Genomic DNA, 461,373 nt, shown 5'->3' on the forward strand with positions numbered 1-461,373 from the left:
CGGGACGGTCACGGCACGGCGGTCGGAGCGGGACGGTCACGGCACGGCGGTCGGAGCGGGACGGTCATGGCACGGCGCCGCCCGGACAGGCGCCCGGCGCCCAGCGCCGGACCTACAGCAGCGAAGGCCATGGTCGAGCGCCGCGCCCGCCTCTCAGCCGATGGACGTCGGCATGTTGTACGGCGTCACGACCTGGATCGCCGACGGCAGGGTGGGTCCGGCGGGCGGCAGCGCGCCGTGGGCCCGCATGACGATGTGGCAGGCCTCGCGCATGTCCTGGCGCAGATCGTGGTGGAGCACGGCGGACAGCCGCTGCTCGCGGAGCAGGCGGGTGTTGTCGTGGTCGAGGTCGTGCGCGACGAACACCGCGCACTCCCGGCCCAGGTCCTCGAAAGCCCGCAGGGTGGCGATGTTTCCGCCGCCGATCGAGTAGACCGCGCGGATCTCCGGGTCGCGTTCGAGTGCGGCCCGCACGAGGTCGTACTGCGTGGCGTCCAGGCCCTGTCCCTCGGCCAGTTCGACCAGGGTGCGCTCGGGATGGCGGGCGCGCATGGCGCTGCGGAAGCCCATCTCGCGCTCCTCCTCGTTGCGGAAGAAGCCGCTGCTGAGGCTGGTGAGGACATGCCCGGGGCGGTCGCCGAGCCACTGGCCCATGAGGTACGCGGCCGTCGCCCCGGCGGCCCGGTTGTCGATGCCGACGTAGGCGAGGCGGGGTGTGGAGGGCAGGTCGGTCACCAGGGTGACCACCGGTATGCCCGCCTCCGCGAGCCCGGTGACGGCGGCGGTGACCTCGGGGACGTCCGGGGCCTTGAGGATCACGCCCTGCGAACCGCGCCGCGCGATCCGCTCCAGCGTCCGCGTCAGTTCCTCCACGGGCCCGGTCTCCCTGAAGTGGAAACGCGAGCGCACGACCGCCGGGTGCAGGGCGGGCAGCTCGGCCTCCAGGGCGGCCCGTACGGCGGTGGAGAACCGCTCCGGCGCCTGCATCACGATGTCGATCATGAAGGTACGGCCCACAAGGCGGACCTGGGTGCGCTGCCGGTCGAGGTCGGCGATGGCCTGGTGGACCTCGCGCGCGGTGCTCTCGCGCACCCCTCCCCTGCCGTTCAGGACCCGGTCCACGGTGGCCTCGCTCAGACCTGCCTGACGTGCGATCTCCCGGATCGGGAAGGGGTGGCCCATGCGGATGCTCCCGGAGCTCGGTCTGAGGGGTTTTTGATGGCCGCCTGCTGGTTGTTCGACGGGTTTGTACTGACAAGAATGACAGCACTGAGTCGCCCCTGTCACCGAGAGGACGCCGATGTCCTTCACCTCCGTACAACGCCGTGCGTGGCTGTCCGAGCAGGACTGCGACCTCGCTGACTTCCGCGAACTGGTCGAGCGGACCACCGACCTCGCCGACTACCCGTACGCCTCCTCGGTGGAGCGCGCTGTCCTGGTCTACGACAGTGACCGCCTGCGCGCGGCCGAGGATCCGCGCGCGGTGCGGGCCGAACTGGTCCGCGCCCTCACCGACGGCCCGGGCATCGTGGTCTTCCGGGGCGCCTTTCCGGACCCGGAGACCGTCGACCGGCTCAGCGCCGTCTTCGACGCCCTGATCGCCGAGCAGCGCGCCTCGGGCGCGCACGCCGGTGACCACTTCGCCAAGCCGGGCGCCAACGACCGGGTCTGGAACGCGCTGGAGAAGGCGGCGCTCTATGACCCCGAGGCGTTCGCCGACTACTACGCCAACGACATCCTGGCGCTCGTCTCGGCCGCCTGGCTCGGGCCCGGCTACCAGGTGACCTCGCAGGTGAACGTGGTCAACCCCGGCGGCACCGCCCAGACCGTGCACCGCGACTACCACCTGGGCTTCCTCTCCAACGAGGCCGCGGCGGCCTACCCCGCCCATGTGCACGTCCTCTCCCCCGTGCTCACCCTCCAGGGCGCCGTAGCGCACTGCGACATGCCGGTGGAGTCCGGGCCGACGATGTACCTGCCGTACTCGCAGAGGTACGAGCCCGGCTATCTGGCCTGGCGACTGCCCGAGTTCCAGGCCTACTTCGAGGAACACCACGTCCAGCTCCCCCTCGCCAAGGGCGACGCGGCCTTCTTCAACCCGGCGCTGTTCCACGCGGCCGGCACCAACCGGTCCGCGGACATCCGGCGCATGGCGAACTTGCTCCAGGTGTCCTCCGCGTTCGGGCGGGCCATGGAGACGGTGGACCGCGAGGCGGTCGCAGGCGCGGTCTTCCCGGTCCTGCTGAAGCGCCGGAGCGAAGGCGTGGACGAGGCCTGGCAGGCGAACGTGATCGCCGCGAGCGCCGAGGGCTACCCCTTCCCGACGAACCTCGACAGCGATCCGCCGGTCGACGGGCTGGCCCCGCCCTCGCAGGCGGACGTGGTACGGCGCGCGCTGCGCGAGGCATGGACTCCCGAGGCTCTGCGGGCAGAGCTGCGGGCCGGCGCCGAGCGGCGCCAGAGCTGAAAGGACCCTCAAAGACATGGGACTTCTCGACGACAAGGTCGTCCTCGTCAACGGCGGCAGCCAGGGCGTCGGCGCCGCCATCGCGCGGGCGGCCGTCCGCGAGGGGGCGGTCGTGGCCGTCACCGGGCGGCGCGCCGAGCCCGGTGAGGCACTCGTGGCCGAGCTCGCCGCCGAGGGCGGCAAGGCCATGTTCGTGCAGGCCGACCTGTCGGACGCCGAGCAGGCCAAGGCGTCGGTGGCCGAGGTCGTCGACGCGTACGGGCGCATCGACTGCCTGGTCAACTCGGCGGGGCTGACGTCCCGGGGCACGCTCCTCGACACCACGCCCGAGCTGTTCGACCAGCACATCGCGATCAACCTCAAGGCGCCGTTCTTCGCGATGCAGGCCGCCGTGCGGGACATGGTCGCGCGCAAGGCGCCCGGCACGATCGTCAACATCATCACGTCCTCGGCGCACGGCGGGCAGCCGTTCCTCGCACCGTACGTCTCCGCCAAGGCCGGTCTCATCGGGCTGACCCGCAACGCCGCGCACGCGCACCGCTGGGACCGGATCCGGATCAACGGCCTGAACATCGGCTGGACGGCGACCGAGGGCGAGGACGCCACACAGAAGGCCTTCCACGGAGCCGGCGACGGCTGGCGCGAGGAGGCCGCCGCCAGGCTGCCGATGGGCAAGCTCGGCCAGCCGGACGAAATCGCCGACTTCGTGGTCTTCCTGCTCTCGGACCGGTCCGGCGTGGTCACCGGGTCGGTGATCGACTGGGACCAGAACGTGCTCGGCGGCCTCGACTAGATATCCCGCAAGCCCCCTCGCAAGACTCGCAAGACCCGTACTCAAGGAAGCGAAACACCCCCATGCGTATCGGAATCCTCGGCCTCGGCCGCATCGGCGCCTTCCACGCCGAGACCCTCTCCGGACTCGACGCGGTCGACTCCCTCGTCGTCACCGATCCGTTCGCGGATGCCGCCAAGGCCGCCGCCGAGCGGTTCGGCGCCGAGGTCGTGGACTCACCTCAGGCGCTGCTCGCCGCCGGCGTGGACGGCATCGTCGTCGCCGCCGCGACCGACGCCCACCCCGCGCTGATCCTGGCCGGGGTCGAGGCCGGCATCCCTGTCTTCTGCGAGAAGCCCGTCGCCAAGACCATGAGCGAGGGCGTCGAGGTGCTGAAGGCCGTCCAGGGCAGGGACGTGCCGATCCAGATCGGCTACAACCGCCGCTTCGACGCCGGGTTCGTCGCCGCCCGGGCCGCCGTGCACTCCGGCGAGCTGGGCAAGCTGCACACCGTACGGTCGACCACGCTGGACCCGGCGCCGCCGCCCGCCGCGTATGTCGCCGCCTCCGGTGGCATCTTCCGCGACTGCTCGGTGCACGACTTCGACATCATCCGCTGGGTGACCGGCCGCGAGGTGACCGAGGTCTACGCCGTCGGCGGCAACAAGGGCGCCGACTACATCAAGGAGGCCGGCGACGCCGACACCACCGGCGCCGTCCTCACCCTGGACGACGGCACGATCGCGGTGGTCTCCAACTCCCGCCACAACGGCCGGGGGCACGACGTCCGCATGGAGATCCACGGCTTCCAGGACTCCATCGCCGTCGGTCTGGAGGACAAGCTGCCGCTGCGCTCGGTCGAACCCGGCGTGACCTTCCCGGCGGGTACCCCGCACGACTTCTTCATGGACCGCTTCACCGAGGCCTACCGCGCCGAACTCACCGCGTTCACCGAGGTCGTCGCCGGCAACCGGCCCTCCCCGTGCACGATCGAGGACGCCCTGGAGGCCGGCTGGATCGCCGAGGCGTGCACACTGTCGCTGCACGAGCACCGCCCGGTGACGATCGAGGAGGTACGGCAGGGATGAACGAGTCGGTCCAGGAACCGCTGCGCGTCGGAGTACTGGGCGCGGCCCGCATCACCGAGCTCTCCCTCGTCGGCCCGGCCCGGACGACCGGCCACCGCCTCGTCGCGGTGGCCGCGCGCGACCGGTCCCGCGCCGAGGCGTTCGCCGAGGAGCACGACGTGGAGCGGGTGGTGGACTCGTACGCCGATCTGCTCGCCGACCCCGAGGTGGAGGTCGTCTACAACCCGCTCGCCAACGGCCTGCACGGGCCGTGGAACCTCGCCGCGCTCGCGGCCGGCAAGCACGTCCTGACGGAGAAGCCGTCGGCGAGCAACGCCGAGGAGGCGGCCGAGGTGCGGGAGGCGGCGGCGAAGGCCGGGACCGTCTTCATGGAGGCCTTCCACTACCTCTTCCACCCGGTCACCCGCCGCCTGCACGAACTCCTGGCAAGCGGTGAACTGGGCGAGCTCCAGCGGGTGGAGACGCTGGTCGCGATTCCCGCGCCCGACGACGCCGACCCGCGCTGGTCGCTGACCCTCGCGGGCGGCGCCGTGATGGACCTCGGCTGCTACAGCCTGCACGCGGTGCGCATGCTCGCGCCCTGGGCGGGCGGCGCCCCGCGCCTGGTCTCCGCGCGGGGCGGGGAGCGGGCGGGCGCGCCGGGCGTCGACGAGTGGCTGGACTCCGACCTGGAGTTCCCCGGCGGGGCGACCGCGTCGGCGCGCTGCCACATGGCGTACGGCGAGCTGGAGATGAGCTGCCGGATCGTCGGCTCGCGGGGCGAGGCGTTCGCGCCGAACTTCGTGCTGCCGCACCGCGACGACCGGGTCGTGGTGCGTACGGCGGACGGCGAGCGGACGGAGCGGCTGGGCACGCGCTCGTCGTACACCTACCAGCTGGAGGCGCTCGCCGCGCACATACGCCGGGACGCGCCGCTCCCGCTGGACGCGGACGACGCGCTGGCGACGATGTCGCTCATCGACGACGCCTACCGGGCGGCCGGGTTCGAGCCACGCCCGCGCACCACGCTCGCGGACTGACCCACGGGCACGAGAAAATGAGGGCCGGGGAGCATCTCCCCGGCCCTCAGCCGTCCGCTCGTGTCAGGGAGCCGACGACACGTCATCCCCCGTACAGCGCGGGCCTGTCGACCAGGTCCACCGCTGCCCTGCCGCCCTCCTGCAGCGACCGTACGCCCGCCTCGCAGACCGCGGCGACCGCGTACCCGTCCCAGGCGCTGGGCCCGGTGACCTCGCCGCGCCGGGTGGCGTCCACCCAGGCCTGGACCTCACGGTCGTAGGCGTCGGCGAACCGCTCGATGTAGTCCTGGGCGATGATGCCGCCCCAGCGGCCGGCCGCGTGCGTGATCATGGCGTGGCCGTCGCCGACGCGGGCGGTGCCGCGTTCGCAGACCACCTCGGCCTGGACCTGGTAGCCGAAGCCGCAGTTGACGTAGATCTCGACGTCGACGATCGCCCCGCCGTCGGTCTCGAAGACGACGAACTGCGGGTCGCGGATGCCGTCCGGCGCGTTCCCCGACGGGGACGGGGCCAGCACGGTGACGGCCGTGATCTCGTGGCCGAGCAGCCAGCGGGTCACGTCCATCTCGTGGGTCACCGAGTCGTTGATGAGCATCTCGCTGGTCCAGCCGGGCGGGCTGGCGACATTGCGGTGCCGGTTGTGCAGCATCAGGGGACGGCCCAACTGGCCCGTCTCCAGCAGGGCCTTGAGCTTCATGTACTCGGCGTCGTAGCGCCGCATGAAGCCCACCTGGACCCGGCGGTGGCCCAGCTCCTGCTCGGCCCGCAGCACCCGCAGCGCGGAGGCCGAGTCGGGGGTGAGCGGCTTCTCGCACAGCACCGGCAGGTCGTGCTCGAAGGCTGTGAGGAGCGCCGCCTCGTGGGCGGGCCCCGGCGAGGCGATCAGCACCGCGTCGACCTCGGCCGACGCCATCGCGGCGGCCGGGTCGGTGTAGGCGGTGCAGTGGTCGACACGGGCCGCGACGGCCTTGGCGCGTTCCGCGTCGACGTCCACGACGGCGGTCACCCGTGCCCCGCTGGTGACCTCCTCGATACGGCGCACATGGTCGGCGCCCATCTTTCCGGTACCGATGACTGCGACTCCGAGCGTTTGTGCGCGCTGAGCCATGGTGATCGGCCGTCCTTTCCGGTCGTCAGGCGCCGCAGGACCTCAGGAACTTACGGGTACGGACCGCGATGGGCAGGGGCTTGTCCGGCTCGCACGGGTACATGTCCTGCTCGACGATGGCGAACAGCTCCACGTTCAGCTTCTGCGCGGCCTCCAGGACCGGGCCCAACTCCGGTACGCCGGAGGGAGGTTCGCACATCACGCCGCGCTGGACCGCGGGCCCGAACGGCACCCCGTTGCGCACCACGTCCGCGAGGATCTCCGGGTCCACCTGCTTGAGGTGCAGATAGCCGATGCGCTCGCCGTAGGTCTCGATCAGCTTGACGCTGTCGCCGCCGCAGTAGGCGTAGTGACCGGTGTCGAGGCAGAGGTTGACCAGGTCGGAGTCGGTCGAGTCGAGGAAGCGCTCGACGTGGGCCTCGGTGTCGATGTGGGTGTCGGCGTGCGGGTGCACGACGATGTCGAGGCCGTACGTCTCCTTCACCTCGTGGCCGAGCCGCTCCATGCCCTTGGTCAGATGGGCCCACTGCTCGCCGGTGAGCTCCGGCGGCTCCAGGATCTCGGCGGTCTTGTCGTCCCGCCAGAAGGAGGGGATCACCACCAGGTGCTTCGCGCCCATCGCCTGGGTGAGGGCGGCGACCTGGCTGACGTGCTCCCAGGTGGATTCCCAGACGGAGGGGCCGCGGTGCAGGCCGGTGAAGACCGTGCCCGCCGAGACCTTGAGGTTCCGCTTGTTCACCTCGTCGGTGAGTCGGGCCGGGTCGGTCGGCAGATAGCCGTACGGGCCCAGCTCGATCCACTCGTATCCGGCCTCGGCGACCTCGTCGAGGAAGCGTTCCCAGTGCACCTGCACGGGGTCGTCGGGGAACCAGACTCCCCAGGAGTCGGGCGCGGAGCCGACCCGGATGCGGTCCAGTACAGGGGGCATGTCAGGACTTCCCTTCCGAGGTCGCCACGGGTGCGGTGAGGTCTTCCTCTTCCGGGAGCTCCTCGACGTCCACGCCGCGGACCTGGGCCAACTCGTGCTTGAGCGCGGCCAGTTCGGTGCCGCCGGCCATGTGGTTGGTGAGCTCTTCGAGGCTGACCTCGTCACGGGAGGCGTTGAGCTCCATGGTGCCGAGGCGCAGGACGCTGAAGTGGTCGCCGACCATGTAGGCGTGGTGGGGGTTGTGGGTGATGAAGATGACGCCGAGGCCGCGGTCGCGGGCGGCGGCGATGTACTTCAGCACCACACCCGACTGCTTGACGCCGAGGGCGGCGGTGGGCTCGTCGAGGATGAGCACGCGGGCACCGAAGTAGACGGCGCGGGCGATCGCCACGCACTGGCGCTGGCCGCCGGAGAGCGTGCCGATGGGCTGTTCCAGGTCATCGAGGACGATGCCCATGTTGCGCAGCTCTTCGTCCGCGGTCTTCTTCATCTTCTCGATGTCGAGACGGCGGATGGGCCAGGGGCCCTTCGTCATCTCCGAGCCGAGGAAGAAGTTGCGCCACACCGGCATCAACGGCACGACCGCGAGGTCCTGGTAGACGGTGGCGATGCCCTTGTCGAGCGCCTCACGCGGAGTGGAGAAACGTACCGGCTCGCCGTCGACGAGGAACTCGCCCTCGGTGTGCTGGTGCAGACCCGAGATGATCTTGATCAGGGTGGACTTGCCGGCGCCGTTGTCGCCCAGGACGCAGGTCACCTGGCTGGGGAACACCTTCAGGTCGACGCCGTGCAGGGCGCGGATGTTGCCGTAGGACTTGCCGGCGCTGCGGAGTTCGACGACGGGGCCGTCCTGCTCGGGGGCCTTGTCGACGATGACGGCGCCGTGGGTGCCGGTTCCGTTGGTGGATGTCATGGGGTCACCTCCGGGTCGCCGTGCGCTGCACGTAGAGATTGATCAGGACGGCGCCGAGGAGCATCACGCCCAGGAAGGCCTTGAACCAGTCGGGGTTCCAGCCGGCGTAGACGATGCCCTGCTGCACCATGCCGAACATGAAGGCACCGAACACCGGGCCGATCGCCGAACCGGCACCACCGGTCAGCAGACAGCCGCCGATGACCGCCGCCGCGATGTAGATCAGCTCCTGCCCGACACCCTCACCGGACTGCACGGTGTTGAACGAGAACAGCTGGTGCATCCCGACGAACCAGGCACCGAAGCCGACCAGCATGAACAGCGAGATCTTGGTGAACGTCACCGGCACACCGACCGCGCGGGCGGACTGCTGGTTGCCGCCGACCGAGAAGACCCAGTTGCCGTACTTGGTGCGCAGCAGCACCCAGGTGGCGATGGCCGCGAAGACCAGCCACCACACGACGGTGATCTTCACGTTGACCCCGCCGACGTCGAACGTCGAGGCGAAGATCGCCTTGGCCTGGTCGAAGCCGTCCATGTCGCTGATGTCGTCGGTGGCGACGTTGCCGGTGATCAGCTTGGTCACCGCCAGGTTGACGCCCTGGAGGATCAGGAAGGTGCCCAGCGTGACCAGGAAGCTCGGCAGCCCGGTCTTCACCAGCAGCCAGCCGTTGAACAGGCCCACCGCGAGCGACACGACGAGCGCGGCGATCACGCCGACCCATACGTTCATCGTCAGCTGGTAGCTGAGCATGCTCGCGGTCAGCGCCGAGGTGATCACCGCGACACCGGCGGAGAGGTCGAACTCGCCGCCGATCATCAGCAGCGCGACCGGCAGCGCCATGATCCCGATCGTCGACGACTGGTACAGGATGTTCGCCATCGAGCTGCCGTCGCGGACCGGCGGTGCCGTGATCAGGAAGAAGACCAGGACCGCGACGGCGCCGAGGAAGACGCCGACCTCGGGGCGGGCCAACAACCGGAGCGCCAGGGGGCGTTCGGCCGTGCGCCCGTCCTTCTCCTTGCCGGGGCCGGGGGCCGGCGGTGTGGTCACCGCCGGCTCAGCCTGTTGGGTCATGCTCATCACCGAGTGCCCTTCGCGGCGTACTTGTCGATCGTCTCGACGTTCGTCTTGTCGACGAAGGCCGGTCCGGTCAGCACCGGCTGCTCGCCGCCGCCCATGTAGTTGCCGTTGTTCTTGTAGAGCCACAGGGAGTCGATCGCCAGGTAGCCCTGCAGGTAGGGCTGCTGGTCGACGGCGAACTCGATGTCGCCCTTGCTGATCGCGCCGGTCAGTTCCTTGTTGAGGTCGAAGGTGGCGACCTTCGCCTTGGCGCCCGCGTCACCGATCGACTGCACCGCGGTCAGCGCGAACGGCGCGCCGAGGGTGACGACGTAGTCGAGGTCGCTGTCCTGCTTGAGCTTGGCGGTGATCGTCGACTTCACGGACGGCATGTCGGTGCCGTTGACGTTGAGGTTCTCGACGTCACCCTCGAAGGTCTTCTTCACACCCGCACAGCGCTGCTCCAGGCCGATGTTGCCCTGCTCCTGGATGACACAGACGGCCTTCTTGGCGCCGGCCTCGTTCAGCCGCTTGCCGAGCGCCTCGCCCGCGACGGTCTCGTCCTGGCCGAAGAACTCCATCAGGCCGAGCTTCTGCCACTCGCTCACACCGGAGTTGAGGCCGACCACCGGTATGCCGGCCTTCTTCGCCTTGCTCACGACGTCCTTCATGGCGTCCGGCTTGGCGAGGGTGATCGCGATGCCGTCGACCTTCTGGTCGATCGCGTTCTGGACCAGGTTGGCCTGGTTGCCCGCGTTGGGGTCGTTGGAGTAGATCAGCTTGATGTTGTCCTTGGCCGCGGCGGCCTCGGCGCCCTTGCGGACGATGTCCCAGAAGGTGTCACCGGCCGACTGGTGCGTGACCAGGGCGACCGTCATCCGGGGGGTGTTCGCCTTGCCGGCGGAGGCGCCCTCTGCGCTCTCCTCAGCCTTCTTGCCACCGGAGCTGCTGGAGCATCCTGCGAGCGTCAGCGCTGCCGCTGCGGCGACGGCCACGACGGGGGCCAGGCTGCGGGAGCGAGAGTAAGAGCGGTCCATCTTTCCAGCACCTCACTGTGCGACGGGGGTGTGCGACGGGGGGAAAGGGAGTGATCAGGATCCATGTCCCGGACCCTTGGGAAGCCCGGGTCATGTGCCGTGGAACACGGCGGTTGCGCTGGGACGGGATCCAATCCCTAGATGCGCTCGCTGTCAATACTTTGTTAAGACATCATTTCACAAGCAGGTCCGAATGTAAGTACAAAGTATTGACAGCGCCGGGCTCCACGCCCTACACCTGGGAGGCGGCAGGCCCCCTGGGGGCCCCACCCCCAGCCCAGCTCTAGGAGCGTTGCGCATGGCCGAGTCAGCCAAGCCCTTCGACTTGATCACGATGGGAAGAATAGGAGTCGATCTCTACCCCCTGCAGTCTGGCCTACCTCTGACGCAGGTGGAGACGTTCGGCAAATTCCTCGGAGGGTCGGCCGCGAACGTCGCCGTGGCCGCCGCCCGGCTCGGCCGCAGCACCGCCGTGATCACCCGCACCGGCGACGACCCGTTCGGCGCCTATCTGCACGAGGCCCTGAAGGACTTCGGCGTCGACGACCGCTGGGTGACGCCCGTCGCGGCGTACCCGACGCCGGTGACGTTCTGCGAGATCTTCCCGCCGGACGACTTCCCGCTGTACTTCTACCGGCAGCCTAAGGCGCCTGACCTGGAGATACATTCCGACGAGCTGGACTACTGGGCCATCCGCTCGGCCCGGATCTTCTGGATCACCGGCACCGGCCTGAGCGAGGAGCCGAGCCGCTCCGCCACGCTCGCCGCCCTCAAGGCGCGCGACAAGGCGGGCACCACGGTCTTCGACCTCGACTGGCGCCCCATGTTCTGGAGGGACCCGGAGGAGGCCCGCCCGTACTACGCGGAGGCGCTTCGGCACACCACGGTCGCCGTCGGCAACCTGGACGAGTGCGAGATCGCCACCGGCGTCCGCGAGCCGCGCGCCTGCGCCGAGGCGCTGCTGGCGGCCGGCGTTGAGCTGGCGGTCGTCAAACAGGGCCCCAAGGGCGTGCTGGCGGTGCACCGCGACGGCACCGAGGCCGAGGTGCCGCCGGTGCCGGTCGAGGTGGCCAACGGCCTGGGCGCGGGCGATGCCTTCGGCGGCTCGCTGGTCCACGGGCTGCTGTCCGGCTGGGAGCTGGCCACCACCATGCGGTACGCCAACGCCGCCGGCGCCCTCGTCGCCTCCCGCCTGGCCTGCTCCTCCGCGATGCCCACCGAGTCCGAGGTCGCGGACCTCCTCACGCGGGCGTCGTAGCCGAGCCCCTCGCGCGGGCGTCGTAGCCGAGCCCTCGGCCGACCGAGCCACCCTGAACGGAGCCTTCCTTGAGCATCAGCATCCCCGACCTCACCGCGATCAGAGCCCGGCACCCCGAGGCGATCGCCGAGGCCGCCGCCCGCAGGACGCGCCGCCCCCTGATCGGCGACAGCGGCCGCCTGATGATCGTGGCCGCGGACCATCCCGCGCGCGGCGCCCTGGGCGTCGGCGACCGCAGGCTGGCCATGGCCAACCGGGCCGATCTGCTGGAACGTCTCTGCATCGCGCTCTCGCGACCCGGCGTCGACGGGGTGCTGGCCACCGCCGACATCCTGGAGGACCTGCTGCTGCTCGGTGTCCTCGACGACAAGGTTGTCATGGGCTCCATGAACCGCGGGGGCCTGGCCGGCGCGTCCTTCGAGATGGACGACCGCTTCACCGGCCACCGCGCCGAGGACATCGCCCGGCTGCGCTTCGACGCGGGCAAGCTGCTGGTCCGTATCGACTACTCCGACCCGGGCTCCCTGACCACCCTGGAGTCCACGGCCCGCGCCATCGACGCCATGGCCGCCCTCCGGCTGCCGTTGTTCGTCGAGCCGTTCATCTCCCGGCGGATCGACGGCCAGGTGCGCAACGACCTGTCCGCCGAGGCCGTCACCAAGTCGATCGCCATCGCCTCGGGGCTGGGCGGCACCTCGGCCTACACCTGGCTGAAACTGCCCGTCACCCATAACCCCGACGACATGGCCGAGGTTCTGGAGACGTCCACGCTGCCCGTCGTCCTGCTCGGCGGCGAGGTCGGGGGCTCCGCCGAGGATCAGGCGGCCGCCTACGAACGCTGGCGCAAGGCGCTCGGACACCCCACCGTCCAGGGCCTGGTGGTCGGCCGTTCGCTGCTCTACCCGGCCGAGGGCAGCGTGGAGACGGCGGTGGACACGGCCGTCGGCCTGTTGTGATCCGGATTGTGAGGCGGAGAACTCGATGACCTATCACCTTCCCGCGGGAAAGGCGCTCGGCGGCCCGTACGTCGTGGACGTCACGCCCGAGAAGGCCGGCTGGGGCTACTCCAGTCTGCGGATCCTGGAGCTGCCGCCCGGCGGCAGCCACAACTTCGACACCGGCGACAGCGAGTGGATCGTGCTGTCGCTGACCGGCGGCTGCACGGTCGAGGCCGCGGACGACTTCGGCCACGACACGTTCCGGCTCACCGGCCGGGACAGCGTGTTCAGCGGCGTGAGCGACTTCGCGTACGTGCCGCGCGACGCCCGTGCGACCGTCTCGTCCACCGGCGGCGGACGGTTCGCGCTGACCGGCGCGCGCTGCTCGCGGTGGCTGCCGGCCCGGTACGGACCGGCGTCGTCGGTGCCGGTGGAGCTGCGCGGCACGGGCAACAGCAGCCGCCAGGTCAACAACTTCGGCGCGGCGGGCGTCTTCGAGTGCGACAAGCTCATCGCGGTCGAGGTCATCACGCCGGGCGGCAACTGGTCGTCCTTCCCGCCGCACAAGCACGACGAGCACAAGCCCGGCGAGGAGTCGGTGCTGGAAGAGATCTACTACTTCGAGTTCGCCGATCACGAGGGCATCCCCGGCCTCGGCTACCAGCGCGTCTCCCCGTCCGGGCACGGCCGGGGCACCGACGTCCTGGCCGAGGTGCGCGGCGGAGACGTCGTGCTGATCCCCGACGGCTGGCACGGGCCCTCCATGGCCGTGCCCGGCCACCACATGTACTACCTCAACGTCATGGCGGGCCCCGAGGACGAGCGCGCCTGGCTGATCTGCGACCACCCCGATCACGCCTGGGTCCGCGACACCTGGCCGGACCAGCCCGTCGACCCCCGTCTGCCCCTCTACACCGCCCCGTCCCAGTGAGGTCCCCGATGAGCCAACCCACGAGCGTCCGCCTGACCGTCGCCCAGGCGCTGGTGCGGTTCCTGTCCGCCCAGTACACCGAGCGCGACGGCGTACGGCGCCGGCTGATCGCCGGTACCTGGGGCATTTTCGGCCACGGCAACGTGGCCGGCATCGGCCAGGCCCTCCTTCAGGCGGGCGAGGACGTGATGCCGTACCACCAGGGCCGCAACGAGCAGTCCATGGTGCACGCGGCCGTCGGCTACGCCCGCCAGCTCAACCGCCTCTCCGCGCAGGCCGTGACGACGTCCATCGGCCCCGGCGCGACGAACCTCGTCACCGGTGCCGCCCTGGCCACCATCAACCGCCTGCCGGTCCTGCTCCTCCCCGGCGACTACTTCGCCTCCCACGCCCCCGACCCGCTGCTCCAGCAGCTGGAGCACCCGACCGAGGCGGACGTGTCGGTCAACGACACCCTGCGCCCGGTGTCGAGGTACTTCGACCGGATCACCCGCCCCGAGGCCCTGATCCCGTCCGCGCTGAACGCCATGCGGGTCCTCGCCGACCCGGCCGAGACCGGCGCGGTGACGCTGGCGCTCCCCCAGGACGTGCAGGCGGAGGCGTACGACTGGCCGGAGGAGTTCTTCGCCGAGCGCGTCTGGTACGTACGGCGCCCCGCGCCCGACCCGGTCGAGCTGACGGCGGCCGTCGAGGCGATCCGGGCCGCCGAGCGCCCCCTGATCGTCGCGGGCGGCGGCGTCCACCACAGCGAGGCAGAGGCCGCGCTGAAGGCCTTCGTCGAGGCCACCGGCATCCCGGTCTCCTCCACCCAGGCGGGCAAGGGCTCCCTGCGCTACGACCACCCCGCCGACCTCGGCGGCATCGGCCACACCGGCACGTCGGTCAGCGACGACATCGCGCGCGCGGCCGACCTGGTGATCGGCGTGGGCACGAGATACACCGACTTCACGACCGCCTCGGGCACGCTCTTCCAGAACCCTGACGTGCGCTTCCTGAACCTCAACATCACCGGGTTCGACGCGCACAAGCTGGCGGCGCGGACGCTGGTCTGCGACGCCAGGGCCGGTCTCGAAGGGCTGGTGGAGGGACTGGCCGGGTACCGCGTGAGCGAGGCGTACGAGGCCGAGTACCGCGCCGGCAAGGAGCGCTGGGACGCCGTCGTGGAGGCCGCCTACCGGGCCGACGACGAGAGCGCCGTACCGACGCAGACGCAGGTGCTGGGCGCGCTGGACGCGGTCGTCGGCGACGACGACGTGGTGATCAACGCGGCCGGTTCGCTCCCGGGCGACCTGCACAAGCTGTGGCGGTCCCGCAGCCCGCGCCAGTACCACCTGGAGTACGGCTACTCCTGCATGGGCTACGAGATCCCGGCCGGGATCGGCATCCAGCAGGCCGCCCCGGACACGGCCGTGTGGTCGCTGGTCGGCGACGGCACCTACCTGATGATGCCGACCGAGATCGTCACCGCCGTCCAGGAGGGCCTGCCGGTCAACATCGTCCTGATCCAGAACCACGGCTACGCCTCCATCGGCGGGCTGTCGGCCGAGACCGGCGGCGAGCGCTTCGGCACCGACTACCGCTACCGGGCCGCCGACGGCACCTTCACCGGCGCCCCGCTCCCCGTCGACCTGGCCGCCAACGCGGCCAGCCTCGGCATGGACGTGCTGCGCGCCAAGACGGTCCGCGAGCTGCGCGAGGCGCTGGCCACGGCCCGCGCCTCCGACCGGCCGACCTGCGTGTACGTCGAGACGGACATCATGAACCCCACCTCCCCCGGCGCCGAGGCCTGGTGGGACGTACCCGTCGCCGAGATCGCCTCACGCGAGGCCGCCGTCGAGGCCCGCGAGCGCTACGACCAGCACGTCGCCGGACGCCGCCACCACCTCTGAACTCCCCCTTACGAAAGGCCCTTTCGCACCATGAAGACCATCACCCACTGGATCGACGGCAAGCCCGTCGAGGGCACGTCCGGCCGCTTCGGCGCCGTCTACAACCCGGCCACCGGCGCCCAGGAGAAGCAGGTCGCCTTCGCGACCGTCGACGAGGTGGACGCCGCCGTCGCCTCCGCCAAGGCCGCTTTCGAGAGCTGGGGCCAGACCTCCCTGGCCAAGCGCACGCAGATCCTCTTCAAGTACCGCGAGCTGCTGGACGCCCACCGCGACGAGATCGCCGAGCTGATCACCGCCGAGCACGGCAAGGTGCACTCCGACGCGCTCGGTGAGGTGGCGCGCGGCATGGAGATCGTGGAGCTGGCCTGCGGGATCAGCGTGCAGCTGAAGGGCGAGCTGTCGACGCAGGTGTCGAGCCGGGTGGACGTCGCCTCGATCCGCCAGCCGCTCGGCGTCGTCGCGGGCATCACGCCGTTCAACTTCCCGGCCATGGTGCCGATGTGGATGTTCCCGCTGGCGATCGCGTGCGGCAACACCTTCGTGCTGAAGCCCAGCGAGAAGGACCCGTCGGCGTCCTACCGCCTCGCCGAACTGGCCGCCGAGGCCGGGCTGCCCGAGGGTGTGCTGAACATCGTCCAGGGCGACAAGGTGGCCGTGGACCGGCTCCTGGAACACCCGGACATCGAGGCGGTCTCCTTCGTCGGCTCCACCCCCATCGCCAAGTACATCCAGCTCAAGGCGGTCGAGCACGGCAAGCGCGTCCAGGCCCTCGGCGGCGCCAAGAACCACATGCTGGTGCTGCCCGACGCCGACCTCGACTTCGCCGCCGACCAGGCGATCAACGCGGCGTACGGCTCGGCGGGCGAGCGCTGCATGGCCGTGTCCGTCGTGGTCGCCGTCGGCGACACCGGTGACGAGCTGGTCGCCAAGATCGCCGAGCGCGCCAAGAACCTGAAGATCGGCCCCGGCAACGACCCTGCCTCCGAGATGGGCCCGCTGATCACCCGCGAGCACCGCGACAAGGTGGCGTCCTACGTGTCGTCGGCCGCCGAGCAGGGCGCGCAGGTCGTCGTCGACGGCACGGGCTACTCGGTCGAGGGCCACGAGGACGGCTTCTTCCTCGGTGTCTCGCTGCTGGACAAGGTGCCGCTGACGGCGGACGCGTACCGGGACGAGATCTTCGGTCCGGTGCTGTGCGTGGTGCGTGCGGAGACGTACGAAGAGGCCATCAAGCTCATCAACGACTCCCGCTGGGGCAACGGCACCGCGATCTTCACCCGCGACGGCGGCGCCGCCCGCCGCTTCCAGCTGGAGGTCAAGGCGGGCATGGTCGGCGTGAACGTGCCGATCCCGGTGCCCGTCGGCTACCACTCCTTCGGCGGCTGGAAGGACTCGCTCTTCGGCGATCTGCACATCTACGGCAACGACGGCATCGCCTTCTACACCCAGGGCAAGGTGATCACCACGCGCTGGCCGGACCCGGCCGACGCGGGCATCAACCTCGGTTTCCCCAGCAACACCTGACACGCCCGCAGAGGGACTGCCACCCGCAGCGGGACTGCCACCCCGTAGCGGGACCATCCAAGGGAGGGACCCATGGCGAAGGCCCGCGGCTCCGCACGAGCCGTGTCCGCCCCCGCGCTGGACTCGCTGGACTTCGCCCTGGACCGGGGCAGTCCCGTGCCGCTGTACTACCAGCTCGCCCAGCAGCTGGAGGCGGCGATCGAGCACGGGAGTCTCGCCCCGGGCAACCTCCTGGGCAACGAGGTCGACCTGTCGGTGCGGCTGGGCCTGTCCCGGCCCACCGTCCGGCAGGCCATCCAGTCCCTCGTCGACAAGGGACTGCTGGTGCGGCGACGCGGCGTGGGCACCCAGGTGGTGCACAGCCAGGTGAAGCGCGGGCTGGAGCTCAGCAGTCTCTACGACGACCTGGAGGCGGCCGGGCAGGGCCCCACCACCGAGGTCGTCCGCAACGAGCGCGTCCCGGCCACCGCCGACGTCGCCGCCGCGCTCGGCATCGGGGAAGGCGCGGAGGTCACGGTCCTGGAGCGGCTGCGCTGCACGCACGGCCAGCCCGTGGCCATCCTGTGCAACTACCTGCCCGCGAGCCTGCTCGAGCTCGACACCGCCCGTCTGGAGTCGACCGGCCTGTACCGGATGATGCGCACCGCCGGCATCACCCTGCACAGCGCCCGCCAGTCGATCGGCGCCCGCTGCGCCACCGCCGAGGAGGCCGAGCGCCTCGACGAGAAGGAGGGCGCGGCGCTGCTGACCATGCAGCGCACGGCGTACGACGACACGGGCCGGCCGGTCGAGTACGGCACGCACATCTACCGTGCGTCCCGGTACGCGTTCGACTTCCAGCTGCTGGTCAGGCCCTGAGTCCGGCGGTGAACGGCGTGACCGGCCGCTGCAGGCGCTCGCCGTCCACGGTGAGGGCCACGGCCTCGTTGTAGAAGGCCAGCAGCCCCTTGACGGGGCCCACCGCGGGCAGCGGCTCGGCATAGCTCCACAGGAGGTTGCGCGGGACCTCGTCCTCGCCGCGCCAGGTCCAGTACTGGGCCCGGCCCTTGTACGGGCACCCGGTGCGGTGGTCCGTGGGCTCGAACAGGTCGAGACGGACGTCCTCGCGGGGGATGTAGTACCGCGTCGGCAGCCCGGTCTCGAACAGCAGCACCGGCCGGTGGGTGTCCGCGACGACCGTGCCGGCGATCTCGACCTGGACGTGACGGCTGCTGGGCATCGCGTCCACCCGTTTGTGCGGGTCGCGGGGGTGGACGAAGATCTCTTCCTCCTCCTCGTACCAGTGGTCGAGGCCGCTGCCCCAGCGGTGGAACCACTCGAACGCGATGTGCCCGGCCAGGTCGGCGGCGGGGAACGTCCAGGCCGCGTTCTCCACCAGGGCTCCGTCGGCCTGAAGGTCGTAGAAGATCTGCGAGCCCGTGTGCGATCCCGTCGGCGGGTTCTTCGCCGGGCGGAGGAGGTCCGTGCGGACCTCCTCGCGCGGGAACGCGTAACACGGCACGGGCAGCTCGGGTTCCCAGACCAGGACGGGGTGCCGGCTGTCGACGACGGTGACGTCACCCTTGCGGCCGCGCACCCAGCGCTCGCTGGGCTCCCAGAGGAGGCCTTCGGGGGTCGTACGGACCGATCGCTCGGTGGGGAACAGAGGCATGGCCCACTCCCTTCGCGCCTCTTCGGAGCCTACTGCGGCGGCGTACGACCGGCGCGGTCAGTGGACGGAGTCCAGCCGGGCCCGCTGCTCCGGGCTCAGCTCCAGGTCCACGGCGGCCAGGTTCTCCTCCAGCTGGGCCACGGAGGACGCCCCGACCAGCGGGATGATCGGCAGCGGGCCGCCCAGCTGCCAGGCCAGCACGACCTGGTTGACGGTGGCACCGGTCTCCTGGGCGACCTCGCGCAGCACCTTCAGGCGGGCCGGGGTGCCCGGGTGGTCGAAGTCCGCGGGCAGCCGGTCCGGGTGCGTGTAGGCGCCCTTCAGCAGCGGCGAGTAGGCGACCAGGGTCAGGGCGGGCTCGGCCCGCAGGTAGCTCAGCAGGTCGGGGCCGGCGTGGCCCAGGCTGCCGTCGGGGAACAGGCCGTCGGGGACGTCGGTGCGGGGCCGCAGGTGGGTGTGGGCGTACTGGAGCACCTCGTAGCCGGGCAGTCCGGCCGCGGCGGCGAGGGCGCGGGCCCGTTCCACCCGCCAGGTCGCGTGGTTGCTGACGCCGAGGAGGCCGACCGTGCCCTCGGCCACCAGCTCGGCGAACCCCTCGACGGTCTCCTGGAGGGGGACCGTCCGGTCCTCGATGTGGGCGTAGAGCAGGTCCAGCTTCGCGACCCCGAGCCGGTCGCGGCTGCGCTCGGCGGACTCTCGGATCACCTTCGCCGACAGTCCCTCCGCGTTGTCGACGTAGCTGGTGCCGGGGGCCAGCGGGCGGGCGCCGAGCTTGGTCGCGAAGACGATCTCGTCGCCGATGCCGCGGCTGCGCCGCCACCGGCCGAGCAGTTCCTCGCTCTGGCCGCCCTGACCGCCGTCGATCCAGAAGGCGTAGTTGTCGGACGTGTCGATGAAGTTCCCGCCGGCCTCGACATAGCGGTCGAGGACGGCGAAGGAGGTCTCCTCGTCGGTGCGCGAGCCGAACAGCATCGCGCCGAGCGCGAGCACGCTCACGTCCCGTCGGTTCTTCGGGTCGGTGCCGATGGTGCGGTACTTCATGGATGAATCCCTCCCGTTCGCGTGCCCGTCTCGGGGCCACGAACGGGAGTCTTCATCTTGAAGCGCACTTCAAGTCAAGAGCGCGGCCGGTCACTTGGCGAACGGGCCCTCCAGCGCCGCCCATTGCAGCAGCATGATGGTCTTGGCGTCGGCGATCTCCCCGGTACGGATCATCTCCAGGGCCCGGCGGAAGGGCAGTTCGATGATCTCGATGTCCTCGCCCTCCTCGTCCAGACCGCCGCCCTCGTGGGTGCGGGTCGAGGGCCCGTACTCGGCGGCGTAGAAGCTGACGCGCTCGGTCACGGATCCCGGGCTCATGTAGACGTCGAAGACGTGCCGGACCTCGCCGATGGTGTGCCCGGTCTCCTCCACCACCTCGCGCCGTACCGCGATCTCGGGGTGCTCGTCATCGTCGTCGAGCAGACCGCCCGGCGTCTCGACGAGCATGCCGTCGGGGTGGCCGTTGACATACGCCGGGAAGCGGAACTGGCGGGTGAGCAGGACGGTTTCGCGTTCGGCGTCGTACAGCAGCATGGTGGCCCCGTTGCCGCGGTCGTGCGTCTCGCGCTGCTGAGTGCTCCAGGTGCCGTCGGCGTGCTGGAAGTCGAAGGTGGTGGCCCGCTCGACGTACCAGTGGCAGGACAGCAGTTCCACGTCCCGCACCTTGACGCGGGGGTTGCCGGTCAGGTCCCGGCCGGCCTGGTCGAGTCCGGTGCGGCCGCGGCGGTCGGGGGTGTCGATGCCGGCGGTCATCGGGCACCGGCCGGATGGATGAGCGAGTTGGTCATGGCCCGCTTCTACCATCCCGGCCCGCGCCGCGTCGCGCGGGCCGGGTGACCGGTGCCGTCGGCCAGGGGCGGGCCGGGTGACCGGTGCGGTCGGTGAGGGGCGGGCCGGACGGGTGGGACCTCCCGTGTTCCAGCCGTCAGGACCGCGGCGGCACGGCGTGCTCGAAGCCGAGGTCGCGCAGGGCGGTACGGAGCTTGTCCGCCGCCTCGTCCAGCGCCGACATGTCCTCCTCCGGCTTGGCGTCGGCGAAGTTCAGGTCGCCCATGCCCCACATGGGCGCCACGTGGATGTGCAGGTGCGGCACCTCGAAACCGGCGATGAGCAGGCCGGCCCGCGGCGCGCGCCACGCCCGCTGCACGCCCTGGCCGACGGCCTGGGCCACCTTCATGCAGTGGGCCAGCAGTTCGCCGTCGGCCTGCGTCCACTGGTCGACCTCGCGCCGGGGCACGACGAGAGTGTGACCGGGCGTCAGCGGCGCGATGGACAGGAACGCCGTGGCCTGCGAGTCCTGCCAGACGAACCGGGCGGGCAGCTCGCCGTCGATGATGCGGGAGAAGACGGTGGTCATGCCGGCTCCTTCGAAGCGGGAGATCTCACGGCGCGAGCCTACGCACCGAGCAGCGCGAAAAGGGCCTCCGCGGGCTGCTGCCCGCGAAGACCCTTCACACCGTCGGGACGACAGGATTTGAACCTGCGACCCCTTGACCCCCAGTCAAGTGCGCTACCAAGCTGCGCCACGTCCCGATGTGTGTCGCGCGACGAACCGCGTGATCACGCGACAGCACTTTACCCCACGCCGGGGCTCACACCGAAGTGGGCGTCCGGCGAGGGGCCGGGGCGATGGACAATCGGTGTATGGGCACCACATCGTCAGGACGGCAGGCAGGGGCACGGGACCGGGACCACGAGGGGCGGGCGCGCAACGCCCGGCCCCGGGACGGCCTCGGACGTCCGCTCCCCTACGGCGCGGAGGGTGTCGCCCGCCAGCCCGAGGGCGTCGTACGCACCCCGGAGCAGAGCGTCGCCGAGGCGCAGCAGTTGCTGGACGCGGGCAAGCCGTTCCATGCGCACGAGGTCTTCGAGGACGCGTGGAAGACGGGCCCGGCGAAGGAGCGGGCCCTGTGGCGAGGGCTGGCTCAGCTGGCGGTGGGGCTCACGCACGCGGCCCGGGGGAACGTGACGGGCGGGGCGAGGCTGCTGCGGCGGGGGGCCGGCGCCGTGGCGGAGTGGGCGTCGGGTGCCGGGGAGCAGCGGCCGTACGGGATGGATCTGGCGGGGCTGGTCGCGTGGGCGCGGGAGCTGGCGGGGGACGTGGAGGAGAGCGGCGAGGCCGTGGACGCGCGGGGGCGGGCGCCGTGGCTGCGGGGACGGGTGTGAGGAGGGCCGGGCGGGGGTGTCAGGGCCTTGCCGCGGCCGGTGTGGACGCGGTGGCGGCGTCGTCGGTGGTGTGCGGCAGACTCGGGCCGTGCGAAAGATCCATGTCATCGGCATCGGCGCGGGCGACCCGGAGCAGCTGACGCTGCAGGCGGTCCGGGCGCTGCGGAGTACGGACGTGTTCTTCGTCCTCGACAAGGGCGAGGCGAAGTCGGACCTCACGCGGCTGCGCCGGGACCTGCTGGACGCTCACCTGCCGGAGGGGACCTACCGGGTCGTCGAGGCGCGGGACCCCGAGCGGGACCGGTCCGCGGGAGGCGCCGCGTACTCCCCCGCCGTCGGGGACTGGCGCAGCGCCCGCGCCGGGATCTATGAGCGGCTGATCGCCGAGGAGCTGGGCGAGGACGAGACCGGCGCGTTCCTGGTGTGGGGTGATCCGGCGCTGTACGACAGCACGCTCGGGATCCTGGAGGAGGTCCTGGACAGGGGCGCGGTGGACTTCGCGTACGACGTGGTGCCCGGCATCAGCAGCGTCTCCGCGCTCGCCGCCCGGCATCGGACGGGGCTGAACCGGGTCGCCCGGCCGGTACAGATCACCACCGGCCGGCGGCTGGCCGAGGGCTTCCCCGAGGGCGTGGACGACGTGGTCGTGATGCTCGACGCCCACCAGGCCTTCCGGCAGTACGCCGACCGGGACATCGACATCTACTGGGGTGCCTACCTGGGCACTGCGGACGAGATCCTCGTCTCGGGACCGATCGCCGAGGCCGCGCCCCGTATCGAGCGGCTGCGCGCGGAGGCCCGGGAGCGCAAGGGCTGGATCATGGACACGTATCTGCTGCGCCGCGATCCGGGGGACCGGTAGCGGGGCGGCGCAGGGCGTACGGGTGGCGGCCGCGAACACTATGAACACAACGATCAGATCGTGGTTCCTCGGCTTCTCGCTCCCTAGCATCGCGGCGCACGGCTCGACGACGCGCCGACGAGGACGAGGAGCAGCGTCTTGGACTGGACGAGAACGCACGCACTGATCCGCAGGTCTGTCCCCTCGGCCGCACGGCGGCGTACGACGCTGTCGGCGGTGCTGGCCGGGGCCCTCGCCGTGGGCATCCTCGTCGGCGCCTCGAACGCCCGCGGGGACAGCGCGGGACCGTCGTCCGCCGCATGCCCGGCCGGACTCGTCGGCGAGGCCGACTGCTACACCGGCCGCGACGCCGACGGCGCCCACTACGCGATCGCCGTCCCGCACGACTGGAACGGCTCCCTCGTCGTGCACGCCCACGGCGGCCCCGACCTCGGTGCGGCCTCCGACCCCGGCCGCGGCGTCGAAGACCTCGGCCGCTGGTCGGTGATGGTGAAGGAGGGGTACGCCTGGGCGGGTTCGTCCTACCGCCGGGGCGGCTACGGGACGCGGATGGCCGCCGCCGACACCGAGAACGTGCGCCGAGTGTTCGTGGCGAGGTTCGGGCAGCCGCGGCGGACGTATGTGCACGGCCAGTCGTGGGGCGGGAACGTGGCCGCGAAGGTGGTGGAGACCTACGGCACCCGCAGCGGCCCGTACGACGGGGCGCTGCTCACCAACGGTGTCCTGGCCGGCGGTTCGCGCGGCTACGACTACCGCGTCGACCTGCGCGTGGTCTACCAGTACTACTGCCGCAACCACCCCCGCCCGGCCGAGCCGCAGTATCCGCTGTGGCAGGGGCTGCGCGCCGACTCGACGATGACGTCCGCCGGGCTCCGTGCCCGCCTGCAGGAATGCACGGGTCCTTCGTCGCCGCCGCAGGAGCGGACCGCGCTGCAGCAGCGCAATCTCGACGACATCCTGGCCGTCACGAAGATCCCGGAGCGCACGCTGGAGTCACATCTGCGGTTCGCGACGTTCACGTTCCGCGACATCGTGCACGGCCGGCTCGGCGGCCGGAACCCGTTCGGCAACCGGGGTGTGCGGTACTCCGGTTCGCACGACGACGTAGCGCTCAACGCCGGTGTCGAACGGTTCGCGCCCGACCCGACGGCCGTCCGGGATCTGTCCTACGACAGTGACCTCACGGGCGAGGTCCCGATCCCGGTGCTGACCCTGCACGCGATCGACGACCCGACCGCGTTCGTGGAGCACGAGGCCGCTTACCGGGCCACCCTCCAAGGGGCCGGAAGGGACGGCGCGCTGGTGCAGACGTTCACGCGGGAGCGCGAGCACAGTGAGCTGAGCGACGCCGAGTACGCCACCTCCATGGCGGCGCTTGAGGCATGGGTGCGGACGGGCGAGCGGCCCACGGCCCGGTCGGTCGCGGCCTCGTGCGCGGCGTTCGACCGTGCGTACGACACCGGCTGCTTCTACGACCCGGCGTTCCGCCCGTCGCCGTACGCCTCCCGCGTCGAGCCGCGGCCGGGCGGGCTGCGCTGGCCGGCCATGACGGGGGCTCAGGAGCGGGCGTGGAGCAGGATCGAGGGTGTCGGGATCGCGCCCTGAGCGCTGTCGGGGAGATCGATGGCTATCGTCCTGGCATGGAATCCGTACGTGACAGGCGATCCGTGCGTGCCGTCCTGATCGACATCGACGGGGTCCTCACCGTCTCGTGGCAGCCGCTGCCGGGTGCGGTCGAGGCGCTGCGGGAGATCCGGTCGGCAGGGCTCGGTGTCGCGCTGGTCACGAACACCACCTCGCGCACGCGGGCGTCGATCGCCGAGGCGCTGGCGGACGCCGGGTTCCCGGTGTCCGCGCGGGACGTCCTGACCGCGCCCGCCGTCACCGCCGCGTATCTCGCGGAGCACTGTCCGGGGGCGCGGTGCGCGCTGCTGAACAGCGGGGACATCGCCGAGGACCTGGGTGAGGTGACGGTCGTGAGCGGCGAGGAGGAGGACGCCGCTGTGGACGTCGTGGTCGTCGGGGGTGCCGGGCCCGAGTTCGGCTACGCGGCGCTCAACCGGGCCTTCGGGCATCTGCTGCGCGGGGCGCGGCTGGTGGCCATGCACCGGAATCTGTACTGGCGTACGGACGAGGGGTTGCAGCTGGACACCGGCGCCTTCCTGGCCGGGCTGGAGAAGGCCGCCCGGGTCGAGGCGGAGATCACGGGGAAGCCGTCGGCGGCGTTCTTCGAGGCGGCGCTGGCGCATGTCGGCGTCGGCGCGCGCGAGGCGGTGATGATCGGCGACGACATCGAGTCCGACGTGCTGGCGGCGCAGCGGGCCGGTGTCACCGGGGTGCTGGTGAAGACCGGGAAGTACCTGCCGGAGACGCACCGAGCCGCGAGCGGCACGCCCGACCATGTGCTCGACTCCTTCGCCGGTCTGCCCGCCCTGCTGGCGGAACTGCAGGAGTCAGCGCAGCAGTAGTTGCAGGCCGCCCACGACCGTCGCCGCGATGACGAGTTGCTCGAACAGCCGCTGGTTGATCCGGTTCACAGCCCATTTGCCGAACAGCGCACCGGGTACGACGAACCCCACGAGCGCGGCGTCGAGCAGCAGCGAGGGGCCGTCGATCAGGCCGAGGCCGACGCTGAACGGCACCTTGGAGACATTGACGATCAGGAAGAAGAAGGCGGACGTTCCCAGGAAGCCGAGTTTCCGGAAGCCCGCGGAGAGGAGGTACATCGACATCACCGGGCCGCCCGCGTTGGCGACCATCGTGGTGAAGCCGCCGAGGACACCGTAGGAACGGGCTTTGACCCGGCCGGCGCGCCTGGTGACCGAGTCCGGCTCGTCCTCCTGCTCCGCCGTGCGCCGGCGCCACACCGTCACGGCCGCCATGAGCAGCAGGATGGCGCCGATGGACGTCCGCACGATGCCGTCGTCCGCCCACATCAGGAACAGCGTGCCGAACACCACGCCCGCCGCGACCGCCGGGAACAGCCGCCACAGCGTCGGCCAGTGGGCGTGGCGCCGGTAGGTGAGGACGGCGAGCACGTCCCCGGCGATCAGGACGGGCAGCAGTACACCGGTGGAGGCGCGGGCGGGCAGCACGGCGGCGAAGATCGCGAGGCTGACCGTGTTGGCGCCGCTCACGGCCGTTTTGGAGAAGCCGACGAGCAGGGCCGCGAAGGCGAGCGCGGCGAACTCCCCACCGGTGATGTGCCAGAGAGTCATCGTGTCCATGCGGGGACCGATGCTATGCGCACGCATCAGGCCGCGTAAGGACCGTCTCGCCAGTTGGCATCGTCAGACGCCGGACGGGCCGGCCGGACTAATGCCTCTCGACCAGTACCGCGCTGCCTTGTCCCACGCCCACGCACATCGTCGCCAGTCCCCGCTCCGCTCCCGTCCGCCGCATCCGGTGCAGCAGCGTCGTGAGGATGCGGGCGCCCGAGCAGCCCAGCGGATGGCCGAGCGCGATCGCGCCCCCGCTCGCGTTGACCAGCCCGGGGTCGATGCCGAGCTCGTCCACGCACGCGAGCGCCTGCGCCGCGAACGCCTCGTTGAACTCGGCCTCCTGGATGTCGCCGATCGTCCAGTCGGCGCGGGCCAGGACCTTGCGGGTGGCGGGGACCGGGCCGATGCCCATCACATCGGGGTGCACCCCGGCCGAGGCGCCGGCGACGTAGCGGCCCAGGGACTCCAGGCCCAGTTCGTTCAGGGCCTCCTCGCTGACCAGGAGGAGTCCGGCCGCGCCGTCGTTCATCGGTGAGGCGTTGCCCGCGGTGACGGTGCCGCCCTGTCGGAAGACCGGCTTCAGCCGGGACAGCTTCTCGTACGAGGTGTCCTCGCGGATGCACTCGTCGCTGTCGACGAGCACCCCGTCCGGGCGCTCGACCGGCAGGATCTCGTCGTCGAAGTGGCCGTTCTTGCGGGCCTCGGCGGCCCGTTGGTGGCTGCGCAGGGCGAACTCGTCCTGCCGCTCGCGCGGGACGCCGTACCGCTCGGCGACCTCCTCGGCCGTCTCGCCCATGGACAGCAGGCCGTGCAGGTCCTTCATCGCCGGGTTGACCAGCCGCCAGCCGAGCCGGGTGTCGGCGGTCTCGATGCGGTGGGGCAGCGCCTCGTCGGGGCGGGGCAGGACGAAGGGGGCGCGGCTCATGGACTCGGAGCCGCCGGCGAGCACGATGTCGGCCTCGCCGGCCGCGATGGTGCGGGCGGCCGTGGTGACGGCTTCGAGGCCGGAGGCGCACAGCCGGTTGACCGTCGCGCCCGGCACCGACTCCGGCAGGCCGGCGAGCAGCGCGGCCATGCGGGCGACGTTGCGGTTGTCCTCGCCGGCCTGGTTGGCGGCGCCCCAGTAGACGTCGTCGACGCGGGCCGGGTCCAGTGCGGGTACGTCGGCGACGAGGCCCCGGATCACGGTCGCCGCGAGGTCGTCGGGCCGTACCGACGACAGCGCTCCGCGCAGTTTGCCGATGGGGGTGCGGCGGGCGGCCGCGAAGTGGACGGGACGCACGACAGGTCTCCTGACCGGACAGTGTGAACGGCACCCTCTTAATTAGCACCGCTAGTTTTCGACTATAGACCGGCCGTCCGCGCCCTGGGAAGATCCCCGGGTACCTTCACCGACCCAGCCGGAGGAGCCATGGCCGACGCCCGCGAGCATGTCGTCGAGGGAAGCCGCGGATCGATCGTCGTACGCGAATGGCCGCACCCCCGGCCCCGCTGTCTGGTGCTCGTGGTCCATGGCTACGGCGAGCACGTCGGCCGGTACGCCGAGGTGGCGGAGGTCCTGGTCGCGCACGGTGCGGCCGTGTTCGGGCCCGACCACGTAGGCCATGGGAGGTCGGCGGGTGAGCGCGTGGTGATCGAGGACTTCGAGGACGTGGTCGCCGATGTGCACGCCGTCGCGGGCCTGGCCCGGGCCGCGCATCCGGAGGTGCCGGTCGTGCTGATCGGGCATTCCATGGGCGGACTGGTCGCCGCCCGCTACGCACAGCTCCACGGCGCCGGGCTCGCCGCACTGGTGCTGTCCGGGCCCGTGATCGGCGACTGGGCACTGCCCCGGCGGCTGCTCGCCCTCGACGAGATCCCCGACACCCCGATCAGCCCGGCCGCGCTCTCCCGCAACCCCGGCGTGGGCGCGGCGTACGCGGCGGATCCGCTGGTCTGGCACGGCCCGATGAAGCGGCCGACGGTGGAGGCGTTCGACCGGATGCTGGACACCGTGTCCAAGGGCGGCCGCATCGGGGCTCTGCCGCTGCTGTGGCTGCACGGCGAGGACGACCGGCTGGTGCCGCTTCCCGGCAGCCGGGCCGGCATCGAGGAGCTCCGCGGCGACACGCTCACCGAGCGCGTGTATCCGCGGGCCCGGCACGAGGTGTTCCACGAGACGAACAAGGCGGACGTCTTCGCCGACCTGCTCCACTTCCTGGACGGCGTGCTCGCACGCTGAGACGCGCCGCGTTTGCACCGGTTCGCCCTGGGCACCCGCGCCCGCATGGAGTGGTTGCGGAGCGCGGCCCGCGCGGGTGAGGACCCCGAGTCGTTCTCCCCGGTCAGCGCGTCGGGACCGGCGCCGCGGGTACGCGACGCACTGCTCCGTACGGCCAGGAGCACACCAGAAGCCACAAGGAGGAGCTCGGTATGACCGTGGTCAAGAGCACGCTCCCCGAACCGGCTCGCCGGGTCGCCGGGGACGCCCTGCAGAGCACTCTCGTCGATCTTCTGGGGCTGTCACTGATCGCGAAGCAGGCGCACTGGAACATCGTGGGCCCGCGCTTCCGCTCGATCCACCTGCAGCTCGACGAGGTGGTGTCGGTGGCCCGCTCGTACGCCGACACGGTCGCCGAACGTTCGGCGGCGCTCGGCCTGCCGCCCGACGGCCGGCCGGAGACCATCGCCGCGGCCTACACGCTGCCCGGCCCCAAGGACGGCTGGCTGCGGGACACCGAGGTCGTCCAGCTGGTCGTGGACGCGCTGACGGCGGCCATCGAGCGGCTGCGTGAACGCATCGCCGCGACCGCCGAGCCGGACCCGGTGACGCAGGACCTGCTGATCTCCCTCACGAGCGAGCTGGAGAAGCAGCGGTGGATGTTCGACGCGGCGAACTGGCCGCGCGACGACTGACGCCACCCGTACTTCCCGTACTGAGAGAAGGGGCACCCCCCCATGACCGACGCCCTCGAACTCGACGCGCTCTGGGACGACTTCCACCGCGTGGTGAACATGACCTCGGCGGAACTGGCGGCATGGCTGCGCGTCCGGTACGCCGACGAGGAGACGGAGCCGCTGCCGGAGCACCCGGGCTCGCCCACCGGACAGCACGTCCTGTCGATCCTGCAGAAGCGCCGGATGGACCTGACCGACGACGACATCCGCGTGATGCGGAAGGTCGTGGACACGGTCACCTCGCAGGTCGACCTGGAGAACGAGCCGGAGGCCGAGGACACCGCACTGCGGCACCGGTTGATGACCATCGGGCACGATCCGCTCAAGGCATAGCCATGACCGACGACAGGCGCCTGCTGCGGGAGCTCGTCGACGCGCACGGGCAGACGTTCGCCGAGGAGGCGGGCATCCCCCTCAAGGACACCCCGCAGCCGCTGTACCGGCTGCTGGTGCTGGCGCATCTGCTCAGTGCCCGGATCCGCGGCTCGATCGCCGTCGACTCCGCCCGCGAGCTGTACGAGGCGGGGCTGCGCGATCCGCGCCGGATGGCCGACGCCGACTGGCAGGAACGGGTGGACGCGCTGGGCCGGGGCGGCTACCGGCGCTACGACGAGCGCACCGCCACCCAGCTCGGTGACGCCGCCGAGTTGTTGACCGGCCGATGGGGCGGCGACCTGCGGCGGCTGCGCAGGGAGGCGGACGGCGACGTCGCCGAACTGCGCCGCCTGCTGCGGGAGTTCCCCGGCATCGGCCCGGCCGGCGCCGACATCTTCCTGCGCGAGGTCCAGCGGGTCTGGCCGGAAGTGGCGCCCTACCTGGACGACAAGGCCCTCTCGGGCGCGCGGCGGCTCGGCCTGCCCGAGGGCCCGGACCGGCTGGCCGACCTGGCCGAAGACATCGAACCGGCCGTGCTGGCCGCCGCGTTGGTGCGGGCCTCGCTGGACAAGGAGGTGGCCGAAGACAGCCTCCGCCGGGCCGCATGATCGTGAAAGACTGCTCGCACCCGCCGTCGTCGAGCAGAGGAGACCCGCGTGACCGGGACCGGGCCGGCCATACCGCGTCTCGACACGAGCAGGCCGCATCCGGCCCGGGTGTACGACTGGTTCCTGGGCGGCAAGGACAACTACCCCGTCGACGAGGAGCTCGGACGGCGGATCACGGCGATGCAGGGGGACGCTCCGCGGCACGCGCGTGCCAACCGCCGGTTCATGGAACGGGCCACGCGGGCGGTCGTCCAAGGCACGGGGATCCGCCAGTTCCTCGACATCGGTTCCGGCATCCCGACCGAGCCCAACCTGCACCAGGTCGCCCAGTCCGTCGTCCCGGACGCGCGGGTGGTCTACGTCGACAACGACCCGATCGTGCTGGCCCACGCGGGTGCCCTGCTGCGCGGCACTCCCGAAGGGGTGACCGAGTATGTGCAGGCCGATGCGCGCGAGCCCGAGCGGATCCTCGAACGGGCCGCGTCCGTCCTCGACTTCGACCGGCCCGTAGCCCTCTCCCTGATCGCGCTCCTGCACTTCATCGCGGACGAGGACGGCGCCCACGAGCTCGTGGACACGCTCGTAGGCGCGCTGGCACCGGGCAGCTGTCTGGTGCTGTCGGCGATGACAGCCGACTTCGACCCGGAGAACGTCAACCGGGGTATCGCGGCCTACACGGCGAGCGGGGTGACGCTCGTGGCCCGGTCGCATGCCGACATGGGCGTGTTCTTCAACGGCCTTGAGCTGATGGAGCCGGGGATCGTCTCCCTGTCGCACTGGCGCCCCGAGCCGGGCGAGGACGGGGAGACGGAAGAGCCGGTGTCGCTGTACGGCGCGGTCGGCTTCAAGCGCTGATTGCGCGCCCGCCCGCACCCTCGCTCAGCCGAGCAACCATCCCCCGTCCACGTTCAGTTCGACGGCGTTGACCGACCCGTTGCGCAGCAGGAAGTCCACGGCGTCGACCACGTCGGCCATGGTGGCCAGCCGCCCAGTGGGAGTCTCGGTGCGCAGGGCGGCCAGCACCTTCTCCGGCTTGGCCTGCCAGTAGGGGCTGTCCCCGACGACTCCCGGATGGACGGCGTTCACCCGGATCGGCGCGAGTTCGACGGCGAGGGTGTTCACCAGGCCGCCGACGCCCGCGTTGACCGTCGCCACCGTCGTCGCCCCCGGGTAGGGCCGCTCCTTGGCCTGCCCGCCGAACAGCACGATCGCGCTGCCGGCGTGGAGCCGGTCCTGCAAGGCGTGCACGACCTCGGTGTAGCCGACGAGTTTGAGGGTGACGAGCCGCAGGGCCGCGTCGATGTCGTATTCGGTGACCTTGTTGTCGTCGCGGGAGACGCCCGCGATCACCAGGTGGTCGAGGCGCCCCACGCCCCGCAGCGCGGCGGCGATGTCATGCGGCCGCGAGAGATCGACGGCAATGCCCCGGAGCGCGCCGATCTCCTTGGCGACCGTGTCGGCGCGAGGGGCGTCCCGGCCGGTCAGGACCACCTCGTCGCCCCGTTCCGCGCGGAAGCGGGCGAACTCGCGGCCGATCCCGGATGTGCCGCCGACGACGAGGACACTGCTCATGAGTCCAGGGCCTCCCTCAGGTACTCCCAGTCCCGTGTGAACCGGTAGGAGTGGCGCGGCGGCGGCTGCGGCGCCTGCGTCTCCAGCCAGCGCACCGGCCCGTCACCGGCGTTGGCGAATCCGTGCACACAGCCGGCGCCCGCCCAGGCGAGATCACCAGGCCCCAACCGGTACCGCTCGCCGTCGAAGGTGGCGTCCGTGACGCCTTCGAGGATCAGGTACGTCTCCTCGAAGGGGTGGTCGTGCGGGCCGGCGACGCCGTCGGGCGCGTACTGCACCATGAACATGGTCGAGGCGACCGCGCCCAGATCGCTGTCGACCATCATCTTCACGGTGATACCGCTGTACACGAGCAGCGCGGTGCGCATGCTCGCCGACACCGCGAGCAGATCCTGTGACTGCTTGCCGGGGTCCATCTGCGCGGGCTCGAAGTGGCCGAAGGACCGGGTGCGCGGGTCGCGGACGTCGATGCGGACGGGATCGCGCTCGGGCAGTGCGGGGACCGCCTGGGTGTCGTGGCCGTAGCGGGCCCGCGGTACCGGGGCGAGCATGTCGGCCCAGCGGCCGACGGTGTCCCCGGCGCCGCGCCAGGCGTGCGGGACGCCGGTCGGCAGGAGGCCGTAGTCGCCCTCCGCGAGGAGGTGGGAGCCCTCGGGCACATCGAGGATCACGGTCCCGTCGAGCACATGGAAGCTCTCCTCGTACGAGTGCACATGCGCGGCCACCCGGCCGTCCGGCCGTATCTCGCAGAGGCCGAAGCCGGTGTGCACACTGCCGTCGTCCTCACCGACCAACGTCCGTCGCCGGTGGCCGAGTTCGTCGTACGGCGGCTCCGGGACGTCGGTGGCCCGGCGCACCAGGTGTCGGGTCATGCCGCGCGCTTCGCCTCCTTCGCCGCGAGGAGCCGGTCACGGGACTCCTCGACCAGGCGCCGGGCCCGGCCGACGTCGGCCAGGAGCCTGCCGTCCCGCTTGCGGATCACGCCGTCGACGATGACCGTCTCGACGTTGGAGACGTCCGCCGACAGCGTCACCGCGGCGGCCGCGTCGTGCACGGGGGCCACGTTCAGCGCGGTGGCGTCGATCGCGACGACGTCGGCGCGCTTGCCGGGGGTCAGGGAGCCGGTGCGGTCCTCGACGCCCGCGACGTGGGCGCCGTTGCGGGTCGCGATCTCCAGCATCTGACGTGCCGTCAACATGGTGTCCGGCACGGGCAGGTTGGCCTTCCAGCAGTCGGCGTTGACGCGGGCGCGCTCGGCGCCGAAGGCCGCGCGGATCTGGGTGAACATGTCGCCGGGCACGGTGGTGACGACGTCGATGCTGAGCGACGGCCGCAGTCCGTACTCGATGGCCTTCATCACGGGCGGCCAGCCGTGCCCCATCTGCACCTCGACCTGCGGCGCGACCGAGACCGTGCCGCCGCTGTCGGCGACCATCTGCCACTCGTCCTCGTGGAGGTAGCAGCAGTGGATGTAGGTGGTGTCGGGGCCGAGCAGACCGAGGTCGTTCAGCTGCTTGACCATGCCGAACCGGCCGGCGAGCCGCCCCATGGCCACGTGCAGGGTGACCGGGATGCCGAGCTCGCGGGCGAGGGCCCATTCGGCGGTGACGACGTCGTTGGTGCAGAAGCCGGGGCCGCGGGTGGCGAGGGCCATGGTCAGCAGGCCGTCGTCGGCGGAGAAGTACTCGGCGCGGATCCGCCGTACGTCGTCCCCGGGGATGGCGATCTTGCTGTCGAACCAGTAGTCGGCGAGCGAGGTGTTGGCGCTGCCGTAGGCGTACTGGGCGCGGATGCCGGTCTCCTTCAGGGCCTGGATCGCCGCGTCCGGATGCGCGGGCGTGTTGTTGATGTGGGACCAGTCGACGAGGGTCGTGATGCCGGCGTTCAGGCACTCCAGCGAGCCCGCGAGGTTGCCCGCGTACACGTCCTCGGGGGTGTACAGCGGGGCGAAGGTGTCGAGGATGTCGACGAAGTAGTCGTCCAGGGTGGCGTCGGGGGCGACGCCCCGGATGGGCGCCTCCCAGGTGTGGCGGTGGGTGTCGACGAAGCCGGGGATGACGATCCGGCCGGCCATGTCGAGCACCTCGGCGTCGGCGCTGATCTCCCGGTCCACGGCCGCGATCGTCCCGTCCTCGATGAGGACGTCCCCCTGGGGCAGGTCCCCGATGTCGGGGTCCATCGACAGCACGTGACCGGCGCGCAGAAGTATTCGATGGGTCATCGCCGTTCCTCCCATGGGGTTTCAGTAGGCGGCGACGTCGCGTACGGCCGCCACGACCTTGTCGACGGTGGGGATCACCCGCTCCTCCAGCGCGTCGGCGAACGGCAGCGGGACGCACTCCCCCGCCACCCGTCTGACCGGCGCGTCCAGCAGGGCGAACCCCTCGTCGGCGACGAGCGAGACGAGCGTGCCGCCCCAGCCGCCCTGGTACGGGTTCTCCTCGACGGTGACGAGCCGCGAGGTCCTGCCGAGCGAGGCCAGCACGGTGCTCACGTCCAGCGGCACCAGGCAGCGCAGGTCGACGACCTCAGCCTCGATGCCCTCGCCGGCCAGGAGATCGGCGGCCTTCAGCGCGAGCGGCACCATCGAGGCGAGGGCGACGAGCGTGACGTCGGTGCCCGGGCGGACGACGGCGGCGCGGCCCAGCTCGACGACATGGTCCGGCGGCGGGGGCGCGCCCTTGGTGGCGAGCAGCGCCTTGTGCTCGAAGAAGACCACCGGGTCGTCGCTGCGGATCGCCGCCGCCATCATGCCGATCACGTCGGCGGGGGTCGCCGGTGCGGCGATCTTCAGACCGGGCACGGTGAACGCCCAGTTCTCGGTGGCCTGGGAGTGCTGGGCGCCGAAGCCGAGCCCGCCGCCGTTGGCGGTGCGCACCACGAGCGGGACGGTGACCTGCCCGCCCGTCATGTACCGCACCTTCGGGATCTCGTTGGCGAGGTAGTCCCAGCAGCAGGCCAGGAAGTCGGAGAACATGATCTCGGCGACCGGCCGCATCCCGGTCATGGCGGCGCCCATCGCCGCGCCCACGATGGCCTGCTCGGAGATGGGCGTGTCCCACACCCGCTCGGGCCCGAACTCCGCTCGCAGCCCGACGGTCGTCTTGAACACCCCGCCCGCCTCACCGATGTCCTCGCCCAGGCACACCACGGCCGGATCGCGCCGCATCTCCCGCGCGATGCCCTCGGCGACCGCCTCCCGGTAGGTGATCACGTCCGCCACGCCGCACCTCCGTCCGCCCATACGTCGGTCAGCGCCTGGTCCGGATCGGGCGGCGGAGCGGCTTTCGCGGCCTCGACCGCCTCCCGTACGACGGCACTCGCGCGCTCGTCGGCCGCGGCGACCGTCTCCGGCGGCACCCCCAGCCCGACGAGCCGGCCGCGCGCCAGGTCCAGCGGGTCGTGCTTCAGCCAGCGTTCGACCTCCTCGGCGGGGCGGTAGGTGGCCGGGTCGGCGCGGCTGTGCCCGAAGTGCCGGTAGGTGTGCGCCTCCAGCAGCGCGGGCCCGTCCCCTGCCCGGGCCCGCCCCGCGAGCCGGGCCACGGCCTCGTGAACGGCGTCGACGTCGTTGCCGTCCACCACCTCGCCGGGGATGCCGTACGCGGGCGCCCGGTCGGCCGCGGGCCGGGCCACGGCCGTCACGTCGGCGATCGGCGTGTACTCCATGTACAGGTTGTTCTCGCAGACGAACAGCGCCGGCAGCTTCCATACGGCGGCCAGGTTGAGCGTCTCGTGGAAGGCGCCGATGTTGGTGGCGCCGTCGCCGAAGAAGGCGACCGCGATCTGCTCGGTGCCCCGCAGCCGGGCCGACCAGGCGGCGCCGGCCGCCATGGGCAGATGGGCGCCGACGATGGCGTAGGAGCCGAGCATGCCGGTGGACGCCTTGGTCAGGTGCATGGAGCCGCCCTTGGCCCGGCACAGCCCGGTCGCCCGGCTCATCAGCTCGGCGAGGCACTCCTCGGGGGTCGCGCCGCGGGCCAGGGCGTGGTGGTGGCCACGGTAGGTGGCGAAGACGTAGTCGTCCGGGCGCAGTGCCGCGCTCGCGCCGACGGCGATCGCCTCGTGTCCGGCGGCGAGGTGGGTGGTGCCCTTGACCAGGCCCTGGAGGAACAGGTCGTGGGCGGCCTTCTCCGTACGGCGGATGAGGGTCATCTGCTCGTAGGCGGCGAGGAGTTCGGCCCGGTCCATCAGCGCGTCCCGTCGCCGTGCGGGGTGTTGAGGTGGGACTGCGACTCGCGGCGGGTGTTCAGCTCGCCGCCGACCGTCCAGTACTTGCGTCCCGCCACCAGCAGTTCCTCCGCCGGGAACTTGGTGATGACCTCGCAGCCGTCGGCGGTGACGACCAGTTCCTCCTCGATACGGGCGGCGGACCAGCCGTCGGCGGCGGGCCAGTAGGTCTCCAGGGCGAACACCATGCCCTCTTCGAGGACCTCGGGATGGTCGAGGGAGACCAGACGGCTGAAGATCGGCTTCTCCCAGATCGACAGGCCGACGCCGTGCCCGTACTGGAGGGCGAAGGCGGCGGTCTCGTCGGGGAAGCCGAACTCCTCGGCACGTGGCCAGACCTGGACGATGTCGGCGGTGGTGGCACCGGGGCGGACGAGGGCGATGGCCTGGTCCATGTACGCGCGGCAGCGCACGTAGGCGTCACGCTGGGCGCGGGAGGCGCTGCCGACGGCGAAGGTGCGGTAGTAGCAGGTGCGGTAGCCCAGGTGGCTGTGCAGGATGTCGAAGAAAGCGGGGTCGCCGGGGCGGATCAGACGGTCGCTGTAGACGTGCGGGTGGGGTGAACAGCGCTCGCCGGAGATCGCGTTGACGCCCTCGACGTACTCGCTGCCGAGGTCGTACAGCACCTTGCTGACGACTCCGACGCACTCGTTCTCGCGCACGCCGGGGCGCAGGTAGCCGTACAGCTCCTCGTACGCCGCGTCGACCATGGAGCAGGCCTGGGCGAGCAGGGCGATCTCGTCGCCGGTCTTGATGCGGCGGGCCTCCAGGAAGACCTGCTGTCCGTCGACGACCTCGATGCCCTCGGCGCGCAGGGCGGCCAGGATCGGCATCTCGGCGACGTCGATGCCGAGGGGTTCGCCGGCCAGACCGTGTTCGCGCAGTTCGGTGGCGATCTTCGAGGCGACGTCCTGGGCGATCCCCGCGTCCGGGTGGAAGGCGCCGCGGAGGGTGGAGATGCCGGCGCGGGCGCCGGTGGGCGGGCCGCCTTCCTTGCCGTCGCTGTAGTCGAGCCACGGGTTGTAGAGCTGGTGGTGACGGGCGGCGGAGCCGAAGTCCCAGACGACCGGCTCGCCGCCGCGCACGAGCAGGGCGAAGCGGATCAGCTTGTCCATCGCCCAGGTGCCGATGTGCGTGGCGGTCATGTAGCGGATGTTGGCGAAGTCGAAGCTGAGGACCGCGCCCAGCGCGGAGCGGTTCAGGGTGTCGTTGAGGCGGGCCAGCCGCTGTCTGCGCAGCCGGTCCAGGTCGACGCGCTCTTCCCAGTCGACGGCGTTGGGTCCGAATGTGCGGATCGCCATGGCGACCACCCCCACTCCGGAGTGAACGACCGCGTGCCGCGAGTGTCAAGTGTCACTGAACACGCACCAGACGCCCACGGCCGGTACGGCACCATCATTGCGGTAGCGGTGCGGGGTCGTCGACTCGAAGCAGACGGCGTCGCCGGGGCGCAGGGTGTACTCGTCGAAGCCGAGGGTGAGGACGAGTTCGCCCGAGGTCAGACAGCCGTACTCGGTGCCGGTGTGCCGCATGAGGCCACCGGTGCTTGAGGAGGCGCCGCCGGGCCGGTAGGTCACCATCAGGAAGTCGACGTCGGTGCCGGGGACATGGCCGAGACGCTCCCATACGACGCCCGAGTCCAGCTCCAGCACCTCCCGCTCGTCCGGCGTGACCACGGGGCCGATGCGGCGGCCGGGATCGGCGGCGAAGGCGGCCAGGGCGTGCAGGACAGTGCCGGAGGCGGCGGCGGTGCCGGGCGCGGTGGCGGTACCGGCGGCGGTGGTGGGCGCGGTGGCGGTGCCGGGCGCGGTACCGGAGGCGGCGGTGGCGGTACGGGGCGCCGTGCCGGCCGTTGTCGCCACCGGGGTCGCGGCAGCGGCCTCGCCCGCGGCGAAGAGCGACTCGACGGAGATGCCGAGGGCGGTCGTGATGGCGTACAGGGTGCTGACCGACGGCTGGCTCCTGCCGTTCTCGATCTGCGAGACGAGGCTCGCCGAGACGCCGATCTCACGGGCGAGCGCCCGCAGGCTCGTCCCGCGCTGGAGGCGGGCATGCCGGATGCGCGCACCGACGGGCGGCACGGCGGCGGGGGGCATGGGCGGCTCCTCTCGGCGGGCCGGGGCAGGGCCCCGGGTGTTCGCTCTCATTGAACAGCGAGGGGACGCTCAGCGGTATCGATGCCGTCAGGATCTCCGCGCCGGAAACACCGCCCGCACCTCCCATCCCACGTCGCCCCGCGGCCCGGCGTGCAGTTCGCCACCCAGCGCGGTCACCCGCTCCTTCAGGCCGACGAGGCCGAAGCCGCCGCCGTGGGCGGCCGCCGGAAGCTGGGTGCCGCCGCGGCCGTCGTCCGCCACCGACACCTCCAGCCGGCCGGCGTCGTCCCGCAGGCCGACCTCGATGTGTGTGGCGTCGGCGGCGTGCCGGCGGATGTTGGTGAGCGCCTCCTGGACGACCCGGAAGGCCGCGGCCTGCACCTCGTGGGGGAGGTCGTCGGAGACGGCGGGGTCGCGGCGCAGGGTGACCTGCTGGGCCGGGCTGGCGAATCCGTCCGTCAGATCGGCGATGGCCGCCAGGTCGCCGACCGGGCGGTGGTCGGCCGCCTCCTCCCCGGTGTCGCGCAGCACACCGACCGTGCGGCGCATCGAGGCGAGGGCTTCGGTGGCCGCCCGCTCGATGCCGGCCAGGACGGGATCGAGCTCCCTCGGCCGGGTCTGCGCCATCATGCGGGCCACCTGCGTCTGCACGAGGATCCCGGTGACATGGTGGGCGACGAAGTCGTGCAGGTCGGCGGCGATGGCGAGGCGTTCGGCGCGCCGGGTCCCGCTGACGGCGAGCGTCCGCCGGTAGTCCAGGGTGCGCAGGTACACGGCGAGCCCGGCGAAGAGGCCGATCAGCACCAGGCCGACCAGCGCGAAGGCCTGCGTGTCACTGCCCACCGACCGCAGATGGCGCACCGGCAGCAGGAACAGGGCGCCCGCGTCGAGGAGCGCGCAGACCACGGCCCACCGCGGCGGGCAGTGCCGTACGGCGACGAACAGCAGGCACAGCGTGATCACGACCTCGCCGGGGCCGAAGGTGATCGCCCTTCCGGTCAGCAGCGAGCCCACCGAGTAGAGGGCCGAGACGAGGGCGGGTACGGCGGTGCGCACCTGCGGCGTGAGCCACTCGGGCCGCCGCTCGGTCGGCCACAGCACGGCGGCCAGACCCACCAGCAGCACGGCCAGGGTCGGAAGGACGGGGTCCGCCGTCGGCACGACGCTCGTCCCGTCGGCACCCGCGTAGAGGACGTCGACGACACAGGCGGCGAGCAGGACACCGACGGCGAGGCCCCGGGCGCAGCCGCGGGGGGAAAGGGACTTCATGCCGATCACCGTAGGTGAGGCCGTGCGCGGCGGGATCGGCCGATCGGCCGAGGGAACAGCCGTGGGCCGCCGCTGACTCCGGCCTTATGGCCGAGGCGCGCGCCCGGGCCCGCGGACGCGGGTGGTGCCGGATCCTCACCACGGACCTCAGGAGTACGCGATGCGGCGCAGCAAGTTCCTCGTCGGTGTCGTCGGCGGCGCGAGCGCCGTGGTCGCGCTGGGCGGCCTCGGCACCTTTCTGCTCTCCGGCACCGAGTCGACGAGCAGACTCGACGAGTACAGCACGGCATCGGTCGACGGCCACCGGGCGCTCGCCGCGAACGTCGTCGCGGGCCGCACCGAGAGCAAGTTCCACCCGCTGCCCTGGGTCGGCGACAAGCTCTCCGGTGTCATCTGCCCGTCCGGTCTCAAGGCCGTGGCCGGAGCCGGCATCACGTGCACCGGCAAGACGAGCGACGGCGGGACCGTCGAGATCCCCGTGCAGGTGACCAAGGCCGACGGCAAGAGCGTCACCTGAAAGTTCACGCGCTGAGGAGGAGGCCGCGCCACGCCACGAGCGCCCTCCTGGGCGGGCCGGCGTCGACGTGGAGGTCCGCGAGCGCGGCTCACTGACGATGACGGGCCCGTCGCCGGGGGCGGCATGGTCGCCGAGGACCACCCACCAGCCGTCGCGGTGCGGCCGACCGCCGGCGGCCGTCCCTCCGTGAACCCCATAAGGCATGATCGAGCCATGACCACCCCACCTCGGTCCGGGGCGCCGATCCGCGTCCTCATCGCCGACGACCAGGAGATGGTCCGCACCGGCTTCCGCTTCTTCCTCGACGCCCAGCCCGACATCACCGTGGTCGCCGAGGCCGCCGACGGCGAGGAGGCGGTGGCGCTGGCCCGGCGGGAGCGGCCGGACGTGTGTCTGCTGGACATCCGGATGCCGAGGCTGGACGGGCTGGAGGCGACCCGGCTGCTGGCGGGGCCCGAGGTGGCCGACCCGATGCGGGTGGTCGTGGTGACCACGTTCGACCTCGACGAGTACGTGTACGGGGCGCTGCGCGGCGGCGCGTGCGGATTCCTGCTGAAGGACTCCGGGCCCACTCTCCTCGCGGAGGCGGTCCGCGCCGCCGCGGCCGGCGACTCGCTGGTGTCGCCGTCGATCACGGTCCGCCTGCTCAAGCACGTGACCGCCCCGCAGGCCGGGCCCGCCGCCGTGGTCCCGGCCGCGAAGCCCGGCTCGCTGACGGAGCCCCTCACCGACCGTGAACTCGACGTCGTCCGCCTGGTCGCGCTCGGCCGTACGAACGCCGAGATCGCCGCCGGGCTGTATGTCTCCCTCTCCACGGTCAAGACGCACCTGTCGAGCGTCCAGCTCAAACTGGCCGCCCGGAACCGGGTGGAGATCGCGGCCTGGGCCTGGCAGCACGGGCACGCGCAGCCCGGCGCCTGAGCGCCCGCGCTTGCGGTGGCCCTCGGTTTGCGGTGGTGCTCAGTTTGCGGTGACCCTCGGCTTGCGGTGGTGCTCAGTTTGCGGTGACCCTCGGCTTGTGGTGGCCCTCACTCGAACGGTCCGGTGCCGCTGGTGGCCCGTGGGGTCCGGTGGTGCGCTGGGGACACGCGTCACGTCCTCAGGAGGCACCTGCGATGACCCGTCGTCCGTCCCGGCTTGCCCGCGTTCTCTCCTCGGCTCTGGCGGCCGGCGCGCTGCTGGCCACCGCCGCCTGCTCGGACGACGGTGACACCGAGGGTTCGCGGGCCGCGGGCGTCTCCGCGTCACCCGTCGCCCAGAAGCGGCAGACCCCCTCCCCCACCGCCACCCTCGGCGAGGCCGGCGCACAACGGGCTCTGATCACCGAGGCGGACATCGAGGACGACTGGACGCAGGTCAAGGACACGGAGGCCGAGAACTGGCACGACAGCCTGCTCATCGGCACGGTCGACGTCTCCGACTTCCTCACCGCCAAGGCCGACACCGCGGACTGCCAGCGGCTCCTCGACTCCCTCTTCGACGACGACCTGCTGGGCAGGCCGTCGGGAGCGTCGGCGCTGCGCGGCTTCACCCAGGACGACTCGCGCCTGCTGTACCAGGTCGCCTCCTACGACCGGACCGATCCGCAGGACTCCCTGAACTGGCTGGCGGCCCTGCCGCGGAAGTGCGACCGGTTCACGGTGACCGACGACGGGGAACAGCGCACCGTCCAGGTCATCGAGACCTCGCTGCCGGAGGTGGGCGACGCCCGTGAGGGGCTGCGGGTGACGGTGCGGGGCACGACCGGGGGCGCGCAGGCCACGCTGACCCTGGACGTCGCCGCCGTACGCGTCGGCAACGACGCGATCACCGTCACGGCGGGCGGCCTCGACGGGGACGAGGACGACTCCGTCGAACAGGCGGTGAAGCAGGGCACCCAGCGTCTGAAGGACGTCCTGGCCGGACGGACGCCCAAGCCCGCTCCGTCCGAAGTCGAGTGACGCCCACGGCACTTCCGTTCCCTCGCGTGCGCCGACCTCACTTCCTTCCCCTCGCGTGCGCCGGCCTCCGTGACCGCTGTGCCGATTCCCGGGACAGCGTGATCAACGGAACGGCACAATGGCGGCGATGGCCGGTTTCGGTCGTACGTGCGAGGAGAGGACGAGTCGTGAGCGATGGCCACACCCCGTCGGGCGGGTCGGCGAAGCTGAACACCGGTGTGGCGCACAACGCGCGCGTGTGGAACTACTGGATCGGCGGCAAGGACAACTACGAGGTCGACCAGCAGGTCGGCGAGCATGTCGCCGGGATGTTCCCGATCATCCGGGACATCGCCCGCGCGGACCGCGAGTTCCTCGGCCGGGCGGTGCGCTTCCTGGCGGAGGAGCGTGGTGTGCGGCAGTTCCTGGACATCGGCACCGGGCTGCCGACGGCGGAGAACACCCATGAGATCGCCCAGCGGGTCGCGCCCGACTCACGGATCGTGTACGTCGACAACGACCCGATCGTCCTCGTGCACGCCCGTACGCTGCTGACCGGCACCCGTCAGGGCGTCACCGACTACATCGACGCCGATGTGCACGACCCGGACGCCATCCTCGAACGCGCCGCGCGGACCCTGGACCTCACCGAGCCCGTCGCGGTGATGATGCTGGGCATCCTGAACTTCGTCCTGGACCACGACAAGGCCCGCGAGATCGTACGGCGTGTCCTGGCCGCGGTCCCCTCCGGCAGCCATCTGGTCCTGACGCACCCGACCTTCGACTCCGAGCTGGGCGGCGAGGGCCAGATCCCGGCGATGAAGTTCTGGAACGAGAACGCCACGCCGCCGATCACGGCCCGCAGCGGCGAGGACATCGCCGCGTTCTTCGAGGGCCTGGAGCTGCTGGAGCCGGGCATGGTGTCCTGCTCGCAGTGGCGTGCCCCCGACTCTGCCACCCCGGTGCCGCAGTACGGCGCGGTCGCCGTGAAACCCTGACGCCCGGCCGTGCTTCGACACCTTCCTGGCGGACGACTCCCTGCATGCATCCCGTCGGCACCGCGACAGAGCGTTCGCAATTCCCGGAAAGTATGATCAAGCAATGTCTGACATGACCGAAACCACGCCCGGCTGGCTGACGACCGACGAGCTGGAGCAGGCACGCGCCCGCATGCCGATCCTGTACGTCGAGGCCGTGCCCGTGCGCGTCGACGACAGCGGCGAGGTCACCAGCATCGGCCTCCTGCTGCGCATCGGACCGGACGGTACGGTCAGCCGGACCCTGGTCTCCGGCCGCGTGCTGCACCACGAGCGCGTCCGCGACGCCCTCCTGCGCCACCTGGAGAAGGACCTCGGCCCGGTGGCACTGCCCCGCGTCCCGACCTCCCTCCAGCCCTTCACCGTCGCGGAGTACTTCCCGACGCATGGCATCACGCCGTACCACGACCCGCGTCAGCACGCGGTGTCCCTCGCCTACGTCGTCCCGGTCACCGGCGACTGCCGCCCCCGCCAGGACGCCCTCGACCTGGTCTGGTTCAGCCCGCAGGAGGCCCTGTCCCCGGCGGTGCAGAGCGAGATGCCGGGCGGGCACGGGGTGCTGCTGAAGCAGGCGCTGGCGCATGTGGGCTGCGTGATCTGACCGGCGAGGGGGCCGCGGGCATGTCCGTCGCCGTGATCGGCGCCGGGCTCGTCGGCGCGTCCGTGGCCTACCACCTGGCGCGGCGTGGCACGCCCGTGACGCTGATCGACCGGGGAACCGCACCGGCGGCCGGGGTGACCGGGGGCTCCTTCGCGTGGATCGGGGGTTGCAGCGGGGACTGGCCCGGTGGCGCCGAGGATCTGCGAGGCTCGGTCCTGGCTGACTACCGGCGTCTGGAGGCCGAACTCCCGGACGTCGCGGTGCGCTGGAGCGGTTCGCTGGCATGGGACGGTGCGTCGGCGGGGCCCGGCCCGGGCGAGGGCCGGTTCCTGGTGGGAGCCGACGAGATCAGGACGCTCGAACCCGGCCTGTGCCTGCCTCCCGACCGGGCCGTGCACACGCCGTCCGACGGTGGGGTGGACGCCGTCGCGGTCACGGGCGCGTTGGTGCGGGCCGCTCACGGGCTGGGCGCGCGGGTGGTGCTCGGTGCGGAGGGGGTGGCCCTGCGGACCACCGGCCGGAGGGTCACCGGGGTGATCTCGTCCGCCGGACTTCATCCGGCGTCGACGGTGGTGCTGGCGGCCGGTACCGGGGTCCCCGCACTGATCGCGCCACTGGGCGTCGAGCTGCCCATCGACGCGTCCCCCGCTCGTCTGGTGCGGCTGGCGGCACCGCCCGGCCTGGTGCGGACCATTGTCGCTGGGCCGGACTTCGAGGTGCGGGAAGAGCGGCCGGGGCACCTGCTGATGACCGTCCCTGTGACGTCCTCCGGCGACACCGCGCTGCGCCGTCTACGAGCGGCCTTCCAAGGTGCGGACGACTGCCGCGTCCTGGACTCCCGCATCGGCGCCCGCCCCGTCCCGGTCGGCGGGCCGCTGCTGGGCCCGCTCACTCCGGACGGATCCGTGTACGTCGCGGTCCTGCACTCGGCGGTCACCCTGGCCCCCACGGCAGGACGACTGGTCGCGAAGGAGATCGTCACGGGCGAACCGGCCGCCGAGCTGCGTCGCTGCCGCCCCTCGGTCTGAGAGCCCTGTCTCAGGATTCAGGTCTGAGCGGGGCGGCCCGGAGGGCCTGGCCGCAGGCCTGGACGCAGGCCTGGACGCAGGCCTGGACGCAGGCCTGGACGCAGGCCTGGACGCACTGCTCGACCGCTTCGCGGAGAACGCCGCGTGAGCCGAGTACGGCAGCCCGGCGGGCCCCGGTGAGGATCGCGGGGAAGACCGCGCCCTGACGGCGCGGCCCTCACCGATGTGTCATCGAGTCGGTCCTGTCATCCGGGCTTGATGCGGCCGCGCCAGGCTCCGGATTCGGAACCCCGGTGCTCGATGAAGTCCTTGAAGCGCCGCATGTCTCCCTTGACGCGCCGGTCGATCGTTCCCAGCATGTCCGCGGCCTTCTCGGCGGCTCCGCTCGGCTCGACGTCCATCACGAGCTCCACCCGGGTGTGGGTGTCGTCCACACGCTGGAAGCGGACCGTGCCCTTCTGCTGGGTGTCGCCGCTCGTGGTCCGCCAGGTGATCCGCTCGTCAGGGAGCTGGTCGACGATCTCGGTGTCGAACTCCCTGCGGACCCCGCCGATCTTGGTGGTCCAGTGATTGTGGCGGTCGTCGACCTGCGTGACCTCCTCGACGCCCTCCATGAAGTTCGGGAACTCCTCGAACTGCGTCCACTGGTTGTAGGCGATACGGACCGGAACCTCGACTTCCACTGCTTCTTTGACCGTGCTCATCTGGGACCTCCTTTCACCCCGCGGCGAGTACCCAGGAGGCGTCCACCTACGAGTGACCCGCCCACATCGGCTGACGCGGGAGGCCGTCACGGGTCCCGAAAACGCATCCAGCGGGTCTGCCATGATCGGCAAACCCGCTGGTCAACACCGTCGGGACGACAGGATTTGAACCTGCGACCCCTTGAACCCCAGGAGTGAGGGCCATGGGAACTACCTCACATATCAGGCAGAAAGAGGGTGCAGAAGGTGCGTCCCCGCGCGTGCTGTTCAGGGTCGCGAGCACCGTGTGGTCCCCAAATGGTCCCCAGGGCAGTGGTAACAGCGTGGGTATCTGCCTGCCCGTAGACCAATAGGTTCCGGACGGATCGAGCCATGCTCGATCCGTGTCTAGGTCCAAACTCGCCCGTGAGCGACCGACGGAGGGCTTGCCGCCCGAGGCTCGTTATCCACGCTGTGGATAACGGGAGGAACGACTGACAGCCCAGGCGCGGCAGAGCACCCAGCCCTGTTAACCAGCCCCCTTGAGAAGATCACCGTACGACGCCGGCGGCTGGCTACGAAGCTCCAAGACGTGTCATCTGCGACCGCAGCGGAGCCTCACCGAACATCGGTACGTGACCAAGGCGACGTCCTGCTGCAGGGCCCCGATGACAGCCTCTGTGGTATCGCGTCGGCGGATCTTACAGTCTGGTCACCGAACGGTGCCCCCCCCCGGCCAACCGGCAGGGCCGGCAGGGCCGGCAGGACCGGCGGCCAACCGTTATGACGCCCGTCCGTACCGGATGCCGTGTTACCTCACCTCGAGTGGCTGACGAGTTCGGCGTAGATGGGCCGTGAAGTCGTGCTCAGTGCGCCCGGCCCGCCCATGCTGTGTTCGGCTCCGGTATCAGTCCTGCTTGCCGCGCCCGGTGAGCGCGTCGCGAAGCCGGTCGACCATTCCGGTTCCGGGGGCGAGGAGTTTGTTGAGCGGCGGAGTGTCCGGGGCTGCGGGGTGCGGGCGGGTCGGGGCGGTCTCTTTGGCCTTGCGTACTTTTTCGCCCAGTTCATCGAGTGTTTCCGGGGGGCAGGCATCGGCCAGCAGGTGGAACAGGCGATCTTCTTCGTCCCTTACGTGTGCGGCGACCGAGGACTTGAGCTGTGCGATGAGGGTGTCGAACTCCGCGTCGCCGGGCTGGCGGTCCTCCAGTTCTTTCAATAGCCGCTCCACTTCGCTGTGGTCGGCGATCTCCTTGTCGGCGAGGTCGTCACCGCCGTCGACGTACCGGCGGACCGCCGGGTACAGGTGCTCTTCCTCGGCCACCGAGTGCCGTACCAGCTCCATGGTCAGATGATCGGCCAGCTCACGGCGCTTGGGGTCAGCTCCGGCGTGGGTTTCCATCTGCGCAAACAGCGCGTCCACTTCCCGGTGGTCCGCTGTGAGTTCCTGGATGACGTTTCCTCCGTGCCCCATGTGCGAGTGCTCCTTTCATTCATCTGAGCCAAACCTGGTGTCCGCTCAGGGCTCGGCTGCTTCGCCGACGACAGTGCCGAGCACTACCTCCCGCCGAGCTACAGGGGCTTGGGCACTGCGGTCGCCGTCCGCCGGCTGACCGAGGCGCCTACGGAAGGCGTCGGTAGGCGCATGCTGCCCTGGCAGGGGCGGGACCCGTTGGCTGCCGGTGACCAGGTGGCGCGGTGCAGCTGCCTCATGGTTCGAGGAATCTCTCCGCAGGGCTGTGCCGACTGGTCAGCTCCTGGCGGCCTGGCGGCGACGGCCTGATGCGGGCCCCGTTTCCAGGAGCGTGTCACATACCAGGGTGGGCCGCCTGGCGACGGCCGCGGCGGCCCGCCAGATGGGGGACGGAGGCGTGTGAGGGCGGCCGTGCAACGTTCAGGCGCCGCCATCAATGGGCGACAGGACAGAGTTCGTGGGCGAAGTCATGGGCAGCGGGATCGGCGCCGCAACCACGGCCGCCTGCGCATCGCCGCGTTCGCCGACCTCGGCCTCGGCCCCACCCGGATCCTCCAATACCTTGAAGTGATCACAATCAAGGCTGGCCATCGCCAGCTGCCTCTGCGCCGCCGCCGACGATCCCCGCTGCGCCGAGTGCCACATCGGCCGGCGCCGATCACCTGCCGGCGTCCTCATGCGCAGCGGCCGACGCGATCAATGTGCTCGAGCTGCCCAGCGGCACCCCGCTCGGCGTCAGCGGTATCTCCTTCGAAGGCTCCGCCCCCAGCGCACCCTCGGGCCGGAGCATCCGTCCCGTCGCTGGGCCCGTGCTTCACCACCTGGCTCGGCCTTCTCCGTGGCGCGCCGGGCGTAGGCGACCGGTGACGGGGCGATGTGGCCGTTTCCGGTAGCGGCCCAGTCTCATGCCAGGGCGTTCACCGCTGCCGCGAAGAGGCGTGGCAGGCGTGTGGCCGTGGGCACGATGCGCGGGGCGAGTGCGGGCTGCTGCCGGGCCGTGACCAGGAGTTCCGTCAGGAGACGGTGGTGGCGGGTCGCTCGTCTCCAGTCGGTCTCGTAGCGGCTCGGTGTGCCGCGGCGCACGTTGCCGACCAGGGCCTCAGCGCCGCTGAGGGCGAGAGAGACGCCCTCACCGGTCAGCGCGTCGATGTATCCGGCGGCGTCGCCGACGAGCAGGACCCTTCCGTACGAGCGGGTACGGGCCCTCTGGCGCAGCGGTCCCGCGCCTCGCACCGCGGTGACGGCCGCTCCCGCAGGAAGGTGGGCCGCCAGGTCGGGGAAGCTCTCGAGTTGGGTGGTGAAGGGGGCTCGCCGGGCCGTCAGCAAGGCGACGCCGACCAGGGCGGGGCCCAGCGGGGTGACGTACGCCTCTGCCTCGGCTCCCCAGTACACCTCGACGTACGGCGACCACGGGGGCACCGCGTAGTGCCGGCGCAGCCCGTATCTGGGTGTCCCCCGGGTCTTCACGCCCAGGCCGAGACAGCGGCGCACGGGTGAGTGCAGGCCGTCGGCGGCGACCAGCCACCGGGCGCGCAGCCCCGTGCCGGGGACGGTCACGCCCACGGCGTCCTGCCGTACGTCCTCGACCCGCAGGGGCAGTACCGGCACTCCCGCGTCCAGGACGGCCCGGTGCAGGGCGCTGTGCAGGCCGGTGCGGCGCGCACCGAGGCCCAGGCCGGACCGGAATGCGGCCTGGACCTGGTGGGGTCCCTGGATGTAGCGGATGCCGGCGATGGGGTGGCCGGGGACCTCCAGGCCGAGGGCGGCGAGGGCGCGGACGGCGCCGGGCATCAGCCCCTCACCGCACGCCTTGTCGACCGGCGCCTGGCGTGGCTCGGCGATGACGGTGTCCAGGCCGGCGCGAACGGCGTACAGGGCGGTCGCGAGGCCGGCGGGTCCGCCTCCGACGATCAGCAGGTCGTGGCAGCCGCTCACGCGGGCACCGCATGGGTGAGGGCCGCGTTCTCGCAGCGGACACGAATCGTGAGCAGCACCGCGTTGGCGACGCTGAACACCGTCGCGGTCAGCCACGCGGAGTGCACCAGGGGCAGGGCGGCGACCTCTACCACGACCGCCAGGTAGTTGGGGTGGCGCAGGAAACGGTAGGGCCCGGCGCCGACCAGGCGCGCTCCGGGAACGACGATGACCCGGGTGTTCCAGTACGGTCCGAGCGTGGTGATGCACCACCAGCGCAGAGCCTGGGCCCCTGCGGCGAGCGCCAGCATGGGCCACCCCAGAGCGGGCACGAACGGTCGGTCGGCGAGCACGGGTTCGAGCAGACAGCACGCGAGCAGTCCTGTGTGCAGGACCACCATGACCGGGTAGTGGCCACGGCCGTGCTCCACACCGGCGCGGGCGAGGGTCCAGGCCGCGTTGCGCCGGGCGACGGCGAGTTCGGTGACGCGTTCGGCGGCGACGGCGAGGACGAGCAGCGTGTACCACGGCATGAGGAACATGAGGACCACTCACTCACCAGCGCAGCAGGACGAGTTCGGAACAGAATCCCGGGCCCATTGCCATGAGGAGCCCCCACGTACCTGGCTCGGGCCGACGGGACTCCCACGTGTTCTGCAAGACGTGCAGTACGGAGACGGAGGACATGTTCCCCGCCGTCGCCAGGGAACACCGCGCGGAGTCAAGAGCGTCGCCGGGCAGGCCGAGGGAGTCGGTCACGGCGGTGAGGACCCTCGGCCCTCCCGGATGGCACAGCCAGGTCCCGATGTCGTCGGTGGTGAGGCCGTGTTCGGCCAGGAAGGCACGCAGGTGCCGCCCGAAGTGTTCCCGCACGATGCCGGGAACACCGGCGTCGATCACGACGCGGAATCCGCTGGCGCGGATGTCCCACCCCAGGAGCTGTTCGGTGTCCGGGTACAGGCGGCTGCGCGTGGCGACCACCGAGGGCCCGGCTGCGCCCGGCCCGACGCTGCCGCTTCCGCGTGCGACGAGCGCTGCCGCACCGTCACCGAACAGGGCGCCGGCGACGAGGTTGGCGCGGGAGTCGTCGCGCTTTTGGAGCGTCAGCGAGCACAGTTCGACGGTGAGCAGCACAGCGGTGTCGTCGGGGTGGCCGCGCAGGTAGTCGTGGATCCGGGCGAGGCCGGCGGCACCCGCGACGCAGCCCAGGCCGAACACCGGAAGCCGTTTGGCGTCGGGCCGCAGTCCGATGCGCCCGGCCAGCCGGGCGTCGAGCGACGGGGCGGCGACGCCGGTGATGCACACCAGGAGGTCGACATCGGCTGGTCCGAGCCCCGCCGCCTGCAGCGCGCCGGTGAGGGCTTCCTCGCCCAGTTCGAGGCCCGCCGCCAGCCACGTGTCATTACTCTGCCCGAAGTCGCCGAGATGGGCGTACCGCTCGATCGGCAGGGCGAGATGACGCGTGCGCACCCCGGCGGACGCATGCAGGCGGCGCAGCACGGCGCGATCCGCCCCCGGGGGCAGGCACAGGTCGCCGATCGGCTCGGTGAGGTCGTCCTGGGCGTATCGGTGCGGCGGCAGCGCGGTGCGGACGGCGGCGATCGTGGTCGCCGCGGGAGGCACGGTCGTCCGGCGCGGCGCAGTGGGAGGGGAAGGGGCAGGATCGACGATCACGGGGACACGCATGTCGTTCATGCCTTCCTCGCCCGGGATGCCCGATTACCGTGCCTACGTGTCTCTCCACCCGTCTGGGGTTCTCTCGCGCACAACGCACCGCCTCCCAGTGTTGCTGCGCTCCTGCCATCCGGAGCCGGCGCTCGCCGTCACGGTGTTCGTGACCGCCCTGGCCGTGGCTGCAGACCGCGGGGCGGCGGGCTCGGCGGCGGTGGCCGCGGCCGTGCTGGCCGGCCAGCTCTCGGTCGGCTGGTGCAACGACGCGCTCGACGCGCAGCGCGACACGGTATGCGGGCGCTCCGACAAGCCGGTGGCCACCGGCGAACTCCCGCCCCGGGTAGCGGCTGTCGCGGCTGGGACGGCCCTTGGACTGTGCGTGCCACTGTCACTGCTGAACGGCGCCGCCGCGGGAACGGCACACCTGGCGGGCGTGGCCGCGGGCTGGATCTACAACCTGCGGCTGAAGCACACGGTGCTCTCACCCCTGCCGTATGCCGTGGGCTTCGGCTCGCTGCCGGCCTTCGTCACCCTCGGTCTGCCATCGCCGTCCTGGCCCGCCTGGTGGGCGGTGACAGCGGGGGCATTGCTGGGCATGGGGGCGCACCTGGTGAACGTCCTTCCCGACATCGAGGACGATCTCGCGACCGGAGTCCGCGGGCTGCCGCAGCGGCTGGGCCGCCCGGCCTGCCGGTGGCTGACCCCGCTCGTCATGCTGGCGGCCGTGAGCGTGGTCGCCGCGGGGCCGCCCGGCGCGGCGGAGACCCCGGACTGGGTACTGGGGGCCGCGGCCGGGATCGTCGCGGTCGCAGGTACGGCTCTGCCGTCGGCGGCCCAGAGCCGGTGGCCGTTCCGGGCGGCCATCGTGGTCGCCGGCATGGCCGTGGCACAACTCCTGCTACGAGGCTCGGACATGACCTGATCCGGCCCCCAGACCTACCCGGGGCACACGGCGACCGTTGGGGCCGATCGGACGGGACGTCCGTTCAGCGAGCTCTGCCATCCGGCCGTCGCGCAGGCGCCCCGGTACACGGCCTCCCGCCGGTCGACGATGTCGGCCGCCGCTGTTCCGGCGATGGAATGTCGTCCGCCCTCAGCTCCGGAACGCAGTGAGCGGTCGACGTCCGTCGTGCGCCCGGTGTACCTCAAGGTCGACCAGGATCAGGCGCCGCTGCTCGACCAGCAGCGGCGGCTGGAAGGGGTGCCAACATCTGGCGCGCCGGCCTCCCCAGATCACAGACGGACGACTGGCTGCAGCAAACGACCGCCGGGCTGCTGGCCACCAGCGGCTGGAGCCTGCTGCGCGCCCCGTCTGGACCGGCCGGCCTGGCCCGGGCACGCCGCACCGGCCTGGGCACAGCCGCGACGCTGCTCGCAATCGACCTGGTCTACGTGCCGCAGGGCCGTATCCGCCCCACCTACCTGGTGGACGCGGCGATGCAAACCGGCTGGCTGGTGGCCTGGTGGCGCTGCGGCCGCCTCCGCGATCACTGTGCGGAGAGCCGATGAGACCGACCTGGGGCAGGACCCTGCTGCGCGCCAGTGCGGTGGCCACCGCACTGGCACCGTGGGCCGCCGACTGGAATCGGGGACACACATTCGGCCCCGGATACGGCCCGCACTCCCGCGCTGCGGACCACGGTCGCGACGTTGCTGCCGCTGTTGCGGTACGGCGCGTTCAATCTCGCCCTGGCCGTGCCGGGGACGCACCGTACGAAGAGGGACGCCCGCCTCTTCGGATTCTTGGTCTGCCGGCCGCGCTCGTCGCACAGGACACCATCGCAGGTCTGGCTCTCACGGTGGCTGGACCGCCGCGCCCGCCGCGGATAGCCGTAGACGGAGAATGCTTCCATCGCCGACGTCCGGCCAGCGGCGTGGCCAAAACTCCGGCCGATGAAAGCAGCAGTGCGGTCACCTGACCTTTTCGGCCGTCGCCCACATGGAGCGGGGACTCATCACCAGGAAGTCCGCCTACTGTCCTTGATCCACAAGACCAGGAAGATCATCCGCGCGGGATACTCGGCGTTTCGCCCGGCGTCCCGCGGCCCTGCCGACTGTAACGGCTGGCGAGTCGCGCTGCTCCGAGCCAGAGGCCGGCAGGCTGCGCAAGTATTGGACGTTTTCGCTGGCCAAGGCAGGGGACTCGACGTCTGTGGTCGCGTATGGAGCTGAGCAGCGAGTGCGCGTTCCGGCCTTGCAGGCGGGCTGGCTGAGGCAGACGTTCGTCCACTGGCCCTACCCTCCGGACGAGGTCCAGGTATTGCTGCCCGAAGAACTGATCGTGGACGAGTACGAGGGTGCGGCGTGGGTGGGGCTCACCCCCTTCGTCATGGCGGACGTGCGCCCTCCCGGGGTGCCCGCCCTGGTGCCGGGGCTCCCGACGTTCGCGGAGACCAACCTGCGCACCTATGTCCGGCACCGGAACGGGCGGGACGGGCTCTGGTTCCTGTCCATCGAGGTGGCCTGGCCACTGATGCTGGCGGCCCGGGCCGTCGGCGCCCCGTACAACCCGGGCACCCTGAGCGTATCCGTGAACGGCGATGCCGTCTCCTACACGGGTTCGAGATGGGGCGGCGAAGTCTCCTACCGACTGGTCGTCCGCCCCGGCGAACCGATCAGCCCGACAGAGCGTGACGTATGGCTGACCTCGCGCTGGCGGGCGTACACACGCCGGCTCGGCATGCTCTGGGAGACGCCGGTCGAGCATGAACCCTGGCCGCTCTCGCGTGCCGCCGTCGACGTGCTCGACGAGACGCTGACCACCGCCGCGGGCCTTCCCGCGCCCACCGCCGAGCCCCTGGTGCACTTCTCTCAAGGGGTTCGGCACGTGCGGCTGGGAGTGTCCAGACCGTGTGTCCCGACGCCAGGTCTTTACGGGGAGTAGGACCATGAGCCGGACGCGCGGCACACCCGGACGGCGCCCGCGGCTGCGCTTCGACGGCTGGATCGCGGGCATGGGCTCCTCCTCCGGGACGCGTATCGTGCTCGGGTACTGGCAGCGGTCGCCGTTCGGGCCGTTCAGCGACGCGATGATCGAGCGGGCCGACGGGGAACGGCTGCTCCTGGCCCCCTCGCGCCGGACGGCGGACTTCGTCAGCAGCACCTACACCTTCGACAGGGTGCACGTCGTGCCGGTCCGCGTGAGCGTCGCGGACGACACCTGGACGGTCATCGCGGGGTCACTCGCCCTGCGCTTCACCATCGGCCCACGAGGGGTCCAGGGGATGTTCCTGCGGGCCGTGCCCGGCGCATTCGCCGCCCGTCCGGTGTGGAGTGCGCTGACGTATTGGCCCGCTCGCCTGATCCCACCCGGCGTGCGGACCCGCGGCAGCGCCGGTGCCGGCCGCCGCGAGTGGTACGGCGTGCGGGATCTGCGGCCGGTCGCCGCGGTGTCGGCGGTCTTGGAGGGCCACGACCTCGGTGCCGGGGCACCCGTCGAGCCCCCCGTGCGCTTCGGGTTCGGTTCGGTCCCCCGGAAACCCACCATCGTGCGGGTCACCACGACGGTGGAGCTTGGCTCGTGACCGCCGTTTCCCGCCGGACCGCCGGGTACCCGGCGGCCTTCCGAGGGAATACGAAGGGACGGCCCAAGGGCAAGGCGAGAATTCCAGTCTTCGTGCGCGACTGCCGGATCTATCGGCCGTAGGCGTCCTTGCCGGGAAGGGGTCCGACGTCGGCGTGGCGGCCGGGGCGGAGGGCGACGTGGCGTTGTCCGGGGCCGGGGCCGCTACGGGCAGCGAGAGCGCCGGTGACGAAGGTGTGGACGGCCTTGTGAAGGTGCGGGTGCGAGCTGACCGTGACCAAAGCGGCCCCGCCGACCTGCACGGGCCAGCACAGCCCGACGTGCTGCTGCGGCAAGTCCATGGTCAAGAAGACCGAGCAGGCATCCGGCAGGGGCGCGCGCCCCTGCCGGATGCCGGGCAGCCCGCCCCGACAGGGTCCCGCGTGCCACCGGGGCCCGGCCGTTCCCGACCGTGGTTGCGTGGCAGCCCCGGGGACCCGTGCACGACGAGATTCTGCTCCCCGTCCAGGGCTATCCGGCTTCATCGTGCAGGGGGGCCGGGTCGAGGACGATGATGCGCCCGCGGGTGAGGCGGAGCAGCGCCCACTGCCGGCCGCCGCCCTGTTCGGCGTCGGCCCGGCCACCGCCCGCACCGTCTCGCGGCCTGGTAGGACGTCTACGGGCCTGGGGGTCTCGACGTCGCCGAGGACGGTGCCGTAGATCCGCCCCTTGTGGAACGCGAACTCGTCGGTGCCCTCGATCCCGCCCATGACGTCTCGTGCTGGATGGTCCGCTCGCGCATCGCGCATGCGTGAACTGCGTGAGTGCCTCCTTGGACGTCCACTTCCGCTGTGGACTGCGACTCGCGTGCGGTTGCAGGCTGACTGTTTCAAGTCGGCGGCGTGGTAGAGAGTTCGGCATCGCGATTGCCCGCCGAGCCCGGAAGCTGCGGTCGTTGCGCGGCCGTAGCGCATAGCGGGGAGGGCAATCTCCGGCAGGTGGTGTTCGTGGCCCTGGCGCAGCCTCACCGCCTGATCGTCGTCCCTGTCCGAGCCGACGGCGTGTCCTGCTACACCGGGGGCGTGCGCGGCTGTTTCCGCGCCGGCAGCGGCCGTCGAGAGCTCTGCAGGGATGGCCTGTGCCGGGGCGGCCCGGCGCTTCTCTCTCCGCCCCGGAACGACAGGACGGTCGAGGGCCTGAGTCCTCGACGCCGGGGCCATGGGGCTGACGGTCTCAGCTGCGGGGACCGCCGACGGCTTGCTGGTAGCGAAACAGGCCGGTGGGGTCGTATCGCCGCTTTACGGCGACCAGGCGGTCGTAGTTGATTCCGTAGTAGGCATGCTGCCAGTCGTGCAGGTCCGGGTCGGGGAAGTTGACATAGGCCGCGCGGGTGGAGAGGCGGCGGCGGAGCATGTGGTGGGCGGAGCGGGTCTGTTGCAGGAGGGCGCGGACCTCGGCCGGCGGGGTGCCGGGCTTCCAGTGGGTGCCGACGTCGATTACGAAGGTTGCACTGCGATGGGGGTAGGCCGTCTCGTCCGGGCGGGGCGTGGCGCTTTCGCCGCCCATGGCGAACAGGGTCACGTAGCCGGTGGCCATGCCGGGCCCCGGCTGCCAGCCCCGGGTCCAGTCGGCCACAGCGGCCACTGTGTCGGGATCGGGCCATCGGTCGGGGACGAGAGACTTGGAGGCGTAGGCGTCCTTCGCTCCGGGGGTTTCCATGAGGTAGTCCTGCGCGGACCAGAATCCGCGTTCCGTGATGAAGGTCCGGGTCGGTCGCAGTTGGAGGAGGGGTGTGAACAGGCGGCGCAGGGTGTCCTCGTCGCCGAGTCGCTGCCCGAGGAGCACCAGCGAGGTGCTGCCGTCGCCGGCGTGCTTGAAGCCGATCCGCACGTCGAAGTCGTCGCCCCGGTCCGCGTCGAGGATCTGCCGCAGTTCTTCCATCACCCGGACGCCCGCGTGCAGGCCGAAAGCCAGATCGAAGACGGTGGCGCGCAGTCGGCCGACAGGCACGGCCTCGAAGACGAAGCCTGTGTTGATGCCGAAGTTGCCGCCGGCCCCGCCCCGACAGGCCCAGAACAGGTCGGCGTTCTCGTCGTCGGTCGCGCGAACCAGCGTCCCGTCCGCGAGTACGACCCGGGTCTCGGTGAGCCGGTCGCAGGTCAGGCCCCACTTACGGTCGTTGAAACCGAGCCCGCCGCCGAGCGTCAGCCCGGCGACGCCCACTCCCGGGCAGCGCCCACCGGGGAAGTACAGGTTCGCCGCACGGGTCGCGTACACGTCCGAGTTGGTGGCGCCACCGCCCAGGCGCAGGCGCCGCCCTTGTGGCGCCACCTCCTTCAGCGCCCGCAGACTGATCACGAGACCGGGGGTGGTGGAGTAGCCCGCGTAGTTGTGTCCGCCGGAGCGAGGGGCGAAGGGCACTCCGTGCTTGGCGCACCACCGGATCGCTGCGGCCACGTCGCCCTCGGTCGCGCAGACAAGGACGCCGGCCGGACGGACGGAGGCGTAACGCTGGTTGTCGGGCGTGGCCTGTGCCGTGTACTCCGGAATCCCGGGGCGGTACAGGGCTGCCGCAGGACTGAGGCACCGCCTCAGTTCGCGCCACGCGGCCGGCTCGACACCCTCACCCGCGACGGGCGGACGGTCGGCGGCTGCATCGGAGCGGGTGCGAGCAGCGGCCGCACCGCCGCCCAGACCGATCAGGCTCCCGGCGGCCGCAAGGGCCGCTCCGCTCCTCAGCACTTCTCGTCGGTCGGTCTCCACAGGTCGTCCCCTTCGCGGTGAGCCCGGACACCGGGCAGCAGGCCCAGGTACGGAGAGCAGCGGCCCTGGTCGGCGGGCCGGATCCACGATGGGCGCGCATCCAGGCAGACACCGACTGTGGCACCCGGACAGGACCGCAATTCACGCGAACGGAGCCCGACGCCCGTTCTGGCCTTGCCAGCGGCGGAGTCGCTGCGGTCGAAAGCGAAACGCCTGGTCGCCCGCAGCTGGCTCGCCAAGCCTGCGCCGGGCCGGTTCACCCTCGCTGCGGGCGTGGCCGGGCCAGGCGGCGGGCCATGAGCAGGATCATGGACCAGTAGATCAGTGCCTCCGCGCTGGTCGTGCGGCGCTCGTGGTCACGCGCCAGGCGGCGAGTGCGCATCAGATGGGCGCAGAACCGCTCCACGATCCACCGCTTGAGGCAGCACCACTAACCCCTTCCGACCATCGCTGCGCTTGACGATCGCCAACACCAGCGCCAACGCAGCCAGGCAGTACTCAACGAGGCTGCCGGTGTATCCGCCGTCGGCCCAGACCAGCTCCAGCAGGTCGCGCGTCGGCCACTGGGTACCGCGGGCTCCCACCAGTCGCGGGCAGTGTTACGCCTGCGATGAGCCCTCGCCTGCCGCGCCGCTCGCGCGGCAGGCGAGGGCTCGCAGAGCCGGCTTCGCTCACTCGGCTCAAGATCGATGCAGTGGCTGGCTGGTTTCACCGGGGCAGGACGGTGCCGGTCAGTGGCACTGGGGTCTGTGCTCCGCGCACCGCGCTCGCTGCCGAGCCCGATCGTCGTGACCCGCTGACCTCGGTCAAGGACGCCGGTCCCCAACTGGTCCCCAAGAATGATCAAGGGCCGGTTTCGGATGCCTCCGAAACCGGCCCTGACCTGCGACTGTCTCCAGTCGGGACGACAGGATTTGAACCTGCGACCCCTTGACCCCCAGTCAAGTGCGCTACCAAGCTGCGCCACGTCCCGGTGCCGTCCTGACCTGGGGTTTCCCCCGGCCGAACGCGCATGGAAACAATACCGCACTCGGGTCGGTGGTCGCGCACCCTTTATGCGGTCGCGCACCCCTTCGTACAGAGCGTGGGGGGATCACTTTCATACGGAGCGGGGTGATCACTCTCCTGCGCTCTCCTGCACGGAGCGGGCGATCACCCTCCGGCCGACAGGCCCAACTCCGGGTACGCCTCCAGCAGGCGGGACGGGGCCGCCTGTCGCCAGGAGTCGGCGAGGATGTCGCGCAGTTCGCCCTCGTCCTCCAGGGCGGCGAGCCGGGCCCGCACCCACGCGAACTGCGCCTCATGGTCGGCGATCCAGAACTTCCCCGGCTCGGCCAGGACCAGCTCGTCGCGCTCCTCCTTGGGGCAGCGCACCGCGATGGAGGTCTCGTCCTCGGGCAGCGTGGCGAACATCTTGCCCGCGACCCGGAACGTGGGCATGCTCCAGGCGATCTTCTCCGTGGTGTCCGGCAGGGACAGAGCGATACGGCGTACGTCTTCGGCATCCGGCATGAGACGCACCGTAGCGGCTGCCACTGACAATCACCTGGTGAGAGCGGCTGCACCCACGTACTTGTAGTAGATCGTCGTCGGCCGCAGCACCCCGGCCGGGCTCGCCGCGTAGTCGGGGATCACCCCCGCCCGGGTCCAGCCGGCCGAGCCGTACAGGCGCTCGGCGAGGCTGTCGGTCTCCGTGTCCAGGTGGAGCAGGGTGACTCCCGCGCGGGCCGCCGCCTCTTCGGCGGTCGTCAGGAGTCTGCGGCCGAGGCCCTTCCCGCGCGCGTCCCGGTGCACCATCAGCTTGACCAGTTCGGCACGGTGGCGGCTGTTGGGCTTGTCGGAGAAGGCCAGGCCGACCGTGCCGACCGTTCGCCCGCCCTCACAGGCCGCCCACACCGCCAACTGCCCGGCGGCAACGGCGCCCGCGCGCTCCTTCCACCAGGCCATGGCCGCCGTACGGTCGAGGGGAGCGAGGAATCCGATGGAGGCGCCGTCCTCCACGGTGTCCACCAGAAGGCCGGTCAAGTCCTCTGCCCGCTCCAGCAGTCGGGCCTCGTCCAGGCGCGTCACCATCACGGCAGCACCACCACCAGCGCATACCGCACCGCCTCGGGCCCGGCACACCGGAAGCGCGTCGCCCCCCACACCCGCATCCGCAGACAGTCACCGGCGACGAGATGGTGCTCGGTCTCCTGAACCGTCACGTCGAGCGCCCCTTCCAGCACCCAGATGTGCTGCTCCAACCCCGGCACGGGCGGCCGGTCGTACGCGATGTCGGCGCCCGAAGACAGCCGCCCCTCGACGAGTTCGGCACGCAGCCCGGCGTGCGGCGGTGACACGGACCGCCGGACGAATCCGGAGGCGCGGTCCTCCCAGACCGGCTGCTCGGCCGCCCGTACCACCAGCGCCGGCTCGGACTCGACCTCGCTGAGCAGCTGGGACATGGTCCGGCCGTAGACATGGCACAGGCGGTTCAGCAACGAGGCGGTGGGACTGATCTCCGCCCGCTCGGCCCGGGACAGGGTCGAGCGGCTCACACCGCTGCGTTCCGCCAACTCCCCCAGGGACCAGCCGCGTTCGGCCCGCAACTCGGCCAGGCGGGCACCGAGGCGGGCGTCGACCGCGTCCGGGGATTCGCCGACATCTGCGCTTTGTTTCATATCCGGGACGTTATCCCATATCTGAAACAGCGGTGTTACGGGAAGCTCACTCCCCCGCCGCCTCCCCGAGCGCCTCCAGCACGGGCCGGATCAGCGGATGTTCCTCGGCGCCCCTGCGTATGGCCGCGAAGACCCGGCGGGTGGGCGCCACCCCGTCCACGGGCCGTACGACGACTCCCGCCAGATCCATGCCGCGCAGGGCCGAGCGCGGCACGAGGGCCACGCCCGCGTCGGCCGAGGCGAGGGCGACGACCGCGCGGAAGTCGTCCGAGGAGTGTTCGAGGCGAGGCTGGAAGCCGGCGTTCTCGCAGGCCAGCACGACCACGTCATGGCAGGGATTGCCGGGGTACGGGCCGATCCAGGCGTCCTTGGCCAGCTCGGCGAGCGGGACCTCGTCGGCGTCGGCGAGCCGGTGGGTGACCGGGACGACCGCGTCGAAGGGCTCGGCGTAGAGCGGTACGTGCGTGAGGCGGGGGTCGTCGGCGGGCGGCGCCCCGCGGTACTCGACGGCGACCGCTATGTCGACCTGCCGGTCGAGCACCATCGGCAGACTGGCATCGCCCTCGGCGTCCTGGACGCGGATACGGATACCGGGGGACGTCGAGGCGAGGCGGGCCACCGCCGGCGCCACGACCAGGGCGATGCCGGTCGCGAAGGAGGCCACCGTGACCGTGCCGGCCGCGCCCGAGCTGTACGCCGCCAGCTCGGCTTCGGCCCGCTCCAGCTGGGCGAGGACGGCGTTGGTGTGACTGAGCAGGATCTCGCCGGCCGGGGTCAGCCGGACGCCCTTGGCGCCGCGCTCCACCAGGCGGTGACCCGTCTCCTGTTCCAGGGCCGTCAGCTGCTGGGAGACCGCCGACGGGGTCAGATACAGCGCGGCGGCAGCCGCCGTCACCGTGCGGTGGTCGGCCACCGCACGGAGGATGTGGAGCCGCCGCGCTTCGATCATGGGATCGATTATCGCAATATGTCGGGGTCGCCCGGAGGTCAGGCTTCCAGTTCCGCCCGGGCCGCCACGAAGGCGTCGACGGCACGGTTGACGTCGTCCGTCGAGTGCGCGGCGGACAGCTGGACACGGATGCGGGCCTGGCCCTGCGGCACGACCGGGTAGGAGAAGCCGATCACGTACACGCCGCGCTCCAGCAGCAGCTCCGCCATGCGGCCCGCCTTCGCCGCGTCGCCGATCATCACGGGCGCGATGGCGTGGTCGCCGGGCAGGATGTCGAAGCCCTCCGCCGTCATCCGGCGACGGAAGAGCGCCGTGTTCTCGGCGAGGCGCACCCGCAGGTCGTCCGCCGACTCCAGCAGGTCGAGCACCTTCAGGGAGGCGGCCGCGATCACCGGGGCCAGCGTGTTCGAGAAGAGGTACGGCCGTGAGCGCTGGCGCAGCAGGGCGACGATCTCGGCGCGGGCGGCCACATAGCCGCCGGAGGCGCCGCCGAGGGCCTTGCCGAGGGTGCCGGTGATGATGTCGACGCGGTCCATGACGCCGTGCAATTCGGGGGTGCCGCGCCCGCCGGGGCCGACGAAGCCGACCGCGTGGGAGTCGTCGACCATGACCATCGCGTCGTAGCGGTCGGCGAGGTCGCAGATCTCGCGGAGGGGGGCGACGTAGCCGTCCATGGAGAAGACGCCGTCGGTGACGACGAGGCGGCGCCGCGCGTCGGACGCCTCCTTCAACTTCGCCTCCAGGTCCGCCAGATCACGGTTGGCGTACCGGAAGCGGCGGGCCTTGGACAGGCGGATGCCGTCGATGATCGACGCGTGGTTCAGCGCGTCGGAGATCACCGCGTCCTGCTCGCCGAGGAGCGTCTCGAAGACACCGCCGTTGGCGTCGAAGCAGGACGAGTACAGGATCGTGTCCTCCTGGCCGAGGAACGCCGAGAGCCTGGCCTCCAGCTCCTTGTGCACCTCCTGCGTGCCGCAGATGAAGCGCACGGAGGCCATGCCGTAGCCCCAGCGGTCGAGGGCCTCGTGGGCGGCGGCGATCACCTCGGGGTGGTCGGCGAGGCCGAGGTAGTTGTTGGCGCAGAAGTTCAGGACCTCGCCGGGTCGGCCGCCCGCGGAGACGTTGACGGTCGCGGACTGCGGGGTGTCGATGACGCGCTCGGGCTTGTGCAGGCCGGCGGCGCGGATCTCGTCGAGGGTGGCGCGCAGGTCGTCGCGCACGGAGTCGAACATCATCAGTCCTTGAATTCAGTTCTTGGGTGTCGTCAGAGGGTCCAGTCGAGGATGACCTTGCCGCCGCGGCCGCTCGCCGCGTCGGCGAACGCCGCCTCGTGGTCGCGGAAGCCGTACCGGCCGGTGATCACTGGGGCGAGGTCGAGTCCGCCCTCCAGCAGCACCGACATCGCGTACCAGGTCTCGAACATCTCGCGGCCGTAGATGCCCTTGATCGTGATCATGGAGGTGACGATCCGGGACCAGTCGACCGCGAACTCCTCGGTGGGCAGGCCGAGCATCGCGATACGGCCGCCGTGCGTCATGTTGGCGATCATGTCGCGCAGCGCCTCGGCGCGGCCGGACATCTCAAGGCCGATGTCGAAGCCCTCCCGCAGGCCCAACTTCCGCTGCCCGTCGGCGATGTCGGCGCCCGAGACGTTCAGCGCGAGGTCGACACCGATCTTGCGCGCGAGGTCCAGGCGCTCCTCGCTGACGTCCGTGACGACGACGTTGCGGGCACCGGCATGGCGGGCGACGGCGGCGGCCATCAGGCCGATCGGGCCCGCGCCCGTGATCAGCACGTCCTCGCCGACCAGCGGGAACGACAGCGCGGTGTGCACCGCGTTGCCGAACGGATCGAAGATCGCCGCCACGTCGAGGTCCACCGTGACGCGGTGCACCCACACGTTGGACGCGGGCAGGGCGACGTACTCGGCGAAGGCACCGTCACGGCCGACACCGAGACCGACCGTGGCCCGGCACAGATGGCGCCGCCCGGCCAGGCAGTTACGGCACTTGCCGCACACCAGATGGCCCTCGCCGCTGACCCGGTCGCCGATGGCGATGTCGGTGACGTCGCGACCCGTCTCGACGACCTCGCCGACGAACTCGTGCCCGACCACGAGCGGGGTGCGGATCGCCTGCCGCGCCCAGCCGTCCCATGACCGGATGTGCAGGTCGGTGCCGCAGATGCCGGTGCGCAGCACCTTGATCAGTACGTCGCCCGGTCCGACGGCCGGTTCCGGAACGTCCGCGAGCCAGAGCCCGGGCTCCGCCTTCTCCTTGACCAGCGCCTTCAACGCTACGGCTCCTGTGGGTGAGTCCCGGCCCACGGACATGCCGAAGGAGCCCGTGGCCAGGGAGAGGGGTGGAATCGCGTAGCAATCTGCCGTACGGCGGCGCCCCGGTCCATCGAGGATTTCTTAAGCGGCGCCACAGCTTTCCTTCACGCCCTTCCCCCGCGCCCCTCCCATGCCACGCGCCCGCGCCCCCTCACGCGACGCGCCCGTGCTCCCTCACGCGATCTGCCCGTCCTCGAAGTACGCGATCAACTCCGGCTCCAGCGGCGGCACTTCACGTACGCCACCTCCCGTGCGAAGCCACTCGGTCGCCCCGAACCCGGCCGCCACCGCCATCCGCGCGGCCACCGGTGAGGTGTCGGTGCGCCCTCCCTGTCGTACGAACCGCACGAACTCGTCGATGATCAGCGGGTCGGCGCCGCCGTGCCCGGCGTCCTCCGCCGCATCCGGCACCGGATACTCCGTGTCGGCCCGCGCGCGGTGGAGTGAGCGCCGGGAGTTCCACACCCGCACCACCGCGCCGGGCCCGTCCCCGAAGTTCTCCAGACGGCCCGCGTCGCCGATGACGGTGTAGTTGCGCCAGTAGTCAGGGGTGAAATGGCACTGCTGGTAGGCGGCCAGCACCCCGTTGTCCAGGCACATGTTGACCAGGGACACATCCTCGACGTCGATCACCGGGTTGAGTGCCCGCTGGCTGTGCGGCGGCCAGTGGCCGTCCTCCGTGTACCAGTCGGCGGTCTTGGGCTCGCCGGGGGCCCGGCGGTGCGGGTTGCCCCGAACGCCTGTACCTGGCGCGTGTACCCGCCCGTGAGCCAGTGCACCACGTCGATGTCGTGGGCGCCCTTCTGCAGCAACAGGCCGGTGGTGTACCGGCGTTCGGAGTGCCAGTCCTTGAAGTACCAGTCGCCGCCGTAGCCGACGAAGTGGCGCACCCAGACGGTCCTGACCTCGCCGATCTCGCCGCGCGCGACGATGTCGCGCATCAGCCGGACCACCGGCATGTGCCGCATGTTGTGCCCGACGTAGAGCCGGGTGCCGGTCTCGCGGGCGGTGCGCAGGATGCGGTCGCAGCGCTCGACGGTGATGTCCAGGGGCTTCTCGACGAAGACGGGCTTGCCGGCGCGCAGGGCCGCGCAGGCGAGGTCGGCGTGGGTGTGGTCGGGGGTGAGGACGAGCACGGCGTCGACGTCCGGGGCGTCGATCACCTTGCGTGGGTCGTCGACCGTGCGCACTCCGGGGATACGGGCCGTGGCGTCGTCCCGTCGTGCCGGGTCGGGGTCGGCGACGACGGTCACACGTGCGCCGTGGCCGGGGCGGTGCGCGGTGCGGGCAAGGGCGCCGCGCAGGCCGAACCCCAGGACGCCGAGACGCAGGTCCGTGGTGTCCCCGTTCCTGGGAGGGCCGCTCACAGCGGCAGCCCGTCGGCCGCCCGCCGCTCCAGCCGCGCGACGAGTTCCGCCGCCGACGCCTTGATCGTCTCCAGCCCGGCCCTTCCCCACGGTCGCGGCTCCACGTCGACGACGCTCACCGTGCCCAGCGCCATCCCCGTGGAGTCGATGAGCGGGGCGCCCAGATAGGAGCGGACACCGAACTCGTCGACGATCGGGTTCCCCGCGAACCGCGGATAGTCGCGGACGTCCTCCAGGACCAGCGCCTTGCGTCGGACGACCACATGGGGGCAGAACCCATGGTCGCGCGCCAGATGGCGGCCCAGCTGCGGCTTGGCGTCGTCGGCCCGCACAAGGGTCATGGCCTGCCGCACATGCAGGCCGGCGAAGAACTGCCGGTTCTCGCCGATGAAGTTGACCATGGCGTAGGGCGCCCCGGTGAGCTCGGCGAGCTGGTCCGCGAAGACGTCCAGAGCCGGGTCCGGGTGCTCTCCCAGGCCCAGTCCGAGCAGCCGCCGGGCGCGGGCGGGGGCCTCCTTGTCCTCGGGGGTGAGCAGCAGGCGAGCGACCGGGCGGGGTGGGCCGTAGCTCATGAGCGGATTCCGTCGCTGTGGGCGTACGTCATATGCGGCTCCGTGCCTTGTGTGCGGATGTCACATGTGGGCGCCGTGGCTCGGCGCGTGCGCCGGCGTGTGGGCGATGAGGTGTCGTACCAGGGTCAGCAGGGTCTGGACACCGGAGCTGGAGATCCGGGCGTCGCAGCGGACGATGGGGATCTGCGGGTCGAGGTCGATGGCGGCGCGCACCTCCTCGGGGTCGTACCGGTAGGAGCCGTCGAACTCGTTGATCGCCACGATGAACCCGAGGCCCCGCTCCTCGAAGAAGTCGACGGCGGCGAAGCAGTCCTCCAGGCGCCGGGTGTCGGCGAGGATGACCGCGCCGAGCGCGCCCTCCGAGAGCTCGTCCCACATGAACCAGAACCGCTCCTGTCCGGGCGTGCCGAACAGGTACAGGACGTGTTCCGGGTCGAGTGTGATACGGCCGAAGTCCATCGCCACTGTCGTCTCGACCTTGTTCTCGATGCCCTCGAGGTTGTCGGTCGCGGCGCTGACGGTGGTGAGCAGTTCCTCGGTGCTGAGCGGCGCGATCTCGCTCACCGCGCCCACGAAGGTCGTCTTGCCTACCCCGAACCCTCCCGCTACCAAGATCTTCAGCGCGGTGGGGAAGGGGTCAGAGCTGTCGTCGTAGTCCATCGAGCACTGCCTCCAGAAGGGCCCGGTCAGTCGGGTTGTGGTGGAACTCGGGGGGCTTGGTGGTGAGCGCCCCGCAGTCGAGGAGGTCCGACAGCAGCACCTTGGTGACCACCGCCGGCAGCTTCAGGTGGGCGGCGACCTCGGCGACCGAGACGGGGGCGCGGCACAGGTCGATCGCCTGCTCGTGCTCGGGGCCGAGGTAGCCGAGGGGGGTCGCCCCGGTGGCTCTCACCTGCGACATGAGGTCGAGCGCGATGGTGGGCCGGGTACGGCCGTTGCTGACCGTGAAAGGGCGCACCAGCCGTCCGGCCGCGTCGTCGAGCCAGGGCCCGTCGCCGGCCGCCGTCACGTTCAAGGCCTCATCGCCGACGGTTCGACGGAGTGCTGCCGGGGGGCGGTGACCAGGTAGGGGCGGACACTCTTGACCAGCATCGCCATCTCGTAGCCCAGCACCGCCGCGTCGGCCTCGCGGCCGGCCAGCACGGCGAGACAGGTCCCGGAGCCGGCTGTGGTCACGAACAGCAGGGTCGAGTCGAGCTCGACGACGACCTGGCGCACGTCGCCGCCGTCGCCGAAGCGGACCCCGGCGCTGCGGCCGAGGGAATAGAGGCCGGAGGCCAGGGCTGCCATGTGGTCGGCGCTGTCCGGATCGAGGCCGTGAACCGACTTCACGAGCCCGTCACAGGAGAGGAGTACCGCGCTGGTGGTGTGCGGTACGCGCTGCACGAGGCCGCTCATCAGCCAGTCGAGATCGGAGACATGGGCCGTCGGCGCGTCGCTCGCCATGATGGATCGACTCCTTGAGGTACGAAGGTCTGCGGGAGCGCTGGGGGTGGGAGTGCTCGTCCAGGTGGACTCGGAGCTGGTCATGGGCGTGGTCATCCGGCTGGTGCGCTCCCGTCGTGCCGGGTGGTGTGGTCCATGGGCGATACGTCCATGGGTGGCCGGGTGGTCATGGAGGTCACGTCTGTGTGGAGTGCGTCCAGGGAGGTTGGGCGCAGGCCTGTGGGCTGCGGGCTCCCCGTGTCGAGGCTCGTCGGCTCCAGGCGGATCGACGCCGGGCGCACGGACTCCAGGCGGGTGGGCTCGGAGGACGTGGGGTCCAGGCGGGTCGGCTCGGACTCGGGCGACATCGGGTCAGGGGTGATGGGCGTCGAGGGGGTGTAGGCGGATGTGCTCGGGCGTGGGGTGAGGGTGTGTGCCGAGCCCATGTGGCCGAAGTCCATGTGCCCCGAGTCCATGTGGCGTCCGTCCACGGGACCTGAGTCCATGTGGCGTGCGTCCAGGGGACCCGACTCCATGTGGCGGGCGTCCGCGTGGCCCGAGTCCATGTAGCACGTGTCCATGTAGCGCGTGTCCATGTGGCCCGACTCCACGTGGCCGGACGTTGTGTGGCCGGACGTTGTGTAGCCGAAGGTCGTGGGGCTCACCGTCGTGTGGCCTGACGCCGTGTGCGGGGCATCCATGTGGTCTGCTGCCCCAGGCCGCGTGTTCATGGACCCGCCGCCGCTGTGACCCGGTTCCCCGCGGTCCGATTCCCGCCGCCCCGACTCCGCGGATCCGCCGACCGTGTGCGCGCCGCCCATGGGCTCGGCACCCATGTGCCCGCCACCCATGTCTTCTGCGCCCGTGTCCTCGGCGCCCATACGCCCGGGCTCCACATGCCAGGCCTCTACATGCCCGGCATCCAGGTGTCCGGCCTCCAGATGCCCGGAATCCCCATGCGCCGACTCCATGTGAGCCGACTCCATGTGCTGCTGCGTCTCGGCGAGTCCGATGCCCCGCTGGAAGGCCGCCATCAACCCGGGGTCATGCCCGGCGAGGTGGTCGGATTCCTGGCGCGGTGCGGGGCCGCCACGGAGCTGGGGCGCGATGTGTTCCTGGGCGCGGCGCCGGGGCAGCTGGGGCTTGCCCATGGTGCCGCGGACGGTACTGGTGCGCGGGGTCGGCGGTGCGACGGTGTTCTCGGCGAGGAGCCGGCGTTCGTCGGGCCTGATGCCGGGCACGGCCTCCGACGGGTTGGGCCGCTCCTCCTTGGCGCCGCGCACGGGCAGCGGTGCCGGCCCGCTGCCGTCCGTCCTCGCGTCCGCGCCCCGTCCGCCGGTCCGCGGCTGCTGCCGACGCGGCGTCCCCGGCGACGCCTCGGCCGCGCCCCGCTGTCCGCCCTCCGATGCGGCCGGGGCGGCCGACGCGGGCTGCCGATGCTGCTGGGGCGGCACCGGGGTCTGCTGCGCAGGTGCCTGCGAGGTGGTGTGCGGAGGCACGGCCGTGCCCGCCGCTCCCTGCGGTTCCTGCGTGCGCGCCGCGCCTCCGCGGGCCCCCGGCTCCCTGCCCAACACCCCTTGCGGCACGACGAGTACGGCCTGGACACCGCCGTAGATGTTGGTCTGCAGGCGCACCTGGATGCCGTGCCGCTTGGCGAGCTGGGACACGACGAACAGCCCGATCCGCCCGTCCGCCAGCAGGCTGGCGACATTGACCTGGTCGGGGTCGGCGAGCAGGGCGTTCATACGGTTCTGCTCGCCGACGGGCATGCCGAGCCCGCGGTCCTCGACCTCGACGGCGAGCCCGGAGGTCACGAGGTTGGCCCGGAGCAGAACCTGGGTGTGCGGGGCGGAGAAGACCGTGGCGTTCTCGACGAGTTCGGCCAGCAGGTGGATGACGTCGGCGACGGCGTGCCCGCGCAGGGTGCCGTCGATGGGCGGCACGAGTTTGACCCGCGAGTACTGTTCGACCTCGGCGATGGCCGAGCGCAGCACCTCGGTCATGGAGACCGGGTTGCTCCACTGCCGGCGGGAGACGGCGCCGCCGAGCACGGCGAGGTTCTCGGCGTGGCGGCGGATGCGGGTGGCGAGGTGGTCGACGTGGAAGAGGCCCTTGAGCAGGTCGGGGTCCTCGATCTCGTTCTCCAGCTCGTCGAGGATCGAGATTTCGCGGTGCACGAGCGACTGAAGGCGCCGGGCGAGGTTGACGAAGACCTCGAGCTTCTGTTCGCTGCCCGCCTGGCTGGAGAGCTGGGAGGCCTGGACGACGGCGGTGACGGCTCCGTCGTGGGCGCGGGCCAGGTCGGCGGCGAGCAGTTCGAAGTCGTCGGCGCCCTCTGGCGGACCGCTGCGCGACTTGCGCTTCGGCGGACCGTCACCGCGCCGAAGCGCCTCGACGAGGGCCCGTAGATCGGCCTCGCCGCGTGCGCTGCTGCGGCGCAGGGCGCCGATGCGGTCGCTCACGGACTTGGCGGTGCGGCGCGCGGCGACCGCGGCGATCAGGATGGCCGCGAACGTCACCGAGACCGCCCCGGCGAGCACGCTCCACAGGGTGAGGCTGGGCCGTGGTCCCGTGGTGCGCACGACGAACAGCACGGCCGCGCAGGCGCTGAGGGCCACCGCGATGGGCGGCAGCACGGCCAGCCGCAGCAGTTGGGGCCGTATGTGGGTCTCGGGCAGCGCGGGCGCGGTGCGGGCGGCCGGGCGCCCGTGCCGCCCGCCCTCACGGCGGTCTGCGCGTGCGGCCGGGGCGCGGAGTTGAGACATCGGGGTCCTCGTACTGGTCCGTCGGTCGGGGCCTTGGGGAGTGCGCGCGGTCTGCGCGGCCCGGGGCATGCGCCATCGTGATGTCGGTCGACGGAGCCGATGAGTTCGGCTGCGTGTCGCCCGACGGACACTCACAGTAGTCGGCTCCGCATCATGTGCGGGGGGCAGTTGACAAAGTCCCGCAGGCAGCGTCCCGCTCTGGTATGAGGGCTCGTACGACAGACCGATAACCCGCTCCACCGTTCGCCCACAGGGAGCAGTCGAACGATCAGACCTGGTCAGAAGTGGTCACGCGGAGAAGTCGAGGCGTCCGGCACTCCCTTCGCCCCGGCCCTCGCCGACCCTCTGTTTCCGCCCCCGTGCCCACCCCGGCCGAGACGATTCAGCACCCAGCACGCCCCACACCCCGACCGTCCGCACTTCACCGGCCGTAGCGGCGCACATCGCACGGCGGGCGCCCCGGACGCGCTCCCACACGCCCCGCACGAACCGTCCCGCAGGGGCGCGCGAACTGTGGTGACCGCCCGCACCGTGCGCACCGCGCAGTCGCCGAGGCGGCGCCAGGCCGCCAGGGCGGGAACCCGGCGCGGCGCCCGAGGGGAGCAGGACCGCAACCGAGGGCACACCACACCGGCCTCGCCCGCTCACCACACCGAGCTCGCCGCTCACCCCTCCCGAGCCGAGCGCAGCCGCTCGTCGCACCACTCGCGGGTCGCCTCCGCGACCTGCTCCAGCGCACCGGGTTCCTCGAAGAGATGCGTGGCGCCCGGCACCACCCGCAGCGCGTGCGGCGCGTTGAGACGCCGGCCGGCCTCCTCGTTGAGGCGGAGCACCTCCGGGTCGTCACCGCCGACGATGAGCAGGACGGGCGCCCGTACGGCGTCCAGGGCATCGTCGGCGAGATCCGGGCGTCCGCCGCGGGACACCACGGTCAGCACCCGATCCGGCCGCTCGGCGGCTGCCACCAGGGCCGCGCCCGCGCCGGTGCTGGCGCCGAAGAGGACGACGGGCAGGTCGCGGGTGTCGGGCTGACCGCCGAGCCAGTCGATCGCCGCCACGAGGCGACGGCCCAGGAGGGGGATGTCGAAGCGATACTCGGCGGTCCAGTCGTCGCGGCGTTCCTCGTCCTCGGTGAGCAGGTCGATCAGCAGGGTGCCCAGCCCCGCCTTGCGCAGCTCGGCGGCCACCCATCGATTGCGCCGGCTGTGCCGGGAGCTCCCGCTGCCGTGCGCGAACAGCACCACGGCCCGCGCCCGGTCGGGCACCACCAGATCGCCCGGGAGTGCCGCGCTGTCGGCGGGGACCCGGACCAGTTCGGAAATCATCGAGATCAGCTTCTTCCGTGCGCCATGGCTGGGGGCACGGCCCGGTGAGCGCCGTGCGGTCAGGTCAGTTCCGCATGGCCGAAGAGTTCGGCGTACCGAGCCGGAAGCCGGCTGATGATCTTGTTCAGCTCGCCTCCCGACACCGTCTCCCCCAGCACGGTGAGCACGGCCTCCGCGTGGGCGCGGGCGGCCTCCTGGTCGTCGCCGGACGCGACGGCCACCTGGCGCACGAACTCCCCCACGCCCCAGGTCCGTCCACGATCGCCCACGTCCGTGAGCGCGGCGCCGATCCCCGTCGGCAGCTGGTCCGCCAGGTGCTCCGCCACGGCCGGTTGCAGCCGTGCGCCGAGGGTGCTCAGCACGGCCTCGGTGACGCGTGCCGCCTCGTCCAGATCGTCGTAGGCGCCCCGCGCGCGTACCGCGGCCAGGAATTCCTTGTACGGCATGGGCCGCTCCTCGACGTCGGCCGGATGGGAGTCGTGGCCGGGCAGAAACGCCCGGGCGCTCCTTCCCGGACGCGCCCGGGTACCCGCCCCCGAGTCGGCTGAACCGCGCCCGGCCGTCGTCTGGGTACCGGTCAGTGTCCGCCCGCGAGGTCGAGGTCGCTCTGGGCGACCGCCGCGCCGTCCGGCACCGACGCGACCGGCGGCCATGCGGGCCACCCCTCGGCGGGCGCCTCGGCCACATCGCGCCACCACGGCGTCACCGGCGGCACCGCGCCCGGCTCGAAGGGCTCACCGCAGCGCGGAGCCGCCATCGTGACCCCGGCCTTGTGGGTGGCCCGCATCGTCCACTCCCCCGGCTCCGCCCAGGGATGCGTCGCCAGATTGAAGGTGCCCCAGTGGATCGGCAGCATGACACCCGCACCCGGGTCGCCGCCCTGCAGGTCGAGGTGGGCCCGGACGCCCTCGTCGGGCGTCATGTGGATGTCGGGCCAGAAGTCCGAGTAGGCGCCGATCTGGATCATCGTGGCGTCGAACGGGCCGTGCTCGGCGCCGATGTCCTTGAAGCCCTCGAAGTAGCCGGTGTCACCGCTGTGGTAGATCCGGTGCTCCGCCGAGGCGACGGCCCAGGACGCCCAGAGGGTGTGCTGGGTGTTGCGCAGTCCGCGGCCGCAGAAGTGGCGGGCCGGGGTGGCGGTCAGGGTGAGTCCGCCGACCTTCGTCGTCTCGTGCCAGTCCAGCTCGCGCAGCCGGTCGGCGGACACGCCCCAGTGTTCGAGGTGGGCGCCGACGCCGAGCGGTACGGCGAAGAGCGTGTCGGTGCCGGCCAGTGCCTTGATCGTGGGCAGGTCGAGGTGGTCGTAGTGGTCGTGCGAGATGACGACGACGTCGACCTGGCCGAGCGCGGCGAGCGGCAGCGGGACGGGGTGCAGCCGCTTGGGCCCGGCGAAGGGGAACGGGGAGCAGCGCTCGCCCCATACGGGGTCGAAGAGCACCCGGTGACCGTCTATGTCGGCGAGGACGCTGGAGTGCCCCAGCCAGGTCAGGCGCAGCCCGGTGGCGGGCGGCTTCGCCAGGTCGGCGTAGGTGGTGGGGTGCACCGGCACGGTCCCCTTCGGGGCGCGGCGGGGCCGGGTGTCCTTGTCGAAGAAGACCTTGGCGAACTCCAGCATCGAGCCGGAGGGGCGGGTCCGGGCGGCGCCCCCGGGGTTCTGGAAGACCCCGTCCCGGAAGTGCGGCGATCTGCGGATGCGCGCCATGCGCTCCCCGCTCGGGTCCACACCGAAGGCCGCGGGCCGCAGGGCGCGAAGCCCGGGGCTCGGGGAACGGAAATCGGCCACGGTACCTCCAGGTGGAGTCGGTGAGGGGTTCCATTATGGTCGGCCCCTCCGACAACGCCGGTTGCCCCGGGAAAGCTTCCTCCCCACCGAACACCTGTGCCGCATTGACATGTCCTCGTCTCGTTTTGATACTGACTCATCGTTCAGTAACCGCGCACCCGCGCGGGCCCGTGGCCCCCGGAGACCCCATGACCACCCCCCTGCTCTCGCTCACCTGGACCGACGACGTCACAGGGCGCCAGGGCTTCCTGGTCGTCGACCGGCTGGTGCGCGGCGTCTCCAGCGGCGGGCTGCGGATGCGGCCGGGCTGCACGCTGGACGAGGTCGCCGGGCTCGCCCGGGGCATGAGCATGAAGGAAGCCCTGCACTACGACCCCGAGGCCCGGTACGTCCCGCTGGGCGGCGCCAAGGGCGGCATCGACTGCGATCCCCGGGACCCGGAGGCGTACGGGCTCCTGGTGCGCTACCTGCGGACCATGCGGCCGTACGTCGAGAGTTTCTGGGCCACGGGCGAGGACCTGGGCCTCACCCAGGCCGTGCTCGACCGGGCGGCGGCCGAGGCGGGGCTCGTCTCGTCCGTCCAGGCCGTGTATCCGCTGCTCGACGACGAGGCCGGCGACCGGCAGCGGCTCGCGGACGCGTTCGCGGTCGAGGTGGACGGATTCGGGCTCGACGAGCTGGTCGGCGGCTGCGGAGTGGCCGAGTCGGTGCTCACGGCCCTGGACCGGGCGGGTGTGCCGTACTGGAGAACGCGGGTCGCCGTGCAGGGACTTGGGACCATGGGCGGGGCCACGGCACGCTTCCTCACGCGCGCGGGGCTCGCGGTCGTGGCCGTCGCCGACATCAAGGGCACGATGGCCAACCCGGCCGGCCTCGACATCGAGCGCCTGCTGGCGGCGCGGGACGCGTACGGCACCGTCGACCGCGCCGCGCTGCGCCCGGGCGATCGCGAACTGCCGGGCGAAGCCTGGCTGTCGGCGGAGGCGGAGGTGCTGGTGCCGGCGGCCGTGTCGTACGCGATCGACGTGGCGAACCAGGGCCGGATCACCGCCCGCTGGATCGCCGAGGCGGCCAACATGCCCGTACGGCCGGAGGCGGAGGTGCTGTTGGCCGCGCGGGGTGTCACGGTGCTGCCGGACGTCGTGGTCAACTCGGCGACGAACGCCTGGTGGTGGTGGACGCTGTTCGGCGACATCGCGGCGGACGCGGACGAGGCGTTCGCCCACACGCGACGTTCGATGCGCGCCCTGACCGACCGCACCCTGGCCCGCGCCGAGACCGACGGGACGACGCCCCGGGCCGCGGCGCACGCCATCGCGGCGGAACGGCTGCCGGTGATCGCCGAGCGTTTCGGCCGGCACAGGTGACTGCCGTGGCGGCAAAGGTCACCAGCAGGTTCACAGCCGGCCGCCGTGAGGCACCCGGCGCGTTCCCCACGGCTGCGAGGCCGCTCGGCCAACCCTTCGCGACGCCCTCGGGAGCACATGCGGATCGGACTAGGGTGACCGCGTGGCGAGAATGCGGTTGAGCGTGGCGGAGCGGCGTGAGGAACTGCTGCGGGCCGCCGTCGAGCAGATAGAGGCGCGGGGTGTGGCGGCGGTCCGGATCGCCGACGTGGCCTCGGCGCTCGGCGTGAGCAACGCGCTTGTGCTGTATCACTTCGCCACCAAGGAGAAGCTCGTCGCCGCCGCGTTCACCCACGCGGCCAAGGGCGATCTGGCCCATCTGCGCAAGCTCCTCGCCCGCCGCACCACGGCGCTGCGACGGCTGCGGGCGGCCGTGCGCTGGTACGCGCCGACCGGTCAGGCCAAGGGCTGGCGGCTGTGGATCGAGGGGTGGGCGGCGGCGCTGCGCGAGCCCACGCTGCAGGATGTCACGCGGGACCTCGACCGGCAGTGGAAGGCGGCCATCGCCGGGGTCATCGAGGAGGGCGTGGCCGCGGAGGAGTTCCACTGCCCGGACCCGACCGGTACGGCCCTGCGCCTCACGGCCCTTCTCGACGGGCTCGCGGTACAGCTGACGTCGTACCCCGGCGCGGTCTCACGCGCGCGTGCCCAGCAGTGGGTGGACGAGGCGCTCGCCAGGGAACTGGGGCTGGAGCGGGAGGCGTTGACGGCACCGCGACGGTGACCGCCAACAGCCGTGCGGGCCGCACCGGTCACACACCGGCACGGCCCGCACGCACGCGGACGCCGACAAGCATCCTCAGGCAGCTCTCAGGCCACCGCCGCGATCCGCATCTTGATGTCGTCCGGCGACAGCTCGCCCTTGGCCGTCACATGGTCCCCCGACGACTCGCCGCGCAGGCGCCGCCCGATCCACGGCACCAGGTACTCACGCGCCCAGTGGACGTCGTCCCGGCGGACCTCAAGGGTGCCGCGGGGCGGGAGCGGCGGCCAGGGCTGCTCCGGGTCGGCCGGGACCTCCAGGCCGAGGACCTGCCCCGCACGGAGCGCCACGCGCGTGTGCCCTTCGGGAGACAGGTGGAGCCGGTCGTCGTCCCAGGCCCGGCGGTCCTGAACGGCCTTCAGGGACCACAGGTCGAGCACCGGACAGCCGTACCGGTCGGCGATCGCCCGGACATGGCCGTTGTACGTGGCGATCTTGCCGCGCAGATGCTTCAGCAGGGGCACGCCACGGGTGTCGAAGCCGGTCGTCACCATGACGGTGCCGGCCGCGTCCGCAAGCCGGGCGATCGCCCGCTCGAAGCGCTCGGCCACCTCGTCGGGGTCGGTGCCGGGCCGGATGATGTCATTGCCGCCCGCACAGAACGAGACCAGGTCCGGGGCCAGTTCGACGGCCTTCGGGAGCTGGTCCTCGACAATCTGGTCGAGGAGTTTGCCGCGCACGGCGAGGTTGATGTAACTGAAGTCGCCCTCGGGCCGCCGGTCTGCGAGCAATACCGCGAACCGGTCGGCCCAACCGACGAACGCCCCGTCGGGGCCGGGATCGCCGACGCCCTCGGTGAAGCTGTCCCCCACCGCGACGTACGACCCGATCACTGATCTGCTGTCACTCTTCGAATCGTCTGCCACACGGGCATGATTCACCTTCGAATGTGACCTACGCGACCGTAAGGAAGGGTTGACGGACGGTGAGATAAGCCACTCCTAAAGTGTTGGCCAAACCTGGAATAAGCCCCTGATCAGGGGTGTTGTGGACTCAACCGCCACACCCGGAAGCCGCTGAACCGGAAGTGGCTCCAGGTGGTCCGGAAGGCGAAGTGCCCACCGGTGTACGGCTGCGGGTCGGTGTAGTCGAAGACGAGCCGCCCGTTGTTCCACCACCGCACCGTCGGACCGTCGGAGACGATCCGCACCCGGTTGGGCTCGTTCGCCACGAGCAGCGGCTCCGGATAGTCGTAGATCAGCGGACGGACCCCGGCCTCACCGACGTACCGGCGCAGCCGCGTTGTGGTGTTCGTGTTGGCGCCGTAGCCGACGTAGTACGTCCGGAGATGGTCGTACTCGGCCAGCACCCCGCCCCGTGGGGTGGCGAAGAGGTCGTCCGGGGAGCGGACGTCGGTGGCGTTCCAGAAGTTGTTCAGGTCGGAGACGCGGTCGTTGACACCGCCTTCCGACACGGGCGTGGCCGTGTACTCGATGACGTACGGCCCTTCCAGCCGCTTCCTGAACCAGACCGTCGCACCGGCGGGTACGTCGACCTCCAAGCTGCCTCGGGAAGCGCTGACGGTGCCGCCCTTCTCCAGTTCGACGGCCCACTGCCCGAGGCCGTGCCGGAAGTCGTCGTGGGCGATGAGCCGACGGTGGCGCGGCGTGGCGGCCGCCGCTCCCGCCGGGGCGAGCGCCGCGAGGGCGGCGCCTGCTGTCAGGGCTCCGAATGCTCTACGCGTGGTCGTCACGGGAGACGACTCCTTCCGGGAGACCGATCGGCGGCACGGAGACCTCCGTGGGCCGGGGCGGGAGCATGGAAAGCGCTTGCTCCGTACGGAGGTCACTCTGCCGTCCATCCGCCCTCGCTGTCGACGCCACGGACACGCCTGCCACATGAAAGCAACACGGCGATCAGGAACGGGCGGACGCGAACACACCGAAGGCCGGACCCGGGGATCGGGGTCCGGCCTTCGGCGGCGTGTCAGGCGAGGGGAAGTCGGCGGGGGTCAGCCGATGGCGATGCCCTTCGCACGGAGGTAGGCGACCGGGTCCACGTCCGAGCCGTAGTCCGGGGAGGTGCGGATCTCGAAGTGCAGGTGCGGGCCGGTCACGTTGCCGGTCGCGCCGGAGAGACCTATCTGCTGACCCGCGCTCACACTCTGGCCGGTCGAGACGGAGAGGGAGGACAGGTGGGCGTACTGGGCGTAGTGGCCGTCGGCGAGGCGGATGACGACCTGGTTGCCGTACGCGCCGCCCCAGCCCGCGGAGACGACCGTGCCCGCGCCCACGGCCTTCAGCGAGGTACCGGTCGGCGCCGCGAAGTCGACGCCGGTGTGGTACCCGCTCGACCACATGCTGCCCGCCACGCGGTAGGCGGTGGCGACGGCGGCGCCGTCGATGGGGCTGCTGAAGCCGGCGGTGCTGGTGGACTCGGCGCTCTTGGCGGCGGTCGACGTCCGGGCCGAGGACGACTTCGACGAGGACGACTCGGAGGAGGACGACTTCGAAGAAGACGACTTCGACGAAGATGAGGAAGAGGACGACGGGGAGGACGACTTGGGAGTGCTCGTCGTGGCCTTCTTGCCGATGCTGAGCTTCAGGCCGGGGTGGATCAGCGACGGGTCGTCGCCGACGGCCTCGCGGTTGTCCGCGTAAAGCTTCTTCCAGCCGCCACTCACGTGCTGCTCTTCGGCGATCTTCGCGAGGTAGTCGCCGGCCTTCACCGAATAGGTCCGCACACCGGTGTCCTTGGCGGCGGCCTTCTTCTCGGCGGCGGCCGGTGCGGACTGAACGGCCTTTTCCGAAACCGACTGGGAAGCGGACTGCGGCGTAGCGGCATGGGCGCCGGTGGCCCCCAGCAGGGGCAGGGCGAGAGCGGCGCCACCGGTTCCGGCGACGGCGATGGAGCGGGTGAAACGGGGGGACTTCGGGCGGCGGTGCTTACCCTTCGCGGGCATGACGAATTCCTCTCCGGCGCCTGCGAGGTGAGCTGTCGGGTGCGGGCTGGAGATGCCCGGTCGCGCCGAGACGCGACTTGACCCCTAGCCGTTCCGGAGACCGGAACAGGCGGTTGTACCTGTGGGTCCCCCGCTCCTGCCGGGCACGGGTGGGTTTGCGCGGGCTCCGGGCGGCGGCAGGATTCGGCGTTCCGTCCGGATTGGTGGCGAACGTAAGCGACGAAGACGCACAGGAACAAGTAAGGGGTTCCCTGTGCCCGCATTTCTGTTGATCCGCTGAGGGAATTCCCTGTCACCCTCCGTGCATTAGGAGGACACCGCCCGAGCCAAAACCCCTAAAAAGCATGTGGATTACGTGAACATGACGGGCAACCCTCGGTCACGAATATGACCCTAATCACGTGACACCGCTCCAGCTTTCCTTAATCCAGAGCGAGTTGGAATGAAAGCCAATGAAGGGCACCTAAGGCCCACTAAGACCCTCTAAGACTCTCCAAGCCCCTCCAAGGCCACTGAAGGCCCGAAGGCACTGAAGGCTAATGAAAGCATCCGAAGTCGCCTATCGGCGCCAATACGGACAGAAGCCCTAGATGCGGCGCAGCCGGATGACTGCCGCGTCGAGGTCGCCCCGCAACCCCGTCCGCAGCCCGTGATGCAGCAGCACGGCACCTCGGTAGACTTCGCCCGTTTCGCGGCATTCGTACGACGCCGTCGGGTCGAGCCCCCGCAACCGCAGCGCCGGTACGGCCTCGCCGTAGCTCTGCGCCTGGAGCCAGGCGAGGACGACGGTCTCGTCGCCGAGCAGGTACTGCACGGCGCTCAGCCCGCCCCGCGGCGGCCGCAGCCGGTAGAGGTCCCCGCGCTGCACCAGGGGCCGGATCTCCTTGTAGAGCTCCACCCACTCCCGCGCCTCGGCAAGCTCCTCCTCGCTCCACCGCGCCAGGTCGCCACCGACGCCGAGCACCCCGGCCATGGCGCTCACGAACCGGAAGCGCAGCGAGCTGACCCGGCCGTTGAGCTGGCTGTTGGGACTGTCGGTGACCCAGGCGGCCATGACCCGGGCCGGATGGATCTGACTGAAGCCGTGCTGGATGGCGAGCCGGTCGAGCGGGTCGGTGTTGTCGGACGTCCACACCTGGTCCGTACGGCTCAGCACCCCCAGGTCGATCCGGCCGCCGCCGCCCGAGCAGGACTCGAAGGCGACGCCCGGGTGGGCGGCGCGCAGCCGGTCCAACAGGGCGTAGAAGGCACGCACATGGTCGACCCAGAGCCGCTGCGGATACGGCTCGCCCGGCCAGCCCGCGTCACTGAAGCAACGGTTGAAGTCCCACTTCACATAGTCGATCGGGGCGCTGGAGAGGAGACCGTCGAGCTGCCGCCAGAGGTAGTCCCGGACGTCTTCGCGTGCGAGGTTCAGTACGAGCTGATTGCGGAATTCCGTCCGCTTTCGCCCGTTCTGATGCTGGACCCAGTCCGGGTGGGCGCGGTAGAGCTCGCTGTCCGGATTGACCATTTCCGGCTCGACCCAGATGCCGAACTGCATGCCGAGCGCGTGCACGTAGTCGGCGAGCGGCTTGAGGCCGCTGGGGAAGCGGTCGGGGTTGGGCGTCCAGTCGCCGAGCCCGGCGCGGTCGCTGGTGCGCGCCCCGAACCAGCCGTCGTCGACGACGAACAGCTCCACGCCGATCGCGGCGGCCCGTCGCGCGAGGGTGGCCTGCTGCTCCTCGGAGATGTCGAACTCCGTCGCCTCCCAGGAGTTGAACAGCACGGGCCGGTCCTGATCGGCGTCAGGGATCACATGGGCGCGCTGATAGGCGTGCCAGGCGCGGCTCGCGCCCCCGAAGCCGCCGTCGCTCCACAACCCGGCGAAGACGGGGGTCACGAACGACTCCCCCGCCGCCAGCCGCAGCAGCCCCGAGTCGTCGTACCCGACCCCGCCGGTGATCTGCACACGCGCGTCCGGCAGTTGGGCCACCGCGATCCGCCAGGAGCCCGACCAGGCAAGGGCACAGCCGTACACCTCGCCGTGCTCCTCGGTGGCGTCGGTGTCGAGCGCGACCCAGGGCAGGAGGGGGTGTCCGGTGTGGCCGCGACGGCTGCCGATGACCTTCTCCCCGTAGGTGAGGGAGGACCGCGTCAGCCGGGACTCCGCGGCCCAGCGCCCGTGCAGCTGCGACAGCCGCCAGTCCTCGCGGTCGGGCAGGGTCCAGGTGGCGGAGTCGGCGCGCAACAGCTCCAGGACGGGCCCCTGGTTGTGCAGGGTCACCCAGCGCTCCACGACGTCGTCGCGCATCCGGTAGTGCAGCGTGATGCCCAGTCCGCCGTCCCGGAACCGCAGCCGCAGCTCCTCGCCCTCCTCACCCTTGGCGCCCTCGGTCTCGTACGTCTCGAAGGTCCACTCGGTGCCGCGCCGCTCGTCGGTGCGTACGGACAGGGCCGGCCGTACGAAGCGGGGGCCGCCCTCGACCGGGTACTCCTCGTGCCCGTCGAGCTGGGACTCGAAGCCGCGGTAGTCCGGGAGCGGGCGGGCGGCCAGCTCCTCGGCATCGGCGAGCGCGATACGCGCGCCCCAGTGGAGGTGCAGCAGTTCGTCGCCGTCCGTGAGATGGAGGGCGTAACTGCTGGTCGGCCCGGAAAGAACCCAGATACGTCCGCCGTCGGAGATCTCCAGCATCAAGCCCTCACACATTCGAACAGGTCCGATCAAGCCCCAACATCATCAAGGCCGACGGCCTCGGATGCAACGCCTGTGGACAACTCATTGCCCCAGACATCCATGTCGTATGGTCGAGAGCGCACCCCGTCGGCCACACCGCCGAGCCTGCCGACGGGGCCGACTGGGAGGAGCCCCCGTGACGCAGCAGATCCCGTCGACCGAGCCCGAGCTGGCCGGAGTCCGCAACTTCCGCGATGTGGGCGGCCTGCCGACGGTGGACGGACGGCGGGTGCGGTACGGGGTGCTGTTCCGCAGCGGCCACCTCGCGCACGCGACCGAGCAGGACGCCGCCTTCCTCGCCTCCCTGGGCCTGCACACGATCTTCGACTTCCGCAACGCGGCCGACCAGAAGCTAGAGGGGCCGGACGTCGAGCTGCCGGGGGTGCGCAATGTGAATCTGCCGCTGAGCGACCCGGCGGACGGCGCCGAGTTCTGGAAGATGGTCCGCGACGGCGACATCGACCAGCTGCGGGAGATCCTCGCGGACGGCAAGGCCGCGAACCGGATGATCGCCTCGTACCGGATGATCGTCCAGGAGCGCACCACCGAGCACTCCCAGGTGCTGCACTCCCTCGCCGAGGACAGCGTCCCGGCCCTGATGCACTGCGCGGCGGGCAAGGACCGCGCCGGTCTGTCCATCGCCGTGACGCTGCTCGCCCTCGGCGTCGAGCGCGAGGCGATCCTCGCCGACTACCTGGAGTCCAACGCCAAGCACCGCCGCTACAAGGTGCACCGCAGCAGCAGCGACGCCTCGGCCTACTCCCCCGAGGTCATGGAGCTGCTCAGCCCCCTGTTCGACGCGCGCGCCGAGTATCTGACGGCCGCCTTCGAGACCATCGAGGAGAAGTGGGGCGACGTCGACACCTACCTGGAGCAGGGGCTGGGTCTCACGCCGGAGGCCCGGGAGCGACTGCGGGAGCGGCTGCTCGACTGACCGGGGCTGCGGCCGGGCTCCACCACCGCGGCTCCTGCCCGGGGTTGCTGCCGGGCTCCACCACCGCGGTTCCTGCCCGGCCCCGCCCCGCACCCGCGCCTGTTTCGCCCTCGCGCCTACTTCGCCCCCGCCTCGAACAGCAGGTAGACGAAGGCGGCGAAGACATGCCCCACCGCGATGTAGATGATGAGCCGCACCCACAGGGCGCGCGGGAACTTCTCCTCCATGTCGGTCATGGCGTCTCTCCATGGGTGGGGCCCAGGCACAGCGTGGCCGTGGGGCTCTGCAGCAGGGTGTGGACGAAGAGGAGCTCGACCCCGCCCTGGTCCTGGGCGGCGATGCGGTGCGGGGTGAGCGAGTCGAAGTGCGCGCTGTCGCCGGGCGCGAGCCGGTGCGTGGTGTCCCCGAGGCGCAGCCGCAGCCGCCCCTTGAGCACGTACAGCCACTCCTCGCCGGGGTGGACGCGCACGATGTCGCCCTGCGCGCCGTACGGCACATGGACGCGCAGGGCCTGCATGCCGCGCCCGGGCGCGCCTGCCTGCCAGTACGTCCAGCCGCCCGCCGCGGTGGGCTCCATGTCGGCGGCGTGCACGACGGCGTCCCGGTCGGCGACCCTCTCGCCGAGCAGCTCGGAGACGGTCGTACCGTAGATGCGCGCGAGCGCGAGCAGCATCGGCAGCGAGGGCTGGCGCTGCCCGGTCTCCAGGCGGGAGAGATGCGCGGGCGACAGGCCGGCGGCGCGGGCCGCGGCCTCCAGGGTGAGGGAGGCGCGGCGGCGCAGGGCGCGAAGCTGGGGCGCGACGACGGGCAGGGCTTCGTCCGGCCCGGTCGTCGGCCCGGCCCCGGCCTCCGGTCCGCGCCCGGTCCCGTCCTCGGGTCGGGGCTCGATCTCGGGAGAGCTCATGCTCCCATTCAGTCGCGGTCTTGCCTGTGCGGCAAATTCCTTGCCTCAGAGGCAAAAGCGCGAGGGCCGCCCGGCCGTCACCGGTTGGCGACCGCCTGCTTGATCAACGTCTTTCCGAAGTCCCACATCAGCCCGCCACCACTGTGCGCGTCGTCCATCACATCCGTGAAGGCGTCGACGAACCGGTCCACCTCCCGCTCACCGATGATCAACGGCGGAATCAGCTTGATCACCTCCAGGTGGTCGCCGGAGACCTGGGTGAGGATCCGGTGCCGCCGCAGCAGCGGTACGACGACCATCTGCGCGAACAGACCCTTGCGCGCGGCCTGGAGCATGGTCCAACGGCTGCGCAGCTTCAGCGAGTCGGGACGGCCGAACTCGATGCCGACCATCAGGCCCCGGCCGCGGACGTCGGCGAGCAGTTCGTACTTGTCGGTAAGCGCCGCGAGCCGGGACTTCAGCTGCTCCCCGGTCGCCCGCGCGTTCGCGACGATCTGCTCGTTCTCCATGACGGACAGCACGGCGAGGCCGGCCGCCATGGCCTGCGCGTTGGACCCGAAGCTCGCCGAGTGGACCAGGACGCGGTCCATGGACGAGTAGACCTTCTTGAAGATCCAGTCCTTGCCGACGGTGGCACCCACCGGCACATAGCCGCCGGACAGCGCCTTGGCCACGCACACCAGGTCCGGCTCGACCCCGTCCTCGTGCTGGTAGGCGTAGAAGCAGCCGGTGCGGCCCAGCCCCGTCTGCACCTCGTCGGCGATGAGCAGCGCCTTGTGCCTGTGCAGCAGCTCCTGTGCGGCCCGCAGATAGCCGGGCGGTGCCTCGTGCACGCCCTTGCCCTGGATCGGTTCGACGATGAGGGCGGCGACATCGCCCTTCTTCAACTCCCGGGTGAGGGCGGCGAGATCACCGAGCGGTACGGCCGTGTCCGGCAGCAGCGGGGCGAAGCCGTCCCGGAAGCCGGATTCGCCGTTGACGGACAGGGAGCCGGTGGTCAGGCCGTGGAAGGCGTGGTCGCAGTACAGGATCCGCGGCCTGCCGGTGACGAACCGCGCGAACTTCAGCGCGGTCTCCACCGCCTCGGTCCCGCTGTTGCCGAAGAACACCCGGTCCAGGTGCGGACTGTGCGCGAGCAGCTTCTCGGCCAGCAGGCCGGGCAGCGGCTGGCAGTCGAAGCGGGTGAGATCGGCGAGGGAGGCGTCGAGGACGTCGTGCAGCGCCTTGCGGACGACGGGGTGGTGGCGCCCCAGGCCCATCACCCCGAACCCGGCGAGCATGTCCAGGTAGTCGTCGCCGTCCGCGTCCCAGAAGTAGGCGCCCTCGGCCCGCTCGTAGACCTTGTCGAAGCCGATGGTGTGCAGCATGCGCGGGAGCTGGTGGTTCAGGTACCTGCTGTGCAGCTCGTAGCGCTCGGCTCCGCGCTCGGCGAGGAGTCTGCCGAGGTCGAACTCGGTGGTCATTCGGCTTTCTCCTTGACTGGCACGACGGCATGACCGTCAGGGCTGCCGTCCGCCTGCTCGGCGCCCGCCAGGCTGTCCTCGGCCTCCTTGACGGCCAGGCTGGCGCTGATCCGGCCGGCGACCTCGACGGGCGTGAGCCCGATGTCGGCGAGCACCTCGCTCCGCTTGGCGTGCGCGAGGAACTGCTCCGGGATGCCGAACCGCCGTACGGGCACGTCCACGTCGGCGTCGCCCAGCGCGAGCGCCACGGCGGCGCCGACCCCGGCGGAACGGCTGTTGTCCTCGACGACGGCCACCAGCCGGTGCTCGGCGGCGAGGCCCGGGATCGCCGGGTCGACGGGCTTGACCCATCGGGGGTCGACGACCGTGCAGTTGATACCGCGGCCCTGAAGCAGCTCGGCGGCCTGGAGGCACACCGGGGCCATCACGCCGACGGCCACGAGGAGGACCTCCGGCTCGCCCGCGTCCCGGTGCAGCACGTCCAGTCCGCCGACCCGGTCGACCGCCGGGATGGACGGCCCGACCGACTCCTTCGGGAACCGCACCAGCGTCGGCGCGTCGTCGACCGCCACCGCCTCCCGCAGCTGTGCCCGCAGCTGGTCGGCGTCGCGTGGGGCGGCGATCCTGAGGCCGGGCACCACCTGGAGGATCGACATGTCCCACATGCCGTTGTGGGAGGGCCCGTCGGCACCCGTGACACCGGCCCGGTCCAGCACGAAGGTCACCCCGCACCGGTGCAGGGCGACGTCCATCAGCAGCTGATCGAAGGCGCGGTTGAGGAAGGTGGCGTAGACGGCGACGACGGGATGCAGCCCCCCGGTCGCCAGCCCGGCCGCCGACACGGCCGCGTGCTGCTCGGCGATCCCGACGTCCCACACCCGGTCCGGGAACCGCTCCGCGAACTTGCCGAGCCCGACGGGGTGCAGCATGGCCGCCGTGATCGCCACGACGTCCTCCCGTTCCTCCCCGATCCGCACGATCTCCTCGCCGAACACCGAGGTCCAGGACGGCCCGCCCGTCGGCACGAGCGGCGCGCAGGTCAGCGGGTCCATCACGCCGACGGTGTGGAAGTGGTCCTCCTCGTGGGCGAGGGCGGGTTCGTAGCCGCGCCCCTTCTCCGTGAGGCAGTGGACCAGCACGGGTCCGTGGAAGCGCTTGGCCCTGCGCAGTGCGGACTCGACGGCGCCGATGTCGTGCCCGTCGATCGGCCCGACGTACTTCAGCCCCAGGTCCTCGAAGAGCCCCTGCGGCGCGAAGGCGTCCTTGAAGCCCTTCTTGGCGCCGTGCAGGGCCTCGTAGACGGTGGTGCCGATGACGGGCGTGCGCTGCAGTACGTCCTTGCCCCAGGCGAGGACCTTCTCGTAGCTGTCGGTCGTGCGCAGGGTCGCGAGGTGGTTCGCGAGGCCCCCGATGGTCGGCGCGTACGACCGCTCGTTGTCGTTGACGACGATGATCAGCGGGCGGTCCTTGGCGGCCGCGATGTTGTTCAGCGCCTCCCAGGCCATGCCGCCGGTCAGCGCCCCGTCGCCGATCACCGCGACGACGTGCCCCTTGTCCCCCTGCACCTGACGGGCCTTGGCGAGCCCGTCGGCCCAGCCGAGGGCGGTGGAGGCGTGGCTGTTCTCGACGATGTCGTGCTCGGACTCCTCGCGCGAGGGATAGCCGGACAGGCCGCCCTTGCCGCGCAGCTTGGAAAAGTCCTGACGTCCCGTCAAAAGCTTGTGTACGTAACTCTGGTGACCGGTGTCCCAGACGATGCGGTCGACCGGTGACTCGAAGACTCGGTGGAGCGCGATGGAGAGTTCCACCACCCCCAGATTGGGCCCCAGATGCCCGCCGGTCCTGGCGACCGCGTGCACCAGGAACTCTCTGATCTCGTCGGACAGTTCACCGAGTTCCGTCTCGGACAGCGCCTTCAGGTCGCGTGGTCCCCGGATGTTCTCCAGAATCGTCACGCTCGGGCCCCCTCTCGGTCCATGCCTTGCTTCAACTCACGGTCACTGCCGGTTTCCCCGTGACGGTGGGGGCGCCCGATGCGGCCCCGTCCTGCTCCAGTTGCTCGGCGATCTTCATCGCCTCCTCGATCAGGGTCTCCACGATCTTCGACTCGGGGACGGTCTTGATGACCTCGCCCTTCACGAAGATCTGGCCCTTGCCGTTGCCGGAGGCCACCCCCAGATCCGCCTCCCGCGCCTCGCCGGGGCCGTTGACCACACAGCCCATGACGGCTACCCGCAACGGCACTTCCATGCCTTCCAGGCCGGCCGTGACCTCGTCGGCCAGCTTGTACACGTCGACCTGGGCACGCCCGCACGACGGGCAGGAGACGATCTCCAGACGCCGCTGCCTGAGGCCGAGCGACTCCAGGATCTGGATGCCGACCTTGACCTCCTCGGCGGGCGGCGCGCTCAGGGACACCCTGATCGTGTCGCCGATCCCCCGCGACAGCAGGGCGCCGAAGGCGACCGCCGACTTGATCGTGCCCTGGAAGGCGGGACCGGCCTCGGTCACCCCGAGGTGCAGCGGGTAGTCGCACTGCTCGGCGAGCAGCCGGTAGGCGTTGACCATCACCACGGGGTCGTTGTGCTTGACCGAGATCTTGATGTCCCGGAAGTCGTGCTCCTCGAAGAGCGACGCCTCCCACAGGGCGCTCTCCACCAGCGCCTCGGGGGTGGCCTTGCCGTACTTCTGGAGCAGCCGCCTGTCGAGCGAGCCCGCGTTGACGCCGATGCGGATCGGGGTGCCGTGGTCCTTGGCGGCCCGCGCGATCTCCTTGACCTTGTCGTCGAACTGCTTGATGTTGCCGGGATTGACGCGTACGGCCGCACAGCCCGCCTCGATCGCCGCGAAGACGTACTTCGGCTGGAAGTGGATGTCCGCGATCACCGGGATCTGCGACTTGCGGGCGATCGTCGCGAGGGCGTCGGCGTCGTCCTGCGTCGGGCAGGCCACGCGCACGATCTGGCAGCCCGACGCCGTGAGCTCGGCGATCTGCTGGAGGGTGGCGCCGATGTCGGACGTACGGGTCGTCGTCATCGACTGCACCGACACCGGGGCGCCGCCCCCGACCGCCACCGGTCCGACCTGGATCTGCCGCGACACTCGGCGCTCGGCGATCGGCCGGATGGGTACCTCGGGGACGCCCAAGGGGATGGCGGTCATGGTGTCACTCCCGGTTTCCGGAGACCGTCTCGCGCATCGCGCGCAGCGACTCCTTCAGCGATCCCATGGTGGCGAGGACGGCGGTGGGCTCGTAGCCGCAGTGCGCCATGCAGTTGGCGCAGCGCGGGTCCTTGCCGCGGCCGTACTTGTCCCAGTCGGTCTCCTCGATCAGCTCCCGGTAGGTGGGGACGTACCCGTCGCTCATCAGGTAGCAGGGGCGCTGCCAGCCGAACAGCGAGTAGTTCGGGATGGCCCACGCGGTGCACGGGAAGTCGACCTTGCCCTCCAGGAAGTCCAGGAAGAGCGGCGAGTGGTTGAGCCGCCAGCGGCGCCGGTTGCCGCCCGCGAAGGCCTTCCTGAACAGCTCGCGGGTCTGCTCGACGCCCAGGAAGTGCTCCTGGTCGGGCGCCTTCTCGTAGGCGTAGGCGGGCGAGATCATCATCTCGTCGACCTTGAGGTCGTCGTTGAGGTAGTTGAGCACCTCGATGACGGTCTGCGGGGTGTCGGTGTTGAAGAAGGTCGAATTGGTGGTGACCCGGAAGCCGCGCCTCTTGGCCTCCTTGATCGCCTCCACGGCCTCGTCGAACACGCCTTCCTTCGCCACCGACTCGTCGTGGCGCTCGCGCAGGCCGTCGATGTGCACGGCGAAGGCGAAGTAGGGAGAGGGCTTGAACTTGTCCATCTTCTTGCGCATCAACAGGGCGTTGGTGCACAGGAAGACGTATTTCCGCTTGGCCACCAACTGCCGCACGATTTCATCGATCTGCGGGTGCATCAGGGGCTCACCGCCGGCGATGGACACCATCGGTGCGCCGGATTCGAGCACCGCTCCCACGGCCTGCGCGACGGGCATGCGCTGCTTGAGCACTCCGGCCGGGTGCTGGATCTTGCCGCAGCCCTCGCACTTCAGATTGCAGGCGAAGAGCGGTTCCAATTCGACGATGAGCGGAAACTTGTCCCGCCTGCGGAGTTTCTGTTCGGCCAAGTAAGTAGCGACCTTGATGGACTGACGCAGCGGCATGGCCATCTGGCTCACCTCCTGGGGAGCAGCAAAGAACGGTGCCATTCATAGAAAGCGGGCAGAACGGAACGAAGAACGCGGAAAGCCGATATTCCACCGCGCAACGTGCCGATCCGGACGAGTTCATGTTCTGGAGCGTCCACGACCACTCGGACGGCCGCAACCGGGCGCTCGCCCGCGCGTACGGCGCTCAGGAGCGTGGCGGCCGACTCCATGTCGACCGCGATTGCGCCGGTCGAGAGCAGGTCGGACCGTTCCTGACCACGAATGACGTGGTCGGAGCCGGTGAGCGGTCCGGTGTGGACGGTGCGGCCGGGAACGGCCCGCGCCAGCTCCTTGACGAGCAGGTCGGTCCCGACACACGCAACGGTCCCGCCCGGATCCCGGGTCTCCTCGGCGACGACCAGATCGCCGGGGTGCATACCGGGAGCGAGCCCCGCGCAGAAGCCCGTGGCGAGCACCGCGGCCCCGCTGAGGGCCGGGTCGGCCAGCACCCGGGTGACGGAGCGCTCGGCAGCCTTGGGCCCCATGCCCGTGCGGAGCACGGTGACCGGCCCGCCGGCGCCGCCGCTGTCGCTGGTGCGCAGGGCGAACTGCTCGATGCCGAGCGCGCAGGCGATCAGCAGCGGCACCGGGGCGGGCGGGGTGCTCATCAGCTGCCCTTGTGCCGGTCGGAGAAAGGCTCTCCGTGGACGTACCGGCCCAGTGCGGTGAGCGGGAACACCTGCCGGTAGAGGTGGTAGTTGATCGAGAAGTCCCACGGGAAGCCCGTGCCCGTGAAGTACGGCTCGTCCCAGGAGCCGTCCTCCCGCTGGGTGGCCGCGAGCCACTCGATGCCGCGCTCGACGGCCTTGGAGTCCTTCTCCCCCGCGGCCAGCAGGGCCATCAGCGCCCACGCCGTCTGCGAGGCGGTCGAGGCGCCCTTGCCGCTCCACTCCTTGACGTACTTGTAGGAGCGCAGGTCCTCGCCCCAGCCGCCGTCGTCGTTCTGGACGGACTCCAGCCAGGCCACCGCGCGGCGGATCGCGGGGTGGGAGGCGGGGATTCCGGCGGCTGTGAGGGCGGGGACGACCGACCCGGTGCCGTAGACGTAGTTGACGCCCCAGCGCCCGAACCACGAGCCGTCCGGCTCCTGTTCGGCGAGCAGCCACTGGATGCCGCGCCGGGTGCGCGGGTCGTGGGCGAGGCCCTCGACCGCCAGCATCTCGACGACGTGCGCGGTGACGTCCGCCGACGGCGGGTCGATCACCTCGCCGAAGTCGCAGAACGGCAGCCGGTTGGGGAACGGGCTGGTGTTGTCGACGTCGAAGGCGCCCCATGCCCCGTTCTTCGACTGCATCCCGAGGTTCCAGCGCACCCCGCGCCCGATCGCCTTCTCCACCCGCTGCGGGTCGTGGTGCTTGACCCGGCGCAGCGCGAGGACCACCTCGGCGGTGTCGTCGATGTCGGGGTAGTTGTCGTTGTGGAACTCGAACGCCCAGCCACCCGGCGGCAGTTGGGGCCGTTTGACCGCCCAGTCGCCGGGCCGGACGATCTCCTCGCCCAACATCCAGTCCGCGGCCTTCACGAGCTGCGGATGGTCGGCGGGCAGGCCCGCGTCCACGAGCGCGATGGTCGCCAGGCAGGTGTCCCAGACCGGTGACTGGCAGGCCTCGATCATCCGGGCGCCGTCCTCGCGCCAGACGGCGAAGCGGTCCAGCGACGCCAATCCCTCGCGCATCACCGGGTGTTGGAGGTCGTAGCCGAGCAGGTGCAGGGCGATGATCGAGTACACCGCCGGTGGCTGGATGCCGCCCCAGCAGCCGTCGTTCTCCTGCCGCTCGATGATCCAGCGGGCCGCGCTGTTCATGGCCGCCTTGCGCAGCCGGCGCGGCGCGACCTTGCGGAGCTGGTGCAGCGCCTTGTCGAGCCGCTGGAAGGCGCCGTCCCAACTCGCCGCGGGGGCGAGGGGCCTGGGCGGACCGGGGTTGGCCGGGTCGGTGTGCAGCTCGTCGAGCGGGAACGGCGCGGGCCGTACCGGCCGCTTCGCGGAGACGATCGTCAGCGGGACGATGGTCTGCCGGGCCCAGCAGCCGAAGTCGTAGATGTTGAGCGGCAGCCACTTGGGGAAGAAGATGAGCTCCGGCGGGAGTTCGGGCAGGTCCTCCCACTTCCACCAGCCGAACAGGGCCAGCCAGATCCGGGTGAAGACCCGGGCGGCGGCGATGCCGCCCTGCTCGCGGATCCAGGCGGAGGCCTTCGCCATGTGCGGGGCGTCCGGGGCGTCGCCGGCCAGGCGGAGGGCGACGTACGCCTCGACGGTGGTGGAGAGTTCGCCGGGGCCGCCGTAGAAAGTGGCCCAGGTGCCGTCCTCGCGCTGCTCTCCCCGGATGAAGAGCGCGGCGGCCTGTGTGGTCTTGTCGTCGCGGATGCCCAGGAACTGACGGAGCAGCAGGTCCTCGGCGTCCATCGTGACGTTGGTCTCGAGGTCGCCCTTCCACCAGCCCTGGGCGTCCTGCTTCGCCAGCAGGAAGTCGGTGGCGCGCCGGACCGCGCGTACGGCGGCTTCGTGCACCCCGGCCGCCACGGGGGTCTCGGTGTCGGTGGCCGCGGCTGCCCGGGGCGGCAGGGCCCCGGTGCTTCCGTCGGTCGTCGCTGTCATGGCTTCCCCTTCGTGCAGTGCTCCAGGTAGTGCGTCTGCTGTGGGTCCGCCGTCGGCCGGTGCGCTTCTTCCAGCGGCACCGGCCGGCGACTACGCGAGGGCTATTCGACCGATACTGATCATCTCTTTTCGCCCGGGAATCATCTCTTTCGTACGACGACGAAGTCGGCGAGCGCCGTGAACTGCGCCCGGACCTGCTCGGGCATGTCGACGGCGTCGAGGGCCTCGACGGCGATGGTGTGCTGACGGCGTGCCTCTTCGGCGGTCCACTCGCGGCCGCCCGCCTCCTCGATGAGGGCGGCGCGGGCGGCGAACTCCTCCTCGGAGAAGTTCTCGAAGTCGCTGCTCTTGGCGTCCGCGGCGAGGATCTCGCCGAGCCGCTCGGAGGCGGACCCGCCCGCGGCGAGCGCGGCCACCACCGGCAGGGACTTCTTGCGCTGGCGCAGGTCGCTCCAGGTCTGCTTGCCGGTGGAGACCGGGTCGCCCCAGATGCCGAGCAGGTCGTCGACGGCCTGGAAGGCCAGGCCCAGGTGGTAGCCGTACTTCTCCAGGGTGTCGGCGGTGCCGTCGTCCGCGCCGCCGAGCACGGCGCCGATGGAGCTGGCGCAGGCGAGCAGGGCGCCGGTCTTGTTGCCCTCCATCTCCAGGCACTCCTCGACGCTGACGCGGTCGCGGTGCTCGTAGGAGATGTCCTGCGCCTGGCCGTCGATGAGGGCGCGGGTCGCAGTGGTCAGGCGGCGGGTGGCGCGGCCGGCCTCGACGGTGCCGAGTTCCAGCAGGACCTCGTTGGCGAGGGCGAACAGGGCGTCGCCGACGAGGATGGCCTGGGCGGGGCCGTGCACCTTCCAGACCGTGTCGCGGTGGCGGCGCTGTTCGTCGCCGTCCATCAGGTCGTCGTGCAACAGCGAGAAGTTGTGGACGAGTTCGACGGCGACGGCGCCCGGAATGCCGACCTCGGGCGCGGCACCGGTGACCTCCGCGGAGAGCACCGCGAGGGCGGGGCGTACGGCCTTGCCGCCGTCACCGGCCGTGGGGTTGCCCTCGGCGTCGATCCAGCCGAAGTGGTAGGCGGAAACGGTGTCCATGGGAGGGGCCAGGCGGTCGATCGCCGCCCGCAGTACCGGTGTGGCCAGGGTCCTCCCGCGCTCCAGGAGCGCGGTCACGTCCACCGCGGTCTCTCGAGCGGCCTTCGAGGCCGGGGGCACAGTGGGCACAGTCTCTCCTCTTGTTGCGGTACCGGGGGTGCGGGGGCCTGCCGCCGTGCGCTCATTCAGCATCACGCCGCCTCCTCGACGTCGAAGAGGTGGCTGGGGCGGGGCCGGCCCAGGGCGCTCAGCGCGGCGCCCGCCGCACTCACGCCACTGCGGACCGCACTCTCCATGGTCGCGGGCCACCCTGTGGCGGTCCACGCTCCGGCCAGACAGAGGCCGGGGGCCTTGGTACGGGCGCCGGGCCGCAGCCGCCCGACGCCGGGGGTGGGAGCGAACGTCGCAGTGCGCTCCCTGGTCACGAAGAAGTCCTTCACTTCCGCGCCGCGCGCCCGGGGCAGCAGCCGCTCCAGCTCGGGCAGATACCGCTCGCGCAGTACGGCGACGGGCTCGTCGATCTCGTCCTGCGCGGCCGACTGGGACAGGGCGAGGTACTGCCCGTCCCGCAGCCCGGACGCCTCGGTCCGGTCGAACACCCACTGCACGGGGGTGCCGAGCGCGGCGAAGAACGGCCGGCTCAGCACCTTGCGGTCGTACACGACATGGACGTTGAGGATGGGCGCCGTGCCGATCTCCAGCAGCTGCCCGGGCGCGTCGAGGGCACCCACGGGCAGCAGCTCGTACGCCTCGCGCTGCGCAACGGCGAGCACGACGGCGTCCGCATGGAGCGTCTCGCCGGGAACCTGGACGCTCCAACGTCCGTTCTCATCAGGGGAGATGGAGGTGACGCGTGTACGGACCTCGATACGGACACCCGCCGAGTCGAGCGCCTTGCGGGCCAGCCGGTCATGCAGTTCGCCCAGCGGGACATGGGCCCAGCCGATGTCGGCCGCGCCCGGGTCGGACAGCAGACCGGTCTTGAACACCATCGCGGCGAGCCCCAGCGAGGCGTCGGAAGCGACCGCGTTGAGGGTGGCGACCCCGACCAGGTCCCACAGGGCCTCGACGGCACGCGCCGACTGGCCGTGCGCGGCCAGCCAGCTGCCGAAGTCCTGCGTGTCCAGGGTCGGATCGGCGAGGTCGAGCGCCTTCAGCGCGAGCGCGGCACGCCCGACCTTGGCGCGATCGGCGAGCGAGAGATGCGGATAGGTCGCGAGGCTCCGGCCCAGGTGCAGGGGTACGGGCAGCGCGTCGCGCCGCAGCCTGCCGAGCCGCCGCCCCTCGGGCCGCGTGACGTCGAGCACGGGCACGTCGAGACGATCCTGCAGCGGAGCCAGCGCCGTCCCCTCGATCCGGTCGAGGAACCAGCGGTAGGCGGTGCAGCAGCGCAGGTACACGTGCTGTCCGTTGTCGACGGTGAGTTCGCCGCGCTGGAAGGAGAAGGCCAGGCCACCGAGTCTCGGCCTGCCCTCCAGCAGGGTGACGCGCACTCCGGCGTCGGCGAGCGCGAGCGCGGCGGTGATGCCGGCGAGCCCGCCGCCGACCACGACGGCGTCCCGCCCGGAGCACCCGGGGATGTCCGCGAGCGGCCCCTCGGACCGCGTGCCGTCGGTCATCGTGCACCCTCCCCTGTTCGACCGCCGTGCCGGTGCTCGAACAGTGCGCGGCCGGTCGTCTCAGTCAGGGACGCCGCCCGGCGGCGGAGGGTTGCCCGCCGCTTTTCTCCGGCGGCATCACCTTGGACCGGAATGTCCATCAGGCACGCCTCCTGACGGCACGACGGGTGATGTGCCGGGTGTCCAGACCGCTCAGACCGCGCACGGCGACATACGCCTTCTCGCGCCCGGGCAGCGAGACCCGGCCGCGCAGCACGGCCTCGGGGTCGCGCTCGATGCGGTCGAGGAGGCGGCGGTAGATGCCGGCCATGGCGGCGACGCAGGCGCCGCTGCGCCGGTCCAGCATGGGGAGCAGCCGGTAGCCCTCGGCGAAAAGGGCGCGGGCCCGACGCACTTCGAAGTGCACGAGGCCCGCGAAGTCGGAGCCCTCCGGTGGTGTCGGCCCGCTGAAGCCGACCGAGCAGCCGAATTTGGCGAGGTCGTCGGAGGGCAGATAGACGCGCCCGCCCACGGCGTCCTCGCGGACGTCCCGCAGGATGTTGGTGAGTTGCAGCGCGAGCCCCAGCGTGTCGGCGTACTCGGGTGCGCGCTCGGCGCCGCGCGCCCCCGGTTCCGTGCCGAAGACGCCGAGCGAGAGGCGCCCGATGGCGCCCGCCACGCACCGGCAGTACACCTTCAGGTCGTCCCAGGTCTCATAGGTCTCGCCGCGCACGTCCATCAGGACGCCGTCGATGAGCTCGTCCAGACCGCCCAGCGGGATCGGGAAGGTTTCCGCGGCGTGGGCGAGAGCGACGGCGACGGGGTCGATGTCGTCCTCGTCGACCGCCCCGTCGCGGATCCGGGTCAGCAGCTCCCGGGTGTCCTCGAGTCGGGCGACCTTGACCTCGTCGGTCAGCGCGCCGTCGCCGATGTCGTCGACGCGGCGCGAGAACGCGTACAGCGCCGACATCGCCCGGCGCTTGGGCGTGGGCAGCAGTCGGATGCCGTAGGCAAAGTTACGGGCCTGCTGCCCGGTGACGGCCTCGCAGTAGCTGTAGGCGGCGAGTACCGGTGCGGACACGTGTGGTGCAGACTCCACGGTCCGGATCACCCCTCTCCTCGCAGAGTCACGCCCACCTCGCGCAGCAACCGGAGCTTGCTGGCCTTGGGCGGGCCGGGAAGTACGTCGTATTCGGCGGCGGCGATCGCCCGGATCGCCGCCCTTCCCCCCGCCACGAAACCCGCGAGCAGCAGCTTGAGCCTGCCGTGGACGCTACCCACCAGGGGGGTGCCTTCATTCAGGAGGTGCTGGGCACGTTCGGCTTCGTATGCAACCAGGGCGCGCACCGATGCGCCCGCTGTTTTCGCCGCGAGATCGGTTTCGTCGACGTGAAAGCGCTTCATGTCCGCGGCGGGCAGATAGATCCGGTCACGGCCGAGGTCCTCGGCGACGTCCTGGAGGTGCTCGACGATCTGCAGCGCCGTGCACACCGCGTCGGAGCGGCGGATCCGCTCGGGCGTCTCGGTGCCGGTGACGGCGAGGACGAGACGGCCGACGGGATTGGCGGACAGTTCGCAGTAGGCAAGGAGATCGTCGTAGGTCTCGTAGCGCCCCACGAGCTGGTCCTGGCGGTTGGCGGCGATCAGCCCGAGGAACGGCTCGGGGGTCAGCGAGCGGCGGCGGACGGTCGGCTGGAGGCGGCGCAGCAGGGGGTGGCGCGGGGTGCCGTCGAAGACCCGGCGCAGGTCGGCCTCGAAGGCGTCGAGGAGGACCAGGCGGTCCTCGGCCTGCTCTGGCGGCACGCCGAGCAGGCGGGCGTCGGCGCCGCCGGGAGCGAGATCGCCGTCGCCGATGTCGTCGACGAGGCGGGCGAAGCCGTAGACGGCCATGAGGTCGGTGCGCCAGGCCCTGGGCAGGAAGAACGGCGCCACGGGGAAGTTCTCCGCAGCGGCCTTGTCGAGCGTGCCGCGCTCTGGATCAGCTGTGCGCGCGCCGGTTCCCGTCACCGCTGACTGCCCGGCGCGGGGACGGCACATGCTGCGTGGAGCTGGGGAGTTTCCGTAGCCATTGCCGTCACATCTCCCGTTCTACACCGCCGACCCAATGCACACTATTTCGGACACGCCGCCCAGCCGTCCGCGCCGCAGCCCCGAGAGAGGGTGTCGCGCCTTATCGCCCCACTTGCCGCGTTTCGGTACCGGTACAGCTTACGTTGTACAACGGGGCGGGGCCTGTGCGGGTGTCCTGCACATCACAACAACGCACCGATTGACGCCAAGATTCCTATGGCCGACCGGAGTTGACGTTTCCTTTGCAGACGCGGGCCCCGCCGAGGCAGTTCCGGCGGGGCCCTGGGAAGCGTCCTGGGCCGCACGGCCCATGTCCGGGGGGACTACTTGCCCGTGAACTTCTCGTACTCCTTGAGGACCTCGTCCGTCGGTCCGTCCATGCGCAGCTCACCGCGTTCCAGCCACAGGACGCGGTTGCAGGTGTCGCGGATCGACTTGTTGTTGTGGCTGACGAGGAACACGGTGCCGGCTTCCTTGCGCAGCTCGCGGATGCGTTCCTCGGAGCGCTTCTGGAACTTGCGGTCACCCGTGGCCAGCGCCTCGTCGATCATGAGGACGTCGTGGTCCTTGGCGGCGGCGATGGAGAAGCGCAGCCGGGCCGCCATGCCGGACGAGTACGTGCGCATCGGCAGGGTGATGAAGTCGCCCTTCTCGTTGATGCCGGAGAAGTCGACGATCTCCTGGTAGCGCGCCTTGATCTCCTCGCGGGACATGCCCATGGCGAGCCCGCCCAATATGACGTTGCGCTCGCCGGTCAGGTCGTTCATCAGCGCCGCGTTCACGCCGAGCAGTGAGGGCTGTCCGTCGGTGTAGACCTTGCCCTGCTCGGCCGGGAGCAGGCCGGCGATGGCGCGCAGCAGGGTGGACTTGCCGGAGCCGTTGGAGCCGATCAGGCCGATGGCCTCGCCGCGGTAGGCGACGAAGGAGACGCCGCGCACGGCGTGCACCTTGCGCACGCCCCGCTCCTCGCCGCGCTTGAGGATCCGGCTGAGGGCAGCGGTGGCACTGCCCTTGCCGCTCTTGGCGCCGTTGACGCGGTAGACGATGTGCAGGTCGTCGGCGATGACGGTGGGGACGCGCGGGCCGTCCTTCTTGAGCTCAGCCACGGCCGTACCTCTCTTCCGCCTTCCAGAAGTAGACGAAGCCGACACCGCCCGCCAGCAGCGCCCAGCCCACCGCGAAGGCCCACACGTGCGCCGGCAGGAAATCGGAACCGTATCCGTCGATCATGGCGAAGCGGACCAGGTCCATGTAGATCGCGGCGGGGTTCCACTGCAGGACGTCGGTGATCCAGCCCGGCCAGTTCTTGTCCGCGAGCATCGCCGGGATGCTGAACATCACGCCGGACGCGTACATCCACGTGCGCAGGATGAACGGCATCAGCTGGGCCAGGTCGGGCGTCTTGCTCCCCATGCGGGCGAAGATCAGCGCGAGGCCCGCGTTGAAGACGAACTGCAGGGTCAGCGCGGGCACGACCAGCAGCCAGGACAGGTCGGGGAAGCTGCCGAAGGCCATCATGATCACGACGAGCACGGCCATGGAGTACAGCAGCTGCTGGAGCTGCTGGAGCGCGAACGACAGCGGCAGCGAGGCCCGGGGGAAGTGCAGGGCGCGCACCAGGCCGAGGTTGCCGGAGATGGCGCGCACGCCCGCGAGCACCGAGCTCTGGGTGAAGGTGAAGACGAACACGCCGGTCACCAGGAACGGCACGTAGATGCCCTTCGGGATGCCCTCCCGGGCGCCCAGCAGCATGCCGAAGATGAAGAAGTACACGGCCGCGTTGAGCAGCGGCGTGGCCACCTGCCACAGCTGGCCGAGCTTCGCCTGGCTGTACTGGGCGGTCAGCTTCGCCCGCGAGAACGCGAGGATGAAGTGCCGCCGGTCCCAGAGCTGGCGGACGTACTCGGACAGCGAGGGGCGGGCGCCGCTCACGGACAGCCCGTACTTGGCGGCGAGCTCTGCCGCCGTGAGGCCCTCGTCGGGCGACGGAGGCGCGCTCACCGCGACTCCGCCGTCGTGCGTTGTCTCACTCACCAGTTGAAACTTTCGTCTTCGAGATGCGCAGCCTGTGCGGGCATGGCATGAACCTGGGGCCCGGTGGGGGCCCGGGGGCTCTCAGGACCGAGCTTGTCAGATGACGGGAGGTCGGCCCAGTCGAGTCAGCCGCCACACCGTACGCCACTTCATGGGCCGGCGGGGACCGCACGGGGTGGTCCAGCCTTCCCGGAATCCGCCGAACCATGCCCTCAGGGCGGGGCGGGAGGGGCGCCGGACGAGGGTGAGCAGCATCCAGACGCCCAGATAGACCGGGACGAGCGGGAGAGGGAGGTTGCGGCGGGCGAGCCAGACACGGTTGCGGGCGACCATGCGGTGGTAGACCGCGTGCCGCGAGGGCGCGGTCGTCGGGTGGTACAGCACCATGTCGGACCGGTAGTCGATCATCCAGCCCGCGTCGAGGGCCCGCCATGCCAGGTCGGTTTCCTCGTGGGCGTAGAAGAATTCGTCCGGGAGCCCGCCGACTTCGGCGAAGACCTGGGTGCGCACGGCGTTGGCGCCGCCCAGGAAGGTGGTGACCCGGGAGGAGCGCATCGGGTCGGAGGCCCGCAGCCGGGGGACGTGCCGGCGCTGGGTGACGCCGGTGTCGGGGTCGGCGATGCGGAAGCTGATGATGCCGAGCTCGGGGTCGGCCTCGAAGGCCTTGCGGCACAGCTCGGCGGTGTCGTGGTGGGCGAGGAGGCCGTCGTCGTCGAGGAAGAGCAATATGTCGACATTCCGGCCGCTGGGGCCGAAGGCCTCGATGCCGACGTTGCGGCCGCCGGGGATGCCCAGGTTCTCGGGCAGCTCGATGGTGCGGACGCCCTCGGGGACGTCCGGGACCGGGGAGCCGTTGCCGACCACGACGACCTCGACCGGGTCGCCGTCCTGCTTGGCGACCGAGTCGAGGAGGGCACGGAGCTCGTCGGGGCGGTTGCCCATGGTGATGATGACCGCGCCGACCTTCAGCGCGGATTCCGGTGAAGTGCCCATGCCGCTCACTTCAGCCTGCTGGAGGCGAGGATGGACACCAGGTGCAGCACGGTCTGCAGCAGCGCGATGCCGGCCAGCACCGCGACGCCGAGCCGCGAGAAGAACAGGTCGCCGCGGACCTGGTCGGCGATCGCCAGGGCCAGGATCAGCAGGGACGCCTCGATGCCGAGGATCAGCCGGTGGAACTTCAGCGCGGCGGCGGCCTTGCGGGCCAGCGCCATGCCGGAGGAGCGCATCTCGGCGGCGGCCTCCTTGACCGGCGGCTTCCCGGCCTGGTGGCGGGCGACGCCGACCAGGTCGGTCTCGGCCTTGATCAGGATGGCGCCGAGGGCAGCCAGCGTGCCGAGGAACGCCCACAGCCAGTCGATACGGCCGCTGCCCCACAGGTCGGCGGCGCGCAGGCCGAAGCCGACCAGGACCGCGGCGTCGGTGAGGTAGGCGCCGACGCGGTCCAGATAGACCCCGTTGAGGGAGTACTGCTTCTTCCAGCGGGCGATCTCGCCGTCGACGCAGTCCAGCAGCAGGTAGAGCTGGACCATGACCACGCCGAGCACCGCCCCCCAGATCCCCGGCACCAGGAGTGCCGGGGCCGCGAGGACACCGCAGACGGTCATCAGGTAAGTGAGCTGGTTGGGCGTGACCCTGGTGTTCACCAGGTAGCGGTCGACCCGCAGGGACACCTCGCGCATGTAGAGGCGTCCCATCCAGTGCTCACCGCTTCGCCGGTCCTTCACCCCCGCGGGGTGAACGACGGGGCGGAGTTCAGCTACCGATGGCCTTGACATAGTCGGCGTAGATGTCCTTGATCTGGTCGGTTGTCAGGTCGAGGTGTTCGAGGATCGTGTAGCGGCCGGGCCGGGTCTGGGGAGCGAACTCCACGACGCGGACGAACTCGTCGTGTGTGAAGCCGATCTCCTGGGGCAGTACCGGCAGCCCGTGCCGACGCAGCACCTCGGCCATGTAGGCCGACTCCTCGTGGGCTCCGCGCAGGTACATGGCGAAGGCCGCGCCCAGTCCGCACTGCTCGCCGTGGGCGGCCGCGCGCTTGGGGAACAGCAGGTCGAAGGCGTGGTTGATCTCGTGGCACGCGCCGGAGGACGGGCGGGAGTCGCCCGACACCGACATGGCGATACCGCTGAGCACCAGCGCCTCGGCCAGCACCTGCAGGAAGTCGGTGTCCCCTATACCGCCGGGGTGCCTGAGCACCGCCTCGCCCGCCTGGCGGGCGATCGCGGCGGCGAGGCCGTCGATCTTCTCGCCGTTGACGCGGTTGGCGAGCTCCCAGTCGGCGATCGCGGAGATGTTGGAGATCGCGTCACCGATGCCGGCGCGCACGAAGCGTGCCGGAGCGTCATGGATGACGTCCAGGTCGATGACGACCGCGATCGGGTTCGGCACGCCGTACGAGCCGCGGCCCGCGTCGTTGTCGAGGGTCGCGACCGGCGAGCACAGACCGTCGTGCGCGAGGTTCGTGGGTACGGCGACCAGGGGCAGGCCGACGCGCGCCGCGGCGAACTTGGCGCAGTCGATGATCTTGCCGCCGCCGAGCCCGACGACCGCGTCGTAGTGGCCGGCCTTTATGGCACCGGCCAGCCGGACCGCGTCGTCTAGGGTGCCGCCGCCGACCTCGTACCAGCTGGCGCCGGGCAGGGCCGGAGCGAGCCGCTCCTTGAGCCGGGCGCCGGAGCCGTTGCTGACCGCGACGGCCAGCTTGCCGGAGTGCGAGATGCGTTCGTCGGCGAGCACACAGGCCAGGTCGTCGAGGGCACCCGGGCGGATGTCCACGACGACCGGCGAGGGAATCAGCCGGGTCAGTACTGGCACGCGATCTCCCGTCCGCGGGCGAGATCGTCGTGGTTGTCGATCTCCACCCACTTGACATCGCCGATCGGCGCCACGTCGATACGGAAGCCGCGGTTGACGAGCTCCTGGTAGCCGTGCTCGTAGAACTGCTGCGGGTCCGTCTCCCACACGGTCTTCAGGGCGTCGGCCAGCTCGGGGGCGGCGTCGCCCTCGATGAGGGTCACGCCGATGTACTCGCCGGTGGCCTCGGCGGGGTCCATCAGCTTGGTGATCTTCGTCATGCCCTTCTCGGGGTCGACGACGACCTTCATCTCCTCGTCGGCCAGGTTCTTGACCGTGTCCAGGGCGAGGATGATCTTCTTGCCCTCGCCGCGGGCGGCGAGCAGCGTCTTCTCGACGGAGACCGGGTGCACGGTGTCGCCGTTGGCGAGGATCACGCCGTCCTTGAGGGCGTCACGGCCGCACCACAGGGAGTAGGCGTTGTTCCACTCCTCGGCCTTGTCGTTGTCGATGAGGGTGAGCCTCAGGCCGTACTTCTGCTCCAGGGCGGCCTTGCGCTCGTACACGGCCTCCTTGCGGTAGCCGACGATGATCGCGACCTCGGTGAGACCGATCTCGGCGAAGTTGCCGAGGGTGAGGTCGAGAACCGTGGGCTCGCCGTCTATGCCCGCGGGCCCCACCGGCACCAGCGCCTTGGGAAGGCTGTCGGTGTAGGGGCGAAGACGCCGTCCGGCGCCGGCCGCCAGCACGAGGCCGATCATGCGGGTTCTCCTTCATCGTGTACGGCGGGCGCCCCTGAGGACACCCAGAAGCGGGTGCTCTCGACGAGCACCACCAGGGCCACGACCACGGCGAGGGCCGTGAGCGCGACCGTGAACTGCGAGGCGGAGAGCACCGCGGCGAGGACGGTGACGAGCAGCGTCCGTCCTTCGTGCCCCCCGATGGCGCGCACCAGCCAGGCCGGGGGCGCTCCGGCGTTGCCGCGGATGCGGTACACCGTGTCGTAGTGATGGTAGGCGACCGCGGCCACCAGGCCGAAAGCCGCAGGAAGGGCTCCGTTCACGTCCGCTTGGGCCGCCAGCACCAGGACGGTGCCGTACTCGGCGGCCCGGAGGAACGGCGGGACGAGCCAGTCGAGGGCGCCCTTGAGGGGGCGGGCGACGGCCAGGCCGCAGGCGAGGGCGTGGAGGAGGGCCGCGACGACGACCCACGGTGTGCCGAAGCCGGTGAAGGCGGCCGTCGCGACCAGTACGGCGCCGCCGAGGAGGGCGACGGCCGGGACGGCGAACCCGGGCAGCCGCCGGGCGGGGTTCTTCAGCGCCTCCGCGAAGCCCTGTGCGAGCGGCCCGGAGTCGGCCAGGTCCGCCAGGGCCTGCGCCGCCCGGTCCGTCCGCCGCGCCCTGCGCGTCAGGGACCGCAGCACCCGCCCGGCCGTCGTGTACGTCGCCGCGAAGGCGCAGCCGATGAGCAGCGCGTAGAAGGTGATGCGCGGAGTGGTGGCCGCCGTCAGCAGCGCGATCATCGCCCAGCGCTCACCGATCGGCAGGACGATCATCCGGCGCACCCACACCGTCCAGCCGACGCTGTCGAGCTTGTCGGAGAGGGCGGCCGTGGGACTGGTGTTGGCGGTGGCGTCGTGGTTGGCCTCGTTGAAGGAGAAGTCGACGACGTGCCGGCAGGTCTGCAGGACCATGGCGCCCAGCGCCAGCGCCCATACGTCGTCGCCGCCGCGGGCCGCGCCGAGGGCGAGGCCGGCGTAGTAGGCGTACTCCTTGGCCCGGTCGAAGGTGGCGTCCAGCCAGGCGCCGAGCGTGGAGTACTGCAGGTCGTAGCGGGCGAGCTGGCCGTCGGTGCAGTCGAGCACGAAGGACGCGAGCAGCAGGACCCCGGCCGCTATGAAGCCGCCACGGGTGCCGGTCGCCGCACAGCCGGCCGCGATCAGCGCGGTCAGCAGCGACGCGGTGGTGACCTGGTTCGGGGTCAGGCCCCGGCGGGCGCACCAGCGGGCGATGTAGCGGGAGTACGGGCTGATGAAGAAAGTGGTGAAGAAGCCGTCGCGGGACTTCACGGCCGACTTCAGGCGTACGGCCTCGTCGTCGACGGCGGCGACGGCCTGCCGTGCCTCGTTGCGGGCCTGGGGGTCGGTCGGTACGGCGGCGACCAGGCTGCCGAGCTCGGGGCGGTGCACGTCGGTGCCGTCGGCGTCGAGGGCGGTGGCGATGCGGTCGGCGAGGCTGTCCACCAGGGTCGTACCGGCGCCTGCCGAGTGCTCCCTGGCCATCGCGCGGGTCAGGGCCTGCCGGCCGGCGGGCTGGGCGGTCACGGCGCCCGGGATCGCGGCGAGCGGGAAGCGGGGGTCGGTCAGGCCCAGACGCAGTGCGTGCAGGTGGCCGACGAAGCGGGCGTCGACGACGGCGACCCGCTGGTCGCCCGGCACCTGGGCGAGGAGGGTCTCGGCCTCGGCCGGATCGGCGGCGACCCGGACGTCGTAGCCGAGGGACCGCAGATCGCCCTCGATCGACGATCCGGGGACCGGCTGACCGGTGAGGATGGCGGTCGACAACCGAACTCACTCCCTGGGTGCCGGCGTGTCCGCGCCGGTCATGTGCGCGTGTGGGGGCGCCCGTTGCCTTCAGCGCCCGGGCGGCATGTCGGCAGAGGCTATCGGATGGTCGGAAGCCAGCGTTCACCACCCGTTTGGCGGAGCGATCAACGTGGTTTGCCCAGAGCTTTGCCGCGATCATCATCGGGGATTGCGGGTCCCGCCCACAAACCCGCGCCCCCAGACCGGGGCATCGGGGACATTGCATACGCCGCCGAGGTCTCGGCATAGGGTGGGCGACCATGACATGGCTGATCACAGGCGGAGCCGGCTACATCGGGGCACATGTGGCGCGGGCCATGACCGACGCCGGGGAGCGCGTTCTCGTGCTGGACGATCTCTCGGCCGGGTTTCCCGCGCGGCTTCCGGCGGACGTACCGCTGGTCGAGGGTTCGTCGCTGGACGGTGAGCTGCTCAAGCGGGTGTTCGCCGAGCACGCGGTGAACGGTGTGGTGCATCTCGCCGCGCGCAAGCAGGTCGGCGAGTCCGTGGCGCAGCCGGCCCGCTACTACCGGGAGAACGTGGGCGGTCTCGCCACACTCCTGGAAGCGGTCGCCGAGGCCGGGATCAGGCGGTTCCTGTTCTCGTCGTCCGCCGCCGTCTACGGCAACCCGGACGTGGACCTCATCACGGAGGACACTCCGTGCGCGCCGGTGAACCCGTACGGCGAGACCAAGCTCGCCGGCGAGTGGCTGGTGCGGGCGGCGGGGCAGGCGCACGGGATCTCCACCGTCTGCCTGCGCTATTTCAACGTCGCCGGGGCCGCCGCGCCCGAGCTGGCCGACACGGGCGTCTTCAACATCGTCCCCATGGTCTTCGACCGGCTCACCCGCGACGAGGCGCCGCGGATCTTCGGCGACGACTACCCGACGCCGGACGGCACCTGCGTCCGCGACTACATCCATGTCGCCGACCTCGCCGAGGCGCACCTGGCGGCCGCCCGCAGGCTCACCGATGCGGACGCGAGCGGCGATCTGACCGTCAACATCGGCAGGGGCGAGGGCGTCTCCGTGCGCGAGCTGATCACCGTCATCGGCGAGGTGACCGGCGACCGGCGCCCCGCCGTCGTCGAGGCCCGGCGGCCCGGGGACGCCCCGCGCGCGGTCGCCTCGGCCGCACTGGCCGCCGAGGAGCTGGGCTGGACGGCGCGGCGCGGGGTGCGCGAGATGGTCGAGTCGGCCTGGCAGGGGTGGCTGCTGCATCACGGCGCCTGATCGGCTCAAGGCCCTGACCTGCGGATCGTTTCCGCAGGTCAGGGCACATGACAACGGTGTTCAGTGCCGCGTTGCCCGATACCCCCCACCCGTAGTTCACTGTGATCGCGGACCGAAGTTCCGATCGTCTGACGACCACAGAAGGGCGGCTTTTCCATGGGGGCTGGGCACGATCACGGGCACGCGCACACGCACGCGCCCACGACCGGCACGGCGGCGGCCGCCTACCGCGGGAGGCTGCGGGTCGCGCTGTCGATCACGCTCGGCGTCATGGTGGTCGAGATCGTCGGCGGCGTGGTCGCGGACTCGCTCGCCCTGATCGCGGACGCGGCGCACATGGCGACGGACGCGCTGGGCCTGGGCATGGCCCTGCTCGCCATCCACTTCGCCAACCGCCCGCCGAGCACGAAGCGCACCTTCGGCTACGCCCGCGCGGAGATCCTCGCCGCCCTCGCCAACTGTCTGCTGCTGCTCGGTGTCGGCGGTTATGTGCTGTACGAGGCGATCCAGCGGTTCTTCACGCCCGCGGACACCGAGGGCGGCCTGATGGTCGTGTTCGGCGCCATCGGTCTGGTCGCGAACATGATCTCGCTGATGCTGCTGATGCGGGGCCAGAAGGAGAGCCTGAACGTGCGCGGCGCGTTCCTGGAGGTGGCCGCGGACGCGCTGGGCTCTCTCGCGGTGCTGATCTCGGCGGCGGTGATCCTCGCGACGGGCTGGCAGGCCGCCGACCCGATCGCCTCCCTGGTCATCGGCCTGATGATCGTGCCGCGCACCTTCAAGCTGCTGCGCGAGACCCTGGACGTGCTGCTGGAGTCGGCCCCCAAGGACGTCGACATGGCGGAGGTGCGGGCGCACATACTCGCCCTGGACGGTGTCGAGGACGTGCACGACCTGCACGCATGGACGATCACATCCGGTATGCCGGTGCTGTCGGCGCACGTGGTGGTGAGTTCCGAGGTCCTGAACGCGATCGGCCACGAGAAGATGCTGCACGAGCTCCAGGGCTGCCTGGGCGACCACTTCGACGTGGAGCACTGCACCTTCCAGCTGGAGCCGGGCGGGCACGCCGAGCACGAGGCCCGGCTCTGCCACTGAAACAACCGTACGGTCCGACAAAACGCCCGTACGGACGGAATGCAGCGATCCGGTGGTCGGTCGCGTCCTCATGCCCACAGCACACCTCCGGACGGTTCCGTGCCCGCCGCGCCGGGCACGATCAACTGCCGGGAGTGCCGGATTCGTACGGCACACTTGGGGCGCGAAGACCGACGTGAAGGATGGCTATGCCGATCACACCTGCGACCGCGACACACAGTCCGTCGAACGGCGCCGCAGACGCGATTTTGCTGGAACTGGTCGACGAGAACGGTGTGACGATCGGCACCGCGGAGAAGCTCGCCGCCCACCAGCCGCCGGGGCAGCTGCACCGCGCCTTCTCCGTGTTCCTCTTCGACGAGTACGGCCGGCTGCTGCTCCAGCAGCGGGCGCTCGGGAAGTACCACTCCCCCGGCGTCTGGTCCAACACCTGCTGCGGTCACCCCTACCCCGGCGAGTCGCCCTTCGCGGCCGCGGCCCGGCGGACCCACGAGGAACTCGGGGTCTCCCCGTCGCTGCTCGCCGAGGCGGGCACCGTCCGCTACAACCACCCGGACCCGGACTCGGGCCTGGTGGAGCAGGAGTACAACCACCTCTTCGTCGGCCTGGTGCAGTCCCCGCTGCAGCCGGACCCGGAGGAGGTGGGCGCGACGGCCTTCGTCACCGCCGACGAGCTGGCGGAGCGCCACGCGAAGGACACCTTCTCGTCCTGGTTCATGACCGTGCTGGACGCGGCCCGTCCCGCGATCAGGGAGCTGACGGGACCGTCGACCGGCTGGTGACGCGCCCTAGGGCACGTGGACGGGTTTGAGCGGCACGGCGGCCCAGATCACCTTGCCGCCGCTCGCCGTGTGCTCGACGTCGCATACGCCGCCCGCCTCCCGGGTGATCTCGCGCACCAGGAGCAGCCCGCGACCGCCGGTCTGGCCGTGGTCGGCCTCCAGGGCGGTCGGGCGGTAGGGGTGGTTGTCCTCGACGGACACCCGCAGCCAGTCGGCGCCGACGGCGACCTCCACGGCGAGCATCGGCGACAGCAGCGCCGCGTGCCGGACGGCGTTCGTGACCAGCTCCGAGACGATCAGCAACAGCCCCTGGACCAGGTCGTCGGAGACCGGCACGCCCTGCCGGTACAGCAGGTCCCGTACGGCGTGCCGCGCCTGCGGGACCGAGGCCTCGACGGCGGGGGCGGTGAACCGCCAGACACCCTCGTACGGCAGTGGATTCGGCAGCTGCTGACCGAGGGTCTCGTCCGCGCCGCCCGCTGGGCGTGGGCCGGACCCGCGCCCGTGGTTCTCCATCGTCCGGTCGCCACCCTCGCGCTCGATTGTCACCACACGTCGAGTGTTGGTAACGGGCAGGTCCGGACCGTAGAACTGAACACAAGTCGGCTGATATCGAGCGTTTCTGATCGTTGGCGTATGACACGGTCAGTTGTGGGACCGCTCCTGTCCCGCTGGTGCCGACTTGGCGAACTATTCGGGTTGTACGGGTTTGGCGTACGGCTTCCATCGGAGCTGCTGGATCGGCCGTTCGGCGCAGCCGGATAGCATCCGGCGCATGGAGCCCCGCCTGCTGCACAGTGTCGTCGACTCGGTCGCCACCGTCGTCATCCACCATCCGGCCAAGCGCAACGCGATGACGGCCGCGATGTGGCGGGCGCTGCCGCCGCTGCTCGGCACGCTGGCCGCCGATCCGGACGTACGGGCGCTGGTGCTGACCGGTGAGGGCGCGACGTTCTGCGCGGGTGCCGACATCTCCACCCTCCAGGGGTCGCCTCAGGAGGCGCAGGGCCTGGCCGTGGCAGCGGAGGAGGCGCTGGCCGCCTTCCCGAAGCCGACGCTGGCGGCGGTCCGGGGGCACTGCGTGGGCGGCGGGTCGCAGCTCGCCGCGGCATGCGATCTGCGGTTCGCCGAGGAGGGCTCGCTGTTCGGGGTGACGCCGGCCAAGCTCGGGATCGTCTATCCGGCCTCGTCCACGCGGCGGTTGGTGTCGCTGGTGGGACCGGCCACCACCAAGTACCTGTTGTTCTCGGGCGAGTTGATCGGCACGGAGCGGGCGCTGCGTACGGGCCTCCTGGACGAGGTGCTGCCCGAGGGCGAACTCGGCAAGCGGGTCGCGGAGTTCACCCGGATCCTGGTGTCGCGCTCCCAGCTGACGCAGGCCGCGGCGAAGGAGTTCGCGGACGGGCGCACCGACCGGGACGACCACTGGGCGGCGCAGGCGCGCGGCAGCGGCGACACCGCGGAGGGGGTCGCCGCCTTCCTGGAGCGCAGGCAGCCGCGCTTCACCTGGACTACGTCAGAGTGAAACGGCTCTTCGTACGGAACTCCTCGACGAGGTGCGCGGGCGCCTTCTGCGGAGAGCCCGCGTCGTAGGGCGGCTGGGGGTCGTACTCGATCATCAGCTGGACGGCCTGGGCGTGTTCGTCGCCGGCGATCCTGCCGACGAGGGCGAGCCCCATGTCGATGCCGGAGGAGACGCCGGCCGCGGTGACGTACTTGCCGTCGGTCACCACCCGCTCGCCGGTGGGCTCGGCGCCGTACTGCCGCAGGAAGTCCGCGGCGAGCCAGTGGCAGGTGGCGCGGCGGCCCCGCAGCAGGCCCGCGGCGGCCAGCAGCAGCGAGCCGGAGCAGACGGACGTCGTCCAGGTGGTGCTCGCGTCGACCGCCCGCAGCCAGTCCAGCAGGGCCTTGTTCTCGGCCTGGGCGAAGGTGCCGGGTCCGCCGGCCACCACGACGGCGTCGGGGTGCGGAACCTCCTCCAGGGACTTGTCCGCGGTGAGGGCGAGGAACCCGTCTCGGTGCGTACGGGACCGGCCTTCTCGGCCACGAAGTCGATGCGCACGTCGGGGAGACGGCTCAGGACCTCGTAGGGCCCTACGACGTCCAGGGCGGTGAAACGGTCGTAGACGACCATCGCGATCTGCATGGGTTCCCCCTTCAGCGGGCTTCGGTGGCCAGGACGGGACGGAACCGGCGGCGGTACTCGACCGGGGCCGTCCCGAGGGTTCTGACGAAGGCGCGCCGCATGGCTTCGGGGGTGCCGTAGCCGCTGGCGCGGGAGATCTCCTCGACGCCGTCGCTGGTGTCCTCCAGGAGGCGGCGGGCGTGTTCGAGGCGGACCCGGTCGACGTACCGGCCGGGCGTCATACCGGTCTCGGTCTGAAAGGCGCGGGCGAAGTGGCGCGGCGAGAGACTCGCGCGGGCGGCGAGCGCCTCCACGGTCAGGTCGGCGTCGGGATGCTCGGTGATCCAGCGCTGGACTTCCCTCAGGGGTTCGCGCTGGGCGGTCTGGGCGGCGAGCTGGGCGCTGAACTGGGCCTGGTTCCCGGGCCGGCGCAGGAAGACGACCAGGTGGCGGGCTATGGCGAGGGCCGCATCCCGGCCCAGGTCGTCCTCGACCAGGGCGAGGGCGAGGTCGATGCCCGAGGTCACGCCGGCGGATGTGGCGACATGTCCGTCGCGTACGTAGATGGGGTCCGGGTCGACCTCGACGGCCGGGTGGTCGCGGGCGAGCTTGTCGCAGTACGCCCAGTGGGTCGTGGCGCGGTGGCCGTCCAGCAGGCCCGCCGCGGCGAGCAGAATCGCGCCGGTGCAGACGGAGACCAGACGCTTCGCACCGGGGCCGTGCTCGCGCAGCCAGTCGGTCAGACCCGGCTGAGGACTGCGCGTGCCCTGGCCGCCCGGGACGACGAGGGTGTGCGCGTCGAGCCGGTCGCCGAGGGCCTGGTCCGGTACGACGGTCAGGCCGCTGGAGGTGCGTACGGGAGCGCCGTCCAGGGAGGCCGTGCGGATGCGATACGTGCCCGGAGTGTGCTTCTCGGCCCCCGTGAAGACCTCCAACGGCCCTGTGACATCGAGGCTCTGCACGTCGTCGAAGAGCACGAAGAGAACGGTTCGCTGCGCCATGCCAACGATTCTTCGGACCCCGCCGTACAGCCGCAATGACGAGCTCCCCACCTTTTCTGCCATGCCGCGCGCACCCCTGATGGCCGTACCAAGCGGTTGGTAACCTCCGACCATGACGACTGCCACCCTTGAGCCGCGTGCCGGCCGCCGCTGCCACAACGTGCTCAACACCCTGCACGCGACGTCCTACTTCGCCCCCGAACTCGGCAAGGAACTGGCCGCCCTGGGGATCACGCACCCCCGGGCCGTGAACTTCGCGGTACGCGCGGCCGCGCTGGGGCCGGTTGGTGCGGGCGCGGTGACGGCGATGTTCTACAACTACAACCACACTCTGGTGGCCCGGCACGTCCCCGCGGTCTGGGCGATCGCCTCGCCCGAGGACGTCCTGGCGGCACGCGCGCGTGCGGTCGACGCGTCGCTGCGGCGGCTGCTCGGCGAGGAGACGGTGACGTCCCCGGAGATGTCGGAGGCCGCACGGCTCGCGCTCCGGGCCACCGAGGCCTGTTCCCGCAGCGCCCGGCCGCTCTACTCGGCCCACGCCGACCTGCCGGTCCCCGAGGAGCCGCACCTGGCCTACGTCCACGCCGCCACGCTGCTGCGCGAACACCGGGGCGACGGGCATCTCGCCGTGCTGATGTCCAACGGGCTCGACGGTCTCGAAGCGGTGGTCACCCACACCGCGACCGGCAAGGGAATGGCACCGAAGTGGGTGTTCACCACGCGTGGCTGGACCCAGGAGGACTGGGACGCGGCGTCCGAACGACTGCGTGGGCGCGGGCTGCTGGACGGTACGGGCGAGCTGACGTCGGAGGGCATCGCCCTGCGCGCCGAGATCGAGTCCGAGACGGACCGCCTGGACCGGGCACCGTACGAGCACCTCGGAGCGCAGGGGGTGGCACGGCTGACGGAACTCGGAACCACCTTCGCCCAGACGGCGGCACTGGCGGGCGCCTTCCCGGCGGACCTGATCGGCAAGGGCTGACTGCGGCTGGGGGGGGTGAGTCGCCCCAGGCGGCACAACTGCGTGCGGCTGGGCGGACATGGCTGGCTGCCGGAGCCACGCGCGGCTGCACGGACCCGCAGTCGCCCACGGCGGCAAGGGGACGTGTCGGGGGGTGTCCGCCCGCAGTGGCCGGCGTCGACACGCGGCACCTCCTGGCCCAAGGGGGCCGCCGGTCCGAGGACGGACACCCCCCCGGCGCGGCCCCGACCCACAACCGCACCCCAGGCGCTACGCGCACCCCCACCCAGCCCCCACAGGCCGCCGCAGGCATCGCACGCGAACCCCCACCCGCATGCACCCACCCTGCATGGCCCGCCCGAGCCGCGGTACCCGGTCCTCGACCGGACGTAGTGAACCGGAGAGGAAAGGTGAACCTAGTGTTCCGTGCAATCGCAGACGTGTTGCGACAGATCGGCGGCGCCATCGCCACCGTGGTGACGCTGCCGTTCCGGGCCCTGGCCCGGCTCTTCGGAGGTGCCTCGGGCAGTACGCGCAGCCGCAGGGCCTGATTCCGTCCCGCCGCGACCGGCCGGGGAGCCGCCCTGATCCCCGGTTGTCGGTGTCACCTGCCACAATTGCCGCGCAACCTCAGTGAGAAGGCGGGACGGGATCGTGACGACACCCCTCGTAGGGTCCATCGAAGGCAGGATCGCCGCGGAGCTCGGCGTACGAGAGCGGCAGGTGAAGGCTGCCGTAGAGCTGCTCGACGGCGGTTCGACGGTGCCCTTCATCGCCCGCTACCGCAAAGAAGCGACCGAGATGCTCGACGACGCGCAGCTGCGCACGATCGAGGAGCGGCTGCGCTATCTGCGGGAGCTGGAGGAGCGGCGGACCGCGATCCTCGACTCGGTGCGCGAGCAGGGCAAGCTGACCGAGGAGCTGGAGGCCCGGATCCGGGGCGCCGAGACCAAGGCGCGTCTGGAGGACATCTATCTGCCGTACAAGCCGAAGCGGCGGACCAAGGCGCAGATCGCCCGCGAGGCGGGACTCGAGCCGCTCGCGGAGGGGCTGCTCAGTGACCCGACGGTCGAGCCGCTCGCCGCTGCCGCCGCGTTCGTCGACGCCGACAAGGGTGTCGCCGACCCGCAGGCCGCCCTCGACGGCGCCCGGGCGATCCTCACCGAGCGTTTCTCGGAGGACGCCGACCTGATCGGTGAGCTGCGCGAGCGCATGTGGGTGCGCGGCCGGCTGGCGGCGAAGGTGCGGGAGGGCAAGGAGGAGGCGGGCGCCAAGTTCGCCGACTACTTCGACTTCGCCGAGCCGTTCACCGAGCTGCCCTCGCACCGCATCCTGGCGATGCTGCGCGGCGAGAAGGAGGAGATCCTCGACCTCGTCCTGGAGCCCGAGGAGCCCACGGACGGTCCGTCGTCGTACGAGGGGATCGTCGCGTCGAAGTTCGGGATCGCCAACCGGGGCCGCCCCGCCGACAAGTGGCTGACGGACACGGTCCGCTGGGCCTGGCGGACCCGGATCCTCGTCCACCTCGGCATCGACCTGCGGCTGCGCCTGCGCACGGCCGCCGAGGACGAGGCGGTCAACGTGTTCGCGGCCAACCTCCGCGACCTCCTGCTCGCCGCCCCCGCCGGCACGCGCGCGACGCTGGGCCTGGACCCGGGCTTCCGTACGGGCGTGAAGGTCGCGGTGGTCGACGCGACCGGCAAGGTCGTCGCCACGGACGTCATCTACCCGCACGTCCCGGCCAACAAGTGGGACGAGGCCATCGCCAAGCTGGCCCGGCTGGCGAAGGAGCACGCGGTCGAGCTGGTGGCGATCGGCAACGGCACGGCGTCCCGCGAGACGGACAAGCTCGCCGGTGAACTGATCAACAGGCACCCGGAGTTGAAGCTCACCAAGGTGATGGTGTCCGAGGCGGGCGCCTCGGTGTACTCGGCGTCGGCGTTCGCCTCACAGGAGCTGCCCGACATGGACGTGTCGCTGCGCGGCGCGGTCTCGATCGCCCGCCGTCTGCAGGACCCGCTGGCCGAGCTGGTGAAGATCGACCCGAAGTCGATCGGCGTCGGCCAGTACCAGCACGACCTGTCCGAGGTGAAGCTGTCGCGCTCGCTGGACGCGGTCGTGGAGGACTGTGTGAACGGCGTCGGCGTCGACGTCAACACCGCCTCCGCGCCCCTGCTCGCGCGCGTCTCCGGCATCACCTCGGGGCTGGCCGAGAACATCGTGGCGCACCGGGACGCCAACGGCCCGTTCACCTCCCGCGCGCAGCTGAAGAACGTGGCGCGGCTCGGCCCGAAGGCCTACGAGCAGTGCGCCGGCTTCCTGCGCATCCGCGGCGGCGTCGACCCGCTGGACGCCTCCAGCGTGCACCCCGAGGCGTACCCGGTCGTCCGGCGGATGGTGAAGACCACGGGCCAGGAGGTGGCCGCGCTCATCGGCAACACGGGCGTGCTGCGCTCGCTGAAGCCGCAGGACTTCGTGGACGAGACGTTCGGTCTGCCGACCGTGACCGACATCCTCAAGGAGCTGGAGAAGCCGGGCCGCGACCCGCGACCCGCCTTCAAGACGGCCACCTTCAAGGAGGGCGTGGAGAAGATCTCCGACCTGGCGTCCGGGATGGTCCTGGAGGGCGTCGTGACGAACGTGGCGGCGTTCGGGGCGTTCGTGGACGTCGGTGTCCACCAGGACGGGCTGGTGCACGTCTCCGCCATGTCGAAGACATTCGTCAAGGACCCGCGGGACGTGGTCAAGCCCGGCGACATCGTCAAGGTGAAGGTCCTCGACGTGGACATTCCACGCAAGCGGATCTCCCTGACGCTGCGGCTCGACGACGAGGCGGCTCCGCAAGGCCCGCAGCAGGGCGGGGGCGGCGGCGAGCGCCGGCAGCGGGGCGGACGGCCGCCGCAGCAGCGGCAGGGACGCGGCGGTGGTGGCGGTGGCGGCGGTTCGCGCCAGGCGCCGCCCCCGGCCAACAGCGCGATGGCTGACGCACTGCGCCGCGCGGGTCTGCTCGACCCGAAGCAGGGCAGGCGCTGAGACGACACGCGGGCCCGGACGCTCCGGTACGACTCGGAGGGTCCGGGCCTGTTCGCCCGTAGGGTGACGCCATGCCGACGTCGCGCGTCATCACCTGGGAAGTGTCGGAGAGCCACGGCATCGAGACCGCCTGGATCGACCTCGGCGGCGGCTCGCTGCGGGCCCGCGGCCGGGCGGTCGGGACGAAGCCGGAGCCGTACTGGATCGCGTACGAACTCGACACGGCCGACGCCTTCGTGACGCGTCGGCTGCACGTCGGCGTCGAGTCCGCGGCCGGAGCTCGCACGCTCGACCTGCGCCATGACGGAGCGGGTCGCTGGACGGCGAACGGTGAGCGTCTGCCCGACATGGAGGGCGCCGTCGACTGCGACCTGGGCCTGTGCCCCCTCACCAACACGATGCCGGTGCTGCGTCACCGGCTCCATCTCGTGCCCGGCACACAGGAGTTGCTGATGGCCTGGGTGTCGGTCCCGGACCTGACCGTGCTGCCGTCGCGGCAGACCTACACACACCTGGGGCACGGGAGGATCCGCTTCGTCTCCGGCGACTTCCGCAGCGACCTCGGCTTCGACGAGGACGGCTTCGTCGTGGACTACCCGGGGCTGGCGACGCGACTCGGCCAGTCCGCAGGGCGCGGCTGTTGAGCCAGGTGCAGTAGCACGGGCGGCTGCGCCCTGGGGGGGCGGGCGAAGCTGGACGCCCAGTCCCCGTTCCCGCCGCCGCTCCGGGAGAGCCCATGCCGAAGCCCGCCCCGTCCAGCCCCTGCCGTCCCCCGCTCGGGCCCCGTCTGGGCGCTGCCCTGGCCGTCGCCGCCTGTCTGACGCTGCTGTCCCCGACCGCCGCCGACGCCGCCGCACCGCCCGGACCGCACCCCCACGCCGCGCTCCAGCAGCAGTTGGAGGAGCTGGTGCGCACGCCGGGCGGCCCGCCCGGTGTCATCGCCGTCCTCCGCGACGGCAGGGGCAGCCGGGTCGTCCGGGCCGGCGTGGCGGACCTGGCCACCGGCCGCAGGCCCGCCCCCGGCGACCACATGCGCATCGCCAGTGCGGCCAAGGCGTTCAGCGGCGCGGTGGCGCTGTCCCTCGTCGACCGCCGCTACCTGAGCCTCGACGACACCCTGGGCGAGCGGCTGCCGCGGCTGCCGCGGGCCTGGGGCGCCGTGACGCTGCGCCAGCTGCTCCACCACACCAGCGGCCTGCCCGACTTCTCGCGGTCTCCGCGGTTCATGCAGACCGTCATCGCCGACCCGCGCCATCGCTTCGACTCCCGCCGGCTGCTCGACTACGTCGCCGACCAGCCGCTGCGCTTCCGGCCCGGCACCCGGTACCAGTACTCCAACTCCGACAACATCGCGGTCGCCCTGATGGCGGAAGCGGCGACCGGCACGCGGTATGAGCGGCTGCTGGAGCAGCTGGTGTACCGGCCGCTGGGCCTGCGCGACACCAGCCTGCCCCAGGGCCACCGGATGCCGCGCCCCTACCTGCACGGCTACGACGTCAGCCCGCCCGCGCCGCCGGAGGACGTCAGCGAGGTGCTGAGCATGTCCGGAGTCTGGGCGTCGGGCGGCATCGTCTCCACCCCCCGCGACATGACCCGGTTCGTCCGTGGCTATGCCGGGGGCCGGCTGTACGGCCGCCACCTCGTGCGCGAGCAGAGGCGCTGGATCCCCGGGGCGGCGTCCGAGCCCGCCGGGCCGGGGCGCAACGCCGCGGGGCTCGCCCTCTTCCGGTACACGACCCGGTGCGGCGTGGTGCTGGGGCACACCGGCAACACCCTCGGCTACACGCAGCTCATCGCGGCCACGCCGGACGGGCGCCGGTCGCTGACCTTCTCCGCCACCACCCAGATCAACCAGGCCATGAAGCCGGCTCTACTGCAAAAACTCCGTGCCGTACAGGAGAACTTCGTCTGTGCGCTGTTGCGCCACAGGCGCTGACCCCGACGCCCTAGCGTTCCGTCACCTTGCCGTCGGCGACCTCCAGACGGCGGGTGACGTGCACCGCGTCGAGCATGCGCCGGTCGTGGGTGACCAGGAGCAGCGTGCCCTGGTACGAGTCCAGGGCCGACTCCAGTTGCTCGATGGCCGGCAGGTCGAGGTGGTTGGTGGGCTCGTCCAGGACCAGGAGGTTGACGCCTCTGCCCTGGAGGAGGGCGAGGGCCGCCCGGGTCCGTTCGCCCGGGGAGAGGCTCGCCGCCGAGCGCAGGACGTGGTCCGTCTTGAGGCCGAACTTGGCCAGGAGCGTGCGCACTTCGACCGGTTCGGTGTCCGGGACCGCGGCGCGGAAGGCGTCCAGCAGGGACTCCTCGCCGTGGAACAGCTTGCGGGCCTGGTCGACCTCGCCGATCAGGACGCCCGAGCCGAGCGTCGACTGTCCCGCGGTCAGCGGGACGCGGCCCAGCAGGGCGCCCAGCAGGGTGGACTTGCCCGCGCCGTTGGCGCCCGTGACCGCCACCCGGTCCGCCCAGTCGATCTGGAGGGAGACCGGGCCGAGGCTGAAGCCGTCGCGTCGTACCTCGGCGTCCCGCAGGGTGGCGACCACCGCGCCCGAGCGCGGGGCCGAAGCGATCTCCATGCGCAGTTCCCACTCCTTGCGCGGCTCCTCGACGACCTCCAGGCGCTCGATCATGCGCTGGGTCTGGCGGGCCTTCGCGGCCTGCTTCTCGCTGGCCTCGCTGCGGAACTTGCGGCCGATCTTGTCGTTGTCGTTGCCCGCCTTGCGCCGGGCGTTCTTGACGCCCTTGTCCATCCAGGAGCGCTGCATCTGCGCCCGGTCCTGGAGGGCGGTCTTCTTGTCGGCGTACTCCTCGAAGTCGTCCCGGGCATGCCGGCGGGCGACCTCGCGCTCCTCCAGGTAGGCCTCGTAGCCGCCGCCGTAGAGGTTGATCTGCCCCTGGGCCAGATCGAGTTCGAGGACCTTGGTGACCGTGCGGGCGAGGAACTCGCGGTCGTGGCTGACGACCACCGTGCCGGCGCGCAGGCCGGTGACGAAGCGTTCGAGGCGTTCCAGGCCGTCGAGGTCCAGGTCGTTCGTCGGCTCGTCGAGCAGGAAGACGTCGTAGCGCGACAGCAGCAGCGAGGCGAGTCCGGCTCGCGCCGCCTGGCCGCCCGACAGGGAGGTCATCGGCTGGTCCAGGTCCACCGCCAGGCCCAGTGCGTCGGCGACCTCCTCCGCCCGCTCGTCGAGGTCGGCGCCGCCCAGCCCCAGCCAGCGCTCCAGGCTCGTGGCGTACGCGTCGTCCGCGCCGGGTGCCCCGTCGACGAGGGCCTGCGTCGCCTCGTCCATCGCCCGCTGGGCCTCGGTGACTCCGGTACGGCGGGCCAGGAACTGCCGTACGGTCTCGCCGGGGCGCCGCTCCGGCTCCTGCGGGAGGTGTCCGACGGTCGCGGTCGGCGGGGAGAGCCGCAACTCGCCCTCGTCCGGTGCGGTCAGCCCGGCGAGCAGGCGGAGCAGCGTGGACTTGCCCGCGCCGTTGGCCCCGACCAGGCCGATCACATCTCCGGGCGCGACGACGAGGTCGAGCCCGCTGAACAGGGAACGGTCGCCGTGACCGGCGGCGAGGTTCTTGGCGACGAGGGTGGCAGTCACAGACCGCGATCCTAGTGGCCGCGCCGGGCCGCGGGCACCTCGGTTTCAGCGTGCCATCGCCTCCACCAGCACGCTCCCCGAGGTCCGCGCCACCAAGAACGCCTCCCCCTTCACCGCCTTCGCGTCCAGCGCGATGCGGTGCCGGCCCGGCTCCAGGACGCCGTCGAAGACCTCGTGGGTGTGGGTGCGGTAGAGGCGGTCGATGCGGTACGCGGTGAGGCGGACCCGGCAGGGCGAGGTGACCTCGACGCCCGCCTCGCCGTCGGCGGCCACCAGGCGGGTCAGCCGGCGCCGCTCCACCGGGCTGCGGTCCAGGGCGTGCTCGATCTGCGCGACCAGCAGCGGCACGATCGGGGCGAGGCCGTCGACGTACGCCACGTCGACTCCGGCGTCCGCGAAGGCACGGCGTACGGCGGCGCGCCGCTCCTCGCGGATCGCGCGGCCGAAGGCGACGGCGCCGTAGGCGCGCAGTTCGTCGGCGGGGACACCGCCCACGTCGTCGGTGATGTCGGCACCGATGCCGATGGTGCGCAGCGCGGCGGCGAGCTTGGCGAGGAGGGCGACGCGGGCCCCGATGAGGAGCACCCGGCGGCGTGGCGCCTCGGAGTCGCGGTCGAGCAGGGAGCCGAGCGCCGCGCGGTAGTCGGCGCCGCGGAAGCGGAAGGGCCCGATGCCGTGGTAGCCGTTGAGCTCCAGGTCGGCGTGCTCGTCGGTCTGCCAGGCGAAGTCCCGCCAGATGTAGTCGTCGCCCTCCTTGTCGATGACCGCGGTGACGGCGCCGCAGGCGAGATCCTCGCACTCGGGGCAGCCGTAGATGACGTACCGGCTGCCCGGCAGCGGGGCCTCCGCCTCCAGGAGCAGGCTGCGGACCTGGGCGGTGAAGATGGCGGGCGGGACGTCGGAGGCGAGCGGGGAAACGGCGTCGAGGTCGGAGAGCTGGAACAGCAGCGGGCGTCCGTCGACGATGAAGTCGACGAAGTCCCGGTGCACCTGGTAGTCACCGTTGGCGAGGACGCCACCGGCACGCATCGCCGGTGCCAGGCCGAAGGTCGCGTACGCGGCAGACATGCTGTGAGTATTCCCGGCATGGGACCGATATGAGCGCGGCATGACATATTCCGCTAACGTCCCGACATGGGAAACGAACAGTCGGGCGACGTCATCGTGGTCGGCGGCGGGGTCATCGGACTCACGACGGCCCTGGTTCTCGCCGAGCGCGGGGCACGCGTGCGGGTATGGACCAGGGACCCCGTGGAGCGGACCACCTCGGCGGTTGCCGGTGCGTTGTGGTGGCCGTACCGGATCGAGCCGGTCGCGCTCGCGCGGACCTGGGCGCTGCGCTCCCTGGACGTGTACGAGGAACTGGCCGCGCAGAGCGAGCTGACGGGCGTACGCCTGGTCGAAGGGGTACTGGGCGAGGCGACCCTGGACGAGGCCGACGGGTGGGCCACCGCCCGGCTGCCCGGCTTGCGTCCCACGACGGCCGAGGAGTACGGCGGTTCGGGGCTGTGGGCCCGGTTGCCGGTGATCGACATGACGGCGTTTCTGCCGTGGCTGAGGGAGCGGCTCCTGAAGGCGGGCGGCGTGATCGAGACACGGACGGTGTCGTCCTTCACGGAGGTCGGGGCGCCGGTCGTGGTCAACTGCACGGGCCTGGGCGCCCGCGAGCTGGTGCCGGACCCGTCCGTGCGTCCGGTGCGCGGGCAGCTGGTCGTCGTCGAGAACCCCGGCATCCGCACCTGGCTGACCTCGACGGACGACGACGGGGAGATGGCGTACTTCTTCCCTCAGCCGGGGCGGCTGCTGCTGGGCGGCACCGCGGTGGTGGACGAGTGGTCGCTGGAGCCGGATCCGGCGGTGGCGGAGGCGATCGTACGGCGGTGTGCGGCGCTGCGGCCGGAAATCGCGGGGGCGCGGGTGCTGGGGCACCGGGTGGGGCTGCGGCCGGTGCGCGACGCGGTCCGGCTGGAACGTGAACTCCTGCCCGGTGGCCGGACGTTGGTGCACAACTACGGCCACGGCGGCGCGGGCATCACCGTGGCCTGGGGCTGCGCGGAGGAGGCGGCCGGGCTGGCCGCCTCCTCCACAGCCTGAACTCTCAGCAGGCGGTGTCGGGTTCGCCCGCCGTGATGTGGTACGGCGCGCGCTCGTCGAGGAGCAACGGGACGAGGGCGCGCAGGGACTGACGCAGTGGCACGTAAGCGCCCGATGCGGTGGCCTTCGACTTCACTCCGTGGAGGGCGAGTTCGTCCTTCACCCCCGTGTACTGGTCGGCGGTGAGCCGGTAGCCGCAGGGCGGGTCCTGGATCACCTCGGCGGGTTCGGGCGGGTCGTTGTCGGCGCCGCCGAGGTAGACGGGCCCGGTGTCGGCATAGCCGGCGAGGCGGGCGGCGCCGGTCGCCGCCTCGACCTGTCCGCGGCGGGCGTCGGTGAAGCCGAACAGGCCCTTCAGCGCGGCGAGTTGGGAGCTCACCCGGCGCCGGTTGTTCAGGGCCTCGTCCGCCTTCTCCGCATCGGTGAGCGGGTCGACGCGGCTCTCGATGAGCAGGCCCACCGAGTGCTTGATGCCGGACATGTTCCGCAGGATGCGCTCCTGGCCGTCGCCGGCGACCTGCCGGATCGGCTCACCGGTCTCGGGGTCGGTCCAGATGCCGTACGTGCCGGTCGAGTAGCCGGCGCCGGTCGCGGCGGGACGTACGTACGACTCGGACAGGGCCTGCGCCTCGTCGTGGACGTGCGCGTCGGTGTTGAGGTTGCGCGGCCACAGGTCGAACAGGTCCTTGTCGTAGTACGGGGGTGTGGCGCCGTACTCGTGCAGGTCGTAGACGACATCGGGGCGTTGGTCGCGGATGACCGCGGCCAGCGCCCGGCCCTCGGCGGTCCGGAGCGCGATGTGGTCGCGGTTGATGTCCACGCCGTCGCTGTTGCCGCGGGTGTCGGCGGCCCGGCCGTCCGGGTTGGCGGTGGGCACGACCAGCAGGGTGGTGCGCTCCAGGAAGCGCCGGGTCTGCCGGTCGTTCGCGTAGGCCAGGTCACGGATGGTGGACAGGCAGGCCTCACGGCCGGAGGGTTCGTCGCCGTGCTGGGTGCAGACGAGCAGCACCTTGTTCGGGGCGGGGAGGGTGCCGATCCGTACGAGCTGGAGCGGGCGGCCCTGCTTCGTCGTCCCGATGCGCGAGACGGAGACCCGCTCGCTCGCCCTGTCGACGGCCGACAGAAGTGCCTGCTCCTCGGGCTGGCTGGTCCAGCGCGCGCCGTCGGACTCCTCGAAGCCGGTGCGGGGCGGGGAGTCGGCGGCGTGGGCGGGGACGGCCACCAGGGACGCGGCGAGGGCCGCCGCGGTCAGGGTGAGGGCTCGGATACGGGTCACTGGCCTCCCTCCGGGATGCGGTGGACGGTGCGCGGCGCCCGCACGCCGTCGAGGGGCGTGGCCTCGGGGGTGGCGGCCGGCGAGCCGGCGGTGGCGCGTGCGAAGGCGTGGGCGCCGCCGACCAGCGGGACGCGGGCCTTGGTGCGGGACAGGTCGAGCGTCAGCGTGGGGGTGGTGGACGGGGGGTCGATGAGGTCCTTGTCGGTGCCCGCGACGATCAGGGCGAGGCGGTGGCCGGCCGGGACCACGTGGTCGGTGGCCGCCAGGTCGAGGGTGATCGTGTGCGGCCTACCCGGGGTGAGGGGTACGCCCTTCAGGTCGGAGGCGTGATTACCCAGGTCGGCCCAGCCGCGGCTGACGATCGTGTAGTCGACGTCGGCGGTCTTGGCCTTCGTCTCCTTGAAGCAGGCGCTGTCGCCGGTGGTGCTCACGCCCCAGCAGGTGCGGTCGGTGAGCGTGGTGATGCCCTCGCCGCTCGTGGCGTAGTCGCGGATGGTGTCGGGGCCGAGGTCCACGAGGACGGCGGAGAGGTGGGCCGTCGAGGTGGTCGGGGTCGCGGTGACGGTGACCTTCGAGGAGCCGGACAGGCGCAGGTCGCGGGTGAGCGGCCCGGTCACGAAGCCCGCCTTGTCCGGGGTGGGCGTGTCGGTGTGGGCGGCCCAGTCGGTCTCGCTGCGCTGCGGGTCGTCGGTGAAGGTCTCGGTGCCCTTGCCCTTGCCCAGGCCGAGGGTGCCGACACCCGCCTGGGTGCCCTTGGCGGGGCGCAGGGTGGTGGTGTCGGTGCCGCGCGGCGGCCAGACCTTGGAGGTGACCCACTGGTCGGGGTGGCGCTCGATATCGGCCATCGGCTCACGGTCGATGCCGTTGTCGTAGCCGAGGAGTTCGTGGTCGAACCAGCGGTGCAGGGTGTCGACCCACTGCGCGCGGCGGAAGTCGAACGGGTCGACGTGGCCGGTCTGGGAGAGCCAGATCTTGCGCTCGACGCCGTTCTTCGCCAGCGCGTCCCACCACTGACCGACGTGCTTCATACGGACGTTGAGGTCCTGCATGCCGTGGATCAGGAAGACGCTGGCCCGGACCTTGCTCGCGTCCTTCACGTAGTCGCGCTCGGTCCACAGGGGCGTCCAGTCGCCGCTGCGCGGGGCCCCGTCGACGAGCATCTGCTGGACGGCGCCGCACTTGGCGCGGGCGTCGGGGCTGTCGACGTAGTCGGACAGCCAGTCGGGGCCGGAGTCGTACAGGGGGGCGCCCTGCTGGAAGTAGTAGTCGTACCAGGAGGAGATGGCGCTGATCGGCACGATGGTCTTCAGGCCCTCGACGCCGGTGGCGGCGACGCCGTTGGCTATGGTGCCGTCCCAGCTCTTGCCGATCATGCCGGTGCGCCCGTTGGTCCACGTGGCCTTGGCCTTGGTGGTGCCGGTGCGGGTCGTGTACGCCTTCGCGCGGCCGTTCAGCCAGTCGACGACGGCCTTCGCGGAGAGGATGTCGGAGCGTCCGCCGACGTCCACGCAGCCGTCGGAGCGGTTGGTGCCGGCGAGGTCGACGCCGACGAAGGCGTAGCCGCGGGGCACGAAGTAGTTGTCGTAGAACAGTGGCATCTGGACGACGTCGCCGTCCGCGTCGTACGTCTTCTTCTGGCTCTCGTTGCCGCGCCCGCAGCAGGAGTAATACGGGCTGGCGTCCATGATGACGGGTATCTTGCGGCCCTGCTGGGCCGTTTCGCGGGGCCGGACGATGTCGACGGCGACTCGGTCGGTCTTTCCGTCGCGGTCGTGGTCGAGTCCGGTGTCCACCCATACGGCCTCGCGGATGGCGTTCTCGTACGAGTGGACGGGGCTGCTCTCCCGCGGGGCGGCGGTGGCCGTCGCGGGTGCCAGGGACGTGGCCATCAGGGCGGCCGTGGCCGCCGTCGCGAGCGGTCTCCAGATCGTGAAACGCGTGCGTATCGGCATGCGCGGACGGTACATCGGGCAACTCCCGCGCAGAAGAGGGCGGCTGATGGCGTATGAGGTCCCGTGTGGCCGATAAACGCCCCTGGGGCGGGTCCGCTCATGTCGGCCGAATGGCGTTCGTGTGACCGGGGTGGTCATGGACACAACGGGGCCACAGATGGTGAATAGGCTCCGGACAGACTTCGGTCCCCTACGACTTGGAGCTTTCGTGCACCGCAGAATCATGGCGCCGGGCGCACTCGCGGCTGCCTCTTTGATGCTGGTGATCCCGGCCTCGGCCGCGAGCCACTCCCCCGGCGCTCCGGGCATCGGCGACCCCTATTACCCGGCCTACGGCAACGGCGGATACGACGTCTCCCACTACGACCTCCGGCTGAAGTACCAGCCGGCCACGGACGAGCTGGAGGGTACGGCGACCCTGCTGGCCAGGACCACACAGGACCTGTCCCGCTTCAATCTGGACTTCCTGCTGGACGTCAGCGAGGTCCGGGTCAACGGCGCGAAGGCGTCGTTCGCGACCTCGGGCGAGCACGAGCTGGAGATCACGCCGAAGAACCCGCTGGCCAAGGGCACGGCCGTCACGGTGGTCGTGCGCTACCGGGGTGTGCCGTCGTCGAAGGAGGCGTACGGGTTCAACGCGTGGCTGCGCACGGCGGACGGCGGGGTCGCCGCGGGTGAGCCCGAGGGAGCCTGGTGGTGGTTCCCGAGCAATGACCACCCGCTCGACAAGGCGACCTTCGACGTGTCGGTGCAGGTGCCGAACGGCACCCAGTTCATCTCCAACGGAACGCTGCAGTCGACGAGTTCGCGGGCCGGCTGGACCCGCTACAACTGGCGCTCCAACAAGCCGCAGACCACCTACCTCGCCACGTTCGCGGCGGGCAGGTTCGACGTCACCACGGGGACGTCCGAGGGTGGTATTCCGGTCATCAACGCCTACAGCAAGGACCTCGGCGACAACTACGGTGCCGCGCGGGCGAGCATCGAGCGGAGCGGGGAGATCGCCGACTGGCTGAGCGAGTACTTCGGCCCCTATCCGTACAACTCGGTCGGCGGGTACGTGCCGAACACCCCGTCCGTCGGGTACGCCCTGGAGACGCAGACCCGGCCGTTCTACAGCCCGCGAGGGTTCTCGAACGGGACGAACACGTCTGTCGTCGTGCATGAGCTGGCCCACCAGTGGTACGGCGACGACGTGTCGGTCGAGCACTGGAAGGACATCTGGATCAACGAGGGCTTCGCCCGCTACGCGCAGTGGCTGTGGTCGGAGCACGAGGGCGAGGGCACGGCGCAGGAGATCGCCGACTACGTGTACGCCTCGCGTGCGGCCGACGATCCGTTCTGGACGGTCCGGCCCGGTAACCCGGGGCCGGAGAACCAGTTCCACATCGCGGTCTACGACCGGGGCGCGCTGGCCCTGCAGGCGTTGCGCAACGAGATCGGGGACAAGGCGTTCTTCGAGATCCTCAAGGGCTGGCCGCAGAAGCACGCGTACGGCAACGCGTCGGTGGCCGACTTCCGGCGGTACGCCGAGGAGGTGTCCGGGCAGCCGCTGGCGGCGCTGTTCGACACCTGGCTGTTCCAGCCGTCGAAGCCGGCCGCTGCCGTGGCGCGCGGCGCGTCCATCGCCAGGTCGGCCACGGCCCCGGCGCAGCCCAGGTCCTGGAAGAAGATCGCGGCGACGAACGGCGTGCACGACCACGGGCGCGAGCACGCGGACGGACACGCCGAGCACGAGCACGAGCGGTGACGTCCTAGGCGGCCTCGAACCAGGCGACGCGATCGAGAAGTTCGTCCCGGCCCATCGCGTCCGTCTGCGTCGACGGCACCACGCAGGCGTGGGCGCCGGCCACCGCGCCGTACAGGGCACATCGGTGCGGTGGCTCGCCGGACAGCATGCCGTGGAGGAAGGCGGCCGCGAAGGCGTCGCCGGCGCCGTTGGAGTCGACCACCGGCGCCGGTGGGGGCACCGCGGGAACGTGCGTGATCTCTCCGGCGGTCAGGAGGTGGGGCCCTCGGCTCCGGCGGTGGCGACGACCACCTCGGCCCTGCCCCGCTCGGCGATACGGCGCATGGTGCGCGCCGGGTCGGTCAGGGCGGCCGCGGAGAGGAACACCACGTCGGCCGCGTACGCGAACGGCTCGTGGTACGGGTTCTCCCCGTCCCAGTTGTGCAGGTCGGTCGAGAGCGTGACGCCGGCCTCGCGGAGGACGGGCAGGGCGTGGGCGCAAGGGTGGGTGATCGACACATGCGCGTGACGGCTCGCCCCGGCGAGGGTGCGCAGAGTGTCCTCGGGGAAGCGGTCGTCCGCGTGTGCCCTGCTGGTGTCGTACAGGGACAGCCGCCGTCCGTCCGGCCCCACCAGGTTGACCGCGCGCTTGGTGCCGGCAGGCTGCGGGATCGCGGTCAGGGCGATGCCGCGCTCGCGGTGCAGGGCGCGGACCAGGTCGCCCTCGGGGTCGTCACCGAGGAAGTCGACATGGTGGACGCGCAGGCCGAGGCTGCACAGACCGACGGCCACGAAGTCCCCTGTCTGACCGGCGCGGGTGCGGACCCCACTGTCGATCATGTAGCTGTCGGCGTACGGGAGCGGCAGCTCGGGGACGTACACGATGGTGTCGACCCCGGCGCCGCCCAGCACGAGCACGTCGATGTCGTAGCTCAATTCCGGCCCTCCCCGCGGTCGTGGACGGTGACGGCGATCTCACCCGGCGGAGCGGCACGCGGGGGAACGGTGGGGCGTGTGCGGGTCGCAGGTGGCCGGTCGCGCAGTTCCCCGCGCCCCTTCGGGGCGCGGCAGACATGGGCGATCATCTTGACGCCCGTCACCGACGGAACGGTGGCGTCACCCCGGATGCAAGTGATCTCCGACATGACGCCACCGTAGAGGCCGCCACTGACAGCGGCCGCTGACTACTTCGTGAGCTCGCTCAGCTCCCGGTCCTCCTGGCGCGCCACCCGGCGCCGGATCGCGAACCAGCCGCCGACCAGCATCGCCGCGATCACCGGGATGAGGAGGAGGGTCTTGCGGCCCACCTCGGGGTCGTTCCACATCAGGCCGAGCACGGCGAGGAGGAAGGCGATCGTCACGATCTCCGTGACCGGGCTGCCGGGGAGGCGGAAGCTCGGCCGGGTGACCAGGCCCGCCTTGGCGCGGCGGACGAAGATGAAGTGGCAGATCATGATGATCACCCAGGTGCTGATGATGCCGAGGGAGGCGACGTTCAGCACGATCTCGAAGGCCTGGCTGGGCATGAGGTAGTTCAGGCCGACACCGAGGACGCAGACCGCGCAGGTGAGCAGGATGCCGCCGTAGGGCACCTGGCTGCGGTTCATGCGGGCGGTGAACTTCGGGGCCGAGCCCGCCATGGCCATGGAGCGCAGGATGCGGCCGGTGGAGTACAGGCCCGAGTTCAGGGACGACATCGCGGCGGTGAGGACCACCAGGTTCATCACATCGCCCGCGCCCTCGACGCCGATCTTCGACAGGACCGTCACGAACGGGCTCTCGTCGGCCGAGTAGACCGAGCCGGGCAGCAGGAGGGCGAGGAGCACGACGGAGCCGACGTAGAAGAGGCCGACGCGCCACATGATCGAGTTCACCGCGCGCGGGACGACCTTCTCCGGCTCGGCGGTCTCGCCCGCGGCCACACCGACCAGCTCCAGGGCGGCGTACGCGAAGATCACGCCCTGCATGACCAGGACGACGGGCATCAGGCCGTGCGGGAAGACGCCGCCGTTGTCGGTGATCACGTCCAGGCCGGGGGTCTGGCCGCCGACCTTGTGCTGGGTGGCGAGCAGGAAGATGCCGACGAACATGAAGGCGACCAGCGTGGCGACCTTGATGATCGCGAACCAGAACTCCATCTCGCCGAAGATCTTCACCGAGATCAGGTTCACCGCCAGGACCACCGCGAGGGCGGCCAGGGCGAGCACCCACTGCGGGATGTCGGTGAACATGCTCCAGTAGTGCGTGTAGAGCGCGATCGCGGTGATGTCGGCGATGCCGGTCGTCGACCAGTTCAGGAAGTACATCCAGCCGGCGACGTAGGCGCCCTTCTCGCCGAGGAACTCGCGCGCGTACGACACGAAGGAGCCGGACGAGGGGCGGTAGAGCACGAGCTCACCGAGGGCCCTCACCACGAAGAAGGCGAAGATGCCGCAGACCAGGTAGGCGATGGCCAGGGCCGGGCCCGCGTTGTGGAGGCGACCGCCGGCGCCGAGGAAGAGGCCGGTGCCGATGGCCCCGCCGATGGCGATCATGTTGACGTGGCGGGCCTTGAGGTCCTTGCTGTAACCGGCGTCGCCCGCGTCCGCGGGCATCTGGGCCGCGTCGGTACGGGGTGCGGCCACTGCCGTGTTCACGGCGTCCTTGCTCACGGGGGTACCACTCTCTGGTGCGCCCGAGCGGGTCTCGCTCGGGTGGGCCGGACGTACGTATGGTCTGCGCCTCTGTAAAGGCACAGACCAGGGGGCCACCTTCCCCCAAGCCGGCCGGATCACGCGGTGGCGGATGTCACAGAGCGTTGCTTCTCACACGGCCTTCGGGTGGGTCGCCGGAGGTGTCACAGCACTGGTGAGACAGCGATACTGCTGCACATGACGACCGACGCCGGGGCACCTGTCCTCACGATCGACGAGCTGGCCGCGCGGGCGGGGGTGACGGTCCGGACGGTGCGGTTCTACGGCACCAAGGGGCTGCTGCCGCCGCCGGTGATCGGTCCGCGCAGGGTGGGGCACTACGGGCGCGAGCACCTGGCGCGGCTGGCGCTGATCGAGGAGCTCCAGCAGCAGGGCATGACGCTGGCGGCCATCGAGCGGTACCTCCAGCAGCTGCCGCCGGACCTGGACGCCCATGACCTCGCCATCCACCGGGCCGTGGTGGCCTCCTGGGCGCCGGACGCGGTGGAGACGGTGCCGAGGACGGAGCTGGAGCGGCGGGCCGGGCGGGCGCTCGGCGACGACGACGTGGAGCGGCTGGCCGCGATGGGTGTCGTCGAGGCCGCCGAGGGCGGCTACCGGGTCGATCTCGGACTGCTGCGGCTGGGGGCCGGGCTGCTGGACGTACCGCTGTCGCAGGAGGCGATCCTCGCGGCGCGCAACGTCCTCATCGAGCACTCGCGGGCCGCCGCGCACGAGCTGTCGCAGCTGTTCCGCGGTGAGGTGTCGGAGCGGGCGGAGCGCGACGTGAAGTCGGTGAAGTCGCTCTCCGCCCATATGCAGCCCTTGGTGGTCCAGGCCCTGTTGACGACCTTCCAGCGATCGCTCAGGGAGGAGCTGCGGGGGTGGCTGGGCGGGGTGCAGAAGGACGGGTAGGGGCGGCGGGGGCGCCGCGTCCGTCAGCGGCTTCGCCGCCGGCCTCCCCCGCCGCTCGCCGTCACGCGTCCTGGAACCGCTCCCCCTTCTCCGCCTTCTCCACGAGCAGCGCCGGCGGCGTGAACCGGTCCCCGTACCGCTCCGCCAGCTCACGCGCGCGTGCCACGAAGCCGGGGAGGCCACCCTCGTATCCGTTGATGTACTGCAGGACGCCGCCCGTCCAGCCGGGGAACCCGATGCCGAAGACGGAACCGATGTTGGCGTCGGCGACCGACGTCAGCACGCCCTCCTCCAGGAGCCTGACCGTGTCCAGGGCCTCGGAGAACAGCATGCGTTCCTGCATGTCCCGGAAGGGGATCTGCGCGCCGTCACGGGTGAAGTGCTCGCGCAGGCCCGGCCAGAGCGCCGCCCGCTTGCCGTCCGCGTCGTAGTCGTAAAAGCCGGCCCCGCCGCTGCGACCGGTCCGGCCGAACTCGTCGACCATGCGGTCGATGACCGCCTCGGCCGGGTGGGGCGTCCAGGTGCCGCCCGCCTCCTCCACGGCCCGCTTGGTCTCGTTGCGGATCTTGCGGGGCAGGGTGAGCGTCAGTTCGTCCATCAGGGAGAGGACCTTGGCGGGGTAGCCCGCCTGGGCCGCCGCCTGTTCGACCGAGGCGGGCTCGATGCCCTCGCCGACCATCGCCACGCCCTCGTTGATGAAGTGGCCGATGACCCGGGAGGTGAAGAAGCCGCGGGAGTCGTTCACGACGATCGGCGTCTTGTTGATCTGCCGGACCAGGTCGAAGGCGCGGGCCAGCGCCTCCTCCCCGGTCCGCTCGCCCTTGATGATCTCGACGAGCGGCATCTTGTCGACCGGGGAGAAGAAGTGCAGGCCGATGAAGTCGACGGGCCGGTCCACGCCCTCCGCCAGCATGGTGATCGGCAGCGTGGAGGTGTTGGAGCACAGCAGCGCGTCCGGTTCGACGATGTGCTGGATCTCCTGGAAGACCTTGTGCTTGAGCTCCGGGTTCTCGAAGACGGCCTCGATCACCGCGTCGCAGCCGGCCAGGTCCTGCGGATCCGCCGTCGGCGTGATGCGGGCCAGCAGCGCGTCGGCCTTCTCCTGCGTCGTACGGCCCCGGGAGACCGCCTTCGTGCACAGCTTCTCCGAGTAGCCCTTGCCCTTGAGCGCGGCTTCCAGGGAGACGTCCTTCAGGACGACCTCGATGCCCGCGCGGGCGCACGAGTAGGCGATGCCCGCACCCATCATCCCGGCACCCAGGACGGCGACCTTGCGGACGGTGCGCGGCTCGATGCCCTTGGGGCGGTTGGCGCCGGAGTTGACGGCCTGGAGGTCGAAGAAGAACGCCTGGATCATGTTCTTGGACGTCTGACCCGCCGCCAGCTCCACGAAGTAGCGGGCCTCGATGACCTGGGCCGTCTCGAAGTCGACCTGGGCGCCCTCGACGGCGGCCGCGAGGATGTTGCGCGGGGCCGGGTAGGGGGCGCCGTTCGTCTGCTTGCGCAGGGTGGCCGGGAATGCGGGCAGGTTCGCCGCGAACTTCGGGTTGGCGGGTGTGCCGCCGGGGATCTTGTAGCCCGGCCGGTCCCAGGGCTGCTGCGATTCGGGGTGGGCCTCGATGAAGGCGCGGGCCTTGGCGAGCAGTTCCTCCTGGGTGGCGGCCACGTCGTCGACGAGGCCGTTCTGCAGGGCGCGCTGCGGGTTGTACTGAGTGCCCTGGAGGAGGACCTTCAGCAGGGCGTCGGCGATGCCCAGGAGGCGGACGGTGCGTACGACGCCGCCTCCGCCCGGCAGCAGGCCGAGGGTGACCTCGGGGCAGCCGATCTTGGAGCCGGGTGCGTCGAGGGCGATGCGGTGGTGGCAGGCGAGCGCGATCTCGTAACCGCCGCCGAGGGCCGCGCCGTTCATCGCGGCGACGACCGGCTTGCCGAGGGTCTCGATGCGCCGCAGGTGGCGCTTGATCTCCATGCCGCCGTCGAACAGCTCCTGGGCGGTCTCGGGGGTGACGCGGATCAGGTCGCGCAGGTCGCCGCCGGCGAAGAAGGTCTTCTTGGCGGAGGTGATGATGACCCCGCGGATGGTGTCCTTCTCGGCCTCCAGACGGTCCGTGACCACGGCGAGCGAGTCGCGGAAGGCCTGGTTCATGGTGTTCGCGGACTGGTTCGGGTCGTCGAGGACGAGGGTGACGACGCCGGTGCGGTCCTGTTCCCAGCGGATGGTGGTGCTCTGTGTCATGACAGGGTCTCCGTAGCAGTCTCTTGGTTCCGCCGGGGTCGGTCAGACGCGCTCGACGATCGTCGCGATGCCCATGCCGCCGCCCACGCACAGCGTGGCGAGGCCGTACCGCTTGTCCTGGCGCTCCAGTTCGTCGACGAGCGAGCCGAGGATCATCGCGCCGGTCGCGCCGAGCGGGTGGCCCAGGGCGATCGCGCCGCCGTTGACGTTGACCTTGTCCAGGGACAGGCCCATGTCCCTGACGAAGCGCAGGACGACCGCCGCGAACGCCTCGTTGATCTCGACGAGGTCGATGTCGTCGATGGTCAGCCCGGCCTTGGCGAGCGCCTTGCGGGTGGCGGGCGCGGGGCCGGTGAGCATGATGGTGGGCTCCGAGCCGGACACGGCGGCGGAGACGATCCGCGCGCGGGGCGTGAGGCCGTAGCGCTCGCCGACCTCCTTGGAGCCGATGGCGACGAGGGAGGCGCCGTCGACGATGCCGGAGGAGTTGCCCGCGTGGTGGACGTGGTCGATCTTCTCGACCCAGTGGTACTTCTGCAGCGCCACCGCGTCGAAGCCGCCCAGGTCGCCGATGTCCGCGAAGGACGGCTTCAGCTTGGCGAGCGAGTCGGCGGTCGTGCCGGGGCGCATGTGCTCGTCGTGGTCCAGGACGACCAGGCCGCTGCGGTCCTTCACCGGGACGACGGAGCGGTCGAAGCGGCCCTCCTTCCAGGCCGTGGCCGCCCGCTCCTGCGAGAGGGCCGCGTACTCGTCGACGTCCCGGCGGGAGAAGCCCTCGATGGTGGCGATCAGGTCGGCGCCGATGCCCTGGGGCACGAAGTTGACGGCGAGGTTGGTCATCGGGTCGTTGAACCAGGCGCCGCCGTCCGAGGCCATCGGCACCCGGGACATCGACTCGACGCCGCCCGCGAGGACCAGGTCCTCCCAGCCGGAGCGCACCTTGGCGGCGGCCAGGTTGACCGCCTCCAGGCCCGAGGCACAGAAGCGGTTCTCCTGCACGCCCGCCACCGTGTCCGGCAGCCCCGCGGCGATGGCGGCGATGCGGGCGATGTCGGAGCCCTGGTCCCCGACCGGGCCGACGACGCCCAGCACGATGTCGTCGACGGCGGCCGGGTCCAGGCCGGGGAAACGGGCGCGGATCTCGTGGATGAGGCCGACGACCAGGTCGATGGGCTTGGTGCCGTGCAGGGCGCCGTTCGCCTTGCCGCGGCCGCGCGGGGTGCGGATCGCGTCGTACACGTACGCTTCGGTGCTCACGGTGAGGCCTTTCGATGAGGGTGGGCCGAGCAAGGGACGTCAGCTCAGCAGGGAACGGCCGATGATCTCCTTCATGATCTCGGTGGTCCCCCCGTAGATGGTCTGGATGCGGCCGTCGGTGAAGGCCCGGGCGACCGGGAATTCGCTCATGTAGCCGTACCCCCCGTGCAGTTGGAGGCAGCGGTCGGCGACCCGCTTCTGCAGTTCGGTCGCCCACCACTTGGCCATGGAGGCGTGCACGGCGTCGAGCTCGCGGCGGTCGTGGTCCGCTATGCAGCGGTCGAGGAAGGTGCGGGTGACGGCGCACTCCGTGGCCATCTCGGCGATCTCGAACCGGATGTGCTGCTTCGTCGCCAGTGGCCGGCCGAAGGCCTCGCGCTCCTTGACGTACTCGGTGGTGATCTCCAGCAGGTGCTCGGCCGCCGCGATCGCGGAGACGGCGATGCTCAGGCGCTCCTGTGCGAGGTTCGTCATCAGATGGACGAAGGCGCCGTCGAGCTCGCCGAGGAGGTTCTCCTTGGGCACCCGGACGTCGTGGAAGAACAGCTCGGCCGTGTCCTGTGCCTTCTGGCCGATCTTGTCGAGGTTGCGGCCGCGTTCGAAGCCGTCCATGCCGCGCTCGACGACGAGCAGCGACAGTCCGTGCGCGCCGCCCTCGGGGGTGGTCTTCGCGACGACGATCACGAGGTCGGCGAGGATGCCGTTGGAGATGAACGTCTTGGAGCCGTTCAGCACCCAGTGGTCGCCGCGGTCCTCGGCGTGGGTGCGGATGCCCTGGAGGTCGGAGCCGGCGCCGGGCTCGGTCATGGCGATGGCCGTGATCAGCGTGCCGTCGCAGAAGCCGGGGAGCCAGCGCCGCTTCTGCTCCTCGGTGGCCAGGCCGGTCAGATAGGGGCCGATGATGTCGTTGTGCAGGCCCAGGGCGAGGCCGGGGGTGCCCGCGCGGGTGAACTCCTCGGCGAGGACCGCGCTGTAGCGGAAGTCGGGGGTGCCGCCGCCTCCGTACTCCTCGGGCACGGCGAACCCGAGCAGGCCCTGCTTTCCGGCCGCGCGCCAGGCGTCACGGGAGACGATGCCGTCCCGCTCCCACTGCTCGTAGTGCGGCAGCACCTCCCTGGCCAGGAAGCTGCGCACGGTCGCGCGGAACGCGTCGTGCTCGGGGGCGAAGATCTGCCGCTTCATTCGAGGCCTTTCATCAGCTCGGGTACGCCCCAGTCCCGGGCCACCTCCGCCGTGTCGGCGCCCGGCTGCGCGGGCCCGGTGCGTACGGCGGTGGGGGTGGCGGAGAAGCGGGGCGCCGGGGCGGGCTGGGTGATGCCGCCGTGGTCGGTGAAGGTGCCGCGGGCGGCGAGGTGCGGGTGGTGCGGGGCCTCGCGCAGGGACAGCACGGGGGCCACACAGGCGTCGGAGCCCTCGAAGACGGCCGTCCACTCCTGCCGCGTACGGGACTTGAAGCGGGCCGCGACCGCCGCGCGCAGCTCGCCCCAGCGCGACCAGTCCTTGCGGGCGGACGCGTGCTCCTCGATGCCGAGCAGCCGCAGGAACTCGGCGTAGAACTGGGGCTCCAGGGCGCCGACCGCCATGTACTTCCCGTCGGCCGTCTCATACGTGCCGTAGTACGGGCAGCCGCCGTCCAGGAGGTTGGCACCGCGCCGGTCCTGCCAGCCGCCGGCGGCGAGCATGCCGTGGATCATCGCGGCCAGGTGGGAGGTGCCGTCCACGATGGCGGCGTCGACGACCTGGCCGGCGCCGGTCGCGCGCGCGTGGTGGAGGGCGGCGAGGACGCCGACGACGAGGTAGAGGGAGCCGCCCGCGTAGTCGCCGACCAGGTTGGCGGGGACGGCCGGTGGCTCGTCGGGGCTGCCGATCATGCCGAGGGTGCCGGTGAGGGCGATGTACGCGATGTCGTGGCCGGCGCGGTGGGCGAGCGGGCCCTCCTGGCCCCAGCCGGTCATGCGGCCGTAGACGAGCCGGGGGTTGCGGGCGTGGCAGGCCTCGGGGCCGACGCCGAGCCGCTCGGCGACGCCGGGGCGGTAGCCCTCGACGAGGATGTCGGCGCGGGCGGCGAGGTCGAGGACGCGGGCGGGGCCGTCGGGCGATTTGAGGTCGACGATCACCGAGCGCTTGTTGCGGTTGGTGATGTCGTACTCGGTGTCGATGGCCAGTCCGGTGCCGCCGGGCCGGTCCACACGGACGACGTCGGCGCCCAGGTCGGCGAGGAGCATGGCGGCGAACGGGCCGGGCCCGATGCCGGCCAGCTCGACCACGCGGACGCCGGTGAGCGGGCCCTGTCCTGGCGTCGTTGCCATCCAGCCCCCAGGGATAGGACACGAGAGATCGCGAACATACGTGTGACACCACTGCTGTAACACCAGTGATGTTAAGAACATGGCCCGGCGGGCACAAGAGCAAGCGCTTAGGAAGTTACCCGGCGGAAGCCCGACTGCGAACCGGCTCCGCCGGTGTCAGCGTCCGTCCAGCTCCGCTATCAGCCGTTTCGGCGCGATCACGCGGTAGCTCTCCTCCACCCAGTCGCACAGCAGCTCCGCCGCCGGAGCGCCCTTCTCCGCCAGCGGAATGCTCACCCAGCCGGACTTGCCCAGGCCGTATCCGGCGGGTTCGGCGCCCGGGCAGGTCAGGGCGTGGGCGTGGGCCGACTCGTCCTTCAGCTTGACCGTGATGCCCAGCGGATAGCTGCCGTCGTCGGTGCCGAGGAAGACGAACACCTTCTTGTTGACCTTCGCGACCGTCTCGCCCCAGGGGAACTCCTCGGCGGCGCCCGGCAGCCCGAGGGCGAACTCGCGCACTTTCTCCCATTTTCTGAGGGCGTTCCTGGGCACGGCCACCGCATACCTCCGGGCTCGTCGTCGGGCTCCGCACCCCTCACGCTAGCCTCGGCCACCGACAACGGCGCGTGCTGCGGAGCAAGGGGTGTCATGAGCAGGCTGGACAGGACGGACCGTCCCTACGACATCGTGCTCTTCGGAGCCACCGGCTTCGTCGGGACACTCACCGCGCAGTACCTCGCGGCACACGCGCCCGAGGGTCTGCGCTGGGCGATCGCCGGCCGCGACGGGAAGAAGCTGGAGCTGCTGCGCGAAGCTCTGCCGGGCGGCGCGGAGGTGGGGCTGCTGGAGGCGGACGTGTCCGATCCGGCCTCGCTGCGGCGGCTCGCCGAGCACGCGCGCGTGGTGGCGACTACGGTCGGACCCTATGTGACGTACGGCGAGGAACTCGTCGCGGCCTGCGCGGACACCGGCGCCGACTGTCTCGACCTCACCGGTGAGCCGGAGTTCGTGGACCGGGTGTACGTCCGCTACGACGCACGCGCGCGTGAGACCGGCTCACGGCTGGTCCACGCCTGTGGTTTCGACTCCGTGCCGCACGATCTGGGCGTGTACTTCACCGTCCAGCAGCTGCCGGCGGGGGTGCCGCTGACGGTGGACGGGTTCGTGACCGTCGACGCGGCCTTCTCGGGCGGTACGTTCGCTTCGGCGCTCACCCAGTTCTCGCGCGGCCGGCAGATGTGGGCCGCCGCCCGGGACCGCGCCCGGCACGAGCCGCGGCTGGTGGGGCGCCGGGCCCAGGCCCCGACGGGTGCGCCCCGGTTCGCCAAGGAGGTCGGCGCCTGGGCGCTGCCGCTGCCGACGATCGACCCGCAGATCGTCCGGCGGTCGGCGAAGGCCCTGGAGCGCTACGGCCCGGACTTCCGTTACCGCCACTACGCCGCCGTACGGCATCTGCCCGTCGCCGTCGGCGGGGTCGCGGCCCTCGGCGCGCTCGCCACGGCCGCCCAACTGCCGCCCGCGCGGCGCTGGTTGTCGGAGCGGCTGAAGCCCGGGGACGGGCCGAGCCCGCAGAAGCGTGCGAAGAGCTGGTTCTCGGTCCGGTTCGTCGGCGAGGGCGGCGGCCGACGGGTGTTCACCGAGGTGGCGGGCGGCGACCCCGGGTACGACGAGACGGCGAAGATGTTCGCCGAGTCGGCGCTGTCCCTGGCCTTCGACGACCTGCCGCCCACGGCCGGGCAGGTCACGACGGCGGTCGCGATGGGGGACGCGCTGATCGAGCGGCTGCGCCGGGCGGGGATCACCTTCCGGGTCGCCGCGACCCGGTGACCCGATGTCGCCGCCACCCGCTGAACCGCTGTCGCGGCGGCCGTTCCACCTGACCGCGGAACGGCCGGGCCCCTAGAGCGGCCACCCCGCGATGGTGTAGATCATCCCGACGATCCAGCCGAGCCCCGCGAGCGTGGCGAGGACCAGCGCGGCCGTCACGGCACGCTCGACGGGGCGGTCGGGGTCGGCGAGGGGCTTCGGGGAGTGGTGCGTCGTCATGGGGCCCAGCCTGCCGATCACCGCAGGGGGCGACATCCGTACAGGTACTCAGGCGACGTACTCAACCGGCGTCGTCGGTCTCCGGCCAGTCCCCCAGCGCTTGCGCGATCCGTTCCCGCACGGACGGATCGGACGCGGCGGTGGCGATCCGGACGGCCAGGGGGCCGATCTGCCGGCCCGCGTGATGGTCGTAGAAGGGCGGGGGCCCCGCCTCGTTGTGGGCGACCTTGCCGACCAGCTCCGCGAGACGGACCAGCAGTCGATGTTGTTCGGTCGGATGCTCCCAGGCTTCCAGCCCTCGCCCGCGGACCAGCCCGAAAGGGCAGCGGCTGACGCTCGAACAGGGACCGCCCTCAGCTCCGAGTGGGGTCCGCAGCCGTCCGGGCGGCGAGTTCCGGACTCCGACCGGTCGCCTCCTTCAGTGCCCGTCGGCACAAGGAGTCCGCTCGGCGCGTCGTCTCCGGAAGGCGGTAGGCGGGGGTCAGCGCGAGGGTGTGGGCGCAGGCGTTGTCGAGGCTCACCCGGTGGCCGACCGAGACGAAGACGGGTTTGACGGAGTCGCGGGTGCGCAGTGCCCGGCCGACCACCTCGTCGCCCGCCGTCAGCGGCGTGCAGGAGCCGCGGGGCGCGTCCGGGTCGTCGTAGGTGAAGGTGAACGGGTTCTTGGCGACGCCGATGGTCGGGAGGCCGGTGAGGACGCCGAGGTGGCTGGCGAGGCCGAAGCGGCGGGGGTGGGCGAGGCCGTAGCCGTCGCAGACGACGAGGCCGGGCGGGCACGGCAGGGCGTCGAGGGCGGCCAGCACCGTGGGGATCTCGCGGAAGGCGAGCAGGCCGGGGACGTAGGGGAAGGAGATCCGCCCGACGGCCGTGGCCTCGGCGACGGCCTCCAGGGTCGCCGCGTCGAGGACGACCGCCGCGGCGGCGACCACGTCCCGCTCGTCGTCGTAGGCCACGTCGACGCCGGTCACGTGCCCGGCTCCGGGCGGCGGCCCCGGCTCGTCGAGCACCACCCGCTCCCGCAACTCGTCCTGAACGGCGCGGGCTTCGTCCTCGGTCGCGGGCCAGCCCGCGGGAATGCGTACGGTCGTCATCGTGGTCACGAGGGTACGGGGCCGCCGCCGGCCGGCGTCGGCCCCGGGGGTAGGCTCGCGATCATGTTCGTACTCGAGCTGACCTACACCGCACCGCTCGACGCCGTCGACGCCGTGCTGGAGGCTCATGTGGCGTGGCTCGACGAGCAGTACGAGAAGGGCCGTTTCCTCGCGTCCGGGCGCAAGAATCCCCGCGACGGCGGGGTGATCCTCGCCGTCGCGGAGGACCGGGCACGGATCGAGGAGATCGCCGCGAGCGACCCGTTCGTGGCCGCCGGGGTCTGCGCGTACCGCATCACCGATTTCACCGCCACGAAGACGGCGCCGGAACTGGAGCGGTACCGCGAGACGCTCGCCTGAGCCTCACTTGCCCAGGGCCTGCTTGAGCTGGCTCTTGTTCATGTCCGAACGGCCGTGGATGTTGCGCTTCTTGGCCTCCTCGTACAGCTGGTCGTAAGTGGGCCCCTGGGAGCCCTGGCCGGACCGCTGGCCGCCGCGCCGGCCGGAGGACTTGTCCTGGGTGGAGGTGCGGCTGGCGGACTTCGACTCGCCGGACCGGGCGCGTTCCTTGTTCACCGTCCGCGCCGCGATCTCCTTGGCGCGCGAGGTGCTCTCGCCCCGGTCCTGGGCGCTCTTCTTGATGTGCTCGTACTGGCGTTCCCGCTTGGAGCTCGAACCGGCTGGCATGTGAGTCACTCCTCTCGCAGTCGGCGTCCGAGTACCCACATTCCGGTTCAGCTCTCCAGCCGTGCGACCCGGCCCTTCTCGCCCGCGGCCCAGCAGCCCAGGTCCGGCGCGCAGTCCACCGTGTCGTACGAGCCGGTGTCGACGGTCCGCCAGGTGCGGCCGCCGTCCGTCGTCAGATCGGTGCCGGTGGGGCCGACCGCGAGGGCGGCGGTGCGGCTGTGCGGGAGCCAGGCGACGCCGGAGCGGTAGGCGATCACCGGCGTCGCGGCGGGCCGCCAGGTGGCGCCCCCGTCGCCGGTCCGGGCGGCAGCCCGCGGGGAGGCCTGGTCGGGGCGGTAGTCGCCGCCGACCGCGAGGCCGTGGGTGCGGTCGCGGAAGGCGAGGGCGAAGACACCGCGGGCCGGATCGCCCGCCGGGACCGGTACGTCGGCGGCCGTCCAGGTCAGTCCGCGGTCGCCGGAATGCAGCACACGCGCGCGTGCGGCCCCGCCGGTGGCCAGCCAGACGTCCTTCGGCCCGGAGCCGACCAGGCACTGCCCGCTCGCCGCGAAGCCGGCCTCGCCCTCCAGCGCGGCGGGCATCCCGTCACTCGGCAGCACCTTCCAGGAGCGTCCGCCGTCGCTGGTGGACAGGATGCGGAACTTTCCGTCCACGGGGTCGCTCATCGCCAGGCCGTGGCGGCGGTCGAAGAAGGTGAGGCAGTCGTAGAAGGCCCGCGCGTCGGTGTTGCGGAAGGACTCGGTCCAGGTGGTGCCGCCGTCGTCCGTGCGGTACACCCGGGACGCCTCGCCCTCACCGATGGCCAGCACCACCGCGCGCCGCGCGTCGAACGCCTCGACGTCCCGGAACTGCAGCTCGCCGGCGCCGGGCGGTGAGACGTTCCGCCAGGTCGTGCCGCCGTCGGTGGTGCGCAGGACGGTGCCCTGGGTTCCGGCCAGCCACGCGGTGTTCCGGCCGACCGCCGACAGCCCCCGGAAGCGCACCTCGGGGGTGCCGCTGTCCTTGAGTTCCCAGTGCGGTGCCCGGCGCTCCGGCTGGTGCGCCTGGGCGGGTACGGCCGTCAGCGCGGCCAGCGCCGCCCCGCACGCCGCCCCCGCGGTAAGTGTCCGAAACGTACGCCCCGACCGTCGCGTGCTCCCCGAACGCCTCATGGCGGGCGAAGCTAGCCGACCGCCCCGGTGCCGTCCAGATGGCCCCGGCGGCCACATGTGACTTTCCAGGCACAGAAGGGCGAACCCCCCACGGCCGTGCATGAAGGCGGTGACAGAGGTCACTCGGCATGGGTGTGCACGGATTGGCCGATTCCGTCGTCTCTACCAGTGCCCGGTCTCGTCCGCCCGGATGTCCGTCCAGTCGTCACAAGGGAGCAAGGCGTTGTCCACCGTCATCGAGCAGCCCGTTGAGGCCCGTCTCGTCGCCGCCGCACCGCGGATGCCGAGCATTCCCGCGACCCTTCACTACGACCGGCGTGACCCGTTCGCCGTCCGGATGACCTTCCCGGCCCCGGCCACCCTGGAGGGTGTGGAGGTCTGCTGGACCTTCAGCCGCGAGCTGCTCGTGGCCGGCCTGGAGGGGCCGGAGGGGCACGGCGACGTCCGGGTGCGGCCGTACGGCTTCGACCGTACGGTCCTGGAGTTCCACGCGCCCGAGGGCACCGCGGTCGTGCACATCCGCACCGGCGAGGTACAGCGCTTCCTGCGGTCCACCAGCGAGCTGGTGCCTTTCGGCCTGGAGCACCTCCAGCTCGACATGGACCGTGACCTGGCGGAACTGATGCGGGACGCCTGCTGACGGCGGAAAGGACGCGGGGCGTGCTGAGCCGCCCCTCCGGGCCCCTTTAAATACGTTGACACCCTCATAGCTCCCTCCTACGGTGTACGACGGTCCTGTTGCCGTCGATTGGAGAAGGACGTTGCTCGTCTGAGGTCCTGAGACACCGCGTCACACACCTGAGGTGTGTGTGCGCCGCGTGCGACCTCGGCGTTCGAGCCGTCCTCCGGAAACAGGGCTTTTCTCATGCCCCCCTGAGGCCTCCCCGGTGGTCGCCGGTGTCTCGATACGCGTTTGCCCTTGATCGCTTCGAGCATCCGCGGAGGCCCGTATGTCTACTTCCATCACCTGTACGTCCCTTGCCTTCACCTGGCCCGACGGCACCCCCGTCTTCGAGGGCCTCGACGTCGCCTTCGGCCCCGGCCGTACCGGGCTCGTCGGCATCAACGGGTCGGGGAAGTCAACCCTGTTGAAGCTCATCGCGGGTGAACTGCCCCCGGCCGACGGCGCGGTGCGCGTCGCGGGCGAGGTCGGCTACCTCCCGCAGAACGTCACGCTGGACACCTGCCTGAAGGTCGACGAGGCCCTCGGTATCGCCGCCAAGCGTGTCGCGCTGCACGGCATCGAGGCCGGTGACGTGGCCGAGGAGCACTTCGAGACCGTCGGCGACGACTGGGACGTGGAGGAGCGTGCCCTCGCCACCCTCGGCGAACTCGGGCTCGCGCACGTCGAGTTGGACCGCACGATCGGCGAGGTGTCGGGCGGCGAGTCGGTACTGTTGCGGCTCGCCGCGCTGCTGCTGCGCCGACCGGACGTCCTGCTGCTCGACGAACCCACCAACAATCTCGACCTGTACGCGCGCCGGCGGCTGTACGCGGCCGTCGCGTCCTGGCCGGGAGTGATGGTGGTGGTCAGCCACGACCGAGAGCTCCTCGAACTCGTCGACCAGATCGCCGATCTGCGCTCCGGGGAGATCACCTGGTACGGCGGCAACTACTCCGCGTACGAGGAGGTGCTCGCCACCGAGCAGGAGGCGGCCGAGCGGATGGTGCGGGTGGCCGAGGCCGACCTGAAGAAGCAGAAGCGCGAACTGGTCGACGCCCAGGTCAAGTTGGCCCGCCGCAAGCGGTACGGCCAGAAGATGTGGGACCAGAAGCGCGAGCCGAAGATCGTCATGGGGGCGCGCAAGCGCGCGGCGCAGGAGTCCGCGGGCAAGCACCGCATCATGCACGAGGAGAAGCTCGCCGAGGCCAAGGAGCGGCTCGACGAGGCGGTGGAGGCCGTACGGGACGACGACGAGATCCGCGTCGACCTGCCGTACACGGCCGTACCGCCGGGCCGGCAGGTGCTCACCCTCCAGGACCTGGAGCTGGCGTACGGCGCGCGCGTGAGCGGCGGCTTCGATCTGCGCGGTCCGGAGCGGATCGCGCTGATCGGGCGCAACGGCGCGGGCAAGACGACGCTGCTGCGGACGATCGCCGGGGAGCTGGAGCCGGTGGCGGGCGAGGTGCGGGCGCATGTCCCGCTCCGCTTCCTGCCGCAGCGGCTGGACGTGCTGGACGGCGAGAGGTCGGTCGCCGAGAACGTGGCCCGGTTCGCGCCGGGCGCCACCAACAACCGGATCCGGGCGCGCCTCGCCCGCTTCCTGTTCCGGGGTGCCCGCGCCGACCAGAAGGCGGCGACGCTGTCCGGCGGCGAACGCTTCCGGGCGGCGCTGGCCGCGCTGATGCTGGCCGAGCCCGCGCCGCAGCTGCTGATGCTGGACGAGCCGACGAACAACCTGGACATGGCGAGCGTACGGCAGCTCACCTCGGCCCTGGAGTCGTACGAGGGGGCGCTGATCGTGGCGAGCCACGACCTGCCGTTCCTGGAGTCGATCGGCATCACGCGCCGGCTGTTGCTGGAGGACGGAGAAATGAAGGAAATCACGTCAGAAGCTGTCGGGTATCCCGCCTAGCTTCGGCTGCATGCCCGATTTCATCACCATCACCGGAGCCAGGGAGAACAACCTCAAGGACGTCACCCTCCGCATCCCGAAAGGCCGGCTGACCGTGTTCACCGGCGTTTCGGGATCGGGGAAGTCGTCGGTCGTCTTCGACACGATCGCGGTGGAGTCGCAGCGCCAGCTCAACGAGACCTTCACGTGGTTCGTGCGCAACCGGCTGCCCAAGTACGAGCGCCCGCACGCGGAGGAGCTCCAGGACCTCTCCCCCGCGATCGTCGTCGACCAGCGGCCGATCGGGGGCCACTCCCGGTCCACGGTCGGCACGATGACAGACATCTACTCGGTGATCCGGGTGCTGTTCTCCCGGCACGGCACCCCGAGCGCCGGCCCGGCGACCGCGTACTCGTTCAACGACCCCTCCGGCATGTGCCCCGAGTGCGACGGCCTGGGGCGGACGGTACGGCCGGACTGGGACCGCATCCTCGACCCGGACCGTTCGCTGGCCGACGGGGCGGTCCGCTTCCCTCCGTTCGCCGCGGGCACCTGGCAGGGGCAGGCGTACACGAACAGCGCCGAGCTCGACCCGCACAAGCCCGTCGGGCGGTTCACGGCCGCCGAGCGGGAGTTCCTGATGCACGGCCGCCCCGGCAGCAAGGTCACCGTGACCGGCTCGGGCGGCACCTGGACCACCGACTACGAGGGGCTGGCCACCCGCTTCGAGCGGCTGTACCTGAAGCGGGACCTGTCGGCGATGAGCCAGAAGACCCGTGACCTGGTGCGGGAGTTCCTGGCGGAGGGCAGCTGCCCGGCCTGCGACGGTGCCCGCCTCAACGCGGCGGCGCTCGCGACCCGGATCAACGGCCGGAACATCGCCGACTGCACGCGTATGCAGGTCACCGACCTCATCGCGGTACTGAAGGAGATCGACGACCCGGTCGCCGGACCGATCGCCCGCGCCGCAGTCACCGCCCTAGAACGCGTCGACGCCATCGGCCTCGGCTATCTCAGCCTCGACCGCGAGACGTCCACGCTCTCCGGCGGCGAGGGGCAGCGCCTGAAGACGGTCCGCCATCTCGGCTCCAGTCTGACCGGGATGACGTACATCTTCGACGAGCCCAGCGTCGGCCTGCACCCGCGCGACGTGGGCCGCCTCGGCGAGCTGCTGCTGCGACTGCGCGACAAGGGCAACACCGTGCTGGTGGTCGAGCACGACCGGGACGTCATCGCGCTCGCCGACCACGTCGTCGACATGGGGCCGGGGGCCGGCGCGGACGGCGGGCGGGTGGTGTTCCAGGGGACGCCGGGCGAGCTGGCGGAGTCGGGCACGGTGACCGGACGGTGCCTGGGGCGTCGTACGGCGCTCAAGGAGGACGTACGGGCGGCGAGCGGGGTGCTCTGGGTGAAGGGCGCAGGCAGGCACAACCTGCGGGACGTGACGGTCGGGTTCCCGGCCGGGGTGCTCACCCTGGTGACCGGGGTCGCCGGATCCGGCAAGAGCACGCTGGTCGCCGAGTTCACCGCCGCGCACACCGACGCGGTCGTCGTGGACCAGTCGTCAATCGGGATCTCGGCACGGTCGACTCCGGCGACGTATCTGGGAGTCATGGACACGGTGCGGAAGATCTTCGCGCGCGAGACGGGTGCCGAGCCGGGCTTCTTCAGCTTCAACTCCTCCGGTGCGTGCGGGACCTGCGAGGGCCGCGGGATCATCTACACCGACCTCGCGTTCATGGACCCGGTGACCACGACCTGCCACGACTGCGACGGGCGGCGCTTCAAGGACGAGGTGCTGCGGCTGACCGTTGACGGCCGCTCCGTCGCGGACGTGCTGGAGATGACGGCCGGCCAGGCGCTGGAGTTCCTCCAGGACCCGGGCGTACGACGGCGCCTGCGCGCCCTGCGGGACGTGGGGCTGACGTATCTCACCCTCGGGCAGCCGCTGTCCACGCTCTCCGGCGGTGAGCGGCAGCGCATCAAGCTGGCCACGCGGCTGCACCGCACGGGAGCGGTGTACGTCCTCGACGAGCCGACCACCGGGCTGCACATGTCGGACGTCGCCACACTGCTCGGCCTGCTGGACCGGCTGGTCGACACGGGCAACACGGTGATCGTCGTCGAGCACAACCTGGACGTGGTGGCGCACGCCGACTGGATCATCGACCTGGGGTCCGACGGAGGCCGGGACGGGGGCCGGGTGATCTTCGAGGGAACCCCGCGACAGCTCCTCGAAGCCCGCGGCTCCTTCACCGCGGAGCATCTCAGGAGGGCCACAGCCTGACCATGAGGGTTTTGTGTGGGCGGACGGGCCCTGCATGATGGCGGACCGGTGTCCTGTGCATGATGGGCGCCGAAACCTGCCACCGACCCGGAGATCCCCGTGCCCAGCAAGAAGGCCCTCGTCCGCCGCCCCAGCCCGCGCCTCGCCGAAGGGCTGGTGACGCACATCGAGCGGGAGAAGGTCGACGTCGATCTCGCGGTCGAGCAGTGGGAGGCGTACGTGGCGGCCCTGCGTACGCACGGCTGGGAGACGGTCGAGGTCGACCCGGCCGACGACTGCCCGGACTCGGTGTTCGTCGAGGACACGGCCGTCATGTACAAGAACGTCGCGCTGATCACCCGGCCCGGTGCCGAGTCCCGGCGCGCGGAGACCATCGGCGTCGAGGAGGCCGTGGCCTCGCTCGGCTGCTCCGTGAACTGGATCTGGGAGCCGGGCACGCTGGACGGCGGCGACGTGCTGAAGGTCGGCGACACGATCTACGTCGGCCGCGGCGGCCGCACCAACGCGGCCGGCGTCCAGCAGCTGCGGGCCGCCTTCGAGCCGCTGGGGGCGCGGATCGTCGCCGTGCCGGTGAGCAAGGTGCTGCACCTGAAGTCGGCGATCACGGCGCTGCCCGACGGAACGATTCTCGGGCGCATCCCGCAGCTGGACGTCCCGTCGCTGTTCCCGCGTTTCCTGCCGGTGCCGGAGGAGTCCGGGGCGCACGTGGTGCTGCTCGGCGGCGACAAGCTGCTCATGGCGGCGAGCGCGCCGAAGACCGCGGACCTGCTCGCCGACCTTGGCCACGAGCCCGTCGTGGTCGACATCAGCGAGTTCGAGAAGCTCGAAGGGTGTGTGACATGTCTCTCGGTGCGGATGCGGGAGCTGTACGCCTGACCCGCTGAGCGACACGCTGTTCAGCCCCGGGACCTGCGGGTCCCGGGGCTTTTCGCATACCCGGGAATTCCCGGGCGGAACGGCGGCTGATCAGCAGTCTTTACGCCACTCTTAACCTACGGCTTCGTAACCTACGGATTCGTAGCCTACGATTCCGTAGGTTCCCGGCAACCGCTCGCCGGTCACCTCTGGCCCATGTTGTGCGTCCCCTGGAGTTCCCGTGACGATTACTTCCCCTCACCTCGGCAGTCCCGCCGTCTGGACCGACGCCCGGCTGTTGTACGCGCTGGAGGAAGTGGTCGAGAAGGAGCTGAACCGTCATCTGCAGGTCGCCAAGGACTGGATGCCGCACGAGTACGTGCCGTGGACGGACGGCCGTAACTTCCCCGGCCTCTTCGAGGACGGCGAGGCCTGGGACAAGGAGCAGTCCAAGGTCACCGAGATCGGCCGGATCGCGCTGGTCGTGAACCTCCTGACCGAGGACAACCTCCCCAGCTACCACCACGAGATCGCCTCGCTCTTCGGCCGTGACGGCGCCTGGGGCACCTGGGTGCACCGCTGGACCGCCGAGGAGGGCCGGCACGGCATCGTGATGCGCGACTACCTGCTCACCTCGCGCGCGGTCGACCCCGACAAGCTGGAGCAGTTCCGCATGTCCCACATGAGCGAGGGCTTCGAGTCGGACAACCGGCACTCGATGCTGCACTCGATCGCCTACGTCGCCTTCCAGGAGCTGGCCACCCGCATCTCGCACCGCAACACCGGCCACCAGTCCGGTGACCCGGTGTGCGACCGTATGCTGGCGCGCATCGCGACCGACGAGAACCTGCACATGGTCTTCTACCGGAACCTGCTGAAGGCCGCGTTCGAGCTCGCCCCCGACCTGACCATGCAGGCGGTGCGGGACGTCGTCGTCAACTTCCGCATGCCCGGGCACGGCATCCCCGGCTTCGAACGCGCCGCCGCCCAGATGGCCATCGGCGAGGTCTACAACCTGCGCATCCACCACGACGACGTCCTCCAGCCGGTGCTGCGCTTCCTGAAGGTCATGGAGATCGACGGCCTCGGCCCCGAGGGGCAGCAGGCGCAGGAGGAGCTGGGCCTGTTCATGGGCGGCCTGGACGCGGAAGCCGCCAAGTTCGACGAGAAGCTCGCCGCCCGCAAGGCCCGGATGGCGGCTCGCGCCGGAGGCTGACCCCAGGTACCCCGCATCGGCGTGGGCGGGCGAGCGGGTGGCGGTGGACGCACACCGGTCCCCGGGACCCGGCGGTCAGCGTGACGTACGCCTGAGCGCCAGGCGTTCCTTCTCCGACAGGCCGCCCCAGACGCCGAAGCGTTCGTCGTTGTCCAGCGCGTACTCCAGGCAGGCGGAGCGGATCGGGCACATGCCGCAGATCCGCTTCGCCTCGCGCACGGAGCTGCCCGGCTCGGGGAAGAAGAAGTCCGCCCCGGTCTGCGCGCACAACGCCTCCTGCTGCCAGGCGAAGTCGGGCGGGGTGATCGTTGCGATCGTTTCGATGTGCATGCGCAGGATCGTGCCGGTCGGCGAAAAACGTTGGATCAACGCGGGATCAACGCCGTACCGCAGGGCCTCCGGCCGATCCGATCGTCTCCCGGTGCGCCCCGCGGCGCACGGCGGCGCGCGGGAACGGGTGAAAGCGACGAGCCCCCCACCGGTCACCGGGTGACCGCTGCGGTGAGCCGCTCGACGGCTGCGTTCCGGCGGCGATTGTCAGTGGGCGGTGCAAGACTCGGCAGAACAGACACGGGACCCTGCCGAGGAGGGCGACGATGCTCACCACCCGTTACGTCACCGGCGCGCCGAACTGGATCGATCTCGGCACACCCGACATCGAGGGCGCCAGTTCCTTCTACGGCGGCCTGTTCGACTGGCGGTTCCAGCCGGGCGGCCCCGAGACCGGAGGGTACGGCCTCTTCCAGCTCGACGGCAGGACGGTGGCCGGCGGTATGCAGACCGGCGAGGAGCAGGGTCCGCCGTCCTGGACGGTGTACTTCCGGACGCCGGACGTGGACGCCACGGCGAAGGCGGCCGAGCAGGCGCACGGCTCGGTGCTGATGCAGCCCATGGACGTACTGGACCTGGGCCGTATGGCCCTCCTCGCCGACAAGGCGGGGGTGCCCTTCGGCCTCTGGCAGCCGGGCACCACCAAGGGCCTCGACGTCGTCCAGGAGCCCGGCTCACTGTGCTGGCTGGAGCTGTACACGACGGACGTGCCGGCCGCGGCGGGGTTCTACAACGCGACGCTCGGCCTGGAGACCTTCGCCGTCGACTTCTTCGGCGGCACGTACACCACGTTCAACCCCGCCGGGCAAGGGGAGGACGCCATGTTCGCCGGGGTCGTCGACAAGGCCGACGATCCGGCGGAGGCGGCGGGCCCCGCCTACTGGCTGCCGTACTTCGAGGTCACCGACACGGACGCCACCGTCGCCAAGGCGCAGGAGCTGGGCGGCACGGTCCGGATGCCCGCCACACACCTGCCGGACATCGGCCGTGTCGCCAAGCTCGCCGACCCGTACGGGGCGCGCTTCGCGGTGATCAAGAGCGAGCCGGCGGAGAGCTGAGGCGGCCGGCGCAGGCCCGGGCTGCGGGATGTCCGCGGACGGCCTCACGCGGACGCGCGCCGCACCAGCGTGGTCGGCAGCACCACGCTGGACGGCGCGGCGCCGACGCCCTGCTCGGCGGCGCGCCGGTCGGGTGCCCGCAACAGCAGGCGGGCCATCAGCCGGCCCATCTCCTCGATGTCCTGACGGACCGTCGTGAGCGGCGGGTCGGTCTGCTCCGCGACCGGCAGCATGTCGTCGAACCCGACCACCGCGACGTCGTCCGGCACCCGGCGCCCGGACTCGCGCAACACCCGCAGGGCCCCCGCCGCGGTGAGGTCGTTCGCGGCGAACACGGCGTCCAGGTCCGGGCAGCGTTCGAGCAACTCCCGCATCGCCCCTTCCCCACCGGCCGGTGTGAAGTCGCCCTCGGCGATGAGCCGAGGATCGGCGTCGACCATGACATCGCGGTATCCGTCGAGCCGGTCCACCGCCGACGTCTGGTCGAGGGCGCCGGTGATGTGGGCGATCCGGGTGCGGCCGAGGCCGGCCAGGTGACGCACGGCGTCGCGGGCGCCGCCGCGGTTGTCGCTGTCGACGTACACCACGCCGCGCCGGTCGCCGCTCCAGCCGGGCCGTCCGCCGAACACGGTGGGGATCCCGGCGCGTTGGATCAGCCCGGGCAGCGGGTCGTCGAGGTGGAGCGAGAAGACGAGGGCCCCGTCGACGTGCCCGCCGGCGAGGTAGCGGGCGACGCGGGCGTGGTCGTCGCGCCCCTCCGTGAGGAGCAGTACCAGCTGGTTGTCGTGGGCCGTCAGCTCCTTGCTGATGCCACGGAGTTGCAGGGCGAAGAAGGGGTCGGCGAAGACACGGGTCTCCGGTTCGGCCACGACCACGGCGACGGCGTCGTGCCGCCGGGTGACCAGGCTGCGGGCGGCCTGGTTGGGCACGTACCCGAGTTCCTCGACGGCCTTGCGGACCCGCGCGACGAGGGGCTCCCTGACCCCGTCCCCACCGTTGACCACCCGGGACACGGTGGCCCGCGAGACCCCGGCCCGGGCGGCCACGGCCTCAAGGGTGGGGCGCGGGGCGGTGTCGGTCACTTCGGGGCTCCTTGTCGGGGGTTGCGGATCAGGATAGCCCTGGCGGGAGACGGAGGTGAGAGCGCTCTCCGAGCACCGGAAGCCACGTACGCCGGGGATCAGGAAGCCGCGTACACCGGAGATCCGGAAGCCGCGTACACCGGAGATCCGGAGGACGGCACGGAAGTCCGTACGACCAGGTGATCCGTTCGGCCGATCCCGTCTGGCAGTCCCCGGGACGGCAGCGGAGGCTGCTGCTGACAGCCGCCCCGGGGAAGCGGGCGGCACACCCCCGGAACAGGAGACGCCATGCGGAGCACGCCCAGAAGAGAAGCAGTTGCGCGGGGACTGCGCCGAGCCGCCGTCACCCGCAGATGGTGGCTGCTGTTCTCGGTCGGCGTGGCCCTGGGCCTCATCGGTTCCAGCAGCTCGTAGCCCGCCGACGGCGGCACGCCGACGTCCCGCCGCTGAGGCCGGGCACCGAGCGGTGTCGCCGTCCAGGACCGCTGCCGTAGCTTCGGGGCGGTGCCCGGGCTGATGCCGGACCGCGGTTCGACTGGCGCCCGGCACGGACCATGTCCGCCTGGTCCGGCCGATGCAGGCGCGCGGCAGCCGCCGATGTCTCCGACCGGACCGCGATGCCGGCGCACGGCCGTGATCCGCCCGCCTCACCGACGTTCGACACTGCACCACCCGGCCGCCCGCGGCGGGAGCCTCCGCATGCGACGAGCCCTCGGCCGGACGAAGACCGACACCTTCGCCAGGACCTGCTCGGCCACGGCCGCTCCACCCGGTTCGACACCGGCCTCGACCATCCCGGCGATCCGAGCCTCAAGCCCCGTCTCGCGGACGGCCCCCCGCTCTCCGCACACGGCTCAGCCCAGCAGGTCGACCCGCTGTCCGACGCCCTGCCGCTCCGCCGCCCGATACGCCACCCACGCCAGTGCCAGGTCCTGCCAGGGCAGGCCGACGGGGGCGTAGACGGAACGGGCGGCGGCGCTCGTACGGCCCGGGTGGATGCCGTGCAGCACCGCACCGAGGGTGGTGTCGGCGGCTTCCGCGGGCAGGTCTGCCGCCGCCAACGCCCCCATGGCGGCGGCGAGTTCACGGTCGTCGACGACGAGCAGCGCTGCCTCCAGCAGGTCGGGCGCCAGTTCCTGCTTGCCGGGCTCGTCGGCGCCCAGGCTGGTGAAGTGCTGCCCTGGCCGGGTGTCGGCCAGGGACAGCAGCGGGGACCGTGACCAAGTGGCCAGCAGCACGGTGTCGGCGACCGCGACGACCTCCCGCGCCGAGCCCAACAGCCGGCCGCCGTGGCGTGCGGCGAAGTCGGCGGCCCGGTCGCCGTCCGTGTCGTGGACGGCCAGGTCGCCGTAGGCGCGCAGCGCGCGGAGCCCGCGCAGCATCAGCTGGGCCTGCGCCCCCGCGCCGATCACGCCCAGCACATCGCCGGGACCGGCGAGGTGGTGGGTTCCCAGGGCCGCGGCCAGCCCCGTACGCCAGGCCGTGATCGTCGCCGAGTCCAGCAGAGCGAGCAGCTCGCCGTCCGCTCCGCCGTGCAGGCAGAGCACTCCCCGCAGAGCGGGCCGCGCACCCGGGAACTTGGCGTTGACCTTCACCGTGTACGCCTCGATACCCGGCAGCAGACCGGGCAGCAGTGCCGTCGCCGTCCCGGGGAACGGCAGGTCGGTCCGTACCCGTCGCCCCGCGACCGGAACGGCGTCCGCGTCCCGGAATCCCTCCCGCAGCGCGGCCAGACAGCTCTCCGGCTCCAGTACGGCTTCCAGGTCACTGCGCGTCAGAAGAAGGGTCACCCGCCCATGATCGGTCGGTGCTCGTGCTCGTGCGGGTCATGGCCCGGGATCGTCCCGTCCGCCTTCTTCACCAGGAACAGCCCGACCATCCCCATGTCCGAATGGCTCTGCACATGGCAGTGGTACATCCACGCCCCGGCCCCGACCCCCTCCCCCGCGATCACCTGGAACCCGAACGAGTCCGCCGGGCCGACGATCTTGTTGTCGATGACCTGGCTGGGGTCGTCGGGCCCGGTGAGCAGGCCCGTGCGGTTGTCCGCCCAGCGATGACCGTGCAGGTGGAAGGTGTGGTAGTACTCGCCGTGCGTGATCACCACGAACTCGACCCGATCGCCCACCGTCGCCTCGAAGTTCGGGCCGCTGTGGGCAGGCTTGTTGTTGATCAGCATGTCGTTGAAGACGACGGTGTGGGTCGCGTCCGGGAGGATGTCGCCCTTGCGCCGCACGATCACCGGCCCGTACAGGCCCTTGCGGATGCCGCCCGTGCCGTGCTCCGTGCCGACGACGTGGTCGTGGTAGTGCCAGTACCCCGCGCTGCCGGCCCGCCAGGTGCCGTCCTTGCGGCGGCCGGGGGCGTGGGTGCGCCAGGTGTAGGTGCGGGTGCCGCCGGGCTCGACGTGGCTCTTGTTCAGCTTCGTGCCGTCGCTGGAGATTTCGTAGTCGAGGCCGTGGACGTGCAGGCTCACCGGTACGTCCATGGTGTTCTCGAACTCGATGTGCAGGGTGTCGCCCTCGTTGAGCTCGATCAGCGGGCCGGGGATCGTCGCCTTGCCCTTCTCCAGGCCGTAGCCCATCTGCCCGTCGGCGAGCCTCTCGGCGTACAGCTTGAGGTGCCTGACCTCGCCGCCGGCCGGTGCCGTCCGCGGCGGCGAGTCGGCGCTCACGGCTTCGGGCGCCTGCGCCAGGGACAACGATGTCGCGACGGTCGCGCCGCCCAGCAGCACGCGTCGGTTGAAGGTACGCCTGTCGAGGCTGCGTCTGTTCATGCCGAACTCCCCACGGCGGTACGGAAATTACGGGGATGAACCGCTGAGACGGTACCGGCCGTCCTCCCGTTTATCCACAGCCAGGACAAAGTTCGTCCCGGTGCGGTCATAGGTATTGGCGAGTGGCGCAAAGGGGTCTAGCTTCCTTGTCGCTGTTCCTGTGACCGTGGAGGTGCCCATGCACTTACGAGGGTGGAGCACGAGAAGACCGACCTGGGTGACCACCGTGACCGCCGGGATGGTCGCCGCCGGACTGGTGTCGGCCCCGGCCGCCGACGCGCGCCCGGCCCCGGAGCCGTCCCTGACAACGATGTCCGTCAAGTCGCCGCCGGGCGGCGCGAACGTACGGGTGCTCATCTTCTACGGGTCCGCGGCCGCCGGCGAGGAGTCACCCGTGGTGAACGCCGGCATCGAGGCGATCGAGAAGATCGGCCTGTCGGGCCCGGCCGACCAGCGCTTCAAGGTCGAGGCCACGAACGACGCCTCGGTCTTCACCGACGAGGCCAGGCTGGGCCGCCTCAACACGATCGTGTTCCTCACCGGCGGCGGTGATGTCCTCGACCCGGAGCAGGAGGCGGGGCTGGAGGCCTACATGGAGGCGGGCGGCGGTTTCGTCGGCGTCCATGACGCGGCCCGCGCCGAGCCGTACTCGGACTGGTTCACCGGTCTCGTGGGCGCCCGTCCCGCGGCCGGCGGCCCGACGACCGTACAGCGGGCCGTCGTCGAGGTCGGCGACCGGCAGCACCCGGCCACCAAGGAGCTGCCGTTGCAGTGGAAGCGGCCGGACAAGTGGCTGAACTGGGTGAAGAACCCGTCGGGCCAGGTGCATACGGTCGCCCGCGTCCGTGAGTCGTCGTACCAGCCGGGGTCGAGTGCCAACGGCTGGGACCATCCGGTCAGCTGGTGCCGTGACTACGACGGCGGGCGCTCCTTCTACACCGGCATGGGCGGCACGGTGTCGTCGTACGACGAGACCGACTTCCGTGCGCATCTGCGCGGCGCCCTGCTGTGGACGACCCGCCTGACGCGGGCCGACTGCAAGGCCACCATCACCGGCAACTACCGGGCCGAGCGCCTCACCCGGCCCAACCAGCCGGGGCAGAACGACCAGATCGGCGAGCCGCACGGCCTGGTGACGGCGCCCGACGGCCGCGTCCTGTACATCGGGCGGGGCGGCGCCGACTCCTCCCAGCCGGTGATCACCGACTGGAACAACCCGGACATCGGCAAGGGCAAGGGGCAAGTCCACGTCTATGACCCGCGGACCAAGAAGGTCACGCTCGCGGGCGAGTTGACCGTCTTCGGCAACAAGGGCGGCGGTGACGAGCTGACCAAGGTCGAGGAGGGGCTCCTCGGTATTGAGCTGGACCCGCGCTTCGAGGAGAACGGCTGGGTGTATCTGCACTACACGCCGCACTCACAGATCAACCGCGAGACGCGGATGGCCGAGCGGCGCGTCTCCCGCTTCACGCTCGACCCGGCCACCGACAAGCTGGACCTGAGCAGCGAGAAGGTGCTGCTCAAGTGGCCGGTGCAGATCCACAGTTGCTGCCACGCGGGCGGCGGGATGACCTGGGACTCGAAGGGCAACCTGTACATCGCGACCGGCGACAACAACTCCAGCCGCTTCAGCGACGGTTACTCGGGCAACAACCCCGAGCCCGACTACAAGGGCGTGTCCTTCGCCGACGCGCGCCGCACCGCCGGCAACACCAACAACCTCAACGGCAAGATCCTGCGCATCCACCCGGAGCCGGACGGGACGTACACGATCCCGGACGGGAACCTCTTCACCGGCGAGGAGACCGACGAGGGCGGCGGCAAGACGCGCGGTGAGATCTATGTGATGGGGGTCCGCAACCCCGCCCGCATCTTCGTCGACCAGAAGACCGACATCCTGTACGCGGGCTGGGTCGGCCCGGACGCCTCGGCTCCGTCCCCGACCTGGGGCCCGGCCAAGTACGACACGTTCGCGGTCATCACCAAGGCGAGCAACCGGGGCTGGCCGTACTGCATGGGCAACGAGCAGCCGTACCGGGACCGCAATCTGCCGGATCCGACGAAGCCGCTGGGCTGGTACGACTGCGACCACCCGAAGAACGAGTCGCCCAACAACGACGGCCTCGTCAACCTCCCGCCGGTCACCGGCAACAACATCTGGTACTCGCCCCAGGGCGGCGCCCCCGACTTCCCGCGCGACGCGAACGGTGTCCCGTCGTACCAGCAGGAGGAGGCGAAGTACCTGCTGCCGTGGCTCAAGGGCGGCGGGCAGGCCGCGATGAACGGGCCGGTCTACCGCTACGACACCGTCTCAGCGACCAGTGACGTCAAGTGGCCGGCGTACTGGGACGGCAAGTGGTTCGTCGGCGACTTCTACGACGCCGACCAGCCGCGCAACGCGGTGATCACCGACCCGAAGACGCACGGTGAGGGCGGACTGCCGGTCCACTCGGAGTCGCTGAAGAAGATCGTTCCGATCGGCACCGACGGCATCAAGAACCTCATGGACTGGAGGTTCGGTCCGGACGGTGCGCTGTATGTGCTCGACTACGGCCGCGGCTTCTTCACCTCGGACGCCAAGTCGGCGCTGTGGCGGGTCACTTACACGGGCGGCGGGCCGACTCCGGCCGCCGACCGGCTGGCGAGGGGAGGAGCACAGTGATACGCCGACATCAGCGACGAAGAGTCTGGACGGCCCTGCTGGCCGTACTGCTGGTGATGCTGGGACTTCAGTCCGCACCAGCCGTCGGACAGCCCGGTCCCCCGTCGGGGACGGCGGCCGCCGCGCAGGTGCTCACCTGGACCGCCGGTGACGACATCACCAAGTACACGACGGCGCCCGCGACCGCGGTCGCCGGACCGGCGACCATCGTCTTCGAGAACAGCACGGCGACCGGCAACACCACCGGAATGCCGCACACGTTGACCTTCGACACGTCCGACCCCGAGTACAACAACGACGTCCAGCTCAACATCCTCGCCAACCCGAACGACGACCAGGGCGGCCGCCACACCGCCGAGGTCACGCTCACCCCCGGCCGCTATCGCTACTACTGCACGATCCCCGGCCACGGCCAGATGCAGGGCATCCTCGTGGTGACCGAGGGCAGCGGCGAGGACACGACGGCACCCGAGGCGTCGGCCCACGTCAGCGGGACGCAGAACACGCAGGGGCAGTACGTCGGTTCGGCGAGCGTGGCGGTCCACGCCACCGACGAGGGCGGCTCCGGGGTCGACCGGGTCGAGTACGCGGTCGGCGACGCGGGCGTCTGGCAGCCGTACACCAACCCGGTCGTCGTCGACCAGGTCGGCGACCACAGGATCCGCTACCGCGCCTTCGACAAGGCGGGGAACGTCTCGGCGGAGAAGAGCGTCGCGTTCACGGTCGTGGCACCGCCGACCGACGACACGACCGCGCCGGAGACGTCGGCGACGGTCAGCGGCGAGCAGAACCCCGACGGCACCTACATCGACATGGCGACCGTCACCGTCTCCGCCTCCGACACCGGTTCCGGCGTCAACACCGTCGAGTACGCGATCGGCTCCGGCGCCTGGCAGACCTACACCGCCCCCGTGATGGTGCACCAGGCCGGCACCCACACGGTGCGCTACCGGGCCACCGACAAGGCGGGCAACGTCGCCGCCGAGAAGAGCGTCGAGTTCACGGTCGTGGCGGCGCCCCCGCAGGACACGACACCGCCGGTGACGGGCGTGACCGTGGAGGGCACGAAGAACTCCGACGGGGCGTACATCGGCAACGCGAAGGTGACCGTCACGGCGGCCGACGAGGGCGGCTCGGGCGTCGACCGGATCGAGTACTCGCTCGACGGCGGGCCGTACCTGGCGTACGGCGGTCCCGTGGTCGTCGACCGGGCGGGCACGCACACCCTCGCCTACCGGGCCACCGACAAGGCCGGCAACACCTCCACGGCCCGTTCGGTGACGTTCACCGTGGTGTCGAGTCAGGTCCCGGCGCCCAACTGCCCCGAGTTCGACGAGCGGTCGACGGTGATCGTCGGCACGGTCGACTCGGGTGTGCCCAACCGGGTCACCGGCAACCGGTGCCGGATCGGCGAGCTGATCGAGGACGAGAAGGAGTGGACCTCCCACGCGCTGTTCCTCAAGCACGTGAAGACGGTCCTGGACAGGCTGCTCAAGGAAGGGGTCGTCGACGAGCGCGAGTACGACGCCGTCCAGGAGGCCGCCCGCGCGTCCGGGATCGGCAGGCCCGGCCAGACCGAGGGCTACCGCAAGATCCTCGACGGCAGCGCGGAGTCCTTCGCCAAGTGGCAGCACGTGGGCGGCGGTTCCTTCGCGCTGGGCGCCGACGGGACGATCACCAGCGGCACCACGAGGCCGGGGCTGGGCATGCTGTGGTTCCCGCAGCGCAAGTACGGCGACTTCTCGCTCCGGCTCCAGTGGCGGGACGACGCTCCGGGCACCGCGAACGCCAACTCCGGGGTGTTCGTGCGGTTCCCGTGGGTCCACGACCACCCCGAGGAGTCACGGCCGGAGTGGGTCGCCATCAAGTACGGGCACGAGGTGCAGGTGCTCGACCGGCCCGACGGCGACATGTACAAGACGGGCTCGGTCTACGGCTTCGACCGGGTGGGGCTCGCCGGTGCCGGAGTCACCCAGAAGGGCACCTGGAACGACTACGAGATCCGGGTCGTCGACCAGCACTACTCGGTCTACCGCAACGGCGTGCTGATCAACAAGTTCGACAACACCGGCGGCCAGGACTTCCACCCGCCCCGCTCGGACGACCCGGGCACGGACGGACGGCGGTTCGCCTCCGGCTACATCGGGCTCCAGGTGCACGGCACGACGGATGTGATCTCGTACCGGGACATCCGGATCAAGGAGCTGTGAGCACGGCCCGCGGGCGCTCGGCCGGCTCTCCGGTCGCCGCCGGGTGATCGGTTGTCAGTGGCGTGCGGCATGCTGTGATCAGTGGCGGTCGCACGCCATGGACGACCGACCGTCACGCGGGGTCGCGCTTGGCCCGGCTCGGCTGGACCCGCTTGGGCTCCCCCGGCATCTTCGGATACTCGGGCGGGTACGGCAGATCGCCGAGCCCGTGGTCGCGCTCGTCCTTGTTGGCCAGGTCCAGCAGCGCGTCCAGCGAGAAACGTTGGTCGTCCATGTCGGCGTGCACGTCTCCGAGTTCGGCGAAGCGAGCCGGCATGGTAGCGAGGTCGAAGTCGCGGGGGTGCGCCTCGCCCACCTCCTCCCAGCGCAGGGGTGCGGAGACGGGGGCGTGCGGGCGGGGTCGTACGGAGTAGGCGGAGGCGATGGTGCGGTCGCGGGCCGTCTGGTTGTAGTCGATGAAGATCCGTTCGCCCCGCTCCTCCTTCCACCACTTGATCGTCACGTGCTCCGGCATCCGGCGTTCCATCTCCCGGCCGACCGCGATGGCGGCGCGCCGTACCTGGGTGAAGGTCCAGCGCGGCTCGATCGGCACGAAGACGTGCAGGCCGCGCCCGCCGGAGGTCTTGGGCCAGCCGCGCAGTCCGCCGAACTCGTCGAGGACGGCACGCAGTTCATGGGCGGCGCGGACGGCGTCGGCGTAGTCGGTGCCGGGCTGTGGGTCCAGGTCGATGCGGAGTTCGTCGGGGTGGTCGACGTCGTCGCGGCGGACCGGCCAGGGGTGGAAGGTGAGCGTGCCGTACTGGGCGGCCCACAGGACGGCGGCCTCCTCGGTGGGGCACATCTCGTCGGCGCTGCGGCCGCTGGGGAAGGTGATGTGGGCGGTGGGGATCCAGTCGGGCATGTTCTTGGGCGCCCGCTTCTGGAAGAACCACTCGCCGGTCACGCCGTCTGGGTAGCGCTCCAGGGTGGTGGGGCGGTCGCGCAGAGCACGCAGGATGCCGGGGCCGACGGCGACGTAGTACCGGGCGAGGTCCAGCTTGGTGAAGCCACGCTCGGGGAAGAAGATCTTGCCCGGGTTGGACAGGCGCACGGTCCTGCCACCCGCCTCCAGCTCCACCGCTTCACCCATGCGAGCCACGGTAGGCGCCCCGGGGTCGGCTCGCATACCGGGCGTTCACTGGCGTATGCGCGCAGAATCGGAGCATGGACCTGCCCGTGATGCCGCCCGTGAAGCCGATGCTCGCCAAGTCGGTGGCGAAGATCCCGCCGGGCATGCAGTACGAGGCCAAGTGGGACGGGTTCCGGGCGATCGTGTTCCGCGACCGGGACGAGGTCGAGCTGGGCAGTCGTACCGGGAAGCCGCTGACCAGGTACTTTCCCGAGCTGGTGGCGGGGCTGAAGGAGCGGCTGCCGGAGCGGTGCGTGCTGGACGGGGAGATCGTGATCGCGCGGGAGGGGCGGCTGGACTTCGACGCGCTCACCGAGCGCATCCACCCGGCGGACTCCCGGGTGCGCATGCTGGCCGAGAAGACCCCGGCGTCGTTCGTGGCCTTCGACCTGCTGGCGCTGGCGGACGAGTCGCTGCTGGAGACCCCGCTGGCGGACCGGCGGGCGCTGCTCACCATGGCGCTGTCCGGGATGACGGCGCCGGTGCATGTGGCGCCGGCGACGACCGACCTCGCGACGGCCCAGGGGTGGTTCGAGCAGTACGAGGGGGCCGGTCTGGACGGGGTGATCGCCAAGCCGCTCACCCTGCGCTACCTCCAGGACGAGCGCGCCATGTTCAAGATCAAGCACGAGCGGACGGCGGACGTCGTCGTCGCGGGCTACCGGCTGCACAAGAGCGGGCCGGTCGTCGGCTCCCTGCTGCTGGGCCTCTACGACGACCGGGGCGCCCTCCAGCACGTCGGTGTGTCGGCCGCGTTCCCCATGAAGCGGCGCGCGGAGCTGATCGAGGAGCTGGAGCCGCTGCGCATGGACGACGTCGAGGGGCATCCCTGGGCGGCCTGGTCCGACGAGGCGGCCCATGAGTCGGCCCGGCTGCCGGGCGCGCCGAGCCGCTGGTCGGGCAAGAAGGACCTGTCCTGGGTGCCGCTGAGGCCGGAGCGGGTGGCCGAGGTGGCGTACGACCACATGGAGAACGGCATGCGCTTCCGGCACACGGCCCGTTTCCGCCGCTGGCGCCCGGACCGCACGCCCGAGAGCTGCACGTACGCGCAGCTGGAGGAGCCGGTGCGCTACGACCTCGCGGAGATCTTCGCGCCGCAGGCCTGAGCACCGTAGGTCGGAGTCCCGTAGGACTGAGTCCCGTAGGTCAGAGTGGCCGTAGGTCAGAGTGCCGTAGGTCAGAGGTCCCTTGGGCCGGACAGGTCAGAGTCCCGCAGGCCTGGGTCAGGGCTTCATCAGGACCTTGACCGCGCCCTCCTGCTTGCGCTGGAACATCTCGTACGCGTGCGGGGCGTCGCTCAGCGGCACGCGGTGGGTGGCGAAGTCGTCGACGCCGAGAGGGTCGTCGTCCGTCAGGTACGGCAGGATGTCGTCGGTCCAGCGGCGCACATTGGCCTGCCCCATCCGGATCTGGATCTGCTTGTCGAACAGGGTGAGCATGGGCAGCGGGTCCGCCGTGCCGCCGTACACGCCGGACAGGGAGATCGTGCCGCCGCGCCGCACCAGGTCGATGGCGGTGTAGAGGGCGGCGAGCCGGTCGACGCTGAAGCGTTCGGCGAGCGGACCGCTCAGTTTGCGGGGCAGCATCGCCGAGGCCTGCTGGGCCAGCCGGGCGGCCGCGCTGCCGTGGGCCTCGGTGCCGACCGCGTCGATCACGGCGTCGGGGCCGCGGCCGTCGGTCTCGTCGCGGATGGCGGCGACGAGCTCCTTCTCGTTGTGGAAGCTCCGCAGGTCGAAGGTCTCCACACCCCGCTCGCGCGCCCGTTCCAGCCGCTCGGGCACCAGGTCAACGCCGAACACCCGCCCGGCGCCCTGCGCTTGGGCGACCCGGCAGGCCATGTCGCCGATGGGGCCGAGGCCGAGCACGGCGATGCTGCCGCCCTCCGGGATGTCGGCGTAGCGGACGGCCTGCCAGGCGGTGGGCAGGACGTCGGAGAGGTAGACGAACCGGTCGTCGGGCGGGCCTTCCGGGATCTTGATCGGGCCGTACTGCGCCTGCGGGACGCGCAGATACTCGGCCTGGGCGCCCGGCACCGCGCCGTACAGGCGGGTGTAGCCGAACAGGGCGGCGCCCATGCCCTCGCCGGTGACCTGGGTGGTCTCGCACTGGGTCTGCAGCCCGGTCAGGCACATCCAGCAGTTGCCGCAGGCGATCTGGAACGGCACCACGACGCGGTCGCCCGCCTGCAGGTCCGGCACTCCGGCGCCGACCTCCTCGACGATGCCGATCGGTTCGTGGCCGAGGATGTCGCCCGGTGTCATGAACGGGGTGAGCACCTCGTACAGGTGCAGGTCGGAGCCGCACAGCCCGGTGGACGTGACGCGCACGATCGCGTCCGTCGGCTCCTGGAGCTGCGGATCCGGCACGTTCTCCACGCGGACGTCCCGCTTGCCCTGCCAGGTCACTGCCCTCATCGCCCCGCACTCCCTCCGTCACCTGTGCGCGTCCGCTCGTACGGTGGCCGCCGGGTACCCCCGCGCTCCCCCGCCGAACCGCTCGGACGGACCGGCGACACGCCCCTCGGGGTCGGCGGTCCGCGGGGTACGCCGGTCGGCGGTGGCCGGGGTAGGCCGATCGGCGGTGGCCGGGGTAGGCCGATCGGCGGTGCGTGGCAGGGGCCGATCGGCGGATCACCGCGCACTGCCGGGGACGATCCGGGTATGGCCACCTATGAACTGATAAGCGCACAATTAACGACACGGACAGGGTGGGTGGCTGCGGGTGACGACGGTGGGCAGGCAACGAGCGGCACACAAGAGACGTGCCACGACGATGGCGGGGCTACTGGCCGCCGTGCTGGCGGCTTCCCTGGCGGCGGGGTGCACGACACCCGACGGCGCACGCGACGACGGCCGCGGCCAGGAGCAACCGTCATCGCCGGGCGAGCGCGAGAGCGAGAGCAGGAAGAACGGCGCCTCGCCGCTCGTCGTGAAGATCGACAATGTCCGCGCGGCCCGGCCCCACACCGGCCTGAACGCCGCGGACATCGTGTACGTGGAGGAGGTCGAGGGCGGACTGAGCCGTCTGATGGCCGTGTACGCGCAGAAGTTGCCGAAGGTCGTGGGGCCGGTGCGCAGCGCACGCGAGAGCGATCTCGAACTGTTGCGCCAGTTCGACCGGCCGACGCTCGCCTTCTCCGGGGCGCAGAGCAAGCTCATGCCGCTGATCAACAAGGCACCGCTGCGGGCGGAGCCGCCCGGCAAGGCGTCCGACGCCTACTTCCGCGGCTCGAAGAGGCCCTCGCCGCACAACCTCTATCTGCGGCCCCACAAGCTGATGCCCTCCGCCCCGGGCACGGACGCGCTGACGACCGGCTTCCGTTTCGGCGCCGCCCCGGCGGGCGGCAAGGCCGAGACCTCGCGCACGGTGCGCTACAAGCTGGCCCGGTTCACCTTCACCTGGTCCGGGAGCCACGACCGCTGGCTGGTCGCCATGGACGGCAAGGCCGCCAAGACGACGGACGGAAAGCGGGTGACCGCCGGCACGGTCGTCGTGCAGGACGTGAAGGTGCGCAGGTCCACCTTCCATGACGCCCTCGGCAGCAACACGCCGTACACCCAGACGGTGGGCTCCGGCAAGGCGAAGGTGCTGCGCGACGGACGCTCCTACGACGTCAACTGGGAGCGCCCGAAGGCCACGGACGGCACGAGGTTCACCACCCGCGACGGCAAGCCGATGAACTTCCAGCACGGCCAGGTGTGGGTGGTGTTCGCGAAGGCGGACTGAGTGCCGGCGAGGGCGTCCTGATCATGGGCGAAGGCGTCCCGAGTGCCCGCGCCGACGAATGTCCGGGCCGCCGGTCTCAGGGTTGCGCGGCGAAGGGTTCCGCCGGGTTGCGGAGCCCTTCGGCCGCGTCCGCGACGCGCCGGATCAGGTCGAAGAACAGCGCCTGCTCCTCGGCGGAGAGCGGGGCCAGGAAGACCTGGTTCATCCGGGCCGTGCGGACGGTCAGCTTCTTGTGGGTGCGCAGCCCCTCGTCCGTCAGGCGCAGCAGGAAGCGACGGCCGTCCTGGGGGTCGCGGACCTTGTCGAGGAGTCCGCGGCGGCCGAGCCGGCTGATCACCTCGGCGATGGTGGACCGGTCGAGACCCACCCGCTCCCCGACCGTCCGCTGGTCCAGGCCCGGCTCGGCGACGAGGGTGTTGAGGACGGCGAACTGGGGCGAGGTGATCTCCTCGGAGACCATCGTGTTCCACAGCAGGTAGTGCGCCTGCTGGAGCCGCCGGGCCAGATGCCCGGGGTGGGTGCCGAGGTCCACGGCGGCCATGTGCGCTCCCATGGTCGTATTCGTCGGTGCACTGAACAATACCCGACCTCGACGCGGCTGTCTTCGGCCCGCACGACCCGTCGACCTTGATGTTCGCCAAGGCCTTGACGGCTCCCCGGCCCGGTGGCAGCGTGAAGGAGAACCTCGCGGAAATACTCAGTGCCCTGACTAATCCGGGTGCTGGTAGCTCGGAAGAGATGGGGCTTCTCGGATGGACAAGGTGGTCGCCACGGCCCTGGAGGCGGTGGCCGATGTGGGCGACGGCGCCTCGCTCGCGGTGGGTGGCTTCGGGCTGAGCGGTGTGCCGAACGTGCTGATCCAGGCGCTGTACGAACGCGGCGTGTCCGGGCTGTCGGTCGTCTCCAACAACTGCGGGGCGATGGAGTCCGGGCTGGCGGTGCTGCTGTCGGCGGGGCGGATCGCGCGGGTGACCGGCTCCTACATCGGCGCGAACAAGGAGTTCGCCCGCCAGTACCTGGGCGGGGAGCTGGAGGTCGAGATGATCCCGCAGGGCACGCTGGCCGAGCGGCTGCGGGCCGGCGGGGCCGGGATCCCCGCGTTCTACACACCGGCCGGGGTGGGCACCCAGGTCGCCGACGGCGGGCTGCCCTGGCGCTACGACGGCTCCGGCGGGGTCGCGCTCGCCTCCCCGCCGAAGGAAGTGCGGGAGTTCGACGGCACCGAGTACGTGCTGGAGCGCGGGATCCGCACCGACTTCGCGCTGGTGCGAGCCGCGAAGGGCGACCGGCACGGGAACCTGGTGTTCAACAAGTCCTCCCGGAACTTCAACCCGCTGGCCGCGATGGCCGGGCGGGTGACGATCGCCGAGGTGGAGGAACTCGTCGAGCCCGGGGAGATCGATCCGGACGCGGTGCATCTGCCGGGAATCTTCGTCCAGCGGGTGGTCGCGCTCACCCCGGAGCAGGCGGCGGACAAGGGCATCGAGCGGCGCACGGTTTCCGCGCCTCCGGCACGAGGGACGGTGGGTTCCTGATGGCGTGGACACGTGAGCAGATGGCGGCCCGTGCGGCGCGCGAGCTCCGGGACGGGCAGTACGTCAATCTCGGCATCGGCCTGCCGACCCTGATCCCGAACTACCTGCCCGAGGGCGTCGAGGTCGTCCTGGAGTCCGAGAACGGCATCCTCGGCACCGGCCCCTACCCCACCGAGGACGCCGTCGACCCGGACCTGATCAACGCGGGCAAGGAGACGGTGACCGTCCTGCCGGGCGCCGCCTTCTTCGACTCGGCGCTGTCCTTCTCGATGATCCGGGGCGGGCACATAGATGTCGCCGTGCTCGGTGCCATGCAGGTGTCCGAGAAGGGCGACCTGGCGAACTGGGCGATCCCCGGCAAGATGATCACCGGGATCGGCGGGGCGATGGACCTGGTGCACGGCGCCCGCACGGTCATCGTCGTGATGACCCACACCGCCAAGGACGGCTCCCCCAAGATCCTCGCAGAGTGCGCGCTGCCGCTCACAGGCAAAGCGTGTGTGAACCGGATCATCACCGATCTCGGCGTGCTGGACGTCACCGGCGACGGCCTGGTGCTCGTCGAGACCGCGCCCGGCGTGAGCGTTGACGAGATCACCGCCAAGACCGACGCGAAACTCACCGTCGCGGAGAACCTGCTGTGAACTCTGTTTACATTGTCGACGCCGTCCGCACACCGATCGGCCGCTACAACGGCGCTCTCGCCTCCGTGCGCCCCGACGACCTGGCCGCGCACGCCCTCCGCGCACTCATCGGCCGTACGCCCGTCCTGGACCCGGCCCGCATCGAGGACGTCTACTTCGGCAACGCCAACGGCGCCGGCGAGGAGAACCGCAACGTCGGCCGTATGGCCGCGCTCCTCGCCGGCCTGCCCACCTCCGTACCCGGCGTGACCGTCAACCGGCTGTGCGCGTCGGGACTCGAAGCCGTCGTCCAGGCGGCCCGCGCCATCGCGGTCGGCGACGCCTCCATCGCCGTGGCGGGCGGCGTGGAGTCGATGACGAGGGCACCGTACGTCCTGCCCAAGTCCGACAAGCCGTTCCCGGCCGGGCACACCGAGCTGTACTCCACCACCCTCGGCTGGCGCATGGTCAACCCGAGGATGGAACCGCAGTGGACCATCCCCCTGGGCGAGTCCGCCGAGCTGATCGCCGAGAAGCACAAGATCAGCCGGGAACAGCAGGACGAGTTCGCCCTGCACAGCCACCGCAAGGCCGCCAAGGCCCAGGCGGAGGGCCTGTTCGACGCCGAGCTCGCGCCCGTGTCGATCCCGCGGCGCAAGGGTGATCCGGTCGTCTTCGGCGCCGACGAATGCGTACGGCCCGATGCCTCACTGGAGGCGATGGCGCGGCTCAAGCCGTCCTTCCGCACCTTGGAGGGGACCGTCACCGCGGGCAACGCCTCCCCGCTCAACGACGGCGCCGCCGCCCTGCTGCTGACCGACGAGGAGGGCCTGAAGGCCACCGGCCGCGAGCCCCTCGCCCGGATCTCGGCCACCGGTGTGTCCGCCCTCGACCCGCACTACTTCGGCCTCGCCCCGGTGGCGGCCGTCAACCGGGCCCTCGCCAAGGCGGGCAAGGCATTCGACGACCTCTCGGTCCTCGAACTGAACGAGGCCTTCGCCGCCCAGGTGCTGGGCTGTGTCGCCGAATGGCCCGCGTTCGACCCGGCGGTCCTCAACCCGCAGGGCGGCGCCATCGCCCTCGGCCACCCGCTCGGCGCCTCCGGTGCCCGCCTCGCCGGCACCGTCGCCCACCAACTCGCCCGCAAGGGCGCCGGAGTCGGCGTCGCCACGCTCTGCATCGGCGTCGGCCAGGGCCTCGCCCTTGTCCTCGAACGCTAAGAAACCCAGGAACCCGCAGGGACCCCCATGACTCTCACCCAGCACGACATCGACCAGGAGATCGCGGCCGAGCACGCCGCGTACGAGAAGCGGATCGCCGACGGGGCCCCCGTCGAGCACCACCCCCGCCGCGACTACCCGCCGTACCGCTCCTCCGTCCTGCGCCACCCCAAGCAGCCGCCGATCGCCATCGACGTCACCAAGGACCCGGAGCTGGTGGAGCTGTCCTCCCCCGCCTTCGGCGAGCGGGACATCACCGAGATCGACAACGACCTCACCCGGCAGCACAACGGCGAGCCGATCGGTGAGCGCATCACCGTCTCCGGCCGTCTCCTCGACCGTGCCGGCCGCCCGATCCGCGGCCAGCTCATCGAGATCTGGCAGGCCAACTCGGCCGGCCGCTACGCGCACCAGCGCGAGCAGCACGACGCCCCGCTGGACCCGAACTTCACGGGCGTCGGCCGCACGCTGACCGACGACCGCGGCTGCTACGAGTTCACCACCATCCAGCCGGGGCCGTACCCGTGGCGTCAGCACCTCAACGCCTGGCGGCCGGCCCACATCCACTTCTCGGTCTTCGGTACGGCGTTCACCCAGCGGCTCGTGACGCAGATGTACTTCCCCAGCGACCCGCTGTTCCCGTACGACCCGATCATCCAGTCGGTGACGGACGACGCGGCCCGGCAGCGGCTGGTGGCGACGTACGACCACAGCCTGTCGGTGCCGGAGTTCTCGATGGGCTACCACTGGGACATCGTGCTCGACGGACCGAACGCCACCTGGCTCGAAGAAGGACGCTGACCTGCCATGACGAAGATCGACACGAGCCGTCCGGAGACCGTGCTGCCCACTCCGTCGCACACGGTCGGCCCCTTCTACGGCCACGCCCTGCCCTTCCCGGGCGGCGGCGACATCGCCCCGGTCGGCCACCCCGACACCATCGCCCTCCAGGGCTACGTCACCGACGGCGAGGCCAAGCCGCTGCCGGACGCCTTCCTGGAGCTGTGGGGTCCCGACCCGGACGGCAACGTGCCGCAGGTCGACGGCTCCATGCGGCGCGACCCGGCCAGCGGCGGCTTCCTGGGCCGCAACGGCGTGGAGTTCACCGGCTGGGGCCGCGTCCAGACCGACGCGGGCGGCCACTGGAGCGCGCGGACGCTGCGGCCCGGGGCGCGTGGGCGGAGTGCGCCGTACCTCAGCGTGTGCGTCTTCGCTCGCGGGCTGCTGGTGCATCTGTTCACCCGGATCTATCTGCCGGGCGACGAGGCGGCGCTGGCCGCCGACCCGCTGCTGTCCCGGCTGGACGCCGAGCGCCGCGACACGCTGATCGCGGTGGACCGGGGCGACGGGACATACCGTTTCGACATCCGCCTTCAGGGCGAAGGCGAGACGGTCTTCCTGGAGTTCCAGTGACACCACCGGTCGAACCCACCGCGGCGGAATCCGACACCGGCCTGCTCTCCCCCGGCTGGGCGGGCTCCCCCGCCGCGACCGCGACCAGCGACGCCGCCTACCTGCGGGCGCTGCTCGACGCGGAGGCGGCGCTGACCCGGGCCCAGTGGGCGCTGGGGCTCGCCCCGGCGGAGGCGGCGACGGCGGTGACCGAGGCGGCCGACGGCCACCCCTTCGACGTGCGGTCCCTCGCCGAACGGGCCCGCGCGGGCGGCAACCCGGTCATCCCCCTGGTCGCGGATCTGACGAAGGCGGTCGGCGACGCGTACGGCCCCTATGTCCACCGGGGCGCGACCAGCCAGGACATCATGGACACGGCGACGATGCTGGTCGCCGTGCGCACGCTCGACCTGATCCTCGGCGACCTCGGCCGCACCGAGCGGGCGCTGGCCCGGCTGGCCGCCGGGCACCGCGACTCCGCGATGCCCGGGCGGACGCTCACCCAGCACGCCGTACCGACGACGTTCGGGCTGAAGGCGGCCGGTTGGCGGTCGCTGGTGCTCGACGCGCGGGACCGGATGACGGCCGTACGGGACTCGCTGCCCGCCCAACTCGGCGGCGCGGCAGGGACGTTGGCGGCCTTCGGGGCGTACGGCGCGAGCGATCCGACCGAGCTGCCGGCGACGTACGCCCACGAAGTCGGGCTGCGGGCGCCCGACCTGCCCTGGCACACCCTGCGCACGCCCATCGCCGATCTCGCCGGGTGCCTCGCCCTCACCGCGGGCGCCCTCGGCAAGCTCGCCGTGGACGTGCTCACCCTCTCCCGCACCGAGATCGCCGAGGTCGCGGAGGGCAGCGGCGGGGGTTCGTCCGCCATGCCGCACAAGTCCAACCCCGTACGGTCCACCCTGATCGCCTCCGCCGCGCGGCGGGCACCTCAGCTCGCGGCCACGCTGTACGGCTCGCTGGCGGCCGAGGACGAGCGGCCGGCCGGGTCCTGGCAGGCGGAGTGGGAGCCGCTCAGGGAGCTGCTGCGGCTGGTCGGCGGGGCCGCGCGGGATGCCGTCGAGCTGGCCGAGGGGCTGCGGGTCAGGGCCGATGTCATGCGGGCACACCTGGATCTCACGCACGGGTTGATCGTCTCCGAGCGGCTGTCCGCCGAGCTGGCCCCGGTGCTGGGCCGGGCCCGGGCCAAGGAACTGCTCACCCGGCTGGCGGCCGAGGGCAAACCCCTGGACCAGGCGCCGGAGCTGACGGACGTCGACCTGGATCCCACGCACTACACCGGCTCCGCCGGAGCCCTCACCGACCGCGCTCTGGAGCGACGTTGACACTCCTCAACCACCGTGCCGAAGGGCCCGCTTCCGCGCCCCCGCTGCTTCTCGGCCCCTCGCTCGGCACCTCGTACGCCCTGTGGGACGAGGTCGCTCCCGAGCTGTCGATCACCCATCGGGTGGTCCGCTGGGACCTGCCGGGACACGGCGGCTCGGCCGCCGGCCTCATCCGCCCGGGTGCCACCGTCGGTGACCTCGCCGACCTGGTGCTCGCGCTCGCCGACTCGCTCGGCATCGAGCGGTTCGCCTACGCGGGTGTGTCGCTCGGCGGTGCGGTGGGGCTGCACCTCGCCGTGCACCACCCGGCGCGGGTCACCTCCCTGGCCGTGATCTGCTCGTCGGCCCATTTCAACGGCGCGCAGCCCTGGCAGGAGCGGGCGGCGCTGGTGCGGCGCGAGGGGCTGGCCGGGCTGGCGGAGAGCGCGAACGCCCGCTGGTTCACACCGGGCTTCACCGTGCCCGGCCTTGTCGCCGATCACCGGGGCGCCGACCGGGACGCCTACGCCGCCTGCTGTGACGCGCTGGCCGCCTTCGATCTGCGCGACGAGCTGCCGTCCATCACCGCGCCCACCCTGCTGATCGCCGGGCGCGAGGACCCCGCGACCCCGCCCGCGCATCTGCGGGAGATCGCGGACGCCGTGGCCGGGGCCGCGCTCGTCGAGATCCCGGGGGCGTCGCATCTGGCGCCGGCGCAGTGCCCGGAGGCCGTCCTCACCGCGCTGCGGGCCCACTTCGACGGTGGCGCCCGGCGGGGCATGGAGGTGCGGCGCGAGGTACTCGGCGACGCCCATGTGGACCGGGCGCAGGCCCGGCAGACCGCGTTCACGGCGCGCTTCCAGGACTTCATCTCGCGCTACGCCTGGGGCGAGATCTGGACCGACCCGACGCTCAGCCGCCGCGAGCGCAGCATGATCACCCTGACGGCCCTGGTCGCGCACGGCCACTACGACGAGCTGGCCATGCATGTCCGGGCGGCCCGGCGCAACGGGCTGACGCCGCAGGAGATCGGGGCCGTACTGCTGCAGACCGCCGTGTACTGCGGGGTTCCGGCGGCGAACTCGGCGTTCGCGGCGGCCCAGCGGGTGCTCGCCGAGGAGTCCGGGGCAGATCCGGGCAGCTGAGGGTGACCCTGGCGGTCCTGCCTTCGGCAGCACCTCGCACATGCCTCCAACCCGTGCCTACGGTGGAGGCATGTCCACCCTCCTGATCACCGGCGCCACCTCGGGTCTCGGCCGCTACGTCGCCTTCGAGCTGGTCCGTTCCGGGCACCGCGTGCTCGTCCACGGACGGGACGCGGGCCGTACGGAGCGGCTCGTGGCGGAGCTGCGGGCCGAGGGGGAGGCCGAGGGGTTCGTCGCGGATCTGGCCTCGCTGGAGCAGGTGCGTCAGCTGGCGGCCCATGTCGCCGGTGCGCATCCCGAGCTCGACGTGCTGATCAACAACGCGGGGGTGGGCTTCGGTTCGCCCGGCACGGGTCGTGAGCTCAGCGCCGACGGGCACGAACTGCGCCTGGCGGTCAACTACTTGGCGCCGGTCGCGCTGACCCGCGCCCTGCTCCCGGTCCTGCGCGCGAACGCGCCCGCGCGGATCGTGAACGTCGGCTCGGCCGGCCAGGAGCCCCTCGACTTCGACGACCCCGAGCTGACCCGCGGCTACGACGGCGTCTCGGCGTACTGCCGCAGCAAGTTCGCTCTCGCGGCCCATACGTTCGCCCTGGCCGAGGAACTCGACGGCACCGGTGTCTCGGTCAACGTGCTGCACCCGGCGACCTACATGGACACGGCGATGGTCCGCGAGGGCGGGATCACGCCCTGGCACACGGTCGCCGACGGCGCGCCGGGCGTCCTGGCCCTCGCCACCCGGGACCTGGGAACGGGCGGCTACTTCGAGGGGACGTCCCGGGCGCGGGCGCACGAGGGGACGTACGATCCCGCCGTGCGGAGGCGGCTGGCCGCGGTCACCGACCAGTTGCTGGCCCTCTGACCCGCCTCACCCCACGCCCGACAGCAGCGCCGCCTCCGCCTGTGCCACCAGCCCGTCCGCCCCGCACGACCGCGCCAGCGTCAGCCCGCGCCGGAGTTCCGTGGCCGAGCGGGCGGCGATGCCGTACTCGACGCGGGCCGCGGCGTGTTCGTACTGGCAGGGCGAGGCCTCCAGATAGGTGACGGCCTGTTCGGCGAGGCGGACCGCGCGCTAGCCGGTCTCCAGGGCGGCGGCGCAGCGCAGGGCCTCGCCGATCGCGGTGTCGGTGCCGAAGCGCTCGGCATGACGGCGGACGTCGGTGGCGAGCCGGCCGGCGCGCGCCGGGTCCTCGCTCCGCAGGGCGCGGGCCAGGTCGACGGCCCACGGGACCATCACCGGGTTGTGGTGGCCGCGGACGGCCGCCGCCTTCTCCGCTTCCTCCAGTTCGTTGACGCCCTCCTGGACGCGGCCGACCGCGAGGAGCAGACGGCCGCGGACCGAGCGCGGGTCGGGCAGGACGATGGTGGACGGGTACGGCGGGGCGAAGCCGTACTGTTCGGCGACGTCCCAGGCCTCGTCGACATGGCCGCGGGCGAGCAGTGTGTCGACCAGGTTGCAGGTCGCGGACCAGTAAAGGGGCAGCCGGCGGCCGACGCGCTCGGCGAGCGCCAGCGACTTGCGCAGGGACGCCTCGGCCTCACGGAGCCGACCGCGTCTGCGGTGTCCGACGCCGACGTAGGCGTGCGCCAGGGAGAGGTGGCCGCCGCTCCAGCCGGCGGACTCGTACGCGCGCAGGGCCTCGGTGTAGAGGGCCTCGGCCCGGTCGAGGCGGTCGGTGAAGGCGTAGGAGTTGGCCAGCATCATCAGCAGCTCGATGCCCCACTCGGGGTCGGTCCAGCCGAGCCCGGGGGCGAGGCGGCCGTTGACGAGGGCGCGGTCGCACAGTTCGACGACCTCCTCGGCGTTCTCGCCGCGGGCCATGGCGTCGAAGCCGCGCAGGATGAGCAGGGCGCGCTCGGAGTTGTCGCGGCCGGTGCAGGTCCCGGCGAGGGCGGCGAGGCGTTCGGAGCGTCCCGGGGAGGTCGCCTCGCCCGCGTAGATGCCCTCCCACATGAACTGCACCGCCTGCAGCCGAAGCTTGGCGGGCCCGGCCCGGTGCCGGGCGGCCTCCGCCTCGACCGTGCGGACGGCCTCCTCCAGCTGGTCGTTGTGGAGCAGGGCCTGGGAGAGGCGGTAGACGGCGTCGACGCGTTCGTCACCGTCGAGTCCGGGCATGGCGAGAGCGGTCTGGAGGTGGTCGATGGTGGTGGCGGGCGCGGTGAGGAGGGTGGCGCAGCCGAGCTCGTGGAGCACGTGCGCGTGGACCTCGGGTGCGGGCGGCTCCAGCAGGGCGCGCTCCAGGCAGCGGCGGGCCGCGTCGGGCGCGCCGACGGCGAGGTGTTCGCGGGCGGCCTCACGCAGCTGCTCGACGAGTTCCTCGTCGCTGTCCGGGTGGACCTCCAGCAGGTGGCGGGCGGCGACGGCGGCGCCGCGGCCGTTGTCGGTGACGACGCGGGCGGCGATGCCGTGCATCGCGGTGCGCAGGGCGTCGGGGATGGAGTTGTAGACGGCGGTGGCGATCAGCGGGTGGACGAACTGCAGCTCACCGTCGTCCGGTTGGACGCTCGCCGGGTCGGGCTCGGTGAGGATGCGGGCGGTGCGCAGCAGGTCGGCGCAGCGCACGGCGTCGCCGAGACTCATGGTGGCGAGCTCGGCCACCAGGTCGACCGAGATGCCGGTGCCGAGGATCGCGGCCGCCCAGGCGAACCGGGTGGCGTCGACGCCCAGCGTCTCCAGGCGGGCGACGAGTCCGCCGCCGCGCGCCGCGCGGTTCAGGGCGCGCAGTTCGCCGGCCGCGGCCTCGGTCGGCTCGAACTCGCTGTCCTGCACCTTGGCGAGGAGTTCGACGGTCTCGTACGGGTTGCCGCCGGTGACGGCCCAGACCTCGCGGCAGAACGGGGCGTCCGCGTGCGCGCCCAGGGTGGCGCGGGTGAGGCCGGCGGTCGCGTCCGGGGTGAGGGCGCTCAGCGTGGCGACGGACGAGCCCGCGGCGGCGACGGTGTCGAGGTGGCGGGCGCTGTCGCCGCTGACCTCGCCGGGGCGGCGGGCCACCACGACCAGGACGTTCTGTTCGCCGAGGCGTTCGGCGAACGCGGCCAGCCAGCGCAGGGTCTCCTGGTCGGCCCAGTGGGCGTCGTCGATCAGCAGCACCAGCGGCCAGTCGCGTCGGGCCAGTCGGCGTACGGCGGCCACCAGGCCGTCGCACACGCCCTGCGGGTCGGCCTGGCGCTCGCCGGGGTCCGTTATGCCGAGGGCGGGTCCGGCGATGTCGTACCAGTCGCCGAGGTACTCGCGTGCTTCCTCCGGCATCAGCGACAGCAGCGCGGGTTGCAGCAACTGCCGTACGACGTTGAAGGGAACGGAGCTCAGGGTCTCGCTGCCGCGGGCCGACCACACCGTGCAGCCGCGGGCCTCGGCGATGCGGCGGGTCTCGGCCAGCAGCGCGGTCTTGCCGAGTCCGGCCTCGCCCCGGAGCAGCAGGAGACTGCCCGAGGAGGACTTGTCCGCGCACAGGGTGTCGAGTGCCCGCTCGACGGCGGCGACTTCCTCGTCGCGCTCCCACAGGGAAGCCGAGGCGGCCTGCGTGAGCCGTACCTCCGTCATCCCGCTACCTCCCCAAGTCGCCCGAACGACGTACAGACCTTGAGCGTAGCCGTCCGATTGCCTGAGTGGAGGCCCGTCGGGGCAGCTGTTGCCGTGATGGGTGACAGCAGGTGCGGGCGGGCGACGCGAAGGGCCCGCGACCTGCCCCGGGAAAACTTACCGAGAGTCAAAAACCGGTGGTGGAATCGACAGTGAGGAGGCGCGGCAATGACGCCGACCGTCCAGGACCGAGGCACGGTTCGGTCCCGCAAGGCGCTGGTCGCGGGGTCGGTGGGCAACTTCATCGAGTGGTACGAGTTCGGTGTCTACGGCTACTTCGCGACGATCATCGCGGCGCGGTTCTTCACGCCGGAGGGCGGCGGCGAGGTCGAGGCGCTGGTGAAGACATACGCGTCGTTCGCGCTGGCGTTCTTCTTCCGGCCGGTCGGCGCCGCCCTGTTCGGCCGGCTCGGCGACCGGATCGGCCGACGGCCGGTGCTGATCCTGGTGATCAGCCTGATGACCGGCGCGACGACGCTGATCGGCGCGCTGCCGACGTACGACACGGCCGGGGCTCTGGCGCCGTGGCTGCTGACGTTCCTGAGGGTGCTTCAAGGGCTCTCGGCGGGTGGCGAGTTCGGGGGCGCCGTGTCGGTGATGACGGAGTTCGCGCCACCCGGCCGACGGGGCCTGTACGGGTCGTGGCAGTCGTTCACCGTGGCGCTGGGGCTGCTGGGCGGTGCGGGCGCGGCGGCGCTGCTCGCCACCGTGCTGACCGAGGAGCAACTGGGCGACTGGGGCTGGCGGTTGCCGTTCCTGCTGACGCTGCCGCTCGGGCTGGGCGCCCTGTGGCTGCGGCTGAGGCTGGACGAGACGCCGGCGTTCCGTCGGGAGGGGGAGGCCGAGCGGCCGCCCGGGCGTGAGGTCGCGGGGGCGATCGCGCTGGGCGCGGGGCGGATCATGGGCTGGGCGGCGGCCGGGTACACCTTCCTGGTGGTGCTGCCGTCGTATCTGCAGTCCACCCTGGACGCGACCTTCCAGCAGGCCCTGATCGCCACGGTGCTGGCCAACCTCGGGTTCGCGGTGACGATCGTGCCGGCGGGGCTGCTCAGCGACCGGCTGGGCCGGCGGACGGTGATGCTGACGGGGGCGCTGCTCGTGGTGGTCCTCGCGGTGCCGCTGCTCAACCTTCTGCAGAACCCGGGCGTTTCCCTCACCGTGAAGGGTGCGGCGGTGTGCGGCGCGGGTGCCGTGGTGGGGCTGATGGCGGGGCCCGGTCCCGCGATGCTCGCGGAGCTGTTCCCGACGAACGTGCGCTGCATGGGGCTGGGACTCGCCTACGCCCTGTCCAATGCGGTGTTCTCGGGATGCGCCGGGCTCATCATCACGGAGACGATCGAACGGACCGGCAGCGTGGACATCCCCGCCTACTACGCGGCCGCGACCTGCGCGGTGAGTGTCCTCGCCCTGGCCAGGGCACCCAGGACCCGCGCCGGGAAACCGAAGGCTCCGGTCGAAGCCCTGGTCGAGGCTCCGGGGCGGGAAGGTGAGGTGAGGTGAGCGCATGCGGGTGATCGGCCTGATGTCGGGTACGTCGTACGACGCCGTCGACGCGGCCGCGGCCGAGCTGGGCCTCGTCGGCGACAGCCTCGTCCTCAGGCCGCTGGGGCTGGTGAGCGACGGGTACGACGACGCGCTGCGGGAGGCGCTCACGGCGGCACTGCCGCCCGGGACGACCTCGATGGCCGAGGTGTGCCGGCTCGACACCCGCATCGGGCAGGCATTCGCGGCGGCGGCCGTCCGGGCCGACCGTGAACTCTGCGACGGGCAGGCCGAGTTGGTCGCCTCGCACGGGCAGACCGTGTACCACTGGGCCGAGGACCGGCAGGTGTACGGCACGCTGCAGCTGGGGCAGCCCGCGTGGATCGCCGAGGCGACCGGGCTGCCCGTGGTCGCCGACTTCCGGCCCCGCGACATCGCCGCCGGCGGCCAGGGCGCACCCCTCGTCAGCCTGGTCGACCTGCTGTGGCTGCGCGGCCGGCCCGGCACACCCGTCGCCCTCAACATCGGCGGCATCGCCAACCTCACCGCGCCCGACGGCACCGCCTTCGACACGGGGCCCGGCTGCGCGCTGATCGACGCGGCGGCGCGGGGGTTCAGCGGCGGGCGGCTGGCCTACGACGTGGACGGGGCGCTGGCCGGTCGCGGCAGCGTCCATGAGCCGCTGCTGCGGCTGCTGGAGGAGCCGTACTACGCGCTGCCCGCCCCCAAGACCACCGGCAAGGAACTGTTCCACCTCGGCCGGCTGCGGGACGCGCTGACCGGGATCGGGACGCTGCCCGCCGAGGACGTCGTCGCCACCCTGACCATGCTCACGGCACGTACGGTCGCCGACGCAGTGCGCTCGGTGGGCGCGACGGAGGTGATCGCCTCGGGCGGCGGGACGCGCAACCCCGTGCTGATGAGGATGCTCGGGCAGCGGCTGCCGGGGGTGGCGCTGCGCACCTCCGACGCGCTGGGGCTGCCGGCGGCCTCGAAGGAGGCGTACGCCTTCGCCGTGCTGGGGTTCCTGACCGTGCACGGGCTGCCCGGGACCGAGCCGGCGGCGACCGGCGCCCGGCACGCGCGCGTGCTCGGTTCGATCACCCCGGGCCGGGACGGGCTGCGGCTGCCGCCGCCCGTGCGACAGCGGCCGGTACGGCTCGTCGTGGAGTGACGTCGGGGCTCGTTCTGGAGTGAAGTCGGGGCTCGTTCCGAAGTGACGTCGGGCCTCGTCCTGAAGTGAAGCGGGGACCCGTCCTGGAGTGGCGTCGGCCGAAATTCGTGCGCCGGGGCCGGATCCTCTCATCCGGCTTTCACCGACACCTCATACGGTGGGCACATGACGCAGGTGACTCCTCCCGGCTGGTACCCCGACCCCGGCCAGAAAAGTGACGGTCCGCCCACCGAGCGCTGGTGGGACGGCAAGGCATGGACGGACCAGGTCCGGCCCGCGGGGTCGGCCGACTGGGGACCGCCGGGGCAGCCGCCGGCCGACGGGGCTTTCCCGGCGTATCCGGTGCATCCGGGTTATCCCGGCCAGTTGCAGTCGGGCGGGCGGCGCGGTCTGCGCACGGGCATAGCCGTGGGGGTGGCCGCGGTGGTCCTCGCGAGCATCGGTGTCGGCGTGTACGCGCTGACCGCCGAGGACGGCTCGGGGGGCGGCAGCGCCACCTCCCAGCAGCGAGGCCAGGACGGCCCGGGCGGGCCGGGTGGCGGTCAGGGCGGCCCCTTCGGCGATTCCGGCGGCGGCAGCGGCGGTTCCGGGGGCGGCGACGGCGGTTCCGACGGGCGGTCGCCCGCACCGGACGCGTCCGAGGCGCCGAAGATCGACAGCGGATCGGTGAACGACGGACTGAGCGGGATCAGCCTGCCCATCCCGGACGGCTGGTACGGCCAGGAGTTCCAGGTCGGCGCGCAGGTGACGTCGGACGAGGCGTACAAGTGCCCCGGCGACACCTCCGCGTCCTGCACGAAGGGCGGGGCCTACTCGGCCCCCGCGCTGGCGCTCGGCCTCAGGGGCGACACTCCGGAGGAGGTCGCCAAGGCGGACATCGCCAAGAACGCGGAGAAGTCCTACGGCGGCAAGACGTACGGCGGGATCACCTCGCACGAGGTGCTGGCCTCCAAGGCGGTGACCGTGGCCGGGCAGAAGGGCTACCTGGTCCGCTGGAAGGCGATCACGAGCAAGGGCGCGGACGGCTATGTCGAGTCCCTCGCCTTCCCCTCGCCCGTCAGTGAGCGGCAGATCGTCGTGGTCCGGTTCGGCGTCGACGTCGGGGAGCAGCAGTCGGTGATCGACGAGATCACCAAGGGCATCGAGGCGTACACGGGCGGCAGCCCCGGCCAGGACGTCTGAGCTGCCCTGACCCCCTGGACGAAGCGGCCGGGTGGGGCGCCCCTCCGCTCAAGGGGAACCCCACCCGGCCGGGGGGTGCGCGCCGCCCCCGTCCCCACGGTGCGGCGCGGTACAGGTCGCCGTCCAGTCATCCCGTGGACGGCGCCTGGGTCTCAGTCGAGGCCGAGGGTCGGCAGTACGGCGGCCTCCACGAAGCGGACGATGTACTCCGGGTCGGCGTCCTCGCCCTCCAGGACGGGGCGGGCCCGCAGCACGCCGAAGATCTGGGCGGGGACGTACTCCAGCGCCGGGTGGTCGGCGGCCACCTCCCCGCGCTCGACGCCGCGCCGGAGGATCTCCTTCAGCGCGTCGAGCTCGGGGTCGACGAGGGCCTCGCGCAGCGCCCGCCGGAGCTCCGGGTCCTGCATGACGGCGTGGCCGAGGGCCTGGAAGAGCCGGGTGTCCTTGCCGGACCACGCTCCCGCGGCTCGGGCGGCCTCGCGCAGGTCCCCGGCGAGTGTGCCGGTGTCGATGCCGTCGAAGCGGGTGCGGCGGCTGGCGCGCAGGGCGGCCGCCACGAACTGCGGCTTGGTCTTCCACTGCCGGTAGAGCGTGGACTTGCTGCAGCGCGTGCTGGCGGCGACGCCCTCCATCGTGACGGAGTCGTAGCCGCACTCGCGGATCCGTTCGAGCACGGCGTCGAAGAACTCCCGCTCACGCTCCGGCGTGATCTTGGAGCGGCGCGAGGCGGCGACCGTCTGCGGTCCGTCCGCGGCCTGCGACGTCATGTGCTCTTCTCCTCGCTCGGGTGCGGCGCCCCACGCCGGGACGGGCCTGCACTACCAGTGGGTCGTACGTCTATCGATACGCCACTGTACCGGAACGCTCCCGTATCGGTACAGTGACGTATCGGTACAGGGGCGTTTCGGTACGTCTCCGTATCGATGAGTTCGCCGAGCCCGCGGAGTCACCGGCTCGACAGCTCGGCAAGCACCACTCACCGTCAGCGAAAGGGCCGGGGGATGAATGCCCGCACCGAGCCTGCGGAGACGGGGACCGACGCGATAGCGCGGCCCCCGCTCGTCCGGGAGCTCCTGCTCGTCGTGGGGCTCTTCCTCGTCTACAAGTTCGGCCGTCTGCTCGCCACGAGCCACACCGGCGAGGCCTTCCGCAACGCCGACCGGGTGTGGAACCTGGAACGGGCCGTCCATCTGCCCGGCGAGGGCTCGGTGCAGAACCTGCTGCTGCACGGCGACACGCTCGTCCACCTCGCGAACACCTACTACGCGACCGTCCACTTCCCGGCCACCGCGGCCTTCCTGATCTGGCTCTACCTGCGGCGCCCCGCGCACTACGTCCGGGCCCGCCGTGTCCTCGCCGTGGTCACCGCCGCCGCCCTGGTCGTGCATCTGGCGTTCCCGCTCGCCCCGCCGCGCATGCTCGCCGCGACCGGGCTCGTCGACACCGCGCAGGTCTACGGCCCCTCCGTGTACGGCCCGCCGCGGACCGACCACCTGGCGAACCAGTTCGCGGCGATGCCGTCGCTGCACTTCGGCTGGGCGCTGATGGTGGCGATCGGCCTGATCGTGGCGACCCGGTCGCGGTGGCGCCTGCTGTGGCTGCTGCATCCGCTGCTGACCCTGCTGGTGATCGTGGGCACGGCCAACCACTATTGGCTCGACGCGCTCGTGGCGACGGCCATGCTCGCCCTCGCGCTCGCGGCGATCCACCTGCCGCACCGCACGGTGACGACGGCCGGACGCGGCGCCGGGACGCTCGTTCCGGCGGCCCGGGACGAGGACGCGGCACTGGTGGGAGCGGGCCGATGAACGCCACGCTCCTCGCCGTCGTCCTGTCCCTGTTCTCCGCCGTCGCCTACGCCGCCGCGGCCGTCGCCCAGGAGCGGCTGGCCTCCCGCGCCCCGGGATCGGGCCTGCTGCGGCTGCTCGGCTCCGGCGCCTGGTGGGGGTCGGTCCTGCTCAACGGCTCCGGCGCGCTGCTGCACGTCGTGGCCCTGAAGTACGGTCCGCTGACCGTGGTCCAGCCGCTCGGCGCGCTCACCCTGGTGGCCGCGGTGCCGCTGGGCGCGCGGGTCGCCGGGCGGCGGGTCAGCGCGGTCGAGTGGCGCGGTACGGCGCTGACGCTGGTCGGCCTGGCCGCGATCCTCGTCACGGCGTCCGGGCCCGCGCCGGAGGCCGTGCTGAGCACGTCCGAGGCGCTGGCGGTCGCGGCGGTGACGGCGGCGCTGATCGGCATGCTGTCGCGGCCGGGCGCCCGGCCCGGTCTGCGGCACGCGACCGCGTCCGGCTTCGCCTCCGGGGTGGCCTCGGCGCTCACCCAGACCGTGACGGTGGCCGCGACGGACCGGTCCGACTCCTTGCTCGGCCTTCAGGTGATCGGGGTGGCGCTGCTGGTCGCGGCCTTCGCGGCCTGCGGACTGCTGTTGTCGCAGACGGCCTATCGCGGTGGGCTGGGCGCACCCCTGGCGGTGGTGACCATGGCGAACCCGGTGGCCGCCGCGGTGATCGGGCTCGTCCTGCTCGGCGAGCGGCTGCGGGGCGGCGCGGCGGGCATCCTGCTCGCGCTGGCCGGAGCGGGGCTCGCGGCGTGGGGTGTGGTGCTGCTCAGCCGGGCGACACCCGACCCCGCCGGCACCCACTCCCCCGACACCGACGACGAGCACCCCGTGGCCGCCGTACTGGCGCTGGAGCCCGGCTCGGCCGCGCAGGAACCGGTGCTGGTGCCCCGGCAGCCGGAACCGGGGCACCTCACACCGCTCCAGTCCGGACACCGCTCCAGTCCGGACACCGCTCTGATCCGGGCGACCCGGCCGCGACGGCCGGTTACTCGGTGATGATCGCCGGGTCGCTCACACCCGGCCGCCCGTTCTCGACGTGCCCGGCGAACCGCCGCAGGAACGCCGGATCGGCGTGCGAGGTGACGGTCAGGTCGTACCAGCGCCGGCTCGCCGCGAGGTCGACGGTGCGCCGCACGGTGGCCCCGGGCCGCACGGTGACCGTCGTGGCGGGACCGCCGTAGCCGTTGGTGACCTTCAGGCGGACGCTCGCCGTTCGCTTGTTGGTGAACGTCAGCTGGATGTCGTCGCCGGTGTGCCGGGCGGTGACCTCGGGGCCGGCCGCCTTGTTCGAGCCCTTGAAGCAGCGCACGAAGCCGTTGGGGCCGTGCACGGTCAGGTCGTACGAGCCGTTCGAGTACGCCGAGTTCCAGGTGTCCCCGATGGTCTTGCCGGCCTCGGTGGTGTACATCCAGGGCCCGTCGGCGCGGTTGCCGGAGGTGACGTGGAAGGCGGCGCCGGCCTTGGCACCCGAGGCGAAGGTGAGCGTGAACTTTCCGGTCGCCGCGTCGACGGAGCCGTCCACGTACGGGGCGTACCCGAGCGGCCGGGCGGGCCGCAGTCCGCGCTCCTGCCTGGGCATGTCCGGGTCGGCCGGCGGCGTCGGCCGGTAGTCGGGGTGACGCTCGCGGTCCGGCGGCTCGTAGGCGTCGGTCTCCGGCAGCGCGGCCGGGCGGGTGTCCTTGCGGGAGAAGTCGAAGGCCGAGGTCAGGTCGCCGCAGACGGCACGCCGCCAGGGCGAGATGTTGGTCTCCTCGACGCCGAAGCGGCGCTCCATGAACCGCAGGATCGAGGTGTGGTCGAGGGTCTCGGAGCAGACGTAACCGCCCTTGCTCCACGGCGAGACGACCAGCATCGGCACACGTGGGCCGAGGCCGTACGGTCCGGCCGGGCGCCTGCTGTCGCCCGGGTAGAGGTCGAGGGAGACGTCGACCGTGGACCTGCCCCGCGAGGCGTCCTTCGGCGGGAACGGCGGCACCACGTGGTCGAAGAAGCCGTCGTTCTCGTCGTAGGTGATGAACAGGGCCGTCTTCGACCAGACCTCCGGGTTGGCGGTGAGCGCGTCCAGGACCTGGGCGATGTACCAGGCGCCGTAGTTGGAGGGCCAGTTGGAGTGCTCGGAGAAGGCCTCGGGGGCGGCGATCCAGGAGATCTGCGGCAGCTTGCCGGCCTTGACGTCGGCCTTCAGCCGGTCGAAGTACCCGTCGCCGTTCTTGACGTCGGTGCCGGTGCGGGCCTTGTCGTACAGCGGGTCGCCCGGCTGGGCGCCCCGGTACTTGTTGAAGTACAGCAGCGAGTTGTCGCCGTAGTTGCCCCGGTAGGCGTCCTCGATCCAGCCCCAGGAGCCGGCGGAGTCGAGTCCGTCGCCGATGTCCTGGTAGATCTTCCAGGAGACGCCCGCCCGCTCCAGGCGCTCGGGGTAGGTCGTCCAGCCGTAGCCGAGCTCGTCGTTGCCGAGGACCGGGCCGCCGCCCGTGCCGTCGTTGCCGGTGTAGCCCGTCCACATGTAGTAGCGGTTCGGGTCGGTGGAGCCGATGAACGAGCAGTGGTAGGCGTCGCAGACGGTGAAGGCGTCGGCGAGGGCGTAGTGGAAGGGGATGTCCTCACGGGTCAGGTACGCCATGGTCGTGGTGCCCTTGGCGGGGATCCATTTGTCGTACTTGCCCGCGTTGTAGGCCTGCTGGCCGTCGGTCCAGCCGTGCGGGAGGCCCTCCAGGAACTGCATGCCGAGGTCGTCGGCGTCCGGGTGGAACGGCAGGATCTCCTTGCTGCCGTCCGACTGGTGCCAGATCGACTTGCCGTTCTCCAGTTTCACCGGGCGCGGGTCGCCGAAACCGCGGACGCCGCGCAGCTTGCCGAAGTAGTGGTCGAAGGAACGATTCTCCTGCATCAGGACGACGATGTGCTCGACGTCCTCGATCGACCCGGTGCGGTGGTTGGCGGGGAGCGCGGCGGCGCGCTGGATGCTGCTCGACAGAGCCGAGAACGCCGTGGTCGCGCCCGCGAGTTGAAGGAATCTGCGCCGGTTGACTTCGGGCATGAGCGAGGGACCTCTTCCCATTGAGGGTGTTATGACCGGCCGTTGGTGATGGAATGCGCGCGGAAGGAGTGTTCCAGGAGCACCAAACGTCAGGGAAGGGTCCGGTGGCGCTCATGTGAAAGTCGTCGGTACGGGAGGTGTGCCGGGCCCGGGGTGCGGGGATGGTCGCGATCATGACAGAGACGACGCGCACGGACTCCCCGCCGGCCTCCCGGCCCGTACGCCAGCTCCTCGCCGCCTCGGTCGGCAATGCCGTGGAGTGGTACGACTGGTACGCCTACACCTTCCTGGCCACCTACATCGCGGCCGAGATCTTCCCCAAGGGCGCGGACAACTCCCTGGTGCCGCTGCTGTCGACCTTCGCGGTGTTCGCGGTGGGCTTCTTCATGCGGCCGGTCGGCGGGCTGCTCATGGGCGCGATCGCGGACCGCCGCGGCCGGCGCGCCGCCCTGACCGTCACCATCCTGCTGATGGGCGGCAGCAGCCTGCTGGTCGGCCTGACCCCGACGTACGAGGCGGCCGGCGTGCTGGCTCCGCTGATCCTCGTCGTGGCCCGGCTCCTGCAAGGTCTGTCGGTCGGCGGCGAGTTCGCGGCGTCGACGACGTTCCTGGTCGAGTCGGCGGGGCCGGGCCGCCGCGGCCTTTTCTCCAGCTTCCAGTACGTGTCGACGACCGCGGGCCAGCTGGTCGCGTCAGGCATCGCGACACTCCTGGTGGACACGCTGAGCGACGGGCAGATGAACGGCTGGGGCTGGCGGGTGCCGTTCGTCCTCGGTGCCTTACTCAGCCTGGTCGGCTTCTGGATCCGCCAGGGCGCGGAGGAGACGAGGAGCACCGAGCAGCAACAGGCCCCCCGCCCCGGCCTGTTGGAGGCGCTGCGCCGCCACCCGCGCCAGTCCCTGCTGATCTGCGGGATCACGGCGGGCGGCACCATCGCTTACTACACCTGGACGTCGTACCTGCCGACGTACGCCGAACTCAACGCGGGCATCGAGAAGTCGGACGCCCTCCTCGCGGGCACGATCTCGCTGGCCTTCTTCGCCCTGCTCCAGCCCCTGGGCGGCCTCCTCTCCGACCGCTACGGCCGCCGCCCCCTGCTCCTCTTCTTCGGCCTGGGCTTCACCCTCCTCACCGTCCCCCTGCTGCACGCCCTGCGCGACTCGTTCGCCGTGCTGCTGCTCGTGCAGTGCGCGGGCATGGTGCTGCTGACCGGGTTCACGTCGATCAGCGCGGCCGTGAACGCCGAGGTGTTTCCGCCACGGGTGCGGGCGGCGGGCATCGGGTTCCCGTACTCGCTGACGGTGGCGCTGTTCGGCGGGACGGCCCCGTATGTGGGCACGCTCTTCAAGGAGTGGGGACACTCCGGGTTCTTCCCCTGGTACGTGGCCGTCCTGTGCCTGGGCTCCTCCCTGGTGTACCTGCGCCTGCCGGAAACCGCGCATGCGGAGCTACGGCGATGAGGACGGCCGGTGAGGGTCCGGCACAGGTGCACTGTCCCGACGCGCCGGGGTCGCCGCCCCCGCTACCCTGCTCTCCGGTTGAGCGGGGAACGATCACATGTCGGGGGCAGGGGTGGCGCGCCAAGTACCTTTACGGCGGGGCTGGTCGGGATGGTCGGCGGCACTTCGGACAGACACCGGACGGACAGCCGCCTGGTTCCTTTCCTGCCTGGTCGGCTGGGCCCTCTTCCTGCCGTTCGTCGGACCGTGGCCGGCACTCCTCGGCCTCGTCGTCCCGTTCGTCGTGCACTCCCCCGGGCCTCCGCTGTTCGCCGCGTGGAAGGCGGCCAGGACCGGTGGGGCGACCGCCGCGTGGTCGGGACGGCGGCTGCTGAGACCGCAGGCCCTCGCCCCACTGCTCGGCGTGGCCCTGGCCGGCTCCTGGCTCGTCAGGGCGCTGCCCTACGGAAGCTTCCTGTTCTGGGAGTGCCTGCTCCTGGTGGCCGCCTCCCTCAGCTTGCTCGTCCTGTGGTCGGCACTCGAGGTGACGGTCGACGGGGTGCGCCTGGGGCAGGAGCAGTCCGGCCCCGCAGGCCGCCGACGGGCACGCCCCTCGGGCAGGTCGCTCGCCGCGCAGGCCCTCGCCCTGGCCACGGCGGCCGGCATCGCCGCCTGGCTCACGCGGCTGATGGGTCACACGCTCAGGTCCCGCGCCGCCGCCTCACCTGACGCGGAAGGCATCGCAGACGTCCTTCGACGGCTCGACGCCCACTTCTCCGGCAGTGCGTTCGGGCCGACGTACGAGCGTCACCAGTACTGGGCGGCACTCGTCGCCGGTGCCGCGCTGCTGGCCGCCCTCGTCTCGCGCCTCCTCCGCGATCTCGCCTCGCGGACCGGCCCGGTGGAGGATCCGTTCAGCGGCAGCGGCTCCGGACAACGGTCCGACGCCCCGCTCGCGCAGCCCACGGGCAAGGTGTTCCTCAGCTACTCGCGCCGGGACACCGAACTCGCCCGGAGAATCACCCGCAGCCTGGAAGGAAGGCTGCAGGACATCTGGGTCGACTGGGAGGCGATCGAGCCTTCCGAACAATGGCGTCGGGCCATCAGGGAGGGCATCCGCCGCTCGGACGCCCTGATCGTCCTCCTCAGTGAGAACTCCCTGCGATCTGCGTACTGCCGTGACGAATGCGAGTACGCGATCGAACTCGGCAAACGGGTGCTCCCGGTGCTCGCCGACCCGTCTCTGGACGGCCGGACCACCGCGGTCATGCGGGAGCACGACTGGGACCGCCTCCTGGCCTACCAGCGACTCCCCATGATCGAGGAGGGCGACGAGGCGTTCGAGCGGGGAATCGAGGGCATCGTCTCCTTCGTCACGCAGGAGTACCGCTGGGTGGCCTTCCACACCCGGCTCGGAAACCTCGCACACGAGTGGTGGGACAGCGGCTGCAAACGCGGTCTCCTCCTGCGCGCCGAGGAGTTGTCGCTGGCCCGGCAGTGGCAGGAGCACCCCGTCCACGCGAAGCTCCGGGTCAGCCTGACCGAGCAACAGACCCACTACCTCGGCGAGAGCCGCCGCGCGGCCAGGCGCCGCACCTTGCTGGTCAGGTCCGCTCTCGCCGCGGTCACCGCGACCGTCGTCACCGCCGGCTCGCTGGCCGTGACGGCACAGGGAGACGCCGACGACCAGCGCCGCAAGGCGCTCTCGCGGAACCTCGCGGCCGCCTCGCTCAGCCTGGCCGAGACGGAACCGGAGAAGGCCGTACAACTGGCGCTGGCCGCCTACGGGCAGGCCGGAACGACAGAGGCGCGCGGCGCTCTGGTCTCTCACCTGGCCCGGCTCGACCACGTGCGGACGATCATCGCGCCCGGCAAGGGAGAGGTGTCCTTGCTCTCCATGAGCCCCGACGGCCGTCTTCTCTTCATCGAGCGTGACCACGCCACCACCCAGATCTGGGATATGCGCGCGGCGCGCGGCCGGGGGACCGTGAAAGGCCGCCTGCTGAGTTGGCAGGACGGCGGGGCCCGGTCCGTGACGGCGGACGGCCGGACTCTGGCTCTGCGCGTCGGGCAGCGTGGTGAGCGGATCACACTGGTGGACACCACGACCTTGCGGACCAAGGACACGTTCTCCTTCTCGCAGAGCGGCGCGGGCACGTCGATCAGCGACCAGGGCGGAGGACTGAGCCCGGACGGCAGCCATCTGATGGCCGCGGCGAACGATGAGAGTGATTCCGTGTCGGTGTGGCATGTGCCCGGTCACCGGACCGTGTCCACCCTGTCGTGCGAGTCGATGCGGATGGCGCCGTCCGGGAAGACCCTCGTGTGCGGTCGAGGTGAGCAGGTCTCCGTCCTCGGGCTGCCGGATCTGCGGCCCCGGCGAACCCTGCACACCTCCGCGTGGAGCTTCGAGGGGTACACCGTGGACGACGGTGTGGTGGTCGACTACGGGCAGAGCGTGAGCGCGGACGGTCACGACGACCGCCCCGGCCAGGCCCGGGTGTACCGGCCGGGATGGTCACAGCCCTGGATTCCCGGGCGTGACCTGACCCTGGACTCGGGGATGGTGCTGCGCGACGGGCGGCACGCCCTGCTCCGGTCGACAGACATGAAACGCTGGGAGCTGTGGGACCTGCGCACCCGCAAGAGGGTGCGCAAGGCCGCCGACCAGAAGAGTGCCGTCCACGGCATCAGAGCCACGGCGCCCCTCGAAGCCGAGTACAGCGACACCGCCGGCGACAGCGAATCGGCAAGCGCGGACGGCAGCACGGTCGCCACCCTGACCAAGGACGGGTCGGTGGTCATCTGGGTTCGCGACGGCTCCGGCCACCTCACGGAACACCGTGCCTTCCCGCCGGCCGAACGCCCGTACAACGGCTTCGCCGTCAGCCCTCGTACGGACACAGTGGCCATGACCGATTCCCGACGTCCCGTCGTGCACCTGCGCAGCAGCCGCACAGGGCATGCGTCCGGTTCGATCAGGTTGGCCGCCCTGGGCACCAACGTCGCTTTCAACGAGGACGGCACACTGCTGGCCGTGGCCGAACACGCCGGGGCGGGCAAGCAGTCCCCGGTGGAGGTGTTCCAGATCCCGGGTGGCCGTCGCGTGGCCGGAATGCACTACACGCCCGGCCTGAAGAGCGGGCTTCCGAGGCTGCTGTTCTCGCCCGACAACCAACTGCTGTACGGCGTCCTGCAGGGCGAGTCACGCGTGACCGCCTGGGATCTGTCGACCGGCGCGGAGACCCACGACTACGCCGCCGATCCTCTGGGCGACGGATACGCCGACCAGGCGGACCTCAGCGCCGACGGAACCAGGCTGGCCCTGACAGGGCGCCAACAGACGGTGATCCTGTGGGACACGGCGAGCGGAGAGCGGCTGCCCTTCAAGGTCCGCGACGCCAAGTACGCGGCTCTGGGTCCAGACGGTCGCACCCTTGCCACAGTGAACATGGACAACGGTGCCCTGGACAGCTGGGGTGGAGGGTCTGTCTCGCTCTGGGACATCGGCACAGGAAAGCGGACGGGCAGGAGTTTCGTGCCCGAAGGAGGTGTCTTCGGTGTGTGGTTCAGCCCCGACGGAAACACCTTGGCCGTGATCAGTGACAGCGGTCCGGTCGACGTGAAGCTCAGCCTCTGGGACGTGGCCGGCCACCGGCGCATCGGCCCCGACCTGCTGACCACGCAGCGGGACGCCGCGGTCAGTTTCACCGAGGACGGCTCCCGGCTCGACATCGCGGACGCAAGCGGAAGCACGAAGCTCCATGTCACTCCTGAGGCATGGGTGTCCGCACTGTGCGGCATGCTCACCGGGCCGCTCGACGACGCCGACTGGCGGCAGGCCGCACCGGGCGGGCAGTACCGGTCGCCCTGCTGACAAGGGAGACTGTGGGAATCCGCGGACCTGCTGAAACGCGGCAGCGAGACCGGGGCCGACTGGCTAGGCCGGGCCCGGCCGGTCATGTGACTGGCTCTGCGGAAAAGGCACCGGGGTGTGCGGCTCACCGGATGCCACCTCCAGGACCGCCTTGCCGGAGATCCGACGTGCGCGAAGCGCCTCGGCTGCCTCGTCGAAGCGGTGCCAGGGTCCTTGCCAGCCGATCTCGACGCCGAGGGCTCCCTCGGCGGCCAGCTCGGTGAGAGTCGCCAGGTCCGCGTCGACATCGCCGTCGATGACGAAGGAGGTCAGCGACTTGGCCGGGCCGACCGTCGCATACGGCGGAAAGACCGCCGGTTCCCCGGAGGTCCAGCCGACGCTCTGCACGCTGCCGCCGGGAGCGAGCAGGTTCCATGCCGCGACCAGTTGGGGGCCGCCGACGCTGTCGATGACCACGTCGACCGGGTGCTGGAGTCCCTCCAGTCCGATCAGCACCTCGTCGGCGCCGGTCTCGGCCAGCCCGTCTCCCCGGGCGGCCGAGCCCACGGACGCGATCACGTGGGCACCGGCCCGCGCCGCCAGCTGGACGGCGAACCGGCCGACCCCGCCGGAAGCCCCGGTGACCAACACCCTCTTGCCCGGCCCGAGCCCGGCGGCCCGCAGCGAGCGCAGTGCCGCCACTCCGGCGACCGGCAGCGCTACCGCCTGCGCCAGGTCCAGTCCCTTCGGCACCTCGGCCAGCGCACCCACGTCGATCGCGACGCGCTCGGCGAACGCCCCCGCGGTCAGGGCCACCACCCGGGTGCCCACCGCGGGGCCGGTTCCGTCCGCCGCGGCCCGAACGACCACGCCGGCGGCGTCCGAACCCAGCACCGCACCCACCGGGACCCGCCCGGAGCGGGCGTCGTTGAGGTCGCCGTAGTTCAACGAGGCGTGGGAGACGTCCACCAGGACCTGGTTCGGCCCGGGCACGGGATCGGGTACCTCGGCGAGGCGGACGGCGGCGGATGCGGATGCGGATGCGGATGCGGATGCGGACGGATCGACGACGAGAGCGCGAACCGACATGGTTTCCCCCTTGGTTGACGACTTGTAACAGCAGTCATCATCGATAACCATGCTTCCGATCGGAAGGAGGCACTTTCATGTCACGCAGTCACACCCGTGTTACCGAAGCGATCAGGGACGAAGCATGTCCGGTCACCGAGGTGCTCGACCGCGTGGCGGGCAAATGGAGCATCGGGATCCTGATCGCCGCCGCCCACGGCCCGGTGCGCTTCACCGAACTGGAACGCGCCATCGAGGGCATCAGCCGGCGGATGCTCACCCTCAATCTGCGCAGGCTGGAGCGGGACGGACTGCTCGTGCGTACCGTGTATCCGACCGTGCCGCCCAAGGTCGAGTACAGCCTCACGCCGATGGCGCAGGAGCTCCACGCTTCGCTGACCGGTCTGGTGAGCTGGGCCGAGCGGCACCGGTCCGCCATCGCCGAGGCCCGCGCCGCCTACGACAGCGCGGCAGAGCACAGACCCGACGCCGGCTGAACCGGCCCGGACCGGCTCGTACTTCTGCGCGTCCGCACGGCGAAAACGCTGCACGTGCGTGCGCCGATCTGACAGCGTGGGCGGATGGCCTCGCTCTTCATCAGCCACAGCTCTCGGGACCGAGTCCTCGTCGCCGGGATTCTGCGCCGGCTGAGGAAGGAGGGCTTCGAAGGCGTCTTTGTCGACTTCGACCCGGAACTGGGTATACCCGCCGGCCGTGAGTGGGAGCCGGAGCTGTACGCGGCGCTGGAGAGGGCCGACGCGGTGCTGTTCGTCGGCACGGCGGCCTCGGCCGAATCGCGTTGGTGCTTCGCGGAGTTGGCGCTCGCGCGGGCGACGGGCAAGCCGCTCTTCCCGGTGCGGGCCGAGGAGGGGGCGACCCATCCGCTGATCAAGGACGTGCAGTGGGTGGATGCGATCGCGGAGGGAGAGGCGGCGTACGCGCGGTTGTGGTCGGCGATGAGGAGGCGGAGGCTTGATCCCGCGGATTCGTTCGACTGGGACCCCGGGCGCCCGCCGTATCCCGGTTTGAGCGCGTACGCCCCGGGCGCAGGTCAGATCTACGCGGCTGCTTTCTCCCCCGACGGCGCCCGGATCGTCGCCGCGGCACAGGACGGAACCGCCGTCGTGCTCGACGGCGAGCAGGGCGACCGGCTGTACACGCTGGGGCCGCATCCGTCAGCGGTCCTGTCCGCCGAGTTCTCACCCGACGGCTCACTCGTCGCCACCGGCGGCGAGGACGGCGCGATCCGGCTCTGGCACACCGCCGAACGGGGAGGAGTGCTTGTCGTCCAGCATGACCAGCCGGTCTACTCCGCCCGCTTCTCGCCCGACGGCACTCGCATGCTCACAGCCTTCGGCGAGACGGCCGCCGTGCACCACACGGCCGACGGCCGACGGCTGCTCTCCGTCGGTGGCCACATGGGCGACATCGTCTTCGCCTCTTTCTCGCCGGACGGCTCGCGGATCGTCACCGCCTCCAGCGACATGACGGCATGGGTATCGGACGCGGTGACCGGGGAGGAGGTCGTCCGGTACTGGGGGCACAACTCACCGGTGCAGACCGCCACATTCTCACCGGACGGGTCCCGGGTCGTCACATGTACGGCAGGACGGGGGGTCGGCGGATTCGTGTTCGGCCGCATCAACATCTGGGCCGTCGACACGGGGAACACACTCGTGAGCATCTCCGCCGCCGAAGACGAGTCCGTGCTGTGCGCCGATTTCTCTCCGGACGGTACCCGTGTGGTCGGGTCCCTGGGGGACCACACCGTACGCGACTGGGACGCCGCCGACGGAAGACACCTGCTCACCCTCTCCGGTCACACCCAAATCGTCCGCTGGGCGCACTACTCCCCCGACGGCCTCCGTCTGGTCACCGCGTCGGACGACGGAACGGCACGCGTCTGGGACGCCGTGGACGGTCGGGAACTCGTCGTGCTGGACGGCCGCGGCCACCGGCCGAGTTCGGCGCTGTTCTCCCCGGACGGGACGAGGATCGTGACCGCCTCGACCGACGGGTCGGCGCGGGTCTGGGACGCGGCCGCGGGTGCCCAGGTCGCCCGGCTGTGGCACGGAGCACCGCTGATCTGGGCCGAGTTCACGCCCGACGGCACTCACATCGTCACCTCCGGAGGGGACGGCGCGGCCGTCATCTGGAGGCACTACGGCGTCGAGGAGCTGATATCCCTGGCCAGAACCCGGGTCTTCCGCACCGCGACCGATGCCGAACGCCGTGAATACGGTCTGCCCGTCAAGGCCATGGGGTGACCGCCGGGGCAAGTGCAGTCCGCCGCTTGGCGAGCCGCTTTCGTCGGTCCCCCACGGGGCCGACGGCGGTCGTTCTCCCGGCGCCCTCCCGTCCGCCCCGCGGGCCCCGCGGCTAACCCACAGTCCACCGGATCATCCACGCTTCGTTCTGGATGGAGATGACCCCTTCGCACTCGGAGACGAACGCGTCGGTGAAGTCCTCGGAGCGTTCGGTGGCCGTCGTCCAGCGCTCCAGCAGTCGCTCCAGTTCCTCGGCGGTGCGGGTGAACTCCAGGTGCTGGTAGGCGTATCGCTGAGCGACCGCGTGGGCGGTCACGGCGATCGAGATCGAGGCCACGACCGCCACCCATGCCGCCACCCAGTCCACCGAGAAGGCACCGGAAGCGGCGGCCAGTACGCCGCCGAAGCAGCCCAGCGCCAGCTCGGTCCGTTCGACGAAGCGCACCTTGCGGTGCATCGCCTGTGCCTTCGGCCGGTAGTACGACGTGATCTGCCGGCGCAGGCGATGCTCCACATAACTGTCGGCGTCCACCACCGCCGGCACCGGCCGCTGTCGCGCGCTGACGCCGGCGGTGTAGTGCACGAGATTCACCGCGTCCGAGCGGTAACGGCGACTGCGCTCGGCGAGCAGTGCCGGCGCCGATGCCGCGTCCCGGTAGGCGCCGACTCCGGCCAGGTAGGTGTAGACCTCGGTCTTGAGCGCTTCGGACACCGCCCGCAGCCGCGTCCAGTCGCTCAGCCGGTTCGGCCCACCGCGCAACGCCACCACCGGCGCCGTTCCGGCTGCGGCGGCGGCAGCGAACGCCAGTGCCTTGCCCAGCAGCGAGTTCCAGCCCATCGCCTGGGAAGCCGCCGCGCCCAGGGCCGCCGCGGCTGTCCCCAGGGCCAGCGCCCACAAGCGTGCCCGGCCGACCGACGCCTTGAGCCGATCCGCGCTCTGAGACCAGATGCTCTGCTGGTCCCACACCGCCGCTGTCACCGAATCCTGCGAGGTCTGTGTCACCGGCTGATTCTGACGCTCCGCCACCGCACGCGCCAAGGCACCTCACGGCCAGCCGGTGCCCATGTGGCATGTTGGTGGTGCGAGAACTCACTGTTGCGCGACGGGGATCGGAGACCGAGGTGTTACGGGGGGCGCACAGCGATGTCGGGAAACGGCCGGTGCTGTCAGGGGAGTTCCGCTGGAGCAGACGCGTCGCCTGGACGGCCGCCTGTGCACTGACATGGGCCGTCTGTTGTCCGTTCTACGGACCCGCCCTCGCGCTGATGGCGCTCGTCGTACCGGGCCTCGTGTTCAGCCCGGTCCTCGCCAACTGCGGCGTGGTGCTGGGCAACCGCGGATTCAGCAGCCTCGAACTGGACTGGTCCTGGCGACGGCTCGCCGCTCCGCAGGCCTGGCTGCCGGCTGTTCAACTGGCCGTTGTGGCCGCACTCGGCAGCCACTTCGTCCGGCCCCTGGGACCCGCCTTCCTGTGGACGTACGCCGTGCTCGACGCGCTGCTGGCGCTGAGCTGGCTCGCTGCCGCCGGCGTGCGGGTGGTGGGCCGGAGCGAGGACACCGGGCGGCGTAGGGCCTCGACGCCGGAGCGGCTCATGGTGCTGAGCGCCCTGGCCGGTGCCGTCGGCATGGGCGTCGCGGCGTGGGCCGTCCGCCTCGTCGTCCTGCCGATCACCTACGGCGCGGTCACTCCCGGCCCGCCATGGCGATCGGCGACCTGGGTCTACGCCTGGCTGGACGAGCAGATCGGCGGCAGCTTGTTCGGCCCGTCCTTCGAGCAGCCCTACTGGCCACTGCTGCCGGCCGGTGCCGGCCTCGTTTCCGGGCTCCTCGCGGCGGCCACACGGCAGGCCGCCGACCGTGCCGGGGGTGCGCGCAATCCCTTCGCCCAGGCAGAACACGGCATCGGAGGCAAGGTCTTCCTCAGTTACTCGCGCAGCGACACCGAGTTCGCCCGCGCCCTCACCGAGTCTCTTCGAGGGCGGGTGCGAGAGGTGTGGGTCGACTGGCAGGCGATCAAACCCTCCGCACGCTGGCGCAAGTCGATATCCGACGGCATCCGGGAGTCCGACGCTCTGATCGTGCTGATCAGCCGCAAGTCCCTGGCGTCCGTGTACTGCTGGGACGAGTGCCTGCAGGCGATCGCGGGGGGTAAACGGATCCTTCCCGTGGTCATCGACCCGGAGTTGTCGTCGGGCGCCGGGGCGGCGCTGCGTGAAGCCGGCTGGGAGGAGCTGACTGCCTTCCAGCGCCTCGACATGTCCGACCCGGACCGCTTCGAGGAGGACACGCGGCACATCGTGGCCTTCACCGCTCAGGAGCACCGGTGGGTGTCCGGCCACACCCGGCTCGGACTCCAGGCCCACGAATGGCGGGAGAGCGGCAGGAGTGACGGTTTCCTGCTCCGGGAGGACGAGCTGCGCGCCGCCGAGTGGCTGCGTGACAACGTACCGGCGTCACCGGCCTTCATGGCCCGGCTCACCGATGACGAGCAGGAGTTCATCGACAGCAGCCGACGCGCCCTGCGACGGCGGAGAGTACGTTTTCGGATCAGCGCCGTAGCGGTCCTGCTGGCGGTCGTGAGCCTGTCCTCGCTGGTGGTGGCCGTCCAGTCCGGGGCGGAGGCCGACCGGCGCGAGTCCCTCTCCCGTCTGCTCGCCGTCGCCTCCCGAAGCCAGTCGGGCGGTCGCCTGGACACCTCGTCGCTGCTCGCCGCGGCGGCATACGGCGTGTCCGACACGGCGGAGGCGCGCAGTGCGATGGCCGAACGGCTCATGCAGTTCAACCACGTCGCGAAGGTTCTGCCGGGCCCGGACACGAAAGGCGCGGGCTGGCCCGTGTTCAGCGCGGACGGCTCGACGCTGGCCGTGGGGCGCACGGACGGGACGACACAGATATGGGACGTCGAAGGATGGCGGCTGCGCGGTACGTTCCGGGGCCGGCTGCCCCAGGAGGGGCGCCGCGGCCTCACCTCGGACGGTCGTGTGGTCGCCCTGTTGACCGGCACGCGGGTCACCGTGAACGACACCGCCACCAGGCGCACGGTGGCCTCCTTCGGGCTCGCGGAGGACGGCCCGCCGTTCGGCTGGAGCGGTGGGCTGAGCCCCGACGGCCGGATCCTCGTGGCATCGACGTCGTACCAGCGGGCATGGACGTGGAGCGTCCCGAGCCGGCGGCTCCTGGCTCGGCACGTCTCGGAGTGCGCCTTCAGCTCGCTCAGTCCCTCGGGCAGGTGGCTGTGGTGTCAGTCCGGTGAACAGGGCCGGCTTCACGATGTCCTCACCTCCTCCTCGGCATCGGACGTCCCTGTCGGGCTGAGCGCGGCGTGGCAGTTGCTGGGCTGGACCGCCTCCGACGAGCCGGTGATCGACACCGGTGACGGCCCGCCGGAGGTCCTGCCGGCGGGCGGCAAGGGCACACCGTGGGTTCCGGAGCGGGGCATGAGCATCAGCAGCGTGTCCGCGGACGGCCGACGCGCCCTGTTGTCGGACGCCCACGGCCACCGGTTCGCCGTGTGGGACCTTCGAGCCCGCAAGAAGCTCGGCGACGTCGAACCCGCCGACCTCGACGGCGTCAGTGGTACCGACAGCGATGAGCAGGTCGCCGCACTGACCGGCATCGCTCCCACCCACGGCATGTGGCTGAGCACCGGCGGAGCGCGGGGCACGGGTGTGTGGGACCTCTCCGCCCCCACCCCGCCTCATCCCTATGTCGTCTTCAGTCCGGACGGCCGTGCCGCCGTCTCCGTCACCGAGACGGGCGTCGTCGCCTGGAACCGCACCGCCGCCGGCCGGCTTGTCTCCGAGATCCCCCTCAAGGGAGGGGACTCCGCAGCGCGCCCTTGGTCCACCGTCAGTCCCGACGGGCACACCGTCGCGAGCGTGAGCGGACGCACGGTGCACCTCTTCGACACGCGCACCGGAAGGCTTCGGCAGACCATCCGGCTCAAGGGGTCCGGCAGCGGCATCACCTACAGCAGGGACGGCACCCGGCTCGCGGTGAGCGAGACCGTCTCCCTCCCGCCTGCGAGAAGCGGGGAAAGGACCCTGACCACCATCGTCGAGGTGTTCGCTCTGCCCGCGCGCAAGCGAGTCGCGCTCATCGAGAGTGTCGGCCCGAACGGTTCGCCGCAGGAGACCACCGGCCTGTCCCTCTCGCCGGACGGCCGGCTGCTGTACCTGGCCGTCTCCCAGGACCACACCATCCATGTGTGGGACACGATCGCCGGACACATCGTCAAGAGCTACAACCTCGGCGAGGTGGAAGCGGTGGCGCTGAGCCCGGACGGTCACTGGCTGGCCGCCGTGGACCGTCAGGGCGTGCTGCACCAGTGGAACACCGCGACCGGCCGGTCCGTCCTGTCCTATCGGGGCGCGGCCCGAACAGTCGCCTTCAGCCAGGACGGTCGGACACTCGTGGCCGCCTCCGAGTCCCTGCGCTCCTTGCTGGTCTTCGATGCCGAGACGCAGCGCAAGCGTGCCGCGGACGTCGACACCGGGGCCACCATCCGTGCGGTGCGGCTCTCGGACGCCCAGGGGGTGGCGGTCATCACCCTGGACCCCGAGTCCGACGGCGGCGCGGTCATCGTGTGGGACCTCCTCCACCACGCCAGGACCGGACCCGTCCTGGCGCGGGTGGGCGGCGGAGCCGTCGCGGAGTTGACCGCGGACGGGAAACGAGCGGTGGGGCTGGCTCCGGGCGCGATCGTCACCGGGGTGGTCGACCCACGGACGTGGCAGAGCACTCTCTGCTCCGTCGTGGGCCGTCCGCTCCTCGGACAGGAGTGGCACGCGGTCGTCCCCGACCAGCGCTACACCCCGGCGTGCTGAGCTCCGGCGACGGACTCTGGGGCCACGCCGTCAGGGGAGGTCGGGGCCGCGGTACTCGCCCATCGCGTCGATGAGCCAGCGGGCCAGGTAGTCGGCGAACGAGGAGCGCGGGAACAGGCGGTACGTCGGCACGTCGTCGACCTGCCAGAGCAGTACGGCGACGGGACCCACCGTGGTCGACACGGCGCGGCCGGGTGCGAAGACCCGCGGATGCAGGTCCAGTGGGCAGCCCTTCTCCAGCACCTGCCGGGCGGCCGGGCCGCCCAGTTCCAGCGTGGTGCGGTTCGCCGAGACGTCCACGACCGAGCCCGGGTCGCCGCCGAGGGCCTCCCGCAACTCGGCGGTCACCGCGGCCGGTTCGGCCCGGGACAGCACGAGCCACTCGTCGGGGCCGAGCCAGGCGACCGTGTGGGGGCCGGCCGCGGCGGTGTGGCCGCACTGCCCGGGGAGCGGTGCGCCCAGGGTCTTCTCGATACGGTCCGCCGCCTCGGACGCGGGGTCGACCCGCAGGTTCACCATGGTGAGGAACGGCCGCTCGGTGAGCGTGACACCGCGGGCGCCGGTGACCGCGGCGGCGCGCATCCGCTCCTGCAGGTGGGCCAGCGGGCTCACCCGTGCGTCGATCGTCGGCTCAGCCATCGCGCTTGGTTCCTTCCGGGTCGTAGAGGACGCAGTCGGCCACCTCGACGGGCACCAGGTCGTCGCCCACCGGAGCCAGCAGGGTCTCGCCGATCCTTGCCCGCCCGTCGGCGACCAGGGCGAGGGCGAAGGGGCGGCCGAGGGCCGGGCTGTGGTAGCTGGAGGTGACGTGGCCGAGCATCGGCACGGGCACCGTCTCCAAGGCGGTGGCGGGAGCGACGAGTTGGGTGCCTTCGGGCAGCCGGGTCGTGCGGTCGCTCGGCAGCAGGCCGACCAGCTGCTTGCGGTCGGTGCGGGAGGTGTCGGCGCGGGAGAAGGACCGCTTGCCGATGAAGTCCTTCTGCTTGGAGACCACCCAGGACATGCCCGCGTCCTGCGGGGTGACGGTGCCGTCGGTGTCCTGGCCGACGATGATGTAGCCCTTCTCGGCCCGCAGGACGTGCATGGTCTCGGTGCCGTACGGGGTGATGCCGTACGGCTGCCCGGCCTGGTACACCTGCTCCCACACCGTCAGGCCGTACCACGCCGATACGTTGATCTCGTAGGCGAGTTCGCCGGAGAAGGAGATCCGGCAGATGCGGGCCGGGATGCCGCAGGCCAGGGTGGTCTCGCGGAAGGCCATGAAGGGGAACGCCTCGGCCGACAGGTCGACGTCGGGCGCGAGTTGGGCGACCACCGCTCGCGACCGCGGTCCCACGACGGCGACCGTCGCCCACTGCTCGGTCACCGAGGTGCAGTGCACGTCGAGTTCGGGCCACTCGGTCTGCAGCCACTCCTCCAGCCAGTCCAGGACCCCGGCGGCGCCGCCGGTCGTGGTGGTCATGAAGTAGCGGTTGTCGTCGAGGCGCAGCGTCACGCCGTCGTCGAAGATCATCCCGTCGGGCTTGCACATCACGCCGTAGCGGGCCATGCCGGGCTTGAGCTTCTTGAAGGCGTTGGTGTAGACGCGGTTGAGGAACTCGCCCGCGTCCGCGCCCCAGATCTCGATCTTGCCGAGGGTGGAGGCGTCCATGAAGGCCACCCCCTCGCGGGCCGCACGGCACTCGCGGGCCACGGCCGTGTCCATGTCCTCACCGGGCTGTGGGTAGTACCAGGGGCGTTTCCACTGCCCGACGTCCTCGAACTCGGCGCCGTGGGCCACGTGCCAGCTGTGGATGGCGGTGGTCCGCTCCGGGTCGAACAGCTCGCCGCGCTCACGGCCGGCCAGGGCGGCGAAGGCGATCGGCGTGTACGGCGCCCGGTAGGCCGTGGTGCCGATCTCGCCCAGGGAGCCGCCGAGGGCCTCGGCGATGACACCGATCGCGTTGACGCCGGACGTCTTGCCCTGGTCGTTGGCGGTGCCGAGCGAGGTGTAGCGCTTGACGTGCTCCACGCCGCGCATACCGGCGCCGGTGGAGCGCCAGACGTCGGCGACGGTGACATCGCGCTGGAGGTCGACGAAGTGGGTGTCCCAGGTGCCGGGTTCGCCGTCGGGGGCGGGGACCAGCCACAGGGCACGCACAGGGCCGCAACCGGTCCGGGCGTCGCCGCCGGGCGACGGTACCGGCACCGGGAACCCGGCGTCCGTCGCGGCCCGCGCACCCGCCCGCGCTCCCTCGGCCAGAGCGCCGTCGAGGTCGTACGTCCCGCGCGCCGCGCCCACGACCTGCTGGTCCCGTACAGTGCCGTCGGGGACGAAGGCGACCAGGTCCGCGTCCCAGCGCAGCCGTCCCTGACGCTGGCTGTGCAGGTGCACCACCGGGCTCCAGCCGCCCGAGACGGCGAGCAGGTCGCAGTCGAACGACTGCGGGGCTCCGGTGAGCCGGCCCCCGGCGTCGAGGGTCTGGACGGTGACGCCGGTGAGCCGGGGGTCCCCCGCGGTGTCGACCACCGCGCTGCCCGTCAGCACCCGCACCCCGGTGGCAACCGCGACCTCGGCGGCCCGGTGGGACAGCTCGGGGCGCGCGTCCACGACGGCGGCGATGTCGACGCCGGCGGCGTGGAGGTCGGCGACCGTGTCGTAGGCGCTGTCGTTGGTCGTGGCGACCACGGCCCGCGAACCCGGCGCCACGGCAAACCGGTTGAGGTACGTGCGCACGGCCCCGGCGAGCATCACCCCGGGCCGGTCGTTGCCGGCGAAGGTCAGCGGACGTTCGTGCGCGCCGGTGGCCAGGATCACCTGACGCGCCCGTATGTGCCACAGCCGCTGGCGTGAGACCCCCTCGGGAGCGGCGGCTCCGAGGTGGTCGGTGCGCCGCTGGAGGGCCAGTACGTAGTTGTCGTCGTACGACCCGAAGGCCGTGGTGCGGTGCAGTACGACGGCCTCGGGGGCGGCGTCGAGTGCCGCGCGGACGTCGGCGGCCCAGTCGAGGGCGGGCTGCGCGCCGGCCGTCTCGCCGCTCCCGGAGAGCAGCGAACCGCCGGGCTCGGGCTGGTCGTCGAGGAGGATCACCCGGGCTCCGGAGCCGGCGGCAGCGGCGGCGGCTGCGAGGCCGGCCGGTCCGGCGCCGACGACCAGGACGTCGGTGTGCGCGTACTTCTTGTCGTAGACGGCGGGGTCGGGGGTCGGGTCGAGCCGGCCCATGCCGGAGAGCGTGGTGGCGGACAGGCCGTCGTACAGCTCCACGGTCGTGGCCGGGAGCATGCCCTCCGAGCACGGGCCGTCCAGCTGCACAAGGGCGTTGGGCTCCTCGACGCCCGCGGCGACGATGCCGCGCGGGCGACCGCGGTAGAGGGAGGGCGCGACCTCGACGAGGCCGTTCGCCAGCATCGCCGAGGCGACGGTGTCTCCGGGGTGGCCGGTCAGCTCCCGTCCGTCGACGGTGAACCGCAGCACGGTGCCCCGGTCGATACGGCCGCCCCGCTGGAGCCGGAAGTGCTGGTCGGTCATCGGTTCCCTCCGGCGTGGGGCAGTTCGGGGCGGGGCTCGTCGATCCGGTACGAGGTCAGCACCTCGTGGGTGGCGGTGTCGCGCAGGACGTTGAACCAGCGGCGGCAGCCGGTGCTGTGCACCCACCGCTCGGCGAAGGGGCCCTTGGGGTTGTCGCGGTAGAAGACGTACTCGGCCCACTGCCCGTCGGTGAGGTCCGCGGGGGTCTCGGGGTAGGGGACGTGGGCCTGTCCGCCGTAGTGGTACTCGGTCTCGTCCCGGGGACCGCACCAGGGGCAGGTGATCAGCAGCACGGTGTCCTTCTCTCAGCAGGCTGTCAGTGGGCCACGGCTGCCGCGCCGTGCTCGTCGATCAGGGCACCCGTCGTGAAGCGTTCGAGGGCGAAGGGGGCGTTCAGCGGATGCGGCTCGCCGGTCGCGATGGTGTGCGCGAAGGTCCAGCCGGCGGCCGGGGTGGCCTTGAACCCGCCGGTGCCCCAGCCGCAGTTGACGTACAGGTTCTCGACGGGGGTGGTGCCGATGATCGGGGAGGCGTCCGGAGTGACGTCGACGATGCCGCCCCAGGTGCGCAGCACATGCGCCCGCGCGAAGACCGGGAACAGCTCGACGGCGGCGGCCATCTGCTGCTCGATCACATGGAAGGAGCCGCGCTGGCCGTAGCCGTTGTAGGAGTCGACGCCCGCGCCCATCACGAGCTCGCCCTTGTGGGCCTGGGAGACGTAGACGTGCACGTGGTTCGACATGACCACCGTCGGGTGCACCGGCTCGTGCAGCTCGGAGACGAGTGCCTGCAGTGGGTGCGACTGCACGGGCAGCCGTACGCCCGCCCGCTCGGCCAGCACACTGCTGTGCCCGGCGGCCGCGAGGCCGATCCGGCCGGCGAGGATGCGGCCGCGGTTGGTCTCGACGCCCACGACCCGGTCGCCGTCCTTGAGGAAGCCGGTGACCTCGCAGCCCTGGATCAGGTCGACGCCCATCTCGTCGGCCCGGCGGGCCAGCGCCCAGGCCACGTGGTCGTGCTTGGCGATGCCGGCCCGTGGCTGGAAGGTGCCGCCGAGGACCGGATACCGGGTGTGCGGGGAGACGTTGAGGATGGGACAGACCTCGGCGACCTCGTCCGGATCGAGCCACTGGGCGTCGACGCCGTTGAGGCGGTTGGCGTTGACGCGGCGCACGCCCTCGCGGACGTCCTGGAGGGTGTGCGCGAGGTTGAGGACGCCGCGCTGGCTGAACAGGAAGTCGTAGTCCAGCTCCTCGGGGAGCCCCTCCCACAGCTTGAGGGCGTGCTCGTAGATCGCGGCGCTCTCGTCCCAGAGGTAGTTGGAGCGGATGATCGTGGTGTTGCGGGCCATGTTGCCGCCGGCCAGCCAGCCCTTCTCCAGGACGGCGACGTTGGTGATGCCGTGGTTCTTGGCGAGGTAGTAGGCGGTGGCCAGGCCGTGGCCGCCCGCGCCGACGATGACGACGTCGTACGAGGTGCGCGGCTCGGGGTTGCGCCAGAGGAAGTCCGGGTGCTCCGGCAGCGGCTGCGCGGTCATGCCGCGGCTCCCTTCAGGTGGGGGTAGAGGGGGAACGCGCCGGCGAGCTTCTCCACCCGCTCGCGCAGCAGGCCCGCGCGGTCGTCGCCGAGCTGCTCCTCCTTCAGGACCTGGGCGATGATGTCGGCGACCTCCCGGAACTCCGCCTCGCCGAAGCCCCGGGTGGCCAGGGCCGGGGTGCCGATCCGCAGCCCGGAGGAGACCATCGGCGGGCGTGGGTCGAACGGCACGGCGTTGCGGTTGACGGTGATGCCGACGCGGTGCAGCCGGTCCTCGGCCTGCCGCCCGTCGAGCGCGGACTTCCGCAGGTCGACGAGGACCAGGTGGACTTCGGTGCCCCCGGTCAGGACGGTGATCCCGGCCTCCGCCACATCGTCGGCCAGCAGGCGGCCGGCGAGGATGCGGGCGCCGTCCAGCGTGCGCTGCTGGCGCTCCTTGAACTCCTCCCCCGCCGCCACCTTGAAGGCCACCGCCTTCGCCGCGACGACATGCTCCAGCGGGCCGCCCTGCTGGCCCGGGAAGACCGCGGAGTTGATCTTCTTGGCCAGGTCGGCGCGGCTGAGGATCACCCCGCCGCGCGGGCCGCCGAGGGTCTTGTGGGTGGTGGTCGTGACGACGTCGGCGTACGGCACCGGGCTCGGGTGCAGGCCCGCGGCCACCAGCCCGGCGAAGTGCGCCATGTCCACCATCAGATACGCGCCCACCGCGTCGGCGATCCGGCGGAACGCGGCGAAGTCCAGCCGGCGGGGGTAGGCCGACCAGCCGGCGACGATCATCTTCGGCCGGTGCGCGAGGGCGAGCTGCTCGACCTCGTCCATGTCGATGCGCATGTCGGACTCGCGTACGTGGTACGGCACGACGTTGTAGAGCTTGCCGGAGTAGTTGATGCGCATGCCGTGGGTCAGATGGCCGCCGTGCGCCAGGTCGAGCCCGAGGATCGTGTCACCGGGCTGGAGCAGCGCGAACATCGCTGCCGCGTTGGCCTGGGCGCCCGAGTGCGGCTGCACGTTCGCGGCCTCGGCGCCGAAGAGCTCCTTCACCCGGGCGATGGCCAACCGCTCGATGACGTCGACGTGTTCGCAGCCGCCGTAGTAGCGACGGCCCGGGTAGCCCTCGGCGTACTTGTTGGTGAGGACCGAGCCCTGGGCCTCCATGACGGCGGCCGGGGCGAAGTTCTCCGAGGCGATCATTTCGAGGGTGGACTGCTGGCGGTGCAGTTCGGCGTCGACGGCCGCGGCGACGTCCGGGTCGAGCTCGCTGAGGGGGCGGGAGAGGGGCGAGGTGAGCGACGGGTTCGTTGCCATCTGTGCACCATCCTGGAAAAGGCATCCTGGGAGCCGACTAATGCGCAACTGATATATCAGACTCTGCGGTACGGTATGGGAGCTCGCCGGACAGGTCAAGGGGGCATCCATGCAGCAGGTGGCGACCGAGCCCGTCAGCGAGGAGCTGACCCTCGCCGAACGCGCCTACCGTGCCATCCGGGACCGGCTGGTCATGCTGGAGATCCGGCCGGGCGCGCCGATCAACGAGGAGCAGCTGGCCCAGTCGCTCGGCGTGGGACGGACCCCGGTGCGCGAGGCCCTCAAGCGGCTCCAGTACGAGCGGCTGATCACGACCTACCCCCGGCGCGGCACCTTCGCCACCGACGTCAACATCACCGACCTCGCCCATATCTCCGAAGTGCGCCAGGAGCTGGAGCCCCTGGCCGCCGCGCAGGCCGCGCGGCGCGCGACGGCCGCGGACCGGGCGACTCTGACGGGCCTGCGGCAGGAGCTGGGGAGCGCGGATGCCCGCCGGCAGGACGCCTCCGAGCTGATGCACCTGGACCTCCAGGTCCACCGCGCCATCTACGCCGCCGCGCACAACCCGTACCTGGAGGACACCCTCGTCCGCCACGACAACCTCGCCACCCGCATCTGGTGCCTGTTCATCGACCGCCTGTCCGACATGGCCGGCCATGTCGAGGAGCACGGACCGCTGATCGAGGCGATCGTCGCCGGTGAGCCCGAGAAGGCGGCGCGGCTCGCCCGGAGTCATGTCGTCGGCTTCGAACGGGCCGTTCGCGAGGCCATCTGACTCGCGCTACCCGGCTCCGCGCCAAGAGTTCTCAGTGCGCGGCGCCCCGCGCCTCCTCCCGGCCCGGGCGGGGCCGGCCCGCCAGGGTGGTCCACAGGTGCGGGGCGATGTCGTCCTCGGCGAGCTGGGCGATCATGTAGCGGACGCAGCGCTCGATCTTGACCCGCCACAGGCGGGCCGCCTCGTTTCCGTCGGCGTCGCGCAGCGCGTCGAAGACGACCGTGTCCTCGTTGAGGATGGTGTCGCACGCCTGGATGTAGTCCATGTCCAGAACGGTGACGAACATGCGCAGCCGGGCCGTGAGGCGTTCGAAGGTACCGGCGGCCTGTGGGAGGTCCGCGGTGCGGGCAAGGGCGTCCTGGAACCGCAGGTCGACCTCCCGGATACCGAGGTGGTCCCTGGCCCGGGCGGCGGCGCGGACCTCCGCCAGTGCCGCCGAGGCAGGGCCGAGGCGCTCCGGGCCGAGCATGGCCACGCGGCGGATGAGCAGCGCACCGAGGCTGGCGCGCAGCGCGTAGAGATCCAGGACGTCCTTCGCCGTGAAGGCGGGGACGGCGGTCGCGCCGCCCGGCAGCAGATCGAGCATGCCCTCTCGGCGAGCGCCCGCAGCCCGGCACGGACGACCCGGCGGGAGAGGCCGAGGCGCGCTGCGAGCGGCGCCTCCCGGACCCGGTCACCGGGCAGGTGGCCCCCGGCGAGGACGGCTTCGCGCAGCAGGCCGACGACGGGGTCGGCGGTGAGGGGGGCGCCGGGCGGCGCGTCGGGGGATGCGATCCGGGTCGCGGCGGGGAGGCGGGGGTCGGCGAGTGCGCGCGTGATCCGGGCGTTCGAGTCGTTGTCACGGCCGCAGATGGCCGGGGTGTCGTACGACGGCCGCGGAGCGGCGACCCGGGTGAAGGGGGCCGCGGCGGGGGTCCATGTGGTGGACCAGGTCAGCAGTGCGTCGCGGAGGCGGTGCGGGTCGGCCGCGGCTTCACGCGTGACCTGGGCGTCCGCGGCAAGGAGGCGTCGGATCTCGTCGATCCATGCCGCCGGGTCGGGTGGACGGTGCCAGCGCAGCCGCGGGGGCACGGCAGTGTCCGGTGCCTCGCAAGCCGGAGCCGGCATGCCGTGCGTCAGCAGGTGTACGACCTCGCCGGCGCCCGCCACCGACCCCACCTGCTGGAGGAACGCGCCCAGGTCGAGCGGGCCCGGTGTCTGTCCGTCGCCCCGGAGTGCCGCGAACGCGCAGGCCACGGCCAACACGTGGGACGCCTCCGGGTCCTGGCCGAACAGGCGGCCCGCGTCGGTCGCGGGAGAGGTGCGCAGGGCGCGGCCCCGTCCCGTCGCGGCCGTCACGGCGAGCACGCACACGGGCGGGGCGATGAACAGACCGACCACCTCCTCGGCGTGGTCCGGCAAGGACCAGGCCTGGCGCGGCCCGACCGCGGCACGCGCTCCCGGCTGGACGCCGTACGTCCGCCAGATCCGGTTCACCGTGCTCTGGCTCAGGCCGGTCTCGGCGGCCATGGAACGGGTCGACCAAGCCTGCCTGGCGCCGGCGGCGGGGTCAGGGTGCGGACGAGGACGTGTGCCACGGTGTCGTCGTCGGCCGTGGGGGGCCGGGGCGGGGCTGTTCGTCCAGGCCGTCCAGCCGTTCGGCGAGGAAGCGGGCGCGCCACTTGCCGAGGGTGGACGGGCCGCCGACGACAAGATCCGCCGGATCTACCTCGACGACCTGGACCAGGTGCTGCCCGGCTTCGCCGACCACGTCGTCGAGGCCGAGGTGCAGCGCTGGCCCACGGGTGCGCCGTACTGCTTCCCCGGCCGCGGCAGGCTCCAGCAGACGCTGACCCGCCGCAGCGGCCGGGTGCTCCTGGCCGGTGACTACCTCGGCACCCTCTGCACCGAGACCGCGATCCAGAGCGGCCTGTCCGCCGCGCAGGAGGCGCTAAGTCTGCTGGCCACCGACCGGCAGAACGCCCGGCACGGCCTGGCGCCGGCGGGCGCCGCCCGGTGAATCCGCCTCCCCGTTCACTGCTTTGCGGAGCCTCCAGAAAATGTCATCACAGCTGAGCGGTGTCCTGACCGCACTCGCCACGCCGTTCGCGCCGGACGGGGAGATCGACGAGAAGACACTGCGCCGCCTGGTCGACCGGAGCATCGACGGCGGGGTCGACGGCGTCGTCGCCTGCGGATCGACCGGCGAGTTCGCGGCGATGAGCGCGGCGGAACGGCGCCACCTGGTGGAGACCGTCATCGACCAGACGGCCGGACGGGTGCCGGTCGTCGCCCAGACCGGCGCTCCGAGCTCGAGGGAAGCGGTCGGCCTCGCCCGGCACGCGCAGGCCGCCTGAGCCTCGGTGCTGATGGTGGTCACCCCGTACTACGAGCCGCTCACGCTCGACGAGACCCTGCGCTATCTGCGTACGGTCGCGAGTGTCCGTTGACGGACTGGAGGAAACGCTCAAGGACGGCGCGGTGTGCCGGCTCGATGGCGAGGAGCGGCCCCGACTGCGCCGCGATCGCCTGCTGGACGTCGGCCAGGCAGTCCCTCAAGGCCGATGCGAGTGATCGGCGCAGACCCCCCTTCCCGCTGTCAGAGAGCATCGGATCCGCGCCTCGCCCAAGGTGTCCTCGCTGCGCGCGCACCCCCGAACCAACTGGAGCGCCGAGGGCGGCCTGCGATCATGGGACGGCTCATCGTGGCTGCTGGCCTCTGACGAGCGCAGTGGGCAGTGACGCGTCGAGGATCAGATCACGCGGCAGCGCCAGTTCGAAGCGCCGCTCCAGAACGGCGAGCGAGGCACGGTGCGCCGTGTCCCTCTCCCTCTCCTCCGGGATTCCGGCCGCGTCGATTTCAGCGCGGACGAGGTCGGCGCCGGGGCCGGTGATCTCCTGCGACCAGGTGTACATGTACATGTCGAAGCCGCACACATACTGGTCGTCGTGGAAGTAGGCGAATGCGGGTGGCGGGACTTTCGGGTTCTGCTTCTCGTAGTAAAGCTCGAAGACGTGGACCCCGTCTCGGGATGTCCCGTCGTGGTACGCGGGTCCGAGGACGGACGGCCAGTGGCCGTAGGCAATGGCGAATCCCAGGCCGGCGTGGTCGCCGTAGCGCACGGCGATGCTGTCGGCGTCGCCGCGCTCCGCGTCGAGCCCGTCGATGAGCGCTTCGACCTGCGGCCCGGTGGTGGCCTGGACCGGTACGGGGCCGCCGGGAGCGGCGAGGCGGGCGGCGAGCTGTTCGCCGGTCAGGCCCCGGGCCAGCTTGATGTAGTAGCCGAGCCAGGAGATGTCCGCGTCGGCTATCCATGTGATCCCGCCGGAACTCACTGCGTGTCTCCGTTCTCCGGTGTGGCGTGGCCCGGGGTCGGCCCTGCGACCGGCCCCGGGCCGCACATGCGGTGTGCGTCAGTATCCTGCTACCGGATGTCGCACTTGATCGTCGGCTTCGAGGCGTCGCACTTGTCGAAGCCCGGCGTCCTGACGAAATACGCGTCTTGATCGATCAGCCGGAGCTCCTTGGCGAACATGGGGAAGCGGCTCATCGAGGTGGAGTTGACCCACCCGGACATCGCGGACCGGCCGCATACTTCGGACCACGTCGGCGCGGCCGTGCGCTCGTCATCGTACAGACGCCAAGTACCGTCCGACAGCTTGGTGGCGTAGGTCTGCGCGCACTTGTCGCCCGAGGTGACCGGGTTGGTGCCGCCCATGTCGGAGGGCATCCCGCCGCTGTTGTAACTCGCCGCGAAGGTGAACTCGTCACAGGACGGCTTGTCGCCGGCGGAGATGTCGGTCACCGGTGTGGTGTCCGGGTGGCCGGATTTGGCGGCCCAGCCGTCCGGGCAGATGACCCTGCGGTTGGCGTCGGGGTCGCGGCCGTACTTGTTGCGCTCACCGTGCTCGCCCGTATCGCCTCTGCGGTCGGGGAGGTAGCTCAGTGGCGCACCTTCGCGGATCTTGGCCTGGATCAACCAGGCGTGCGCGGCAGCCGCCGGGGTCTTGGCGGTGTTGAACACATAGCCCGGCATGTAGTCCCGGAACACGCAGCCCGCCGGGGAGTACACCATGTCGCAGCGCACGAACACCGGGTTGCCGAGGAAACCCTGACTGTTGTCTGTGGGGAACGTCTCCGGCACCGACGTGGAGAACGTCGCGTACGGTGCGAACGCCAGCGCCTGGGAGAGGTCGGAGTCCTTCTTCCCGGACTCATCCGGGACCCCGCCGGACCACTGCACGGTGGCCGTAGCAGTTTCCTCGTGGGGGTCGATGTCGTAGGAGCCGCCCCACATCAGCTTGCCGTCCCAGGCGTAGGAGGGTTTGTCCGCGCACCCGGCGGAGCACTGCGGGGAGATCGTCAGCTTGATCGCCCCCGGCTGAGCGGGGAACGGCAGGTGTCCGGCGGGCATCGGCAGCGGTGTGACACGGGCCCACAGTTTCAGCTCCGTGCCGGTCAGCGCCGTGCTCATGTGAGAGGAGTACAAGAACTCCTGATAGCCCTTCTCCTCCAGGGCCGCCTCATCGGTGACCTGGACGGAGAACTTCCCGTACATGCACGCCTTGTCGCGGGTGAAGACCGACAGGTAGGTGCCCTGAGTGGCGCCCACTTCGCAGGAGTCGTGCAGCGGCGGGTTCGCGGCCCGCGGGGACTTCAGCCTCGCCCTGGATTCGCGGGCGGCTTCAATGTCTTCCTTCGTGGCCGGCTCCCAAGCGATGCACAGCCGGTCACCCTTCGCGGTCGCCTCACAGTGCTGTTCACCTGCGGCGTCCCTGGTCTGCACGGAACCCCAGCCGGGGACCGGCTGCCAGGAGGTGTCGAACGCCGGGTCCGTCGCGTCCTTCTTCGGCGCCGGGAGGGTGATGTCGACCTGCCGGGCCCGGGTCTTGAACGTCGCGTAGGGCGACCAGTCCGTCTCGTACAGAGAGCCGTCGTAGGCGGAGGTACGGAACGCGTAGGTGGTGGCGGGCTTGAGGTTGCCTTGCGGGACGGTGACCGTGGCCTTCGACCCCGAGGCCACCATCTTTGACACGATGACGCCGTACTCGGCGGACACGTCGCCCTGGTTGGCCGGGTCGGCGTTCTGGCCCGTGAGCTTCACCTTGGCCTTCGGCTTCCCGGCCGAGTCGACGGTCCACACCTCGAAGGTGAGGTTCGCCTTGTCCCCGTCCGGGTCCGTGACCGAGTTGCGCAGCTGCGCCACGGTGCGGTCGACCTGCCACACAGTGCCGCTCTGCTTCCATGTGGGTCCGGCTTCCGGCTTGCTCCCCGAGGCGGGGCGGCCACCGGCTCGGGTGCCCTTTTCCGGCCCGGCGGCCGGCCGCGACGACGGAGCATAGTTCCCGTCCCCGTTGGGAGCCTGGCCGTCGGCGGCAGACGCCACGCCGGTGCCGAGTAACAGGGCCCCGGCGGTGACCGTGGTGGTTATTCGTAACAGGCAGCGTCTTCTTTTCGTCTGTCCAGACACGCTGGTTGGTCCCTTCAGGCCCCGTCCCGCGAGCTCATGGTTGTGCATGCCCCCGGGAAGCAGGCTGGGTTGGTGGATTGAGTCGCGCTGGAACTTTCCTACAGGCCGCCGCGTTGCCGTTCCTAGGTCATCAACTGGGGCGTTCAGCCTGAAACGCAGGTAGTGGACGTGATGAGGCCGACGTTTAGCGAGGGTTGCAGCGCGAATCCTCCAAACCCTGAGCAGCCGCCGCTGTGGATGTCCACCAACCCGCCTGCAGGCATTGAGGGTCAGAGCCGGGGGTGGTGGCTCCCGGCCGGCGGCTACCGTGAGCGACACGGATGACTCCGCGCATCGCTGGTCATCCGCCGCGCGGTCAACCCGGACAAGCGCACGCCCACTTGGGCACCGGTGGCGAGTGGAATGGCCGGTCGACGGTGATCCGGTCGATCGGCGGCAAGGTGCCGTGCCAGGTCACGATGCCTTGGTGACGGCTGTCTTCATCGCCTCGGCGAGGGTCGGGGCGTGGGCGCCCAGAACCTCTCGGCGATGTACCGGTAGGCGGTGGTGGTGCCGACGCCCGGGCCCCGGCGGTGAGCTGGGCGTAGGTGTGCCCGCAGTGCAGGTGGGCCGGCGCCGGCAGGGCCTGCCGACCGGCGGTCAGCCGCCGCCAGCCGGTACCGCGTCGCCGGCGATGGTCCCGCAGCCTGGCCGACAGCAACCGCAGAGCGGAACAGGATTCCGGACGGGATCGCCACGATGACCGCCACCCGGATCCCGCCTCGGAAGATCCGGACCAGGAGCGGGCCAACTCCGCTCCCCGCCAAGCGATTTCATTCGTCTCCGCAAGTCAGAAGCACATGTGGCCGTGCACTACCAGCAGACGAAGAATCCGCTGACGATCGCCGCTCAGGGGCCGCAAGTTCAGCGGCCGCTCTCACGATCCCACTGTCATTCACGGCACTGACCAGCGACACAAGGCGCAGGCGAAGAGCAGAAGGCAGGGCTACGCCTTACACGAGGGTCGGGCACCGGGGCCGCATACAGATCAATCCTCTGAACAGGACTTTTACATCGATCCTTCCGTGAGACGGAAGCCGTATTGCGCCCCTGTGAGCCCGTTCCGGACCATGTCGCCACGACACAGAGACGGGAGCCGGCCCCCATGCCTCACATGACCGCCTTCGCCAGGAACCAGTGGTACGTCGCCGCCTACAGCCATGAGGTCGGGCGCGAGTTGCTCGGCCGGACGATCCTCGGTGAGACGCTCGTCCTCTACCGCACTCAGGAGGACGGGACGCCGGTCGTCCTGCACGACCGGTGTGTGCACCGCCGCTACCCGCTGTCCGAGGCCCCGACCCGCCTCGACGGCGACCGGATCGTGTGCGGGTACCACGGGTTCACGTACGACACGACCGGTGCGTGTGTGTATGTGCCGGGGCAGAAGCGGATCCCGCGGACGGCGCGGGTGGCCTCGTACCCCGTCGTCGAGCAGGACTCCCTGATCTGGGTGTGGATCGGCGACCCGGCGCTCGCCGACCCGCAGGGCATCCCGCGGGCCAGGCACCTCGACTCCCCCGGCTGGGTCACCGTGCGCGGCATGGAGCCCATCGACTGCGACTACGGCCTCCTCGTCGACAACCTCCTCGACCTGTCGCACGAGACCTACCTCCACGGCGGCTACATCGGCTCCCCCGAGGTCGCCGAGACGCCGATCACCACCGAGGTCGACGAGGGCGCCGGGATCGTCCGGGTGAGCCGCCACATGGACGACGCCGAGTGCCCGCCGTTCTACGCCAAGTCGACCGGCATCAGGGGCCGGATCACGCGCTGGCAGGACATCGAGTACCACGCGCCCTGCCTGTATCTGCTGCACAGCCGGGTCGCACCCGTCGGTGTCCTGCCCGAGGCGGACGGCAGCGACCCGAACGGCTTCCACACCGAGGTCACGTACGCCATCACTCCGTCCGGCGACGGCAAGGTGTACGACTTCTGGATGGTCTCGCGGGACTGGGCGACGGACGACGAGGAGGTCACCGAGTTCCTGCGCGGCAACAACCACACCGTCGTCATGCAGGACGTCACCGCCCTCAACCTCCTCCAGAAGACCCTCGGCACCGAGCGCCACGGCTACCAGGAGCTGAGCATCAACATCGACACCGGCGGTCTGGCCGCCCGCCGTATCCTCGCCCGGCTGGTCGAGGAGGGCGAGAAGCCGATGGAGAAGGTCCAGTGACGAGCCCGACCGGCGAGATCTACCGCATCGACTGGCTGCCGGGCACCGACGTCCTGCACGGCACCTGTCACTGCGGCCGTGAGTACACCGCGCAGGACCCGGTGGAGATGTGGGAGTGGATGCTCGCCCACCCCCAGGGGCACTCCCTGGACCAGTCGCAAGGAAGCAGCTCATGACCGTGTACGAAGCCGAACTCGTCGTCGACCGCAAGGAGTTGGCGGCCGACGGCGTGCTCGCCCTCACCCTGCGCCACCCGCTGGGCGAGCAGCTCCCGGCCTGGGAGCCCGGCGCCCACATCGACGTCGTACTCGGGCCGGAGCTGGAGCGGCAGTACTCGCTGTGCGGCGATCCGGCGGACCGCACGCGGTGGCGGATCGCCGTCCTGCGGGAGCCGGACGGGCGGGGCGGATCCGCCCATGTGCACGAGCAGCTGGGGCAGGGCGACAAGGTCCGGGTGCGCGGTCCGCGCAACCACTTCCGGCTGGAGCCCGCCCCTCGCTACCGCTTCATCGCCGGCGGCATCGGCATCACCCCGATCCTGCCGATGCTGGCCGCGGCCGAGGCGTCGGGCGCCCAGTGGACGCTGCTGTACGGCGGGCGTACGCGCCGGTCCATGGCGTTCACCGAGGAGTTGGGGCGGTACGGCGACCGGGTCATGATCGCTCCGCAGGACGAGTCCGGGCTGCTGGATCTGGCCTCGGTACTGGGCGAGGTGCCGGACGGCACGCTCGTCTACTGCTGTGGCCCCGGACCGCTGCTGGACGCGGTGGAGGAGCGGTGCCCGGCCGGGGCGCTGCACGTCGAGCGGTTCCAGCCGAAGGAGCAACCGGGCGGGGAGGACGGCGAGTTCGAGGTCGAGCTGGACCGGAGCGGTCTGACGCTCACCGTCGCACCGGGCGTCTCCGTGCTGGACACGGTGCGGGCGGCCGGTGTGGAGGTGCTCTACTCCTGCACCGAGGGCACCTGCGGGACCTGTGAGACCGACGTGCTCGACGGGACCCCGGACCACCGGGACTCCGTGCTCACGCGGGAGGAGCAGGAGAGCGGCGAGACGATGATGATCTGTGTGTCCCGCTGCCGGGGGAAGCGGCTGGTCCTGGATTTGTGACCGGCTTTGTTATCCGCAGGTCGGCCTCGATCCCGGCGACGGTCGCCAGCAGGGGCGGCAGCAGGTCCCGGCGCACGGAGTCGACGGAGGTGCGGCCGGCGTGCACGGCGATGTTGACGGCCGCGATCACCTCGCCGTCCCGGTCCCGCACCGGGGCGGCGACCGATCTGAGCCCCTCCTCCAGTTCCTGGTCGACGACGGCGTAGCCCTGCCGGCGGACGCGGCGCAGCTCCGCCCGCAGGGCGTCCGGCGCGGTGAGGGTGCGCGCGGTCAGGGGCCGCAACTCGGCGCGGGACAACAGGACTTCGGCCTCCGTCTCCGGCAGATGGGCGAGGATCACCCGGCCCACCGACGTCACATACGCCGGGAAGCGGGTGCCGACCGTGATGGACGCGGTCATGATGCGGCGGGTCGCCACCCGGGCGACGTACACGATGTCGTCACCGTCGAGGACGCACAGTGACGACGACTCCCGTACCTGCGCGACGAGTTGCTCCAGATGCGGCTCGGCGATCTGGGGCAGCGTGTAGCTGGAGAGGTAGGAGTAGCCGAGTTCCAGCACGCGCGGGGTGAGGCGGAAGAGCCGGCCGTCCTGGTGGACGTAGCCCAGATCGGCCAGGGTCAGCAGCAGGCGGCGGGCGGCGGCACGGGTCAGATCGCAGGTGTGGGCGACCTCGCTGAGCGTGCGCGTGGGATGGTCCGCGTCGAAGGAGCGGATGACGGCGAGGCCGTGCTCGAAGGACTTCACGAAGTGCGGGGCGCGGGCTTCGGCGGACATCGCCACCTCCAGAAGTGTCAACAATGCTGTCGGCGAACCCATTGACCTGATCTGTTTGAGACTTCTACCTTCCCGCTGAGCAACTCCGCGCACTACTGTGCGCCTTGCGCACAACCTGTCGGAACACCGTTGCACCGTTGTCTGTACAGGAGGAGCCATGCGTCGTCTGTCGGCCGGTCTCACCGCCGGCGTCCTGCTGCTCGTCGCGACGGCCTGTGGCTCGTCCGACGGCGGTTCGCCGGAGGCGGGGGCGTCGTCCGGCGGTGTCACCACCGTCGAGCTCGGCCTCATCCCCATCGTCGATGTCGCGCCGCTGTATCTCGGCCAGAAGAAGGGCTTCTTCGAAAAGCGGGGCCTGAAGCTGGAGTTCACGACCGCTCAGGGGGGTGCGGCGATCGTGCCCGGCGTGGCCAGCGGGCAGTTCCAGTTCGGGTTCAGCAATGTGACCTCCCTGATGGTCGCCCAGAGCAATGGCGTCCCCGTGAAGGCCGTCGCCAACGGCATCGCGTCGACCGGTGTGCGGGGCAAGGACTTCAACGGCCTCATGGTGAAGAAGGACAGTCCCATCAAGTCGCCGAAGCAGCTTGAGGGCAAGAAGGTCGCCATCAACACCCTGAAGAACATCAACGAGACCGCGGTCCGCCAGGCCGTGCGCAAGGCGGGCGGCGACCCGGACAAGGTGGACCTCGTCGAGATGCCCTTCGACCAGATGCCCGCCGCCCTCGACAACGGCCAGATCGACGCCGCGTGCGTGGTCGAGCCGGCCACCGCCACCATCCGGAGCCAGGGCGGCCGGGAGATCGCCTCGCCGTTGATCGACATCGCGCCGGAGATCACCGTCGCGATGTACTTCACCTCGGCGCAGTACGCGCAGCAACACCCGGACGTCGTCAAGAAGTTCCAGGACGCCACCGCCGAGTCCCTCGCCTACGCCGAGGCCCACCCGGACGAGGCCCGGCAGATCGTCACCACCTACACCAAGATCCCGGCGTCGGTGCTGGACCAGGTGATCCTGCCGAAGTGGCCGAGCGAGCCGAACCGCTCCTCCATCGAGGCCCTGATGAAGCTCGGCCAGGAGGACGGCCTGTTCAAGAAGACGCCCGATCTGGACGCGCTGCTGCCGTGAGGGACGTGGACCTATGAGGGGTGCGAACGTCGCCCTCGGTACGGCCGGGCTCGCGGCCTTCCTCGCCCTCGGCGAGGCGGCGCCGCGCCTCGGCCTGGTCAAGGAGGCGTACTTCCCGCCGACGAGCCGCATCGCCGAAGCGCTCGCGGACGAGGTCGGCGACTCCACCTTCTGGCAGGCGCTCGGCGACACCCTCACCGGCTGGGCGCTGGGCCTCGCCATCGCGGTCTGCGCCGGAGTCGTCGCGGGCGTGGTCGTCTCGATCGTGCCGTACCTGCGCGAGGCGACGGCCTCGACGATCGAGTTCCTGCGCCCGATCCCGTCGGTGGCGCTGATCCCGCTGGCGGTGCTGCTCTACGGCACCGAACTGCAGTCGGTGCTCCTGCTGGTGGTGTACGCCTCCTTCTGGCAGGTGCTGATCCAGACCCTGTACGGCGTCCAGGACGTCGACCCCGTCGCCGAGGAGACGGCACGCAGTTACGGCCTCGACACCTGGGCGCGCGTCCGCCATGTGCTGTGGCCGACGGCCCTGCCGTATGTCATGACCGGTGTACGGCTCGCCGCCGCGGTGGCGCTGATCCTCGCGATCACCGCCGAACTCGTCATCGGCGCACCGGGGTTGGGCCAGCAGATCGCGGTGGCGCAGACCTCGCAGGCGGTGCCGGAGATGTACGCGCTCATCGTCGTCGCCGGGCTCCTGGGGCTGCTCATCAACGTCGGCGCGCGTACGGTGGAGCGGCGGGCGCTGGCCTGGCACCAGTCGGTGCGCGGGGAGGTGGCGGTGTGATCGGGCGCCTGCTGCTGAAGCTGTTCTTCGCCGTCGCGCTGCCCGTGGTGCTCGTCGCCGTGTGGTGGGCGGCGTCGGACGGCAGCAAGGACCCCTTCTGGCCGCCACTGCGGACGATCCTCGACACCTTCCCGGACGTCTGGACGGCGGACCGCCTGCGCACGGACGTCGTGCCGAGCCTCCTGCGGCTCCTGGGCGGCTATGCGACGGCGGCCGTGGCCGGTGTCGCGCTCGGCACCGTCATCGGCTCCTACCGCAGGGTGCGCGCGGTGTGCGAGCCGGTTCTGGAGTTCCTGCGGGCCGTGCCGCCGCCCGTGCTGGTCCCCGTCATCATGCTGTTCGCGGGCATCGGCGACACGATGAAGATCGTTGTGATCGCGAGCGGCTGCGTCTGGCCGATCCTGCTCAACACGGTGGAGGGCGTGCGCGCGGTCGACTCGGTGATGCTGGAGACGGCCCGCTCCTACGGTGTCACGGGAGCCGCCCGCCTGCGCCATCTGGTGCTGCGCTCGGCGAGCCCGCAGATCTTCGCCGGGCTGCGCCAGGCACTGTCCATCGGCATCATCCTCATGGTCATCAGCGAGATGTTCGCCGCCAACAACGGCATCGGCTTCACCGTCGTCCAGTTCCAGCGCAGCTTCGCCATCCCCGACATGTGGACCGGGATCCTCGTCCTCGGTCTGCTCGGCTTCCTGCTCTCCGTCGTCTTCCGACTGGTCGAGCGCCGGGTGCTCGGCTGGTACCACGGTCTGCGCGACACCACCCGGCGGTCCTGAGTGAGCATCGTGGAGGGGCGGTCCATGCTCGACGTACGCGGCCTGAAGAAGGTCTACGAGGGTTCCGGGCGGCGTGTGGAGGCGGTGCGCGACCTCACCTTCACCGTCGACGCGGGCGAACTGGTCTGTCTCGTCGGCCCGTCCGGCTGCGGCAAGACGACGCTGCTGAAGTGCATGGGCGGTCTGCTCACGCCGACGAGCGGCGAAGTGCTCCTGGAGGGGCGCAGGGTGAGCGGTCCGCCGCCCGGGATGGCGTTCGTCTTCCAGGAGTACGGGCGCAGTCTGTTCCCGTGGATGCGGGTCGGCGAGAACGTCGAACTGCCGCTCAGGCAGAAGGGCTTGAGCAAGGCGCGGCGCCGGGAGCTGGTGCGCGACGCGCTGGAGTCGGTGGGGCTGGCGGATGCCGAGGGGGCGTATCCGTGGCAGCTGTCCGGCGGTATGCAGCAGCGGGTCGCCATCGCCCGGGCGCTGGCGTACGAGCCCCGTGTGCTGCTGATGGACGAGCCGTTCGCTGCCGTGGACGCGCAGACGCGGGCCGATCTGGAGGACCTGGTCCGGGGGCTGTGGCGGGAACGCGGCATCACGATCCTGTTCGTCACCCATGACATCGACGAGGCCGTCTACCTGGGCGAGCGGGTGATCGTACTGTCCGCCTCCCCCACAGTCGTGCGGGAGCAGCTGAAGGTCGATCTGCCCGCCGAGCGCGACCAGTTGCACACGCGGGTGGATCCGCGCTTCGCCGAACTGCGTACCCATGTGTACGAGCAGATCCAGGCGGCGAAGCGCGGAACACCTCAGGCCGCGGTCGGGACCACGGTCAGGACAGATACGCCTCCACCTCGCTGAACTGGGCCGCGGACCACCCCGTGTTGCCGGTGACGTGCAGCCTCAGGTGACGCAGGCTCGTGCCGCTCGGCAGCGGGACGGTGACCGTGTTGCCGGTCGCCGGGTCGAAGCGGTAGTCCCGCGCCGGAACCACGGTCGAGTACGTCGAGCCGTCCGTGCTGCCCTGGACCGACAGCGTCTGGGTGCGGGCCTGCCAGACCGACTGCGGCGGCAGCTTCAGCACCAGCCGGCGGACCGCCTCCGTGGAGCCCAGGTCGACGGTCCAGGACTGCGGGAAGGCGTTGTTGGCGGACTCCCAGTAGCTGCCCGCGTCGCCGTCGACCGCCTTGCCGGGCGTGTAGACGTCCTGCGATCCGGTGGCCGTGGCCGGGCGGCCCTTGGCGAGGTTGCGGGCCGGATCCGGGTCCGGGTTGCCCTGGCCGGGCTGGGGCCAGGTCGAGCAGTCGGACCAGGTGCTGCTCCAGCCGGAGTTGCCGCCGCCGTCGGTGAGGGTGAAGGTGCCGGAGCCGGCGGGGTAGGGGCAGTTGTAGATCCCCGCGGCGCCGACGCCGGTCGCGGTGACGTCGCGGAAGGTGGCGGCGCCCTGGGTCTCGGCCTGGACGACGACCGTGCCGGTGTTGCGCACGGTGGCGCCCTCGACGGTGATGTTCTTGGCCGCGTACCCACGCCCGCTGCCCGAGACGAACTCGAAGGCGCTGTACGGGCTGTCCGTGATCGTGGTGTCGGTGATCCGGACGTTCGCCTCGATGGCGCTGTCGTAGGAGTCGACGCGCAGGGCGCCCATCGGATGGTTCCAGTTGGGGTTCATCGCGCCGGTGCGCACGAGGGTGTTGCCGTCGACCGTGATGGTGCCGGCCAGCGGATGGAAGGGGTCCAGGAACTTCTGGTTGGAGATCGCGATGCCGCTGCCCAGGGCGTTGGTGTCGGAGATCAGGTTGTCCTTGACCGTGATGTCGGTGCCGCCGTAGATCGCGATGCCGTTGGCGAGGTTCGGCTGTGTGATCGTGTTGTTCTCGAAGCTGCTGTTCGTGTCCGGCGCGTACAGCGACCACATGGCGAGCGCGTCGTCGCCCTGGTTGCGCAGGAAGTTGTGGCGGACGCGGACGCCACGCGCGTTGCCGTTGAGGTTGAGTCCGTCGGCGGTCATGTCGAGGAAGCGGCTGTTCTCGACGACGAGGTTGTCGTTGTTGCCCATCAGCCAGAGGCCGACCTTCAGGTGCTGCAGCCACATGCCGGAGACGGAACTGTTCGGTCCCAGCGACCCGTTGACGAAGTTGTCGGGGTTGGCGTCGACCCGCTCGGTCACCTCGCCGATCACCGCGAAGTCCTTGATGTGGACGTTCCCGGAGGAGCTCGACTGGTCGATGAAGCGGGAGGTCCGCACGACGGAGTGCCAGTGCCCGGCCCCCTGAAGGGTGACGTTCTGCACGCCGTTCAGGGACGAGGTGAGCCGGTACTCCCCCGGCGGGATCCACACCACCCCGCCCTGCGCGGCGGCGATGGCGTCCCGGAAGGCCTGCGTGGAGTCGCCCTGGCCGCTCGGGTCGGCGCCCTTGGAGGTGACGGAGACCGATCCGGCGGGTTGGCTCGCGGGCCCGGCCGCCTGCTCGAAGTCGGCCACGTCGACGGTGACCTGGACATCGGTCGCCTGGACGGCCACCTTGTCGCCCGCCTGCACGTTCTCGCCGAGCAGCAGGCGGGCGTTGTCGTAGAAGTGGTGGGTCCTGGCGCCCGGGATCCAGCCGGTGTCGACGTAGGAGTACTTGGAGGTGACCGCGAGGGTCTTGGCGATCCGCCGGCCGTTGACGTACACGTCGAGGGTGCCGGACTGGCCGTCGGGGACGCTGTAGGCGACGTTCACGGCGTTGGCCGCGCGCGGCACCGTGAACTCGACACGCTGGCCGGCTGCGAGGCGTACGGCCCGACGGCCGGAGGCCTCCGAGGCGAGGGTGCCCTGCGTGTGGTCGGGGCCGATCTTCGTGCCGGTCGTGGTGGCGGACTCGGCCTCGACCGAGATGAAGGGGAGGGTGGCGCCGGCGGCCGCGTGAGCGGTCGGGGCCGTCGCGGTGAGCAGGCCTGCGGCGAGGGCTACGACCACCGCAGATGGCATGCTCCTGACGGAACTGCGCGTGTGATACGGCATGTACTGCATGTGCTGATCCCTTCGTGGTGGGGGTACGGGGACAGCGGGCCGCGGTCTCAGGCACGCAGCCAGACCGCGGTGTCCTTCGGCAGCCGTCCCTCGTCGTCCAAGGGGCCGCTGGCCAAGCGGAGTTCGGCGTGGGCGGGCAGGTCGGCGGGGGTGTCCCCCAGGTTCACCACGCAGATCACGCCCGGCGCGCGGGTGAAGGCGAGGACGCCGTCGGGGGCGGGCAGCCAGCTGAGGGGGGCGTCGCCGAAGACCGGCCGGAGCCCGATCGCCTCGCGATAGAGGCTGAGCATCGAGCGCGGGTCCTCGGCCTGCCGGTCGACCGCATACGAGGGCCAGTCGACCGGCTGCGGAAGCCACGGCTCCGCGCGCGAGCCGAATCCCGCATACGGCGCCCCGGCCGCCCACGGCAACGGCACCCGGCAGCCGTCCCGCCCCGGGTCGGTTCCCCCGGAGCGGGCGTGCATCGGGTCCTGGATGCGGTCGACGGGGATGTCGGCCTCGGGCAGGCCGAGCTCCTCGCCCTGGTAGACGTAGACGGCTCCGGGCAGCGCCAGTGACAGCAGCGCCGCCGCCCGGGCCCGGCGGGTGCCGAGGGCGAGGTCGGTGGGGGTGCCGAAGGCCTTGGCGGCGAAGTCGAAGCCGGTGTCGGCGCGGCCGTAGCGGGTGACCGTACGGGTCACGTCGTGATTGCACAGCACCCAGGTCGCGGGGGCGCCGACCGGGGCGTGCTCGGCGAGCGTCTCGTCGATGGCCGCGCGCAGCCGTCCGGCGTCCCAGGGGCAGGTCATGAAGGAGAAGTTGAAGGCCGTGTGGAGTTCGTCGGGGCGCAGGTAGCGTGCGAAGCGTTCGGTGTCGGGGAGCCAGACCTCGCCGACGAAGACGCCGTCGTACTCGTCGGCGATCGCGCGCCAGGAGCGGTAGAGGTCGTGGAGTTCGTCCCGGTCGACGTACGGGTGCGGGTCCTGCCCCTCGGCGAGGTCCGGCAGGCGCGGGTCCTTGACCAGGAGCGCGGCGGAGTCGATGCGGACTCCGGCGACGCCCCGCTCGAACCAGAACCGCAGGATGTCCTCGTGCTCCTGGCGGACGGCCGGGTGGGACCAGTCGAGGTCGGGCTGCTCGGGGGCGAAGAGGTGGAGGTACCAGTCCCCGTCGGGCACACGTGTCCAGGCGGGGCCCCCGAACTGGGACTGCCAGTCGTTGGGCGGCAGTTCGCCGTGCGGGCGGCGTCCCGGGCGGAAGTGGAACAGGGCGCGCTCCGGGCCGCCCGCGAGGGCGGCGCGGAACCACGGGTGCTGGTCGGAGACATGGTTGGGCACGATGTCGACCAGGGTGCGGATGCCCAGCTCACGTGCTTCGGCGATGAGTTTCTCCGCCTCGGCGAGGGTGCCGAAGGCCGGGTCGATCGCGCGGTAGTCGGCGACGTCGTAGCCGCCGTCCTTCATCGGTGAGACGTACCAGGGCGTGAACCACAGGGCGTCCACGCCGAGTCCTGCGAGATACGGCAGCCTGGCGCGGACGCCCGCGAGGTCGCCGGTGCCGTCGCCGTCGCCGTCCGCGAAGCTGCGGACGTAGACCTGGTAGATGACGGCGGAGCGCCACCACTGTGCCAAGGCGTGCCGGGGCTGTGCCACGGGGCGGCCCTTTCTGGTCGGAAGGATCGAAAGCAGGGCCACGTCAGCCCTTGGTGCTGCCCGCGCCGATCCCGGCGATGATGTGCCGCTGGAAGACCAGGAACAGCGCGACCATGGGAATACCGGCGATCACCATCGCGGCGATGAGCACCGTCAGCGGGATGTTCTGCGACAGCTGGACGAGCGCCACACTGATGGGCTGTTCGTCGGTGTCGGAGAAGACCATCAGCGGCCAGAGGAAGTCCTGCCAGACGGCCACCAGGGCGAAGATCGAGACCACGCCCAGGACCGGCCGGGACATCGGCAGCACGATCGACCACAGGGTGCGCAGCCTCCCGGCGCCGTCGATCCCGGCGGCCTCCAGGACATCGCGAGGGAGCTGGTCGAAGAACCGCTTCAGGAGGTAGAGGTTGAAGGCGTTGGCGACGGCGGGCAGCCAGATGGCGACGGGGTCGTTGAGCAGGCCCAGGTCCGCCACGGTCAGGTACTTCGGTACGACCAGTGCCTGGGCGGGGACCATGAGGGTGGCGAGGATGCCGCCGAGGATCACCTTGCCGAAGGCGGGCCGCAGCCTGGACAGCGCGTAGGCGGCGGCCGTGCAGAACACCAGCTGGAACAGCCAGGCGCCGGCGGCCTGGACGACCGTGTTCCACAGGTGCGTGGGCAGCCGCATCAGGTCCCAGGCGTCGGTGTAGCCGCTGAGCTGCCACCGCTCCGGTACGAGCGTGGGCGGGGTCCGCGCCACCTCCTCCGGTGACTTCATCGCGCCCGTCACCATCCAGTAGACGGGGAAGAGGAAGGCGAGCGCGAACAGCAGGACGGTGCCGGTGAAGACCGACCAGTAGACGGCCCTGCCGCACGGGCGGGCCAGGGTCGCCGGGGAGACGAGGGTCCGGGTGGTCATGCGGCCTCCCCTGAGGTGCGCGTCAGACGCAGGTATACGGCGGAGAAGGCGCCGAGGAGCCCGAGGAGCAGGACGCTGAGGGCGCAGGCGCCGCCGAAGTCGTTGTAGAGGAAGGCGTACTTGTAGATCAGGTAGAGGACGGTCACCGTGGCGTTCTCGGGCCCGCCGCCCGTGATCACGAATGGCTCGGTGAATACCTGCATGGTGGCGATGATCTGAAGGAGCATCAGCATGAGGATCACGAAGCGGGTCTGCGGGATCGTGATGTGGCGGATGCGCTGGAGGAGGTTCGCTCCGTCGAGTTCGGCCGCCTCGTACAGCTCCCCCGGGATGGACTGGAGCGCGGCCAGGTAGATCAGGACGGTGCCGCCCATGTTGGCCCAGGTGGCGACGATGACGAGGGAGACGAGGGCGGTGTCGGCGCCGTTGGACCAGTTCGAGGTGGGCAGGTGCAGGAAGCGCAGCGCCTCGTTGGCGAGACCGGTGCCGGGGTCGTAGAACCACTTCCACAGCAGGGCGCCGACCACCGGCGGGATCATCACCGGCAGATAGACGACGACGCGGAAGAAGGCCTTCGCGTGTCTCAGCTCGTTGAGGACCAAGGCCAGTACGAAGGGGATCGCGAAGCCGATCAGCAGGGCGAGCAGGGTGAAGGTGAGGGTGTTGCGCCAGGCCGCCGCGAACTCCGGGTCGGCGAGGACGCGGGTGAAGTTGGCGGTGCCGACCCACTCGGGGTCGCTGCCGGGTGTGTACTTCTGGAAGGCGAGCACGACCGCGCGGATCGCCGGGTACCAGGAGAAGAGTGCGAAGCAGACGAGGCCGCCGAGCAGGAAGCCGTAGGCGCGGGCCTGGTCGGTGAGGCGGCGCCGCCTCCGGTCCCCTGCCGGGGGCCGCGCCTGCACGGGGCGGACCGCTGCCTTCTCGACGGTCCGCCGCTGAGCCGTCCTGGTCATCGTGCGTCAGCCCCGCGCCAGGATGCCGTCGATCTTGCCTGAGGCGTCCTTCAGGAGCCGGTCGATGTCGGCGTCCTCCTTGGTGAGGACGGCGGAGACGACGCCGTCCAGGACGGAGTAGATCTGCTGGGCGTGCGGCGGCTCGATCTTCATGTCGAGGTTCTGGTTGCCGTCGAGGAAGGCCTGGTAGTTCTCCACCGGCACATTGGCGTTGGCCTTCTTGACCTGCTGGTCCTTGGCGTCGGCGGGCCCGGTGAACAGGCGCGGCTCCGGCAGGCCGACCGGCGCGTCCGCCTTCCTGGCCCGGGCGTAGTCGCCGAGGAAGCCCTTGCCGGGGGTGAGGAACATGTGGTCGAGCCATTTCAGGGCGGCACGGATCTGCGCGGGGCTCGCCTTCTTGTTGACCATGTAGCCGTCGCCGCCGATGAGCGTGCCCTTGCCGCCGGGCATGGGGGCGAGCGCGAGGTCCTTGTAGTCGCCGCCCTTCTCCTTCACCAGGATCGGGATGTTGTCGGGCGCGGCGAGGTACATCCCGAGCCTGCCGGAGCCCATCATCTGCTGGACGTCGTTGATGACGAGGAGCTGCTTGCTGCCCATGGAGTCGTCCGTCCAGCGCATGTCGTGCAGGTTCTGGAGCACGGCGCGGCCCTCGGGGGTGTCGATGGTGGCCTTCCCGCCGTCGGCGCTCACCACGTCACCGCCCTGCGAATACAGCTCGGCGGTGAAGTGCCAACCGCCCTGGTTCTGGGCGCTGTAGTCGGCGTATCCGACGATGCCATCGCCGAGGGAGGCGATCTTCTTGGCGGCGGCGCGCAGCTCCTGCCAGGTCGCCGGGGGCTTGTCGGGATCGAGGCCGGCCTCGGTGAAGAGCCTCTTGTTGTAGATCAGACCCATCGAGTAGCCGGTGCGCGGGATGCCGTGGACCTTGCCGTCGACGGTGTAGATGTCCCGCAGCTGCCGCTGGATGGTGCCGTAGCTCTCCAACTCCTCGATGTACGGCGTGAGATCGGCCGCCTGGTCGATGTCCACGACGTGCCGGGCGTCGGTGAAGTACGTGTAGAAGACGTCCTCCATCTGCCCGCCGGCCAGCTTGGCGTCGAAGGTCTTCGGGTCCTGGCAGGGGAACGCGTCGTGGGCCACGACGTCGATGTCCGGGTTCCGCTTCTCGAAGGCGGCGACGTCCTGCTCGAAGAACCGGCGGTCGACCTTGGCGCTCTTGGGCGGCATGCAGTTGACCGTGATGCGGGTCCTGCCGCTCGCCGAATCCCCGCCGGATCCGCAGGCGGTGAGGGCGAGGCAGCAGAGGCTTAGCGCGACGAAGGCATGGCGGAACCCGGTGCTTCTCATGGCTGGACCCCTCTGGGCAGGAGCGGTGGGCGCCGCACACTCAAGCACCGGCGACATTGGTCCGCAAGATGTCGCGCTATAATTGCAATTTTTTAACAGCTTGTGGAGTCTCGAAGGCAGAGGCCGGCGCGCTCAGCGACGGGGCGAGTGCCGGGGCGCCTGTGCCGTCGACCCGCGCACCACGAGCTCCGGCTCGAAGAGCAGCTCCTCCGCCGCTACGACGGTGCCCGCGATCTGCGCGTTCAGCAGCTCCACCGCCGCCCTGCCCATGGCCTCGATGGGCTGACGGACGGTGGTGAGCGGCGGTTCCGTGCAGTTCATGAACGCCGAGTCGTCGTACCCGACCACGGAGATCTCTGACGGTACGTCAAGTCCCTTGCGGCGGGCGGCTCTGATCGCCCCCAGCGCGAGCGGGTCGCTCGCGCAGATGATGCCGGTCACCCCCCGGTCGATCAGCCGGGAGGCGGCGGCGTGACCGCCCTCGATCGAGAAGATGGCACGCGCGACGTGCTCCTCGGGCAGTTCCCCGGCGACGCTCCGTGCAGCGGCCAGCTTGCGGGCCGACGGCACGTGGTCGCCCGGACCGAGCACGAGCCCGATGCGCTCGTGGCCCAGGGAGGCCAGGTGCCGCCAGGCCTGCTCCACGGCCACGGCGTCGTCGCAGGACACGCCCGGGAAGCCCAGGTGCTCGATGGCCGCGTTGACCAGGACCACCGGGATGTTGCGGTCGGCGAGTTCCCTGTAGTGGTCGTGCGGCGCGTCCGCCTGGGCGTACAGCCCGCCGGCGAAGACGACGCCGGACACCTGCTGTTGCAGCAGCAGCGTGACGTAGTCGGCCTCGGAGACCCCGCCCTTGGTCTGCGTGCACAGCACCGGCGTCAGGCCGAGCTGGGCGAGCGCTCCCCCGATCACCTCGGCGAAGGCGGGGAAGATCGGGTTCTGCAGCTCCGGCAGCACGAGGCCGACGAGCCGGGCGCGTTCGCCGCGCAGCTGGGTGGGCCGCTCGTAGCCGAGGACGTCCAGGGCGGACAGCACCGCCTGCCGGGTGGCCTCGGAGACGCCGGGCTTGTCGTTGAGCACCCGGCTGACCGTGGCCTCGCTGACCCCGACCTTCTTCGCCACTTCAGCAAGTCGTCGTGTCATGCGCGCAAGAATAGCGCAAGCAACGCAAGCCGCTTGCGTAACCGAGTCAACGGTCTCCGCGGGCGGCCCACAGACCGCGGACGTGTCCGAGGTGACGGGTCATGACCTCCCGTACGGTCTCCTCGTCGCGGGCGATCAGTGCGTCGAGGAGTTCGAGGTGCTCCTCGGCGGAGGCCAGCAGGCGGCCCGCCTCGACGAGCGCGGTGAGCCCGTAGAGGCGGGAGCGCTTGCGCAGGTCGCCGACGACCTCGACGAGATGGGCGTTGCCGGCGAGGGCGAGCAGTCCCAGGTGGAAGCGGGTGTCGGCCTCGACGTAGGCGATGAGGTCGGCGGAGACGGCGGCCTGCACGATCTCCCGGGCGGCGGGGCGCAGCGCCTCCAGGGAGACCTTGTCGGCGGTCCTGGCCAGCTCCACCACCGTGGGGATCTCGATGAGGGCGCGGATGTGTTTGTACTCGTCGAGCTGTTTCTCGGAGACCTCGGTGACCCGGAAGCCCTTGTTGGGGACGGTGTCGACCAGGCCCTCCTTGACCAGGTCCAGCATGGCCTCGCGCACCGGTGTCGCCGAGACGCCGAAGCGGGCGGCGAGGGTCGGCGCGGAGTACACCTCGCCCGGGAGCAGTTCGCCGGCGATCAGCGCGGCCCGCAGGGCGTCGGCGACCTTCTCCCGGTAGCTGCTCTTCTTGCCGCCCAGGGTGGGCAGCGCGGGGGCGGCTGCGGCGGGCGGGGCGCCGGTGCGCTGGGCGGCCATGGGTCTCCTAGCTGTGCAATGTCACGCGGTACGCGCCTCATTATCCTCGACGTTCAGCGCACCGGTCCCCGGCGTTCAGAGCACCGGTCCCCGGCGTTCAGAGCACGAACCCCGCCGGGAACGGATCGGACGGGTCGAGCAGGTACTGCGCGGTGCCGGTGATCCAGGCGCGGCCGGTAAAGCTCGGCAGGACGGCCGGGCGGCCCGCGACCTCGGTGGTGCCGAGGAGACGTCCGGTGAACCGGGTCCCGATGAAGGACTCGTTCACGAACTCCGTGTGCAGGGGGAGTTCGCCGCGCGCGTGCAGCTGGGCCATGCGCGCGCTGGTGCCCGTACCGCACGGCGAGCGGTCGAACCAGCCGGGGTGGATCGCCATGGCGTGCCGGGAGTGCCGGGCGGTGGCGCCGGGGGCGATCAGGTGCACGTGGTGGCAGCCGCGGATGGACGGGTCCTCGGGGTGGACGGGCTCCTCCTCGGCGTTGATGGCCGCCATGAGGGAGAGGCCCGCCTTCAGGATGTCGTCCTTGCGGGACCGGTCGAAGGGCAGTCCGAACTGGTCCAGCGGCAGGATGGCGTAGAAGTTGCCGCCGTACGCCATGTCGTATGTCACCGTGCGTCCGTCGGCCAGTGTGATCTTGCGGTCGAGGGCGACGGAGAAGGACGGCACGTTCTGGAGGGTGACCGCCTTGGCGGCGCCGTCCTCCACCGCCACCTCGGCGACGACGAGCCCCGCCGGGGTGTCGAGCCGGATCGTGGTGACCGGCTCGACGACCTCGACCATGCCGGTCTCGACGAGCACGGTCGCCACGCCGATGGTGCCGTGTCCGCACATCGGCAGATAGCCGGAGACCTCGATGTAGATCACGCCCCAGTCGCAGTCGGGACGGGTGGGCGGCTGGAGGACGGCGCCGCTCATCGCCGAGTGGCCACGCGGCTCGTTCATCAGGAGCTGCTTGATGTCGTCGCGGTGCTCACGGAAGTACAGGCGCCGCTCGTTCATGGTCGCGCCGGGGATCGTGCCGATGCCGCCGGTGACGACACGGGTGGGCATGCCCTCGGTGTGCGAGTCGACGGCGTGCAGGACGAGTTTGCTGCGCACGGTCCAGCCTCCTTTGCGGTTGCGCGAGCGCGGTTACGCGAGTCCTGCGGCGACGGCCTTCTCGGTGGCGGCGCGGACCGCCGCCTCCTGCTCGGGCAGCAGCGGAACGCGCGGCGGGCGGACGGGGCCGCCGGGCCGGCCGACGATGTCCATGGACAACTTGATGGCCTGCACGAACTCCACCTTGGAGTCCCAGCGCAGCAGCGGGTGCAGCTGCTCGTACAGTTTCCTGGCCGTGCCGAGGTCGCCGCCCACGGCCGCGCGGTACAGCTCGACGCAGGACCTCGGCAGCGCGTTCGGGTAGCCCGCCACCCAGCCCTTCGCACCGGCGATCGCGAGCTCCAGCAGCACGTCGTCGGCGCCGATCAGCAGGTCGAGTTCCGGGGCGAGCTCGGCGAGCTGATAGGCGCGGCGGACGTCGCCGGAGAACTCCTTGACGGCATGGATGCAGCCCTCGCCGTGCAGCTTGGCGAGCAGTTCGGGCACGAGGTCGACCTTGGTGTCGATGGGGTTGTTGTACGCCACGATCGGCACGCCCGCCTCGGCGACCTCGGCGTAGTGCGACAGCACCGACCGCTCGTCGGCGCGGTAGGCGTTGGGCGGCAGCAGCATCACGGACGCGCAGCCGGCGTCGCGCGCCTGCTCGGCCCAGCGGCGGGACTCGGCGCTGCCGTAGGCGGCGACGCCGGGCATCACGCGCGCACCGCCGATGGCGGCGACGGCCGTCTCGACGACCTTGGCGCGCTCCTCGGGGGTGAGGACCTGGTACTCGCCGAGCGAGCCGTTCGGTACGACGCCGTCGCAGCCGTTCTCGACGAGCCAGGCGCAGTGCTCGGCGAACTTGCCGTGGTCGACGGAGAGATCGTCGTTCATCGGGAGCGCGGTGGCGACGAGGACGCCGCGCCAGGGGCGGTGCTCGGTGTGCTCGGTGTGCTCGCTGTCGGTGGCGGTCATGTGGGATTCCCATCCTCAATAGGGTGTGACATTTTACTGATGTCGGCAGTCAGGGACAGGCTGCCTGCTTCTGAAGGCCGGCCCGTGGTCAGTCGCTCTCGGGCTCTCCGGCGCGGGCCAGCACCCCGAGCGGTACGGGCCGGGCGAACGGCCGCCGGGACGGCGTGAGCTCGCACCCGGCGAGACCCGCGACCGCGGGCGCGCACACCCGCCCCTGGCACCAGCCCATTCCTGCCCGCGTCAGCAGCTTCACGGTGCGCAGATCCCCCGCGCCGAGCTCCGCCACGGCCTGTCGGACCGCACCGCCGGTGACCTCCTCACAGCGGCAGACGACGGTGTCGTCGGTGACCTGCTCGGTCCAGTGCGCGGGCGGGGCGTACACGGAGTCGAGCGCGGCGAAGAACGCGCGCAGTCGGTCACGGACCTTCGCTGCCGCCGCCCATGCGCGCGGGTCGGGCTCGGTGCCGCGCAGGCGCGCCGCGGCCGAGCGGCCGGCGATGTGCCCTTCGGCGAGCGAGAGGGCGGAACCGCCGATGCCGGTCGTCTCACCGGCGGCCCAGACGCCGGGGACATCCGTGCGCTGTTCCTCGTCGACGTACACGGCGAGTCCGTCGAGCCGGCAGCCCAGTGTCCCGGCGAGATCGGTGTGCGGGAGCATGCCGTGCCCGACGGCCAGGGTGTCGCAGGCGATACGCCGCTCACGGCCATGCCTGACCCGCCCGTCACCGTCGAGCGCGGCGACGGTCACGGCCTCCAGCCGCTCGGTGCCGTGCGCCTCGACGACCGTGTGCCGCGCGAGGACCTTCACCCGGTGACGCAGCAGTCGAGCCGCGTACCCGGCCCCCTCGGCGAGCTTGCCGGGCTGCGCCGCCAGCGCGCCAGTCCGCCCCGCGAAGGCCTTGGGGTCGGCGGACTCGACGAGCGCGGCCACCTCGACCCCGGCCGCGGCGAGTCCGGTCGCCACGGGGAGCAGCAGCGGCCCGGTCCCCGCGACCACGGCGGTGCGGCCGGAGACCGCGAGGGCGCCCTTGAGCATGGCCTGGGCACCACCCGCGGTGACCACCCCGGGGAGCGTCCAGCCCGGGAACGGCAGCACCTTCTCGTATCCGCCGGTGGCCAGAAGTACGGCGTCGGCGCGCACTTCGACCGGCTCCTCCTGCTCCGGGCCGAGGAGCGCGTGGACGGTGAAGCCCTCGGAGCCGCGCTCGACGAGCCAGACGTGATGGTCCGTCAAGTGCCGTACGGCTCCGGCGTCGACATGTGTCCTCAGCCCGTTCCGCAGTCGCTCCCATGTCCGCCACTCGTGGTGCAGGGCCTGCGGTCGGCGGGCGCGCAGCTCGGCCGCGGGCTGACGGTAGAACTGGCCGCCCTCCTGGGCCGCCGAGTCGAGCAGCGTGACCCGGACACCGCGGGAGGCGGCGGCCACGGTCGCGGCGAGCCCTGCCGGTCCCGCGCCGATCACGGCGAGGTGCGGGAGTACCGCCGCGTGGTTCGGGTCGTTCGGGTCAGTCATGGTGTCCCGTCCCTTCCTGCGTGCGGATGGCGTCGCCCGGGTGCAAGGGCACCAGGCAGGCCCGCTGGTTGGGGCGGTCGTTGACGGTGACGAGGCAGTCGAAGCACACGCCGATGCCGCAGAAGACGCCGCGCGGCCGGCCCTCGCCCCGGGTGCCGCGCCACGAGGTGACACCGGCCGCCCAGAGCGCCGCGGCCACCGTCTGGCTGGGCAGCGCCTCGATCTCACGGCCGTCCAAGGTGACGGTGAACGCGGGGCCCGGCTGGGCGTCGGCCAGTTCCACGGGGGATCTCACGCGGCCTCCTCGGCGAAACGGTCGGGGCGGAAGGGCGTCAGGTCCAGGTCGGGTGTTCCGCCGGTGAGCGCCTGCGCGATCAGCCGGCCGGTGCCGGTGGCCAGTCCGATGCCCGCGCCCTCGTGACCGCAGGCGTGGTACAGCCCGGGGACGCGGGGGTCCGGTCCGACGGCGGGCAGGTGGTCGGGCATGTAGGGGCGGAAGCCGAGGTAGGACCGCAGGGCACGCACCTGTTCCAGGAACGGGAACAGCCGGGTCGCCCCCGCGGCCAGGGCCCGTACGGCCGGCAGCGAGAACGTCCGGTCGAAGCCGACCCGCTCACGGCTGGCCCCGATGAGGATCGGCCCGGCGGCCGTGCCTTCCACCACCGGCGAGGTCTGCAGTGCGGCCGAGTCGCTGGCGACGTCGGCCACGTAGTCGGCGGCGTACACCTTGTGGCGGACCTTGCGCGGAAGGGGTTCGGTGACGAGGACGAAGCCGCGCCGAGGGAGGACGGGCAGCGGGACGCCCGCGAGTGCGGCGAGTTCCCCGCCCCAGGTGCCGGTGGCGTTGACGACCGCGGGGGCGTGGATGTCACCCCGGTCCGTGCGGACCCCCCGCACTGGACCGTCCGGCGCGCGCAGGACGTCGGTCACGGTGTGGCCGGTGAGCAGGCGGGCGCCGGAGGCGCGGATCAGGTGGGCGGCGGCGAGGGCGGGCATGACCTGGCAGTCCTGGGGGTAGTGGACGGCGCCGGGCAGGCCCGGGGCGAGGTGCGGTTCGAGCTCGTACAGCGCGTCGCCCGCGACCGGTTCGGCGACGACCCCCGCGGCGCGCTGCCCTTCGGCGAACCGCTCCAGTGCCGCGAGCCCGCCGGACGACGAGGCCACGACCACGCCGCCCTTCGCCTCGTACTCGACAGCGGCCCCGAACTCCTGCGCCAGCTCGGCCCACAGGCGGCCGGACAGCAGCGCGAGATCGAGCTCGGGGCCGGGCTCCTTGTCGGAGACGAGGAGGTTGCCCTCACCGGCCCCGGTGGTGCCGCCGGCCACCGGGCCACGGTCGACGAGGACCACGTCGAGGCCCGCCCGTCCCGCGTACAGTGCGCAGGCCGCGCCCACCATTCCGGCTCCGACGACCACGACGTCGCAGGTCAGTCGCTTGCTCACGCCAGTACTATGTCACATATCCATGGCGCTGGGAATGAGGGAACGTCCTCGGATCGAGCGAACGAGGTAAGGGGGTAACGGAATAAGGGATAAGGGATTAGGGATAACGAGGCAGCGGGACAACGAGGTGAACCGCGGAACGCCGCCCGACACGCAAGGCAGGGACTTCACCGCGCCGAACGGGGCGCCGTCGACGACCTGAACGCCGACGGTGCCCCGTTCAGCCCTCGGAGGTGGGCACTACTCTCAGATGGTTCGCGACGCGACGCGCCCCGCGCATCCTGGGCCGGTCGCGGCGCACCTCGCGCAGCACCAGCGTCTGCCGGGTGTAGCCCATCTTCTGAAGCGAACTGGGCGTCTCGTCGACGACCCGGCACTCGGTCGCGCCCCAGCGCGGGTCGGGGTGCAGCAGCGGGCGTACGGAGCCGTCCTGCACGACGGCCTGCTCGCCGACCGCACGGATCCAGTGCGGCAGACCGTGCCGGTAGGCCGCCTCCATGATCGGGTCCTGGGCGATCTCCCGGCGGATGGCCTGCAGCCCGTGGTCGTGGCCGTGCCGCTCCACGGCGGCCGCGAACTGCGCCAGCATCGGCAGGCACCAGCTCGACTCGTGCTCACCGAGCACGGTGCTCGCGTCCGGGTGGAACAGCACGAACCTCAGGAAGTTGTCGTCGGGCATGGCCGTCGGATGCTGGCCCACACCGCGGAAAAGTGACGCGAAAGCGGTGTTCGCCAGAACGACGTCCCAGCGGTGGTCGAGGATGACGGACGGGAAGGGCACGGCCTCCAGAAGGGTGGCGTAGTCCCGTAGATACGCCTGGCCCTCGGGACTCTCGGGGACGGGCCGCGGTACGGACCGCTGCCCACCTGCCTGATACGCCATCGGGAGGTCACCCCTCTTGCCTATGCGGCCTTCACGTGGCGCCTTGATCCTGCTGCCCGCGCCCGAGCCGTGTCAACTATCGTGGCATTTCGTGCCTGTTGACGGCTGAAATTGGCCACAGTTGTGGCGAGACCTGGATGTGAGTTCGAACTACCCGGTAATCTCCACCAAGTTCACGGCAACCGCTTGTGAGAAGCCTGTGAGAGACGTAGGAGATCTGTCGGTGACGGATGGCATCGAGGGTCCGGGCGCCACGCAGACGGCCGCGCTGCCGGCCGTGGTCGCCCGCGTCACCGCGCTCGCCGACCGGCTCGGCGTACCGCACGCGGAGGTCTTCGACACCGGCCGCCTGTCCGTCGCCTCCGGCGTCCCCGAGCCCGTGGTGAAGTCCCTGCTCAGCGGCTGCCCCGCGGGCGAGCCGGACGTCCAGGCCCGCTTCCTGCAGCGCCTGGACCTGCTGCGCCGCACCCGCCTCAAGCCCAACGGCCGCAAGTACACCCAGCAGGAGATCGCCGACGGCGCGGGCATGTCCCGCCAGCAGGCGGGCGCCCTCATCAACGGCGACCGGCGCCCCACCATGGAGCACTGCGACGCCATCCAGCGTTTCTTCCGCGTACACGCCGGGTTCCTCACGGCCGAGGACCCCGAGGCGCTCGCGGGCGCCCTCCAGCGCACCGAACAGGACCTCCTGCAGAAGCTCGCGGAGCGTGAGGCGGCGCAGACCACCGACGACCCCTTGGAGAGACTCCTCCAGGACCACGGCGTGCGCGGCATCGCCTGGCGGGCCGCCCAACTGCCCACCGACCAGCACCGCGACAAGGTCGCCGAGTGGCTGGACATGCTCCTCGAAAGCGTCAAGCGGCCCGAGTCGTGATCCGGGGAGAACGGGAGATCTGTGGGCATCGGTAGGGAAATGCGCCGCCTGTGCGGCGAGCTCGTCGCGGAGCTGACGCTGCCCGCGCCCGCGGCGCCCGAGGAGCTGTACGGCGCCCTGTGCGACGCGATGAGCAGACGCCGCGGCCGTCCCGTCCGGTTCCGTACGGCCGCCTTCCCGCCCGGCACCGCCAGCGGGCTGTGGCTCGACATGGCCGACCAGGACCTCGTCGTGATCGAGGAACGCACCGCGCCCGAACACCAGTTGGTGATCCTCGGCCATGAGCTGTGGCACATGAAGGCCGGCCACTGCGGCCACAGCGTCGAGGGGGCCGCGGTCGCGGCCCGCCTCCTCGACGACGGCGCCGACCTCCAGGCCACGGTGCTGAAGGTCGCCGCCCGCAGCCACTTCGACCAGGCCGAGGAGCAGGAGGCGGAGTCCTTCGGCCTCCTGCTGGCCAGCAAGTGCCGCACTTGGCTGGCGGTTTCGTCGGTCAGGGGCCAGCGCGACCACCTGGCGGGCCGGATCGAGGCGTCCTTGGGCTATCTGGGCCCCCAGTCCTGACATCTCGGGCCTCCAGTCCTGACCGTCGGGCCCCCTGAGCCGTCGGGCCCCCAGTCCCCCCCGGGCGCCGGGCCGGCCCCCCAACCTGCCCCTTCGGTGATGTTCCGCCTCCGCTGAGCGGGCGAACCGGCCGGTGACCGACCCCGATTGTCAGTGGTGGACGGCAAGCTGGTGGTACGCCCCGATCTGCGGGGCGTGCTGCGATTGACACCGACTCGGGGAGAGCCGACCGATGCCCACCGCCGTACTGACCGACCGCGAGCGCACCGCCGTCCAGGCCTACCTGCGGCTGTTGCACACCGTACGGGCCGCGTTCGACGGTCCCCCCGGCTCCCGCCGACCAGCCGTCGTCCCGCCCGCCGTGCTCGCCGAGGCCGAACAGGCGCTGGCGGCCGCGGGACTGACCGGCAACGAGGAGGAGTTCTTCCGGCTGCTGCGGAGCTGGTGCCCGGAGCGGCCGTAGCGGATCTCGCGTCAGGCCCGAGGGGGCTCAGGTGTGCGGCACGCTCACGGCGGTCGCCACCAGCCCCCGCCCGACCGTCCACCGGCCGTCGAAGTGGTCGAGGCGACGGTCGCCCACCCACGGGCCGGGCACGAGGAGCCGGGCGCGGAAGCCGCCGCTGTGCTGCTCGCCGCGGTCGGCGAAGACGTCGATGTCGGCCTCGCTGAAGTCCAGCCACTTCCCGGTGAGGGGGAACCACGCCTTGTAGACGGACTCCTTGGCGCTGAACAGCAGCCGGTCCCAGTGGACACCTGGATGGTCGCCGGCCAGACGGCGCAGCCGGTCCGCCTCGGCGGGCAGGGCGACGGCCGGCAGGACGCCCTCCGGGAGCGTCTGGTGGGGCTCGGCGTCGATGCCGAGGGAGGCCAGGTCGGCGGCGCGGACCAGCGCGGCGGCGCAGTAGCCGTCGCAGTGGGTCATGCTCCCGGCGAGGCCGGCCGGCCAGGCGGGGGCTCCGCGTTCGCCGGGCAGGACCGGCTGGGGCGGCACGCCGAGTTTCTCCATGGCGCGGCGGGCGCAGGAGCGTACGGCGGCGAACTCCCGGCGGCGCTTGGCGACCGCCTGGGCCACCAGCGCCTCCTCCTCGGGGTACAGGGCCGCGTTCGGGGGTTCCTCGTCGCCGTAGGTCTCGACGGCGACCACCGTGTCCGGCAGCAGTTCCTCGATCAACGGGCCCCGTCCTCCCTGGGCAGAATCCGGCGCAGCTGTCCCGGCGGGTCCGGCCGCTTGCGCCACTCGCGGGGGTATCCCACCGACACCTCCTCGAAGCGGACCCCTTCGTGCCAGGTGGTCCGCGGGATGTGGAGGTGGCCGTAGACCATGGTCTCGACGCGGAACCTGCGGTGCCAGTCCGCGGTCAGCCGGGTGCCGCACCACATGGCGAACTCGGGGTACCACAGGATGTCCGTCGGGTGCCGGTCCAGCGGGTAGTGGTTGACGAGGACGGTGGGCAGGTCCTCGGGGAGTGCGGCGAGCCGGCGCCCGGTCTCGGCGACCCGGGCCTCGCACCAGGCCTCGCGGGACGGGTAGGGGTCGGGGTGCAGCAGGTACTCGTCGCTGCACACGACGCCGGTTCCGTGCGCGTACTCCAGCCCCTCCTCCTTGGTCGAGCAGCCGGAGGGCAGGAACGAGTAGTCGTACAGCAGGAACAGGGGCGCAACGGCCACCGGACCGCCGGGGCCGTCCCAGACGGGGTACGGGTCCTCGGGGGTCGTCACGCCGAGTTCCCGGCACAGCGCGACCAGGTGCTCGTAGCGGGCGACGCCGCGCAGGGTGACGGAGTCCTTCGGGTGGGTCCACAGTTCGTGGTTGCCGGGCGCCCAGACGACCTTGCGGAAGCGGCCGGCGAGGGTCTCCAGGGCCCAGCGGATGTCGGCCACGGTCTCGGCGACGTCACCGGCGACGAGCAGCCAGTCGTCATCCGAGTCGGGCCGCATCTTCTCGACGAGGGCGCGGTTGTCCTCGTAGCCGATGTGCAGATCGCTGATGGCCAGCAGTCGTCCGGCACCGCCGGCCGTCGATGTCACCCCGTGCCCCTTCCGATCACTCGAACGACACCACGAGAACACAGGGTGCCGCGACGGTACAAGGCGAGATCACGTCGGCGAGAGAGCGGGCCCGCGTCGGCGGCGGCGCGGCGGGCGATCGGCGGGTGTCCGCTCCAGGCACATGATCGGATCCGGGCACATGATCGGAGAATCCGTAACCCGTACGTTGCACGCGGCACCCCTTGAAAGCCGTATGATCGCCCCAACACCACCGCCATGAAACGTCCCTTCGCACGGGGCGGTTTGGTGTCCCTCCATCTACCCTGCCCGGGCACGGGCCTGCTTCGCCCTGCCCGCGAACCCTGAAAGGCGGCCTGCATGGTCTCTCGCGTACGCGTCTGGCTCAACCGCACGTACGCGGAGAACGTGTTCTTCATGGATCAGCTGCGGAGAAATCCCAGCGATCGTGCGGTCGAGATCCATGCGACCCACGGGGACGCCGACTCGCCGGTGCTGGCCGCCGCCGACACCGCCGAGCTGGAGCCGGAGGGCCTGTCCCCGGCCGCGTATGTCGAGTACGCGCTCGACCAGTGCCGGCGCCGCGGCATCGACGTGTTCGTGCCCCGGCTGCACCAGTCGGCGATCGTGGCGCACCGCGCGGACTTCGAGGCGGCCGGTACGGCGCTGCTGGCGCCGCCGCCGCAGGCCGTGGCGGTGTTCCAGGACAAGGTGATCGCGTACGAGGCAGTGCAGTCGGTCGGGGTGCCGGTGCCGCCGTGGTGGCGGGTGCGCACGGCCGATGAACTCCTCGCGGCGGTCGAGGAGTTGGAGGCGGCCGGTCACAAGGCCTGCTTCAAGCCGGCGTCCGGTGCGGGCGGGGTGGGCTTCCGGGTCATCACGCGCGCCCCCTTCTCGCTCGTGCACCTCAACGGCTTCCCGACCCCGTATGTGCAGCTGGATCTGGTGCTGGACGCGTTGCGGCGGGCCGACGAACCGGTGGACTGGCTGGTCATGCCGCGGCTGGAGCAGCCCGAGGTGTCGGTGGACTGCCTCACCGGTCCGGACAACCGGGTGCGGCTGGCGATCGGCCGGCTCAAGAACGGGCGGCGTCGTGGGTTCACGCTGCAGGAGCAGTGGCTGGAGCCGGCGCGGCTGATCGCGGAGGGGTTCGGGCTGCACTATCTGTCCAACATCCAGTTCCGGATGTTCGGTGAGACCCCGGTGCTGATGGATGTCAACACGCGGCCGGCGGGCGGGTTGCACCAGCTGTCGCTGTGCGGGGTCAATGTGCCCTGGCTGGCCGTGCAGTTGGCGCTCGGGGAGGATCCGGGCGAGGTCGCGCCGCCGTTCCTGGGGCAGGACTACACGGTGGTCTCGGGGCCGCGGCCGCTGCGGCCCGTGTCGGTGCCCCACCAACGCGTCGAAGGGTCGGAGGCGTTGCTGCCCGCGGTTCCGGCACCGGTCGAGCCCGTCGAGGTGTCGGCTCAGGCCCTGCCGCTCTAGGTCCCTGAGGACGTCCCCTCACCCGGTATGGACCGATCCCGGCGCCGCCGCTTGACAGCCGGATTGGTCCATACCAACTTGGTTGCGCACCGTTCTGCGTTTCTCTGCACTCCCGAACACCCCACAGCCTTCAGGGAGATCGCGTGCGCCACTCACTACTCAGACGTTCCAGACGTCGACTTCTCGCCCTCCTCGGCTCCGCCGCCCTCGCGCTCACCGGAGTCGTCGCCCTTCCCGGCCCGGCCCAGGCGGCCAACATCCTCGCCAACCCCGGCTTCGAGTCCGGCGGGCTCTCCCCGTGGTCCTGCACCGGCAACCTCGGGTCGGTCGTCTCCTCCCCCGTGCACGGGGGCTCCAAGGCCCTTGCCGGGGCGGTGAGTTCCAGTGACATCGCCAAGTGCAGCCAGACGATCGCCGTCCGGCCCGGCACGACGTACGCGCTCAGCGGCTGGGTGCGCGGATCGTACGTCTACCTCGGTGTGGACGGCGGCGCCTCCACCTGGACGTCGTCGCCGTCGGCGTACAGCCGGCTGTCCGTCTCCTTCACGACCGGTGCCTCGCAGTCCAGTGTCACCGTCTACGTCCACGGCTGGTACGCGCAGGGCGCCTACCACGCCGACGACATCGGCCTCGACGGGCCGGGCGGCGGTTCGGACGGTCAGGCGCCGAGCGTGCCGGGCGGCCTGCGGGCCACCGGCAAGACGTCGTCCAGCGTGTCGCTGGCGTGGAACGCCTCGACGGACGACGTGGGGGTGACCGCGTACGACATCCACCGGGGTTCGAGCCGGGTGCTCAGTGTCTCCGGTACGAGCGCCACGGTCGGCGGCCTGGCGCCGGGCACGAGCCACACCTTCACGGTGAGGGCGCGGGACGCGGCCGGGAACGTCTCGGCGGCCTCCGACGCCGTGACCGTCACGACCGACCCGGGTGGCGGCAGCGGCTTCAAGCAGGCCGCGCCCTATCTGTACCTGGGCTGGGGCGACCCGCCGAGCGCGACCTCGGTCATGAACGCGACCGGCATCAAGTGGTACACGATGGCGTTCATCCTGTCCTCCGGCGGCTGCAACCCGGCCTGGGACGGGCAGCGCCCGCTGACCGGCGGGAACGACCAGAGCGTCATCGACTCCATCCGCTCCGCCGGCGGTGACATCGTCCCGTCGATCGGCGGCTGGAGCGGCAACAAGCTCGGGCCGAACTGCTCGTCGGCGCAGGCGCTTGCCGGGGCGTACCAGAAGGTGATCGACGCCTACGGGCTGAAGGCGATCGACGTCGACATCGAGAACACCGACGAGTTCGAGAACGCCACCGTGCAGGACCGGATCCTGAACGCCCTGAAGATCGTCAAGGCGAACAACCCGGGGCTGCGGACCGTCCTCACCTTCGGCACCTCGACGACCGGGCCGACGTACTGGGGCAACCGGCTCATCGAGCAGGCCAAGGCGCTCGACGCCGGCATCGACGTGTTCACGATCATGCCGTTCGACTTCGGCGGCGGCGCGGACATGTACGGCAACACCGTGAACGCCACGGAGGGGCTGAAGAACAAGCTGCAGTCCACCTTCGGGTGGGACGACGCCATGGCCTACGCCCACATCGGCATCTCCGGCATGAACGGCCTGTCCGACCAGCAGGAGCTCACCTCGCCCGCGACCTGGACCCAGATCCGCGACTGGGCGAACTCCCACCACATCGCCCGGCTCGCCTTCTGGTCGGTCAACCGCGACCGGCCGTGCCCGGGCGGCGGCGTGACGAGCAACTGTTCGGGGATCAGCCAGAGCACCTGGCAGTTCACCTCCATCACGGCCGGGTTCACCGGCTGAGGAAGCCGCAGGCTGAGAGAGCCCCGGACAGGCTGAGAGAGCCCCGAAAAAAAATTCTCCGAGGGTGTATCAGGGCGCGAGCCCCGCGCTCATAAGAGTGAAAGCAAACGGGGGAACGCACCACCACGGGGGAACCCACGGGGGACTCGGGTCGGTCGGCCGCTGGCACGGGGGACGGACGGCCGACCCGAAACAAGCTCGTCAGAAGCGGCCCGACCCGCGGTACAGCCGCAGTTCGCCTTCCAACTCCACGGCGAGCACGGTGGCGTGCGGGTCGAGGTCCGCCTCGCTGGGCGGGTCGATCCAGAGCACCCCGGGTGTCTCGTGCAGGCCGCCGGTGACCCGGTGGGCCAGTTCCGTACCGCTGCCGAGCACCGTGACCCGGCGTACCGGGCCGAGCAGTCCGCGTACGTTGATCTCGGCGCGCGGGGCGTCGAAGAGGACCAGGTAGAGGGTGCGGCGGTCCCTGGACAGGGTGCTCGGGCCGTAGTGGTGACCGGCCGGGAGGCCGCGCTCGGTGCCGTACACCGCCTCCGCGTGCCTGGCGATCCAGTCGCCGAGCCCCTCCAGGCGCTCGGCCTGCTCGGCCGGGATCGTGCCGTCCTCGCGCGGCCCGACACTCAGCAGCAGATTGCCACCGCCGCCGATCGTCTCCGTGAAGTAGCGGATCAGCTGGCCGACCGACTTGTGGTTGTGGTCGTGGTGCTGGTGGCCCCAGGAGTCGTTGATCGTCAGGCACAGCTCCCAGGGCCCCTCGGGCGGGACGACCGGGGCGCCCTGCTCGGGCGTGGCGTAGTCGCCCTCGCTGAGCATGCGGGCGTTGAAGACGACGTCCGGGACCTCGGATCGGATCAGCGCGGCCAGCTCCCGGATGCGCCACTGTTCCTCGCTGCGGTCCCACTCGCCGTCGAACCACATCAGGTCCGGCTTGTAGCGGGACGCCAACTCCCGCACCTGGCCGTCCCGGTAGGCGAGGAAGCGTTCCCAGGCCGCCAGGTCCTCGTCCTCGGCGGCGGCCTCGGAGTACCGGTTGTCCTCCAGCTCCGGCGGGCGGCCCGGCTTGCGCGTGGAGGCGTAGTCGGGGTGGCTCCAGTCCGAGTGGGAGTAGTAGAGGCCGACCTTGAGGCCCTGCTCGCGCAGGGCGTCCGCGTAGCCGGCGATCAGGTCGCGCCCCACGTTCAGGTCGCCGTGGGCGGTGTCCCACAGGGCGACGCCGTCATGGTGGCGGCTGGTCAGGACGGCGTATCGGGCACCGGCCCGCGCGAAGAGCCTCGCCCATGCGCGCGGGTCGTAGCGGGAGGCCGTGAAGCGGTCGAGCTGGGACATGTACCGGTCGTACGGGACGGTGTCGTCGTAGAACGACCAGGACTCCTGGACGCCGTCGACGGCGTAGATGCCCCAGTGGATGAAGATCCCCAGTTTGGCGTCGGTGAACCAGGGTTGCATCGGCACCCGGCTCAGCTCCCTTCCGCTCGCCGCAGGCGCAGGGTCAGGATCTGGAAGGGCCGCAGCGAGACCGGGACCCCGCCGTCGGCTTCGAGACCGGCGTCCTGCAGCGGGCGCTCCAGCAGGTCGGTCACCTGGGCGCCCGCGAGCGGGAAGCCCGCGCGCAGGACGCCGGTCGCGCGACCGCCGTTGGACTCGTAGAGGCGTACGACGACGTCGCCGGAGCGGTCGTCGGCCAGCTTGACCGCCTCGACGGTCACGCCGTCGCCGTCCACGGAGACGACGGGCTCGGGCGCGCCCGCCGAATCGGCCACGCGCAGGGGGAGGTTGAGGGCGTAGCCCTCGGCGACGGCGTCCTCGATGCTCGCGCCGGGAAGCAGGGAGTAGGTGAAGCGGTGCCTGCCCTGGTCGGCCTCGGGGTCCGGGATGCGCGGGGCGCGGACCAGGCTGAGGCTGACCCTGGTGGTCGTACCTCCCCCAGCCTCCGGCCGGGGGGACCCCCAACTCGCTTCGCTCGCCTCGCGGACGGTGCGGGAGACGTCGTGGCCGTATGTCGAGTCGTTGATGACCGCGACGCCGTAGCCGGGTTCGGCGATGTGCACCCAGCGGTGGCCGGAGACCTCGAAGCGGGCCGCCTCCCAGCTGGTGTTGGTGTGGGTGGGCCGCTGGATGTGGCCGAACTGGATCTCGGCGGAGGAGTGCGGTGCCCGGATGTCCACCGGGAAGCCCGCCTTGAGGATCTTCTCGGCCTCGTGCCAGTCGATGTCGGTCTCGATGTCGATGCGCGGGCTGCCCGCGCGGACCGTGATCGTCTGGGCGATCCTCGACCCCTTGCCGAAGGCGCGCTCGACGCGGATCGCGCCGACGAGCGGGCCGTCCTCGACGACCGTGACGGACTCGGCGTCCAGCAGGTCCGTGTAGCGGTTCTTGTAGTGCTTGTCGATGTCCCAGGCGTCCCAGTAGTTCGGGAGGTCGGTGTGCAGGCGCAGCAGGTTGCCCTTGTCCGCGAGGACTTCGCGGTTCGCCCGCAGGTCGAAGACGGACGACAGCGTGCCGTCCGCCGCCACGTCCACCCGGACCAGGCCGTTGTCGAGCACCCGGCCGGTGACCGTCACGGGCTGCGGGGGCGTGGCGTCGCTCAGGGGCGCGCTGCCGCTCGCGGGCACCTCGACGTACGCCGGTGCGCCCTCGGCCGTACGGACGACCTCGGCCCGGGCGTAGGGGCTCGTGTTGAACACCCGCGCGGAGCCGCCGCCCAGCGCGGCGACCGCCTCGGCCGTGAGCGCCTCCAGTTCCTCGGCGACGCGTGCGTACTCGGCCTCCGCCTCGCGGTGCACCCAGGCGATCGAGGAGCCCGGCAGGATGTCGTGGAACTGGTGCAGCAGGACCGTCTTCCACAGCCGGTCCAGCTTCTCGTACGGGTACGTGTAGCCCGGCGCGTGCAGCGCGGCCGTCGTCGCCCACAACTCGGCCTCGCGGAGCCGGTGTTCACTGCGCCGGTTGCCCTGCTTGGTGCGGGCCTGGGAGGTGTACGTCGCCCGGTGCAGCTCAAGGTAGAGCTCGCCGACCCAGACGGGGGCGTCCGGATACTCCTCGCGGGCCTTGGCGAAGAACTCGTCGGGGTGTTCGACGACGACCTTCGGCGAGCCCTCCAGGTCCGCCAGCCGGCGGGCCCGCTCCATGATCTCGCGGGTGGGGCCGCCACCGCCGTCGCCCCAGCCGAAGGGGGCGAGGGAGCGCGTACCGGCGCCCTTCTCCGAGTAGTTGCGGACCGCTCGGTCCATCTCCTCGCCGCTGAAGCGGGCGTTGTAGGTGTCGACCGGCGGGAAGTGGGTGAAGATGCGGGTGCCGTCGATGCCCTCCCACCAGAAGGTGTGGTGGGGGAACTTGTTGGTCTGGTTCCAGGAGATCTTCTGGGTGAGGAACCACTCGTTGCCGGCGAGCTTGGCCAGCTGCGGGTAGGCGGCGGTGTAGCCGAAGGAGTCCGGCAGCCAGACGCCCTTGGTCTCGACGCCGAAGTGCTCGATGAAGAACCGCTTGCCGTGGATGAGCTGGCGGGCGATCGCCTCGCCGCCGGGGAGGTTGCCGTCGGCCTCGACCCACATGCCGCCGACCGGCGCCCACTGGCCCTTCTTCACCGACTCCTGGATGCGGGCCCACACGTGCGGGTAGTTGTCGCGCACCCACTCGTACTGCTGGGCCTGGGAGCAGGCGAAGATGAAGTCGTCGTACTCGTCGGCCAGGGACGTCACGTTGGAGAAGGTGCGGGACGTCTTGCGCTTGGTCTCGCGGATGGGCCACAGCCAGGCCGAGTCGATGTGGGCGTGGCCGACCCCGGAGATCGTGTGCGCGCTGGCATGGGCGGGTCGGGCCAGGACGGGGGCGAGGACCTCGCGTACGGCCGTGGCGCTGCCGGAGATGTCGTCCAGGTCGAGGGTGTCCATGGCCCGGTCGAGGGCGTGCATGATCTCGTGGCGGCGCGGCTCGTGCTCGCCGAGGTGGACCATGAGCTCGCGCAGCACCTGGACGTCGAGGTCGAGGTGCCAGACCTCCTCGTCCAGGACGGCTAGGTCGGCGCGCCGGAAGGTGTAGAGGGGCTTGTCGCCCGCCGTCAGGACGTCGCCCAGTGGGGTCGGGGCCGCGAAGTTGTCCGCCAGGATGTCCGGGTTGGAGGCGGCCTCGACCAGGTAGTCGATCTCCTCGCCGCCCGAGACCGGGTTGCCGACCGGCACGTACTGGTTGAGCGGGTTGACCGCCTTCAGGGGCCGGCCGTCGGGCAGGTGGACCAGGGCCTCGGCCTGGTTGCCGGGCCAGTCGCCGACGAAGCCGAGGTCGATGACCGCCTCGACCCGCCGTCCGGCCCACTCGGCGGGCACCCGGCCGCGCATCCGGAACCAGGTCGTCCCCCAGGGCGGTCCCCAGGGGGTGTCCATCGCGAAGGGCGTGTACCGGGCGGCGGCGGCCTCCTCGAAGGAGACCGGCTCGCCCGGCGCCTGCCAGGCCTCGACCTCGAAGGGGACGGTGGCCGAGTAGATCGCGGGCTTGATGCGCTGGGTGTGGAGGCGCTCGACGCGCTCTTCGATCCGGCGGCGTTCGTCGTGCATGAAGGTTCTCCAGGGAGCCGGGAGGGAAAGCTGGGGCAAGCGCTTACCGACAGGCGCTCACTTAAGGTACGCCAGGCCAGGGTGCACGGCCGTGTAGCCCTCGACCAGCCTGCGGGCCACGTTCACGGAGTCGACGAGCGGGTGCAGCGCGAAGGCCTTCACCGCCGTCGTACGGGAGCCGGACTCGGCGGCGGCGAGCACCTCGCGCTCGACCGCCTTGACGGCGCAGACCAGCCCGGTGGCGTGGTCGGGCAGCGGGGCGACCGCGACCGGGTGGGCGCCGTTGGCGTCGACCAGGCAGGGGACCTCGATGACGGCGTCGGTGTCGAGGACGGACAGGGTGGCCTGGTTGCGGACGTTGAGGATCAGGGTCGTGCGCTCGTCGCGGGCGATGGCCCGCATCAGCGCGAGCGCCACCTTCTCGTAGCCGCCGGAGAGGTCGTCCGGCTCGCGCTCGCCGGCGCCGGCCGTCTGACGGTTCTCGGACATGTAGGTGGCCTCGCGCTCGGCACGGGTGCGGTCCCAGACGTCCAGGGCGGAGACGTCGGCGCGCCGGGCCTCCTCGTAGAAGCGGGCCTGCTGGTCGCGCAGGAAGGCGCCGCGGGTCTTGTCGGCCTGCTGGTAGGCGCGGACGGCTTCGCGGTTGAAGTAGTAGTAGTGCAGGTATTCGTTGGGGATCGCGCCGAGCGAGCGGAGCCAGTCGACGCCGAAGAGCTTGCCCTCCTCGAAGGAGCCGAGCAGATCGGGGTCGGCGAGCAGGCGCGGGAGTTCGTCGCGGCCGGCGACGCGCAGGCCGCGGACCCAGCCGAGGTGGTTGAGGCCTACGTAGTCGATCCAAGCCTCGCCCGGGTTCTGCACGCCGAGGACGCGGGCGATACGGCGGCCGAGGCCGACCGGTGAGTCACAGATGCCGATGACGCGGTCGCCGAGGTGGCGGCTCATGGCCTCGGTGACCAGGCCCGCCGGGTTGGTGAAGTTGATGACCCAGGCGTCCGGTGCGAGCCGGGCCACGCGCTGGGCGATGCCGACGGCGACCGGGACCGTGCGCAGGCCGTAGGCGATGCCGCCGGCGCCGACCGTCTCCTGGCCGAGGACGCCCTCGGCGAGCGCGACCCGCTCGTCGTTCGCCCTGCCCTCCAGGCCGCCGACGCGGATCGCGGAGAAGACGAAGTCGGCGCCGCGCAGGGCCTCGTCCAGGTCGGTGGTGGCGGTGACCTGCGGTGCGTCGGACACGGTGGCCGCCTGCTCGGCGAGCACGCGGGTCACCGCGGAGAGCCGCCGGTCGTCCAGGTCGTGCAGCACGACGTGGGTGACCCGGCCCTCGACGCGGTCGCCGAGGAGCGCCCCGTACACGAGCGGCACGCGGAATCCGCCGCCGCCCAGGATCGTCAGTTTCACGTTTGCACCTTTCCTGCCACGACCACCTCGACGCCCGCCTCCTCCAGGGAGGACCGGGTCGCCGGGTCGACCGGCGCGTTCGTCACCAGCACGTCCAGGTCTTCCGGACCGCACACCTTCGCCATCCCCGTCCCCGGGAACTTCGCCGCGTCGGCGAGCAGCACGACCTTGTCGCCGGCCTTGATCATGGCCCGCTTGACCGGCACCTCGACGACCGTCGTGTCCATCACCTGCCCGCCCGGCCGCACTCCACTGGTGCCCAGGAAGAGCCAGTCGGCATGCAGCTGGCGCAGGTTGTCCTCGGTGAGGAAGCCGACCAGGGAGCGGTACTCGCGGCGGACCATGCCGCCCAGCAGCACCAGCTCGATGCCCTCGTCGTCGGCGAGCTCCTCGTAGACGACCAGGTTGCTGGTGATCACGGTGAGGCGGCGGCCGTGCAGCTGACGGGCCAGCCGGAAGGCGGTGGTGCCGATGTCGAGCAGCACCGACTGACCGTCCTCGATCATCGCGGCGGCGTGCGCGGCTATGGCGTCCTTCTCGGGCACGCGTACCTCGGCGACCTCGGCGAAGGGCTGGTCGCCCTCCTCCACGACCGCGCCGCCGTGCACCCGGGTCAGCAGGCCGTCCTCTTCGAGTTTGACCAGGTCACGCCTGATCGTGGCCGGGCTCACTCCCAGCTGCTCGGAGAGATCGGTCACGGCCGCGGGGCCGCCGGAGCGCAGGGCCCGCAGGATGAGTTGGTGTCGTCGTTCAGCCAGCACGGAGTGAACACTACTCGTCATCTTCAATCATCGCCATGCTCATTTCTGCTCGGGTATTGACGCATCCCGCCGAGCGGCGCACGATTCCGGTCACCGAATTGAAGAGTTCTGACGAACTCCGAGCTCTCCCGAGCGGGAGTCCCGACCGAGAGGACGCGATCCGTGGACGACGACCGGCCCGATGTGCTGCTGACCGGGCTGCTCTTCTACGACCTCGTCCTCACGGGACTGGGAAAGCCGCCGGCACCCGGCGAGGAGATCTGGACCGGCGGCATGGGCTGCGGCCCGGGCGGCATCGCCAACCTGGCGGTGGCCGCCGCCCGCTTCGGCCTCAAGACCTCGCTGGCCACGGTGTTCGGCGACGATCTCTACGGCGAGTACTGCCGGGACATCCTGTGCGACCAGGAGGACATCGACCTCTCGCTCTCCCGCACGGCGGACGGCTGGCCCACCCCGGTCACCGTCTCCCTCGCCTACGGCCACGACCGGGCCCTCGTCACCCACGGCCAGGAGCCCCCGTACTCGCAGGACGCGCTGATGGGCGACCCTCCCGAGGCGCGCACGGCCCTCGTGCACATCGAGGCCGAACCGCGCGCGTGGCTGGCCAAGGCCGCCGCGAACGGCACCCGGATCTACGCCGACGTCGGCTGGGACCCCACCCAGCAGTGGTCGGCCGACCTCCTCGACCAGCTCTCCCTGTGCCATGCCTTCCTCCCCAACGAGACCGAGGCCATGGCCTACACCCGCACCGACAGCGCGGTCGCGGCCCTCGGCACGCTCAGCGAGCTGGTGCCGGTGGCCGTGGTGACCCGCGGCGGGGACGGCGCGGTCGCCGTCGACCAGACGACCGGTGAGTACGCGGAGGTGCCCGCCCTGGATGTCGACGTCCTCGACGCGACGGGCGCCGGGGACGTGTTCGGGGCGAGTTTCGTAGCGGCCTCGCTGGACGGCTGGCCGCTGGAGGAACGGCTCAGGTTCGCCGTACTGGCCGCCGGCCTGTCAGTCAGGCACCACGGCGGGGCCCTGGCGGCCCCCGGCTGGTACGGCGTCGACCGCTGGTGGCGCTCCCTGACCGACCCCGAGCTGAAGCGGGCGTACGGCTTCCTGGCGGACCGGCTCCCCGACGACCCGGGGCCGCCGGTCGCGTACGCCCCCGTGACCCCACCGGCACGGCACAACTGACTTTCCCCCCATGCCCCTTCTCATGCGAAGTCCCGAACAGATCCGAAAGGCGGTGGGAGCTGTGCGGCTCTCACGAAGAGGCCTGCTGCGCGCGGGCCTGGCCGGTACGGCCGCCACGGCGCTCGGCGGCCTGGCGTCCGGCTGTGCCGTACCGACCGGCTCGACCGGTCGGAACATGGTCCTGTGGTACTGGAGCGGCGGTCTGAGCGACACGGTCGTCAAGAACGCCAAGGCGCGTTACGACCGCTCCGTGGACCTCGACGCCATCCAGATCGGCGGCTACTACCGCTCGAAGCTGATCACCACGATGGCGGGCAACGCCCACATCCCCGACATCGCGGGCCTCAAGGGCGAGGACATGGCGTCCTATCTGCCCAACGCCGACCAGTTCGTCGATCTGCGCACACTCGGCGCCGACAAGTACAAGAGCCAGTACCTGTCGTGGAAGTGGGACCAGGGCATCGCCGACGACGGCTCGATGGTCGGCTTCCCGATCGACTGCGGGCCGGTCGCGCACTTCTACCAGTACGCCGTGTTCCGGAAGGCGGGACTGCCGCACGAGCCCGAGGACGTCTCCAGGGAACTCGACACCTGGGAGAAGTTCTTCGCGGCGGGCGAGCGGCTCAAGAAGCGGATCCCGGGGACCTATCTGCTCACCGACGTCAACGCCGTCTTCGAGAACGTGGTGCAGCAGGGCAGCCGGCGGTACGTCGACAAGGACCGCAACTTCGTCGGTGACCGGGAGCACGTCCGCAACGCCTGGGCGCTCGCCGTGGAGGCCAAGCGGCGGGGCATCGTCTCCAGCATCGTCAACGGCACCCCGGACCAGATCTCGGCCAAGGAGAGCGGCCGTCTGCCCAGTCAGCTCGGCGCCTCCTGGGCCACCGGCGACCTCAAGAACGAGGTGCCGAAGACCGAGGGCCGGTGGCGGGTGGCGCAGATGCCCGTGCGGCCCTCCAACAACGGCGGGTCGTTCCTGTCCATCACCAAGGCGTGCCGGGAGCCCGAGCGGGCCTTCGAGATCATCGCCTGGCTGCTCAACGCCGACAACCAGGCGCAGGGCTTCGTCGACGCGGGCCTGTTCCCCTCCACGCCCGCCTCGTACGGCATGAAGAAGCTCCAGGAGCCGGACCCGTTCTTCGACGGCCAGGTCACGATGGACGTCTTCGGGCCCGCCGCGCAGAAGATCGCGGTCGCCTACAACAGCCCGTACGACGTGGCGTTGGGCCAGCCCATCAAGGACGAGATCAAGAACGTCGGCGTCCTCGGCAAGGATCCGAAGCAAGCCTGGGAGGACGCCATGAGCAAGTGCCGGCGGATCGCCAAGCATCTGGGGGTGAGCTACTGATGGCCACCGTCCCCGCACTGGAGAAGCCCACGATGACCGTGGCGGACGCGCCCGCCGTGCAGCCGAAGACGGGCTTGCGCAAGTACTGGCACCTCTACGCCGCGATCTCCCCCTTCTATCTCCTCTTCCTCGCCTTCGGCCTGGTCCCCGTCGGCTTCTCGCTCTATCTGTCCTTCCACCGCTGGGACGGCCTGGGCTCGATGGAGTGGGCGGGTCTGTCGCAGTACCAGTACCTGCTGAGCGACAGCGACTTCTGGCAGTCGATCGGGACCACGATCGTCATCTGGGCGCTCGCCACCTTCCCGATGATCTTCCTGGCCATGGTGACCGCCGTGATGCTCAACTCGGCGGTCCGCTACAAGAACCTCTACCGCTTCGCGTACTTCCTGCCGAACGTCACCTCGGTGGTGGCGATCGCGATCGTCTTCGGGTCGATCTTCTCCACCAACTTCGGCCTGGTGAACGCCCTGTTGCAGGCCGTCGGCCTGGACCAGGTGGCGTGGCTGAACACCCCCTGGGGCATCAAGGTCGCCATCGCGACGCTGATGACCTGGCAGTGGACCGGCTACAACGCCATCATCTTCCTCGCCGGACTCCAGACCATCCCGAGCGACCTGTACGAGGCGGCGCGCATCGACGGCGCCGGGCCGGTGCAGACGTTCTTCCGAGTGACCCTGCCGCTGCTGCGGCCGACGCTGCTGTTCGTGCTGGTCGTCTCGACGGTCACCGGTCTGCAGAGCTTCTCGGAGCCGCAGGTGCTGCTGCAGACCACGGCCAACGAGTCGACGTTCTCGGGGGGCCCCGACCACGCCGGCCGGACGATGGTCCTCTACTTCTTCCAGCAGACCTTCGACAACAACGACTTCGGCTACGGCGCCGCCGTGGCGTGGGGCATCTTCCTCGTCGTCGTCCTCTTCTCGATCATCAACTGGCGCCTGCTGCAGCGCCGGGGCGAAGAACAGTGAGGCCGCTCACCATGGCATCCATCAAGGGTTCTCGGCGCCGGGGCATCGCCCTGCACGCGGTGTTGATCGTCGGTCTGCTGCTGTCGGCCTTCCCATTCTACTGGGCCGTGATCATGTCGACGCACACCTCGTCGGAGATCTTCTCGTACCCGCCGAAACTGCTGCCGGGTTCGCACTTCCTGGAGAACGTCCGCAACCTGTTCGACGCGATCGACTTCTTCGGGTCGATGTGGAACTCGCTGCTGGTAGCGACGACGGTGACCTTCCTGGTGCTGTTCTTCGACTCGCTGGCGGCCTTCGTCTTCGCCAAGTTCCGGTTCCCGGGCAGGAAGCTGCTGTTCGCGCTGCTCATGCTGATCTTCATGGTGCCGGCCCAGCTGGCGGCCATCCCGCAGTTCGTGATCATGGCGAAGATCGGCTGGATCGGCTCGATGACCGCGCTGATCGTCCCCGCGGCGGCCAACGCGTTCGGCATCTTCTGGATGCGCCAGTACATGAAAAGCGCCATCCACGACGAGCTGCTCGACGCCGCGAAGCTGGACGGCGCGAACTTCATGCGCCAGTACTGGCACGTGGCCCTCCCGGTCGTCCGGCCGGGCTTGGCCTTCCTCGGCATCTTCACCTTCATGGGCCAGTGGAACGACTACGCCTGGCCGCTGATCGCCCTCACCAACCCGGACAACGTCACCCTCCAGGTCGCGCTGTCCCAGCTCAACGGCACGCACGGCACCACCGACTACGGCATGGTGATGACCGGCGCGGTCCTCGCCCTCGTCCCGCTGCTGATCGTCTTCGCGATCGGCGCCCGGCAGATCATCGGCGACCTCGCGAAGGGGGCCGTGCGCGAATGACGAGCGATCCCCTGATCGCCCTGCGCCCCTGGGAGGCACCCGAGGTGACCTCCTGGGGGCGGCTGCCCATGAACGCCGTCGACCGGCGCTCCGGAGCACTCCCCCTGGACGGCGACTGGCGCTTCCAGTTGCTGTCCGCTCCGCACGAGCCGGTCGGCGGCTCCTGGTCCTCGTCGTACGTCCCCGGCGCCTGGACTTTGCAGGGCACCGACGACCTGCCGCGGTACACCAACGTCCGCATGCCGTTCGCCGAGTTCCCGCCCGCGTCGCCCACCGCCAACCCGACGGGCGTGTACGAGCGTGAGGTGGACGTCCCCGCCGAGTGGGCCGGACGCCGGATCGTGCTCCAGGCCGGGGCCGCCGAGAGCGTGCTGCTGGTGCATGTGGACGGGCGGCCCGTCGGCATCTCCAAGGACTCCCATCTGGCCGCGGAGTTCGACCTCACGGGTCTGGTGCGCCCCGGCTCGCCCGCGACCGTACGGCTCACGGTCGTCAAATGGTCCGACGCCTCGCACATCGAGGACCAGGACCAGTGGTGGCACGGCGGGATCACCCGCTCGGTACTGCTGTACGCGACGGACCCCCTGTACCTCGCGGACGTCACCGTGCGGGCGCGGTACAGCGGTGAGCTGCGGGTCGACTGCCTGGTGCGGGACGCGGGCGGTGCGCTGCCCGAGGGGTGGTACGTCACCGGGGAGCTGGACGGTCGGCTCCTCACGCAGGACGCCGAGTTCGACCGCGCGAACGCCGAGGACGAACGCGTCTCCGGCTTCCTCGGCGAGGCCCGGCTGCTGACCGTCGTCCCCGAGGTGCGCACCTGGAACGCCGAGACGCCGGAGTTGTACGACCTCACCGTCCGCCTGCACCGCGCCGACGGAACGGTCACCGACACCTCGTATCACCGCGTCGGCTTCCGCGACGTGACGATCGTCGGCCGGGACCTGCTGGTCAACGGCGAGCGCGTCTTCGTCCGGGGCGTGAACCGGCACGACTTCCATCCGCTGACCGGGCGGACGGTGTCGTACGAGGACATGCGCGCGGACCTGGTGCTGCTCAAGCGCTTCGGCTTCAACGCGATCCGCACCGCCCACTACCCGAACGACCCCACGCTGTACGACCTCGCCGACGAGCTGGGTTTCTACGTGGTCGACGAGGCGGACATCGAGTCCCACGACCACGCCCATGAGATCGCCGACGACCCGCGCTATCTGAACGCCTTCGTGGACCGCGTCTCGCGGATGGTGCTGCGCGACAAGAACCATCCGTCGGTCATCATCTGGTCGCTGGGCAACGAGTCCGACTACGGCGCCAACCACGACGCCGCGGCGGGCTGGGTGCGCCGGCACGATCCGACCCGGCCGATCCAGTACGAGGGCGCCGCCAAGCGCGGCTGGGCGGACCCCGAGCTCGCCTCCGACATCGCCTGCCCGATGTACGCGCCGCTGGAGGACTGCGTGGCCCACGCGCTCTCCGGCGAGCAGACCAAGCCGCTCATCCAGTGCGAGTACTCCCACGCCATGGGCAACAGCAACGGCACGCTGGCCGACCACTGGGCCGCCATCGAGGCCACGCCGGGTCTTCAGGGCGGGTTCATCTGGGAGTTCTGGGACCACGGGATTCTGCAACGCGTGAGCGACGGAAGACCGGCCGGGCGTGGGGGCGCCGGGCTCCATGACAACGGTGTTGCCGCGCCCGGCCATCGGTGGGCGTACGGCGGCGACTTCGGGGAGTCCGTCCACGACGGCGCGTTCATCGCGGACGGCGTGGTGTTTCCGGACCGTACTCCCAAGCCGGTGATGTACGAGCATCGGGAGATCGCGGCGCCGGTGCGGATCGAGTGCTTCCGGCACGAGGGGATCGTCCTCTCCAACCATCAGCACTTCCGCGGGCTGGACTGGCTGGCGGGCGAGTGGGAGCTGGTCCTCGCCGACGGCACGACACTGACCGCGCCCGCCGAACTGCCCGACCTGTGTCCCGGCGAGACGGCCGCCGTACCGCTGCCCTTCGAGGTGCCGCGCGACGGTGGCGAGGCCTGGCTGACGCTGCGGGTGACGACGGCCGAGGACCAGCCGTGGGCGCCGCGCGGCACCGAGCTGTGCCTGCCGCAGATCCGGCTGCGCGGGCTCGCCGTCGCCACTGACGTGCCCGTGGACCGGCGCGTCGAGGTCGACGCCGAGGGCCTCCTCGTCCACCCCCTGCTGACGGCCGCGCCCACGCTGTCACTGTGGCGGGCGCCCACCGACAACGACGAGCTGGGCGGCATCGCGCCCCGCTGGCAAAGCTGGGGGCTCGACGCGCTGGTGCGCAAGGTCGTCTCCGTGCGTGAGGGCGCCGGCGGAGTGACGGTGGAGGCCGAGTACGCGGGTACGACCGGTGTCGTACGGCACCGGCAGGTGTTCACACCCGTCGAGGGCGGGATCCGGGTCGCCGAGGAGGCCGAACTGCCGGAGGCCTTCGACGACGTGGCGCGGGTCGGCACGGTCTTCGAGACGGTGGCGGGTCTGGACCTGCTGGAGTGGTTCGGGCAGGGGCCGTGGGAGTCGTATCCCGACCGCAGCGCGGGCGCGCCGGTCGGCCACCACCGCGTGCCGGTCGACGCGTTGTTCACCCCTTATCTGCGGCCCCAGGAGAGCGGCGGCCGGCACGGTGTACGGCACTTCACGCTGTCGGCGCCGGACGCCACCGGGCTGCGCGTCGCGCTGGACCGGCCCCGCCAGGTCTCCGTGACCCGCTACCGCGCCGAGGACCTCACCGCCGCGCGGCACCACGACGAGCTGGTCCCGCGGCCCGGCTGCGTGGTGCACCTCGACGCCGCCCACCGCGGTCTGGGCACCGCCTCGTGCGGGCCCGACACCGCGCCGTCGTATCTGGTCGCGCCCGGCCTGCATCGCTGGAGCTGGACCCTGCGCGCTCTCTGACTCCTCCCCCGCCGTCGCCGTCACCTCTTCTCACGGAGCACACGTGTGTACTTCGCATGACCACATCCAGGGCGAGGCCGCGCAGGCCGGCGCCGCAAGACGCGGCTTCCTGCGGGCCACGGCGCTCCTCGGCGCCGCCGCCACCGCCTCGGTCGCCCTGCCGGCCACCGCCGAAGCGGCCTCCGCGGAAGCGGCCACCGCGGACCGCCGGCGGCCCGACCCCGACAGCCGGCGCTTCACGCTCGCCGTCATGCCCGACACGCAGTACCTCTTCGACGGGCCGAGCATCGACAAGGCGCCGGTCGAGGCGTCCCTGCGCTATCTGCTGGAGCACGGCCGGGAGGAGAACATCGTCTTCCTGTCCCACCTCGGCGACCTCACCCAGAACGGCACCCGGCCCGAAGTCACCGCGATCAGCGAGGCGTTCCGGCTGCTGGACCGGCGGGGCGTGGGCTACAGCGTGCTCGCCGGCAACCACGACGTGAAGTCGTCCACGACCGACCAGCGCGGGGCGACGCCGTATCTGGACGCCTTCGGGCCGCAGCGGTTCGAGGGCGGGAAGACGTTCGGGGGTGCCTCCCCCGACGGTTACAACACCTTCCATCTGTTCCGGGCGGCCGGGCGTGAGTGGATGGTGCTGGCGCTGGACTGGCGGCTGTCGGCCCAGGGCCACGCCTGGGCCGAGGACGTCCTGGCCCGGCATCCGAAGACGCCCGTCATCCTCACCACCCACGAACTGGTCGTCGAGGACGACTCCCTGTCGGCCTATGGGCAGCAGCTGTGGGACCGGCTGATCGAGGACCACGACCAGATCTTCCTCACCCTCAACGGGCACTACTGGCCAGCCGGCCGGGCAACGCGCAAGAACGCGGCGGGGAACGACGTACACCTGCATCTGACGAACTACCAGAACCGCTACTTCGGCGGCGCGGCGATGATCCGGCTGTACCGGTTCGACCTCGACCGGAACGTCATCGACGTGGAGACGGTCTCGCCGTGGATCCTCGGCCGGGCCGCCAAGGGGCTCAATGAGCTGGAGCGGCAGGAGATCGAACTCAGCGGTGACGCCGACCGGTTCACCGTGGAGATCGACTTCGCCGACCGTTTCTCCGGCTTCGATCCGGTGCCCGCACGCCCGGCGCGCCCCGCGTCGCGGATGCTGGTCCCGGGCACGGTGGCGTACTGGCGGTTCGACAAGCCGGTGGAGGGCACCGTCCGGGACCTGTCCGGGCGCGGCAACGACCTCACGCTCGTCACCGTGGGCGGCGGCAAGCTGGGCTGGTCCGCCGACCACCACCCCGACCAGCCCGGCCACGGCAGCCTGGAGTTCCAGGGCCACAAGTCCCCGCTGAAGGGCGCGTACCTGCGCACGGTCGACGGCGCACCACTCAACTCGGCGACCTTCGGGGACGGTTACACCATCGAGGCGTTCTACCGCCTCCCCGCCGACTGGGACCCCTCGCACAACGCCTGGTCGGGCTTGGTCGGTCGTACGGGCACGGGCGGCGCCGCCGGCAAGAGCGCCGACGACCCGGACGAGCCGCTCGCCACGCTCTCCCTGTCGAACGACCGGGAGCCGCAGTGGGCGATGCGCCCGCTGAACCAGGAGGGCATCGCCACCAACTGGGGCCAGGAGACCCCGCTGGAGACCTGGTGGCACCTCGCGGTCGTCAACGACGGCGCCCACACGACGATGTACGTCGAGGGCTGCCCGGTGGTCCGCAACCCCAGGGCAGCGGCGGTCGGCATCACGTCCGTCGGGCTGCCGTGGCTGCTCGGCGGCTACGAGTACGGCGGCACGATCGACCAGATCCTGTACGGACGCCTCGGCGATGTCCGGATCGTCGCCCGGGCGCTGCCCGTCACGTCCTTCATGAACCACTGACGCCCCAAAGGACCACCATGACCGAGCAGCAGTTGCCCAGCTGGGCCGATCCGTCCGTCTCCCCCGCCGAACTGGACCCGCAGGGCATGTCCAGACGCGGACTCCTGCGCCGCGCCGGCCTGTTCGGCGCCGCGTTCGCCCTCGGATCCGCCACCCCGGCGCTCGCCGCCGACGACAGACACCTCGGCGGCGACGATCCCCGCCTCGCCTACCTCGTCGGCGACCACCACATCCACTCCGTCTACAGCCACGACGCCAAGTACACGTTCTCCCAACTGGCCGCCGCGAGCGCCAGGTACGGCCTCGACTGGATGGTGTTCACCGAGCACTCCAACTTCGGGCACGCCAAGTACGGGGCCGTGCTGGAGCACGAGGAGATCCTCAAGGCCCGCGCCGAGAACCCGCGTCAGCTGATCTTCCAGGGCCTGGAGTGGTACATCCCGGCCGCCGAGCACTGCACGGTCTTCGCGGCGCCCGGCCCCCACGAGGTCGACCTGCTCACCCGGTTCGAGACCGCCTACGACGGCAAGCTCCTCGGCTACACCGACGGCTCCGCGGGCGGCGCCGACACCGCCCGCAACGAGGCACACGCCGTCGAGGCGATCCGGTGGCTGGCCGAGCAGCGCCGCACCGGCTGCATCGACGACGTACTCGTCCTCGCCAACCATCCGATGCGTCTCGGCATCGACTCCCCGCGCGAGATGCGGGGCTGGCGGGACGCCGCCCCCGAGATCATGATCGGCATGGAGGGCGCGCCCGGCGCTCAGGGCGCCGCGATCCCCGGCTGGCGCGGGGCGACCTCGATCCGGGGCGAGTACGAGAACAGGCCGTCGGCGCAGTCCTGGGCCGGCTATCCGGCGGACGCGTATCTGACGTACGGCGGTTTCGACTGGGCGACCGCGACGGTGGGCGGTCTGTGGGACTCGATGCTGGCGGAAGGCAGCCTGTTCTCGATCACGACGAACTCCGACGCCCACCGCATCGTCTTCGACACCTGGAAGAACGGGGACTGGCCCGCGGGCCAGAACTTCGACACCACGGGCAAGCTGCCCGACCCGGTGAACACCGACACCCCGCAGCCGGGCAGCGACTTCTGGCCGGGGCAGTTCAGCCGCACCCACGTCGGCGTCACCCGCTACAGCTACCGCGCGGTGATGGCGGGCCTGCGCGCGGGCCGGGTGTGGCTCGACCACGGGCATCTGCTCGACGGCCTCGACGTGCGCCTCAAGCGGGACTGCGACCTCGGACGGGGCGTCACGCTGGGCGGCCGGCTGCGGGTGCGCAAGGGCGAGAAGCTCACGCTCGACATCACCGTGACGACCGCCTCCCGGCCCAACCCGCAGGGGATCCTGCCGGAGTTGGCGCACGTGGACGTCATCCGGGGCGCGGTGCGCGGCCCGGTGACCGACCGGGACACGTGGCGGGCGCCGGACACGAAGGTCGTGCGCACCGAGGACGTGACGGGCCGCAGGGGGACGTACACCCTGCGCGTCCCGCTGACCGCCGGGGACGGGTCCTTCTACGTCCGGCTGCGCGGCAGCGACGGCAACCGTCACGGCGCGGGCTACCTAGGCGCCTCGGTCGACCCGCACGGACCGGTTCCGCACGAGCCCGGAAACGGTGACCCGTGGGCGGATACGTGGTTCTATTCGAACCCCGTATTCGTCGATGTGGCAGGAGTCTGATGAGACGTCATTTATTCACCGTGGCTTGCATGTTGGGCGCCGTCACGCTCGGCGCGGGGACGGCGACCGCCGCCGGTGACCCGCGCTGGGCCGAAACCGGCACGGCGTACACGGACACGCTGGGCGGCGGACAGGGGCTGGCGAGCCGCGCGGACGGCTCGCTGCTGTACCGCGGGCTCGCCTCCATCCCCCTGGATCTGCGCATCAAGGGCTGGAACCACATCGGCGACCCGGACGTCGCACGCGGCCATGTCTTCGACGCCTACCAGGGCCCGGACACGGCCACGTCCAAGATGTTCGCGGTGACGACGCCGGCCGGGAAGCGCTACGAGTACGTGCATCGGCTCAACCCGGGCGAGAAGCTGAACAACTCCTTCGCCACCGTCTCGCCCGACGGGCAGTGGCTGGTGTCGGGCGAGTGGGGGGAGCAGAAGAGGCTTCAAGTCTTCCCCGCGCCGCTGCTCAACCCGGCCACCCCGCCGACGGGCGGGGAGCTGACGGAGGCCTGGCAGATCACCCTGGACAAGCCGGTGCGTGACATCCAGGGCTGTGACTTCGTGACGGAGACCCGCCTGGTGTGCGCCTCGAACGACACCTCGGGGACGCTCTTCCCGGAGATCCGTCCGCTGCTCCAGGTGGATCTGCCGCGCAAGGTGGACGGTCAGCCGGTCACAGGGGCGGTGAAGAGCCTGTTCGCGCTGCCGCAGCGCAGCGTGTGCACGGGCGCGTTCGAGACGGAGGGTGTCGACTACGACGTGCGCAGCGGCACCCTGCGCACGCAGATGATCCCGCCGGGCGTGTGCAAGGTGGCGACGGCCGTCCACTCGTACCAGCAGGTCACGGACTGATCGGCCGGAGGTACTGTGGGCCGCGTGACCGGTGAAGAGTCGCTGCGGCCCCAGTCCCTCATGCTGACGTTCCTGGGCGACCAGGTGCTCGGGCGGGACGTCTGTGTGTACTCGGGCAGCGTCATCGACGTCTTCGCGCGCGTGGGCGTCGGTGAGCAGGCGACCCGCTCGACCCTGACCCGGATGGTGAACCGCGGTCTGCTGCGCCGCCAGCGCGAGGGGCGCCGGATGTACTTCGGGCTGACCGAGCGTTCGGCGGCCGTCCTGCGCGACGGAGAGCACCGCATCTGGCAGACCGGCGCCGTCAACCGCCACTGGGACGGCAGCTGGACCCTGCTCGGCTTCTCCCTGCCCGAGTCGTGGCAGCGCCAGCGCCACGATCTGCGCTCCCAGCTGACCTGGAGCGGCTTCGGCCCGCTGTTCAGCGGGCTGTGGATCGCGCCCGGCGAGGTCGACGTGTCGTCCCTGGTCGCCGAGCTCGGCCTGTCCGCCCATGTGAAGGTCTTCCGCGCGCATGCCGACGCCGGCATGGACATCGGCGCGATGATCGAGGAGACCTGGGAGCTGGCCGAACTGGCGGCGCGCTACGCGGCGTTCGTACGACGCTGGCAGCCGTGGCTGACGGAGCGGGCGGACGCCGAGGACGCCCTCGCGCTGCGGCTGAGGTTGCAGGCCGAGTGGCTGCGCGTGATCCGCCAGGATCCGCGGCTGCCGGTCAGGCATCTGCCGGACGACTGGCCGGCCGAGGAGGCCGAGAAGACGTTCCGGGCGGTGCACGAGCGGTTCACACCCCTTGCACGGGAGGCCTCGGAACGCCTCCTCGACCTGGTGCCCGTACGGGACGGTCAGGCGTAGAAGCGGGACAGGCTCTGCAGCACCGCCGCGGGCTTGGCGCCGCCCTCGATCTCGATGGTGCCGTCGACGGTGATCTGCACCCCGCCCGGCACCTCCTCGACCTCGGCCAGCTTCCCGGCCAGCCGGATGCGCGAGCCGACCTTGACCGGGGCGGGGAAACGCACCTTGTTCAGGCCGTAGTTGACCTTCGTGGTGACGCCCTGGACGTCCAGCAGCTCGGTGAACAGGGGGATGAAGAGGGAGAGGGTGAGGTAGCCGTGGGCGATGGGGGCGCCGAAGGGGCCCTCGGCCGCCCTCTGCGGGTCCACGTGGATCCACTGGTGGTCGCCCGTGGCGTCGGCGAACGTGTTGACGCGCTCCTGGGTGATCTCGATCCACTCGCTGGTGCCGAGGTCGCTGCCCGCCAGCTTCTTCAGCTCGTCGAGGCCGTTCACGGTGATGCTCATGCGGTTCCTTAACTGTTGCCGTACCGGGTACGGACACGGGACTTGAGGAGTTTTCCGGAGGCGGTGCGCGGGAGTTCGTCCGCGAGGACCACCGATTTCGGGATCTTGTACTTGGCGAGCCGGCCGGCGAGGGAGGCGAGGATCTCGTCCGGGTCGGGCGCGGCGCCCTCGCGCGGTACGACGACCGCGCGCGGTACCTCGCCCCACTTGTCGTCCGGGACCCCGATCACCGCGCACTCGACGATGTCCGGGTGGGCGAGGAGCAGGTCCTCGATCTCGGCGGGGTAGATGTTCTCGCCGCCCGAGATGATCATGTCCTTGATGCGGTCGACGATGTAGACGTAGCCGTCCTCGTCGATCCGGGCCGCGTCCCCGCTGCGGAACCAGCCGTCCGCGAAGGAGGCCGCCGTCTCCTCGGGCAGGCCCCAGTAACCGGGCATGACATGCGGGCCGCGGACCACGACCTCGCCGGTCTCGCCGACCTCGACCGGCGCCGCGTCCGGCCGCACGACCCTTACGTCGCTGAAGAAGTGCGGTACGCCCGCCGAGCCGGCCTTGCCGACGGCGTGTTCGGCGTCCAGGAACAGGGTTCCGGGCGCGGCCTCCGTCATGCCGTAGCCCTGGAGGAAGGTCAGCCCGCGCTCCTGGTACGCGGCGATCAGCGGCGTCGGCACGGGCGAGCCGCCGCACGTCAGGATCCGCAGGCTGGACAGGTCCGCGTCGGGCCAGCGCGGGTGGCGGGCCACCTGGTCGAACATGGTCGGCACGCCGAACATGAAGGTGATCCGGTGCCGTTCGATCAGGTCGAGGGTGGCCCCCGGGTCGAAGGCCTCGACCAGGACGCAGGTGCCGCCCTTGAGCAGGACCGGCAGCGTCAGCATGTTCAGCCCTGCGGTGTGGAACAACGGGGCCGAGACCAGGGCGCGTTCGTCGGCGATCAGGTCGGTGTCGACGAGGACGTTGATCGCGTTCCAGGTGATGTTGCCGTGGGTGAGCATCGCGCCCTTGGGGCGGCCGGTCGTCCCCGAGGTGTACATGATGATGCAGGTGTCGTCCGGGGTGACCGGGGCGTCGACGGGCTCCGCGGAGGCCGACGCGAGCGCCTCCTCGTACTCGGCGCCCACTTCGACGTACGTACGCACGTCCGTGCTGCCCGGCAGACCCGCGACGAGCCCGGCGTGCGAGGGGCCGTAGACGAGGGCCTTGGCGCCGGAGTCGGCGAGCTGGTGGGCGATCTCGGGGCCGGCCAGGCGGGTGTTGAGCGGGACGAAGACCGCGCCGAGCGTGCCGGCCGCGAACAGGGTCTCCAGGTAGGAGGGGTGGTTCGGGCCGAGGTAGGCGATGCGGTCGCCGCGGCGCACGCCCCTGACGCGCAGGGCGTGGGCGAGGCGGGTGGTGCGGTCGTACAGCTGCGCGTAGGTGCGGGTGGTGTCGCCGTGGACCAGCGCGGTGCGGTGCGGGGTCTTGCGGGCCCGGCGTGCGGGCCACGACCCCAGTCCCTCGTTGCGCATGTCACGCCCCTTACGGTTTCGTCAGCCCGAGCAGTCGGGCGGCGTTCTCCTTGAGGATCTTCGGCCTCACCTCGTCCTTGATCGACAGCTTCGCGAAGTCGGCGAGCCAGCGGTCGGGGGTGAGGACGGGGAAGTCGGAGCCGAAGAGGACCTTGTCCTTCAGCAGGGTGTTCGCGTACTGCACGAGCTGCGGCGGGAAGTACTTCGGCGACCAGCCGGACAGGTCGATGTGCACGCCCGGCTTGTGGGTGGCGACGGCGAGGGCCTCGTCCTGCCAGGGGAAGGACGGGTGCGCCAGGATGATCTTCAGGTGCGGGAAGTCGGCCGCGACGTCGTCCACGTGGAGGGGGTTGGAGTACTTGAGGCGGATTCCGCCTCCGCCGGGGACGCCCGCGCCGATGCCGGTCTGGCCCGTGTGGAAGAGGGCGATCGTGCCCGTCTCCTCGATGACCTCGTACAGGTCGTACGCCACCGAGCGGTCGTTGGGGAAGAAGCCCTGGATGCTGGGGTGGAACTTGAAGCCCTTCACCCCGTACTCCTCCACCAGGCGCCGCGCCTGCCGCACGCCCGCCCTCCCCCGGAAGGGATCGATGGAGGCGAAGGGGATGAGGACGTCCGCGTTGGCGGCCGCGGCCTCGGCGACCTCCTCGTTCGGGACCGGTGGCGTGCCGGTCGCGGACTCGGCGTCGACCGTGAAGATCACGGCGGCCATCTTCCGCTCGCGGTAGTAGGCGGCGGTCTCCTCAAGGGTCGGCTTGCGCTTGCCCTCGACCTTGAAGTAGGCCGAGGACGCGTCGTGCAGGTCGTCGTCCAGGGAGGAGTGGCCCTTGGAGGAGACCTCCGCGTGCGTGTGGACGTCGATCGCGACCAGTGACTGAAGGTCCATCACGCCTCCGGGAACCTGGGCGCCGCAATGCCGACCGACTGGAGCTCGGCGCCGACCGAGGTGGGCCAGACGTCGGCCAGCGTGTCGGGGGTCCAGCCGCCGTCCGCGTACGCCGCCGCGATCTCCTGCGGATGCGACCAGAGTGCCACCTTGTCGCCGCCGATGCCGATGCACTGACCGGTCACACCCCGGGCCGCCTCGGAGGCGAGGAAGGGGACGAGGGCCGCACAGTCCTCGGGGGTGCCGAAGCCCTCGCCCTTGCGCAGGAAGTCCGGCAGGGGCTCGCCGTTCCTCATGGCCTCGATGTACGGGGCGAAGGCCGGGATGGTCTCGGTCATGGCGGTCGCGGCGACCGGCACGATCGCGTTGACGGTGATGTTCGCGCGGCCCAGCTCCATCGACCAGGTGCGGGCCATGGCGGCGATACCGGCCTTGGCGGCGGCGTAGTTCGTCTGGCCGAAGTTGCCGCGCTGGCCGGCCGGGGAGCCGACCAGGATGAGGCTGCCGCCCTCGCCCTGCTCGCGCATCCGGACGGCGGCGGCGCGGGCACAGGTGAAGGTGCCCTTGAGGTGGGTGGTGAGCACCGCGTCGAAGTCATCGTCGGTCATCTTCCACAGGACCTTGTCGCGCAGGATGCCCGCGTTGGTGACCAGGACGTCGAGGCGGCCGAACTCCTCGACCGCGCGGCCCACCAGCCGGTCCGCGGCCTCGGTAGTACCGACCGGGACGACTTCGGCGACCGCGGTGCCACCCGCCTCGGTGATGGACTTCACGGCCGCCTCGGCCACGGCCTCGTCGACGTCGTTGACGACCACCGAGGCGCCGTGGGCGGCCAGGGCGTGGGCGTAGGCGAGGCCGAGGCCCCGGCCGCTGCCGGTGACGACGGCGGCCTTGCCGGTGAGATCGATGCTGGGCACGGGCGGGGTCCCTTCACATGGGTGCGACATAGGTACGACATGGGTGCGACTGGCTGCGACGTGGGTGCGACGCCGAGTCACACGGGTGCGGCTTCGAGATCGAAGCTAAGAGCAATAATTGATGACGTCAATAGTTGTTGATGGCTTACGGGTGCGACATGCTGGAATCTCCAGGACCGAATCTCCAGGACCGATCGAGCACAGGGAGCCCGCCATCACTCGCCAGCACGCCACCCCGAAGCCCATCGACGCGAACGAGCCGTGGATGCGTGGGCTGCACGCGGACACGGGCTACCTGCTGTACCGGCTGGGCCTGCGGTCCGGACAGCTCTTCAACTCCTTCCTCCTGGAGTCGGGACTGCGGCTGCGCCACTACGCGGTGCTGCGCTTCCTCGCCACCAGCGAAGGGGCGTTGCAGCGTGAGCTGAGCGCCCGGCTCGGCTACGACCCCAGCGCGATCGTCGGCCTGGTCGACGACCTGGAGAAGCTGGGCTTCGCCGAGCGCCGCCCCGCCCCCGACGACCGCCGCAGCCGGATCGTCGTCCTCACCGAGGGCGGCCGCGCGTTTCTGCGCGACACCGACGAGGCGGGCCTTCGGGTGACCAACGAACTGCTGGACCCGCTGGACGCCGCCGAACGGGAGACGCTGCACGCGCTGCTGCTGCGGATCGCCGAGGACGGACTCAGCTGATGTTGTGCAAATGATTGACGGCCGCAGGGGAGATGCCTAACTTCACGGAGCAACCGAGACCCGTCCCCAGGGAGCTCACCGTGCAGCCATCCCCCTCCACCGCCCAACCGCCCTCCGATGCGCGGCAGTTGCGTCGCGTCGCCCTGTCGGGCCTGCTCGGCACGGCAGTCGAGTTCTACGACTTCCTCGTCTACGGCACCGTCGCCGCGCTGGTCTTCGGCGACCTGTTCTTCCCCCGCGCCGACACCGCGGTCGGCACCATCGCGGCCTTCGGCACCTTCGCCGCCGGCTATGTCGCCCGCCCGCTCGGCGGCATCGTCTTCGGCCACTTCGGCGACCGGATCGGCCGCAAGTCGATGATGCTGCTGACCATGGTCCTGATGGGCTGCGGCAGCTTCCTCATCGGTGTCCTGCCCACCTACGACGCGATCGGCGTGTGGGCGCCCGTACTGCTCGTCACCCTGCGCGTGGTGCAGGGCCTCGCGATCGGCGGCGAGTGGGGCGGCGCGACCCTGATGGTCGTCGAGCACGCCGAACGCACCCAGGGCGCGCGGCGCGGCCTGTGGTCCAGCTTCACCCAGCTCGGCGCGCCGCTGGGCTCGGTGCTGTCGGCCGGCGTGGTCACGCTGGTGTCCGCCCTGCCCGACGGCGAGTTCCGCGCCTGGGGCTGGCGGGTGCCGTTCCTGCTGAGCATCGTGCTGCTGGGCGTCGGCCTGTTCGTGCGCCTGAAGGTCGCCGAGAGCCCGCTGTTCGCGCAAGCCAGGCACGAACCCGAGCCCGGCAGGCCGCCGGTGGTGGAGGTGCTGCGCCGCCCGAAGCCCGTGCTGCTCGCTGCGTGCGTCGGCATCGGCGCGTTCACGGCCCAGTCCCTGCTGACCGGATTCATGATCTCGTACGCGGTCCAGCACGGGTACACCCGTCCGCAGGTGCTCACCGCCGTGACCGTCGCCTCCTGCGTGGCGCTCGTCGTCCTCCCCGCCGCCTCCGCGCTGTCCGACCGGGTCGGCCGCCGCCCGGTGGTCCTGGCCGGTGCCGTCGCCTCGGCCGCGCTCGCCTTCCCGGTGCTCGCGCTGGTCGACTCCGGCTCCCCCGGCCTGCTGATCCTCGCCCTCGCGCTGGGCCACGGCGTCGCCCAGTCGACGATGTACGGCCCGCTCGGCGCGCTGCTCAGCGAGATGTTCGGCACGCGGGTCCGCTACACCGGTGCCTCCCTCGGCTACCAGGCGGCCACCCTGCTCGGCGCCGGGTTCTCACCGCTGATCGCCAGCAGCCTGCTCGCCTCGTCCGGCGGCGGCAGTGCGCCCGTCTCGCTGCTGCTGTGCGGCGGGGCGGCGATCACCGCGCTCACCGTGTGGCGGCTGCGCGAGACGCACGCCGACACGCTCGACGCTCCCCCGTCCCGCACCACCACCCCCACTCCGGAAGGGACACTCCGTTGAGACTCCGCACCCGTATCGCCTTACTGACCGTCGCGGCCGTCTGCGCGACGACCGCCGTCGCCTCACCCGTACAGGCGGCGACGGACACCCACCTGGAGGGCGAACTGCCCTCGGGCGCCGCGTACCTGATGGACGTACCCGCCGACTGGAACGGCACCGTCCTGCTGTACAGCCACGGCTACCGCCCGGCCGGCGCGCCCGGCAACCCCGCCCAGAACGCGCCGAGCCCGGACGCGCTGACCCGCCTCCTCGCCGCGGGGTACGCCCTGATCGGCTCCTCCTACGCGACGCAGGGCTGGGCCGTGACCGACGCCGTGCCCGACCAGCTGGCCACCCTCGACCTGTTCACGGAGAGGTTCGGGGCGGCCCGGCGGACCCTCGCCTGGGGCACCTCGTACGGCGGCCTCGTCACCACGATGCTGGCCGAGCGGCACGCGGACCGCTTCGACGGCTCGCTGTCGATGTGCGGTCTGGTGCAGGGCGGGGCGGCCAACTGGAACAGCACCCTGGACCCGGTCTTCGCGCTGAAGACGCTGCTGGCCCCCGCCGCGGACATCCCGCTGACCGACTTCCCCGACCAGGCGGCCGCACAGCGTGCCGCGAGCGCGCTGGCGACGAGGACCGCGGCGGCCCAGGAAACCGCTCAGGGCCGCGCCCGCATCGCCCTCGCCGCCGCCCTGCACAACATCCCCGGCCACAACGACCCCACGCAGACCAAGCCCGGGCCGACCGACTGGCAGGCGCAGCAGGCCAACCAGTACACGGCCCTCACCGGCCTGATCCAGCTCCCCGCCTTCAGCTGGCGGCAGGAGGCGGAGAGCCGCGCCGGCGGCAACATGTCCTGGAACACCGGCGTCGACTACACCGCCATGCTCGGCCGCTCCCCGCTGTACAAAGAGGTGAGCGAGCTCTACAGGGAGGCGGGACTGTCCTTGCGCACCGACCTCGCGGCCCTCAACCGCGCACCGCGGATCTCCGCCGACGCCACGGCCGTACGGTGGATGCGGCACACCAGCGTCTTCTCCGGCCGGCTGACCGATCCGCAGCTGAACATCCACACGACCGGCGACGCGCTGATCCCCGTACAGGCCGAGAGCGCCTACCGGCGGGCCGCCATCGCGGCGGGCTCCGGCCCGCTGCTGAGCCAGGCCTACGTCGACGCCCCGGGCCACTGCACCTTCACCTCCGGCGAGATGATCGGCGCCCTGCACACCCTGGAACACCGGCTGGACACGGGCCGCTGGGACGCCTCGCCCGAAGCGCTCAACTCCCGTGCGCGACAGGAGGATCCGGCCACCGCGGCCCGCTATCTGCACTACCGGCCCACCCCCTACCCCCGCCCCCACGACCTCGCCCACCCGGCGGACGTCCGCACACCTTCCGGAGACGCCCGGCCATGACCACCCGCTCCGCGCCCGACCGGCTGCTGTCCGTGCTCGCGGCCTTCGACCTCGAGCACCCGGCGCTGAGCCTGACGGACATCAGCCGGCGGGCCGGACTCACCCTGACCACCGCGCACCGGCTCGTGGCCGCCCTCACCGACTGGGGCGCCCTGGAGCGGGACGAGGCGGGCCTCTACCACGTCGGGCTGCGGCTGTGGGAGGTAGCGGCACTCGCGCCCCGCGGGCTGGCGCTGCGGCAGGTCGCGCTGCCGTATCTGGAGGACCTGTACGAAGCGACGCACGAGAACGTGCAGTTGGCGGTGCGGGACGGCGGCGAGGTCGTCTACATCGAGTGGCTGTCGGGCCGGTCGGCGGTCGGCGTGCACATCCGCGTCGGAGCACGCTGGCCGCTGCACGCCACCGGGGTCGGGCTCGCGCTGCTCGCACACAGCGCCCCGGAGTTCCAGGACGAGTACTGCGCCGGTCCGCTCGCCTCCTTCACGCCGTACACCGTCACCGAGCCGGCCCGCCTGCGCCGCATGCTGGCCGAAGTGCGCCGCACCGGGGTGGCGGTGAGCAGCCGCCAGGTCACCGACGACGCGCTGTCGGTGGCCGCCCCCGTGCGCGGCCCGGACGGCACGGTGGCCGCCGCCGTATCGGTCGTCGTACCGCAGGCCGACGCACAGGTGCCGGCCCTGGTACCGGCAGTGCGGCTCGCGGCCCGCGGGATCTCACGCGGGCTGGGGTGGCAGCCGGAACAGGAGCCGTAGGGGTCTTCACGGACAGCCCGGCCGGACGTCCGGCCGACAGCCACAGACCTACCGCGGACAGCTCGGCAGATCATCCGCCCAACGACCACAGGCCGCAGACAGCTCAGCCGGGGCACCCGCCCGACAACAACACGCCCACCGCCGACAGCCCTCTCGTCGCACGATGCCCTTCCCCGAGTTCACGGTCGCGGTCAACCTGACCGCGCTGCTGATGTTCCCGAGCGACTTCCTGCGCAGCACGGGTCTGGCCATGGGGCCGTGTTGGTCGCCGACACGTCCCCGACGCCGCTGCCCGCGCTGCTCGCCAGACTCGGCGAGTGCATCACCCCCGAGAAGGTTCGGCCGAACCGCAAGGAGGGCCGCCTTTCGCGCGCGCCCGGCCCGCTTCTCGGCCCGCCGCCGCGTCGCCGTACCGGCCACTGTCGCCCCGGCGCTGCCGGTCCTGGCGCTACCCGTCACCGGAACAACGATCAGCCTCAGGGACGCCAAGCGACTGCCGACGGCATCGAGGCGCGGCTTCGCCCCGTCCTGCGGCTCGGTCCCGGCTCGACCGTCGCGGTGCCGGTCGACAATGACGGCCGTACGGACGCTGATCCTCCCCGCGACGACAGCGCTGCTCGGCCGCCGCGTCTGATGGGCGCCGAGACCACCGCGCGGGCGCGCGAGCAGCCGCCGGCGCCCGCGCCGTCCGTGACGGCGAACGCCTGACGCCTCCTCGGTGCGGCGCTGGCGCCACCCGCCTGCCGGTGCCCCGCGGCCGGCCGCGCTAGAGGCGGACGGTCAGTTCCACCGTCACCTCGTCTCCGGACCCGAGGCCCCGCGGCTTGCGCACCGCGCTCTTCAGGGGCAGCAGGTAGCCACCGTCCTTGGGGAAGAGCGACGTCTCGAAGGCGACCTCGCCGAGCCGCGCCTCGACGGGGATGACGCCCCAGCCGTAGGTGGCCATCGCGGCCACGTCGCGGATGTCGGCGGACTCCTCGGCCGGGACGCGGACGAAGTAGTACGGCGCCGGTCCGCGCCATTCGATCACCGGGCCGGTGAAGGCGAGTTCCACGAGGTCGGTCTCTTCTCAAGAGGGGCCGGATCGCTCTCATTTTCACTCACAACGGGCTCTGCGAGGTGGCCGCGCCGAAATCTCGGGCTGCCGGGCACGTTTCCGTATTCACAGGGTGAACTCGGCTGCGCCGGGCGGGTTTTCTGTGCTTCACCTCTTGACGGCCGCAGTGACGGGGAGCACATTGGCGACACTTTGAGAGCGCTCTCAAAGGCACCCGCGCACTCAACTCCCCACTCCGTACACCGAGAGGCAGCACTCCCCATGAGCGAACCCTCCGGCATACACCGCAGACGACGCCCCGTCAGGCGCGCGCTTGTCGCCGCGCTCGGCGCGCTCGGCCTGGCGGTGGCCGGCGCCCTCGTCGCCGTGCCGTCCGCGAACGCCTCCGCGCCCACGCCCCCGGCGGGCTGGACGCAGGTCTTCCTGGACGACTTCAACGGCGCCGCGGGCACCGGCGTGAACACCTCCACCTGGCAGTACGCGACCGGCAAGGGCTATCCCGGCGGCCCCGCCAACTGGGGCACCGGCGAGATCGAGACGATGACGAGCAGCACCGACAACGTCGCGCTCGACGGCAACGGCAACCTCCGCATCACCCCCCGCCGCGACGCCTCCGGCAACTGGACGTCCGGCCGCATCGAGACCAACCGCACCGACTTCCAGCCCCCGGCGGGCGGCAAGCTCCGCGTGGAGGCCCGCATCCAGGTGCCGAACGTGACCGGGGCCGCCGCCAAGGGCTACTGGCCGGCCTTCTGGATGCTGGGCGCGCCCTACCGGGGCAACTACTGGAACTGGCCCAGCGTCGGCGAGCTGGACATCATGGAGAACACGCAGGGCATGAACACGGTGTTCGCCACGATGCACTGCGGCACCTCACCGGGCGGCCCCTGCAACGAGACCAGCGGCATCGGCGGCAACACCACCTGCTCCGGCACGACCTGCCAGGCGGGCTTCCACACCTACCGGATGGAGTGGGACCGCTCGACGAGCCCCGAGGAGATCCGCTTCTACCTCGACGGCACCAACTTCCACACCGTGCGGGCCAACCAGGTCGACGCGACGACGTGGAAGAACGCGACGGACCACGGCTTCTTCATCATCCTCAACGTGGCCATGGGCGGCGGCTTCCCGGACGCCTTCGGCGGCGGCCCGGACAGCGGCACGCAGCCGGGCCACCCCATGGTCGTCGACTACGTCCAGGTGCTGTCGGCCGGTGGGAGCGGTACCACTCCCCCGCCGACGGGCAACCGTGACGCCTACAGCGCCATCCAGGCCGAGTCGTACGACGGCCAGAGCGGTGTCGGCACCGAGTCCACCTCCGACTCCGGCGGCGGGCAGAACATCGGCTCGCTGGCCAACGGCGACTGGGCGCTCTTCCGGGGCGTCAACTTCGGCTCCACGGCGGCCACTCAGTTCGTCGGACGGGTGGCGAGCGGTGCGGCGGGCGGCGTCAGCGGTCTGGTCGAGGTTCGCCTGGACAGCCGCGGCAACGCACCCATCGGCAGTTTCGCGGTGGGCAACACGGGCGGGTGGCAGTCGTGGCGGACGATCCCGGCGAACATCAGCGGGGTGACCGGGACGCACGACGTCTATCTCACCTTCACCAGCGGTCAGCCGTCGGACTTCGTGAACGTGAACTGGTTCAACTTCGGTCGCTGACACAGGCACTGCCGATGCCCCCGCGGGACTCGATCGCCCTCGCGGGGGCATCGGCCGTTCACGCCGCCGTCTCCACGGGCAGCTCCGCCAGCCGCCACTCCAGCATCCCGTCGGTGAGCCGGACGGCCCTGCGGCCGCGCTCCCGCAGCAGGCGTACGGCGTCGTGGGCGAGGACGCAGTAGGCGCCCCGGCAGTAGGCCACCACCTCGGTCCCCTCGGGCAACTCGGCGACACGGTCGGCGAGTTGGGCGACCGGGATGGACAGGGCGCCGGGGATGTGTCCGGCCGCGTACTCCTCGGCCGGGCGCACGTCCAGGACGACGATCTCCCCCGCCGCGGCACGGGAGAGGAGTTCCTCGCGGTCGACCGCCGTCGTGTCGTCGGCGCCGAGGTAGGCGGCGCGCGCGGGTTCGACGGCGGGCTGGTGGGCCTGGGCGACCCGGCGGAGCAGGGCGTAGAGGGCGGCGACGTCGTCTCCGGCCAGGCGGTAGCGGATGCGTACGCCGTCACGTCGGGTGGCGACCAGGCCGGCCTGCCTGAGGGTCTGCAGGTGCGCCGAGGCGGTCGTCAGGTTCAGGCCGGCGGCCTTGGCGAGGGCGTCGACGGTGCGCTCGCCCTGGGCCAGCAGATCGAGCAGCTCCAGGCGTTTTCCACTGCTCAGCGCCTTGCCGGTGCGGGCGAAGGCGTCGTACAGGGCGGCCTTGCGTACCGCGTCTCCCATGGCTTCCTCCATCATTCCATGGAATATTGTAGTGGTGGGGTGGGCGGCCGGCCACCCGGCGCCCGTACCGTGGCAACTGGAGGATCCGATGGGCTTCGCGGACGATCACCTGATTCCGCTCGTCGACACGGGCCTGGGCAACAGTGCCTACCTCGTCGAGCTGGGCGACGGCCGCGCCCTGGCGGTGGACGCGAGCCGCGATCTGCGCGCCCTGCGTGCGGCGGCCGAGCGACGGGGGCTCACCGTGGCCTTCGCCGCCGACACCCATCTGCACGCCGACTTCCTCACCGGCGCGCTCCAGCTCGCCGCCGACGACGGCGCGACGGTGCTGGCCTCCGCCGCCGGACGCCGCGCCTTCGGCCATCGGGGCCTCGCCGACGGCGACGAGGTGGACCTGGGCGGGCTGACCCTGCGCGCGCTGGCCACCCCCGGCCACACGGACGAGCATGTGTCCTTCCTCCTGCTCGACGGCGCACGGGAGCTGGGGGTCTTCACCGGCGGTTCACTGATCGTCGGCTCGGCCGCCCGCACCGACCTGCTCGGCGCCCACCGCGCGGAGGAACTCGCCCGCGCGCAGTACCGTTCCCTCCACCGCCTGGCCCGGCTCCCGGACGCGACGGCCGTATGGCCCACCCATGGCGCCGGTTCCTTCTGCTCCGCCCCGCCGGGTGCCGGGCGCACCACCACCGTCGGCGCCGAGAAGCGGGCCAACGCCCTGCTCGCCGCGCCGGACGAGGACAGCTTCGTACGGGAGCTGCTCGGCGGCCTCGGCTCCTACCCCGCGTACTTCGACCGCCTGGCCGAGGCGAACCGGCGGGGTCCCGCGCTGCTCTCCGCCGCGCCCCCGCTGCCCGCGCTGTCCACGGCCGACGTACGCCGGCTGCTCGGCGAGGGTGCGCGGATCGTCGACGTACGACGGGTACGGGACTTCGCCGCCGGCCACATCCCCGGCGCTCTCTCCGTCCAGCTGCGCGACTCGTTCGCCACCTGGCTCGGCTGGCTGCTGCCCGAGGACGTCCCGCTCGTCTTCGTCACCGCGCCCGGTCAGGATCTCGCCGAACTCATCTGGCAGGCTCTGAAGATCGGGTACGAGCGGCTGCTCGGTCATCTCACCATGGACGCCTGGACGGCCGACGGGGGCGAACGGGAGACCGTCGAACTCGTGCGGGCCGACCGCGTCGGCGGCCGTGCCGTCCTCGATGTGCGCCAGCGCTCGGAGTGGGCCGCCGGGCACATCCCCGGAGCGGTCGGCATCGAACTCGGCGAACTGGCGGCCCGTACGGACGAGGCACCGCCGGGCGCGCTCGTGCACTGCGCCCACGGAGAGCGCGCGATGACCGCCGCCAGCCTCCTGCAGCGGGCCGGCCACCGCGGCCTCGCCGTGCTCGTGGGCGGCCCGGACGACTGGGCCGAGGTCACCGGGCGCCGGCTGGAGGAGGGCGCGTGACGGCGACCACCGGCCGAGACGGCGTACGGCTCGGACTGCGCGCCAACCTCGCCCAGTTCAGCCTGCTCGTCCTGGTCAACGCCCTCGTCGGCGGCATGCTCGGCCAGGAGCGCACCGTACTGCCGCTGCTCGCCGACGAGGTCTTCCACCTGTCCGCGTACACCGCCGCCCTCACCTACATCCTGGCGTTCGGGGCGACGAAGGCGGTGACCAACTTCTTCGCGGGCACCCTTTCGGACCGGTACGGACGCAAGCCGGTGCTGGTCGCCGGGTGGCTGATCGCCCTGCCGGTGCCCGCGATGCTCGGGTGGGGCCCGTCCTGGGGCTGGATCGTCGCCGCGAACGTCCTCCTCGGCGTCAACCAGGGCCTGACCTGGTCCACCACCGTCATCATGAAGATCGACCTGGCCGGTCCGCAGCGCCGGGGCCTGGCCATGGGCCTCAACGAGGCCGCCGGATACGGCGCGGTCGCCGCCACCGCGATGGCCACCGGCGCCCTCGCCGAGCACGCCGGGCTGCGGCCCGAGCCCTTCCTGCTGGGCGCCGCGTATCTCGTCCTGGCCCTGGGCCTGTCCCTGTTCGCCGTCCGTGAGACCCGCGAGCACGCCCGCGCCGAGGCCGCGCTGCACCCCGTACAGGCGCCGGAAGAGCGGGAGTTGACTACCGCTCAGGTCGCCCGCCGGACCAGCCTGACCGACAGGGCGCTGTCGGCGGCCAGCCAGGCGGGCCTGGTGAACAACCTCAACGACGCCCTCGCCTGGGGCGTCTTCCCGTTGCTCTTCGCCGCGCACGGGCTGTCGGTGGCGCAGATCGGCGTCCTGGCCGCCCTGTACCCGGCCGTGTGGGGTGCGGGCCAGCTGGTCACCGGGTGGTGGTCGGATCACGTCGGCCGCAAAGTCCTCATCACCGCGGGCATGTTGCTGCAGTCGGCCGCGATCGCGCTCGTGGCCGCCGGAACCGGCCTCCCGCTCTGGGCCGGCGCGCAGATCCTCCTCGGGCTCGGCACCGCGCTCGTCTATCCGACCCTCCTCGCCGTCATCGGCGACGTGGCCCATCCCGCCTGGCGGGCCCGCGCGGTCGGCGTCTACCGGCTGTGGCGTGACGGCGGGTTCGCGGTCGGCGCGCTGCTCGCCGGTGTCCTCGCCGACGCGTACGGGATCAGGGCGGCGATCTGGACGGTCGCGGCCCTGACAGCCGCCTCGGGACTGGTCGTCGCGGTGCGCACGTACGAGACGCGGCCTCACCGCCACCATGGGTCCCATGGGTGACGCCCAGCTCGCCACCGCGGCGCCGGCCACCGACGCACTGCCGTGCATGGTCGACGCGGCCGCCGTCGGCGTGCGGCTCGTCGGGGGCCGCGTCCCCGGAAGGCGACGTCCACGCGCCCCACGGCGTCGTCGTCGGCGTCGGCGCGCGCGGCGTCGGCGGCGGACACCAGGCCGGTGCCCTTGCACGCGAAGCACACGCGCGAAGGTGTCGTACTCGGCCGTGACGAAGGTTCTGTCCGGGCACCGACGACCAGCTGGACCAGGGGGGCCGGGCGCGGCGTGCGCGAGTCGAGGCCGGCGCCGTAGTAATTCCGGCGGACCGTCGATACGCCGCGCGCAGACCTCGGACTGGGCCGCGTTGACCGCCATCGGGTCGCCGGGGTCGAGGAGGCGCGGCGCGAGAGCATCCGGCGCTGGTGCGAGCACGGCTCGGTCCTCGTGGCCGAGGAGTCGTCCGCTCCCGTGGGCTACGGCGTGCTGGAGTACACCTTCTTCGAGCAGGGTTTCCTCACCCTGCTGACGGTCGCGCCCCACGCCCGCCGGCGCGGGGTGGCCACCCGTCTCGTCGAGGCGGTCGAGGCCGCCTGCACGACCGCGAAGCTGTTCACCTCCACCAATGTCTCCAACCACCCGATGCAGCGACTGCTGCACGGGGTCGGCCGGCACCCGGTCGGCCTGGTGCACGGTCCGGACGAAGGCGACCCCGGACTCTTCCACCTGTGCCCGGGCGCCCGGCTCGGCGGCGCCGGTCCGGCCGGCGGCTGAGCGAGGCGCTCAGCGCAGCTCCGCGCGGAACGCCGCCGGTGTCATCTCCGTGTGCTGGTGGAAGAACTTGGAGAAGTTCGCCGCGTCGGGGAACCCGACCGCCGCCCCCACCCGGCCGATCGGCAGGTCCGTGTGGGCCAGCAGCCGTTTGGCCTCCAGGACCACGCGTCGGTCGATGAAGCCCTTCGGTGTCTGGCCGGTGGCGGCGCGGACCGCGCGGACGAGGGTGCGGCGGGAGTAGCCGAGTTGGTCGGCGTAGGCGCTGACGCTGTGGTTGGTGGCGAAGCCCTTCTCCACGGCGTCCCGGAAGAGGGTGAAGGTCGTGTCGGCCTGGCCGCCCGCGGCCCGGTCCGAGCTCGCGGCGAGATGGGCGAGGCGGAGCAGGAAAGCCGTGAGCGAGTGGCGCAGGACCGCGGTGTGCAGGCTCAGCGGGAGGGTCGTCGTGTCCTCGTACTCGCGTCGGAGCTGGGCGAGGGCCGACCGCAGGGCGGTGAGCTGGGCGTCGTCGGGGTGGAGCAGGGGCGGCAGGTCGTAGCGGTACAGGCCGGTGGCCTCGACCGTGGCGCGGGGCAGGAAGCCGGGCTGCATGGTCAGGACGGTGCCCCGGTAGTCGTCGGCCGCCGAGAAGCGGTGGACCTGGCCCGGGCGGATCCACAGCAGGTCGCCGGCCGTCGCCTCGTACTCGGCGAAGTCGACCATGTGACGGACGGGTCCCTCGCTGAAGAGCATCACGACATGGAAGTCGATGCGGTGCACCCGCTCCAGCGGCGCGTCCACGGCGTGCCAGGTGCGGCCGGTGCCCATCGGGCCGACCTGCATGCCGACGCCGAGGACGCTCAGATCGACCGGGAAGGGGAACGTTCTGATTCCGTCGCCGCCGTCGCCGTCTTGGGCCGTTGTATCCGCCATGTCCGTCTCGTGCCGTCTCAGTCGTGCGCGCCTCGCGCTCAGCCGTGCGCTGCGCTCGCCGCGGTGTCCCACTTTCACCACAGCCTGACACACGCGGACCTTCCCCAAGAAAAGTCAGACTTTTACTTTTGAACGCGTTGGACCAGCCACTTCGCTCCGATCGAGGACTTTTTGAAGATGAGCACGCAGACACCGGACACTTTCGAATGGACCGAACTGGACCGGCGTGCCGTCGACACCGCGCGCCTTCTGGCGGCGGACGCCGTGCAGAAGGTCGGCAACGGCCACCCGGGCACCGCGATGAGCCTGGCGCCGGCCGCGTACACGATCTTTCAGAAGGTGATGCGGCACGACCCGGCGGACCCCGAGTGGACCGGCCGTGACCGCTTCGTCCTCTCCCCCGGCCACACCTCGCTGACCCTGTACACCCAGCTCTTCCTCGCCGGGTACGAGCTGGAGCTCGACGACCTCAAGTCCTTCCGCACCCATGGGTCGAAGACGCCGGGTCACCCCGAGTACGGTCACACCGCCGGCGTCGAGACCACCACCGGCCCGCTGGGCCAGGGCGTCGCCAACGCGGTCGGCATGGCGATGGCCGCCCGCTACGAACGCGGCCTGTTCGACCCGGAGGCGCCCGAGGGCGAGTCCCCGTTCGACCACACCATCTGGGCGATCGTCTCCGACGGCGACCTGCAGGAGGGCGTCTCCGCGGAGGCGTCCTCGCTCGCCGGCCACCAGAAGCTCGGCAACCTCGTCTTCCTGTACGACGACAACCACATCTCCATCGAGGGCGACACCGCGACCGCGTTCTCCGAGGACGTTCTGAAGCGGTACGAGGCCTACGGCTGGCATGTGCAGCGGATCGAGCCCGCCGAGAACGGCGACATCGATGTGCACGCGCTGTACGCGGCGCTCAAGGCGGCGCAGGCCGAGACCGAGCGCCCCTCGATCATCGCGATGCGCACGATCATCGCCTGGCCGGCCCCGAACGCCCAGAACACCGAGGCCTCGCACGGCTCCGCGCTGGGTGAGGACGAGGTCGCCGCCACCAAGCGCGTCCTCGGATTCGACCCCGAGCAGACCTTCGAGGTCGCCGACGAGGTCCTCGCCCACACCCGCCGGGCCCTCGACCGGGGTGCCGAGGCACACGCGGACTGGGACAAGCGGCTCGGCACGTGGCGCGCCGCCCACCCCGAGCGTGCCCGGCTGTTCGACCGGATCGTCGCCGGTCAGCTGCCCGAGGGCTGGGAGGACGCCCTGCCGGTCTTCGAGGAGGGCAGGTCGGTCGCGACACGCGCCGCCTCCGGCAAGGTGCTGCAGGCGCTGGGTGCGGTCATCCCCGAGCTGTGGGGCGGCTCCGCCGACCTCGCCGGCTCCAACAACACCACCATCGACAAGACGAGTTCGTTCCTGCCGGAGGGCAACCCGCTGCCCGAGGCCGACCCGTACGGCCGTACGGTCCACTTCGGCATCCGTGAGTTCTCGATGGCCGCGGAGATGAACGGCATCGCGCTGCACGGCAACACCCGTATCTACGGCGGCACGTTCCTCGTGTTCTCCGACTACATGCGCAACGCCGTCCGGATGTCCGCGCTGATGCAGCTGCCGGTGACGTACGTCTGGACGCACGACTCCATCGGTCTCGGCGAGGACGGCCCCACCCACCAGCCGGTCGAGCACCTGGCCTCGCTGCGGGCCATCCCGGGTCTGAACATCGTCCGCCCGGCCGACGCCAACGAGACCGCGATCGCCTGGGCCGAGATCCTCCGGCGGCACGCCACCGACCCGGCTCCGCACGGGCTGGCGCTCACCCGCCAGGGTGTGCCGACGTACGCGCCCGACCCGGATGCGGCGAAGGGCGGTTACGTCCTGAAGGACTCCTCCACCGACACCCCCGACGTCGTCCTCGTCGCCACCGGCTCCGAGGTCCAGCTCGCCGTCGCCGCGCGGGAGCAGCTGGAGGCCGAGGGGATCGGGACGCGGGTGGTGTCGATGCCCTCCGTGGAGTGGTTCGAGCAGCAGCCGCGCGAGTACCGCGAGAGCGTCCTGCCGCCGTCCGTGAAGGCGCGGGTCGCCGTCGAGGCCGGGATCGGTCTGACCTGGTACCGGTTCGTGGGGGACGCGGGACGCATCGTCTCCCTGGAGCACTTCGGCGCCTCCGCCGACGCCAGGACCCTGTTCGCCGAGTACGGCTTCACCGCCGAGAACGTCGCCGCCGCAGCCCGGGAATCCCTCGCTGCCGCGCGTGGTTGATCCCACCGCCAGAAGGAAGATGATCACTGTGACCACCGCAGCAACCGCCACCGCGGGAACCCTGAAGCGCCTCTCCGACGAGGGCGTCTCGATCTGGCTGGACGACCTGTCGCGCAAGCGGATCGAGTCGGGCAACCTCGCCGAACTCGTCGAGAACAAGAACGTGGTGGGCGTCACCACCAACCCGTCCATCTTCCAGGCCGCCATCGGCTCCGGCGAGGGCTACGAGGAGCAGCTCGCCGACCTGGCGGTGCGGGGCGTCACGGTCGACGAGGCCGTGCGCATGATGACCACCGCCGACGTACGCGCCGCCGCCGACATCCTGCGGCCCGTGTACGAGGCCACCGACGGCCGGGACGGCCGGGTCTCCATCGAGGTCGACCCGCGGCTCGCGCACCACACGGCGGCCACCATTGCCGAGGCCAGGCAGCTCGCCTGGCTGGTCGACCGCCCCAACGTGATGATCAAGATCCCGGCGACCAAGGCCGGACTCCCGGCCATCACCGAGGTCATCGCCCAGGGCATCAGCGTCAACGTCACGCTGATCTTCTCCCTGGAGCGCTACCGCGAGGTGATGGACGCCTACCTGGCCGGTCTGGAGAAGGCCGCCGCGAAGGGCCTGGACCTCTCCGCCATCCACTCCGTCGCCTCCTTCTTCGTCTCACGCGTCGACAGCGAGATCGACAAGCGGCTGACGGCGATCGGCACGGACGAGGCTCTCGCGCTCAAGGGCCGGGCGGCGCTCGCCAACGCCCGTCTCGCCTACGAGGCCTACGAAGAGGTCTTCGCCGGCGACCGCTGGACCGCCCTCGCCGGCGCCAAGGCCAACAAGCAGCGCCCGCTGTGGGCCTCGACCGGTGTGAAGGACCCGGCGTACAAGTCCACCCTGTACGTCGACGAGCTGGTCGCCCCCGGCACCGTCAACACGATGCCCGAGGCCACCCTGAACGCCACCGCCGACCACGGCGAGATCACCGGCGACACGGTGACCGGCGGCTACGCGCAGGCACGCGCCGACCTGGCCGCCGTGGAGGCGCTGGGTATCTCCTACGACGAGGTCGTCACCCGCCTGGAGGACGAGGGTGTCGCCAAGTTCGAGGTGGCGTGGCAGGACCTGCTGGACGCCGTGAAGAAGTCGCTGGGCAGCAAGGGAGCTGACGCGGAATGACCTCCGACTGGGACAACCCCCTGCGCGACCCGCGCGACCGCCGGCTCCCGCGCATCGCGGGCCCGTCCGGGCTCGTCATCTTCGGCGTCACCGGTGACCTGTCGCGCAAGAAGCTGATGCCGGCCGTCTACGACCTCGCCAACCGCGGGATGCTGCCCCCGGGCTTCTCCCTCGTCGGGTTCGCCCGCCGGGACTGGGAGGACCAGGACTTCGCCCAGGTCGTGCACGACTCGGTGCGTGAGCACGCCCGCACCGAGTTCCGCGAGGAGGTCTGGCAGCAGCTCGCCGAGGGCATGCGGTTCATCCCGGGTGACTTCGACGACGACATGGCGTTCAAGCAGCTGCGCCAGACGGTCGACGAGCTGGACGCGGCGCGCGGCACGAGCGGCAACTACGCCTTCTATCTCTCCGTACCGCCGAAGTTCTTCCCGAAGGTCGTCCAGCAGCTGAAGAAGCACGGACTGGCGCAGGCCCCCGAGGGGTCCTGGCGGCGGGCGGTCATCGAGAAGCCGTTCGGCCACGACCTGGCCAGCGCCCGCGAGCTCAACGCGATCGTGCACGAGGTGTTCGACCCGGAGCAGGTCTTCCGGATCGACCACTACCTGGGCAAGGAGACCGTCCAGAACATCCTGGCGCTGCGGTTCGCCAACCAGATGTTCGAGCCGATCTGGAACCGGTCGTACGTCGACCATGTGCAGATCACCATGGCGGAGGACATCGGCATCGGCGGCCGGGCGGGCTACTACGACGGCATCGGCTCGGCCCGTGACGTCATCCAGAACCACCTGCTCCAGCTGATGGCGCTCACCGCGATGGAGGAGCCGGCCGCGTTCGACGCCGCGTCGCTGCTCACCGAGAAGCTGAAGGTGCTCAAGGCGGTCAAGCTGCCGGAGGACCTCGGCAGGCACACCGTGCGCGGCCAGTACACGGCCGGCTGGCAGGGCGGTGCGCAGGTCCTCGGGTACCTCCAGGAGGACGGCATCGACCCGCGGTCGAAGACCGACACGTACGCCGCCGTCAAGCTGAATGTCGACAACCGGCGCTGGGCGGGGGTGCCGTTCTATCTGCGCACCGGCAAGCGGCTCGGGCGCCGTGTCACCGAGATCGCGGTCGTCTTCCAACGCGCGCCGCACTCCCCCTTCGACTCCACCGCCACGGAGGAGCTCGGCCAGAACGCCATCGTCATCCGCGTCCAGCCGGACGAGGGCGTGACCGTGCGGTTCGGCTCCAAGGTGCCGGGCACCTCGATGGAGATCCGGGACGTGACGATGGACTTCGCGTACGGCGAGTCGTTCACGGAGTCCAGCCCGGAGGCGTACGAGCGGCTCATCCTGGATGTCCTCCTCGGGGACGCCAACCTGTTCCCCCGTCACCAGGAAGTGGAAGAGTCCTGGAGGATCCTCGACCCGATCGAGGAGTACTGGGACACGCACGGCAAGCCGGCGCAGTACGCGTCCGGCAGCTGGGGACCCGAGGAAGCCGACGAGATGCTCGCACGAGACGGACGGAGCTGGCGCAGGCCATGAAGATCGACCTGACCGACACCACGGCAAGCAAGATCAACAAGGCGCTGGTGCAGGGCCGCCGCGCGATCGGCACGCCGGCCGTGGGCATGGTCCTGACGATGGTCATCGTCACGGACGAGGAGAACGCCTACGACTCGATCAAGGCGGCCGAGGAGGCCTCGCACGAGCACCCCTCGCGCACCCTGGTCGTCATCAAGCGGCACGCCCGCACCCCGCGCGACCGCACCCGCTCCCACCTCGACGCCGAGGTCCGGGTGGGCGCCGACGCCGGCACCGGTGAGACGGTCATCCTGCGGATGTACGGCGAGGTGACCGAGCACGCCGACTCGGTGGTGCTGCCGCTGCTGCTGCCGGACGCCCCGGTCGTCGTGTGGTGGCCGGTGGACGCGCCGGAGAACCCCTCGAAGGACCCGCTGGGCGCGCTGGCGCAGCGCCGGATCACCGACCTGTACACCACCGAGACCCCGCTGGCCGACCTGCAGGCCCGCGCCCGCTCCTACGCGCCCGGCGACACCGACCTCGCCTGGACCCGGCTCACCCCCTGGCGCTCCATGCTCGCCGCGGCCCTGGACCAGGCCCGGGTGCCGATCGTCTCGGCGGCCGTGGAGGCCGAGGCCGACAACCCGGCCGCCGAGCTGCTCGCCCGCTGGCTGGAGGCCCGCCTCCATGTCACCGCCGAGCGGGTCGTCACCGCCGGACCGGTCGTCACGGGCGTGCGCCTGGGCACCGAGAACGGCGAGATCGTCATCGACCGTCCCGAGGGCCCGCTGGCCACGCTGTCCCTGCCGGGCCAGCCGTCGCGCACCCTCGCGCTGAAGGTCCGCACCACCTCCGAACTCATCGCCGAGGAGCTCAGGCGCCTCGACGCGGACGAGATGTACGCCATCGCCCTGCGCGGCGAGGGCACCAAGGAGACGCCCTCTCATGTCTGAGACTCCCAAGCTGACCCGGCGCCCCGAGTGGACCGAGCTGGAGGACCACCGTTCGGGCCCGCTGCTCCACCCGGACCTGCGGGAGCTGTTCGCCGCCGATCCCGGGCGGGCGCAGCGGTATGTGGTGCGCGTGGGCGATCTGCGCATCGACTACTCCAAGAACCTGGTCACCGACGAGACGCTGGCCCTGCTCCAGGAACTCGCCGCCGCAACCGACGTGTTCGGGCTGCGCGACGCCATGTTCCGCGGCGAGAAGATCAACGTCACCGAGGACCGGGCGGTGCTCCACACGGCGCTGCGCGCGCCGCGCGACGCCGTCATCGAGGTGGACGGCGAGAACGTCGTGCCGAAGGTGCACGCGGTGCTGGACAAGATGAGCGAGTTCGCGAACCGCGTCCGCTCCGGCGAGTGGACCGGGCACACGGGCCGCCGTATCCGCAATGTCGTCAACATCGGCATCGGCGGCTCGGACCTGGGTCCGGCGATGGCGTACGAGGTGCTGCGCCCGTTCACCGAGCGCTCCCTGACCTTCCGGTTCGTCTCCAACGTGGACGGCGCCGACCTCCACGAGGCGGTGCGGGACCTGGACCCGGCGGAGACCCTGTTCGTCGTCGCCTCCAAGACCTTCACCACCATCGAGACGATCACCAACGCCACCTCGGCCCGCTCCTGGCTGCTGGCCGGGCTCGGCGGCGACGACAAGGCAGTGGCCAGGCACTTCGTGGCGCTGTCGACGAACGCCGAGAAGGTGACGGAGTTCGGCATCGACCCGGACAACATGTTCGAGTTCTGGGACTGGGTCGGCGGCCGCTACTCCTACGACTCGGCGATCGGCCTGTCCCTGATGATCGCCATCGGCCCGGAGCGCTTCCGGGAGATGCTCGACGGCTTCCACATCGTCGACGAGCACTTCCGCACCGCCCCCGCCGAGGCCAACGCCCCGCTGATCCTGGGCCTGTTGGGCATCTGGTACGGCAACTTCTTCGGCGCCCAGTCGCACGCGGTGCTGCCCTACAGCCACTACCTGTCGAAGTTCACGGCGTATCTGCAGCAGCTGGACATGGAGTCCAACGGCAAGTCGGTGCAGCGCGACGGCCGGCCCGTGGACTGGCAGACCGGACCGGTGGTGTGGGGCACGCCCGGCACCAACGGGCAGCACGCCTACTACCAGTTGATCCACCAGGGCACCAAGGTCATCCCCGCCGACCTGATCGGGTTCGCGCGTCCGGTCGACGAGCTGAGCGGCGAACTCAAGGCCCAGCACGACCTGTTGATGGCCAACCTGTTCGCCCAGGGGCAGGCGCTCGCCTTCGGCAAGACCGCCGACGAGGTGCGCGCGGAGGGCGTCGCCGAGGAGCAGGTGCCGCACCGCACCTTCCGCGGCAACCACCCGACGACGACCATCCTCGCCCGCGAGCTGACCCCGTCGGTCCTGGGCCAGCTGGTCGCCCTCTACGAACACAAGGTCTTCGTCCAGGGCGCGATCTGGAACATCGACTCCTTCGACCAGTGGGGCGTCGAGCTGGGCAAGGTGCTCGCCAAGCGAGTCGAGCCCGCCCTCACCGACGGCGCCGATGTCCCCGGCCTCGACCCCTCCACCGCCGCCCTCGTGGCCGCCTACCGTGAACTGAAGGAAGTGCACTGACATGCAGCTGGGACTCATCGGCCTGGGCAAGATGGGCGGCAACATGCGCGAGCGGATCCGCCGCGCGGGCCACACCGTCATCGGCTACGACCGCGACCCCGAACTCTCCGACGTCGGCAGCCTGTCCGAACTGGTCGACAGGCTCGAAGGCCCGCGCGTGGTCTGGGTGATGGTCCCGGCCGGCGCCCCCACCCAGTCCGTCATCGACGAGCTGGGCGATCTGCTCTTCCCCGGTGACACCGTCGTCGACGGCGGCAACTCCCGCTGGACGGACGACGAGAAGCACGCCGAGGAGCTGGGCGCCAAGGGCATCGGCTTCGTCGATGCGGGCGTCTCGGGCGGTGTGTGGGGCCTGGAGAACGGCTACGCGCTGATGGTCGGCGGCGACAAGGAGCACGTGGACCGGCTGCGGCCGGTCTTCGACGCGCTCAAGCCGGAGGGGCCGTACGGCTATGTCCACGCGGGCAAGGTGGGCGCGGGGCACTTCGCGAAGATGGTCCACAACGGCATCGAGTACGCGATGATGCAGGCCTACGCCGAGGGCTGGGAGCTGCTGGAGAAGGTCGACTCCGTGACCGACGTCCGGGAGGTCTTCCGCTCCTGGCAGGAGGGCACGGTCATCCGCTCCTGGCTGCTGGACCTCGCGGTGAACGCCCTCGACGAGGACGAGCACCTTCAGAAGCTGCGCGGGTACGCGGAGGACTCCGGCGAGGGACGCTGGACCGTGGAGGCCGCCATCGACAACGCCGTGCCGCTGCCCGCGATCACCGCCTCGCTCTTCGCGCGGTTCGCCTCCCGCCAGGACGACTCCCCGCAGATGAAGATGATCGCGGCGCTGCGCAACCAGTTCGGCGGCCACGCCGTCGAGTCGAAGGAGTAGCGGCCGTGGGGGATCTCCTCCTGGTCCGCCACGGTGAGACGGAGTGGAGCAGGTCGGGCCAGCACACCAGCTGGACCGACCTGCCCCTCACCCGGGCCGGTGAGGAACAGGCCAAGTCCCTGGCCCCGCTCCTGTCCGGCCGGACCTTCTCCCTGGCGCTCACCAGCCCGCTGCACCGCGCCGCGCGCACCGCCGAACTGGCGGGCGTCGCCCGGGCCGTACCGGACCCCGATCTGCACGAGTGGGACTACGGCGGCTACGAGGGCGTCACCACCGTGGAGATACACCGCACCCGCCCCGACTGGTCCCTGTGGACGGACGGCGTGCCGCCCGGACCGGACGGTCACCCCGGTGAGTCACCGGCCGAGGTGGGTGCGCGCGCCGACCGGGTGCTGTCCCGGGTCGCGGCGGCGCTCGCCGAGGGCGATGTGATCCTCGTGGCGCACGGCCACTTCCTGCGGGTCGTCACGGCCCGCAGGCTGGGGCTGGCACCCGCGGACGGGCGGCTGTTCCAGCTGGCGACGGGCACGGTGAGCCGCCTGTCGACGGAGCACGGCCGGCCGGTCGTCGCCGAGTGGAACACCCGGCCGTGACAGCCACCGGCCGGATCGCGGGAAACCGGCGGTGAGTTGACAGGTTCGACGGCCGGCGTCAGAGTCCCGACTGATGGAGATCAACGATCTGACGCCGGCCGAGCTGCGCGTGTGGCAGGCCTTCCCCCGAGGGGAGGTCGTGGACTTCCGCACCGACGGGGACGAGGACGCGGCGACGGGGGCCGACTGGGGTGGGGAACGCGCGCTGCGCGCGTCGGTGCTGAAGGCGTTGCTCGTCAGCGCGCCCCAGGAGGACGGCGAGATCGCCGCACTGAGGGTCGTGGGCGCCCGGATCATGGGCACGCTCGACCTCACGCACGCCGTTGTGGACCACTCGATCCGCCTGAGCCGCTGTCACTTCACGGAACCGCCGGATCTCTACGGCACCCAGTTGCGCAGACTCAGCCTGCGGGGCTCCGTTCTTCCCGCACTCGACCTCGGCAGCGCACGGGTCGACGGCTTGGTGAACCTGTCGGAGTGCCGAGTGCGCGGACGGGTGCATCTGAGCGGGGCGCAGATATCCGGTGGGCTGTTCCTGGAACGTGCCGAAATCACCGCCCGGGACGACCGGGAACCCGTACTCAAGCTCACTCGGACGGCGATCGGCGACGACCTGTGGGCGCCGGGACTCCGGGTGCGGGGCGAGATGCGGCTCAACGGCGCCCAGGTCTCGGGGTCGATCAACCTGGACGAGGCCCGGCTCAGCCGCCCCGGCCAGGTCGCTTTGGACGCGGTGACACTCAGCGTGGACGGCGACGTCCTGCTGCGGCGCGTGCATGTGGAGGGGTGGACAGGGCTGCGGGGCGCCCGCATCGCGGGCAGGCTCGACCTGTCGTACGCGCGCCTGTCGAACCCGGGTGACATGGCACTGCGGGCCGGCAGCTGCACCGTGGGGGAACTGTGGCTGCGCAGGGGCGCGCCGATGGACGGCGGTCTCAACCTGCGCCGGGCCCAGACGGACGTCCTGTTCGTGGAGCCGGAGAAGCTGCCGGACGAGGTCCGGCTCGACGGCCTCGGCTACACGACCCTCACCCCGCACGAGCCCGCCGAACGCCGCCTGCCGATGCTGGAGCGGGATGTCGACGGCTATGTCCCCCACGCCTACGAGCAGTTGACCGCCGCATACCGCCGCATCGGCGACGACCACGCCGCCCGTCTCGTCCAGCTCGCCAAGCAGCGCCGCCACCGCACCACCCTGCCCTGGTACGGCCGTCTGTGGGGGCACATCCAGGACGCCACCGTCGGCTACGGGTTCCGGCCGATGCGGGCCCTGGGCTGGCTGCTGTCGCTGCTCGCCGTCGGCTCCGTCGCGTTCGCGCTGCACGCGCCCCCGCCCCTGAAGGCGGACGAGGCACCCGACTTCAACCCGGTGTTCTACACGCTCGATCTGCTGCTGCCGGTGATCTCCTTCGGACAGGAACCGGCCTTCGCCCCGGAGGGCTGGCAGCAGGCCCTGGCGTATGTCCTCGTCCTCACCGGCTGGATCCTGGCCACGACGGTCGTCGCCGGTGTGTCCCGGACCGTCAACCGCCAGTAGGTCACCGCGCCAGGTGCTGCGCCGCCAGCCGCACCGGTGCGTTCGGGGCGCCGTAGCCCCGGTAGCCGTCGCGCTGCACCAGCTCGAAGAAGACGTGGCCGACCGTCGTGGTGTAGCAGTGCCGGAACGTGCCGTACGCGTCGCGGTCGTAGAGGATGCCCAGCTCCCGGTACGTCTCCAGCTCGCCGTCGGCGAACTCGTACCGGGCCGCCAGGTCGTCGTAGTAGTTGGCGGGGATCGGCAGCAGCCGGCCGCCCGCCCGGCGGAAGCGTCGGGCCGCGGCGACCACGTCGTCCGTGGCCAGCGCGATGTGCTGGGCGTGCACGGTGTCGTCGGTCGGCGCCGCGCCGACGCCGAGGGCGACACGGACGCTGCCGTCGGCGTTGGTGACGGCGCGGCTGCGCATCAGACCGTACGGGTCGGCGACGTCGACGCTCTCCTGGGCGTGCAGGCCGAGGACGCTGCGGTGGAAGAGGGTGGCCTCGTCGTAGTGGTGCCAGGGCTGGGTGAGGGCGAGATGGTCGATGCCGCGCACGGTCGCGGCCCCGCGCGCTTCGTGCCCGACGTCCGCGAAGTCCGCCCGCCAGTTGGGCAGTTGGGGCCGGTCCGTCGCGCAGAAGAAGAGTTCCGTGCCGTCGGGCGCGGCCACCGCGTCGAGCGGGGCGTCGTCGAGGGCGCGGCGGCGTGGCAGGACGGGCGCCAGGAGGGCCTCGGCGCGGCGGGCCGCTCCGGCGGGGTCCGGTGACTCCAGGCCGATCGCGGCGAGTCCGGTGCCGTCCCGGCGTGCGGCGCCCGCCGTGTTGACCAGGACGCGGGCCTCGCCCTGCTGCCAGAGGTCGACCGGTTTGCCGCGGTGCCGTGCGGTGCGGGCGAAGCCCAGGGCGCCGAGTACGGCCGAGACCGGCTCGGCGTCGGGCGTGACCAGCTCGGCGAAGGCGACGCCGGTGGGGACGCAGGAGGCGGGCGGGGTGATCAGGCCGAGCGTCTCCTGGAGGACCAGCAGGGAGCGGCGGGCGTCCACGGCGGTCGGGCCGGCGTCGGCCTGGCGGAAGACGTCGTTGAAGACCTCCAGGGACAGCGGCCCGCGGTATCCGGTGCGCAGGACGTGGCGGACCAGACCGGCCACGTCGAAGCCGCCCTGTCCCGGGAAGCAGCGGTAGTGGCGGCTCCACTGCAGGACGTCCATCGCGAGCAGCGGGGCGTCGGCGAGCTGGAGGAAGAAGATCTTCTCGCCGGGGATGTCCTCGATGCCCTTGGGGTCCGAGCCCTTGGAGAGGATGTGGAAGCTGTCCAGGCAGGTGCCGAGCGCGGGATGGTCGGCGGCCTCGATGATGCGCCAGGCGTGGGTGTACGTGTTGACGTGGCGCCCCCAGGCCAGCGCCTCGTAGGCGACGCGGATGCCGAAGTCCTGGGCCAGGTCGGCGAGTTGGCGCAGGTGATACGCGGCGAGCGCGTCGTCGTCCACGGCGAGCGGATGGACGCTGGAGCAGACGAGCACCGTGTCGGCGCCGAGCCGCCGCATCAGCTCGAACTTGTGCCGGGCGCGCCGCAGGTTGCGGGCGAACTCGTCGGCGGGCACGGCCTCGATGTCCCGCATCGGCTGGTAGAGGTCGATGGTGAGGCCGAGGTCGGCGCAGCGGGCGCGGATCTCCTCGAGGGTGAGGGGGCTGGCCAGCAGGTCGTTCTCGAAGATCTCCACGCCGTCGAAGCCGGCCCTGGAGGCGGCCGTGAGCTTTTCGGTGAGGGATCCGCTGAGGGAGACGGTGGCTATGGACGTACGCATGCCGATACCTCTTCCTGCCTCTTTCCTGTCCTGCCTGCCTCGGGGTTCCTGTCTCCTGTCCTGCCTATCCCGGGGTTCCCACGGCACCCGCCAGCTCGGCGATGTCCGCGAGCATCCGGGTGCTGTCGGGCTCGCGTCCGGTGAACAGGCGGAAGGCGTCCGCGGCCTGGAAGACCGCCATCCCGCCGCCGTCGAGGGTGGCGCAGCCGAGCGCCCGGGCGGTGCGCAGCAGCTCGGTCTCCAGCGGGCGGTAGACGACCTCGGCGATCCACAGGCCGGGGTGGAGCAGCTCGGCCGGCAGGGGCAGACCGGGGTGGGCGGCCATGCCGGTGGGGGTGGCGTGCACGAGGCCGTCGGCGTGGCTCAGCAGCGTGGCCAGCGCGTCCGGCGCCGCGGCGACCGCACGGCCGGCGCCGAAGTGCCGGTTCAACGCCCCCGCGAGGGCCGCGGCCCGGTCGCTCAGCGCGTCGACCACGGTGATCCGCCCGGCGCCGAGGGTCAGCATGGCGTGCGCGACGGCCGCGCCCGCGCCGCCGGCACCCAGCTGCACGACCCGCTCCAGCGGCGCGTCGGGCAGCCCGCGCGCGAAGGAGGCGGCGAAGCCGGTGACGTCGGTGTTGTGGCCGACGGCCCGGCCGCCTTCGAAGACGACGGTGTTGACCGCGCCCAGCGCCTCGGCCTGCGGGGCGAGGGCGTCCAGGTGACCGATGACGAGCTGCTTGCACGGGTGGGTGATGTTGAGCCCGTCGAAGCCCAGGTCGCGGGCGGCCCGCACCAGGTCGCCCACCGCCTCGGGCGGGACGCCGAGCGTGTCGATGTCGATGAGCCGGTACAGACAGCGCAGGCCCTGCCGGTCGGCCTCCCGCTCGTGCAGCGCGGGGCTGAGGGAGGGTCCGATGCCGGCACCGATCAGCCCGACGAGATACGAGTCCTTGGCGTCCTGTGCCACCGGGACCTCCTGAACGGCTCACTAATGTACGAACTGGTGAGTTAGTCATAGCAGGAGGTTCCCGCACTTGGGAAGGCCTGTCCCGACACGGGCGGCGAGGGGGCTTCTACAATCACCGGCACGCGGGTGGGCCACCGGGGAGCGCCCACCCCTCGCCGAAGGAAGCCGATGACCAGCGTCGAAGAGCCGGCACGAACAGGCGGACGGATCCGGGACGCCGCCCGCACCAAGGCCGAGATCCTCGACGTCGCGACGCAGGAGTTCGCCCGCGCCGGCTACGACGGCGCCCGCGTCGACGAGATCGCGGCCCGCACCCGCACCACGAAGCGGATGATCTACTACTACTTCGGCGGCAAGGAGCAGCTGTTCACGGCCGTGCTGGAACGGGCGTACGGCGTGATCCGGGAGGCCGAGCAGCAGCTCGACGTGGAGCACCTGGACCCCGTCGCGGCCATCCGGCGGCTGGCGGAGCTGACCTTCGACCACCACGAGCAGCACCCCGACTTCATCCGCCTGGTCAGCATCGAGAACATCCACGGGGCCGAGCACATCGCCGCCTCCGCGAAGCTCGGCAAGATCGGCTCACCGGCGCTGGACGTGATCCGCCGGATCCTGGAGTCGGGGCAGAAGTCCGGCCTGTTCACGGCCGACGTGGACGCCGTCGACCTGCACGCGATGATCAGCTCCTTCTGCTTCTTCCGGGTCTCCAACCGGCACACCTTCGGCGCGCTGTTCGGCCGTGACCTGGTGGATCCGGCGCAGCGCGAGCACTACCGCGCGATGCTCGGTGACATGGTGATCGCCTACCTGACCGCGGAGCGCGCGGCGGGCTGAAGTCGTACGGCACCACCCCTTGACACCCGGGAAACGTGGGCGCAACATCCGTAGCCACCGCTACTAACTATCCAGTGGGTTAATTAGCCGGGATCCGGCACCTCTCCCCATTCCCTCGTTCCCACCCCCACTCCACTTACGTTGGAGTCCCCTCGAAGGAGTACGCCGTGTCCGTCCCCGCCGCCTCCCCAGCCCCGCCCGGGCAGCCGAGGAAAGCCGCCACCGCCGCCTGGATCGGCAGCGCACTCGAGTACTACGACTTCTTCATCTACGGCAGCGCGGCCGCGCTGATCTTCCCCGAGGTCTTCTTCGACGAGTCCGACCCGGCGACCGCCACCTTGCTGTCGCTGGCCACCTTCGGCGTGGCGTACGCCGCCCGGCCGGTCGGCGCGCTGTTCCTCGGTCACTTCGGCGACCGGCTGGGCCGCAAGAAGATCATGGTCTTCACGCTGATCCTGATGGGCGTGTCGACGTTCCTCATCGGCTGTCTGCCGACCCGCGACCAGGTCGGCACCCTGGCGCCCGTCCTGCTGGTGCTGTGCCGGGTGCTGCAGGGCATCTCGGCGGCGGGTGAGCAGGCCAGCGCCAACTCGATGACCCTGGAACACGCGCCACCGCACCGGCGCGGCTTCTTCACCAGTTTCACGCTGAGCGGCACCCAGGGCGGGCAGTTGCTGGCCACCCTGGTCTTCATCCCGGTCGCCGCGCTCCCGGAGGAGCAGTTGCTGTCGTGGGGCTGGCGGGTGCCGTTCTGGATGAGCGTCGCGGTCGCGGTCGTCGGCTTCGTCATCCGGCGCAAGCTGGAGGAGACGCCGGCCTTCGAGCGGCAGGCCGCCGCCGAGGGTGTCGCCAAGCTGCCGCTGGCGGTGCTGCTGCGGGAGCACTGGGCGGATGTGCTGCGGGTGATCGCCGGTGCGCTGGTCGCCTCGGTCAGCACGATCTTCACGGTGTGGGCGCTGTCGTACGCCACGAGCGACTCGGTGGGGATGAGCAGGTCCGCCATGCTGTGGGTGGGTGCCCTGGCCAACCTGGTCGCGCTCGCCGCGATCCCGCTGTGGGCCACGCTGTCGGACCGGATCGGCCGCCGGCCGGTGTATCTGATCGGCGCGGCGGGCAGCGCCGTGACGATGTTCCTCTACCTGTGGGCGATCTCGACCGGCTCCTACCCGCTGACCCTGCTGCTGGGCATCGTCGCCTTCGGGGTGGTCTACAGCGCCGCGAACGGGGTGTGGCCCGCCTTCTACGGCGAGATGTTCTCCACCCGGGTCCGGCTGTCGGGCATGGCCATCGGCACCCAGATCGGCTTCGCCGTGGCCGGTTTCGCGGTCACCTTCGCCGCGCAGATCGCGGGCCCGAACGGGGACGACTGGTCCGCGGTGGGCCTGTTCACGGCGGCCCTGTGCGTGCCGCCGGTCATCGCCGCCCTCTCGGCCCGCGAGACGGCCAAGGTGCCGACGGAGCGGCTCGGCGTGAGGTCACAGCGGGAGGCCGCGCAGCCGGAGACGGTGACGGCCTGATCCCGACGGGGCTTCTCACGCCCGGGCGTTGGACCAGCCCCGCCTGCACAGCACCAGCCGGTACCCGTCCGGGTCCTCGATCGTGACGCCCCACTCGTTCCAGTAGGGGTTCGGTGAGCGGACCCGCTTGCCTCCGCACGACTCCAGCCGGGCGACCAGGTCGTCCGGCACGGGGCCGTCCACGTAGATCACGAGGAGGTCCTCCTCGGTCGGCCGGGGCTCGACGGGGCGGGCGCATTCGTGGACCAGTTCCACATGCCAGTCGGCGTCCGGCCAGCCGAGCATCAGCAGGTCGTGTTCGCCCGGTTCGGGGCCGCCCACGGCCCGCCATACGACGGTCAGTCCCAGCCCTTCGGCCCAGAAGCGCTCCGCCGCGGCCAGGTCCCGGGACGGGCGGGCGATACGTATGTGGCTGCGGCCGTTGACCGGCATGGGAGCCTCCCGAGGGCGCCTTGATCGGAGTTGATCCGCTCGGCAGCCTAGGCAGCCCGGGGGTGGCGGGGCCATCGGTCCTTTGTCCTGGGACCCGGGTCCTGGACACGCCCCTCGGCGGCCACTCCCCGTTGACAGATGATGTCTCGCGCAAGAACATCGGCCGTCACGAGCAGAAGAGAACAGCGCCGCGGCACAGCAACCCCATGGTTCTCCCGTCTCCGCAGAAGGACATGAGTGGTGCGCGTTTTTTCCCGCAAGTTCGGCCGTCCGCCGGCCTCGGCCCTGCCGGTGACGCTGCCGCCGTCGGCCGCCCACGGCTCCCCCGCGCCGCGTTTCCGAGGCGGCGGCACCTGGCAGCACGCCACGGCACTCACCGGCCGGCGCCGGCACGACGGGGTGCTCACCCCGACCGCGGACACGCCCCTTTCGGGCGCCCGCATCGAGGCCCGCCCGACCCGGGCGCCGTCGCGGGACATCCATCCGCCGCCCGGCACCTCGTACGACGTCGACCGCGGTACGACGGTCAAGGGCCCGGCGACGCTCACGCCGTACCCGGCCCCGCTGACCGTGACGCCCGCCTTCGTGAACCCGCGCGCCGAGGGCGCCGACCTGGCGCTCCGCGCGCTTCACCGACCCCGGTAGGGGGGAGCTTCGCGCGTACCGGCCGGATTCAGGGGCGGCCGGTACGCGCGAGGCGGTCGGCCGCTCAGCCGACGAGGTGACTGCCGACCGACCGGGCGACCTCGGCGTGCGAGAGGTACTCGACGATGCTGTGCGCCCGGTCGCGGGCGTTGACGACGGCGAGGTCGGTCAGTCCGTCCGCCCAGTCGTCGGCCAGCGGGCACCCGATGGCCACCGCGTCGGTCGGGCACCACACGTTGAGCCAGTCCGCCACCTTCTCCGGACGTTTCGGTCCGCCGGCGAGCAGCCTGTTGTAGACGCTGTCCATGCCGAGCGGGCTTCCCGCGGTGGTCAGGTGGACGACGTTCACCCCGGGCGACAGCCGGGTGAGGAGGTCCATGCCCACGACCGTGCCGAGACTGTGGCTGACGAGAACCACTTCACCGGAGTCCGGCACGGCGTCGAGCACGCAGTCGAGGACCTCCTCCCGGACGGCCGTGTCGTCGAGGTACGCGGCCACGTCCCGGAAGATCAGCGCGATGGCCCAGGCGTCGAGGTCGCTACGCGCGGCCAGCCAGCCCAACCTCCGCTGCAGCGCCCCGACCACGTCGCCCCAGCCGAAGCGTTCGGTGGCCAGATGCCTCTCCTCGGGCATGTCCCACTTCGCGGCCGCCTCGCCGATGATCTCCTCGTACAGCGCGTGGGCACCGGGTGAGATGGGCGCGACCACCTCCGCCGCGGTGGCGGCCGGTGCCTCGACCATGCGGGGTACGGCCTCGTGAGCGGCGAGGGACCGCACCAGCCGGTCGCCGTAGTAGGGGAACCAGACGTCCTGCGGGTCGACCGGGGCGAGCCCGGCGCGGACGAGTCCCTGGTTGAGTCCGGCCGCCCACTCGCGGCGCAGCCGCTCGGGGTCCTTGCCCTCCTGGGAACGGCCGTGCAGGAAGACCAGATGCCGCCGGCCGCCGAACGCGCCCGCCCGGGCGCGCAGGCCCGTGAGGATCGGGGTCCGCTCGACGGCCGGGCCCGGCGCGGCGGCCGGCACGGGAGCGGGAGCGGCCACCGGGGCGACGACGGCCTGCGCGGCGGCCATCCCCGACTCCGGGCCCATATCGGCGAGCAGCGCCCGCTGCCGGGGGGTGAGGGGCAGGACGGCGAGGTGTTTCAGGATGGAGCTGACGCGTACGCCCTCGTTGGCCACCCAGTCGATGGCGTCGTCGCCGTCACCGGGACGCCAGATCTGTCCGTCCCGGCGCAGGACGCGTCCCCGGTCGTCGGTCCTGGGCACACCGCTGTGATGGAGCGCGACGACCTCCCACTGGTCGTTGAAGACCGGGGATCCCGAGTTGCCGGGCTCGGTGTCCGTCTTGTAGTGGAGGAAGTCGTCGAGGCGCACCTGGAGCATGTTGTCGCGTACGGCGATCTCCTTGAGTCGGCCCAGCGGGTGGCCGATGACGTTGACCGGCTCGCCGATCACCAGCTTGCCCAGCTGGGCGCTGAGCCGGTTCCAGCCGAACGTCTCGCCCGGGGGCCGCCGGTCGGGGCCGGGGGCCACCAGCACCAGGGCGAAGTCGAGGCGTTCGTCCGCCGTGAAGAACCCGTCCGGGTCGAGTTCCAGCCGTGTCGGCGACTGCGGGGTGTTGTCGACGGTGACCTGGGCGTCGAACTCCAGGAAGCACTGCCGGGCGGCCCCCGCGTCGGGGAGGACGTGGTGGTTGGTCATCAGCAGGCTCGGCGACACGAGGAAGCCGGTGCCGATCGGCAGCTCACGGCCGTTCTCCCGCGTCGAGATGCGGGCGACGGTGCGTGCCGCCCGGGCGCCGCGCGGCAGGAAGCTCCATGCCTGCAGTTCCGTGGAGACGCCGAGGATGCGCTCGTACGCGGCGGGCGCGGCCAGCGGCTCCCCTCGGATCGCCTCCACCGCCAGGGCGGCGGGCACCGCCTGCCGGTCGAGCAGCCGGGCCGCGCGCGCCGCGAGGGCCTCCGGCGAATCCGGGAAGGTGACCCCGGCGTCCTGCTGCTGTTCGACCGCGTGCCGCTCGTCGCTGGTCTCGTCGTAGCGCGCGGCGGCCGCCTCGATCTGCCGCTCCCGCTCCTCGCGGGACCTGTCCGTCGCTCCCATGTGCGTTCACCGTCCTTCCGGCGGTGTGCCACGGCACGAGGCGTCGGTCGACGCCGTGACACCGTGGTCGTGCTGTTGTGGTTGATCCATGCCGTGCCGGCCTCGGGGTACAGCTGTGGGATGTGGAGCTCGGTGCGCCGGCGCGCGTACAGCCCGGTCCCGGGCCGGCCGACGGCACCGCGGGGAACGCCCAGGTCGCCCGGTGCGCGGGGCGGTCCGGGTCACCGGTGTCTGCGTCGTACCTGCGCGCCCTGACGGCTGCGCAGACGGGGCTTGGGCTGATGCCGTCTACGCCCCTTGCCCGAGCGGTTCACGGCGACGTGCGCACGGGACTGTACGGGCGGGCCCGTCTGTCTGAGGCCCTCGATCGTCTTCTCGATCCTGCGCAGCTCGTCCTCGGCCCGGCCGGGCTCCTCGGCGTCGAGCCGGGCGAACGCGTTCTTGGCCTGCTCGTGCGCGCGCAGCACCTTGGCCCGGGGCCGGCCCCGGCCCCCGTACGTCTCGGCCAGGACCGCCTGTGCATGGGCTCGGGCGAACCTCAGCTTCCAGGCACGGACGTCGATCTCGTCATACAGGGACAGCGCCTGCCGGGCGGCGGCCTCGGCGTCGACGAAGCTCTGCCGGATGCCGGCCGCGCCGCGGTGCTGCCGGTCCGCGGTGCACAGCTCGAGCAGGACTTCCGCGTGCAGACAGCTGGCCCAGGCCTCATGGACGCGGTTGGCCCATCTGTCCTCCTTGTACATGCCGCGGTACTGCTGCAGCGCCTGCTCGACGTGGTCCAGTGCCTTGCGCAGGTCGTCGAGCCGGCCCTCCGGCGGCCGGGAGCGCGCCCTGCCCAGATAGGCGTCCGCCAGCCGGCCCAGCGCGAGGGCGTGGTGTGGCCGTACGGCCTCGCGGTACTCGCGTTCCAGGGCGTTGTAGTGACCGTCGACGGCCTCACTGTGGGCGGCGACGCATTCGTCCCAGTCGCCCCTGGCGCCGTGTTGCACGCCCAGCACGGACAGTGCCTCGGCGATGTCGCGCCGCCAGAGGCCGGGAGAGCACTCGCGCAGCGCGTGGTAGATCCTGACGCTCTCCTTCGCCTTGGCCACCGCCCGGTCGACATGGCCGCTCGCGCCGAGCTGCCAGGCGAGGCCGCGCAGCGCGAACGCCTTCATGCTGCGGATCTCGTCCGGCTCGTGCTCGTCGCCCTGCCCCTCCTGCGGCAACTGCTCGATCAGGTCACATGCCTCGTTCGCCGCCTGCAGCGCCTCGCGCTGACGGCCGACGCGGTGGGCCGCCGTGGCCCGGGTGCACAGGGCCTTCACCAGGCCGAAGGCGTGCCGGCGGGTGGGGTCGCGCTGGTACAGCGCCTCCAGCCGCCGGATGGCGTCCCCGGCGCAGTTGTCGGCGTCCTCGAACCGTCCTATGTCGACGAGCCGGTCCGCGAGGTCCTTGAGGGCCTCGGCCAGGCAGAACTCGTGCTCTTCGGAGGGACTGAGCTGTTGCAGCGCGTGGTAGGTGTCGACCGCCTGTCCGGCGACCTCGTGCGCCCGGATGCGCAGCCCCGAGCTGGCCAGGTACAGGGACCACCGTTGCAGGGCCTGGGCCAGCTCTCGGCGGTTCTCCTGCGTGGGCGGTCCGTCGGCGCGGCGGTGGTACTGCACGGCGTGTTCCGCGACGGCCATGGCCAGCTCCAGCAGCGCGTCGGGGCAGGCGGCGTCGAACTCGCGCAGGACCCGGGCGGCGACCTGCTGCGCCGACTCCTTGCGCAGGGTGGAGTTCAGTGCGGCCGCCAGCGAGGTGCCGATCGGTTTCGCGGACGGGTCCTGATCGGTGACGGCGACCTGCTTGACCAGCCGGACGATCGGGCCGGCGTGCCGGCGCAGCGCCTTCTCCAGCGCCGCACGGGCCTGCTGTTGGGCCGACGGCTCGGTCCTGATCTGCCCGCCGGGCTCCGCTGTGCCGTCCTCGGCTGCCTTCTCGGTGCCGGGCCGGGTGACGTCGGTGCCGGCGGTGAGTTGCAGGACATGGAGCACGTTGAGGATCTGGCGTGCCTGGTGGGTGGGCTCCTTGGGGATCCCCGGCCCGGTGCCGCCGACGTCGAGCAGGCACGCGGCCAACTCGGGGAAGGTCGCGATCACCTGGGCGCCCAGCCGCTCGGCGAGCCGGAGCGGCTGGAGCGAACGCAGATAGCCGTCGCCGGGGAACTCCGCGTGCTGCCAGCGGGCGAACGAGCGGGTGAGCCACTCCGGTTCGTCGGCGAGGTCGGGCACGAGCCGCAGCCGGCGCGCGGCCTCGGTCTCCTGTTCCCCGACAGTCTCGCCGTCGGCCACCGCCAGGCTGCACACGGCGACGATCCGCTCCAGCAGGACCGGGTCGTGCGGAAGTCTCTGCCGCTCGGCGGACGCCTGCCATCTCTGCCGTTCCACGTCGATGGCGTAGTCGAGCAACGCGTTGGCCCGTGAGCGCGAGGGCGGTCCGGCCGCCGTGGAGGGCAGTTTGCCGATGCTGGTGCGCGCGTCCACCAGCGCCTGGATCAGGATGAGCAGATAGCTGCCGAAGTCGGGCCCTTCGAGGCCGGGCGGGCACGCTTCGACGGGCCGTGCCTCCTCCGGCACGGTCCCGTCGTCCGGTGCGCGACCGTCCCGGGCCGGGCCGGCGGTCCGGTCGCCGCTGTCCTGCGCCGGGCGGGCGCTCCGGTCGCTGTCGTCCTGCGCCGGGCGGGCCCTGTGGTCGCTCTGGTCGTACCAGCTCTTGAAGGCGGCGGCCGCGGCCTCGTAGACGTCCTGGCGTTCGGTTTCCGGGAGGGGCGGAAGCGGCGGGGGGTCCACGGGGTCGACCAGGGACTCGTGACGCCGTCGGATCGCCGGCCACCACAGTCCGCCGCTCTGGGCGACGGCCAGGACGCACAGCGCGTGGTGGGTGTGGCGCTCGGCGGCCTCGGCGAGGAGGACGTCCAACTGGCCGGCATGGGCATCGGCGTCGTCGACGACGAGAAGTCGTCGCTCCTTCAGGGCGCAGACACTGGAGAAGTCCACGTGCAGCGGGTCGACGACACCGGCGACCCAGCCGCGCTCGGCCATCGTGCGGCACAGCTCACGGGCGAGCCGGGACTTTCCGACGGTGCCGCCGCCCGTGAGCAGGCGAATGCGCTGGCCGTCGCCCCGTTCGCACCAGTCGACCAGCGCCTTCAGCTCCTCGGTGCGGCCCCGGAAGGGCACGACGCCATGGCGGGACTCCAGCAGGTCCGCCTCGGACCACTGCTCGCGCGGAGGCAGCGGGCTGTACGCGGGCGTCAGGCTCTCACCACCCGCCCACACCGGGTCCAGGGCGACCCGCTCGGGGGCCGCGCCCCTCGTCGTCAGCAGGCACTCGTTCGCCTCGTCGAGGCCGTCGTCGCCGAAGACCGCGGCGACCGGCAGGGCCGTCAGCCGTCCCTCGATCGTGGCGCGGTCCTCCGTGATCACGCCGACCAGACGGTCCCCGCTGAACAGAGCCGCGCCCGACATGCCGCTCCACAGCGACGAGCCGTGCACGACCGGTGAGGTCCCCGTGCGGATCTGGAAGTTGAGCCGCCGCACCTGACGTCGTGAGCCCGTGAGCGGGAGGACGGACCCTCGTACGTCCTCGACGTTCACCCAGCGCCTCGCCCCGGCCTGTGCCGTCCCCGACCGCGGAAAGCCCAGCGCCTGCGCCGAGACGGCCTCCTCGCCGACGAGACGGCCCAGGCGTACCTCGTCGGCCCGGCCGCCCCGCGCCGACCGGAACGGGTCGTCGGTGGTGGAGCGCAGGAGCGCGAAATCGAGCTCCGCGTCTCCCTTGGCCTCGACCAGGAAGGCATGCCTGTCGTCGGGGAGTTCGTAACTCCCCTCGCGCCGGGAGTACTTGCGGACCGTGACCGTGGAACCCTTCGAGCCGACGCAGTGACCGGCCGTCAGAACCAGATCCGGCGTCAGCAGGTATCCCGAGCCCCGCTTTCCGTCCACGGAGAGCGACACCAAGCGCTCGGCGTCCAGCCCCGTCATTCGGCGTCTTCTCCCTGGTCGGCGATGAGAGTGCCGGCCGGCGCCTTCAGGTTCAGCTTGATCCGGTGTGTCGTGGCGTTGCCGCGTGCCATCTCGCCGCCGGCCTGCACCACCCAGAACTGCACACCCGCCCTGCCCGCGGCACTCCGGGTGATCTGGACGGTCGCCTCCACCTCGACGTCGGCGATGCCGAACCGCAGGGTCTCTCCCTCGGCCCGCATCTGGGCGTCCGTCAGTTCGTCGCGCAACGCGGCGACCATGTCCGCGAGACCCAACCCATCGGTTCGTCCCGCCTGGTCCCTGTCTGCCATCCCGGGTCTCCCTCGTGCAGGAGCTGCTCAGCCAGGAGCTGCTCAGCCCGACTTCGGGCTTCCGACGGGAGACGTCTCTCTCAGCAATTCTTCAAGACTTCCCGGGCAGGGCAACTCGATCACACGAGCGAAACGGGCGTAGACAGTGTCTACTCGATCATGGTAGACACTGTCTATGGAGGAATCCGATACCGGGCTACGGGCCCGGCTGGTCGATGCCGGCGTGGATCTCGTGGCCCGCGAGGGCGCCGCGGCGCTCACCCTGCGGGAGATCGCCCGCCGGGCCGGCGTCTCGCACGGCGCCCCGCGCCGCTACTTCCCCACCCACCTGGAACTGCTCTCGGCCATCGCGCGCCGCGGCTTCGAGGACCTGGGCCGGCGGGCGACGACTGCCGCCGGCGACGGCACGGCGAGCCCGCGGGCGCAGCTGACCGCGCTGGGGCGTGGCTACCTGGAGTTCGCGCTGGGCAACCGCGGCATGTACGAGCTGATGTTCCGCCACGACCTGCTGGAGAGCGGCCACTTGGGCCTGCGGGACACCAGCCTCCCCCTCTTCGGCCGCCTGGTGGAACTGGTCGGCCGGGCGCGCCCCGAGGCCGACGCCCGGCTCGTCGCGGGCGCGCTGTGGGCCAACCTGCACGGCGTCGCCCAGCTGTGGGGCTGGGGCAGTCTCCAACTCGCCAGCGGCGACGAGGACTTCGCACCCCTTCTGCGGTCGGTCCTGGACGCACACCTCGGGCAGGAGACCGGATGAACCCGCGCCTCACCCTCACGAGCAGCGTCGTGGGAGCCGTGATCGTCGCGCTCGACGGCACCGTCCTGACCGTCGCCCAGCCCACCCTGCAACGCGACCTGGGCGCTTCCCTCGCTCAGGTGCAGTGGACCAGCACCGGTTATCTCATCGCGGTGGCGAGCCTGTTGGTGTTCGCGGGGCGGCTCGGCGACCGGTACGGGCACCACCGTGTCTTCGGTGTCGGCATGCTCGGCTTCGGGGCCGCGTCGGCGGGTATCGCCGTGGCGCCCGGCGCCGGATGCGTGATCGGACTGCGGGTCGTCCAGGGGGTGTTCGGGGCGCTGCTCCAGCCCGCCACGCTGGGGATGCTGCGAGCCGCGTTCCCGCCCGACCGGCTGCGGACGCCGATCGCGGTACGGACCGCCGCGATCGGGGTGGCGGCCGCTGCCGGGCCGGTCGTCGGCGGCGCGCTGGTGGCCGGGCCGGGCTGGCGGGTGGTGTTCCTGCTCAACGTCGTGCCCACCGTCGTCTTCGGCGTGCTCGCCCTCACCGTGCGCGGTCCGCGACAGGCCTCCCCCGTCCGGCTCGACCTGCCCGGTGCCCTCCTGCTCGGGGTGGCCCTGGCCTGCCTGGTCCACGCCCTCGTCGGCCTGCCCGGGTGGGGCTGGACGGCCGCGACCGCCATGCTCACCGGTGCCGCCTTCGTCCGGCACGAGCGCCGTGCCGCGAGCCCTCTCCTGCCGCCGGACGTCCTCGGATCCGCAGCGGTCGGCTCGGCGCTCGGCATGCTGGTCGCCGCGTCCGCGGCGCTGTCCGGCACGCTGTTCGTCGCCACGTTCCTGCTGCAGGACACACTCGGCCTGGACCCGGTGCAGAGCGCCCTGCGCAGTCTGCCGCTGGCCCTGCTGATGGTGCTCGCGGCGCCCGGGTGCGCGGTGCTGCTGCGCCGGGCCGGTGCCCGCCGTACGACGGTGGCGGCGATGACGGTCCTCGCGCTCGGCATCCTCCTGCTGTCCCGCGCCTCGGCCACTGTGCCCCTCTGCGCCGCGTTCGCCCTGGTGGGGGCCGGGTTCGGCACCGTCATGGTGGCGGCGACCCATGTCGTCGTACGTGAGGCGACCGTCGAGTCCGCCGGGGCGGCGGGCGGGCTGCAGCAGACGGCGATGAACATCGGGCCGGTGCTGGGGGTGGCCGCCGCGACCGCGCTCATGGGGCCCGACGGGGCCCGGGAGCTGCCGCTGGTCGTCCTCGCCGCCCTCGCCCTGGCCGGTGCGGCGCCGGGCCGGGCGCTGCCGGGGCGGCCCGGCCCCACGATCGACGATCATGGCCGATCGGCGGACCGCGCAGGTGTTCCTGCGGGACGATGAGGTCAGAGGCCGTTCCGGCGGGGTATGCCGGACCGCACCTCGTCGTACGTATGCGGAGGAGAGCGATGGCGCTGTTGAGACAAGAGGTCGATCCGGGCGAGGTCGGACTGGACGCGAAGGTACTGGACCGCCTCGACCGGTACCTCACCGGCTACGTCGACGAGGGGCGGCTGCCCGGCTACCTGGTGGCCGTCGCCCGCGGTGGACGCGTCGCCCACCTCACCACGCACGGCCACCGGGACCTCGCGGCCGGGCTGCCCGTCGAGGCCGACACCCTGTGGCGGATCTACTCCATGACCAAGCCGGTCACCTCGGTCGCCGCGCTGCTGCTGGTGGAGGAGGGCAGGCTGTCGCTCGACGACCCGCTCGAACGCCACCTCCCCGCCTTCGCGGAGCCCCGGGTGTACATCAGCGGCTCCGGCGCCGACATGGTGACCCGCCCGGCCGACGGTCCGATACGGATCCGGCACCTGATGACCCACACCGCCGGACTGACCTTCGCCTTCTACCACACGCATCCCGTCGACGCCCTCTACCGCGACGCCAACCTGGAGTCGGCGGTGCTGCCGGGCTCCGACCTGGCCACGACGGTCGACGTGTACGCGAGCCTGCCGCTGCAGTTCGAACCGGGGACGCAGTGGAACTACTCGGTCGGCGCCAACGTCCTGGGCCGGGTGATCGAGGTCGTGTCCGGGCAGCCGCTCGACGAGTTCTTCGCCGAGCGGATCTTCGACCCGCTCCGGATGACCGACGCCGGTTTCTGCGTGAGTGACGAACAGGCGGGCAGGCTCGCCGAGTTGTACGGCGAGACCGAGGCCGGTGGTATCGAGCCGGTGCCGGGCCTGCCGCTGCGCGGCCGCCCCCGCTTCCTGTCCGGCAGCGGCGGGATGGTGGCCTCCGCGCACGACTTCCACCGCTTCATGGAGCTGCTGCGCCGCCGCGGCGAACTCGACGGCACCCGTCTGCTGGCCCCCGGGACCGTGGACCTGATGACGTCCAACCACCTCCCGGGCGGTGCCGACCTGCGCTCCTTCGGCAGCCGCCCCGCCCACGACGAGCCCGGCAACGACGGCGTCGGCTTCGGTCTCGGCGTCTCCGTGGTGATCGACCCGACCCGCACCAAGGCCCCGTCCACGCGCGGCACGTACGGCTGGAGCGGGGCGGCGACCACCACGTTCTGGGTCGACCCGAGCCGCGAGCTGACGGTGCAGTTCATGACGCAGGTGCGGCCGAAGTCCTCGCGGCCGATCTTCCAGGACCTCAAGCGGTTCGTGCACGAGGCCGTCACCCGGGACTGAGCCGCTACCGGTCCACGCGCAGGGTGAACTCCAGTCCCTCCAGCGCCAGTTCGCGCAGCCACTCCTCCGAGCGGGCCGCAGTCTCGGCGGCGCGGTTCAGGCCCGCCGGCACGGAGCCGTCCAGGATGCGGCGGACGCCGAGGGCGAGGGGGCGGGAGACACAGCGGGCCATCGCGCTCTCCTGCGCGTCCCCCACCAGGTCGAGGAGGTAACTGCCGGACCACGTCCGCCCGTCCCCGCCGCGTACGTCCAGCGACACGGCGAGGACGACGCGGTCGCGGTCGGCGTCCGTCGTGGGGTGGGCGGCCGCCAACTCCGCCGCCAGAGCGGCGATCCGGGCGTCGTCGCCGGTCCTCAGCTCCGCGAAGACGGCGTCCCAGGCGCGCAGCCAGCCCTCCAGGCGCAGCGTGCCGCGCACGAAGGTCCGCGGCTTCCAGGCGGCCGGCAGCCCGTACTGCTCGACGAACGGAACGCTGTCGCGGTTGGGGTAGACCTCGAACGTCTCCCCGTCGACGACATGCCGCCGCGTCGCCTCCCACGGCCGCTCCGCGACCGTCTCGGCACCGTCCTGAAGGTAACGGGCCGGTGCGCGCAGGGCGTTGAGCACGCCCGCGGGTGCCCAGCTGAATCGGTACCTGAAGTCGTTCGGCACCGCGGGGACACCGCCGCAGTACGAGGTCAGGCTGTACGAGGCGGCCGTGTCCTCGCCGACGGCCGCCCGGGCCCGGCCGACGAGGCAGTGGGCGAAGAGGTGGTCGATGCCCGGGTCGAGACCGGCCTCGGTGAGCACGACGAGCCCGGCCGCGGCGGCCGCGGGCACCTGCTGGAGGACGGCGTCCGACACATAGCTGGAGCAGGCGAAGTGGGCCTGCCCCCGGACGCAGGCGGCCAGGATCCCGGCGTGCTCGGGCGCGGGCAGCATCGACACGACGACGTCGCCGGGCGCCAGTTCGGCCGTGAGCGCGGGGAGCGTGTACGCGCGGGGCTCGGCGCGTCCGGTCAGGCCCAGCCGGGCCAGGGCGTCGGCGGCCCGGCCCTCGGTGCGGTGCCACAGCCGTACCCGGTCGGCGGTGTCGCACAGCCGGGCCAGACCGCTGCCCGTGGACAGTCCGGCGCCGACCCAGTGGACGGTGCCGCTCGCGGGAACCCGTGCGATGGGGGTCCCCCCGCTCGAGCGAAGCCGAGAGTGGGGGATGTCAGACATGGCGGAACTCCCCTTCTGCGATGCCGAGTTCACGGCAGGCCTGGTGGAACCGGTCGAGGCAGCGCCCCCAGGGCCCGCCCGTCTCGAACCGGAGCAGCTGGGGCAGCAGCGCCGCCGAGAAGTCGGTGCTGGACTCGCGGGGCAGCAGGGAGGGCAGGTTGTCGATGGCGATCAGGTCGAGCGGGGGTTCCTTGCGCAGCGGGCGCACGGGTTCGGTCCAGTCGGTGGTGCGGTCGTAGACCGGCAGGACGTTCAGCGGGGAGCCGACGTCGACGGTGACGTCGCAGAGGGTGCGCAGGCGGCGGGCGGGGTCGTCGAGGTCCTGCTCGCGGAGGAAGGGCGGGACGGGGCTGGTGGCCAGGACGGCGTTCACCATCACGTCGTGCGCCAGCAGGGCGCGGCGGTCCAGGTCGCGGGTCTCGGCGAGGTCCCAGGCCGTCGCCTCGATCCCCGCGGTCAGGAAGGCGAGGCGCGCGCCCCGGCCGCTGCGGCCCAGGGCGCCGATCACCAGCGCGGTGAACTCCTCGTCGCCCGCGGCCGGCTGGAGGATCTCGTCCAGCTCCTCCTTCGAGGTGGGCGTCAGCGGCGCGACGAGCCTCCCCCGGTGCTGGAGGACGGCCAGGGCGGCGCCCAGGTAGCCGGCCCAGAAACCGAAGGCGGCGAGGCGACGGCCGCTGTCGTCCACCAGGTACTCCAGGTCGAGCAGCGCCCCTCCCCCGGCGGTGAACCGGCGCAGCAGGGCCTCGGCGCCGGGCTGCCGCTTGTAGGCGTGGCCGAAGAAGATGTGCCGGTGGGTGAGTTCGCCCGGCTGGTCCGGGAGTTCCTTCAGCCCGATGACCACGGCCTGTTCGGGCGCCGACACCCATGAGCCCGCGGGCGCCCTGCGGCAGCCCGCGGCCTCGTACTCCTCGACGGGGAAGATCCGCTGCGGGGACTCCTCGACGGTCAGCGTCACGCCGCTCTCGACGAGCCGCCGTGCGTCCGACGGCACGATCGGGGTGCGTCGCTCGGTGGAACGGACCTCGTGGCGCAGCCACAGATGGAGATCGGTCATACGCGGTTGGCCTCCGGGCGCGGGGCGTCGGCCGCGAACCGGCCGGCGCTCAAGGGGCTGACATCCACGAAGGGTACGCGGCCGAGGTACAGGTCGCGGACGACCTCGCCGACGGCCGGTCCCTGCAGAAAGCCGTGGCCGGAGAAGCCGGTCGCGTACAGGAAGCGGGAGACGGAAGTCGCCTCGCCGATCAGCGCGTTGTGGTCCGGGGTGACCTCGTACAGGCCCGCCCAGCCGCCCGTGCGGCGCAGGTCGAGCAGGGCGGGGGCGCGGCGCTCCATGGCTTGGGCCAGACGGGGGATCCAGCGGTCGTGGGTGTCGGTGGCGAAGCCGGGCCGCTCGTCGGGGTCGGACATGCCGAGGAGGAGGCCGGGGCCCTCGCGGTGGAAGTAGAGGCTGGTGCTGAAGTCGATGGTCATGGGCAGGTCGGGCGGCAGTCCCCCGACCGGTTCCGTGACCGCGATCTGGCGGCGCAGCGGCTGCACCGGCAGGTCCACGCCGGCCATCGCCCCGACGGCCCGCGACCAGGCGCCGGCCGCGCAGATCACCGTGTCGGTGGCGATACGGCCGATGGTCGTCGTCACGGCGGTGATCCGGGCGCCGTGCCGTTCGATGCCGGTGACGTCGGTGTGCCGTAAGATCCGCGCGCCGTACCGGCGGGCGGCGGACGCATAGCCGTGGACGACGGCCTCGGGGGTGCAGTGGCCGTCGTCCGGCGAGAACGCGGCGGCCAGAATGCCGTCGGTGCTGATCAGCGGGGAGAGCCTGCGCGCCTCGGCGGGGCCGATCATCCGGCTGGGCACCCCGAGGGAGTTCTGCAGCCGCACGCTCGCCTCGAAGCCGGCGACGTCCTGCGGGGTCGAGAGCAGGAAGAGGTAGCCGACCCGGTGCAGCCCGATGTCGTACCCGGTCTCCTCCGCGAACCGGCCGAACGCCTCCAGGCTGCGCGCCCCGAGCTGGATGTTGAGCTCGTCGGAGAACTGCGCCCGCACCCCGCCGGCCGCCTTCGACGTGGACCCGGACGCGAGCTCGTCCCGCTCGACGAGCACGACGTCCCGCACACCGGCACGCGCGAGGTGGTAGGCGATGCTGGTCCCCATCACACCGCCCCCGATGACGACGACGTCGGCATGCGTGTTCACGGCCTCACCTTCCTGCCTACGGGCCGGACAACGCCCTCAGGGGCGCGGGGAACTGCGCGACCAGCCACAACGGCGTAGCAGACGCCCGACGACCGATCGCGGCACTCCCTTCGCGACCCTTCCCAGCCGGCCCGTACGGGAATCAGGACAGGTGTGCCACGGCATCCAGATGGGGCAGGTGATGATCGAGCCGCTCCCGCTTGGTCCGCAGATAGGTGATGTTGTTCTCGCACGGCGGGATCAGCAGCGGCACCTGCTCGGCGACCTGGATGCCGTGCCGCACCAACGCCTCGCGCTTGCGCGGGTTGTTGGACATCAGGCGGACGCTCCGGACGCCCAGGTCGTGCAGGATCTCGGCGGCGACACCGTAGTCACGGGCGTCCACCGGCAGGCCGAGCGCGAGGTTGGCCTCGACGGTGTCCAGGCCCTCCGCCTGCAGGGCCATCGCCCGCAGCTTGGCCAGCAGGCCGATGCCGCGGCCCTCGTGGCCCCTCAAGTAGACGACGACGCCGCGGCCTTCGGCGACGACCGCGCGCAGCGCGGAGGCGAGCTGGTCGCCGCACTCGCAGTGCTGGGAGCCGAACGCGTCGCCGGTCAGGCACTCGGAGTGCAGCCGGGTGAGGACGTCGTCCGTGCCTATCTCACCGTAGACGAGGGCCACTTGTTCGTCGCCGCGGTCGTGGTCGAGGTAGCCGATCGCACGGAATTCCCCGTACACGGTGGGCAAGGGTGCATTCACCACGCGTTCCGCACCGGACCGCTGCGACCGCTGCGCCGACTTCTTGCCGAGCACACCAACTTTTTCTGTCATGATTCTTCAGTTCCTAAGCAGAGACGAAAGGCCGGGAAAAGATGAGTGATTCGCAGACGCGGCCGGCAGCACACTCGCTGGTGCCGGCGGACACCACCGAAGACGTACGGACGCGAGGAGCGGGCGTCTCACGGCAGGTCGCGGTCCTTCCCGTCGGAAGCTTCGAACAGCACGGTCCGTTCCTGCCGCTGGCGACCGACACGCTCGTGGCCTGTGCCATCGCGCGAGAGATCGCCGCCGCGCACCCGGTGCACCTCCTCCCGCCGGTGACGATCTCCTGCTCGCACGAGCACGCGGGCTGGCCGGGGACCGTCAGCATCTCCTCAGTGACCCTTCATGCGGTGATACGGGACATAGCGGCTTCGCTCCGCCGGTCGGGCGTCGACGCCTTGGTGCTGGTCAACGGCCACGGCGGAAACTACGTACTGGGCAACGTCGTTCAGGAGTCCTCCGCGCGCGGGGAGCGGATGGCACTGTTCCCGGCCCCGGAGGACTGGGAGGCGGCGCGGGAGCGGGCGGGGGTGGAGACCTCGCTGCTCACCGACATGCACGCGGGGGAAATTGAGACCTCCATCCTTCTGCACGCTCATCCCGAATTGATCCGACCCGGTTATGAGACTTCCGATTTCGTGGCGGACGACCGTCGTCATCTACTGACCCTCGGTATGTCCGCCTATACCGATTCGGGTGTCATAGGCCGTCCTTCGCTGGGTTCCGCGGAAAAGGGGAAGCGGCTGCTGGCGAGCCTCGCGGATTCCTTCGGTGCGTATGTGTCACTGCTGACCTCCGCGGACGATTCCGTACCGGGCTCGGGAGACGCACGGGAATAGCGGCCGGGTTCCGGGGCCGGCACGGCCACGGCGGTCCCGGAACCCGCGCGCAGTCGGCCGTACCAGCGGGCGACGAGGACGAGAAGGCCGGGCAGGGCGGCCACGAAGCTGAGGACGCCGTACACGACGGCGACGGCCAGGCCGCTGCCGGCGCCCAGCCCCGCGGCGCCGAACGCCCAGGCGGTGACGCCCTCGCGGGGGCCCCAGCCGCCGACGTTCAGGGGCAGGCCCATGGCCAGCAGGGCGAGGACGGCGAGCGGCAGCAGGACGGCCACGGAGGCGGCGGAGCCGGCGACCCGGGCGGCGAGTACGAACATCGCGAGGTGTCCGGCGAGTACGACGACGCAGGACACGGCGACACCGGGCCCGTTGCGGCGGGACAGCAGGCTCTCCCGTACCTCGTCGAGCGTGCTGCGCCACGCCGTCGGGGTCGTCCGGTCACGGCGGGCGGGCGCGCGGTTCATCCGCAGGGCGGCCACAACGGCGAGCGCGCCCAGGGCGGTGAACAGGATCACCGGGGTGAGGTCGCGGGCCTCGTCCAGCACGGGGGACTCCATGGTCAGCAGCACGCCGGCGCCGACGAGCGCGAGGACGACCTGACCGGCCGTCCGTTCCAGAACGACCGCGCGGACACCGCGCCCCAGATCGCCGGCGCTCTGCCCGTGCCGCACCGCCCGGTGCACATCGCCGAGGACGCCGCCGGGGAGGGCCGCATTGAGGAACAGGGCACGGTAGTAGTCGGCGACGGCCGGTCCGAGCGGCAGCCGGATGCGCAGCCCCCGGGCCACCAACTGCCAGCGCCAGGCGCTGAACACGGTGGTGACGAGCCCGATCCCGAGGGCCCCGAGCAGCGCCGGCCCGTCGATCCGCCGCAGCCCGTCCAGGAAGACACCGGTCCCGAGCCGCCAGAACAGCACGGCGAGGATGACGACACCGGCGGTCGTGCCCAGGTGGGTGCGGAGGGCGGGGGTGTTGAGGCGGGCCAGGAGGGCGCGGAGGGGGGTGCGGGGCCGTGGTGCGCCGGAGCCGGCGGATTCCCGGCGGGGCTCGGTGACGATGACGCCGATGCGGGAGGAGGAGACGGCTGCGGGGGCGGGGGGTGACGAGGGCTTGGAGGGGACGGCGGGGTCAGAGGTGAGGACGGGGTCAGACGGCAGGACGGGGGCGTCCGCAGGGGCCGTCAGGGCCCGGCCGACCGGCGGCGCACTCGCGCGCACCGCCACAGCCGCCTCAGGGACAGCGCCGTCCGTACGGACCGCCGAAGCCTCGGCCCCGGACCGGGCCGAGTGGTCCCCGCGCCGCGCTCGCGGCTCGGCGCCGCGCCGTGTGGCGTGCGCCTTCGCCACCGTCTCCACGGTCATGACGCTCCGCCCGTCGGTCGGCACAGGGCCAGCAGATCGCTGTGGTGGACCACGGCGCGCAGTTCGCCCGCCTCGCACGCGGCGAGGCGTTCACGCAGGTAGCGGTCGGCGCGCTCGCGGAGTTCGGGGCGCTGCTCGACCGCCGCGCCGACCCAGCCGCGCAGCCACATGGCCATGAGCGCCGACTCACCGGGGCCCAGGCGCCAGGGGCTCGGGTGCACCTGGACGGTCGCGCCGTGCGCGGAGAAGGCCTCGGCCGCTGCCGTGATCGCGTCCGGGCCGAGCAGACCCGAGCGTCGCTGGTGGGCGTTGAACGCCTCGGCGATCTCCGTGTCCAGCGGGTCGGACGGGGTGAGTTCGACCCGGCCGGCGACGGAGAGCGTCAGCAGCGCCGGGCAGCCCGCGCCCGCGCAGGCGGCGGCGAGGGTGTCGACCTCCTCGCGGGTGAGGACGTCGAGCAGGGCGGAGGCCGTCACCAGCGAGGCGCCGGCGAGGGCGTCCGGGGTGAGGCGGCCGACGTCGCCGCGGCGCGTCTCCACCGTGACGCGGCTGCCGTCCGCGGCGGAACGCGGGCAGGCCACGGCGGCGAAGTGCAGGAGGTAGGGGTCGCGGTCGTGCAGGATCCAGTGCTGGGCACCGTCCAGGTGGGGCGCGAGCCAGCGGCCCATCGAGCCGGTGCCGCAGCCCACGTCGTGGATGACCAGTCCGCCGGCCCGTCCCGGCAGGTTGGCGAGCCGGATCCGCAGCGGATCGAGCAAGTCGTGCGCCCGCGCGGCGGCGTCGGCGCCTTCGCGCAGCTCCAGCCACTCGGGGGCGTAGCGGGGCGGTTCGTCCGGCTCGGCGTCCCTGAGCCGCACGGTGGCCCGCTCACCGGGACCGAGGCTGGGACCGGCCCCGAGAATCACGGCGTCCTCGTCGGACGCCGGGACCGCCCCGGCCTGCGGCCCCCGGTGGGTCGCGTCGGTCACGTCCCTCGGTCCGGGCTGGGCCGGGATCGTCCCCCCGCTCGGTGTCGTCGCCGTCTTCCTCATGCCGCCCTCCGGGGTTCGTTCGGCAGTCGGCCCAGTACCGCGGCCAGGCTGCGGGCCGTGGTGGCCCAGCCGTTCAGGGCGGCCCGGCGTCCCCGGGCCGCCGCCTTCAGTCGGCGTCGTACGTCCGCCTCACCGAACCAGCCGCGCAGTTCGGCGGCGATCGCGGCGGGGTTCTCCGGCGGGACGAGGATGCCGGGGACGCCGCCGTCGGGGGCCCGGCCGACCGCCTCCGGGACGCCGCCGACGTCCGTCGCCAGCACCGGGATGCCGCGCGCGAGCGCTTCCGTCACCGCCATGCCGTACGTCTCGGCGTAGGAGGTGAGCACCATGAGGTCGGCGGCGTGGTAGCTGGCGTCGAGTTCGGCGCCGGCCTGGGGGCCCGCCAGCAGCAGCCGGTCCTCAAGGCCGTGTCTCGTGATCAGGGCCCGCAGCTCGGCCACGTACTCGGGATCCTGGTTCAACCCGCCCACGCACACACAGCTCCACGGCAGGTCGCCCGCCGCGGCCAGCGCCTCCACCAGCCGGTGCTGTCCCTTGCGCGGCGTCACGGCGGCCACGCACAGCAGGCGCGACACGCCGTCCGTGCCGGCCGCGAGGGGGGCGATGTCGGCGCCGGGGGCGGCGACATGGACCCGGTCGGGGGCGAGGCCGTGGTGGGAGACGAGGCGGCGCACCGCCCAGTCGCTGGTCGCGATCACCGCGGGGACCGCCCGCAGCACGGTGCGTTCCCGGGCGTCCAGCTCCGCCGCCACGGCGGGCTCCAGTCCCGTCTCGTCGCCGAGCGGGAGGTGGACGAGGACCGCGAGGCGCAGCCGTTCCGTCTCCGGGAGGATGATCTCGGGGACCCCGCAGGCGACCAGCCCGTCCAGGAGGACGACCGTGCCGTCCGGGAACTCCCGCAGTGTGCGGGCGAGTTCGTCACGGGCCGCGGCCCCGGGCCGGGGCCAGCTGCCGTCCACCGCGTGCTTGTGCACCTGCCAGCCGAAGCCGGGCAGATCCAGACTCACCCGCCGGTCATAGGCGTTGCCGCCGCTCGGCACGGCCGGGTCGTCGACACCGCCCGGCATGACGAAGTGCACGGAGCGCAGGGACATGGGGATGATCTCGGCGTTCTTCAGGACGGAGGACTGTACGGGCACATAGCCGAGGGTGACCTTCTTCGCTGTTCCCCCCGGCTCGTCGACCCTCTCCGGCTTCTCCAGGGTCACGTCGGTCACAGCGCACGCTCGTAACTCGCCCACGCGACATGCGACTCGTGGAGTGTCACGGTGATCCCCGCGAGGCCCTTGGCGCCCTCGCCGAGCGCGCCCTTCTGGATCCGCTCGGCGAGCCGGTCGGCGATGACCTTGGCCAGGAACTCGGTGGAGGTGTTGATCCCGGCGAAGTCGGGTTCGTTGTCGAGGTTCCGGTAGTTCAGCTCGCCGACGACGGCGCCCAGTTCCCGGGTGGCCAGTCCGATGTCGACGACGATGTTGTCGTCGTCCAGCTGCTCGCGCCGGAACGTGGCGTCCACCAGGAACGTCGCTCCGTGCAGGCGCTGCGCGGGTCCGAAGACCTCCCCGCGGAAGCTGTGGGCGATCATGATGTGATCGCGGACGGTGATGCTGAACAACGGACGACCCTCCAGGTGCGGTACGCCTAGCCCCCGGCTCGTCGCCGCCGGGGATGCCGTGTAGTACGGCTCTTCGCTTCCCGTTGTTCAGCGATCTCTCACTCTTTTCTCAGGTCAGGCGCTCTTGTCGTCCCGGATTGAACGTGTCCGTCAGGGCGTGTCCGCGTACCTGACGCGGTGACAGAGCGCCGGGATTTCCCCGGAGGCGAGCTTCGGCATCACTTCGGGCAGTTCCTCGAAGGCGCTCTCCCCGGTGACGAGCGCGTCGAGGGCGGGGTCGGCGAGCAGATCGAGGGCGAGGGCGAGCCGGTCGGCGTAGGTACGGCTGGCGCGGCGGGCCGGGGAGACGGTGCCGACCTGGCTGCTGCGGATGACGAGCCGACGGGAGTGGAAGGCCTCGCCGAGCGGCAGGCTCACCTGCCGGTCGCCGTACCAGCTGAGTTCGACGACCGTGCCCTCGGCGGTGAGCAGTTCGAGGGAGCGGGCGAGGCCCTGCTCGGTGGCGCTGGCGTGGACGACCAGGTCGCACTCGCCGAGCGCGGTCTGCGGAGTGGCGAAGTCGACGCCGAGGGCCTTGGCGACGTCGGCCCGGCCCGGATCGGCGTCGACCAACTGCAGCCGTACGCCCGGGAAGCGGGCCAGCAGGGCGGCCACCGAGCAGCCGATCATGCCGCCGCCGACCACGGCGATCCGGTCGCCGACCAGCGGGGCCGCGTCCCAGAGCGCGTTGACGGCGGTCTCGACCGTGCCGGCGAGGACGGCCCGTTCGGCGGGCACGGTGTCCGGTACGACGGTCACCGCGCTCGCGGGAACGACGTATCGGGTCTGGTGCGGATGGAGACAGAAGACCGTACGGCCGACGAGTTTGTCCGGCCCCTCCTCCACCACGCCGACGCTCAGGTAGCCGTACTTCACCGGGGCGGGGAACTCGCCCTCCTGGAACGGCGCCCGCATGGCCGCGTGCTGGCTCTGCGGGACCCCGCCCCGGAACACGAGTGTCTCCGTGCCCCGGCTGACCCCGGAGTACAGCGACCGCACCAGCACGTCGCCCTCACCCGGCTGCGGCAGGGCGACCTCCCGGATCTCTCCCTCACCCGGAGAGCTGAGCCAGAACGCATGTGCGCTGCGGTTCATCGGGATCCTCCTGAACGATCGGGAAGCTGTTCACGTACTGCGATGTGCACAGGCCGCGCACAGTACGCGGCCTTGATCGACTCTGTCACCTGGCCGGAGGAATGTGCGGTGGCCCTGAACAACACTTACGACGCGAGGCTGGTCCAGCAGGAGACCGCTGTGGGAGCGGGCGTGCAGATCCTGTTGCTGGCCCTGCTCGGTTCGGCGATCGGCATGGGGCCGGCGGGCTGGCTGACCGGCCTCGCGTTCGCCGTCGCCACCTGGGCGGTGCTCTCGCGGGCCCTGCACCGGTCCCGGCCGCGCACCTTCGGCCCGGCCAACCGGGTCACCCTCGGCCGCGCGACCCTGGTCGGCGGCGTCACTGCGCTGGTCGCGGACTCCTTCCAGAGCTCACCGCCGGTGACGCTGTTCGTCGGACTGACGGCCGTCGCCCTCATCCTCGACGGTGTCGACGGCAAGGTGGCCCGCCGCACCGGCACCTCCACGGCACTGGGCGCCCGCTTCGACATGGAGGTCGACGCGTTCCTGATCCTGGTGCTGAGCGTGTACGTCTCGATGTCGCTGGGTCCCTGGGTGCTGCTCATCGGCGCCATGCGCTACGGCTTCGTCGCCGCCGCCCGTGTCTGGCCCTGGCTGAACGCCGCACTCCCGCCGAGCACGGCCCGCAAGACGGTCGCCGCGATGCAGGGCGTGTTCCTGCTGCTGGCCGCGTCCGGCTTCCTCCCGTACGCGGCGACGTTCGCGGTGACCGCGACGGCGCTGGCCGCGCTGGTCTGGTCGTTCGGCCGGGACATCCTGTGGCTGTGGCGGACGTCGCGTACGCAGCGGGTTGCCGTGCGGGAGATGAGGGAGCTGGTGGCGTCCTGAGCGTCAGACGTCGAGGGGTGGGTGGGGGTTCGCGTGTGATGCCTGCGGCGGCCTGCGCGGGTTGGGTGGGGGTGCGCGTAGCGCCTGCGGTGCGGTTGTGGGTCGGGGCCGCGCCGGGGGGTGTCCGTCCTCGGACCGGCGGCCCCCTTACTGATCGTTTCAGAATGAGGCTCGCAGGCGGCGTAGGCAGATGAGGGTCATGGGTTTGATGCCGCGCGTCCACAGCAGGCGGCGGTACTTGTCGACGTCGTAGCCCCGGTCGGCGTACAGGCGCCGAGGTCTGCGACGGGGCCCTCCCCGCACCCTCGAATCGGTGGGATCGCGTCCAGGAGCGGGAGAAGCTGGGTCACGTCGTGGCGGTTTCCTCCGCTGAGCGTGACCGCGAGCGGGGTTCCGTGACGGTCGACGATCAGGTGGTGCTTGGAGCCAGGACGCGCGCGGTCGACCGGTGAGGGACCGACGTGATCCCCCCTTTGAGTGCTCGGATGTGCGACCCGTCGGCAGCGCAGTCGTCCAGGCCCAGTAGGCCCGCGCGGCGCAACTCGGTGAGCAGCATGGCGTGCAGAAGTGGCCAGACTCCGGCCTCGGTCCAGTCCCGAAGCCGGCGCCGAGCCGTGACTCCGGAGCAGCCCACGGTTTCCGTCGGGACGTCGCGCCAGGCGATCCCGGTTCGCAGCACGTACATGACGCCGGCGAGGGCCGCTCGGTCGGGAACGCGCAGTCGCCCGGGGTAGTGGTGGCGCCGCTCGGGGGCGGGTGGCAGCAGCGGAGATACCCGCTCCCACAGGTCGTCCGGAACAAGATCAGCACGCACCCGGACACCCTGCCGACCGTGACCTGCCAACGGCAGGACCCTCAGCCCGACTTTGTGCGTGTGGGTTCCTGGTGGTGAGTTGGCGGGGCGCGAATCGGATCAGTTCAGCTGTGGTGGGACCCAGGCGTGGTGTCGAAGGATCATGCGCGTTGCGGTGCGGGAGGGCGTCAGCCGCATCGCCGTGTTGCGCAGGGTGACGGCCAGTGGGTGGGAGAGCTGCTGGCCCATCCGCCCGGCCTGCCGGGCTGCCCGCGCGACCGCCTGGCTGCGCGGCCGGCGCTCGGCGTCATAGCGGGCGAGCGCGGCAGCGACGGTGGGCTCGGTGGCGAGCGCGGCGGCCAAGGTGACCGCGTCCTCCAGCGCCTGGCAGGCACCCTGTCCGAGGTGGGGGGTCATCGCATGTGCCGCGTCACCGAGCAGCGCGATCCGGCCGACGGTGTACGAGGGGAGCGGCGTGCGGATTTCGTTGACGTCGTGGTGCAGCACGGCGGTGGGCCGGGTCGCGTCGATCAGCGCGGGGATCGGGTCGTGCCAGTTGCGGAACCGTCGGCGCAGTTCGGCCAGTGGGTCGGCGAACCGCGCCCCGGCGGGCAGGTTGAGGACGGCGTGCCACTCGGCCCGCCCGTCACGGAAGGCGATGTGCCCGAACTCGGCCCCCTGCCCCCAGGTCAGCTCGAAGTCGGTGCGCAGCTCGACCGCCTGCTCGGTGATGGCGCGCAGCACCGTCGAGCCGCTGTAGACCGGGCCGGGGTGGGCGGGGAAGAGAACGCTGCGCACCTTGCTGCCGATGCCGTCGGCCGCCACCACCAGATCGGCGTCCAGGACCGTGTCGCCGCAGCTGACTCGAACCGTCCCGGGGCCGATCTGCCGGACCGAGCCTGCCTCGGAGCCGATCAACAGCGCCTTGGTGGGCAGGGCCTCGCGAAGCAGCCGGTGCAAGGTGGAGCGAGGGATGCCCATGATCGGCGTGCCCACCGCCTTCTCCAGCACCGCGCCGTCCATCCGGGCCAGCCAACCACCCTCTGGCGTACGGGTGCCGCCGCTGTACTGGCCTCGCGAGGCATCCCGTACCGCCTCGCCGACGCCGAGTTCGTCCAGTGCCCGCAGGCCGTTGGCGGCCAGTGAGATGCCCGCCCCCGCGTCCTCAAGCATGGACGCACGCTCGACGACCGTCACTTCCCATCCGATGCGGCGCAGGCCGATCGCGGCGGCCAGCCCGCCGATGCCCCCTCCAACCACCACTGCCGTGTTGCCCATGCCGAAGCCCCCATTCTTCTACATCCGTAGAAGGCAACCCTATCTGCAGCTCTACAGGTGTAGAAAGGAGCCATGGCTTCGGATCGGCGCACCCTCCTCGCGGACGCGGCTCTCGACGTACTCGCCGACGAAGGGATCCGCGGCCTGACCCACCGGGCTGTCGACCGTAAGGCAGCTCTGCCGCCCGGCACCACGTCGGCATACTTTCGCACCCGGGCCGCGTTGCTCACCGGACTCGTCACTCGCCTGGTCCAACTCGACCAGGAGGAACTGCAAACGATGGCCGAGCATCTCCGGCCCATCCGCACCGCCGAGGAACTGGTGGATGGCATGGTGCTGCTCACCCGACAGCGACTCACCGGAGAGGGCCGCCGCCGCTCGCTCGCCCGTTACGCCTGCGCCGTCGAGAGCGTGCGCGACCCTGAGCTGCGCGAGATCCTCGTCCCCCGCGAGAACGCCGGCCGCGAGGCCGTCCGAGTGTTCCTCGCCGGTCAGGGCGTGCCGGATGTCGAGAACCGCACCCACACCCTGCTGACTTGCATGGACGGGCTGGTCTTCGACCGGCTGGTGAGCGGCGGCGAAGTGCCGGTCGAGCCTCTCGAAGGCATTGTCGCCGCCGCCCTGCGTTAGGACGCAGCCGCCCAGGTTCGGCCCGAGCAGCGTGCCCTCGGTCAGGAAGCCCGCGTCCGCCCCGTTCAACCGCTCGGCATTCGCTTTCGAGTGGAGCGTCGACCTCACCTGGGGCCCCGCTCGAACTGGCCTGCACCCCCTCCGCGGCTCACGCCCTCATTCTGAAACGGTCAGTTAGGCCAAGAGGTGCTGCGTGTTGACGCCGGTCACTGCGGGCGGACACCCCCCGGCACGTCCCTTTCCCGCCGTGGGCGATGCGGGCCCATGGGGGTACGCGCCCCATCGCCGCGTCGGCCCAGCACGCGTAGCTACGGGCGGACCAGCATGCACGCGTAGCTGCGGGCGGACCAGCATGCACGCGTAGCTACGGGCGGACCAGCATGCACGCGTAGCTGCGGGCAGTCGTGCCGCTGGGGCGGCACGGGTGGGCGCTGGGGGTGCCCCCTGCTCGAAGAGCTTGGGGGAGGCACCCCGTCAGCGCCGGGCCGCGCGACCCACCCCCCAGCCCTCACGCCGCGCACCCTCCCATCCGCTGGCGGCAACGCCCTCAGGGGCAGTGCACCGCCGCTATCTGCGCGGCAACAGGGCTATCGCCGCAATCGGTACGGCCGCCAGCACCAGCCACGGCACCGCGGCCGGCAAGCCGGTGTCGAGCAAAGTGCCGGTCGCCGAGCTGCCGAGCAGGACGATCAGGCCGGAGACCGAGGACAGCGCGCCGGTGTAGAGGCCGAGCCGGCCCTCCTCGGCGAGGTCGGGGACCCAGGCGCGGGCGACCGGGGCGACGAGCATCTGACCCAGGGTGAGCAGGACGACGAACCCGGCCGCGGGCAACAGACCTGCCGTACCGGTCCAGTCGGCGGGACGGGCCGCGGCCACGACCGCGAACCCGGCCGCTATGAGCAGCAGCCCAGCCACCATGGACCGCCGCAGGGCGAGCCGCTCCCCCGCCCAGCGGGTCACCGGCAGCTGGGCGGCGACCACCAGCAGCGAGGACAGGGCGAACAGCCAGGCGAGCGCCGACTGGGAACCCGTGGCGCGCTCCACCTCGTCGGGGAGGGCGAGATAGAGCTGGTTGTAGGCGAGCAGATAGGCACCGTAGGCACAGCACAGCGCGAGGAAGCGGCGGTTGCGCAGCAGGGCGCCCAGGCCGCCGCGGAACCGGACGCCTCCGCGCCCAGGTATGTGCTGCGGCAGCAGCCAGGCGTGTCCGGCGAGGACGAGGACGAAGATCCCGGCACCGGCGAGGCAGACCGTGCGGAAGTCCACCGACAGCAGCAGCGCGCCGAGGAGAGGGCCGACGAACGCGCCCGCCTGTCCGGCCACGGTCAGCAGGGCGAGAACACGGGTGCGGGAGCCGCCACCCGACTCCTCCCACAGCACGGCCTGCCGGGCGACCTCGGACTCCACGGCGGGCGAGAACAGCGCGGCGGCGAACCCGATCAGCAGCACCGCGCCGATGACCGCCCAGGTCTCCCGGGCGTACCCGAGCCACGCGAACCCGGCGATCCGCAGCACACAGCCCGCGAGCACGACCGGCCGGATGCCGTACCGGTCGGCCAGCGCCCCGCCCACCACGAACAGCCCCTGCTGGCTGAAGGTCCGCAGGCCCAGCACGAACCCGACCAGCCAGCCCGCCATGCCGATGGCCTGTCCCAGGTGCTCGGAGAGGAAGGGCAGGACGGCGTAGAAGCCGATGTTGAAGGCGAGTTGGGTGAGGATGAGCAGGCGCAGCAGGGGCGAGAGCCGGTGGCTGCGGTCCTGCGCCTTGCGGAGGCCGAGGGACAGCGAGGTCATCATCGGGTGGCCACCAACTCCCGGGTGTGCGAGGGGCTTTCGGGCATGGGCGGGGCGGGCTCGGTCCTGCCGCGTCGGCGCCGTCCGCGCCGCACTCCGCCCGCGGCGGTCACCGCCAGCGCGCCCAGCAGGGCGAGTACGGCGGCGGGGGCGAGGACCGCCCAGGGGGCGCGCTCGGCGTAGGGCTGGTTCTCGGCGAGGAGCAGGCCCCATTCCGGGGAGGGCGGCTGGGCGCCCAGGCCGAGGAAGGCCAGGGAGGCGAGTGCGAGGGCGATGCCGGGCAGGCGGAGCAGGGCGTGGCGGGTGACGGGTGGCAGCACGGCGGGCAGCAGTTCGTGGCGCAGCAGGTACCAGGGGCCGGCGCCCAGGGCGCGGGTGGCGGTCAGGTGGAGGGCGGCGCGTTCCTGCCGGAGCAGCGCGGAGGTGTGGGCGGCGAGCGGCGCCCAGGCGACGGCGGCCACGGCGAGCGCGGGGGTGCCGTCCCCGCTGCCGACGACCGCGGTGACGAGCAGGGCGACGAGGACCGGCGGCAGCGCGGTGACGGTGTCGACGAGTGCCCCGGACAGCCGGGGCAGCAGGCCGAGCAACACTCCCGTGAGGAGGGTGACGGCGGTGATCGCGGCGGCGAGCAGCAGGGTGTCGAGGGCGCCGTGGGCGACGCGGGCGAGGACGTCCCTGCCGAGGGCGTCGGTGCCGAACGGGTGCGTCCAGGTCGGGGAGGCGAGTCGCTCGGTGGTGTCGAGGGCCAGCGGGTCTCGGGGCAGGCCGAGGGCGATGACGGCGGTCAGCAGTCCGCTGTACGCGAAGGGCAGGATCCGGTGTGCGGGCGGCGTCGGCCGGTGCAGGGAGGGCAGTGCGCCGTCGCGCAGCGCCGGGCCGATGAGGAGGCGGGCGAGGAGGCGCGCCGTGCCGGCGGCGACGGCGGCGAGCAGGATGAGGGCGAGCGTGCCGGCCTGGAGGACGGGCAGGTCCTGGGCGAGAGCGGCCTGGAGGGTGGTGCGGCCCAGGCCGGGGATGTCGAAGATCTGCTCGACCGTGACCGATCCGCCGGTGATGCCTACGACGAACAGGCCGGTGTTGGGGAGGAGTCCGGGCAGGCAGCGGCGCAGGGCCTGGCGGGCGACCGCGTGGCCGGGCAGTCCGCGTGCGGTGGCGGCCAGGGCCCAGGGCTCGGCGAAGGCGCCGGGCAGCAGGTCGTCGAGGAGCCGGCCGAGCACGGCCCCGGCGGGCAGGCCGAGGGCGAGTGCGGGCAGGACCGTCCACTGGGGGCCGTACCAGCCGAGGGCCGGGAGCCAGCCGAGCTGCACGCCGACGACGGTGGCGAGTACGGACGCGGTGAGGAACTCGGGCAGTGCGGCGAGGACGGCGGAGGCGCTGCCCGACGTACGCCGCCCGTCGAGCCGTCGTCGCGCGCCGAGCCACAGCGTGCGGGCGCAGATCAGCGCGGCGGTGACGGCGGCGGCCAGGAGAGCCACCGCCATCAACAGCAGGGAGACGCCGAGGGCCTGGAGCACGGCGGGCGTGACCTCGCTGCCGGAGAGCCACGACCGGCCGGCGTCACCGCGCCACAGCCCGCCCAGCCACTCAGCGAGCAGCTGGAACGGGCCGTGGTCCAGGCCGAGTCGGTCGCGGATGTCCGCCAGCACCTCGGGGGTGGGGTCGCGGTCCGCCGACCGCGCCTTGAGCACGGTGAGCGCCGGGTCGGTGTGCGACAGCCAGGGCAGTACGCCGATGGCGCACACCAGGGCGGCCGCGATCCCCGCACGCCACAGGAGCGTGACTGCCTGGTTCCGCACGGGTCAGCGCCGGGTGCCGGTGCCGACGAGGGTGCGCTCGTACGGGTCGAGGAGCGCGCCGCGGACGGTGGTCCCGACGCCGGTGATGATGCGCTGGTGGACGAGCGGTACGACCGCGTCGGTGCCGAGGATGCGGGCCTCTGCGGCCATCGCCGCGTCCTGCCGCTCGGCGGTGTCCGCGGTGTCCTCGGCCCGGGCGACGGCCCGGTCGACGTCCTTGTCGCACAGCTGGGCGATGTTGTAGCCGCCGTCGCAGGTGTAGTCGCTGGCCAGCACGGAGACGGGGTCGCCGGTGTCGACGAGGGTGTTGCGGGCGAGGACGAAGGCGTCGAACCTGCCGTCCAGCGCGTCGCTCTCCAGCCGCGAGTACTCGCGCACCTCCAGCGCGACGTCGAACCCGGCCTTCTCCAGCTGCTGCTTCAGCACCTGGGCGGCTTCCGGGAGTTCGGGCCGGTTGTCGTACGTGGCGAGCGTGATGCGGGTCCCGTCGGGCTCTGCCGCCTTCGCCCGTCCGACCGGCTCGGTCCGCTTGCCGGCGGCCCAGGTGACGGCGGGCCCGTAGATGCCGGCGCCGGCGTCTGCGTATCCCTCGTAGACGCCCTTGGCGAGCGCGGAGGTGTCGACGGCCTGCCGGGCGGCGGCCCGGAGCGCTGCGTCCTTGAAGACGCTTTTCTCCGTGTTGAGGAGCAGGCTCGTGGTGCGGGTCGTGGCGGTCGCCTCGCGGCCGGCCTTGTCGAGGGTGGCCGCCTGGGCGACGGGGATGGCCTCGGCGAGGTCGACCTGGTCGGTGCGCAGCGCGTTGGCGCGGGCGGTGCCGTCGGCGACGAACTTCACGTCGATTCCGGGGGCCTGGGCGCGACCGCCCCAGTAGTCGTCGTAGCGGTCGAGGGTGGCCGCGGTGGCGCCCATGACCTTGGTGAGTTCGAAGGGTCCGGTGGCGGTGCCCACGGGGTCGACCTTGCCGTTGCTGCCGTACGCCTTGGCGGAGAGGACGGCCAGGGCGGGGCTGGACAGGCGCAGCGGCAGGACGGGGTCGGACCGCCCGGTGGTGATCCGTACGCCGGTGGCGCCCTCGGCCTTCGCGGTGAGGGTGACGCCGGAGAGGGCGGCGGGGGCGGGCTTGGCCTTCGTGGCGTGGGTGAGGGCGTTCGCGACCGCGGCCGGGGTGACGGCGGAGCCGTCCTGGAACGTGGCCTCGCGCAGGGTGAACAGCCAGGTGCGGTCGTTCTCCCGGCGCCAGGAGGCGGCGAGGGCGGGCGCGGCGGCGCCGTTGGCGTCCAGGGTGGTGAGGCCCTCGATGACGCCGAGGCGGGTGAGGGTGGTGGAGTCGGCGCCGTACGGCGAGAGGTTCTCGGCGGGCGGGAAGGCGAGGGCGACGCGCAGGCGGGAGCCGTCCTCGGCGCCGCTCGCGGCGTCGCTGCCGCCGCCGGAGGCGAAGCAGCCGACGAGGGCGGGGGCCAGCAGGAGGGCGAGGAGCGGGCGGAGTCGGCGCACGGTCTATCGCTCCATCGGTATCTCGAAGTGGACGACGCCGTTGCCGCCGTCGGGGTGCTCGCGTTCGTCGTGCACGACCTTGCCGAGCGAGCGCCAGAAGCTCTCGGCGCCGGGCACCTCGGGGTCGGTGTGCAGATAGACGGCGCGGTAGCCGCCGTCCGCGGCGGCGAAGGCGAGCAGCTCGTCGACCAGCCGCCGGGCCAGGCCCCGCCTGCGGTGCTCGGGGCGGACGTAGACCCGGCGCAGCTGCGCGGTCTCGCCGGAGGGGTAGCGCTCGGCGAGGTGGCGCGGGTTCGGCGGGTGGGCCGGGCCGCGGGAGTCGAGGGCGGCCGTGGCCACGACACCGTTGTCGCGCGGGTCGAGCGCGACGAGGAGGGTGTGGCGGGGCGGGGCGAGATAGGCGGCGGCCGGGTCGATGATGTCCGCGTGCCAGCGCGGCAGGTAACCGGTACCGAAGTCGCGGTAGACGGTGTCGAGCATCACCGCTCGGGCACCGTCCAGGTCGTCCGGGCTCGCCGTCCTGATGCTGTAGTCGTGCACTTGCACATCATATGCATTAAGCCGGAGGGGCGATCACGGCCGACCGGACCACCCTCTCAACATCCTTGCCGCGCAAGTGATTTGACAGTGATCGCGAACCGCCGACAACCTACCCACATGACACTCATTTTCAACAAGTGTACTCTGGTCGTGGAAGCGGGCAGCTGCTGATGCGTATCGCGTTCGTCGGCAAAGGCGGCAGCGGCAAGACCACCCTGTCGGCGCTCTTCTCCCGCCACCTGGCGCACTCCGGCGCCCCCGTGCTGGCCGTCGACGGCGACATCAACCAGCACCTCGCCGAGGCACTGGGCCATGACGGGGACACCTTCGACGCCCCGCCGCTCGGCGCCCACCTGAGGGACATCAAGGAGTTCCTGCGCGGCACCAACCCGCGCATCCCCTCCGCGGACGCCATGATCAAGACCACCCCGCCCGGCCGCGGCTCCCGTCTGCTGCGCCTGCTCGGCGACGACGAACTGCACGCGCGGCACGTCCGGCGGGTGGGGAACGTGCCGGTGATGGTGACGGGCGAGTTCGACGAGAGCGACCTCGGGGTGGCCTGCTACCACTCCAAGCTCGGCGCGGTCGAGCTCTACCTCGGCCACCTGGTCGACGGCCCCGGCGAGTACGTGGTGGTCGACATGACGGCGGGCGCGGACGCGTTCGCGTCGGGCCTGTTCACCCGCTTCGACATGACCTTCCTGGTCGCGGAGCCCACGCGCAAGGGCGTCTCGGTGTACCGCCAGTACCGGGACCACGCGAGGGAGTTCGGCATCCGCATCGCGGTCATCGGCAACAAGGTGACGTGCGAGGACGATCTCCTCTTCCTCAAGGAAGAGGTCGGCGACGACCTCCTCACCCACCTGGTCCACTCCTCCTGGGTCCGCGCGGCCGAACAGGGCCGGGAGCAGGGCGAGCTGGAGTCCCACAACGTGCACGCCCTGAACGTGCTGCGCGAGGCGGTCGACGCCCACCCCAAGGACTGGCCCACGATCCACGGCCATGCCGTCGAGTTCCATCTGCGCAACGCCCGCGCGTGGGCGGACGACAGGACGGGCCACGACCTGGCCGCGCAGGTGGACCCGGAGTTCGTCCCCGGACCCACGGCACTGGCCTGACCACGACACATCCCCCAGCACCACGCATCGCCCCCACCGAACAGGAACCCACACACATGTCTCTCGACGTCTCCCCGAAGCTCCTCGCCGAAGCCGAACACGGTGACATCCGCGAGGAGGACTTCGTGGCCACGGTCCGCACCTCGCTGCCGTACGCCTACGACCTGATCGCCTCCCTTGCCGCCGGACTCAAGGACGGCACGGCCGAGTTCACCGACAACCAGACCCCGCCCCCGTCCGAGCAGGAGCGCGGCCAGCTTCTGCGCGCCCTCGCCAGCGACGCGATCCGCGGCAGCCTGGAGCGCCACTTCGGCGTGACCCTCGCCTTCCAGAACTGCCACCGCGTGGCGGCGTTCCGGCCGGGTGCGCGGGGCGGGGAGACACATGCGAAGTTCACTTCGGTGCGGTCGCAGGTGCTGAACCAGTCGCCGGAGTTCAGGGACTGCTGAGCCCCTCCGGGGCGGCGAGCGCCGTACCGGGCCTCCCCGGAGAAAGGGCACGCGGCGGGGGCGGCCCCCGCCCGCGTGCGGGAGGGGGCCGCCTGCGTCCGGGACGGGCCGCCTGCGTGCTACCGCGACACCGTCGCCACCGGCGCCGGTGCGTAGCCGGTGGGCCGGGCCGTGAAGGTGCCGCGGCCCTGTGTCCTGCTGCGCAGCCGGGTCGCATAGCCGAACAGTTCGGCCAGCGGCACCGTCGCCGTGACGACCGCCGCGCCCGCCCGGGTCACGGAGCCCGAGACCCGGCCGCGTCGTGCCGCCAGGTCGCCGAGAACGGCGCCGACGGCGTCCTCCGGCACGGTGACCGTGACCTCGACGACCGGCTCCAGGAGGACCATCGCGCAGGCGCGCAGGGCGTCGCGCAGGCCCAGCCGGCCGGCCGTGCGGAAGGCCGTGTCGGAGGAGTCCTTCACATGGGTCGCCCCGTCGGTGAGGGTGACGCGCAGCCCGGTCACCGGGTGGCCGCCGAGGGGGCCTTCGGCGAGGGCGTCCCGGCAGCCGGCCTCCACGGCGCGGACGTACTCCTGCGGCACGCGACCGCCGACGACGGCCGAGCGGAACTCGAAACCGGACTCGGTCTCCCCGGGCTCCACGTCGAGCACGACATGGGCGAACTGCCCCGCCCCGCCGTCCTGTTTGACGTGCCGGAAGACGAAGCCGGAGACCCCGCGGCCGACCGTCTCCCGGTAGGACACCCTGGGCCGGCCGACGTTGACGTCCAGCCCGGCGTCCCGCCGGATCTTCTCCACCGCGACCTCCAGGTGCAGTTCGCCCATGCCGGACAGCACGGTCTGGCCGGTCTCGGCGTCGGTCCGCACGACCAGCGACGGGTCCTCCTCGGCCAGCCGGGCCAGGGCGGACGTCAGCCGGTCGGTGTCGGTGGACCTGCGGGCCTCGACCGCCACGGACACCACCGGCTCGGCCGCACCGGGCGGTTCGAGGACGAGCGGGGCGTCCGGTGCGCAGAGGGTGGCGCCCGCGCGAGCCGACTTCAGGCCGACCACGGCCACGATGTCCCCGGCGACCGCACGGTCCACGTGGGCGTGCCGGTCGGCCCGGACCCGCAGGATCCGCCCGATCCGCTCGGTGCGCCGCGCGCCGGCGTCGAGCACCGTGTCTCCCTTCTCGATCGTTCCCGAGTACACGCGCAGATACGTCAGCCGCCCCGTCGGGGTCGCGCTCACCTTGAACGCCAGCGCCGCGAACGGCGCCGCCGGGTCGGCGGGCCGCTCTTCGTCGGCGCCGTCGCGCAGCCCGCGGACGGCCGGTACGTCGAGCGGCGAGGGCAGGTACGCCACGACCGCGTCGAGCAGCGGCTCGACACCGCGGTTGCGGTAGGCCGAGCCGCACAGCACGACCACGCCGTCACCGCTGCGGGTCACGTCATGCAGGGCGGTGACCAGGGTCTCCGGCGAGAGCGTCGACCGCTCGCAGAACTCCTCCAGCGCATCGGCATGGAGTTCGGCCACCGCCTCCTCCAGGAGCCGCCGACGCCGCTGCGCCTGCGCACGCAGCTCCTCCGGAACCGGTGCCTCCACGACCGTGCCATCACCGTCGTCGTCCCACACCAGCGCCCGCATCCGTACGAGGTCCACGACACCGCGGAACCCGTCCTCCGCGCCGATGGGCAACTGCACGACCAGCGGCGCCGGATGCAGCCGTTCCCGGATCGACGCCACCGCCGTGTCGAGGTCGGCCCCGGCGCGGTCCAGCTTGTTGACGAAGGCGATCCTCGGCACGCCGTGCCGGTCGGCCTGCCGCCACACCGACTCGCTCTGCGGTTCGACGCCCGCGACGGCGTCGAACACCGCGACCGCGCCGTCCAGGACGCGCAGCGAACGCTCCACCTCGTCGGCGAAGTCGACGTGCCCGGGGGTGTCGATGAGGTTGATCCGGTGACCGTCCCAGGCGCAGCTCACGGCCGCCGCGAAGATGGTGATGCCGCGATCGCGCTCCTGCGGGTCGAAGTCGGTGACGGTGGTGCCGTCGTGGACCTCGCCGCGCTTGTGCGTGGTCCCCGTGGCGTACAGGATCCGCTCGGTGACGGTGGTCTTGCCGGCGTCGACGTGGGCGAGGATGCCGAGGTTGCGGACGACGGCGAGGGTGTTGAGGTGGGTGCGCACGGCCCTTGGCCTTTCGGATGATCCGGAAGCGGAAAACGGGTCAGCGCGATTCCCGGACGAGGCGCACACGCACCAGGACATGACCTGCCGGCCCACCGGGCATGGCGGGCGGGAACAGAAGTCGGCGCTCTCAGGCGTTCGTCACGGGCATCCGGTGCCGGCCGCGCAGCGGGCACCGGGCGGACGAGGACACGAGGATCACCTCGTACCGGCAGAGGGAGACGACGGCAGCGGTACGGTCACGCACGGCCCGGCTCCCCTCGTTCGTCACGACGACGCGCCGCCGTGTGGTGGGCGGCGCGTGATGGTGTGGTGAGTGTAGGGAAGCGGGCGAGGTGGAAGCACGGGATTTTCCCGCCGGTGTCGAAGCACGCAATTTCCCCGGCGGTGAGGGTCGTTCCACCGTGGGCCGGCTCGCCGGCCGACTCTGCCCACAAAACAGATCATGCGGACCGAGCGAGCTCGATCCGCATGACTGGAAATGATCTGTGTCCGAGGGGGGACTTGAACCCCCACGCCCGATAAAGGGCACTAGCACCTCAAGCTAGCGCGTCTGCCATTCCGCCACCCGGACTAGGTGTCTGCCGCCTTACCGGGAGTGTCCCCGCGGCGACATGGACAACAATACCAAGGTTTCGGAGTGCCCTTCACCTGCATATCCGTCCTCCGGACACGCGCCGTGAGCCGAACGGCGAGGCGAGGACCGGGGGATCACCGCGGGTGCTTCCCTCGTCACGGACGGGTGAGGTCAGCCGGTGGCGCCCGCACCGCACGGTCGCCGCCGGGATCCGGTCACGGCATGAGGTGGTAGTCCGGGAAGTTCCCGGGCAGCCGCTCCCCCGCCGGCCCCTGCGTCACCGCGCGCACCAGCAGCTCGCCGCCGACGAACGCCCCGCGCCAGGACGCGCCGAAGCCGCCGAACAGCTCGTCGCGGTCGCCTCGGGAGCGCGGCTTGCCGTGGCCGACCTTGAACGCACGGATCTGCGGGGCCAGGCGGTGGTACGTCGCCCGGTCGTCCGTGGCCAGCGTGGCGACCAGCGCGCCGTTGGAGGCGTTCATCGCCGCCAGCAGCTCCGCCTCCGTGTCGACCAGGACGATCGTGTCGACCGGGCCGAACGGCTCCGCGTGATGGAGCGGGGAGGACGTGGGCGGGTTCAGCAGCGTGACCGGCTGGACGTACGCCGAGGTGTCCTGGCCCGGCAGGAAGCGGGCGTCGCACGGCTTGCCCCGGTGCAGCGGGACGGCGCCGCGGTCGATCGCCTCGGCCACCTGGTCCTGCAGTTCCTTGGCCTTGGCCGCGTTGATCACCGGACCGAAGTCCAGCTGCGGGTAGGGGTCGCCCCGCTGCTCGACCGCCAGGGGGTGGCCGACCTTCAGTGTCCGCACCGCTGGGAGGTACGCCGCCAGGAACTCGTCGAACAGCTCACGCTGGACGACGAAGCGCGGGTACGCCGTGCAGCGCTGTTTGCCGTAGTCGAAGAGCTTGGGGACGACCGCCTTGAGCGCGTCCCAGTCCGTGTAGTTCCAGATGCCCCAGGTGTTGAGTCCTTCCTGTTCGAGTATGTGCCGTTTGCCGAGGTCGGCGACGGCCGTGGCCACCGCGGCCCCGGTGTCGCGGCCGCCCACGAAGGAGACGCAGCCGATCTCGGGCGCCCGCACCAGCGCCTGGGACAGCTCGCCTCCGCTGCCGCTGACGAGGGTGACGGGAATCCCCTCGCGGGCGGCGAGTACGCAGGCCAGGGTCAGACAGGCGACACCGCCGTCGGTCGGGGTCTTGGCGATGACCGCGTTGCCTGCGAGTGCCTGTACCAACACTGCGTGAACGAGCACGCTCATCGGGTAGTTCCAGCTCGCGATGTTGGACACCGGGCCGTCCAGCGGGGCCCGGCCGGCGACCATCGGCTCGATGCCGTCGACGTACCAGCGCACGCCGTCGATGGCCCGGTCGACGTCCGCCTGGGCGAGCCGCCAGGGCTTGCCGATCTCCCAGACGAGCAGGAGCGCCAGCAGTTCGCGGTGCTCGGTGAGGGCGTCGAGGGTGGCCGCGACACGGGCCCGGCGTTCCTCCAGCGGGACGTGCCGCCATGCGCGGTGCTGGTCGAGCGAGGCGCGCACGGCCTGGTGGGCGGTGGCCCGGTCCAGGCGGGGCGGGCCGGCTATCGGGCTGCCGTCGACGGGGCTGGTGGCGGGCAGCGCCCGGCCGTCCGCCTGCCAGGCGGAGTTCCAGAGGTTGAGGACACGGTCGTCCCGGAACGCCTCCGGGGCGACCGTGAGGCAGCGCTGCCAGGCTTCGCGCCAGGAGGTGCCTGATTTGAGGGTGAGGGTGATGGCCATCGGGGTCTCCGCTCTCGGTGCACAGTCGAGAGGAAAGGGGCCCACGGGGCCCCTCCTTGGAAGGGTGGTGCTGGGAGACGGGCGGGCGGTCATGTGTGGCTGCGGCGGACGCTAGCGACGCGCGGCAACTGCCGTAAGTGACCCGGCGCCAACTATGAGTGACGTCACGCCCCGGCCTCCAGGCGCTCCAGCACCAGGCGCGCGGTCTCGGTGGGCGTACTGCCCACCCTTACCCCAACGGCCTCCAGCGCCTCCTTCTTCGCCGCCGCCGTCCCGGAGGAACCGGACACGATCGCACCCGCGTGCCCCATCGTCCTGCCCTCGGGAGCGGTGAACCCGGCGATGTAGCCGACGACCGGCTTGGTGACGTGGTCGCGGATGTATGCGGCCGCCCGCTCCTCCGCGTCGCCGCCGATCTCGCCGATGAGCACGATCAGCTCGGTGTCGGGGTCGTCCTGGAAGGCGCCCAGGCAGTCGATGTGGGTCGTCCCGACGACGGGGTCGCCGCCGATGCCGACGCAGGTCGAGAAGCCGATGTCGCGGAGCTCGTACATGAGCTGGTAGGTGAGCGTGCCGGACTTGGAGACCAGGCCGATCCGGCCGGGCTTGGTGATGTCGGGCGGGATGATGCCCGCGTTGGACTGACCGGGGGTGATCAGACCGGGACAGTTGGGGCCGATGATGCGGGTGCCCTTGGCCTTCGCGTACATGGTGAAGGCGACGGAGTCGTGGACGGGGATGCCCTCCGTGATCACGACGGCGAGTCCGATGCCGGCGTCGGCGGCCTCGACGACGGCCGCCTTGGCGAAGGCGGGTGGCACGAAGACGACGGTCACATCGGCGCCGGTCGCCCGCATGCCGTCGGCGACCGATCCGAAGACGGGGACGGCGCGGTCGTCGAAGTCGATGGTGCGGCCGGCCTTGCGCGGGTTGACGCCGCCGACGATGTTCGTGTCGGCGGCGAGCATGCGCCGGGTGTGCTTCATGCCCTCGCCGCCGGTCATGCCCTGGACGAGGACCTTGCTCTCCTTGGTGAGGTAGATGGCCATGTCGTCATGTCTCCTCAGGCTGTGGCGGCGAGTCGGGCGGCCCGGAGGGCGGCGCCGTCCATGGTGGTGACCTGCTCGACCAGGGGGTGAGCGCGTCCGTCGAGGATGGCGCGACCGCGGGCGGCGTTGTTGCCGTCGAGGCGTACGACGAGCGGCTTGGTCAACCGCACGCTGTCCAGGGCCCGCACGATGCCGTCGGCGACCGCGTCGCATGCGGTGATGCCGCCGAAGACGTTGACGAAGACCGACTTCACGGCCGGGTCGGAGAGGATGACGGCGAGTCCGTCGGCCATGACCTGGGCCGACGCGCCGCCGCCGATGTCGAGGAAGTTGGCGGGCCGGGCGCCGCAGCCCGCGACGACGTCGAGGGTCGACATGACGAGACCGGCGCCGTTGCCGATGATGCCGACCTCGCCGTCGAGCTTGACGTAGTTGAGGCCCTTGGCTGCGGCCGCCGCCTCCAGCTCGTCGTCGTGCTCCGCGCCCTCGGCCCCCCAACGGGCCTGCCTGAAGCGGGCGTTGTCGTCGAGGGTGACCTTGCCGTCGAGAGCGAGGATCTGTCCCTGCCGGGTGCGGACCAGCGGGTTCACCTCGACGAGGAGGGCGTCCTCGCGGACCAGGACCTCCCAGAGCCGTACGAGGACGTCGACGGTCTGCGGCGGCAGTCCGGCCGCCTGGGCGATCTCGCCCGCCTTCGCGGAGGTGACGCCCTCGGCGGGGTCGACGGGGATGCGGGCCACCGCCTCGGGCCGGCCGGCGGCCACCTCCTCGATCTCCATGCCGCCCTCCGCGGAGGCGATCGCGAGGAAGCGCCCCGCGGCACGGTCGAGCACATAGGACACGTAGAACTCGGTGTCGATGTCCACGGGTTGGGCCAGCATCACCTTGCCGACTGTGTGGCCCTTGATGTCCATGCCGAGGATCTGCCGTGCCGTGAGCTCGGCGGCGGCCGGATCCGCGGCGAGCCTGACCCCGCCCGCCTTGCCGCGGCCACCGGTCTTCACCTGCGCCTTGACCACGACACGGCCGCCGAGCCGGCGTGCGATCTCACGGGCTTCCTTGGATGAGTCCGTCACCTCTGCCCGCGGCACCAAGATGCCGTGTTCTTCGAAGAGTTCCCTTGCCTGGTGTTCGTACAGGTCCATTCCGGCTCCTGACTCAAAAGTGCCGCACGCCCCCTGGACACCACCCACCGGATGCGGGATAACAAGGTTCATACAGTATTCGTCGACTGTATGCAATGTACTGCCGACGGCCGACGACATACCGCTGAGTGCGTTCCCCACCCCTACGAAGGGACAGGACTTCGCCATGCCCGACGACACCCAGGACGTGATTTCCGGTGGTCATCTCGTAGCCAAGGCGCTGAAGGCCGAGGGGGTCGACCGCATCTACACGCTGTGCGGCGGCCACATCATCGACATCTACGACGGCTGCGTCGACGAGGGCATCGAGGTCGTCGACGTCCGCCATGAGCAGGTCGCCGCCCACGCCGCCGACGGTTACGCCCGGATCACCGGCAAGCCCGGCTGCGCGGTCGTCACCGCGGGTCCCGGCACCACCGACGCCGTCACCGGTGTCGCCAACGCCTTCCGCGCCGAGTCCCCGATGCTGCTCATCGGCGGCCAGGGCGCCCTCACCCAGCACAAGATGGGGTCCCTGCAGGACCTGCCGCACGTCGACATGATGACGCCGATCACCAAGTTCGCGGCGGCCGTGCCGGAGACGGCGCGCGCGGCGGACATGGTGTCGATGGCGTTCCGCGAGTGCTACCACGGCGCCCCCGGTCCCTCCTTCCTGGAGATCCCGCGCGACGTCCTCGATGCCAAGGTGCCGGTGAGCAAGGCGCGCGTGCCGAAGGCCGGCGCCTACCGTGCCTCCACCCGCTCCGCCGGCGATCCCGAGGCGATCGAGAAGCTCGCCGACCTGCTGGTCCACGCCGAGAAGCCGGCCATCCTGCTGGGCAGCCAGGTGTGGACGACGCGCGGCACCGAGGCGGCCATCGAGCTCGTCCGCACCCTGAACCTGCCCGCGTACATGAACGGCGCCGGCCGCGGCACGCTCCCGCCCGGCGACCCGCACCACTTCCAGCTGTCGCGGCGCTACGCCTTCTCCAACGCCGACGTCATCGTCATCGTCGGTACGCCCTTCGACTTCCGCATGGGCTACGGCAAGCGGCTGTCGCCGGACGCGACCGTCGTGCAGATCGACCTCGACTACCGGACCGTCGGCAAGAACCGCGACATCGACCTCGGGATCGTGGGGGACGCCGGGCTGGTGCTGAAGTCGGTCACCGAGGCCGCCTCCGGGCGCGTCAACGGCGGTGCGTCCAAGCGCAAGGAGTGGCTCGACGAACTGCGCGCCGCCGAGCAGACCGCCCTGGAGAAGCGGCTGCCGAGCCTGAAGTCGGACGCCTCACCGATCCACCCGTACCGGCTGGTCAGCGAGATCAACGACTTCCTCACCGAGGACTCGATCTACATCGGCGACGGCGGCGACATCGTCACCTTCTCCGGGCAGGTCGTGCAGCCCAAGTCGCCGGGGCACTGGATGGACCCGGGCCCCCTCGGCACGCTCGGCGTCGGCGTCCCCTTCGTCCTCGCGGCCAAGCAGGCGCGGCCCGACAAGGAGGTCGTCGCGCTCTTCGGCGACGGCGCGTTCTCCCTCACCGGCTGGGACTTCGAGACTCTCGTCCGTTACAACCTCCCCTTCGTCGGCATCGTCGGCAACAACTCCTCGATGAACCAGATCCGCTACGGCCAGGCCGCCAAGTACGGCAAGGAACGCGAGCGGGTCGGCAACACGCTCGGCGACGTCCACTACGACAAGTTCGCGCAGATGCTGGGCGGCTACGGCGAGGAGGTCCGCGACCCCGCCGACATCGGCCCCGCCCTGCGGCGCGCCCGCGAGTCAGGGAAGCCCTCGCTGATCAACGTCTGGGTCGACCCCGACGCGTACGCCCCCGGAACCATGAACCAGACCATGTACAAGTGAGGTGGCCGCCATGACCGGCACGACGGGTACTCCGTCCAAGGCTCTCGAAGGCATCCGCGTCCTGGACATGACCCACGTCCAGTCCGGGCCCTCCGCGACCCAGCTGCTCGCCTGGCTCGGCGCAGACGTCATCAAGCTGGAGGCGCCGACCGGTGACATCACGCGCAAGCAGCTGCGCGACCTCCCGGACGTCGACTCCCTCTACTTCACGATGCTCAACTGCAACAAGCGGAGCATCACCCTGAACACCAAGACCGAGCGCGGCAAGGAGCTCCTCACCGAGCTGATCCGGCGCTCCGACGTCATGGTCGAGAACTTCGGACCGGGCGCGGTCGACCGCATGGGCTTCACCTGGGACCGCATCCAGGAGATCAATCCACGTATCGTCTATGCCTCCATCAAGGGGTTCGGCGAGGGCCCGTACACCAACTTCAAGGCGTACGAGGTCGTCGCACAGGCCATGGGCGGGTCGATGTCGACCACCGGCTTCGAGGACGGGCCGCCGCTGGCGACGGGAGCCCAGATCGGGGACTCGGGTACGGGTGTGCACGCCGTCGCGGGGATTCTCGCGGCGCTGTTCCAGCGCGAGAACACCGGGCGTGGGCAGCGGGTCAACGTGGCCATGCAGCACGCTGTACTCAACCTGTGCCGGGTGAAGCTGCGGGACCAGCAGCGCCTGGCACACGGGCCGCTTGCTGAATATCCGAACGAGGACTTCGGCACGGAAGTTCCCCGCTCGGGAAACGCGTCCGGCGGCGGCCAGCCCGGCTGGGCGGTCAAGTGCGCGCCGGGCGGCCCGAACGACTACGTGTACGTCATCGTGCAGCCCGTCGGCTGGAAGCCGATCAGCGAGCTCATCGGCCGGCCCGAACTCGCCGACGACCCCGAGTGGGCGGCGCCGGAGGCGCGGCTGCCCAAGCTCAACAAGATGTTCCAGCTGATCGAGGAGTGGTCGTCGACCCTGCCCAAGTGGGAGGTGCTGGAGCGGCTCAACGCCCACAACATCCCGTGCGGGCCGATCCTGTCCACCAGGGAGATCATCGAGGACTCCTCGCTGGTCGCCAACGAGATGGTCGTCACCGTGCCGCACCCCGAGCGGGGCGAGTTCGTGACCGTGGGCAGCCCGCTGAAGCTCTCCGACTCCCCCGTCGAGGTGACCAGTTCACCGCTGCTGGGCGAGCACAACGAAGAGGTCTACATCGGCGAGCTCGGCCTCGGCGACGAGGAGCTGCGCCTGCTCAAGTCGAACGGAGTGATCTGACGTGATGGCCGAAGACCGCGTCCTGCGGGTGCGCACGCTTCTCGACTCCGTACGGGCCGAGGGACGCACCGCGCTGACCGCGCCCGAGGGCAAGGTGATCGCCGACGCGTACGGGATCGCCGTACCGGGCGAGGAGCTGGCGACCGACGTCGACGAGGCGGTGGCGTACGCGGCGCGCTTCGGCGGGCCCGTGGTGATGAAGATCGTCTCGCCCGACATCCTGCACAAGACCGACGCCGGCGGAGTGATCGTGGGCGTCGAGGGCGCGGCCGACGTACGGACCGCGTTCCACAAGATCATCGACAACGCGCGTTCGTACGACGCGGATGCCCGCATCGAGGGCGTGCAGGTCCAGGAGCTGCTCCCGCGGGGGCAGGAGGTCATCGTCGGCGCGGTGACCGATCCGACGTTCGGGAAGGTCGTCGCCTTCGGGCTCGGCGGGGTGCTCGTCGAGGTCCTCAAGGACGTCACCTTCCGGCTCGCGCCCATGGACGCCGACGAGGCGCTGTCCATGCTGGACTCGATCCGGTCGGCGGAGATCCTGCACGGGGTGCGCGGCGGGGCGGCCGTGGACCGGTGGGCGATCGCCGAGCAGATCCGCCGGGTGTCGCAGCTCGTCGCGGACTTCCCCGAGATCGCCGAGGTGGATCTCAACCCCGTGATCGCCACCGCGGAGGGGGCGGTGGCGGCCGACATCCGGGTGATCCTCTCCGAGGCGCCGGTGAAGCCGCGCCGCCGCTATACGCGCGACGAGATCCTCACCTCCATGCGCCGGCTGATGCAGCCGTCGTCGGTCGCCGTGATCGGGGCCTCCAACGAGCAGGGCAAGATCGGCAACTCGGTGATGCGCAACCTCATCGACGGCGGTTTCGCCGGGGACATCCATCCGGTGAACCCCAAGGCCGATGACATTCTGGGCCGCAAGGCGTACAAGAGTGTCACGGACGTTCCCGGTGAGGTGGATGTGGCGGTCTTCGCTATCCCCGCCAAGTTCGTGGCCTCGGCCCTGGAGGAGGTGGGACGCAAGAGGATCCCGAACGCCGTGCTGATCCCCTCCGGGTTCGCGGAGACCGGTGAGCACGCGCTCCAGGCGGAGATCGTGGCGATCGCCGAGCGGTACGGCGTCCGGCTGCTCGGGCCGAACATCTACGGCTACTACTCGACGTGGCAGGACCTGTGCGCCACGTTCTGCACGCCGTACGACGTCAAGGGCGGGGTGGCGCTGACCTCGCAGTCCGGCGGCATCGGGATGGCCATCCTGGGCTTCGCGCGGACCACGAAGACGGGTGTGTCGGCGATCGTCGGGCTGGGCAACAAGTCGGACCTGGACGAGGACGACCTGCTGACCTGGTTCGGTGAGGACCCGCACACCGAGTGCATCGCGATGCACCTGGAGGACCTCAAGGACGGGCGTGCCTTCGTCGAGGCCGCGCGGGCGACCGTACCGAAGAAGCCGGTGGTGGTCCTCAAGGCGGGGCGTACGGCGGCGGGCGCGAAGGCCGCCGGCTCGCACACCGGAGCCCTCGCCGGGGACGACGCCGTCTACGACGACATCCTGAAGCAGGCAGGTGTCATCCGGGCGCCCGGACTGAACGAAATGCTGGAGTACGCGCGCGCGTTGCCGGTGCTTCCCGCCCCCAAGGGCGACAACGTCGTGATCATCACCGGGGCCGGCGGCAGCGGCGTGCTGCTGTCGGACGCGGTGACCGACAACGGCCTGTCCTTGATGGACATCCCGCCGGACCTGGACGAGGCGTTCCGGAAGTTCATCCCGCCGTTCGGGGCGGCGGGCAACCCCGTGGACATCACCGGTGGCGAGCCGCCGTCTACGTACGAGGCGACGATCCGGCTCGGTCTGGAGGACCCGCGCATCCACGCGCTGGTCCTCGGCTACTGGCACACCATCGTCACTCCCCCCATGGCCTTCGCGGAGCTCACCGCGCGCGTGGTGGACGAGTTCCGTGAACGCGGCGTGGAGAAGCCCGTCGTGGCGTCGCTCGCGGGTGACGTCGAGGTCGAGGAGGCCTGCCAGTACCTGTACGAGCGGGGGGTCGTGGCCTACCCGTACACGACCGAGAAGCCGGTGGCCGTGCTCGGTGCGAAGTACCGCTGGGCCCGGGCGGCGGGGCTGTTGGGGGGCGGTTCATGAGGTGAGCGAGCGCGGGTCGGCCGACGGTGCGCGTCGGCCGGCGCCGGGGCCCGTGCGCACACGAAAGGCATTGGACAGGGGGCGCTGGCCAGAACTTTCGACGCAAGGGGTGCAAGCACCGTGACAACCACCGACGTTCCACAGGTCGCCGCCTATCGCGAGGTGACCGACAAGAACGGACGCGTCTATCGCATCGGCGAGTCCGACATCGACATCATGGGCCGCAAGCGCAAGTGGATGGTGATCCTGCCCTGGATCGGCATGATGGGCATCTCCTCCGCCGAGTACGCGTTCGCGTCCGCCGAGGACACCCTCCACACGGCGCATCACTGGAACAGCATGCACATCTTCTGGATGATGACCGTGTGGGTCTTCTTCCAGGCCTCGGTGGCCTTCCCCGCGGGCAAACTGCGTGAGAGCGGAAAACTGCCGGCCCGCTGGGCGATGATGCTCGGCGCGACGGGCACCTTGCTGGGTTATCTGTCGCTGGCCTTCGCGCCGCACGTCGTCTTCGCCTACATCGGCTTCAGCATGTTCAGCGGTATGGGCGCGGGCATGGTGTACGCCACCTGCGTCAACATGGTGGGCAAGTGGTATCCGGAGCGCAAGGGCGGCAAGACCGGCTTCGTCAACGGCGGTTTCGCCTACGGCTCGGTGCCCTTCGTCTTCCTCTTCAACGGCTACATGGACCTGACCAACTTCCGCTGGGTGCTGGTCTCGGTGGGTGTCTTCCTGGCCGGAGTGGTCGCGTTCTCCGGCTACTTCTTCAAGGACCCGCCGAAGAACTGGTGGCCCGCCGCGGTCGACCCGCTCAACCCGCCGAAGGACCCTCGCGCGGCCCGCTCGCTCAGGATGAACCCGCCGGCGGTCCGCCAGTACTCCCCCAAGGAGGCGTGGAAGACCGGCCGGGTGGCTCTGATGTGGTTCTGTCTGGCGTGCACGTCCGGCGTGAACATCTTCGGTATCGCCTTCCAGGTGGACATCGGCGAGGAGGCCGGGTTCGCGGGCGGGATCGTCGCCACGGCCATGTCCCTGAAGGCGATCGTCAACGGTACCGGCCGCGGTGTCATCGGCTGGCTCTCCGACCTCTACGGCCGCAAACGGTGCCTGCTCGTCGTGTGCGTCATCCTGGGTCTCTCCCAGTACGGCATCCTCTGGTCGGCGGAGGCCCAGAACCTTCCGCTGTTCCTGATCTTCTCCTCGGTCTCCGGCTTCGGCGGCGGCGCCATCTTCCCGATGTTCGCGGCGCTCACCGCCGACTACTTCGGTGAGAACAACAACGCGTCCAACTACGGCATGGTCTACAGCGCCAAGCTCGTCTCCGGACTCGGCGCGGGCATGGGTGCCGTGGTCGTCGGTGCCTGGGGGCACTCCGGTGCCTTCATCCTGGCCGGCTCCATCTCGCTCTTCGCCGGCTGCGTGGCACTGTTCCTCAGCCCGCCGGGACGCGACAAGGAAGGGCGCCGCATCGTTCCCAACCCACGACCGCTCGGCGAGGACACGGCCTGACATGACGGCAGATCCGTACGCAGCAAGCAGTTCGTCCGACCACTCCGACGCCGCACACCGTCCCTACCGCGAAGTGACCGACACCCGAGGCCGCGTCTACCGCGTCGGTGAGAGCGACCGCGACATCCTCGGCCACTCCCGCAAGCTCATGGTGTATCTCCCGTGGATCGCCATGATGGCCATCAGCGTCTTCGAATACGCGTACGGCTCCGCGGAGGACACCCTGTCCCACGCGCACGGCTGGACGCAGTCCAACACCTTCTGGATCCTCAGCGTCTGGGTGTTCTTCCAGGCCGGCATCGCCTTCCCGGCGGGCTGGCTGCGCGAGAAGGGCATCCTGACGGCCCGCAAGGCCATGTACGCCGGCTCCGGTCTGTGTCTCCTGGGGTTCCTGGCCCTGTCCCACCTGAGCAACGTCTGGCTGGCGATCCTCGGCTTCGGCGTGATCGGCGGCATCGGGGCCGGCCTCGTCTACGCGACCTGCATCAACATGGTCGGCAAGTGGTTCCCCGAGCGGCGCGGCGCACGGACCGGGTTCGTCAACGGGGGGTTCGCGTACGGGTCACTGCCGTTCATCTTCATCTTCAACTACGGGTTCGACACCGCGAACTACCACCGGGTGCTGGACCTCATCGGCTGCTACATCATGATCGTCGTCTTCGGATGCGCGTTCTTCTTCAAGGACCCGCCGAAGAACTGGTGGCCCGCGGACATCGACCCGCTGACCTGCTCGGGCGATCAAAAGAACGCGGCGAGTCCGGCCAAGAACCCTCCGGCGGTGAAGCAGTACACCCCGAAGGAGGCGATTCGGACCGGCATGCTGCCCCTGATGTGGCTGTCCGTCGTACTGACCGCCGGTGTGTCGATCTTCGGGATCTCCTTCCAGGTCGACTACGCCAAGGAGGTGGGCTTCGGCCCGCTGGTCGCGGCGTCGTCCATGGGCCTCATGGCCGTCATCAACGGCATCGGCCGCGGAGTCGTGGGCTGGCTGTCCGACCGGTGGGGCCGCAAGTCGACCCTGGTGTTCGTCATCGTCGTGCTGGGCCTCGCCCAGTTCGGCGTCATCTGGGCCGGAGACCTCAGGAGCGAATGGCTGTTTTTGTTCTTCGCGTTCCTCTCCGGCTTCGGCGGCGGCGCGTTCTACCCGCTGTTCGCGGCGCTCACCCCGGACTACTTCGGGGAGAACTACAACGCCACCAACTACGGGCTGGTCTACAGCGGCAAGCTGATCAGCGGCCTGTTCGGCGGCGGCCTGGGCTCCATGGTGGTCGCGGCCTGGGGCTACCACGGTGCGTACGCGCTGGCCGGCGGCGTGTCGATGGTGGCGGCGGCGATCGCGTTGCTGCTGCGACAGCCGGGGCGGACACCGACCCGGCTGGGCGAGCCGCAGCCCGCGGGGTGACGGCACCGCACATATGAGGAGGCCCTCCCCGGCGCGGGGAGGGCATCTCATGCCGGTAGCCGTCAGCACTTCTCCCGCAGCGAGTGCAGGTGCTCGCTCGAACGGCGGGCGAACGTGAGGGACTCGGTCGGATTGTCGTGCTCCGCCTGCCAGTGGTGGGCGAATCGATGACCGCGCAGCCTGGTCACGGCGGAGATGAACCGCTGGTAGTCGATGTCGCCGTCACCGACGTCGACCATGCGGTAGCCGTACTGGTTGGCCGGGTCGCTCACGCCGTCCTTGACATGGAAGAGCGGATAGCGGTGGGGCTGCTTCAGCACGTAGTCCAGGGGTTCGAAGGGGGCGGGTGAGCCGTCGGGCCGCTTCGAGAAGCGGAACTGGCCCGAGTACGCCCAGTAGATGTCCATCTCCAGATGGACGAGGTCGGGGTCGGTCTCGGCGAGCAGCACGTCGTAGAGGCGGACCTTCGGATTGTCGGTGGCGAAGGAGAACTCCTCGGAGTGGTTGTGCTGGTAGAACTTCATGCCGCGCGCCTTCGCCGCCGCTCCGTAGGTGTTGAACTCCTCGGCGGCACGCTTCCAGGCGTCGACGGTGGAGCCGTAGCGGAACGGGCCGGAGGCGGTTCCTATGTGCTTCAGGCCGAGGGCCTCGGCGTCGTCGAGGACCTTGGTGAGGTTCTGGGCGAAGGTGTAGGCGCCCGGGTCGTTGGAGTAGTAGCCGACGTGGCTGCCGATCGGGTTCAGGCCGTGGTCGCGGGCCAGCCGCTTGAGCTGGGCGAGGGTGATCGGGCCGGCCGAGCCCTGGGTGTATCCGGCGAACTCGACCTCGTCGTAGCCGTACTTCTCCAGTTCGGCGAAGACGGGGGCGAAGCCGAGCGTGGAGACCTTGTCACGCAGGCTGTACAGCTGGATGCCGAGTCGGCCGGGCGGCAGGACGGGACGGCCGCGGCCGGTGGTGCCGGAGGCCGTGCCGGTGGCGGCCGCGGTGCCGGGCGCAGCGGTCGCCGGGGCCGCTGCGGCGCCCAGCAACGCGGCGGCCGTGGCGCCCGCCGCCACGCCGAGCATGCCTCGTCTGGTGAGGCGGTGGGCGAGTTCGGGATCCGTCTGGGAAAAGCGGCTCATGCCTGGAACTCCTCTGGGTCAAAGGCCGTTGTCAGTGGTGAGTGCTTCACTTGTGACCAGTCGGAAGAGACGGGTCGGTGGGACCGGCGAGCTGATGCGCGCCGGTCGTGGCCGGTCAGCCGAGACCGGCGAGTCGGAGCAGCAGTGACTTCACGTCGGTGGCCGCGACACGGTCGCCGACAGCGCGGGGGGTGGAGCAGATGAGGAGCGGACCTTCGTCGTCGCTCGCGGGAAGGCGGCCGTGGCTGCCGCGAATAGGTGACGGATCCAGAGGCACGACCGCCATGCGGTAACGCATGCCGAGTTTCTTGCGCGCCAACGCGGTCGCCGCCTTGACCTTGACGTAGGGGTCGAGGGGATCCATGAAGAGCTCGACCGGGTCGTAGCCGGGTTTGCGGTGGATCTCGACGAGTCGCGCGAAGTCGGGCGCGCGGGCGTCGTCGAGCCAGTAGTAGTACGTGAACCAGGCGTCCGGTTCCGCGACGGCGACGAGTTCGCCCGAGCGCGGATGGTCGAGGTGATGGGCCTTCTTGCCCTCGTCGTCCAGGAGTTGCTCGACGCCGGGCAGTCCGTCGAGCGTGGCCCGGGTCGCGTCGAGGTCTTCCGGGCGGCGTACGTAGACGTGGGCGATCTGGTGATCGGCGACGGCGAAGGCGCGTGACGCCATCGGGTCGAGGTACTCCATGCCGTCCTGGGTGTGCACCTCCAGCAGACCTGCCCGCCGCAGGGCGCGGTTGATGTCGACGGGGCGGTGCACACGGGTGATGCCGTACTCGGACAGCGCGACGACGGTACGGCCCTCGGCGCGCGCGTCGTCCAGGAGCGGGGCCATGGCGGCGTCCAGGTCCGCGGCGGCTTTCAGTGAGCGTGGGTCGTCGGGGCCGAACCGCTGCAGGTCGTAGTCGAGATGAGGGAGGTAGCAGAGGGTCAGGTCGGGGTGGTGGGTGCGGATGATGTGGCGGGTGGCGTCGATGATCCAGCGGCTGGAGACGAGGTCCGCGCCGGGGCCCCAGAAGTGGAAGAGGGGGAAGGTGCCGAATTTCTCGGTGAGTTCGTCGTGCAGGGCAGGCGGCCGGGTGTAGCAGTCCGGTTCCTTGCGGCCGTCGGCGTAGTAGATCGGGCGGGGGGTGACGGTGATGTCGGTGTCGGCGCCCATGGCGTACCACCAGCAGATATTGGCAACGGTGTAGCCGGGGTGGGCGCGGCGGGCGGCGTCCCAGAGCTTGTCGCCGGCGACGAGTCCGTTGTGCTGGCGCCACAGGAGTACGTCGCCGAGGTCGCGGAAGTACCAGCCGTTGCCGACGATGCCGTGCTCCGACGGGTGGGTGCCGGTGAGGAAGGTGGACTGGGCGGCGCAGGTGACGGCGGGCAGGACGGTGCCGAGGGGCGCGTGGGAGCCGGACCGGGCGAGTGTCTTGAGGTGGGGCATGTGGTCGAGGAGACGGGGGGTGAGGCCGACGACGTCGAGGACGAGGAGAGGGGTGGGACGGCGCATGGTGGCGGCGTCCGCGGTGGCGTCCGGTCGGGGTGCCGGGCGGGTGGCCGGTGCTGCCGGGTCCGGTCGCTCGGTCATGGCAGCTCCTTCAGGCCGAGGTCCGTCAACAGGTCGCGGGCGAGGGCGAGTTCGGCGGCAATGCCGTCGGCGAGCTGGCTGCGGGCGCGGGGCCGCAGTTCGGCCGGGAGGGTCTGCCAGGTGTACGTCTCCACCTCAAGGTGCCGGGTCAGCGGGTGCGGGCCGCCGACGAGGCGGGTCAGTGCGGCCTTGAGGACGGGGAGTGTGGAGGTGAGGGGCGCGGCGGGAGCCGCGTGGAGCGGGACATGGAAGTGGGCGCGCCACGGGGAGGCGTCGGGCAGGGCGTCACCGTTGAGGGCTTGGCCGAGGTCGTCGGTGCCGCGCAGGCCGGCGGCGGTGGCGGTGCGGGTCTGGTGCAGGAAGCGGGGTTCGTCGAAGGCGGCGAGGGCCTCGCGGACCTTGGGGAGGTGGGGGTGTTCGGCGTGCAGGGCGGCTGAGAGCTGGGACTTCACGACGGGGACGCGGGCTGCGGTGAGCGCGTCCAGGGCGGTGTGCGGGTCTTCGAAGGAGGTGGCGAGGTGGCAGGTGTCGACGCAGATGCCGATGCGGTCGTGGCCGATCGCGGTGAGTGGGGCGATGGCGTCGCGGGTGGTCTCGACGATGCAGCCGGGTTCGGGTTCGAGGCCGATGCGGATGTCGCGGCCGGTCAACTCCCGCAGGGCGTCGAGGCGTTCGGCGAGGGTGAGCAGGGCGGTGCGGGCCGTCTCGGCGCGGTCGTCGTCGTAGGCGGTGCGCCAGGCGAGGGGCAGGGTGGAGATGCTGCCCTCGGTGACGTCGTCGGGGAGGAGACCGGCGAGGACGCGGGCCAGGGCGGTGGTGTGGTCGAGGCGTTCGGGGTCGGCCCAGTCCGGCTTGTAGACGCGGTACTTGACCTCTTCCGCACCGAAGCCCTCGTACGGGAAGCCGTTGAGGGTGACGACCTCCAGGCCGCGCCGGTCGAGTTCGGTGCGCAGGCCACGCAGGGCGGACGGGTCCGAGACGAGGGCGTGCGCGGCGTCCTTGGCGAGCCACAGGCCGATGCCGAGGCGGTCGCGGCCGAGCCGTCGGCGCACGGGTTCGCAGTGGTCGCGGAGTTGGGCGAGGACGCCGTCGAGGGTCTCGGCCGGGTGGACGTTGGTGCAGTAGGCGAGGTGGACGGTGGAGCCGTCGGGGTGGCGGAAGCGCATGGCTCACGCCCCCGGGGACGGGCTGCCGGTCGGTGTGGCCCACTCTCTCGCCGTGCCGGCCGGTCCGGCGGGGTCCTTCGGAGCGCCCCGGAGGATGGAGTTGCCCTCGTGGGTCGCCTCCGGGGTGGCGACGTCGAGGGAGAGTCGCCCGCTGAGGCCGTAGAAGGCGACGGGGTTGCGCCACAGCACCCGGTCGACGTCGTCCTCACCGAAGCCCTCGGCGAGCATCAGGTCGGCGACCTTGCGGGTCTTCAGGGGATCGCTTCTTCCCCAGTCGGCGGCGGAGTTCACGAGTATCCGCTCGGGCCCGTATTCCCGGAGGATCGCGACCATCCGCTCCTCGTCCATCTTGGTGTCGGGATAGACGGAGAATCCGAGCCAGCAGCCGCTGTCCTTGGCCTCCTTGACCGTCGTCTCGTTGAGGTGGTCGACCAGGACCCGGTCCGGGGGCAGTGCGGACTCCCGGACGACGTCGAGGGTGCGGCGCAGGCCGGCCAGCTTGTCGCGGTGCGGGGTGTGGACGAGGGCGGGCAGCTCGTGGTCGGCGGCGAGCTGGAGCTGGGCGGCCAGGGCGCTGTCCTCGGCGGGGGTCATCGAGTCGTAGCCGATCTCGCCGACGGCGACGACCTGGTCCTTGACGAGATAGCGCGGGAGTTCGTCGAGGACGGGGACGCAGCGCGGGTCGTTCGCCTCCTTGGGGTTGAGGGCGAGCGTGCAGTGGTGGGCGATGCCGTACTGGGCGGCACGGAAGGGTTCCCAGCCGAGGAGGGAGTCGAAGTAGTCGAGGAAGGAGGCGGGCGAGGTGCGGGGCTGGCCGAGCCAGAAGGAGGGTTCGACGACGGCGCGGATGCCGGCGGCGTGCATGGCCTCGTAGTCGTCGGTGGTGCGAGACGTCATGTGGATGTGGGGGTCGAAGAGGCGCATCAGGACTCCTTGCCGTCGGTGCCGCGGGTGCCGCACTCGGCGGCGGACGCGGGTGGGGTGGCCGTGGGGTCGGTCAGGGTCAGGACGCGGTGCAGGTCTTCGGGTACGGAGCGGCCCGCGGCGGTGCGTTCGGCGGCGTAGTCGCCGAGCATGCGGGCGAGTTCGGTGTCGCGGTGGGCGCGGCGCGCCAGGTCGGCCACGGTGTCGATCGGCACTCCCGTGAAGAGGCACTTCAGTACGGCGTGGCGCCACTGGTGGGAGTCGAGGTGCCGGGCGGCGTAGGGGCCGACGGCGGCGGCGAGGAGCCGGGTGTCGTTGGTGCGCAGGGCGTCCTCGACCAGCGGGAGTGCTTCCCTGCCGGGCACGAGGTGGGGCAGTGCGTGCAGGACGGCTCGGCGTTCGGCGGCGGTGCCCTGGAAGTAGACGCGGGAGAGGGCGTCCGCGTCGGCGCGGGCCGCGTGCAGGATGAGGACGCGGGCGGCGTCGGCGTGCTCGGCGCCGCAGCGGCGGCCGGCCTCGGCGATGCGCAGCTCCCAGACGGAGATCGGCCCGTGGGTGCCGGGATGCTCGGCGGCCTCGTCGAGAGCCCGGTGGAGCCAGGCACGGGCGGGGGCGCCGAGGCGGGCGGCGAGGTGGCTGCGCAGGTCCGCGGGCGGGGTGCGGGCGAGGGCGGCGCCCTGGATGTCCGGCTCGCTCGCGGCACCCGCCAGGTCCCCGGCGTCCGGCCGCGCCGTGGCACCCGCCCGGGTCTGGGCGTTCGCCGGACCTGCGGTGTCTGCCAGAGCCTCGGCGGGCGTCGGGCCCTCGGTGCCTGCCAGAGCCTTTACGGCCGTCGGGCCCTCGGTGTCCGCAGTCCGGTTGGCCGGGGTGGCGCGGGGGTGGGTCATGGGGTGCTCCCTTCTGGGGTGGCGGAGGGATCGCCATGAGGTGGTGGGACGGGTACGGGTGATCGGGTGGCCGTGGCCGCGGCCCGGTGGAGGAACGGGAGGGAGAGTTCGGCGAAGTGAGGGCCCGCGTGGGAGTGGCGGGGCAGTTCGACGACGGTCAGGCCCTGGTAGCGGTTGGCGCGGAGGGCGGCGAGCACGGACGGGAAGTCGATCTCGCCCTCGCCGAAGGGGAGGTGTTCATGGATACCGCGGCGCATGTCCTCGATCTGGACGTGGCGCAGCCAGGGCGCGGCGGCGTGTACGCAGTCGGCGGGAGAGAGGGGTTCGAGGCATTGGCAGTGCCCGATGTCGAGGGTCAGGCCGAGGTGTGCCGGGTCGCCGAGCAGGTGGCGGAGCCGGTGGAAGTCGGCGAGGGTGGCGAGGAGATGGCCCGGTTCGGGTTCGACGGCGAGGGGGATGTCGGCGGTGGTGGCCGCGTCCAGGACCGGGGTGAGCGCGTCGGCAAGGCGGTGCCAGGCCGTCTCCGGGCCCGTTTCCGGGGGTGTGATTCCGCTGAAGCAGTGGACGGCGTGGGCACCGAGGTCGGCGGCGATCCGGACGGCACGGATCAGCAGGTCGACGCGGCGGGCACGGTCGTCCGGGTCGGGGTCCAGCAGGGAGGGGCCGTGCTTGCGACGCGGGTCGAGCACATAGCGGGCGCCCGTCTCCACGGTGACTTGCAGACCGAGCGTGTCCAGCCGCTGTGCGAGGCGGCGGGTCCGGGCGGCGACGTCAGGGGCGAGCGGGTCCAGGTGCATGTGGTCGAGCGTCAGGCCGACGCCGTCGTAGCCGAGGTCGGCGAGCAGGGCCAGGGCGTCGTCGAGGCGGAGGTCGGCGAGGCCGTTGGTGCCGTAGCCGAAGCGGAGGGGGATGACGTCCGCGACGTCCGTGACCTCCGCGACCTCCGTGACTTCCGTGACTTCCGTGACATCCTCGACCTCCGCGACGTCCGGCGCCTGGGAGAGGGCAGTCGCGCGCCCGGTGCCGGTGTCGTAAGGGCTCCCGGGGGCCCTCGGTGCCTCGGTTGGCCGGACCGGGACGCTCGTCGGGTGGCTCATGTGACGCTCACCTTTCTGCCGAACCGTCGGCCGAGCGGGGCGAGACCCGCGATGAACAGGGCGGTGAGGCCGGCACCGGATCGGGCGGTCAGGGCGGCCTGGAGGGGGATCGTGGCGCGGATGCCACCGCCGACGGCTCGTTGGGTGAGCGGGGGTGACGGGTTGAGCGCGGCGTGGAGGTAGGGGCGCGCAGCGGTCGCGGCGTAGGCGGCGGCGAGGGCTGTGCTCAGGGCATCGGCGGCCGGCCGTGTCGGGCCGGACCAGCGGCGTCGGCGGTGACGGGCCATGGGCGCGAGGGCGTCGGGGCGGATGCCCGGCAGGCCGTGGGGGGCTGCTTCCCCGGGGCCGGCCGGGGGTCGGGGGGCGGTGGGCCGGTGTGCCAGCAGGCGGCCGAGGAGGGCCGTGGTGGCCAGGGCCGTGAGAGGCGCCAGGGAGGAACCGCCTTTGGTCTCCTGGCGGGACACCGCGGTGACCGCGAGCGTGTGGGTGCCCAGCAGGGCGGCCGACGGTAGCGCCTCGCGGATGTGTCCGGTGGTGGAGGCGGCGCCGAGGAGCAGGTCCAGGGCACGGGCGGCGGCCATGACCGCGGGGCCGGCCGGGGTGTGCTTCAGGGCGAGGTCGTAGGCCCAGACGGTGACCGCGAGCGGCGCGGCGATCGTGAGAACGGGACGGCCGGCACGGGCTGCGACGGCCAGGCCCGCGCCGGTGAGGGCGCAGGCCGCGGTGAGGGCGGCCGCGGGGCGGATGCGGCCGGACGGGAGGGGGCGGTGAGGGCGTTCCGTTGCATCCTCCGCGCGGTCCGCCCAGTCGTTGAGGGCCATGCCGGCCTGGTACAGACAGAGGGAGGAACCGATGGCGAGCAGAGTGCGCGAGTCGGCGCGCGCGCCGGTCGCGGCGGCGCCTGCCAGTGCGTCGCCGGGGACGGTGAACAGGGCGGGCAGGCGCAGGAGTTCGGCCCAGGCCAGGCGCGGGTTCCGCCGCTCGGGGTCTTCCGCCGACCGGCCCGTGACCACGCGGGCGGGCCTGGCCTCGGGCGCCGACGAGCGTGCGTCCTCACTCCGGCCGGACTCTGTCTGCCGGGACCGGCCACCAGCCGACGGCGACGAGTGCCGCTTCCCGTGCCCCTTCACCGCTGCTCCTCGATGCGGTCGGCGGCATCGCGCCCGCCGGGGCGGGCGAGTCGGTCACCGCGCGGCTCTGCACCGGCCCGCCGCAACCGCTCGGCGAACCGCCGCAAGGCCGCGTACTGCTCCGCCAGCGCCCCGGGCCCCTCCCCCGCCGGGTCCTTGAAGTAGAAGCCCAGTTCGCCGAGCGGTCCGGACAGGCCCGTCTCGTGGGCGCGTGCCGTCAGGCGGGCCAGGTCGAGGACCAGCGGTGCCGCCAGGGCGGAGTCGCAGCCCTGCCAGATGGTCTGGAGGATCATGCGGGTGCCGAGGAAGCCGTCGAAGGCGATGTGGTCCCAGGCGGTCTTCCAGTCGCCGAGGGCCGGGACGTCGTCGATGTGGACCTCGCCCTCGGGAGCCGCCCCGAGGGTGTCGGCCAGCACCCGTTCCTTGCCGGCGTTCTTCGCGGCCGCCGCGGCCGGATCGGCCAGGGAGGCGCCGTCGCCGCCGCCGAGGAGGTTCGTGCCGGACCAGGCGCGGACCGTCAACGCCCGTTGGCTGAACATCGGGCCGAGGACCGAGCGGAGCAGTGTCTGGCCCGTCTTGCCGTCGCGGCCGGCGTACGGCAGGCCGGCCGAGGCCACCAGGGGTGTCAGTGCCGGGTGGTCCAGGCCCGTGGAGGGGGTGAAGTTCACGTACGGGCAGCCCGCGCGCAGGGCCGCCGCCGCGTACAGCGCACTCGGCGGCAGAGCGGCGCCGGTGGGCGGGGGCTCGGTGGAGGCGACGTTCACTACGACCGCCCGGGCGAGGTCGTACCGCCGTATGAAGTCCCGTAGGTCGCAGGCGAAGGCGGTGATCAGCTCCTCCTCGCCACGGGTGTCTCCGGGGAGCGGGCCGCCGGTTCTGATCTCCCGGTCGGCGGCGGAGAGCTCGGCCCGGACCGCGGTCGGGAGGCCTGGGGGCAGGACGCCGCCCGCCGCCAGGGCCTCCGCGCGTTTGGGCAGGGGGCAGTCCACCGTGTCGTGGCCGCCGAAGACGAGGGACGACAGCGCGGGCAGGCCGCTGTCCGCGAACATCGGTGTCTCGGTGACCAGGCCCGTCGGCGGGTGCAGGCCCGCGGTGACGGCGGCGCACCCGGCGACGACGGTCGTGGCGACGGAGCCGCGCGCCCCGATCAGCCAGACGCCGACGCGCGATACGGACGGGGAAACGGGCGCGGACATGGCAGCCTCCTTGTCGAGCGCGTCGTACGGAAACCCCGTGGGCCGGGCCCCTGAAGCGAGGCCCGGTGGGGTGAAGACGGCGGGCGGGAGTCCGGCGTCCCCCGCCCGCCGTCGCTCAGTCGCCCTGCGAAGCCATGAGTCCGGAGGACTTCGCGGACTTCGCGGGCAGTTCCTTGATCCGGATGTCACGGAAGGACACCTCGTCGTCGGCTCCGTGGTTCTGGATGCCGATGTGTCCGTCGGTGAGGCTCCGGGCCGGGTCGGTGTTGGTGAAGTCGTTGATCTTCACGCCGTTGAGATAGACGCGGAGGCGTTCGCCCTCCACGCGGATCTCGTAGGTGTTCCACTCCCCCGGCGGGTTCAGCGCACGATCGCGCTGCTTGAGGTCGGCGGACTGGAAGCCGTACACGGCCCCGGTGGTGCGCTCGGGGGCGTCGGTCGCGTCGATCTGGATCTCGTAGCCGTTGTTGACCGCCGACCACGGGTCGTCCGAGGGCGGGAAGCCCACGAACACACCGGAGTTGTCGTCGCCGGCCATCTTCCAGTCGAGCTTCAGGGAGTACGACCCGAAGCCCGACGCGGCGTACCAGAGCATCCCCATGCCGCCGGTGGTCGTGAGCGTGCCGTCGTCGGACAGGGTGAAGGAGCCCGGGCCCGCCTGGCGCCAGCCGTCCAGCGAGGCCTGGGTGCCGTCGAAGAGCGGGCGGTAGCCGTTCTCCGGGCGGCAGTCGGCCTGGGCGTCGCCGATGGCCCAGCGGATGCCGCCCAGCAGATGCTCACGGAAGAGGGGCTCGGCGTAGGACTCCTTGGTGTGGCCGCCGCCGGTGTAGAAGGCGCGGCCGCCCTGGTAGTTCTGGCACCAGGCGATCGGATGGTCGCCGTTCATGGTGCCGCCGGTGTACGAGGTCTCGTCGAGGGACGCGAGGACATGGGCCCGCTCCCGCGGATTGGAGCGGTAGTTGTACCACTCGTCCGTGCGGTTCCACGTCTCGGCAAGGCCCGAGGTCGCCGGGTGGGCGTGGTCCTCGACGTCCACGGTCGCCGGCTGGATCGCCGGGTGCGACTGGAAGTAGGCGCCGGCCAGGCCGCCGTAGAACGCCCAGTCGTACTCGGTGTCGGCGGCGGCGTGGATGCCGACGTAGCCTCCGCCGCGCCGGATGTAGCCCTCGAAGGCCGTCTGCTGGGCGGCGTTCAGGACGTCTCCGGTCGTGGACAGGAACACGACCGCCGCGTAGCGACGCAGGTTGCCGGCGGTGAAGGCCGCGGCGTCCTCCGTCGCGTCGACCGTGAAGCCGCCCGTGGCGCCGAGCTGTTTCACCGCGGCGACGCCGTCGGGGATCGAGTCGTGGCGGAAGCCGGCCGTCTTGGAGAAGACCAGCACCCGCTTGCCGTCGTCCCGGGCCCGGGAGTCCTCCGACGCCTGTGACGCGGCCGGTCCCGAGACACAGCCGAGGAGTACGGCGGCTCCCACAACTGCGGTGGTCAGTCGTCCGGTTGGACGCATGCTCATCCTCCTGCCTCCTTTCAGCCGGTCGTGAAGGTGAAGTCGTCCACGTCGTACAGCGCGCCGGTGCCGCTGCCCTTGAAGACGAGGTGGAGCGTGGTCGTACCCCTGGGCGCGCGGGACAGGTCGGCGGTGACGTCCTGGAAGGTCTCCCAGCCGCCGGTCACCGGCACGGTCGCCGTGCCGAGCAGGGTGCCCGTCGAGGACCCGGCACGGATCTCCAGGGTGCCGCCCGCGCCGCCGGAGGAGATCCGGGCGGTGATCTTCTTGGCGTTGCTCAGGGCGTACGGCGTGAAGGAGATCCAGTCGCCGTTGTGGATGTTGCCGACGGTCCGGCCGCCGTGCGCGGTGTCCTTGGTGATGACGGAGACGCCGGAGCCGTTGCCGAAGTGCTCGGCCTGGCGGTGCCTGGGCTGGGTGACGTTCTGGTCGTGCGTGGTGAGCGGGGCCTGGCCGCCGCCCCCGCCGTCGGTGTACTCGGCGTCCAGCACGCCGAAGATGTTGGCGTCCTCGTCGTGGCCGCCGTCGGCGCTGGTCTGGATGGTGCCGGTGCAGCCGTTGGCGGAGGTCACCGGGTGGCCGTGGCTGTCGTGGCCGAGGATGAAGGTGACCTTGACCTTGGCGCAGTCGATCGTGCGGTCCTCGGGGTCGCTGACCCGCACCTTGAACGGGATCGCGTCACCGAAGCTGAACAGCTGCCCGTCCTGCGGGAGTTCCAGGGTCACCTTGGGCGCGGTGTTGCCGACCACGATCCGCACGCTCGCGCTGCCGGTGCGGCCGGAGGGGTCCTTGGCGGTCAGGGTCGCGGTGTAGGTGCCGTTCCTCGTGTAGCGGTACGTCGGGTTCGCCGCCGTCGACTTGCCGCCGTCGCCGAAGTCCCAGCTGTACGTGAGCGCGTCGCCGTCCTGGTCGGTGGTGCCCTCGGAGGAGAACTGGACCCTCAGCGGCGCCGTGCCCGAGGTCCTGCTCGCCGCGGCCTGCGCGACCGGCGAGTGGCCGTCGGTCGCGTTCTCGATGCGGTAGAGGCCCGAGTTCTCGTCACCGCCGAACCACGCGGTGCCGTAATCCAACACATACAGCGCGCCGTCCGGGCCGAAGGCCATGTCCATGATCTGGGTGCCGGTCCACGGAACGTTGTTGATCGACTGCACGGTCCCGGCGTCGTCGCTGACGATCCGCTTGATCCAGCGGCGGCCGAACTCCCCGGCGAAGAAGTTCCCGTCGTAGGCCTCGGGGAACTTCACCGGCGAGTCGAGCGAGGCGTCGTAGCGGTAGACCGGGCCGCCCATCGGGGACTCGGAGCCGGTGCCGAACTCGGGCACCGACCCGCCGTCGTACGGGATCCAGGCGGGCTGGGCCGGGGGCAGGTCGGTCAGGCCGGTGTTGTTCGGCGAGGTGTTCTTCGGCGCGGCGCAGTCGAAGGACGCGCCGGACTGCCCGGTCGCGAAGTCGTAGTCGACGTAGGCGTCGTTGTCGCCGGTGCAGTACGGCCACCCGTAGTTGCCGGGGCCGGTGACGCGGGCGAACTCGACCTGGCCGGCCGGTCCGCGCGCCGGGTCGGCGGCGCCGGCGTCGGGGCCGTAGTCGCCGACGTAGAGGATGCCCGTCTCCTTGTCGACGCTGAAGCGGAACGGGTTGCGGAAGCCCATCGCGTAGATCTCGGGCCGCGTCTTGTCGGTGCCGGGCGGGAAGAGGTTGCCTTCGGGGATCGAGTACGAGCCGTCGGCGTTCACCTTGATGCGCAGGATCTTGCCGCGCAGGTCGTTGGTGTTGCCGGAGGAACGCTGGGCGTCGAAGGCGGGGTTGCGGTTCGAGCGCTCATCGATCGGGGTGAAGCCGTCCGACTGGAACGGATTGGTGTCGTCGCCCGTTGAGAGATACAGGTTGCCCGCCGCGTCGAAGTCGATGTCGCCGCCGACATGGCAGCAAAGGCCGCGCGAGGCGGGGATGTCGAGGATCTTCTTCTCGCTGGCCGCATCGAGCGTGCCGTCGGTCTTCAGGACGAAGCGGGAGAGGCGGTTGACGCCGTCGAAGCGGGCGAAGTCGGCCGCCGTTCCGGTCGCGGGGGCGTCGCCGGCCGGAGTGTTGAGCGGGGGTGCGTAGTAGAGGTAGATGAAGCGGTTCTCGGCGAATCCGGGGTCGACGCCGATGCCTTGCAGGCCCTCCTCGTCGTGTGTGTACACGTCGAGCTTGCCGGCGAGCCTGGTGTTGCCCGCCGCGTCGGTGAGGCGCAGTTCGCCGTCGCGGGAGGTGTGCAGGACCGAACGGTCCGGGAGGACGGCGAGCGACATGGGCTCCCCGACCTCCGGCTCGCCCTTGGCGAGGGTGACCTGCTGGAAGTCCTCGGCCGCGGCGGCCCGGGCAGCGGCCGCGGCGGCTCCCTCGGCGGCGACGGCTGCGCCGGCCTGGGGTGCGGTGAAGGTGAGGGTGGCGCCCGCCAGCAGTGCGCCGCTGAGCAGCGCCACCGCCTTGCGGAAGGACAGCCGTCGTCTGTGGGTCTCGTTTCTGTCGGTGCTGGTGGTGCGGTCGTTCCCGTGCACGAGTGCCTCCAGAAAGGGGCCGGTTGTACGGGCGGGTGCGTGCGCCGGGATGCGCCGTCATCCCGGAGAGTCGAAGCAGAGCTCGACAGGTCCGCGCAAGGACAGGTCAGTTGCCGAACGCCGCGTCGAACGAGGCCGACGGCGGCTCGAAGTCGTACGCCTTGAGGCGGGTCAGCGCCTCGGGGGCGCCCTGGAGCCGGTCCATGCCGGCGTCCTCCCACTCGACCGAGATCGGGCCCTGGTAGTCGATGGAGCGCAGCATCCGGAAGACGTCCTCCCAGGGGACGTCGCCGTGCCCGGCGGACACGAAGTCCCAGCCGCGCCGTGGGTCGCCCCAGGGCAGATGGGAGCCGAGCCGGCCGTTGCGGCCGTCGAGGCGCTTGCGGGCCTCCTTGCAGTCGACGTGGTAGATCCGGTCGCGGAAGTCCCAGAGGAAGCCGACCGGGTCGAGGTCCTGCCACACGAAGTGCGAGGGGTCGAAGTTCAGACCGAAGGCGGGACGGTTCCCCACCGCCTCCAGGGCGCGCTGGGTCGTCCAGTAGTCGTAGGCGATCTCGCTCGGGTGGACCTCGTGCGCGAACCGCACGCCTTCCGCGTCGAAGACGTCCAGGACCGGGTTCCAGCGCTCGGCGAAGTCGTCGTAACCGCGTTCGATCATCGACTCGGGTGCGGGCGGGAACATGGCGACCAGGTGCCAGATGGCGGAGCCGGTGAAGCCGATCACCGTGTCGACGCCGAAGGCGGCCGCCGCGCGTGCCGTGTCCTTCATACGGTCCGCGGCGCGCCGCCGGACCCCCTCCGGGTCTCCGTCGCCCCACACCTCGCCCGGCAGGATGGCCTGGTGGCGTTCGTCGATGATGGCGTCGCAGACGGCCTGGCCGACCAGATGGTTGGAGACGGCCCAGCACTTGAGGCCGTACTTGTCGAGGAGCTGATGCCTCGACTCCACATAGGAAGGATTGCTCAGCGCCTTGTCGACCTCGAAGTGGTCGCCCCAGCAGGCGAGTTCGAGTCCGTCGTAGCCGAAGTCGCGGGCGAGCCGGCAGACCTCCTCCAGCGGCAGGTCCGCCCACTGACCGGTGAACAGCGTGAACGTGCGCGGCATGCGCGTCAGCCTCCTCAGACCGCTATCGGGGTGTAGACGGAGTTCTTCTCGGCGCTCTCCTCCACCGCCGCGAGCACGCGCTGCACCTGCAGCCCGTCGGCGAAGGAGGGGTCGGGGCGGCGGCCCTCGGCGACGGCGTGCACCAGGTCGCGGGCCTGGTGGACGAAGGTGTGCTCGTAGCCGAGGCCGTGCCCCGGCGGCCACCAGGCGTCCAGGTAGGGGTGGTCGGGTTCGGTGACGAGGATGCGGCGGAAGCCGGCCTCCGCGCCGGGTGCCGTGCCGTCGTGGAAGGACAGTTCGTTGAGGCGCTCCAGGTCGAAGGCCAGCGAGCCGCGCTCGCCGTTGAGCTCGATGCGCAGGGCGTTCTTGCGGCCGGTGGCGTAGCGGGTGGCCTCGAAGGAGGCGAGGGCGCCGGAGGGGAAGCGGGCCGTGAACAGAGCGGCATCGTCGACGGTGACCTGCCCGGTGCCGGCGGCCGAGACGGCGGACAGCCCGCTCGTTGCGCCGGTGGGCAGGGGCCGCCGGCGTACGAAGGTTTCCGTCAGCGCGGAGACGCCCGCCAGCCGCTCCCCCGTCAGGTACTGCGCCAGGTCGATGATGTGGGCGCCCAGGTCGCCGAGCGAGCCCGAGCCTGCCTGCTCCTTGCGCAGCCGCCAGGTCAGCGGGAAGCCGGGGTCGACCAGCCAGTCCTGGAGGTACGTCACGCGCACGTGCCGCAGGGCGCCCAGGCGGCCCTCGGCGACCATCCGGCGGGCCAGGGCGGTGGCCGGCACCCGGCGGTAGTTGAAGCCGACCATCGCCACCTGGCCCCGCGTGTACGCCTCTTCGGCCGCCCGCGCCATCGACGTGGCCTCCTCGACGGTGTTGGCGAGCGGCTTCTCGCACAGGACGTGCTTGCCCGCGGCCAGGGCGGCGAGGGCGATCTCGGCGTGGCTGTCGCCGGGGGTGCAGATGTCGACGAGGTCGACGTCGTCCCGTTCGACGAGGGCACGCCAGTCGGTCTCGGTGGCTGCCCAGCCGTGGCGGTCGGCCGCCGCCCGGACGGCGTCGGCGTCGCGGCCGCAGATCACGGCCTGCACGGGGTTCAGCGGCAGGTCGAAGACGCGGCCCGCGGTGCGCCAGCCCTGGGAGTGGGCGGCGCCCATGAAGGCGTAGCCCACCATCCCCACACGCAGGGGTGGCTTGCCTGCCTCGGTCCCCTCTGGCTGCTGCTGCGGCTGTCCCATACGGGTGTCCTCCTCGTCCTGGTCGGGGTGGCGCACGTGGGGGGTGCGGGCGGAATCACTTGAAGCCGGTGGGCATGTACTGGTCGACGTTGGTCTTGTCGACGACGGCCGAGTAGAGCGTGATCGACGCGGGGATCTCGAACTCGGCCATGCCGCCGATACCCTTGCCCTGGCCGAGGGCGCGGGCGAGGTCGATCGCGGAGGCGGCCATGGTCGGCGGGTACAGCACCGTCGCCTTCAGCACGCCGTCGTCCTGCTTGATGGCCTGGAAGGCGGACAGGGCGCCCGCGCCGCCGACCATCAGGAAGTCGTCGCGCCCGGCCTGCTCGATGGCGCGCAGGGCGCCCACGCCCTGGTCGTCGTCGTGGTTCCACAGCGCGTCGAACTTCGACTGGGCCTGGAGCAGCTGGGCCATCTTGGCCTGCCCGGACTCGACCGTGAACTCGGCCGCCTGGCGGGCCACCTTCTTGATGTTGGGGTAGTTCTTCAGGGCGTCGTCGAAGCCCTGGGTGCGCTGCTTGGTCAGCTCCAGGTTGTCCAGGCCGGCCAGTTCGATGACGCGGGCGTTCGACTTCCCCTTGAGCTTCTCGCCGATGTAGTGGCCGGCGTTGAGGCCCATGCCGTAGTTGTCGCCGCCGATCCAGCAGCGGTACGCCTGCGGGGTGTTGAAGATCCGGTCGAGGTTGACGACCGGGATCCCGGCCCGCATGGCCTTCAGCCCGACCTGGGTGAGCGCCTTGCCGTCGGCGGGCAGTACGACCAGCACGTCGACCTTCTTGTTGATGAGGGTCTCTATCTGGCCGATCTGCTGGGCGGTGTCGTTGGAGCCCTCGGTGATCTCCAGGGTGACGTCGGAGTACTTCTCGGCGCGGCTCTTGGCGTTGTCGTTGATGGCGTTCAGCCATCCGTGGTCGGCCTGCGGTCCGGCGAAGCCGATGGTGACCTGCTTGCCGGGCTTGTCGTCGGCGGCCGGCTGGTCGTTCGCGGCCGGTTCGTCCTTGGACTCGTTGCTCGTGCAACCCGTGAGGAGGGCGCCCGCACCTATGGCGGCGGTGCCGAAGAGCAGCCCTCTGCGACTGGTGAGCTCTGACATGGCGGTGAACCCTTTCCTCAGGTCTTGCCGAGCGGGGAGCGACACGGCTCTCAGGTCGTGCTCGCGGTACGGCGCTGGACCAGCACGGCGGCGACGATGATCGCGCCCTTGGCGATCTGCTGGACGTCGCTCTGCAGGTTGTTCAGGGCGAAGATGTTGGTGATCGTGGTGAAGACCAGGACGCCGAGCACCGAGCCGGTGATGGTGCCGCGGCCCCCGCTGAGCAGCGTGCCGCCGATGATCGCGGCGGCGATGGCGTCGAGTTCGTAGAGGTTGCCGTTGGTGTTCTGGCCGGAGCCGGACAGCACGATCAGCAGGAAGGCGGCGATGCCGCAGCACAGCCCGGACAGCAGGTAGAGGTAGAGCCGCTGGCGGCGGACGTCGATGCCGGCGAGCCGGGCCGCCTCCGCGTTGCCGCCGACGGCGACCGTGCGCCGCCCGAAGGTGGTGCGGTTCAGGATCAGCCAGCCGATGATCGTCACGACCGCGAACACCATGACCAGCGGCGGGATGCCGAGCACGTACGCGTCGCGCTCGCCGAGGTCCAGCACGGAGGGCACGGTGACGATCTGCGTCTTGCCGTCCGTGATCTGCAGGGCCAGTCCGCGCGCCGAGGCGAGCATGGCGAGCGTGGCGATGAAGGGGACCATCGCGCCGTACGCGATGAGCATCCCGTTGACCAGGCCGCATCCCACGCCGACGATCACCGCCGTGAAGAGGATGCCGCCGAAGCCGTACTCCTGGGTGGCGACGGTCGTCGCCCACACCGAGGCGAGCGCGACGATTGCGCCGACGGACAGGTCGATGCCGCCGGAGGTGATGACGAAGGTCATGCCGACGGTGACGACGCCGATCACGGACGCCTGGGTGAGGACGAGTTGGAGGTTGCGGGTGTCCAGGAACTCGTCCGGCTTGGTGATGCCGCCGATGAGGATCAGTACGGCGAGGACGCCGAGCAGGGAGAGGGTGCGCACGTCGGCGCGGGCCATCAGGCCGCGCCAGGCGGGCGGTTCGCCGGCCGACGGCACCTTGCCGGTGCTGTCCCGGGGCGGGGAGGCGTGCTGCGTCATGACGCCGGGCTTCCTTCCATGACGAGGTCGAGGACACGGTGTTCGTCGAGTTCACGGGTCGGGGCGGTGTGGACGACGCGGCCTTCGCGGAGCACCAGCACGCGGTCGGCGAGGCCGAGCACTTCGGGGACCTCGCTGGAGACCAGCAGTACGGCGAGGCCTTCGTCCGCCAACCGCCGGACCACCGCGTACAGTTCGGCGCGGGCGCCCACGTCGACGCCGCGGGTGGGTTCGTCGAGCAGCAGGACGCGGCAGCCGCGCAGCAGCCAGCGGGCCAGGACGGCCTTCTGCTGGTTGCCGCCGGAGAGGGTGCGCACCGGCACGGACGGGTTGTCGGGCCGCAGCGACAGCTCGCGGGTCGCGGCCCGTGCGGCCCTCAGCTCGGCGGTCCGGTCGATCCAACCTCCGCGTGAGAAGCGGGACATGGACGACACCGACACATTGCGGGTGACGGACTCCAGCATCAGCAGCGCCTGCGCCTTGCGTTCCTCGGGGGCGAGCCCGAGCCCGGCGCGGACGGCGGCGCGTACGCTGCCGGGCCGCAACGCCTGCCCGTCCACGAGGACTTGACCGGCGGTCGGCTTGCGTGCGCCGTAGACCGTCTCCAGGATCTCGGAGCGCCCCGAGCCGACGAGTCCCGCGAGCCCGACGATCTCGCCGGGCCGCACGGTCAGGTCGAGGGGCTCGAACTCCCCCTCCCGGGCGAGACCGCGGACCTCCAGCAGCGGCTTCCCGGCCGTCACGTCCCTGGTCGGCCGCTCGGGGAAGACGTACTCGACATTGCGGCCGGTCATCAGCGCCACGACCTCACGCGTCGGTGTCGTCTTCGCCGGAAGCCCGCCCGCCACGGCCCGCCCGTCCTTCAGCACGGTCACCCGGTCGCCGATGCGGCGGATCTCCTCCAGCCGGTGCGAGATGTAGACGACGGCGACACCGTCGGCGGTGAGGTCGCCGACGATCCGGAACAGGTTGTCGACCTCGTCCGGGTCGAGGGCGGCGGACGGCTCGTCCATGACGATCAGCCGTACGTCGTGGGAGAGCGCCCGCGCCATCGACACGATCTGCTGCTGGGCCGCCGACAACTCCCCCACCAGGCGCGCCGGATCGATCTCCGGATGTCCGAGTCGCTTGAGCAGCCGTGCCGTTGACGCGCGCGCGGCTTTTCCGCGTACGACGAACCCGGCGGCCGTGGGTTCATGGCCGAGGTGGACGTTCTCGGCCACCGACAGGTGCTCGACGAGGTCGAGTTCCTGGTAGATGGTGGCGATGCCGAGGCGCATGGCGGCGATGGGCGAGCGGAGCGTGACGGCCTCGCCGCGCCAGTGGATGGTGCCGGTGTCGGGCTGGTGGGCGCCGGCCAGGACCTTGATGAGGGTGGACTTGCCGGCGCCGTTCTGGCCGAGCAGACAGTGCACCTCCCCGGCCTGGACGTCGAGGTCGACACCGTCGAGGGCGCGGACTCCGGGGAACGACTTGGTGATGCCGGACATGGTGAGCAGCGGTGGTTCTGAAGCCATGAGGTCCCCTTGGCGGGCGTGCGGGCCGGGTTCAGGGCGCTGTCGGGCAGGCGTGATCAGGGCAGGGCTGAGCAGGACGGGGCTGGTGCTGGGCTGAGCAGGGCGGGGCTGGGCTGAGCAGGGCTGAGCAGGGCAGGGCAGGGCAGGGCAGGGCTGGGCTGAGCAGGGTGCCGTGCTGGTGCGGCCGTACTGAGGTGCGTGCTTACGCGGGTGAGAACAGGTGGTCGCTGATGAGCCGGGCCGCGCCGATGACTCCGGCGGTGGGGCCCAACTCCCCCAGCACGATGGGCAGGTTGCCGGTCGCGAGGGGCAGTGACTGGCGGTAGACCTGGGTGCGGATCGCGGCGAGCAGGGTGTGGCCGAGGCCGGTCACCCCACCGCCGATCACCACCAGGCCGGGGTTGAAGAAGCTGACGAGTCCGGCGATGACCTGGCCGACGCGGTTGCCGCCCTCGCGGATCAGGTCGAGGGCGGTGGCGTCGCCCGCGGCAGCGGCGGCGGCGACGTCGACGGCGGTGAGGGTGCCGCCCGCCTCCAGCCGGGTGGCCAGTTCGGCGGAGAGCCCCTGCTGGGCCGCCTCCACGGCGTCCCGGGCGAGGGCCGCCCCGCTGAAGTGGGCCTCCAGACACCCCCGGTTGCCGCAGGCGCAGGGGCGGCCGTCGGGCACGGCCTGGATGTGCCCGATGTCGCCCGCGCTGCCCGTGACCCCGCGGTGGACGTCACCGCCGGCGACGATCCCGCAGCCGATGCCGGTGCCGATCTTGACGCAGAGAAAGTCGCCCACGGAGCGCGCCACGCCCGCGTGCTGCTCCCCCATCGCCATGAGGTTCACGTCGTTGTCGACCATGACCGGGCAGCCGAGTTCCTGGCTGAGCGCCTCCCTGACCGGGAAGCCGTCCCAGCCCGGCATGATCGGCGGAGCCACCGGCACGCCCTCGGGGAAGCGGACCGGGCCCGGGACGCCGATACCGGCGCCGTCGTACCCCTCCGCGAGCCCGGAGGCCCTCAACTTGGCGGCCATGGACAGGACTTGCTCGAAGACCGCGACCGGGCCCTCGCGCACGTCCATGGGCTGGTTGAGGTGCCCGAGGATCTCCAGTTCGGCGTTGGTGACGGCGACGTCGACCGAGGTCGCGCCGATGTCGACGCCGAGGAAGCGCAGTTCCGGGTTGAGCCGGATGTTGTGGGAGCGCCGGCCGCCGCGCGAGGCGGCGAGTCCGTCGGCCACGACCAGGCCCGTCTCCAGCAGCCGGTCCACCTCCACGGCCAGCTTGGACCGCGAGAGGTCGATCTGATCGCCCAGCTGGGCGCGGGAGTTGGGCCCGCCGTCGCGCAACAGCTTGAGCAGCCGGGCCTGATGGGCGTTCGCGGGTCGTGCCGTCATGCGTCTCACGAGCCCCTCCCCACCTCGATCGGCCTGTGCGCGCCGGTTTTCGGCCACATCCGTGGCTTGCTTTCGAGGGGAACGTAGCAGCGGGCGCCGGGACTGGGAAGAAGTCGCGCACAGATTGCCGTCAACTTTCTCCACTGACAGGACAAAGACCGGCGGAGAGGTCACCCCCTGAACCGCACGACCCGAACTCCCCGCCGGTCAGGCCCCGTTCATCGTCGTACAGACCGATATGCACGCCGACGACGGGCGTGCGGCAGGTCAGAACGACCCGGACGCAGGCGGCGTCGGACTATGACCGCGGCCGTTCGTGATAGGAGCGCCGGGTGTGCTCGGTGTGTTCGCGCATGAGCTGGGTGGCGCGATGTTCGTCGCGGTCCGTGATGGCGGCGATCAGCTCCCGGTGCTCGATCCAGGACTGCCGGCCGCGCTGCCGGGCGACCGGTGTGTAGTACCAGCGCACGCGGCGGTCGACCTGGGCGGCCAGTTCGGCCAGGACGGCGTTGCCGGCCAGTTCCATGATCTTGGCGTGGAAGCGGGCGTTCATCGCGACGGCCCCGTCCACGTCGTCGGCGGCGACGGCCTTCTCGCCCTCCTCACACAGCTCCTGGAGGACCTTGATGCCGGCGGCGTCCGCGTTGGCCGCGGCGAGCCGGGCCGCCTCCGCCTCCAGCAGCGTGCGGACCGTGAGGAGCTGGTCCGCCTCCTCCTCCGTCGGCTCGTGCACGAACGCGCCCTGGGCCGGCCGCAGATCGACCCAGCCCTCGGTGTTCAGCCGCTGCAGCGCCTCGCGCACCGGCTGCCGGGACACCCCGAGGTGACCCGCCAGTTCGCTCTCGACCAGGTGCTGGCCGGGCTGGAGGGCGCGGGTGGTGATGAGTTCGAGCAGCGCCTCGTAGACCCGGTCGCGCAGCGGGCCGGGCCGTTCGAGCTTGGGCACCGCACCCTGCGGCAGTCCTGTCGACAACATCGGTCCCCTCCTGGGCGCACACCGGGCGACTGCAGGCCGTAGCCGACCGTCACGGAAAGCCAGTATCGATTGTCTTTCGTCTACAGTCTACGGCGCACAAAGGCCAGAGGACCGGGGAGTCGACCTCGTCACACAGGTCGACGCACCGCCGTCACGGCGGGTCACGCCGGTCACGCCGGTCAGGGGCAGCGGACGACCTGCCCCGCGTACGACAGGTTCCCCCCGAACCCGAAGAGCAGCACGGGATCGCCGCTGGAGATCCGCCCCTGTTCCACCAGCTTGGAGAACGCCAGCGGGATGCTGGCCGCCGAGGTGTTCCCGGACTCGGCGACGTCCCGCGCGACCACGGCGTTGACCGCGCCGATCTTCTCCGCGAGGGGCTCGATGATGCGCAGGTTGGCCTGGTGCAGGACGACTCCGGCCAGGTCCTGGGGCGCCAGGCCCGCCCGCTCGCAGGCCTGGCGGGCGATGGCCGGCAGCTGCGTCGTCGCCCAGCGGTAGACGCTCTGCCCCTCCTGCGCGAACCGCGCGGGCTGCCCCTCGATGCGCACCGCGTGCCCCATCTCGGGCACCGAACCCCACAGCACCGGCCCGATGCAGGCCTCCTTGGACGCCTCCACGACGGCAGCGCCGGCTCCGTCCCCGACCAGCACACAGGTCGTACGGTCGCTCCAGTCGGTCACGTCGGACATCTTGTCGGCGCCGATGACCAGCGCCCGGACCGCGCCGCCCGCCCTGACGGCGTGGTCGGCGGTGGCCAGGGCGTGGGTGAAGCCGGCGCAGACGACGTTGAGGTCCATCGCGGCGGGCGAGGGGATGCCGAGGCGGGCCGCGACCCGGGCGGCCATGTTCGGGGAGCGGTCGATGGCGGTGGAGGTGGCGACCAGGACGAGGTCGATGTCGCCGGGCGCGAGACCGGCCGCCGCGAGCGCCTTGGCGGCGGCGTGCGCGGCCAGTTCGTCGACGGGCTCGTCGGGCCCGGCGATGTGGCGCGTACGGATGCCCACCCGGCTCATGATCCACTCGTCACTGGTGTCGACCATGCCCGCCAGGTCCTCGTTGGTGAGCACCTTGGCGGGCTGGTAGTGGCCGACTGCGGCGATGCGCGAGCCGTTCATCGATGGTGATCCCCTCGGGCTTCGGGTAGCGGGATTCACCAGTCTGATCAGGTACCCGTGGGTACGACGGCATGTGAAGTCACAGGAATCGGGGGCCCGTGTTGTCGGCTTCCATCAGACCCTCGGACGCCCGAACAGTTCTTGAGCGCCTACCCGGTGAACAGCTGCGTCGCCTTCCGTACGAGTTCGTAGAGCCCGTACGCGAGCGGCACCCCCACCCAGACCCAGGCGAAGGCGATCAGCCCCCGCCGGCCGGGCGGAGTGCTATTGCTGTCGCTGGACATCCGCGGCCTCCTTCTCCTTCTGCGCCGGGGCGGGGATGTGATGGCGGGGGTCGACGGGCCGGACGAGTTCGTTGGCGACGAAGCCGACGGCGAGCAGCCCGATCATGATGAACAGGGACATGGTGTACAGGGAGGAGCCGTCCTTGCCCGCCGCCTCCTGCCGGTCGGCGATCCAGTTCACGATCAGCGGCCCGAGGACACCGGCCGTGGACCAGGCGGTGAGCAGCCGGCCGTGGATGGCGCCCACCTGGTAGGTCCCGAAGAGGTCCTTCAGATAGGCGGGGATCGTCGCGAAGCCACCGCCGTAGAAGGACAGGATCACCAGCGCGCACAGGATGAACAGCGGCTTGGAGGAGTCGCCGGCCAGCGCGATCAGCGCGTACATGAGCGCGCCCACGCCCAGGTACACGCGGTAGATGTTCTTGCGTCCGATCAGGTCCGAGGTCGACGACCAGCCTATCCGGCCCGCCATGTTGGCGGCGGACAGCAGGGCGACGAAGCCGGCGGCGGCCGACACCGACACCGGTGTGGAGGTGTTCGCGAAGAAGTCCGTGATCATCGGCGCGGCCTTCTCCAGGATGCCGATGCCGGCGGTCACGTTCATGCAGAGCACGATCCACAGACACCAGAACTGCGGTGTGCGCACGGCGTTGCGGGCGGACACCTGCGGCCCGTCGACGGCGCTGGGCCCGTCCCCGACCGGCCGCTCGGTGCGCGGCACCCGGACCAGCAGGACCCCCAGCAGCATGAAGACGGCGTACGACAGCCCGTGCACGAGGAACGCCAGCGCGATCCCGGAGCTGTCGGAGCCGAACGACTCCAGCATCTGCGCCGACCAGGGCGAGGCGATGAGCGCGCCGCCGCCGAAGCCCATGATGGCGATGCCGGTGGCCATGCCGGGCCGGTCCGGGAACCACTTGATCAGGGTCGAGACCGGCGAGATGTAGCCGATGCCGAGGCCGATCCCGCCGACGAAGCCGCAGCCGAGGACGATCAGCCAGTACTGCTCGGTGGCCGCGCCCAGCGCGGAGAGCAGGAAGCCGGAGGAGAAGCAGACCAGGGCGACCGTCATGGCCCAGCGCGGCCCGTTGCGCTCCACCAGCGTGCCGCCGAACGCGGCCGACAGTCCGAGCATGACGATGCCGAGCTGGAACGGCAGCGCGCTCTGGGTGCCGCTGAGGCCGAGCGCGGATTCGAGCGGGGGCTTGAACACGCTCCAGGCGTAGGCCTGGCCGATGGAGAGATGGACGGAGAGAGCGGCGGGGGGAACCAGCCAGCGGCTCCATCCCGGGGGAGCGACAGGGGGACTCATGATCCCGAACGGTAGGGAGGGGCGGGGAAGTTGAGAAGGCGGCACGTCGACCGTATGCGATGAACGGCATGCGGCACGCGACAAACGGTCGTGCAGCGTGCGCGAACCCTTGCTGACCTCTTATCCATACTGTAGACAATATTCCGTCGACAGGATTCGGCACCCTATCCAGCCAGCTCGACCTCGCCACCCTCTCGACCTTTCAGCCACCTCCGCGGTACTCCCTCGACCGAACGGAGCGTTCCGAAGTGAAAGTTGCAGTCCTCGGCGCCGGTGCCATCGGCGCCTATGTCGGAGCCGCGCTCCATCGCGCGGGCGCCGACGTGCACCTCATCGCCCGTGGACCGCATCTGGCGGCCATGAGGCAGCACGGAGTGCGGGTGCGCAGCCCGCGCGGCGACTTCACCGCCCGCGCGCACGCGACCGACGACCCGGCCGAGATCGGCCCGGTCGACTATGTCTTTCTCGGCCTGAAGGCCAACTCGTACGCGGCGTGCGGGCCGCTGATCGAGCCGCTGCTGCACGACACCACGGCGGTCGTGGCCGCCCAGAACGGCATCCCCTGGTGGTACTTCCACCGCCACGGCGGCCCGTACGACGGCCACCGCATCGAAAGCGTGGACCCGGACGGCGCGGTCAGTGCGGTGCTCGCGCCCGAACGGGCCGTCGGCTGTGTCGTCTACGCCGCGACCGAACTCGAAGGCCCCGGCGTCGTACGGCACCTGGAAGGCACCCGGTTCTCCATCGGCGAACCCGACCGCACGGTGTCCGACCGCTGTCTCGCGTTCAGCGAGGCGATGGTGGCCGGCGGCCTCAAGTGCCCGGTCGAGCCCGACCTGCGCAACGACATCTGGCTCAAGCTGCTCGGCAACATCTCCTTCAACCCGATCAGCGCGCTGGCCCGCGCCACCATGCGGCAGATGTGCCTGCACGGCGGCACCCGCAAGGTCATCGAGACCATGATGACCGAGACGCTCGCGGTCGCCGAGGCCCTCGGCTGCGAGGTCGGCGTCTCCATCGAGCGCCGGCTCGCGGGCGCCGAGCGGGTCGGTGACCACCGCACCTCCACGCTCCAGGACCTGGAGCGCGGCAAGCCGCTCGAACTCGACGTACTCCTCGCGGCGGTCGTCGAGTTGGCGGAGATCACCGACGTGCCGGTGCCCACCCTGCGCACCGTGCACGCCATCTCGGACCTGCTCGCGCTGAGGAGCGCCGCATGAGGAGCACCGCATGAGGAGCATCGCACGAGGAGCACCGCATGAGGAGCGTCGTATGAGGAAGCGGCAACCGAAGACCTACACCCGGCTCACCCACCCGCTGGTCCGCGACTCCCGCGACGAGCCCTTCCGGCAGGCGACCTGGGAGGAGGCGCTCGACCGGGCCGCCCGAGGGCTGGCACGCAACCGCGGCGCCTTCGGGATGTTCTCCTGCGCCCGCGCCACCAACGAGATGAACTACGTGGCGCAGAAGTTCGCCCGGGTCGTCATGGGCACCAACAACGTCGACTCCTGCAACCGCACCTGCCACGCGCCCAGCGTGGCCGGACTGTCGGCCGCCTTCGGATCCGGCGGGGGCACCTCCTCGTACGAGGAGATCGAGCACACCGACGTCATCGTGATGTGGGGCTCCAACGCCCGCTTCGCGCACCCGATCTTCTTCCAGCACGTACTGAAGGGGATCAGGAACGGCGCCCGCATGTACGCCGTCGACCCGCGCCGCACCTCCACCGCCGAGTGGGCGGAGGGCTGGCTCGGGCTGAACGTCGGCACCGACATCCCGATGGCGCACGCGATCGGCCGGGAGATCATCCACGCGGGCCTGGCGAACGAGGCGTTCATCGAGCGGGCGACGAGCGGCTTCGAGGAGTACCGGGCGCTCGTCGAGCCGTGGACACTGTCCCTCGCCGAGAAGGTGACGGGCGTACCGGCCGCCGCCATGAGGGAGTTGGCGCACGCCTACGCCCGTGCCGAGCGCGCCCAGCTGTGCTGGACCCTCGGCATCACCGAGCACCACAACGGCACCGACAACGTCCGCGCGCTGATCAACCTGTCCCTGCTGACCGGGCATGTGGGGCGCTACGGCTCGGGCCTGCAACCCCTGCGCGGCCAGAACAACGTGCAGGGCGGGGGCGACATGGGGGCGATCCCGAACCGCCTCCCTGGCTTCCAGGACATCCTGGACCCAGACACCCGCCTGAAGTTCGAGTCGGCCTGGGACACCGTCATCCAGCCGCACTACGGGCTCAACCTCACCGAGATGTTCGAGGCGATGGAGGAGGGCTCGCTCAAGGCCGTCTACTGCATCGGAGAGAACCCGGCGCAGTCGGAGGCGGACAGCGAACAGGCCGTACGGCGCATGCGGCAGCTGGACTTCCTCGTCGTCCAGGACATCTTCCTCACGAAGACGGCCGAGCTGGCGGACGTCGTCCTGCCCGCGACCGCCGGGTGGGCCGAGACCGAGGGCACCACCACCAACAGCGAGCGGCGCGTCCAGCGGGTGCGACGGGCGGTCACCCCGCCCGGTGCGGCACGCGAGGACATCGACATCATCTGCGAGCTCGCCGCGCGGCTCGGCCACGAGTGGAAGTACGCCGACGCCGAGGCCGTCTGGAACGAGCTCAGGTCGGTGTCGCCGGACCACTACGGGATGACGTACGAACGACTGGAGCAACACCAGGGCATCCAGTGGCCGTGTCCGAGCACGGACGGGCTCGAACCGAGCTTCCTGCACGGCCGGCTGTGGGATCCGGACCCGGTCGGGCGCGGCAGGCCGGCGCCGTTCGGGATCGTCCAGCACGATCCACCGGTCGACCTCACGGACGAGGAGTTCCCGATCCGGCTGACGACCGGACGACGGCTCGACTCCTACAACACCGGTGTGCAGAGCGGGAGTTTCGCCTCGCCGCTGCGGCGCGGCGAGTACATCGAGCTGTGCCCGGAGGACGCCGAGCGCTACGGGGTCGTCGTCGGCGAGGAGGTCCAGGTGACCTCGCGGCGGGGGTCGGTCGTCGCGCCGGTGTGGATCGACACCGCGCTGCGGCCCGGGCTCGCCTTCATGACCATGCACTTTCCCGACGAGGTGGACACCAACCAGCTGACGATCGAGGCGAACTGCCCGATCGCGGGCACGGCGGAGTTCAAGGCGTCGGCGATCCGGATCGACAAGCTCCCCGTCGCGACCGTAGTGACGAACGTGAGGTGACGTGAGTGGACCTGCACTTCGGCGACAGCAAACCGACGGACGAGGAACGGGCGGCCGTCGACGCCCTGCTCGGGCCCCCGGAGTCCTCCTGGGAGGGCGCGGACCGCTCCGACGCCGATCTGAGGTGGGCCCGTGGCGGGCGCGAGGCCCGAGACCGCCGCGACCTGCTGTTGCCGGGGTTGCACGCGATCAACGACCGGATCGGCTGGATCAGCGAGGGCGCCCTCGACTACCTGTGCCGGCGTCTGACGGTGCCGCCGGCGGAGGCGTACGGCGTGGCCACGTTCTACGCCATGTTCTCGGTCAAACCCCGGCCCGCCACCGTGCTCCACGTCTGCACCGACCTCGCGTGCGCGGCTGCGGGGGCGAGCGAGCTGTGCGCCGGGATCGAGGCGCGGCTCGGGCTCGGCAGTGGTGTCTCGGTCGAACGCAGTCCCTGTCTGGGCCTGTGCGAGCGCGCTCCGGCGGCCCTCGCGATCAAGGCCGGGGATCCGGTGCGCACGGCGGTCTCGGCGCCGGCGACCGTGCCCGACGCCGTCCTCGCCGCGAGCGCCCCCGAGTCGGCGCCCGAGGAGCCGCCGGCCGCCCTTGCGGTCCCGCAGGCCGGCGGGGACGGCCTGATCCTGCTGCGCCGGGTCGGAGTGGTCGACCCGGCGTCGCTGGACGACTACCGCGCCCACGGCGGCTACACCGCCCTGCGCCGGGCCTTCGAACTCGGCCCCGCCGGGGTCATCCGCGAGGTCACCGACTCCGGCCTGGTCGGGCGCGGCGGCGCCGCCTTTCCCACCGGCCGCAAATGGCAGGCCACGGCGTCCCAGCCCGACCATCCGCACTACGTCGTCTGCAACGCCGACGAGTCCGAGCCGGGCACCTTCAAGGACCGCGTGCTCATGGAGGGCGACCCGTACGCGCTGGTGGAGGCGATGACGATCGCGGCGTACGCGATCGGTGCGCACAAGGGATACGTGTACCTGCGCGGCGAGTACCCGCGCGCCCTGCACCGCCTGGAGCACGCCCTCGCACAGGCACGCGCGCGGGGCCTGCTCGGTGACGACATACTCGGGCAGGGATACGCCTTCGACATCGAGATCCGGCGGGGCGCGGGCGCCTACATCTGCGGTGAGGAGACGGCTCTCTTCAACTCCATCGAGGGCTACCGGGGCGAGCCGCGCTCGAAGCCGCCGTTCCCGGTGGAGAAGGGCCTGTTCGGCAAGCCGACGGTGGAGAACAACGTCGAGACGCTGGTGAACGTGCTGCCGGTCCTGACCATGGGCGCACCCGCCTACGCGGCGATCGGCACGGCGAAGTCCACGGGGCCGAAGCTGTTCTGCGTCTCCGGCAGCGTGGACCGGCCCGGCATCTACGAGCTGCCCTTCGGCGCGACGCTCGGCGAACTGCTGGAGCGGGCCGGGGTGCGGGAAGGGCTGCGGGCGGTGCTGCTGGGTGGCGCGGCGGGCGGCTTCGTACGGGCCGACGAACTGGACATCCCGCTCACCTTCGAAGGCACGCGGGAGGCGGGCACGACGCTCGGCTCGGGCGTGGTCATGGCCTTCGACGACACCGTCCCGCTGCCCCGGCTGCTGCTGCGCATCGCCGAGTTCTTCCGGGACGAGTCGTGCGGGCAGTGCGTGCCGTGCCGGGTCGGGACGGTACGGCAGGAGGAGGCGCTGCACCGGATCGTGGAGCGCACGGGTGCGGCGGCCGCCGATGACATCGCCCTGCTCAGGGAGGTCGGCCGCGCGATGCGGGACGCCTCGATCTGCGGTCTGGGGCAGACCGCGTGGAACGCCGTGGAATCCGCCATCGACCGTCTGGGGGCGTACGAATGACCGCGATGCCGCTGGGAGTCCCGCGCCGGCTGGTGGAGTTCACGATCGACGGGCAGGAGGCCAGGGTCCCCGAGGGCGCGACGATCCTCGACGCCTGCCGGGCCGCCGGGAAGGACGTCCCCACCCTGTGCCAGGGGGACACGCTCACGCCCAAGAACGCCTGCCGCGTCTGCGTGGTGGAGGTCGAGGGGTCGCGGACCCTGGTGCCGGCCTGCTCCCGCAAGGCCGAGCCCGGCATGGAGGTGCACACCGGCACCGAGCGCGCCCGGCACAGCCGCAAGATCGTCCTGGAACTGCTCGCGTCGTCGGTGGATCTGTCGACGACTCCGCAGGTCGCCGACTGGATCAAGGAGTACGAGGCGAAACCGGAGCGCTTCGGACCGGACGCGGCACGGCTCGACGAGGAACCGAAGATCGACAACGAGCTGTACGTGCGTGACTACGACAAGTGCATCCTCTGCTACAAGTGCGTGGACGCCTGCGGGGACCAGTGGCAGAACACCTTCGCGATCTCCGTCGCCGGGCGCGGGTTCGACGCGCGGATCGCGGTGGAGCACGACGCGCCGCTGACCGACTCGGCGTGCGTGTACTGCGGGAACTGCATCGAGGTGTGCCCGACGGGTGCCCTGTCGTTCAAGTCGGAGTTCGACATGCGGGCCGCGGGTACGTGGGACGAGTCGCAGCAGACCGAGACGACCACGGTGTGCGCGTACTGCGGAGTGGGCTGCAACCTCACCCTGCACGTGCAGGACAATGAGATCGTGAAGGTCACCTCGCCGCACGACAACCCGGTGACCCACGGCAACCTGTGCATCAAGGGCCGCTTCGGCTACCAGCACGTACAGAACCGGGACTGACGGGACTGATCGGGACATGGGACGAGTCACGGAACGACGCAAGGTGATCCGGATCCGGGACGGCGCGGTCTCCAGCCGCCCGGACACGCTCGTCGCCGAGGAACCCCTGGAGATCAGGCTCAACGGCAAGCCGCTGGCGATCACCATGCGCACCCCGGGCGACGACTTCGCGCTGGCCGCGGGCTTCCTGGTCAGCGAGGGCGTGCTCGGCGGGCAGGGCGACCTGCAGAACATCGTGTACTGCGCGGGGGCCACCGCCGACGGCTCGAACACGTACAACGTGGTGGACGTGAAGACGGCACCGGATGTCGTCATCCCGGACATCACGCTGGAGCGCAACGTCTACACGACCTCCTCGTGCGGCCTGTGCGGCAAGGCGAGCCTCGACGCGGTCCGTACGACAGCCCGCTGGCCCATCGCCGACACTCCCCCGGTCCGCGTCGACCCCGACCTGCTCGCGAGCCTCCCCGACCGGCTGCGCGCGGCCCAGCGGGTCTTCGACCGGACCGGGGGCCTGCACGCGGCGGCCCTGTTCACCGAGGACGGCGAGCTGCTGGACATACGGGAGGACGTGGGGCGGCACAACGCCGTGGACAAGCTGGTCGGGCGTGCGCTGCAGAACGGCGACCTGCCGCTGTCCCGGACGATCCTGCTGGTCTCCGGGCGGGCCTCCTTCGAGCTGGCGCAGAAGGCGGTCATGGCCGGGATCCCGGTGCTGGCGGCCGTCTCGGCCCCGTCGTCGCTGGCGGTGGACCTGGCCGCGGAGACGGGCCTGACCCTGGTGGGCTTCCTCCGGGGCACCTCCATGAACGTGTACGCGGGCGAACACCGGCTCGCCCTGCGGACCGCGGCCGCCCAGGGCTGAGAAGGCTCCCCGCGACACGGCGGCGGGGCCCCGAACCGGCGGGGAGCGCCCCCTGCGCCGTTACCGGGGCCCCGCTGTTTACTTCGCCGACGCCCCGGTCCTGCAGCCGGTGTGCTGGATGTTCGGCTCGGTCGCCTACGGGGCGCCATGCGCCGGTGTCGAGGGACCGAACGTGCTCGGCGCTGCGCGCCTGCGCGCGTTCGGTCCCTCGACACCGGCGCGCCCCTTCGGCTCCCTCGCGGCCGGTGTCCTTGGGACAGTGCGAGTGGGTGGGCACTTGCCCGGCGGGGGGGGGTGGGCGGGTTGGCCGTCTCAGCCTCGTGTGGAAGACACCGCCGAACACGTCAGCGCTGTGTACCGGAGATCCGGATCAACAGGTCCATGAAACGGTCGCGTTCGGCCGCGGAGAGCGGGGCGAGGAGCGCGTCGTTGGCCTCGCGGGCCGCCCTCTCGCAGCGCTTCAGCAGGCGTGCGCCCTCGTCCGTGAGGGAGACCGCGTTCTTGCGGCGGTCGTTCGGATCCGGTTGGCGCACCACGAGGCCCTGAGCCTGGAGGTCGTTGAGGATCCCGACGAGGTCCTTGGGATCGAGCTGGACGCTTCGGCCGAGGTCCGCCTGGGCGACGGGCGCGAGGTCGCGGACGGCGGAGAGCACCACGTGGTGCCACATCTTCATGCCCTCCGCGGCCAGTCTCTCGGCCACCAGGGCCCGGCCCCGGGCCGCCGCACGGCCGAGCAGCCAGCTGGGGAGGGAGCGGATCGCGGGCAGGGGGGCGGGGGCTTCTGGCATACGCCCATCCTATCGAGCATTCATTGGTACTCCCTACGGATATTCATTGGTCTTTCCAACGGATTGCGGATACCGTCGACACCGCAGAGACCGTTGGTCATCCCAATGATTCATGGAGGTGCGCATGCGCCGCGTCCGTTACACGTCCACCGGTGGCCCCCTGTTCCTGGAGGAGGCCCCCGTCCCCGTGCCGGGCCCCGGCGAACTCCTCGTACGCTGCGAGGCGATCGGCGTCACGCTCCCCGTCGTCCGCAAGGTCACCGAGGCCGCCGAGGCCGTTCCGCTGGGCGGTGAGATCGCGGGCGAGGTCGTGGCCGTGGGCGGCGCAGTCACCCGCTTCGGCGCCGGCGACCGCGTGACCGGCCTGTGCTTCGGGCACGGATACGCCGACTACGCGCTCCTGCACGAGGCCATGGCCTCCCCCGTTCCCGGCACAGCCACCGCCACCGACGCGGTCGCCCTGGTCCGCAGCGGCCTGGTCGCGCTCGGCGCACTGGAGGCCGCCCGGCCGGGGCAGGGAGAGGCGGCACTGGTCACGGGGGCGGCGAGCGGTGTCGGACATCTCGCCGTGCAGCTCGCGCGGGTGCGGGGGGCGGGGCGGGTCGTGGGTGCCGTGTCCGATGCGGCCAAGGCGGACTTCGTGCGTTCGGTCGGCGCCGATGACGTGGTCGTGTACACGGACGGCGGTTGGGGCGATCCCGTCGACTACGTCCTCGACGCAGTCGGCGGCGATCTGCTCGGGCCGGGCCTTGCCGCGCTCGCCCCGGGCGGGCGGCTCGTGGCGTACAGCTCGGGCGGCGGGACGATCCAGGCGTACGACCTGCTCGTGGGCGGCAAGTCCGTCATCGGGTTCCAGATGGCGCGGATCGCCCGCGGGGAGCCGGAGTTGTACGAACAGTGGCGTCAGGAGCTGTGGAAGCTGTTCGCCGAGGGTGCCGTGCAGCCCGTCGTGCACGGGGAGTTCGCGTTGGAGGAGGCGGCCGTGGCGCATGCGGCGATCGAGTCGCGGGTCAACAGAGGGAAGGTGGTACTCCGTCCGTGACGTGACACGTGCACGCTTCTTGTGATGTGTGCGACAGCCCAACTAACGTCTGTGATGCGCACTTTGGACGTGGGATGTCCGAATGTTCAGATGCCTGGACCTGTGCCCCCAGACGATGAAGGGCGGGCCGCACCATGCCGTCAAGAGTTCGCGCACGTCTCAGAGCTGTTCTCGTCGCGGCCGTCGCCACCATGGCGACGGCCGCGGCTTTGAGTCCGGCGCAGTCCCAACCCACCGACCGCGCGCCGCTGTTCGAGCAGCAGGTCCTCTTCCGGGCCGGCCAGGACCCCGGGTACGCCTGCTTCCGTATCCCGGCGATCGTGAAGACGACGGACGGCACGTTGCTCGCCTTCGCCGAGGGGCGGGTGCTCAACTGCGGTGACGCCGCCGACATCGACATCGTGCTGAAACGGTCGACCGACGGCGGCCGTACCTGGGGCCCGCTGCAGGTCGTCAACGAGGGCGACGGGGACACCCACGGCAACCCGGCACCCATCGTCGACCGGAAGACCGGCCGCATCCTGCTGGCGGAGACGTACAACACGGGCCGCACGGACAGCGGGAACTGCTCCGTTCCCTGTGATCGCACCCCGCACCTGCAGTACAGCGACGACGACGGCCTGACCTGGTCCGAGCCGCGCGACCTGAGCGACCAGATACTGCCCGCCCACTGGAACTCCTGGTACGCCACCGGCCCGGTGCACGGCATCCAGCTCACCCGGGGCAAACACGCCGGGCGCCTCGTGTTCGGCGTCAACACCGAGACCTGGGACGGCAGTCGGGTCACCGCCAACCACGCCGCCCTCATCGTCAGCGACGACGGCGGCGACACCTGGCGGATCGGCGCCACCGACTCCTGGCCCATCGCCGCCACCGACGGCACTTTCCGCCAGAAGCCGTCCGAGGTGACCCTCACCGAGCGCTCGGACGGCACGATCCTGATCAGCGGCCGGGAACAGGACGGCACCGACCTCGGGCACCGCGCGCAGACGTACAGCCGGGACGGCGGCGACAGCTTCACCGGCCCGTTCCGTGCCCTGCCGGACCTCTACACGCCCCAGGTCCAGGGCGCCACGCTCCGCATGGGCAACCGCGTCCTGCTGTCCGCCCCCGCCGACCCCGACCGCCGCCGGACCATGATGATCCGGTCCTCCTGGAACGGCGGCGGCACCTGGGACAGCGTGGACCGCGGCAAGGTCGTCACCACGGACTGGTCGGGCTACTCCGACCTGGTGGGCATCGACGCCGGCACGGTGGGCCTGATGTACGAGGGCGGCGCCGTCGACGCACGCGACGAGATCCGCTTCGCCCGCTTCACCGAGGACTGGCTGGCCCCGCGCCGCGGCCCCGACCCGACCACCCCCGACCTCGCCCCGGGCGCACCCCGCGCCACCGTCCTCGGGGGCGCGGACACCACGGACGGCGTGTTCGGCGACGCCCTGGAGTTCGACGGCACGGACGACGCCGTACGGCTGCCGTACCGCTCGCGCCTTCCGCTCGGGACAGGGGACTTCACCGCCTCGCTCTTCTTCCGCTACTCCGCCGCCACGGGCGAGCAGCCGTTCCTGTGGATGGGCGGGATCGGCACCACCCAGCCCCAGATCTGGCTGCGCGGCGAGCCCGACAACGACCGGGTGCGCGCCCTGATCACCGCACGGGAGGGATTCCGTACCGTGCGCACCGCGTCCGTGTGGGCCACCGGCGCCCACAACGACGGCGAGTGGCACCACCTCGCCCTGCGACGCGGCGGCGGGCAGCTGACGCTGTTCCTCGACGGTACGGCGATCAGCACCGCGGACGTGGCCGGTTCCGTCAGCCGCAACTCGCCGTTCGGGGTGCACATCGGCCAGCGCATGGACAGCCGGGCCTTCCTCACCGGCGCGATCGACGACGTCCGGGTGTGGAACCGGGCGCTCGGTGACGCGGAGGTCGGCGCCGCGGCCCGAGCCACCACCCGGACGGCCACGGCCACCCGGGACACCGTCCTGTGGCTGCCCATGGACCAGGTGCGCCGAGGCCACTAACGTCACCGGCGTGCCCGACGACACACGAGCACGGCAGCGCACGGGAACCGGCCTCGGACTCCTGCTGGCCCTGGTTCTCGCGGCCGTGCTGCTCACCGCCCTCCCGGACGACGGCGAACGGGAGGGCGGCGGCACGTGCGCGCCGCGCACGGTCGCGTCCTGGTCGGCCGACGAGAGGCTCACCGCCGAGTTCGCCCGCTACGGCGACGATCCCACCCGGACCGACGACTGGACCGGCGGCGACGGCACCCATTCGGTGCGGCTGCCGGACGGCCGGGTGCTGTGGCTGTTCTCGGACACCTACCTCGGCCAGGTGCACGCCCCGCCCAACCCGTTCGGCGAGTCGCACACCTGGCGGGAGGCGACCGCTCCGCTGGTGCGCAACTCGGCGGTCGTCATGCGCGACGGACGCCTGGAGAGCACCCTGCCCGCCCCGCTCTTCCCCGACCCCGGCCCGGGCCAGTGGCGCTGGCCGGTCGCGGCCCGTGTCGAGCCCCGCTCCCCCGGCTCGTCCGAAAAGGTCCTGCGGGTGCTGCTGTGGGTGCGCACGGCCGGGCAGCCGCCCTGGATCTACGGTCTGCCCACCGCCACCGAGGTCGCCACGCTCTCCCTGCCCGAGCTGCGGGTCGAGTCGGTGGTGAAGGTCCTCGACCAGCAGCTGGTGCCGGACCCGTCCCGGCGGGTCCTGTTCGGTACGACGCTGGTCCGGGAGGGCGGCTGGACGTATGTCTTCGGGGGCGACGACGGTCAGGCCGCGTCCCGGCCGGCCTCGCACGCGTACGTCGCGCGGGTGCCGGAGGGCAGGCTCGCCGAGCCGGGTGCCTGGCGGTACTGGAACGGCTCCGCGTGGGCGAAGGCCGGGGCCCGCCCGCGCGCGGTGCTCGGGGACGGGCAGCGCGCGGGGGTGGGCAGCGCGTTCTCGGTGGTGCGCGTGCGGGGGACGTACGTTCTGTTCACGATGGCGGCGGGGACCAAGGGGCTGACCACCGTCACGTCGTACTGGGCCTGCTCGCCGGCCGGACCGTGGCACGGGCCGACGAAGGACTTCAGCCCGTCGCTGCCGCAGGGCGCCCAGGTCGCCGCCTACAACCCGCAGACGCATCCCGAGCTGAGCGACCGGGGACGCCTCGTCCTGAGCTATGACGTCAACTGGCTGGAGACGGCCGGCGCGGCGGCGCAGCTCAGCCGGAACGTGTCCCTGTACCGACCGCGGTTCGTGACGCTGCGGCTGGCGCCGCCACGGTGACCGTCTCGTCGGTGTCGCGGGCGCGGCGCTTGGCGATGACCGCGCAGACCATCAGCTGCATCTGGTGGAAGAGCATCAGCGGCAGCACGGCCAGCGAGGCCTGCGCGCCGAACAGGACGCTCGCCATGGGCAGGCCGGCGGCGAGGGACTTCTTGGAGCCCGCGAACTGGATGGCGATGCGGTCCTCCCGGCTGAACCGCAGCGCCTTGGCGCCGTACCAGGTCAGGGCGAGCATCACGGCCAGCAGCACCGCCTCGACGGCGAGCAGGCCGGCCAGCCGGACGGGGCTCACCTGGTGCCAGATGCCCTGGACCATGCCCTCGCTGAACGCGGTGTAGACGACCAGCAGGATCGAGCCGCGGTCGACGAGGCCGAGGACCTTCTTGTGCCGGGTGACGAAGCCGCCGATCCAGCGGCGCAGGGCCTGCCCGGCGAGGAAGGGCACCAGCAGCTGCAGCACGATCTTCAGCAGCGAGTCGGCGGAGAAGCCGCCGGCGCTGGAGCCGAGCACGGCCGCCGCGAGGAGCGGGGTGACGACGATGCCGACCAGGGAGGAGAAGGAGCCCGCGCAGATGGCGGCGGGCACGTTGCCGCGGGCCATGGAGGTGAAGGCGATCGACGACTGGATGGTCGACGGGACCAGGGTGAGGAAGAGCAGGCCCTGGTAGAGCGGGTGCGTCAGGAACACCGGGACGAGGCCGCGGGCGGCCAGTCCCAGCAGTGGGAAGACGACGAAGGTGCAGGCCAGGACGGTGACGTGGAGCCGCCAGTGCTTCAGTCCGTCCAGCGCCTCACGAGTGGAAAGGCGGGCGCCGTAGAGGAAGAAGAGGAAGGCGATCGCGGCTGTGGAGGCGCCGGACACCACGTCGGAGGCCGTCCCGCGCGCCGGGAGGAGGGCGGCGAGCCCCACGGTCCCGAGCAGCAGCAGGATGTACGGGTCGATCGGCATCCAACGCGGCCATTGCAGGCGTTTCACTGTGCTCCACTACTTCGCTGTCGTACTGCGCTGTTGCTTGCTGGACTTCCGGTTCCGGGCATGGACGTGCCCTCTCCATCGTCCTCCGCCCGCCAGCGATCGGGAATCCGGCATACCACTCTGACTGTCATCACGATCGGCGATAACCTGCGGGCGTGTACGACCCCTCGCACCTGCGTACGTTCCTCGCGGTGGCCCAGACGCTGAGCTTCACGCAGGCCGCCCGGCGTCTCGGCCTGCGTCAGTCGACGGTCAGCCAGCACGTACGGCGTCTGGAGGACGCCACCGGGCGGCCGCTGTTCACCCGGGACACGCACTCCGTGGAGCTGACCGAGGACGGCGAGGCGATGCTCGGCTTCGCGCGCCGGATCCTGGAGGTGCACGAGCAGGCGACGGCGTTCTTCACCGGCACCCGGCTGCGCGGCAGGCTCCGCTTCGGCGCCTCCGAGGACTTCGTCCTGACCCGCCTGCCGGAGATCCTGGAGGGCTTCCGCTACGACCACCCCGAGGTCGACCTGGAGCTCACCGTCGAGCTCTCCGGCACCCTGCACGAGCAGCTGGCCGCCGGAAAGCTGGACCTGGTGCTGGCCAAGCGGCGTCCCGAGGATCCACGGGGCGAGCTGGTCTGGCACGACCGGCTGGTGTGGATCGGCGCGGAGCGGCTCCGCCCGGAGCCGGATCGTCCAGTGCCGCTGATCGTCTACCCGCCGCCGGGCATCACCCGGGCCCTTGCGTTGGAGGCGCTGGAGAGACAGGGGCGTGAGTGGCGGATCGTGTGTACCAGTGGCAGCCTCAACGGGCTGATCGCGGCGGCACGGGCGGGGCTCGGAGTCATGGCGCACTCGCGGGGGCTGATTCCGCCGGGGCTGGTGCGGGTGCCCGAGCGGTTCGGGTTGCCGGAACTCGGGCGGGTCGACTTCGTCCTGGTGCACGGGCGACGCCATACGGCCGCGCAGGGGGCGGCGGACGCGTTGGCGACGGCGATCCTGGCGGGCGGGGACCGGTTGCACCGGCGCCAGGCGTGAGCGCACGCGCGGCGGAGCCGCACATGGCGGGCGGTGCGGTGAACACCTTCCGGCAGCTCGGGGTACGCGCTGGGTATCGCTCTGTGGGGCACGGTGCTGACCGCGCGGATGCGGGACCCGCTGCCGCAGGAGGCGGCGCACGCCCTGGCCGGCGGTGGCGCCGGTGCGCTGCGGGAGGTGTTCGGCGAAGGCACGCTGCGGGCCGCCTTCGCCGCCGGGCTCGACTCGGTGTCGGTCGCGGCGGGATCGACGGCGGTGGTATCCGCGGTGCCGGTGCTCGCCCTGGTCAGGAAGCCCACGCAGAAGACCGGGCAGAAGACCGGGCAGAAGACCGGGCAGAAGATCGGAGTGACAGGTTCGGCCTCTCGCGCGCTGACAGAGGAGAGGACGGCGTCCCGGGGATGACATGATCGACAGGACCCGGGGCGGGTAATCGGGTCGTACAGATTCGGTGGAGATTACGGGTCCGAAACTTACTCAACCGTCAGTTTTCTGTCCGACCCTTCCCCATGTGAGCGCATTTTCCCGCGCTGACCAGTGCGTACCTGAGCACCGCTCGAATTCCGCCCCCTCCCGCCCCAACGGCGGGTGGGGTAGCTTTCACGGCGCTGCGCTGAGCGTCAGGCGAGGCATTCGGAGCGGGGAGCGGGGTTTGCGCGAGTTCACCAACCCTCCGTTGGCATTGGCGCCGCCGGTGGGCGGCCTGGCCGACGTCGTCTTCCAGCATGCCCAGGAGGACCCGCTGCATGTCGCCCTCGGCCGCAAGGACGACAGCGGCCAGTGGCGGGACGTGACCGCCGCCGAGTTCCGGGACGAGGTGCTCGCCCTGGCCAAGGGCTTGCTCGCCCGGGGCATCCGGTTCGGCGACCGGGTCGCGATCATGGCCCGTACCCGGTACGAGTGGACGCTCTTCGACTACGCGCTGTGGTCCATCGGCGCCCAGGTCGTGCCGATCTACCCCACCTCCTCGGCCGAGCAGTGCTTCTGGACGCTGTACGACGCCGAGTGCTCGGCGGCGATCGTGGAGCACGAGGACCACGCGATGACGATCGCCACGGTCATCGACCGGCTGCCCCGGCTGCACCAGCTGTGGCAGCTCGACGCGGGCGCGGTGCAGGAGCTGTACGACGCCGGCGCCCACCTCGACGACGAGGTGGTGCACCGCCACCGCCAGGCGGTCACCCCCGACTCCATCGCGACGATCATCTACACCTCGGGCACGACGGGGCGCCCCAAGGGCTGTGTCATCTCGCACGGCAACTTCATGTACGAGGCGGACACCGTCATCGAGCGCTGGGAGCCGGTGTTCCACTCCAAGAAGGGCGACGAGGCGGCGACCCTGCTGTTCCTGCCGCTCGCGCATGTCTTCGGGCGGATGGTGCAGGTCGCCGCGATCCGCGGCAAGGTCCGCTTCGGCCACCAGCCGCAGATGAACGCGGCCGCCCTGCTGCCGGACCTGGCCGCGTTCAAGCCGACGTTCTTCCTCGCCGTGCCGTACATCTTCGAGAAGGTCTTCAACGCCGCCCGCCGCAAGGCCGAGAAGGAGGGCCGGGCCGGCGCCTTCGAGAAGGCCGTCGAGGTAGCCGTGAAGTACGCGGACGCCATGGAGGCCAAGGCGTGGGGCATCGGCCCCGGCCCGTCGGCCGGTCTGCGGATGCAGCACCAGCTCTTCGACAAGCTCGTCTACGCCAAGATGCGGGCCGCGATGGGCGGCCGTATCCGGCAGGCGATGACCGGCGGTTCGGCGATGGACCGGCGCCTGGGCCTGTTCTTCGCGGGCGCCGGCGTCCATGTCTACGAGGGGTACGGCCTCACCGAGTCCACGGCGGCGGCGACCGCCAACCCGCCCTATCGCACCCGCTACGGCACCGTCGGCCAGCCCATCCCGGGCATGACCGTGCACATCGCGGACGACGGCGAGATCTGGCTGCGCGGCGCCAACATCTTCCAGGGCTACCTCAACAACCAGAAGGCCACGGACGAGGCCCTGCACGACGGCTGGCTGGCCACCGGCGACCTGGGCGCGCTGGACGAGGACGGCTACCTCACCATCACCGGCCGCAAGAAGGAGATCCTCGTCACATCGGGCGGCAAGAGCGTCTCACCGGGCGTGCTGGAGGAACGTGTCCGCGACCATCCCCTGGTCGCCCAGTGCATCGTCGTCGGCAACGACCGCCCGTACATCGCGGCCCTGGTCACGCTCGACCAGGAGGCCGTCGAGCACTGGCTGATGATGCGCGACAAACCGCAGATGACACCGGCCCAGCTGGTGCGCGACCCGGATCTGGAGACCGAGGTGCGGCGCGCGGTCGTCGCCGCCAACACCCTGGTCTCCCAGGCCGAGTCGATCCGTACGTTCCGGATCCTCGCCCAGCCGTTCACCGAGGAGCACGGACTGCTCACGCCGTCGCTGAAGCTGAAGCGGAAGGCGATCGAGAACGCCTACGCCAACGAGGTCGAGGCGCTGTACCGGGCCTGAGGCCCGGCTTGCGCGGCCCCGGGCGGATCCGTTCCGGCGGATTCCGCGGTCAGGAATGCATCGCGGCTCGTGATCGTTGACGATGGGAGTACCACCTGACGGCAACCGTAAGGATCAACAGCTCGTGAGCAGCAAGGTCCCCCCGATCATCCTCAACAACGGCGTCGAGATGCCCCAACTCGGCTTCGGTGTCTGGCAGGTGCCTGACGCCGAGGCGCAGCAGGCGGTCGGCACGGCGCTGGAGGCCGGGTACCGCAGCATCGACACAGCGGCGTTCTACGGCAACGAAGAGGGCACCGGCAAGGCCATCGCCTCCTCCGGCATCCCTCGCGAGGACATCTTCGTCACCACCAAGCTCTGGAACGACGACCACGGCTACGACGCCGCGCTGCGTGCCTTCGACGTGTCGCTGGGGAAGCTGGGTCTGGACTACGTCGACCTGTACCTCATCCACTGGCCGCTGCCGGCCCTGGACAAGTACGTCGACACGTACAGGGCGCTGGAGAAGCTGCACGCCGACGGCCGTGTCCGCGCGATCGGCGTCTCCAACTTCCTTCCTGAGCACCTTCAGCGGCTGACCGGTGAGACGTCCGTCATTCCGGCGGTCAACCAGATCGAGCTGCACCCGCATCTGCAGCAGCACACCTCCCGCGAGTACCACGCCGAGCAGGGCATCGCCACCGAGGCCTGGTCGCCGCTCGGCCAGGGCAAGGGACTGCTGGAGGTCCCGGCGATCGTCGCCATCGCGCAGAAGCACGGCCGCACGCCGGCCCAGATCGTGCTGCGCTGGCACCTCCAGCTGGGCAACATCGTGATCCCGAAGTCCGTGACGCCGGCGCGGATCAAGGAGAACATCGACGTCTTCGACTTCAGCCTGGACGCCGAGGACCTGGCGGCGATCAGCGCGCTGAACGAGGACCGGCGGATCGGTCCGGACCCGGCGACGTTGTCCTGACGCCCGCTTCGGCACGGCCGTCCGCCCGCCGCTCGGCTGCCGAGCGGCGGGCGGAGGCGTACGGAGGGCCGGCACACGGGCCGGCTTCCGTGCGAGGAGGCTCAGTCACCGTGCACGTCGGAGAAGACGACCTCGAACTCCTCCAGCCCGGTCACCGTCGCATGCGCCTTGGCCGTGCCCTCGTGCCGGATCGACGCCGCGCCCGCGCGGGACGCCTCGAAGGAGGCATGGTCGACGAAGACGACGCCGACGAGCCCGCGGCCCCGCTCCCGGTCGACCAGCAGGGACGCCCTGGCCAGCCCCGCGACGGTGTCGAGCCGGGGCAGCACCGTGGCCTGGAAGGTCTCGGTGAGCAGGTCCGTGTCCGCGGGGTCGAACTCCAGCCTGGTGAGCCGTAGTCCGCCGCCCTGCTGGGGCTGCCGCACCGGATGGAACACCACCACCTCGTAGTTGTCGACCGCCAGTGTCGCCGCGAACGGTTCCAGGAGCGCCGCCCGCCGCTCGCGCAGCACCTCGTCGCTGTTGCGCCGGGCCTCCTCGGACTCCCACCAGCTCGCCGCCAGCAGTTTGCCGACCGTCCGGTCCACGAACACCCCCGAGCCGCGGTATCCGGGCCGGTCCTCCAGCAGGTCCCGCCCCTGTGTGTTGAGTGCCCTGATGGCCGTGTCGATCTTCGTGGGATCGCCGGTCGCGTAGACGGCGCGTACGAACATGACACCTCCCACAAGCCGAGCAATATCCGAAATCTTCGGCACGTCCAGTGTTCTACCGGGGTCATGGCGCCGCAATCAGCACGCAAAGCCCGAGGTCACGCGCACTTTCTTGACGTGGCTGCGCACGGGGGTGCGGCGTGAGGTAAGGAAGCTTTCCTGACAGACATCGGCGCCCTTCGGCGCGGCTTCAGTTGGGCTGTCCGAGCGGTCGTACGACGACGGTGTTGACGTCCACGCCGGCGGGCTGCCGGACGGCCCACACGACCGAGTCGGCGATCTGGTCGGCGGTCAGCAGATGCCCCGGCGGCAGGCTGCCGTAACTGTCCCAGAACGGTGTCTCCACCCGGCCCGGCGCGATGTGGGTCACGCCGATGCCCCAGTCGGTCACCTGCCGCCGGGTGTTCTCGGCGAGCCCGGTCACCGCCCACTTCGTCGCCCCGTAGAGGTTGCCCGGCCCGGGCACGAACCCGGCGACACTGCCGACCAGCACGATCCGGCCCCGGGTCTCCCTCAGGGCGTCGACGGAGGCGCGGATGAGGAGGGCCGGGCCGAGGACGTTGGTCAGCACCATCTCGGTCCAGCCGGCCGGGTCGCCCTCGGCGACCGTGTCGTGGGTGGCGAAACCGGCGTTGGCGACCACGGTGTCCAGTCGGCCGTATGCCTTCAGTGTCGTGTCGACGGCCGCCTGTACGTCGCCGTACTCGGCCGCGTTCCCGGCGATCGTCAACAGAGCGTCCGGATCGCCCAGTTCCGCGGCGAAACCGCGCAGCCGCGCCTCGCTCCGGCCGGTGACGGTGACCCGGTACCCGGCGGCCAGCAGCTGCCGCGCGACCGCGGCGCCGATGCCGCTGCCACCTCCGGTGATGAGTGCGACCGGAGAAGCGGTCGTGGTCGAGCCGGTCATGGTGATCCCCCTGTGTCTCGTTCGGACGAGGGGGAGTCCATCACTTGGAGAGCTCTCGAAGTCAAGCCCCGATCGGCGCGGCCGGGTCACCGTGTACGCGCGGCCGCTACTTCGTCCGGACCGCCGTGTACACCGTCTGCACCGCCAGGACGAAGACGTCCGGCCGGTGGTGCACGCTCGCCTTGTCGTCCGGGTCGAGGAGGCGGTCGAGGGCCGCACGGTCGTCGGCGTCGAGGTGGTCGCCGACGCCCTCGCGGATGCGGGTCAGCGACGCGACGACGTAGGCGCGGGCGCGGTCCGTGGTCGGGGCGGGCAGGTCCAGGAGGAAGCTGCGGGTGCCGCTGGGCCGCAGGCCGGCGGCGGTGAGCAGCGCGGGCCAGTCCTCGGTCTCGGCGACCGAGCCGGGCAGGTCCGCCCGCATCGCGGCGAACCACTCCGCCTCCAGCGCGTCTAGGCGCGCCTGCAGCCCGGGGCGCCCGAAGCCGATGTCGCGGGGGAGGAAGCGAGCCGGCAGGCCACCTTCCTGCAGGGCCAGCGTGCCGCCGGGTGCGAGGCGGTCGGCGAAGGCGGCGAGGGCGGCGCGCTGGTCGCCGAGGTGGTGCAGGCTGCGGCCGGCCCACAGCAGATCGGCGGGGTAGTCCAGGTCGCCGAGGACGTCCGGGAGTTCACCGGCGAGCGTGCTGAAGCGGTCGGCGACGCCGAGCCGCTCCGCCCGTGCCCGGGCTCGCTGGAGCAGCGGTTCGGATCCGTCGACGGCGACGACACGCGCGCCGGGGAAGGTGTCGGCGAGCAGACAGGCGATGACGCCGGGCCCGCTGCCCGCGTCGACGATCAGCCCCGGCTCGGTCTGCCGCTTGGCCAGCCAGGCCATGGTGTGCTCGTACAGGGGCGTGAACAGCTCCGCCTGCGCCTCCAGCAGCGGGGCCATCTCGTTCCAGTCGATGTCGGTGTGGTCGTGGTGGTGGTGCTGGTGCTGGTGCTGCCGGTGGTTGTCGTCGTGCGCCATGGTGGTCAGCCTCTCGTCCGGATGCCGCCAGCGTGCGCCGACGCACCGCCGAGGGGCCACTGTCCTTGCCGTTGCGGCAAAAACAGCGACCCCCGAGCGGTGGGTTCAGCGGGTCAGGACAGCGGCGGGTACGCGTTGCGCATCAGCTGCTGGAACTGCGCCGAGAACCAGTGACCGGACAGCGGGGCGTCCGGCAGGGCGCCCGACATGTTGAACCCGTTGCGGGCGTTGCCCTCGTACGTCGGGTCGCACATGCGGTCGAAGCCCTTGCCCTCGTCGTTCGGGATCTCCTTGCTGGCACCGTCGGACTCACCCGGCGGCTTCATCCAGACGTACGCGTCGATCCCGGCCGCCGGATTGGCCTGCGGGCGCTCGCCGAGGCCGGCGCCGGACTGGTTGCACCAGTTGCCGACGTGGATACGGCGGTCGTAGCGGCCGCCGTTGACGTAGGCGTTCACGTCCGTCATCGGGCCGGGGCCGGCGGGCCGGGCGGTGCCGCCCCAGCCGTTGCGGGAGGTGTCGATCAGCATGCCGATGCCGGAGTTGAAGCCGCTCGTGACCAGCTGCTGGCGGAAGGCCTGCGCGAAGGACAGCTCGTCGACGTACCGGTTCCAGTCGACCCAGCTCGACTCGCGGACCGACTTGCCGCCCACGGAGTCGTTGATGCCGAAGTTGTTCTCCTTCAGGGCGCTGTAGTTGGCCGTGTTGGTGATGAAGCCGTGCACGTCGTTGACGGTGGCGCCCTCGGTGGTGGCCGCCTCCTTCATCAGGGTGGCGCTGGCGGCGAAGTTGTCGTCCCAGCCGATCCAGCCGTGGTGGCCGGCGTCGATGTAGTTGTAGACGTTGGGCGCGTCGCCGAGCTTGTTCAGGGCGTAGCCGACGCCCTTCTGGTAGTTGCCGTTGGCCTTCATCACGTCGCACTGCGGGGTGGCCGTGGGACGGCTCCCGGTGTTGGTGACGAGGTTGGGCAGCGAGTCGATCTCGATGGTGTTCACGATCCGCAGCGAGGCGTACTTCGGGTCGGCGAGGATCGCGGCGATCGGGTCGATGTACTCGGTCTTGTACCGGTTGATCTCCGTCGGGCCGAGTTCGCCGTTGGAGGCCAGCGCGGCGCAGTCGCGGCCCGGCAGGTTGTAGATCACCAGCTGGATGACGAGCTCGCCGGAGCCCTTCTGGCGCAGCGCCTCGTCGAGGTGGGCGCGCAGGCCCATGCCGCCGTTGACGCCGTTGATGGCGGCGATGCGGTCCAGCCACACGCCGGTCGGCTGGTTGGCGATCCGGCTGCCGCCCGGCTCGGCGGCGGCCTTCGCGGACCACTCCGGGTTCACATAGACCTTGGCGCCGGAGTACGGGTTGTCGACCTTGGGACCGGTCGGGTCCGGCGGATCCGTCGGGCCGCCACCGCCGTCGTCGACGTTGCAGGTCACGCCGTTGAGCGTGAAGGTGGCCGGGATGGCGTTGGTGCCGCTGTAGGTGGCCTGGAAGCCGAAGCTGACCGAGCCGCCGGTCGCGAGGGTGCCGTTGTAGGACTCGTTGGCGGCGGTGACGGCCGCGCCGCTCTGGCCGATCTTGGCATTCCAGCCGTTGGTGATCTTCTGGTTTCCGGCGTACGACCACTGCACCGACCAGTTGGACTTGGCGGCGCCCTGGTTGGTGACCGTCACGGCGGCGGTGAAGCCGGTGCCCCACTGGTTCTGCACCTTGTAGTCGACGGTGCAGGGCACGGCGGCGGTGCCGACTCCCCCGGGGTCCGCGGCGAGCGCGGTCCCCGAGGCCCCGGCGACCAGCGCCAGGGCGGCGAGTATCGCTGTTCTGGTACGACTCATGAGTGCGGGTTTCCTTCTCGGTTGCGGGTGTTGACCGTTGAACTCGGTTGCGGGTGCTGTTCGTTGAGGCTCGGTTGCGGGTGTCATCCGTCGAGGGCGCGCAGGTGGTCGCGCAGCCCGATGCCGTACGCCGTGGGCGTACCGTCGTAACTGGAGATCAGGGCGGGACCGGAGGAGCAGTTGCAGGTGTTCCAGGTCCAGCCCAGGTAGGACAGGTCCCGGTCCTCGAACCACTTCATGACGCGGTCGACGAAGGAGTGCGCGCAGGTGTTCTCACCGATCTCCCCGGCCACCAGCGGCACCTGGGCCGCGACGGGGGCGAGGCTGGAGTTCCAGCAGCTCTCGTTCGCGCAGGCGTTGAAGTTGTAGACGTGCCAGGCGGCGGCGAGATTGCCCGCCGGGTCGGTCGGCCGGTACGTCAGCCCCTGGCTCAGGTCGTTCGAGTACGCGAGCCCGCCGAGCAGGACGGCGCCTATATAATGGGCGCCGGCGTACTCGGGCTTGATGTGGGGCAGCCCGAGCCGGCACTCCTCGTTGAGCGGGATGCGGACGGTGTTGACGTTCCAGTCGGCGATCGCCTCGACCGAGGCGTCGTCGACGGGACCGTCCCAGATGCCGTTGCCCTGGACGCACGCGAACTCGCCGCCGGAACGGTTGACGCCGAGCAGACGACGGGTGGTGCCGTCGGCGTCCACGAGCTTGTTCCCGGAGGCGCGCAGGGCCGGCACCGTACCGTCACCCGGGCCCGGCGGATCGGTCGGTGTCGGCTCAGCGGCGACGTTGCAGGTGGTGCCGTTGAGCCTGAACGCCGCCTGTGCGGCGTTGCCCCCCGACAAGGACGCGATGAACCCGGCACTGACGCTCCCGCCGGTGCCGAGCGCGCCGTTCCAGTTCTCGTCGGCCGCGGTCACCGTCGTACCGGACTGGGACCACTTTCCGCCGTCCCACGGACTGGTGACGGAGTACTCCACCGTGCACGCGGGTGTGGCTCCCTGCGCCGTGACCACCGGCACCGTCACGGCCGCGACGAGGGCGACCGCGCCGGTGACGGCTAAAAGTACTGAACGCGGGGGGTGTCGCATGAGCGACTCCTTGCAGATCAGCGCGTCGTGACGGACGCGTCGACTGATGGAATCGCTCCCACTGGTGTCAATGAAGCTAGCGCCAAGCGACGGTAAAGAACAGAGGAGTTACTGACTTTCGCTCAACTGAACCCGTCGAATCTTTTCGACTCTTCAAGCACCTTGACCCCCTGCACACCCGTCCTCACTATGGGAGCGCTCCCACTGGTTCAAGCCTTGACTTCTCCGAGCCCCAAGGAGGAACCAGCACGTGCATCCCCCACGCAGACGCAGAGCCGTACGACGGCTGTGGACCGCCGTCGTCGCGACCCTGGCGCTTCCCTTGACCATGTTGAGTACGGGTTCAACTCCCGCGCAGGCGGCGGCACCTCAGTGCAGTGTCGACTACAAGACCAATGACTGGGGCTCCGGTTTCACCGCGGATCTGACGATCACCAACCGCGGCACGCAGGTCATCGACGGCTGGACCCTGACCTACAGCTACTCGGGCAACCAGAAGCTCAGCAACGGCTGGAACGGCACCTGGTCGCAGTCCGGCCAGTCGATCACCGTGAAGGACGCCGGCTACAACGGCCGGATCGCCGCCGGAGCCGCCGTGTCGACCGGCGCGCAGTTCACCTACAGCGGCTCCAACGCCGCCCCGGCGAACTTCGCCGTCAACGGCACGACCTGCACCGGCGCCCACCAACCCCCCATCACCGTGCTGACCAGCCCGGCGGCGGGCGCCGTCTACACGCAGGGCGACGCGGTCCCGCTCGCGGCCACCGCCGCGGCCGCGGACAACGCCACCATCAGCAAGGTCGAGTTCTACGACGACACCAGGCTGCTGGGCACGGACACGACCGCGCCGTACTCGCTCTCGGTCTCCAGCCTGCCCGTGGGCAGTCATTCGCTGCTCGCGAAGGCGTACGACAGCCTCGGCGCCTCCGCGGAGTCCACGCCGGTCGGCATCACGGTCGCCTCGGGTCCCGCGGTGGTGGCCTCGGTGACCCAACTGGCCGTCCAGGCGGGCAAGTCGGGCTCGTACGACGTGAAGCTGTCGACCCAGCCGTCCGCGAACGTGACCGTGACGACCGCCCGGACCGGTGGCAACTCCGGCCTGTCGGTGACCGGCGGCGCCTCGCTCACCTTCACCCCCTCGAACTGGAACACCGCCCAGAAGGTGACCGTCACCGCCGACAGCTCCGGCACCGGCGCGGCGACCTTCGAGTCCACGGCCACCGGCCATGTGAAGGCCGCGGTGACGGTGACCCAGATCGCGGCGACGAAGGCGTTCGACGCCCGGTTCCTGGAGCTGTACGGCAAGATCACCAACCCGGCGAACGGCTACTTCTCCCCCGAGGGCATCCCCTACCACTCGGTCGAGACGCTGATCGTCGAGGCGCCGGACCACGGCCATGAGACCACGTCCGAGGCCTACAGCTACCTTCTCTGGCTGCAGGCGATGTACGGCAAGGTCACGGGCGACTGGTCCAAGTTCAACGGGGCCTGGGAGATCATGGAGAAGTACATGATCCCGACCCACGCCGACCAGCCGACCAACTCCTTCTACAACGCCTCCAAGCCGGCGACGTACGCGCCCGAGCTGGACACGCCGGGCGAGTACCCGGCGAAGCTCGACACCGGGGTCTCGGTCGGCCGGGACCCGATCGCGGCCGAGCTGAAGAGCGCGTACGGCACGGACGACGTCTACGGCATGCACTGGCTGCAGGACGTCGACAACGTCTACGGCTTCGGCAACTCGCCCGGCAAGTGCGAGGCCGGACCGGGCGACACCGGACCGTCGTACATCAACACCTTCCAGCGCGGCGCGCAGGAGTCGGTGTGGGAGACGGTGCCGCAGCCGACCTGCGACCAGTTCAAGTACGGCGGCAAGAACGGCTACCTGGACCTGTTCACCGGTGACGCCTCCTACGCCAAGCAGTGGAAGTTCACCAACGCCCCGGACGCCGACGCCCGTGCGGTGCAGGCCGCGTACTGGGCCGACAAGTGGGCCGACGCGCAGGGCAAGGGCGGCGAGATCTCCGCGACCGTGGCCAAGGCCGCGAAGATGGGCGACTACCTGCGCTACGCGATGTACGACAAGTACTTCAAGAAGATCGGCAACTGTGTGGGCGCCTCGTCCTGCCCGGCCGGCACCGGCAAGGACGCCTCGCACTACCTGCTCTCCTGGTACTACGCGTGGGGCGGTGCCACCGACACCTCGGCGGGCTGGGCCTGGCGCATCGGCTCCAGCCACGCGCACGGCGGCTACCAGAACCCGATGGCCGCGTACGCCCTGGCCAACTACGCCGATCTGAAGCCGAAGTCGGCGACGGGGCAGGCGGACTGGGCCAAGTCCCTGGAGCGGCAGATCGAGTTCTACCGCTGGCTGCAGTCCAGCGAGGGCGCGATCGCGGGCGGTGCGACCAACAGCTGGGCGGGCCGGTACGCGACTCCGCCGGCCGGCAAGTCGACCTTCTACGGCATGTACTACGACCAGCAGCCCGTCTACCACGACCCGCCGTCCAACCAGTGGTTCGGCTTCCAGGCGTGGTCGATGGAGCGGGTGGCCGAGTACTACCAGCAGACGGGGAACGCGGCCGCGAAGGCGGTCCTGGACAAGTGGGTCGACTGGGCGCTGGCCCACACCACCGTCAACCCCGACGGCACCTTCCGGTTCCCGTCGACGCTCCAGTGGTCGGGCCAGCCCGACACCTGGAACCCGTCGAGCCCGGGTGCGAACAACGGGCTGCATGTCACCGTCGCCGACTACACCAACGACGTCGGTGTGGCGGCCGCGTACGCCAAGACCCTGACGTACTACGCCGACCGCTCCGGTGACACGCAGGCCGCCGCCACGGCCAAGGCGCTCCTCGACGGCATGTGGAACAACCACCAGGACGCCCTGGGCATCGCCGTCCCGGAGACCCGCGCCGACTACAACCGCTTCGACGACCCGGTCCACATCCCGAGCGGCTGGACCGGCACCATGCCGAACGGTGACGCGATCAACTCGTCGTCGACCTTCGACTCGATCCGCTCGTTCTACGAGGACGACCCGGCCTGGTCGAAGATCGAGGCGTATCTCGCGGGCGGTGCGGCACCGTCGTTCACGTATCACCGGTTCTGGGCCCAGGCGGACATCGCCTTGGCCATGGGTTCGTACGCGGAGCTTCTCGAATAGTCCCCGCCGAGCGCTCCGCGGGTTGGGCAGTGACTCGTCTGCGGGTCCGTTGTGGCTGGTCGCGCAGTTCCCCGCGCCCCTAAAACCAGGGCGTGGCAGGTCACGGCGTTTCCTCGGAACCGCTTGAAGGCTCCTCGTACGTGGTCTCGTCACCTGACGGCGAGGCCGACCTGCCGGGCGGCCCCCTCCCGCACTGGGGGCCGCCCGGTCGTCGCGCGTTCCTCTCTCAGGAAGGACCCCACCGTGCGAAGAACCCGCATCCTCACCGCCGCGCTGGCCCTCGCCGCCGGGCTGCTCGCGGGCACCCCGCCCGTACTGGCCGCCGAGAGTGTCTCGAAGGACGTGTCGATCAGCGCCGACACCTACACCTGGAAGAACGCCCGCATCGACGGCGGCGGTTTCGTCCCCGGCATCGTCTTCAACCGCAAGGAGAAGAACCTCGCCTACGCCCGCACGGACATCGGCGGCGCCTACCGCTGGCAGGAGTCGACGAAGACGTGGACGCCGCTGCTGGACTCGGTGGGCTGGGACGACTGGGGGCACACGGGCGTGGTGAGCCTGGCCTCCGACCCGGTGGACCCGAACAAGGTGTACGCGGCGGTCGGGACCTACACCAACAGCTGGGACCCGAAGAACGGTGCCGTCATGCGCTCCTCGGACCGGGGCGCCACCTGGCAGAAGACGAACCTGCCGTTCAAGCTGGGCGGCAACATGCCCGGCCGCGGCATGGGCGAGCGCCTCGCCGTCGACCCGAACAGGAACAGCGTGCTGTATCTGGGCGCGCCCAGCGGCAAGGGGCTGTGGCGGTCGACGGACTCCGGGGTGACCTGGTCGCAGGTGGCGAACTTCCCCAACGTCGGCAACTACGTGCAGGATCCGAGCGACACCAGCGGCTACGCCAGCGACAACCAGGGCATCGTCTGGGTCACCTTCGACGAGTCCACGGGGACGTCCGGGAACGCCACGAAGACGATCTACGTCGGGGTCGCCGACAAGGACAACGCGGTGTACCGGTCGACGGACGCGGGCGCGACCTGGTCGCGGGTCGCCGGGCAGCCGACCGGCCATCTCGCGCACAAGGGCGTGCTGGACGCCACCAACGGCTACCTCTACCTCGCCTACAGCGACAAGGGCGGGCCGTACGACGGCGGCAAGGGCCGGCTGTGGCGGTACGCGACCGCGACCGGCACCTGGACCGACATCAGCCCGGTGGCGGAGGCCGACACCTACTACGGCTTCAGCGGACTGACCGTCGACCGGCAGAAGCCCGGCACGGTGATGGCGACGGCGTACAGCTCCTGGTGGCCGGACACCCAGATCTTCCGCTCGACGGACAGCGGCGGCACCTGGACGAAGGCGTGGGACTACACGTCGTATCCCAACCGGGAGAACCGCTACACGATGGATGTCTCGTCCTCGCCGTGGCTGACGTGGGGCGCGAACCCGTCGCCGCCCGAGCAGACTCCGAAGCTCGGCTGGATGACGGAGGCGCTGGAGATCGACCCGTTCGACTCCAACCGGATGATGTACGGCACGGGCGCGACGATCTACGGCACCGAGAACCTCACGAACTGGGACAGCGGCAGCAAGTTCGCCATCAGGCCGATGGTGCAGGGCCTGGAGGAGACCGCGGTCAACGACCTCGCCTCTCCCCCGTCCGGCGCACCGCTCCTGAGCGCCCTCGGTGACATCGGCGGCTTCCGGCACACGGACCTCACCAAGGTGCCGTCGATGATGTTCACGCAGCCGAACTTCACCACGACCACGAGCCTGGACTTCGCCGAGGCCACCCCGAACACGGTCGTGCGGGTGGGCAACCTGGACTCGGGGCCGCACATCGCCTTCTCCACGGACAACGGCGCCAACTGGTTCGCGGGCAGCGACCCTTCGGGTGTCAGCGGCGGCGGTACGGTCGCGGCGGCGGCGGACGGCAGCCGGTTCGTGTGGAGCCCCGCCGGTACGGGTGTGCAGTACACGACCGGGTTCGGCAACTCCTGGTCGGCGTCGAGCGGCATTCCGGGGGGCGCGATCGTCGAGTCCGACCGGGTCGACCCGAAGGTCTTCTACGGCTTCAAGTCCGGGAAGTTCTACGTCAGTACGGACGGCGGGGCGACCTTCACCGCGTCCTCGGCGACGGGACTGCCGAGCGGTGACAGCGTCCGCTTCAAGGCGTTGCCCGGGGTGAAGGGTGACGTCTGGCTGGCGGGCGGTGCGACGGACGGTGCGTACGGGCTGTGGCACTCGACCGACGGCGGGGCCGGCTTCACGAAGCTCTCGAACGTCGAGCAGGCCGACACGATCGGCTTCGGCAAGGCGGCGACGGGAGCCTCGTACCAGACGCTGTACACCAGCGCGAAGATCGGCGGCGTGCGCGGCATCTTCCGGTCGACGGACAAGGGCGCGACCTGGACCCGCATCAACGACGACGCCCACCAGTGGGGTTGGACGGGTGCGGCGGTCACGGGTGACCCGCGGGTGTACGGGCGGGTGTACGTGGCGACCAACGGGCGCGGCGTCATCTACGGCGACACGTCCGACGCCGGCGGCGGGGGCGGCGGCGGTGGAACCGACCCCACACCGACTCCGACGGGCGCCTGCATGGTGACGTACAAGATCACCAATCAGTGGTCGGGCGGCTTCCAGGCCGACGTGCAGGTGTCCAACACGGGCAAGAGCGCCTGGAACGGCTGGTCACTCGGGTGGTCCTTCGCGGACGGACAGCGCATCACGCAGATGTGGAACGCCGAGCACACGCAGTCGGGCTCGGCGGTGACCGCGAAGAACGTCGGCTGGAACGGCACTGTGGCGGCCGGCTCGTCCGTGAGCTTCGGATTCACGGGCAACTGGTCGGGGGCGAACACGAAACCGGCCGCGTTCAAGCTGGGTGACCAGAGCTGCACCGTGAGTTGAGCGGGCCCGAGGGCGCGTGCCGGCGACGGCACGCGCCCTCGCTGCTCTCCTACAGCTTCCACTCCCCGATCTGCTCCGCGAAGCCCGAGTCCATCCCGAACGTGACGGTGGCCGGCTTCGACGCCTTCGGCACCTCGAACACGATCCAGCCGAGCGCCTTCCCGCCGGGCTTGAGCCGGACATCCGAACCCATCGACGGGCCGGCCGTGATGTCGGCGATGACGGTCCCGAACTGCTGGCCCTGGTCGTCGGCCATCTTCGCCCCGTTCATGGGGGCGTCGGAGTAGACCTTGGTGCCGGTGTTGAGGAGCTGGAACTGCACGCCGATCCAGCGCTTGCCGTCTTCGGGGGCGAAGAACTCGTCGCTGGACTTGGCGTTGTCGACGACCTTGACGACGGTCACGTCCAGTTCGCTGCCCGCCTCCATACCCTTGAGGCCGAGCGTGTCGCCGACCTTGGCGACCTCGGGCGCGGCACTGGTCTGCTCGGCGGCGGGCTCCTTGTCCTTGCCGGAGCCGCTGTCGGCGTCGGCGGAGGCCTTCGCCTTCGGCTTGTCGACGATCTCGTCGCCGGAGCCGGAGCCACAGGCGGTCAGGCCGATCGCGGCGACGACGGCGGCCGCGGTGGCGGCGAGGCGTATGCGGGTGTGGCGGAACATGGTCTCCCCAGGTTTCGGTGGTACGCACGTGAAGGACTGGTGGAGAACCCGCATGGTTGTACGCATCATCAAAAAAATTCGGGAGCAACAGGCAACCTGGCAGCCCGTTATGACGTCCGGGCTGCCAGGCGGGACGAGCCGGTCGCCGACGCTCAGGGCGTGAACACGGTCGGCCGGGGCGCCGTCGCCATGCCGTTGCCGATAAAGAAGCTCGGGTGGGGTGGCTGGTTGTACGCCGTGTTCTGCCAGGCGAGGGCCACGCGGTACATCGTGTCGTGCAGCAGGGTCGTGATCTTCGTGCTCGTCTCGTACGGCGTGGAGTAGATCCGCAGCGCCGTGTTGTTCGACGTCGGCCAGATGACCTCCTCGCGCCAGTCGCCGAGGATGTCGCCGGACAGGGACGGCGTCGCCTTGGAGCCGTTGTTGGAGTGGACCGACGCGCCCGTCAGCAGGCGGGTGTCGCCGGAGGTGCCGTACTTGTCGATACGGGTGCCGTCCAGGAGTTCGCGGACGGGGTCGCCGTCCCACCAGGACAGGAAGTTGATGCTGGACGGCTCCCGGCCGAGGGAGCCGCCGGTCGCCGAGCGCAGGGTGGTGTCGGAGGCGGACCACGCCTCGGCGCCCGCGCTGCCGGCGTGGATGTCGGCGGCGACGCCGCGGCCGTTGTCGGCGCCCGAGGCCGTCTGCCACAGGATCTGGCCGGTACGCGCGTCGGCCATCCAGGAGCCGGGCTTGCTGGAGTCCTCCGAGACCTTGAAGTACTCCAGGCCTGCGCGGGACGGGTTGAGGTCCCCGACGTGACCCGCGTCGCCGTGGCCCAGCCTGGTGGTCCACAGCCCCGAGCCGTTGTCGTCCACGGTCATGGCGCCGTAGACGATCTCGTCCCTGCCGTCGCCGTCGACGTCCGCCACGGACAGGCTGTGGTTGCCCTGGCCGTCGTACCCCTTGCCGCTGTTGGTGGAGGAGTTGGTGTCGAAGGTCCAGCGGCGGGTGAACTGGCCGCCGCGCCAGTCCCACGCCGCGATCACGGTCCGGGTGTAGTAGCCGCGCGCCATGATCAGCGACGGACGGGAGCCGTCCAGGTACGCGGTGCCCGCGAGGAAGCGGTCCACGCGGTTGCCGTAGGAGTCGCCCCACGACGAGACGGTGCCGCGGGCCGGTACGTAGTCCACGCTCTGCATGGCCTTGCCGGTCTGGCCGTTGAACATGGTCAGGTACTCGGGGCCGGTCAGGATGTAGCCGGAGGAGTTGCGGTGGTCGGCGGACGAACTGCCGATGACCGCGCCGGTGCCGTCCCGCGTGCCGTCGGCCGTCTTCATGGCAACCTCGGCCTTGCCGTCGCCGTCGTAGTCGTAGACCTGGAACTGCGTGTAGTGCGCGCCGGAGCGGATGTTGCGGCCCAGGTCGATACGCCACAGCCGGGTGCCGTCGAGCTTGACGCCGTCGACGATCGTGTTGCCGGTGTAGCCGGACTGGGAGTTGTCCTTGGCGTTGGTGGGCTGCCACTTGAGGACGATGTCGAGGGCGCCGTCGCCGTCGAGGTCGCCGACGGAGGCGTCGTTGGCCTCGTAGGTGTAGGCGACCCCGTCGGGGGTCGTGCCGCCGGCCGGCGGGCTGATCGGGACGTCCTTGTACCCCGTGCGGAACTGGACGGCGTGCTCGGAGTCGGCCTGCTCCACGCCGTTCACGATCGTGCGGACGGTGTAGTCGGCCTGCTCGGGCGCGCCGGAGTGGAAGTAGTTCGTGGTGCCGGTGATCGGGGTGGAGTTGACCTTCGTACCGGCCCGGTAGACGTTGAAGGAGACGTCGTTGGGGTCGGTGCCGAGCCAGCGCCAGCTGACCAGGTTGCCGCCGGCCGTGTGGACGCTGACCACACCCCGGTTCAGTTTCTCGACCTGGCGGGCGGTGGCCGCCTCGGCGACGCCGGCGCCGTTCAGCGTGGTGAGTCCGGCGCCGGCCAGGGCGGCGACGGCGACGGTCGCCAAGAGGGCGGCCCGGCGTCTACGGTGCTTGCGCGGGTGCTGCACGTGACGTACCTCCTCGGGAGGACGGACGGGTTCCGCTCCCTCGGTCGCCGCCGTGCGCCCCGAAGTTGCCGTATCTTTCGGCCAGTTCGGCCACCGTGCGGGCTATCCTCTCGCGCAGCTCGGGCGGTTGGAGCACTTCGATGCCGGTGCCCAGCCGCAGGAACTCGGCGTGGGCGTGGTCGACGGACTCGATGGGAACGGTGACCCGGGTCCAGCCGTCCTGCTCCCTACGGTGGTCGGCCGCCCGGTCGAGGGTCACTCCGGGAGCCAGCCGCACCACCGCCTGCGCGCGGTGCAACCGGTCGTGGAAGTCGCGCTGGTACGCCGTCCAGTACGCGGCCAGGTCGAAGTCGTCGGGGCGGGTGAACTCCTCCTCGCCGACGGCCAGTCGAAGGATCTGGTCGACGCGGTACGTACGCGGTCCGGGGCCCGCGACCACGTACCAACGGCCTGCTTTGAGGACGAGTCCGTACGGCTCCAGGCGGCGCTCCACGTCGGTGGGCTCACGCCAGCGGCGGTACAGCACGTGCAGGACGCGGCTGTTCCAGACGGCGTCCGCCACGGCGGGCAGATGCGGTGTCTCGTCGGCGTCGGCGTACCAGCCGGGCGCGTCGAGGTGGAAGCGGTCGCTGATCCGGTCGGCGTGGACGCGCAGTTCCGGCGGCAGGGCGGCCCGGACCTTGAGCTGGGCGGCGGCCAGCACGGAGCCCAGGCCCAGCTGGGTGGCGGGGCCGGGGGCGCCGGCCAGGAAGAGGGCCTCGGCCTCGCCGGCGGTGAGTCCGGTGAGGCGGGTGCGGTAGCCGTCGAGGAGGCGGTAGCCACCGGCGTGGCCCGCGTCGCCGTACAGCGGGACGCCGGCCGCGCTCAGCGCCTCGACGTCCCGGTAGACCGTGCGCACCGACACCTCCAGCTCCTCGGCGAGCTGGGCGGCGGTCATCCGGCCGCGGGTCTGGAGCAGCAGGAGGAGGGAGACGAGTCGACTGGACTTCACTGACACAGGATGTCAGGGGACCGCCTCTAACGTCCTGCCATGCCCTTCAGCGAGAAACTGCTGACCGTGCCCCCGCCCATCGAGGTGGCCGGGCGGCACGTCAAGCGCTACCACGTCACCGCCGACCCCGCGGGCATCGCGCCCGAGGTCGAGAAAGCGGCGTACGAGATCCTGCCGGACCTGCTGCCGGAGCCGGACGGCACGCCCCCGGCGACCTTCGTCGTGCTGCACCGGGGCGGCGACGACGGCGCCTACCTGAACGCCTACAGCTGGGTGTGGGACAACGTCCTGCACTTCAAGGGCGCCGCGGCGGGCCAGCCGGTGCTGGGCTGCCCGGACCGCGACCCGACCCACTTCGTCACCCCCGACCTGCCGTGGATCGGCTGCGTCTGGGAACTCCCGCCGATCCTGCACGAACGGGACGCCTGGGTACGGCACCTGCTCGCGCCCGAAGTCCCGGACCTCAAGGCCTACTTGGCCGACTCCCTACCCCCAGGAACCACTGGAGACCGCACATGAGCAGCCCGCACGACTTCGACTTCTTCCACGGCGAGTGGGAGGTCCTCAACCGCCGCCGCACCGACTTCCTCGACCCGGACAGCGGCTGGGAGGAGTTCCCTGCCACGAACCGCTGCCGGCCGCTGTTCGACGGCGCCGCCAATGTCGACGAGATCGACATGCCGCACCTGGGCTCGAAGGGGCTGACGCTGCGCCTGTTCGACCGGGAGACCGAGCGCTGGTCGCTGAACTGGTCCTCCAGCGCCAGCGGGAAGCTGTTCCCGCCCGTCATCGGCCGGTTCGAGGACGGACGCGGGGAGTTCTACGGCGACGACACACACGACGGCAAGGACGTGCGGGTGCGGTTCGTGTGGTCGGGCGTCTCCGCGACGTCGGCCCGCTGGGAGCAGGCGTTCTCCGTCGACGACGGACGGACCTGGCTGACCAACTGGACCATGGACTTCACCCGGCCTTCCGGAACGCCCGCAGGGTGAACACCGGGTCGGGCCGGGGCAGGTCCTGGCCCGGCAGCTCGGCCAGACGGGCGGCGAACTCGTCGGCGAGCGGGTCGCCCGGCGGCAGGGTGACGAACCAGCCCCGGCGCAGGTCGGCGACCGTGCGGCGGGGGCTGCGGCCCTGACCCCGGCCGGTGAAGCGGGCCTGCCCGGCCGGGACCAGGCCGTGGCCGAGGGCGTACGACTCGACCAGCGCCGCCTCGTCCCGGGCGGGGCGGCGCGGGCGGGAGGCCAGGACGGCATCGATGTCACTGCCCACGTTGTGGGCGGCGGCCTTGTCGACCGTGGTGACATACACCCCGCCGGGCCGCAGCACCCGGGCACACTCACCGACGATGGTCCGTACGTCCTCGGCGGTCTGCGCCAGGTGCAGCAGCCACACGCTGCTGACGGCGTCGAACCGGCCGTCCCCGAACGGCAGCCGGCGGCTGTCGGCGCGCACGACGGCACCGGGCAGGCGCGCGGCGGCCTGCCGGGCCATCGCGGGCGCGAGATCGACGCCGGTCACGCGCAGGCCGTCCCGTGCGGCGAGCCGCCGCGTCACGATGCCGGTGCCACAGGCGACGTCGAGCAGGCGCCGGGTCCCGTCCGGCAGGAGGCCCAGCACGGCCTGCGCCGCGGCCGCCGCCCGGGGCTCGCCGCCGCGCGAGGCGTCGTAGCGCTCCGCCTCCTTGTCGTAGTCCAGCACGCGCGTCAGTGTGCCCCGTGACCGGGAGCGAGCTCCTCGATCTTGCGGGCGAGGTCGAAGTCCCGCTCGGTCACGGCGCCCACCGTGTGGGTGTTCACGGTCAGGGACACCGTGTTGTAGCCGAGGGTGAGGTCGGAGTGGTGGTCGAGCTCCTCCTGGACCTGGGCGATGTGCACGACCATCGCCGTGGCCGCGAAGTGTGAGGGGAGCCGGTAGGAGCGGGCGATGCGGTCGCCGTCCAGCGACCAGCCCGGCAGCTCCGCGAGCCGGTCCTCGATCTCCTTCTGCGACAGCGGTTCGAGGGGCATGGCCTCGTTCCTTCCTGGAGTGGGGGGTTCGTCTTCAGCCTGCCACAGGCTGGGCGTGGCGGCCCTGGTCAGGCGGGTGTCCGGGGGCCGGCGGCGTACGTGTTCGGCCATCCGGTCGTGCGGGAGGCCGTGGCCGCCCCGGCGGGCACCCCGCGGGCCGCCGCGGGCGGACCCGGTCGGGTCACTGCGGCCGGAGTGGTTGACGGACCGCGGCACGCGCTCCGGCGCGGGTCCACCACCTCCCCTTTTCCGGGGATGACGCCCACGGCTCGCTCGTTTGACGCGCCCCTCGACTACGGTCGTGAGCATGACCCTTCGCACGTCCGGCAACGCCGCGTCCGCCACCCCCACCGACCAGGGCGTGGGCCCGCTGCTGCGGGCCTGGCGGGAGCAACGGCGGGTGAGCCAGCTGGAGTTGGCGTTGCGGGCCGACTCCTCCGCCCGGCACATCAGCTTCATCGAGACGGGCCGTTCCCGGCCGAGCGAGGAGATGGTGCTGCGGCTGGCCGAGCATCTGGACGTACCGGTGCGCGAGCGCAACCCGCTGCTGCTGGCGGCCGGTTACGCCCCGCGCTATCCGGAGACCCCGCTGGACGATCCGGCGCTGGACGCGCTGCGGTCGGGCATGGAGCGGCTGATCCAGGGGTACGAGCCCTACCCGGCCCTCGTGGTGGACGCGATGTACGACGTCCACGCGGCCAACCGGGGCATCCTGATGCTGCTCGACGGTATCCCCGAGCACCTGCTCACGCCCCCGCTCAACGCGATGCGCCTGACGCTGCACCCGGAGGGCCTCGCGCCGCGCATCCGCAACCTGCGTGAGTGGCGCGGGCACCTGCTCGCCCAGATGGACCGGCAGATCGCGCTGCGCCGCTCCGAACCGTTGCGCAGGCTGCACGAGGAGGTGGCGGCGTACCCGGTCCCGGAGGAGAAACCCGGCGCCGAACCTGCCGAACCGGTCCCGTACTTCGCACTGCCGATGCAGATCGAGCACGAGGGCCGGGTCCTGTCCTTCATCTCCTCCATCTCCACCTTCAACACGCCGATGGACGTGACCGTCGCCGAGCTGGCCATCGAGACGTTCCTCCCGGCCGACCCGGCGACGGTCAAGTACCTTCAGTCGATGGTTCCCTGACGGACTTTCAAGGCGGCGTACTGGAGCGCCGCGAACCCGGCGACGGTGAGCGCCTGGAGCACGGTCCACACCGCGCCCGCCGTGGTCGGTGACAGCCACATCACGAGCGCGACGAGGCTCAGCACGGCCCAGGCGAGGTTGGCCTCGATCACGGCTCGCACCGGGAACGCGGCGGGCCGGGCGCGGGAGGCGAGCAGGCCCACGCCGGCCGCGAACACCGTGAGGAACGCCCCGAGCCCGAGCAGCAGCCCCGGGTCCACGCCCAGGAGGCGGCCGAGCGGGCCGGACACGACGAGGTAGGCGAGCCCGTTCGCCCCGGTCACCACCGCGTCCAGGGCCAGGAAGCGGCGCAGCACGGTCTGCGGGTCGGAGGTCCGGGCGAGCGCGGCGAGCGAGGTGGCGGACATGACGAATCACCCTCCGTCGAGGTCGGGTTGCGATGCGGGGATCCGGGTCCCGGAGCGGAGTGCGCCGCCCCGGAACCCGGTGCCACAACGATCCCGCGGACGGACGGAGGGGGCGATTACCCGGGAGGTAATGCAACCCACCCGCGGTTCGGCGCGCACAGCGGTGACCATCCCAATCCGGAACCGGAACATGGCACACTGCACCCGTACTTCCGGCGCGTAGGGGAGGCGTGGCGTGAGTGAGCGGCGACCCGCGCCGACCGTCGGTCAGGTGGTGCTCGGCAAGCGTCTGCAGGAGCTGCGGGAAGCGGCTGGGCTGGGACGCGAGGAGGCCGCACGGGTGCTGCGGGTGGCCGCGGCGACCGTACGGCGGATGGAGACGGCCGAGGTCTCGCTGAAGATCCCGTATGTGCAGGTGCTGCTGGAGACGTACGGCGTACCGGAGGACGAGGCGGCCGCGTTCGTCGAGCTGGCCGAGGAGGCCAACCAGCCGGGCTGGTGGCAGCGGTTCCACGACGTGCTGCCGGACTGGTTCAGCCTGTACGTCAGCCTGGAGGGCGCCGCCCGCATCATCCGCTCCTACGAGCCGCACTTCGTGCCGGGCCTGCTGCAGACCGAGGAGTACGCGCGGGCCGTGCTGGAGGCCGGGACGATCGGGCAGACGGGGCCGGAGACCATCGAGCGGCATGTGTCGCTGCGCATGGCACGCCAGCGGCTGCTGGAACGCCCGGACCCGCCCCACCTGTGGGTGATCATGGACGAGACGGTGCTGCGGCGCCCGGTGAGCAGCCGCGCCGAGGTGATGCGCGACCAGCTGGACAAGCTCCTGGAGTTCGCCGGGCGCGACCGGGTCACCCTGCAGATCGCCGAGTTCGCCTCCGGCCCGCACCCGGGGACGTACGCGCCCTTCACCCTGTTCCGCTTCGCCGAGCCGGAGCTGCCCGACATGGTCTACACCGAGTACCTGACCGGCGCCCTGTATCTCGACTCCCGCAAGGAGGTCGCCGCGCACCTGGAGGTCCTGGACCACATGTCGACGGTCGCCGCGTCGGCCGAGCGCACGAAGAAGATCCTGCGGGAGCACCGCGAGGACTTCTGAGCCGTCCGGATGTGCGACGGCGTACGGCAACCTTTCCGGCCCCCACGGACGACCTGTGCGTGACGGCAACCGAGCCCCGAGGAGAACACACCGCATGACCGGATCCGATGCGGCACCCGCCCGGGTCGACACCAGCCGGCCGCACCCGGCCCGCGTCTACGACTGGTGGCTGGGCGGCAAGGACAACTACCCGGTGGACGAGGAGCTGGCCCGCAGGATCCTCGCCGTGGACGGCACGGTCCTGCGCGGCGCGCGCGCCAACCGCCGGTTCATGCACCGGGCCGTGCGTACCGTCGCCGAGGCCGGGATACGCCAGTTCCTGGACATCGGCACGGGCATCCCCACCGAGCCCAACCTGCACCAGGTGGCGCAGGGCGTCGCCCCCGAGGCCAAGGTCGTCTACGCGGACAACGACCCGATCGTGCTGCGGCACGCCCAGGCGCTGCTGCACGGCTCCGCCGAGGGCAGCACCGACTACGTGCACGCGGACGTCCGTGACATCGACACCCTGCTGGGCCGGGCCGGGGAGTCCCTGGACTTCGCCGAGCCGGTCGCGCTGTCGCTGGTCGCGCTCACCCACTACCTGGACGACGACCCCGACGGCGACGACGTGTACGGCCTGCTGCGGAAGTACGTGGCCGCGCTCGCCCCGGGCAGCCATCTGATCCTGTCCCAGGTCACCCCGGACCTCAGCCCGGAGGTCATCGAGAAGGCGGCGAACCAGTTCCGCCGCAGCGGCACGCCCTTCTTCCCCCGGTCGCTGGCCGGGTTCTCCCGCTTCTTCGACGGTCTGGAGCTGCTCGGCCCCGGCGTCATCCCCGTGCACGGCTGGCGGCCGGAGCCCGCTGACGTGGCGGCCCAGGCCGAGGGCATCGTGCCCGTGTACGCGGGGGTCGCCCGCAGGCCCTGACCCGTACGGGTGCCGTGAACGGGTGCGCTCCCGCGCCCCGCCCTAGGTTCGGGACCAGGCAAGCAAGGGAGCGCCTGTGACCGACACACAGATACCGCCGGCTGCGCCCGCCGAGCCGGGCGCGGCGCTGCTGGAGGCCGGCAGGTTCTTCCGGCCGGGCACGCCCGCGCCCGACGCGCACGGCGTCGCCGCCTTCTCCTGGTACGCCTGCTCCCCCACCCGGGTCCGCCACCCGTACGTCCGCGGTGTGCTCCTGGAGATGTACTGGGAGGCGAAGGAACGTCTGCGGGACCCCGTCCTGGCCTGGGCGGACGTCCAGAGCGACCCCGAGCGCCGCCGCCGCTACCAGCGGGCGCGCGGCAAGGGCGGGCTGGTGCGGGCGAGTTGGGACGAGGCGACAGAGCTGGTCGCCGCCGCGCAGGTGCACACCATCAAGACGTACGGCCCCGACCGCGTCGCCGGCTTCTTTGCCGCCCCCGCGATGTCGATGGTGTCGCACGCGGCGGGCGCCCGCTTCCACGCCCTGATCGGCGCCCCGATGCTCTCCTTCCACGACGGGTACGCCGACCTGCCCGTGGCCTCCCCGCAGGTGCTCGGCGACCAGGCCGACGTGCCGGAGTCCGGCGACTGGTGGGACGCGGCGCATCTGCTGCTGTGGGGTTCGGACGTCCCGGTCACCCGCACACCCGACGCGCACTGGCTGGCGGAGGCCCGTTACCGCGGCCAGAAGGTCGTGGCCGTCGGCCCCGACCACGCCGGCCACGCCTCGTTCGCCGACGAGTGGCTCCACCCGCACCCCGGCACGGACGGCGCGCTGGCCCTGGCGATGGGGCACGTGATCCTCAAGGAGTTCTTCGTCGACCGCGAGACACCGTTCTTCGCGGACTACGTCCAGAAGTTCACCGACCTGCCCTTCCTGGTCACCCTGGCGGAACGGGACGGCGCGTACGTCCCGGCGAAGTTCTTGCGCGCCTCGGACCTGGGGCCGGAGGGCGAGGGCGCCGAGTGGAAGACGGTCGTGCTGGACGAGGTGGCGGGCCGCGCGGTCGTTCCGAACGGCTCGCTGGGCTTTCGCTGGACCGCGTCGGGCAAGGGCCGCTGGAACCTTGAACTCGGGGCGACGCGCCCGCGGTTGAGCCTGTACGGAAGTGAGGACGCCGCAGGTGTCGAGGTGCTGCTGCCCCGCTTCGACACCGAGGGCGGGGCCCCGGGGCAGGGTCGCGGCGCCGTCGTACGGCGCGGTGTCCCGGCGATGAAGGCCGGCGGTGCGCGCGGGCCGCTGGTGACGACGGTCTTCGATCTGCTGCTCGCACAGTACGGGGTGGCACGGGACGGGCTGCCGGGCCGCTGGCCCGCGTCGTACGACGACGCCGACGCGCCCGGCACCCCCGCCTGGCAGGAGGCGCACACCTCCGTCCCGGCCGCCACGTGCGTGCGGATCGCGCGGGAGTTCGCGCGGACGGCGGAGCAGTCCGCGGGCCGTTGCATGATCCTGACGGGCACCGGCACCACCCACTGGTTCCACTCCGAGACGATCCACCGCGCCGTCCTCGCCCTGCTCCAGCTCACCGGCTGCCAGGGCCGCAACGGCGGCGGCTGGGCGCACTACGGGGGCCGGGAGAAGTGTCGCCCGATGACCGGCTGGGCCACGCTCGCGACCGCGTCGGACTGGTCGCGCCCGCCGCGCCGGATGACCGGCACGGCGTACTGGTACCTCCACACCGACCAGTGGCGCCACGACCTGTGCACGGCCGACGTGCTGGCCTCACCGCTCGGTGCGGGCCGGTTCCGGGGGATGACGGGGGCGGACTGTCTGGCGCTGTCGGTACGTTCCGGGTGGATGCCGTCGTATCCGACCTTCGACCGCAGTCCGCTGGAGCTGGGCGAGGTGTTCGGCGATCCGGTGGCGAGAGTGGTGGCCGAACTGCGCGCGGGCACCTTGAAGTTCGCCTGCGAGGACCCGGACGCGCCGGAGAACTGGCCGCGGGTGCTGACCCTGTGGCGGGCGGACCTGTTCGGCTCGCCGGAAAAGGGCGCCGACCACTTCGCCCGGCACCTGCTGGGCACGCACTCGTCCCCGCGGGCGGAGGAAGCCCCCGAGGAGGTACGCCCACGGGATGTGGCCTGGCGCGACGAGGCGCCCGAGGGCAAGCTCGACCTGCTGCTGTCGCTGGACTTCCGGCAGACGCCGTCCACGCTGGTGTCGGACGTCGTCCTGCCCGCCGCGACCCGGTACGAGAAGCACGACCTGTCCAGCACGGACCTGCACCCCTGCGTGGACTCCTGCGCCCCGGCCGTGGATCCGCCGGGGCAGCCGCGCACCGACTTCGACACGTTCAAGGCGCTGGCCGAGCGGCTCAGCGAGCAGGCCGTCGGCCATCTGGGCGTCCGCAAGGACCTGGTGGCGAGCCCGCTCCAGCACGACACACCGGGCGAGATCGCCCAGCCGGGCGGGGTCGCCTCGGACTGGAAACGCGGGGAGTGCGATCCGGTGCCCGGGCGGACCATGCCGGACCTGACCGTCGTGGAGCGGGACTACACGGCGATCGGCGCGCAGTTCTCGGCGCTCGGTCCGCTGGTGGAGCGACTCGGGCTGTCCACCAAGGGGATCACGCTGCTGCCGGACGAGGAGGTCGAGGATCTCCGGCTGCTGAACGGCGTCACGGACGACGGCCGCCCGCGCCTCGACACGGCCATCAAGGCGGCGAACACGATTCTCGCCCTCTCCGGCGCCACCAACGGCCGCCTAGCCACCCAGGGATTCCGCGCCCTCGACGCCCGCACCGGGCAGGAGACGGCGCATCTGACGGACGAGCACGAGGGCAAGCGGATCACGTACGCGGACACCCAGGCCGCGCCGGTGCCGGTGATCACGTCGCCGGAACGGTCGGGCAGCGAGGCCGACGGCCGACGGTATGCCGCGTTCACGCTGAACACCGAACACGGCAAGCCGTGGCACACCCTCACCGGTCGCCAGCACTTCTTCCTCGACCACGACTGGATCCATGAGCTGGGCGAGGCGCTCCCGGTGTACCGGCCGCCGCTGGACCTGCACAAGCTGCTCGGCGAGCCACGCCGCGGACCGGACGGGCAGCCGGAGGTGACGGTCCGGCATCTCACTCCGCACGACAAGTGGTCCCTGCACTGCGAGTACCAGGACGACCTGTTCATGCTGGCGCTCTCCCACGGCGGGCAGCACCTGTGGATGTCCCCGCGGGACGCCGAGGCGATCGGCGTCGCCGACAACGCCTGGGTGGAGGCGGTCGACCGCAACGGCGTGATCGTCGCCCGGGCCGTCGTCTCGCACCGCATCCCGCCCGGCACCGTCTATACGCACCGTGCGCAGGAACGCACGGCCGCCGGCCCGAAGGCCGAGACCGCTGGCCGACACGGCGGTCTCCGCTACTCGCCGGCCCGGCTGATACTCAAGCCGTCCCATCTGGTCGGCGGCTACGCCCAGTTGTCCTGGGCGTTCAACTACCTGGGCCCCACGGGCAACCAGCGCGACGAGGTGACGGTGATCCGCCGCCGCAGCCAGGAGGTCGACTGACGATGCGCCCGATGGCCCAGATAGCGATGGTGATGAACCTCGACAAGTGCATCGGCTGCCACACCTGCTCGGTCAGCTGCAAAGAGGCGTGGACCGACCGGCAGGGCATGGAGCACGTCTGGTTCAACAACGTCGAGACCCGGCCCGGCCAGGGCTATCCGCGCCGCTACGAGGACCAGGAACGGTGGCGCGGCGGCTGGCGGCTGAACCGGCGCGGCGCGCTGAAGCCGACGGCGGGCGGCCGGCTGCGCAAGCTCGCCGGGATCTTCTCCCCACCCGAACTCCCCGCGACCGAGGACTACGAGGAGCCCTGGACGTACGACCACACGAACCGCGCGGGCGCCCCGGCGCACGGCGACCTCGACCCGGTGGCCGAGCGTGCCCGCAGGCAGGCCTCGGACAAGGTGAGGAACGAGTTCGAGCAGACGTTCATGTTCTATCTGCCGCGCATCTGCGAGCACTGCCTCAACCCGTCCTGTGTGGCCTCCTGTCCGTCCGGGGCGATGTACAAGCGGGCCGAGGACGGCGTCGTCCTCGTCGATCAGGACCGGTGCCGGGGCTGGCGGATGTGCGTCACGGGATGCCCGTACAAGAAGGTGTACTTCAACGACCGCACCGGCAAGGCCGAGAAGTGCACGCTGTGCGCTCCACGGATCGAGGCCGGCCTGCCGACGGTCTGCTCGGAGACGTGCGTGGGCCGGCTGCGCTATCTCGGGGTGGTCCTGTACGACGCCGACAAGGTGACCGCCGCCGCCTCGGTTCCGCGGGAACAAGACCTGTACGAGGCGCAGTTGGACGTCTTCCTCGACCCCGAGGACACCCGGGTGCGGCGTGCGTGCGAGGCGGCGGGGATCCCGGACGACTGGCTGGCGGCGGCCCGCCGCTCGCCGGTGCACGCGCTGATCAGCAAGTACCGGGTGGCGCTCCCGCTGCACCCGGAGTACCGGACGATGCCGATGGTCTGGTACATCCCGCCGCTGTCGCCGGTGGTGGAGGCGCTGACGGAGACCGGTCACGACGGTGAGGACGCGCGCAACCTGTTCGGCGCGATCGACGCCCTGCGCATTCCGCTGGAGTACCTGGCGGAGATGTTCACGGCCGGTGATGTCGGCCCGGTCCGGTCCGCGCTGGAGAGGCTGGCCGCGATGCGCTCCCATATGCGGGCGGTCAACCTCGGTGAGGACCCGGATCCTTCCGTGTCGGCCGCCGTGGGCATGGGGGTCTACGAGATCGAGGAGATGTACCGGCTGCTGTCCGTCGCCGAGTACGCGGACCGGTACGTGATTCCGACGGCCGCCGTCGGAGACGCCCGGCGCCTGGAGGAGTCGGCGCTCACCCAGGGGTGCAGCCTCGACTACGAGGGCGGGCCCGGCAGCGGCGGGGACGGACCCTTCGGCCGGGGCTCGGGCCGCAAGCTGCTGCCGCTGACGCCGGTGGAGAAATTCCACATCCTGGGCGAACGGCGGACCGCAGACCACACAGCCGACGTCGAGGAGACCTGATGCCTTCCTTCGAGGTCCTCTACCAGGCGGCCGCGCTCTGCCTGACCTACCCCGACGACGACTTCCGCGCACGGCTGCCGCTGCTGCGCGAAGCCGCCCCGCAGCTGAGGGAGTTCACCGACCACGCGGCCGTCACACCACCGCTGGAACTGGCCGCGCACTATGTCGAGGTCTTCGACTTCGGCGACCGGCACAGCCTGTATCTGAGCTGGTGGCGCGACGGGGACAACCGGCGGCGCGGGAGGTCCCTGGTCCGCTTCCAGGAGGTCTACCGCGCCCACGACCTGGAGTTCACCGGCGAGGAGCTGCCCGACTTCCTGCCCGCGGTACTGGAGTTCACGGCCCGCACCGGCGACACCGGGCTCCTGCTGGAACACCGAGAGGGCCTGGAGCGGCTCCGCTCCCGGCTCGCCGACTTCGGCACACCGTACGCGTCCGTCCTGGACGCAGTCTGCGCCACCCTGCCGGCCGCACCCACCGGAGGGCGCTCATGACCACCCTCCTGTGGGGCGTCCTGCCGTACGTCACCTTCGCCCTGCTCGTCGCCGGCCTCATCTGGCGGCACCGCCACGACAGGTTCGGCCGGGCCGCACGCTCGTCACCGGTCCGCGAGTCGAAGCTGCTGAACATCGCCTCGCCCGCCTTCCACTACGGCATCCTTTTCGTGCTCGTGGGCCACCTGGTGGGGCTGTTCGTCCCGGAGTCCTGGACGGACGCGCTCGGCGTCGACGCGCACACGTACCACCTGTTCTCCCTCTACGGCGGCACGGCGGCCGGCGTCGTCACGGTCGCCGGAATCCTGCTGCTCGTACACCGTCGCCGCACCGACGCCCCCGTCCTCCGCGCGACGACGGCCAACGACAAGGTCATGTACGCCGTGCTGCTGGCGGCGATCGTGATGGGCGTCGCCGCCAAGCTCTCCCACGCCTCCGGCGACGGCTACCGCTACCGTGACTCCCTCGCCCCCTGGTCCCGCAGCCTGTTCACCCTGCGGCCGGACACCGAACTCATGGCGGGCGTACCGGCGTTGTACCAGGTGCACACGGTGCTCGGCATGGCCCTCGTCGCGCTGGTGCCGTACACCCGGCTGGCGCACATGTTCAGCGCGCCGGTGCGGTATCTGTTCCGGCCGTACGTGGTGTACCGCAGCCGGGAGCCACGGCAGTGGGGGCAGCGGCCGGAGCGGCGAAGCCGGGAGAGGTTGGGCGGCTGAGCCGCGGGGTGGCATCATCGGAACGAGTGATCGATGCTTCCGGTGAGCGCTGCGGGGGAAGGCGGGCATGCTCAAGCGGTATGTGGTCTCGCAGCGCGGGGGGTGGCGCACCTGTCCCGACATCACGTCCGCGCTCCGTGCCGCGGAACGGGCCAGGTCGGCGCGGATCGAGATCATGCCCGGGCACTACGAGGAGCAGCTCACCGTGCGCGGCGCGGTCGAGCTGGTCGCGGTCGGGGAGCCGGGCGCCGTGGTGGTGTGCCCGTCCCAGGGCACGGTGCTGGACGCCTCCGGATCGGTGGTGGTGCGCGGCCTCGTGCTGGTCGGCCGCGATGCCGACGTCGTCGACCTCCAGGCGGGCACGCTCACCCTGGACCGGGTGGAGGTGCGGGCGCACGGAGGGGTCTGTCTGCACGCCAGGCGGAACACCGCCGCCACGTTGACGGACAGTCGGTTCCAGTACGGTCGCACCCTCTTCGCCGGCGCCCACGGCACCGTGGAGCGGTGCCGCTTCGCCGACGCCGCCGACAACGCGCTCGCGGTGATCGAGGGTGCCCGGGTGACGGTCCAGGACAGCTCGATCGACGGGAGCCGGATCCACGGCATACGGGTCAGCGACGCCTGGGCCCAGCTCACCCGGTGCGAGATCACCGGCACCGAGAAGGCGGCCGTCTGCGGGGACACCCGGGCCGAGCTCAACGTCACGGACTGCGCGATCACCGCCGTGCACGCGGACGCCCTCATGTTCATCGAGCAGTCGCGGGGCTCGGTACTCGGCACGCGCGTCACCGACGCGGAGTTCGGGATCGCTGTGACGACCGGTGCCGATCCGCTGGTGCGCGGCTGTGTGTTCGCCGCCTGCCGGGACAGCGGCATCAACGTCCACTCCGCGGGCCGCGGCACGTTCCAGGACTGCGAGGTCATCGACGCCGGGGTGGTGTCCGTGTTCTCGACCAAGGGCGGCGCGCCACGGGTCACCGGCGGCCGTATCTCCGGCGGCAACGTCGGAATCGCCGTCATCGAGAAGGCGCGGGGCCACTTCTCGGACGTCGACATCCAGGGCCTGACCAACGTCGCCCTGCGGGTCCGTGACGAGTCCCGGGCCGTGTTCGAGAACATCCGCGTCGAACGCTGCCCGGCGGGACTGGAGACCCTCGGCAACGCCGGTACGACGGCCGAGCTCGTCGACTCCAGGATCCATGACTTCGACATGGCCGCCGTGGCCGCGGGCGGGCAGTCCCGGATCACGCTGAAGGGTGTCTCGGCGGAGCGCGGGCTGGTGGGCTTCGGCGCCGTCGAGGAGTCCCAGCTGCGGGTGCACGACTGTGAGGTGCGGGCCGTACGCATGGGCGGGGCGCTCGCCAGCGGAAAGGCGACGCTGCTCGCGCGGAACCTCACCGTCACCGGTTCGGAGGGGGTCGGGCTCAGCGGTCAGGACTCCGCCTATGTGGACGTCGCCGACAGCCGGTTCGACGGCTGCGACTCGGCGGGGGTCTCGGTCCTGGGCTCGGGCGGGGGCGTGCTCAGGGACTGTTCCGTGACCGGCACCAAGGGACTGGCCGTGCTGCACAACGGCCTTGTCGAGCTGGTCTCGCTGCGCACCTCGCTGCGGGTCGTCCAGCGGAACACCGAGCCGGCCGCACCGCCGCCGACCACGGTGATCAACAACTTCTACGGCCCGGTCTTCCACGAAGCCGTCCACAACGCCCAACTGGCGTGGAACAACGCCGAGGTCGTCCAGCAGCAGAACAACGAGAGCCGGCAGCAGAACGACGAAAGCCCAAGCCAGCAGCAGAACGACGAGGACGGAGCCGGCACATGAGCGAATCGCGGCAGGAGAACAACTACCACGGCCCGGTCTTCCACCGGGACGTCTCGAACGCCCAGTTCGCCTGGGCCAACGAGACGGTCACCCAGAACCAGCAGAACAACAGCGCGGTCGCCCCGGGGTTCGAGGCGCTCGCCGCGGTCGTCGGCGACCTGCTGCGGCAGCTGCCCCAGGCCGGTCTTCCCGACCAGGACCGCGAGGACACGGAGGCCGCCGCCCAGGAGGTGCTCGCGGAGATCACCGGTCCCGAGGCCCCCGAGCCGCGCAGACTCCGGCGTGCGCTGAACGGGCTCAAGGGAGCGCTGGCCCCGGTCGCGACCGGCGTCGCGGCCGGCACGGCCCTGGGGGCGCAGGAGTGGGCCCAGCAGGCGATCGGCAGCCTGACCGGACTCGGCTGAGTCGCGACGCCGCCGCGTCACCCCGTCATCGCGTCACCGCATCACCGCGTCACCGCGTGGTCAGGGTGCGGGGCGAGCCGTCGGAAGCGTGCAGTTCGGACTCGCCCCACGAGGTGACGGTCACGGCGTCGCCCACGGCGACCCGGCCGGTCCGGAGCACGGAGAACTTCGTGCCGAAGGCGACTCCGCCCTGGGCGGCCCGCCGGTAGCCCGCGAGGGTGCGCAGCGGTTCGGGGCCCGCCCGCTCCCCCGACTCCTGGGCGACCAGGGTGACGGCGCAGCGGATGGCGAGCTTGGCGTAGCCCAGTTCGGCCGTGCCGATCGTCAGGCCGTGCGCCCGGTCCTCGGTGTGCGGCTCGGCCCAGCCGTCGATCACGATGTTCGGGCGGAAGCGGTTCATGGGCAGCGGCGCCGTGCCGCGTTCGGCCAGCTTCCGGTTGAGCAGTTCGAGGGTGGAGCGCGAGACGAGGTGCAGGGCGGAGCTGTCGGCGTAGCCGGAGGTGCCCGGCGTTCTGCCGTCCGTCTTCCGGTCGTGCTCCGGCGGCACCCGCACCAGGCGGCTGGGGGCACCGAGCACGTCGGAGAGCCACGCGGCGGCCGTGTCGCCCTGGTCGATGCCCCGGTAGGCGGTCCCGAACAGGTCCACCGGCCGACGGGCGCCGGTGGTGTCCACGGGCACGTCCAGCGCCTCGGTGTGCGGCGCGTGCAGGGTGAGCCGCTCGCCGTCGTCGCTGATGGCGGGTCGGATCAGGGCCAGTCGGGGGTCCCGGCGCTGGGAGCGGAAGACGCCCTCGTCGCTGACGACCATGAAGCTCCGGTCGTGCGCGAGACCGGCGGGCGTCAGTAACGCCTCGCGGGCGGCCACACCGGCACACCCCTTGACGGGGTAGTACGACAGCTCGACGACGCGTGCGCCCGAGGTGGTCCTGGTCTGCTGAGGCACGCGGCTCCCCTTCGATACGCACTGCGTTCCGAAAGGGAACCTACTGGGGACGTGCGGCGGCCCGCCAAGGGTTTACCGGTACGAACAGGGGCTCTAGGCGGCGCCGCCCTTGGTGTCCCGGTCCTCGTCGACGATCTCCGCGTCCACCACGCCGTCGTCGTCCTGCGGTGAGGCGTGCTCCGTGCCCGTGCCGCCCGTACCGCCCGTACCGTCCGTACCGCTGTCCGTCGGGGTCTGCTGGGACTGGGCGTACATGGCCTGGCCCATCTTCTGACTCACCGTGGCGAGCTTCTCGATGCCGGTGCGCAGGGCGTTCGTCTCGGCGTTCTGCTCCAGTTGCTGTTTCAGTTCCGCGACCGCCGACTCGACCTCCGACCTGGTGTCCGCCGGGACCTTGTCCTCGTTGTCGCGGATGAACTTCTCGGTCTGGTAGACGAGTTGTTCGGCCTGGTTGCGCGTCTCGGCGGTCTCGCGGCGTTTGCGGTCCTCCTCGGCGTACTGCTCGGCCTCCCGCATCATGCGGTCGATGTCGTCCTTCGGCAGGGCCGAGCCGCCGGTGACCGTCATCTTCTGTTCGCGGCCCGTGGCGAGGTCCTTGGCGGAGACGTGCATGATCCCGTTGGCGTCGATGTCGAAGGCGACCTCGATCTGGGGGACCCCGCGCGGCGCCGGCGGCAGGCCGGTGAGGTCGAAGACGCCGAGCTTCTTGTTGTACGCGGCGATCTCGCGTTCGCCCTGGTAGACCTGGATGCCGACGGAGGGCTGATTGTCGGTGGCGGTGGTGAAGATCTCCGAACGCCGGGTGGGGATCGTCGTGTTGCGTTCGATGAGCTTCGTCATGATGCCGCCCTTGGTCTCGATGCCGAGGGACAGCGGGGTGACGTCGAGCAGGAGGACGTCCTTGACGTCGCCGCGGATGACACCGGCCTGGAGGGCCGCGCCGACGGCCACGACCTCGTCGGGGTTGACGCCCTTGTGCGGGTCCTTGCCGGTGAGTTCCTTGACGAGGTCGGTGACGGCGGGCATGCGCGTGGAGCCGCCGACGAGGATGACGTGGTCGACCGCGGAGAGCTTGATGCCGGCGTCCTTGACCGCCTGGTGGAAGGGGGCCTTGCAGCGGTCGAGGAGGTCCGCGGTGAGCTCCTGGAACTGGGCGCGGGTCATCTTCTCGTCGAGGTGGAGGGGGCCCTCGGCGGAGGCGGTGATGTAGGGCAGGTTGATCGTCGTCTCGGAGGAGCTGGAGAGCTCGATCTTGGCCTTCTCGGCGCCCTCGCGCAGCCGCTGCACCGCCATCTTGTCGTTGCCCAGGTCGATGCCGTACTGCCCCTTGAACTTCTTGATGAGGTGCTCGACGATCCGCTGGTCCCAGTCGTCGCCGCCGAGGTGTGTGTCGCCGTTGGTGGCCTTGACCTCGATGACGCCGTCGCCGATCTCCAGCAGGGAGACGTCGAAGGTGCCGCCGCCGAGGTCGAAGACCAGGACGGTCTGCTCCTCGCCGCGGTCGAGTCCGTAGGCGAGGGCGGCGGCCGTGGGCTCGTTGATGATCCTGAGGACCTTCAGGCCCGCGATCTCCCCGGCCTCCTTGGTGGCCTGCCGCTGGGCGTCGTCGAAGTAGGCGGGGACGGTGATCACCGCGTCGGTGACGTCCTCGCCGAGATAGGACTCGGCGTCCCGCTTCAGCTTCTGCAGCACCCGGGCCGACAGCTCCTGTGCCCGGTAGCGGGTACCGTCGATGTCGCCCTGGTCCGGGAAGCGCCAGTTCCCGTCGCCCATGTGCCGCTTCACGGAGCGGGCGGTGCGCTCGACGTTCGTCACCGCCTGCCGCTTGGCCACCTCACCCACGAGGACCTCGCCGTTCTTGGCGAAGGCCACGACCGACGGTGTGGTCCTGGCCCCCTCCGCGTTGGCGACGACGGTGGGTTCGCCGCCCTCCAGGACGGCCACCACCGAGTTCGTGGTCCCGAGATCGATCCCGACCGCGCGTGCCATCGTTGTCCCCTTCCGCCAGGGCACCCCTTGAACTCCAGCACAAAACTTGAGTGGGTTCTTGTCAATGGGACGGGTGCCCCTGGAGACGGGTGACCCTGGGGACGGGCGCCAAACAGGGGCTGAGCGGGCGCTCAGCCCCTCGCGGCTCTCACCACACCTTTACGACAACTTGGCCGACAGGGTGATCGGCACCGCCTTCAGCGCCTGGCTGACCGGGCAGTTGACCTTGGCGTCCTCGGCCTTGGCGAGGAAGTCCTCCTCGGAGATGCCCGGAACCGTGCCCTCGACGGTGATGTGGATCCCGGTGATCCCCTCCCCGGGCTGGAAGGTCACGTCGGCGGAGGTGAGGAGCTTGGTCGGCGGGGTGCCGGCCTTGTCGAGGATGTTCGAGAAGGCCATGGAGTAGCAGCTGGAGTGGGCGGCGGCGATCAGCTCCTCCGGGCTGGTCTTGCCGTTCGCGTCCTCGGCGCGCGACGCCCACGTCACCGGCTGCTGGGCGATGCTGCCGGAGGAGTCGAAGGAGACGACGCCATTGCCCTGGAACAGGTTTCCTTCCCACACGGTGTGTGCGGAGCGCGTGGTTGCCACGTTGAGATCCCTTCGCATGCTTACGGTGCGGTCCCGTGTCCGGGTTCCGTGTCCCCCATCCGATCACACTCGTCCTCATTGCACCCGGAAGACCGGCCCACGGGGGGTGAACGGCAGACGACGTCCTTGCGGAATCAGGTACGCGTGCTCGCGCCGCACCCGCAGGACATCGCACCAGCCGTCCGTGATGACCAGGACGGGCGCACCCGGCGGAAAGTCGTCCGCGCGCTGCAACAGGTCGATCCCGGGCTGCAGGACAGTGCCGCCGCGGCCGTGCACCCGTACCCGCCCGGCGATCTCCGTCACCGGCACATAGCCGGCGTCGTACGGTGCCGCGTCGCAGTACACGACCCGCGCGGCCGGTACGTCCCGGGCCTCGGCGTACGAGGCGATCGCGCCCAGCGCCTTGCCGAGCAGGACGCTGCCCATGGAGCCGGAGGTGTCCAGGACCACGCCGAAGGTGCAGCGGGCGATCTCCTCGGGCGGGAAGTAGTGGCCCGCGCGCGGGATACCGGGCGTGGCGGACTGGCGACGGGAGGGGCGCGCATACGTCCGTACCGGCTCCGGGCGGGGCACGAACTCGTCGAACCAGCGGGCCAGTCGGGCGTCCCAGGGCAGCGGCGGATGACTCAGCGCGCGGATCTCCTGGACCAGGCCGCCGGGCAGGAAGCCGCGCTCCTGCTGCTGGTGCAGATCGAGGCCGTGGGAGAGGCCGCGGCGGTAGAACTCGTCCAGGTCGCAGTAGTCGCCGGGCGGGCCGAGCGGGGCGCCCAGGATGTCACCGACGCCCTTGCCGCGCAGGGTGGCAAGGCGGCGCATGCGGCGCAGGTCGCCGACGATACGGTCGTACACCTCCTCGGCGGACAGACCGGTGAACCGGGCGTCGTACAGGAGCCCTTGGGGCATCTCGCCGACCTGCATCTCGCGCAGCCAGCCGTTGATGACGTAGTCGCAGGCGACGTTGAACAGGTACGGGTCGCGGGTGCCGCAGCGGTCGCCGTGGCGCAGGGCGGCGTGCAGCATCTCGTGGGCGAGGACGAACCGCCACTCCTCGTCCTCGAAGGTCCGCAGCGGGTTGATGTAGATCTCGCCGGCCTCGGCGTTGACGGCGGCGACGGAGATGCCGTGGGCGCGGGCGAGTTCGGCGTCGGCGACGAGCTCGATGCCGGCCGCGATGCCGCCGAGCAGCGGATAGGAGGTGATGAACCACTCCAGTGCCCACTGCCAGGGCCGCTTCTTGACCGGCTCGCCGTCCATGGAGTCGCGGCGGCCGCCCGCCATGTCCATCGCGGTGGAGACGGTCCGGGTCAGTGCGGTGGCGAAGGCCAGTTGATGGTCCGGGGGCTGCCCCTGCCAGCCGCGCCATTCCACGAGCAGCTGGTCGGGTTCGGCGCCGGCGGTACCGCAGCGCTCGTACGCGGCCGGGAGCCCGTCCCGCCGCCAGTGCGCGGCGAGGCGCTCCTCGTCGCCGTCCGGGTAGGCCAGGGGCTGGTCGTCCGGGGCACGGCCGATCGGGAAGGACAGCAGGAAGCGGTTGACGACCACGCAGCGCGCCGCGACGTCGTACCGGTCGGGCTGCTCGCGTTCCCCCTTCGCCGCCGGGACATGACCGAAGCCGAGGTGGAGGACGGCGTGCGCGATCGACCAGGCCCACACGGCGGGGTCGGCGACGCGGGTGGGGTGGGCGTGCAGGGTGCCGCTGGAGGAGACACGGACGAGCCCGTCCCTGAGCGCCGTCTCGCACTTCGCGTCGCGGCAGACACTGAACTCGACGGCGGCGAGCGCGGGGTTGGCGGCCACCAGCCGCATCCCCTCGGCGAACGCCTCGCCCGCGACGTCCCGCTTCTTCTTGGCGGAAGCCCGGTTGGCGGAAGCCCGATTGGCGGAAGCCCGGCTCATCGCCGCGCCTCCACCAGCCGCGGCATGTCCCGGGCCGCCTCCACCAGGAACCAGGCGGGCAGCACGGGATTGCCGTCGGCGTCGGAGGCGATGACACTCTGGGCGACCTCGACGGAGATCTCCGCGAGCTGCACCAGCAGCGACTTGGCGCGGTACGCGGTCTGCCGGCCGCTCGCCGACATGTGCTCCTTGCTGACGGGCAGTTCCTTGATGAGCCGCCCGCGGAAGGACTCGGCGAGGTAGTAGAGCAGGTCGCGGTCCGCCATGCGGTGCGGCCAGCGGGCGTCGCCCTTGATGATGGCCTCGATGCCGAACTGGCTGCGCACGATCTTGACGTAGCCGCAGAACGCGGTGGCGTGCGCGGGCGTCAGCGTGCCGTGCGCCAGCACCTTCAGGGTCTCCTCGTCGAGGTCGCCGCCGAAGGAGTGCAGCGCGTCGGAGAGCATGTGCCAGGAGCGGGGCGTGGAGAACGGCTCCTCGGTCTTCGGCGGCTTGGACCACAGGTGGTCGGGCCGGTCGGTGAGGTGGTCCAGGATCCACGGGTGGATGCCGTTGTCCGCGGCCCAGGTCAGCCAGTCCTTGGCGGAGGCCTCCAGGTGGACGTGGGCGAGGCGGTTGACCAGCGCGGACGCTATGGGGCGGGCGAGGGCGTTGTCGGTGGCACGGTTGCCGGCGCCGATGACGATCGAGCCCTTCGGCAGCTCGTAGTTCCCGATACGGCGGTCCAGGATCAGCGAGTAGAACGCCTTCTGCACATCCGGGGTGGCCGCGTTCAGCTCGTCCAGGAACAGGCAGTACGGCTCGTCGCGGGCGATGGCCTCCGGCGGGCAGAACACGGACCGGCCGTCCCGGATCTGCGGCACGCCGATCAGGTCCTCCGGCGCGAGCTGGGTGCCGAGCAGGCTCACGCACTCCAGTCCCAGCGACTGGGCGAAGTCCCTGACGAGGGAGGACTTTCCGATGCCGGGCGCGCCCCAGATGAAGACCGGCCGCACGGTGGCGAGGCCGAGCAGCAGGTCGGGGATGCGGGCGGGCGTGACGGTGACGGCTGCCTGCAAAGCAGCGGCTCCTTGGGGTGTTCGAGAACGGCGCGCAGGTGTGCGACGCCCGATACGAACAGTTTGTGTGCCGCGCGAGGCAGGCGCAGCCCATTTTCCGGTTGGCCGGGCGCTCAGGCCGCCCGCTGGTCCGCACGCCGCGTCAGCGGCACCTGGGGGCCGTCCGACTCGCTCAGCCATCGGCGCAGCACATGGTGGACCTGCTCGGCGCCGACGAGGTCCGCCCCGTCGTCCACCGGCGCGGAGAAGGCGAGCGGCGACAGCAGGAACGGCTCGCCCTGCGCGCCGCCGAGTCCGCCGTGCGAGCCGATCTGCTCCTCGAAGGCGAGGACCTCGCCGTCGGCCGGGTCGTACGCGGAGTTGACCATGATGTCGGCGGCGTTCGGGAAGGAGTGGGTGCGTCGTACGGCGTCGGCGGCACCCGGCCCGAACACCTCCAACGGCCCCGGATCGTCGTCCAGTCGGTCGAGGGGGATCTCGGCGCCGAACGCGCCGAGCACGAGGCCGCCGTGCTCCTCGCTGCGCACGAGGAGGAAGCCGACGCCGGGATGGTTGGCGAGGGTGGTCAGCAGCGCCGGGTGGCGGGCGTCGATCTCCTCCTTGGTCATCCGGTGCGGCACGTCCGGGAAGGAGACCAGGCCGAGGTTGCCGGAGGCCAGCACGATCGGCTCCGAACGGCGGCCCGCGGGGCGGTGCCGCTCGCCGCCCTCCTCGACGGGGATGCGCAGCGCCGCGCGTACCGCCGCCCGGGCCTCGGCGCCGCTGTGGGTGCGCTGCGCCCTGCGCGGCACGGGCAGCCCGCAGCCGGCCCGCACCAGGTCGCCCAGGCCGAGGCCGTAGCGGGCCCGGAAGGTCTCGCCGGGGCTCTGGCCGTGGTCCGACAGCACGACGATCCGGTACGGCCGCGGCGCGTGCTCGGCGATCTTCTCGATCAACGCCAGCGCCCGGTCGAGGCGTTCGAGGACCTTCTCGGCGTCCCGGCTGAACGGCCCGGAGTGATGGGCCACCTCGTCGTACGCCACCAGGTCGGCGTAGACGGCGGTGCGGCCGGCGAGCATGTCGCCCACGACCGCGGCGACGACGACGTCCCGTTCGACGACGGTCGCGAAGGCGCGGACGAGGGGGTAGAGGCCGCCGCGGGAGACGCGAGGGCGGACCTTGCGGACGCGGGCCCGGGTGGACTGGCCAATCTCGCGGCCGACCTCGGCGACGAAGGACAGCGCGGTGCGCACGGCGTTGGCCGGGTCGGAGAAGTAGGCGAAGTAGCCCGCCCTGGAACGGTTCTCCCGGGGGCGCCGCTTGGTGGCGATGGACAGCACGAGGGCCTGCTCGTCGGCGCCGCCGCTGAACAGGTTGCCGCGGCTGGCGCCGTCGGCGGTGAGCAGTCCGCCGTCGCCGGTGCGCTCGATGGCGCGGCGCTGGAGTTCGGCGGCGCTGGTGGGGCGGTTGCAGACCATCACCTCGCGGCCGGCCTTCTCGTACCAGCGGAAGGCGGGGACGTCGTGGTTGCTGCCGTGCAGGATGCCGAGCTGGCTGGCGCCGGTCTGGCTGGACCAGTCGGTGCGCCAGGGGGTGAGCCGGTGGGTGGGCCGGGCGCCGTCGCCGTCGCCGAGCCAGCGGGCGACGGTGGGCATCAGGTCCTTGCCGACGGCGTCGAGGAGGACGTCGTGGCCGACGCCGTCGAGCTGGAGGAAGACGGTGGCGGGGCTGGACGGGCCGGGTGGGAGCGCCCGGCGGCGGCGGTCGGCGAGCCGGTAGAGCCGGCGCCGGTAGGCGTCGTCGTCCCGTACGGCCAGGGCGGCGCCGGTGGCCGAGGCGACGGCGGACATCACGGCGGCGACGATGACGGCGGTCTCGGGGGCGGCCTCGCTGTCGCCGGAGGGGACGAGGCGCAGGGCGACGATGAGCAGCGAGCCGTTGAGGAAGAACACGAGCAGGCCGAGCACGAGGGCGGGCACCAGCAGCAGGAGCCGTACGAGGAGGGGCCAGACGAGCGCGGACAGCAGACCGAAGGCACCGGCGCCGAGGGCCGCGGTGACGGCGATGAGAGTGGCGCTGTCACCGTCCGCCGACTGCAGCTGGAAGTCGGGCAGGATGCCGGCGAGCACGAGCATGGTGACGGTGGAGACCGCCCACACGGCGACGCTCCGCCCGACCTGACTGGCCACCCGCCGCCAACGCCCACCACGCACGCCCAGCCCACCTCCGGTCCCGGCCCACCGCCCCGAAGCGGGCCCCTGGGCCCCCAGCCTGGCACACGCCACCGACACCCGGCCGGTGCGCTCTCCGCCACCGATCACTTGGGACGCGCCCGTTTGCCACGACCGTCTTCCAGGCCCGTCTCCGCGCGCGTCTTCCACGGCTGTCTTCCGCGGCCGTCTTCCACGACCGTCTTCCGCGGCCTCAGCGCCCGTCGTATCCAGCCGTCGGCATCGACAGCCTCCGATGCACCCGCGCCTTCATCTGCGCGTCGTACAACGGCTCGGCGCGCCCCACCGTCTCCACCCGCACGCCCCGCCGGGCGCACTCCGCGGTGAACTCCTCGACGGAGGACAGCGCGCTCTCCAGCACCCTGCGGCTGGGTGCCACGAACAGGTCGAGGCCGGGGCGGACACCCTCCCACAGCACGCTGTGGTCCGCCCGCAACCCGCGTACGAGAAGCTCGCGCGCGACGATGTACCCGTGCTCGGCGGCCCAGCGTGCGCACATCGCGTGCTGGCTGCGGGAATCCACCAGGAAGGGGTCGGCGTCCAGCTCTTCGAGAGGCGTCAGACTGGCGATCGCCGTGACACGCACTACGGATGACCCCATGGCGTCCCCCTCACCTCCGGGTTTCGCCGCCGACCCTACTCCAGCCCGTACGCTTCGGGGAGTCGCGCGAAGGAGGCAAAGAAGGTGCCGGTGGAGATCACCTGGTGGGGTCACGCCACCTGCACGCTGGAGGACTCGAACATACGCGTGCTGACCGATCCCCTGTTCGCACGCCGGCTCGCACACCTGCGCCGCCGCCGGGGCGCACTGCCGCCGCCCGGCGCCTGGCGCGCGGACGTCGCCGTGGTCTCCCATCTGCACGCCGACCACCTCCACGTGCCGTCCCTGGCCAGGCTGGCGCAGGGCACCCGCCTGCTCGTGCCCCGGGGCGCGCCCCGTGCGGTGCCGGGCCTGCGCCGGCTCACGCATCTGCGGGTGACCGAGATGGCGCCCGGTGATGTGACGACGGTGGGCGATCTGGCCGTACGGGCCGTTCCCGCGCGGCATGACGGGCGGCGGCTGCCGGTGGGCCCGCACCGCTCCCCCGCCCTCGGTTACGTCGTCGAGGGCGAGGCGCGTACGTACTTCGCCGGGGACACCGGCCTGTTCGAGTCGATGGCGAAGGAGGTCGGTCCGGTCGACGTGGCGTTGCTGCCCGTGGGCGGCTGGGGGCCGTATCTCGGGGCGGGTCATCTGGACGCGGGGCGGGCCGCCGAGGCACTGGCCCGGCTCGCGCCGCGCAGCGCGGTGCCGGTGCACTACGGCACGTACTGGCCGATCGGCATGGATGCCGTGCGCCCCCATGAATTCCACGCGCCCGGCGAGGAGTTCGCCCGGCTCGCGGCGGAGCGCGCACCCGGCGTGTCGGTGCATCGGCTCGCGCACGGGGAGAGCGTGCGCCTGGAGGTGGCCCCGTGACGGTGCTGGCCGCCACCGCGACGACGGTGCCGCCCGAGTCGACACAGCAGGCGATCGGCTATCCGTCGCTGTTCCTGCTGGTGCTGATCGGGGCGCTGGTACCGGTGGTCCCGACGGGGGCGCTGGTCAGTTCGGCGGCGGTGGTGGCGTTTCACCAGACGGCGCCGTTCTCGCTGGCACTGGTGTTCGTGACGGCGTCGACAGCGGCCTTCCTGGGCGATGCGACGCTGTACTGGCTGGGGCGGCGCGGCATGCGCTCGAAGAACGGTTCGCGCTGGCTGGCGGCGATCCGCTCCCGGGCGCCGGAGGACCGGCTCACGCAGGCGCAGGACAAGCTGGCCGGGCACGGGGTGGCCGTACTGGTGCTGTCCCGGCTGGTGCCGGCGGGGCGGCTGCCGGTGATGCTGGCCTGTCTGCTGGCGAAGTGGCCGATGCGGAGGTTCGCCCGCGGGAACCTGCCGGCCTGCCTGGCCTGGGCTGTGACGTACCAGTTGATCGGGATTCTCGGCGGGTCGCTGTTCGAGGAGCCGTGGGAGGGCGTGGTGGCGGCCGTTGCGCTGACGCTGGTCATCAGTGGGGCGCCGAGCGTGTGGAAGCGGGTTCGTGCCGGCAGGTGATGCCTCGTCGCCGGGTGCGGTCGCACTACAGCACCCTTGAAGCGCCGACCGGCATGTCCCACAGGTCCTCTCGGGGCAGTCCCGCCTTCTCCCACGCCGCTCGCACGCGCGTGAGCGGTTCCAGGACCGGCTCCGCCGACAGCACGAACGTCGCCCAGTGCATGGGCGCCATCCGCCGCGCGCCGAGGTCCTGGGCGGCGCGGACCGCCTCCTCCGGGTCGCAGTGGACGTCGCTGAGCCACCAGCGGGGGTCGTAGGCGCCGATGGGGAGCAGGGCGAGGTCGATGCCCGGGTAGCGCTCGCCGATGCGGGTGAACCAGTGGCCGTAGCCGGTGTCGCCCGCGAAGTACAGGCGCTGTCCGTCGGGGGCGGTGAGCACCCAGCCGCCCCACAGGCTGCGGCAGGTGTCGATGAGGGTGCGCTTGGACCAGTGGTGGGCGGGCACGAAGTCGAAGCGGACCCCGTCCAGTTCCGCCGCCTCCCACCAGTCCAGCTCGGTGACCTGCGTGAACCTGCGGCGGCGGAACCAGCCTGCGAGGCCGGCCGGCACGAACACCGGGGTCTCGCGCGGGAGTCGGCGCAGCGTGGGCGCGTCCAGATGGTCGTAGTGGTTGTGGCTGATGACGACCGCGTCGACGCGTGGCAGGGCGTGCCAGGCGATGCCGACCGGGGTGATGCGGGCCGGGGTGCCGAGGATGCGGCGCGACCAGACCGGGTCGGTGAGCACGGTCAGCCCGCCGATCTGCACGACCCAGCTGGCGTGGCCCGCCCAGGAGACGGCGACCGTCTGCGCGTCCACGCGGGGCACCGGGCCCGGCTCGAAGGGCAGCCGCGGGATGTCGGCGAGGCCCTCGCGGCCCGGGCGTACGGCGCCCTCGCGGGCGAAGCGGGCGAGCGCCTTGATGCCGGGCAGCGGGGCGGTGAGCCGGTCGTGGAAGGTCCGCGGCCACACCCGGCGTTCGCCCAGCGGGCGGGGTGCGGCGAGCGGCGGGAACGGGGGCGCCAAGGGCGACGAAGGCGCCAGGGGTGACGGGGCCGCCACGGGTGACGGAGCCGCCGGAACGTCGGCTTCCTGGGTGGTCGTACGCGATGTGGTCGTACGCGATGTGGTCGGCGTGGCTGACTCGGACTGCTGCGTCATCGAGGAGGCTCCCATCGCTGAGCGTCGTCGCGGAGATCGTCGAAGACCGACTTCAAGTGGATCAACGAGCGGTGCACGTGTGGCAGTTCCAACGGCGTGGGTGAAGCGATGAGCTCCACGCGTTCCTCGTCGCCGCCGCCCAGCAGCGGTCCGGTGGACAGCCGCACGCGCAGCGCGCCGAGGTCGTCGCCGAAGCGGTGTCCGCCCGGCGCGGGCATGCCGAGCCGGGCGGCGAGGAAGTCCTCCAGGTCCTGCGCGTCCCCCACACCCTGCGCGGACAGCCCGGCGCGCAGGGGGCCGAGGTCGACGTACAGGTGCCGTCCCGCCTGCGGTGGCCGCGCCAGGGCGCCCGCCCCCACGACGGCGGCATGCGCGGCCGCGGCCACGCGCGCGTGCAGGCGTACGGCGGTGGCGACTCGCGCGGTGACCGGCTCGGGCTCCGTCAGCGCGTACCCGGCCGCGAGGGCGACCGGGCCGGCGACGCGGGAGCCGAGCGCGGTGAGCACGTCGAGCACGCGCGCGTGGAGGCTGTCGCCGGCCTCGCCCGCGGGGAACCGTGCGACGGCGGCCGGCCAGCCGGCCGGGAGGTGGGCGCCGGCCAGGTCGGTGACGACGGTGACCTGCTCGGGCAGCATCTCGGCGGGGCTGAGCAGCACGGTGTCGTGCGGGGCATGCACGGTGTCGCGCCAGGTCTCGTCGCTGACCAGGTGCAGCCCCTCGCCGGTGGCGGCCTCGACGGTCTCGTGCAGCACCTCGGGCGGGGCCACGGTGGCGGTCGGGTCGTCGGCGACGGACAGCACCAGCAGCCGCGGTTCACCGCCCTCGGCACGGACCCGGCGGACGGTCTCCAGAAGGGCGTACGGATCCGGTACCCCGCCGCACTCGGCCGGGGTGGGCACATGGAAGACGGGTCTGCCCAACAGGCGTGCGTACGGCGCCCACCAGGCGGCACACGGCCGGGGCACCAGGACGTCACCGCCGAGCGCGAAGGTCAGCGCGAGCAGCAGGGCGGGGGCCCCGGGAGCGGCCACCGCACGGTCGGGCTCGGCCGGCAGGCCACGCCGGCCCCAGTACCCGCACGCGGCCTCCAGGAGTGCGGCGCCGCCACCGACCGCCTCGCTCTCGGACCGCCCCGCGGCGGCGGCGAGCACAGCGGCCAGCTCGGGGAGCACGGGCAGCCCGTCGTCCGGGAGCGGCGGCCCGTACCGGACGGGGCCGTGGCCTTCGGGGTCCGTCCGGCGCATCCGTGCCTCCGCGCAGTGCCTGGTGCCTTGGTGGTTCGTCGTCGTCCGGTGCTCCGGGAGAGTCGGTGTGCCGTGGTGCGAGCTCTGGGGTTGGTAACGGTGCGGGGTTCGTACGGTGTGTCGCGTACCCCTGGCGCTCTGAGTACCCATCGTGGCGCCACCCCATGGCCGCCCGCCGGGGTTGCGCCCGTCACAGCCGGCCCGGGCCGTCCTGGGCGGCCTTGCGGTCGGCGGTGCGGTCGGCCGGGCGGGGTGGCCGTACGGATCAGCCCTCCCCGGTGGGCGTCCTGCGGCGCAGCCGGTACACCGCGCCGCCGAGCGCGCCCGCGATCAGCAGGCCGCCGGCGACCAGGGCGGGGACGGAGTCGGTGAAGGTGCCGCCGGCGCCGGCCCGTACGCCGTGCGGGACCTGGGTGTGGCCGCAGGCGTCGTCGTGATGCTCGGGGCAGGGCCGGTGGCTGCTGCGGCCGTGATCGCCTCCGCCGCCGCGGGCCACCGTGAAGGTCGCGCTCCACGGCTTGCCCTCACCGCCGTGGGCCGCAGGGCAGGTGCCGTCGACCGTCCACGCGGAGTCCGCTCCCGTCGCGTCCGGGCCGCCCTCGAAGTTCTCGGCCGGGGAGATACGCGCGGTGCCGCTGTAGGCGGGCCCGGTGGCCTTGTCGTCATTGCCGGGGACGCGCTTCAACTGGACGGTGCCCTCTTCGAACGCCTGCGAGGTGGCGTCGATGGTGGCGGGAGCGTGCCCGCCGACGGGGTCGCAGGCGACCGAGACGGTGACGCTGCCGCCCGGGGAGACGGTCCTCGGGCTCACCTCCGCGGCCGGGTCCGCGGAGGCGGCCGAGGCGGCGATGCCCAGGACGGCACCGGCCACAGCGGCGACGGGCAGAGCACGGGCGGTGCGGCGCATGGGCTGAGCTCCTTCGGCCGGCGACTGCGGGGACACGGCGGTCGTGCCCCCGCAGTCATGACAGCCCGCCCGAGGGCCGGGCGCGCGCGGCCGGGCCCCATTCGCGCGACGGGGGCGGCCGAGCGGGTGACGTCGAGGGGTGCGGGCGAGGCGGCCGCAGCGACCCGGGCCTCCGCCCCCACCCGTCAGTTCAGCAGCGCCGCCAGGTCCCGCTCCAGCCCGCGGCCCCGCCTGCTGACGACGCCGGACGCGACGTCCGACAGCTTGCGGTTGGTGCCCTGCGAGATGCGGCGCAGGACGCCGAAGGCGGCGTCGGCGTCGCAGCCGAGGACGTGCATGACGATGCCGCAGGCCTGGTCGACGACGGGCCGGGAGCGCAGGGCGGTGCCGAGGTGGTCGAGTTCCGTGAGGGCGGCGCGGTAGGAGCGGTCGCGGACCAGGCAGCTCGCGGCGAATTCACCGAGGGCGTGCACGGGTCCGTGCGGGGCGCCGTCCAGGGCGCCGGGCCGGAAGCTGTAGAGACTGAGGGTCACCGTCAGGCCGGGGCGGCGGAAGGGGAGCGTGACGCTGGAGCGCACGCCCGAGTCGAGCGCCATGGCGCGGTACTCCGGCCAGCGCTCCTCGCGCAGCAGGTCGGCCGAGTCGACGGGCTTGCCGCGTTCCAGGGCGGCCGGGATGGGCCCGTCCCCGGAGCGGAGCTGCACGGCGACCAGTCCGGCGAGGTCGGGATGGGTGACGGCGCCGGGCCGCTCGGCACCCGCCTCGGACACGAGGCTGCTCGCGCCGCAGCAGTCGGCGGTGCAGCGCACGGCCTGCTCGGCCAGTTCGGACAGTCTGCGGCCCGGAAGGGCGGCTTCGGCGGACTCGTCTCCGAAGTGACCCACATGGTCGTGAGCGGGCATCCTCAACTCCTCCTTTCCCGTGCGCGTTCCCGGTCCCGCGCGGGGAAAACAGCGGGAGAGCAAGGGGATCCGGTCGCCTCCTCCGCCTCCCCGCGGGCTGTTGCGGCGAGCTAGGTTCTCTCCCATGGCGCAGACGGACGAATTCGGTGAAGAGCTCGCGGATTTCGTGCGCCGCGTCGCGGAACTCAAGGCGGCCCGCTCCCTGTCGGGCGGTGATCTGCCGACGGTTCTGGACGCGGCCATCTTCGAACTCGATCACGTGGCCGACCAGTTGTGGCCGTGGTACGAGCGACTGTCCTCGGGCCGGCTGCCCCGTACGGCGTCCTCCGACCGCCAGGAGCAGCATCTGCTGCGCGCGGTGTTCCAGCGGTTTCCGCTGCCGGTGGCGCTGGTCGACCGGGAGGCGGTGGTGCGCCGCCTGAACTTCGCGGCGACGTCCTTCACCGGCGTCCGGGCGGGCTATGCGACGGGTCGCCCGCTGACCGGGTTCCTCGCCCACGCCGACCGGGCGGCGTTCCGTTCCCAGGCCGCGGCGGTGGCGCGCGGCGAGGGCGACCGCAGCCTCACCGTGCACCTCCAGCAGCGCCCGTCCGCCCGGGTCCACGCGACCCTGGCCGCCGTACGCCCGAGCGGGGAGCCGCACACCACGGTGCTGGTGGTGCTGCAGCCCGGCGACCTCCCGGCATCCGGCGCGCCGGCCCCGGCCGCCACGTCGGCGCTCCAGGTCCCCGACCTCACCGAGGCCACCCGGCACGCGGCCCTGATGGACCTCCTGGACGAGATGACGACGACGCTGCTGACCGCGGCGCGCGGCGACCGAGAGGCGGTCCTGCGGCAGGCGGCCCAGGTTCTGCACGGCCGGTTCGCCGACTGGGTGATCGTCGACACGGGCACGGCCGGCACAGGCACGAGCGGGCTCTCCCGTACGGCGGTGCTGGCCCCGTCCGAGGAGGAGGCGAAGGCGCTGGCCGCCCAGGCCCCCACCAGGTGCCCCCTGGTCCTGGAGACGGCACGCACCGGCTCGGCGGCCGTGCAGGTCCGCCCGGCGGACCCGGACGCCTTCGGCCACGACCCGCAGGGCGCCCCGGTCCTCGTACAGGCGAACGTCACCTCACTGCTGTGCGTGCCGCTGGCCGTCGAGGGGACCGTGCACGGCGTCCTGACCCTGTTCAGGTGCGGGGCTCGCCTGGCGTTCTCCATGGCGGAGGCGCAGGCCATGGACATGATGTCCCGCCACATGTCACTGGCGGTGGCAGCAACGTCCTGAACGGCGTCCCTGTCGTGAAGGGCATCCCTACGGCGACACCGAGACCGGCACCGGCACCGGCACGAGCTCCGGCACCCGGGCCCTAGGCCACATCACGGAGTACCTGTTCCCGCAGCCGGCTGCAGCACCGGCTGATCAGCCGGGACACGTGCATCTGCGAGATGCCCAACTGCTCGGCGATCCGGCTCTGCGTCATGTCCCCGAAGAACCGCATGTACAGAATCGCCCGCTCACGCTCGGGCAGCGCGGCCAGCCGGGGCTTGACGGCCTCACGGTCCACCACGGTGTCCAGCGCGGGATCGGCGGAGCCCAGCGCGTCACTCAGCGAGTATCCGTCCTCGCTGCCGGGCAGCTCCGCGTCCAGCGACAGGGCGGTGAAACTCTCCAGCGCCTCCAGACCGACCCGGACATCGGCCTCGCTCATGTCGGCGTGCTCGGCGATCTCGGCGACCGTGGGCCGGCGGCCCGAGACGGTCTGCAGGTCCTGGACGGCGAACCGCACCCGGTTGCGCAGATCCTGCACGCGCCGGGGCACGTGCAGCGTCCACATGTGGTCGCGGAAGTGCCGCTTGATCTCACCGGTGATGGTGGGCACGGCGTAGCTCTCGAAGGCGTTGCCGCGCTCGGGGTCGTACCGGTCGACGGCCTTGACCAGCCCGAGGGCGGCCACCTGCCGCAGATCCTCGAAGCTCTCGCCACGGCTGCGGAATCGTCCGGCGAGCCGTTCGGCCATGGGCAGCCACGCCTCGACGATCTTCTCCCGGATGGTGTCGCGCTGCTGCCCCTCGGGCAGCGTGGCGAGCTTGCGGAAGTCCTCGGCGGTGTCGGGGGCGTCGTCGTGGGGGTGGTGCTTCGCGCTCACTGAAGTGGGCATGTTGCGTCGCAACTCCCTTGGTTGTGCTCTGGGTTGGACGGTCACCGCGGGAGTGCGGGCGCATACCGGAACCGGACACACCCGTGGCGGGGAATCGCCGCTCCCACGGACGTGCCTCCTGTCCGAAGCACTGTTCCTTCGCCTGCCCTGACGTCCGGGCCGCAAACACCCGGGCAGGTTTTCCGCCTGTCCGCGGGGTCACTCGTAGTGCCGCGCAGTCCCCCCTCAGTCCAGGAGGTCCCGCATGAGCACCAAGGTCGCCGACCACGTCCTGCAGCGCCTGCGCGAGTGGGGTGTGGAGCATGTCTTCGGCTATCCCGGCGACGGCATCAACGGTCTGCTCGCCGCCTGGGGCCGGGCCGAGAACCAGCCCCGCTTCATCCAGTCCCGGCACGAGGAGATGTCCGCGTTCCAGGCGGTCGGTTACGCCAAGTTCAGCGGCCGTGTCGGAGTGTGCGCGGCGACGTCCGGCCCGGGCGCGATCCACCTCCTCAACGGCCTGTACGACGCCAAGCTCGACCACGTCCCCGTCCTGGCGATCGTCGGCCAGACGCACCGCACCGCGATGGGCGGCTCGTATCAGCAGGAGGTGGACCTGCACACGCTGTTCAAGGACGTCGCCTCGGACTTCGTGGAGACGGTGACGGTCCCCGAGCAGCTGCCGAACGTCCTGGACCGGGCGATCCGCACCGCGTACGCGCGCCGCGCCCCCACGGCGATCATCATCCCCGGCGATGTGCAGGAGCTCGACTACTCGCCGCCGACGCACGAGTTCAAGATGGTGCCGTCCAGTCTGGGCCGCAGTTCCTGGACCGCGATCCCCTCGGACGACTCGATCCGCCAGGCGGCCGAGATCCTCAACACCGGTGACAAGGTGGCGATCCTGGTCGGCCAGGGCGCGGCCGGCGCGAGGGCCGAGGTGGAGCAGGTCGCCGAACTGCTCGGCGCCGGCGTGGCCAAGGCGCTGCTCGGCAAGGACGTGCTGAGCGACGAACTGCCGTATGTCACCGGCGCGATCGGCCTGCTGGGCACCCGTCCGTCGTACGAGCTGATGCGGGACTGCGACACGCTGCTGACCATCGGCTCCTCCTTCCCCTACACGCAGTTCCTGCCGGACTTCGGCAAGGCGCGGGGTGTGCAGATCGACATCGATCCGCACATGGTGGGCATGCGCTACCCGTACGAGGTGAACCTCGTCGGCGACGCGAAGGCGACGCTGGAGCGGCTGATCCCGTTGATCGAGGGCGGCCGTGGGCGCGAGTGGTTCGACACGGTGTGCGACAACGTGGCGCACTGGCGGGAGGTCATGGAGCGGCGGGCGCACCTGTCGGCCGATCCGATCAACCCGGAGTACGTCGCCCGTGCCCTGGACCCGCTGCTCCCCGAGAACGCGATCATCAGCTCGGACTCGGGTTCGGCGGCCAACTGGTACGCCCGCCATCTGACGATGCGGCCCGGCATGCGTGCGTCGCTGTCCGGGACGCTGGCGACGATGGGCTGCGGGGTGCCGTACGCGATCGGCGCCAAGTTCGCCCACCCGAACCGGCCGGCGATCGCGCTGGTCGGCGACGGCGCGATGCAGATGAACGGCCTGGCGGAGCTGATCACGGCCGCGAAGTACAAGGACCAGTGGGACGACCCGCGCCTGGTCGTCGGCGTGTTCAACAACCACGACCTCAACCAGGTCACCTGGGAGATGCGCGCCATGGAGGGCGCCCCGTCCTTCCTGCCGTCCCAGGAGATCCCCGACGTCCAGTACGCCGCCTTCGCCCGCTCCCTCGGCCTGACCGGCATCCGGGTGGAGAAGCCCGAGGACGTCGAGGCGGGCTGGCGCGCCGGGCTGGAGGCGGACGGCCCCGCGGTGATCGAGTTCCTCACGGACCCGGCCGTACCGCCGATCCCGCCGCACGCAACCTGGGACCAGATGGAGGCGACGGCCGCGTCGATCCTGAAGGGGGACGCGGACCGGGGGTCGATGGTCAAGCAGGGGTTCAAGGCGAAGATGCAGGAGTTCCTGCCGGGGCGGGAGAAGCGGCGGGACTGACGGTGGTGTAGGGCGCTGAACAGTTCACCGAACTGTTCAGCGCCCTGCCTCGAATTCGGCCGTGGTGCCGCGCAGCACGAGGTGCGGGGTGAGGACGACCTCGCGGTGTTCGGCGCGGCCCTCGTCGAGGCGTTCGACGGCCGCGGTCACCGCGTCCCGGGCCTGCTCGCGGGCGCTCTGGCTGACGGTCGTCAGGTTGAAGCAGCTCAGCCGGGAGAGCAGGTCGTCGTCGTAGCCGGCCACGGACACCTGGCCGGGGACGGCGACACCGGCGCGGGCGAGTGCCGTCAGGACGCCGATGGCGCACTGGTCGTTGAACGCGATGACCGCGATGGGCAGGCGGGGAGCGTCCAGGAGCTGCCGGACGGCGCGTTCGCCGGCCGCCTCGGTGTTGTCCCCGGCGACGACCCGGATGTGGTCGTCCAGGCCGTGCCGACGCATGGCGGTGCGGTGGCCGCGCCGCCGGTCGGTGGCGATGACGCCCTTGCCGCCGTCCACGTAGGCGATCTCGCGGTGGCCGAGTCCGACCAGGTGGTCGACGATCTGTCCCACGCCGTCGTCGTCCGCGGTGCGTACGACGTCCAGGGCGGCGCCCGTGATCCGACGGCCGACGGCGATGGCGGGGGCCTTGTTGTCGAGGACGGCGAGCGTGTCCGAGGGCGCGGTGGGGCCGAGCAGGATCAGGGCCTCGCTGCGGAAGGCCAGCAGCGTGTCGACGGCCCGTCACGCGAGCCACCTCCTGGCCGCGGCGTCCCCCGGCAACGCCTCCGACCCCAGCACCTGGCCGCGCTGGCCCGGCCTCCTCCCCCACCTGCTGGCCATCGCGCCGACGGACCTGACCGTCGCCGGCCCCCGTATGGCCGCTCTGGAGGCCCGCCGCTTCCTGGCCGACCACGGCGAGCAGCCCAAAGCCCTGGCGCGGCTGGAGGAACTGCACGACGCCTGGGCGGCCCACCTCGGGCCGGACCACCAGCACACGCTGTGGGCCGGCGCCCACCGGGCCCGGGTCGGTGCGGAGACCGGCCACAGGGAGGCGGCGAAGCGGCTGCTGACCGAGGTGTACTCACGGCAGCGACGCGTGCTGGGCGAAGGGCATCCCGACACCCTCAGCACCGCCCTCCTGCTCGCTGCCCCGGAGCAGCAGCCCTCTCAGTGACCCAGCGCCGCCCCCTCCGGCCGGTCCTCGTCCTTCTCCTTCGGCAGCAGCAGATCCTCATAGCGGCCCAGTGCCAGCACCACGCCGAGCATGAGGATCGGGAGCAGCACAGCGAGTAGCGCCATGGCCTGGTCCTTCCCCGGAACGTGCGTGGGGGGTGGAGATCGGGTCTCCCTCCTTCCGGGGTGCAAACCCTGTGTCGACCCCCGGTGCGCGGGTACGCGGTGCGGACCCCCGAAGATCTGGAGGGAGTCATGCAGCGAGGCAGCGACCGGCTGAGCGTTCACCGTGACGACGAGATGAAGCACGAACTGCAGGGCCTGCTGAGGTCCGGCCACCCCACCCGGACCGAGGAGTGGCACGACCCGGAGCCGACGGCCGACGACGACCCGGCGGTGGCGCACGGGCCGGTGGGGTGGCCGGGGCCCTCGGCGGCGTCCCTGGAGACGATCCGGCTGGAGCTGGCGCGGATTCTGGGCCGCAGCGCCTTCCCGGCAACCCCGCGGGAGCTGACCGACGCGCTGCGCCGCGGATACGCGCCCGACGCCCTTGTCGAGCCGGTGGAGCGGCTGCCGCGCACTGCGCGCTTCGCCAACGTGCAGGAGCTGGCCGAGGCCCTGACCGGGGCCGGGCCGTCCGGCCGGCGGAGGAACGCATAGGGGACCGGTCGGTGGGTACTGCGGCGGGGTCACGCCGACCCGGCCGCAGTACCGGTACCGGCCGGGGCAACGCAGGAAGGGCCAGTGATGGCTGATTTCGTGAGGGACGTCATGACACCGGGCGTGGTCGCCGTCCGCCCGGACGCCTCGCTCGTGGAGGCGGCGCAGCTGATGCGCGCGCAGGACATCGGCGATGTGGTGGTGGCCGACGGACAGCAGGTCGTGGGTGTGCTCACCGACCGTGACATCACGGTGCGGGCGGTCGCGGACGGCGCCGATCCGCTGACGGTGAGCGCGCAGTCGGTGTGTACCAGGGACCCGGTGATGGTCGACCCCGGTGAGCGGGTGTCCGTCGCGGTCGCGCTGATGCGCGAGCACGCCGTACGCCGGCTGCCGGTCGTCGAGGACGGGCTGCCGGTCGGCGTCGTCAGTCTGGGGGATCTGGCCGAGACCCAGGATCCCGGCTCGGCGCTGGCCGAGATCAGCCGTGCAGCGCCGGACCAGTGAGGCCCATGGGACGGGACCAGGCCGCCGAGATCAGCGCCTCCGGCGTCACCGTGGATGTCGGTGACGCCACGGTCCGCTATCTGCTGTACGGACTGCTGCCGAGCTGGTTCGTGCCGGGCCTCGCCGACTGGTGGATGCACCGGCGGACCCGGATCGAGGAGACCGCGGGCACCAAGGAGTCGCTGATCCACTCGCTGATGATGGCCGAGGTGGGGCTGCCCATCGCGCTGACCCTGCGCTACGAGGTCAATCCGCTGCTGCTGAGTGCGCAGCTGGGCGCGACCGCGGCGCACGAGGCGACGGCGCTGTGGGACGTACGCACGGCCGTCGACAGCGACCGCGAGGTCAAGCCGGTCGAGCAGCACATCCACAGTTTCCTGGAGTCGCTGCCGTTCGCCGCGCTGGCCTCGCTGATGTGTCTGCACGCCGACCAGGTGAAGTCCCTGCTGCGCGGCGGGCGCGGCGATCCGGACGCGTGGCGTCTCGTACCGCGCCGGCGGCCGCTGTCCCGCGGTTATCTCGCGGGCATCGGGGTCGCCATCGGCGCCTGTGTGCTGCTGCCGTACGGCGAGGAGCTGCTGCGCTGTGTGCGCGCCCGCAGGCGGGACAAGAAGCGCGTCACGAGCGACGAGGCCCGTTTCCGGGCCACGGAAGGACGTTGAACCATCATGCGTATCGCATTTCTGACCGCACCCGAGGGCGTCGAGCAGGTCGAGCTCACCGATCCGTGGCAGGCGGCGGTGGACGCGGGCCACGAGCCGGTGCTGGTGTCGACGAAGCCGGGCACGATCCAGGCGTTCCACCACCTCGACAAGGCGGAGAAGTTCCCCGTGCAGGAGGTCGTGGGCGAGGCGTCGGCCGACTCCTTCGACGGGCTGGTCCTGCCGGGCGGGGTCGCCAACCCGGACTATCTGCGGATGAACCGCAAGGCCGTCGCGTTCGTGCGGGACTTCTTCGAGCAGGGCCGGCCGGTCGCCGCGATCTGCCACGCCCCGTGGACGCTGGTGGAGGCGGACGTCGTACGCGGCCGGGTGCTGACCTCCTGGCCGAGTCTGCAGACCGACCTGCGCAACGCGGGCGCCACCTGGGTCGACGAGCAGGTGCGGATCTGCGACCACGGCCCCAACAAGCTGGTCACCAGCCGTAAGCCGGACGATCTGAAGGCGTTCTGCGAGGCGTTCCTCGAGGTGTTCGCGAAGGAGGCCGCCTGATGGAGGACCGCAAGCAGCAGCAGCGGGAGGCCTTCCGGGCGGACGACCCGACGGCCGGGCCGCTCACCACCGACCAGGGTGTGGAGGTCGACCACACCGACGACTCGCTGAGCGTGGGTGAGCGCGGCCCGACACTGATGGAGGACTTCCACTTCCGGGAGAAGCTGACCCGCTTCGACCACGAGCGGATCCCGGAGCGGGTGGTGCACGCGCGGGGCGCGGGCGCGTACGGCTACTTCGAACCGTACGAGTCCTGCGCGGAGTTCACCCGCGCGGCCTTCCTCCAGGACCCGGCGGTGAGGACGCCGGTCTTCGTGCGGTTCTCGACCGTGCAGGGGCCGAAGGGGTCGGCGGACACCGTGCGGGACGTGCGCGGATTCGCGACCAAGTTCTACACGTCGGAGGGGAACTACGACCTGGTCGGGAACAACTTCCCGGTCTTCTTCATCCAGGACGGCATCAAGTTCCCGGACTTCGTGCACGCCGTGAAGCCCGAGCCGCACAACGACATCCCGACGGGCGCGTCCGCGCACGACACCCTGTGGGACTTCGTGTCGCTGCAGCCGGAGACGCTGCACGCGATCATGTGGCTGATGTCGGACCGGGCGATCCCCCGCAGCTACCGCATGATGCAGGGCTTCGGCGTGCACACCTTCCGGTTCGTGACCGCCGAGGGGCGCGGCACGTTCGTGAAGTTCCACTGGAAGCCGAAGCTGGGCGTGCACTCGCTGGTGTGGGACGAGGCGCAGGAGTGCCAGGGGCGGGACCCGGACTTCAACCGGCGCGATCTGTGGGACGCGATCGAGGCGGGCGAGTATCCCGAGTGGGAGCTGGGTGTCCAGCTCGTGCCGGAGGAGGACGAGTTCGCCTTCGACTTCGATCTGCTGGACGCCACGAAGATCATTCCGGAGGAGCAGGTGCCGGTGCGGCCGATCGGCCGGATGGTGCTGAACCGCAATCCGGAGAACTTCTTCGCGGAGACCGAGCAGGTGGCGTTCCACACGGCGAACGTCGTCCCCGGGATCGACTTCACCAACGACCCGCTGCTCCAGGCCCGCAACTTCTCCTACCTGGACACGCAGTTGATCCGGCTGGGCGGCCCCAACTTCACGCAGATCCCGGTGAACCGGCCGGTGGCGCCCGTACGCACCAACCAGCGCGACGGCTACCACCAGAGCACGATCCACCGGGGCACGAACTACTTCCCGAACTCTCTCGGCGGCGGCTGCCCGGCGCACGCCGGCGTGGACGGCTCCGCGTACACGCACTACGCCGAGCGGGTCGACGGCGCCAAGATCCGCCGGCGCAGCGCCAGTTTCCAGGACCACTACACGCAGCCCGCGATGTTCTGGAACAGCATGGCGGACTGGGAGAAGCAGCACATCGTCGAGGCGTTCCGATTCGAGCTCGGCAAGGTCGGGGCGAAGTCGGTAAGGGCCCGTACGGTCGAGCATCTCGCCAAGGTGAACGGCGGCCTGGCGACCGAGGTGGCGCGTGGCATCGGGGTGCCGGAGCCGTCCGCGACGCAGGCCGCGGACAAACTCTCCTCCCCCGCGCTGAGCCTGGAGTCGCTGCGCGGTGAGGGCTCCGTCCGCACCCGGCAGGTCGCGGTCCTCGTCGCGGACGGCGTCGACCCCGCGCAGGTGGCGTCCGTGCGGGAGGCGCTCACGGCCGAGGGCGCGATCGTCGAGACGCTGGCGGCGGCGGACGGCGCGGTCCCCGGGGACGACGGTGAACCGGTCGCGGTCGACCGTGCGCTGCCGACCGTCGCCTCCGTGCTGTACGACGCCGTACTGCTGCCCGGCGGGCCCGTGGGCACCCCGGCCACGGCCGCCGACCCGGACGCGATGCGCTTCGTGCGGGGCGCGTACCGGCACGGCAAGCCGGTGGGCGCGCTCGGCTCCGGTGTGGGCGTCCTGTCGTCCCTGGAGCCGGAGGGCGTACGGCTGTCCGCCGAGTTCCACCACACGGTGTCCGACCACGGCGTGGTGACGGACACCTCTCCGGGGCCGGCGAGCGAGGAGTTCCTCGACGCCTTCATCGCCGCCCTGTCGGCCCACCGCCACTGGGGCCGCCCGCCGGCGCGCTGCTGAGCCCGCCGGACGGGGTGACAAGAGCAGGTGCGCCGGGCCGAGGGACTAACGGGGTCCGCCCGGCGCACCGACGCGTCCGGCCGGCGCACCACGGACCCGAAGGGCGCGCACCGGGCATGGCCGACGGAGCCGGGCTGCCATGCCCGGCTCCCCGGCTTTCCGCACCCGTCGCCCTCCAGCGGCCCCCCGGCTTTCGGGCTGCTCAGTCCCCGCTGCGGTCGCGGGCGCCCTCGCGGGTCCGGCCAGGCGCCACCGTGCGGCGTGGGTTGCGGCGCAGGTACTCGCCCTCCAGCTGCGCCATGCGTTCGTTGTGGGCGCGCAGCGCGTCGTTCGAGCCGTACAGCAGCGTGTCGTGGCGCGTCCGGTGGATGGTCTCCAGCTCTTTCATGAGCTGCTGGTCGTCCAGCCGGCCGGGGTCGACTCCGGTCATCGTGGTGCCCCGCTCGTCGTGTTCAATCATGCGGTCCGGGTACCCGCCCGTCGAGCACACAGCACCCGAGCGGCGTACGGGAGAGAGCAATGGATCTCGCCTTTCTGCATCCACTGTACGAACACCCCGGCCCCTGGGCCTCCGTGTACGTCGACACTTCCAGGCATACGGAGGCCACGCCCCATGAGCGGCACCTGACCGCTCAGGCCCTGTCCCGGGAGCTGGCCGAGCAGGGCGCCGACGACGCGACCTGCCAGGCGGTGCGATCCGCGCTGGAGGGACTGGAGCACTCCTCCGAGCCCCATGGCCGCGCGGTCTTCGCCCGTGCGGGTGAGGTGGTCCTGGATCCGCCGCTGGCCCGCGCCCCGCTGCGCGACAGCGCGCACTGGGCGCCGCTGCCGCACACCGCGCCGCTCCTGGAGCTGGCGGGCGAGGACCCGGTCTGCGTGGTCGCCTACGTCGACCGCAAGGGCGCCGCCTTCGAGCTGCGCACCGCGCTGGGCCGGCAGGACGTCGGCTCGGTCACCGGCCGGCAGCATCCGATCCACCGGACGAGCACGGTCGACTGGTCCGAACGGCACTTCCAGCTCAAGGTGGAGAACACCTGGGAGCACAACGCGGCCGAGATCGCCGACGCGCTCACCGTCTGCCAGGAGGAGACCCGCGCGGACCTGCTGATCCTCGTCGGCGACGACCGGGAGCGGCGGACCGTGCACGAACGTCTGCCGCAGCGGCTGCACGACCTCGTGGTCGAGGCCCCGCACGGCACCGGCAGCAGGCTGCTCGACCAGGACGTCGAACAGGCCCGTCAGGAGCATGTACGGCAGCGGGCGGCGCGCGAGCTGGAGCGGTTCCTGGCGGCTCGCGAACCGGATGGCGAGGGGCGTGCCGGGGCGGTGGAGGGCGTGCCCGCGCTGATCGAGGCCGCCCGTGAGCACCGTATCGACGAACTCCTGATCCGCCCGGACGCCCCCGACGCGCACCGCGAGGTGTGGATCGGCGAGGATCCGGACCAGCTGGCGGTGCGCCGCACGGACCTGAAGATCCTCGGCGAACAGCACTCCTGGCCGGCCAGGGCGGACGACGCGCTGATCCGCTCCGCCGTCGCGACGGGTGCCGCGGCCCTGTCGGTCACCCCGGCGGACCCGGCCACGGAGCCCGCGGGCGGGCTGGGGGCGCTGCTGCGCTGGTCGTGAGCGGGCTGACCGGCGCTGCGGCCTGGGGGTCGTCAGCGCCGGTCAGCCGCTACCGCACTCGCTCCACCCGGCGTTCGTCCCACACCGGCTCCGGCGTCTCGCGCACCCGCCCGTCACTGCCGAAGACCAGGTAACGGTCGAAGGCGCGGGCGAACCAGCGGTCATGGGTGACGGCCAGCACGGTGCCCTCGAAGGTCTCCAGGCCCTCCTGGAGGGCCTCGGCGGACTCCAGGTCGAGGTTGTCGGTCGGCTCGTCGAGGAGCAGGGCCGTGGCACCCGCCAGCTCCAGCAGGAGGATCTGGAAACGGGCCTGCTGGCCGCCGGAGAGCCGGTCGAACGTCTGCTCGGCCTGGTTCGTCAGCTCGTAGCGGCGCAGTCGGGACATCGCGGCGCCCCGGTCCTGGGCGTGCTCCTTCCACAGGATGTCGAGGAGCGTGCGGCCGATGAGCTCGGGGTGCGCGTGCGTCTGCGCGAAGTGTCCGGGCACCACGCGCGCGCCGAGCTTCCACTCCCCCGTGTGGGCCACGTCCTCGCCGGCCAGCAGGCGCAGGAAGTGCGACTTGCCGGAGCCGTTGGAACCGAGGACGGCGACGCGTTCGCCGTAGAAGACCTCCAGGGAGAACGGCTTCATCAGGCCGGTCAGCTCCAGTCCCGTGCAGGTGACCGCCCGCACGCCGGTCCGGCCGCCCTTCAGCCGCATCCTGATGTCCTGCTCGCGCGGCGGCTCCGGCGGCGGTCCCGCCTCCTCGAACTTGCGCAGCCGCGTCTGGGCGGCCCGGTAGCGGGAGGCCATGTCGGGGCTGTTCTCGGCCGCTTGACGGAGTGTCAGCACCAGCTTCTTCAGCTGGGCGTGCTTCTCGTCCCAGCGCTTGCGCAACTCCTCGAAGCGGGCGAAGCGCTGCCGCCGGGCCTCGTGGTACGTCGCGAAGCCGCCGCCGTGCACCCAGGCGTCGGCGCCGGCGGGCGAGGGCTCCACGGAGACGATCTTCTCGGCCGCGCGAGCGAGGAGTTCGCGATCGTGGGAGACGAAGAGGACCGTCTTGCGGGTCTCCTTCAGGCGCTCCTCCAGCCAGCGTTTGCCGGGGACGTCGAGGTAGTTGTCGGGCTCGTCGAGCAGCAGCACCTCGTCCGTGCCGCGCAGCAGCGCCTCCAGCACCAGCCGCTTCTGCTCGCCGCCCGACAGCGTCCGCACCTGCCGCCACTGCGCCTTCTCGTACGGCACGCCGAGCGCGGCCGTGGTGCACATGTCCCACAGCGTCTCGGCCTCGTAGCCGCGCGCCTCGGCCCAGTCGGCGAGCGCCTGCGCGTACTTCAGCTGCGCGGCCTCGTCGTCGACGGTCATGATGGCGTGCTCGGCGACGTCGACGGCCTTCGCGGCCTCGCGGATGCGGGGCGGCGCGACGGACACGAGCAGGTCCCTCACGGTCGTGTCGTCCCGTACGGACCCGACGAACTGCCGCATCACACCGAGTCCGCCGCTGACGGTGACGGTGCCGCCGTGCGGTTTCAGCTCACCGGAGATCAGCCGCAGCAGGGTCGTCTTGCCGGCGCCGTTGGGCCCGACCAGCGCCACGACGGCGCCTTCCCCCACCCGGAAGGACACGTCGCCGAGCAACGCCCTCCCGTCGGGGAGGTAGTACTCGAGGTGCGCGGCTTCCAGATGTCCCATGGGGCTGCATTCTGAGGTCGGCCGGCGGCACCGGGCAAACGCTTATTCGCCCGCGCGTCCATCGGCCCGTCCGGCATTCGAGGACGAGGCCCGTTCAGGGCCGAAGCGGGGCCTACTCGGCCTCCACCACCCGCCCGGCGGGCCCGCCCTCCCCCGCCGGAGCCACCACGGCCCCCGCCCACGACAGCGCCTTCCAACCGTCGGACGGCGCCCCCTCCAGGATCACCACACCGGTGTTCTCCAGCGGGTGCGCGGCGGCGAAGGCGACGTCGACGTTGGCCGCCCGGGCCGCCGTCCACATACGGATGGCGGCGCCATGGCTGACCATGGCCACGGCCCCGGCACCACTGGCGGCGGCCTCCGCCACCACGGCGTCATAGCGTGCCAGCGCCTCCGCACCGCTCTCCCCGCCCGGCATGCGCAGCTCCGTGTCGCCGGCCGCCCAGGCGAACACCGTCTTCATGTAGAGCTCACCCTGTGCGGAGTCTCCCCGCACCATCTCCAGGTCGCCCGCGGCCAGCTCGCGGATGCCGTCGCGCACGAGCACGTCGAGGCCGCGGGCGGCGGCCAGCGGGGCGGCGGTGAGCCGGGTGCGGATCAGGGTGGAGGCGTAGACCGCCTCGATGTCCTCGTCGGCGAGCGCCTCGGGCAGGGCGGCGGCCTGGTGTTGACCGAGGGCGGTCAGGCCGGGGCCGGGGACGGCCGTGTCCAGCAGGTAGTCCACGTTCGAGGGGGTCTGGCCGTGGCGGATGAGGAGCAGGCGCATGGACGGGTTCCTCCGTGTGTCGGCCGCCGTCGGCCGGACAGCAATCGGCCACTTCAGGGTACCCAGCCCTGTATGAGCCCAGACGTCGACCTCACCGTCCCCAAGCCCGGCCGGCATGCCCTGCGCGACCGGCTCCTCGCCCTCGACTCCCGGGTGTTCGAGTTCGCCGCCGAGCAGCACTGGCCGTACGCCGAGCCGGTCCTGCCGCGGCTGACCCGGAGCGCGAACCACGGGGTGCTGTGGTTCGCGACGGCCGCGGTGATGGCCGCGAGCCGCACGCCCCGGGCCCGCCGGGCCGCGGTCCGGGGCCTGGCCTCGCTGAGCCTGGCCTCGCTGACCATCAACACCCTCGGCAAGCGGTCGGTGCGCCGCCCCCGCCCGGTCCTGGACCCCGTACCGCTGGTGCGGCAGCTGAAGCGGCAGCCGATCACCACCTCGTTCCCGTCGGGTCACGCCGCGTCGGCCGCCGCGTTCGCGACCGGGGTGGCCCTGGAGTCGCCGGCCTGGGGCCTGGCGGTGGCCCCGATCGCCTGGTCGGTGGCGCTGTCCCGGGTGTACACCGGCGTCCACTTCCCGAGCGACGTGCTGGCGGGAGCGGCCCTGGGCGCGGGTGCCGCGTTCGCGGTGCGGGGCATGGTGCCGACGCGTGAGGGGCTGATCCCACCGGCCCGGCCCCGTACGGACGTGCCGGCGCTGCCGGACGGAGACGGCCTGGTCGTGGTGGCCAACAAGGGGTCGCGCACCGCCGACCGGGTGCACGCCCTGCTGGACCTGCTGCCGCGCGCCGAGCTCGTCGAGTGCGAACCGGCCGACATCGCGGCCGAGTTGCGCAAGGCGGCGGGCCGCGCCCGGGTGCTCGGCGTGTGCGGCGGCGACGGCACGGTGAACGCGGCCGCCGAGGTGGCGCTGCGGCACGGTCTGCCGCTCGCGGTGCTGCCGGGCGGCACGATGAACCACTTCGCCCACGACCTGGGCGTGGAGGGCGAACGCGATCTGAGCCGGGCCGTCCAGCGGGGCGAGGCCGTGCGCGTGGACGTGGGCCGGTTCACCAGCGACGGGCAGCAGGGTCTGTTCCTCAACACGTGCAGCCTCGGCGTGTATCCGGAGCTGGTGCGCGAGCGGGACCACTTCTCGCCCCGGATCGGCGCCTGGCCGGCCGGCGTGTTCGCGGCCCTGCGCGTCCTGCGCACCGGACGCCACCCGCTGCACGCCGAGGTCAGCGGTCGCGCCCACCCCTTGTGGCTGCTGTTCGCCGGGAACGGCACCTACCACCGGATGGGGCTGGCGCCCGGCCGCCGGCTGGACCTCGCGGACGGCGTGCTCGACGTACGGGTCGTGCACGGCGGACGCCGCCCCGCCCTGCGCCTGCTCGCCGCCGCCCTCGCCGGCCCGCTGACCCGCTCCCCGGCTCATGCGGCGGTCCAGGTGCGCCGACTGCACCTGTCGGGCGTCACACCGGGCGCGCTCCTCGCCTACGACGGCGAAGTGACCGAGGTGGGCGGTGATGTGACGCTGGAGAAGCTCCCGGAGGCGCTGACGGTCTACCGCCCGCTGCCAGGTTCCTGATCATCCGTCAGTCCAGATAGCAAAACGCAGGTCTCACCATTCGACATGCGGGCGTACGGTGTCGTGTACCGCCCGGCGGGGCCGCACGCCCCGTGAGCCGGTACGACGAGACGAGGGGACCAGCCATGCCGAAGCCACAGGAGACCGCCGTCTACACCCACGGGCACCACGAGTCCGTGCTGCGTTCCCACACCTGGCGCACCGCGGCCAACTCGGCGGCCTATCTGCTCGGCTCACTGAAGCCTCACATGCGGATCCTGGACGTCGGCTGCGGCCCGGGCACGATCACCGCCGACCTGGCGGCCCTGGTCCCCGACGGGCACGTCACCGGCGTCGACCGGGCGCCCGAGATCCTGGACCAGGCCCGGGCCACGGCCGCCGGACGCGGGCTGACCAAGGTCGCGTTCGCGGTCGCGGACGTGCACGCCCTGGACTTCCCGGACGACACGTTCTGCGTGGTCCATGCCCATCAGGTACTCCAGCACGTCGGTGATCCGGTCGGCGCGCTGCGCGAGATGAAGCGGGTCACGAAACCGGGCGGGCTGATCGCGGTCCGCGACTCGGACTACGCCGCCATGACTTGGTACCCCGCATCCCCGGGGATGGACGACTGGCTGGATCTGTACCGCCGGGTCGCCCGCGCCAACGGCGGCGAGCCGGACGCCGGACGCCGGCTGAAGTCCTGGGCGCTGCGGGCGGGGTTCACGGACATCACCGCCACCTCGGGCACGTGGACCTTCTCGACGCCGCAGGAGCGGGCCTGGTGGAGCGGGCTGTGGGCGGATCGCACCCTGGCCTCGGCCTATGCCGAGCGGGCCACCGAGGGCGGCCACGCGAGCGCGGAGCGGCTGCGGGCCGTGTCGGAGGCCTGGCGGGCGTGGGGGCGGCAGGAGGACGGCTGGTTCAGCGTGCTCCACGGGGAGATTCTGTGCCGTAAAGACGCCTGAATCGCGCTTTTCTGGTAACTCGGTGAGCAGGAGGTCAAACTATGGTTCCTATTCTGCTCGTACTGCTTCTGGCCCTGATTCTCTTCGGTGCCGGATTTGCAGTGAAGGTACTGTGGTGGATCGCGATCGCGGTTCTCGTACTGTGGCTGCTGGGTTTCCTGATGCGTGGTACGACCGCGGCAGGAGGCAGGGGTCGCTGGTATCGGTGGTGAGAAAAGGGGTCAGAAGTCGGTAGTGAATTGATTTCACTCCCTGGGAAGCAGCGGTCCCAGCGGCCCGAGGTCCAGATTCAGGTCCTCGGGCCGCAGTCCGTAGCGCTCGCGCAGCTCGGTCATACGGTCGTCGAGCAGCATCAGGGTCAGACCGATGCGTTCCTCCTGCTCCTCGCTCAGGTCACCCGCGTCGAAGCGGCGCAGCGCCTGGCGCTCCATGAGCTGGCGCAGCAACTCCACGACCGTCAGGACGAGCTTCACGAGGTCGCGTTCCACGGTGTCGGGTTCGAGGTCGAGCCGGTTGCGGCGTGACGTCACGTCAACTCTCCCAGGGCGAGGGGACCTGCTCGTTCACCGAGCTGATCAGGGCGTTCAGGTCGATACGGACGAGATCTACGTCCGCGATGCGCAGGGTGATGTCCCCCTTGACGACGACGCCCCCGGCGAGCAGCCGGTCGAGCAGGTCCACCAGGGCGATCTCCCGGCGTTCGACGACGGTCACGGCCCCACCTCCGGATCCTCGGCGAACTCCCCCGTGAAGGAATAGGCCGCCCACGGCCCGGTGAGTTCGACCCGGATTCCGGGAGCGTCGTCCTTCTCCCGGTCCACCAGTTCCACGAATTCCTCGGAATCCGCGCGCGGCACCAGATAGGCGGCGTTGAGCACGTTCTGCCCGGACGCACCGGAAAGCGCGGCGTTCTGCGGGGCATGCAGCCGGGAATCCTCGGCGAACGAGGAAAGCGTCTCGTGCAGTCGGCCGGCGAATTCGGCGGCCCGCTGCCACACGTCCTCCCGGGCCCGGGTCTGCATCCGGCGGCGACGCAGATAGTCACGGCCCGACATGGCCTTCGCGTCCGGCCGGTCGGTCTTCGCCGGCCGGTCGGTCTCCGTGGGCTCCGTGGGTTTCGCGGACTGCGGGGACTGCGCTGACTCCGGTTCGGCGTACACCTTGACGCCCCACTCCACCCGGCCCTCGAGCCGGTCGAGGACGCGCCGGAAGTCGTCCTCGCGGGCTTCCATCATGCTGCGTACGCCGCTGTCGTCCCGGAAGACGGTGGCGAGGCGCAGCGGCAGCGGTGTCGTGACCGCGGTGAGCGCGTCGATGACCTGCTGGTGGGCGCGGGCCGTCGTGCTGAGCCAGTCCAGGTCCTCCAGGTGGGCGCGGAGCGGCGCCTCGGCGAAGTCCGCCTCGGGCACCGTACTGACGACGGCGACCAGGCCGTGGTGCGTCAGCTGCTTCGGCGGCACGCCGGCGACCCCCGTCAGCTGGGCCTGGAGGGCGGAGCGAAAGGGGCGGCAGACGGCGTACACGTAGCGCAGTCCGGTCATGGGGCCTCCTCCTGTCCCCGGGCGGGCTCCAACTGGGCCAGGCGCTCGCGCAACTCGGCGTTCTCCCGGGCGAGTTCGTCGCGGCGGGCACGGGAGGACAGCGCCGGGTCGTCCTCCCACCAGTCGATGCCCATCTCCTTCGCCTTGTCGACCGAGGCGACGATGAGGCGCAGCTTGATGGTGAGGAGTTCGATGTCGAGCAGGTTGATCCGGATGTCGCCCGCGATGACCACGCCCTTGTCGAGCACCCGCTCCAGGATGTCGGCGAGGTTGGCGCCGCCGTCGCGGCCGTAGGGCTCGGGCAGCCGGCCGGGAGTCGTCATCGGCGGCTCCCGCCGTCGGCGTACTCGGTCTCCGGCTCCACCGCGTCCTCGTCCGGGTACTCCCCGTCCGCCTCCTCCGCGTATGCCGCTTCCCCTTCTTCCTCCTCTTCTCCTTCGTACGCCTCCTCGCCCTCCTCCGCGACCGCGTGCCGCGCGTCCTTCCCGAGGGTGAGGTGCCGGACGTAGTCCTTGAGGTCGAGGCGGGCCCGGCGCCGCGGGGTCCCCAAGAGGCTGCCGGTCCTCTCGAACAGGCCCTTGGGGTGGTACTCGACGACCAGCAGGACGCGGGTGAGGCTGTCGCCGAGCCGATGGAAGGAGACGACGCCCTGCGTGGTGCCCCTGGCCCCCTCCGAGGTCCAGGCAATGCGGTCGTCGGAGCTGTTCGCGCTGTCCGCGCCCTTCGCGAGGGTGCTGAAGTCCTCGTACCGGGTCCAGTGGTCGTAGGCGGTGCGCAGGGGGACGCCGACATCGACGTACTCGATGACGACGACGGGCCTGCCGCCCGTCCCGCTCTTGCTCTTTGCCTTGCCGCCGGCCAGGTTCCGCAGGGCGTCGGCCACGTTCTCCTTGGCGCGTGCGGCGCCGACCTCCAGCGCGCTGCGCAGCGGGCTCTTGCCCTCGGCGAGCTTGCGGCCGCCGTCGAGGGCGAGCCGGGCCAGGCCGGGGCTGCGGCCCTCGGCGAGGTCGTTCAGCCTGACCGTGGTCTCGCCGAGCTTGCGGCCCGCCCCGGCCAGCAGCCGCTGGGCCTGTACGGCGAGGTACTCCCGCAGTTCGGCCTTGAGCCGCTCGGCGGCCTCGCTGTGGGCGGCGTCGGCCAGCGGGCCGGTGGTACGTGCGGATCCGACCGTCTCGGTCATCGCTCACCACCGCCCCTCGGCAGCCGGGCCCGCGCACCGCGAGCGGCGCCGCGGGCCGCGGCGGTCTTCTTGGCGGCCGGCTTGCCACTCCCGGTCTTGGGCGCGGCCTTCTTCGCGGGTGCCTTCTTCGCGGTCGCCTTCTTGGCGGGTGCCTTCTTCGCCGTCGTCTTCTTGGCGGGTGCCTTCTTGGCCGCGGCCTTCTTGGCGGGCGCCTTTTTCGCCGGCGCGTTGGTGGCCGCCGCCTTCTTGGCGGGTGCCCTCTTCGCCGTCGCCTTCTTGGCGGGCGCCTTCTTCGCCGCGGCCTTCCGAGGCGGCTTCTTCTCGGCTTCAGACTTCTCGGCTTCAGGCTCCTCGGCTTCAGACTTCTCGGCTTCAGGCTCCTCGGCTTCAGACTTCTCAGCCTCAGGTTCCTCGGCTTCAGGCTCCTCAGCCTCAGGCCCCTCGTCCTCGGCACCCTCGGCCCCCGCAGGCCCGTCGGATTCCGCGGAGTCCTCGGAGTCCTCGTATTCCAGGGAGTCCTCGAATTCCTCGGGCTCCTCGTACCCCTCGAACTCCCCGTATCCCTCGGCCCCCTCCTCCTCCAGTCCGGGATCCGGTGCCTCCGGCTCCACCCCCGCCAACCGGTCACGCACGCGTTCGGTACGCCCGTGCAGCCGGTCGGCGAGTGCGTCGAGCCGTCGCTCGATCATGGCGCCCGGCGCCGCCCTGCCCACGCCGCGCAGGTCCTCGCGCAGCTGGTCCCCGATCTCCTCGAACTGCGGGTTGTTCCGCAGCTGCTGGGACACCAGGTCCGCGAGCGCCCGCGGGCTCAGCCGCATCCGCTTGCCGGCCGCCAGGGTGCCGACGGCGAACGCCAGTTTCATCTTCTTGGTACGTCCGAGGACGTATCCGGCCCCTACCGCGAGGCCCAGTCCCACTCGGTTCATCGTGCCGTCCCGTCACTCGTCCCGCGGCGCGCGCGCAAGGCCGGTCTCCAGCCGGTCGAGGAGCTCGTCCTCCCGGCGGTCGAACTCCTCCTCGTCGATCTCGCCCGCCGTCAACTGCTCCTCCAGCGCGGCCAGTTCGGCGCGCACCGCGGCCGGGTCGTAGTAGCGGCGCTCCGCCTCGGACAAGACCTGTCTGATCACCCATGCGCTGCCGCGCACGGGGGCGAACGGCAGCAGCAGTACCTCTCCGATCAGTCCCACGGCCTCACTCCTCCGCGCTCTCCGCGCCGATCGTGGTGCCCGCCGGCTCGGCGGGTCCGGGCTCGACGAAGCTGTACGGCGGCAAGGGGCCGTTGACGCGCAGTTCGAGGTGCGGATGGCCCTTGCGGAGCTGTTCCACGGCGGCGAGGAACGTCTCGACCTCGTCGCGGGCCACCAGGAAGGACACGTTGGCGAGCCAGCCGGTGGAGTCGGGGCCCACGCTGACCGCGTCCGCGGCCGGTTCCAGGGTGTGCTGCACATCGGTCGCGTCCTCGGCCTCCTGGGCCTTGACCGCGGCGACCACCATCTCGCCGAGCCGCAGACGCTGCTCGTAAGTGCCGCCGCCGGCCTGCCGGTTGGCCTCCGTCATGGCCCGGATCTCCGGGTTCTCGGACAGCACGCGGTGCAGGACGGCCTCTTCGGCGTGGGAGGCCTTGATGTTGTACTCGACCCTGCCGTCCAGGGCCCGCAACCGCTCCTTGTAGTGGTCGGCGCGTTCGGCCAGGACCGAGGTGACCGTGTCGTCGTCGGGGGCGATGCTGCCGAACCGCATCGGCAGCACACAGCCGGCCGCGCCCGCCTCGGCGAGCACGTTCGAGTGGGCGAGCAGTTCCTTGCGCTTGGGGCGCAGCCCTTCGGGGGCGTCGCTGACGAGGGCGGCCAGGTCGCCCTGCTTCAGCACGCGCACCGGGCGGGCCGGGTCGCCGATGCCGCCCATGTCCTTGGGGAGTGCGGGATGCGAGCTCGCGGTGATGCCGTACACGTACGTGCTCACTCCTGCTCCTCCTTCCTGCGCGCCGTCGTGGACTTGCGGGCGCGCGGCTTGGTTTCGCCCTCGCCTTCCTCCCGTGCCTGCTTGAAGGCGTCGGAGATGGTCTGGGCGGCGCCGGACAGCGCGCCCTTGGACTTGCCGCGCGCACCGGACTCGGTGATCTCGCCGACCATGTCGGGCAGGCCCGGGCTCTTGCGCGGCCCGGCCTCCAGGTCGAGCCGGTTGCACGCCTCGGCGAAGCGGAGATAGGTGTCGACGCTGGCGACGACCACCCGGACGTCGATCTTCAGGATCTCGATGCCGACGAGGGAGACCCGTACGAACGCGTCGATGACGAGTCCCCGGTCGAGGACGAGTTCCAGGACGTCGTAGAGGCCGCTGGAGCCGCCTCCGCCTCCGGTCTGCTGTGCCGGGACAACGGTCATGCCGGTTGTTCCTCCTTGTCTGGGGATGGTGTGACGGGCGTGGCCGGGCGGCCTAACGGCCGCCGGGCCTGTGTGCGTCGGAGCGTCCGCGTTCGTAGCGGCGGACACGGCGGTAGCCGGTGAGCTGTCCCTGGTGGTCGAGATCCACCTGGTAGCTCGCCAGCAGGCTCATCGTGTCGGGGACACGGGCCAGTTCCAGGACCTCGATCTCCAACACCCAGCCGTCCTCGGTCTGTTCGAACGAGGACACCGTCTCCGCGGCCTTGCCGGTGAGTTCGGCGAGCTGGGCGCGCGCCTGGCGCAGGATCTCCATGGGGGTCGGCATGTCGTCCGCCCCGCCCTGTCGTTGTCTGGATGATTTGGGTGTGTTCTGTGAATCAGTCATGGCGCCTCGAACGGCGAGTGGCCCGCAAGGCGCCTGCCAAACCCATGAGTTTGTGTGCTTCAGCCACGCAGTGCGTCGAGCCTGCGCCGCGCGGGCCCCAGGGACCGGGCGCGGCTCAGCACCCCGGCCCAGGGGTTGGTGCGGGCCTGTTCAACGGCGTCGGCGATGGTCCAGCGGCGGGCGTCGAGGCCGGGATCGCTCAACTCGTCCCAGGTGAGCGGCGTGGCCACGGGCGCGCCGGGCCGGGCGCGGACGGTGAAGGGCGCGACCGCGGTCTGCGCGTAGGCGTTGCGCTGTATGTCGAGGTAGAGGCGGTTGCCGCGGTCCTTCTTGCGAGCGGCGGTGGTGAGCCGGTCCGGGTGGGCGTCGGCGAGGGTGTCGGCGACGTCCCGGGCGAACTCGCGTACCTCGTCGAAGTCCTGTTGCCCGGTCAGCGGCACGATCACGTGCAGTCCGCGTGAACCGGTCGTCATCAGCGCCGACGGCAGCTGAAGTTCGTCGAGCAGTTCGCCGAGCAGCCCGGCCGCCTGCCTCACCTGTCCGAAGTCGTCGTCGGCGGGGTCGAGATCGAAGACCATGCGGTCGGGCCGGTCGATGCGATCGGTACGCGACAGCCAGCGGTGCAGGGTGAGGCAGGCCTGGTCGGCGAGATGGACGAGGGTGGCGGTGTCGTCGCACACGGTGTGGCAGACGGTGCCGTCCTCCTTGGGCACCTCGACGCGGGTGATCCAGTCCGGATAGTGCTCCGGGGTGTTCTTCTGCATGAACCTCGGCCCGTCGACGCCGTCCGGGTACCGCTCCAGCATCAGCGGGCGGCCGCGCAGATGCGGCAGCATGAACGGGGCGACGGAACGGTAGTAGTCGACGAGCTCGCCCTTGGTGTACTCCTTCGCGCCCCCGCCGCCGGGGAAGAGCACCTTGTCGACGCGTTTGACCTCGACCGTACGGCGGCCCGCCCGCACCTTCGTCGTGCCGTCGCCGCCCGTCATCGTACGACTGCCTCCTCGACCAGCAGCTTCCCGGCGGCGGCGATGGCCGCGGCGTCGATGCCCGCGGCGTGCAGCTGCTCGTCCGGGGAGGCCGAGCCCGGCATCCTGCGGACGGCGAGGCGCACCAGGCGCGGCACCGGGCGCCCGTCGAGGAAGGCGTCGAGGACGGCGTCGCCGAGGCCGCCCTCCTCGTGGTGGTCCTCCACGGTGAGCAGACAGCCGGTGTCCTCGGCGGCCCGGCGCAGCGTGTCCCGGTCGACCGGCTTGACGGAGTACAGGTCGATGACCCTGACCTGGATGCCCTCCTCGCGGTCCAGGGCGTCGGCGGCGGCGAGCGCCTCGTGCACGGTGACGCCGGCCGCGACGACGGTCAGCCGGTCGTACTGACTGGAGCGCAGCACCTTGCTGCCGCCGACGGGGAACTCCTCGTCGGGGCCGTAGATCACCGGGCTGTTGCCGCGTGAGGTGCGCAGATAGCGGATGCCGTCCAGGCCGGCCATGGCGCCCACGAGCTTCGCCGTCTGGTTGGCGTCGCACGGGTACAGCACCGTCGAGCCGTGCACGGCCCGCATCATCGCCAGGTCCTCCAGGCCCATCTGGCTGGGGCCGTCCTGCCCGATCGCGACGCCTGCGTGCGAGCCGACGAGGTTGATGCCGGCGCCGCTGACCGACGCCATGCGCACGAAGTCGTAGGCGCGGGTCAGGAACGCGGCGAAGGTGGAGGCGTACGGCACCCAGCCCCGCGCCGCCATCCCCACGGCGGCGGCGACCAGCTGCTGCTCGGCGATGTAGCACTCGAAGAAGCGGTCGGGGTGTTCCTTGGCGAAGAACTCGGCGCGGGTGGAGTCGCTGACCTCGCCGTCGAGGGCGACGACGTCGGCGCGGCCGGTGCCGAGGGCGGCGAGCGCCTCGCCGTAGGCGTTGCGCGTGGCCACTTCCTCCCCCTTGTCCCAGCGGGGCAGTTGGAGGTCACCGACGGGAACGGCGTGCAGCATGCGGGCGGCGGGCGGTTCGTGCACGCTGACGCGGATGTCGCGCGGGCCGCCGAGTTCGGCGATCGCCTCGTCTGCGTCCGGCAGCGGCTTGCCGTGCAGTCCCTCGCGGTCCTGGACGGACTCGACGCCCTTGCCCTTGAGGGTGCGGGCGAGCACGACGGTGGGCTGCCCGCTGGTGGACCTGGCCTCCCCGTACGCACGGTCGACGGCGTCCACGTCGTGCCCGTCCACCTCGATGGTGTGCCAGCCGAAGGCCCGGAAGCGGCGGGCGTAGGCGTCGAGATCATGACCGTGCCGGGTCGGGCCGCGCTGACCGAGCCGGTTCACGTCGACGATCGCGGTGAGGTTGTCCAGATGCTCGTACGCGGCGTGCTCGGCGGCCTCCCACACGGACCCCTCGGCGAGCTCGCTGTCACCGCACATCACCCACACCCGGTATCCGGTCCGGTCGAGCCGCTTCCCGGCCAGCGCGATCCCCACCCCGACCGGCAGCCCCTGCCCGAGCGATCCGGTCGCCGTCTCCAGCCACGGCAGCCGACGCGGGGTGGGGTGCCCTTCGAGGCGGCTGCCGATCTTGCGGAAGGTCAGCAGTTCGCCGTCCTCGATGGCACCCGCCGCCTTGTAGGCGCTGTAGAGGAGCGGGGAGGCGTGTCCCTTGGAGAGGACGAAGCGGTCGTTGCCGGGGTGGGCGGGCCGGTCGAAGTCGTACCGCAGGTGGTTCGCGAGGAGTACGGCCATCAGATCGGCGGCCGACATCGACGACGTCGGATGCCCCGATCCCGCGGCGGCGGAGGCCCGCACACTGTCGACACGCAACTGCTGGGCCAACTCGACGAGTTCGGCGGTGTTCATGAGTCTCCTTCCGCTGGGGTGCCGGAGGGGCCTGCGGGGGGCTTGGGGTGGCCGCCACGCGTCGTGGCGGGCGATCCCCGGCCGGCTGGGGGGTGCGGGCGCTGAACAGGGCCCGGGGGTTCGGGGTGCTTGGCGGCGTCGGGGTCCTGGAGCACGTCGGGCGGTACAACTTCCTCGCCGCTGTCCGCGCGACTGGCCGGGCCCGCGGCCCCGGGGCGCCGCAGGTGCGCAGAGGCTCCGAAGCGCTTGCTCTCCATGGCCTCCACGGCGTCGGGGTGCGGTACCCGACCGGGCGGCTCGGCAGCCCCGGCACCGGGGTGCCGTACGGGGCCCGGTGCGGGGCCCTTCGCCGGTTCACCACCGGGCTGGTTCTTGGCGGGCTCACCACCGGGCTGGTTCTTGGCGGGCTCACCACCGGGCTGGCTCTTGGCCGGTTCACCACCGGGCTGGCTCTTCGCAGGCTCACCGCCGCGCGAGCCCGTCACCGCATCTACGCCGAGGGGAACCGTCGCCGTCTCGCCGACGGCGCTCTCCCCGGAGCCATCCGTCCGCGGTCCGGCCCTGGGCCCGGCCTCCAGCCTGTCCTCCTCCGGCTGCTCCTCAGCGCCCTCCTCGCGCTTCTCCGCTGCCTTCTCCCCCTTCTTCTCCACCGGTTCCTTGTCCCCCTTCTTCTCCACCGGTTCCTTGTCCCCCTTCTTCTCCACCGGTCCGTTCTCCCCCTTCTTCTCCACCCGCTTCTCCGGCCCACCCGGCACCCGTGCCAGCTCCGGTGACGCGGTGTCCAGCGGTACCGACCACTCCCGTACAAGGCCCAACTGCACGGCCTGTCGGGGCAGTACGGCGTCCAGGAGCCAGTCGGCGGCGACGCGGACGCGGTTGCCGGGCATCGCGGCCAGGTGGTAGCCGCGGGTGACGGCGCCCGCCGCCACGCCGGACAGCGGGATGCCGAACGGGTTGGCGGCCGCCTTGACGCCGCCCAGGTCCACGGCGAAGCCCTTGTCGCGGTGGCGGTAGGGGCGCCGCTCACCCATGCCCAGCGACGCGGCCACGCTGTGGGCCACGGCCTTGCCCTGCCGCCAGGCGTGCTGGGCGGTCATCGGCGTGTACTGTCCGGGCTTCTCCAGATCCGGTACGGCGGCCCCGTCCCCGGCGGCGAACAGCTCGGGCCGGCCCGGCACCTGGAGGTGCGGGTCCACGAGGAGGCGGCCCCGTTCCATGGGCAGCCCGAGCGACTCGGCGAGCGGATCGGGCCGTACGCCGACGCACCACACCACCGTGCGGGTGGAGACGAACTCGCCGTCCGTCAGCAGCACCCCGCTGGGCGTGGCCTCCTTCACGGAGGTGCCCATGCGCACGTCCACGCCCCGCTGCCGCAGCACCCGGTCGGCGGTGCGCGACAGCCGCTCGTCCAGCTCGGGCAGCACGCGGTCGGCGATGTCGAGCAACAGCCAGCGCGGCCGCATGCCCGATCGCAGGGGCTGTTTGCGCACCTGCGAGTCGGTGAACAGCTGGCCCTGCGCGGCGACCTCCGTGCCGGTGTATCCGGCGCCCACCACGACGAACGTGCACCGCGCCGAGCAGTTCTCGGGATCGGCGGCGGCGGCCAGCTCCACCTGCCGGGTCACGTGGTCGCGCAGATACAGCGCCTCGGGCAGGCCACGGAAGCCGTGCGCGTGCTCGGCGACGCCGGGGATGGGCAGCAGCTTGTTGACGCTGCCCGCGGCGAGGATCAGCCGGTCGAAGTCCAGGACGCCGCCGTCGCCCTCGGGGCCGGTGTAGTGCACGGTGTGCTCGTCGAGGTCGATGGCGTCGGCCTCGCCCAGTACGAGCCGTACGCGCGGCAGGGTGCCGGACAGCGACACGGTCACCCGGCGCGGTTCCAGGATGCCGGCGGCGACCTGGGGCAGCAGGGGCAGATACAGGAAGTAGTCGGTCGGGTTCAGCAGGGTGATGTCGGCCTTGTCCCGGGTGAGCCGGGACAGGGTACGGGCCGCGCGGTACCCGGCGAATCCGGCGCCGACGATCACGATGCGGGGTCGACTCACGGTTGGCCTCCGGCCTTTCGATGGCTCACTCGCTGTCGCGTGTCTCGGGAGCCTTCCGCGTCCCCCTGGTCAGGGCCGCCAAACGTCGGCGCGGACAGCCCCGGTCGCCGGCACGTCCGGCCCGGACGCCCGGTTTCCGGCCGGGCCGCCGGGTACCCGGAACGGCGACAGTCCCCCGCCGCTGACGCGGCAGTCCCGGAGGTGCCCCCCATGCCCGAGTACGGCTACTTCCTGGCGTGCGAGGAGTTCCGTCCCGCCGACCTCGTCGAACAGGCGAGGATGGCCGAGCAGGCCGGATTCCAGTCGCTGTGGATATCGGACCACTACCACCCGTGGAACGACGCGCAGGGCGAGAGCCCGTTCGTGTGGTCGGTGATCGGCGCGCTCTCGGAGGCGGTGTCGCTGCCCATCGAGACGGCCGTGACCTGCCCGACCGTGCGGATCCACCCAGCGGTGGTGGCCCAGGCCGCGGCGACCTGCGCGGTGATGACGAACGGCCGCTTCCGGCTCGGCGTCGGCACCGGCGAGGCCCTCAACGAGCACATCCTCGGCCATGTCTGGCCGCCGGCGAGCGTCCGCCTGGAGATGCTGGAAGAGGCGATCCTGATCATGCGCCGGCTGTTCTCCGGCGAGGAGATCAGCCACTACGGCAGCCACTACCGGGTGGAGAACGCCCGCCTCTACACGGTCCCCGACGAGCCGGTTCAGATCGACATCTCCGGCTTCGGCCCGGCGGCGACCTCGCTCGCGGCCCGCGTCGGCGACGGCTACATCACGATGATGCCGGACGAGGAGCTGGTCACCCAGTTCCGCAAGGGCGGCGGGCACGGCAAGCCGGTCATGGGGGGCACGAAGGTCTGCTACGGCACCGACCGCGACGAGGCGGTACGCACCGTGCACCGGCTGTGGTCCAACCAGCTGCTGCCCGGCGAGATGGGCCAGATCCTGCCCTCGCCGCGCCATTTCGAGCAGCTGGAACCGCTGGTCACCGAGCAGATGGTGCGCGAGAACACGGTGTGTGGGGACGACGTCGACGAGCACGTCTCCGCGCTGAACGCCTTCGCCGAGGCGGGCTTCGACCGGATCTACGTCAACCAGATCGGCCCCGACCAGCGCGGCTTCTTCGACTTCTACCGCACGAAGGTGCTGCCGCAGCTGCAGCAGTGACGAAGGGCGGGCCCACTCGATGAAACTCCGTCTCCCCGTGGTCTCCGTCTACACCGTGCCCACCGACGCCCCCGAGGCGGACGGCACACTCGCCTGGAACTCCACGACCGTGGTGATCGCCGAGGTGACGGCGGGCGACGCGACCGGCACCGGCTGGACGTACGGCCCGGCGGCGGTCGGGGACTTCCTGCGCGACCACCTCGCACCCCTCGTCGAGGGCCGTGACGCCCTGGACATCCCGGCCGCGCACGAGGCGATGTGCCGAGCGATCCGCAACGCGGGCCGCCCGGGCGTCGCCGCGTGCGCGATCTCGGCGCTGGACATCGCCCTGTGGGACCTCAAGGCCCGCCTCCTGGAACTGCCCCTGGCCCGGCTGCTGGGCGCCTGCCGCGACCGCGTCCCGGTCTACGGCAGCGGGGGCTTCACCACGTACCACGACACCCATCTGGCCGCGCAGTTGAACGGCTGGGTGCACGGTCAGCACATTCCGCGCGTGAAGATCAAGATCGGGCAGGACTGGGGCCGCGCGGTCCCGCGCGATGTGGCCCGGGTCCGGGCGGCGCGCCAAGTGATCGGCCCGGCGGCCGAGTTGTACGTGGACGCCAATGGCGCCTACACCCGTAAGCAGGCGATCCGCGTCGGCCACACCCTCGCCGAGAACGGTGTCGGCTGGTTCGAGGAGCCGGTGTCCTCGGACGACCTGACCGGTCTGCGGCTGGTCCGTGACGCCCTGGTCTGCGACGTCACGGCGGGCGAATACGGCTACGACCTCCCGTACTTCGCCCGGATGATCGCCGCGGGCGCGGTCGACTGCCTCCAGATCGACGCCACCCGCTGCGGCGGCCTCACCGAGTTCCTCCGCGCCGCCGCCCTGGCCCAGGCCCATGGCCTGGAGGTCTCGGCCCACTGTGCCCCGCACGCCCACGCCGCCGCGGCCGCCGCGCTCCCCAACCTCCGCCACATCGAGTGGTTCCACGACCACGTCCGCGTGGAGGACATGTTCTTCGACGGCGCCCTGGACCCCACGGGCGGCTCGGTCACCCCGACCCAGGGCATCGGCCACGGGCTGACGCTGAGGGCGGAGGAGGTGCAGCAGTACCAGGTGGCGTGACCGCCGACGAACGCCAAGCCCATGAACGGCCCATGAACGCCATGAGCGTCGCGTGCACCCGCACCGGCATGTACCGGCGCCCCCTCACGTCCGTCGCAACGGCGACCGGCCCCGACGTCGCAGGCCGGCGGTCAGCACGGCACCCAGCCCGCCGACCAGCATCCCCGCGCCCATCCGGCCCCGGTTGCGTGACACCCATTCCTGCGGGCTGCGGCCGACCGCCTCCTCGTCGAAACGCCCGTGCGCCCCGAAGTCCCGGCCGTGCGGCCCGTCCGCCGGGGTCCAGAGGTTGCCCGGCCCCGCGTGCTCGCCCTCGTCCTGCTGGGCCTCGAAGCCGGTCCTCGCCAGATACCGGTCCAGCAGACCGGGAACGACCGCGTTGGCGATCAGCGTCGCCACGGTGGAGCCCCCCACCCAGTACTCCCGGCGCCGCCCGTGTCCCGCGGCATGCACGATCGCCCGCGCGGCCACCTCCGGCTGGTACACGGGCGCCACCGGCCGGGCCCGCCCCGGCAGCCGGTTCAGCACCCAGTCGAACTGCGGGGTGTTGACGGCGGGCAGCTGCACCATCGTCGTACGCACCCGGCTCCCGTCGCGCAGCAGCTCGCACCGCAGCGACTCGTTGAACCCCTGAATCGCGTGCTTGGCCCCGCAGTACGCCGACTGCAGCGGAATCCCCCGGTAGGCGAGCGCGGACCCGACCTGCACGATCGTGCCCCGGTCGCGCGGCAGCATGTGGCGCAGCGCGGCCCGGGTGCCGAACACATAGCCCAGGTACGTCACTTCGGTCACCCGCCGGAACTCGTCCGGGGTGATCTCCGTGAACGGCGCGTAGATCCCGGCGAAGGCGTTGTTGACCCAGACGTCGATCCGCCCGAACGCGTCGGCGACCTTCTGGGCCGCGTCGTCGACGGCCTTCGCGTCGGCCATGTCCACGCTGACGACCAGCGCCTCGCCCCCGGCCCGCTGCACCTCGTCGGCCGCCCCGGCGAGACCTTCACGGCCCCGGGCCAGCAGGGCGACCCGGTCGCCCCGCGCGGCGAAGGCCACGGCCGCGGCCCGGCCCACGCCGCCGCTGGCCCCGGTGATCACGACGGCCCTGCCACGCCCGGGCAGGGCGAGCTCCCACGGCCTGCGCACGGCGTATCACGCCCGGTGATGCGGCTGCTCGGGGTCGATGTCGCCCGGATGCGGCTGCCGCGCGCCGGGGGTCTCCGGCGGCACCGCGCCCGTCGCGCCCGTCCCGGGCGGGCCGGGCGGCATCGGCGGGTACGGCAGGCCGAGCCCACCAGGCGGACCGGCCGGGGCGGTGCCGCCGATGGTCCGTCCGGGTGCGGCGGGCCGCTCGGCCTCCCGCTCGGGGGTCGGCCGGGACGCCGACGGGCGTGCCGCGCCCCGCAGCGCATAGGCCACCACGCCGAGGATCACCGCGGTGATGAGCGCGGCGGCCCAGTCCGGCAGCCCGGCGGCGAGGCCGAGCCCCAGGGCGAGCGCGAGGGCCGCGCCCGCGTACAGGGCGACGGCGCCGGACGCGGCGTACAGCATGGCCCGTCGGCGCTGCCTGCGCGTCTGCTGGCGCAGTTCGTCGCGTACGGTCTCGCGGGCCACCTGCGCCAGTTCGTCGACCAGTTCCTTGTCCAGGTGCTCAAGGTGATCCAAGCGTTCCATGCCCGCCGAGTACCCGTACAGGCGTACGCATAACGGGCCTCCGTCACGGCGCGTACCGGCGCGTGAGCGAAGTTCGCGGCTCTGCGGGGATACCGTGAAACGATCTCCCTTCCCGGCCGCCCCCAACTAGGCTCGTCCGCATGGAGATTCTGGGAGCCACGCTGCGCGTCTGCGTCGACGACCTGGAGACCGCGGTCCCCTTCTACGAACGCCTCGCGGGCGGCACAGCCCTCCGCTTCGAACGCGGCGGCGTCCAGGTGGCGGCGGTCGGCTGCTTCCTGCTGATGAGCGGCCCGGAGGCCGAGCTGGAGGTGCTGCGCAAGGTGGCGGCGACGATCGCCGTCAAGGACGTCGAGGAGGCCCGCCAGGTCCTCAGCGAGCTCGGCGCGCACATCATCGCGGGTCCGGTGCCGACTCCGGTGGGCCGCAATCTGATCGCCATGCATCCGGACGGGGCGGTGTACGAGTACGTGGACCGTCAGGCGTGACCGTTCGCCGACACGATGGTGTCGGTGAACAGCGCCCCGGCCGGGCACGACGAAATTCCGCGTGGGGTTCCTCCTCGCCGACGTATCGTCGGGGCTCGGCGTCGGCGACACGGGAGCGAGGACATGAGCGAGCGGCACACTTACCGGGTGATTGTCCGGGGCACCTGGGACGGGCTCACCGACGAGGCCCGGGTGCGGCTGCTCGCCGAGGCCGCCGAGCACGGTCTGACCAGCATGCGGTTCACCGAGGAGGGGTCGCTCTCCTACGAGCCGTCGCCGCTCAAGCACTTCTCGATGCGGTACGTGGTGGTCTCGGACGCGGCGGACGGCGAGGAGATGGCCGGCGCGATCGCGGAGGACCGCGCGCAGACCGCGCTGCGGGAGCGGGGCTACGGCTTCCGCGATCTGAGGTCGACGGTCACGGACCTCGACACGATGAAGATCAACCGGAAGTCCGCATCTCGACGGTGATCGCCCACCGCTCATGGTCCCGCCAGGCCCCGTCGACGTAGAGCATGTTCGGCGAGAAGCCCTCCAGGCGGAAACCGCAGGCCCGGGCGAGGGCGATCGAGGCGGCGTTGGCGGGCTGGACGTTGATCTCCAGCCGGTGCAGCCGCATCGGCCCGAAGGCGTGGCCCACCACCAGGTCGAGCCCCTCCCGCATCAGTCCGCGCCCGGCGGCGTGGGCGAAGGCGCCGTAGCCGAGCGCACCGCTCTGGAAGGCGCCCTCGACGATGTTGTTGATGTTGATGAACCCGGCGATGCCCCCGCCGTCGTCCTTGGCGCAGACCAGGAACCCCGCCTTGGCGGGGTCCTCGATCAGCCGCCCGGCATAGGCGGCGTAGGCCGCGGCGCTGTCCGGCGGGAAGAGCCACGGGTGGTGCAGTTCCTTGCTCTCGCGGACCCGGGCGGTGAACTCGGCACCGTCCTCGTAGGTGAAGTGGCGTATGCCCACGCGGGGGCCTTCGGCGAGGTAGCGGGACGCGGGGTGAGGCATTCCGCCAGCCTACGACCCGCCGGCCGCGCCGTCTCATCCAGTACGCCCCGCACCGCGCGCGCCGATCACGCCCGTACCGAGGTGCGCCGGCCGCAGCCGGCCCTGCCGGCGGATCAGCCGGTCACTGGCAGCCGCAGCACCCCCGTGTCCCCGGGCGCGCTCACCACGGTCACCGGCTTGATGCCCCGGTTCCCGAAGTACGCGTCGTCGCTCGCCGCGATCACGAAGCGCAGCCGGTGGCCCTTGTCGTAGCGGTGCACGATTCCCGGCAGGGTCACGGTGAAACTCTTCGTGACATCGGGGACACGGACCGGCGCGACCAGCCGGTGCACCAGCGTCCTGCTGCCGTCGGGCGCGATGTCGTACAGCTTGGCGAAGAGGACGAGCTTGTCGGCGGCGTCCCCGGAGTGCTGGGTCCGCTCGGCCTTCGGGGAGACGACCTTCAGGGTGGCCCGCGGGGCGCCGACGACCTCGGTCGTCCGGGCGAGCGGCTCGCTGGTCCAGCCGAGGTAGGTGCCCTTGGTGTCGTACGGCGCCGGGTCGGGGATGCCGAGGGCCCCGGCGAGCGAGCTCTCCGAATGGCTCGTGGGGACGAGCCAGTTGGTGTACGTACGGCTGCCGCGGGCCACCTTGGCGCGGTTGTCGACGAGTTTGCCGTCGCCGGAGAGGTAGAGGGTCCGGCTGAGTCCGGGGACGCGGTCGGCGGTGGCGTAGGTGTGGTCCGGGTCGGTGATCCAGTCGCGGTAGTAGGCGAAGGCAGGCCCGGTGTCGACGTTCTTCTTCCACAGGTGGCGGTCGAACCAGGCGAGGATGCGCCGGCCGACGTAGCTGGTCTCCAGGTTGCCCTGGCCGAGGTTCAGTTCACCGGCGGCCGGGTCGGTGATGCCGCCGCTGTGGCCCCAGGACTGCCAGATCATCTTCACCGGTGTCCCCTGGGCCTTGAGCGTCTTGTACGTCGCCGTCGCCTCGTTGAGGTTGAAGAGGCTGTCGGCCTGGCCCTGGACGAGGAGGGTGGGCGTCTTGACGCGGTTCAGGTAGGATATCGGCGAGACGCTGTGCGCGTAGGCGAGCAGCTCGGCCGTCTCCTTCGCCGGATAGCGGCCGGAGTTGAGGGTGCGGACGGTGTCGCAGGCCTTGGTGACGAAGTGCAGGCAGGCGAGGGAGTTGATGCGGGAGGGGTCGAGGTTCGGCTCCAGCAGGGGCTGGCCCTCGCCGATGAGGTAGAAGCCGTTGGCCCACTGCCATTTGAAGGCGCCGGGGACGCTGCCGCCGCCGACGGCGTTGTTCGGGTCGAGGGAGTACGCCAGGTCGTTCCAGGTGATCATCGGCACCAGCGCGTCGACGCGCTGGTCGACGGCCGCCGTGGCCAGTTGGATGGCCCCGCCGTAGGAGCCGCCCACCATGCCGACGCGGGGGTCGCCGGGGGCGTCGAGGGTGACGATGTCGGCCTTCGTCCCGTCGTCGGCGGCGCGCCTGCCGCCCAGGAAGTCGATGAGCTGCGAGGCCGCCGCGCCGTCGATCGCCGGGTCGTCCAGCGAGATCAGGCAGCCGGACCTGCCGAAGCCGAGCCCGGAGTAGACGAGGGAGACGTATCCGCGCTGGGCGAAGGCCTTGCCGATGGCGTCGGTCTGGCCGTCGGACTTGCTGCCGCCGAAGCCGTTCGTGGCGAGGACGGCGGGTGCCCGGTGGGCTCGGTCCACGCCGGCGGGCCGGTACAGGTCGGCGTCGACGACGCAGGTGCGGTCACCTGCCTGGACGGTGAACTTCAGGGCGCTGACGGTGAACTGGCCGGTCGCGGCGGCGGGAGTGGTGAGCGCGAGGGGGGCGGTGAGTGCGGCGCCGAGGACGAGAGCGAGGGCGGCAGCCCCTGAGGATCTGGGCACACGTCGGGACACAAAGACCTCCACACTGAGGACAGCCCTGCTTACCGACCAGTCAGTACTGGCTGGTTGTCATGGTGTGACACGTGTCAGACGGGGTCAATCGGCGTGCCGGAGGTTTCTTGACGGAGATTCAGTGGAGGAGGTCAGCGGAGAGCGGGCTCGTCGAGGGTCAAGGTGCCCGCCTCGGCGTCCAGTTCGGCGCTCGCCCCGAAGGGGATCGTCAGCGCCCCTTCACCGTGCCCGAACCCGAACTCCTGCGCAACGGGCACACCGAGGCCACCCAACCGGTCGAGGAGCAGCGCACGCACCCGCTCGTACGGCTCGCACTCCTGCCACGACCCGAGCAGCACGGCGCGCACGCCGTCGAGGAAGCCCGCGCGCAGAAGCTGGGTGAGGTAGCGGTCGAGCCGGTAGGTCTCCTCGCCGACGTCCTCCAGGCAGAGCAGGCCGCCGCGCGCGGAGGTCCGGGCGTGCGGGGTGCCCGCCTCGGCGGCGAGCAGGCAGAGACAGCCGCCCAGCGTGACACCCCGTGCCCGGCCGGGGACCAGGGCGGAGCCGGTGGAGGTGATCGTGCGCACCGACTCCGGCTCGAAGAGCGTGGCTCTCAGATGTTCCTGCGCCCGCGCGTTCTTGATGAAGTCGACCCCCGCCGCCATCGGCCCGTGCAGGGAGGAGAGGCCCAGCCGGGTGGCGAACGCCTCGTGCAGCACCGTGATGTCGCTGAAGCCGACGAACACCTTCGGCCCGGCCGCGCGCATCGCCTCCCAGTCGAGGAGGTCGACCATGCGCTGCGCCCCGTAACCGCCACGGGCGCACAGCACGGCGTCGACGGACGGATCGCACCAGGCGCTCTGCAGATCGGCGGCCCGGTCGGCGTCCCGGCCCGCCAGGTAGCCGAACTCCCCGTGCCGGTCCAGCACATGAGGTGCCACCACCGGGTCGAGATCCCAGCCGCGCAGCACGTCGAGCCCGGCCTGCAGCCGCTCCTCCGGCACCGGACCGCTGGGAGCGACGACGGCCACCCGGGCGCCGGGGACGAGCCGGGACGGCCGTACCAGTGGCCGTACGGGATCGTTCACTTGGCGAGCTCCAGCTTCGGGATGCCGGGCGGGTTCAGCCCGAAGACCTGAGCGTACAGAGAGAGTTCGGACTCCAGGACCCGGATCATCGTCTCCGCCCGCCGGAATCCATGCCCCTCCCCCTCGAAGGCGATGTAGGCGTGCGGTACCCGGCATCCCTCCATGCGGGCCAGGAACCGCTCGCACTGGGCCGGCGGACAGATCACGTCGTCCAGGCCCTGCAGCAGCAGGAAGGGCGCGGTGATGCGGTCGGCGTGCGCGGTCGGTGACCGCTCCGTGTACCGGCCGGGCACCTCGGCGAGCGGGCCGACGAGGGTCTCCAGGTACCGCGACTCGAAGTCGTGGGTCTCGCCCGTGCCCCAGCCGGCCAGGTCGAGGATCGGATAGAGGATCGTGCCGCAGGCGTAGACGTCGGTCGTGGTGAGGGAGGCGGCCGTGGTCCAGCCGCCCGCGCTGCCGCCGCGGATGGCGAGCCGGTCGCGGTCGGCGGTGCCCTCGTCGGCGAGGGCGAGGGCGACGGCCGCGCAGTCCTCGACGTCGACCACGCCCCACTGCTCGCGCAGCCGGTTGCGGTAGGCCCGGCCGTATCCGCTGGAGCCGCCGTAGTTGACCTCGGCGATGCCGATGCCGCGCGAGGTGAAGTAGGCGACGGCCAGGTCCAGGACGAGCGGCGCCCGGTCGGTGGGGCCGCCGTGCGCCCAGATGACGTACGGCGGCGGGGTGCCGCCCGGGGCGACGCAGCCGGGGTTGTGCGGCGGGTAGATGTGCGCGTGGATCCGGTGCCCGGCGGGGCCGGTGAAGGTGCGGATCTGCGGCTCCGGGTAGTAGGCGGGGTCGACGGCGTCGACGTGCGCGGCCCCGACCACCCGGGACCGTCCGCTACGGGTGTCGAGTTCGACCACCTCGTAGGCGCTGCGCGGACTGGCGCCGACGGCCACGACCCGTTCCCCGTCCACCGCGAGCGTGGGCGCGAACTCGGTCCAGGGGCCGGCCGCGTCCACGATCTCGCCGGTCTCGGGATCCAGGACCCCCAGTGCGGTCGCCCCCCGGCCGTGTACGACGGCGATCAGCCCGCCCGCCAGCGGGGCGAACCAGCGCAGGCCGAGCTTCCAGAGGGGCCCGCCGAACTCCTCCTCGCGCGGACAGAGCGGTTCGCCGTCCCGGTAGAGGTTCCACCAGCCGCTGCGGTCGCTCGTGTACAGCAGACGGCCGTCGTCCGACCAGTCGACCTGGGCGATCGACTCCTCCGGTCCCCCGGCGACGGTCCGCGGGCTGCCCGGCGTGCCGTCCGGCCCGATGTCGGCGACCAGCAGCTCCGTGCCGTCCCACGGCATCCGCGGATGGTCCCAGGCGAGCCATGCCGCCCGCCGCCCGTCCGGCGAGATCCGGGGCCCGGTGACGAACCGGTGCCGGTCGTCGGTGAGTTCGCGTACGGCGTCCCGGTCCTCGGCGGCCGAGCCGTCCAGCGGGACGGCGGCCAGGACGCGCCGCACATCGGTGGGCCCGTCCCCGGTGAACTCCTCCAGGACGCACCACACTTCGCCGCGTTCGAGCCGCAGCTGCGGCTCCACCCAGCGCAGTCCTGCGCCCACCGCGGACACGGGGGTGATCGGACGCGGCTCGCCGCCCTCCTCGTACCGGTAGAGCCGCTGGTCGGCGAAGTCGACGAAGACGACCAGCGGCCGGCCGTCGACCACCGCACCGGCCCAGGGCCGGCCGCCGTACTCGACGACCCGGCTGCGCACGTTCCACGGAGCGGGCAGCACCGACTCCTCGCGGCCGCCCGCCCGTCTCCCACCACCGCCCTTCCAAGGAGGGGTTTCGCGCCCCACCTCCTCATTCCGGCGCCGCACCAGCGTGCGCCGCCCGCCCTCGGTGGGCCGCGGCTCGATCCACCACACCTCGTCACCGACGAAGCCCACGTACTCGGGCCGCCCGTCGTGCGCCGCGGCGAGGGCCGCGTCGATGGGCGAGGGCCAGGAACCGTACGCCAGCGTCCGCACTGTCTCCTCCGACTCCCTAGGCAGTCCGCAGAAAGCGGTCGAGCACCCGGACGCCGAAGTGGAGCGCCTCGACCGGTACGCGCTCGTCGACGCCGTGGAACATGGCACCGTAGTCGTAGCCGTCGGGCAGCTTCAGCGGGGAGAAGCCGTAGCCGGTGATGCCGAGCCGCGAGAACTGCTTGGCGTCCGTGCCGCCGGGCATGCAGTACGGCACCACGTGCCCCTCGGGCGCGAACTCCTCGACGGCGGCGCGCATCCGGGCGTACGTCGGCGAATCCACCGGCGCCTGGAGGGCCACCTCGCGATGGTGGAACTCCCACTCGACGTCGGGTCCCGTGAGCTCCTCGACGGTCGCGCGGAACTCGTCCTCGAAGCCGGGGAGATACCGGCCGTCGACATGGGCCACGGCCTCCCCCGGGATCACGTTGACCTTGTACCCGGCGTTCAGCATGGTCGGGTTGGCGCTGTTGCGGACGGTCGCCTCGACGAGCCCGGCCGCCGGGCCGAGCTTGTCCAGCAGGCCGTCCACGTCGTCGAGGTCGGCCTCCAGGCCGTACAGCGCGGCGAGTTCGGTGAGGGCGGCGCGCACGGTCGGGGTCAGCCGCAGCGGCCACTGGTGGGCGCCGATCCGGGTGACGGCCGCGGCGAGGCGGGTGACCGCGTTCTCCGGGTTGGGCCGGGAGCCGTGCGCGGCCCTTCCGCGTGCGGTGAGCCTGAGCCAGCCGGTGCCGCGTTCCCCGGCCGCGATCGGGTAGATCTGCCGCCCGCCGCCGTCGTGGAAGGTGAACGCGCCGGACTCGCCGATGCCCTCGGTGCAGCCCTCGAAGAGCCCGGCGTGCCGGTCCGCGAGGAACCCGGAGCCGTCCTCGGCGCTGGCCTCCTCGTCGGCGGTGAACGCGATCACGACGTCCCGCCGGGGCCGCACGCCCTCCCGTGCCCACTGGCGGACGACGGCCAGGATCATCGCGTCCATGTTCTTCATGTCGACCGCGCCCCGGCCCCAGACGACCCCGTCGCGGATCTCCCCGGAGAAGGGGTGCACGCTCCACTCGGCGGCCTGGGCGGGCACCACGTCCAGGTGGCCGTGGACGAGCAGCGCGTCCGCCGACGGGTCGGTGCCCTCGATGCGGGCGACGACGTTCGTACGGCCCTTGGCGCGTTCCAGCAGGGTGGGTTCCAGGCCCGCCTCGGCCAGCCGCGCGGCGGCGTACTCGGCGGCGGGGCGCTCCTGGCAGTCCCCGCCGCCGCGATTGGTCGTGTCGATGCGGATGAGGTCGGAGGTGAACGTCACGACCTCGTCCAGTGCCTGCCCGTCAGCCATACTGCTCCTCCACCGCGGCCGAGACGATCGTGGTGACCGCCTTGAAGGTACGGATTCCGTCGTACATGCGCTCGCTGGTGTACGCCACCTTCCGCTCCCCGGTCCGTTCGACACCCGGGACGACGGTGGCGGCCATCGCGAGATGCTCGGCGTCGAACTCGACGGCCACGGTGAACGGCCCCTGGCGCACCGGCTCGTGACGCACCGTCAGCGCGGCGGCCTCCTTGGCCGCGGCGCGGATGTCGGCGGCGGTCCTGGCCGGTGTCCGGCACACGGCCGCGTACCGCGAGACATGGTCCTTGACGGCGACCTTCAGCGCGCCGGGCGCGTACCCGAGCGCGTCCTCGCAGGCCACGTCGTCGCCGGTGACGAGCACGACGGGCACGCCGTACTCGGCGACGACGTGCGCGTTCAGCAGCCCCTCGCTCGCCCGTACGCCGTTCAGCCACACCCCGGTGATGGAGTTGGCGAGGTAGGTGTGCGCGAGGACGCCCTCCATGCCGGCGCCCGCGTGGTAGCCGACGAAGGCGATGCCGTCCACGTCGCCGTGCTGGACGCCCTCGACCATGGACAGCGCCTTGTGCCGGCCGGTCAGCATCTGCGCCCGCTCGTCGAGCCGTTCGAGCAGCAGATTACGCATGGTCCAGTGCGCCTCATTGATGAGGACCTCGTCGGCGCCGCCGTCGAAGAACCCCCGTACGGCGGCGTCGACGTCGGAGGTGAACATCCCCCGGCACCGCTCCCACTGGGGTGTGCCCGGCAGCACGTCGGCGGGCCAGGTCACGCCGGTGGCGCCCTCCATGTCGGCGCTGATGAGGATCTTCACGCGGGTTCGTCCCCTCGCTGATCAGATGCTTGTCGCTTCACGTTACGCGCCGGTGAGGGGAGCTCGGCAGTTCCGCCACGGCCATCTCTTCGAGCTGGTCGCTCGGGGCGTCCCGTGCCCCTGTGGTGAGTTGTACGTAACGAGTCGTTCACGACAGGCGGGCCCCCTGGGAAACAAGCGCTTCCTACCGTCTCCCGCCATGGACTCAGAGCCGTATACGAAGCCGCAGCCCGACTGCACGCCGACGGGCTGATCGAGCGAGGCGACGGCGGATTCCACGTCACCATGCCCAACCTCGCGCAGCTCAAGGCGCTGTACGAGCCCACCGAGGCGTTCGTCGGATTCGGCCGGCGGATCCGCCGCGTGCGCAGGTACGACTTCCCCTTCCGCTTCCCCTTCCGCGCGCCCCGTTCACCGCGTGGACTCCGAACCCCACCGCACCCCCACAGGAGGCGTGACATGAGCACCACCGAGTCACGGCTGACAGCCCCGGACCCCGCCAAGCCCGCCACGGACCAGGCGACCAAGGAGACCCTGGAGGACTACACCCTCCGCTTCGCGCCCCGCAGTTACCGGCGCTGGACCCCGATGGTCGTAGCGACGACCGCGCTCGGCGGCATCGCCTACATGGCCGACTTCTCCATCGGCGCCGGCATCGGCCTGGCCCACGGCACCGGCAACGCGCTCGTGGCGATCGCCGTCGCCGCGGTCGTCATCTTCGTCACCGGCTTCCCTCTCGCCTACTACGGGGCCCGCTACAACATCGACCTGGACCTCATCACCCGCGGCTCCGGCTTCGGCTACTACGGCTCGGTCCTCACCAGCGTCATCTTCGCCAGCTTCACCTTCATCTTCTTCGCCCTCGAAGGCTCGATCATGGCGCAGGGCCTCAAGATCGGCCTCGGTATGCCGCTGTGGCTGGGCTACCTGGTCTCCACGCTGATGGTGATCCCGCTGGTGATCTACGGCATGAAGGCGCTGAGCAAGCTCCAGGTGTGGACGACGCCGATCTGGCTGATCCTGATGGTCGCCCCGCTGGTCTACCTCGTCGCCACCGACCCCGGCACGGTCGACCGCTTCCTCTCCTACGCCGGCACCGACGGCGAGGGCGGCGTCAACACCGCCTCCGTGCTGCTCGGCGCGGGCGTCTGCCTGTCCCTGATAGCCCAGATCGGCGAGCAGATCGACTACCTGCGCTTCATGCCGCCGAAGACCGAGGCGAACAAGCGCACCTGGTGGACCGCGGTGGTCATGGCCGGGCCCGGCTGGGTGGTGCTCGGCGCGCTGAAGCAGGCCATCGGTGTCTTCCTCGCCGTGTACATCCTCGCCGAGGTCGGCCCGACGGCGGCGCCCGAGCCGATCCAGCAGTTCCGCGGCGCCTTCGACGCGATGATGCCGTCCTGGATGGTGATCCCGCTGGCCGTGGCCCTGGTGGTCATCAGCCAGATCAAGATCAACGTGACCAACGCGTACTCGGGCTCCCTGGCGTGGACCAACTCCTTCACCCGCGTCACCGGGCGCTACCCCGGCCGCATGGTCTTCGTCCTGGTCAACCTGGCCTTCGCGCTGATCCTGATGGAAGCGGACATGTTCAGCTTCCTCAACAGCATCCTGGGCTTCTACTCGAACTGCGCCATCGCCTGGGTGGTCACCGTCGCCACCGACATCGGCGTCAACAAGTACCTGCTGAAGCTGTCCCCGCTACAGCCGGAGTTCCGCCGCGGCATGCTCTACGCCGTCAACCCCGTGGGCGTCGTGGCCTTCATCGCCTCCTCCGGCCTGTCGATCGCCATGTACTTCCACGCACTCGGCGACACCCTCCAGCCGTACTCCCCCGTCGCCGCGGCCGTGATCGCGTTCGTCCTCACCCCGCTGATGGCGATCGTCACCAAGGGCCGGTACTACCTGCGCCGCACCGACGACGGCATCGCCGAGCCCCTGCTCGACGCGGAAGGCAACCCGAGTGGGACGACCTACGACTGCCACGTCTGCCACCAGCCGTACGAGCGCCCCGACCTGGCCGCCTGCCGGACCCACGACGCCGTCGTCTGCTCCCTGTGCCTGAGCACGGACAAGCTCGGCGACCACGTGCTCCCGGCGACCGCGTGACCACACGGGTGGGCGGGTACGAACGCACCCGCCCACCCGCGCTTGTGCGCACGAGGGCCGCGCGGGAGCCCTTCGGGCTGCCGCCTGCCAGTGAAGGGTGAGAAGACGGTCACGAGCAGGACGGCTGTGCCGGCGCGGTCAGGGCGTCACGGCGCGAGGAGCAGGCTGTCGCCGCGCTCCTTGGCGGCGGCGTAGCGCTTGGCCACGTCCTGCCAGTTGACGACCTGCCACATCGCCTCGATGAAGTCCACCTTCTGGTTGCGGTACTGCAGGTAGAAGGCGTGCTCCCAGGCGTCGAAGACCAGGATCGGGGTCGAGCCCTGGCCGACGTTGCCCTGGTGGTCGTAGACCTGCTCCACGATGAGCCGGCCGCTGAGCGGCTCGTAGGCGAGGACGCCCCAGCCCGAACCCTGCGTGGTGGCCGACGCCTTGGACAGCTGCGCCTTGAAGTGGGCGAAGGAGCCGAAGGACTCGGCGATCGCGTCCGCCAGCTCGCCCACGCCGTCCTTCTCCAGCGGCTCGCCGCCGCCGTCGCCGGTCATGTTGTGCCAGTAGATCGAGTGCAGGATGTGACCGGAGAGGTGGAAGGCCAGGTTCTTCTCCAGACCGTTGATCGAGCCCCACGACTCCTTGTCCCGCGCCTCGGCGAGCTGCTCCAGCGTGTCGTTCGCACCTTTCACGTACGCCGCGTGGTGCTTGTCGTGGTGCAGCTCGATGATCTCGGGGCTGATCACGGGGGCCAGCGCCGAGTAGTCGTAGGGAAGTTCCGGGAGCGTGTAAACCGCCATGTCCAACGTCCTCCGACGTTATTGCGAATGATGTGCAACTGCACGTTAACAGCAGCAGCAACTCCTTTTCGATCAGGCGTTGGACCTAGGACCTCAGCCGTCGCCCTCCAGCTCCCCCTCCGTCTCCAGGTACACCCGCCGCAGCGCGTCCAGCACCGCCGGATCCGGCTTCTCCCACATCCCGCGCGACTCCGCCTCCAGCAACCGCTCGGCGATGCCGTGCAGCGCCCAGGGGTTGGCCTGCCGGAGGAACTCGCGGTTGGCCGGGTCCAGGACGTAGGTCTCGGTGAGCCTGTCGTACATCCAGTCGGCGACCACGCCGGTGGTGGCGTCGTAGCCGAACAAGTAGTCAACGGTGGCGGCGAGTTCGAAGGCCCCCTTGTAGCCGTGGCGGCGCATCGCCTCGATCCACCTGGGGTTGACGACTCGGGCGCGGAAGACGCGCGAGGTCTCCTCGACGAGGGTGCGGGTGCGCACGGTCTCGGGGCGGGTGGAGTCGCCGACGTAGGCCTCGGGGGCCGTGCCGCGCAGGGCGCGGACCGTCGCCACCATGCCGCCGTGGTACTGGAAGTAGTCGTCGGAGTCGGCGATGTCGTGCTCGCGGGTGTCCGTGTTCTTCGCGGCGACCGCGATGCGCCGGTACGCCGTCTCCATGTCGTCGCGCGCCGGGCGGCCGTCGAGCTCGCGGCCGTAGGCGTAGCCGCCCCAGACCGTGTAGACCTCGGCGAGGTCGGCGTCGGTGCGCCAGTCGCGGGAGTCGATGAGCTGGAGCAGGCCGGCGCCGTAGGTGCCGGGGCGGGAGCCGAAGACGCGGGTGGTGGCGCGGCGTTCGTCGCCGTGGACGGCCAGGTCCGCCTGGACGTGGGCGCGTACATGGTTGGCGTCGGCCGGTTCGTCCAGGGACGCGGCCAGGCGTACGGCGTCGTCCAGGAGGCCGATCGTGTGCGGGAACGCGTCGCGGAAGAAGCCCGAGATGCGCAGGGTGACGTCGATGCGGGGGCGGCCCAGCTCCGCGTGGGGGACGGGCTCCAGGCCGGTCACCCGGCGGGAGGCGTCGTCCCAGACCGGGCGGATGCCGAGCAGGGCGAGCGCCTCGGCCACGTCGTCGCCCGCCGTGCGCATCGCGCTGGTGCCCCACAGGGAGAGGCCGACGGACGTGGGCCAGTCGCCGTGGTCCGTGCGGTAGCGCTCCAGCAGGGAGTCCGCGAGGGCCTGTCCGGTCTCCCAGGCGAGGCGGGAGGGGATGGCCCTGGGGTCGACCGAGTAGAAGTTACGGCCGGTCGGCAGGACGTTGACCAGGCCGCGCAGCGGGGAGCCGGAGGGGCCCGCCGGGACGAAGCCGCCGTTCAGGGCGTGGACGGCGTGGTCGAGTTCGGCGGTGGTGGCCGACAGGCGCGGGACGACCTCGCGAGCCGCGAACTCAAGGACGGCGGCGACCTGTTCACCGTGTCCGGTGGGGACGGCGGCCGGATCCCAGTCGGCGTCCTCCATCGCCTGGACCAGGGCACGGGCCCGTTCCTCCGCCTCGTCGGCGGTCGTGCGGGTCGCGGCGGACTCGTCCAGTCCCAGCGCCTCGCGCAGGCCGGGCAACGCCGTGCTGCCGCCCCAGATCTGGCGGGCGCGGAGGATGGCGAGGACCAGGTTGACCCGGTCCTCGCCCCGCGGCGGGCTGCCCAGGATGTGCAGACCGTCGCGGATCTGGGCGTCCTTGACCTCGCAGAGCCAGCCGTCGACATGGAGGAGGAAGTCGTCGAAGCCGTCGTCGTCGGGGCGGTCCGCCATGCCCAGGTCGTGGTCGAGCCTGGCGGCCCGGACGAGGGTCCAGATCTGGGCGCGGACGGCCGGGAGCTTCGCCGGGTCCATGGCGGAGATCTGGGCGTACTCGTCGAGGAGTTGCTCCAGGCGCGCGATGTCGCCGTAGGAGTCGGCACGGGCCATCGGCGGGACCAGGTGGTCGACGAGGGTGGCGTGGACGCGGCGCTTGGCCTGGGTGCCCTCGCCGGGGTCGTTGACGAGGAAGGGGTAGATCAGGGGGAGGTCGCCGAGGGCGGCGTCGGGGCCGCAGGCGGCGGACAGGCCGGCGTTCTTGCCGGGCAGCCACTCCAGGTTGCCGTGCTTGCCGAGGTGGATCATCGCGTCGGCGCCGAACCCGCCGTCCTCGGCGGGAGCCGCGATCCAGCGGTAGGCGGCCAGGTAGTGGTGGGAGGGCGGCAGGTCCGGGTCGTGGTAGATCGCGATCGGGTTCTCGCCGAAGCCGCGCGGGGGCTGGATGAGGACCAGCAGGTTCCCGAAGCGGAGGGCCGCGAGGACGATGTCACCGTCCCGGTCGCGGCTGCGGTCGACGAACATCTCGCCGGGTGCCGGACCCCAGTGCTTCTCGACCGCCGTGCGCAACTCCTCGGGGAGCGTGGCGAACCAGCGCCGGTAGTCCGCCGCCGGGATGCGCACGGGGTTGCGGGCCAGCTGCTCCTCGGTGAGCCAGTCCTGGTCGTGGCCGCCGGCCTCGATGAGCGCGCGGATCAGTTCGTCGCCGTCGCCGGAGGCCAGGCCGGGGACCTCTCCGTCGCCGAAGTCGTACCCCTCCTCGCGCAGTCGGCGCAGGAGGGCCACCGCGCTGGCGGGGGTGTCGAGGCCGACCGCGTTGCCGATGCGGGAGTGCTTGGTCGGGTAGGCGGACAGGACGAGGGCCAGGCGCTTCTCGGCGGCCGGGATGTGCCTCAGCCGGGCATGGCGTACGGCGATGCCGGCGACGCGGGCCGCGCGCTCGGGG

Annotated in this window: 396 protein-coding genes, 3 tRNA genes, 11 pseudogenes and 1 riboswitch (1 of these 411 cut by a window edge); of the genes and pseudogenes, 175 read left to right on the top strand and 235 right to left on the bottom strand. The window is 71.5% G+C overall.

The genetic code is table 11. The annotated features are described in order from the left end of the window. Positions 1-153: 153 nt before the first annotated feature. Positions 154-1,182 carry a LacI family DNA-binding transcriptional regulator gene (locus AQI70_RS10730; protein ID WP_062146900.1) on the bottom strand — a complete coding sequence of 343 codons (1,029 nt, stop codon included), beginning with the start codon at positions 1,180-1,182 and terminating at the stop codon, positions 154-156. A 118-nt stretch (positions 1,183-1,300) separates the two neighbouring features. Between AQI70_RS10730 and AQI70_RS10735 the strand changes: the two genes are divergently transcribed. From AQI70_RS10735 to AQI70_RS10750, 4 genes are all read left to right on the top strand, one after another. Next, positions 1,301-2,467, top strand: a complete 1,167-nt coding sequence (locus tag AQI70_RS10735; protein WP_062146901.1) for a phytanoyl-CoA dioxygenase family protein — start codon at positions 1,301-1,303, stop codon at positions 2,465-2,467. Positions 2,468-2,483: 16 nt separating this feature from the next. Then, entirely contained in the window at positions 2,484-3,260 is a 777-nt protein-coding gene (locus tag AQI70_RS10740; protein ID WP_062146902.1) for an SDR family oxidoreductase, read from the top strand. Between the two features lie 62 nt (positions 3,261-3,322). Beyond that, positions 3,323-4,327, top strand: a complete 1,005-nt coding sequence (locus AQI70_RS10745) for a Gfo/Idh/MocA family protein (protein ID WP_062146904.1) — start codon at positions 3,323-3,325, stop codon at positions 4,325-4,327. Continuing rightward, the gene (locus AQI70_RS10750; protein WP_062146906.1) at positions 4,324-5,346 is read left to right on the top strand and encodes a Gfo/Idh/MocA family protein; all 1,023 of its coding nucleotides are present in this window, start codon (positions 4,324-4,326) and stop codon (positions 5,344-5,346) included. The genes AQI70_RS10745 and AQI70_RS10750 overlap by 4 nt, the downstream gene beginning before the upstream one ends. An 82-nt stretch (positions 5,347-5,428) precedes the next feature. Here the strand turns inward: AQI70_RS10750 and AQI70_RS10755 are convergent, their stop codons facing one another. Genes AQI70_RS10755 through AQI70_RS10775 form a run of 5 tightly spaced genes read right to left on the bottom strand, consistent with a single transcriptional unit; the run spans position 5,429 to position 10,395 of the window. After that, positions 5,429-6,454, bottom strand: coding sequence for a Gfo/Idh/MocA family protein (locus AQI70_RS10755; protein ID WP_062146908.1), 1,026 nt, complete (start codon positions 6,452-6,454; stop codon positions 5,429-5,431). 25 nt (positions 6,455-6,479) lie between these two features. Further along, positions 6,480-7,382 carry a sugar phosphate isomerase/epimerase family protein gene (locus tag AQI70_RS10760; protein WP_062146910.1) on the bottom strand — a complete coding sequence of 301 codons (903 nt, stop codon included), beginning with the start codon at positions 7,380-7,382 and terminating at the stop codon, positions 6,480-6,482. A gap of 1 nt (position 7,383) precedes the next feature. Beyond that, positions 7,384-8,295, bottom strand: a complete 912-nt coding sequence (locus AQI70_RS10765; RefSeq protein WP_062146912.1) for an ATP-binding cassette domain-containing protein — start codon at positions 8,293-8,295, stop codon at positions 7,384-7,386. Between the two features lie 4 nt (positions 8,296-8,299). After that, positions 8,300-9,379, bottom strand: a complete 1,080-nt coding sequence (locus tag AQI70_RS10770; protein WP_062146914.1) for an ABC transporter permease — start codon at positions 9,377-9,379, stop codon at positions 8,300-8,302. Continuing rightward, entirely contained in the window at positions 9,379-10,395 is a 1,017-nt protein-coding gene (locus AQI70_RS10775) for a sugar ABC transporter substrate-binding protein (RefSeq protein WP_062146916.1), read from the bottom strand. Before AQI70_RS10775 ends, AQI70_RS10770 begins: the two co-directional genes overlap by 1 nt. 298 nt (positions 10,396-10,693) lie before the next feature. On the opposite strand from AQI70_RS10775, the gene iolC reads away from it, so the two are divergent. The 6 genes from iolC (at position 10,694) to AQI70_RS10805 (ending at position 17,793) form a co-directional block, all read left to right on the top strand. After that, complete coding sequence (gene iolC / locus AQI70_RS10780; RefSeq protein ID WP_062146919.1) at positions 10,694-11,653, top strand: 5-dehydro-2-deoxygluconokinase; 960 nt, start codon at positions 10,694-10,696, stop codon at positions 11,651-11,653. Positions 11,654-11,721: 68 nt separating this feature from the next. Beyond that, positions 11,722-12,609, top strand: coding sequence for a Cgl0159 family (beta/alpha)8-fold protein (locus AQI70_RS10785; protein WP_062146921.1), 888 nt, complete (start codon positions 11,722-11,724; stop codon positions 12,607-12,609). Positions 12,610-12,634: 25 nt separating this feature from the next. Next, positions 12,635-13,522: a 5-deoxy-glucuronate isomerase gene (iolB, locus tag AQI70_RS10790; protein WP_062146923.1), complete on the top strand. Its 888-nt coding sequence runs from the start codon at positions 12,635-12,637 to the stop codon at positions 13,520-13,522. An 8-nt stretch (positions 13,523-13,530) separates the two neighbouring features. Beyond that, on the top strand, positions 13,531-15,411 hold the full coding sequence (iolD, locus tag AQI70_RS10795) for a 3D-(3,5/4)-trihydroxycyclohexane-1,2-dione acylhydrolase (decyclizing) (protein ID WP_062146925.1): 1,881 nt from the start codon (positions 13,531-13,533) through the stop codon (positions 15,409-15,411). Positions 15,412-15,441: 30 nt separating this feature from the next. Further along, positions 15,442-16,935: a CoA-acylating methylmalonate-semialdehyde dehydrogenase gene (locus AQI70_RS10800; protein WP_062146926.1), complete on the top strand. Its 1,494-nt coding sequence runs from the start codon at positions 15,442-15,444 to the stop codon at positions 16,933-16,935. 72 nt (positions 16,936-17,007) lie between these two features. Further along, positions 17,008-17,793, top strand: coding sequence for a GntR family transcriptional regulator (locus AQI70_RS10805; RefSeq protein WP_062146928.1), 786 nt, complete (start codon positions 17,008-17,010; stop codon positions 17,791-17,793). On the opposite strand, the gene AQI70_RS10810 is transcribed toward AQI70_RS10805, so the two are convergent. The 5 genes from AQI70_RS10810 to AQI70_RS10830 form a co-directional block, all read right to left on the bottom strand. Continuing rightward, on the bottom strand, positions 17,783-18,586 hold the full coding sequence (locus AQI70_RS10810; RefSeq protein WP_062146930.1) for a DUF427 domain-containing protein: 804 nt from the start codon (positions 18,584-18,586) through the stop codon (positions 17,783-17,785). The two genes, AQI70_RS10805 and AQI70_RS10810, sit on opposite strands and share 11 nt — an antisense overlap. Positions 18,587-18,643: 57 nt before the next feature. After that, a complete protein-coding gene (locus AQI70_RS10815; protein ID WP_062146932.1) occupies positions 18,644-19,627 on the bottom strand; it encodes an aldo/keto reductase in 984 nt (327 codons plus the stop codon). A gap of 90 nt (positions 19,628-19,717) precedes the next feature. Beyond that, on the bottom strand, positions 19,718-20,380 hold the full coding sequence (locus AQI70_RS10820) for an NUDIX domain-containing protein (RefSeq protein WP_062146934.1): 663 nt from the start codon (positions 20,378-20,380) through the stop codon (positions 19,718-19,720). Positions 20,381-20,552: 172 nt separating this feature from the next. Next, positions 20,553-20,984 (bottom strand): HIT family protein, encoded by a 432-nt coding sequence (locus AQI70_RS10825; protein ID WP_062146936.1) that lies wholly within the window; start codon positions 20,982-20,984, stop codon positions 20,553-20,555. Between the two features lie 102 nt (positions 20,985-21,086). Beyond that, a tRNA-Pro gene (locus tag AQI70_RS10830) sits at positions 21,087-21,160 on the bottom strand. A 111-nt stretch (positions 21,161-21,271) separates the two neighbouring features. Between AQI70_RS10830 and AQI70_RS10835 the strand changes: the two genes are divergently transcribed. The 4 genes from AQI70_RS10835 (at position 21,272) to AQI70_RS10850 (ending at position 25,123) form a co-directional block, all read left to right on the top strand. Continuing rightward, the gene (locus AQI70_RS10835) at positions 21,272-21,793 is read left to right on the top strand and encodes a DUF309 domain-containing protein (RefSeq protein WP_062146938.1); all 522 of its coding nucleotides are present in this window, start codon (positions 21,272-21,274) and stop codon (positions 21,791-21,793) included. A gap of 88 nt (positions 21,794-21,881) precedes the next feature. Continuing rightward, complete coding sequence (gene cobF / locus AQI70_RS10840) at positions 21,882-22,655, top strand: precorrin-6A synthase (deacetylating) (protein ID WP_062146940.1); 774 nt, start codon at positions 21,882-21,884, stop codon at positions 22,653-22,655. Positions 22,656-22,793: 138 nt separating this feature from the next. Then, entirely contained in the window at positions 22,794-24,260 is a 1,467-nt protein-coding gene (locus tag AQI70_RS10845) for a hypothetical protein (RefSeq protein WP_107116957.1), read from the top strand. A 35-nt stretch (positions 24,261-24,295) separates the two neighbouring features. Beyond that, complete coding sequence (locus tag AQI70_RS10850) at positions 24,296-25,123, top strand: HAD-IIA family hydrolase (protein ID WP_208607336.1); 828 nt, start codon at positions 24,296-24,298, stop codon at positions 25,121-25,123. Here AQI70_RS10850 and AQI70_RS10855 read toward each other — a convergent pair. Both AQI70_RS10855 and AQI70_RS10860 read right to left on the bottom strand, forming a co-directional pair. Beyond that, a complete protein-coding gene (locus AQI70_RS10855; protein ID WP_062146944.1) occupies positions 25,109-25,882 on the bottom strand; it encodes a sulfite exporter TauE/SafE family protein in 774 nt (257 codons plus the stop codon). The two genes, AQI70_RS10850 and AQI70_RS10855, sit on opposite strands and share 15 nt — an antisense overlap. An 88-nt stretch (positions 25,883-25,970) precedes the next feature. Further along, positions 25,971-27,158, bottom strand: coding sequence for a thiolase family protein (locus AQI70_RS10860; RefSeq protein WP_062146945.1), 1,188 nt, complete (start codon positions 27,156-27,158; stop codon positions 25,971-25,973). 129 nt (positions 27,159-27,287) lie between these two features. On the opposite strand from AQI70_RS10860, the gene AQI70_RS10865 reads away from it, so the two are divergent. The 5 genes from AQI70_RS10865 (at position 27,288) to AQI70_RS10885 (ending at position 30,651) form a co-directional block, all read left to right on the top strand. Beyond that, positions 27,288-28,097, top strand: coding sequence for an alpha/beta hydrolase (locus AQI70_RS10865; protein ID WP_062146947.1), 810 nt, complete (start codon positions 27,288-27,290; stop codon positions 28,095-28,097). Positions 28,098-28,288: 191 nt separating this feature from the next. Next, on the top strand, positions 28,289-28,771 hold the full coding sequence (locus tag AQI70_RS10870; RefSeq protein WP_062146949.1) for a Dps family protein: 483 nt from the start codon (positions 28,289-28,291) through the stop codon (positions 28,769-28,771). 42 nt (positions 28,772-28,813) lie between these two features. Next, positions 28,814-29,146 (top strand): DUF3140 domain-containing protein, encoded by a 333-nt coding sequence (locus tag AQI70_RS10875; protein WP_003996213.1) that lies wholly within the window; start codon positions 28,814-28,816, stop codon positions 29,144-29,146. A 2-nt stretch (positions 29,147-29,148) separates the two neighbouring features. Continuing rightward, positions 29,149-29,796 (top strand): HhH-GDP family DNA glycosylase, encoded by a 648-nt coding sequence (locus tag AQI70_RS10880; protein WP_062146951.1) that lies wholly within the window; start codon positions 29,149-29,151, stop codon positions 29,794-29,796. A gap of 48 nt (positions 29,797-29,844) precedes the next feature. Further along, complete coding sequence (locus AQI70_RS10885; protein WP_062146953.1) at positions 29,845-30,651, top strand: SAM-dependent methyltransferase; 807 nt, start codon at positions 29,845-29,847, stop codon at positions 30,649-30,651. Positions 30,652-30,675: 24 nt separating this feature from the next. Here the strand turns inward: AQI70_RS10885 and AQI70_RS10890 are convergent, their stop codons facing one another. The 8 genes from AQI70_RS10890 to AQI70_RS10925 all read right to left on the bottom strand — a co-directional run bounded on the left by AQI70_RS10890 (position 30,676) and on the right by AQI70_RS10925 (position 38,960). Next, entirely contained in the window at positions 30,676-31,368 is a 693-nt protein-coding gene (locus AQI70_RS10890) for an SDR family oxidoreductase (protein WP_062146955.1), read from the bottom strand. Continuing rightward, positions 31,365-32,240 (bottom strand): cupin domain-containing protein, encoded by an 876-nt coding sequence (locus AQI70_RS10895; RefSeq protein WP_062146957.1) that lies wholly within the window; start codon positions 32,238-32,240, stop codon positions 31,365-31,367. The genes AQI70_RS10890 and AQI70_RS10895 overlap by 4 nt, the downstream gene beginning before the upstream one ends. After that, positions 32,237-33,589: an amidohydrolase family protein gene (locus AQI70_RS10900; RefSeq protein ID WP_062146959.1), complete on the bottom strand. Its 1,353-nt coding sequence runs from the start codon at positions 33,587-33,589 to the stop codon at positions 32,237-32,239. Before AQI70_RS10900 ends, AQI70_RS10895 begins: the two co-directional genes overlap by 4 nt. Positions 33,590-33,610: 21 nt before the next feature. Continuing rightward, positions 33,611-34,591: an alpha-ketoacid dehydrogenase subunit beta gene (locus tag AQI70_RS10905; protein ID WP_062146961.1), complete on the bottom strand. Its 981-nt coding sequence runs from the start codon at positions 34,589-34,591 to the stop codon at positions 33,611-33,613. Next, positions 34,579-35,556 carry a thiamine pyrophosphate-dependent dehydrogenase E1 component subunit alpha gene (locus AQI70_RS10910; protein ID WP_062146962.1) on the bottom strand — a complete coding sequence of 326 codons (978 nt, stop codon included), beginning with the start codon at positions 35,554-35,556 and terminating at the stop codon, positions 34,579-34,581. Before AQI70_RS10910 ends, AQI70_RS10905 begins: the two co-directional genes overlap by 13 nt. Further along, a complete protein-coding gene (locus AQI70_RS10915; protein WP_062148264.1) occupies positions 35,556-36,896 on the bottom strand; it encodes a M24 family metallopeptidase in 1,341 nt (446 codons plus the stop codon). Before AQI70_RS10915 ends, AQI70_RS10910 begins: the two co-directional genes overlap by 1 nt. 45 nt (positions 36,897-36,941) lie before the next feature. Continuing rightward, positions 36,942-37,691: a helix-turn-helix domain-containing protein gene (locus AQI70_RS10920; protein WP_062146964.1), complete on the bottom strand. Its 750-nt coding sequence runs from the start codon at positions 37,689-37,691 to the stop codon at positions 36,942-36,944. A gap of 87 nt (positions 37,692-37,778) precedes the next feature. After that, entirely contained in the window at positions 37,779-38,960 is a 1,182-nt protein-coding gene (locus tag AQI70_RS10925; protein ID WP_062146966.1) for a sensor histidine kinase, read from the bottom strand. Between the two features lie 160 nt (positions 38,961-39,120). Here AQI70_RS10925 and AQI70_RS10930 point away from each other — a divergent pair, with 160 nt between their 5' ends. From AQI70_RS10930 to AQI70_RS10955, 6 genes are all read left to right on the top strand, one after another. Then, positions 39,121-39,477, top strand: coding sequence for a DUF4333 domain-containing protein (locus AQI70_RS10930; RefSeq protein ID WP_062146968.1), 357 nt, complete (start codon positions 39,121-39,123; stop codon positions 39,475-39,477). A 213-nt stretch (positions 39,478-39,690) separates the two neighbouring features. Then, a complete protein-coding gene (locus tag AQI70_RS10935) occupies positions 39,691-40,398 on the top strand; it encodes a response regulator transcription factor (protein WP_062146970.1) in 708 nt (235 codons plus the stop codon). Positions 40,399-40,592: 194 nt separating this feature from the next. Continuing rightward, complete coding sequence (locus AQI70_RS10940) at positions 40,593-41,417, top strand: hypothetical protein (RefSeq protein ID WP_062146972.1); 825 nt, start codon at positions 40,593-40,595, stop codon at positions 41,415-41,417. A gap of 167 nt (positions 41,418-41,584) precedes the next feature. Continuing rightward, complete coding sequence (locus AQI70_RS10945) at positions 41,585-42,394, top strand: SAM-dependent methyltransferase (protein WP_062146974.1); 810 nt, start codon at positions 41,585-41,587, stop codon at positions 42,392-42,394. Between the two features lie 112 nt (positions 42,395-42,506). Continuing rightward, the gene (locus AQI70_RS10950; protein WP_062146976.1) at positions 42,507-43,034 is read left to right on the top strand and encodes an NUDIX hydrolase family protein; all 528 of its coding nucleotides are present in this window, start codon (positions 42,507-42,509) and stop codon (positions 43,032-43,034) included. Positions 43,035-43,054: 20 nt separating this feature from the next. After that, complete coding sequence (locus AQI70_RS10955) at positions 43,055-44,062, top strand: NAD(P)/FAD-dependent oxidoreductase (RefSeq protein WP_062146978.1); 1,008 nt, start codon at positions 43,055-43,057, stop codon at positions 44,060-44,062. 245 nt (positions 44,063-44,307) lie between these two features. Here AQI70_RS10955 and AQI70_RS10960 read toward each other — a convergent pair whose 3' ends face one another. From AQI70_RS10960 to AQI70_RS10985, 6 genes are all read right to left on the bottom strand, one after another. Continuing rightward, positions 44,308-44,766 (bottom strand): SRPBCC family protein, encoded by a 459-nt coding sequence (locus AQI70_RS10960; RefSeq protein ID WP_062146980.1) that lies wholly within the window; start codon positions 44,764-44,766, stop codon positions 44,308-44,310. Between the two features lie 886 nt (positions 44,767-45,652). Beyond that, positions 45,653-46,216, bottom strand: coding sequence for a hemerythrin domain-containing protein (locus tag AQI70_RS10965; RefSeq protein WP_062146982.1), 564 nt, complete (start codon positions 46,214-46,216; stop codon positions 45,653-45,655). Between the two features lie 420 nt (positions 46,217-46,636). Further along, positions 46,637-46,807 (bottom strand): hypothetical protein, encoded by a 171-nt coding sequence (locus tag AQI70_RS10970; protein WP_159042645.1) that lies wholly within the window; start codon positions 46,805-46,807, stop codon positions 46,637-46,639. 312 nt (positions 46,808-47,119) lie between these two features. Next, positions 47,120-48,151: an NAD(P)/FAD-dependent oxidoreductase gene (locus AQI70_RS10975; RefSeq protein ID WP_062146986.1), complete on the bottom strand. Its 1,032-nt coding sequence runs from the start codon at positions 48,149-48,151 to the stop codon at positions 47,120-47,122. Then, positions 48,148-48,663 carry an isoprenylcysteine carboxyl methyltransferase family protein gene (locus AQI70_RS10980; RefSeq protein WP_062148267.1) on the bottom strand — a complete coding sequence of 172 codons (516 nt, stop codon included), beginning with the start codon at positions 48,661-48,663 and terminating at the stop codon, positions 48,148-48,150. The genes AQI70_RS10975 and AQI70_RS10980 overlap by 4 nt, the downstream gene beginning before the upstream one ends. Positions 48,664-48,685: 22 nt before the next feature. Continuing rightward, positions 48,686-49,816, bottom strand: a complete 1,131-nt coding sequence (locus AQI70_RS10985) for a type III polyketide synthase (protein WP_079051281.1) — start codon at positions 49,814-49,816, stop codon at positions 48,686-48,688. 7 nt (positions 49,817-49,823) lie between these two features. On the opposite strand from AQI70_RS10985, the gene AQI70_RS10990 reads away from it, so the two are divergent. The 3 genes from AQI70_RS10990 (at position 49,824) to AQI70_RS11000 (ending at position 53,325) form a co-directional block, all read left to right on the top strand. Further along, the gene (locus AQI70_RS10990) at positions 49,824-50,723 is read left to right on the top strand and encodes a UbiA family prenyltransferase (protein ID WP_062148270.1); all 900 of its coding nucleotides are present in this window, start codon (positions 49,824-49,826) and stop codon (positions 50,721-50,723) included. Positions 50,724-51,980: 1,257 nt separating this feature from the next. Next, positions 51,981-52,685, top strand: a complete 705-nt coding sequence (locus AQI70_RS10995; protein WP_167358898.1) for a YqjF family protein — start codon at positions 51,981-51,983, stop codon at positions 52,683-52,685. A gap of 4 nt (positions 52,686-52,689) precedes the next feature. Then, positions 52,690-53,325, top strand: a complete 636-nt coding sequence (locus AQI70_RS11000) for a hypothetical protein (RefSeq protein WP_062146992.1) — start codon at positions 52,690-52,692, stop codon at positions 53,323-53,325. Positions 53,326-54,536: 1,211 nt separating this feature from the next. Here AQI70_RS11000 and AQI70_RS11010 read toward each other — a convergent pair. The 18 genes and pseudogenes from AQI70_RS11010 to AQI70_RS11095 all read right to left on the bottom strand — a co-directional run bounded on the left by AQI70_RS11010 (position 54,537) and on the right by AQI70_RS11095 (position 71,247). Beyond that, positions 54,537-56,066, bottom strand: coding sequence for an FAD-binding oxidoreductase (locus AQI70_RS11010; protein WP_159042646.1), 1,530 nt, complete (start codon positions 56,064-56,066; stop codon positions 54,537-54,539). A gap of 256 nt (positions 56,067-56,322) precedes the next feature. After that, positions 56,323-56,448, bottom strand: coding sequence for a hypothetical protein (locus AQI70_RS40620; protein ID WP_208607337.1), 126 nt, complete (start codon positions 56,446-56,448; stop codon positions 56,323-56,325). A gap of 517 nt (positions 56,449-56,965) precedes the next feature. After that, positions 56,966-57,039 (bottom strand) — tRNA-Pro (locus AQI70_RS11020). Between the two features lie 179 nt (positions 57,040-57,218). Beyond that, on the bottom strand, positions 57,219-57,578 hold the full coding sequence (locus AQI70_RS11025) for an MmcQ/YjbR family DNA-binding protein (protein WP_062147000.1): 360 nt from the start codon (positions 57,576-57,578) through the stop codon (positions 57,219-57,221). A 30-nt stretch (positions 57,579-57,608) separates the two neighbouring features. Further along, a complete protein-coding gene (locus AQI70_RS11030) occupies positions 57,609-58,139 on the bottom strand; it encodes a GNAT family N-acetyltransferase (protein ID WP_062147002.1) in 531 nt (176 codons plus the stop codon). Next, positions 58,139-58,726, bottom strand: a complete 588-nt coding sequence (locus tag AQI70_RS11035) for a helix-turn-helix domain-containing protein (protein ID WP_062147004.1) — start codon at positions 58,724-58,726, stop codon at positions 58,139-58,141. The genes AQI70_RS11030 and AQI70_RS11035 overlap by 1 nt, the downstream gene beginning before the upstream one ends. A gap of 46 nt (positions 58,727-58,772) precedes the next feature. Then, positions 58,773-59,675, bottom strand: coding sequence for a LysR family transcriptional regulator (locus AQI70_RS11040; RefSeq protein ID WP_003996232.1), 903 nt, complete (start codon positions 59,673-59,675; stop codon positions 58,773-58,775). Positions 59,676-59,713: 38 nt separating this feature from the next. Then, entirely contained in the window at positions 59,714-60,907 is a 1,194-nt protein-coding gene (locus AQI70_RS11045) for a glycine C-acetyltransferase (RefSeq protein ID WP_037885725.1), read from the bottom strand. A gap of 32 nt (positions 60,908-60,939) precedes the next feature. Further along, the gene (tdh, locus tag AQI70_RS11050) at positions 60,940-61,968 is read right to left on the bottom strand and encodes an L-threonine 3-dehydrogenase (protein WP_062147006.1); all 1,029 of its coding nucleotides are present in this window, start codon (positions 61,966-61,968) and stop codon (positions 60,940-60,942) included. A gap of 216 nt (positions 61,969-62,184) precedes the next feature. Continuing rightward, positions 62,185-63,377 (bottom strand): annotated as a pseudogene (locus tag AQI70_RS11055) (Gfo/Idh/MocA family protein). Then, positions 63,374-63,949 (bottom strand): GAF domain-containing protein, encoded by a 576-nt coding sequence (locus AQI70_RS11060; RefSeq protein WP_003996236.1) that lies wholly within the window; start codon positions 63,947-63,949, stop codon positions 63,374-63,376. Before AQI70_RS11060 ends, AQI70_RS11055 begins: the two are co-directional and overlap by 4 nt. 60 nt (positions 63,950-64,009) lie before the next feature. Further along, the gene (locus AQI70_RS11065) at positions 64,010-64,609 is read right to left on the bottom strand and encodes a GTP-binding protein (protein WP_037885726.1); all 600 of its coding nucleotides are present in this window, start codon (positions 64,607-64,609) and stop codon (positions 64,010-64,012) included. Continuing rightward, the gene (locus tag AQI70_RS11070; protein WP_003996238.1) at positions 64,587-64,958 is read right to left on the bottom strand and encodes a DUF742 domain-containing protein; all 372 of its coding nucleotides are present in this window, start codon (positions 64,956-64,958) and stop codon (positions 64,587-64,589) included. Before AQI70_RS11070 ends, AQI70_RS11065 begins: the two co-directional genes overlap by 23 nt. 2 nt (positions 64,959-64,960) lie before the next feature. Further along, the gene (locus AQI70_RS11075; RefSeq protein WP_062147008.1) at positions 64,961-65,395 is read right to left on the bottom strand and encodes a roadblock/LC7 domain-containing protein; all 435 of its coding nucleotides are present in this window, start codon (positions 65,393-65,395) and stop codon (positions 64,961-64,963) included. Positions 65,396-66,453: 1,058 nt separating this feature from the next. Continuing rightward, positions 66,454-68,139, bottom strand: a pseudogene (locus AQI70_RS11080) (sensor histidine kinase); the annotation flags it as partial. A gap of 665 nt (positions 68,140-68,804) precedes the next feature. Further along, positions 68,805-69,464, bottom strand: coding sequence for a dienelactone hydrolase family protein (locus AQI70_RS11085; protein WP_062147010.1), 660 nt, complete (start codon positions 69,462-69,464; stop codon positions 68,805-68,807). Positions 69,465-69,523: 59 nt separating this feature from the next. After that, positions 69,524-69,910, bottom strand: a complete 387-nt coding sequence (locus tag AQI70_RS11090; protein WP_062147012.1) for a DUF2267 domain-containing protein — start codon at positions 69,908-69,910, stop codon at positions 69,524-69,526. 131 nt (positions 69,911-70,041) lie between these two features. Then, complete coding sequence (locus tag AQI70_RS11095; RefSeq protein WP_062147014.1) at positions 70,042-71,247, bottom strand: MBL fold metallo-hydrolase; 1,206 nt, start codon at positions 71,245-71,247, stop codon at positions 70,042-70,044. Between the two features lie 188 nt (positions 71,248-71,435). Here AQI70_RS11095 and AQI70_RS11100 point away from each other — a divergent pair, with 188 nt between their 5' ends. Continuing rightward, positions 71,436-72,614 (top strand): Glu/Leu/Phe/Val dehydrogenase dimerization domain-containing protein, encoded by a 1,179-nt coding sequence (locus tag AQI70_RS11100; protein ID WP_062147016.1) that lies wholly within the window; start codon positions 71,436-71,438, stop codon positions 72,612-72,614. 151 nt (positions 72,615-72,765) lie between these two features. After that, positions 72,766-73,377, top strand: a complete 612-nt coding sequence (locus AQI70_RS11105; protein WP_062147018.1) for a TetR/AcrR family transcriptional regulator — start codon at positions 72,766-72,768, stop codon at positions 73,375-73,377. A gap of 86 nt (positions 73,378-73,463) precedes the next feature. On the opposite strand, the gene AQI70_RS11110 is transcribed toward AQI70_RS11105, so the two are convergent. From AQI70_RS11110 to AQI70_RS11125, 4 genes are all read right to left on the bottom strand, one after another. Beyond that, positions 73,464-74,249, bottom strand: a complete 786-nt coding sequence (locus AQI70_RS11110; RefSeq protein WP_062147020.1) for an SGNH/GDSL hydrolase family protein — start codon at positions 74,247-74,249, stop codon at positions 73,464-73,466. A gap of 143 nt (positions 74,250-74,392) precedes the next feature. Then, a complete protein-coding gene (locus tag AQI70_RS11115; protein ID WP_062147022.1) occupies positions 74,393-75,109 on the bottom strand; it encodes a DUF6250 domain-containing protein in 717 nt (238 codons plus the stop codon). A 258-nt stretch (positions 75,110-75,367) separates the two neighbouring features. Beyond that, positions 75,368-76,318 (bottom strand): LysM peptidoglycan-binding domain-containing M23 family metallopeptidase, encoded by a 951-nt coding sequence (locus AQI70_RS11120; protein ID WP_062147024.1) that lies wholly within the window; start codon positions 76,316-76,318, stop codon positions 75,368-75,370. A 4-nt stretch (positions 76,319-76,322) separates the two neighbouring features. Continuing rightward, positions 76,323-76,480: riboswitch (cyclic di-AMP (ydaO/yuaA leader) on the bottom strand. Positions 76,481-76,904: 424 nt separating this feature from the next. Beyond that, positions 76,905-78,992, bottom strand: coding sequence for an alpha-galactosidase (locus AQI70_RS11125; RefSeq protein ID WP_062147026.1), 2,088 nt, complete (start codon positions 78,990-78,992; stop codon positions 76,905-76,907). Between the two features lie 178 nt (positions 78,993-79,170). Between AQI70_RS11125 and AQI70_RS11130 the strand changes: the two genes are divergently transcribed. Continuing rightward, positions 79,171-79,968, top strand: coding sequence for a tyrosine-protein phosphatase (locus AQI70_RS11130; protein WP_062147027.1), 798 nt, complete (start codon positions 79,171-79,173; stop codon positions 79,966-79,968). 116 nt (positions 79,969-80,084) lie between these two features. Here the strand turns inward: AQI70_RS11130 and AQI70_RS11135 are convergent, their stop codons facing one another. From AQI70_RS11135 to AQI70_RS11225, 20 genes are all read right to left on the bottom strand, one after another. Continuing rightward, entirely contained in the window at positions 80,085-80,204 is a 120-nt protein-coding gene (locus AQI70_RS11135) for a DUF6126 family protein (protein ID WP_003996252.1), read from the bottom strand. Next, positions 80,201-80,872, bottom strand: coding sequence for a helix-turn-helix domain-containing protein (locus AQI70_RS11140; protein ID WP_208607338.1), 672 nt, complete (start codon positions 80,870-80,872; stop codon positions 80,201-80,203). Before AQI70_RS11140 ends, AQI70_RS11135 begins: the two co-directional genes overlap by 4 nt. Positions 80,873-80,949: 77 nt before the next feature. Then, complete coding sequence (locus AQI70_RS11145) at positions 80,950-82,335, bottom strand: aspartate aminotransferase family protein (protein ID WP_062147029.1); 1,386 nt, start codon at positions 82,333-82,335, stop codon at positions 80,950-80,952. Next, on the bottom strand, positions 82,332-84,290 hold the full coding sequence (gene dxs / locus AQI70_RS11150; RefSeq protein ID WP_062147031.1) for a 1-deoxy-D-xylulose-5-phosphate synthase: 1,959 nt from the start codon (positions 84,288-84,290) through the stop codon (positions 82,332-82,334). The genes AQI70_RS11145 and dxs overlap by 4 nt, the downstream gene beginning before the upstream one ends. A 31-nt stretch (positions 84,291-84,321) precedes the next feature. Further along, positions 84,322-85,497: a flavodoxin-dependent (E)-4-hydroxy-3-methylbut-2-enyl-diphosphate synthase gene (gene ispG, locus AQI70_RS11155; RefSeq protein WP_062147033.1), complete on the bottom strand. Its 1,176-nt coding sequence runs from the start codon at positions 85,495-85,497 to the stop codon at positions 84,322-84,324. A 4-nt stretch (positions 85,498-85,501) separates the two neighbouring features. Further along, entirely contained in the window at positions 85,502-86,524 is a 1,023-nt protein-coding gene (gene hpnH, locus AQI70_RS11160) for an adenosyl-hopene transferase HpnH (protein WP_062147035.1), read from the bottom strand. A gap of 5 nt (positions 86,525-86,529) precedes the next feature. Continuing rightward, entirely contained in the window at positions 86,530-87,171 is a 642-nt protein-coding gene (locus tag AQI70_RS11165; RefSeq protein ID WP_062147037.1) for a phosphorylase family protein, read from the bottom strand. Further along, positions 87,171-89,159, bottom strand: coding sequence for a squalene--hopene cyclase (gene shc / locus AQI70_RS11170; RefSeq protein WP_062147039.1), 1,989 nt, complete (start codon positions 89,157-89,159; stop codon positions 87,171-87,173). Before shc ends, AQI70_RS11165 begins: the two co-directional genes overlap by 1 nt. 140 nt (positions 89,160-89,299) lie before the next feature. Further along, positions 89,300-90,436, bottom strand: a complete 1,137-nt coding sequence (locus AQI70_RS11175) for a polyprenyl synthetase family protein (RefSeq protein ID WP_079051243.1) — start codon at positions 90,434-90,436, stop codon at positions 89,300-89,302. Continuing rightward, entirely contained in the window at positions 90,436-91,863 is a 1,428-nt protein-coding gene (gene hpnE / locus AQI70_RS11180) for a hydroxysqualene dehydroxylase HpnE (protein ID WP_062147043.1), read from the bottom strand. The genes AQI70_RS11175 and hpnE overlap by 1 nt, the downstream gene beginning before the upstream one ends. After that, positions 91,860-92,003, bottom strand: a complete 144-nt coding sequence (locus AQI70_RS40100; protein ID WP_244181571.1) for a DUF6380 family protein — start codon at positions 92,001-92,003, stop codon at positions 91,860-91,862. Before AQI70_RS40100 ends, hpnE begins: the two co-directional genes overlap by 4 nt. Further along, positions 92,003-92,953, bottom strand: coding sequence for a presqualene diphosphate synthase HpnD (hpnD, locus tag AQI70_RS11185; RefSeq protein WP_062147045.1), 951 nt, complete (start codon positions 92,951-92,953; stop codon positions 92,003-92,005). The genes AQI70_RS40100 and hpnD overlap by 1 nt, the downstream gene beginning before the upstream one ends. Next, complete coding sequence (gene hpnC / locus AQI70_RS11190) at positions 92,950-93,849, bottom strand: squalene synthase HpnC (protein ID WP_062147047.1); 900 nt, start codon at positions 93,847-93,849, stop codon at positions 92,950-92,952. The genes hpnD and hpnC overlap by 4 nt, the downstream gene beginning before the upstream one ends. A gap of 386 nt (positions 93,850-94,235) precedes the next feature. Beyond that, on the bottom strand, positions 94,236-95,018 hold the full coding sequence (locus AQI70_RS11195) for an ABC transporter ATP-binding protein (RefSeq protein ID WP_062147049.1): 783 nt from the start codon (positions 95,016-95,018) through the stop codon (positions 94,236-94,238). Then, positions 95,011-95,946 carry an ABC transporter permease gene (locus AQI70_RS11200; RefSeq protein WP_062147051.1) on the bottom strand — a complete coding sequence of 312 codons (936 nt, stop codon included), beginning with the start codon at positions 95,944-95,946 and terminating at the stop codon, positions 95,011-95,013. Before AQI70_RS11200 ends, AQI70_RS11195 begins: the two co-directional genes overlap by 8 nt. A 96-nt stretch (positions 95,947-96,042) precedes the next feature. Then, a complete protein-coding gene (locus tag AQI70_RS11205) occupies positions 96,043-96,939 on the bottom strand; it encodes a glycosyltransferase family 2 protein (RefSeq protein WP_062147053.1) in 897 nt (298 codons plus the stop codon). 5 nt (positions 96,940-96,944) lie between these two features. Further along, entirely contained in the window at positions 96,945-97,724 is a 780-nt protein-coding gene (locus AQI70_RS11210) for a CDP-alcohol phosphatidyltransferase family protein (protein WP_079051244.1), read from the bottom strand. Beyond that, the gene (locus AQI70_RS11215; RefSeq protein WP_003996267.1) at positions 97,702-98,763 is read right to left on the bottom strand and encodes an iron-containing alcohol dehydrogenase family protein; all 1,062 of its coding nucleotides are present in this window, start codon (positions 98,761-98,763) and stop codon (positions 97,702-97,704) included. The genes AQI70_RS11210 and AQI70_RS11215 overlap by 23 nt, the downstream gene beginning before the upstream one ends. After that, positions 98,751-99,503, bottom strand: a complete 753-nt coding sequence (locus tag AQI70_RS11220; RefSeq protein ID WP_062147057.1) for a phosphocholine cytidylyltransferase family protein — start codon at positions 99,501-99,503, stop codon at positions 98,751-98,753. The genes AQI70_RS11215 and AQI70_RS11220 overlap by 13 nt, the downstream gene beginning before the upstream one ends. Next, a complete protein-coding gene (locus AQI70_RS11225) occupies positions 99,500-101,305 on the bottom strand; it encodes a DUF5941 domain-containing protein (RefSeq protein WP_062147059.1) in 1,806 nt (601 codons plus the stop codon). Before AQI70_RS11225 ends, AQI70_RS11220 begins: the two co-directional genes overlap by 4 nt. A gap of 281 nt (positions 101,306-101,586) precedes the next feature. On the opposite strand from AQI70_RS11225, the gene galE reads away from it, so the two are divergent. The 3 genes from galE (at position 101,587) to idi (ending at position 104,438) form a co-directional block, all read left to right on the top strand. Next, complete coding sequence (gene galE / locus AQI70_RS11230; protein WP_062147061.1) at positions 101,587-102,558, top strand: UDP-glucose 4-epimerase GalE; 972 nt, start codon at positions 101,587-101,589, stop codon at positions 102,556-102,558. A 156-nt stretch (positions 102,559-102,714) separates the two neighbouring features. Then, on the top strand, positions 102,715-103,656 hold the full coding sequence (locus AQI70_RS11235) for a cation diffusion facilitator family transporter (protein WP_062147063.1): 942 nt from the start codon (positions 102,715-102,717) through the stop codon (positions 103,654-103,656). Between the two features lie 188 nt (positions 103,657-103,844). After that, positions 103,845-104,438, top strand: a complete 594-nt coding sequence (gene idi / locus AQI70_RS11240; RefSeq protein ID WP_062147065.1) for an isopentenyl-diphosphate Delta-isomerase — start codon at positions 103,845-103,847, stop codon at positions 104,436-104,438. Positions 104,439-104,444: 6 nt separating this feature from the next. Here idi and AQI70_RS11245 read toward each other — a convergent pair whose 3' ends face one another. Beyond that, a complete protein-coding gene (locus AQI70_RS11245) occupies positions 104,445-104,954 on the bottom strand; it encodes an ATP-binding protein (RefSeq protein ID WP_062148276.1) in 510 nt (169 codons plus the stop codon). 259 nt (positions 104,955-105,213) lie between these two features. Between AQI70_RS11245 and AQI70_RS11250 the strand changes: the two genes are divergently transcribed. After that, positions 105,214-105,963 (top strand): enoyl-CoA hydratase/isomerase family protein, encoded by a 750-nt coding sequence (locus AQI70_RS11250; RefSeq protein ID WP_062147067.1) that lies wholly within the window; start codon positions 105,214-105,216, stop codon positions 105,961-105,963. On the opposite strand, the pseudogene AQI70_RS11255 reads toward AQI70_RS11250, so the two are convergent. Together AQI70_RS11255 and AQI70_RS11260 are read right to left on the bottom strand one after the other, a co-directional pair. Beyond that, a pseudogene (locus tag AQI70_RS11255) lies at positions 105,950-106,584 on the bottom strand (DJ-1/PfpI family protein). The gene AQI70_RS11250 and the pseudogene AQI70_RS11255 sit on opposite strands and share 14 nt — an antisense overlap. A gap of 11 nt (positions 106,585-106,595) precedes the next feature. Continuing rightward, positions 106,596-107,564, bottom strand: a complete 969-nt coding sequence (locus AQI70_RS11260; RefSeq protein ID WP_062147069.1) for a GlxA family transcriptional regulator — start codon at positions 107,562-107,564, stop codon at positions 106,596-106,598. A gap of 112 nt (positions 107,565-107,676) precedes the next feature. Between AQI70_RS11260 and AQI70_RS11265 the strand changes: the two genes are divergently transcribed. The 5 genes from AQI70_RS11265 to AQI70_RS11280 all read left to right on the top strand — a co-directional run bounded on the left by AQI70_RS11265 (position 107,677) and on the right by AQI70_RS11280 (position 113,494). Continuing rightward, the gene (locus tag AQI70_RS11265) at positions 107,677-108,546 is read left to right on the top strand and encodes an SCO6745 family protein (RefSeq protein ID WP_062147071.1); all 870 of its coding nucleotides are present in this window, start codon (positions 107,677-107,679) and stop codon (positions 108,544-108,546) included. A gap of 398 nt (positions 108,547-108,944) precedes the next feature. Beyond that, positions 108,945-109,076, top strand: a complete 132-nt coding sequence (locus AQI70_RS40625; RefSeq protein ID WP_252100555.1) for an LPFR motif small protein — start codon at positions 108,945-108,947, stop codon at positions 109,074-109,076. A 103-nt stretch (positions 109,077-109,179) separates the two neighbouring features. Next, on the top strand, positions 109,180-111,558 hold the full coding sequence (locus AQI70_RS11270; protein ID WP_062147073.1) for a Tex family protein: 2,379 nt from the start codon (positions 109,180-109,182) through the stop codon (positions 111,556-111,558). 71 nt (positions 111,559-111,629) lie between these two features. Continuing rightward, positions 111,630-112,202 carry a putative glycolipid-binding domain-containing protein gene (locus tag AQI70_RS11275; RefSeq protein WP_062147075.1) on the top strand — a complete coding sequence of 191 codons (573 nt, stop codon included), beginning with the start codon at positions 111,630-111,632 and terminating at the stop codon, positions 112,200-112,202. 92 nt (positions 112,203-112,294) lie between these two features. Continuing rightward, positions 112,295-113,494, top strand: coding sequence for a serine hydrolase domain-containing protein (locus AQI70_RS11280; protein ID WP_062147077.1), 1,200 nt, complete (start codon positions 112,295-112,297; stop codon positions 113,492-113,494). A gap of 10 nt (positions 113,495-113,504) precedes the next feature. On the opposite strand, the gene AQI70_RS11285 is transcribed toward AQI70_RS11280, so the two are convergent. Beyond that, entirely contained in the window at positions 113,505-115,145 is a 1,641-nt protein-coding gene (locus AQI70_RS11285) for an ABC-F family ATP-binding cassette domain-containing protein (RefSeq protein WP_062147079.1), read from the bottom strand. A 45-nt stretch (positions 115,146-115,190) separates the two neighbouring features. Beyond that, positions 115,191-116,213, bottom strand: a complete 1,023-nt coding sequence (locus tag AQI70_RS11290) for a hypothetical protein (protein WP_062147081.1) — start codon at positions 116,211-116,213, stop codon at positions 115,191-115,193. A 66-nt stretch (positions 116,214-116,279) separates the two neighbouring features. On the opposite strand from AQI70_RS11290, the gene AQI70_RS11295 reads away from it, so the two are divergent. Further along, on the top strand, positions 116,280-117,239 hold the full coding sequence (locus tag AQI70_RS11295) for an FAD-dependent oxidoreductase (RefSeq protein ID WP_062147083.1): 960 nt from the start codon (positions 116,280-116,282) through the stop codon (positions 117,237-117,239). A 4-nt stretch (positions 117,240-117,243) separates the two neighbouring features. Here AQI70_RS11295 and AQI70_RS11300 read toward each other — a convergent pair whose 3' ends face one another. Together AQI70_RS11300 and AQI70_RS11305 are read right to left on the bottom strand one after the other, a co-directional pair. Continuing rightward, positions 117,244-118,515, bottom strand: a complete 1,272-nt coding sequence (locus tag AQI70_RS11300; protein WP_062147084.1) for a M14 family metallopeptidase — start codon at positions 118,513-118,515, stop codon at positions 117,244-117,246. Continuing rightward, the gene (locus AQI70_RS11305; RefSeq protein ID WP_062148278.1) at positions 118,512-120,467 is read right to left on the bottom strand and encodes a Xaa-Pro dipeptidyl-peptidase; all 1,956 of its coding nucleotides are present in this window, start codon (positions 120,465-120,467) and stop codon (positions 118,512-118,514) included. Before AQI70_RS11305 ends, AQI70_RS11300 begins: the two co-directional genes overlap by 4 nt. A gap of 208 nt (positions 120,468-120,675) precedes the next feature. Between AQI70_RS11305 and AQI70_RS11310 the strand changes: the two genes are divergently transcribed. Beyond that, complete coding sequence (locus AQI70_RS11310) at positions 120,676-122,217, top strand: M1 family metallopeptidase (protein WP_062147087.1); 1,542 nt, start codon at positions 120,676-120,678, stop codon at positions 122,215-122,217. 4 nt (positions 122,218-122,221) lie between these two features. Here the strand turns inward: AQI70_RS11310 and AQI70_RS11315 are convergent. The 3 genes and pseudogenes from AQI70_RS11315 to AQI70_RS11320 all read right to left on the bottom strand — a co-directional run bounded on the left by AQI70_RS11315 (position 122,222) and on the right by AQI70_RS11320 (position 124,847). Next, a pseudogene (locus AQI70_RS11315) lies at positions 122,222-123,132 on the bottom strand (PfkB family carbohydrate kinase). 107 nt (positions 123,133-123,239) lie between these two features. Next, positions 123,240-123,341, bottom strand: a pseudogene (locus AQI70_RS38455) (Appr-1-p processing protein); the annotation flags it as partial. Positions 123,342-123,380: 39 nt separating this feature from the next. Continuing rightward, positions 123,381-124,847, bottom strand: a complete 1,467-nt coding sequence (locus AQI70_RS11320) for an amino acid permease (protein ID WP_062147089.1) — start codon at positions 124,845-124,847, stop codon at positions 123,381-123,383. Positions 124,848-125,066: 219 nt separating this feature from the next. On the opposite strand from AQI70_RS11320, the gene AQI70_RS11325 reads away from it, so the two are divergent. Next, positions 125,067-125,783, top strand: coding sequence for a MerR family transcriptional regulator (locus AQI70_RS11325; RefSeq protein ID WP_062147091.1), 717 nt, complete (start codon positions 125,067-125,069; stop codon positions 125,781-125,783). A 61-nt stretch (positions 125,784-125,844) separates the two neighbouring features. Here AQI70_RS11325 and AQI70_RS11330 read toward each other — a convergent pair whose 3' ends face one another. From AQI70_RS11330 to AQI70_RS11350, 5 genes are all read right to left on the bottom strand, one after another. Continuing rightward, the gene (locus tag AQI70_RS11330) at positions 125,845-128,019 is read right to left on the bottom strand and encodes a 3-hydroxyacyl-CoA dehydrogenase NAD-binding domain-containing protein (RefSeq protein WP_062147093.1); all 2,175 of its coding nucleotides are present in this window, start codon (positions 128,017-128,019) and stop codon (positions 125,845-125,847) included. A 42-nt stretch (positions 128,020-128,061) separates the two neighbouring features. Beyond that, entirely contained in the window at positions 128,062-129,276 is a 1,215-nt protein-coding gene (locus AQI70_RS11335) for an acetyl-CoA C-acetyltransferase (RefSeq protein WP_062147095.1), read from the bottom strand. Positions 129,277-129,315: 39 nt separating this feature from the next. Next, positions 129,316-130,458: an acyl-CoA dehydrogenase family protein gene (locus AQI70_RS11340; protein ID WP_062147097.1), complete on the bottom strand. Its 1,143-nt coding sequence runs from the start codon at positions 130,456-130,458 to the stop codon at positions 129,316-129,318. Next, entirely contained in the window at positions 130,455-131,585 is a 1,131-nt protein-coding gene (locus AQI70_RS11345; RefSeq protein ID WP_062147099.1) for a CaiB/BaiF CoA transferase family protein, read from the bottom strand. The genes AQI70_RS11340 and AQI70_RS11345 overlap by 4 nt, the downstream gene beginning before the upstream one ends. Positions 131,586-131,741: 156 nt before the next feature. Further along, positions 131,742-132,122 (bottom strand): MmcQ/YjbR family DNA-binding protein, encoded by a 381-nt coding sequence (locus AQI70_RS11350; protein ID WP_062147101.1) that lies wholly within the window; start codon positions 132,120-132,122, stop codon positions 131,742-131,744. Between the two features lie 90 nt (positions 132,123-132,212). Between AQI70_RS11350 and AQI70_RS11355 the strand changes: the two genes are divergently transcribed. Continuing rightward, complete coding sequence (locus tag AQI70_RS11355; RefSeq protein WP_062147103.1) at positions 132,213-133,391, top strand: saccharopine dehydrogenase family protein; 1,179 nt, start codon at positions 132,213-132,215, stop codon at positions 133,389-133,391. Positions 133,392-133,463: 72 nt separating this feature from the next. Here AQI70_RS11355 and mmpA read toward each other — a convergent pair whose 3' ends face one another. Then, positions 133,464-133,610, bottom strand: coding sequence for a morphogenic membrane protein MmpA (gene mmpA, locus AQI70_RS39090; protein WP_167358896.1), 147 nt, complete (start codon positions 133,608-133,610; stop codon positions 133,464-133,466). A gap of 353 nt (positions 133,611-133,963) precedes the next feature. Next, complete coding sequence (locus tag AQI70_RS11360; RefSeq protein ID WP_062147105.1) at positions 133,964-134,701, bottom strand: endonuclease V; 738 nt, start codon at positions 134,699-134,701, stop codon at positions 133,964-133,966. A 63-nt stretch (positions 134,702-134,764) separates the two neighbouring features. Between AQI70_RS11360 and AQI70_RS11365 the strand changes: the two genes are divergently transcribed. Further along, a complete protein-coding gene (locus AQI70_RS11365; protein ID WP_062147107.1) occupies positions 134,765-135,061 on the top strand; it encodes a YciI family protein in 297 nt (98 codons plus the stop codon). Between the two features lie 3 nt (positions 135,062-135,064). Here the strand turns inward: AQI70_RS11365 and AQI70_RS11370 are convergent, their stop codons facing one another. Continuing rightward, complete coding sequence (locus tag AQI70_RS11370) at positions 135,065-135,388, bottom strand: hypothetical protein (protein ID WP_062147109.1); 324 nt, start codon at positions 135,386-135,388, stop codon at positions 135,065-135,067. 47 nt (positions 135,389-135,435) lie between these two features. Further along, the gene (locus AQI70_RS11375) at positions 135,436-136,539 is read right to left on the bottom strand and encodes a WD40/YVTN/BNR-like repeat-containing protein (protein WP_079051246.1); all 1,104 of its coding nucleotides are present in this window, start codon (positions 136,537-136,539) and stop codon (positions 135,436-135,438) included. A 223-nt stretch (positions 136,540-136,762) separates the two neighbouring features. On the opposite strand from AQI70_RS11375, the gene ssgD reads away from it, so the two are divergent. From ssgD to AQI70_RS11400, 5 genes are all read left to right on the top strand, one after another. Beyond that, positions 136,763-137,179: a spore wall synthesis regulator SsgD gene (gene ssgD / locus AQI70_RS11380; RefSeq protein ID WP_062147111.1), complete on the top strand. Its 417-nt coding sequence runs from the start codon at positions 136,763-136,765 to the stop codon at positions 137,177-137,179. A gap of 310 nt (positions 137,180-137,489) precedes the next feature. Beyond that, entirely contained in the window at positions 137,490-139,115 is a 1,626-nt protein-coding gene (locus tag AQI70_RS11385; RefSeq protein WP_062147113.1) for an ABC-F family ATP-binding cassette domain-containing protein, read from the top strand. 10 nt (positions 139,116-139,125) lie between these two features. Beyond that, the gene (locus AQI70_RS11390; RefSeq protein WP_062147115.1) at positions 139,126-141,381 is read left to right on the top strand and encodes an ATP-binding cassette domain-containing protein; all 2,256 of its coding nucleotides are present in this window, start codon (positions 139,126-139,128) and stop codon (positions 141,379-141,381) included. 99 nt (positions 141,382-141,480) lie between these two features. Further along, positions 141,481-142,257, top strand: a complete 777-nt coding sequence (gene ddaH, locus AQI70_RS11395; protein ID WP_062147117.1) for a dimethylargininase — start codon at positions 141,481-141,483, stop codon at positions 142,255-142,257. Positions 142,258-142,477: 220 nt separating this feature from the next. Further along, positions 142,478-143,452, top strand: coding sequence for an acyl-ACP desaturase (locus tag AQI70_RS11400; RefSeq protein WP_062147119.1), 975 nt, complete (start codon positions 142,478-142,480; stop codon positions 143,450-143,452). Positions 143,453-143,527: 75 nt separating this feature from the next. Here AQI70_RS11400 and AQI70_RS11405 read toward each other — a convergent pair whose 3' ends face one another. Further along, positions 143,528-143,782, bottom strand: coding sequence for a WhiB family transcriptional regulator (locus tag AQI70_RS11405; RefSeq protein WP_200865560.1), 255 nt, complete (start codon positions 143,780-143,782; stop codon positions 143,528-143,530). A 266-nt stretch (positions 143,783-144,048) separates the two neighbouring features. On the opposite strand from AQI70_RS11405, the gene AQI70_RS11410 reads away from it, so the two are divergent. Next, a complete protein-coding gene (locus AQI70_RS11410) occupies positions 144,049-144,840 on the top strand; it encodes a VOC family protein (RefSeq protein ID WP_062147121.1) in 792 nt (263 codons plus the stop codon). Between the two features lie 44 nt (positions 144,841-144,884). Here the strand turns inward: AQI70_RS11410 and AQI70_RS11415 are convergent, their stop codons facing one another. Further along, positions 144,885-145,922: a LacI family DNA-binding transcriptional regulator gene (locus AQI70_RS11415; protein ID WP_062147123.1), complete on the bottom strand. Its 1,038-nt coding sequence runs from the start codon at positions 145,920-145,922 to the stop codon at positions 144,885-144,887. Positions 145,923-146,210: 288 nt separating this feature from the next. Here AQI70_RS11415 and AQI70_RS40630 point away from each other — a divergent pair, with 288 nt between their 5' ends. Then, positions 146,211-146,336 (top strand): hypothetical protein, encoded by a 126-nt coding sequence (locus AQI70_RS40630; protein ID WP_268746663.1) that lies wholly within the window; start codon positions 146,211-146,213, stop codon positions 146,334-146,336. Between the two features lie 440 nt (positions 146,337-146,776). Here the strand turns inward: AQI70_RS40630 and AQI70_RS11420 are convergent, their stop codons facing one another. Beyond that, complete coding sequence (locus tag AQI70_RS11420; RefSeq protein WP_062147124.1) at positions 146,777-147,712, bottom strand: ornithine cyclodeaminase family protein; 936 nt, start codon at positions 147,710-147,712, stop codon at positions 146,777-146,779. Beyond that, positions 147,709-148,698: a multicopper oxidase domain-containing protein gene (locus AQI70_RS11425; protein ID WP_062147126.1), complete on the bottom strand. Its 990-nt coding sequence runs from the start codon at positions 148,696-148,698 to the stop codon at positions 147,709-147,711. Before AQI70_RS11425 ends, AQI70_RS11420 begins: the two co-directional genes overlap by 4 nt. Before the next feature lie 178 nt (positions 148,699-148,876). Between AQI70_RS11425 and AQI70_RS11430 the strand changes: the two genes are divergently transcribed. Together AQI70_RS11430 and AQI70_RS11435 are read left to right on the top strand one after the other, a co-directional pair. Next, a complete protein-coding gene (locus AQI70_RS11430; protein WP_208607339.1) occupies positions 148,877-151,360 on the top strand; it encodes a ThuA domain-containing protein in 2,484 nt (827 codons plus the stop codon). 56 nt (positions 151,361-151,416) lie between these two features. Beyond that, a complete protein-coding gene (locus AQI70_RS11435) occupies positions 151,417-153,570 on the top strand; it encodes an OmpL47-type beta-barrel domain-containing protein (RefSeq protein WP_062148284.1) in 2,154 nt (717 codons plus the stop codon). A gap of 112 nt (positions 153,571-153,682) precedes the next feature. On the opposite strand, the gene ligD (AQI70_RS11440) is transcribed toward AQI70_RS11435, so the two are convergent. Continuing rightward, the gene (gene ligD / locus AQI70_RS11440; RefSeq protein ID WP_062147128.1) at positions 153,683-154,699 is read right to left on the bottom strand and encodes a non-homologous end-joining DNA ligase; all 1,017 of its coding nucleotides are present in this window, start codon (positions 154,697-154,699) and stop codon (positions 153,683-153,685) included. 74 nt (positions 154,700-154,773) lie between these two features. On the opposite strand from ligD (AQI70_RS11440), the gene AQI70_RS11445 reads away from it, so the two are divergent. Continuing rightward, complete coding sequence (locus AQI70_RS11445) at positions 154,774-155,844, top strand: ATP-dependent DNA ligase (RefSeq protein ID WP_062147130.1); 1,071 nt, start codon at positions 154,774-154,776, stop codon at positions 155,842-155,844. Between the two features lie 117 nt (positions 155,845-155,961). On the opposite strand, the gene AQI70_RS11450 is transcribed toward AQI70_RS11445, so the two are convergent. Continuing rightward, on the bottom strand, positions 155,962-157,152 hold the full coding sequence (locus tag AQI70_RS11450; RefSeq protein ID WP_062147132.1) for a zinc-dependent alcohol dehydrogenase: 1,191 nt from the start codon (positions 157,150-157,152) through the stop codon (positions 155,962-155,964). Positions 157,153-157,510: 358 nt separating this feature from the next. Between AQI70_RS11450 and AQI70_RS11455 the strand changes: the two genes are divergently transcribed. Next, complete coding sequence (locus AQI70_RS11455) at positions 157,511-158,464, top strand: DUF3048 domain-containing protein (RefSeq protein ID WP_062147133.1); 954 nt, start codon at positions 157,511-157,513, stop codon at positions 158,462-158,464. A 76-nt stretch (positions 158,465-158,540) separates the two neighbouring features. Here AQI70_RS11455 and AQI70_RS11460 read toward each other — a convergent pair whose 3' ends face one another. Continuing rightward, entirely contained in the window at positions 158,541-159,005 is a 465-nt protein-coding gene (locus tag AQI70_RS11460) for a MarR family winged helix-turn-helix transcriptional regulator (RefSeq protein WP_062147135.1), read from the bottom strand. Between the two features lie 211 nt (positions 159,006-159,216). Between AQI70_RS11460 and AQI70_RS11465 the strand changes: the two genes are divergently transcribed. The 8 genes from AQI70_RS11465 to AQI70_RS11500 all read left to right on the top strand — a co-directional run bounded on the left by AQI70_RS11465 (position 159,217) and on the right by AQI70_RS11500 (position 166,551). Continuing rightward, the gene (locus AQI70_RS11465) at positions 159,217-159,999 is read left to right on the top strand and encodes a CoA transferase subunit A (RefSeq protein ID WP_003996323.1); all 783 of its coding nucleotides are present in this window, start codon (positions 159,217-159,219) and stop codon (positions 159,997-159,999) included. Continuing rightward, positions 159,999-160,643 (top strand): CoA transferase subunit B, encoded by a 645-nt coding sequence (locus AQI70_RS11470; protein WP_062147137.1) that lies wholly within the window; start codon positions 159,999-160,001, stop codon positions 160,641-160,643. Before AQI70_RS11465 ends, AQI70_RS11470 begins: the two co-directional genes overlap by 1 nt. Continuing rightward, a complete protein-coding gene (locus tag AQI70_RS11475) occupies positions 160,640-161,842 on the top strand; it encodes a thiolase family protein (RefSeq protein WP_062147139.1) in 1,203 nt (400 codons plus the stop codon). Before AQI70_RS11470 ends, AQI70_RS11475 begins: the two co-directional genes overlap by 4 nt. Positions 161,843-161,869: 27 nt before the next feature. Further along, complete coding sequence (gene pcaH / locus AQI70_RS11480) at positions 161,870-162,643, top strand: protocatechuate 3,4-dioxygenase subunit beta (protein WP_062147141.1); 774 nt, start codon at positions 161,870-161,872, stop codon at positions 162,641-162,643. A 6-nt stretch (positions 162,644-162,649) separates the two neighbouring features. Continuing rightward, positions 162,650-163,255: a protocatechuate 3,4-dioxygenase subunit alpha gene (gene pcaG / locus AQI70_RS11485; protein WP_062147143.1), complete on the top strand. Its 606-nt coding sequence runs from the start codon at positions 162,650-162,652 to the stop codon at positions 163,253-163,255. Continuing rightward, positions 163,252-164,565 carry a 3-carboxy-cis,cis-muconate cycloisomerase gene (gene pcaB / locus AQI70_RS11490; RefSeq protein ID WP_062147145.1) on the top strand — a complete coding sequence of 438 codons (1,314 nt, stop codon included), beginning with the start codon at positions 163,252-163,254 and terminating at the stop codon, positions 164,563-164,565. Before pcaG ends, pcaB begins: the two co-directional genes overlap by 4 nt. Then, positions 164,562-165,689, top strand: coding sequence for a bifunctional 3-oxoadipate enol-lactonase/4-carboxymuconolactone decarboxylase PcaDC (pcaDC, locus tag AQI70_RS11495; RefSeq protein WP_062147147.1), 1,128 nt, complete (start codon positions 164,562-164,564; stop codon positions 165,687-165,689). Before pcaB ends, pcaDC begins: the two co-directional genes overlap by 4 nt. Positions 165,690-165,759: 70 nt before the next feature. Then, on the top strand, positions 165,760-166,551 hold the full coding sequence (locus AQI70_RS11500; protein WP_062147149.1) for an SDR family NAD(P)-dependent oxidoreductase: 792 nt from the start codon (positions 165,760-165,762) through the stop codon (positions 166,549-166,551). A 6-nt stretch (positions 166,552-166,557) separates the two neighbouring features. On the opposite strand, the pseudogene AQI70_RS11505 reads toward AQI70_RS11500, so the two are convergent. Further along, positions 166,558-169,233 (bottom strand): annotated as a pseudogene (locus AQI70_RS11505) (ATP-binding protein). A 207-nt stretch (positions 169,234-169,440) separates the two neighbouring features. Between AQI70_RS11505 and AQI70_RS11510 the strand changes: the two are divergent. The 3 genes from AQI70_RS11510 (at position 169,441) to AQI70_RS11520 (ending at position 173,110) form a co-directional block, all read left to right on the top strand. After that, positions 169,441-170,772 carry an MFS transporter gene (locus tag AQI70_RS11510; protein WP_062147150.1) on the top strand — a complete coding sequence of 444 codons (1,332 nt, stop codon included), beginning with the start codon at positions 169,441-169,443 and terminating at the stop codon, positions 170,770-170,772. Between the two features lie 4 nt (positions 170,773-170,776). Continuing rightward, the gene (locus tag AQI70_RS11515; RefSeq protein ID WP_062147152.1) at positions 170,777-171,928 is read left to right on the top strand and encodes an anhydro-N-acetylmuramic acid kinase; all 1,152 of its coding nucleotides are present in this window, start codon (positions 170,777-170,779) and stop codon (positions 171,926-171,928) included. Between the two features lie 165 nt (positions 171,929-172,093). Then, on the top strand, positions 172,094-173,110 hold the full coding sequence (locus AQI70_RS11520) for a DUF2510 domain-containing protein (protein ID WP_062147160.1): 1,017 nt from the start codon (positions 172,094-172,096) through the stop codon (positions 173,108-173,110). Between the two features lie 152 nt (positions 173,111-173,262). On the opposite strand, the gene AQI70_RS11525 is transcribed toward AQI70_RS11520, so the two are convergent. Beyond that, positions 173,263-173,877, bottom strand: a complete 615-nt coding sequence (locus AQI70_RS11525) for a TetR/AcrR family transcriptional regulator (protein WP_062147162.1) — start codon at positions 173,875-173,877, stop codon at positions 173,263-173,265. 234 nt (positions 173,878-174,111) lie between these two features. On the opposite strand from AQI70_RS11525, the gene AQI70_RS11530 reads away from it, so the two are divergent. Together AQI70_RS11530 and AQI70_RS11535 are read left to right on the top strand one after the other, a co-directional pair. Further along, complete coding sequence (locus AQI70_RS11530; RefSeq protein ID WP_062147164.1) at positions 174,112-174,918, top strand: phosphatase PAP2 family protein; 807 nt, start codon at positions 174,112-174,114, stop codon at positions 174,916-174,918. Beyond that, positions 174,915-175,943, top strand: a complete 1,029-nt coding sequence (locus AQI70_RS11535) for a DMT family protein (protein WP_244181574.1) — start codon at positions 174,915-174,917, stop codon at positions 175,941-175,943. Before AQI70_RS11530 ends, AQI70_RS11535 begins: the two co-directional genes overlap by 4 nt. Here AQI70_RS11535 and AQI70_RS11540 read toward each other — a convergent pair. Next, a complete protein-coding gene (locus tag AQI70_RS11540) occupies positions 175,933-177,984 on the bottom strand; it encodes a phosphocholine-specific phospholipase C (RefSeq protein ID WP_062147166.1) in 2,052 nt (683 codons plus the stop codon). The genes AQI70_RS11535 and AQI70_RS11540 overlap by 11 nt on opposite strands. Positions 177,985-178,145: 161 nt before the next feature. Between AQI70_RS11540 and AQI70_RS11545 the strand changes: the two genes are divergently transcribed. Next, on the top strand, positions 178,146-179,444 hold the full coding sequence (locus AQI70_RS11545) for an MFS transporter (RefSeq protein ID WP_062147168.1): 1,299 nt from the start codon (positions 178,146-178,148) through the stop codon (positions 179,442-179,444). A 97-nt stretch (positions 179,445-179,541) separates the two neighbouring features. Further along, positions 179,542-183,300, top strand: a complete 3,759-nt coding sequence (locus AQI70_RS11550) for a TIR domain-containing protein (protein ID WP_107116961.1) — start codon at positions 179,542-179,544, stop codon at positions 183,298-183,300. Positions 183,301-183,363: 63 nt separating this feature from the next. Here AQI70_RS11550 and AQI70_RS11555 read toward each other — a convergent pair whose 3' ends face one another. Further along, entirely contained in the window at positions 183,364-184,368 is a 1,005-nt protein-coding gene (locus AQI70_RS11555; RefSeq protein ID WP_063801573.1) for a zinc-binding dehydrogenase, read from the bottom strand. A 77-nt stretch (positions 184,369-184,445) separates the two neighbouring features. On the opposite strand from AQI70_RS11555, the gene AQI70_RS11560 reads away from it, so the two are divergent. Continuing rightward, positions 184,446-184,844 carry a winged helix-turn-helix transcriptional regulator gene (locus AQI70_RS11560; protein ID WP_062147177.1) on the top strand — a complete coding sequence of 133 codons (399 nt, stop codon included), beginning with the start codon at positions 184,446-184,448 and terminating at the stop codon, positions 184,842-184,844. A gap of 84 nt (positions 184,845-184,928) precedes the next feature. Then, positions 184,929-186,614: a toll/interleukin-1 receptor domain-containing protein gene (locus AQI70_RS11565; RefSeq protein ID WP_062147180.1), complete on the top strand. Its 1,686-nt coding sequence runs from the start codon at positions 184,929-184,931 to the stop codon at positions 186,612-186,614. A 112-nt stretch (positions 186,615-186,726) separates the two neighbouring features. Here the strand turns inward: AQI70_RS11565 and AQI70_RS11570 are convergent, their stop codons facing one another. Continuing rightward, positions 186,727-187,617 (bottom strand): DUF4231 domain-containing protein, encoded by an 891-nt coding sequence (locus AQI70_RS11570; protein ID WP_062147183.1) that lies wholly within the window; start codon positions 187,615-187,617, stop codon positions 186,727-186,729. A 263-nt stretch (positions 187,618-187,880) separates the two neighbouring features. Here AQI70_RS11570 and AQI70_RS11575 point away from each other — a divergent pair, with 263 nt between their 5' ends. Then, the gene (locus AQI70_RS11575) at positions 187,881-191,441 is read left to right on the top strand and encodes a toll/interleukin-1 receptor domain-containing protein (protein ID WP_062147186.1); all 3,561 of its coding nucleotides are present in this window, start codon (positions 187,881-187,883) and stop codon (positions 191,439-191,441) included. Between the two features lie 30 nt (positions 191,442-191,471). Here the strand turns inward: AQI70_RS11575 and AQI70_RS11580 are convergent, their stop codons facing one another. From AQI70_RS11580 to glyA, 5 genes are read right to left on the bottom strand one after another with little or no spacing between them, the layout of a single operon-like run. Continuing rightward, positions 191,472-192,080 (bottom strand): sarcosine oxidase subunit gamma, encoded by a 609-nt coding sequence (locus tag AQI70_RS11580; protein ID WP_062147189.1) that lies wholly within the window; start codon positions 192,078-192,080, stop codon positions 191,472-191,474. Next, entirely contained in the window at positions 192,073-194,949 is a 2,877-nt protein-coding gene (locus AQI70_RS11585) for a sarcosine oxidase subunit alpha family protein (protein ID WP_062147192.1), read from the bottom strand. The genes AQI70_RS11580 and AQI70_RS11585 overlap by 8 nt, the downstream gene beginning before the upstream one ends. Continuing rightward, positions 194,946-195,242, bottom strand: coding sequence for a sarcosine oxidase subunit delta (locus AQI70_RS11590; RefSeq protein ID WP_062147195.1), 297 nt, complete (start codon positions 195,240-195,242; stop codon positions 194,946-194,948). The genes AQI70_RS11585 and AQI70_RS11590 overlap by 4 nt, the downstream gene beginning before the upstream one ends. Positions 195,243-195,265: 23 nt before the next feature. After that, on the bottom strand, positions 195,266-196,486 hold the full coding sequence (locus AQI70_RS11595) for a sarcosine oxidase subunit beta family protein (RefSeq protein WP_062147197.1): 1,221 nt from the start codon (positions 196,484-196,486) through the stop codon (positions 195,266-195,268). Then, positions 196,483-197,790: a serine hydroxymethyltransferase gene (glyA, locus tag AQI70_RS11600; RefSeq protein WP_062147200.1), complete on the bottom strand. Its 1,308-nt coding sequence runs from the start codon at positions 197,788-197,790 to the stop codon at positions 196,483-196,485. Before glyA ends, AQI70_RS11595 begins: the two co-directional genes overlap by 4 nt. Before the next feature lie 109 nt (positions 197,791-197,899). Between glyA and AQI70_RS11605 the strand changes: the two genes are divergently transcribed. Then, positions 197,900-198,565, top strand: coding sequence for a GntR family transcriptional regulator (locus tag AQI70_RS11605; protein ID WP_062147203.1), 666 nt, complete (start codon positions 197,900-197,902; stop codon positions 198,563-198,565). 31 nt (positions 198,566-198,596) lie between these two features. Here the strand turns inward: AQI70_RS11605 and AQI70_RS11610 are convergent, their stop codons facing one another. After that, positions 198,597-199,151 (bottom strand): FCD domain-containing protein, encoded by a 555-nt coding sequence (locus tag AQI70_RS11610; RefSeq protein WP_062147206.1) that lies wholly within the window; start codon positions 199,149-199,151, stop codon positions 198,597-198,599. 777 nt (positions 199,152-199,928) lie between these two features. Between AQI70_RS11610 and AQI70_RS40105 the strand changes: the two genes are divergently transcribed. Together AQI70_RS40105 and AQI70_RS11620 are read left to right on the top strand one after the other, a co-directional pair. Then, the gene (locus AQI70_RS40105; protein WP_244181576.1) at positions 199,929-200,564 is read left to right on the top strand and encodes an FAD-dependent oxidoreductase; all 636 of its coding nucleotides are present in this window, start codon (positions 199,929-199,931) and stop codon (positions 200,562-200,564) included. A 40-nt stretch (positions 200,565-200,604) separates the two neighbouring features. After that, positions 200,605-200,901 (top strand): dihydrodipicolinate synthase family protein, encoded by a 297-nt coding sequence (locus tag AQI70_RS11620; protein WP_244181577.1) that lies wholly within the window; start codon positions 200,605-200,607, stop codon positions 200,899-200,901. A 343-nt stretch (positions 200,902-201,244) separates the two neighbouring features. On the opposite strand, the gene AQI70_RS11625 is transcribed toward AQI70_RS11620, so the two are convergent. The 3 genes and pseudogenes from AQI70_RS11625 to AQI70_RS40115 form a co-directional block, all read right to left on the bottom strand. Then, a complete protein-coding gene (locus AQI70_RS11625; RefSeq protein ID WP_062147212.1) occupies positions 201,245-201,880 on the bottom strand; it encodes a hypothetical protein in 636 nt (211 codons plus the stop codon). Between the two features lie 89 nt (positions 201,881-201,969). Then, positions 201,970-203,772 carry a hypothetical protein gene (locus tag AQI70_RS40110; protein ID WP_062147214.1) on the bottom strand — a complete coding sequence of 601 codons (1,803 nt, stop codon included), beginning with the start codon at positions 203,770-203,772 and terminating at the stop codon, positions 201,970-201,972. Positions 203,773-204,409: 637 nt separating this feature from the next. Further along, positions 204,410-204,721, bottom strand: a pseudogene (locus tag AQI70_RS40115) (IS5/IS1182 family transposase); the annotation flags it as partial. Positions 204,722-205,159: 438 nt separating this feature from the next. Between AQI70_RS40115 and AQI70_RS11635 the strand changes: the two are divergent. From AQI70_RS11635 to AQI70_RS11645, 3 genes are read left to right on the top strand one after another with little or no spacing between them, the layout of a single operon-like run. Further along, positions 205,160-206,230: an aromatic ring-hydroxylating dioxygenase subunit alpha gene (locus tag AQI70_RS11635; RefSeq protein ID WP_208607340.1), complete on the top strand. Its 1,071-nt coding sequence runs from the start codon at positions 205,160-205,162 to the stop codon at positions 206,228-206,230. Further along, entirely contained in the window at positions 206,227-206,406 is a 180-nt protein-coding gene (locus tag AQI70_RS11640) for a hypothetical protein (protein WP_062147220.1), read from the top strand. Before AQI70_RS11635 ends, AQI70_RS11640 begins: the two co-directional genes overlap by 4 nt. Continuing rightward, entirely contained in the window at positions 206,403-207,338 is a 936-nt protein-coding gene (locus AQI70_RS11645; protein ID WP_062147223.1) for a PDR/VanB family oxidoreductase, read from the top strand. Before AQI70_RS11640 ends, AQI70_RS11645 begins: the two co-directional genes overlap by 4 nt. Here the strand turns inward: AQI70_RS11645 and AQI70_RS11650 are convergent. After that, positions 207,253-208,116, bottom strand: a complete 864-nt coding sequence (locus tag AQI70_RS11650) for an IclR family transcriptional regulator domain-containing protein (protein WP_062147225.1) — start codon at positions 208,114-208,116, stop codon at positions 207,253-207,255. The two genes, AQI70_RS11645 and AQI70_RS11650, sit on opposite strands and share 86 nt — an antisense overlap. 157 nt (positions 208,117-208,273) lie before the next feature. Between AQI70_RS11650 and AQI70_RS11655 the strand changes: the two genes are divergently transcribed. Genes AQI70_RS11655 through AQI70_RS11670 form a run of 4 tightly spaced genes read left to right on the top strand, consistent with a single transcriptional unit; the run spans position 208,274 to position 211,651 of the window. After that, on the top strand, positions 208,274-209,242 hold the full coding sequence (locus AQI70_RS11655) for an ABC transporter substrate-binding protein (protein WP_062147228.1): 969 nt from the start codon (positions 208,274-208,276) through the stop codon (positions 209,240-209,242). Positions 209,243-209,255: 13 nt separating this feature from the next. After that, positions 209,256-210,029 carry an ABC transporter permease gene (locus AQI70_RS11660; RefSeq protein ID WP_062147231.1) on the top strand — a complete coding sequence of 258 codons (774 nt, stop codon included), beginning with the start codon at positions 209,256-209,258 and terminating at the stop codon, positions 210,027-210,029. After that, a complete protein-coding gene (locus tag AQI70_RS11665; RefSeq protein WP_062148294.1) occupies positions 210,029-210,805 on the top strand; it encodes an ABC transporter permease in 777 nt (258 codons plus the stop codon). Before AQI70_RS11660 ends, AQI70_RS11665 begins: the two co-directional genes overlap by 1 nt. 24 nt (positions 210,806-210,829) lie before the next feature. Next, the gene (locus AQI70_RS11670) at positions 210,830-211,651 is read left to right on the top strand and encodes an ABC transporter ATP-binding protein (protein ID WP_208607341.1); all 822 of its coding nucleotides are present in this window, start codon (positions 210,830-210,832) and stop codon (positions 211,649-211,651) included. Here the strand turns inward: AQI70_RS11670 and AQI70_RS11675 are convergent. From AQI70_RS11675 to AQI70_RS11735, 13 genes are all read right to left on the bottom strand, one after another. After that, complete coding sequence (locus AQI70_RS11675) at positions 211,623-213,761, bottom strand: discoidin domain-containing protein (protein WP_244181578.1); 2,139 nt, start codon at positions 213,759-213,761, stop codon at positions 211,623-211,625. The two genes, AQI70_RS11670 and AQI70_RS11675, sit on opposite strands and share 29 nt — an antisense overlap. Positions 213,762-213,850: 89 nt before the next feature. After that, a complete protein-coding gene (locus AQI70_RS11680) occupies positions 213,851-215,434 on the bottom strand; it encodes a glycoside hydrolase family 13 protein (RefSeq protein ID WP_062148297.1) in 1,584 nt (527 codons plus the stop codon). Between the two features lie 43 nt (positions 215,435-215,477). After that, positions 215,478-216,338: a carbohydrate ABC transporter permease gene (locus tag AQI70_RS11685; RefSeq protein ID WP_062147234.1), complete on the bottom strand. Its 861-nt coding sequence runs from the start codon at positions 216,336-216,338 to the stop codon at positions 215,478-215,480. Beyond that, the gene (locus AQI70_RS11690) at positions 216,335-217,291 is read right to left on the bottom strand and encodes a carbohydrate ABC transporter permease (RefSeq protein ID WP_062147237.1); all 957 of its coding nucleotides are present in this window, start codon (positions 217,289-217,291) and stop codon (positions 216,335-216,337) included. Before AQI70_RS11690 ends, AQI70_RS11685 begins: the two co-directional genes overlap by 4 nt. A gap of 6 nt (positions 217,292-217,297) precedes the next feature. Then, a complete protein-coding gene (locus AQI70_RS11695) occupies positions 217,298-218,638 on the bottom strand; it encodes an ABC transporter substrate-binding protein (RefSeq protein ID WP_062147240.1) in 1,341 nt (446 codons plus the stop codon). Between the two features lie 132 nt (positions 218,639-218,770). Continuing rightward, positions 218,771-219,781, bottom strand: coding sequence for a LacI family DNA-binding transcriptional regulator (locus tag AQI70_RS11700; RefSeq protein WP_079051248.1), 1,011 nt, complete (start codon positions 219,779-219,781; stop codon positions 218,771-218,773). Positions 219,782-219,827: 46 nt separating this feature from the next. Then, positions 219,828-220,532 (bottom strand): GntR family transcriptional regulator, encoded by a 705-nt coding sequence (locus tag AQI70_RS11705; protein ID WP_062147246.1) that lies wholly within the window; start codon positions 220,530-220,532, stop codon positions 219,828-219,830. A 97-nt stretch (positions 220,533-220,629) separates the two neighbouring features. Next, positions 220,630-221,631, bottom strand: a complete 1,002-nt coding sequence (locus AQI70_RS11710; protein WP_062147249.1) for a proline racemase family protein — start codon at positions 221,629-221,631, stop codon at positions 220,630-220,632. 33 nt (positions 221,632-221,664) lie between these two features. Next, entirely contained in the window at positions 221,665-222,585 is a 921-nt protein-coding gene (locus AQI70_RS11715; protein ID WP_062147252.1) for a dihydrodipicolinate synthase family protein, read from the bottom strand. Positions 222,586-222,673: 88 nt separating this feature from the next. Further along, complete coding sequence (locus tag AQI70_RS11720; protein WP_062147255.1) at positions 222,674-224,098, bottom strand: NAD(P)/FAD-dependent oxidoreductase; 1,425 nt, start codon at positions 224,096-224,098, stop codon at positions 222,674-222,676. Continuing rightward, positions 224,091-224,393, bottom strand: coding sequence for a (2Fe-2S)-binding protein (locus AQI70_RS11725; protein WP_062147258.1), 303 nt, complete (start codon positions 224,391-224,393; stop codon positions 224,091-224,093). The genes AQI70_RS11720 and AQI70_RS11725 overlap by 8 nt, the downstream gene beginning before the upstream one ends. Next, positions 224,390-225,541, bottom strand: a complete 1,152-nt coding sequence (locus AQI70_RS11730) for an NAD(P)/FAD-dependent oxidoreductase (protein ID WP_062147260.1) — start codon at positions 225,539-225,541, stop codon at positions 224,390-224,392. The genes AQI70_RS11725 and AQI70_RS11730 overlap by 4 nt, the downstream gene beginning before the upstream one ends. Before the next feature lie 220 nt (positions 225,542-225,761). Further along, positions 225,762-226,424, bottom strand: a complete 663-nt coding sequence (locus AQI70_RS11735; protein WP_062147262.1) for an MmyB family transcriptional regulator — start codon at positions 226,422-226,424, stop codon at positions 225,762-225,764. 223 nt (positions 226,425-226,647) lie between these two features. Between AQI70_RS11735 and AQI70_RS11740 the strand changes: the two genes are divergently transcribed. The 3 genes from AQI70_RS11740 (at position 226,648) to AQI70_RS11750 (ending at position 228,325) form a co-directional block, all read left to right on the top strand. Further along, on the top strand, positions 226,648-227,298 hold the full coding sequence (locus AQI70_RS11740) for a helix-turn-helix domain-containing protein (protein ID WP_003996371.1): 651 nt from the start codon (positions 226,648-226,650) through the stop codon (positions 227,296-227,298). Between the two features lie 39 nt (positions 227,299-227,337). Next, positions 227,338-227,862 carry a hypothetical protein gene (locus AQI70_RS11745; protein WP_062147264.1) on the top strand — a complete coding sequence of 175 codons (525 nt, stop codon included), beginning with the start codon at positions 227,338-227,340 and terminating at the stop codon, positions 227,860-227,862. A gap of 232 nt (positions 227,863-228,094) precedes the next feature. Then, positions 228,095-228,325, top strand: a complete 231-nt coding sequence (locus tag AQI70_RS11750; RefSeq protein WP_062147267.1) for a hypothetical protein — start codon at positions 228,095-228,097, stop codon at positions 228,323-228,325. Positions 228,326-228,352: 27 nt separating this feature from the next. On the opposite strand, the gene AQI70_RS11755 is transcribed toward AQI70_RS11750, so the two are convergent. Next, positions 228,353-229,033: a 4'-phosphopantetheinyl transferase family protein gene (locus AQI70_RS11755; RefSeq protein ID WP_062147270.1), complete on the bottom strand. Its 681-nt coding sequence runs from the start codon at positions 229,031-229,033 to the stop codon at positions 228,353-228,355. After that, positions 229,030-229,890: a metallophosphoesterase family protein gene (locus tag AQI70_RS11760; protein ID WP_062147273.1), complete on the bottom strand. Its 861-nt coding sequence runs from the start codon at positions 229,888-229,890 to the stop codon at positions 229,030-229,032. The genes AQI70_RS11755 and AQI70_RS11760 overlap by 4 nt, the downstream gene beginning before the upstream one ends. A gap of 339 nt (positions 229,891-230,229) precedes the next feature. Between AQI70_RS11760 and AQI70_RS11765 the strand changes: the two genes are divergently transcribed. Both AQI70_RS11765 and AQI70_RS11770 read left to right on the top strand, forming a co-directional pair. Next, positions 230,230-231,354, top strand: coding sequence for an ATP-grasp domain-containing protein (locus AQI70_RS11765; protein ID WP_062147275.1), 1,125 nt, complete (start codon positions 230,230-230,232; stop codon positions 231,352-231,354). A gap of 143 nt (positions 231,355-231,497) precedes the next feature. Continuing rightward, positions 231,498-233,174: a carbohydrate binding domain-containing protein gene (locus AQI70_RS11770; RefSeq protein ID WP_062147278.1), complete on the top strand. Its 1,677-nt coding sequence runs from the start codon at positions 231,498-231,500 to the stop codon at positions 233,172-233,174. A gap of 201 nt (positions 233,175-233,375) precedes the next feature. Here AQI70_RS11770 and AQI70_RS11775 read toward each other — a convergent pair whose 3' ends face one another. From AQI70_RS11775 to AQI70_RS11790, 4 genes are read right to left on the bottom strand one after another with little or no spacing between them, the layout of a single operon-like run. Then, on the bottom strand, positions 233,376-234,626 hold the full coding sequence (locus tag AQI70_RS11775; protein WP_079051249.1) for an alpha-L-fucosidase: 1,251 nt from the start codon (positions 234,624-234,626) through the stop codon (positions 233,376-233,378). Between the two features lie 5 nt (positions 234,627-234,631). After that, positions 234,632-237,724, bottom strand: coding sequence for an alpha-mannosidase (locus AQI70_RS11780; protein WP_062147282.1), 3,093 nt, complete (start codon positions 237,722-237,724; stop codon positions 234,632-234,634). A gap of 57 nt (positions 237,725-237,781) precedes the next feature. Continuing rightward, entirely contained in the window at positions 237,782-239,122 is a 1,341-nt protein-coding gene (locus AQI70_RS11785; protein WP_062147284.1) for a 6-phospho-beta-glucosidase, read from the bottom strand. After that, complete coding sequence (locus AQI70_RS11790) at positions 239,119-239,883, bottom strand: DeoR/GlpR family DNA-binding transcription regulator (RefSeq protein WP_062147286.1); 765 nt, start codon at positions 239,881-239,883, stop codon at positions 239,119-239,121. Before AQI70_RS11790 ends, AQI70_RS11785 begins: the two co-directional genes overlap by 4 nt. Positions 239,884-240,045: 162 nt before the next feature. Here AQI70_RS11790 and AQI70_RS11795 point away from each other — a divergent pair, with 162 nt between their 5' ends. The 9 genes from AQI70_RS11795 to AQI70_RS11835 all read left to right on the top strand — a co-directional run bounded on the left by AQI70_RS11795 (position 240,046) and on the right by AQI70_RS11835 (position 252,420). Beyond that, entirely contained in the window at positions 240,046-241,065 is a 1,020-nt protein-coding gene (locus tag AQI70_RS11795; RefSeq protein WP_062147287.1) for a carbohydrate kinase family protein, read from the top strand. Between the two features lie 61 nt (positions 241,066-241,126). Then, positions 241,127-242,413, top strand: coding sequence for an ABC transporter substrate-binding protein (locus tag AQI70_RS11800; RefSeq protein WP_062147289.1), 1,287 nt, complete (start codon positions 241,127-241,129; stop codon positions 242,411-242,413). Then, a complete protein-coding gene (locus AQI70_RS11805; protein ID WP_062147291.1) occupies positions 242,413-243,378 on the top strand; it encodes a carbohydrate ABC transporter permease in 966 nt (321 codons plus the stop codon). Before AQI70_RS11800 ends, AQI70_RS11805 begins: the two co-directional genes overlap by 1 nt. An 11-nt stretch (positions 243,379-243,389) precedes the next feature. Continuing rightward, positions 243,390-244,229, top strand: a complete 840-nt coding sequence (locus AQI70_RS11810) for a carbohydrate ABC transporter permease (protein WP_062147294.1) — start codon at positions 243,390-243,392, stop codon at positions 244,227-244,229. Then, positions 244,226-247,147 carry a glycoside hydrolase family 2 TIM barrel-domain containing protein gene (locus AQI70_RS11815; RefSeq protein ID WP_062147297.1) on the top strand — a complete coding sequence of 974 codons (2,922 nt, stop codon included), beginning with the start codon at positions 244,226-244,228 and terminating at the stop codon, positions 247,145-247,147. Before AQI70_RS11810 ends, AQI70_RS11815 begins: the two co-directional genes overlap by 4 nt. A gap of 43 nt (positions 247,148-247,190) precedes the next feature. Further along, positions 247,191-249,032, top strand: a complete 1,842-nt coding sequence (locus AQI70_RS11820) for a LamG-like jellyroll fold domain-containing protein (protein WP_062147300.1) — start codon at positions 247,191-247,193, stop codon at positions 249,030-249,032. Positions 249,033-249,049: 17 nt separating this feature from the next. After that, positions 249,050-250,717, top strand: coding sequence for a PHP domain-containing protein (locus AQI70_RS11825; RefSeq protein ID WP_062147304.1), 1,668 nt, complete (start codon positions 249,050-249,052; stop codon positions 250,715-250,717). Continuing rightward, entirely contained in the window at positions 250,717-251,565 is an 849-nt protein-coding gene (locus AQI70_RS11830) for a hypothetical protein (protein WP_062147307.1), read from the top strand. Before AQI70_RS11825 ends, AQI70_RS11830 begins: the two co-directional genes overlap by 1 nt. A gap of 24 nt (positions 251,566-251,589) precedes the next feature. Further along, positions 251,590-252,420 (top strand): PaaX family transcriptional regulator, encoded by an 831-nt coding sequence (locus tag AQI70_RS11835; RefSeq protein ID WP_062148303.1) that lies wholly within the window; start codon positions 251,590-251,592, stop codon positions 252,418-252,420. On the opposite strand, the gene AQI70_RS11840 is transcribed toward AQI70_RS11835, so the two are convergent. Genes AQI70_RS11840 through AQI70_RS11855 form a run of 4 tightly spaced genes read right to left on the bottom strand, consistent with a single transcriptional unit; the run spans position 252,411 to position 256,180 of the window. Beyond that, positions 252,411-252,866, bottom strand: a complete 456-nt coding sequence (locus AQI70_RS11840) for a MaoC family dehydratase (protein WP_062147310.1) — start codon at positions 252,864-252,866, stop codon at positions 252,411-252,413. The genes AQI70_RS11835 and AQI70_RS11840 overlap by 10 nt on opposite strands. Positions 252,867-252,874: 8 nt before the next feature. Then, complete coding sequence (gene menE, locus AQI70_RS11845) at positions 252,875-254,377, bottom strand: o-succinylbenzoate--CoA ligase (RefSeq protein WP_062147313.1); 1,503 nt, start codon at positions 254,375-254,377, stop codon at positions 252,875-252,877. Between the two features lie 10 nt (positions 254,378-254,387). Further along, positions 254,388-255,263: an amidohydrolase family protein gene (locus tag AQI70_RS11850; protein ID WP_062147316.1), complete on the bottom strand. Its 876-nt coding sequence runs from the start codon at positions 255,261-255,263 to the stop codon at positions 254,388-254,390. Further along, entirely contained in the window at positions 255,263-256,180 is a 918-nt protein-coding gene (locus AQI70_RS11855) for an SDR family NAD(P)-dependent oxidoreductase (RefSeq protein ID WP_062147319.1), read from the bottom strand. The genes AQI70_RS11850 and AQI70_RS11855 overlap by 1 nt, the downstream gene beginning before the upstream one ends. Before the next feature lie 265 nt (positions 256,181-256,445). Between AQI70_RS11855 and AQI70_RS11860 the strand changes: the two genes are divergently transcribed. The 5 genes from AQI70_RS11860 to AQI70_RS39095 all read left to right on the top strand — a co-directional run bounded on the left by AQI70_RS11860 (position 256,446) and on the right by AQI70_RS39095 (position 261,170). Next, positions 256,446-256,871: a MarR family winged helix-turn-helix transcriptional regulator gene (locus tag AQI70_RS11860; RefSeq protein ID WP_062147323.1), complete on the top strand. Its 426-nt coding sequence runs from the start codon at positions 256,446-256,448 to the stop codon at positions 256,869-256,871. A gap of 80 nt (positions 256,872-256,951) precedes the next feature. Further along, a complete protein-coding gene (locus AQI70_RS11865; RefSeq protein WP_079051250.1) occupies positions 256,952-258,310 on the top strand; it encodes an MFS transporter in 1,359 nt (452 codons plus the stop codon). Next, positions 258,307-259,710 (top strand): alpha/beta hydrolase family protein, encoded by a 1,404-nt coding sequence (locus AQI70_RS11870; protein WP_062147328.1) that lies wholly within the window; start codon positions 258,307-258,309, stop codon positions 259,708-259,710. The genes AQI70_RS11865 and AQI70_RS11870 overlap by 4 nt, the downstream gene beginning before the upstream one ends. After that, positions 259,707-260,462: an IclR family transcriptional regulator gene (locus AQI70_RS11875; RefSeq protein WP_062147331.1), complete on the top strand. Its 756-nt coding sequence runs from the start codon at positions 259,707-259,709 to the stop codon at positions 260,460-260,462. Before AQI70_RS11870 ends, AQI70_RS11875 begins: the two co-directional genes overlap by 4 nt. A gap of 261 nt (positions 260,463-260,723) precedes the next feature. Next, positions 260,724-261,170 carry a hypothetical protein gene (locus tag AQI70_RS39095; protein WP_208607342.1) on the top strand — a complete coding sequence of 149 codons (447 nt, stop codon included), beginning with the start codon at positions 260,724-260,726 and terminating at the stop codon, positions 261,168-261,170. Between the two features lie 58 nt (positions 261,171-261,228). On the opposite strand, the gene AQI70_RS11880 is transcribed toward AQI70_RS39095, so the two are convergent. Further along, entirely contained in the window at positions 261,229-261,516 is a 288-nt protein-coding gene (locus AQI70_RS11880; protein ID WP_062147334.1) for a DUF1905 domain-containing protein, read from the bottom strand. Positions 261,517-261,780: 264 nt separating this feature from the next. Between AQI70_RS11880 and AQI70_RS11885 the strand changes: the two genes are divergently transcribed. Next, positions 261,781-263,178, top strand: a complete 1,398-nt coding sequence (locus tag AQI70_RS11885) for a glycoside hydrolase family 16 protein (RefSeq protein ID WP_062147337.1) — start codon at positions 261,781-261,783, stop codon at positions 263,176-263,178. A 58-nt stretch (positions 263,179-263,236) separates the two neighbouring features. Here AQI70_RS11885 and AQI70_RS11890 read toward each other — a convergent pair whose 3' ends face one another. Further along, positions 263,237-263,899 (bottom strand): ArsR/SmtB family transcription factor, encoded by a 663-nt coding sequence (locus tag AQI70_RS11890; RefSeq protein WP_167358899.1) that lies wholly within the window; start codon positions 263,897-263,899, stop codon positions 263,237-263,239. Between the two features lie 88 nt (positions 263,900-263,987). On the opposite strand from AQI70_RS11890, the gene AQI70_RS11895 reads away from it, so the two are divergent. The 3 genes from AQI70_RS11895 to AQI70_RS11905 all read left to right on the top strand — a co-directional run bounded on the left by AQI70_RS11895 (position 263,988) and on the right by AQI70_RS11905 (position 267,379). Beyond that, the gene (locus AQI70_RS11895) at positions 263,988-265,346 is read left to right on the top strand and encodes an MBL fold metallo-hydrolase (RefSeq protein ID WP_062148306.1); all 1,359 of its coding nucleotides are present in this window, start codon (positions 263,988-263,990) and stop codon (positions 265,344-265,346) included. Next, a complete protein-coding gene (locus AQI70_RS11900) occupies positions 265,343-266,614 on the top strand; it encodes an MFS transporter (RefSeq protein WP_062147343.1) in 1,272 nt (423 codons plus the stop codon). Before AQI70_RS11895 ends, AQI70_RS11900 begins: the two co-directional genes overlap by 4 nt. Positions 266,615-267,052: 438 nt before the next feature. Next, a complete protein-coding gene (locus AQI70_RS11905; protein ID WP_244181579.1) occupies positions 267,053-267,379 on the top strand; it encodes a GNAT family N-acetyltransferase in 327 nt (108 codons plus the stop codon). A gap of 9 nt (positions 267,380-267,388) precedes the next feature. On the opposite strand, the gene AQI70_RS11910 is transcribed toward AQI70_RS11905, so the two are convergent. Then, on the bottom strand, positions 267,389-268,288 hold the full coding sequence (locus AQI70_RS11910) for a helix-turn-helix domain-containing protein (RefSeq protein WP_062147350.1): 900 nt from the start codon (positions 268,286-268,288) through the stop codon (positions 267,389-267,391). A gap of 177 nt (positions 268,289-268,465) precedes the next feature. On the opposite strand from AQI70_RS11910, the gene tkt reads away from it, so the two are divergent. From tkt to AQI70_RS11950, 8 genes are all read left to right on the top strand, one after another. Continuing rightward, positions 268,466-270,541, top strand: coding sequence for a transketolase (gene tkt / locus AQI70_RS11915; RefSeq protein ID WP_062147354.1), 2,076 nt, complete (start codon positions 268,466-268,468; stop codon positions 270,539-270,541). 19 nt (positions 270,542-270,560) lie between these two features. Then, positions 270,561-271,709, top strand: coding sequence for a transaldolase (gene tal, locus AQI70_RS11920; protein WP_062147357.1), 1,149 nt, complete (start codon positions 270,561-270,563; stop codon positions 271,707-271,709). Then, positions 271,706-273,235: a glucose-6-phosphate dehydrogenase gene (gene zwf / locus AQI70_RS11925; protein WP_062147360.1), complete on the top strand. Its 1,530-nt coding sequence runs from the start codon at positions 271,706-271,708 to the stop codon at positions 273,233-273,235. Before tal ends, zwf begins: the two co-directional genes overlap by 4 nt. Beyond that, positions 273,232-274,167: a glucose-6-phosphate dehydrogenase assembly protein OpcA gene (gene opcA / locus AQI70_RS11930; RefSeq protein ID WP_062147368.1), complete on the top strand. Its 936-nt coding sequence runs from the start codon at positions 273,232-273,234 to the stop codon at positions 274,165-274,167. Before zwf ends, opcA begins: the two co-directional genes overlap by 4 nt. After that, a complete protein-coding gene (pgi, locus tag AQI70_RS11935; protein WP_062147371.1) occupies positions 274,160-275,812 on the top strand; it encodes a glucose-6-phosphate isomerase in 1,653 nt (550 codons plus the stop codon). The genes opcA and pgi overlap by 8 nt, the downstream gene beginning before the upstream one ends. A gap of 1 nt (position 275,813) precedes the next feature. Continuing rightward, on the top strand, positions 275,814-276,692 hold the full coding sequence (gnd, locus tag AQI70_RS11940) for a phosphogluconate dehydrogenase (NAD(+)-dependent, decarboxylating) (RefSeq protein ID WP_062147374.1): 879 nt from the start codon (positions 275,814-275,816) through the stop codon (positions 276,690-276,692). A 5-nt stretch (positions 276,693-276,697) separates the two neighbouring features. Beyond that, entirely contained in the window at positions 276,698-277,285 is a 588-nt protein-coding gene (locus tag AQI70_RS11945) for a histidine phosphatase family protein (RefSeq protein WP_062147378.1), read from the top strand. A gap of 73 nt (positions 277,286-277,358) precedes the next feature. Beyond that, a complete protein-coding gene (locus AQI70_RS11950; protein ID WP_062147381.1) occupies positions 277,359-278,822 on the top strand; it encodes a hypothetical protein in 1,464 nt (487 codons plus the stop codon). A gap of 1 nt (position 278,823) precedes the next feature. Here AQI70_RS11950 and AQI70_RS11955 read toward each other — a convergent pair whose 3' ends face one another. Beyond that, the gene (locus AQI70_RS11955) at positions 278,824-280,605 is read right to left on the bottom strand and encodes a bifunctional sugar phosphate isomerase/epimerase/4-hydroxyphenylpyruvate dioxygenase family protein (protein WP_062147384.1); all 1,782 of its coding nucleotides are present in this window, start codon (positions 280,603-280,605) and stop codon (positions 278,824-278,826) included. A gap of 64 nt (positions 280,606-280,669) precedes the next feature. After that, positions 280,670-281,554, bottom strand: coding sequence for a shikimate dehydrogenase (locus AQI70_RS11960; protein ID WP_062147387.1), 885 nt, complete (start codon positions 281,552-281,554; stop codon positions 280,670-280,672). A gap of 168 nt (positions 281,555-281,722) precedes the next feature. Between AQI70_RS11960 and AQI70_RS11965 the strand changes: the two genes are divergently transcribed. Next, complete coding sequence (locus tag AQI70_RS11965; protein WP_062147390.1) at positions 281,723-282,388, top strand: TetR/AcrR family transcriptional regulator; 666 nt, start codon at positions 281,723-281,725, stop codon at positions 282,386-282,388. 167 nt (positions 282,389-282,555) lie between these two features. Beyond that, on the top strand, positions 282,556-283,905 hold the full coding sequence (locus tag AQI70_RS11970; protein ID WP_062147394.1) for an MFS transporter: 1,350 nt from the start codon (positions 282,556-282,558) through the stop codon (positions 283,903-283,905). Between the two features lie 15 nt (positions 283,906-283,920). Here the strand turns inward: AQI70_RS11970 and AQI70_RS11975 are convergent, their stop codons facing one another. Further along, positions 283,921-284,337 (bottom strand): VOC family protein, encoded by a 417-nt coding sequence (locus AQI70_RS11975; RefSeq protein ID WP_062147397.1) that lies wholly within the window; start codon positions 284,335-284,337, stop codon positions 283,921-283,923. Between the two features lie 240 nt (positions 284,338-284,577). On the opposite strand from AQI70_RS11975, the gene AQI70_RS11980 reads away from it, so the two are divergent. Beyond that, on the top strand, positions 284,578-284,982 hold the full coding sequence (locus AQI70_RS11980) for a hypothetical protein (RefSeq protein WP_062147399.1): 405 nt from the start codon (positions 284,578-284,580) through the stop codon (positions 284,980-284,982). A 64-nt stretch (positions 284,983-285,046) separates the two neighbouring features. On the opposite strand, the gene AQI70_RS11985 is transcribed toward AQI70_RS11980, so the two are convergent. From AQI70_RS11985 to AQI70_RS11995, 3 genes are all read right to left on the bottom strand, one after another. Beyond that, a complete protein-coding gene (locus AQI70_RS11985) occupies positions 285,047-287,083 on the bottom strand; it encodes a S1 family peptidase (protein ID WP_062147402.1) in 2,037 nt (678 codons plus the stop codon). Between the two features lie 221 nt (positions 287,084-287,304). Next, complete coding sequence (locus AQI70_RS11990) at positions 287,305-291,090, bottom strand: trypsin-like peptidase domain-containing protein (RefSeq protein WP_062147403.1); 3,786 nt, start codon at positions 291,088-291,090, stop codon at positions 287,305-287,307. Next, positions 291,087-291,401 (bottom strand): trypco2 family protein, encoded by a 315-nt coding sequence (locus tag AQI70_RS11995; RefSeq protein ID WP_063801574.1) that lies wholly within the window; start codon positions 291,399-291,401, stop codon positions 291,087-291,089. Before AQI70_RS11995 ends, AQI70_RS11990 begins: the two co-directional genes overlap by 4 nt. Positions 291,402-291,576: 175 nt before the next feature. On the opposite strand from AQI70_RS11995, the gene AQI70_RS12000 reads away from it, so the two are divergent. From AQI70_RS12000 to AQI70_RS12010, 3 genes are all read left to right on the top strand, one after another. Continuing rightward, positions 291,577-292,155, top strand: coding sequence for a TetR/AcrR family transcriptional regulator (locus AQI70_RS12000; protein WP_062147408.1), 579 nt, complete (start codon positions 291,577-291,579; stop codon positions 292,153-292,155). Next, positions 292,152-293,501, top strand: coding sequence for an MFS transporter (locus AQI70_RS12005; RefSeq protein ID WP_062147411.1), 1,350 nt, complete (start codon positions 292,152-292,154; stop codon positions 293,499-293,501). The genes AQI70_RS12000 and AQI70_RS12005 overlap by 4 nt, the downstream gene beginning before the upstream one ends. A 65-nt stretch (positions 293,502-293,566) precedes the next feature. Further along, on the top strand, positions 293,567-294,799 hold the full coding sequence (locus AQI70_RS12010) for a serine hydrolase domain-containing protein (RefSeq protein ID WP_062147414.1): 1,233 nt from the start codon (positions 293,567-293,569) through the stop codon (positions 294,797-294,799). Between the two features lie 4 nt (positions 294,800-294,803). Here the strand turns inward: AQI70_RS12010 and AQI70_RS12015 are convergent, their stop codons facing one another. From AQI70_RS12015 to ribA, 4 genes are all read right to left on the bottom strand, one after another. Further along, positions 294,804-296,003: a saccharopine dehydrogenase family protein gene (locus AQI70_RS12015; RefSeq protein ID WP_062147417.1), complete on the bottom strand. Its 1,200-nt coding sequence runs from the start codon at positions 296,001-296,003 to the stop codon at positions 294,804-294,806. Continuing rightward, complete coding sequence (locus tag AQI70_RS12020; RefSeq protein ID WP_062147420.1) at positions 295,996-297,057, bottom strand: saccharopine dehydrogenase; 1,062 nt, start codon at positions 297,055-297,057, stop codon at positions 295,996-295,998. The genes AQI70_RS12015 and AQI70_RS12020 overlap by 8 nt, the downstream gene beginning before the upstream one ends. Further along, positions 297,054-298,199: an NAD(P)/FAD-dependent oxidoreductase gene (locus AQI70_RS12025; protein ID WP_062147423.1), complete on the bottom strand. Its 1,146-nt coding sequence runs from the start codon at positions 298,197-298,199 to the stop codon at positions 297,054-297,056. Before AQI70_RS12025 ends, AQI70_RS12020 begins: the two co-directional genes overlap by 4 nt. A gap of 142 nt (positions 298,200-298,341) precedes the next feature. Next, positions 298,342-299,010 carry a GTP cyclohydrolase II gene (gene ribA, locus AQI70_RS12030; RefSeq protein WP_062147426.1) on the bottom strand — a complete coding sequence of 223 codons (669 nt, stop codon included), beginning with the start codon at positions 299,008-299,010 and terminating at the stop codon, positions 298,342-298,344. 41 nt (positions 299,011-299,051) lie between these two features. Between ribA and AQI70_RS37275 the strand changes: the two genes are divergently transcribed. Next, positions 299,052-299,840, top strand: a complete 789-nt coding sequence (locus AQI70_RS37275) for a creatininase family protein (RefSeq protein WP_079051251.1) — start codon at positions 299,052-299,054, stop codon at positions 299,838-299,840. A gap of 149 nt (positions 299,841-299,989) precedes the next feature. Here AQI70_RS37275 and AQI70_RS40120 read toward each other — a convergent pair. From AQI70_RS40120 to AQI70_RS12055, 5 genes and pseudogenes are all read right to left on the bottom strand, one after another. Continuing rightward, positions 299,990-301,201, bottom strand: a pseudogene (locus tag AQI70_RS40120) (lysylphosphatidylglycerol synthase transmembrane domain-containing protein); the annotation flags it as partial. Further along, entirely contained in the window at positions 301,198-302,232 is a 1,035-nt protein-coding gene (locus tag AQI70_RS12040) for a class I SAM-dependent methyltransferase (RefSeq protein ID WP_062147429.1), read from the bottom strand. The gene AQI70_RS12040 and the pseudogene AQI70_RS40120, both read right to left, overlap by 4 nt. Continuing rightward, positions 302,229-303,449 carry a glycosyltransferase family 4 protein gene (locus AQI70_RS12045; protein ID WP_425264611.1) on the bottom strand — a complete coding sequence of 407 codons (1,221 nt, stop codon included), beginning with the start codon at positions 303,447-303,449 and terminating at the stop codon, positions 302,229-302,231. Before AQI70_RS12045 ends, AQI70_RS12040 begins: the two co-directional genes overlap by 4 nt. Beyond that, on the bottom strand, positions 303,446-303,844 hold the full coding sequence (locus AQI70_RS12050) for a 6-pyruvoyl trahydropterin synthase family protein (RefSeq protein WP_062147432.1): 399 nt from the start codon (positions 303,842-303,844) through the stop codon (positions 303,446-303,448). The genes AQI70_RS12045 and AQI70_RS12050 overlap by 4 nt, the downstream gene beginning before the upstream one ends. A 150-nt stretch (positions 303,845-303,994) precedes the next feature. Further along, a complete protein-coding gene (locus AQI70_RS12055) occupies positions 303,995-304,978 on the bottom strand; it encodes a zinc-dependent alcohol dehydrogenase (protein ID WP_062147435.1) in 984 nt (327 codons plus the stop codon). Between the two features lie 108 nt (positions 304,979-305,086). Here AQI70_RS12055 and AQI70_RS12060 point away from each other — a divergent pair, with 108 nt between their 5' ends. Then, positions 305,087-305,845, top strand: coding sequence for a CDP-alcohol phosphatidyltransferase family protein (locus AQI70_RS12060; RefSeq protein ID WP_062147437.1), 759 nt, complete (start codon positions 305,087-305,089; stop codon positions 305,843-305,845). Positions 305,846-306,046: 201 nt separating this feature from the next. Here the strand turns inward: AQI70_RS12060 and AQI70_RS37280 are convergent. Next, positions 306,047-306,659: pseudogene (locus tag AQI70_RS37280) on the bottom strand (IS5 family transposase); the annotation flags it as partial. 99 nt (positions 306,660-306,758) lie between these two features. After that, positions 306,759-307,916 carry an FAD-dependent monooxygenase gene (locus AQI70_RS12070; RefSeq protein ID WP_062147443.1) on the bottom strand — a complete coding sequence of 386 codons (1,158 nt, stop codon included), beginning with the start codon at positions 307,914-307,916 and terminating at the stop codon, positions 306,759-306,761. 72 nt (positions 307,917-307,988) lie between these two features. Here AQI70_RS12070 and AQI70_RS12075 point away from each other — a divergent pair, with 72 nt between their 5' ends. Next, entirely contained in the window at positions 307,989-308,546 is a 558-nt protein-coding gene (locus AQI70_RS12075; RefSeq protein ID WP_062147447.1) for a TetR/AcrR family transcriptional regulator, read from the top strand. A 567-nt stretch (positions 308,547-309,113) separates the two neighbouring features. Here the strand turns inward: AQI70_RS12075 and AQI70_RS12080 are convergent. The 4 genes from AQI70_RS12080 to AQI70_RS12095 are packed head-to-tail and all read right to left on the bottom strand — an operon-like array spanning position 309,114 to position 314,170. Next, the gene (locus tag AQI70_RS12080) at positions 309,114-310,343 is read right to left on the bottom strand and encodes an MDR family MFS transporter (RefSeq protein ID WP_079051254.1); all 1,230 of its coding nucleotides are present in this window, start codon (positions 310,341-310,343) and stop codon (positions 309,114-309,116) included. Further along, entirely contained in the window at positions 310,340-312,136 is a 1,797-nt protein-coding gene (locus tag AQI70_RS12085; RefSeq protein WP_062147453.1) for an ABC transporter permease subunit, read from the bottom strand. Before AQI70_RS12085 ends, AQI70_RS12080 begins: the two co-directional genes overlap by 4 nt. 3 nt (positions 312,137-312,139) lie before the next feature. After that, positions 312,140-313,630 carry an ABC transporter substrate-binding protein gene (locus tag AQI70_RS12090; protein WP_062147457.1) on the bottom strand — a complete coding sequence of 497 codons (1,491 nt, stop codon included), beginning with the start codon at positions 313,628-313,630 and terminating at the stop codon, positions 312,140-312,142. 3 nt (positions 313,631-313,633) lie between these two features. Next, positions 313,634-314,170, bottom strand: coding sequence for a GNAT family N-acetyltransferase (locus AQI70_RS12095; protein WP_062147459.1), 537 nt, complete (start codon positions 314,168-314,170; stop codon positions 313,634-313,636). Positions 314,171-314,340: 170 nt separating this feature from the next. Between AQI70_RS12095 and AQI70_RS12100 the strand changes: the two genes are divergently transcribed. Beyond that, a complete protein-coding gene (locus tag AQI70_RS12100) occupies positions 314,341-315,288 on the top strand; it encodes an ATP-binding protein (protein WP_062147461.1) in 948 nt (315 codons plus the stop codon). Between the two features lie 56 nt (positions 315,289-315,344). Further along, the gene (locus tag AQI70_RS12105; protein ID WP_062147464.1) at positions 315,345-315,737 is read left to right on the top strand and encodes an SCO5389 family protein; all 393 of its coding nucleotides are present in this window, start codon (positions 315,345-315,347) and stop codon (positions 315,735-315,737) included. A 119-nt stretch (positions 315,738-315,856) separates the two neighbouring features. Here AQI70_RS12105 and fusA read toward each other — a convergent pair whose 3' ends face one another. The 5 genes from fusA to sucC all read right to left on the bottom strand — a co-directional run bounded on the left by fusA (position 315,857) and on the right by sucC (position 322,436). Beyond that, entirely contained in the window at positions 315,857-317,908 is a 2,052-nt protein-coding gene (gene fusA, locus AQI70_RS12110; protein ID WP_062147467.1) for an elongation factor G, read from the bottom strand. Between the two features lie 489 nt (positions 317,909-318,397). After that, positions 318,398-318,482 (bottom strand) — tRNA-Leu (locus tag AQI70_RS12115). 218 nt (positions 318,483-318,700) lie between these two features. After that, a complete protein-coding gene (locus AQI70_RS12120; protein ID WP_062147469.1) occupies positions 318,701-320,242 on the bottom strand; it encodes an aldehyde dehydrogenase family protein in 1,542 nt (513 codons plus the stop codon). A 164-nt stretch (positions 320,243-320,406) separates the two neighbouring features. Next, positions 320,407-321,291, bottom strand: a complete 885-nt coding sequence (sucD, locus tag AQI70_RS12125; protein WP_062147472.1) for a succinate--CoA ligase subunit alpha — start codon at positions 321,289-321,291, stop codon at positions 320,407-320,409. Between the two features lie 14 nt (positions 321,292-321,305). Further along, positions 321,306-322,436 carry an ADP-forming succinate--CoA ligase subunit beta gene (gene sucC, locus AQI70_RS12130; RefSeq protein ID WP_062147475.1) on the bottom strand — a complete coding sequence of 377 codons (1,131 nt, stop codon included), beginning with the start codon at positions 322,434-322,436 and terminating at the stop codon, positions 321,306-321,308. Positions 322,437-322,602: 166 nt separating this feature from the next. Here sucC and AQI70_RS12135 point away from each other — a divergent pair, with 166 nt between their 5' ends. The 5 genes from AQI70_RS12135 to AQI70_RS12155 all read left to right on the top strand — a co-directional run bounded on the left by AQI70_RS12135 (position 322,603) and on the right by AQI70_RS12155 (position 330,606). Then, a complete protein-coding gene (locus AQI70_RS12135) occupies positions 322,603-324,285 on the top strand; it encodes a thiamine pyrophosphate-binding protein (protein ID WP_062147478.1) in 1,683 nt (560 codons plus the stop codon). A 10-nt stretch (positions 324,286-324,295) separates the two neighbouring features. Continuing rightward, positions 324,296-325,546, top strand: a complete 1,251-nt coding sequence (frc, locus tag AQI70_RS12140) for a formyl-CoA transferase (protein WP_062148315.1) — start codon at positions 324,296-324,298, stop codon at positions 325,544-325,546. Positions 325,547-325,550: 4 nt separating this feature from the next. Further along, positions 325,551-327,695, top strand: coding sequence for an acetate--CoA ligase family protein (locus tag AQI70_RS12145; protein WP_062148318.1), 2,145 nt, complete (start codon positions 325,551-325,553; stop codon positions 327,693-327,695). Positions 327,696-327,815: 120 nt separating this feature from the next. Beyond that, positions 327,816-329,204 carry an OFA family MFS transporter gene (locus tag AQI70_RS12150; RefSeq protein ID WP_062147481.1) on the top strand — a complete coding sequence of 463 codons (1,389 nt, stop codon included), beginning with the start codon at positions 327,816-327,818 and terminating at the stop codon, positions 329,202-329,204. A gap of 1 nt (position 329,205) precedes the next feature. Beyond that, positions 329,206-330,606, top strand: a complete 1,401-nt coding sequence (locus AQI70_RS12155) for an OFA family MFS transporter (protein WP_062147483.1) — start codon at positions 329,206-329,208, stop codon at positions 330,604-330,606. 62 nt (positions 330,607-330,668) lie between these two features. On the opposite strand, the gene AQI70_RS12160 is transcribed toward AQI70_RS12155, so the two are convergent. From AQI70_RS12160 to AQI70_RS12250, 20 genes are all read right to left on the bottom strand, one after another. Then, positions 330,669-331,727, bottom strand: a complete 1,059-nt coding sequence (locus tag AQI70_RS12160) for a sugar phosphate isomerase/epimerase family protein (RefSeq protein WP_062147486.1) — start codon at positions 331,725-331,727, stop codon at positions 330,669-330,671. A 115-nt stretch (positions 331,728-331,842) separates the two neighbouring features. Then, complete coding sequence (locus tag AQI70_RS12165; protein WP_062148321.1) at positions 331,843-333,222, bottom strand: alkaline phosphatase family protein; 1,380 nt, start codon at positions 333,220-333,222, stop codon at positions 331,843-331,845. Positions 333,223-333,296: 74 nt separating this feature from the next. Then, on the bottom strand, positions 333,297-334,466 hold the full coding sequence (gene eboE / locus AQI70_RS12170; protein ID WP_062147489.1) for a metabolite traffic protein EboE: 1,170 nt from the start codon (positions 334,464-334,466) through the stop codon (positions 333,297-333,299). A 3-nt stretch (positions 334,467-334,469) separates the two neighbouring features. Next, positions 334,470-335,390, bottom strand: coding sequence for a TatD family hydrolase (locus tag AQI70_RS12175; RefSeq protein ID WP_062147492.1), 921 nt, complete (start codon positions 335,388-335,390; stop codon positions 334,470-334,472). Further along, a complete protein-coding gene (locus AQI70_RS12180) occupies positions 335,390-336,277 on the bottom strand; it encodes an EboA domain-containing protein (RefSeq protein WP_244181580.1) in 888 nt (295 codons plus the stop codon). Before AQI70_RS12180 ends, AQI70_RS12175 begins: the two co-directional genes overlap by 1 nt. Next, positions 336,274-337,374, bottom strand: coding sequence for a sugar phosphate isomerase/epimerase family protein (locus tag AQI70_RS12185; protein ID WP_244181581.1), 1,101 nt, complete (start codon positions 337,372-337,374; stop codon positions 336,274-336,276). The genes AQI70_RS12180 and AQI70_RS12185 overlap by 4 nt, the downstream gene beginning before the upstream one ends. Then, positions 337,371-338,387, bottom strand: coding sequence for an SCO3242 family prenyltransferase (locus AQI70_RS12190; RefSeq protein ID WP_062147495.1), 1,017 nt, complete (start codon positions 338,385-338,387; stop codon positions 337,371-337,373). Before AQI70_RS12190 ends, AQI70_RS12185 begins: the two co-directional genes overlap by 4 nt. A 113-nt stretch (positions 338,388-338,500) precedes the next feature. Further along, positions 338,501-339,700: an inositol-3-phosphate synthase gene (locus AQI70_RS12195; protein ID WP_062147498.1), complete on the bottom strand. Its 1,200-nt coding sequence runs from the start codon at positions 339,698-339,700 to the stop codon at positions 338,501-338,503. 115 nt (positions 339,701-339,815) lie between these two features. Further along, positions 339,816-341,204, bottom strand: coding sequence for a ThuA domain-containing protein (locus AQI70_RS12200; protein WP_062148329.1), 1,389 nt, complete (start codon positions 341,202-341,204; stop codon positions 339,816-339,818). Positions 341,205-341,224: 20 nt separating this feature from the next. After that, positions 341,225-343,744 (bottom strand): PQQ-dependent sugar dehydrogenase, encoded by a 2,520-nt coding sequence (locus tag AQI70_RS12205; protein ID WP_062147501.1) that lies wholly within the window; start codon positions 343,742-343,744, stop codon positions 341,225-341,227. Between the two features lie 106 nt (positions 343,745-343,850). Further along, complete coding sequence (locus tag AQI70_RS12210) at positions 343,851-344,849, bottom strand: sugar phosphate isomerase/epimerase family protein (protein ID WP_062147504.1); 999 nt, start codon at positions 344,847-344,849, stop codon at positions 343,851-343,853. Between the two features lie 14 nt (positions 344,850-344,863). Further along, entirely contained in the window at positions 344,864-346,075 is a 1,212-nt protein-coding gene (locus AQI70_RS12215; RefSeq protein WP_062148330.1) for a Gfo/Idh/MocA family protein, read from the bottom strand. A 55-nt stretch (positions 346,076-346,130) separates the two neighbouring features. Next, complete coding sequence (locus tag AQI70_RS12220; RefSeq protein WP_062147507.1) at positions 346,131-347,168, bottom strand: substrate-binding domain-containing protein; 1,038 nt, start codon at positions 347,166-347,168, stop codon at positions 346,131-346,133. A gap of 50 nt (positions 347,169-347,218) precedes the next feature. Next, the gene (locus AQI70_RS12225) at positions 347,219-348,238 is read right to left on the bottom strand and encodes an ABC transporter permease (RefSeq protein WP_062147510.1); all 1,020 of its coding nucleotides are present in this window, start codon (positions 348,236-348,238) and stop codon (positions 347,219-347,221) included. Then, complete coding sequence (locus AQI70_RS12230) at positions 348,235-349,755, bottom strand: sugar ABC transporter ATP-binding protein (RefSeq protein WP_062147513.1); 1,521 nt, start codon at positions 349,753-349,755, stop codon at positions 348,235-348,237. Before AQI70_RS12230 ends, AQI70_RS12225 begins: the two co-directional genes overlap by 4 nt. Positions 349,756-349,957: 202 nt before the next feature. Continuing rightward, entirely contained in the window at positions 349,958-351,139 is a 1,182-nt protein-coding gene (locus AQI70_RS12235; protein WP_062147516.1) for an ROK family transcriptional regulator, read from the bottom strand. Positions 351,140-351,437: 298 nt separating this feature from the next. Continuing rightward, positions 351,438-352,115: a GntR family transcriptional regulator gene (locus AQI70_RS12240; RefSeq protein ID WP_062147520.1), complete on the bottom strand. Its 678-nt coding sequence runs from the start codon at positions 352,113-352,115 to the stop codon at positions 351,438-351,440. A gap of 179 nt (positions 352,116-352,294) precedes the next feature. Next, positions 352,295-353,233, bottom strand: coding sequence for a beta-ketoacyl-ACP synthase III (locus AQI70_RS12245; RefSeq protein ID WP_062147523.1), 939 nt, complete (start codon positions 353,231-353,233; stop codon positions 352,295-352,297). 149 nt (positions 353,234-353,382) lie between these two features. Continuing rightward, the gene (locus tag AQI70_RS40635) at positions 353,383-353,517 is read right to left on the bottom strand and encodes an MFS transporter small subunit (RefSeq protein ID WP_003996469.1); all 135 of its coding nucleotides are present in this window, start codon (positions 353,515-353,517) and stop codon (positions 353,383-353,385) included. Continuing rightward, positions 353,498-354,829, bottom strand: a complete 1,332-nt coding sequence (locus tag AQI70_RS12250; RefSeq protein ID WP_062147526.1) for an OFA family MFS transporter — start codon at positions 354,827-354,829, stop codon at positions 353,498-353,500. Before AQI70_RS12250 ends, AQI70_RS40635 begins: the two co-directional genes overlap by 20 nt. A 248-nt stretch (positions 354,830-355,077) precedes the next feature. On the opposite strand from AQI70_RS12250, the gene AQI70_RS12255 reads away from it, so the two are divergent. Genes AQI70_RS12255 through fdhD form a run of 5 tightly spaced genes read left to right on the top strand, consistent with a single transcriptional unit; the run spans position 355,078 to position 361,581 of the window. After that, positions 355,078-356,049 carry a 2-dehydropantoate 2-reductase gene (locus AQI70_RS12255; RefSeq protein WP_062147529.1) on the top strand — a complete coding sequence of 324 codons (972 nt, stop codon included), beginning with the start codon at positions 355,078-355,080 and terminating at the stop codon, positions 356,047-356,049. 52 nt (positions 356,050-356,101) lie between these two features. Continuing rightward, positions 356,102-358,030: a molybdopterin oxidoreductase family protein gene (locus AQI70_RS12260; RefSeq protein WP_062147532.1), complete on the top strand. Its 1,929-nt coding sequence runs from the start codon at positions 356,102-356,104 to the stop codon at positions 358,028-358,030. Positions 358,031-358,035: 5 nt separating this feature from the next. Then, the gene (locus AQI70_RS12265) at positions 358,036-359,859 is read left to right on the top strand and encodes an NAD(P)H-dependent oxidoreductase subunit E (RefSeq protein ID WP_062147535.1); all 1,824 of its coding nucleotides are present in this window, start codon (positions 358,036-358,038) and stop codon (positions 359,857-359,859) included. Beyond that, positions 359,856-360,716, top strand: a complete 861-nt coding sequence (locus tag AQI70_RS12270; RefSeq protein ID WP_062147538.1) for a 2Fe-2S iron-sulfur cluster-binding protein — start codon at positions 359,856-359,858, stop codon at positions 360,714-360,716. Before AQI70_RS12265 ends, AQI70_RS12270 begins: the two co-directional genes overlap by 4 nt. 16 nt (positions 360,717-360,732) lie before the next feature. Further along, positions 360,733-361,581: a formate dehydrogenase accessory sulfurtransferase FdhD gene (gene fdhD, locus AQI70_RS12275; RefSeq protein ID WP_062147541.1), complete on the top strand. Its 849-nt coding sequence runs from the start codon at positions 360,733-360,735 to the stop codon at positions 361,579-361,581. Between the two features lie 344 nt (positions 361,582-361,925). Here the strand turns inward: fdhD and AQI70_RS12280 are convergent, their stop codons facing one another. Next, the gene (locus tag AQI70_RS12280; protein ID WP_062147544.1) at positions 361,926-362,369 is read right to left on the bottom strand and encodes a MarR family winged helix-turn-helix transcriptional regulator; all 444 of its coding nucleotides are present in this window, start codon (positions 362,367-362,369) and stop codon (positions 361,926-361,928) included. A 124-nt stretch (positions 362,370-362,493) separates the two neighbouring features. Between AQI70_RS12280 and AQI70_RS12285 the strand changes: the two genes are divergently transcribed. The 3 genes from AQI70_RS12285 (at position 362,494) to AQI70_RS12295 (ending at position 366,681) form a co-directional block, all read left to right on the top strand. Further along, complete coding sequence (locus tag AQI70_RS12285) at positions 362,494-363,411, top strand: quinone oxidoreductase family protein (RefSeq protein ID WP_062148332.1); 918 nt, start codon at positions 362,494-362,496, stop codon at positions 363,409-363,411. A 134-nt stretch (positions 363,412-363,545) separates the two neighbouring features. After that, complete coding sequence (locus AQI70_RS12290) at positions 363,546-365,435, top strand: sialidase family protein (RefSeq protein WP_062147546.1); 1,890 nt, start codon at positions 363,546-363,548, stop codon at positions 365,433-365,435. A 10-nt stretch (positions 365,436-365,445) separates the two neighbouring features. Next, positions 365,446-366,681: a DUF4185 domain-containing protein gene (locus AQI70_RS12295; protein ID WP_062147549.1), complete on the top strand. Its 1,236-nt coding sequence runs from the start codon at positions 365,446-365,448 to the stop codon at positions 366,679-366,681. Here AQI70_RS12295 and AQI70_RS12300 read toward each other — a convergent pair. Then, on the bottom strand, positions 366,617-367,630 hold the full coding sequence (locus AQI70_RS12300; protein ID WP_062147552.1) for a bile acid:sodium symporter family protein: 1,014 nt from the start codon (positions 367,628-367,630) through the stop codon (positions 366,617-366,619). The genes AQI70_RS12295 and AQI70_RS12300 overlap by 65 nt on opposite strands. 182 nt (positions 367,631-367,812) lie before the next feature. Between AQI70_RS12300 and AQI70_RS12305 the strand changes: the two genes are divergently transcribed. From AQI70_RS12305 to AQI70_RS12320, 4 genes are all read left to right on the top strand, one after another. Beyond that, positions 367,813-368,682 (top strand): LysR substrate-binding domain-containing protein, encoded by an 870-nt coding sequence (locus AQI70_RS12305; RefSeq protein WP_062147555.1) that lies wholly within the window; start codon positions 367,813-367,815, stop codon positions 368,680-368,682. A 93-nt stretch (positions 368,683-368,775) separates the two neighbouring features. Further along, the gene (locus tag AQI70_RS39770; protein ID WP_208607343.1) at positions 368,776-369,087 is read left to right on the top strand and encodes a hypothetical protein; all 312 of its coding nucleotides are present in this window, start codon (positions 368,776-368,778) and stop codon (positions 369,085-369,087) included. Between the two features lie 247 nt (positions 369,088-369,334). Further along, entirely contained in the window at positions 369,335-371,161 is a 1,827-nt protein-coding gene (locus AQI70_RS12315) for an AMP-dependent synthetase/ligase (protein ID WP_062147560.1), read from the top strand. 124 nt (positions 371,162-371,285) lie between these two features. Next, positions 371,286-372,116, top strand: a complete 831-nt coding sequence (locus tag AQI70_RS12320) for an aldo/keto reductase (RefSeq protein WP_062147563.1) — start codon at positions 371,286-371,288, stop codon at positions 372,114-372,116. A 101-nt stretch (positions 372,117-372,217) separates the two neighbouring features. Here the strand turns inward: AQI70_RS12320 and AQI70_RS12325 are convergent, their stop codons facing one another. The 5 genes from AQI70_RS12325 to AQI70_RS12345 form a co-directional block, all read right to left on the bottom strand. Then, on the bottom strand, positions 372,218-372,829 hold the full coding sequence (locus AQI70_RS12325; protein ID WP_062147566.1) for a hypothetical protein: 612 nt from the start codon (positions 372,827-372,829) through the stop codon (positions 372,218-372,220). Between the two features lie 187 nt (positions 372,830-373,016). Beyond that, positions 373,017-373,733 (bottom strand): SDR family oxidoreductase, encoded by a 717-nt coding sequence (locus AQI70_RS12330; protein ID WP_062147569.1) that lies wholly within the window; start codon positions 373,731-373,733, stop codon positions 373,017-373,019. A gap of 106 nt (positions 373,734-373,839) precedes the next feature. Further along, a complete protein-coding gene (locus tag AQI70_RS12335) occupies positions 373,840-374,739 on the bottom strand; it encodes a class I SAM-dependent methyltransferase (RefSeq protein WP_062147572.1) in 900 nt (299 codons plus the stop codon). Positions 374,740-374,852: 113 nt separating this feature from the next. Then, entirely contained in the window at positions 374,853-376,565 is a 1,713-nt protein-coding gene (locus AQI70_RS12340; protein WP_062147575.1) for a glycoside hydrolase family 6 protein, read from the bottom strand. Between the two features lie 83 nt (positions 376,566-376,648). After that, positions 376,649-377,647 (bottom strand): cellulose binding domain-containing protein, encoded by a 999-nt coding sequence (locus tag AQI70_RS12345; protein ID WP_208607344.1) that lies wholly within the window; start codon positions 377,645-377,647, stop codon positions 376,649-376,651. A 250-nt stretch (positions 377,648-377,897) separates the two neighbouring features. Between AQI70_RS12345 and AQI70_RS12350 the strand changes: the two genes are divergently transcribed. After that, positions 377,898-380,813, top strand: coding sequence for a glycoside hydrolase family 48 protein (locus AQI70_RS12350; protein WP_062147578.1), 2,916 nt, complete (start codon positions 377,898-377,900; stop codon positions 380,811-380,813). 243 nt (positions 380,814-381,056) lie between these two features. Next, the gene (locus AQI70_RS12355; RefSeq protein ID WP_062147581.1) at positions 381,057-383,723 is read left to right on the top strand and encodes a cellulose binding domain-containing protein; all 2,667 of its coding nucleotides are present in this window, start codon (positions 381,057-381,059) and stop codon (positions 383,721-383,723) included. Positions 383,724-383,772: 49 nt separating this feature from the next. Here the strand turns inward: AQI70_RS12355 and AQI70_RS12360 are convergent, their stop codons facing one another. The 3 genes from AQI70_RS12360 to AQI70_RS12370 all read right to left on the bottom strand — a co-directional run bounded on the left by AQI70_RS12360 (position 383,773) and on the right by AQI70_RS12370 (position 387,399). Then, positions 383,773-384,381 carry a DUF4352 domain-containing protein gene (locus tag AQI70_RS12360; RefSeq protein ID WP_062147584.1) on the bottom strand — a complete coding sequence of 203 codons (609 nt, stop codon included), beginning with the start codon at positions 384,379-384,381 and terminating at the stop codon, positions 383,773-383,775. A gap of 152 nt (positions 384,382-384,533) precedes the next feature. Then, entirely contained in the window at positions 384,534-386,408 is a 1,875-nt protein-coding gene (locus AQI70_RS12365) for a rhamnogalacturonan lyase (RefSeq protein WP_062147586.1), read from the bottom strand. Then, positions 386,383-387,399, bottom strand: coding sequence for a helix-turn-helix transcriptional regulator (locus AQI70_RS12370; protein WP_062147589.1), 1,017 nt, complete (start codon positions 387,397-387,399; stop codon positions 386,383-386,385). Before AQI70_RS12370 ends, AQI70_RS12365 begins: the two co-directional genes overlap by 26 nt. 39 nt (positions 387,400-387,438) lie before the next feature. Between AQI70_RS12370 and AQI70_RS12375 the strand changes: the two genes are divergently transcribed. Both AQI70_RS12375 and AQI70_RS12380 read left to right on the top strand, forming a co-directional pair. After that, positions 387,439-387,918, top strand: coding sequence for a hypothetical protein (locus AQI70_RS12375; protein ID WP_062147592.1), 480 nt, complete (start codon positions 387,439-387,441; stop codon positions 387,916-387,918). Continuing rightward, on the top strand, positions 387,915-388,391 hold the full coding sequence (locus AQI70_RS12380) for a hypothetical protein (protein ID WP_062147595.1): 477 nt from the start codon (positions 387,915-387,917) through the stop codon (positions 388,389-388,391). Before AQI70_RS12375 ends, AQI70_RS12380 begins: the two co-directional genes overlap by 4 nt. Here AQI70_RS12380 and AQI70_RS12385 read toward each other — a convergent pair. Beyond that, complete coding sequence (locus AQI70_RS12385) at positions 388,360-389,100, bottom strand: class I SAM-dependent methyltransferase (RefSeq protein ID WP_062147598.1); 741 nt, start codon at positions 389,098-389,100, stop codon at positions 388,360-388,362. The two genes, AQI70_RS12380 and AQI70_RS12385, sit on opposite strands and share 32 nt — an antisense overlap. A 5-nt stretch (positions 389,101-389,105) precedes the next feature. Next, a complete protein-coding gene (locus AQI70_RS12390) occupies positions 389,106-389,408 on the bottom strand; it encodes a 4a-hydroxytetrahydrobiopterin dehydratase (protein ID WP_003996494.1) in 303 nt (100 codons plus the stop codon). Positions 389,409-389,715: 307 nt separating this feature from the next. On the opposite strand from AQI70_RS12390, the gene AQI70_RS12395 reads away from it, so the two are divergent. Next, the gene (locus AQI70_RS12395) at positions 389,716-390,543 is read left to right on the top strand and encodes a helix-turn-helix domain-containing protein (RefSeq protein ID WP_062147601.1); all 828 of its coding nucleotides are present in this window, start codon (positions 389,716-389,718) and stop codon (positions 390,541-390,543) included. Here AQI70_RS12395 and AQI70_RS12400 read toward each other — a convergent pair. Continuing rightward, positions 390,525-390,950 (bottom strand): hypothetical protein, encoded by a 426-nt coding sequence (locus AQI70_RS12400; RefSeq protein ID WP_062147604.1) that lies wholly within the window; start codon positions 390,948-390,950, stop codon positions 390,525-390,527. The genes AQI70_RS12395 and AQI70_RS12400 overlap by 19 nt on opposite strands. 235 nt (positions 390,951-391,185) lie before the next feature. Between AQI70_RS12400 and AQI70_RS12405 the strand changes: the two genes are divergently transcribed. The 8 genes from AQI70_RS12405 to AQI70_RS12440 all read left to right on the top strand — a co-directional run bounded on the left by AQI70_RS12405 (position 391,186) and on the right by AQI70_RS12440 (position 401,450). After that, on the top strand, positions 391,186-392,049 hold the full coding sequence (locus tag AQI70_RS12405; protein ID WP_062147608.1) for a helix-turn-helix domain-containing protein: 864 nt from the start codon (positions 391,186-391,188) through the stop codon (positions 392,047-392,049). A gap of 94 nt (positions 392,050-392,143) precedes the next feature. Further along, on the top strand, positions 392,144-392,959 hold the full coding sequence (locus AQI70_RS12410; RefSeq protein ID WP_062147611.1) for an SAM-dependent methyltransferase: 816 nt from the start codon (positions 392,144-392,146) through the stop codon (positions 392,957-392,959). A gap of 76 nt (positions 392,960-393,035) precedes the next feature. Next, positions 393,036-396,509 (top strand): nitrate reductase subunit alpha, encoded by a 3,474-nt coding sequence (locus AQI70_RS12415; protein WP_062147614.1) that lies wholly within the window; start codon positions 393,036-393,038, stop codon positions 396,507-396,509. 2 nt (positions 396,510-396,511) lie between these two features. Then, the gene (locus tag AQI70_RS12420) at positions 396,512-398,011 is read left to right on the top strand and encodes a nitrate reductase subunit beta (protein ID WP_062147618.1); all 1,500 of its coding nucleotides are present in this window, start codon (positions 396,512-396,514) and stop codon (positions 398,009-398,011) included. After that, the gene (narJ, locus tag AQI70_RS12425) at positions 398,011-398,505 is read left to right on the top strand and encodes a nitrate reductase molybdenum cofactor assembly chaperone (RefSeq protein ID WP_062147621.1); all 495 of its coding nucleotides are present in this window, start codon (positions 398,011-398,013) and stop codon (positions 398,503-398,505) included. The genes AQI70_RS12420 and narJ overlap by 1 nt, the downstream gene beginning before the upstream one ends. Beyond that, positions 398,502-399,224 (top strand): respiratory nitrate reductase subunit gamma, encoded by a 723-nt coding sequence (narI, locus tag AQI70_RS12430; RefSeq protein WP_062147624.1) that lies wholly within the window; start codon positions 398,502-398,504, stop codon positions 399,222-399,224. The genes narJ and narI overlap by 4 nt, the downstream gene beginning before the upstream one ends. Before the next feature lie 67 nt (positions 399,225-399,291). Next, positions 399,292-401,046: a right-handed parallel beta-helix repeat-containing protein gene (locus AQI70_RS12435; protein ID WP_062147627.1), complete on the top strand. Its 1,755-nt coding sequence runs from the start codon at positions 399,292-399,294 to the stop codon at positions 401,044-401,046. Beyond that, positions 401,043-401,450 carry a hypothetical protein gene (locus tag AQI70_RS12440; RefSeq protein WP_062147630.1) on the top strand — a complete coding sequence of 136 codons (408 nt, stop codon included), beginning with the start codon at positions 401,043-401,045 and terminating at the stop codon, positions 401,448-401,450. Before AQI70_RS12435 ends, AQI70_RS12440 begins: the two co-directional genes overlap by 4 nt. Positions 401,451-401,499: 49 nt before the next feature. Here AQI70_RS12440 and AQI70_RS12445 read toward each other — a convergent pair whose 3' ends face one another. The 7 genes from AQI70_RS12445 to AQI70_RS12475 all read right to left on the bottom strand — a co-directional run bounded on the left by AQI70_RS12445 (position 401,500) and on the right by AQI70_RS12475 (position 410,738). Then, positions 401,500-402,393: an MOSC domain-containing protein gene (locus AQI70_RS12445; protein WP_062147634.1), complete on the bottom strand. Its 894-nt coding sequence runs from the start codon at positions 402,391-402,393 to the stop codon at positions 401,500-401,502. 93 nt (positions 402,394-402,486) lie between these two features. Beyond that, positions 402,487-404,382 carry a molecular chaperone DnaK gene (gene dnaK, locus AQI70_RS12450; protein ID WP_062147637.1) on the bottom strand — a complete coding sequence of 632 codons (1,896 nt, stop codon included), beginning with the start codon at positions 404,380-404,382 and terminating at the stop codon, positions 402,487-402,489. Positions 404,383-404,541: 159 nt separating this feature from the next. Then, complete coding sequence (locus tag AQI70_RS12455) at positions 404,542-404,970, bottom strand: OsmC family protein (protein ID WP_062148338.1); 429 nt, start codon at positions 404,968-404,970, stop codon at positions 404,542-404,544. Positions 404,971-405,045: 75 nt separating this feature from the next. Beyond that, positions 405,046-406,869 carry a vWA domain-containing protein gene (locus AQI70_RS12460; RefSeq protein ID WP_062147640.1) on the bottom strand — a complete coding sequence of 608 codons (1,824 nt, stop codon included), beginning with the start codon at positions 406,867-406,869 and terminating at the stop codon, positions 405,046-405,048. Beyond that, entirely contained in the window at positions 406,866-407,927 is a 1,062-nt protein-coding gene (locus AQI70_RS12465) for an ATP-binding protein (RefSeq protein ID WP_062147643.1), read from the bottom strand. Before AQI70_RS12465 ends, AQI70_RS12460 begins: the two co-directional genes overlap by 4 nt. Before the next feature lie 113 nt (positions 407,928-408,040). Next, on the bottom strand, positions 408,041-410,119 hold the full coding sequence (locus AQI70_RS12470; RefSeq protein WP_079051255.1) for a phage holin family protein: 2,079 nt from the start codon (positions 410,117-410,119) through the stop codon (positions 408,041-408,043). A gap of 211 nt (positions 410,120-410,330) precedes the next feature. Then, positions 410,331-410,738: a hypothetical protein gene (locus AQI70_RS12475; RefSeq protein WP_037885844.1), complete on the bottom strand. Its 408-nt coding sequence runs from the start codon at positions 410,736-410,738 to the stop codon at positions 410,331-410,333. A gap of 84 nt (positions 410,739-410,822) precedes the next feature. Here AQI70_RS12475 and AQI70_RS12480 point away from each other — a divergent pair, with 84 nt between their 5' ends. Together AQI70_RS12480 and AQI70_RS12485 are read left to right on the top strand one after the other, a co-directional pair. Continuing rightward, entirely contained in the window at positions 410,823-411,596 is a 774-nt protein-coding gene (locus AQI70_RS12480; RefSeq protein WP_062147660.1) for an MBL fold metallo-hydrolase, read from the top strand. Further along, on the top strand, positions 411,593-412,213 hold the full coding sequence (locus tag AQI70_RS12485) for a DedA family protein (protein WP_062147663.1): 621 nt from the start codon (positions 411,593-411,595) through the stop codon (positions 412,211-412,213). Before AQI70_RS12480 ends, AQI70_RS12485 begins: the two co-directional genes overlap by 4 nt. A gap of 25 nt (positions 412,214-412,238) precedes the next feature. Here the strand turns inward: AQI70_RS12485 and AQI70_RS12490 are convergent, their stop codons facing one another. The 4 genes from AQI70_RS12490 to AQI70_RS12505 all read right to left on the bottom strand — a co-directional run bounded on the left by AQI70_RS12490 (position 412,239) and on the right by AQI70_RS12505 (position 416,407). Next, the gene (locus tag AQI70_RS12490; protein WP_062147666.1) at positions 412,239-413,354 is read right to left on the bottom strand and encodes an MBL fold metallo-hydrolase; all 1,116 of its coding nucleotides are present in this window, start codon (positions 413,352-413,354) and stop codon (positions 412,239-412,241) included. Continuing rightward, entirely contained in the window at positions 413,351-414,598 is a 1,248-nt protein-coding gene (locus AQI70_RS12495) for an aminotransferase class I/II-fold pyridoxal phosphate-dependent enzyme (protein WP_062147669.1), read from the bottom strand. Before AQI70_RS12495 ends, AQI70_RS12490 begins: the two co-directional genes overlap by 4 nt. Before the next feature lie 265 nt (positions 414,599-414,863). Beyond that, positions 414,864-415,505, bottom strand: a complete 642-nt coding sequence (locus tag AQI70_RS12500; RefSeq protein ID WP_062147672.1) for a hypothetical protein — start codon at positions 415,503-415,505, stop codon at positions 414,864-414,866. 185 nt (positions 415,506-415,690) lie between these two features. Beyond that, positions 415,691-416,407, bottom strand: coding sequence for an ANTAR domain-containing response regulator (locus tag AQI70_RS12505; RefSeq protein WP_062147675.1), 717 nt, complete (start codon positions 416,405-416,407; stop codon positions 415,691-415,693). 124 nt (positions 416,408-416,531) lie between these two features. Here AQI70_RS12505 and AQI70_RS12510 point away from each other — a divergent pair, with 124 nt between their 5' ends. Further along, the gene (locus AQI70_RS12510) at positions 416,532-417,674 is read left to right on the top strand and encodes a GAF domain-containing protein (RefSeq protein ID WP_062147679.1); all 1,143 of its coding nucleotides are present in this window, start codon (positions 416,532-416,534) and stop codon (positions 417,672-417,674) included. Positions 417,675-417,756: 82 nt separating this feature from the next. On the opposite strand, the gene AQI70_RS12515 is transcribed toward AQI70_RS12510, so the two are convergent. Further along, entirely contained in the window at positions 417,757-418,548 is a 792-nt protein-coding gene (locus tag AQI70_RS12515; protein WP_062147682.1) for an RNA polymerase sigma factor SigF, read from the bottom strand. A 244-nt stretch (positions 418,549-418,792) separates the two neighbouring features. Between AQI70_RS12515 and AQI70_RS12520 the strand changes: the two genes are divergently transcribed. Beyond that, entirely contained in the window at positions 418,793-420,592 is a 1,800-nt protein-coding gene (locus AQI70_RS12520; protein ID WP_062147685.1) for a thiamine pyrophosphate-requiring protein, read from the top strand. Between the two features lie 36 nt (positions 420,593-420,628). Here AQI70_RS12520 and AQI70_RS12525 read toward each other — a convergent pair. Continuing rightward, positions 420,629-421,312 (bottom strand): annotated as a pseudogene (locus tag AQI70_RS12525) (LacI family DNA-binding transcriptional regulator); the annotation flags it as partial. On the opposite strand from AQI70_RS12525, the gene AQI70_RS12530 reads away from it, so the two are divergent. Next, a complete protein-coding gene (locus tag AQI70_RS12530) occupies positions 421,242-421,748 on the top strand; it encodes a hypothetical protein (RefSeq protein WP_062147688.1) in 507 nt (168 codons plus the stop codon). The pseudogene AQI70_RS12525 and the gene AQI70_RS12530 overlap by 71 nt on opposite strands. On the opposite strand, the gene AQI70_RS40640 is transcribed toward AQI70_RS12530, so the two are convergent. Then, on the bottom strand, positions 421,742-421,873 hold the full coding sequence (locus AQI70_RS40640) for a hypothetical protein (protein WP_279616751.1): 132 nt from the start codon (positions 421,871-421,873) through the stop codon (positions 421,742-421,744). The genes AQI70_RS12530 and AQI70_RS40640 overlap by 7 nt on opposite strands. A gap of 129 nt (positions 421,874-422,002) precedes the next feature. On the opposite strand from AQI70_RS40640, the gene AQI70_RS12535 reads away from it, so the two are divergent. The 5 genes from AQI70_RS12535 to AQI70_RS12555 all read left to right on the top strand — a co-directional run bounded on the left by AQI70_RS12535 (position 422,003) and on the right by AQI70_RS12555 (position 426,218). Then, complete coding sequence (locus tag AQI70_RS12535) at positions 422,003-422,407, top strand: DUF2795 domain-containing protein (protein ID WP_037885863.1); 405 nt, start codon at positions 422,003-422,005, stop codon at positions 422,405-422,407. 87 nt (positions 422,408-422,494) lie between these two features. After that, positions 422,495-422,914: a CBS domain-containing protein gene (locus tag AQI70_RS12540; protein ID WP_062147691.1), complete on the top strand. Its 420-nt coding sequence runs from the start codon at positions 422,495-422,497 to the stop codon at positions 422,912-422,914. 5 nt (positions 422,915-422,919) lie between these two features. Next, positions 422,920-423,576: a hypothetical protein gene (locus tag AQI70_RS12545; RefSeq protein WP_062147695.1), complete on the top strand. Its 657-nt coding sequence runs from the start codon at positions 422,920-422,922 to the stop codon at positions 423,574-423,576. A gap of 6 nt (positions 423,577-423,582) precedes the next feature. Next, a complete protein-coding gene (locus tag AQI70_RS12550; RefSeq protein WP_062147698.1) occupies positions 423,583-424,125 on the top strand; it encodes a type 1 glutamine amidotransferase domain-containing protein in 543 nt (180 codons plus the stop codon). Beyond that, on the top strand, positions 424,125-426,218 hold the full coding sequence (locus AQI70_RS12555; protein ID WP_062147701.1) for a catalase: 2,094 nt from the start codon (positions 424,125-424,127) through the stop codon (positions 426,216-426,218). The genes AQI70_RS12550 and AQI70_RS12555 overlap by 1 nt, the downstream gene beginning before the upstream one ends. Before the next feature lie 202 nt (positions 426,219-426,420). Here the strand turns inward: AQI70_RS12555 and AQI70_RS12560 are convergent, their stop codons facing one another. Then, positions 426,421-426,678: a DUF6158 family protein gene (locus AQI70_RS12560; protein WP_003996529.1), complete on the bottom strand. Its 258-nt coding sequence runs from the start codon at positions 426,676-426,678 to the stop codon at positions 426,421-426,423. Positions 426,679-426,737: 59 nt separating this feature from the next. On the opposite strand from AQI70_RS12560, the gene AQI70_RS12565 reads away from it, so the two are divergent. Beyond that, positions 426,738-427,844, top strand: coding sequence for a baeRF2 domain-containing protein (locus tag AQI70_RS12565; protein WP_062147704.1), 1,107 nt, complete (start codon positions 426,738-426,740; stop codon positions 427,842-427,844). Positions 427,845-427,893: 49 nt separating this feature from the next. Here the strand turns inward: AQI70_RS12565 and AQI70_RS12570 are convergent, their stop codons facing one another. Then, complete coding sequence (locus AQI70_RS12570) at positions 427,894-429,513, bottom strand: ABC-F family ATP-binding cassette domain-containing protein (protein WP_062147706.1); 1,620 nt, start codon at positions 429,511-429,513, stop codon at positions 427,894-427,896. 112 nt (positions 429,514-429,625) lie between these two features. Next, positions 429,626-430,279 carry a histidine phosphatase family protein gene (locus AQI70_RS12575; RefSeq protein ID WP_062147709.1) on the bottom strand — a complete coding sequence of 218 codons (654 nt, stop codon included), beginning with the start codon at positions 430,277-430,279 and terminating at the stop codon, positions 429,626-429,628. A 72-nt stretch (positions 430,280-430,351) separates the two neighbouring features. Here AQI70_RS12575 and AQI70_RS12580 point away from each other — a divergent pair, with 72 nt between their 5' ends. The 3 genes from AQI70_RS12580 to AQI70_RS37290 all read left to right on the top strand — a co-directional run bounded on the left by AQI70_RS12580 (position 430,352) and on the right by AQI70_RS37290 (position 433,004). Continuing rightward, positions 430,352-431,845, top strand: a complete 1,494-nt coding sequence (locus AQI70_RS12580; protein ID WP_062147712.1) for a bifunctional phosphatase PAP2/diacylglycerol kinase family protein — start codon at positions 430,352-430,354, stop codon at positions 431,843-431,845. A gap of 125 nt (positions 431,846-431,970) precedes the next feature. Continuing rightward, on the top strand, positions 431,971-432,792 hold the full coding sequence (locus tag AQI70_RS12585; protein WP_062147715.1) for a methyltransferase domain-containing protein: 822 nt from the start codon (positions 431,971-431,973) through the stop codon (positions 432,790-432,792). Between the two features lie 41 nt (positions 432,793-432,833). Then, positions 432,834-433,004 (top strand): hydrophobic protein, encoded by a 171-nt coding sequence (locus tag AQI70_RS37290; protein WP_079051256.1) that lies wholly within the window; start codon positions 432,834-432,836, stop codon positions 433,002-433,004. Positions 433,005-433,037: 33 nt separating this feature from the next. Here AQI70_RS37290 and AQI70_RS12590 read toward each other — a convergent pair whose 3' ends face one another. From AQI70_RS12590 to AQI70_RS12650, 13 genes and pseudogenes are all read right to left on the bottom strand, one after another. Next, a complete protein-coding gene (locus tag AQI70_RS12590) occupies positions 433,038-433,322 on the bottom strand; it encodes a gas vesicle protein K (protein ID WP_003996536.1) in 285 nt (94 codons plus the stop codon). 1 nt (position 433,323) lies between these two features. Further along, positions 433,324-433,506 (bottom strand): gas vesicle protein, encoded by a 183-nt coding sequence (locus tag AQI70_RS12595; protein ID WP_062147718.1) that lies wholly within the window; start codon positions 433,504-433,506, stop codon positions 433,324-433,326. After that, positions 433,503-434,333 (bottom strand): GvpL/GvpF family gas vesicle protein, encoded by an 831-nt coding sequence (locus AQI70_RS12600; RefSeq protein WP_062147721.1) that lies wholly within the window; start codon positions 434,331-434,333, stop codon positions 433,503-433,505. The genes AQI70_RS12595 and AQI70_RS12600 overlap by 4 nt, the downstream gene beginning before the upstream one ends. Then, positions 434,330-434,656 (bottom strand): gas vesicle protein, encoded by a 327-nt coding sequence (locus AQI70_RS12605; protein ID WP_062147724.1) that lies wholly within the window; start codon positions 434,654-434,656, stop codon positions 434,330-434,332. The genes AQI70_RS12600 and AQI70_RS12605 overlap by 4 nt, the downstream gene beginning before the upstream one ends. Then, entirely contained in the window at positions 434,653-435,513 is an 861-nt protein-coding gene (locus AQI70_RS12610) for an SRPBCC family protein (RefSeq protein ID WP_062147728.1), read from the bottom strand. Before AQI70_RS12610 ends, AQI70_RS12605 begins: the two co-directional genes overlap by 4 nt. After that, positions 435,510-436,439 (bottom strand): histone H1-like repetitive region-containing protein, encoded by a 930-nt coding sequence (locus tag AQI70_RS12615; protein ID WP_062147731.1) that lies wholly within the window; start codon positions 436,437-436,439, stop codon positions 435,510-435,512. Before AQI70_RS12615 ends, AQI70_RS12610 begins: the two co-directional genes overlap by 4 nt. Continuing rightward, positions 436,436-436,700 (bottom strand): annotated as a pseudogene (locus AQI70_RS12620) (gas vesicle protein GvpG). The gene AQI70_RS12615 and the pseudogene AQI70_RS12620 overlap by 4 nt, the downstream one beginning before the upstream one ends. 4 nt (positions 436,701-436,704) lie before the next feature. Beyond that, on the bottom strand, positions 436,705-437,475 hold the full coding sequence (locus AQI70_RS12625) for a GvpL/GvpF family gas vesicle protein (RefSeq protein ID WP_062147733.1): 771 nt from the start codon (positions 437,473-437,475) through the stop codon (positions 436,705-436,707). After that, positions 437,472-437,897, bottom strand: coding sequence for a gas vesicle structural protein GvpA (locus AQI70_RS12630; RefSeq protein WP_003996544.1), 426 nt, complete (start codon positions 437,895-437,897; stop codon positions 437,472-437,474). Before AQI70_RS12630 ends, AQI70_RS12625 begins: the two co-directional genes overlap by 4 nt. A gap of 52 nt (positions 437,898-437,949) precedes the next feature. Next, positions 437,950-438,282 carry a gas vesicle protein GvpO gene (locus AQI70_RS12635; RefSeq protein WP_079051257.1) on the bottom strand — a complete coding sequence of 111 codons (333 nt, stop codon included), beginning with the start codon at positions 438,280-438,282 and terminating at the stop codon, positions 437,950-437,952. 59 nt (positions 438,283-438,341) lie between these two features. Continuing rightward, positions 438,342-439,271 (bottom strand): non-homologous end-joining DNA ligase, encoded by a 930-nt coding sequence (gene ligD, locus AQI70_RS12640; RefSeq protein WP_062147738.1) that lies wholly within the window; start codon positions 439,269-439,271, stop codon positions 438,342-438,344. After that, positions 439,268-441,118 carry a transketolase gene (locus AQI70_RS12645; protein ID WP_062147741.1) on the bottom strand — a complete coding sequence of 617 codons (1,851 nt, stop codon included), beginning with the start codon at positions 441,116-441,118 and terminating at the stop codon, positions 439,268-439,270. The genes ligD (AQI70_RS12640) and AQI70_RS12645 overlap by 4 nt, the downstream gene beginning before the upstream one ends. Further along, the gene (locus AQI70_RS12650; protein ID WP_244181585.1) at positions 441,115-443,163 is read right to left on the bottom strand and encodes an NAD(P)/FAD-dependent oxidoreductase; all 2,049 of its coding nucleotides are present in this window, start codon (positions 443,161-443,163) and stop codon (positions 441,115-441,117) included. Before AQI70_RS12650 ends, AQI70_RS12645 begins: the two co-directional genes overlap by 4 nt. Positions 443,164-443,373: 210 nt before the next feature. Here AQI70_RS12650 and AQI70_RS12655 point away from each other — a divergent pair, with 210 nt between their 5' ends. Continuing rightward, positions 443,374-444,330 carry an LLM class F420-dependent oxidoreductase gene (locus AQI70_RS12655; protein ID WP_062147748.1) on the top strand — a complete coding sequence of 319 codons (957 nt, stop codon included), beginning with the start codon at positions 443,374-443,376 and terminating at the stop codon, positions 444,328-444,330. A gap of 19 nt (positions 444,331-444,349) precedes the next feature. Further along, entirely contained in the window at positions 444,350-445,441 is a 1,092-nt protein-coding gene (locus AQI70_RS12660) for an enolase C-terminal domain-like protein (RefSeq protein WP_062147751.1), read from the top strand. 84 nt (positions 445,442-445,525) lie between these two features. Here AQI70_RS12660 and AQI70_RS12665 read toward each other — a convergent pair whose 3' ends face one another. Both AQI70_RS12665 and AQI70_RS12670 read right to left on the bottom strand, forming a co-directional pair. Beyond that, the gene (locus tag AQI70_RS12665) at positions 445,526-446,581 is read right to left on the bottom strand and encodes an SDR family oxidoreductase (protein ID WP_208607345.1); all 1,056 of its coding nucleotides are present in this window, start codon (positions 446,579-446,581) and stop codon (positions 445,526-445,528) included. Positions 446,582-446,587: 6 nt separating this feature from the next. Further along, the gene (locus AQI70_RS12670; RefSeq protein WP_062147754.1) at positions 446,588-447,109 is read right to left on the bottom strand and encodes a phage holin family protein; all 522 of its coding nucleotides are present in this window, start codon (positions 447,107-447,109) and stop codon (positions 446,588-446,590) included. 140 nt (positions 447,110-447,249) lie between these two features. Between AQI70_RS12670 and AQI70_RS12675 the strand changes: the two genes are divergently transcribed. Together AQI70_RS12675 and AQI70_RS12680 are read left to right on the top strand one after the other, a co-directional pair. Continuing rightward, complete coding sequence (locus AQI70_RS12675; protein WP_062147757.1) at positions 447,250-447,597, top strand: VOC family protein; 348 nt, start codon at positions 447,250-447,252, stop codon at positions 447,595-447,597. A 123-nt stretch (positions 447,598-447,720) separates the two neighbouring features. Further along, the gene (locus AQI70_RS12680; protein WP_062147760.1) at positions 447,721-448,068 is read left to right on the top strand and encodes a DUF6204 family protein; all 348 of its coding nucleotides are present in this window, start codon (positions 447,721-447,723) and stop codon (positions 448,066-448,068) included. On the opposite strand, the gene AQI70_RS12685 is transcribed toward AQI70_RS12680, so the two are convergent. The 6 genes from AQI70_RS12685 to AQI70_RS12710 form a co-directional block, all read right to left on the bottom strand. Then, positions 448,040-448,594, bottom strand: a complete 555-nt coding sequence (locus tag AQI70_RS12685) for a GNAT family N-acetyltransferase (RefSeq protein ID WP_062147763.1) — start codon at positions 448,592-448,594, stop codon at positions 448,040-448,042. The genes AQI70_RS12680 and AQI70_RS12685 overlap by 29 nt on opposite strands. A 113-nt stretch (positions 448,595-448,707) precedes the next feature. Next, positions 448,708-450,477: a CocE/NonD family hydrolase gene (locus tag AQI70_RS12690; RefSeq protein ID WP_244181587.1), complete on the bottom strand. Its 1,770-nt coding sequence runs from the start codon at positions 450,475-450,477 to the stop codon at positions 448,708-448,710. A 143-nt stretch (positions 450,478-450,620) separates the two neighbouring features. Then, on the bottom strand, positions 450,621-451,556 hold the full coding sequence (locus tag AQI70_RS12695) for a S66 peptidase family protein (protein ID WP_062147771.1): 936 nt from the start codon (positions 451,554-451,556) through the stop codon (positions 450,621-450,623). After that, positions 451,553-453,559, bottom strand: coding sequence for a S9 family peptidase (locus tag AQI70_RS12700; RefSeq protein ID WP_062147774.1), 2,007 nt, complete (start codon positions 453,557-453,559; stop codon positions 451,553-451,555). The genes AQI70_RS12695 and AQI70_RS12700 overlap by 4 nt, the downstream gene beginning before the upstream one ends. Positions 453,560-453,575: 16 nt before the next feature. Further along, positions 453,576-454,880, bottom strand: a complete 1,305-nt coding sequence (locus AQI70_RS12705; RefSeq protein WP_062147778.1) for a M20/M25/M40 family metallo-hydrolase — start codon at positions 454,878-454,880, stop codon at positions 453,576-453,578. After that, positions 454,873-455,706: a M55 family metallopeptidase gene (locus AQI70_RS12710; protein WP_062147781.1), complete on the bottom strand. Its 834-nt coding sequence runs from the start codon at positions 455,704-455,706 to the stop codon at positions 454,873-454,875. Before AQI70_RS12710 ends, AQI70_RS12705 begins: the two co-directional genes overlap by 8 nt. A 459-nt stretch (positions 455,707-456,165) precedes the next feature. On the opposite strand from AQI70_RS12710, the gene AQI70_RS12715 reads away from it, so the two are divergent. After that, the gene (locus tag AQI70_RS12715) at positions 456,166-457,815 is read left to right on the top strand and encodes a purine-cytosine permease family protein (RefSeq protein ID WP_062148344.1); all 1,650 of its coding nucleotides are present in this window, start codon (positions 456,166-456,168) and stop codon (positions 457,813-457,815) included. A gap of 146 nt (positions 457,816-457,961) precedes the next feature. Here the strand turns inward: AQI70_RS12715 and AQI70_RS12720 are convergent, their stop codons facing one another. Both AQI70_RS12720 and cobN read right to left on the bottom strand, forming a co-directional pair. Beyond that, positions 457,962-458,603, bottom strand: a complete 642-nt coding sequence (locus AQI70_RS12720) for a superoxide dismutase (RefSeq protein WP_003996563.1) — start codon at positions 458,601-458,603, stop codon at positions 457,962-457,964. Between the two features lie 93 nt (positions 458,604-458,696). Further along, on the bottom strand, positions 458,697-461,373 hold the 3' portion of the coding sequence (gene cobN, locus AQI70_RS12725) for a cobaltochelatase subunit CobN (protein WP_062147785.1). Its footprint extends 944 nt past the window's final position; only the last 2,677 of its 3,621 coding nucleotides appear in the window; its start codon lies off the right edge, out of view; it ends in the stop codon at positions 458,697-458,699.

This window comes from Streptomyces curacoi, assembly GCF_001513975.1.
GTDB lineage: Bacteria > Actinomycetota > Actinomycetes > Streptomycetales > Streptomycetaceae > Streptomyces > Streptomyces curacoi.

Coding starts and splice junctions, on each gene's coding strand:
- AQI70_RS10730 (WP_062146900.1), bottom strand. CDS start 1,182: ATGGGCCACCCCTTCCCGATCCGGGAGATCGCACGTCAGGCAGGTCTG.
- AQI70_RS10735 (WP_062146901.1), top strand. CDS start 1,301: ATGTCCTTCACCTCCGTACAACGCCGTGCGTGGCTGTCCGAGCAGGAC.
- AQI70_RS10740 (WP_062146902.1), top strand. CDS start 2,484: ATGGGACTTCTCGACGACAAGGTCGTCCTCGTCAACGGCGGCAGCCAG.
- AQI70_RS10745 (WP_062146904.1), top strand. CDS start 3,323: ATGCGTATCGGAATCCTCGGCCTCGGCCGCATCGGCGCCTTCCACGCC.
- AQI70_RS10750 (WP_062146906.1), top strand. CDS start 4,324: ATGAACGAGTCGGTCCAGGAACCGCTGCGCGTCGGAGTACTGGGCGCG.
- AQI70_RS10755 (WP_062146908.1), bottom strand. CDS start 6,454: ATGGCTCAGCGCGCACAAACGCTCGGAGTCGCAGTCATCGGTACCGGA.
- AQI70_RS10760 (WP_062146910.1), bottom strand. CDS start 7,382: ATGCCCCCTGTACTGGACCGCATCCGGGTCGGCTCCGCGCCCGACTCC.
- AQI70_RS10765 (WP_062146912.1), bottom strand. CDS start 8,295: ATGACATCCACCAACGGAACCGGCACCCACGGCGCCGTCATCGTCGAC.
- AQI70_RS10770 (WP_062146914.1), bottom strand. CDS start 9,379: ATGAGCATGACCCAACAGGCTGAGCCGGCGGTGACCACACCGCCGGCC.
- AQI70_RS10775 (WP_062146916.1), bottom strand. CDS start 10,395: ATGGACCGCTCTTACTCTCGCTCCCGCAGCCTGGCCCCCGTCGTGGCC.
- iolC (WP_062146919.1), top strand. CDS start 10,694: ATGGCCGAGTCAGCCAAGCCCTTCGACTTGATCACGATGGGAAGAATA.
- iolB (WP_062146923.1), top strand. CDS start 12,635: ATGACCTATCACCTTCCCGCGGGAAAGGCGCTCGGCGGCCCGTACGTC.
- iolD (WP_062146925.1), top strand. CDS start 13,531: ATGAGCCAACCCACGAGCGTCCGCCTGACCGTCGCCCAGGCGCTGGTG.
- AQI70_RS10800 (WP_062146926.1), top strand. CDS start 15,442: ATGAAGACCATCACCCACTGGATCGACGGCAAGCCCGTCGAGGGCACG.
- AQI70_RS10805 (WP_062146928.1), top strand. CDS start 17,008: ATGGCGAAGGCCCGCGGCTCCGCACGAGCCGTGTCCGCCCCCGCGCTG.
- AQI70_RS10810 (WP_062146930.1), bottom strand. CDS start 18,586: ATGCCTCTGTTCCCCACCGAGCGATCGGTCCGTACGACCCCCGAAGGC.
- AQI70_RS10815 (WP_062146932.1), bottom strand. CDS start 19,627: ATGAAGTACCGCACCATCGGCACCGACCCGAAGAACCGACGGGACGTG.
- AQI70_RS10820 (WP_062146934.1), bottom strand. CDS start 20,380: ATGACCGCCGGCATCGACACCCCCGACCGCCGCGGCCGCACCGGACTC.
- AQI70_RS10825 (WP_062146936.1), bottom strand. CDS start 20,984: ATGACCACCGTCTTCTCCCGCATCATCGACGGCGAGCTGCCCGCCCGG.
- AQI70_RS10835 (WP_062146938.1), top strand. CDS start 21,272: ATGGGCACCACATCGTCAGGACGGCAGGCAGGGGCACGGGACCGGGAC.
- AQI70_RS10850 (WP_208607336.1), top strand. CDS start 24,296: ATGGAATCCGTACGTGACAGGCGATCCGTGCGTGCCGTCCTGATCGAC.
- AQI70_RS10855 (WP_062146944.1), bottom strand. CDS start 25,882: ATGGACACGATGACTCTCTGGCACATCACCGGTGGGGAGTTCGCCGCG.
- AQI70_RS10865 (WP_062146947.1), top strand. CDS start 27,288: ATGGCCGACGCCCGCGAGCATGTCGTCGAGGGAAGCCGCGGATCGATC.
- AQI70_RS10870 (WP_062146949.1), top strand. CDS start 28,289: ATGACCGTGGTCAAGAGCACGCTCCCCGAACCGGCTCGCCGGGTCGCC.
- AQI70_RS10875 (WP_003996213.1), top strand. CDS start 28,814: ATGACCGACGCCCTCGAACTCGACGCGCTCTGGGACGACTTCCACCGC.
- AQI70_RS10880 (WP_062146951.1), top strand. CDS start 29,149: ATGACCGACGACAGGCGCCTGCTGCGGGAGCTCGTCGACGCGCACGGG.
- AQI70_RS10890 (WP_062146955.1), bottom strand. CDS start 31,368: ATGAGCAGTGTCCTCGTCGTCGGCGGCACATCCGGGATCGGCCGCGAG.
- AQI70_RS10895 (WP_062146957.1), bottom strand. CDS start 32,240: ATGACCCGACACCTGGTGCGCCGGGCCACCGACGTCCCGGAGCCGCCG.
- AQI70_RS10900 (WP_062146959.1), bottom strand. CDS start 33,589: ATGACCCATCGAATACTTCTGCGCGCCGGTCACGTGCTGTCGATGGAC.
- AQI70_RS10910 (WP_062146962.1), bottom strand. CDS start 35,556: ATGGACCGGGCCGAACTCCTCGCCGCCTACGAGCAGATGACCCTCATC.
- AQI70_RS10915 (WP_062148264.1), bottom strand. CDS start 36,896: ATGGCGATCCGCACATTCGGACCCAACGCCGTCGACTGGGAAGAGCGC.
- AQI70_RS10920 (WP_062146964.1), bottom strand. CDS start 37,691: ATGCCCCCCGCCGCCGTGCCGCCCGTCGGTGCGCGCATCCGGCATGCC.
- AQI70_RS10925 (WP_062146966.1), bottom strand. CDS start 38,960: ATGAAGTCCCTTTCCCCCCGCGGCTGCGCCCGGGGCCTCGCCGTCGGT.
- AQI70_RS10930 (WP_062146968.1), top strand. CDS start 39,121: ATGCGGCGCAGCAAGTTCCTCGTCGGTGTCGTCGGCGGCGCGAGCGCC.
- AQI70_RS10935 (WP_062146970.1), top strand. CDS start 39,691: ATGACCACCCCACCTCGGTCCGGGGCGCCGATCCGCGTCCTCATCGCC.
- AQI70_RS10940 (WP_062146972.1), top strand. CDS start 40,593: ATGACCCGTCGTCCGTCCCGGCTTGCCCGCGTTCTCTCCTCGGCTCTG.
- AQI70_RS10950 (WP_062146976.1), top strand. CDS start 42,507: ATGACCGAAACCACGCCCGGCTGGCTGACGACCGACGAGCTGGAGCAG.
- AQI70_RS10955 (WP_062146978.1), top strand. CDS start 43,055: ATGTCCGTCGCCGTGATCGGCGCCGGGCTCGTCGGCGCGTCCGTGGCC.
- AQI70_RS10960 (WP_062146980.1), bottom strand. CDS start 44,766: ATGAGCACGGTCAAAGAAGCAGTGGAAGTCGAGGTTCCGGTCCGTATC.
- AQI70_RS10965 (WP_062146982.1), bottom strand. CDS start 46,216: ATGGGGCACGGAGGAAACGTCATCCAGGAACTCACAGCGGACCACCGG.
- AQI70_RS10970 (WP_159042645.1), bottom strand. CDS start 46,807: ATGGCCAGCCTTGATTGTGATCACTTCAAGGTATTGGAGGATCCGGGT.
- AQI70_RS10980 (WP_062148267.1), bottom strand. CDS start 48,663: ATGCCGTGGTACACGCTGCTCGTCCTCGCCGTCGCCGCCGAACGCGTC.
- AQI70_RS10985 (WP_079051281.1), bottom strand. CDS start 49,816: ATGCGTGTCCCCGTGATCGTCGATCCTGCCCCTTCCCCTCCCACTGCG.
- AQI70_RS10990 (WP_062148270.1), top strand. CDS start 49,824: ATGCCTTCCTCGCCCGGGATGCCCGATTACCGTGCCTACGTGTCTCTC.
- AQI70_RS11000 (WP_062146992.1), top strand. CDS start 52,690: ATGAGCCGGACGCGCGGCACACCCGGACGGCGCCCGCGGCTGCGCTTC.
- AQI70_RS40620 (WP_208607337.1), bottom strand. CDS start 56,448: ATGCGCACTCGCCGCCTGGCGCGTGACCACGAGCGCCGCACGACCAGC.
- AQI70_RS11025 (WP_062147000.1), bottom strand. CDS start 57,578: ATGCCGGATGCCGAAGACGTACGCCGTATCGCTCTGTCCCTGCCGGAC.
- AQI70_RS11030 (WP_062147002.1), bottom strand. CDS start 58,139: ATGGTGACGCGCCTGGACGAGGCCCGACTGCTGGAGCGGGCAGAGGAC.
- AQI70_RS11035 (WP_062147004.1), bottom strand. CDS start 58,726: ATGAAACAAAGCGCAGATGTCGGCGAATCCCCGGACGCGGTCGACGCC.
- AQI70_RS11040 (WP_003996232.1), bottom strand. CDS start 59,675: ATGATCGAAGCGCGGCGGCTCCACATCCTCCGTGCGGTGGCCGACCAC.
- AQI70_RS11045 (WP_037885725.1), bottom strand. CDS start 60,907: ATGTTCGACTCCGTGCGCGACGACCTGCGCGCCACCCTCGACGAGATC.
- AQI70_RS11060 (WP_003996236.1), bottom strand. CDS start 63,949: ATGAGCTACGGCCCACCCCGCCCGGTCGCTCGCCTGCTGCTCACCCCC.
- AQI70_RS11065 (WP_037885726.1), bottom strand. CDS start 64,609: ATGGACTACGACGACAGCTCTGACCCCTTCCCCACCGCGCTGAAGATC.
- AQI70_RS11075 (WP_062147008.1), bottom strand. CDS start 65,395: ATGGCGAGCGACGCGCCGACGGCCCATGTCTCCGATCTCGACTGGCTG.
- AQI70_RS11085 (WP_062147010.1), bottom strand. CDS start 69,464: ATGATTTCCGAACTGGTCCGGGTCCCCGCCGACAGCGCGGCACTCCCG.
- AQI70_RS11090 (WP_062147012.1), bottom strand. CDS start 69,910: ATGCCGTACAAGGAATTCCTGGCCGCGGTACGCGCGCGGGGCGCCTAC.
- AQI70_RS11100 (WP_062147016.1), top strand. CDS start 71,436: ATGACCACCCCCCTGCTCTCGCTCACCTGGACCGACGACGTCACAGGG.
- AQI70_RS11105 (WP_062147018.1), top strand. CDS start 72,766: ATGCGGTTGAGCGTGGCGGAGCGGCGTGAGGAACTGCTGCGGGCCGCC.
- AQI70_RS11120 (WP_062147024.1), bottom strand. CDS start 76,318: ATGCCCGCGAAGGGTAAGCACCGCCGCCCGAAGTCCCCCCGTTTCACC.
- AQI70_RS11125 (WP_062147026.1), bottom strand. CDS start 78,992: ATGCTGGAGATCTCCGACGGCGGACGTATCTGGGTTCTTTCCGGGCCG.
- AQI70_RS11135 (WP_003996252.1), bottom strand. CDS start 80,204: ATGACCGACATGGAGGAGAAGTTCCCGCGCGCCCTGTGGGTGCGGCTC.
- AQI70_RS11140 (WP_208607338.1), bottom strand. CDS start 80,872: ATGAGCTCTCCCGAGATCGAGCCCCGACCCGAGGACGGGACCGGGCGC.
- AQI70_RS11145 (WP_062147029.1), bottom strand. CDS start 82,335: ATGACCACCGAGTTCGACCTCGGCAGACTCCTCGCCGAGCGCGGAGCC.
- ispG (WP_062147033.1), bottom strand. CDS start 85,497: ATGACCGCCATCCCCTTGGGCGTCCCCGAGGTACCCATCCGGCCGATC.
- hpnH (WP_062147035.1), bottom strand. CDS start 86,524: ATGGCCATGCCGCTGCGTCAGTCCATCAAGGTCGCTACTTACTTGGCC.
- AQI70_RS11165 (WP_062147037.1), bottom strand. CDS start 87,171: ATGAGCACCCCGCCCGCCCCGGTGCCGCTGCTGATCGCCTGCGCGCTC.
- shc (WP_062147039.1), bottom strand. CDS start 89,159: ATGACAGCGACGACCGACGGAAGCACCGGGGCCCTGCCGCCCCGGGCA.
- AQI70_RS11175 (WP_079051243.1), bottom strand. CDS start 90,436: ATGCTGAATGAGCGCACGGCGGCAGGCCCCCGCACCCCCGGTACCGCA.
- hpnE (WP_062147043.1), bottom strand. CDS start 91,863: ATGACCGACGGCACGCGGTCCGAGGGGCCGCTCGCGGACATCCCCGGG.
- AQI70_RS40100 (WP_244181571.1), bottom strand. CDS start 92,003: ATGGACATTCCGGTCCAAGGTGATGCCGCCGGAGAAAAGCGGCGGGCA.
- AQI70_RS11205 (WP_062147053.1), bottom strand. CDS start 96,939: ATGGGCACTTCACCGGAATCCGCGCTGAAGGTCGGCGCGGTCATCATC.
- AQI70_RS11210 (WP_079051244.1), bottom strand. CDS start 97,724: ATGTCAAGGCCATCGGTAGCTGAACTCCGCCCCGTCGTTCACCCCGCG.
- AQI70_RS11220 (WP_062147057.1), bottom strand. CDS start 99,503: ATGATCGGCCTCGTGCTGGCGGCCGGCGCCGGACGGCGTCTTCGCCCC.
- galE (WP_062147061.1), top strand. CDS start 101,587: ATGACATGGCTGATCACAGGCGGAGCCGGCTACATCGGGGCACATGTG.
- AQI70_RS11235 (WP_062147063.1), top strand. CDS start 102,715: ATGGGGGCTGGGCACGATCACGGGCACGCGCACACGCACGCGCCCACG.
- idi (WP_062147065.1), top strand. CDS start 103,845: ATGCCGATCACACCTGCGACCGCGACACACAGTCCGTCGAACGGCGCC.
- AQI70_RS11245 (WP_062148276.1), bottom strand. CDS start 104,954: ATGGAGAACCACGGGCGCGGGTCCGGCCCACGCCCAGCGGGCGGCGCG.
- AQI70_RS11250 (WP_062147067.1), top strand. CDS start 105,214: ATGGAGCCCCGCCTGCTGCACAGTGTCGTCGACTCGGTCGCCACCGTC.
- AQI70_RS11260 (WP_062147069.1), bottom strand. CDS start 107,564: ATGGCGCAGCGAACCGTTCTCTTCGTGCTCTTCGACGACGTGCAGAGC.
- AQI70_RS11265 (WP_062147071.1), top strand. CDS start 107,677: ATGACGACTGCCACCCTTGAGCCGCGTGCCGGCCGCCGCTGCCACAAC.
- AQI70_RS11275 (WP_062147075.1), top strand. CDS start 111,630: ATGCCGACGTCGCGCGTCATCACCTGGGAAGTGTCGGAGAGCCACGGC.
- AQI70_RS11280 (WP_062147077.1), top strand. CDS start 112,295: ATGCCGAAGCCCGCCCCGTCCAGCCCCTGCCGTCCCCCGCTCGGGCCC.
- AQI70_RS11290 (WP_062147081.1), bottom strand. CDS start 116,213: ATGTCTGCCGCGTACGCGACCTTCGGCCTGGCACCGGCGATGCGTGCC.
- AQI70_RS11295 (WP_062147083.1), top strand. CDS start 116,280: ATGGGAAACGAACAGTCGGGCGACGTCATCGTGGTCGGCGGCGGGGTC.
- AQI70_RS11305 (WP_062148278.1), bottom strand. CDS start 120,467: ATGCCGATACGCACGCGTTTCACGATCTGGAGACCGCTCGCGACGGCG.
- AQI70_RS11325 (WP_062147091.1), top strand. CDS start 125,067: ATGACGACCGACGCCGGGGCACCTGTCCTCACGATCGACGAGCTGGCC.
- AQI70_RS11330 (WP_062147093.1), bottom strand. CDS start 128,019: ATGACACAGAGCACCACCATCCGCTGGGAACAGGACCGCACCGGCGTC.
- AQI70_RS11340 (WP_062147097.1), bottom strand. CDS start 130,458: ATGAAGCGGCAGATCTTCGCCCCCGAGCACGACGCGTTCCGCGCGACC.
- AQI70_RS11345 (WP_062147099.1), bottom strand. CDS start 131,585: ATGGCAACGACGCCAGGACAGGGCCCGCTCACCGGCGTCCGCGTGGTC.
- AQI70_RS11355 (WP_062147103.1), top strand. CDS start 132,213: ATGAGCAGGCTGGACAGGACGGACCGTCCCTACGACATCGTGCTCTTC.
- mmpA (WP_167358896.1), bottom strand. CDS start 133,610: ATGACGACGCACCACTCCCCGAAGCCCCTCGCCGACCCCGACCGCCCC.
- AQI70_RS11360 (WP_062147105.1), bottom strand. CDS start 134,701: ATGACGACCGTACGCATTCCCGCGGGCTGGCCCGCGACCGAGGACGAA.
- AQI70_RS11365 (WP_062147107.1), top strand. CDS start 134,765: ATGTTCGTACTCGAGCTGACCTACACCGCACCGCTCGACGCCGTCGAC.
- AQI70_RS11370 (WP_062147109.1), bottom strand. CDS start 135,388: ATGCCAGCCGGTTCGAGCTCCAAGCGGGAACGCCAGTACGAGCACATC.
- AQI70_RS11375 (WP_079051246.1), bottom strand. CDS start 136,539: ATGAGGCGTTCGGGGAGCACGCGACGGTCGGGGCGTACGTTTCGGACA.
- AQI70_RS11385 (WP_062147113.1), top strand. CDS start 137,490: ATGTCTACTTCCATCACCTGTACGTCCCTTGCCTTCACCTGGCCCGAC.
- AQI70_RS11390 (WP_062147115.1), top strand. CDS start 139,126: ATGCCCGATTTCATCACCATCACCGGAGCCAGGGAGAACAACCTCAAG.
- AQI70_RS11405 (WP_200865560.1), bottom strand. CDS start 143,782: ATGCACATCGAAACGATCGCAACGATCACCCCGCCCGACTTCGCCTGG.
- AQI70_RS11410 (WP_062147121.1), top strand. CDS start 144,049: ATGCTCACCACCCGTTACGTCACCGGCGCGCCGAACTGGATCGATCTC.
- AQI70_RS40630 (WP_268746663.1), top strand. CDS start 146,211: ATGCGGAGCACGCCCAGAAGAGAAGCAGTTGCGCGGGGACTGCGCCGA.
- AQI70_RS11425 (WP_062147126.1), bottom strand. CDS start 148,698: ATGAACAGACGCAGCCTCGACAGGCGTACCTTCAACCGACGCGTGCTG.
- AQI70_RS11430 (WP_208607339.1), top strand. CDS start 148,877: ATGCACTTACGAGGGTGGAGCACGAGAAGACCGACCTGGGTGACCACC.
- AQI70_RS11435 (WP_062148284.1), top strand. CDS start 151,417: ATGCTGGGACTTCAGTCCGCACCAGCCGTCGGACAGCCCGGTCCCCCG.
- ligD (WP_062147128.1), bottom strand. CDS start 154,699: ATGGGTGAAGCGGTGGAGCTGGAGGCGGGTGGCAGGACCGTGCGCCTG.
- AQI70_RS11445 (WP_062147130.1), top strand. CDS start 154,774: ATGGACCTGCCCGTGATGCCGCCCGTGAAGCCGATGCTCGCCAAGTCG.
- AQI70_RS11450 (WP_062147132.1), bottom strand. CDS start 157,152: ATGAGGGCAGTGACCTGGCAGGGCAAGCGGGACGTCCGCGTGGAGAAC.
- AQI70_RS11455 (WP_062147133.1), top strand. CDS start 157,511: ATGGCGGGGCTACTGGCCGCCGTGCTGGCGGCTTCCCTGGCGGCGGGG.
- AQI70_RS11460 (WP_062147135.1), bottom strand. CDS start 159,005: ATGGCCGCCGTGGACCTCGGCACCCACCCCGGGCATCTGGCCCGGCGG.
- AQI70_RS11465 (WP_003996323.1), top strand. CDS start 159,217: ATGGACAAGGTGGTCGCCACGGCCCTGGAGGCGGTGGCCGATGTGGGC.
- AQI70_RS11470 (WP_062147137.1), top strand. CDS start 159,999: ATGGCGTGGACACGTGAGCAGATGGCGGCCCGTGCGGCGCGCGAGCTC.
- pcaH (WP_062147141.1), top strand. CDS start 161,870: ATGACTCTCACCCAGCACGACATCGACCAGGAGATCGCGGCCGAGCAC.
- pcaG (WP_062147143.1), top strand. CDS start 162,650: ATGACGAAGATCGACACGAGCCGTCCGGAGACCGTGCTGCCCACTCCG.
- AQI70_RS11500 (WP_062147149.1), top strand. CDS start 165,760: ATGTCCACCCTCCTGATCACCGGCGCCACCTCGGGTCTCGGCCGCTAC.
- AQI70_RS11510 (WP_062147150.1), top strand. CDS start 169,441: ATGACGCCGACCGTCCAGGACCGAGGCACGGTTCGGTCCCGCAAGGCG.
- AQI70_RS11515 (WP_062147152.1), top strand. CDS start 170,777: ATGCGGGTGATCGGCCTGATGTCGGGTACGTCGTACGACGCCGTCGAC.
- AQI70_RS11520 (WP_062147160.1), top strand. CDS start 172,094: ATGACGCAGGTGACTCCTCCCGGCTGGTACCCCGACCCCGGCCAGAAA.
- AQI70_RS11525 (WP_062147162.1), bottom strand. CDS start 173,877: ATGACGTCGCAGGCCGCGGACGGACCGCAGACGGTCGCCGCCTCGCGC.
- AQI70_RS11530 (WP_062147164.1), top strand. CDS start 174,112: ATGAATGCCCGCACCGAGCCTGCGGAGACGGGGACCGACGCGATAGCG.
- AQI70_RS11535 (WP_244181574.1), top strand. CDS start 174,915: ATGAACGCCACGCTCCTCGCCGTCGTCCTGTCCCTGTTCTCCGCCGTC.
- AQI70_RS11540 (WP_062147166.1), bottom strand. CDS start 177,984: ATGCCCGAAGTCAACCGGCGCAGATTCCTTCAACTCGCGGGCGCGACC.
- AQI70_RS11545 (WP_062147168.1), top strand. CDS start 178,146: ATGGTCGCGATCATGACAGAGACGACGCGCACGGACTCCCCGCCGGCC.
- AQI70_RS11550 (WP_107116961.1), top strand. CDS start 179,542: ATGTCGGGGGCAGGGGTGGCGCGCCAAGTACCTTTACGGCGGGGCTGG.
- AQI70_RS11555 (WP_063801573.1), bottom strand. CDS start 184,368: ATGTCGGTTCGCGCTCTCGTCGTCGATCCGTCCGCATCCGCATCCGCA.
- AQI70_RS11560 (WP_062147177.1), top strand. CDS start 184,446: ATGTCACGCAGTCACACCCGTGTTACCGAAGCGATCAGGGACGAAGCA.
- AQI70_RS11565 (WP_062147180.1), top strand. CDS start 184,929: ATGGCCTCGCTCTTCATCAGCCACAGCTCTCGGGACCGAGTCCTCGTC.
- AQI70_RS11575 (WP_062147186.1), top strand. CDS start 187,881: ATGGCGCTCGTCGTACCGGGCCTCGTGTTCAGCCCGGTCCTCGCCAAC.
- AQI70_RS11580 (WP_062147189.1), bottom strand. CDS start 192,080: ATGGCTGAGCCGACGATCGACGCACGGGTGAGCCCGCTGGCCCACCTG.
- AQI70_RS11585 (WP_062147192.1), bottom strand. CDS start 194,949: ATGACCGACCAGCACTTCCGGCTCCAGCGGGGCGGCCGTATCGACCGG.
- AQI70_RS11595 (WP_062147197.1), bottom strand. CDS start 196,486: ATGACCGCGCAGCCGCTGCCGGAGCACCCGGACTTCCTCTGGCGCAAC.
- glyA (WP_062147200.1), bottom strand. CDS start 197,790: ATGGCAACGAACCCGTCGCTCACCTCGCCCCTCTCCCGCCCCCTCAGC.
- AQI70_RS11605 (WP_062147203.1), top strand. CDS start 197,900: ATGCAGCAGGTGGCGACCGAGCCCGTCAGCGAGGAGCTGACCCTCGCC.
- AQI70_RS11610 (WP_062147206.1), bottom strand. CDS start 199,151: ATGCTCGATCTGCTGCCGGGCGGCGCGACCGCCGTCCCCGCCTTCACG.
- AQI70_RS40105 (WP_244181576.1), top strand. CDS start 199,929: ATGAACAGACCGACCACCTCCTCGGCGTGGTCCGGCAAGGACCAGGCC.
- AQI70_RS11620 (WP_244181577.1), top strand. CDS start 200,605: ATGTCATCACAGCTGAGCGGTGTCCTGACCGCACTCGCCACGCCGTTC.
- AQI70_RS11635 (WP_208607340.1), top strand. CDS start 205,160: ATGCCTCACATGACCGCCTTCGCCAGGAACCAGTGGTACGTCGCCGCC.
- AQI70_RS11645 (WP_062147223.1), top strand. CDS start 206,403: ATGACCGTGTACGAAGCCGAACTCGTCGTCGACCGCAAGGAGTTGGCG.
- AQI70_RS11650 (WP_062147225.1), bottom strand. CDS start 208,116: ATGTCCGCCGAAGCCCGCGCCCCGCACTTCGTGAAGTCCTTCGAGCAC.
- AQI70_RS11655 (WP_062147228.1), top strand. CDS start 208,274: ATGCGTCGTCTGTCGGCCGGTCTCACCGCCGGCGTCCTGCTGCTCGTC.
- AQI70_RS11660 (WP_062147231.1), top strand. CDS start 209,256: ATGAGGGGTGCGAACGTCGCCCTCGGTACGGCCGGGCTCGCGGCCTTC.
- AQI70_RS11670 (WP_208607341.1), top strand. CDS start 210,830: ATGCTCGACGTACGCGGCCTGAAGAAGGTCTACGAGGGTTCCGGGCGG.
- AQI70_RS11675 (WP_244181578.1), bottom strand. CDS start 213,761: ATGCCATCTGCGGTGGTCGTAGCCCTCGCCGCAGGCCTGCTCACCGCG.
- AQI70_RS11685 (WP_062147234.1), bottom strand. CDS start 216,338: ATGACCACCCGGACCCTCGTCTCCCCGGCGACCCTGGCCCGCCCGTGC.
- AQI70_RS11690 (WP_062147237.1), bottom strand. CDS start 217,291: ATGACCAGGACGGCTCAGCGGCGGACCGTCGAGAAGGCAGCGGTCCGC.
- AQI70_RS11695 (WP_062147240.1), bottom strand. CDS start 218,638: ATGAGAAGCACCGGGTTCCGCCATGCCTTCGTCGCGCTAAGCCTCTGC.
- AQI70_RS11700 (WP_079051248.1), bottom strand. CDS start 219,781: ATGACACGACGACTTGCTGAAGTGGCGAAGAAGGTCGGGGTCAGCGAG.
- AQI70_RS11705 (WP_062147246.1), bottom strand. CDS start 220,532: ATGGCCGCCCAGCGCACCGGCGCCCCGCCCGCCGCAGCCGCCCCCGCG.
- AQI70_RS11715 (WP_062147252.1), bottom strand. CDS start 222,585: ATGACCGCCACCGACAGCGAGCACACCGAGCACACCGAGCACCGCCCC.
- AQI70_RS11720 (WP_062147255.1), bottom strand. CDS start 224,098: ATGACTGACCCGAACGACCCGAACCACGCGGCGGTACTCCCGCACCTC.
- AQI70_RS11735 (WP_062147262.1), bottom strand. CDS start 226,424: ATGGCGTATCAGGCAGGTGGGCAGCGGTCCGTACCGCGGCCCGTCCCC.
- AQI70_RS11745 (WP_062147264.1), top strand. CDS start 227,338: ATGCGCCGCCTGTGCGGCGAGCTCGTCGCGGAGCTGACGCTGCCCGCG.
- AQI70_RS11750 (WP_062147267.1), top strand. CDS start 228,095: ATGCCCACCGCCGTACTGACCGACCGCGAGCGCACCGCCGTCCAGGCC.
- AQI70_RS11765 (WP_062147275.1), top strand. CDS start 230,230: ATGGTCTCTCGCGTACGCGTCTGGCTCAACCGCACGTACGCGGAGAAC.
- AQI70_RS11780 (WP_062147282.1), bottom strand. CDS start 237,724: ATGCACGACGAACGCCGCCGGATCGAAGAGCGCGTCGAGCGCCTCCAC.
- AQI70_RS11805 (WP_062147291.1), top strand. CDS start 242,413: ATGGCCACCGTCCCCGCACTGGAGAAGCCCACGATGACCGTGGCGGAC.
- AQI70_RS11810 (WP_062147294.1), top strand. CDS start 243,390: ATGGCATCCATCAAGGGTTCTCGGCGCCGGGGCATCGCCCTGCACGCG.
- AQI70_RS11815 (WP_062147297.1), top strand. CDS start 244,226: ATGACGAGCGATCCCCTGATCGCCCTGCGCCCCTGGGAGGCACCCGAG.
- AQI70_RS11825 (WP_062147304.1), top strand. CDS start 249,050: ATGACCGAGCAGCAGTTGCCCAGCTGGGCCGATCCGTCCGTCTCCCCC.
- AQI70_RS11830 (WP_062147307.1), top strand. CDS start 250,717: ATGAGACGTCATTTATTCACCGTGGCTTGCATGTTGGGCGCCGTCACG.
- AQI70_RS11840 (WP_062147310.1), bottom strand. CDS start 252,866: ATGAGCATCACCGTGAACGGCCTCGACGAGCTGAAGAAGCTGGCGGGC.
- menE (WP_062147313.1), bottom strand. CDS start 254,377: ATGCGCAACGAGGGACTGGGGTCGTGGCCCGCACGCCGGGCCCGCAAG.
- AQI70_RS11850 (WP_062147316.1), bottom strand. CDS start 255,263: ATGGACCTTCAGTCACTGGTCGCGATCGACGTCCACACGCACGCGGAG.
- AQI70_RS11860 (WP_062147323.1), top strand. CDS start 256,446: ATGCGTGGGCTGCACGCGGACACGGGCTACCTGCTGTACCGGCTGGGC.
- AQI70_RS11875 (WP_062147331.1), top strand. CDS start 259,707: ATGACCACCCGCTCCGCGCCCGACCGGCTGCTGTCCGTGCTCGCGGCC.
- AQI70_RS11885 (WP_062147337.1), top strand. CDS start 261,781: ATGAGCGAACCCTCCGGCATACACCGCAGACGACGCCCCGTCAGGCGC.
- AQI70_RS11890 (WP_167358899.1), bottom strand. CDS start 263,899: ATGGGAGACGCGGTACGCAAGGCCGCCCTGTACGACGCCTTCGCCCGC.
- AQI70_RS11895 (WP_062148306.1), top strand. CDS start 263,988: ATGGGCTTCGCGGACGATCACCTGATTCCGCTCGTCGACACGGGCCTG.
- AQI70_RS11910 (WP_062147350.1), bottom strand. CDS start 268,288: ATGGCGGATACAACGGCCCAAGACGGCGACGGCGGCGACGGAATCAGA.
- tkt (WP_062147354.1), top strand. CDS start 268,466: ATGAGCACGCAGACACCGGACACTTTCGAATGGACCGAACTGGACCGG.
- tal (WP_062147357.1), top strand. CDS start 270,561: ATGATCACTGTGACCACCGCAGCAACCGCCACCGCGGGAACCCTGAAG.
- zwf (WP_062147360.1), top strand. CDS start 271,706: ATGACCTCCGACTGGGACAACCCCCTGCGCGACCCGCGCGACCGCCGG.
- opcA (WP_062147368.1), top strand. CDS start 273,232: ATGAAGATCGACCTGACCGACACCACGGCAAGCAAGATCAACAAGGCG.
- pgi (WP_062147371.1), top strand. CDS start 274,160: ATGTCTGAGACTCCCAAGCTGACCCGGCGCCCCGAGTGGACCGAGCTG.
- gnd (WP_062147374.1), top strand. CDS start 275,814: ATGCAGCTGGGACTCATCGGCCTGGGCAAGATGGGCGGCAACATGCGC.
- AQI70_RS11950 (WP_062147381.1), top strand. CDS start 277,359: ATGGAGATCAACGATCTGACGCCGGCCGAGCTGCGCGTGTGGCAGGCC.
- AQI70_RS11955 (WP_062147384.1), bottom strand. CDS start 280,605: ATGCGTACGTCCATAGCCACCGTCTCCCTCAGCGGATCCCTCACCGAA.
- AQI70_RS11965 (WP_062147390.1), top strand. CDS start 281,723: ATGACCAGCGTCGAAGAGCCGGCACGAACAGGCGGACGGATCCGGGAC.
- AQI70_RS11975 (WP_062147397.1), bottom strand. CDS start 284,337: ATGCCGGTCAACGGCCGCAGCCACATACGTATCGCCCGCCCGTCCCGG.
- AQI70_RS11985 (WP_062147402.1), bottom strand. CDS start 287,083: ATGGGAGCGACGGACAGGTCCCGCGAGGAGCGGGAGCGGCAGATCGAG.
- AQI70_RS11990 (WP_062147403.1), bottom strand. CDS start 291,090: ATGACGGGGCTGGACGCCGAGCGCTTGGTGTCGCTCTCCGTGGACGGA.
- AQI70_RS11995 (WP_063801574.1), bottom strand. CDS start 291,401: ATGGCAGACAGGGACCAGGCGGGACGAACCGATGGGTTGGGTCTCGCG.
- AQI70_RS12000 (WP_062147408.1), top strand. CDS start 291,577: ATGGAGGAATCCGATACCGGGCTACGGGCCCGGCTGGTCGATGCCGGC.
- AQI70_RS12005 (WP_062147411.1), top strand. CDS start 292,152: ATGAACCCGCGCCTCACCCTCACGAGCAGCGTCGTGGGAGCCGTGATC.
- AQI70_RS12010 (WP_062147414.1), top strand. CDS start 293,567: ATGGCGCTGTTGAGACAAGAGGTCGATCCGGGCGAGGTCGGACTGGAC.
- AQI70_RS12015 (WP_062147417.1), bottom strand. CDS start 296,003: ATGTCTGACATCCCCCACTCTCGGCTTCGCTCGAGCGGGGGGACCCCC.
- AQI70_RS12020 (WP_062147420.1), bottom strand. CDS start 297,057: ATGACCGATCTCCATCTGTGGCTGCGCCACGAGGTCCGTTCCACCGAG.
- ribA (WP_062147426.1), bottom strand. CDS start 299,010: ATGACAGAAAAAGTTGGTGTGCTCGGCAAGAAGTCGGCGCAGCGGTCG.
- AQI70_RS37275 (WP_079051251.1), top strand. CDS start 299,052: ATGAGTGATTCGCAGACGCGGCCGGCAGCACACTCGCTGGTGCCGGCG.
- AQI70_RS12040 (WP_062147429.1), bottom strand. CDS start 302,232: ATGAGGAAGACGGCGACGACACCGAGCGGGGGGACGATCCCGGCCCAG.
- AQI70_RS12055 (WP_062147435.1), bottom strand. CDS start 304,978: ATGAACCGCAGCGCACATGCGTTCTGGCTCAGCTCTCCGGGTGAGGGA.
- AQI70_RS12070 (WP_062147443.1), bottom strand. CDS start 307,916: ATGGGCAACACGGCAGTGGTGGTTGGAGGGGGCATCGGCGGGCTGGCC.
- AQI70_RS12075 (WP_062147447.1), top strand. CDS start 307,989: ATGGCTTCGGATCGGCGCACCCTCCTCGCGGACGCGGCTCTCGACGTA.
- AQI70_RS12080 (WP_079051254.1), bottom strand. CDS start 310,343: ATGATGACCTCGCTGTCCCTCGGCCTCCGCAAGGCGCAGGACCGCAGC.
- AQI70_RS12100 (WP_062147461.1), top strand. CDS start 314,341: ATGCGTATCGCGTTCGTCGGCAAAGGCGGCAGCGGCAAGACCACCCTG.
- AQI70_RS12105 (WP_062147464.1), top strand. CDS start 315,345: ATGTCTCTCGACGTCTCCCCGAAGCTCCTCGCCGAAGCCGAACACGGT.
- AQI70_RS12120 (WP_062147469.1), bottom strand. CDS start 320,242: ATGGCCATCACCCTCACCCTCAAATCAGGCACCTCCTGGCGCGAAGCC.
- sucD (WP_062147472.1), bottom strand. CDS start 321,291: ATGGCCATCTACCTCACCAAGGAGAGCAAGGTCCTCGTCCAGGGCATG.
- sucC (WP_062147475.1), bottom strand. CDS start 322,436: ATGGACCTGTACGAACACCAGGCAAGGGAACTCTTCGAAGAACACGGC.
- AQI70_RS12135 (WP_062147478.1), top strand. CDS start 322,603: ATGCCCGACGACACCCAGGACGTGATTTCCGGTGGTCATCTCGTAGCC.
- frc (WP_062148315.1), top strand. CDS start 324,296: ATGACCGGCACGACGGGTACTCCGTCCAAGGCTCTCGAAGGCATCCGC.
- AQI70_RS12145 (WP_062148318.1), top strand. CDS start 325,551: ATGGCCGAAGACCGCGTCCTGCGGGTGCGCACGCTTCTCGACTCCGTA.
- AQI70_RS12155 (WP_062147483.1), top strand. CDS start 329,206: ATGACGGCAGATCCGTACGCAGCAAGCAGTTCGTCCGACCACTCCGAC.
- AQI70_RS12160 (WP_062147486.1), bottom strand. CDS start 331,727: ATGAGCCGCTTTTCCCAGACGGATCCCGAACTCGCCCACCGCCTCACC.
- AQI70_RS12165 (WP_062148321.1), bottom strand. CDS start 333,222: ATGCGCCGTCCCACCCCTCTCCTCGTCCTCGACGTCGTCGGCCTCACC.
- eboE (WP_062147489.1), bottom strand. CDS start 334,466: ATGCGCTTCCGCCACCCCGACGGCTCCACCGTCCACCTCGCCTACTGC.
- AQI70_RS12175 (WP_062147492.1), bottom strand. CDS start 335,390: ATGCGCCTCTTCGACCCCCACATCCACATGACGTCTCGCACCACCGAC.
- AQI70_RS12180 (WP_244181580.1), bottom strand. CDS start 336,277: ATGACCCACCCCCGCGCCACCCCGGCCAACCGGACTGCGGACACCGAG.
- AQI70_RS12185 (WP_244181581.1), bottom strand. CDS start 337,374: ATGAGCCACCCGACGAGCGTCCCGGTCCGGCCAACCGAGGCACCGAGG.
- AQI70_RS12195 (WP_062147498.1), bottom strand. CDS start 339,700: ATGTCCGCGCCCGTTTCCCCGTCCGTATCGCGCGTCGGCGTCTGGCTG.
- AQI70_RS12200 (WP_062148329.1), bottom strand. CDS start 341,204: ATGCGTCCAACCGGACGACTGACCACCGCAGTTGTGGGAGCCGCCGTA.
- AQI70_RS12210 (WP_062147504.1), bottom strand. CDS start 344,849: ATGCCGCGCACGTTCACGCTGTTCACCGGTCAGTGGGCGGACCTGCCG.
- AQI70_RS12215 (WP_062148330.1), bottom strand. CDS start 346,075: ATGGGACAGCCGCAGCAGCAGCCAGAGGGGACCGAGGCAGGCAAGCCA.
- AQI70_RS12220 (WP_062147507.1), bottom strand. CDS start 347,168: ATGTCAGAGCTCACCAGTCGCAGAGGGCTGCTCTTCGGCACCGCCGCC.
- AQI70_RS12225 (WP_062147510.1), bottom strand. CDS start 348,238: ATGACGCAGCACGCCTCCCCGCCCCGGGACAGCACCGGCAAGGTGCCG.
- AQI70_RS12230 (WP_062147513.1), bottom strand. CDS start 349,755: ATGGCTTCAGAACCACCGCTGCTCACCATGTCCGGCATCACCAAGTCG.
- AQI70_RS12235 (WP_062147516.1), bottom strand. CDS start 351,139: ATGACGGCACGACCCGCGAACGCCCATCAGGCCCGGCTGCTCAAGCTG.
- AQI70_RS12240 (WP_062147520.1), bottom strand. CDS start 352,115: ATGTTGTCGACAGGACTGCCGCAGGGTGCGGTGCCCAAGCTCGAACGG.
- AQI70_RS12245 (WP_062147523.1), bottom strand. CDS start 353,233: ATGAACGGCTCGCGCATCGCCGCAGTCGGCCACTACCAGCCCGCCAAG.
- AQI70_RS40635 (WP_003996469.1), bottom strand. CDS start 353,517: ATGTCCAGCGACAGCAATAGCACTCCGCCCGGCCGGCGGGGGCTGATC.
- AQI70_RS12250 (WP_062147526.1), bottom strand. CDS start 354,829: ATGAGTCCCCCTGTCGCTCCCCCGGGATGGAGCCGCTGGCTGGTTCCC.
- AQI70_RS12260 (WP_062147532.1), top strand. CDS start 356,102: ATGAGGAAGCGGCAACCGAAGACCTACACCCGGCTCACCCACCCGCTG.
- AQI70_RS12270 (WP_062147538.1), top strand. CDS start 359,856: ATGACCGCGATGCCGCTGGGAGTCCCGCGCCGGCTGGTGGAGTTCACG.
- fdhD (WP_062147541.1), top strand. CDS start 360,733: ATGGGACGAGTCACGGAACGACGCAAGGTGATCCGGATCCGGGACGGC.
- AQI70_RS12280 (WP_062147544.1), bottom strand. CDS start 362,369: ATGCCAGAAGCCCCCGCCCCCCTGCCCGCGATCCGCTCCCTCCCCAGC.
- AQI70_RS12285 (WP_062148332.1), top strand. CDS start 362,494: ATGCGCCGCGTCCGTTACACGTCCACCGGTGGCCCCCTGTTCCTGGAG.
- AQI70_RS12290 (WP_062147546.1), top strand. CDS start 363,546: ATGCCGTCAAGAGTTCGCGCACGTCTCAGAGCTGTTCTCGTCGCGGCC.
- AQI70_RS12300 (WP_062147552.1), bottom strand. CDS start 367,630: ATGCCGATCGACCCGTACATCCTGCTGCTGCTCGGGACCGTGGGGCTC.
- AQI70_RS12325 (WP_062147566.1), bottom strand. CDS start 372,829: ATGTTCGTACGCGCCGTCTACGCGACCGGCGATCCCACGAAGATCGAC.
- AQI70_RS12330 (WP_062147569.1), bottom strand. CDS start 373,733: ATGACCGGCTCGACCACGACCGCTTCTCCGGTCGCACTCATCACCGGA.
- AQI70_RS12335 (WP_062147572.1), bottom strand. CDS start 374,739: ATGGCGCACGACGACAACCACCGGCAGCACCAGCACCAGCACCACCAC.
- AQI70_RS12340 (WP_062147575.1), bottom strand. CDS start 376,565: ATGAGTCGTACCAGAACAGCGATACTCGCCGCCCTGGCGCTGGTCGCC.
- AQI70_RS12345 (WP_208607344.1), bottom strand. CDS start 377,647: ATGCGACACCCCCCGCGTTCAGTACTTTTAGCCGTCACCGGCGCGGTC.
- AQI70_RS12360 (WP_062147584.1), bottom strand. CDS start 384,381: ATGTTCCGCCACACCCGCATACGCCTCGCCGCCACCGCGGCCGCCGTC.
- AQI70_RS12375 (WP_062147592.1), top strand. CDS start 387,439: ATGCCCTTCAGCGAGAAACTGCTGACCGTGCCCCCGCCCATCGAGGTG.
- AQI70_RS12380 (WP_062147595.1), top strand. CDS start 387,915: ATGAGCAGCCCGCACGACTTCGACTTCTTCCACGGCGAGTGGGAGGTC.
- AQI70_RS12390 (WP_003996494.1), bottom strand. CDS start 389,408: ATGCCCCTCGAACCGCTGTCGCAGAAGGAGATCGAGGACCGGCTCGCG.
- AQI70_RS12395 (WP_062147601.1), top strand. CDS start 389,716: ATGACCCTTCGCACGTCCGGCAACGCCGCGTCCGCCACCCCCACCGAC.
- AQI70_RS12400 (WP_062147604.1), bottom strand. CDS start 390,950: ATGTCCGCCACCTCGCTCGCCGCGCTCGCCCGGACCTCCGACCCGCAG.
- AQI70_RS12410 (WP_062147611.1), top strand. CDS start 392,144: ATGACCGGATCCGATGCGGCACCCGCCCGGGTCGACACCAGCCGGCCG.
- AQI70_RS12420 (WP_062147618.1), top strand. CDS start 396,512: ATGCGCCCGATGGCCCAGATAGCGATGGTGATGAACCTCGACAAGTGC.
- narJ (WP_062147621.1), top strand. CDS start 398,011: ATGCCTTCCTTCGAGGTCCTCTACCAGGCGGCCGCGCTCTGCCTGACC.
- narI (WP_062147624.1), top strand. CDS start 398,502: ATGACCACCCTCCTGTGGGGCGTCCTGCCGTACGTCACCTTCGCCCTG.
- AQI70_RS12435 (WP_062147627.1), top strand. CDS start 399,292: ATGCTCAAGCGGTATGTGGTCTCGCAGCGCGGGGGGTGGCGCACCTGT.
- AQI70_RS12440 (WP_062147630.1), top strand. CDS start 401,043: ATGAGCGAATCGCGGCAGGAGAACAACTACCACGGCCCGGTCTTCCAC.
- dnaK (WP_062147637.1), bottom strand. CDS start 404,382: ATGGCACGCGCGGTCGGGATCGATCTCGGGACCACGAACTCGGTGGTG.
- AQI70_RS12460 (WP_062147640.1), bottom strand. CDS start 406,869: ATGAGCCGGGCTTCCGCCAATCGGGCTTCCGCCAACCGGGCTTCCGCC.
- AQI70_RS12475 (WP_037885844.1), bottom strand. CDS start 410,738: ATGGGGTCATCCGTAGTGCGTGTCACGGCGATCGCCAGTCTGACGCCT.
- AQI70_RS12490 (WP_062147666.1), bottom strand. CDS start 413,354: ATGACGCAGCAGTCCGAGTCAGCCACGCCGACCACATCGCGTACGACC.
- AQI70_RS12495 (WP_062147669.1), bottom strand. CDS start 414,598: ATGCGCCGGACGGACCCCGAAGGCCACGGCCCCGTCCGGTACGGGCCG.
- AQI70_RS12500 (WP_062147672.1), bottom strand. CDS start 415,505: ATGCGCCGCACCGCCCGTGCTCTGCCCGTCGCCGCTGTGGCCGGTGCC.
- AQI70_RS12505 (WP_062147675.1), bottom strand. CDS start 416,407: ATGCCCGCTCACGACCATGTGGGTCACTTCGGAGACGAGTCCGCCGAA.
- AQI70_RS12510 (WP_062147679.1), top strand. CDS start 416,532: ATGGCGCAGACGGACGAATTCGGTGAAGAGCTCGCGGATTTCGTGCGC.
- AQI70_RS12515 (WP_062147682.1), bottom strand. CDS start 418,548: ATGCCCACTTCAGTGAGCGCGAAGCACCACCCCCACGACGACGCCCCC.
- AQI70_RS12520 (WP_062147685.1), top strand. CDS start 418,793: ATGAGCACCAAGGTCGCCGACCACGTCCTGCAGCGCCTGCGCGAGTGG.
- AQI70_RS40640 (WP_279616751.1), bottom strand. CDS start 421,873: ATGGCGCTACTCGCTGTGCTGCTCCCGATCCTCATGCTCGGCGTGGTG.
- AQI70_RS12535 (WP_037885863.1), top strand. CDS start 422,003: ATGCAGCGAGGCAGCGACCGGCTGAGCGTTCACCGTGACGACGAGATG.
- AQI70_RS12540 (WP_062147691.1), top strand. CDS start 422,495: ATGGCTGATTTCGTGAGGGACGTCATGACACCGGGCGTGGTCGCCGTC.
- AQI70_RS12545 (WP_062147695.1), top strand. CDS start 422,920: ATGGGACGGGACCAGGCCGCCGAGATCAGCGCCTCCGGCGTCACCGTG.
- AQI70_RS12550 (WP_062147698.1), top strand. CDS start 423,583: ATGCGTATCGCATTTCTGACCGCACCCGAGGGCGTCGAGCAGGTCGAG.
- AQI70_RS12555 (WP_062147701.1), top strand. CDS start 424,125: ATGGAGGACCGCAAGCAGCAGCAGCGGGAGGCCTTCCGGGCGGACGAC.
- AQI70_RS12560 (WP_003996529.1), bottom strand. CDS start 426,678: ATGATTGAACACGACGAGCGGGGCACCACGATGACCGGAGTCGACCCC.
- AQI70_RS12565 (WP_062147704.1), top strand. CDS start 426,738: ATGGATCTCGCCTTTCTGCATCCACTGTACGAACACCCCGGCCCCTGG.
- AQI70_RS12570 (WP_062147706.1), bottom strand. CDS start 429,513: ATGGGACATCTGGAAGCCGCGCACCTCGAGTACTACCTCCCCGACGGG.
- AQI70_RS12575 (WP_062147709.1), bottom strand. CDS start 430,279: ATGCGCCTGCTCCTCATCCGCCACGGCCAGACCCCCTCGAACGTGGAC.
- AQI70_RS12580 (WP_062147712.1), top strand. CDS start 430,352: ATGAGCCCAGACGTCGACCTCACCGTCCCCAAGCCCGGCCGGCATGCC.
- AQI70_RS12585 (WP_062147715.1), top strand. CDS start 431,971: ATGCCGAAGCCACAGGAGACCGCCGTCTACACCCACGGGCACCACGAG.
- AQI70_RS37290 (WP_079051256.1), top strand. CDS start 432,834: ATGGTTCCTATTCTGCTCGTACTGCTTCTGGCCCTGATTCTCTTCGGT.
- AQI70_RS12600 (WP_062147721.1), bottom strand. CDS start 434,333: ATGACCGGACTGCGCTACGTGTACGCCGTCTGCCGCCCCTTTCGCTCC.
- AQI70_RS12605 (WP_062147724.1), bottom strand. CDS start 434,656: ATGACGACTCCCGGCCGGCTGCCCGAGCCCTACGGCCGCGACGGCGGC.
- AQI70_RS12610 (WP_062147728.1), bottom strand. CDS start 435,513: ATGACCGAGACGGTCGGATCCGCACGTACCACCGGCCCGCTGGCCGAC.
- AQI70_RS12615 (WP_062147731.1), bottom strand. CDS start 436,439: ATGAACCGAGTGGGACTGGGCCTCGCGGTAGGGGCCGGATACGTCCTC.
- AQI70_RS12630 (WP_003996544.1), bottom strand. CDS start 437,897: ATGACCGTTGTCCCGGCACAGCAGACCGGAGGCGGAGGCGGCTCCAGC.
- AQI70_RS12635 (WP_079051257.1), bottom strand. CDS start 438,282: ATGACTGATTCACAGAACACACCCAAATCATCCAGACAACGACAGGGC.
- ligD (WP_062147738.1), bottom strand. CDS start 439,271: ATGACGGGCGGCGACGGCACGACGAAGGTGCGGGCGGGCCGCCGTACG.
- AQI70_RS12645 (WP_062147741.1), bottom strand. CDS start 441,118: ATGAACACCGCCGAACTCGTCGAGTTGGCCCAGCAGTTGCGTGTCGAC.
- AQI70_RS12655 (WP_062147748.1), top strand. CDS start 443,374: ATGCCCGAGTACGGCTACTTCCTGGCGTGCGAGGAGTTCCGTCCCGCC.
- AQI70_RS12660 (WP_062147751.1), top strand. CDS start 444,350: ATGAAACTCCGTCTCCCCGTGGTCTCCGTCTACACCGTGCCCACCGAC.
- AQI70_RS12670 (WP_062147754.1), bottom strand. CDS start 447,109: ATGGAACGCTTGGATCACCTTGAGCACCTGGACAAGGAACTGGTCGAC.
- AQI70_RS12675 (WP_062147757.1), top strand. CDS start 447,250: ATGGAGATTCTGGGAGCCACGCTGCGCGTCTGCGTCGACGACCTGGAG.
- AQI70_RS12680 (WP_062147760.1), top strand. CDS start 447,721: ATGAGCGAGCGGCACACTTACCGGGTGATTGTCCGGGGCACCTGGGAC.
- AQI70_RS12685 (WP_062147763.1), bottom strand. CDS start 448,594: ATGCCTCACCCCGCGTCCCGCTACCTCGCCGAAGGCCCCCGCGTGGGC.
- AQI70_RS12705 (WP_062147778.1), bottom strand. CDS start 454,880: ATGGCTGACGGGCAGGCACTGGACGAGGTCGTGACGTTCACCTCCGAC.
- AQI70_RS12715 (WP_062148344.1), top strand. CDS start 456,166: ATGAGCACCACCGAGTCACGGCTGACAGCCCCGGACCCCGCCAAGCCC.
- AQI70_RS12720 (WP_003996563.1), bottom strand. CDS start 458,603: ATGGCGGTTTACACGCTCCCGGAACTTCCCTACGACTACTCGGCGCTG.